This window comes from Achromobacter sp. ACM04 (genome assembly GCF_014851465.1).
Classification (GTDB): Bacteria; Pseudomonadota; Gammaproteobacteria; order Burkholderiales; family Burkholderiaceae_B; genus Achromobacter; species Achromobacter aegrifaciens.
Genome location: NZ_JACUZS010000005.1, coordinates 110,759 through 562,150, shown reverse-complemented (window position 1 = coordinate 562,150; position 451,392 = coordinate 110,759). Strand labels below are relative to the sequence as shown.

423 protein-coding genes, 4 tRNA genes and 1 riboswitch (2 of these 428 only partly in view) are annotated in these 451,392 nt (G+C 65.7%); of the genes, 215 read left to right on the top strand and 212 right to left on the bottom strand.

The features are described 5' to 3' along the window. Together IB259_RS27980 and IB259_RS27975 are read right to left on the bottom strand one after the other, a co-directional pair. Positions 1-998 carry the 5' portion of an ABC transporter ATP-binding protein gene (locus IB259_RS27980; RefSeq protein ID WP_175181616.1) on the bottom strand. It extends 532 nt beyond the left edge of the window, so 998 of the gene's 1,530 nt are visible here — the first part of the coding sequence; the start codon lies at positions 996-998; the stop codon falls past the left edge of the window. After that, positions 995-2,026 carry a BMP family protein gene (locus tag IB259_RS27975; RefSeq protein ID WP_082401099.1) on the bottom strand — a complete coding sequence of 344 codons (1,032 nt, stop codon included), beginning with the start codon at positions 2,024-2,026 and terminating at the stop codon, positions 995-997. Before IB259_RS27975 ends, IB259_RS27980 begins: the two co-directional genes overlap by 4 nt. Before the next feature lie 728 nt (positions 2,027-2,754). On the opposite strand from IB259_RS27975, the gene IB259_RS27970 reads away from it, so the two are divergent. The 7 genes from IB259_RS27970 (at position 2,755) to IB259_RS27940 (ending at position 8,001) form a co-directional block, all read left to right on the top strand. After that, entirely contained in the window at positions 2,755-3,396 is a 642-nt protein-coding gene (locus IB259_RS27970; RefSeq protein WP_119449791.1) for a hypothetical protein, read from the top strand. Positions 3,397-3,530: 134 nt separating this feature from the next. After that, the gene (locus tag IB259_RS27965; RefSeq protein WP_054455735.1) at positions 3,531-4,460 is read left to right on the top strand and encodes a DedA family protein/thiosulfate sulfurtransferase GlpE; all 930 of its coding nucleotides are present in this window, start codon (positions 3,531-3,533) and stop codon (positions 4,458-4,460) included. Positions 4,461-4,511: 51 nt separating this feature from the next. After that, a complete protein-coding gene (gene panE / locus IB259_RS27960) occupies positions 4,512-5,438 on the top strand; it encodes a 2-dehydropantoate 2-reductase (RefSeq protein WP_054455733.1) in 927 nt (308 codons plus the stop codon). Between the two features lie 262 nt (positions 5,439-5,700). After that, entirely contained in the window at positions 5,701-6,312 is a 612-nt protein-coding gene (locus tag IB259_RS27955; RefSeq protein WP_054455731.1) for an NAD(P)-dependent oxidoreductase, read from the top strand. Between the two features lie 135 nt (positions 6,313-6,447). Then, positions 6,448-6,906 carry a nuclear transport factor 2 family protein gene (locus tag IB259_RS27950; RefSeq protein WP_082401097.1) on the top strand — a complete coding sequence of 153 codons (459 nt, stop codon included), beginning with the start codon at positions 6,448-6,450 and terminating at the stop codon, positions 6,904-6,906. A gap of 10 nt (positions 6,907-6,916) precedes the next feature. Then, a complete protein-coding gene (locus IB259_RS27945; RefSeq protein ID WP_192330701.1) occupies positions 6,917-7,486 on the top strand; it encodes a flavin reductase family protein in 570 nt (189 codons plus the stop codon). A 5-nt stretch (positions 7,487-7,491) separates the two neighbouring features. Further along, positions 7,492-8,001 (top strand): nucleoside 2-deoxyribosyltransferase, encoded by a 510-nt coding sequence (locus IB259_RS27940; protein ID WP_054455939.1) that lies wholly within the window; start codon positions 7,492-7,494, stop codon positions 7,999-8,001. 21 nt (positions 8,002-8,022) lie between these two features. Here IB259_RS27940 and IB259_RS27935 read toward each other — a convergent pair whose 3' ends face one another. Continuing rightward, positions 8,023-8,700, bottom strand: coding sequence for a TetR/AcrR family transcriptional regulator (locus IB259_RS27935; RefSeq protein WP_125473684.1), 678 nt, complete (start codon positions 8,698-8,700; stop codon positions 8,023-8,025). A gap of 149 nt (positions 8,701-8,849) precedes the next feature. On the opposite strand from IB259_RS27935, the gene IB259_RS27930 reads away from it, so the two are divergent. Next, positions 8,850-10,049, top strand: a complete 1,200-nt coding sequence (locus IB259_RS27930) for an arabinose transporter (protein ID WP_192330699.1) — start codon at positions 8,850-8,852, stop codon at positions 10,047-10,049. 38 nt (positions 10,050-10,087) lie between these two features. Here IB259_RS27930 and ribB read toward each other — a convergent pair whose 3' ends face one another. Next, a complete protein-coding gene (gene ribB / locus IB259_RS27925) occupies positions 10,088-10,807 on the bottom strand; it encodes a 3,4-dihydroxy-2-butanone-4-phosphate synthase (RefSeq protein WP_013390820.1) in 720 nt (239 codons plus the stop codon). A 111-nt stretch (positions 10,808-10,918) separates the two neighbouring features. Then, a riboswitch (FMN riboswitch) is annotated at positions 10,919-11,073 on the bottom strand. A gap of 110 nt (positions 11,074-11,183) precedes the next feature. After that, positions 11,184-11,705, bottom strand: coding sequence for an SET domain-containing protein (locus tag IB259_RS27920; protein ID WP_054455721.1), 522 nt, complete (start codon positions 11,703-11,705; stop codon positions 11,184-11,186). Between the two features lie 104 nt (positions 11,706-11,809). Here IB259_RS27920 and IB259_RS27915 point away from each other — a divergent pair, with 104 nt between their 5' ends. Continuing rightward, positions 11,810-12,730: a bestrophin family protein gene (locus IB259_RS27915; protein WP_054455719.1), complete on the top strand. Its 921-nt coding sequence runs from the start codon at positions 11,810-11,812 to the stop codon at positions 12,728-12,730. An 8-nt stretch (positions 12,731-12,738) separates the two neighbouring features. On the opposite strand, the gene IB259_RS27910 is transcribed toward IB259_RS27915, so the two are convergent. Further along, on the bottom strand, positions 12,739-13,209 hold the full coding sequence (locus IB259_RS27910; RefSeq protein ID WP_013390823.1) for an Lrp/AsnC family transcriptional regulator: 471 nt from the start codon (positions 13,207-13,209) through the stop codon (positions 12,739-12,741). 93 nt (positions 13,210-13,302) lie between these two features. On the opposite strand from IB259_RS27910, the gene ilvB reads away from it, so the two are divergent. Continuing rightward, positions 13,303-15,123, top strand: coding sequence for a biosynthetic-type acetolactate synthase large subunit (ilvB, locus tag IB259_RS27905; protein ID WP_119449794.1), 1,821 nt, complete (start codon positions 13,303-13,305; stop codon positions 15,121-15,123). Between the two features lie 37 nt (positions 15,124-15,160). On the opposite strand, the gene IB259_RS27900 is transcribed toward ilvB, so the two are convergent. The 5 genes from IB259_RS27900 to IB259_RS27880 all read right to left on the bottom strand — a co-directional run bounded on the left by IB259_RS27900 (position 15,161) and on the right by IB259_RS27880 (position 21,515). Then, a complete protein-coding gene (locus tag IB259_RS27900) occupies positions 15,161-15,940 on the bottom strand; it encodes an SDR family oxidoreductase (protein WP_192330697.1) in 780 nt (259 codons plus the stop codon). 111 nt (positions 15,941-16,051) lie between these two features. Continuing rightward, entirely contained in the window at positions 16,052-16,906 is an 855-nt protein-coding gene (locus IB259_RS27895) for an ABC transporter permease (protein ID WP_175160137.1), read from the bottom strand. Positions 16,907-16,919: 13 nt separating this feature from the next. Beyond that, complete coding sequence (locus IB259_RS27890; RefSeq protein ID WP_054455711.1) at positions 16,920-17,690, bottom strand: ABC transporter ATP-binding protein; 771 nt, start codon at positions 17,688-17,690, stop codon at positions 16,920-16,922. Next, on the bottom strand, positions 17,690-18,748 hold the full coding sequence (locus IB259_RS27885; RefSeq protein WP_119449796.1) for an ABC transporter substrate-binding protein: 1,059 nt from the start codon (positions 18,746-18,748) through the stop codon (positions 17,690-17,692). The genes IB259_RS27890 and IB259_RS27885 overlap by 1 nt, the downstream gene beginning before the upstream one ends. 142 nt (positions 18,749-18,890) lie before the next feature. Further along, positions 18,891-21,515, bottom strand: a complete 2,625-nt coding sequence (locus IB259_RS27880; protein WP_119449797.1) for a DNA topoisomerase III — start codon at positions 21,513-21,515, stop codon at positions 18,891-18,893. A gap of 62 nt (positions 21,516-21,577) precedes the next feature. On the opposite strand from IB259_RS27880, the gene IB259_RS27875 reads away from it, so the two are divergent. After that, a complete protein-coding gene (locus tag IB259_RS27875) occupies positions 21,578-24,208 on the top strand; it encodes a GDYXXLXY domain-containing protein (RefSeq protein WP_119449798.1) in 2,631 nt (876 codons plus the stop codon). Here the strand turns inward: IB259_RS27875 and gluQRS are convergent. The 4 genes from gluQRS to IB259_RS27855 form a co-directional block, all read right to left on the bottom strand. Next, positions 24,195-25,091 carry a tRNA glutamyl-Q(34) synthetase GluQRS gene (gene gluQRS / locus IB259_RS27870; RefSeq protein ID WP_192330695.1) on the bottom strand — a complete coding sequence of 299 codons (897 nt, stop codon included), beginning with the start codon at positions 25,089-25,091 and terminating at the stop codon, positions 24,195-24,197. The two genes, IB259_RS27875 and gluQRS, sit on opposite strands and share 14 nt — an antisense overlap. Before the next feature lie 66 nt (positions 25,092-25,157). Further along, entirely contained in the window at positions 25,158-25,616 is a 459-nt protein-coding gene (locus IB259_RS27865) for a DUF494 family protein (protein ID WP_042795808.1), read from the bottom strand. A gap of 239 nt (positions 25,617-25,855) precedes the next feature. Next, positions 25,856-27,880 carry a TRAP transporter permease gene (locus IB259_RS27860; protein WP_054455701.1) on the bottom strand — a complete coding sequence of 675 codons (2,025 nt, stop codon included), beginning with the start codon at positions 27,878-27,880 and terminating at the stop codon, positions 25,856-25,858. Positions 27,881-28,102: 222 nt separating this feature from the next. Continuing rightward, positions 28,103-29,065, bottom strand: coding sequence for a TAXI family TRAP transporter solute-binding subunit (locus IB259_RS27855; RefSeq protein WP_054455699.1), 963 nt, complete (start codon positions 29,063-29,065; stop codon positions 28,103-28,105). A gap of 252 nt (positions 29,066-29,317) precedes the next feature. On the opposite strand from IB259_RS27855, the gene IB259_RS27850 reads away from it, so the two are divergent. Together IB259_RS27850 and IB259_RS27845 are read left to right on the top strand one after the other, a co-directional pair. After that, positions 29,318-30,457: a DSD1 family PLP-dependent enzyme gene (locus tag IB259_RS27850; RefSeq protein ID WP_192330693.1), complete on the top strand. Its 1,140-nt coding sequence runs from the start codon at positions 29,318-29,320 to the stop codon at positions 30,455-30,457. Between the two features lie 6 nt (positions 30,458-30,463). After that, entirely contained in the window at positions 30,464-31,843 is a 1,380-nt protein-coding gene (locus IB259_RS27845; protein WP_225596954.1) for a hypothetical protein, read from the top strand. Positions 31,844-31,919: 76 nt separating this feature from the next. Here the strand turns inward: IB259_RS27845 and IB259_RS27840 are convergent, their stop codons facing one another. The 3 genes from IB259_RS27840 to IB259_RS27830 form a co-directional block, all read right to left on the bottom strand. Next, positions 31,920-32,048, bottom strand: a complete 129-nt coding sequence (locus tag IB259_RS27840; RefSeq protein ID WP_013390837.1) for an entericidin A/B family lipoprotein — start codon at positions 32,046-32,048, stop codon at positions 31,920-31,922. 56 nt (positions 32,049-32,104) lie between these two features. Further along, positions 32,105-32,290 carry a CsbD family protein gene (locus IB259_RS27835; protein ID WP_013390838.1) on the bottom strand — a complete coding sequence of 62 codons (186 nt, stop codon included), beginning with the start codon at positions 32,288-32,290 and terminating at the stop codon, positions 32,105-32,107. Between the two features lie 140 nt (positions 32,291-32,430). Then, positions 32,431-33,972, bottom strand: coding sequence for a helix-turn-helix transcriptional regulator (locus IB259_RS27830; protein WP_192330689.1), 1,542 nt, complete (start codon positions 33,970-33,972; stop codon positions 32,431-32,433). A 154-nt stretch (positions 33,973-34,126) separates the two neighbouring features. Between IB259_RS27830 and IB259_RS27825 the strand changes: the two genes are divergently transcribed. Then, a complete protein-coding gene (locus IB259_RS27825) occupies positions 34,127-34,378 on the top strand; it encodes a hypothetical protein (RefSeq protein ID WP_192330687.1) in 252 nt (83 codons plus the stop codon). Positions 34,379-34,465: 87 nt separating this feature from the next. Here IB259_RS27825 and IB259_RS27820 read toward each other — a convergent pair whose 3' ends face one another. Next, complete coding sequence (locus IB259_RS27820) at positions 34,466-35,431, bottom strand: tripartite tricarboxylate transporter substrate binding protein (protein WP_119449803.1); 966 nt, start codon at positions 35,429-35,431, stop codon at positions 34,466-34,468. A gap of 211 nt (positions 35,432-35,642) precedes the next feature. On the opposite strand from IB259_RS27820, the gene IB259_RS27815 reads away from it, so the two are divergent. Together IB259_RS27815 and IB259_RS27810 are read left to right on the top strand one after the other, a co-directional pair. Beyond that, the gene (locus IB259_RS27815; protein WP_192330685.1) at positions 35,643-36,836 is read left to right on the top strand and encodes an acetylornithine transaminase; all 1,194 of its coding nucleotides are present in this window, start codon (positions 35,643-35,645) and stop codon (positions 36,834-36,836) included. Between the two features lie 160 nt (positions 36,837-36,996). Then, a complete protein-coding gene (locus IB259_RS27810) occupies positions 36,997-37,326 on the top strand; it encodes a YegP family protein (RefSeq protein ID WP_088143618.1) in 330 nt (109 codons plus the stop codon). An 88-nt stretch (positions 37,327-37,414) separates the two neighbouring features. On the opposite strand, the gene IB259_RS27805 is transcribed toward IB259_RS27810, so the two are convergent. The 4 genes from IB259_RS27805 to IB259_RS27790 form a co-directional block, all read right to left on the bottom strand. Beyond that, the gene (locus IB259_RS27805) at positions 37,415-38,650 is read right to left on the bottom strand and encodes a Fic family protein (protein ID WP_225596953.1); all 1,236 of its coding nucleotides are present in this window, start codon (positions 38,648-38,650) and stop codon (positions 37,415-37,417) included. 298 nt (positions 38,651-38,948) lie between these two features. Next, complete coding sequence (locus tag IB259_RS27800; protein ID WP_192330683.1) at positions 38,949-39,323, bottom strand: ASCH domain-containing protein; 375 nt, start codon at positions 39,321-39,323, stop codon at positions 38,949-38,951. Further along, positions 39,301-40,356 carry an N-acetyltransferase family protein gene (locus IB259_RS27795; protein WP_370528719.1) on the bottom strand — a complete coding sequence of 352 codons (1,056 nt, stop codon included), beginning with the start codon at positions 40,354-40,356 and terminating at the stop codon, positions 39,301-39,303. The genes IB259_RS27800 and IB259_RS27795 overlap by 23 nt, the downstream gene beginning before the upstream one ends. 272 nt (positions 40,357-40,628) lie before the next feature. Next, positions 40,629-41,531 carry a bacteriophage abortive infection AbiH family protein gene (locus IB259_RS27790; protein WP_192330679.1) on the bottom strand — a complete coding sequence of 301 codons (903 nt, stop codon included), beginning with the start codon at positions 41,529-41,531 and terminating at the stop codon, positions 40,629-40,631. Positions 41,532-42,159: 628 nt separating this feature from the next. Here IB259_RS27790 and IB259_RS27785 point away from each other — a divergent pair. Further along, positions 42,160-42,495 (top strand): hypothetical protein, encoded by a 336-nt coding sequence (locus tag IB259_RS27785; RefSeq protein WP_192330677.1) that lies wholly within the window; start codon positions 42,160-42,162, stop codon positions 42,493-42,495. 155 nt (positions 42,496-42,650) lie between these two features. On the opposite strand, the gene IB259_RS27780 is transcribed toward IB259_RS27785, so the two are convergent. The 6 genes from IB259_RS27780 to IB259_RS27755 all read right to left on the bottom strand — a co-directional run bounded on the left by IB259_RS27780 (position 42,651) and on the right by IB259_RS27755 (position 48,182). After that, entirely contained in the window at positions 42,651-43,073 is a 423-nt protein-coding gene (locus IB259_RS27780) for a hypothetical protein (protein ID WP_192330750.1), read from the bottom strand. Between the two features lie 15 nt (positions 43,074-43,088). Further along, entirely contained in the window at positions 43,089-43,463 is a 375-nt protein-coding gene (locus IB259_RS27775; RefSeq protein WP_013390852.1) for a glutaredoxin, read from the bottom strand. A 136-nt stretch (positions 43,464-43,599) separates the two neighbouring features. Then, positions 43,600-44,136, bottom strand: coding sequence for a DUF4189 domain-containing protein (locus tag IB259_RS27770; RefSeq protein ID WP_119449818.1), 537 nt, complete (start codon positions 44,134-44,136; stop codon positions 43,600-43,602). A 157-nt stretch (positions 44,137-44,293) separates the two neighbouring features. Next, a complete protein-coding gene (locus tag IB259_RS27765) occupies positions 44,294-46,657 on the bottom strand; it encodes a TonB-dependent receptor (RefSeq protein WP_192330675.1) in 2,364 nt (787 codons plus the stop codon). An 83-nt stretch (positions 46,658-46,740) separates the two neighbouring features. After that, the gene (locus IB259_RS27760) at positions 46,741-47,685 is read right to left on the bottom strand and encodes a DUF4880 domain-containing protein (RefSeq protein WP_125471038.1); all 945 of its coding nucleotides are present in this window, start codon (positions 47,683-47,685) and stop codon (positions 46,741-46,743) included. Then, positions 47,682-48,182: a sigma-70 family RNA polymerase sigma factor gene (locus tag IB259_RS27755; RefSeq protein WP_054455669.1), complete on the bottom strand. Its 501-nt coding sequence runs from the start codon at positions 48,180-48,182 to the stop codon at positions 47,682-47,684. Before IB259_RS27755 ends, IB259_RS27760 begins: the two co-directional genes overlap by 4 nt. A 222-nt stretch (positions 48,183-48,404) precedes the next feature. On the opposite strand from IB259_RS27755, the gene IB259_RS27750 reads away from it, so the two are divergent. From IB259_RS27750 to IB259_RS27740, 3 genes are all read left to right on the top strand, one after another. Further along, positions 48,405-49,067, top strand: a complete 663-nt coding sequence (locus IB259_RS27750) for a hypothetical protein (protein ID WP_175163057.1) — start codon at positions 48,405-48,407, stop codon at positions 49,065-49,067. Between the two features lie 6 nt (positions 49,068-49,073). Continuing rightward, a complete protein-coding gene (locus tag IB259_RS27745; RefSeq protein ID WP_125471036.1) occupies positions 49,074-49,571 on the top strand; it encodes a hypothetical protein in 498 nt (165 codons plus the stop codon). 80 nt (positions 49,572-49,651) lie between these two features. Beyond that, positions 49,652-50,047, top strand: coding sequence for a YkvA family protein (locus tag IB259_RS27740; RefSeq protein ID WP_192330673.1), 396 nt, complete (start codon positions 49,652-49,654; stop codon positions 50,045-50,047). A 29-nt stretch (positions 50,048-50,076) separates the two neighbouring features. Here IB259_RS27740 and IB259_RS27735 read toward each other — a convergent pair whose 3' ends face one another. Next, complete coding sequence (locus tag IB259_RS27735) at positions 50,077-50,787, bottom strand: hypothetical protein (RefSeq protein ID WP_192330671.1); 711 nt, start codon at positions 50,785-50,787, stop codon at positions 50,077-50,079. Positions 50,788-50,913: 126 nt separating this feature from the next. Here IB259_RS27735 and IB259_RS27730 point away from each other — a divergent pair, with 126 nt between their 5' ends. Beyond that, positions 50,914-51,459, top strand: coding sequence for a DUF2846 domain-containing protein (locus IB259_RS27730; protein WP_225596952.1), 546 nt, complete (start codon positions 50,914-50,916; stop codon positions 51,457-51,459). A 388-nt stretch (positions 51,460-51,847) separates the two neighbouring features. On the opposite strand, the gene IB259_RS27725 is transcribed toward IB259_RS27730, so the two are convergent. The 3 genes from IB259_RS27725 to IB259_RS27715 form a co-directional block, all read right to left on the bottom strand. Further along, positions 51,848-52,333 (bottom strand): hypothetical protein, encoded by a 486-nt coding sequence (locus IB259_RS27725; RefSeq protein ID WP_225596951.1) that lies wholly within the window; start codon positions 52,331-52,333, stop codon positions 51,848-51,850. Between the two features lie 60 nt (positions 52,334-52,393). Continuing rightward, positions 52,394-52,969 (bottom strand): isochorismatase family cysteine hydrolase, encoded by a 576-nt coding sequence (locus IB259_RS27720; protein WP_192330669.1) that lies wholly within the window; start codon positions 52,967-52,969, stop codon positions 52,394-52,396. Positions 52,970-53,171: 202 nt separating this feature from the next. Beyond that, complete coding sequence (locus IB259_RS27715) at positions 53,172-54,296, bottom strand: agmatine deiminase family protein (protein ID WP_192330667.1); 1,125 nt, start codon at positions 54,294-54,296, stop codon at positions 53,172-53,174. A 148-nt stretch (positions 54,297-54,444) separates the two neighbouring features. On the opposite strand from IB259_RS27715, the gene IB259_RS27710 reads away from it, so the two are divergent. Both IB259_RS27710 and IB259_RS27705 read left to right on the top strand, forming a co-directional pair. After that, a complete protein-coding gene (locus IB259_RS27710) occupies positions 54,445-55,323 on the top strand; it encodes a LysR substrate-binding domain-containing protein (RefSeq protein ID WP_192330665.1) in 879 nt (292 codons plus the stop codon). A gap of 90 nt (positions 55,324-55,413) precedes the next feature. Continuing rightward, positions 55,414-56,169, top strand: coding sequence for an SDR family NAD(P)-dependent oxidoreductase (locus IB259_RS27705; protein WP_192330663.1), 756 nt, complete (start codon positions 55,414-55,416; stop codon positions 56,167-56,169). 72 nt (positions 56,170-56,241) lie between these two features. On the opposite strand, the gene IB259_RS27700 is transcribed toward IB259_RS27705, so the two are convergent. The 11 genes from IB259_RS27700 to IB259_RS27650 all read right to left on the bottom strand — a co-directional run bounded on the left by IB259_RS27700 (position 56,242) and on the right by IB259_RS27650 (position 71,827). Then, positions 56,242-57,135, bottom strand: a complete 894-nt coding sequence (locus tag IB259_RS27700; protein ID WP_175163076.1) for a hypothetical protein — start codon at positions 57,133-57,135, stop codon at positions 56,242-56,244. Positions 57,136-57,430: 295 nt separating this feature from the next. Next, positions 57,431-59,857: a TonB-dependent siderophore receptor gene (locus tag IB259_RS27695; RefSeq protein ID WP_119449830.1), complete on the bottom strand. Its 2,427-nt coding sequence runs from the start codon at positions 59,855-59,857 to the stop codon at positions 57,431-57,433. A gap of 100 nt (positions 59,858-59,957) precedes the next feature. Further along, positions 59,958-60,974, bottom strand: coding sequence for a FecR domain-containing protein (locus IB259_RS27690; RefSeq protein WP_192330661.1), 1,017 nt, complete (start codon positions 60,972-60,974; stop codon positions 59,958-59,960). Continuing rightward, the gene (locus tag IB259_RS27685) at positions 60,971-61,516 is read right to left on the bottom strand and encodes an RNA polymerase sigma factor (protein ID WP_088159493.1); all 546 of its coding nucleotides are present in this window, start codon (positions 61,514-61,516) and stop codon (positions 60,971-60,973) included. Before IB259_RS27685 ends, IB259_RS27690 begins: the two co-directional genes overlap by 4 nt. 302 nt (positions 61,517-61,818) lie before the next feature. Then, entirely contained in the window at positions 61,819-63,039 is a 1,221-nt protein-coding gene (locus IB259_RS27680; protein ID WP_175181651.1) for an MFS transporter, read from the bottom strand. A 107-nt stretch (positions 63,040-63,146) separates the two neighbouring features. After that, the gene (locus IB259_RS27675) at positions 63,147-63,566 is read right to left on the bottom strand and encodes a VOC family protein (protein ID WP_225589257.1); all 420 of its coding nucleotides are present in this window, start codon (positions 63,564-63,566) and stop codon (positions 63,147-63,149) included. An 84-nt stretch (positions 63,567-63,650) separates the two neighbouring features. Further along, a complete protein-coding gene (locus IB259_RS27670) occupies positions 63,651-65,675 on the bottom strand; it encodes an acetyl/propionyl/methylcrotonyl-CoA carboxylase subunit alpha (protein WP_192330659.1) in 2,025 nt (674 codons plus the stop codon). Between the two features lie 55 nt (positions 65,676-65,730). Beyond that, positions 65,731-67,338, bottom strand: coding sequence for a carboxyl transferase domain-containing protein (locus tag IB259_RS27665; RefSeq protein WP_054455628.1), 1,608 nt, complete (start codon positions 67,336-67,338; stop codon positions 65,731-65,733). 225 nt (positions 67,339-67,563) lie between these two features. Further along, the gene (locus IB259_RS27660) at positions 67,564-68,745 is read right to left on the bottom strand and encodes an acetyl-CoA C-acetyltransferase (RefSeq protein WP_054455626.1); all 1,182 of its coding nucleotides are present in this window, start codon (positions 68,743-68,745) and stop codon (positions 67,564-67,566) included. A 35-nt stretch (positions 68,746-68,780) separates the two neighbouring features. Further along, complete coding sequence (gene aceK, locus IB259_RS27655) at positions 68,781-70,637, bottom strand: bifunctional isocitrate dehydrogenase kinase/phosphatase (RefSeq protein WP_119449834.1); 1,857 nt, start codon at positions 70,635-70,637, stop codon at positions 68,781-68,783. A gap of 11 nt (positions 70,638-70,648) precedes the next feature. Further along, positions 70,649-71,827 (bottom strand): isovaleryl-CoA dehydrogenase, encoded by a 1,179-nt coding sequence (locus IB259_RS27650; protein ID WP_125471016.1) that lies wholly within the window; start codon positions 71,825-71,827, stop codon positions 70,649-70,651. Between the two features lie 246 nt (positions 71,828-72,073). On the opposite strand from IB259_RS27650, the gene IB259_RS27645 reads away from it, so the two are divergent. Further along, positions 72,074-73,249 (top strand): M20 aminoacylase family protein, encoded by a 1,176-nt coding sequence (locus IB259_RS27645; protein WP_082401115.1) that lies wholly within the window; start codon positions 72,074-72,076, stop codon positions 73,247-73,249. A 58-nt stretch (positions 73,250-73,307) separates the two neighbouring features. Then, positions 73,308-74,279 (top strand): tripartite tricarboxylate transporter substrate binding protein, encoded by a 972-nt coding sequence (locus IB259_RS27640; protein WP_192330657.1) that lies wholly within the window; start codon positions 73,308-73,310, stop codon positions 74,277-74,279. Positions 74,280-74,378: 99 nt separating this feature from the next. Here the strand turns inward: IB259_RS27640 and IB259_RS27635 are convergent, their stop codons facing one another. Then, complete coding sequence (locus IB259_RS27635; RefSeq protein WP_054455615.1) at positions 74,379-74,711, bottom strand: YnfA family protein; 333 nt, start codon at positions 74,709-74,711, stop codon at positions 74,379-74,381. Positions 74,712-74,721: 10 nt separating this feature from the next. Beyond that, entirely contained in the window at positions 74,722-75,102 is a 381-nt protein-coding gene (locus IB259_RS27630) for a MerR family DNA-binding transcriptional regulator (protein WP_054455614.1), read from the bottom strand. Between the two features lie 72 nt (positions 75,103-75,174). On the opposite strand from IB259_RS27630, the gene IB259_RS27625 reads away from it, so the two are divergent. The 8 genes from IB259_RS27625 (at position 75,175) to IB259_RS27590 (ending at position 84,654) form a co-directional block, all read left to right on the top strand. Continuing rightward, positions 75,175-76,242 (top strand): MBL fold metallo-hydrolase, encoded by a 1,068-nt coding sequence (locus tag IB259_RS27625; RefSeq protein WP_192330655.1) that lies wholly within the window; start codon positions 75,175-75,177, stop codon positions 76,240-76,242. Positions 76,243-76,489: 247 nt separating this feature from the next. Beyond that, the gene (locus IB259_RS27620) at positions 76,490-77,647 is read left to right on the top strand and encodes an acyl-CoA dehydrogenase family protein (RefSeq protein WP_192330653.1); all 1,158 of its coding nucleotides are present in this window, start codon (positions 76,490-76,492) and stop codon (positions 77,645-77,647) included. A 53-nt stretch (positions 77,648-77,700) separates the two neighbouring features. Continuing rightward, positions 77,701-79,797: an acetate--CoA ligase family protein gene (locus IB259_RS27615; RefSeq protein WP_370528721.1), complete on the top strand. Its 2,097-nt coding sequence runs from the start codon at positions 77,701-77,703 to the stop codon at positions 79,795-79,797. Next, a complete protein-coding gene (locus IB259_RS27610; protein ID WP_175212880.1) occupies positions 79,794-80,681 on the top strand; it encodes an alpha/beta fold hydrolase in 888 nt (295 codons plus the stop codon). The genes IB259_RS27615 and IB259_RS27610 overlap by 4 nt, the downstream gene beginning before the upstream one ends. Positions 80,682-80,726: 45 nt before the next feature. Then, positions 80,727-81,119 (top strand): Zn-ribbon domain-containing OB-fold protein, encoded by a 393-nt coding sequence (locus IB259_RS27605; RefSeq protein ID WP_192330649.1) that lies wholly within the window; start codon positions 80,727-80,729, stop codon positions 81,117-81,119. Further along, positions 81,119-82,267, top strand: coding sequence for an acetyl-CoA acetyltransferase (locus IB259_RS27600; protein ID WP_175213165.1), 1,149 nt, complete (start codon positions 81,119-81,121; stop codon positions 82,265-82,267). The genes IB259_RS27605 and IB259_RS27600 overlap by 1 nt, the downstream gene beginning before the upstream one ends. A gap of 63 nt (positions 82,268-82,330) precedes the next feature. Then, entirely contained in the window at positions 82,331-83,494 is a 1,164-nt protein-coding gene (locus IB259_RS27595; protein ID WP_192330647.1) for an acyl-CoA dehydrogenase family protein, read from the top strand. After that, positions 83,491-84,654, top strand: coding sequence for an acyl-CoA dehydrogenase family protein (locus tag IB259_RS27590; RefSeq protein WP_192330645.1), 1,164 nt, complete (start codon positions 83,491-83,493; stop codon positions 84,652-84,654). Before IB259_RS27595 ends, IB259_RS27590 begins: the two co-directional genes overlap by 4 nt. Positions 84,655-84,684: 30 nt before the next feature. Here the strand turns inward: IB259_RS27590 and gcvA (IB259_RS27585) are convergent, their stop codons facing one another. Continuing rightward, positions 84,685-85,581, bottom strand: a complete 897-nt coding sequence (gcvA, locus tag IB259_RS27585) for a transcriptional regulator GcvA (protein ID WP_192330643.1) — start codon at positions 85,579-85,581, stop codon at positions 84,685-84,687. A gap of 240 nt (positions 85,582-85,821) precedes the next feature. On the opposite strand from gcvA (IB259_RS27585), the gene IB259_RS27580 reads away from it, so the two are divergent. The 8 genes from IB259_RS27580 to IB259_RS27545 all read left to right on the top strand — a co-directional run bounded on the left by IB259_RS27580 (position 85,822) and on the right by IB259_RS27545 (position 93,092). Further along, a complete protein-coding gene (locus IB259_RS27580) occupies positions 85,822-86,748 on the top strand; it encodes an SDR family NAD(P)-dependent oxidoreductase (protein WP_192330743.1) in 927 nt (308 codons plus the stop codon). Positions 86,749-86,760: 12 nt separating this feature from the next. Further along, positions 86,761-87,618, top strand: coding sequence for a MaoC/PaaZ C-terminal domain-containing protein (locus IB259_RS27575; protein WP_175212875.1), 858 nt, complete (start codon positions 86,761-86,763; stop codon positions 87,616-87,618). A 68-nt stretch (positions 87,619-87,686) separates the two neighbouring features. After that, positions 87,687-88,628, top strand: a complete 942-nt coding sequence (locus IB259_RS27570) for an SDR family oxidoreductase (RefSeq protein WP_175213163.1) — start codon at positions 87,687-87,689, stop codon at positions 88,626-88,628. A gap of 3 nt (positions 88,629-88,631) precedes the next feature. Further along, positions 88,632-89,495 carry a MaoC/PaaZ C-terminal domain-containing protein gene (locus tag IB259_RS27565; protein WP_192330640.1) on the top strand — a complete coding sequence of 288 codons (864 nt, stop codon included), beginning with the start codon at positions 88,632-88,634 and terminating at the stop codon, positions 89,493-89,495. After that, positions 89,492-89,932 carry a Zn-ribbon domain-containing OB-fold protein gene (locus IB259_RS27560; protein ID WP_192330638.1) on the top strand — a complete coding sequence of 147 codons (441 nt, stop codon included), beginning with the start codon at positions 89,492-89,494 and terminating at the stop codon, positions 89,930-89,932. The genes IB259_RS27565 and IB259_RS27560 overlap by 4 nt, the downstream gene beginning before the upstream one ends. Beyond that, positions 89,929-91,074: a thiolase gene (locus IB259_RS27555; protein WP_192330636.1), complete on the top strand. Its 1,146-nt coding sequence runs from the start codon at positions 89,929-89,931 to the stop codon at positions 91,072-91,074. Before IB259_RS27560 ends, IB259_RS27555 begins: the two co-directional genes overlap by 4 nt. Positions 91,075-91,214: 140 nt before the next feature. Further along, on the top strand, positions 91,215-92,774 hold the full coding sequence (locus tag IB259_RS27550) for an acyl-CoA synthetase (RefSeq protein WP_192330634.1): 1,560 nt from the start codon (positions 91,215-91,217) through the stop codon (positions 92,772-92,774). Positions 92,775-92,822: 48 nt separating this feature from the next. Continuing rightward, positions 92,823-93,092 carry a CoA transferase gene (locus tag IB259_RS27545; protein ID WP_370528717.1) on the top strand — a complete coding sequence of 90 codons (270 nt, stop codon included), beginning with the start codon at positions 92,823-92,825 and terminating at the stop codon, positions 93,090-93,092. A gap of 48 nt (positions 93,093-93,140) precedes the next feature. Here the strand turns inward: IB259_RS27545 and IB259_RS27540 are convergent, their stop codons facing one another. The 4 genes from IB259_RS27540 to IB259_RS27525 all read right to left on the bottom strand — a co-directional run bounded on the left by IB259_RS27540 (position 93,141) and on the right by IB259_RS27525 (position 98,291). Beyond that, entirely contained in the window at positions 93,141-94,169 is a 1,029-nt protein-coding gene (locus IB259_RS27540; RefSeq protein WP_225589253.1) for a tripartite tricarboxylate transporter substrate binding protein, read from the bottom strand. Between the two features lie 82 nt (positions 94,170-94,251). Beyond that, positions 94,252-95,028 carry an enoyl-CoA hydratase/isomerase family protein gene (locus IB259_RS27535; protein ID WP_175212869.1) on the bottom strand — a complete coding sequence of 259 codons (777 nt, stop codon included), beginning with the start codon at positions 95,026-95,028 and terminating at the stop codon, positions 94,252-94,254. A 6-nt stretch (positions 95,029-95,034) separates the two neighbouring features. Then, on the bottom strand, positions 95,035-97,206 hold the full coding sequence (locus IB259_RS27530; protein WP_192330632.1) for an acetate--CoA ligase family protein: 2,172 nt from the start codon (positions 97,204-97,206) through the stop codon (positions 95,035-95,037). An 89-nt stretch (positions 97,207-97,295) separates the two neighbouring features. Next, complete coding sequence (locus tag IB259_RS27525) at positions 97,296-98,291, bottom strand: Bug family tripartite tricarboxylate transporter substrate binding protein (protein WP_370528716.1); 996 nt, start codon at positions 98,289-98,291, stop codon at positions 97,296-97,298. Positions 98,292-98,675: 384 nt separating this feature from the next. Here IB259_RS27525 and IB259_RS27520 point away from each other — a divergent pair, with 384 nt between their 5' ends. Genes IB259_RS27520 through IB259_RS27500 form a run of 5 tightly spaced genes read left to right on the top strand, consistent with a single transcriptional unit; the run spans position 98,676 to position 104,522 of the window. Then, complete coding sequence (locus tag IB259_RS27520; RefSeq protein ID WP_192330630.1) at positions 98,676-99,785, top strand: NAD(P)-dependent alcohol dehydrogenase; 1,110 nt, start codon at positions 98,676-98,678, stop codon at positions 99,783-99,785. A 41-nt stretch (positions 99,786-99,826) separates the two neighbouring features. Further along, on the top strand, positions 99,827-101,116 hold the full coding sequence (locus IB259_RS27515) for a cytochrome P450 (RefSeq protein WP_175212865.1): 1,290 nt from the start codon (positions 99,827-99,829) through the stop codon (positions 101,114-101,116). Next, on the top strand, positions 101,113-102,105 hold the full coding sequence (locus IB259_RS27510; RefSeq protein ID WP_370528715.1) for a 2Fe-2S iron-sulfur cluster-binding protein: 993 nt from the start codon (positions 101,113-101,115) through the stop codon (positions 102,103-102,105). The genes IB259_RS27515 and IB259_RS27510 overlap by 4 nt, the downstream gene beginning before the upstream one ends. After that, positions 102,060-103,538, top strand: coding sequence for an aldehyde dehydrogenase family protein (locus tag IB259_RS27505; protein ID WP_225596950.1), 1,479 nt, complete (start codon positions 102,060-102,062; stop codon positions 103,536-103,538). Before IB259_RS27510 ends, IB259_RS27505 begins: the two co-directional genes overlap by 46 nt. Positions 103,539-103,550: 12 nt before the next feature. Beyond that, positions 103,551-104,522: a tripartite tricarboxylate transporter substrate binding protein gene (locus tag IB259_RS27500; RefSeq protein WP_192330628.1), complete on the top strand. Its 972-nt coding sequence runs from the start codon at positions 103,551-103,553 to the stop codon at positions 104,520-104,522. 104 nt (positions 104,523-104,626) lie between these two features. On the opposite strand, the gene IB259_RS27495 is transcribed toward IB259_RS27500, so the two are convergent. Then, on the bottom strand, positions 104,627-105,655 hold the full coding sequence (locus IB259_RS27495; protein WP_192330626.1) for a tripartite tricarboxylate transporter substrate binding protein: 1,029 nt from the start codon (positions 105,653-105,655) through the stop codon (positions 104,627-104,629). A gap of 182 nt (positions 105,656-105,837) precedes the next feature. Continuing rightward, complete coding sequence (locus IB259_RS27490) at positions 105,838-106,464, bottom strand: LysE family translocator (protein ID WP_054455611.1); 627 nt, start codon at positions 106,462-106,464, stop codon at positions 105,838-105,840. A gap of 134 nt (positions 106,465-106,598) precedes the next feature. Between IB259_RS27490 and IB259_RS27485 the strand changes: the two genes are divergently transcribed. Both IB259_RS27485 and metC read left to right on the top strand, forming a co-directional pair. Continuing rightward, positions 106,599-107,324, top strand: coding sequence for a nitroreductase (locus tag IB259_RS27485; protein WP_054455609.1), 726 nt, complete (start codon positions 106,599-106,601; stop codon positions 107,322-107,324). 82 nt (positions 107,325-107,406) lie between these two features. Next, a complete protein-coding gene (gene metC, locus IB259_RS27480) occupies positions 107,407-108,600 on the top strand; it encodes a cystathionine beta-lyase (RefSeq protein WP_054455607.1) in 1,194 nt (397 codons plus the stop codon). A gap of 21 nt (positions 108,601-108,621) precedes the next feature. On the opposite strand, the gene IB259_RS27475 is transcribed toward metC, so the two are convergent. From IB259_RS27475 to argS, 5 genes are all read right to left on the bottom strand, one after another. Beyond that, complete coding sequence (locus IB259_RS27475; RefSeq protein WP_054455605.1) at positions 108,622-109,599, bottom strand: alpha/beta fold hydrolase; 978 nt, start codon at positions 109,597-109,599, stop codon at positions 108,622-108,624. Beyond that, entirely contained in the window at positions 109,578-110,789 is a 1,212-nt protein-coding gene (locus IB259_RS27470) for an ABC transporter substrate-binding protein (RefSeq protein ID WP_119449842.1), read from the bottom strand. Before IB259_RS27470 ends, IB259_RS27475 begins: the two co-directional genes overlap by 22 nt. Before the next feature lie 136 nt (positions 110,790-110,925). Then, positions 110,926-111,555, bottom strand: coding sequence for a thiol:disulfide interchange protein DsbA/DsbL (locus IB259_RS27465; RefSeq protein ID WP_054455603.1), 630 nt, complete (start codon positions 111,553-111,555; stop codon positions 110,926-110,928). Positions 111,556-111,636: 81 nt separating this feature from the next. Then, the gene (locus tag IB259_RS27460; RefSeq protein ID WP_054455601.1) at positions 111,637-112,389 is read right to left on the bottom strand and encodes an SPOR domain-containing protein; all 753 of its coding nucleotides are present in this window, start codon (positions 112,387-112,389) and stop codon (positions 111,637-111,639) included. 9 nt (positions 112,390-112,398) lie between these two features. Continuing rightward, positions 112,399-114,081, bottom strand: coding sequence for an arginine--tRNA ligase (gene argS / locus IB259_RS27455; protein ID WP_192330624.1), 1,683 nt, complete (start codon positions 114,079-114,081; stop codon positions 112,399-112,401). Positions 114,082-114,402: 321 nt separating this feature from the next. On the opposite strand from argS, the gene IB259_RS27450 reads away from it, so the two are divergent. Both IB259_RS27450 and IB259_RS27445 read left to right on the top strand, forming a co-directional pair. Then, positions 114,403-114,750 (top strand): DUF1840 domain-containing protein, encoded by a 348-nt coding sequence (locus IB259_RS27450; RefSeq protein WP_054455597.1) that lies wholly within the window; start codon positions 114,403-114,405, stop codon positions 114,748-114,750. A gap of 89 nt (positions 114,751-114,839) precedes the next feature. Beyond that, entirely contained in the window at positions 114,840-115,157 is a 318-nt protein-coding gene (locus tag IB259_RS27445) for a hypothetical protein (protein WP_054455595.1), read from the top strand. A 75-nt stretch (positions 115,158-115,232) separates the two neighbouring features. On the opposite strand, the gene IB259_RS27440 is transcribed toward IB259_RS27445, so the two are convergent. The 6 genes from IB259_RS27440 to IB259_RS27415 all read right to left on the bottom strand — a co-directional run bounded on the left by IB259_RS27440 (position 115,233) and on the right by IB259_RS27415 (position 121,264). After that, positions 115,233-116,033, bottom strand: a complete 801-nt coding sequence (locus IB259_RS27440; protein WP_042795754.1) for a carbohydrate ABC transporter permease — start codon at positions 116,031-116,033, stop codon at positions 115,233-115,235. Next, a complete protein-coding gene (locus tag IB259_RS27435) occupies positions 116,030-116,905 on the bottom strand; it encodes a carbohydrate ABC transporter permease (RefSeq protein WP_054455593.1) in 876 nt (291 codons plus the stop codon). Before IB259_RS27435 ends, IB259_RS27440 begins: the two co-directional genes overlap by 4 nt. Before the next feature lie 14 nt (positions 116,906-116,919). After that, the gene (locus IB259_RS27430; RefSeq protein WP_054455591.1) at positions 116,920-118,215 is read right to left on the bottom strand and encodes an ABC transporter substrate-binding protein; all 1,296 of its coding nucleotides are present in this window, start codon (positions 118,213-118,215) and stop codon (positions 116,920-116,922) included. Between the two features lie 27 nt (positions 118,216-118,242). Beyond that, positions 118,243-119,298 carry an ABC transporter ATP-binding protein gene (locus IB259_RS27425; RefSeq protein WP_175181658.1) on the bottom strand — a complete coding sequence of 352 codons (1,056 nt, stop codon included), beginning with the start codon at positions 119,296-119,298 and terminating at the stop codon, positions 118,243-118,245. 116 nt (positions 119,299-119,414) lie between these two features. Further along, complete coding sequence (locus IB259_RS27420) at positions 119,415-120,212, bottom strand: phosphodiesterase (protein ID WP_175181659.1); 798 nt, start codon at positions 120,210-120,212, stop codon at positions 119,415-119,417. A gap of 38 nt (positions 120,213-120,250) precedes the next feature. Next, positions 120,251-121,264, bottom strand: coding sequence for a LacI family DNA-binding transcriptional regulator (locus IB259_RS27415; RefSeq protein ID WP_088143668.1), 1,014 nt, complete (start codon positions 121,262-121,264; stop codon positions 120,251-120,253). A gap of 315 nt (positions 121,265-121,579) precedes the next feature. On the opposite strand from IB259_RS27415, the gene IB259_RS27410 reads away from it, so the two are divergent. Further along, positions 121,580-122,908, top strand: a complete 1,329-nt coding sequence (locus IB259_RS27410; RefSeq protein ID WP_054455583.1) for an amidase — start codon at positions 121,580-121,582, stop codon at positions 122,906-122,908. A gap of 66 nt (positions 122,909-122,974) precedes the next feature. On the opposite strand, the gene leuA is transcribed toward IB259_RS27410, so the two are convergent. Together leuA and IB259_RS27400 are read right to left on the bottom strand one after the other, a co-directional pair. Further along, positions 122,975-124,687, bottom strand: coding sequence for a 2-isopropylmalate synthase (gene leuA / locus IB259_RS27405; protein WP_054455581.1), 1,713 nt, complete (start codon positions 124,685-124,687; stop codon positions 122,975-122,977). A 527-nt stretch (positions 124,688-125,214) separates the two neighbouring features. Further along, the gene (locus IB259_RS27400) at positions 125,215-125,832 is read right to left on the bottom strand and encodes a hypothetical protein (protein ID WP_054455579.1); all 618 of its coding nucleotides are present in this window, start codon (positions 125,830-125,832) and stop codon (positions 125,215-125,217) included. Here IB259_RS27400 and rpoN point away from each other — a divergent pair. Together rpoN and IB259_RS27390 are read left to right on the top strand one after the other, a co-directional pair. After that, the gene (gene rpoN, locus IB259_RS27395; protein ID WP_175164342.1) at positions 125,831-127,276 is read left to right on the top strand and encodes an RNA polymerase factor sigma-54; all 1,446 of its coding nucleotides are present in this window, start codon (positions 125,831-125,833) and stop codon (positions 127,274-127,276) included. The genes IB259_RS27400 and rpoN overlap by 2 nt on opposite strands. 133 nt (positions 127,277-127,409) lie before the next feature. Beyond that, on the top strand, positions 127,410-127,691 hold the full coding sequence (locus tag IB259_RS27390; RefSeq protein WP_054455575.1) for a bacterioferritin-associated ferredoxin: 282 nt from the start codon (positions 127,410-127,412) through the stop codon (positions 127,689-127,691). A gap of 30 nt (positions 127,692-127,721) precedes the next feature. Here IB259_RS27390 and IB259_RS27385 read toward each other — a convergent pair whose 3' ends face one another. Continuing rightward, positions 127,722-128,579: a LysR substrate-binding domain-containing protein gene (locus IB259_RS27385; protein ID WP_054455574.1), complete on the bottom strand. Its 858-nt coding sequence runs from the start codon at positions 128,577-128,579 to the stop codon at positions 127,722-127,724. A 128-nt stretch (positions 128,580-128,707) separates the two neighbouring features. Here IB259_RS27385 and IB259_RS27380 point away from each other — a divergent pair, with 128 nt between their 5' ends. Together IB259_RS27380 and bfr are read left to right on the top strand one after the other, a co-directional pair. After that, on the top strand, positions 128,708-129,622 hold the full coding sequence (locus IB259_RS27380) for a DMT family transporter (RefSeq protein ID WP_054455572.1): 915 nt from the start codon (positions 128,708-128,710) through the stop codon (positions 129,620-129,622). Between the two features lie 366 nt (positions 129,623-129,988). Beyond that, positions 129,989-130,465 carry a bacterioferritin gene (bfr, locus tag IB259_RS27375; RefSeq protein ID WP_013390908.1) on the top strand — a complete coding sequence of 159 codons (477 nt, stop codon included), beginning with the start codon at positions 129,989-129,991 and terminating at the stop codon, positions 130,463-130,465. Between the two features lie 80 nt (positions 130,466-130,545). Here bfr and IB259_RS27370 read toward each other — a convergent pair whose 3' ends face one another. The 4 genes from IB259_RS27370 to IB259_RS27355 form a co-directional block, all read right to left on the bottom strand. Beyond that, the gene (locus IB259_RS27370; protein WP_175164340.1) at positions 130,546-131,232 is read right to left on the bottom strand and encodes a hypothetical protein; all 687 of its coding nucleotides are present in this window, start codon (positions 131,230-131,232) and stop codon (positions 130,546-130,548) included. A gap of 24 nt (positions 131,233-131,256) precedes the next feature. Continuing rightward, entirely contained in the window at positions 131,257-132,864 is a 1,608-nt protein-coding gene (locus IB259_RS27365; protein ID WP_054455568.1) for a peptide chain release factor 3, read from the bottom strand. A gap of 111 nt (positions 132,865-132,975) precedes the next feature. Beyond that, on the bottom strand, positions 132,976-133,605 hold the full coding sequence (locus IB259_RS27360; protein ID WP_054455566.1) for a LysE family translocator: 630 nt from the start codon (positions 133,603-133,605) through the stop codon (positions 132,976-132,978). Positions 133,606-133,638: 33 nt separating this feature from the next. Continuing rightward, a complete protein-coding gene (locus IB259_RS27355; protein WP_175212858.1) occupies positions 133,639-135,165 on the bottom strand; it encodes a DEAD/DEAH box helicase in 1,527 nt (508 codons plus the stop codon). Between the two features lie 304 nt (positions 135,166-135,469). Here IB259_RS27355 and IB259_RS27350 point away from each other — a divergent pair, with 304 nt between their 5' ends. Next, on the top strand, positions 135,470-136,942 hold the full coding sequence (locus IB259_RS27350; RefSeq protein ID WP_125471003.1) for a YdgA family protein: 1,473 nt from the start codon (positions 135,470-135,472) through the stop codon (positions 136,940-136,942). A 90-nt stretch (positions 136,943-137,032) separates the two neighbouring features. Here IB259_RS27350 and IB259_RS27345 read toward each other — a convergent pair whose 3' ends face one another. The 8 genes from IB259_RS27345 to IB259_RS27310 form a co-directional block, all read right to left on the bottom strand. Beyond that, the gene (locus IB259_RS27345; protein ID WP_175163672.1) at positions 137,033-138,241 is read right to left on the bottom strand and encodes an amidohydrolase family protein; all 1,209 of its coding nucleotides are present in this window, start codon (positions 138,239-138,241) and stop codon (positions 137,033-137,035) included. A gap of 25 nt (positions 138,242-138,266) precedes the next feature. Continuing rightward, positions 138,267-139,994 (bottom strand): ABC transporter ATP-binding protein, encoded by a 1,728-nt coding sequence (locus IB259_RS27340; protein WP_054455558.1) that lies wholly within the window; start codon positions 139,992-139,994, stop codon positions 138,267-138,269. Positions 139,995-140,001: 7 nt separating this feature from the next. Beyond that, the gene (locus tag IB259_RS27335) at positions 140,002-140,928 is read right to left on the bottom strand and encodes an ABC transporter permease (protein WP_054455556.1); all 927 of its coding nucleotides are present in this window, start codon (positions 140,926-140,928) and stop codon (positions 140,002-140,004) included. A 10-nt stretch (positions 140,929-140,938) separates the two neighbouring features. Beyond that, a complete protein-coding gene (locus IB259_RS27330; protein ID WP_054455554.1) occupies positions 140,939-141,910 on the bottom strand; it encodes an ABC transporter permease in 972 nt (323 codons plus the stop codon). A 117-nt stretch (positions 141,911-142,027) separates the two neighbouring features. Continuing rightward, the gene (locus tag IB259_RS27325; protein WP_054455552.1) at positions 142,028-143,635 is read right to left on the bottom strand and encodes an ABC transporter substrate-binding protein; all 1,608 of its coding nucleotides are present in this window, start codon (positions 143,633-143,635) and stop codon (positions 142,028-142,030) included. A gap of 356 nt (positions 143,636-143,991) precedes the next feature. Beyond that, on the bottom strand, positions 143,992-145,380 hold the full coding sequence (locus tag IB259_RS27320; RefSeq protein ID WP_175163678.1) for a GTPase/DUF3482 domain-containing protein: 1,389 nt from the start codon (positions 145,378-145,380) through the stop codon (positions 143,992-143,994). After that, complete coding sequence (locus tag IB259_RS27315) at positions 145,373-146,815, bottom strand: DUF2868 domain-containing protein (protein ID WP_225591310.1); 1,443 nt, start codon at positions 146,813-146,815, stop codon at positions 145,373-145,375. Before IB259_RS27315 ends, IB259_RS27320 begins: the two co-directional genes overlap by 8 nt. 88 nt (positions 146,816-146,903) lie before the next feature. Then, complete coding sequence (locus IB259_RS27310) at positions 146,904-147,794, bottom strand: helix-turn-helix domain-containing protein (RefSeq protein WP_119449851.1); 891 nt, start codon at positions 147,792-147,794, stop codon at positions 146,904-146,906. Between the two features lie 155 nt (positions 147,795-147,949). Here IB259_RS27310 and IB259_RS27305 point away from each other — a divergent pair, with 155 nt between their 5' ends. Then, positions 147,950-148,843, top strand: coding sequence for a DMT family transporter (locus tag IB259_RS27305; RefSeq protein WP_119449852.1), 894 nt, complete (start codon positions 147,950-147,952; stop codon positions 148,841-148,843). Positions 148,844-148,867: 24 nt separating this feature from the next. On the opposite strand, the gene IB259_RS27300 is transcribed toward IB259_RS27305, so the two are convergent. The 12 genes from IB259_RS27300 to petA all read right to left on the bottom strand — a co-directional run bounded on the left by IB259_RS27300 (position 148,868) and on the right by petA (position 157,474). Then, the gene (locus IB259_RS27300) at positions 148,868-150,064 is read right to left on the bottom strand and encodes an aminotransferase class V-fold PLP-dependent enzyme (RefSeq protein ID WP_125470999.1); all 1,197 of its coding nucleotides are present in this window, start codon (positions 150,062-150,064) and stop codon (positions 148,868-148,870) included. Positions 150,065-150,081: 17 nt separating this feature from the next. Continuing rightward, positions 150,082-150,555, bottom strand: a complete 474-nt coding sequence (locus IB259_RS27295; RefSeq protein WP_054455544.1) for a RidA family protein — start codon at positions 150,553-150,555, stop codon at positions 150,082-150,084. Positions 150,556-150,652: 97 nt separating this feature from the next. Then, positions 150,653-151,567 (bottom strand): transcriptional regulator GcvA, encoded by a 915-nt coding sequence (gene gcvA / locus IB259_RS27290; RefSeq protein WP_225596949.1) that lies wholly within the window; start codon positions 151,565-151,567, stop codon positions 150,653-150,655. A gap of 134 nt (positions 151,568-151,701) precedes the next feature. After that, positions 151,702-151,777: transfer RNA gene (locus tag IB259_RS27285), tRNA-Asn, on the bottom strand. Between the two features lie 167 nt (positions 151,778-151,944). Next, positions 151,945-152,151, bottom strand: a complete 207-nt coding sequence (locus IB259_RS27280; RefSeq protein ID WP_082401081.1) for a sulfatase — start codon at positions 152,149-152,151, stop codon at positions 151,945-151,947. Position 152,152: 1 nt separating this feature from the next. After that, a complete protein-coding gene (locus tag IB259_RS27275; protein WP_192330620.1) occupies positions 152,153-152,908 on the bottom strand; it encodes a GAF domain-containing protein in 756 nt (251 codons plus the stop codon). A gap of 221 nt (positions 152,909-153,129) precedes the next feature. After that, positions 153,130-153,205: transfer RNA gene (locus tag IB259_RS27270), tRNA-Thr, on the bottom strand. Positions 153,206-153,272: 67 nt separating this feature from the next. Beyond that, entirely contained in the window at positions 153,273-153,722 is a 450-nt protein-coding gene (locus tag IB259_RS27265) for a ClpXP protease specificity-enhancing factor (RefSeq protein ID WP_054455540.1), read from the bottom strand. Positions 153,723-153,734: 12 nt separating this feature from the next. Continuing rightward, positions 153,735-154,346, bottom strand: coding sequence for a glutathione S-transferase N-terminal domain-containing protein (locus IB259_RS27260; RefSeq protein WP_006388039.1), 612 nt, complete (start codon positions 154,344-154,346; stop codon positions 153,735-153,737). Between the two features lie 154 nt (positions 154,347-154,500). Beyond that, complete coding sequence (locus IB259_RS27255; protein ID WP_192330618.1) at positions 154,501-155,352, bottom strand: cytochrome c1; 852 nt, start codon at positions 155,350-155,352, stop codon at positions 154,501-154,503. A gap of 23 nt (positions 155,353-155,375) precedes the next feature. After that, positions 155,376-156,764 carry a cytochrome bc complex cytochrome b subunit gene (locus IB259_RS27250; protein WP_054455536.1) on the bottom strand — a complete coding sequence of 463 codons (1,389 nt, stop codon included), beginning with the start codon at positions 156,762-156,764 and terminating at the stop codon, positions 155,376-155,378. A gap of 74 nt (positions 156,765-156,838) precedes the next feature. After that, positions 156,839-157,474, bottom strand: coding sequence for a ubiquinol-cytochrome c reductase iron-sulfur subunit (gene petA, locus IB259_RS27245; protein ID WP_054455534.1), 636 nt, complete (start codon positions 157,472-157,474; stop codon positions 156,839-156,841). A gap of 140 nt (positions 157,475-157,614) precedes the next feature. On the opposite strand from petA, the gene mscL reads away from it, so the two are divergent. Further along, positions 157,615-158,061: a large conductance mechanosensitive channel protein MscL gene (gene mscL, locus IB259_RS27240; protein ID WP_042795720.1), complete on the top strand. Its 447-nt coding sequence runs from the start codon at positions 157,615-157,617 to the stop codon at positions 158,059-158,061. A 117-nt stretch (positions 158,062-158,178) separates the two neighbouring features. On the opposite strand, the gene IB259_RS27235 is transcribed toward mscL, so the two are convergent. Beyond that, positions 158,179-158,946, bottom strand: coding sequence for an aldolase (locus IB259_RS27235; RefSeq protein ID WP_175163688.1), 768 nt, complete (start codon positions 158,944-158,946; stop codon positions 158,179-158,181). 144 nt (positions 158,947-159,090) lie between these two features. Here IB259_RS27235 and IB259_RS27230 point away from each other — a divergent pair, with 144 nt between their 5' ends. Continuing rightward, positions 159,091-160,119 (top strand): AraC family transcriptional regulator, encoded by a 1,029-nt coding sequence (locus IB259_RS27230; protein ID WP_054455530.1) that lies wholly within the window; start codon positions 159,091-159,093, stop codon positions 160,117-160,119. Between the two features lie 33 nt (positions 160,120-160,152). Here the strand turns inward: IB259_RS27230 and IB259_RS27225 are convergent, their stop codons facing one another. The 3 genes from IB259_RS27225 to IB259_RS27215 form a co-directional block, all read right to left on the bottom strand. Beyond that, positions 160,153-161,484 (bottom strand): MFS transporter, encoded by a 1,332-nt coding sequence (locus tag IB259_RS27225; RefSeq protein ID WP_192330616.1) that lies wholly within the window; start codon positions 161,482-161,484, stop codon positions 160,153-160,155. Positions 161,485-161,534: 50 nt separating this feature from the next. Then, complete coding sequence (locus IB259_RS27220) at positions 161,535-162,161, bottom strand: glutathione S-transferase family protein (protein ID WP_175180347.1); 627 nt, start codon at positions 162,159-162,161, stop codon at positions 161,535-161,537. Between the two features lie 268 nt (positions 162,162-162,429). Beyond that, positions 162,430-163,206, bottom strand: coding sequence for a Nif3-like dinuclear metal center hexameric protein (locus IB259_RS27215; RefSeq protein WP_192330614.1), 777 nt, complete (start codon positions 163,204-163,206; stop codon positions 162,430-162,432). A gap of 19 nt (positions 163,207-163,225) precedes the next feature. Between IB259_RS27215 and IB259_RS27210 the strand changes: the two genes are divergently transcribed. Next, on the top strand, positions 163,226-164,386 hold the full coding sequence (locus tag IB259_RS27210) for a trypsin-like peptidase domain-containing protein (RefSeq protein WP_054455522.1): 1,161 nt from the start codon (positions 163,226-163,228) through the stop codon (positions 164,384-164,386). A gap of 26 nt (positions 164,387-164,412) precedes the next feature. Here the strand turns inward: IB259_RS27210 and IB259_RS27205 are convergent, their stop codons facing one another. The 26 genes from IB259_RS27205 to IB259_RS27080 all read right to left on the bottom strand — a co-directional run bounded on the left by IB259_RS27205 (position 164,413) and on the right by IB259_RS27080 (position 184,500). Beyond that, positions 164,413-164,781: a helix-turn-helix domain-containing protein gene (locus IB259_RS27205; RefSeq protein WP_054455520.1), complete on the bottom strand. Its 369-nt coding sequence runs from the start codon at positions 164,779-164,781 to the stop codon at positions 164,413-164,415. 77 nt (positions 164,782-164,858) lie between these two features. Further along, a complete protein-coding gene (tatC, locus tag IB259_RS27200; RefSeq protein WP_054455518.1) occupies positions 164,859-165,650 on the bottom strand; it encodes a twin-arginine translocase subunit TatC in 792 nt (263 codons plus the stop codon). Further along, positions 165,647-166,171 carry a Sec-independent protein translocase protein TatB gene (tatB, locus tag IB259_RS27195; RefSeq protein ID WP_125471990.1) on the bottom strand — a complete coding sequence of 175 codons (525 nt, stop codon included), beginning with the start codon at positions 166,169-166,171 and terminating at the stop codon, positions 165,647-165,649. Before tatB ends, tatC begins: the two co-directional genes overlap by 4 nt. A 71-nt stretch (positions 166,172-166,242) precedes the next feature. Beyond that, the gene (gene tatA, locus IB259_RS27190; protein ID WP_054455514.1) at positions 166,243-166,473 is read right to left on the bottom strand and encodes a Sec-independent protein translocase subunit TatA; all 231 of its coding nucleotides are present in this window, start codon (positions 166,471-166,473) and stop codon (positions 166,243-166,245) included. A gap of 14 nt (positions 166,474-166,487) precedes the next feature. After that, entirely contained in the window at positions 166,488-166,856 is a 369-nt protein-coding gene (locus tag IB259_RS27185; protein WP_054455512.1) for a histidine triad nucleotide-binding protein, read from the bottom strand. Positions 166,857-166,873: 17 nt separating this feature from the next. Beyond that, positions 166,874-167,224, bottom strand: coding sequence for a phosphoribosyl-ATP diphosphatase (locus IB259_RS27180; protein ID WP_054455510.1), 351 nt, complete (start codon positions 167,222-167,224; stop codon positions 166,874-166,876). Beyond that, positions 167,221-167,625, bottom strand: coding sequence for a phosphoribosyl-AMP cyclohydrolase (gene hisI / locus IB259_RS27175; protein WP_054455509.1), 405 nt, complete (start codon positions 167,623-167,625; stop codon positions 167,221-167,223). The genes IB259_RS27180 and hisI overlap by 4 nt, the downstream gene beginning before the upstream one ends. Positions 167,626-167,908: 283 nt before the next feature. Then, entirely contained in the window at positions 167,909-168,727 is an 819-nt protein-coding gene (gene hisF, locus IB259_RS27170) for an imidazole glycerol phosphate synthase subunit HisF (RefSeq protein ID WP_119449858.1), read from the bottom strand. Beyond that, a complete protein-coding gene (hisA, locus tag IB259_RS27165) occupies positions 168,724-169,464 on the bottom strand; it encodes a 1-(5-phosphoribosyl)-5-[(5-phosphoribosylamino)methylideneamino]imidazole-4-carboxamide isomerase (protein ID WP_054455505.1) in 741 nt (246 codons plus the stop codon). The genes hisF and hisA overlap by 4 nt, the downstream gene beginning before the upstream one ends. A gap of 56 nt (positions 169,465-169,520) precedes the next feature. Next, complete coding sequence (gene hisH, locus IB259_RS27160) at positions 169,521-170,216, bottom strand: imidazole glycerol phosphate synthase subunit HisH (RefSeq protein WP_054455503.1); 696 nt, start codon at positions 170,214-170,216, stop codon at positions 169,521-169,523. Between the two features lie 35 nt (positions 170,217-170,251). Continuing rightward, entirely contained in the window at positions 170,252-170,839 is a 588-nt protein-coding gene (gene hisB, locus IB259_RS27155) for an imidazoleglycerol-phosphate dehydratase HisB (protein WP_013390948.1), read from the bottom strand. Position 170,840: 1 nt separating this feature from the next. Next, a complete protein-coding gene (gene hisC, locus IB259_RS27150) occupies positions 170,841-171,929 on the bottom strand; it encodes a histidinol-phosphate transaminase (protein WP_192330604.1) in 1,089 nt (362 codons plus the stop codon). Further along, on the bottom strand, positions 171,926-173,230 hold the full coding sequence (hisD, locus tag IB259_RS27145; RefSeq protein ID WP_175163697.1) for a histidinol dehydrogenase: 1,305 nt from the start codon (positions 173,228-173,230) through the stop codon (positions 171,926-171,928). Before hisD ends, hisC begins: the two co-directional genes overlap by 4 nt. A 53-nt stretch (positions 173,231-173,283) precedes the next feature. Next, positions 173,284-173,961: an ATP phosphoribosyltransferase gene (gene hisG, locus IB259_RS27140; RefSeq protein WP_054455497.1), complete on the bottom strand. Its 678-nt coding sequence runs from the start codon at positions 173,959-173,961 to the stop codon at positions 173,284-173,286. Continuing rightward, positions 173,958-175,223, bottom strand: coding sequence for a UDP-N-acetylglucosamine 1-carboxyvinyltransferase (gene murA, locus IB259_RS27135; protein WP_054455494.1), 1,266 nt, complete (start codon positions 175,221-175,223; stop codon positions 173,958-173,960). The genes hisG and murA overlap by 4 nt, the downstream gene beginning before the upstream one ends. Next, positions 175,223-175,468 (bottom strand): BolA family protein, encoded by a 246-nt coding sequence (locus IB259_RS27130; RefSeq protein WP_013390953.1) that lies wholly within the window; start codon positions 175,466-175,468, stop codon positions 175,223-175,225. The genes murA and IB259_RS27130 overlap by 1 nt, the downstream gene beginning before the upstream one ends. A gap of 5 nt (positions 175,469-175,473) precedes the next feature. Then, on the bottom strand, positions 175,474-176,286 hold the full coding sequence (locus tag IB259_RS27125) for an ABC transporter permease (protein WP_054455492.1): 813 nt from the start codon (positions 176,284-176,286) through the stop codon (positions 175,474-175,476). Beyond that, positions 176,283-177,095 (bottom strand): ABC transporter ATP-binding protein, encoded by an 813-nt coding sequence (locus tag IB259_RS27120; RefSeq protein ID WP_054455490.1) that lies wholly within the window; start codon positions 177,093-177,095, stop codon positions 176,283-176,285. Before IB259_RS27120 ends, IB259_RS27125 begins: the two co-directional genes overlap by 4 nt. A 169-nt stretch (positions 177,096-177,264) precedes the next feature. Continuing rightward, entirely contained in the window at positions 177,265-177,894 is a 630-nt protein-coding gene (locus tag IB259_RS27115; RefSeq protein ID WP_175180349.1) for a phospholipid-binding protein MlaC, read from the bottom strand. Positions 177,895-177,931: 37 nt separating this feature from the next. Beyond that, on the bottom strand, positions 177,932-178,738 hold the full coding sequence (locus tag IB259_RS27110; RefSeq protein WP_054455487.1) for a VacJ family lipoprotein: 807 nt from the start codon (positions 178,736-178,738) through the stop codon (positions 177,932-177,934). 81 nt (positions 178,739-178,819) lie between these two features. Then, complete coding sequence (gene mlaD / locus IB259_RS27105) at positions 178,820-179,317, bottom strand: outer membrane lipid asymmetry maintenance protein MlaD (RefSeq protein WP_054455485.1); 498 nt, start codon at positions 179,315-179,317, stop codon at positions 178,820-178,822. Positions 179,318-179,329: 12 nt separating this feature from the next. Further along, positions 179,330-180,118: a lipid asymmetry maintenance ABC transporter permease subunit MlaE gene (gene mlaE / locus IB259_RS27100; RefSeq protein WP_054455483.1), complete on the bottom strand. Its 789-nt coding sequence runs from the start codon at positions 180,116-180,118 to the stop codon at positions 179,330-179,332. Then, the gene (locus IB259_RS27095; protein WP_054455481.1) at positions 180,115-180,951 is read right to left on the bottom strand and encodes an ABC transporter ATP-binding protein; all 837 of its coding nucleotides are present in this window, start codon (positions 180,949-180,951) and stop codon (positions 180,115-180,117) included. The genes mlaE and IB259_RS27095 overlap by 4 nt, the downstream gene beginning before the upstream one ends. Positions 180,952-181,193: 242 nt before the next feature. Continuing rightward, positions 181,194-182,255 carry a nitronate monooxygenase family protein gene (locus IB259_RS27090; RefSeq protein ID WP_054455479.1) on the bottom strand — a complete coding sequence of 354 codons (1,062 nt, stop codon included), beginning with the start codon at positions 182,253-182,255 and terminating at the stop codon, positions 181,194-181,196. 18 nt (positions 182,256-182,273) lie between these two features. After that, the gene (locus IB259_RS27085; RefSeq protein WP_054455477.1) at positions 182,274-183,251 is read right to left on the bottom strand and encodes a tripartite tricarboxylate transporter substrate binding protein; all 978 of its coding nucleotides are present in this window, start codon (positions 183,249-183,251) and stop codon (positions 182,274-182,276) included. A gap of 25 nt (positions 183,252-183,276) precedes the next feature. After that, positions 183,277-184,500 (bottom strand): YbfB/YjiJ family MFS transporter, encoded by a 1,224-nt coding sequence (locus IB259_RS27080; protein WP_192330602.1) that lies wholly within the window; start codon positions 184,498-184,500, stop codon positions 183,277-183,279. Between the two features lie 65 nt (positions 184,501-184,565). Between IB259_RS27080 and IB259_RS27075 the strand changes: the two genes are divergently transcribed. Further along, positions 184,566-185,438, top strand: coding sequence for a LysR family transcriptional regulator (locus IB259_RS27075; RefSeq protein WP_192330600.1), 873 nt, complete (start codon positions 184,566-184,568; stop codon positions 185,436-185,438). A gap of 34 nt (positions 185,439-185,472) precedes the next feature. Here IB259_RS27075 and IB259_RS27070 read toward each other — a convergent pair whose 3' ends face one another. The 4 genes from IB259_RS27070 to IB259_RS27055 all read right to left on the bottom strand — a co-directional run bounded on the left by IB259_RS27070 (position 185,473) and on the right by IB259_RS27055 (position 193,648). Further along, complete coding sequence (locus tag IB259_RS27070) at positions 185,473-186,111, bottom strand: OmpW family protein (protein WP_054455471.1); 639 nt, start codon at positions 186,109-186,111, stop codon at positions 185,473-185,475. A gap of 194 nt (positions 186,112-186,305) precedes the next feature. Continuing rightward, positions 186,306-187,772 (bottom strand): glutamate synthase subunit beta, encoded by a 1,467-nt coding sequence (locus tag IB259_RS27065; protein ID WP_175161963.1) that lies wholly within the window; start codon positions 187,770-187,772, stop codon positions 186,306-186,308. Between the two features lie 8 nt (positions 187,773-187,780). Continuing rightward, positions 187,781-192,520 (bottom strand): glutamate synthase-related protein, encoded by a 4,740-nt coding sequence (locus tag IB259_RS27060; RefSeq protein WP_054455466.1) that lies wholly within the window; start codon positions 192,518-192,520, stop codon positions 187,781-187,783. Between the two features lie 366 nt (positions 192,521-192,886). Beyond that, positions 192,887-193,648 (bottom strand): hypothetical protein, encoded by a 762-nt coding sequence (locus IB259_RS27055; protein ID WP_119449865.1) that lies wholly within the window; start codon positions 193,646-193,648, stop codon positions 192,887-192,889. Between the two features lie 235 nt (positions 193,649-193,883). Here IB259_RS27055 and fghA point away from each other — a divergent pair, with 235 nt between their 5' ends. The 3 genes from fghA to rpoH all read left to right on the top strand — a co-directional run bounded on the left by fghA (position 193,884) and on the right by rpoH (position 196,631). Further along, a complete protein-coding gene (gene fghA, locus IB259_RS27050; RefSeq protein ID WP_125472879.1) occupies positions 193,884-194,750 on the top strand; it encodes an S-formylglutathione hydrolase in 867 nt (288 codons plus the stop codon). Between the two features lie 93 nt (positions 194,751-194,843). Next, the gene (locus IB259_RS27045; protein WP_054455459.1) at positions 194,844-195,533 is read left to right on the top strand and encodes a hypothetical protein; all 690 of its coding nucleotides are present in this window, start codon (positions 194,844-194,846) and stop codon (positions 195,531-195,533) included. A 213-nt stretch (positions 195,534-195,746) separates the two neighbouring features. Continuing rightward, a complete protein-coding gene (gene rpoH, locus IB259_RS27040) occupies positions 195,747-196,631 on the top strand; it encodes an RNA polymerase sigma factor RpoH (protein ID WP_054455457.1) in 885 nt (294 codons plus the stop codon). A 343-nt stretch (positions 196,632-196,974) separates the two neighbouring features. Here rpoH and cpdA read toward each other — a convergent pair whose 3' ends face one another. After that, positions 196,975-197,814: a 3',5'-cyclic-AMP phosphodiesterase gene (cpdA, locus tag IB259_RS27035; protein ID WP_054455455.1), complete on the bottom strand. Its 840-nt coding sequence runs from the start codon at positions 197,812-197,814 to the stop codon at positions 196,975-196,977. A 184-nt stretch (positions 197,815-197,998) separates the two neighbouring features. On the opposite strand from cpdA, the gene IB259_RS27030 reads away from it, so the two are divergent. Next, positions 197,999-200,713 carry a cation:proton antiporter gene (locus IB259_RS27030; protein ID WP_054455453.1) on the top strand — a complete coding sequence of 905 codons (2,715 nt, stop codon included), beginning with the start codon at positions 197,999-198,001 and terminating at the stop codon, positions 200,711-200,713. 28 nt (positions 200,714-200,741) lie between these two features. Here IB259_RS27030 and IB259_RS27025 read toward each other — a convergent pair whose 3' ends face one another. Then, the gene (locus IB259_RS27025; protein ID WP_054455451.1) at positions 200,742-201,554 is read right to left on the bottom strand and encodes an NUDIX hydrolase family protein; all 813 of its coding nucleotides are present in this window, start codon (positions 201,552-201,554) and stop codon (positions 200,742-200,744) included. 288 nt (positions 201,555-201,842) lie between these two features. Between IB259_RS27025 and coxB the strand changes: the two genes are divergently transcribed. The 5 genes from coxB to IB259_RS27005 all read left to right on the top strand — a co-directional run bounded on the left by coxB (position 201,843) and on the right by IB259_RS27005 (position 206,017). Continuing rightward, complete coding sequence (coxB, locus tag IB259_RS27020) at positions 201,843-203,000, top strand: cytochrome c oxidase subunit II (protein ID WP_054455449.1); 1,158 nt, start codon at positions 201,843-201,845, stop codon at positions 202,998-203,000. A gap of 104 nt (positions 203,001-203,104) precedes the next feature. After that, positions 203,105-204,712: a cytochrome c oxidase subunit I gene (gene ctaD, locus IB259_RS27015; RefSeq protein ID WP_054455447.1), complete on the top strand. Its 1,608-nt coding sequence runs from the start codon at positions 203,105-203,107 to the stop codon at positions 204,710-204,712. A 31-nt stretch (positions 204,713-204,743) separates the two neighbouring features. Beyond that, positions 204,744-204,869 carry a cytochrome oxidase small assembly protein gene (locus tag IB259_RS31050; protein ID WP_013390977.1) on the top strand — a complete coding sequence of 42 codons (126 nt, stop codon included), beginning with the start codon at positions 204,744-204,746 and terminating at the stop codon, positions 204,867-204,869. 9 nt (positions 204,870-204,878) lie between these two features. After that, positions 204,879-205,103 carry a DUF2970 domain-containing protein gene (locus tag IB259_RS27010; protein ID WP_013390978.1) on the top strand — a complete coding sequence of 75 codons (225 nt, stop codon included), beginning with the start codon at positions 204,879-204,881 and terminating at the stop codon, positions 205,101-205,103. A 38-nt stretch (positions 205,104-205,141) separates the two neighbouring features. Beyond that, positions 205,142-206,017: a cytochrome c oxidase subunit 3 gene (locus IB259_RS27005; protein WP_042795688.1), complete on the top strand. Its 876-nt coding sequence runs from the start codon at positions 205,142-205,144 to the stop codon at positions 206,015-206,017. Between the two features lie 101 nt (positions 206,018-206,118). On the opposite strand, the gene IB259_RS27000 is transcribed toward IB259_RS27005, so the two are convergent. Beyond that, positions 206,119-206,319, bottom strand: a complete 201-nt coding sequence (locus IB259_RS27000; RefSeq protein WP_006224570.1) for a twin transmembrane helix small protein — start codon at positions 206,317-206,319, stop codon at positions 206,119-206,121. Positions 206,320-206,358: 39 nt separating this feature from the next. Here IB259_RS27000 and IB259_RS26995 point away from each other — a divergent pair, with 39 nt between their 5' ends. The 5 genes from IB259_RS26995 (at position 206,359) to IB259_RS26975 (ending at position 210,473) form a co-directional block, all read left to right on the top strand. Then, positions 206,359-207,165 (top strand): SURF1 family protein, encoded by an 807-nt coding sequence (locus tag IB259_RS26995; protein ID WP_054455446.1) that lies wholly within the window; start codon positions 206,359-206,361, stop codon positions 207,163-207,165. Positions 207,166-207,255: 90 nt separating this feature from the next. After that, on the top strand, positions 207,256-207,837 hold the full coding sequence (locus IB259_RS26990; protein ID WP_054455444.1) for a hypothetical protein: 582 nt from the start codon (positions 207,256-207,258) through the stop codon (positions 207,835-207,837). Positions 207,838-207,908: 71 nt separating this feature from the next. After that, the gene (locus IB259_RS26985) at positions 207,909-208,943 is read left to right on the top strand and encodes a heme A synthase (RefSeq protein WP_054455925.1); all 1,035 of its coding nucleotides are present in this window, start codon (positions 207,909-207,911) and stop codon (positions 208,941-208,943) included. Positions 208,944-208,956: 13 nt separating this feature from the next. Next, positions 208,957-209,850, top strand: coding sequence for a heme o synthase (gene cyoE, locus IB259_RS26980; protein WP_054455442.1), 894 nt, complete (start codon positions 208,957-208,959; stop codon positions 209,848-209,850). 17 nt (positions 209,851-209,867) lie between these two features. Next, complete coding sequence (locus tag IB259_RS26975) at positions 209,868-210,473, top strand: SCO family protein (RefSeq protein WP_119449869.1); 606 nt, start codon at positions 209,868-209,870, stop codon at positions 210,471-210,473. A gap of 18 nt (positions 210,474-210,491) precedes the next feature. Here the strand turns inward: IB259_RS26975 and IB259_RS26970 are convergent, their stop codons facing one another. After that, positions 210,492-210,710: a DUF3717 domain-containing protein gene (locus IB259_RS26970; protein ID WP_054455439.1), complete on the bottom strand. Its 219-nt coding sequence runs from the start codon at positions 210,708-210,710 to the stop codon at positions 210,492-210,494. 131 nt (positions 210,711-210,841) lie between these two features. Between IB259_RS26970 and IB259_RS26965 the strand changes: the two genes are divergently transcribed. The 6 genes from IB259_RS26965 (at position 210,842) to IB259_RS26940 (ending at position 217,658) form a co-directional block, all read left to right on the top strand. Next, a complete protein-coding gene (locus IB259_RS26965) occupies positions 210,842-211,519 on the top strand; it encodes a glycine zipper 2TM domain-containing protein (protein WP_119449870.1) in 678 nt (225 codons plus the stop codon). Positions 211,520-211,559: 40 nt separating this feature from the next. After that, on the top strand, positions 211,560-212,321 hold the full coding sequence (locus IB259_RS26960) for a PhaM family polyhydroxyalkanoate granule multifunctional regulatory protein (protein ID WP_192330599.1): 762 nt from the start codon (positions 211,560-211,562) through the stop codon (positions 212,319-212,321). A 75-nt stretch (positions 212,322-212,396) separates the two neighbouring features. After that, on the top strand, positions 212,397-213,770 hold the full coding sequence (glmU, locus tag IB259_RS26955; RefSeq protein ID WP_175161978.1) for a bifunctional UDP-N-acetylglucosamine diphosphorylase/glucosamine-1-phosphate N-acetyltransferase GlmU: 1,374 nt from the start codon (positions 212,397-212,399) through the stop codon (positions 213,768-213,770). Continuing rightward, positions 213,743-215,155, top strand: coding sequence for an MFS transporter (locus IB259_RS26950; RefSeq protein WP_119449872.1), 1,413 nt, complete (start codon positions 213,743-213,745; stop codon positions 215,153-215,155). Before glmU ends, IB259_RS26950 begins: the two co-directional genes overlap by 28 nt. Before the next feature lie 125 nt (positions 215,156-215,280). Then, entirely contained in the window at positions 215,281-216,603 is a 1,323-nt protein-coding gene (locus IB259_RS26945; protein ID WP_054455429.1) for a UDP-glucose/GDP-mannose dehydrogenase family protein, read from the top strand. Then, positions 216,600-217,658 (top strand): glycosyltransferase family 4 protein, encoded by a 1,059-nt coding sequence (locus IB259_RS26940; RefSeq protein WP_125472866.1) that lies wholly within the window; start codon positions 216,600-216,602, stop codon positions 217,656-217,658. Before IB259_RS26945 ends, IB259_RS26940 begins: the two co-directional genes overlap by 4 nt. A gap of 11 nt (positions 217,659-217,669) precedes the next feature. Here the strand turns inward: IB259_RS26940 and IB259_RS26935 are convergent, their stop codons facing one another. After that, entirely contained in the window at positions 217,670-218,158 is a 489-nt protein-coding gene (locus IB259_RS26935) for an Lrp/AsnC family transcriptional regulator (protein ID WP_119449873.1), read from the bottom strand. A 152-nt stretch (positions 218,159-218,310) separates the two neighbouring features. On the opposite strand from IB259_RS26935, the gene glmS reads away from it, so the two are divergent. The 12 genes from glmS to IB259_RS26875 all read left to right on the top strand — a co-directional run bounded on the left by glmS (position 218,311) and on the right by IB259_RS26875 (position 235,919). Next, entirely contained in the window at positions 218,311-220,143 is a 1,833-nt protein-coding gene (gene glmS / locus IB259_RS26930; protein WP_054455423.1) for a glutamine--fructose-6-phosphate transaminase (isomerizing), read from the top strand. A 589-nt stretch (positions 220,144-220,732) separates the two neighbouring features. Continuing rightward, positions 220,733-221,992 (top strand): nucleotide sugar dehydrogenase, encoded by a 1,260-nt coding sequence (locus tag IB259_RS26925; protein WP_119449874.1) that lies wholly within the window; start codon positions 220,733-220,735, stop codon positions 221,990-221,992. 39 nt (positions 221,993-222,031) lie between these two features. Then, a complete protein-coding gene (locus IB259_RS26920) occupies positions 222,032-224,512 on the top strand; it encodes a hypothetical protein (protein ID WP_175161982.1) in 2,481 nt (826 codons plus the stop codon). Beyond that, positions 224,509-226,563, top strand: a complete 2,055-nt coding sequence (locus IB259_RS26915; protein ID WP_192330597.1) for a glycosyltransferase — start codon at positions 224,509-224,511, stop codon at positions 226,561-226,563. Before IB259_RS26920 ends, IB259_RS26915 begins: the two co-directional genes overlap by 4 nt. 41 nt (positions 226,564-226,604) lie before the next feature. Beyond that, the gene (locus tag IB259_RS26910; protein ID WP_054455416.1) at positions 226,605-227,759 is read left to right on the top strand and encodes a polysaccharide biosynthesis/export family protein; all 1,155 of its coding nucleotides are present in this window, start codon (positions 226,605-226,607) and stop codon (positions 227,757-227,759) included. Between the two features lie 7 nt (positions 227,760-227,766). Then, on the top strand, positions 227,767-229,107 hold the full coding sequence (locus tag IB259_RS26905; protein WP_119449877.1) for an ABC transporter permease: 1,341 nt from the start codon (positions 227,767-227,769) through the stop codon (positions 229,105-229,107). A gap of 9 nt (positions 229,108-229,116) precedes the next feature. Beyond that, a complete protein-coding gene (locus IB259_RS26900) occupies positions 229,117-229,833 on the top strand; it encodes an ATPase (protein ID WP_054455412.1) in 717 nt (238 codons plus the stop codon). Then, on the top strand, positions 229,811-230,986 hold the full coding sequence (locus IB259_RS26895) for a sugar ABC transporter (RefSeq protein ID WP_119449878.1): 1,176 nt from the start codon (positions 229,811-229,813) through the stop codon (positions 230,984-230,986). Before IB259_RS26900 ends, IB259_RS26895 begins: the two co-directional genes overlap by 23 nt. Next, complete coding sequence (locus IB259_RS26890) at positions 230,979-232,883, top strand: Vi polysaccharide transport protein VexE (RefSeq protein WP_192330595.1); 1,905 nt, start codon at positions 230,979-230,981, stop codon at positions 232,881-232,883. Before IB259_RS26895 ends, IB259_RS26890 begins: the two co-directional genes overlap by 8 nt. A 12-nt stretch (positions 232,884-232,895) precedes the next feature. Further along, a complete protein-coding gene (locus IB259_RS26885; RefSeq protein ID WP_054455409.1) occupies positions 232,896-234,116 on the top strand; it encodes a polysaccharide lyase family 1 protein in 1,221 nt (406 codons plus the stop codon). Between the two features lie 185 nt (positions 234,117-234,301). Further along, entirely contained in the window at positions 234,302-234,562 is a 261-nt protein-coding gene (locus tag IB259_RS26880) for a helix-turn-helix domain-containing protein (protein ID WP_054455917.1), read from the top strand. 43 nt (positions 234,563-234,605) lie between these two features. Next, positions 234,606-235,919: a type II toxin-antitoxin system HipA family toxin gene (locus tag IB259_RS26875; protein ID WP_255509603.1), complete on the top strand. Its 1,314-nt coding sequence runs from the start codon at positions 234,606-234,608 to the stop codon at positions 235,917-235,919. A 30-nt stretch (positions 235,920-235,949) separates the two neighbouring features. Here IB259_RS26875 and IB259_RS26870 read toward each other — a convergent pair whose 3' ends face one another. Continuing rightward, positions 235,950-236,717 carry a helix-turn-helix transcriptional regulator gene (locus IB259_RS26870; protein WP_192330593.1) on the bottom strand — a complete coding sequence of 256 codons (768 nt, stop codon included), beginning with the start codon at positions 236,715-236,717 and terminating at the stop codon, positions 235,950-235,952. A 92-nt stretch (positions 236,718-236,809) separates the two neighbouring features. Between IB259_RS26870 and IB259_RS26865 the strand changes: the two genes are divergently transcribed. Next, positions 236,810-237,940, top strand: a complete 1,131-nt coding sequence (locus tag IB259_RS26865) for an MFS transporter (RefSeq protein ID WP_192330591.1) — start codon at positions 236,810-236,812, stop codon at positions 237,938-237,940. Between the two features lie 17 nt (positions 237,941-237,957). Here the strand turns inward: IB259_RS26865 and IB259_RS26860 are convergent, their stop codons facing one another. Both IB259_RS26860 and IB259_RS26855 read right to left on the bottom strand, forming a co-directional pair. Further along, the gene (locus tag IB259_RS26860) at positions 237,958-239,328 is read right to left on the bottom strand and encodes an ATP-binding protein (RefSeq protein WP_125470615.1); all 1,371 of its coding nucleotides are present in this window, start codon (positions 239,326-239,328) and stop codon (positions 237,958-237,960) included. Continuing rightward, the gene (locus IB259_RS26855) at positions 239,325-239,996 is read right to left on the bottom strand and encodes a response regulator (protein ID WP_125470614.1); all 672 of its coding nucleotides are present in this window, start codon (positions 239,994-239,996) and stop codon (positions 239,325-239,327) included. The genes IB259_RS26860 and IB259_RS26855 overlap by 4 nt, the downstream gene beginning before the upstream one ends. A gap of 108 nt (positions 239,997-240,104) precedes the next feature. Between IB259_RS26855 and IB259_RS26850 the strand changes: the two genes are divergently transcribed. The 5 genes from IB259_RS26850 to IB259_RS26830 are packed head-to-tail and all read left to right on the top strand — an operon-like array spanning position 240,105 to position 244,379. Then, a complete protein-coding gene (locus IB259_RS26850; protein ID WP_225596948.1) occupies positions 240,105-240,752 on the top strand; it encodes a thermostable hemolysin in 648 nt (215 codons plus the stop codon). Next, positions 240,749-242,230, top strand: coding sequence for an AMP-binding protein (locus IB259_RS26845; protein ID WP_175161996.1), 1,482 nt, complete (start codon positions 240,749-240,751; stop codon positions 242,228-242,230). The genes IB259_RS26850 and IB259_RS26845 overlap by 4 nt, the downstream gene beginning before the upstream one ends. A gap of 6 nt (positions 242,231-242,236) precedes the next feature. Next, a complete protein-coding gene (locus IB259_RS26840) occupies positions 242,237-242,908 on the top strand; it encodes a TenA family transcriptional regulator (protein ID WP_125470612.1) in 672 nt (223 codons plus the stop codon). Then, complete coding sequence (locus IB259_RS26835; RefSeq protein WP_175161999.1) at positions 242,905-243,720, top strand: SDR family oxidoreductase; 816 nt, start codon at positions 242,905-242,907, stop codon at positions 243,718-243,720. Before IB259_RS26840 ends, IB259_RS26835 begins: the two co-directional genes overlap by 4 nt. Next, entirely contained in the window at positions 243,717-244,379 is a 663-nt protein-coding gene (locus IB259_RS26830) for a hypothetical protein (protein WP_192330589.1), read from the top strand. The genes IB259_RS26835 and IB259_RS26830 overlap by 4 nt, the downstream gene beginning before the upstream one ends. A gap of 54 nt (positions 244,380-244,433) precedes the next feature. Here IB259_RS26830 and IB259_RS26825 read toward each other — a convergent pair whose 3' ends face one another. Continuing rightward, the gene (locus tag IB259_RS26825) at positions 244,434-244,928 is read right to left on the bottom strand and encodes an Ohr family peroxiredoxin (protein ID WP_054455400.1); all 495 of its coding nucleotides are present in this window, start codon (positions 244,926-244,928) and stop codon (positions 244,434-244,436) included. A gap of 129 nt (positions 244,929-245,057) precedes the next feature. Further along, the gene (locus IB259_RS26820; RefSeq protein ID WP_225588860.1) at positions 245,058-245,807 is read right to left on the bottom strand and encodes a Crp/Fnr family transcriptional regulator; all 750 of its coding nucleotides are present in this window, start codon (positions 245,805-245,807) and stop codon (positions 245,058-245,060) included. 140 nt (positions 245,808-245,947) lie between these two features. Between IB259_RS26820 and IB259_RS26815 the strand changes: the two genes are divergently transcribed. From IB259_RS26815 to IB259_RS26795, 5 genes are all read left to right on the top strand, one after another. Further along, positions 245,948-247,171: an ABC transporter substrate-binding protein gene (locus IB259_RS26815; RefSeq protein ID WP_370126395.1), complete on the top strand. Its 1,224-nt coding sequence runs from the start codon at positions 245,948-245,950 to the stop codon at positions 247,169-247,171. Between the two features lie 5 nt (positions 247,172-247,176). Then, positions 247,177-248,091, top strand: a complete 915-nt coding sequence (locus IB259_RS26810) for a 3-keto-5-aminohexanoate cleavage protein (RefSeq protein ID WP_192330587.1) — start codon at positions 247,177-247,179, stop codon at positions 248,089-248,091. A 12-nt stretch (positions 248,092-248,103) separates the two neighbouring features. Next, positions 248,104-248,880: an SDR family oxidoreductase gene (locus IB259_RS26805; RefSeq protein WP_175162003.1), complete on the top strand. Its 777-nt coding sequence runs from the start codon at positions 248,104-248,106 to the stop codon at positions 248,878-248,880. A 169-nt stretch (positions 248,881-249,049) separates the two neighbouring features. Further along, positions 249,050-250,033 carry a TerC family protein gene (locus IB259_RS26800; protein ID WP_054455394.1) on the top strand — a complete coding sequence of 328 codons (984 nt, stop codon included), beginning with the start codon at positions 249,050-249,052 and terminating at the stop codon, positions 250,031-250,033. Between the two features lie 23 nt (positions 250,034-250,056). Next, positions 250,057-250,476, top strand: coding sequence for a universal stress protein (locus tag IB259_RS26795; protein WP_054455392.1), 420 nt, complete (start codon positions 250,057-250,059; stop codon positions 250,474-250,476). An 18-nt stretch (positions 250,477-250,494) separates the two neighbouring features. Here IB259_RS26795 and IB259_RS26790 read toward each other — a convergent pair whose 3' ends face one another. Next, positions 250,495-251,550, bottom strand: coding sequence for a DnaJ domain-containing protein (locus IB259_RS26790; RefSeq protein WP_192330585.1), 1,056 nt, complete (start codon positions 251,548-251,550; stop codon positions 250,495-250,497). A gap of 159 nt (positions 251,551-251,709) precedes the next feature. On the opposite strand from IB259_RS26790, the gene IB259_RS26785 reads away from it, so the two are divergent. Beyond that, the gene (locus IB259_RS26785) at positions 251,710-252,489 is read left to right on the top strand and encodes a fused MFS/spermidine synthase (protein ID WP_192330581.1); all 780 of its coding nucleotides are present in this window, start codon (positions 251,710-251,712) and stop codon (positions 252,487-252,489) included. A gap of 15 nt (positions 252,490-252,504) precedes the next feature. Here the strand turns inward: IB259_RS26785 and IB259_RS26780 are convergent, their stop codons facing one another. From IB259_RS26780 to dkgB, 5 genes are all read right to left on the bottom strand, one after another. Continuing rightward, positions 252,505-253,842 carry a hypothetical protein gene (locus tag IB259_RS26780; protein WP_175180374.1) on the bottom strand — a complete coding sequence of 446 codons (1,338 nt, stop codon included), beginning with the start codon at positions 253,840-253,842 and terminating at the stop codon, positions 252,505-252,507. 24 nt (positions 253,843-253,866) lie between these two features. Continuing rightward, a complete protein-coding gene (locus IB259_RS26775; protein ID WP_192330579.1) occupies positions 253,867-255,495 on the bottom strand; it encodes a CHAT domain-containing protein in 1,629 nt (542 codons plus the stop codon). 11 nt (positions 255,496-255,506) lie between these two features. Further along, complete coding sequence (locus IB259_RS26770) at positions 255,507-258,326, bottom strand: PAS domain-containing protein (protein WP_192330577.1); 2,820 nt, start codon at positions 258,324-258,326, stop codon at positions 255,507-255,509. A gap of 51 nt (positions 258,327-258,377) precedes the next feature. Then, positions 258,378-260,402, bottom strand: coding sequence for a hypothetical protein (locus IB259_RS26765; RefSeq protein WP_192330575.1), 2,025 nt, complete (start codon positions 260,400-260,402; stop codon positions 258,378-258,380). A 178-nt stretch (positions 260,403-260,580) separates the two neighbouring features. After that, positions 260,581-261,384, bottom strand: coding sequence for a 2,5-didehydrogluconate reductase DkgB (dkgB, locus tag IB259_RS26760; protein ID WP_054455383.1), 804 nt, complete (start codon positions 261,382-261,384; stop codon positions 260,581-260,583). 122 nt (positions 261,385-261,506) lie between these two features. Between dkgB and IB259_RS26755 the strand changes: the two genes are divergently transcribed. Continuing rightward, complete coding sequence (locus IB259_RS26755) at positions 261,507-262,406, top strand: LysR substrate-binding domain-containing protein (protein ID WP_125470605.1); 900 nt, start codon at positions 261,507-261,509, stop codon at positions 262,404-262,406. Positions 262,407-262,425: 19 nt separating this feature from the next. Here IB259_RS26755 and IB259_RS26750 read toward each other — a convergent pair whose 3' ends face one another. The 3 genes from IB259_RS26750 to IB259_RS26740 form a co-directional block, all read right to left on the bottom strand. After that, on the bottom strand, positions 262,426-263,370 hold the full coding sequence (locus IB259_RS26750) for an ornithine cyclodeaminase family protein (RefSeq protein ID WP_192330573.1): 945 nt from the start codon (positions 263,368-263,370) through the stop codon (positions 262,426-262,428). Between the two features lie 90 nt (positions 263,371-263,460). Next, complete coding sequence (locus tag IB259_RS26745) at positions 263,461-264,393, bottom strand: N-carbamoyl-D-amino-acid hydrolase (RefSeq protein WP_192330735.1); 933 nt, start codon at positions 264,391-264,393, stop codon at positions 263,461-263,463. A gap of 254 nt (positions 264,394-264,647) precedes the next feature. Next, positions 264,648-265,073 carry an Lrp/AsnC family transcriptional regulator gene (locus IB259_RS26740; RefSeq protein WP_119449891.1) on the bottom strand — a complete coding sequence of 142 codons (426 nt, stop codon included), beginning with the start codon at positions 265,071-265,073 and terminating at the stop codon, positions 264,648-264,650. A 124-nt stretch (positions 265,074-265,197) separates the two neighbouring features. Here IB259_RS26740 and IB259_RS26735 point away from each other — a divergent pair, with 124 nt between their 5' ends. After that, positions 265,198-266,238 carry an ornithine cyclodeaminase gene (locus tag IB259_RS26735; protein ID WP_192330570.1) on the top strand — a complete coding sequence of 347 codons (1,041 nt, stop codon included), beginning with the start codon at positions 265,198-265,200 and terminating at the stop codon, positions 266,236-266,238. Between the two features lie 106 nt (positions 266,239-266,344). Here IB259_RS26735 and IB259_RS26730 read toward each other — a convergent pair whose 3' ends face one another. The 3 genes from IB259_RS26730 to panB all read right to left on the bottom strand — a co-directional run bounded on the left by IB259_RS26730 (position 266,345) and on the right by panB (position 268,764). Beyond that, complete coding sequence (locus IB259_RS26730) at positions 266,345-266,557, bottom strand: DUF1059 domain-containing protein (RefSeq protein ID WP_054455373.1); 213 nt, start codon at positions 266,555-266,557, stop codon at positions 266,345-266,347. Between the two features lie 195 nt (positions 266,558-266,752). After that, entirely contained in the window at positions 266,753-267,862 is a 1,110-nt protein-coding gene (locus tag IB259_RS26725) for a YcjF family protein (protein ID WP_192330568.1), read from the bottom strand. Positions 267,863-267,918: 56 nt separating this feature from the next. Continuing rightward, the gene (panB, locus tag IB259_RS26720) at positions 267,919-268,764 is read right to left on the bottom strand and encodes a 3-methyl-2-oxobutanoate hydroxymethyltransferase (RefSeq protein ID WP_125470602.1); all 846 of its coding nucleotides are present in this window, start codon (positions 268,762-268,764) and stop codon (positions 267,919-267,921) included. Positions 268,765-269,085: 321 nt separating this feature from the next. Between panB and IB259_RS26715 the strand changes: the two genes are divergently transcribed. Beyond that, positions 269,086-270,078: a hypothetical protein gene (locus tag IB259_RS26715; RefSeq protein WP_054455366.1), complete on the top strand. Its 993-nt coding sequence runs from the start codon at positions 269,086-269,088 to the stop codon at positions 270,076-270,078. After that, positions 270,075-271,199: a glycosyltransferase family 4 protein gene (locus IB259_RS26710; protein WP_175162010.1), complete on the top strand. Its 1,125-nt coding sequence runs from the start codon at positions 270,075-270,077 to the stop codon at positions 271,197-271,199. The genes IB259_RS26715 and IB259_RS26710 overlap by 4 nt, the downstream gene beginning before the upstream one ends. A gap of 21 nt (positions 271,200-271,220) precedes the next feature. Here IB259_RS26710 and IB259_RS26705 read toward each other — a convergent pair whose 3' ends face one another. From IB259_RS26705 to IB259_RS26695, 3 genes are all read right to left on the bottom strand, one after another. Continuing rightward, on the bottom strand, positions 271,221-273,140 hold the full coding sequence (locus tag IB259_RS26705) for a bifunctional UDP-sugar hydrolase/5'-nucleotidase (protein WP_192330563.1): 1,920 nt from the start codon (positions 273,138-273,140) through the stop codon (positions 271,221-271,223). A gap of 169 nt (positions 273,141-273,309) precedes the next feature. Then, on the bottom strand, positions 273,310-274,419 hold the full coding sequence (locus tag IB259_RS26700; protein WP_054455360.1) for an S-(hydroxymethyl)glutathione dehydrogenase/class III alcohol dehydrogenase: 1,110 nt from the start codon (positions 274,417-274,419) through the stop codon (positions 273,310-273,312). Between the two features lie 29 nt (positions 274,420-274,448). Further along, entirely contained in the window at positions 274,449-274,739 is a 291-nt protein-coding gene (locus IB259_RS26695) for a metal-sensing transcriptional repressor (protein ID WP_054455908.1), read from the bottom strand. Between the two features lie 209 nt (positions 274,740-274,948). Here IB259_RS26695 and hutC point away from each other — a divergent pair, with 209 nt between their 5' ends. The 7 genes from hutC (at position 274,949) to IB259_RS26660 (ending at position 283,353) form a co-directional block, all read left to right on the top strand. Further along, entirely contained in the window at positions 274,949-275,692 is a 744-nt protein-coding gene (hutC, locus tag IB259_RS26690) for a histidine utilization repressor (RefSeq protein WP_192330562.1), read from the top strand. Further along, positions 275,689-276,291: a HutD family protein gene (locus IB259_RS26685; protein WP_119449897.1), complete on the top strand. Its 603-nt coding sequence runs from the start codon at positions 275,689-275,691 to the stop codon at positions 276,289-276,291. Before hutC ends, IB259_RS26685 begins: the two co-directional genes overlap by 4 nt. Before the next feature lie 197 nt (positions 276,292-276,488). After that, positions 276,489-278,168, top strand: a complete 1,680-nt coding sequence (gene hutU / locus IB259_RS26680; RefSeq protein WP_175162015.1) for a urocanate hydratase — start codon at positions 276,489-276,491, stop codon at positions 278,166-278,168. Between the two features lie 66 nt (positions 278,169-278,234). Further along, on the top strand, positions 278,235-279,653 hold the full coding sequence (locus IB259_RS26675) for a cytosine permease (protein ID WP_192330560.1): 1,419 nt from the start codon (positions 278,235-278,237) through the stop codon (positions 279,651-279,653). A 27-nt stretch (positions 279,654-279,680) separates the two neighbouring features. Then, a complete protein-coding gene (hutH, locus tag IB259_RS26670; RefSeq protein WP_054455350.1) occupies positions 279,681-281,210 on the top strand; it encodes a histidine ammonia-lyase in 1,530 nt (509 codons plus the stop codon). 26 nt (positions 281,211-281,236) lie between these two features. Beyond that, complete coding sequence (gene hutI, locus IB259_RS26665; RefSeq protein WP_192330558.1) at positions 281,237-282,454, top strand: imidazolonepropionase; 1,218 nt, start codon at positions 281,237-281,239, stop codon at positions 282,452-282,454. 146 nt (positions 282,455-282,600) lie between these two features. Then, complete coding sequence (locus tag IB259_RS26660) at positions 282,601-283,353, top strand: carbon-nitrogen hydrolase family protein (protein ID WP_225591284.1); 753 nt, start codon at positions 282,601-282,603, stop codon at positions 283,351-283,353. 7 nt (positions 283,354-283,360) lie between these two features. Here the strand turns inward: IB259_RS26660 and IB259_RS26655 are convergent, their stop codons facing one another. Next, positions 283,361-284,770 (bottom strand): MFS transporter, encoded by a 1,410-nt coding sequence (locus tag IB259_RS26655; protein WP_175162023.1) that lies wholly within the window; start codon positions 284,768-284,770, stop codon positions 283,361-283,363. Positions 284,771-284,952: 182 nt separating this feature from the next. Here IB259_RS26655 and IB259_RS26650 point away from each other — a divergent pair, with 182 nt between their 5' ends. Continuing rightward, positions 284,953-285,930, top strand: coding sequence for a tripartite tricarboxylate transporter substrate-binding protein (locus IB259_RS26650; protein WP_175212813.1), 978 nt, complete (start codon positions 284,953-284,955; stop codon positions 285,928-285,930). Between the two features lie 18 nt (positions 285,931-285,948). Here IB259_RS26650 and IB259_RS26645 read toward each other — a convergent pair whose 3' ends face one another. Further along, the gene (locus tag IB259_RS26645) at positions 285,949-286,899 is read right to left on the bottom strand and encodes a LysR family transcriptional regulator (protein WP_175180383.1); all 951 of its coding nucleotides are present in this window, start codon (positions 286,897-286,899) and stop codon (positions 285,949-285,951) included. Between the two features lie 129 nt (positions 286,900-287,028). On the opposite strand from IB259_RS26645, the gene IB259_RS26640 reads away from it, so the two are divergent. The 3 genes from IB259_RS26640 to IB259_RS26630 are packed head-to-tail and all read left to right on the top strand — an operon-like array spanning position 287,029 to position 289,986. Beyond that, on the top strand, positions 287,029-288,009 hold the full coding sequence (locus IB259_RS26640) for a tripartite tricarboxylate transporter substrate binding protein (RefSeq protein ID WP_192330556.1): 981 nt from the start codon (positions 287,029-287,031) through the stop codon (positions 288,007-288,009). Between the two features lie 27 nt (positions 288,010-288,036). Beyond that, positions 288,037-289,221, top strand: a complete 1,185-nt coding sequence (locus IB259_RS26635; RefSeq protein ID WP_119449905.1) for a M20 aminoacylase family protein — start codon at positions 288,037-288,039, stop codon at positions 289,219-289,221. 27 nt (positions 289,222-289,248) lie between these two features. Continuing rightward, the gene (locus IB259_RS26630) at positions 289,249-289,986 is read left to right on the top strand and encodes a phosphoribosyltransferase (protein ID WP_119449906.1); all 738 of its coding nucleotides are present in this window, start codon (positions 289,249-289,251) and stop codon (positions 289,984-289,986) included. 27 nt (positions 289,987-290,013) lie between these two features. Here the strand turns inward: IB259_RS26630 and IB259_RS26625 are convergent, their stop codons facing one another. The 3 genes from IB259_RS26625 to IB259_RS26615 all read right to left on the bottom strand — a co-directional run bounded on the left by IB259_RS26625 (position 290,014) and on the right by IB259_RS26615 (position 293,442). Further along, positions 290,014-291,705 (bottom strand): MFS transporter, encoded by a 1,692-nt coding sequence (locus IB259_RS26625; protein WP_192330555.1) that lies wholly within the window; start codon positions 291,703-291,705, stop codon positions 290,014-290,016. Positions 291,706-291,851: 146 nt separating this feature from the next. After that, positions 291,852-292,196, bottom strand: coding sequence for a hypothetical protein (locus IB259_RS26620; protein ID WP_054455334.1), 345 nt, complete (start codon positions 292,194-292,196; stop codon positions 291,852-291,854). Between the two features lie 10 nt (positions 292,197-292,206). After that, positions 292,207-293,442 carry a molybdopterin-dependent oxidoreductase gene (locus IB259_RS26615; protein ID WP_192330554.1) on the bottom strand — a complete coding sequence of 412 codons (1,236 nt, stop codon included), beginning with the start codon at positions 293,440-293,442 and terminating at the stop codon, positions 292,207-292,209. 124 nt (positions 293,443-293,566) lie between these two features. Between IB259_RS26615 and IB259_RS26610 the strand changes: the two genes are divergently transcribed. Next, the gene (locus tag IB259_RS26610; protein ID WP_192330553.1) at positions 293,567-293,962 is read left to right on the top strand and encodes a DUF2809 domain-containing protein; all 396 of its coding nucleotides are present in this window, start codon (positions 293,567-293,569) and stop codon (positions 293,960-293,962) included. Between the two features lie 51 nt (positions 293,963-294,013). Here IB259_RS26610 and IB259_RS26605 read toward each other — a convergent pair whose 3' ends face one another. Then, complete coding sequence (locus IB259_RS26605) at positions 294,014-294,229, bottom strand: hypothetical protein (protein ID WP_054455330.1); 216 nt, start codon at positions 294,227-294,229, stop codon at positions 294,014-294,016. A 237-nt stretch (positions 294,230-294,466) separates the two neighbouring features. Between IB259_RS26605 and IB259_RS26600 the strand changes: the two genes are divergently transcribed. The 4 genes from IB259_RS26600 to IB259_RS26585 all read left to right on the top strand — a co-directional run bounded on the left by IB259_RS26600 (position 294,467) and on the right by IB259_RS26585 (position 296,252). Continuing rightward, complete coding sequence (locus IB259_RS26600; RefSeq protein WP_054455904.1) at positions 294,467-295,198, top strand: TenA family transcriptional regulator; 732 nt, start codon at positions 294,467-294,469, stop codon at positions 295,196-295,198. A gap of 72 nt (positions 295,199-295,270) precedes the next feature. After that, the gene (locus tag IB259_RS26595; protein WP_054455328.1) at positions 295,271-295,570 is read left to right on the top strand and encodes a 2Fe-2S iron-sulfur cluster-binding protein; all 300 of its coding nucleotides are present in this window, start codon (positions 295,271-295,273) and stop codon (positions 295,568-295,570) included. A 5-nt stretch (positions 295,571-295,575) separates the two neighbouring features. Beyond that, positions 295,576-295,905 (top strand): ferredoxin, encoded by a 330-nt coding sequence (locus IB259_RS26590; RefSeq protein ID WP_192330551.1) that lies wholly within the window; start codon positions 295,576-295,578, stop codon positions 295,903-295,905. After that, positions 295,902-296,252, top strand: a complete 351-nt coding sequence (locus IB259_RS26585) for a 2Fe-2S iron-sulfur cluster-binding protein (RefSeq protein ID WP_054455325.1) — start codon at positions 295,902-295,904, stop codon at positions 296,250-296,252. Before IB259_RS26590 ends, IB259_RS26585 begins: the two co-directional genes overlap by 4 nt. Positions 296,253-296,337: 85 nt before the next feature. Here the strand turns inward: IB259_RS26585 and IB259_RS26580 are convergent, their stop codons facing one another. Both IB259_RS26580 and IB259_RS26575 read right to left on the bottom strand, forming a co-directional pair. Further along, positions 296,338-297,057 (bottom strand): GntR family transcriptional regulator, encoded by a 720-nt coding sequence (locus IB259_RS26580; RefSeq protein WP_054455322.1) that lies wholly within the window; start codon positions 297,055-297,057, stop codon positions 296,338-296,340. Between the two features lie 79 nt (positions 297,058-297,136). Further along, complete coding sequence (locus IB259_RS26575) at positions 297,137-297,880, bottom strand: sulfite exporter TauE/SafE family protein (protein ID WP_054455320.1); 744 nt, start codon at positions 297,878-297,880, stop codon at positions 297,137-297,139. Between the two features lie 229 nt (positions 297,881-298,109). On the opposite strand from IB259_RS26575, the gene IB259_RS26570 reads away from it, so the two are divergent. The 4 genes from IB259_RS26570 to IB259_RS26555 all read left to right on the top strand — a co-directional run bounded on the left by IB259_RS26570 (position 298,110) and on the right by IB259_RS26555 (position 302,818). Beyond that, positions 298,110-299,642: a hypothetical protein gene (locus IB259_RS26570; RefSeq protein WP_175162036.1), complete on the top strand. Its 1,533-nt coding sequence runs from the start codon at positions 298,110-298,112 to the stop codon at positions 299,640-299,642. Between the two features lie 176 nt (positions 299,643-299,818). Beyond that, the gene (locus IB259_RS26565) at positions 299,819-301,279 is read left to right on the top strand and encodes an aldehyde dehydrogenase family protein (protein WP_054455318.1); all 1,461 of its coding nucleotides are present in this window, start codon (positions 299,819-299,821) and stop codon (positions 301,277-301,279) included. A 39-nt stretch (positions 301,280-301,318) separates the two neighbouring features. Further along, positions 301,319-301,798, top strand: a complete 480-nt coding sequence (locus IB259_RS26560) for a heme-binding protein (RefSeq protein WP_013391063.1) — start codon at positions 301,319-301,321, stop codon at positions 301,796-301,798. A 12-nt stretch (positions 301,799-301,810) separates the two neighbouring features. Continuing rightward, positions 301,811-302,818, top strand: a complete 1,008-nt coding sequence (locus IB259_RS26555) for a 2Fe-2S iron-sulfur cluster-binding protein (RefSeq protein ID WP_192330549.1) — start codon at positions 301,811-301,813, stop codon at positions 302,816-302,818. A 16-nt stretch (positions 302,819-302,834) separates the two neighbouring features. On the opposite strand, the gene IB259_RS26550 is transcribed toward IB259_RS26555, so the two are convergent. Next, entirely contained in the window at positions 302,835-303,272 is a 438-nt protein-coding gene (locus IB259_RS26550) for a universal stress protein (RefSeq protein WP_054455315.1), read from the bottom strand. A 241-nt stretch (positions 303,273-303,513) separates the two neighbouring features. Between IB259_RS26550 and ssuE the strand changes: the two genes are divergently transcribed. From ssuE to IB259_RS26505, 9 genes are all read left to right on the top strand, one after another. Further along, positions 303,514-304,134 carry an NADPH-dependent FMN reductase gene (gene ssuE, locus IB259_RS26545; RefSeq protein WP_054455313.1) on the top strand — a complete coding sequence of 207 codons (621 nt, stop codon included), beginning with the start codon at positions 303,514-303,516 and terminating at the stop codon, positions 304,132-304,134. Between the two features lie 3 nt (positions 304,135-304,137). Continuing rightward, complete coding sequence (locus IB259_RS26540) at positions 304,138-304,629, top strand: ABC transporter permease subunit (RefSeq protein WP_119449914.1); 492 nt, start codon at positions 304,138-304,140, stop codon at positions 304,627-304,629. After that, positions 304,626-305,522, top strand: a complete 897-nt coding sequence (locus tag IB259_RS26535; protein ID WP_192330547.1) for an ATP-binding cassette domain-containing protein — start codon at positions 304,626-304,628, stop codon at positions 305,520-305,522. The genes IB259_RS26540 and IB259_RS26535 overlap by 4 nt, the downstream gene beginning before the upstream one ends. Positions 305,523-305,585: 63 nt before the next feature. Beyond that, positions 305,586-305,801 (top strand): molybdopterin-binding protein, encoded by a 216-nt coding sequence (locus IB259_RS26530; RefSeq protein ID WP_054455309.1) that lies wholly within the window; start codon positions 305,586-305,588, stop codon positions 305,799-305,801. Positions 305,802-305,923: 122 nt separating this feature from the next. Beyond that, positions 305,924-307,336: a DUF3300 domain-containing protein gene (locus IB259_RS26525; protein ID WP_192330546.1), complete on the top strand. Its 1,413-nt coding sequence runs from the start codon at positions 305,924-305,926 to the stop codon at positions 307,334-307,336. 5 nt (positions 307,337-307,341) lie between these two features. Next, a complete protein-coding gene (locus IB259_RS26520) occupies positions 307,342-308,208 on the top strand; it encodes a DUF2950 family protein (RefSeq protein ID WP_054455305.1) in 867 nt (288 codons plus the stop codon). Positions 308,209-308,381: 173 nt separating this feature from the next. Continuing rightward, positions 308,382-309,362 carry a YncE family protein gene (locus IB259_RS26515; RefSeq protein WP_175212804.1) on the top strand — a complete coding sequence of 327 codons (981 nt, stop codon included), beginning with the start codon at positions 308,382-308,384 and terminating at the stop codon, positions 309,360-309,362. Continuing rightward, positions 309,346-310,140 (top strand): polysaccharide deacetylase family protein, encoded by a 795-nt coding sequence (locus IB259_RS26510; RefSeq protein ID WP_166738279.1) that lies wholly within the window; start codon positions 309,346-309,348, stop codon positions 310,138-310,140. The genes IB259_RS26515 and IB259_RS26510 overlap by 17 nt, the downstream gene beginning before the upstream one ends. Positions 310,141-310,142: 2 nt before the next feature. Then, positions 310,143-311,150 carry a sterol desaturase family protein gene (locus IB259_RS26505; RefSeq protein WP_054455301.1) on the top strand — a complete coding sequence of 336 codons (1,008 nt, stop codon included), beginning with the start codon at positions 310,143-310,145 and terminating at the stop codon, positions 311,148-311,150. 82 nt (positions 311,151-311,232) lie between these two features. Here the strand turns inward: IB259_RS26505 and IB259_RS26500 are convergent, their stop codons facing one another. Both IB259_RS26500 and IB259_RS26495 read right to left on the bottom strand, forming a co-directional pair. After that, positions 311,233-311,736 (bottom strand): acyl-CoA thioesterase, encoded by a 504-nt coding sequence (locus IB259_RS26500; protein WP_119451221.1) that lies wholly within the window; start codon positions 311,734-311,736, stop codon positions 311,233-311,235. Between the two features lie 50 nt (positions 311,737-311,786). Beyond that, positions 311,787-313,250, bottom strand: coding sequence for a DUF1254 domain-containing protein (locus tag IB259_RS26495; protein WP_192330544.1), 1,464 nt, complete (start codon positions 313,248-313,250; stop codon positions 311,787-311,789). A 304-nt stretch (positions 313,251-313,554) separates the two neighbouring features. Between IB259_RS26495 and fdnG the strand changes: the two genes are divergently transcribed. The 7 genes from fdnG (at position 313,555) to IB259_RS26460 (ending at position 322,723) form a co-directional block, all read left to right on the top strand. Beyond that, on the top strand, positions 313,555-316,623 hold the full coding sequence (gene fdnG / locus IB259_RS26490) for a formate dehydrogenase-N subunit alpha (RefSeq protein WP_147400263.1): 3,069 nt from the start codon (positions 313,555-313,557) through the stop codon (positions 316,621-316,623). Positions 316,624-316,633: 10 nt separating this feature from the next. After that, positions 316,634-317,533: a formate dehydrogenase subunit beta gene (gene fdxH / locus IB259_RS26485; protein ID WP_054455293.1), complete on the top strand. Its 900-nt coding sequence runs from the start codon at positions 316,634-316,636 to the stop codon at positions 317,531-317,533. After that, positions 317,526-318,158: a formate dehydrogenase subunit gamma gene (locus IB259_RS26480; RefSeq protein ID WP_119451218.1), complete on the top strand. Its 633-nt coding sequence runs from the start codon at positions 317,526-317,528 to the stop codon at positions 318,156-318,158. Before fdxH ends, IB259_RS26480 begins: the two co-directional genes overlap by 8 nt. Before the next feature lie 139 nt (positions 318,159-318,297). Beyond that, positions 318,298-319,242 carry a formate dehydrogenase accessory protein FdhE gene (fdhE, locus tag IB259_RS26475; RefSeq protein WP_054455896.1) on the top strand — a complete coding sequence of 315 codons (945 nt, stop codon included), beginning with the start codon at positions 318,298-318,300 and terminating at the stop codon, positions 319,240-319,242. Next, positions 319,242-320,672, top strand: a complete 1,431-nt coding sequence (gene selA / locus IB259_RS26470) for an L-seryl-tRNA(Sec) selenium transferase (RefSeq protein WP_192330542.1) — start codon at positions 319,242-319,244, stop codon at positions 320,670-320,672. The genes fdhE and selA overlap by 1 nt, the downstream gene beginning before the upstream one ends. Then, entirely contained in the window at positions 320,669-322,603 is a 1,935-nt protein-coding gene (selB, locus tag IB259_RS26465) for a selenocysteine-specific translation elongation factor (protein ID WP_192330540.1), read from the top strand. The genes selA and selB overlap by 4 nt, the downstream gene beginning before the upstream one ends. A 24-nt stretch (positions 322,604-322,627) precedes the next feature. Continuing rightward, positions 322,628-322,723: transfer RNA gene (locus IB259_RS26460), tRNA-Sec, on the top strand. Positions 322,724-322,739: 16 nt separating this feature from the next. Here IB259_RS26460 and IB259_RS26455 read toward each other — a convergent pair. Together IB259_RS26455 and IB259_RS26450 are read right to left on the bottom strand one after the other, a co-directional pair. Further along, complete coding sequence (locus tag IB259_RS26455; protein WP_054455285.1) at positions 322,740-323,279, bottom strand: TlpA disulfide reductase family protein; 540 nt, start codon at positions 323,277-323,279, stop codon at positions 322,740-322,742. A 31-nt stretch (positions 323,280-323,310) separates the two neighbouring features. Continuing rightward, positions 323,311-324,411: a transglutaminase-like domain-containing protein gene (locus tag IB259_RS26450; RefSeq protein ID WP_054455283.1), complete on the bottom strand. Its 1,101-nt coding sequence runs from the start codon at positions 324,409-324,411 to the stop codon at positions 323,311-323,313. Positions 324,412-324,550: 139 nt separating this feature from the next. Here IB259_RS26450 and selD point away from each other — a divergent pair, with 139 nt between their 5' ends. Further along, positions 324,551-325,615: a selenide, water dikinase SelD gene (gene selD, locus IB259_RS26445; RefSeq protein ID WP_192330538.1), complete on the top strand. Its 1,065-nt coding sequence runs from the start codon at positions 324,551-324,553 to the stop codon at positions 325,613-325,615. 22 nt (positions 325,616-325,637) lie between these two features. On the opposite strand, the gene IB259_RS26440 is transcribed toward selD, so the two are convergent. Beyond that, positions 325,638-327,704, bottom strand: a complete 2,067-nt coding sequence (locus tag IB259_RS26440) for an LTA synthase family protein (protein ID WP_192330536.1) — start codon at positions 327,702-327,704, stop codon at positions 325,638-325,640. Positions 327,705-327,797: 93 nt separating this feature from the next. Further along, complete coding sequence (locus tag IB259_RS26435; RefSeq protein WP_054455278.1) at positions 327,798-328,715, bottom strand: LysR substrate-binding domain-containing protein; 918 nt, start codon at positions 328,713-328,715, stop codon at positions 327,798-327,800. Positions 328,716-328,886: 171 nt separating this feature from the next. Between IB259_RS26435 and IB259_RS26430 the strand changes: the two genes are divergently transcribed. The 3 genes from IB259_RS26430 to IB259_RS26420 are packed head-to-tail and all read left to right on the top strand — an operon-like array spanning position 328,887 to position 329,982. Continuing rightward, the gene (locus IB259_RS26430) at positions 328,887-329,096 is read left to right on the top strand and encodes a DUF2917 domain-containing protein (RefSeq protein WP_082401069.1); all 210 of its coding nucleotides are present in this window, start codon (positions 328,887-328,889) and stop codon (positions 329,094-329,096) included. A 23-nt stretch (positions 329,097-329,119) separates the two neighbouring features. After that, positions 329,120-329,773: a 2-hydroxychromene-2-carboxylate isomerase gene (locus IB259_RS26425; RefSeq protein WP_054455273.1), complete on the top strand. Its 654-nt coding sequence runs from the start codon at positions 329,120-329,122 to the stop codon at positions 329,771-329,773. 41 nt (positions 329,774-329,814) lie between these two features. After that, positions 329,815-329,982: a hypothetical protein gene (locus IB259_RS26420; RefSeq protein ID WP_166738452.1), complete on the top strand. Its 168-nt coding sequence runs from the start codon at positions 329,815-329,817 to the stop codon at positions 329,980-329,982. A gap of 30 nt (positions 329,983-330,012) precedes the next feature. Here IB259_RS26420 and IB259_RS26415 read toward each other — a convergent pair whose 3' ends face one another. Then, positions 330,013-330,390, bottom strand: coding sequence for a DUF779 domain-containing protein (locus tag IB259_RS26415; protein WP_054455269.1), 378 nt, complete (start codon positions 330,388-330,390; stop codon positions 330,013-330,015). A gap of 57 nt (positions 330,391-330,447) precedes the next feature. Continuing rightward, positions 330,448-331,977 carry an aldehyde dehydrogenase gene (gene adh / locus IB259_RS26410; protein ID WP_054455268.1) on the bottom strand — a complete coding sequence of 510 codons (1,530 nt, stop codon included), beginning with the start codon at positions 331,975-331,977 and terminating at the stop codon, positions 330,448-330,450. 305 nt (positions 331,978-332,282) lie between these two features. On the opposite strand from adh, the gene IB259_RS26405 reads away from it, so the two are divergent. From IB259_RS26405 to IB259_RS26370, 8 genes are all read left to right on the top strand, one after another. Continuing rightward, on the top strand, positions 332,283-334,145 hold the full coding sequence (locus IB259_RS26405) for a sigma-54-dependent Fis family transcriptional regulator (RefSeq protein ID WP_192330534.1): 1,863 nt from the start codon (positions 332,283-332,285) through the stop codon (positions 334,143-334,145). Between the two features lie 156 nt (positions 334,146-334,301). Beyond that, positions 334,302-334,736 (top strand): MaoC family dehydratase, encoded by a 435-nt coding sequence (locus tag IB259_RS26400; RefSeq protein WP_125473347.1) that lies wholly within the window; start codon positions 334,302-334,304, stop codon positions 334,734-334,736. 10 nt (positions 334,737-334,746) lie between these two features. Continuing rightward, positions 334,747-335,139: a MaoC family dehydratase gene (locus tag IB259_RS26395; protein ID WP_119451209.1), complete on the top strand. Its 393-nt coding sequence runs from the start codon at positions 334,747-334,749 to the stop codon at positions 335,137-335,139. Between the two features lie 38 nt (positions 335,140-335,177). After that, entirely contained in the window at positions 335,178-336,155 is a 978-nt protein-coding gene (locus tag IB259_RS26390; RefSeq protein WP_054455259.1) for a tripartite tricarboxylate transporter substrate binding protein, read from the top strand. A gap of 37 nt (positions 336,156-336,192) precedes the next feature. Then, a complete protein-coding gene (locus IB259_RS26385) occupies positions 336,193-338,271 on the top strand; it encodes a 3-hydroxyacyl-CoA dehydrogenase NAD-binding domain-containing protein (protein WP_192330532.1) in 2,079 nt (692 codons plus the stop codon). A 35-nt stretch (positions 338,272-338,306) separates the two neighbouring features. After that, positions 338,307-339,551, top strand: coding sequence for a CaiB/BaiF CoA-transferase family protein (locus IB259_RS26380; RefSeq protein WP_054455256.1), 1,245 nt, complete (start codon positions 338,307-338,309; stop codon positions 339,549-339,551). After that, entirely contained in the window at positions 339,548-339,934 is a 387-nt protein-coding gene (locus tag IB259_RS26375; protein WP_192330530.1) for a Zn-ribbon domain-containing OB-fold protein, read from the top strand. Before IB259_RS26380 ends, IB259_RS26375 begins: the two co-directional genes overlap by 4 nt. Next, complete coding sequence (locus IB259_RS26370; protein ID WP_054455252.1) at positions 339,931-341,103, top strand: thiolase; 1,173 nt, start codon at positions 339,931-339,933, stop codon at positions 341,101-341,103. The genes IB259_RS26375 and IB259_RS26370 overlap by 4 nt, the downstream gene beginning before the upstream one ends. Before the next feature lie 9 nt (positions 341,104-341,112). Here the strand turns inward: IB259_RS26370 and IB259_RS26365 are convergent, their stop codons facing one another. From IB259_RS26365 to rpe, 7 genes are all read right to left on the bottom strand, one after another. Next, the gene (locus IB259_RS26365) at positions 341,113-341,976 is read right to left on the bottom strand and encodes a LysR family transcriptional regulator (protein ID WP_054455250.1); all 864 of its coding nucleotides are present in this window, start codon (positions 341,974-341,976) and stop codon (positions 341,113-341,115) included. Between the two features lie 19 nt (positions 341,977-341,995). Beyond that, positions 341,996-342,784 (bottom strand): indole-3-glycerol phosphate synthase TrpC, encoded by a 789-nt coding sequence (gene trpC / locus IB259_RS26360; RefSeq protein WP_054455247.1) that lies wholly within the window; start codon positions 342,782-342,784, stop codon positions 341,996-341,998. Next, entirely contained in the window at positions 342,781-343,812 is a 1,032-nt protein-coding gene (gene trpD, locus IB259_RS26355) for an anthranilate phosphoribosyltransferase (protein WP_054455246.1), read from the bottom strand. The genes trpC and trpD overlap by 4 nt, the downstream gene beginning before the upstream one ends. Before the next feature lie 12 nt (positions 343,813-343,824). Beyond that, positions 343,825-344,391, bottom strand: a complete 567-nt coding sequence (locus IB259_RS26350; protein ID WP_054455244.1) for an aminodeoxychorismate/anthranilate synthase component II — start codon at positions 344,389-344,391, stop codon at positions 343,825-343,827. A 56-nt stretch (positions 344,392-344,447) separates the two neighbouring features. Further along, entirely contained in the window at positions 344,448-345,968 is a 1,521-nt protein-coding gene (gene trpE, locus IB259_RS26345; protein ID WP_054455241.1) for an anthranilate synthase component I, read from the bottom strand. 258 nt (positions 345,969-346,226) lie between these two features. Beyond that, positions 346,227-346,934, bottom strand: coding sequence for a phosphoglycolate phosphatase (locus IB259_RS26340; RefSeq protein WP_192330528.1), 708 nt, complete (start codon positions 346,932-346,934; stop codon positions 346,227-346,229). Positions 346,935-346,949: 15 nt separating this feature from the next. Next, positions 346,950-347,678 carry a ribulose-phosphate 3-epimerase gene (rpe, locus tag IB259_RS26335; RefSeq protein ID WP_054455236.1) on the bottom strand — a complete coding sequence of 243 codons (729 nt, stop codon included), beginning with the start codon at positions 347,676-347,678 and terminating at the stop codon, positions 346,950-346,952. A 129-nt stretch (positions 347,679-347,807) separates the two neighbouring features. Here rpe and apaG point away from each other — a divergent pair, with 129 nt between their 5' ends. From apaG to IB259_RS26310, 5 genes are all read left to right on the top strand, one after another. Continuing rightward, positions 347,808-348,182 carry a Co2+/Mg2+ efflux protein ApaG gene (apaG, locus tag IB259_RS26330; RefSeq protein WP_039882644.1) on the top strand — a complete coding sequence of 125 codons (375 nt, stop codon included), beginning with the start codon at positions 347,808-347,810 and terminating at the stop codon, positions 348,180-348,182. Positions 348,183-348,220: 38 nt separating this feature from the next. Further along, the gene (locus tag IB259_RS26325) at positions 348,221-349,522 is read left to right on the top strand and encodes a murein transglycosylase A (protein ID WP_192330526.1); all 1,302 of its coding nucleotides are present in this window, start codon (positions 348,221-348,223) and stop codon (positions 349,520-349,522) included. Next, a complete protein-coding gene (locus IB259_RS26320) occupies positions 349,519-350,688 on the top strand; it encodes a UbiH/UbiF family hydroxylase (protein WP_054455232.1) in 1,170 nt (389 codons plus the stop codon). The genes IB259_RS26325 and IB259_RS26320 overlap by 4 nt, the downstream gene beginning before the upstream one ends. Before the next feature lie 142 nt (positions 350,689-350,830). After that, the gene (locus IB259_RS26315) at positions 350,831-351,628 is read left to right on the top strand and encodes a DsbC family protein (protein WP_054455230.1); all 798 of its coding nucleotides are present in this window, start codon (positions 350,831-350,833) and stop codon (positions 351,626-351,628) included. Positions 351,629-351,689: 61 nt separating this feature from the next. Then, on the top strand, positions 351,690-352,646 hold the full coding sequence (locus tag IB259_RS26310) for a D-2-hydroxyacid dehydrogenase family protein (protein WP_125473354.1): 957 nt from the start codon (positions 351,690-351,692) through the stop codon (positions 352,644-352,646). 63 nt (positions 352,647-352,709) lie between these two features. Here the strand turns inward: IB259_RS26310 and ttcA are convergent, their stop codons facing one another. Further along, the gene (gene ttcA, locus IB259_RS26305; protein WP_192330524.1) at positions 352,710-353,678 is read right to left on the bottom strand and encodes a tRNA 2-thiocytidine(32) synthetase TtcA; all 969 of its coding nucleotides are present in this window, start codon (positions 353,676-353,678) and stop codon (positions 352,710-352,712) included. 2 nt (positions 353,679-353,680) lie between these two features. Then, a complete protein-coding gene (gene folB, locus IB259_RS26300; RefSeq protein WP_008164827.1) occupies positions 353,681-354,040 on the bottom strand; it encodes a dihydroneopterin aldolase in 360 nt (119 codons plus the stop codon). Between the two features lie 124 nt (positions 354,041-354,164). On the opposite strand from folB, the gene IB259_RS26295 reads away from it, so the two are divergent. Beyond that, a complete protein-coding gene (locus IB259_RS26295; RefSeq protein WP_054455224.1) occupies positions 354,165-355,067 on the top strand; it encodes an NAD(P)/FAD-dependent oxidoreductase in 903 nt (300 codons plus the stop codon). Positions 355,068-355,071: 4 nt separating this feature from the next. On the opposite strand, the gene pcaD is transcribed toward IB259_RS26295, so the two are convergent. Beyond that, the gene (gene pcaD / locus IB259_RS26290) at positions 355,072-355,869 is read right to left on the bottom strand and encodes a 3-oxoadipate enol-lactonase (protein ID WP_192330521.1); all 798 of its coding nucleotides are present in this window, start codon (positions 355,867-355,869) and stop codon (positions 355,072-355,074) included. A gap of 100 nt (positions 355,870-355,969) precedes the next feature. Between pcaD and IB259_RS26285 the strand changes: the two genes are divergently transcribed. From IB259_RS26285 to IB259_RS26235, 11 genes are all read left to right on the top strand, one after another. Next, the gene (locus IB259_RS26285; RefSeq protein ID WP_192330519.1) at positions 355,970-356,893 is read left to right on the top strand and encodes a LysR family transcriptional regulator; all 924 of its coding nucleotides are present in this window, start codon (positions 355,970-355,972) and stop codon (positions 356,891-356,893) included. Positions 356,894-357,248: 355 nt separating this feature from the next. After that, the gene (gene urtA / locus IB259_RS26280; RefSeq protein ID WP_059377226.1) at positions 357,249-358,442 is read left to right on the top strand and encodes an urea ABC transporter substrate-binding protein; all 1,194 of its coding nucleotides are present in this window, start codon (positions 357,249-357,251) and stop codon (positions 358,440-358,442) included. Between the two features lie 69 nt (positions 358,443-358,511). Next, positions 358,512-359,414: an urea ABC transporter permease subunit UrtB gene (gene urtB / locus IB259_RS26275; protein WP_054455216.1), complete on the top strand. Its 903-nt coding sequence runs from the start codon at positions 358,512-358,514 to the stop codon at positions 359,412-359,414. A 4-nt stretch (positions 359,415-359,418) separates the two neighbouring features. Continuing rightward, complete coding sequence (gene urtC / locus IB259_RS26270; protein WP_175180407.1) at positions 359,419-360,465, top strand: urea ABC transporter permease subunit UrtC; 1,047 nt, start codon at positions 359,419-359,421, stop codon at positions 360,463-360,465. Between the two features lie 32 nt (positions 360,466-360,497). Further along, positions 360,498-361,259, top strand: coding sequence for an urea ABC transporter ATP-binding protein UrtD (gene urtD, locus IB259_RS26265; RefSeq protein WP_082401110.1), 762 nt, complete (start codon positions 360,498-360,500; stop codon positions 361,257-361,259). Between the two features lie 14 nt (positions 361,260-361,273). Further along, positions 361,274-361,963: an urea ABC transporter ATP-binding subunit UrtE gene (gene urtE / locus IB259_RS26260; RefSeq protein ID WP_125473289.1), complete on the top strand. Its 690-nt coding sequence runs from the start codon at positions 361,274-361,276 to the stop codon at positions 361,961-361,963. Positions 361,964-361,988: 25 nt separating this feature from the next. After that, positions 361,989-363,026, top strand: a complete 1,038-nt coding sequence (locus IB259_RS26255; RefSeq protein WP_013391115.1) for an aliphatic amidase — start codon at positions 361,989-361,991, stop codon at positions 363,024-363,026. A gap of 69 nt (positions 363,027-363,095) precedes the next feature. After that, entirely contained in the window at positions 363,096-363,902 is an 807-nt protein-coding gene (locus tag IB259_RS26250; RefSeq protein WP_192330517.1) for a CbbQ/NirQ/NorQ/GpvN family protein, read from the top strand. 2 nt (positions 363,903-363,904) lie between these two features. Beyond that, a complete protein-coding gene (locus tag IB259_RS26245) occupies positions 363,905-365,884 on the top strand; it encodes a nitric oxide reductase activation protein NorD (RefSeq protein ID WP_225596947.1) in 1,980 nt (659 codons plus the stop codon). 97 nt (positions 365,885-365,981) lie between these two features. Further along, the gene (locus IB259_RS26240) at positions 365,982-367,136 is read left to right on the top strand and encodes a transporter substrate-binding domain-containing protein (RefSeq protein WP_054455892.1); all 1,155 of its coding nucleotides are present in this window, start codon (positions 365,982-365,984) and stop codon (positions 367,134-367,136) included. Then, the gene (locus IB259_RS26235; RefSeq protein ID WP_192330513.1) at positions 367,136-367,765 is read left to right on the top strand and encodes an ANTAR domain-containing response regulator; all 630 of its coding nucleotides are present in this window, start codon (positions 367,136-367,138) and stop codon (positions 367,763-367,765) included. The genes IB259_RS26240 and IB259_RS26235 overlap by 1 nt, the downstream gene beginning before the upstream one ends. Before the next feature lie 16 nt (positions 367,766-367,781). Here IB259_RS26235 and IB259_RS26230 read toward each other — a convergent pair whose 3' ends face one another. Beyond that, positions 367,782-368,543 (bottom strand): aspartate/glutamate racemase family protein, encoded by a 762-nt coding sequence (locus IB259_RS26230; protein ID WP_054455202.1) that lies wholly within the window; start codon positions 368,541-368,543, stop codon positions 367,782-367,784. A gap of 238 nt (positions 368,544-368,781) precedes the next feature. Here IB259_RS26230 and IB259_RS26225 point away from each other — a divergent pair, with 238 nt between their 5' ends. Further along, positions 368,782-369,663, top strand: coding sequence for a LysR substrate-binding domain-containing protein (locus IB259_RS26225; RefSeq protein ID WP_175161210.1), 882 nt, complete (start codon positions 368,782-368,784; stop codon positions 369,661-369,663). A 475-nt stretch (positions 369,664-370,138) separates the two neighbouring features. Here IB259_RS26225 and IB259_RS26220 read toward each other — a convergent pair whose 3' ends face one another. Next, positions 370,139-371,917 (bottom strand): M61 family metallopeptidase, encoded by a 1,779-nt coding sequence (locus tag IB259_RS26220; RefSeq protein ID WP_370128021.1) that lies wholly within the window; start codon positions 371,915-371,917, stop codon positions 370,139-370,141. A 31-nt stretch (positions 371,918-371,948) separates the two neighbouring features. On the opposite strand from IB259_RS26220, the gene IB259_RS26215 reads away from it, so the two are divergent. After that, positions 371,949-372,725 (top strand): enoyl-CoA hydratase, encoded by a 777-nt coding sequence (locus IB259_RS26215; protein WP_054455195.1) that lies wholly within the window; start codon positions 371,949-371,951, stop codon positions 372,723-372,725. Here IB259_RS26215 and IB259_RS26210 read toward each other — a convergent pair. Next, the gene (locus tag IB259_RS26210; RefSeq protein WP_119452131.1) at positions 372,722-372,982 is read right to left on the bottom strand and encodes a hypothetical protein; all 261 of its coding nucleotides are present in this window, start codon (positions 372,980-372,982) and stop codon (positions 372,722-372,724) included. The two genes, IB259_RS26215 and IB259_RS26210, sit on opposite strands and share 4 nt — an antisense overlap. Here IB259_RS26210 and IB259_RS26205 point away from each other — a divergent pair. The 15 genes from IB259_RS26205 (at position 372,981) to IB259_RS26135 (ending at position 390,262) form a co-directional block, all read left to right on the top strand. Continuing rightward, the gene (locus IB259_RS26205) at positions 372,981-374,531 is read left to right on the top strand and encodes a DUF1254 domain-containing protein (protein ID WP_192330511.1); all 1,551 of its coding nucleotides are present in this window, start codon (positions 372,981-372,983) and stop codon (positions 374,529-374,531) included. The genes IB259_RS26210 and IB259_RS26205 overlap by 2 nt on opposite strands. A gap of 434 nt (positions 374,532-374,965) precedes the next feature. Continuing rightward, positions 374,966-375,382 (top strand): ATP synthase subunit I, encoded by a 417-nt coding sequence (locus IB259_RS26200; RefSeq protein ID WP_367648175.1) that lies wholly within the window; start codon positions 374,966-374,968, stop codon positions 375,380-375,382. An 82-nt stretch (positions 375,383-375,464) separates the two neighbouring features. After that, a complete protein-coding gene (gene atpB, locus IB259_RS26195; RefSeq protein ID WP_054455191.1) occupies positions 375,465-376,346 on the top strand; it encodes a F0F1 ATP synthase subunit A in 882 nt (293 codons plus the stop codon). 118 nt (positions 376,347-376,464) lie between these two features. After that, positions 376,465-376,707, top strand: a complete 243-nt coding sequence (gene atpE, locus IB259_RS26190; protein ID WP_003815363.1) for a F0F1 ATP synthase subunit C — start codon at positions 376,465-376,467, stop codon at positions 376,705-376,707. Positions 376,708-376,851: 144 nt separating this feature from the next. Continuing rightward, positions 376,852-377,322 (top strand): F0F1 ATP synthase subunit B, encoded by a 471-nt coding sequence (locus IB259_RS26185; RefSeq protein ID WP_013391129.1) that lies wholly within the window; start codon positions 376,852-376,854, stop codon positions 377,320-377,322. 12 nt (positions 377,323-377,334) lie between these two features. Then, entirely contained in the window at positions 377,335-377,874 is a 540-nt protein-coding gene (locus IB259_RS26180; RefSeq protein WP_054455189.1) for a F0F1 ATP synthase subunit delta, read from the top strand. A 28-nt stretch (positions 377,875-377,902) separates the two neighbouring features. After that, positions 377,903-379,444, top strand: coding sequence for a F0F1 ATP synthase subunit alpha (atpA, locus tag IB259_RS26175; RefSeq protein ID WP_054455187.1), 1,542 nt, complete (start codon positions 377,903-377,905; stop codon positions 379,442-379,444). A gap of 98 nt (positions 379,445-379,542) precedes the next feature. Continuing rightward, on the top strand, positions 379,543-380,448 hold the full coding sequence (gene atpG / locus IB259_RS26170) for a F0F1 ATP synthase subunit gamma (protein ID WP_054455186.1): 906 nt from the start codon (positions 379,543-379,545) through the stop codon (positions 380,446-380,448). A gap of 43 nt (positions 380,449-380,491) precedes the next feature. Continuing rightward, positions 380,492-381,892 carry a F0F1 ATP synthase subunit beta gene (atpD, locus tag IB259_RS26165; RefSeq protein ID WP_054455184.1) on the top strand — a complete coding sequence of 467 codons (1,401 nt, stop codon included), beginning with the start codon at positions 380,492-380,494 and terminating at the stop codon, positions 381,890-381,892. Positions 381,893-381,901: 9 nt separating this feature from the next. After that, on the top strand, positions 381,902-382,327 hold the full coding sequence (locus tag IB259_RS26160; RefSeq protein WP_013391134.1) for a F0F1 ATP synthase subunit epsilon: 426 nt from the start codon (positions 381,902-381,904) through the stop codon (positions 382,325-382,327). A 251-nt stretch (positions 382,328-382,578) separates the two neighbouring features. Then, positions 382,579-383,391 carry a helix-turn-helix domain-containing protein gene (locus IB259_RS26155; RefSeq protein ID WP_054455884.1) on the top strand — a complete coding sequence of 271 codons (813 nt, stop codon included), beginning with the start codon at positions 382,579-382,581 and terminating at the stop codon, positions 383,389-383,391. A 174-nt stretch (positions 383,392-383,565) separates the two neighbouring features. After that, positions 383,566-384,639: a uroporphyrinogen decarboxylase gene (hemE, locus tag IB259_RS26150; RefSeq protein WP_192330509.1), complete on the top strand. Its 1,074-nt coding sequence runs from the start codon at positions 383,566-383,568 to the stop codon at positions 384,637-384,639. A 304-nt stretch (positions 384,640-384,943) separates the two neighbouring features. Beyond that, a complete protein-coding gene (locus IB259_RS26145) occupies positions 384,944-387,031 on the top strand; it encodes a primosomal protein N' (RefSeq protein ID WP_192330507.1) in 2,088 nt (695 codons plus the stop codon). A gap of 208 nt (positions 387,032-387,239) precedes the next feature. Further along, the gene (locus tag IB259_RS26140) at positions 387,240-389,303 is read left to right on the top strand and encodes a UvrD-helicase domain-containing protein (protein WP_192330505.1); all 2,064 of its coding nucleotides are present in this window, start codon (positions 387,240-387,242) and stop codon (positions 389,301-389,303) included. Positions 389,304-389,407: 104 nt separating this feature from the next. Beyond that, positions 389,408-390,262, top strand: a complete 855-nt coding sequence (locus IB259_RS26135) for a class II glutamine amidotransferase (RefSeq protein WP_192330503.1) — start codon at positions 389,408-389,410, stop codon at positions 390,260-390,262. A gap of 13 nt (positions 390,263-390,275) precedes the next feature. On the opposite strand, the gene dapD is transcribed toward IB259_RS26135, so the two are convergent. The 10 genes from dapD to IB259_RS26085 all read right to left on the bottom strand — a co-directional run bounded on the left by dapD (position 390,276) and on the right by IB259_RS26085 (position 401,014). After that, positions 390,276-391,259, bottom strand: coding sequence for a 2,3,4,5-tetrahydropyridine-2,6-dicarboxylate N-succinyltransferase (gene dapD / locus IB259_RS26130; RefSeq protein WP_054455175.1), 984 nt, complete (start codon positions 391,257-391,259; stop codon positions 390,276-390,278). 59 nt (positions 391,260-391,318) lie between these two features. Next, the gene (locus tag IB259_RS26125) at positions 391,319-392,317 is read right to left on the bottom strand and encodes an autotransporter outer membrane beta-barrel domain-containing protein (protein WP_225596946.1); all 999 of its coding nucleotides are present in this window, start codon (positions 392,315-392,317) and stop codon (positions 391,319-391,321) included. Between the two features lie 7 nt (positions 392,318-392,324). After that, a complete protein-coding gene (locus tag IB259_RS26120; protein WP_054455173.1) occupies positions 392,325-393,455 on the bottom strand; it encodes a M20 family metallopeptidase in 1,131 nt (376 codons plus the stop codon). Positions 393,456-393,494: 39 nt separating this feature from the next. Beyond that, a complete protein-coding gene (locus IB259_RS26115; protein WP_054455171.1) occupies positions 393,495-394,400 on the bottom strand; it encodes a hydrolase in 906 nt (301 codons plus the stop codon). Next, positions 394,400-395,410, bottom strand: coding sequence for an ABC transporter ATP-binding protein (locus IB259_RS26110; RefSeq protein ID WP_013391145.1), 1,011 nt, complete (start codon positions 395,408-395,410; stop codon positions 394,400-394,402). The genes IB259_RS26115 and IB259_RS26110 overlap by 1 nt, the downstream gene beginning before the upstream one ends. Further along, entirely contained in the window at positions 395,407-396,390 is a 984-nt protein-coding gene (locus tag IB259_RS26105) for an ABC transporter ATP-binding protein (RefSeq protein ID WP_054455169.1), read from the bottom strand. The genes IB259_RS26110 and IB259_RS26105 overlap by 4 nt, the downstream gene beginning before the upstream one ends. After that, complete coding sequence (locus tag IB259_RS26100) at positions 396,387-397,307, bottom strand: ABC transporter permease (protein ID WP_054455166.1); 921 nt, start codon at positions 397,305-397,307, stop codon at positions 396,387-396,389. Before IB259_RS26100 ends, IB259_RS26105 begins: the two co-directional genes overlap by 4 nt. 6 nt (positions 397,308-397,313) lie before the next feature. After that, a complete protein-coding gene (locus IB259_RS26095) occupies positions 397,314-398,291 on the bottom strand; it encodes an ABC transporter permease (RefSeq protein WP_054455165.1) in 978 nt (325 codons plus the stop codon). A 49-nt stretch (positions 398,292-398,340) separates the two neighbouring features. Continuing rightward, a complete protein-coding gene (locus tag IB259_RS26090) occupies positions 398,341-399,972 on the bottom strand; it encodes an ABC transporter substrate-binding protein (RefSeq protein WP_192330501.1) in 1,632 nt (543 codons plus the stop codon). A 70-nt stretch (positions 399,973-400,042) separates the two neighbouring features. Next, a complete protein-coding gene (locus tag IB259_RS26085; protein WP_054455161.1) occupies positions 400,043-401,014 on the bottom strand; it encodes a succinylglutamate desuccinylase/aspartoacylase family protein in 972 nt (323 codons plus the stop codon). Positions 401,015-401,295: 281 nt separating this feature from the next. Between IB259_RS26085 and IB259_RS26080 the strand changes: the two genes are divergently transcribed. Next, positions 401,296-402,210, top strand: coding sequence for a LysR family transcriptional regulator (locus tag IB259_RS26080; RefSeq protein WP_054455159.1), 915 nt, complete (start codon positions 401,296-401,298; stop codon positions 402,208-402,210). Between the two features lie 82 nt (positions 402,211-402,292). Here IB259_RS26080 and IB259_RS26075 read toward each other — a convergent pair whose 3' ends face one another. The 3 genes from IB259_RS26075 to IB259_RS26065 form a co-directional block, all read right to left on the bottom strand. Next, positions 402,293-403,906, bottom strand: a complete 1,614-nt coding sequence (locus tag IB259_RS26075) for an ABC transporter substrate-binding protein (RefSeq protein WP_054455157.1) — start codon at positions 403,904-403,906, stop codon at positions 402,293-402,295. 386 nt (positions 403,907-404,292) lie between these two features. Next, positions 404,293-404,526, bottom strand: a complete 234-nt coding sequence (locus IB259_RS26070) for a hypothetical protein (protein WP_054455155.1) — start codon at positions 404,524-404,526, stop codon at positions 404,293-404,295. A 120-nt stretch (positions 404,527-404,646) separates the two neighbouring features. Further along, positions 404,647-405,507 (bottom strand): NAD(P)H-hydrate dehydratase, encoded by an 861-nt coding sequence (locus IB259_RS26065; protein ID WP_192330499.1) that lies wholly within the window; start codon positions 405,505-405,507, stop codon positions 404,647-404,649. Between the two features lie 113 nt (positions 405,508-405,620). Here IB259_RS26065 and IB259_RS26060 point away from each other — a divergent pair, with 113 nt between their 5' ends. Next, complete coding sequence (locus IB259_RS26060) at positions 405,621-406,454, top strand: enoyl-CoA hydratase/isomerase family protein (protein WP_054455150.1); 834 nt, start codon at positions 405,621-405,623, stop codon at positions 406,452-406,454. A gap of 46 nt (positions 406,455-406,500) precedes the next feature. Here the strand turns inward: IB259_RS26060 and IB259_RS26055 are convergent, their stop codons facing one another. Further along, positions 406,501-407,241, bottom strand: coding sequence for an enoyl-CoA hydratase-related protein (locus IB259_RS26055; protein WP_054455148.1), 741 nt, complete (start codon positions 407,239-407,241; stop codon positions 406,501-406,503). Further along, a complete protein-coding gene (locus tag IB259_RS26050) occupies positions 407,238-408,209 on the bottom strand; it encodes a nitronate monooxygenase family protein (protein ID WP_192330497.1) in 972 nt (323 codons plus the stop codon). The genes IB259_RS26055 and IB259_RS26050 overlap by 4 nt, the downstream gene beginning before the upstream one ends. 194 nt (positions 408,210-408,403) lie before the next feature. Between IB259_RS26050 and IB259_RS26045 the strand changes: the two genes are divergently transcribed. The 4 genes from IB259_RS26045 (at position 408,404) to IB259_RS26030 (ending at position 413,192) form a co-directional block, all read left to right on the top strand. Beyond that, positions 408,404-409,027: a TetR/AcrR family transcriptional regulator gene (locus IB259_RS26045; protein ID WP_054455146.1), complete on the top strand. Its 624-nt coding sequence runs from the start codon at positions 408,404-408,406 to the stop codon at positions 409,025-409,027. 47 nt (positions 409,028-409,074) lie between these two features. Continuing rightward, a complete protein-coding gene (locus IB259_RS26040; RefSeq protein WP_054455144.1) occupies positions 409,075-410,223 on the top strand; it encodes an acyl-CoA dehydrogenase family protein in 1,149 nt (382 codons plus the stop codon). A gap of 182 nt (positions 410,224-410,405) precedes the next feature. Beyond that, the gene (locus IB259_RS26035; protein ID WP_054455142.1) at positions 410,406-411,635 is read left to right on the top strand and encodes a CaiB/BaiF CoA-transferase family protein; all 1,230 of its coding nucleotides are present in this window, start codon (positions 410,406-410,408) and stop codon (positions 411,633-411,635) included. Between the two features lie 30 nt (positions 411,636-411,665). Next, positions 411,666-413,192: a 3-hydroxyacyl-CoA dehydrogenase gene (locus tag IB259_RS26030; protein ID WP_054455140.1), complete on the top strand. Its 1,527-nt coding sequence runs from the start codon at positions 411,666-411,668 to the stop codon at positions 413,190-413,192. Between the two features lie 90 nt (positions 413,193-413,282). Here the strand turns inward: IB259_RS26030 and IB259_RS26025 are convergent, their stop codons facing one another. From IB259_RS26025 to IB259_RS26015, 3 genes are read right to left on the bottom strand one after another with little or no spacing between them, the layout of a single operon-like run. Further along, complete coding sequence (locus tag IB259_RS26025) at positions 413,283-414,248, bottom strand: tripartite tricarboxylate transporter substrate binding protein (RefSeq protein WP_119452137.1); 966 nt, start codon at positions 414,246-414,248, stop codon at positions 413,283-413,285. A 41-nt stretch (positions 414,249-414,289) separates the two neighbouring features. Next, complete coding sequence (locus IB259_RS26020) at positions 414,290-415,693, bottom strand: dihydroorotase family protein (protein ID WP_255423739.1); 1,404 nt, start codon at positions 415,691-415,693, stop codon at positions 414,290-414,292. Positions 415,694-415,703: 10 nt separating this feature from the next. After that, on the bottom strand, positions 415,704-416,768 hold the full coding sequence (locus IB259_RS26015; protein WP_192330495.1) for a GTP-binding protein: 1,065 nt from the start codon (positions 416,766-416,768) through the stop codon (positions 415,704-415,706). A 160-nt stretch (positions 416,769-416,928) separates the two neighbouring features. On the opposite strand from IB259_RS26015, the gene IB259_RS26010 reads away from it, so the two are divergent. After that, positions 416,929-417,753 (top strand): IclR family transcriptional regulator, encoded by an 825-nt coding sequence (locus IB259_RS26010; protein WP_054455132.1) that lies wholly within the window; start codon positions 416,929-416,931, stop codon positions 417,751-417,753. 108 nt (positions 417,754-417,861) lie between these two features. Here IB259_RS26010 and IB259_RS26005 read toward each other — a convergent pair whose 3' ends face one another. After that, the gene (locus IB259_RS26005; protein WP_192330493.1) at positions 417,862-418,770 is read right to left on the bottom strand and encodes a cytochrome c5 family protein; all 909 of its coding nucleotides are present in this window, start codon (positions 418,768-418,770) and stop codon (positions 417,862-417,864) included. A gap of 232 nt (positions 418,771-419,002) precedes the next feature. On the opposite strand from IB259_RS26005, the gene IB259_RS26000 reads away from it, so the two are divergent. Together IB259_RS26000 and IB259_RS25995 are read left to right on the top strand one after the other, a co-directional pair. Further along, positions 419,003-419,077 (top strand) — tRNA-Arg (locus IB259_RS26000). Positions 419,078-419,368: 291 nt separating this feature from the next. After that, positions 419,369-419,665: a HigA family addiction module antitoxin gene (locus IB259_RS25995; RefSeq protein ID WP_225596945.1), complete on the top strand. Its 297-nt coding sequence runs from the start codon at positions 419,369-419,371 to the stop codon at positions 419,663-419,665. 65 nt (positions 419,666-419,730) lie between these two features. Here the strand turns inward: IB259_RS25995 and IB259_RS25990 are convergent, their stop codons facing one another. The 3 genes from IB259_RS25990 to IB259_RS25980 are packed head-to-tail and all read right to left on the bottom strand — an operon-like array spanning position 419,731 to position 423,739. Then, positions 419,731-420,486 carry a GntR family transcriptional regulator gene (locus IB259_RS25990; RefSeq protein ID WP_119452142.1) on the bottom strand — a complete coding sequence of 252 codons (756 nt, stop codon included), beginning with the start codon at positions 420,484-420,486 and terminating at the stop codon, positions 419,731-419,733. Next, positions 420,483-422,252, bottom strand: coding sequence for a glycerol-3-phosphate dehydrogenase/oxidase (locus tag IB259_RS25985; RefSeq protein ID WP_054455124.1), 1,770 nt, complete (start codon positions 422,250-422,252; stop codon positions 420,483-420,485). The genes IB259_RS25990 and IB259_RS25985 overlap by 4 nt, the downstream gene beginning before the upstream one ends. Further along, positions 422,249-423,739 (bottom strand): FGGY family carbohydrate kinase, encoded by a 1,491-nt coding sequence (locus IB259_RS25980; RefSeq protein ID WP_192330491.1) that lies wholly within the window; start codon positions 423,737-423,739, stop codon positions 422,249-422,251. The genes IB259_RS25985 and IB259_RS25980 overlap by 4 nt, the downstream gene beginning before the upstream one ends. Before the next feature lie 179 nt (positions 423,740-423,918). Between IB259_RS25980 and IB259_RS25975 the strand changes: the two genes are divergently transcribed. Genes IB259_RS25975 through IB259_RS25955 form a run of 5 tightly spaced genes read left to right on the top strand, consistent with a single transcriptional unit; the run spans position 423,919 to position 429,370 of the window. Then, positions 423,919-424,953: a substrate-binding domain-containing protein gene (locus IB259_RS25975; RefSeq protein WP_054455120.1), complete on the top strand. Its 1,035-nt coding sequence runs from the start codon at positions 423,919-423,921 to the stop codon at positions 424,951-424,953. Further along, positions 424,950-426,473, top strand: coding sequence for a sugar ABC transporter ATP-binding protein (locus tag IB259_RS25970; protein ID WP_192330489.1), 1,524 nt, complete (start codon positions 424,950-424,952; stop codon positions 426,471-426,473). The genes IB259_RS25975 and IB259_RS25970 overlap by 4 nt, the downstream gene beginning before the upstream one ends. A gap of 41 nt (positions 426,474-426,514) precedes the next feature. Next, on the top strand, positions 426,515-427,501 hold the full coding sequence (locus IB259_RS25965; RefSeq protein WP_192330731.1) for an ABC transporter permease: 987 nt from the start codon (positions 426,515-426,517) through the stop codon (positions 427,499-427,501). After that, positions 427,498-428,478: an aldo/keto reductase gene (locus IB259_RS25960; protein WP_192330487.1), complete on the top strand. Its 981-nt coding sequence runs from the start codon at positions 427,498-427,500 to the stop codon at positions 428,476-428,478. Before IB259_RS25965 ends, IB259_RS25960 begins: the two co-directional genes overlap by 4 nt. 13 nt (positions 428,479-428,491) lie before the next feature. Beyond that, entirely contained in the window at positions 428,492-429,370 is an 879-nt protein-coding gene (locus IB259_RS25955) for a class I fructose-bisphosphate aldolase (protein ID WP_054455113.1), read from the top strand. A 15-nt stretch (positions 429,371-429,385) separates the two neighbouring features. On the opposite strand, the gene fdx is transcribed toward IB259_RS25955, so the two are convergent. The 3 genes from fdx to IB259_RS25940 all read right to left on the bottom strand — a co-directional run bounded on the left by fdx (position 429,386) and on the right by IB259_RS25940 (position 431,331). Further along, entirely contained in the window at positions 429,386-429,724 is a 339-nt protein-coding gene (fdx, locus tag IB259_RS25950) for an ISC system 2Fe-2S type ferredoxin (RefSeq protein WP_054455112.1), read from the bottom strand. Between the two features lie 16 nt (positions 429,725-429,740). Further along, positions 429,741-430,220: a Cu(I)-responsive transcriptional regulator gene (gene cueR / locus IB259_RS25945; RefSeq protein WP_054455110.1), complete on the bottom strand. Its 480-nt coding sequence runs from the start codon at positions 430,218-430,220 to the stop codon at positions 429,741-429,743. Positions 430,221-430,329: 109 nt separating this feature from the next. Then, complete coding sequence (locus tag IB259_RS25940; RefSeq protein WP_192330485.1) at positions 430,330-431,331, bottom strand: 2Fe-2S iron-sulfur cluster-binding protein; 1,002 nt, start codon at positions 431,329-431,331, stop codon at positions 430,330-430,332. 348 nt (positions 431,332-431,679) lie between these two features. On the opposite strand from IB259_RS25940, the gene IB259_RS25935 reads away from it, so the two are divergent. From IB259_RS25935 to IB259_RS25925, 3 genes are read left to right on the top strand one after another with little or no spacing between them, the layout of a single operon-like run. Further along, the gene (locus IB259_RS25935; RefSeq protein WP_304503465.1) at positions 431,680-432,744 is read left to right on the top strand and encodes an efflux RND transporter periplasmic adaptor subunit; all 1,065 of its coding nucleotides are present in this window, start codon (positions 431,680-431,682) and stop codon (positions 432,742-432,744) included. After that, complete coding sequence (locus tag IB259_RS25930) at positions 432,741-435,917, top strand: efflux RND transporter permease subunit (protein WP_125471752.1); 3,177 nt, start codon at positions 432,741-432,743, stop codon at positions 435,915-435,917. Before IB259_RS25935 ends, IB259_RS25930 begins: the two co-directional genes overlap by 4 nt. Before the next feature lie 20 nt (positions 435,918-435,937). Next, positions 435,938-437,410 (top strand): efflux transporter outer membrane subunit, encoded by a 1,473-nt coding sequence (locus tag IB259_RS25925; RefSeq protein ID WP_192330482.1) that lies wholly within the window; start codon positions 435,938-435,940, stop codon positions 437,408-437,410. 111 nt (positions 437,411-437,521) lie between these two features. Here the strand turns inward: IB259_RS25925 and IB259_RS25920 are convergent, their stop codons facing one another. Further along, positions 437,522-438,025, bottom strand: coding sequence for a ClbS/DfsB family four-helix bundle protein (locus IB259_RS25920; protein ID WP_175161176.1), 504 nt, complete (start codon positions 438,023-438,025; stop codon positions 437,522-437,524). Between the two features lie 277 nt (positions 438,026-438,302). Between IB259_RS25920 and IB259_RS25915 the strand changes: the two genes are divergently transcribed. Beyond that, complete coding sequence (locus tag IB259_RS25915; RefSeq protein ID WP_054455100.1) at positions 438,303-440,132, top strand: hybrid sensor histidine kinase/response regulator; 1,830 nt, start codon at positions 438,303-438,305, stop codon at positions 440,130-440,132. Continuing rightward, on the top strand, positions 440,129-440,755 hold the full coding sequence (locus IB259_RS25910) for a response regulator transcription factor (RefSeq protein WP_054455098.1): 627 nt from the start codon (positions 440,129-440,131) through the stop codon (positions 440,753-440,755). Before IB259_RS25915 ends, IB259_RS25910 begins: the two co-directional genes overlap by 4 nt. 147 nt (positions 440,756-440,902) lie before the next feature. Here IB259_RS25910 and IB259_RS25905 read toward each other — a convergent pair whose 3' ends face one another. After that, positions 440,903-441,661, bottom strand: coding sequence for a S9 family peptidase (locus IB259_RS25905; RefSeq protein ID WP_054455097.1), 759 nt, complete (start codon positions 441,659-441,661; stop codon positions 440,903-440,905). After that, entirely contained in the window at positions 441,648-442,781 is a 1,134-nt protein-coding gene (locus IB259_RS25900; protein ID WP_192330480.1) for a DUF3182 family protein, read from the bottom strand. The genes IB259_RS25905 and IB259_RS25900 overlap by 14 nt, the downstream gene beginning before the upstream one ends. Before the next feature lie 195 nt (positions 442,782-442,976). Here IB259_RS25900 and IB259_RS25895 point away from each other — a divergent pair, with 195 nt between their 5' ends. The 5 genes from IB259_RS25895 to IB259_RS25875 all read left to right on the top strand — a co-directional run bounded on the left by IB259_RS25895 (position 442,977) and on the right by IB259_RS25875 (position 448,323). Continuing rightward, positions 442,977-443,900 carry a Ku protein gene (locus IB259_RS25895; protein WP_192330478.1) on the top strand — a complete coding sequence of 308 codons (924 nt, stop codon included), beginning with the start codon at positions 442,977-442,979 and terminating at the stop codon, positions 443,898-443,900. A gap of 2 nt (positions 443,901-443,902) precedes the next feature. Then, positions 443,903-446,428 (top strand): DNA ligase D, encoded by a 2,526-nt coding sequence (ligD, locus tag IB259_RS25890; protein WP_192330476.1) that lies wholly within the window; start codon positions 443,903-443,905, stop codon positions 446,426-446,428. A 135-nt stretch (positions 446,429-446,563) separates the two neighbouring features. Continuing rightward, complete coding sequence (locus IB259_RS25885) at positions 446,564-447,043, top strand: carboxymuconolactone decarboxylase family protein (protein WP_054455873.1); 480 nt, start codon at positions 446,564-446,566, stop codon at positions 447,041-447,043. A gap of 9 nt (positions 447,044-447,052) precedes the next feature. Further along, positions 447,053-447,808 (top strand): SDR family oxidoreductase, encoded by a 756-nt coding sequence (locus IB259_RS25880; RefSeq protein WP_192330473.1) that lies wholly within the window; start codon positions 447,053-447,055, stop codon positions 447,806-447,808. A 20-nt stretch (positions 447,809-447,828) separates the two neighbouring features. Beyond that, positions 447,829-448,323, top strand: a complete 495-nt coding sequence (locus IB259_RS25875; RefSeq protein ID WP_054455086.1) for an Ohr family peroxiredoxin — start codon at positions 447,829-447,831, stop codon at positions 448,321-448,323. Positions 448,324-448,326: 3 nt separating this feature from the next. Here the strand turns inward: IB259_RS25875 and IB259_RS25870 are convergent, their stop codons facing one another. The 4 genes from IB259_RS25870 to IB259_RS25855 form a co-directional block, all read right to left on the bottom strand. After that, positions 448,327-449,331 carry a LysR family transcriptional regulator gene (locus IB259_RS25870; RefSeq protein WP_054455083.1) on the bottom strand — a complete coding sequence of 335 codons (1,005 nt, stop codon included), beginning with the start codon at positions 449,329-449,331 and terminating at the stop codon, positions 448,327-448,329. 140 nt (positions 449,332-449,471) lie between these two features. Next, positions 449,472-449,906 carry a cupin domain-containing protein gene (locus tag IB259_RS25865; RefSeq protein ID WP_054455081.1) on the bottom strand — a complete coding sequence of 145 codons (435 nt, stop codon included), beginning with the start codon at positions 449,904-449,906 and terminating at the stop codon, positions 449,472-449,474. A gap of 118 nt (positions 449,907-450,024) precedes the next feature. Continuing rightward, positions 450,025-450,903 carry an RNA polymerase sigma-70 factor gene (locus tag IB259_RS25860; protein ID WP_054455078.1) on the bottom strand — a complete coding sequence of 293 codons (879 nt, stop codon included), beginning with the start codon at positions 450,901-450,903 and terminating at the stop codon, positions 450,025-450,027. Between the two features lie 136 nt (positions 450,904-451,039). Further along, a protein-coding gene (locus IB259_RS25855) for a bestrophin family protein (RefSeq protein WP_175161160.1) crosses the window boundary here: on the bottom strand, positions 451,040-451,392 show its 3' portion. The gene runs 649 nt beyond the window's last position; 353 of the gene's 1,002 nt are visible here — the last part of the coding sequence; the start codon falls outside the window, past its right edge; it ends in the stop codon at positions 451,040-451,042.

Sequence of the window (451,392 nt, the reverse complement as noted above, 5' to 3'; positions counted from 1 at the left end):
GGCGTGGTGGGCGCCGCCGCATGTTCGGGACCCAGGCGGATGGTGCCGTCGGTGGGTTGGCGCAGGCCGGTCAGCACCGACACCAGTGCTTGCTGGCCGTTGCCGGCCACGCCCGCGATCGCCACGATCTCGTGCTTGTGGACAACCAGGTCGAGGCTGTCCAGGCGCGTCGCGCCGTCGCGACCGTCGCGCACCGTCACCTGCGACAAGGTCACTACGGGCGCGGCCTGCTCGGCCGCGGCCACGGCTTCGGCGTGCGGCATGACGACCTTGCGGCCCACCATCAGCTCGGCCAATTCGGCCGGGCTGGTGCTGGCGGTTTCCCGCTCGGCCACCAGCTTGCCCTGGCGCAGCACCGCCACGCGGCCCGACACCGCCATGACTTCGTCGAGCTTGTGCGAGATGAAGATCACGGCCAGGCCTTCATCGACGAAGCCGCGCAGGGTGGCGAAGAGGTCCTGCACTTCCTGCGGCGTGAGCACCGCGGTGGGCTCGTCCAGGATCAGGACGCGCGCGCCGCGATACAGCGCCTTCAGGATCTCGACCCGCTGCTTCTCGCCGACTGACAGCGTGCCGACGCGCGCGTCCGGATCCACGCCCAGGCCGAAGCGTTGGCCGAGTTCAACCAGGCGCTGGCGCGCCTTGCCGCGGCCGGACGCCAGCTTCCACAGCGATTCCGTGCCGACCATGATGTTGTCCAGCACGGTCAGGTTGTCGGCCAGCGTGAAGTGCTGATGCACCATGCCGACCCCGGCCGCCAGCGCGGCGTCGGGCCGGCCGGCCGGCAAGGCCTGGCCAAAGACTTCGATGTTGCCGGCGTCGGCCACGTAATGGCCGAACAGGATCGACACCAGGGTCGATTTGCCGGCGCCGTTCTCGCCCAGCAAGGCCAACACTTCGCCCTGGCGCAGCGTGAGCGATATGTCGTCGTTGGCCGTGAGGCTGCCAAAGCGTTTGGTGATCCCCGTCAGTTGCAGGGCGAGAGGCGCGTGGTTCATCGTGCCGAGGACTTGGGTTCTTTGTCGTTGACCTTGACGCTGAAGCTGCCGTCCAGGATGGCCTTCTGCTTGGCCTGGACCTTGGCCATCAGGTCGGCGGGAATCTTGCTTTCGAAGGTGCCCAGCGGCGCCAGCGACGAGCCCTTGTGCTTCATCAGCGAGTACTGGCCGTAGTCGTCGGCCTTGAACGTGCCGGCGCGCACCTGCTTGAGCGCTTCCTCGATGGTGGGTTCCATGCTCCACAGCGCCGAGGCGACCACGGTCTCCGGATACTGCTGTTGCGTGTCGATGACGTTGCCGATGGCCAGCTTGCCGCGTTCCTTGGCGGCGTCCGACACGCCGAAGCGCTCGGCGTAGAGCACGTCCGCGCCCTTGTCGATCATGGCGAAGGCGGCTTCCTTGGCCTTCGGGGGATCGAACCAGGAACCGATGAAGGTCACGGTGAATTCGGCCTGCGGGTTCACTTCCTTGGCGCCTTCGATGAAGGCGTGCATCAGGCGGTTCACTTCAGGAATGGGGTAGCCGCCCACCAGGCCGATCTTGCCCGTCTTGCTCATGCCGCCGGCGATCATGCCGGTCAGGTAGGCGGGTTCCTGGATGTAGTTGTCGAACACCGAGAAGTTGGGCTGCTGCGGCTTGCCCGAGGAGCCCATCAGGAAAGCGGTCTGCGGATAGTCCTTGGCCACCTTGCGGGCGGCGGCTTCCACGGCGAAGGCCTCGCCCACCACCAGCTTGTTGCCTTGTTCCGCGTACTGGCGCATCACGCGCTCGTAGTCGGCGTTGGTGACGTTTTCCGAGAACGTGTATTCGATCTCGCCGCGATCGCGGGCCGCGACCAGCGCCTTGTGGATGCGCGACACCCATTGCTGTTCGACCGGCACCGTGTAGATGGCGGCGACCTTGGTCTTGGCGGGCGCCTGGGCCAGGGCGGCGCCCGAGAACATCAGCGCGCCGGCGGCGGCCGCGGCCAGCTTGAGCAGGCCGCGGCGGGCGATGCCGGCGACGGACGGGGTGGAAGAGGCTTTCATGCGGGTGACTCCTGCGAAGGGAGGGAAAGGGATGGGAATTGGAGGCGATGCGCGTTCGACGCCGTCCTGCGCGCCGCTGCTGCGCGCGCGGCAGCGCCCGGTTCCCTATGGGAGCCGCTGGCAGGCGTGCCGGGGCTAGCGTACGGGAACGAGGGCGTGGGATCGGTCATCGGATGGGAGCGCCAGGAGGCGCACCCATCCGAATGGTCGGGTTCGCAGCCAGCCCTGGCGAAGCAATTTGTATGCCATGGGGCATTCCCGCGACAAGTCGGGGAAACCTGATGGCCGGGCAGGATTATAGGCACCCTGGCGGGGATTGGTGGCACCAGAGCGGTGCGTGTCTGCCAAGGGGTGGACAGAGTGCGTAACCAGGTCAAAGTTCAGGGAGTCTGAAATTTCATCTGGGCAGGGGGCAAGAATCCTGGCGACGCTTCATTATTGGGCCTTGAACTCTGTTTGCACACTGGCGAAGGAAACAGAGCGGGCAGGTACACGCCAGTCTGAGAGAGTGGCGGCGGTGCGGGCCGACTTGACGTATCGGTCGCACAAATAGGGAGGCCCCACCGAAGTGGGGCCATCGTTCGGACCTAGTTGCATCACCAGCATTCACATCTGGGAGTGGCTTTTCTAGGGCAGCGCGTTGACTGTACCGTTTTTGAGCATGACTTTCAACCAAGCTTTCGGCGATGGTGCAGGAGCGCCCTGCTTGGAAGGGGAGAATAGGACTAATGGAATGGAAACTGCGGGAAACGGTGTTCTCCGCCCCGCGAATGGGGCGCTATCTGAACAGCTATGGCGGAGACGCGTTGCGGGCGGCCGTTGCCTACGATCACAATGTCCGGTTGGCGCAGGCGCTGATGCCCGCCTTGCAGACAATGGAGATCGTTCTTCGCAACGCCGTCCATCGAAGCCTGAGCAGGTCGATGGGAAGCGCCGACTGGTGGAATGGTCTGCCCTCCCCTGAGTTCGAGTGGCTGCACGTGGCGGTGGGAGACGCGGGGATCAAGATCCAGCGACGCCGGGAACGCGTCACTACTGACAAGATCGTTGCCGAATTGACTTTTGGATCGTGGACGCGGCTGTTCAATGCCCAGCATGGGCGCACGTTATGGGGGCGCCTCCTCCTGGCCTTTCCCACCTGTCCGAAAGCCAAGCGCCGACGTGGCCCGATCAGTTCGTCCCTGAACCGCATTCGGGATTTGCGCAACCGGGTCATGCACCATGAACCGCTGCTGTGGGTAGAGCCTTCGGTGAAGGATATCCATGGCGATATCCAGGAGGTCCTGGATTGGATCGATCCGGGCATCAACCGCTGGCTCGTCCATCACGACTCCTTGCCAGCGAGATGGGCTGAATGCGCGGCGATTTGAACCGTCCAGCCCAGACTGAACGAAATTCGATGCATGGAACGGGCCGTTGCGGCTGCCCACACCCCGATCCAGGGCCCGCGCGCCTAAAATCCCAGGCATGAGCCGCGCGCGTGGCGCGGCAAGCTGGAAGACCCATGCAAGATATACAACTGCTGCTGGAACAGTACGGCGGGTGGCTGGTGTTCGCCAACGTGCTGGTCGAGCAGGCCGGCCTGCCGGTGCCCGCCTATCCCATGCTGATTGCCGCCGGCGCGCTGGCCGGCGCGGGTGGGTGGCTCGTGCCCTGGATGGCGGCTACGGTTGCCTGCCTGCTGGCCGACAGCCTCTGGTACGTGGCCGGCCAGCGCTACGGCTCGCGCCTGTTGGGCGTGATCTGCAAGATGTCGCTGTCGCAGGACTCCTGCATCCGGCAGACGCAGCGCCTGTACCTGCGCATCGGCGTGCGCGCGCTGCTGGTGTGCAAGTTCCTGCCTGGCGCGGGGGCGTTGTCCACCGTGATGGCGGGCCTGACGGGTACGCCCTACCGCCGTTTCCTGGGCTACGACATCGTGGGCTCCTTGATCTGGTCGGGTTCGGCCCTGCTGCTGGGCGGCCTGTTCCACAACGTGGTCAACGATGTGCTGGAAATCCTAGGCACCTACGGTGCGATGGGGCTGGGCGTGCTGGCGGCGGTGCTGGCGCTGTACATCCTGGCGCGCTTCCTGCGGCGCCGGATCCTGCTGCGCAGCCTGCGCGTGATTCCGCGCCTGTCGGTGGACGAGCTGATGCAGTGGCGCCAGGACGGCCGCAATGCGCTGGTGTTCGACGTGCGCCCCGAGGCGGTGCGCGAAGAGCAGCGCATCCCCGGCGCCATCGCCGTGGACCTGAAAGCGCCCTTGCCCCGGCTGGATGCCCAGGCGCTGGAATCCGACATCGTCGTGTACTGCGCCTGCCCCAACGAGGTGTCGGCCGCGCTGCTGGCGTCGCGGCTGCGCGCCGCGGGCTACCCCAAGACCTGGGCCTTGCGCGGCGGTTACCAAGCCTGGCAGGAGCACGAACACCCGCTCCCCCCGCAAGGCGCATAATTCCGCCATGAGCCCGCGCAGACGGCGGGCGGCCTACAAGGAGAGACAGGCATGCGGATTTTGTTCTTGGGCGCCGGCGGCACCGGCGGCTACTTTGGCGGACGGGCGGCCCAGGCGGGCGCGGACGTGACCTTCCTGGTGCGCGAGCCGCGCGCCGCGCGGATCCGCGAACAGGGCCTGCGCATCAAGAGCCCGCTGGGCGATGCCACGCTGCAGCCGCAGCTGGTCACGCAACAGACCCTGCAAGGCAGCTACGACGTGGTGGTGCTGAGCTGCAAGGCCTATGACCTGGCCAGCGCCATCGAGGCCATCCGTCCCGCGGTCGGGCCCGATACCGCCGTGCTGCCCATCATGAACGGCGTGCTGCAGTACGACGTGCTGGACCGCGAATTCGAGCCGCATCGTGTGCTGGGCGGACTGTGCCAGATCAACGCCACCCTGGGCCCCGAGGGCGAAGTGGTGCATCTGGGCAAGTACGCCAACATCGTCTTCGGCGAGCGCGCCGGCCCCGCCCGCAGCGAACGCTGCGTCGCGCTGGAACAGGCCCTGGCCGGCGGCGAATACGTCAGCCGCCTGAGCACCGACATCTACCAGGACATCTGGGAAAAATACGTGTTCCTGACCACGCTGGCCGCAGCCACCTGCCTGATGCGCGGCTCGGTCGGGCAGATTGCCTCTACCGACGACGGCATCGACATCATGAGCGGGCTGCTGCAGGAATCGCAGGCCGTTGCCGCGGCGTCGGGCCACGCCGTGCGGCCGGAGGCTGACGCCTCGGCGCGCAAGCTGATTACCGACCGTACCCAGCCCGTCACCGCGTCGATGTTCCGCGACCTGAGCCAGGGACTGCCGGTGGAGGCCGACCACATCGTCGGCGACATGGTGCGGCGCGCCCGCACCCTGGGCGTGGACGCGACCTACCTGCGCACGGCTTACGCGCATCTGCAGGTCTACCAGGCGCAGCGCGCCGCGGCCTGAACGCCGCCCTGTCTGGCGGCCCCCTGTTCAAGCGGGGCCGCCGGGAGCACACTGGCCTGACGGCGGCGAAGACGCCGGCAGGGCTGCCTCTTCGGTTCGTTCCGGGCGGGTTTGCCAGGTATTGGTGCATAAATTGCAAAAAACTCATCCGGTTTTACGGGTTTTTTGATCGGATTTGTACGAATAGTATGGCTTTGCCTGAGCCGGAGCGTTGCGCCGCAAGTTGCGGCGGCCCTGGCTCCCCTACCCAAGGAGCAAGACCATGAAAGTTGCATTGATCGGAATCACCGGCCGCGTGGGTTCGCGCGTGGCGGACGAATTGCTCAAGCGCGGCCACCAGGTCACGGGCATCGCCCGCAACCTGTCCGACGTGAATCCGCAGCTCGGCCTGACCATCAAGCAGGGCGACGCCACCGATCCCGAAGCGCTGACCTCGTTGCTGAAGGGCCACGACGCCGTGATCAGCGCGTCGCGCTTCGTATCGTCGGACGCCAAGCCGCTCCTGAGCGCCGTGAAGGACGCGGGCGTGCCGCGCCTGCTGGTGGTCGGCGGCGCGGGCAGCCTGCTGGTCGCCCCAGGCAAGATGCTGATCGACACCCCCGAATTCCCCGATGCCTACAAGCCCGAGGCGCGCGCCGGCGTGGTGTTCCTGGACACGCTGCGCCATGAAAAAGTGCTGAACTGGACCTTCCTGTCGCCTTCGGCGCTGTTCGAGCCGGGCGAGCGCACCGGCCAGTTCCGTTTGGGCGATGACACCCTGCTGGCCGATGACGAAGGCAAGAGCTGGATCTCGATGGAAGACTATGCCATTGCGCTGGTCGATGAACTCGAGACGCCCAAGCATTCGCGCCGCCGCTATACCGTCGGCTATTGATCCTGGCCGTCCGCGGATCACGAAGGGCCTCGGCAAGAGGCCCTTTTCCATTGGGGGCCTAGGCCCGGAATCCATGTTTTTGTTTGTAAACTGGCGCACCGCCAGCCGGCGTTCCGACACCTGAGTTTGCCCCGTATGCGTATGAAGTTGAAATCGTTGGCCCTATGTCTGCTGGTTGCCGCCACCTGTCTGGCAGCCGCGCCGGCTAGCGCGGCCGCACCCCAGTCCAACAAGGACCTCGTGGTGGCGTTCTTTCGCATGATGTTCCAGGACCGCGACGTCGACGAGGCGGTGCGCCTGTACGTCAGCCCGAACTACGTCCAGCACAACCCCTATATGCAGGATGGCGTTGGTCCGCTGGTGGATTTCTTTCCCGCCTATTTCGAACAGCATCCGCAGTCCATCGTTGAAATCAAGCGCGTGATCGCCGAGGGCGACCTGGTGCTGATCCACAACCTGTGGCGCGATTCACCGGAAGACCGGGGCCAGGCCGTCATGGACATCTTCCGCGTGGAAGACGGCAAGATCGTGGAACACTGGGACGTGAGCCAGGAAATCCCCGAGAACCCCGCCAACAAGAACGGCATGTTCTAGGAAGCGCCGCATGTCCAGCATCGAACCCGTAGACCTGTCCCGCGCCTATCTACTGCTGAACCACGGCCCCACGGTGCTGGTGACCAGCGCCCATGGCGCTGCGCGCAACGTCATGGCGGCCGCCTGGGCCATGCCCCTGGACTTCAGTCCGCCCAAGATGCTGGTGGTGGTGGACAAGAACACCTACACGCGCGGTCTGATCGAGGCGTCGGGCGAATTCGCGCTGTGCATCCCGTCGCGCGCGCAGGCCCGCGCCACGCTGCGGGTGGGCACCGATTCCGGGCGCGACGAAGACAAATTCCAGGCCAGCGGCCTGACGACCTTCCCCGCCAGCAAGATCGGCGCGCCGCTCATCAGCGGTTGCCTGGGCTGGCTGGAATGCCGCGTCGTGCCCGAACCGCACAACCAGCAGGCCTACGACCTCTTCATCGGCGAAGTCGTGGCCGCGTGGGCCGCGCCTGAAGTGTTTTCCGGCAATCGCTGGCATTTCCCCGACGACGAGCGCCGTTCGGTCCATTACGTGGCGGGCGGCTCCTTCTTCGCCACCGGCGAAGCCTTCAACGTTTCCGATCCGGAGTAACCATGATGCGCAGCGTATATCTGGCGGGTTTCGACGTGTTCCTGCCTGATGCGGCGGCGCACGGCAAACGCTTGAAGGCGCTGTGCGCCACCTACGGTTTCGACGGCCTGTTTCCGCTGGACAATGAAGCGCCGCAGGGCTTGTCCGGCCAGGCGCTGGCCCAATGGATCTATCGCGAGAACGTCGCGCTCATCCGGCGCGCGGACATGGTGATGGCGAACCTCAATCCGTTTCGCGGCGCCGAACCCGATTCGGGCACGGCATTTGAAGTCGGCTACGCCATCGCCTGCGGCAAGCCGGTATGGGCTTACACCGGCCAGGCAGGCTCGTTGATCGATCAGGTGGCGGTGGGGGCTGCGGCAGACGACGGCGCATCGCGCATGGTCGATGCCGAGGGCTACACCGTGGAAGACTTCGGCCTGAACCTGAATCTGATGCTGGCGTGCAGCGCCCGCATCGTCACGGGCAGCGCCGCCGACTGCCTGGCGCAGATGGCCCGCGAACCGGGACGCTGACCGTCCCGAACCATGGCGCGGCTAGCTGCGCGCCGTTTTCGCTGCCTTTGCTGCCTTCGCTGCCTTCGGCGGCGCGCGGCGCGCGGCGGGTTCGCCCAGGTATCCCATCACCGCGTTGACCACGGCCTGTTCCAACTGCTGCGTCGAGAATCCCGCGGGCGGTTCCAGCGCCGCGGCATGCACCAGTGACTCCATGATGCGCAACACCACATAGGTCGCCAGATCCCGGTCCTGCTGCGCGATTTCGGCGCGATGCAGTTCCAGAAGGTGGCGCATGCGCCTGTGGATATCCTGGTCCGCGCGGCTGTGTTCGTGCGGCTGGTCGAACAGCGGAAACTCCCTTTCCAGCACGCGGTGCAGTGCGGGTTCCAGCAGGTGGGCGTGCAGCATCGCCTCGACGATGGCCGCGACGCGCTCGCGCAGCGTGGCCGCGGGATTGCTGTCCAGGACCGAGTCGATGACGTCCAGCATCTGGTTGTCGTGGCGGTTGTGCAGCGCCGCGATCAGGGCGTTCTTGTTGGGGAAGTACTGATACAGCGAGCCGACGCTGACGCCGGCAGTTTCCGCGATCAGATTGGTATTGGTGCCCGCATAGCCGTGGGTGGCCAGAACGCGAGCCGTGGCTTGCAAAATCGTCTCTACGGTGTGCTGGGATCTGAGCTGGCGCGGCGATTTCCGGGGCTGTGGAATGGCGGTCATGGGTACTGTGAAAGGCGAGTATCGAATATGAGCAATGGCTCATAAAATTTCCAGCAGGCAATCCGGTTCATCGCCCGCACACGGGGATTATGCCATCGGCGGTTTTCAAACTGGTTCCGGTTTGCGCATCTCTCACTTAAGGAAATTCAATGTCGCATTCATCGACGGCCGGGGCCATGCCCGCGGCCCAGGGGCCCGTGCGCTCTGTCTTCGCGCAAGTGCTGCCGCTCGCGCTGGCGGTATTCGTCGGGTTCTTCATGATTGGCCTGCCCATGCCGGTGCTGCCTCTGTATGTGGACGGCACGCTGGCGCTGGGCGCGCTGGTGGTCGGGGTGGTGGCCGGCCTGCAGTTCGCCGCCGCCCTGTTGTCGCGCGCCTATGCGGGCTCGCTTGCCGACCGCCGCGGCGCCAAGCGCGCGGTGGTGGGCGGTTTTGTGCTGGGCTCCATCGCGGGCCTGTTCTATCTGCTGGCCGATGACCTGTCGGCGCGGCCGCAGGCGGCGCTGGCCGCGCTCTTGGCCGGACGCGCGCTGATGGGCTGCGCCGAAAGCCTGATCGTCACCGGCGCCCTGAGTTGGGGCGTGGGCCGCGTGGGGCCGCAGAACGCGGGCCGCGTGATGGCCTGGGTCGGCGTGGCGATCTACGCCGCCTATGCGCTGGGCGCGCCCGCCGGCATGCGGCTCTACGGCGTCACGGGCTTTGCGGGTATCGCCTGGGCCACGGCGCTGATTCCCCTGGCGGCCCTGGCGCTGGTGCTGCCTTTGCGCGGGGTGCGTGCGGCAGGCGGCGTGCGTACGCCTTTCTACAAAGTGCTGGGTCTGGTGCTGCTGCCCGGCGCAGGCCTGGCGCTGGCCAGCGTCGGCTTTGGCGTGATCACTGCGTTCGTCAGCCTGCTGTTTTCGCAGCGTGGTTGGGATGGCGCAGCGTGGATGTTCACTGCGTTCGGCGTGGGCTTCATCCTGGCGCGGGTGTTCTTTGCCGGCCTGCCGGACAAGCTGGGCGGCGCGCGCGTGGCGCTGGTGTGCGTGCTGATTGAAGCGGCGGGGCAGTGGCTGATCTGGACCGGAACCACGCCGGCATGGGCCTATGCCGGCGCGCTGCTGACGGGCGCGGGCTATTCGCTGGCATTCCCCGCTTTTGGCGTGGAAGCCGTGCGCCGCGTGCCGGCGGCCAGCCGGGGCGCTGCCATGGGGGCGTATGTGGCCTTCCTGGACGTGGCTTTGGGACTGAGCAGTCCGGCGGCGGGCTGGCTGGCCGGCGAGCAAGGCTATGGCGCGGTGTATGCGATGGGCGGCGCGTGCGCGCTGGCGGCGATGGTCGTCGCCATGGCGCTCAGGACGCGTAGGTAAAAAAGGCGGCCGCCGGTTCCGGCGCCGCCTGCTCAAGATCAGACCGTCGCGGCCATCTCCAGCACTTCGTCGTCGATCGCCTCGGCCTGGCCGTCCTTCAGCTGTTGCAGATGGTCGGCCAGTTCCGCGATGGTCAGCGCCACCAGTCCGTGCTGCGCGGCATAGCGCTCAAGCGCGGCGCCGCGCATCATCGTGCCGTCGGCATTCATCAGTTCGCACAGTACGCCGGCCGGGCGCAGGCCGGCCAGCACGGCCAGGTCCACCGAGCCTTCGGTGTGGCCGCGGCGGGTCAGCACGCCGCCCGGCTGGGCGCGCAGCGGGAACACATGGCCCGGGCTGACGATGTCATCGCTTTGCGCCGACGGCGAAATGGCGGCGCGGATGGTGGTGACGCGGTCCACGGCCGACACGCCGGTGCTGACTCCTTCGCGCGCTTCGATGGAAACGGTGAAGGCGGTGGCAAAGCGGCTCTGGTTGCGCTGGACCATGGGGGGCAATTCAAGCCGGTCCAGGGTTTCGCCGGGGAGGCACAGGCAGACGATGCCGCTGCCGTCGCGAATCAGCTGCGCCATCACGGGTACGGTCAGCTTGTCGGCGGCCACGATCAGGTCGGCTTCGTTCTCGCGGTCGAAATCGTCCATGAGAATGACGGGACGGCCCAGGCGCAGATGATGCAGGGCGCGCTGCAAGCGGGCGGCAAAAGGCTGCGAAGCCAGGCTGGGGATGGGGGACTGCGGGGTAAGGGTAACGTTGGACATTTGAAACGCTCTCGCAAGTTGAAAGGGGCGAAAAACGTTTCAGGGCTACTCGACAGCCGAACGCAATACGGCAGTCCGGGCGCGGGTGCGCCCGGTGCTACCGTTGTGCCGGCACATCTTCTCTCATCCGGACTATGACCGTCGGCCCTGGCATCTCACCAGATCTGCTGACCCCGGTGTCCGTGAAGGACGCCGGGCGCTCGCGGGCTCGCCATATTGCATGGCATACCGCCGGTGGGGAATTACACCCCGCCCTGAAGACGTACTGCATGTCGTGTTAACGACCTTGCGGATTGTACGCCTGTCCGGGGCTGGGGCCGGAATACGCTTGCTGCGCCTGGGGTCTTCGGGGGGCGGGGTCGGACCCCGCCGATGCTCAGGCGCCGGCTTCGACGGCCTCGGGCTCGTCGGCTTTCTTTTTCTTCTTGGCCGGCAGCGCCAGCATGGTGCCGCGGCACGGCGGCGTGCCGCAGAGGCAGCGGTAGCCTTCCTTCAGTTTCTTGGTGATGCGGCCGTCCAGCACCAGGCCGTAGTCATACGACAGCTCGGTGCCGCGCGGAATGTCCTGCAGCGCGACGATGTAGACGCGCTTGCCGTGCTTGCCTTCCTGGGCTTCGCAGTTGGGCTGGCAGGAATGGTTGATCCAGCGCGCGTCATTGCCCTGGTCGCCGCCGTCGATCACGCGGCCGGAGCTCAGTGCGAAGAAGAAAGTGTGGAAGGGATCGTCCGGATTGGTCGGATGACGGCGGTCGGCTTCCTTGGCGCTGATGCGTTCGCCGCCGTACTCGATGATGCGCGTGCCCGCGGGAATCTTGCGCGCGGCGAAGACGCCGTTGCCGTGCAGCTTGGAGCGGCGGACGGCATACCAGGGCTTGATCGGGGTGTCTTCGTTGGTCATTGCTCGATGGAAGTGGCGGTGAGACGAAACAGAATTATATCGGCGCGTTTTTGACAGCTTGATGGGCGTATAGTGTGCGCCGCCTTGTTCCTCCGGTTAGCACCATGATTGTCCGTCCGCGTCCTTCCGCGCTGGCTTTGTTCTTTGTCTTGCGCGGGTCCATCATCCCGCGGATCCTCAGCCGCATCCTCGTCATCACGGCGCTGTCCTGCTTCGTGGTGTGGATGTACCACCAGGCATGGTTCTCGCCCGCCCATCTGTCGGCGGTGCCGTTCTCGCTGTTCGGCCTGGCCCTGTCCGTGTTCATGGGCTTTCGCAACAACGTCTGCTACGACCGCTGGTGGGAAGCGCGCAAGCAATGGGGCGAACTGATCGTGCAGGCGCGCAGCCTGGCGCGCGAAAGCGCGGTGCTGCTGGCGGCCAGCACCGCCAATCCGGTGCAGGAACGCATCGTGCGCCGTTGCATCGGCTTCGGCTACGCGCTGGCGGCGCGGCTGCGTCAGGAAGACATGGCTTCGGCCGCGCGCCCCTGGGTGCAGCAGGACGAGGCCGAGACCCTCAACGGCTGCCGCAACGTGCCTGACGCCCTGCTCATGGCCATCAACCGCGACCTGGCGGCCTGTCTGCGGCGAGGGGAGCTGAGCGACATCCTGTACCAGGCCCTGACCCAGCGCGTGGCCGCCTGCGCCGCCATCCAGGCGGCTTGCGAGCGCATCAAGTTCACGCCCTCGCCCTTCGCCTATTCGCTGCTGCTGCATCGCACGGCCTGGCTGTTCTGCCTGTTGCTGCCCTTCGGCCTGGTGGGCACGCTGGAATACATGATGCCGGCGGCCGTCACCATCGTGGCCTACACCTTCTTCGGCCTGGACGCGGTGGGTGATGAACTGGAAGACCCCTTCGGCTCCGACGAGAACGACCTGCCGCTGTCGGCGCTGGCCCGGGTGATCGAGATCGACCTCCTGGAAGGCCTGGGCGTGCGGCCTCTGCCCGAGCCCGCCGTGCCGGTGGATTTCGTGCTGCGCTAGGGCGGAGCCTATTCCGCCAATCCCGTCAAAGGCAGCTTGGTTTCCTTCAACCGGCGCAGCACGAAGCAGGATTTGCTGTGCCGGATGCCCGGGATGCGGTAGAGCTGTTCGCGCAGCAGCCGTTCGTAGTCGCGGGTGTCGCGCACGGCGATGCGGATGTAATAGTCGTAGTCGCCCGAGACCAGGAAGGCTTCGAGGACCTCGGGTATCTGCGCCAGCGCCCGGCCGAACTCATACAGCGTTTCCTCGCTGTGGCTCTCCAGGGTGACGTGGACGATCACTGTGTCCATGAAGCCCAGGCTGGCCGGATCGATGTCCACCGTATAGCCGCGGATGACGCCTGCGCTTTCCATGCGCTTGATGCGGTTCCAGCACGGTGTGGACGACAGGCCCACCGCCGCGCCGATGTCGTTCAGGCTGGCGCGCGCGTTGTCCTGCAGCACCTTGAGTATGGCGAGATCAAATTTGTCCAGGTTCATTTTCTTTGATTCCTTAAAATCAAAGATAAATTTACTCCGTCCGGCGGTTATCCGTGGAAAAGAAGATAAATATTCTTCCGATCTACGAATAAGATAGATAGCATGAACGATCGCCTGCACCCCACCGCCGCCGCCGCGCTTGCCGCCACTGAACGCCCCGCTGACAACGGGGCAAAAATTCTGCTCGATACGCTGATCGCGTGTGGCGTGGATACCATTTTCGGGTACCCCGGCGGCGCGGTGCTGCCGCTGTACGACGCCCTGTACGCCGAGCCGCGCCTGCGCCACGTGCTGGTACGGCACGAACAGGCCGCCGTGCATGCTGCCGAAGGCTATGCTCGCAGCACCGGCCGCACCGGCGTGGTCTTCGTCACTTCCGGTCCGGGCATGGCCAACACCACGTCCGGCCTGCTGGATGCCATGTGCGATTCGATCCCGGTGCTCTGTATCAGCGGCCAGGTTGCCACGGCCGCCATCGGCACGGACGCCTTCCAGGAGTGCGACGCCATCGGCATCTCTCGCTCCGTGACCAAATGGAATACGCAGGTCCGTTCGGTGGACGACGTGGCAGCGGTGACGGCCCGCGCTTTTGAGCTGACCCGCCAGGGCCGCCCCGGCCCGGTGCTGCTGGACTTCCCCAAGGACGTGCAGCTGGCCGTGCCTCGCGACGCGGACGATGATGCCGTGCCCTCGCAACAGAAGCTGGCCGCGCTGCGCGCACGCCGCCAGGCGGGCAAGCTGGCGCCCAAGCTGCCGCAGTCGGCCGTGCGTCGCGCCGCCGCCTTGATCGCGCAGGCCAAGCGCCCCATCTTCTACGGCGGCGGCGGGCTGGTGAACGCCGGCCCCGAGGCCTGCGAGGCCTTTACCGACCTGGTGCGCCACACCGGCGCGCCCTGCACCCTGACCCTCATGGGCCTGGGCGCATTCCCCGCGTCCGACGCGCAGTTCGTCGGCATGCTGGGCATGCACGGCACGGTCGAGGCCAACCTGGCCATGCACAACGCCGACCTGGTGGTCTGCATCGGCGCCCGCTTCGACGACCGCATCACAGGCAAGCTGTCGGAGTTCTGCCCGCATGCGCGCAAGATCCACATCGACATCGACCCGGCTTCCATCAACAAGGTGGTGCGCGTGGATGTGGCGCTGGTGGGCGACTGCCTGCCGCTGGTGCGCGCGCTGCGCGCCGAACTCGGCGAGGAACCCATGGACGCGGCGCGGCTGGCGCCCTGGTACAAGCGTATCGACGCCTGGCGCGCCCAGGACTGCCTGGGCTATACCCCGGCGGCCGACGCGATCCTGCCGCAGCATCTGATGGCGCGCCTGAACGACGCGCTGTCCGACCGCGATGCCATCGTTTCCACCGACGTGGGCCAGCACCAGATGTGGGCCGCGCAGTACCTGCGCTTCGACAAGCCCAACCGCTGGCTGACCTCCGGCGGCGCCGGCACCATGGGCTATGGCGTGCCCGCCGCCATCGGCGCGCAGGTCGCCCATCCGGACAAGACCGTGGTCTGCGTCAGCGGCGACGCGTCGGTGCTGATGAACATCCAGGAACTGTCCACCGCCATGCAGCACCAGACGCCCGTCAAGGTCGTGTTGTGCAACAACGGCTACATGGGCATGGTGCGGCAATGGCAGGAGCTGATCCACGGCGGGCGCTACAGCCACAGCTACAACGCCTCGCTGCCCGACTTCGTGGCGTTGGCCCGCGCCTTCGGCTGGGGCGCGGCCCGCGTGGACGATCCGGCAAAGCTGGATGCCGCGCTCGCCGAATGCCTGGCGCATGACGGCCCCTACTTCCTGGACGTGGCGGTCGCGGCGCAGGAGAACTGCTTCCCGATGATGCCTGCCGGGCACGGGCATCAGAAGATGATGCTGGCCGAAGGCGTCTGGTATCAGGACGAGACGACCTGATCGCCGCTGGGCTGCATGCGCAGCCCAGCGCCCTGCTTCAGAACTGGATCGACAAGCCGCCGTCCACCACCAGCACGTGCCCGTTGACATATGACGCCGCGGGCGACGCCAGGAATACGGCGGCGCCCGCGATTTCTTCCGGTTCGCCCCAGCGTCCCATGGGATTGCGCGTGGCGATGCGCGGGCCCACATCGGGGTCCGCCACCATGGCGGCATTGGTCTCGGTGGCGAAGGTGCCGGGCGCGATGGCGTTGCTGGTGATGCCGTGGCCGCCGAACTCTGCCGCCAGCGCGCGCACCATGCCCGTCAACCCCTGCTTGGCCGCGGGATAGACCGCATCGCCCGAGCGCGCCAGCTCGCCCACCACCGAGGTGATGGCGATCAGGCGGCCGCTGCCCTGGCGCACCATGCGCTCGGCGGCAAACTTGGCCAGCAGCATGCCGGCGACCATGTCGGTGTCGATGAGTTCGCGGATCTCGGCGGGACTGGTGTCGCGCAGCGTCTTGCGGTTACGCGCGCCGACGTTGTTCACCAGGATGTCCAGGCGGCGGTGGTCGCGGTCTATGTCCAGGAAAGCGCGTTCCATGGCGGCGTCGTCGCTGATGTCGAACGGCAGCCCATGCGCGTCCAGGCCGGCGGCGCTCAGTTCGCCCGCCGCGGCCGCGACGGCCTCGGCGTTGCGGCCATTGATCAGTACGCGCGCGCCGCAGCCGGCCAATGCGCGTGCGATACAGAAGCCCAGCCCGCGGGCCGAGCCGGTCACCAGGGCGACTTGTCCCGTCAGGTCGAAGTTGCGCAGATACGGCAGCGTGTTCATGTCAGTCGTCCAAAGTGCTCTATCTCAATCAGGGCCGCGCGGATCCGGCTCCGCCGGTCCGCAGCGGCGCCCCCTGGGGGGAAGCGCGCAGCGCTGCGGGGGGGGATTTATCTATTCTCGGAATTCCGGCGCCCAATGCAGCAGCCGGCGTTCCAGCCAGGTCACACAATAAACCAGCGCGATGCCGACGATGGACAGCAGCGTCACCGCCGCGAACATGTCGGTGGCGTTCAGCGTCGCCAGCGCGGTGATCATCAGATAGCCCATGCCCGTAGTGGAGCCGACGAACTCCGCCAGCACCACGCCGATCAGCGCAAAGCTGATGGCATTCGGCAAGGCCGCGAAGGTCCACGCGGCCGCGGTCGGGATGCGCACGCGCCACAGGATCTGGCGCGGCGAGCCGCCCAGCGTGCGGCAGAAATCCACCAGTTCGCGTTCTACTGCGCGTCCGCCCTTGTAGGTGTTGAAGAACACCAGGAAGAACACCACGAACCATGACGTCACCACCTTGGAGGCAAGGCCCAGGCCGAAGAACATGGTGATGAGCGGCACGAAGGCGATGCGCGGCATCGAGTTGAAGGCCACGATGAAGGGATTGAACACGTCGGCCAGGAAGCGGCTGCGGCTGAGCGTCATGCCCACCACGAAGCCGCTGCCCACGCCCACCAGCAGTCCCACCATGGTGGCCTGCAAGGTCAGCCACAGGTGCGGCCAGACCGAACGCGGGCCGGGCTGCAGCCATTCCCACAGGCGCACGGCCACGCGCGAGGGCTGGCTGATGAAGAAGGGATCGAACAGTGTGTTCTGGGCGAACCAGGGGATGCGCGTGAGTATCTCCCAGGAGCCCAGGATGACGGCAAGTATCAGCACCTGCCACAGGGTGATGCGCAGCCGGCGCGCGATGCTGGCGCGGCGGTCCAGCCGTAGCTGGTCCTGCAGGGAATCGGCGGAGTAAGAGGTGGTCATGACGCGTAGGGATTCAGGCGGCGGCGCGGAACTGCTGTCCCAGCACACTCCAGAGGCTTTGCACATGGGTCACGAACTGCGGTGTTTCGCGCAGCGTGAAGACATCGCGCGGATGCGGGATCTCGATGCGCTCGTCCAGCAGCACGCGGCTGGGCGGGCCGGACAGCACCACCACGCGATCGGACAGCAGGATGGCTTCGTCCAGGTCGTGCGTGACCATGACGATGGTCTGGCCCAGCTTGCGCCAGATCTCGATCAGTTCGCGATGCAGGTGGGTCTTGGTGTGCGTGTCCAGCGCGCCGAAGGGCTCGTCCAGCAGCAGGATGCGCGGTTCGACCGCCAGGCTCATCAAGAGCGCCACGCGCCGCCGCATGCCGCCCGACAACTGGTGCGGAAAGGCGTCGGCGAACTGGCTCAGGTGGCCCATTTCCAGTAGTTCCGCCACGCGGCGCTCGATCTTGTCGGCGGCCACGCCCTGGAACTTCAGTCCCAGCGCCACGTTCTTCCTCACGCTGAACCAGGGCAGCAGCGTGTCTTTCTGGAAGATGTAGCCCAGGGCCGGCGGCACCTGCCCGTCCACGATCCGCCCGTCCACGTGGATCGTGCCGGTGGTCGGGCGCAGGAAACCCGCGATCATGTTCAGCAAGGTGCTCTTGCCGCAGCCGGACGGCCCGACGATGGAGACGAACTCGCCTTCCGGGATCGTCAGGCTGACCTCGCCCACTGCATGCGTGGTGGCCTGGCGCGTCTGGTAGGCCTTGCCCACCTTGTCCAGCGTGATCATCAGAGGCCCCGGGCGCGGCGCACGAAGCTCATGTTCACGCAACGGTCGTAGGGCACGGTCTTGATCTCGTCATTGGAGAACTGGCGGCCGTCGCCCATGATGGCCGTCATGCGGTCATAGGCGTCCTGGGTGATGATGTTGTCCTTCAGGAACACCGTTTCCTTGTAGACGCCCAGCGTCTTTTCGATGGCGGCGCGCGGGAAGGCGTTCAGGTAATCGTCGTAGATCGCGTCAGTGACGGCGGCGGCGCTGTTGGCGCTGATGAAGTCCTGCGCGCGGACCAGGGCGGTCACGAAGGCCTGCACCACTTCCGGGCGCTTCTGGATGGTGTCCTGCAGGGTCAGGGCCGCGATGCCAGGCACGTCGCCGCCCATGAATTCGTTCCACGAACTCTCGGTGGTGGCGTCGAAGATGGGCACGCCCCAGCCTTCCTGTTGCGCCTGTTCCATCATGGACATGGTGGCCATGCTGGCGGACACGGAGCCGGTCTTGAGCGCGCCCAGCATGGTGGCCAGGTCGCCCAGCGGGCGGATGTCAACCTTGTCGGCCACGCCGGCCTTCTGCATCAGGTACAGCGCCATCAGCCAGGTGCTGGACTGCGGCTGGGTCGCGCCCACGCGCTTGCCGGCCAGGTCCTTCAGCGATTTGATCTTGCCGCTTTCAAAGTCCTCGCGGCGCACGATGACGTTGGCGTAGGTGAGCTTGCGGTCAAAGCCGAACACCAGCGTGGCGGGCTTGCCGGCCAAGGTGAGCGCGGGGGCGGCCGTGGCGGCGGTGGCGCCGAACGCGATCTGGCCCGCGGCCAGCAGCTGGTTGGTGCGCGGGCCGCTTTGCGAATTCAGGTATTCGACTTCCAGCCCGCCTTCGCCGAAGTAGCCCTTTTTCAGCGCCACATAACCCGCGGCAAAGAACGGGTCGATGCTGCCCTGGCCGTAGACGACGCGGCCCAGCTTGGGCTGGGCGAACGCGACGCGGCCATTGACCAGGCTGATGCTGGCCAACGCGCCTGCGGCGGCCAGCACGCGGCGGCGGGTGGTGAAGTCGGGGCTGTTGCTCATGTCGTCCTCGGAATAGGTCTGGTTGCAGCGGTTTGGCGTAGACAATACCCCAGCAACTGGCGTCCAACAATGGAAAACGCCCGGTTGCCCGGGCGTCGTGCGCGATGGTCGGGAGGCGGCGGCGCCAGGCGCCGCGCCCGTTTTACGCGGCGGTCTTTTTCGGCGCAGCCTTCTTCACCGCTTTCTTGGCGGCCGTTTTCGTGGCCGTCTTGGTGGCGGTCTTCTTCACCGCGGCCTTCTTGGCCGGCGCTTTCTTTGCGGCGGTCTTGGTCGCGGTCTTGGCGGCCGTCTTGGCCGGTGCGCGGCCGGGCTTTTCAGGACGCGGCTCGAACTCGAAGCCGATCTTGCCGTCCGGCTGGCGGACGAGGAAGGCCTTGAACTTGCGGTTGGTGCGGCTGGAGACGAAGCCGTCGAGCAGGTCGGTGCGGCCGTTGGTCAGCAACTTTTCCATTTGTTCGCGCGAGATCTCCTGCTGCAGGATGACCTTGCCCGAACGGAAATCGCAGCTCTTTTCGGGGCCGACGGATTTCTCGCAGACGTAGCTCATGCCGTGCTCGAACACGCGCGACTGGCACTTGGGGCAGGAGCCCACCGGTGTGTGGCCGGAGAAGTCCACGGCCTCGGAGTCGTCCTCGTCGTTCTGGCCGAAGTCGAATTCCAGCTTGTACTCGTCGCTGATGCGCAGGATGGCGGCGAACGGTCGGCCCATCTTGCTGATGAAGCCTTGCAGCGGACCGATTTCGCGCTTGGCCAGCAGCTCTTCCACTTCGGGCAGTTCGAAGGTGCGGCCGCCCGGATGCTTGCCGATGGAAAAGTCGCAGGCGGTGCAGGCAAAGCGGCGATAGTTTTCCTTCACCACGGCGCCGCACTTGGGGCACGGCGTCTGCAGCGTGGCGTAGTCGCCCGGCACCGTGTCGCGCTCGTATTCCTTGGCGCGCTTGACGATGACCTGCGTCATCTGCGCGATCTCGCGCATGAAGGCCTCGCGGCCCAGTCCGCCCTGCTCGATCTGTTTGAGCTTGTGCTCCCATTCGCCGGTGAGTTCTGGTGAGGTCAGTTCGGTCACGTCCAGGCCGGACAAGAGCGTCATCAGCTGGCGCGCCTTGGCGGTGGGCACCAGGTCGCGGCCTTCGCGGCGCAGGTAGCTTTCGTTGAGCAGGCCTTCGATGATGGCGGCGCGCGTGGCCGGCGTGCCCAGGCCGCGCTCGGACATTGCTTCGCGCAGTTCCTCGTCGTCCACCAGCTTGCCCGCGCCTTCCATGGCCGACAGCAGCGTGCCTTCGTTAAAGCGCGCCGGCGGTTTGGTGGTCAGGCCGACGGCTTCCACGTCCTCGGTGCGCACGGTCTCGCCGTCCGCCACGGGCACCAGGTTGGCGTCTTCGCCTTGGGCTTCCTTGCCGTAGACGGCCAGCCATCCCGGGCTGACCAGCACCTTGCCGTCGGTGCGGAAGCGATGCCCCTGCACTTCGGTCATGCGGGTGGTGACGCGGTATTCCGCGGCGGGGAAGAACACCGCCAGGAAGCGCTTGAGCACCAGGTCGTACAGCTTGGCCTCGGCCTCGCTCAGGTCGTGCGGGATCTGCAGCGTGGGGATGATGGCAAAGTGATCCGACACCTTCTTGTTGTCGAAGATGCGGCGGTTGGGCTTGACCCAGTTCTCGCTGACCACCGTGCCGGCGTGGCGGGCCAGGCCGCCCACCGCGTTGGAGCCGCCCTGCGCCAATGCGCGCATCGTCTCCTTGACGGTGTTGATGTAGTCCTCGGGCAGGTAGCGCGAGTCGGTACGCGGGTAGGTCAGCGCCTTGTGGCGTTCGTACAGGGTCTGCGCCAGCGCCAGCGTGGTCTTGGCCGAAAAGCCGAAACGGCCGTTGGCCTCGCGCTGCAGCGAAGTCAGGTCATACAGGGCCGGCGACATCTGGGTCGACGGCTTGGACTCTTCCGTGACGCTGCCGGGCTGTTCGCGGCAGGCGGCCACCACGCTCTGGGCGGCGGCCTGCGACCACAGGCGCGATTCGCGCTTTTCGGGGTCGCGGTCGTCTTTCTTGAATTCCGGGTCGATCCAGCGGCCTTCGTACAGGCCGGCGGCCGCCACGAAGGTGGCGCGCACTTCCCAGTAGTCGCGCGGCACGAAGCGGCGGATACGCTCCTCGCGTTCGGCCACGATGGCCAGCGTGGGCGTCTGCACCCGGCCGACCGGGGTCTTGAAGAAGCCGCCGTCCTTGCTGTTGAAGGCGGTCATGGCGCGGGTGCCGTTGATGCCCACCAGCCAGTCGGCTTCGGCGCGCGAGCGGGCGGCCGCTTCCAGCGGCTTGAGCTGGACGTCGTCGCGCAGGTTGGCGAAGGCTTCGCGGATGGCGGCCTGGGTCATCGACTGCAGCCAGAGGCGCTGGATCGGCTTCTTCACGCCCGCGTACTGAATGATGTAGCGGAAGATCAGTTCGCCTTCGCGCCCGGCGTCACAGGCGTTGATGATGGCATCGACGTCCTTGCGCTTGGCCAGGCGGACCAGCAGCTTGAGCCGTTCGGCCGATTTCTTGTCGGTGGGGCCCAGTTCGAATTCGGGCGGAATCACGGGTAGGTGCGTAAAGCTCCACTTTCCCTTGACCGGATCGTTGGGCGCGACCAAGCTGAGCAAGTGGCCGATGCTCGACGCGAGTACGTAACGTTCGCTTTCAAAATAGTCGCCCTCGCGCGCAAAGCCTCCCAAGGCGCGTGATATATCGAGGGCTACCGAGGGCTTCTCGGCAATAATCAGCGTTTTATTCATGTGTATCCAGTGGCGGCAGTCCCGCCGTAGTAGCGCGGATAATAAGATCGGAGATTCGCCAGATGCAAGTCGGCACTGAAAGACAAGCGGGATCCGAACTACACGCCTGGCGTCAATTTCTGGCGCGCAGCACCCTCTGGCTAGGTGTTTTGCTGCTGGGCAGCGCCGCGGTTTGCTGGGTCGCCGCCAATTGGCAGGACATGACAAAAGTGCAGCGCTTCGCCGGCGTTCAGGGCCTTCTGGCGGTTTGCGCGCTGGCCGCTGCCTGGACCGGATTGCGCCTGCGGGCCAGTCCAGGGGTGCGGCGCACCATACCGGGCGCCCTGCTCGCCCTGGCTGGCATCCTCCTGGGAGCGCTGCTCGCATTACTAGGCCAAACTTACCAGACTGGCGCCGATACCTGGGAACTGTTCGCCTGGTGGGCGCTGCTGCTGCTGCCCTGGGCGCTGGCCGCCGGCAGCCAGGCCGTCTGGTTGCTGTGGGCGTTGGTGCTGAACGTGGCCGTGGCCTTGTGGCTGGGCGAGCGGGTGTTTTCCTGGATGCTGATATTGGGCGGCCCGGGCGTGCCCGGCCTGATGATGGCCGGCCTGAACCTGCTGCTGCTGCTGGGCTGGGAGCTGGCTGCCCGCCGCTGGCGCGCCAGCACCCTGGTCGGTCCGCGGGTCCTGGCTGCCCTGGCGATCAGCGTGCTGGTGCTGACCCAGATGCTTGGCGACTTCCTGGGCCGCGGCCTGGGCCTCTATAACGGCATCGCCTGGGTCGCGGTGACCCTGGGCCTGGGCTTCTATTATCAGAAGGGCCGGCGCGACCTGATCATCCTGGCCATGTTGGCTGCCGGTGTCATTTGCGTGTCGCTGCGGGTGGCGGGCGAATGGCTGCTGCGCCTGGAGCCCGGCGTCTGGGCCGCGCTGCCGCTGGCGGCGCTGCTCATGGCCGAGGCCGTCTGGGCCGCGCGCTGGCTGCGGCGCCTGGCGGGCGATCCGCAGGCGGCCGTCGCGGCGAGCGCGGACGCGGAGCCGGCCGCCGCCTCGGCCGGCAACTCGGTGGACCCGGCGGACAGCGGGGCGCCCGTGGCGCAGCTGGCGGCCGCTCCGGCGCCTCAGTCGGATCCGCCCTGGTACGTGCAGTGCCTGCTGGGCCTGAGCGCCTGGTTGGCGACCTTGCTGCTACTGGTGTTCATTGCCTTCTCGGGCTTTATCACCACGGAAGGCGGCGCACTGGTGGCCGGGCTGGTGCTGTGCGCGGCCGGCGTGGCGGTGCTGCGCAGCGACGCCGGTCCGTTCTGGCGCCAGTGCGGCACGGCCATGGCTTTCGCCGGGCAGATCCTGATCATCTTCGGGCTGTCCAGTTCGACCTCGTTCGCCAGCGCCTGCGTCTTCGTGCTGCTGATGGCGGCCACGGTCTACGCGGTGGGGCCCGACGTCATCCTGCGTTTTCTCAGCGGCCTGCTGATCGCGGCGGCGGGCGCGGGCCTGATCTGGCGCGTGTTGTCGCCCGACCTGGGGCAAGAGGACCTGCTGGACGCCTGGATGGCGTTCGACGCCCTGCGCGCCACTTTCCTGTGGCTGCCCATTGCCGTGACCGGGGCCTGGGCCACGGCCGTCATCTTTACCGTCAGCCACCGCCTGGGCGGCAAGCGCGCCCATGCCCTGCAGCCGCTGGGCTGGGCCTTCCTGCTGTCGGTGCAAGGCATGGTGTGGCTGGCCAGCGGCATCTCCATCAAGCAGTTGCCCGCCATGTGGCAGCTGAATCCGCATACGGCCGTGCTGGTCGCGGCCGGCGCGCTGCTGCCCGTGGCGGCGGCCTTCGCGGTGCTCTGGCCGCGCCGCCACATGCTGACGGCGGGCGTCACCTGGGGCGTGCCCATCGGCCTGCTGATCCTGGCGCTGTTCTGGCTGCCCAGCCCCGGCGTGGGCTTCGCGCTGGCCTGGCTGCTGCTGGGCTTCGGCTTGAACCAGTCGCGCGTGGTGGTGTTCGGCGTGATCAGCCTGTTGGCGTATCTGGGAGTCTATTACTACCAATTGGACGTGCCGCTGCTGCAAAAAGCCTTGTGGCTGGGCGGCGCCGCGCTGCTGCTGTTCGTGCTGCGCGCCCTGGTCTGGCTGGTACCGCGCCTGATGCGCACCATTGCGCCCAAGCAGCGCGGGGCTCTGCCGCCGGTATCGGCGCCCTTGCGCTGGCGCACGCTGGCCATCCTGGGCGGCCTGGTGCTGGTGCTGGCGGTCACCAACGGCGGCATCTGGCAGCGTGAAAAACTGCTGGCGTCGGGCAAGGTGGTCATCCTGGAACTGGCGCCGGTGGATCCCCGTTCGCTCATGCAGGGCGACTACATGGCGCTGAACTTCGCGGCCAGCCGGGAAGTCACGCGCCTGCGGCTGGGCGGCGAGCGTCCCGAAGCCGAGGACTCCGTCATGGGTTACGAGCCGGACGGCTATGTAATGCTGCAGACCGACGCGCGCGGCGTCGGGCAGCCGCTACGCATCCAGCCCGACACGCACCCGCATACCGATGCCGAAGTGCCGCTGCGCTACCGCATCCGCGACAACAGCGTGCGCATCGTGACCAACGCCTATTTCTTCCCGGAAGGCCAGGCCGAGCGCTATCAGGTCGCCAAGTACGGCGAGTTGCGCGTGGCGGAAAACGGCGAGGCCCTGCTCGTCCGGATGCTGGACCAGGACCTCAAGCCGCTGTAGCGGCGGGCAGCGGGAAACGCCGCGCCCATTGCGCGGTGGCTTCCCGCAGGAAATGGCCGCGGTCCGCGGCATCGATGGGGTCGAAGCCCAAGGCTCGCCAGGCGGCCATCAGCGCCGCCAGGGGCGCGCCGGTGTCGATGGGCGGGGCGCCGTTCTGCTTGGACAGTTTCAGGCCGCTGGAAGCGTCCAGGATCAGCGGCACGTGCAGGTAGCGCACGGGCGGCAGCCCAAGCAGCCGGCCCAGCACGCGCTGGCGCGCGGTGGAACTGAGCAGGTCCGCGCCACGCACCACATCGGTCACGCCTTGCGCGGCGTCGTCCACCACCACCGCCAATTGGTAGGCCCACAGGCCGTCGGCCCGCCGCAGGGCGATGTCGCCCACGGCTTGCGCCACGTTTTGTTCCTGCGGCCCCAGCCAACGGTCAACGAAATGTTCCACGCCTTCCGGCATGACCACGCGCCAGGCGCGGGCCTCGCGGCCTGGTGGCAAGCCGTGGCGGCAGGTGCCGGGATACGGCCGCTCGCCGTCGGCGCCGGGCACGGTCTGGCCGCGCAGCGCCGAATCGGCGATTTCGCGTCGCGTGCAGCCGCAGCCGTAGATCAGGCCGCGCGCGGCCAGCGAGTCGAAGGCGGCTTGATAGGCGTCGCCGCGGCGCGACTGCCACATGATGTCGCCGTCCCAATCCAGGCCCAGCGCGCTCAATTGGCCCATGATGACCTCGGCAGCGCCGGGCACCGTGCGCGGCGTGTCCACGTCTTCGATGCGCAGCAGCCAGCGCCCGCCATGGGCACGCGCGTCCAGCCAGCTGGCCAGCGCGGCAACCAGCGAGCCCGCATGCAGCGGGCCGCTGGGACTGGGGGCGAAGCGGCCGACGTAATTCACGATGGGACGCCCGCGCGGCCATGCGCGCGGGTAAGGAGTAACGGCATCAAGCGACGCGGATGCCGTTCAATGCAGCAAGCGCGTGCCGTCTTCGTCCAGCAGCTCTTCCAGGACCAGGTTGTCGATCTCGGCCTCCTGGCTCCAGAGAACCATGAGGGCGATGATCTTGATCTTGGACAGCGGCACGGGCGTTTCCGGCGACGCCAGGCCCCGGTCGATGACGATTTCGCGCAGCGGCGCGGGCAGCACGCCAGCCGATTCCAGGAAGGCGATGAAGCCGATGGATTCGGTACCGAGCTGCTGGTATTCGTTGTCGGTGTAGATCCGGGTGCCGGTGGCGGGGGCCTGGGCGAGATCGACGCAGCGTTCGGTGGTTTCGGCCAGGCCGTACAGCCAGCCCAGGGCGTCGTCGATGTCTTCGTGCTCGAAACCGGCGGCGGCAAGCCGCTTTGCGAGCACGTCCGCCGCAGGACAGGCTTGCGGCGTGTAGTAATTCTCGTACAGATAAACCAGGATATCGAACATATGGCGCAGTTTTGTGCCTGTTTGCACAGTCGGCCCGCATATCGGCAGACCAGCAAACATGAATTTTACTTTACGCTGATTTATAGGGGTGGGCAACCGGCCGGAGGGTGGAATGTTGTATGAAGTCACCTTGCCTCAAAACGCACACATTTTTACCCTAAATGCTGCCAATATTCATGATTCGAGGCAAAAAGGGGCAGACCTTATCGGTCCGCCCCTTTTTGTTTTCGGGTGGCTGATCAGGCCGCTTTGGGCGCGTTTTCCAGCTTGAGCTGAGCGATCTGGCGCATGAACACCGGGATGCAGATTGCCAGCCCGATCAGGCCGCTGGTCAGGCCCGGCAGGATGGTCAGCAAGGCGCCGATGGTGCACAGCCAGCGCTCCCAGCTCTTCATGCCCACCAGCATGTAACGCGAGAACGCCGCCGACAGCAGTACCAGGCCGACCATGCAGCCGAACAGCGTCACGAAGAAGTCATACCAGGTGAAGCCCTGCACCGAGATCAGCAGCGACGGCGAGAACACGAACACGAAGGGCACGATGAGCTTGGTGATGCCCAGCCTGAAGGCGGTGTTGCCGGTCTTGAATGGATCGCTGCCCGCCATGCCCGCCGCCGCATAGGCCGCCAGCGCCACGGGCGGTGTAATGTCCGCCAGGATGCCGAAATAGAACACGAAGAAGTGCGCCGCGATGGGCTGCACGCCCAGCTGCACCAGCGTGGGGGCGGCCACCGCCACCATGATCAGGTAGTTCGCCGTGGTGGGGATGCCGCAGCCCATCAGGATGCAAACCAGGCCGGTCATGATGAGCGCCGCGATCAGCGTGAGCGTCTGGGTATTGGCGATGGCATCGGGGATGACCGTTGCCGCGCCGCCGGCGATCGCCTGGGCCGCCGAGATGACGATGTACGAGATCTTGAAGCCCACGCCTGTCAGCGTGACCACGCCGATCACGATACCCACGGTACCCGCCGCGGCGCCCACTGCCAGCGCGTACTTGGCGCCGGTCTCGAAGGCTTCGTACAGGTCGCGCAGGCGCAGCCGCTGGAACGGATTAAGCAGGCCCACAATGATGCAGCCGGTAATGCCCGCGAACGCCGCCAGGTAAGGCGTGCGGCCGCTGGCCAGCACGCCGATCAGCAGGATCAGCGGGATCAGGGTGGGCCAGCGCATCTTGAACGACTGCTTGAGCTTGGGCATTTCCGCTTCGGTCAGCCCGCGCAGCCCTTCGCGCTTGGCCTCGAAGTGCACCTGCATGAACATGCCGAAGAAATACAGGAAGGCCGGGAAAATGCCCGCGATCGCGATCTGCTGGTACGGAATGCCCAGGAATTCGATCATCAGGAAGGCCGCCGCGCCCATGATGGGCGGCGTGATCTGCCCGCCCGTGCTGCTGGCGGCTTCCACTCCGGCCGCGAAGTGCCGCGGGTAGCCGATGCGGATCATGGCCGGGATGGTCAGCGAACCCACCGTCACCGCATTGGCGACCGAGGAGCCCGACAGCATGCCGAACATGGCCGAGCCGAACACCGACACCTTGGCCGGCCCGCCGGCATAGCGGCCGGCGATGGTGGAAGCGACGTCCAGGAACAGCTGGCCCAGGCCGATACGGGTGGCCAGCACGCCGAACAGCACGAAGTGGAACACGTAGGTCGCCACCACGCCCACCGCCACGCCGTACACGCCCTGGCTGGTCAGGTACATGTGGTTGACGATCTGGGGCCAGGTGTTGCCCGCGTGTTGCAGCAGTCCGGGGAAATACGGACCGAACATGGCGTAGGCCATGAACACCAGCGCGATGATGGGCAGCGGCCAGCCCATGGCGCGCCGCGTGGCTTCCAACAGGCCGATCAGCAGGATCGAGCCCATGAACACGTCTATGGGCAGCGGATTGCCCACGCGGAAGGCCAGGTCCTCGAAGATATAGGGGATGTACAGCACCGACAGGGCCAGTGCGATCGCGATGATCCAGTCGTACAGCGGAATGCCGCCGGGCGCGTACCAGGTGGACTTGGGCTCGCGCGTGTAGTGCGACTTGGAAAAACCGAACACCAGGAAGATCAGGCTGAGCACGAAAGCCAGATGCACCCCGCGGTGCGTGGCTTCACGCAGCAGGCCGAAGCCGGCCGTGTAGTAGTGGAAGATGGAGAGCGTTACCAGCAGGCCGGAGACGATCCAGGTCGCCGTCTTGTCCAGCGGCCGGAAGCGGATTTCCGAATCGTACTTCTCCGCCAGCTGCTGGGTTTTTTCGTGATCAATTTCCATCGCAGTAATTCTCTGGGTGATTCAGCAAGCAGGGCCGCTCGTGGCGGCCCTACTCAAGCGCGGCGCATCGCGCCGCGGACATGCACTGCCATCCCTGCGCCCCATGGCCGCGCGGCACGCTAGTCGCATGACCTCGTCGCCACTGATCGGGGCCGCGTGGATCCGGCTCCGCCGGTCCACTGCGGCGCCCCTGGGAGAAGCGCCGAAGGCGCTCGGGGGGGCCTACTTCAGCAGCCCGATTTCCTTGTAGAACTTTTCAGCGCCCGGGTGGAACGGAATGCCGGCGCCCTTGACCGCGTTGTCGCGGGTGATGAGCTTGCCCTTGGCGTGGCCGTTGTCCAGGGTCTTGCGGGTGGCGTCGCTGTACAGCGCCTTGGTGACGTCGTACACCACCTGCTCCGGCAGCTTGGCCGAGGTGACCATCTGGGCGTTGACCGAAATGGTCTTTACTTCACCCACGTTCTGGTAGGTGTTGGCGGCGATGGTGTCGGGCGTGAAGAATTCCTGCTTGGCGCGCAACGCGTCGATCTCCGGGCCAACCAAGGGCACGATCTCGATGCCGGCGCCGCTGGACGCCAGTTCCGCGATGGCGCCTGCGGGGGCGCCGCCCACGAAGAAGAAGGCGTCCAGCCCGCCATCCTTGAGCTTGTCGCCGGCTTGGTTGGGCTTCAGGTATTCGGCCTTGATGTCCTTATCGGTCATGCCGTAGGCGCCCAGGATCAGACGCACGTCCACCAGGGTGCCGGAACCCGGCTCATCCATCGACACGCGCTTGCCCTTCAGGTCGGCCACGCTCTTGATGCCTGCGCCCTTGCGGGCCACCAGGTGGATGCTTTCCGGGTACAGCGTGGCGATCAGGCGCAGGTCTTGCGCCTTGGGCTTGCCTTCGAAGGTGCCGGTGCCGCTATAGGCCCAGAAAGCGACGTCGGACTGCGTGAAGCCCGCTTCGAAGGAACCGCCCAGAATGCCGTTGATGTTGGCCACCGACCCGTTGGAGGCGACCGCCGTGGCGACCAGCTTGCCGGGTTGGGACACCGCGTTGGCGATGATGCCGCCGATGGGGTAGTAGGTGCCGGCCGTGCCACCCGTGCCGATGCGGAAGAATTGTTGCGCTTGCGCGGTGCCGGCGGCGCCGACGGCGGCGGCCGCGATGGTCAGGGCGGTGATCCAGGTCTTGAGTTTCATGCGAGCTTCTCCGAATTCTTGCTGACGGGTATCAGTAATGTGATTTCTGCCGATGGGCGAATTCCCCCGGCAAAATCTGCCTCCCCTCGGGGGCTTTCTTTATGATGAAATTCTGTCATGCCCGTCCCCTGTAGCCAATGATTACAGGGCTATGGTTTTCCAGGGGGTCGCATCGCCCAAGGTTATGGGCGGTCCCGCTTTGGTTATGGTGTGCGCTTACATCCCAGCAGTGCTGATAACGGAGTTTCCAAGATGTCCCAGGAAGTCATACGCGGCATTGCGCTGCCCCCCGCCGCCCAGCCGGACGATCCCCTCGCCCGCGTCGATACCCCCAGCCTGGCGCTGGACCTGACCGCCTTCGAAGCCAACCTGCGCGCCATGCAGGCCTGGGCCGACCGCCACGAAGTCGCCCTGCGGCCGCACGCCAAGGCCCACAAGTGCCCGCAGATCGCGCTGCGGCAGGTGGCATTGGGCGCGCGCGGCATCTGCTGCCAGAAGGTCAGCGAAGCCCTGCCCTTCGTGGCCGCCGGCATCCGCGACGTCCACATCAGCAACGAAGTCGTCGGCCCGGCCAAGATGGCGTTGCTGGGCCAGCTGGCGCGCGCGGCCAAGATCAGCGTCTGCGTGGACAACGCCCAGAACCTGGCGCAGCTGTCCGCCGCCATGGTGCAGGCCGGCGCCCAGATCGACGTGCTGGTGGAAGTGGACGTGGGCCAGGGCCGCTGCGGCGTGTCCGACGACGCCACCGTCCTGGCGCTGGCGCAGCAGGCGCGCGCGCTGCCAGGCCTGAATTTCGCGGGCCTGCAGGCCTATCACGGGTCGGTGCAGCACTACCGCACCCGCGAAGAACGCGCCACCGTCTCCCGCCAGGCCGCGCGCATCGCCGCGTCCTACGCGCAGCTGCTGCGCGAAAGCGGCATCGCCTGCGACACCATCACCGGCGGCGGCACCGGCAGCGCGGAGTTCGACGCCGCCAGCGGCGTCTACACCGAATTGCAGGCCGGCTCCTATGCCTTCATGGATGGCGACTACGGCGCGAACGAATGGGGTGGCCCGCTCAATTTCCAGAACAGCCTGTTCCTGCTGTCCACCGTGATGAGCACGCCCACGCCCGACCGCGTGGTGCTGGACGCCGGCCTCAAATCGGCCTCCGCCGAATGCGGCCCGCCCGCCGTCTATGGCGAATCCGGCCTGACCTGCACCGCCATCAACGACGAGCACAGCGTGGTGCGCGTCGAACCCGGCGCCACGGCGCCCGCGCTGGGCAGCGTGCTGCGCCTGGTGCCCGCGCATGTGGACCCCACCTTCAACCTGCACGACGGCCTGGTGGTGTTCAAGGATGGCGTGGTGCAGGACATCTGGGAAATCTCCGCGCGCGGTTTCTCGCGCTGAATCGTGATGCAGCAGCCGGTCTCCTTCGATTGGAAGATTCCCCTGTCCGACGTGCTGGACACGCTCAGGCAAATCTATTCGACCCGCCACCCGGCGCTTGCATCCGCGCGCCTGGACCTGCTTCGGTCCGTCATGAGCGACGACCGGGCCGACGACTTCCTGCCGGCACTGGGCCAGGAACTGGAGGCGTTGGGGCTGGCGCTCATCGAGCAGCGCGAAGAGGATGACGCGATTCGTCTGCTGATCGTGCCGCAGGCCGAGGCAGACAATCTCAAGACGCACATACAGGCGCGGGGTTGGGAGGCCGTTGCACATCGCCAGGAAGGGGCCGCGGCTGGCGCCCAGGCGGCCCTGCCCAAGCCGGCTTCGGGTCCGCTGTGCGGCCCCGAGGACTATCTGGACATTCCCTATGCCGTAGCGGTGGCTCCGGGATGGGCCTGCGCCGCAATGGAGGACTGGGAAGCCCCGGCGCTCACCGACCTGCGTGCATGGCCGGCATTGCGCGCGATTGACGGCAAGTTTCCGGCGCGGCGCGGGCTGCTCGCCTCCTGCGTAAGCCTCAGCGGGGTACATGCCTGGATCGAACAGGGTCCGGACGGACTGTCCAGCACGCCTTATGCGCGTCTGCTGCATTCCGGCCAGGTCGAGCTGCCTTCTTCAAACCGGCCCGGCATGCCCCTGCCGCCGCGCGCCGCGCAAGTGCAACGCCGGACGCCGGAATTCAGCCTGGGGTTTGCGGGCGATGATCTGCTGCTGGTGGACCGTGGCATGGTTTTTCTTTATCCCGCCTACGGACGCCAGGAAGGGGACTGCGCCGCGGAGCCGACGCTGCTGCACACGGCGCCCGCGCAACGCCGTCCCGTCAGTGACAGGTCCGCCGTCATTCTTACGCCCGACGGCCGTACCTGCGTGCTGTGCCGCGGCCAACTGCTGGAGTTTCGCGAAGGGCGGCTGCATCCCTTGCCGCTCTCTTATGCCGTGCCATTGTCGGGCGACATCTCGCATCCCGTGGCCTTGGGCGACAGTGCCATTGCGTGGCTGGAGGACGACATGCTTTGCCATGCAGGCCTGGATGCCGGCGCCGTTCATCAACACGAAGTGGGGCATCTGCCTGCCGGCGGCATGACGCTGCAAGCGCTGCAGGGCGGCTGGCTGTTGCTGGGCCACTGGCATGCGCCGCATCGAAGCATGGACCTGGGCCAGCTCTGGCATCCGGCGTCGGGCCAGTTGCTTCGAATCCGCCATGGTGCGCTGGACCTGGATGGCGGGATACAACAGTGGGTCGGCCTGCCAGGCGGCGAGGTCGTGGCGGGCGGTCAGACGCGCTACGCGCGGCTAGGCCGTTTCGACGCCCTGCTGGGCCGCCTGGACGCAAAAGCGCCATAGGACGCAACGCGTAAGCGCAAAAAGGCCGGCGCGCCTTCAGCGCGCCAGCCGTCCAGGCAGGCTACCGGTTCAGGACTTACTGGGCTTTCTGCTGGATCTTCTCCCCGCCACGTTCGATGTCCTTGCCGGCGCCTTCCATCGTGTTGCAACCGGCCGTGATGGCGGTGATTGCCAGCAGCAGCGCAAGCCAGATTCGATGCGTCATTTTTTTCTCCTTTCGGCGTTCATGGGCGTAGCGGGTCATGCCGACAGGCAGCCGCGCTATTTCTTGTTCAGCAAGTCTCGTGCCTGATCCTTGGCTTCGCCCACGTTGCGCTGCACCTTGCCCACGGTTTTCTCCGCTTTCCCTTCGGCTTCGGTCTCGCGGTTGCCGGTCAGCTTGCCTGCCGTTTCCTTGATCGAGCCTTTGACTTCCTTGGCTGCGCCCTTGATGCGGTCGTTATCCATGTTGTCGCTCCTAATTCCAGGTTGCGTGAAACCGCGCTGGAGAGGCCTGCGAAGCCTGGCTCCGGCTGCGGACGAACCCACTATAGGAAGCGCATGGCACGCGCGTAAGAAGCGCGCGCATCAGATCGACTGGTACTTTTCTACCGAATCTTGTGGACCCGTTTTTGAGCCTGCTTGTCAGGCGCTTTCTGCGCCTGCTTGCGCGCCGGCTTTTCATATCCCACGATGCCGCGTTGCCGCGCCCAGATGATGGCGGCGCTGCGCCGGTGCACGTCCAGCTTGCTGTATAGCGCCGCCACATGATTGCGCACCGTGTTGCGCGACAAGTGCAGGCTGGCCGCGATCTCCGGATCCGTGTGGCCCTGGCACATCAGGCCCAGGATCTCGCGTTCGCGCGGCGTCAGGTCGGCCAGTTCGCCTTGCCCCTGCGGCGCGCCCTGGGGCGTGCGGATCTGCGCCAGTTTCTCGATGACGGTGCGGCTGAACCACGAGGTGTCCTGCATCACCGTCTCGATCGCCTCCATCAGTTCCACCTCGTTGCGCTTGCGTTCGGTGATGTCCTGGATCGCGGCCAGCACGCAGGGCTGGTCCTGGATCGACATCGGCGCGGCCGACACCAGGCAGTCCAGCAGTGCGCCGTCGCGCGTGCGCAACGCCATTTCCTGGCTGCGCACGCTGGCGCCCTGCTCAAGCGAGGCCATGGCGCGGTCATAGGCTTGCGGGTCCGTCCATAGCTGCGCCAGCGCATCTTCGTCGCGCGCCAAAGTCTTGGCGTCGTAGCCGGTGGTCGCGACGAAGGCATCGTTGACCTCCAGCAGCTTGCCTTCCGTGGTGCTCAGCGTCATGGGCACGGGCGCAAGACGGAACGCCGTGGCGAAGCGCTGTTCGCTATCGCGCAGCGCCGTCTCGGCCTTGCGGCGCGGCTCCAGGTCGTTGAAGGTGAACAGCATGCAGGGCTGCTCCGCGACTTCGATGGGCTGGCCCGCCACGATCACGAGCTTGTTGCCGCCGCCTTGCACCGTGATGATGGTTTCCGTCTGCGGAATAGTCGTCCCTTCCGCCAGCCGGTGCAGCGCATCCTCGCGTTGCGGCGTATCGCCCAGCACGTCCAGCTGGCGCAGCGTCTTGCCCAGCACCTGTTCGCGCGTGTAGCCCGTCATCGCCAGAAAGCCGTCATTGACCTTGATGTGCCGCAGATCCGCCAGCGAGCAGATCACGGCCGGCGCGGGGTTGGCGTTGAAGGTGCGTTCGAAACGCTCTTCCGCGCTATAGCGTTCGGTCACGTCCAGCAGCACCAGCACCATGCCTTCGGCAGCGCCCTGCGCATCGCGCAGCTCCAGATTTCGTACCTGATGCATGCGGCTGAAGTCCGGATCGCGGCGGCTGGTCACTTCCACCACCACGTCCTTGTAGGTCTCGCCCGCCAGCGCGCGGTCCAGCGGATACTGCGCCGCGCGCAGCGCGCGGTGATTGCGGTAGCGCAGCACAAACGCCTTGCGGTAGCCGGCGGCGGTGCCGCCCAGCGCGGCCAGATCCGTCACGCCATGCATGGCCAACGCAGTGTCGTTGGCCCAGACGATGCGCCGGTCCTGGTCCAGCAGGATGATGCCCTCGATCAGGCCGTCGATGATTTCCAGCAGATGGCGGCGCTCCGTGGTGAACGCCGTGGCAGTCTTCTTCATTCCGGCTCCTGGTTGAGCAAGAGATAAGAAGAAAGTACTAGATAAAGTCGTCCTGCGTGATCTGGGCGAGCGCGAACCTGGCTTCTATCGTGGACTTGCACGATACGCGTGCCGCTGCGCGTGAGCGCTACACGTGAATCTTCAGGAGACATCCATGAACACGAACCAGAAGCCCGGTGATCCCGCCAACCAGACCGGCATCGATCCGTCCCAGCGTCCCGGACAGGAGCCGGGCGGTGCGCCCGAAAAGCAGGCTCCCGGCCAGGTGCCGGGCCAGCCCGGCCCCGATGATACTGATCCGGGCCGCATGCCGCCGGAAGTGCCCGGCAACCCCGGACAGCCCGCAGAAAAGCCCAGGCAGCCAGGCGAGCCCGGACGGCCGGGCCAGCCGGGTGATCCGGCCTAAGCCGCCATAGCTTTACCTCAGCCTCTCATGCAAACCGCCCCGGCGATGCGGGGCGGTTTGCTGGGGTCATGACGTCTTGCGCGTCCGTCAGTCGACCTGAGCGCCCGACTGCTTCACCGCCTCGCCCCACTTCTTCACTTCGCCGGCAATGAAAGTGCCGGTCGCGTCAGGCGTCAGCGGCATCGGCTCTGCACCGCGGTCGCGGAAGAACTTCTGCATGTCCGGGGAGTTCAGTACCTGGCCGATCTGCTTGCTCAGATAGCCCGTCACCTCGGCCGGCGTATCGCGCGGCGCCAGCACCGCCGCCCAGCCGATGGCCTCGAAACCCGGATAACCCGATTCCGCCACGGTCGGCACGTCCGGCAGTTGCGGCAGGCGTTTGGCCGTCGTCACCGCCAGCGCCACCGCCTTCTTGCTCTGGACATGCGGCAGGCCGGCAGTCACCGAGTCCACCATCAACGGCACCTGATGCCCCAGGAAATCCGCCTGCGCCGGGCCGCTGCCCTTGTACGGAATGTGGCGGATGTCGATGTTCGCTGCCGCCTTGAACATCTCGGCCGACAAATGTTGCGTACCGCCGATACCCGCGCTGGCATAGGCCAGCTCGCCCGGATTGGCGCGCGCCTGCGTCACCAGCTGCTTGAGCGAGGTAATGCCCGAAGCCGGCGTCGCCAGGAACATCAGCGGCACCGAGAACACCCCCGACACCGGCGCGAAGTCCTTGGTCAGGCTGTAATTGATGGTCTTGTACAGAGTCTGGTTAACTGCCGCGGCAGAGCCCGCGATCACCAGCGTGTAGCCGTCCGGCGTCGCGCGCGCCGCCTGTTCCATCCCGATATTGCTGCCCGCGCCCGCGCGGTTTTCCACCACGATGGGCTGCTTCACGGCCGCGCCCAGTTTTTCGGCCAGCGCGCGCGCAAAGATATCGGTCGCCTGCCCGGGCGGGAACGGCACGATCAGGCGGATGGGGCGCTCGGGATAATCGGCATGCGCGGTCGCCGCGGCCGTCGCCAGCGCCAGACCGGCGGCAAGACTGGAAAGAATACGTTTCATGATTGGTCAGTAAAAAGCGACAAAGGGCTGCGCGCGGGGTCGCGCCTGTTGCATAAAATAGAGCGCCCGCGTTGTCTGCCCTTTTGAGGCGGCCCGGGGCGGATCGGCTGGGGGTACGTCACAATAGCATCCCCCGTCGGTGCTAAATTCGCCTATTGGCATCGTCCAATTACTTTCTCACCCCCTGTTCTCTCATTCCGCAGGAACCGCCATGGAATTCAGCCAGTTCAAGACCAACGCCCTCATGGAGATCACCTCCCGCCCGGACCTCGTGTTCGTGCGCGGCCAGGGATCCTGGCTGGAGGATCACGCGGGCAAGCGATACCTGGACTTCGTCCAGGGCTGGGCCGTCAACACCCTGGGCCACAGCGCCCCGGAAATGCAGAAGGCCCTGCTGGACCAGTCCAAGCTGCTGATGAACCCTTCGCCGGCGTTCTACAACCTGCCCTCCATCGAACTGGCTGAGCGCCTGACCGGCGCCTCGGTCTTCGACCGCGTCTTCTTCGCCAACAGCGGCGGCGAAGCCAACGAAGGCGCCATCAAGCTGGCGCGCAAATGGGGCCAGGTGAACAAGAACGGCGCCTACAAGATCATCACCATGAACCACGGCTTCCACGGCCGCACGCTGGCCACCATGTCCGCGTCCGGCAAGCCGGGCTGGGACAAGATGTTCGCCCCGCAGGTCGAAGGCTTCCCCAAGGCCGAAATCAACGACCTGGAATCCGTGCGCAAGCTGATCGACGACCAGACCGTCGCCATCATGCTCGAACCCGTGCAAGGCGAAGCTGGCGTCATCCCCGCTACCAAGGAATTCATGCAAGGCCTGCGCAAGCTGGCCGACGAGCACAAGCTCTTGTTCATCGTTGATGAAGTGCAGACGGGCATGGGGCGTACGGGCACCATGTTCGCTTACCAGCAATCGGATGTCGTGCCGGACATCATGACGCTGGCCAAGGGTATTGGCGGCGGTGTGCCGCTGGCTGCGCTGCTGGCTCGTCAGGAAGTTTGCGTGTTCTCGCATGGTGATCAGGGTGGTACCTACAACGGCAACCCACTGATGGCTGCTGTTGGCGTTGCTGTGTTTGATGCGCTGGCTGCGCCGGGGTTCATGGAATCGGTCAATGCTCGCGCCAAGCAGCTGTCCGAAGGCCTGCTGGCTCTGTCGGCCAAGTGGGGCATGAAGGGTGAGCGTGGGATGGGTCTGCTGCGTGCGCTGGTGATGGATCGTGATGATGGTCCTGCCATCGTTGAAGCTGCACGTAATCTGGCGCCTAATGGCCTGTTGCTGAATGCGCCGCGTGGGAATCTGCTGCGCTTCATGCCGGCGTTGAATGTGACGGCTGAGGAAATCGATACGATGCTGACGCAGTTGGATGGGCTGATTGCCCAGGTGCGCAAGGCGTAATCGAATCGATTCGTTAAGCAGTGACGATAAGGGCCGCGATTAGCGGCCCTTTTCTTTGGCATGTCCTGAACGCAAGGCATGGACTATCATCAACCGGCATTCATGTGTGTGCATCGCAGTATCGACCCATTGTTGAACTAGCCAGATATTGGAGGTTTCCATGAGCGGTTACTACGAGTTGAAGCGCAGCGGCGATCAGTACATGTTCAATCTGAAAGCCGGAAATCATGAAGTCATTCTGACGAGCGAGCGCTACACCACCAAGGCTAGCGCTCAGGATGGCATTGCATCCGTTCGGCAGAATTCGCCGATCGATGAACGCTATCAGCGCAAGACGGCCACCAACGGTTCGCCCTATTTCTCATTGAGCGCGGCGAATGGGCAGTCCATTGGACGCAGTGAAATGTATTCGAGCGCCGCGGCTCGGGATGCCGGGATTGCGTCTGTGAAGACAAATGGGCCAAGCACTGTGGTGAAAGACAATACCTGAGTGGTTGGGGTGTAAGCCCTGATTCACATCTATCGGTGTCGGGACTAGAGAGCCGCAATGTTTGCGGCTCTTGTTCCGCTGGTTTGCTTCAGTGTGGCCGCCCGGCCTCGACCCATTGTTGGACCAGGTCCATCGACAAGCGATAGCGCGCGCAGTTGTACACGTCCAGTATGCGCAGTTCTTGCGCCAGTATCGGGCGGAATAACTGAACATCGTCTTCGGATAGGCCCAGCGCCGCCGTTGCGGTGTCGGCGGTTTGCTGTTCACGTAGTACCCGGCCAATCGCTTCGTTCAGTTTTTCCCGGAATCGGAATCGCACCGGATCTGGCACGCCCGCAGCGTTCAGTTGCACGGCGTACTTGCGGATCGAGCGCCGATAGGCCCAGGCAAACAGCTCTGCCGCCAGCGTCACGTCGCCGTATTCATAGACCCCCAACATTGCGTAGACGTAGTCCTGTACCTCTACGTCCAGGAAGGACAGCGGCGCGCAGTTGTAAAGCATCAGCGGAATGTTGGCCGACAGGCGGCTGGTCCGCTTGTTACCGTCTTCGAACGGCTGCAAATAGGCCAGGTTCACCCACAGAAAGAATGCCGCCTCGACTGGGTTCTTGATAAGCCGCGCTTTCTCCACAATCTGGTCGGACATTTCCTGCAGCAACAAGGGCGCCTGGAGCGGCACGTAAGTCGTGTCTCCGATGTTGACCACGATCTGGCGGATGCGGCCCAGGCCGTCGGTATTGGCCAATAGTTCCTCCAGCAGAATCGCGTGAAGGTTGCCGATCACGGCGGACGTCAGGCCATGTGCGGGCACCGCATCGACCAGGAACTCGATGGCCCTCTTATGGTTGAGCAGCATCACTGCATCCAGATCTTCCCCGGCCATGCCGTGCTTGAAGAGCTCCTGCGTGGCCAACAGGGAATACCGGTTGCCTTCCAGTCGAGAGGATGACCAGGACAGGTCAAGCAGTAGCGGCTCCAGTACGCGGCGCGCGTAAGTCCCGGCTGGCGACTGACCTGGCATGCGGCCCTCGTCGGCCAAGTCTTGCGCCAGCGAAGGCGGCAACGGGGAGCTCTGGTTCGGCACATAGCTTTCCACGAAGGCGCGTTCGTATCCCACAGGCGCACGCGCCGACAGCGGCTGCCGAAGCCGGGCCAGCAGGGCTTGACCACGTTCAGACCAGATCATCCCGGTGGCCCCAGACGCCAGCCGCATGGCAATGGCCGTTGGGAGTGTCGATGCGGTTGTTTCGTCCGCAATCCGATAGCGAGTTGCCCGGCCCTGCCCCTCGCGCAGTACCGTGCCGGCTTTGCGCAGGTTTTCCAATTGGCGCTTAACCGTGGACCAACTGACGCCGGTTCGGTAGGCCAGTTCGCTCGAACTTACCCAGGGCAAGTTCTCGCGCCGCTGGGCGCGCAGAAACTGAAGAATGTCTTAATAAAAGGTGTCAGACTACGATTTCGCCGCAGCGATCCTGTTCTCCGGTCGATACGAAATTAGCCGCCCTGCGCCATACGGGTTTCAAAATATGGTGACAGACTGAAATTTCACTGGGTAAATTGTAGTCTGACACCATCATAGCCAAAAAAAAGTAGCGCGAAACCGCTGGGTGCCACCTCGAAAGTCAATACAAATAACAAAACGACTGGGGAGGCGTGCTGTGCGGCAAGATCGAAATCAAGTCCAATGGTGTTCTGTACTTGCGTACTTCTTTCACTTCGATTGCATAGGCGGTACTACGACCAAAAAAATACTGATCGAAGAACTTTCGAGTTATGCCGGCAAAATCCTTAGTCCTGTGCCATAAATCGTCCGGACATTCGCTGAGCACTGACTTGATATCGAATTCGCCGATAATTTTTCCAACAGGCATGGTCGCGTAAATAACAACGGTTCGAACCTTTGGGTCTTTGAACACGGATTTGCGGAACTCGAACTTTTTTTCTCCGTTGAGAATTTTCTCGGCGTACTCGGGCTTAATTGACAACAAGACTTTCATCGATTTCACCTAAACGGGCGATGTGTTGCAGTTGCTCAGACGTAATTGGGAGCAACGACCAGCGCGCATTTCGACTTAAGCCGATATCATCGGCAAGACGCTGCCTCGTAGGGCGCCGATTGAGAGCGATATTGTAGGAGAACCTCAAAACATGCGGATATCTCTGTGTTGCCCAGAACTGCTGCAACTCCTGCTCAGTAAACACGCTATAGGGGTTGCAGTACGCAAGAAACGATTCAAGCGATGGAAATGATGAAATGTGCCGATACTCTTCCATTACGCATATTGATGTAGCTACGGAGCGATACTCGGCATGACCCAGACCATCGGAAGTTCGATAGATCAAAAGTGGATCGCCGCGTCTAAGTCCCGACATGCCTGGCATCGCACCAAGATAAACCTTGTGGATACTATTTGTGTGCGAAATATCTTGCACCACGCGTGCGTCTTCGTTCTGCAATATTGAGTCAGGCAGCAAACGCGTATGCCAATTCGGATGAAGCGCAAGTAGGTGCGGTCTACTATTTCGTAGATTGACCAGCGGATAGCTCGCAATCGGATCCAGATATGGTACACGAAGTCGGCGGAGATATACTCCCTCAACTCCGTTGGAGGAGGTCTTCGACGCGATCCTCTCGAACCCATAGGAAGCGAAAAGTCTTATCAGCGCCTCGTGTGCGTCGAAGATCGTGACATAAATTTCTTCCACGCGCTGGTCGATAGCGTGGTCGAAAACCTTTTTCAAGAATCGCTCACCGAGTTTCGTTCCATGCGCGTTGATCTTGAATGTGCCTACCTTCACTCGTGAAAGGGCGGGAAGTGGTGGTGTCACGTCTACGATGGCGTCACTCTCGATCTTTAGATAAAGAAAACCATCCAGAATACTGTCATCGGAGTAGAAGACATATGCCATCTCGCCAGACGCCACTTTCCGCTGAAACCAGTCCGAAAATTCGGCGTAATCCGCTTTCAATGAATCAAAAAATGAATCTGACAAATTTATGTCAGAAAATCTGCGATGCTCCAGAGCCACTTTACTATCCTCTCTCAGCACAAGTTTTTCACATTCTGTCACATGCATAGAAAAAAATATAGCTAATCACCCGATGTAATGACGAATTCAGCGCTTGTCGTCAGCTAAAGACGTCATCTTTTGGGGCGAAATCAGCCATTCGCTAAAGCGCTGTTGTCGGCTGGAGCAGCGTTGCGAGTGCATTTCCGCACGTGACTGCTTCACGCTGGTTCCAGCGATTCAGGAAGGGCGGCCTTCCGATAGAGCTCTGAACAGGCCTGGATCCTTCTTGCTTAGATATCGGCCCAGAGAACTGTGGAGGCCTGCTGAACATCGATTCCTTGCGCGACCAGTAGGTCAAATTTCGTTGGCCGCTCATGTTCAGAACGGCAGGCGACATACCAATGTGCGGCAGCAATGCTGGGAACTCTTAGCAATGCTTGAATATATTGGCTATCAACATAGGACAATGAATGACCCAGAACAAATACGGTCTTGATTGCGCCGAGTTGGTCGAAGAACGCCTGATTCTCGCGGATCAATTGTTCGGAAGGTTTGAACGTCCGCGAGAAATAGTCGTCCAGGATGTCGTGTGCCTCTATCAACCGTGTATCGATATCTTCGATGTCGAGCCGATCGTTGAGGGATTGGCGTTGCGTCGGATTCCACGCGTGTCCCAAGATCAATTCGCGGTCCTGCTCCCTGGCGTCACCATGGATATGCAGCACACGCGTGTTGGGCACCGCATAGAGGTCTCCAAGCGTCGATGTATAGTTGAAGGTCAAGAAGATGGCATTCACGTCGATGCCCCTTAGGAACTTGGTAGCCGTGCTAGCCGTTGGAATTACCAGAGTCCGAATCCACTCACCGAAGCATGCCTTAAGTTCTGCGGAGAGACGTTGCACTAGCTTCTCGACCTCGTACTGGAAATCGTGATGTCCCGAATCACTCCAGTCCTCGGCACCGTATGAAGGCATGAAGTGGCCGAGGTCGTCAATAATGCTATCTACGTCTATGTTAGCCAACGCAGACTCAAGATCACTCCAGTCTTCGTCGGCGTGAAGATAGTTCTCGATGGCATCAAACAAGTCTCGATCGTGTAGTCTTACATACTCCTTGAATTGTATGTAGCTCGACGGAATTCCATGCCATAGGTCAAATCCATTTCCGACAATATAGAGTTTGTTGGAATGCATTGGTGGTTCACTTCTTCTAGGTGAGTCGTTGAAATTTGGCGATGGCTTGCTTCGAAAAATGCAAGCATCGGATCGCAACTTCGCGGCGTATGGTTGCAGAGTGCTACGACACCCATTCTGTTATTTTGGCTCGGGCTCCGTGAATGTGGCTTCGGAGGCCGAACGGGAAAGTATAAATGGTGCCAGTCCGCGGCCTACATGCTGTCAAATTGTGGTTGCGCGAAATAAACGTGTCAGACCATAATTTCGCCAGCCGCATGCTGCCAAATTGTAGTCTGGTGCCTTTATTTAACGCCTTCTGAGCTGTCCATGCGTACGGATTATGGACGATAATCGTGGGAAATACATCGAGTTCACCGCAGCGATTCTGGTCACCGGTCGATACAACATTAGTCTTCCTGCGCCATACGGATTGCGGCTACGTGTTGAGCCCAGTTTTCAGGTCGCGATCTTTAGCTACGATTGCTAATCAGCGGCGGAGCGTCTCGCGTTAAACGGCGACTTAGCGTGGCGAAATTGTCATCACCGGCGGAGACTCCCTAGCCGTGTCCCGTATACTCACTTCGCTACCGTCCAACGGTGGCCCGGTTTGGAAGCCGGATAGTGTCTTTGGCGTTTGGAGGCTTTCATGCAATCCCACCCCCTAACCCAAAATCCCTGGTCCGTGGACACCGACCCCGAGTTCGGTTCCATTCCCCTCGCCCATCTCTACTACATTGACCGCGCCCGCCACGCCATCGAAGCGATCGCCCGTATGGTCGGCAACAGCGCATCAGAACCCGACGCTACCGGCTCGCAGCCTCTGGAAGCTTGGACGGTGGCCGCGTTGATGGGCGGTGTGGAAAGCCTATGCGATCACGTAAGCCGCCTGACCGACGCCATGCTGGAACAAACGCGGACCGGCGCAGTTGATGCAGACCAGGAAGGCGGTGCGATGCACAACGCGTCGATGTCGATTCAGTAGCCGCGAATCAGGGGACCGTCCCATATTGGCGGTCCCCAACATAGAAAGACCCGCACTAGTCCGCGCCGCCCCATAAACCCCCATGCCGAGCATCATCCCGCCCGGTGCTTCCAGCGCGACGCCCTAGCCAGCGCCGACGAATGCGAAGCCTGCACTCAATGCGGCTTCCAATTCACCCCGTCCTTAGAACGATATTCCGGCGTCCCCGTACAACACCCTCCCGCCCCAAACGCCTGCCGTCCGATAAACGCGGTCACCACGCCCTTGCTCTCGGTCAGCGATTGGCGGATGCAGATGGTCGGCAGCGGATACAGGTCGCCTTCCAACACCAGCGTCCACTTCACGTTCTCGCCTTCGGCCGGCTCGACCTTGTACACCTTGCATTTATGCACCAGCAGATGCACGGGCTGCCCCGCCAACATGCCCTTGAACTGATGCTCCGGAGGGGTGTCCCGCGTGGCGATGGCTTCAGCGTTGAGTTTCGACCCGGGCGGCGCGGGCTCCAGCGCGGCATCGCAGCCGGCCAGCGTGCTCGCGGCGCCCAGGGCGATGAGGAACAGGCGAGCCCGGCGCATCATGCCCATGAACCCTTGTCAGGCTACGTTGGCGAAGCGTTGTTCAAGGTAGGCGATGATGTCGCTGGACTCGTACATCCAGCGCGTGCCCGCGGCGTCGTCGATGCGCAGGCAGGGCACCTTCACCTTGCCGCCGCCTGCCTGCAGTTGCGCGCGCGCTTCGGGATCGCCCTTGGCGTCGCGCAGCGCGATGGGCGCGTTGAGCTTGTGGATGGCGCGCCGCGTCTTCACGCAGAACGGGCAGGCGTGGAATTGGTAGAGCGACAGCTTGGCCGCTTCGGTGTTGACCGTGGCCTGGCCTTGCGCGGAGCGCTGTTGCGGGCGGGGCCGCGTGAGCGCGTCGCCCAGCACGATGATTTGACCCAGGCCGACACGTAGGGCTTTGACTAGCATGGAGTAGGACTCGATACAGATGGACAGGCGGCCAGTCTACTCTGTGCAGCGTGTTTCAGTATCGCGAGTGCCGTCAGCTGCGCAGGCCCGTGGTCATCCCGTGTCACGTCATGGGTCGGTAGTTGAAGCCCGCGCGTTATTGAAACCGCACCGGGTAGCTGCAGCCCGTATAGAAGGTCTTGCAGGAGGTCTGCGTGGCTTTATTGCAGGTTTCCATGCCCAATGCTTCTGCCTGTTCCTTGGTCTCGGCGCTGGCGGAATTCATCAAGACGCCCTCGCCTTTGGGGGAAGGGCCGTACACCACCGCCACGCATTGGTTGTAGTAGGTGATGTTGGTCTTGCAACCCTTGCCGCCCTTGGACGCGCAATGCTCCAGCGCGGCCTGTTCGGCCTTGACCTTGCTGGTCTTGTCGGCGGCGATGCCGACGGAGCCCGAGGGCGGGTCGTATGCGATTGCGCCCCAGCGGGTGGTCCAGCGCGGTTGGTCAGGCGCGGTTTGCGCGCCGGTGCCGCCTTGTGGCCGCGACAGGCCTGGGATCGGCACGCACTGCTGGCCCGGCGTGCCGGCGGCGTTGGGCATAAAGCCGTCCGGGCAACCTTGTTCGGCCTGCGCCGAGACAGCGACGCCGAGGTACAGTATCGCCAGCAGGAAAGCCGCTTTTAAAGCACGCATGTGTCGTCTCGCAGTTGTCGTGTTCTTCAAGCCGGATGCCGTGGGTCAAGGCCGGGCAGGCAGAGAGTCCGAGGCAAGGTGTCAGGCTGTGAAATTGCCCCGGAAAGTGTAGTCCGAAATTCTTTCTACGAACGATTCTCCCAGCCACGCCCCAACCTTAAAACGTGTACTTCGCCGTCAACAAAAACGACCGCGGCGCGCCGAAGTGGTTGTTGTCCTGGTTGCTGCCAATCGCTTGGTAGTAGTACTTGTCGAACAGGTTGTAGACGTTCAGCCGCAGATCCAGATTCGGGCTGGCCCGATAAGCCACCACGGCATCCCATATGCTGTAGCCGGGTTGGCGCACGTTGTAGGCAGGCAAGCTGATCGCGCTTTGCACGCGCATCGCCCCGCCCACACGCCAGGCATTCAAGGAGCCAGGCAGGGTGTACATGGTGGATAGCTTGAACAGATGGCGCGGGGTTTGCGTGTCATACGCTGCGCCAGCCCGGAGGTTGCCCGAATCCTCCAGATACTTGGATTGGTTGTAGGTATAGCCGGCCGACACCTGCCAGCCCGGCGTGATTGCGCCTGCCACTTCGAATTCGACGCCTCGGCTTTCCACCTTGCCGGAGGGCGCATAGCATTCGATCACTCCTGGGCCGCACGAGGAGGTGGTCAGGGCGACTGGACGGTTGCGCTGGCGGATCTGGAAGACCGCCGCGCTGGCGTTGAGGCGGCCGTCGAAATACTCGCCCTTGATGCCCGCTTCCAGATTGGTGCCGATGACCGGATCCAGCGGTGCGCCGCTGGCTGATTGGTAGTTTTGCGGCTGGAACACGCTGGTCCAGCTGGTGTAGACGGAATGGTGGCGGTCCAGGTCGTAGATCAGGCCCGCGTAGGGTGTCAGTTCGTGGTTGACCTTGTAGGCCGCGGGCGGGCTGACGTAGTCGCCGGACTTCAGCGTCATGTCGTATTCATACCAGTCCAGCCTGGCGCCCAGCATCAGCGTCAGCGGGTCGGCGAGGCTCAGGCGCGTGGTGGCGTAGCCGCTCATCTGGCGCTGGAATCCCTTGCGCGACCAGGGGTAGACGAACGTGGGCTTTTCGACGGCGCTGGAGTCCCAGTGTTCGGGATCGACCGTCATGTCATAGCCCAACGGCCATCCGCCAGGACCGTCGTCGTCCTTGTTCTTCATGAAGCTGCCGCCCAGCACCAGTTCATGCGTACGCCCCAGCAGCGTGAACGGGCCGCTCAGGTAGCCGTCGACGCTGTACTGGGTCTTGTCGTAGTTGTACTGGCCCAAGCCTTGTCCGAAGAACGTCGAGTTCTCCAGGGGATAGAGGTAGCTGCCCAGCATGTTCATCTTGGCGCGCAGCGTGCGGGCGGTAAGCTTGCCGGACCAGCCGTTGTCGAAGCGATGATCGAGTTCGGCGAAGAAGCTGGTGTTTTCCTTGTTCCAATAGGCCCAATCCGGCGACAGGCGGGTCGACCGCTTGAAGTCGTAGAAGCTGCCATCGCGGCGGGTCGGCAGGCCATTCCAATCCGCGCCGGGGTTGTCTTCGCGGTTGTAGTAGCCGCCGATACTGAGCGTGGTGTTTGCCGTGAGGTCGGCTTCGATGGTGCCGTAATAGAGCTGGCGCTGATGTTCGTAGGCTTTCTTGAAGGTATCCGAGTCCTGATAGGCCACGACGCCGCGTGCGCGCAAGGTGCCGCTTTCGTTCAGCGCGCCCGACCCGTCGACTTCGCCGCGATAGTTGTCCCAGCTGCCGGCGCTGGCGGTCACCGAAAACTGCGGCACCGCTGTCGCGCGCTTGCGCACCAGGTTGATGGTGCCCGAGGGATTGCCTGCACCGGTCATCATGCCGGCCGCGCCGCGCAGCACTTCGATGTGATCGTACATGGCCAGCGTCGCCACGCCCTGGGTGTCGTAGTCGTAGGCCAGCGGCACGCCGTCGGCCAGGAACGAACTGATTTCGAATCCGCGTGAGAAGAACTGCGTGCGCTCGCCGCCGCCAATCTGGCGCGTGGTCAGGCCGGTGGTGTCGCGGGCCACATCGTCCAGGGACTGGAAGCCTCGGTCCTCGATCTGCTGGCGGGTCACCACGCTGACCGATTGCGGCGTCTCGCGCGGCGAAAGCTCGAATTTGGTGGCCGTGGCCATCACCGGCGTGGTGTATGAATGCGTGCCCTCGGTCACGCCCAGCGTGGCCGCCTCGACCGTCACCGGCGAGAGCGTCGTGGTGCCTGATGGCGCCACGGTCAGGCTGCCGTCCGGTGTGCGCCGTAGCTCCAGCCCACTTCCGGTCAGCGCGCGCGCGGTGGCTTCGTCGACGGTCAACCGGCCGGAGATGGCCGGCGCGGATTTTCCCGCCACCAGTTCGGCGCGAAACGAGATGACCGCGCCCGCGATGCGCGCGATCTGTGTCAGCGCGACATCCAGCTGGCCCGCGGGCAAATCATACTGGCGCAGCGCCTGGGCATGGGCGGTGCTGGCGGCGGCTGCGATGACGCAGGCAGCCGGAAACCTGAGGGAAAGCATGGAACACTCCGTGGATGCGTGAGCACGCGTTCCATGTATGTGCATCGGCGCCGGCAAAAAAACACCTGGCGCAGAAAAAATTTTCAGGCGAGATCGATCATGACGTACCAACTGCCCAGCCGTTGCAGCCGGATGGGCAGGGTATGCGTGAGCGCCGCCAGGGCGCGGTCGCTGTCGTCCAGCGGGAACAGGCCGGTGACGCGCAGGCGGGACGCCTGGGGTGAGGCTCGCAGCCAACCTGGCCGATATCGGGCCAGGGCATCGATCACGGTCTGCAGGGGTTCGTCATGGACTTCAAGCTCGCCGTTGCTCCAGGCGGCGGCGTACTCCTGGTTGTCCTGCACCGCATCGATCTGCTGCGCGTCGAACCAGACGCTTTGGCCAGGCGCCAAGTGCCGGCGGATACCGGCAAGTGTGGAGACCTCGGCGGCTCCGCTCAGGGCCAGACAGAAGCTGCGTTCGGACGCGCAGCGCACCATGGCGCGGCCTTGGGCGAGGCGGACTTCGCCATGGGGCAGACGTACTTGCAGCCCCTGGCCTGCCGCCACCTCAAAGATGGCGGCACCAGAAGACACGTGTATGCCGTGTTGCCCGTCCAGCGTTGCGGCGCTGCGCGCGTCCAACTCCATCATGTTGCCGTCAGGCAAGGCCACGCGCCGGCGTTCACCGGTGCGGGTCACATAGCCCGCCGTCAGATGCCGCAGCGGCACATAGCGGTCCGCGACACCGGCGCCGAGCAGCACGGTCCCGCCCGCCAGGACGAGCTTGCCCAGCCTGCGGCGCTGCGCGAGTTGCGGCCCGACCAGCGAACGCCGCAGCGGGTTGCCGTCGGCAAGCAGTCCGGGCCGCAGGCGATGCAGCGTGCCGTCCAATGCCGAGTTCAGCCGCTGCCAGGCCGCGCCGTGGCTCGGGCTTTCCGCCAACCACCGATCGAAAGCCTTGCGGTCGGCATCGCTGGCCTGGCCGCTGGACAGACAGACCTGCCATTCGATGGCCGCCTCGCGGCTGCGCATGTCCAAGGGCGTCATACGCCAAACACCTCGCAGCAACGGCGCAGGGCCTGGACGATGTATTTGCGGACCATGGTGGGAGAAACCTTCAGCCGCGCGGCGATTTCCACATGCGTCATGCCGTCGAGCTGGCTGTAGAGAAAAGCCATCCTGGCCTTGGAAGAAAGACCGTCCAGCGCCGTGTCGAGCGCCTGCAAGGACTGCAAGGTCTGTACCCGCTCTTCGGCCGAGGGCTCCAGGGGTTCCGGCTGCAGGCGCAGCATCTCCAGCCACGCTTGCTCGAGTTCACGCCGGCGCCACAGCCGCCATGTGATGCGCCGCGCGATGGTGATGAGCATCGCGCGGGGTTCATTCAATTGCTCCAGCGCAGGAAGGCAGAGCAACTGGGTGAAGGTTTCGCCTGCGACATCCTCGGCATCCTCGCGATTGCGCAGGCCGTTCTGGAGGCGGCGCTCCAGCCAGGGATGGTCGCTCTTGTAGATGGTGGAAAAGCAGGTGTCACGCGTTGAGTCCACGGCTTGTGCTGTGAATAAATGGGAATCGTTATCAATTATGGCATGATGGGTTCGGGAAAGCCAAAGGGGATGGAGACTTCATCGTCACCCGCTCCACCGGCAGAGCCCATTTTGGATCTCTCCTGATGGATTAATCCTCGTTCAGACCGCGCGGGATCGTTATTAAATGTGCGGCAAGCTTCACTATCCCGTTCAGGTGGTTGAATAAAGCGAGGTGTACCCATGCCACACTCTCGATTCATCCAGCATGCTCTGGCTGCCATTGGAGCTTCGTTCATCGCGCTGGGCGCCACAGCCCAAGCGCAAGGCACCGGCCAGAACGTTCCAACCACCGCGCCGCTTGCGCCGGCGAAATACTGCGAATGCCGCTTCTCATCCGGGCAATACGAGGCCTATAGCGTCAACGGGACCTGCACCGTCCAGCGCTATGCCGGCGGACGCAAGTGCGAATACGGCTTCTCGGGTATCGGGGCCAATCCGGCGGTTCTTACTTCCATCCTTGGACAGGACGCGTACCAAGCGCAGTTGCAATCCGCGGCGCAGATCTTCCCCCGCTATCTGGCGTTTGCGCAGTCGGGAGACACGTCGGCCTTGAGCGAGAGCGGTTTTATCGAGAGCGCCCTGCCGGTCCTGGCGCGAGGCAGCTTGTTTCGACAGGCCGTCGTCATCGCGGAGTTGCCCGTCAAACAGATCGACAACGAGATCGTTGTTTTCTCCAGGAAATACAGCAACGTCATAGCGGAAGTATTCCAAGGAAAAAGGCCGCCGCTTTCGGTGACGTGGACGGAAGGCTTTCAGTTTGAGATCGGGCGAGGCTATGTGCTGATGGACTACAAGCAAGCGTCGCAATTGCTGGTGCTTTTCTTCTCTGATGCGAAGAGGTGATCGGCCATGGATCTCACCTGCATGCGAGAACTTCCCGGATTGGATTGGGCCGTGCTGCTTGTTGCCGTCGTGGTGGCCCTGATCTTGTTCGTGCTGGGGATCTACTTGTTGCTTCGACCCAGACCCTCCCCTACGCCAAACACCAAGCATGAGGTGGAAACGACCATCGACAAATATGGTTTGAAAGGGCCTGCCGGCGTGTTCTTGATACTTCTCTCCATCGCCTTGGTTGGAGGGCTTTACTGGCAGTTGAACAACAGGTTCCCCGCCAACGCGGAAGAATTCTCAGGGGCGCCTCGCACACTCGGTTCCATCGCCGAAGGGTTACGCCGGAACTCCAGCGCCGATATCCTGTTGAAGGGAGGAGCCGAGACCGTGGTGATCTCTCAACCGGTCAGCGGCGCCTGCTGGTCCGCGCTGGTGGACAAGCTGTGCACGGCGTATCGGGATACGTTGACGTGCAGCCGGGATGGCAATCGGATTGTCATCGACCGCAAGCCCTGAAGCAGCGCGCCGTATGAGCGGAAAAGGTGTGTCAGACTACGTCCATTCACGGCTATTGGGTGCGAGCACCCGCTTTCCGCATGACCCTCAGCGACCGCCTGAAAGCCTGGGCCAAGCGCATCAAGCGCGATGGCCTGACGCTATGGTTTGCCGGCAAGCACGCCCGCACGCCCTGGTACGCCAAGGCGCTCGGTGTATTCGTTGTGGCATACGCGCTCAGCCCCATCGACCTGATCCCCGACTTCATCCCCGTGCTGGGTTACATCGACGACGTGCTGTTGTTGCCCGGCCTGATCTGGCTGGCCATCAAGCTGTTGCCGGCCGACGTGCTGCAGGAATGCAGGGTTCAGGCGGACGCCTGGATGCAGTCGCAGGGCAAGAAGCCGCGGAGTGTGGCGGGCGCGGTGATGATCGTGGCGCTATGGCTGGGGATAAGTCTTGCGGCGTGGTTCTGGCTTGCGCCGTATTTTCGCTAGCGCCCTGACCGGCGGGCTTGCGCGCAGAACTACGCCGAACCTTCTTCCACGAACCCCAAGGTCCTGAGTTCCGCGATCGCGCCCTTTTCCTCGTCCCGTCGCGCCTTGGGCGCGGCCAGCGAGGCGGTCAGCAGCATGGACTGGGCGGGCGAGCTATCAAAGCCATGCAGCGTGCTGGCGATGCCCGGGAACGCTTGGACGAAATCCGCTCCCAGCGCCTCGTGCCCCGGATAATTCCCCTGCTTGTCCACGATGACCTGCGTCTGCGGATCGCGCCGGATCAGGTGCAGCGGCACGCCTTCGCAGCGCAGGCCCAGCAGCTTGGCTTCGCTGATATCCAAGGCCCAATCCGTCTCGGCGTAGAAGGCGGCGCGCGCGGTTGCGAACTGATCGAGGAGGCGCTCGTCCTTGCAGAACGCGGTGGGCGTCAGGTTTAGATTGAGCTTGCCGATCTTGCCCGCCAGTTTGACCCGGCGAAAGAACGAGGCCCACACCAGCAGGATGGGGTTGGTGGACAAGTCCTCGATCAGCACGTCTTCAAACATGCAGGGCTGGATCATCGAGTTGACCGCGCGGCATTTGGAAACGCGCACGTTCTGCACGCGCGACATGCGCTGTGGGGTCTTGACCATGGAAAGGGCGCCGTTGTCGAAGGTGCAGTCGTGGAAGTGCAGATCGCTGAAGTGCGAGTTGCCCTTGTCATGCGCCATTAGGAAGGTAGCGCCTTCGGTTTTGTTCATGGACGAGGAGATGTCTGGCTGCGATGTCGCCGGGGAGTCGTAGTCTGCCATTTCTAATCCCGGAACAGCATTATTTCCTACTGTCAGATAGCTTATTTGGTATTCATGTGACATTATTAGAATCTTTTGGATACATTTACCCGTTCCCCTGCGGAGGGCAGGAAGCGGCAGATAACTAAGCTGAAGAAGATGAATCACATGAATAAAAAGATGTTGAAGTTGGCGGCCGCTGCCGCTTGCGTAATGACGATCGCGGGTTGCGCCAATGTGCCGATGGCGCCAGCGGAACAAAATAAGCAGGCCAAATCGTTCCCGGTGCCGGACGAAGGAAAGTCCGGCCTGTATGTCTACCGGGATAGCTTTGTGGGCAAGGCGTTGAAGAAGGACGTGTACGTCAACGGCAAGTGCCTGGGTGAAACCGCCGACCGCGTGTTCTTCTACACGCAGGTCGCCGGCAACGAGCAGCACAAAGTCTCCACCGAGTCGGAGTTTTCGCCGAACGACCTGATGGTGATGATGGAGGCGGGCAAGAATTACTTCGTGCGCCAATTCATCAAAATGGGCGTATTTGTGGGTGGCGCCGGCGTGGAGCAGGTAACGGAAGAGGAAGGTCAGCGGGTGATCTCCAAGTCCGAAGTGAACCTGGCGGCCGAAGGCCGTTGCACGGGCTGATCGCGGTCCGCTCCCGCCGCTGTTCTTGCCTACTTGCAATGGAAATGACGATGCGTCTTGGTCTGTTGTTGGCGGCCTTGCTGTTTGCCGCGACGGCCCATTCGGCGAACTATCCTTGCTCCGGAAAGAAGGGCGGCGTGGAACGTTGCGTCGGAGAACAGTTCTTGTGTCGCGACGGTTCGATCAGCGCATCGAAACGCGTGTGCTCAAGTCCGGATTCCAGCGCACAGCCACTTGTTTCCAAGCCCTCGGCTTCCGGCTCGAATGGCGCATGCAGCTGCCGTGATGGCCAATACTGCACCGGGCCGCGGGGCGGAACGTTCTGCTACACCGATAGCGGAAAGAAGTCCTATCTCAGGAAGTAAGCGCCGCGCTGCTTGAGGCAGTCTCAATAGCTGCCCGCAGGCAGCACGTCCGCCAAATACGCGCTGATATCCGGCGTCTCTCGCAGCGCATGCCGCATCCACGCGCCGCGCTCATGCGCGGTCACTTCCAGCTCCCACACGCAGGCAATGAACGGTCCCTGCACGGGTTGAAACTGTTCGGGCCGATCCAGCGGCGCGGAGTACATCTGTTGGCACAGGATGCCGCCGGATATCCACCAGTCAGCCAGCAGCCAGACCGCTTCTTCGCCCACGTGCACGATGCAGAAGCCCAAGCCCGTGGCGCGCGGATCGCTGGCGGCGTCTCGCAACGCGGCCATTGCGGTCTTGCGCGCGGCTGCGGCCACTTCAGCGGACAGCAGCGCAACGGCTGGATCGGGATTGCGTTGTATCGCGTAGGCCTTGATGGCCAGGCCGTCTTCGCGCCATTGTTCGATGAACGCCATGCGGCGCGGTGCGTAAGGTTCTGCAGGAATCGTTTGGAAAGACATGATGGGCAGCGAGGGTGAACCCGTCGGGGTCATGGAGGCAGGTATTCTTCCAGCAGTCCGCTAGCCCAGCAAGGACAAGGCATCGTCCAGCGACAGCACGGTGGTGCGCGATTCAAACGCCGTCGCAAACAAATGCTCATGCACGATCGGGTCCGGGTCGTAGCAGCAGTCCTTGACCGTCAGCAGGCGGTAGTCCGCGTCGCTGGCATGCGCAATCGATGACAGCATCACGCCGGTGGACGCGACGCCGGCCATGATCAGCGTGTCTATGCTCTGCGCGGAAAGCCGCACTTGCAGGTCGGTGCCGAAGAACACGCTGGCGCGGTGGGCGATGATGATGGGCTCGTCTTCGCGGCGGTCGAGTTCCGGCGAGATGCGGTCGTGGACGAAGCGGCCCAGTTGCTTGATGCCCTGCCCGTTCTTGTTCAAGGGGCTGACTTCAGGATAGCCAGGGCTGAAATGGATCTTGGCGAAATAGACGCTGACGCCGGCGCGCCGCGCGGCGTCGCAGAGTTGCCGCGTGTTGCTGAGCAAGGCGGGGGCGACCGACGGAAACAGTTCCATGATGTCGGTCTGGTAGTGCATGACCAGCAAGGCGGTACGCGCCGGAATGATGGCCGGGGTCTGGGTGTTCATGCTCCGCTCCGCAAAGGGTTTGCCATGCGCGCCTTGCGGGTCGGCCTGCTGCCTGGGCGGCCCGCAATGGTGTGACGCTTGGCGAGGTGATGGGGTGCGACAGGAAGGACGAACGACTCTACCACGGCGGCCATGGCACAACTGCGCATGGAAAGCGGGTGGAGGTTCTGGCGCCGCGCGATCCCTCGCGCGAGCCCGGGCATTACGCCACCGGCAACTGATTCGTCACGCAATGAATCCCGCCGCCGCCTGACGCAATGGCGTCGATATCCAGTTGCACCACCTTGCGCCCCGGATACAAACGCGCCAGCAGGTCGCGCGCCTTCGCGTCCGCTTCCGCATCGCCGAATTCCGGCGCGATGACGGCGCCGTTGATGACGAAGTAGTTGATGTAGCCGGCCGCGAAGTCGGAGTTGTCGCGCAGGAACTTGCTGCGCCGGGGCTTGAGCGGCGGGCTCATGGTGTGGATTTCCAGCGGCTTGCCGTCGGCATCCGTTGCGCGCCGGAGGATCTCCAGATGCTTGCGGGTCAGCGCGTAGTCGTAGGACTCGGGGTCCATGTCGAGGTTGGCGACGACGACGCCGGGCCGGGCGAAGCGGGCGTAGAAATCGACATGGGCGTCGGTGATGTCCTTACCCTTGATGCCGGGCAGCCAGATGATCTTGCGCAGGCCCAGGCAGCGCTTCAGTTCCTCTTCGACTTCCGCCTTGCTCCAGCCGGGGTTGCGGTTGGAATTGATCCAGCTGCTTTCGGTCATGATGCCGGTGCCGCGGCCGTCGACTTCGATGCCGCCGCCTTCGCCGACCAGTTCGCTTTGCAGGTATTCGGTGTCGGTGACCTCGGTGGTTTCAGCGGCGATCTTGGCGTCGGCGGTGTGGCGCTGCTTGTTGCCCCAGCCGTTGAAGTTGAAGTCCACGCCGGTGGCCGCGCCCCGCCCGTCGAGCACGAAGTTGGCGCCGATGTCGCGCATCCAGATGTCATCCAGGCGGGTTTCGACGAAGCTGACGTTGTCGGCGCCGCAATGGCGTTCGGCCAGGCTGCGTTCGCGGGCGCGGCAGAACACGGTGAGGGGCTGGTGGGCGGCGATGGCGCGGGCGATGCGGCCGAGCGCGGCCTGGACGTCGGCGGTGAAGTCTTCCCAGATGGCGTCCTGGGCGCCGAAGGCGATGAAGGCGCGGGCCTGGGGCGCGCCTTCGTCGGGCATGTGCCACCGGGGCGCTGGCGCCGCCCGTGCGCCGGGGGCGAGCAGACCCAGGCCCAGCAAGGCGGCGGCCTGGACGCCGATGAGCGTGGCGGTGTGTTGGATGAGTTGGCGGCGGGTGGGCACGTCGGGCTCCTGGGATTCTGGAAGATCGATAAAAAATGGTTATGTTTGAGTCAAAGGTGCGCACCTCTTGAATTGCAGTGTATTTCCCGCCTGGCCGCGCGGACTAGCGATATATTTAGTGGAATTCTGATTAGCAGGGCTTATTGATATGCTCAAGCAATGGCCTCCCCTGAACGTGCTGCGCGGCTTCGAGGCGGCCGCCCGCCTGGGCAGCTTCCATAAAGCGGCTGACGAGCTGCATCTGACGCAGTCGGCGATCAGCCAGCAGGTGCGCAGCCTGGAGGACTATCTGGGCCAGCCGCTGTTTTTCCGCCAGGGGCGCGCGGTGTCGTTGACCGATGCGGGCTGGGATCTGCTGGGCACGACGCAGGCCATGCTGCAGCAGTTGGCAGCCGGCATCCGCAGGCTGGACCAGTACCGCAAGCCGAACCAGCTGATCGTGAACACCAGTCCGGCGTTTTCGCGGCACTGGCTGCTGCCCAGGCTGGAAGCCTTCCGCACCCTGCATCCCGAGGCGGACCTGTGGCTGTACACCAGCGATGCCGCGCCGGACATGGCCAAACAGACCATAGACATCGCGCTGCGCGACGACCTGGGCCCACAGGCCGATTGCGCGTTCCGCGTGCTGGTCGAGGACCGCATGTATCCAGCCTGCCACCCTCGCCTGTTGGCGGCCGAGACGCGCGCCACGCTGCATGGCGAACGCGAGATGGATTGGAGCCATTGGGAAACGCAAGGCGGCGCCGACGTGGGCCAGCGCGGCCAGGGCATGAATTTTTCCGACCCTGGCCTGTTGCTGGATGCGGCGCGCGAGGGCCTGGGCATGGCGCTGGTCAGCAGCTTGCTGGCCGACCGCTCGCGCCGCGATGGCTCGCTGGCGGCGTTGACGGAGCAGACCGTGCGCGGTCCGAAATGGGCGTTGCTGGTGCATCGGGACAGCGAGGACGATCCGCTGACGCGCGCGTTCTGCGAGTGGGTGTCCGAAGAACTGGACGCGTCGCGCGAGGACGGCGGCGCGGCAGCCTAGGCCTTGTCTCTCAGGTTGCGATTTTCATCACGGTGTTAAGTTGTAGACCCATCGCCACATGCGGCGCATTCCAGAGCAAGAGATTCCTCGATGTCCCATTTGCAATCTACGCGTCCCGTCGCGCTGGTCACGGGCTCTACCTCCGGCATAGGCGAGGCCATTGCCCGCCGCCTGTCGCGGGACGGTTATGCGGTGGTCGTGCATTCACGCCGTTCGGCTGAAGCCGGCCATGCCTTGGCGCGCGAGCTGGGCGATGCTGTCTACGTGCAGGCGGATCTTGCGAACGATGCCGACCGGGTCCGGCTGGTCCGGGAAGCCGTCGCGGCATGGGGGCGGCTGGACGTGCTGGTCAACAACGCTGGAATCAGCCAAGTCATTCCCCATGCGGACCTGGCCGCGGCCACGCCGGACATCTGGCATGCATTGCATGAGGTCAACGTGGTGGCGCCGTTTCGCCTGGTGGCCGAAGCGCAGGCCGCGTTGCAAGCGGCGGCGGCGGCGCATGGCCGGCCGGCTTGCGTGATCAACGTGAGTTCGCACGCGGGTATCCGGCCCAAAGGCGCTTCCATTCCCTATGCGGCGACCAAGGCGGCGCTCAACCATGTGACGCGCTTGCTCGCGCTTTCGCTGGCGCCGCATATCCGCGTGAATGCGGTTGCGCCGGGCCTGGTGGACACGCCGATGACGTCCGATTGGACGCAGGCCCAGGCGCTGTGGCGCGACAAGGCGCCGATGCGCCGGGCGGCCAGTCCGGAGGATATCGCGCAGGCGGTCGCCATGCTGGCCGCGTCGGACTATCTGACCGGCGAGATCCTGCTGTCCGATGGTGGCTTGAATCTCACGTAGCAGCACAAGCCGCGCGGGCAGCGCAGCCGTTGGGAAGCCGGCTTGCGCGCCCGGCTGGCAGCAACGCCGGCCTTACTTCTCCGCGTACTTCTTGCTGGCTGTGTCGTAGGCGTAGACGACGGCATCGCCCGCGCCCAGTTGGCGGGTCTTGTCCGGGCCGGCGATTTCCGTGCCGCTGCGCTTGACGGTCACGCGCGGCATGTCGCTGCCGCCATGCGCGGAGAAGACCAGTTCGCCCGAGCTGGCCACGCAAGGCATGACGTCGCCTTCGGCGCAGGCCGCGCTATTGTCTTCGCCGGTATTGATGCTGCCCACATAGGTCCAGCCCGCGCCTTCGTCCGGACCCGCCGGATTGAAGACCAGCAGCGCGTAGCCGCTGAAGCTGATGCCGTTGTCGAAGCCTTCGGTGGGCACGGCCAGCAGCAGCTTGCCAGCGGGCGTGCGGTACTCCACCGGCTTGCGGCGGGTGTCGACGTCTTCCGGTTTTTCGTAGGCGCCGAACTCGCCGACCGAGTGCTTCATGCCGCGGAACTTCCAGGGACGTTCGGGCGTGGCGCCGGTCAGCGTGTACGTGGCTTCGGCCAGGTTGACCTGAGTGCCGGGCCCGACCTCGTCTTCGCCCGGCTTGCCGTAGCGTTCGCGCGTGTCCCAGGTGAAGCCGGTGTAGTAGCGCGTGCCGCCCAGTTCGAAGGCATGGCCGAACCAGAAGGTGGCGATGCTGCCGTTGGCGACTTCGTAGGAATCGGCGCCCTTGCCGTCGATCTGGTAGATGGAATACATCACCGTGGGCACATCGGGCGGTGCAATGGCGGCGGCCTGGGCGGTGGGCGGCAGCGCCGCGGCGCCGGCGGATTCAGCGGCGGTTGCGGCGGGGCTGAACAGCGCGGCCAGGGTGGACGCCAGCAGGCCGGCCATGGCGGTGCGGAGCAAACGGCCAGGGGGGCGGGTTTTCTGAATGGTTTTCATGTGTCGGACATCTTCTTGTCGGCCTCAGGCGGGAAAGCCTTGTGATCGCCTGTCTCTGTCTGTGCGGCGCCATCCTAATCGCCCGTTGCAATCCGCGTCGGACAACAATTTGCCAATTGTGTCGGACTGCAATGCATGGAGCGCCCCTGGCTAGTCTGCCACGGAATCGGCGTTTTGCTCGGGGATCGTAGGATGGGTGTGGCGCAAGAAAGACGTGGCGGACAGAACTGTCCTGCAATGCGTGAAACCCATCGCCCGTTACGGGACGGGGATGGGTTTCGCGCGGCGTTTTCCCTCAGTACGTCGCCCGCAGGTTCAGCATCACGCTGCGCGGCTCGCCGTAGTAGTTCGAACCGTAGGCGGCCCACACGCGCTGGTAATAGACCTTGTCGAACAGGTTGTTCACCGTCAGCGTGCCTTCCAGGTGCTTGTTGAAGCGGTAGCCGGCTTGCGCGGACACGGTGGTGTACGGACGCTGCTCGAACTTCACCGGGCCGTTCAGGCGGTACATGCTGCTGACGCTGCGCACGCCCGCGCCCAGCGACAGGCCTTCCAGCGTGCCGGTGGCGAAGGTGTACTTGGTCCACAGGTTGAAGGTGTGGCGCGGCGTGATGAAGGCGTACTGTTGCGACTTCTGTTCTTCCGTTCCCTTGAGGGTCTTGGTGGTGGTGTAGGCGTAGCCGGCGGTGATGTCCCAGCCTGGCGCGGGGCTGCCGCTGATTTCGGCCTCGAAGCCCTGGCTGCGCATCTTGCCTGCGGCCATGGAGAACAGCGGATTGTTCGGGTCCGTCATCGAGCGGTTCTCGTCTTCCATGCGGAACAGCGCGGCGTGGCCGTTCAGGCGCTTGTCCAGGAATTCGCCCTTCAGGCCGATCTCGAACTGCTTGCCGGTGCGCGGGTCCAGCAGCTGGCCGTTGACGTCGGTGACGGTCTGCGGCGTGAAGATGCTGGTGTAGCTGGCGTAGGCCGACAACTGCTCGTTCAGGTCCACCACCAGGCCCAGATAGGGCGTGAACTTGCCGTTGATCTTGTCGCTGGTGTTGGTGAACTGGTTGAAGTACGCGTTGCGGTTTTGCGTGCGGTTTTCCCACCAGGTGAAGCGGCCGCCAGCGATGATGGTGGCCGCGTCGGTCACGCGCAGATTGGTGCGCGCATACAGGCCGTACTGGTCGGTCTTGCTGTCGTTGCCGTTGGTGAACTGGTAGTCCGGCTTGGGGATGTTGTTGTTGGGGTGGTAGAGGTTGGTGTCGGCGTTGTCGCCGCCGCCGTAGCGGAAGTTCTTGTGGACGTTGCGGTAGTCGGCGCCCACGGTGAGCTCGTGCTGGCGGCCGAAGGCTTCGAAGGGCGTGGCAACGAAGGCGTCCAGGCCATAGGTCTTCCAGTTGCTGCGGTACTTCCAGCTGACGAGGCAGGTGTCGCCGGTGATCGGGTCCACTGCGCAGTCAGACCAGCCGAACTCGCGGCTGGGCTCGTCCTGTTCGCGGTAGATGCCGCTGACCTTGATGCGTCCGCCATTGGCCAGGCGGTGGTCCACGTCGGCGAAGTACTCGGTGACCTCCTCGGTGATGTGATTCCAGCTGGGGTCCAGGTTGGTGGAACGGCGCACGTCCAGCAAGCGGCCGTCGGTGTAGCCGGGCAGGCCGAAGAAGGGGCGGCCCTTGTATTGCTGGTAGGTGGCGCCGGCGGTCAGGACGGTGTCGGGCGTCAGGTCGAAGCTCAGGGTGCCGTAGAACAGCGGCTTCTCGGTGTACACGCCGTCGACGAAGGATTTGCGGTCGTCATAGGACGCCACCAGGCGGCCGCGCAGGCGCCCATCGCTGTCCAAGGGACCGGTGATGTCGGCCTCGGTGTAATAGCGGTCCCAGGAGCCCGTCATGACCTGGCCGCTGAAGGCGAATTCCTTCTGCGCGCGCTTGCGCACCAGGTTCACGGTACCGCCGGGATCACCCGCGCCCTGGTACAGGCCCGAAGGTCCGCGCAGCACTTCGATGTGGTCGTAGATGGCCAGTCCGAAGCCCGAGGACAGGTCGTTGCCGGTGCTGGCCGGCGTGTTCACGCCGTCGACCTGGATCGTGTCCAGCGCATAGCCGCGTGAGTAGAAGTTGCCATGGTTGCCGCCGATGCTGCCCGCTTCCACCGTGATGCCGGTGACGGTGCGCATGGCGTCGTCCAGCGTGGTCAGGTTCTGGTCGTCCAGCAGCTGGCGCGTCACCACCGAGACCGATTGCGGGATCTCGCGCAGGCTTTGCGCGTTCTTGCCGATGGTGACGGCGGGGGCGGTGTAGGACCCCGTGCCTTCGGTGACGGTGAGGTCGCGGCCGGTGACCGTCACGGGCGCCAGGGTGGTGGCATCGCCGGTGGATGCGTCGGCCGGCCGCCGCACCACGAAGCCCGAGCCGCTCTGCACGGCCACCAGGCCGCTGCGCGCCAGCAGGCGGTTCAACGCGACCTGCGGCGTCATGGAGCCGGATACGGCGGGGGCGCTCAGGCCGGCCACGACGTCGGGGCTGAACAGCACCTGCAGCTGCGCCTGCCGGCCCAACGCCACCAGCGCGTCGGCCAGGCTGCCGGCGGGCAGGTCGAAGCTTTGCGCGACGGCGCTTTGCGCATGGGCCGCGGATGGCGCCAGCGCCTGGACCGCCAGCGCGGCGCTCATGGACAGCGCGCACAGCAGCGCGTAACGGCCGGCGCTCAGCCGACGATGAAAATGGCGTTGCGCCATGGACTTTCCCCAGTCTGGAAGTGGATCTTCAACTGGGGAAGACGCGCCAGCCGCCAAAACCCGAACCTGTCTAATTAAAAATAATTCTTAATTCTTGTCTTCAGCGGCTGCCGATCACGGCGGCGCCATCCGGCCGCCGGCTTACCGTCACCGGCAACAGGCCGGGCAGCATGTCCAGGACCGCGTCCGGCTGGCGCAGATCCAGCGTGCCGGACAGGCGCAAGCCCCGGGCGCGCTCGTCGGCGAAGCGCAGCGGCGTGTCGCGGTACAGGGCCAGGTAGCCGGCCAGCTGCTGCAAGGTGGCGTCGTGCATCACCGCCACGCCGCCCTGCCAGGCGCCGATCTCGCTGGCGGGCACCTGCTGGCGGCGCAACAGGCGCGCGTCGGCTCGCGACAGCAGCACCGTGTCGCCGGCCTGAAGCGTCTGCGCGGCGGGGGCGTTGGCGCCTTGGGCGTTCAGTCTGACTTCGCCGCTGCGCACACCGACCTGCAGCACGTCGGGCAGCAGCAGCACGTTGAACTCGGTGCCGATGTCGCGCAGTTCCGCGTCGCCCGCGGCCACGATCAGCGGCCGGCGGTCGGGGGCGGCATCGATGTAGACCTCGCCGCCCTCGACGCGGATATGGCGTTCGGCCATCGTGTAGCGCACGCTCACGCGGGTGCCGACGTTGGCGTGCAGCCGGGTGCCGTCGGAGAGGTCCAGGCTGCGGGTCTGGGTGGACGCGTTGGCTATGGTCTCGTAGCTGATGGGCACGTATTGGTAGGCGGCGGCCGTGACAAGCAGCATCGCGGCCAGCGCACCGCCCCAGCGCAGGAAGGCGGGGCGCCGCGTCGGCGCTGACCACGCGCGGGGCGGGGACTGCGGCCGGCTGCGCGACGGGTTCTGCGTGTGGCTGGCCGGCTGCGAGTGCACCCGCGCGGAGTCCGGGCGCGGCAGCGCCGCCATGTCCTCCCACACCAGCTCGAGCCGCTCGTACTCTCGCCGATGCTCGGCCGAAGCTTGCAGCCAGGACTGGAAGGCTTGTTCGGCGCCGGCGTCGGACGCGCGCTCCCGGCGGCGCATGAACCATGCGCTCGCGGCCTCTTCGACAGCGGACAAAGGTAGGGATCGGGTCATGGCGTTTCGCCGTGGACACGGCGCTTGCAGTGCGCCAGCGCCAGTTGCAGGTGCTTCTCGACCGCTCGCACACTGATGCCCATGTGGTCGGCGATGTCCTCGCAACGGAGCTCATCATACCGATAAAGCAGAAAGGCCTCGCGCTGGCGCGGCGGCATCTCGTCGATGGCGGCCTGCAGCAATCGCAGGCGCTGGCTGGCGTCGGCGCGCGCCTCGGGCTGCAGGCCGGCGGGGGCGGCCAGGCCGACTGCCGTGGGCTCGAAACCCTGATCGTCCAGGCTGGCCACCACGTGCTCGTCGCGCACATTCTCGCGGCGCCAGTGGTCGCGCAGCAGGTTGCGGGCGATTTCGTACAGATAGGCGCGCGGCTTTTCCGGCGGCGCGGCGCCGTCATGGGCCGCCAGCCATTTGGCGAAGGTCTCCTGCGCCAGGTCCTGGGCGGCCTCGGGCGAACGCTTGAGCTGGCGGTTCAGGAAACCGACCAGCTCCGCGTTCCACGCCTTGTACGCCTCGGCGATCACGCCGAAGAACCGCTCCCCCATGATGCCCCTGTCGATGTCCGGCGCCGGGTTCTGTGACCTGGGCGCGTAGGCATGGCTTGATCAAATGATAATGATTCTTATTGTATCAAGATTATCAAACGCTGCTGCCGGGGAGCGACGCGGCGAGGAATAGGCGGGGCAATTCTGAAAAGGTTGAAAGCACGACCGTGCAGGGCGCCGCCGGCAGAATGACCGCCTTGCCATGGGAAACGTACTCGATGGAGGCGGATGATATGAAGCAGCGAGATCTCTACGCGGAGCTTGCCGAGGGTTTCGACGCGCTGTTCACGGCGCGCACCGCATCAGGGCGCGTGCAAGCTCCTGAGCTTCCTCAGCTCCGGAAACCACCGCATCCACAACCCCGCCACGGCGATGGTGCCGACCCCGCCGATCACCACCGCCGGCACCGCGCCGAAGGCCGCGGCCATGACGCCGGATTCGAATTCGCCCAGCTGGTTCGAGGCGCCGATGAATAGCGTGTTCACCGCGCTCACGCGGCCCAGCATATGGTCGGGCGTATTCAGCTGCACCAGGGACGAACGCACCACCACGCTGACCGCGTCCGCCGCGCCCAGCACCACCAGCGCGCCGATGGACAACGGGATCGAGGTCGACAGGCCGAACACCGTGGTAGCCAGTCCGAACAGGATCAACGCGCCGAACAGCAGCCGGCCCACGTGCTCGCCCAGGCTCAGGCGCGCCAGCGTCAATGACATCAGTGCGGCGCCGCAGGCGGGGGCGGCGCGCAGCGCGCCCAGCGCCCAGGGACCGGCGTTGAGGATGTCCTTGGCGAAGATGGGTAGCAAGGCCGTGGCCCCGCCCAGCAGCACGGCGAACAGGTCCAGCGACAAGGTGCCCAGCAGCAGGCGGCGCTGGAAGATGAAGGTGATGCCGGCGAACAGCGTGCGCCAGGTGGTCGGTTCCTTGCGCGGCGGCGCGCGTTCGATGACCAGCGTGGCGATGGACGCGAAGGCCGACAGATACAGGGCCGCCGCCACGCAATAGATCCACCCTGCCCCCAGCCCGTAGCCGACGCCGCCCAGCGCAGGACCCGCGATCTGTGCGATCTGTCCGCCGGACGAGGCCAGCGCGGTCGCGCGCGGCAGCCATTCGCGCGGCACCACCGCCGGGATCAGCGTGGCCAGGGTCGGTGCCTCAAAGGCGCGGGCCGAACTCATGATGATGATGGTGGCGTAGATCAGCGTCTTGCCGCCCACGCCATGCAGGGCCGCGATCGCCAGCACCAGCGTGGCCAGCGCTTCCAGCGCCATGCACACCGCCACGATCTTGCGGCGGTCATAGCGGTCGGCCACATGGCCCACCACCAGGGTCAGGACCGCCATGGGCAGGAACTGCGCCAGGCCGATCAGCCCCAGGTCCAGCGCGCTGCCGCTCAGCGCATAGATCTGCCACCCCACCGCGACCGAAACGATCTGAAAGGCCAGCGACGCGCCGATGCGCGCGAACAGGTAATGCAGGAAGGCGGGGCGTTGAAGCGGACTGGGAGAGTCGGGGGCAGGCATGGAGGATGGCGCGATGGGCGCGCGACGGGCGCCGGACCCCGCATTCTAGGGACAAGTCGCTGACGGGAAACTAAGAGCGGCTCATGTGTCCCCGGCCGGGCCCGCCGTCACGCCTTGGGCCAATACGTCCCAAAGCTCCACAAATTGCCTTCCGGATCGCGGCAGGCGAACTCGCGGCTGCCGTAGGCCGTGTCGTACGGTGGGGTTTCGATGGTGGCGCCCGAGGCCTGGACCTGCGTATGCAAGGCGTCCGGATCGTCCACGGCCAGATACAGCGCGTCGGTGCGGCGTCCTTGCAGGTCGCCCACCAGCTTGCCGTGGGCGTCGTCGCGGTCCGGGCCCAGCATCAGCATGGAACTGCCATAGGCCAATTCCGCATGTTGCACGGCGCCGTCGTCGCGGTAGACGGCGTGCTCGGTGAACCCCAGCACGCCGGTCAGCCAGCGGATCATCGCATCTGCGTCGCGGCAGCGCAGGGTCGGAAACAGGCGGGGCGCCGCCGATTCGGGTGACTTGGCACTCATCATGGGTACTCCCGTGGATAAGCAGGAGCGCCCATGATGCACCCGCGGGCGGCGCGGAGGATGACGATTTTGTTACTGCGCGCCTGGCTACTCGCCGATGGCGACCAGCTCGGCTCCTTCCGCCACCTGATCGCCCACGCCGTAGAACACTTCCGAGACCTTGCCGTCGGCGGGCGCGGAAATGGTGTGCTCCATCTTCATGGCTTCCATCACCAGCAGCGGCTGGCCCTTTTCCACGGTGTCGCCGGCCTTGACCGAGATCGAGATGATCTTGCCGGGCATGGGAGCCGTGAGGCCGCCGCCGTGTTCGCCCTGGGTGTCCTGCGAATGCGCCAGGGGATCGTACAGGTCCAGCACGTGCACGCCGCCTTCGCCGAAGACGTGGGCTTTTTCGGCGTGCAGCACGACGGTGCCGGCGCTTTCATGGCCGTCCAGCGTGATGCGCAGGCCATAGGCCAGATTGGGGTTGGCGCTGGCGTGGGCGCGCCACAGGAAGGCTTGCGGGCCCGAGCCGCTGTCCAGGGTCCAGGCGCCACCCTGGCGGGCGACGGTGACGTGGCGGGTCTCGCCGTTGTCCACCCATTGCAGCTGGCGCTGGTAGCGGCCGCCCAGGCGCCAGCCGTCGCGCGCGTCCCAGGGATCAGCAGGCTGCTTGCCGCCGGCGGCGCCCGGCTGCGCCAGGCCCTGGCGCACCAGCACGGCGGCGCAGGCCAGCGCCAGCGTGGCGGGACTGGCGGCTTGGGGTTCGGGCAGCAGCGTGGCGCGCTGGCGTTCGATCAGGCCGGTGTCCAGGTCCGCGGCGGCGAAGGCGCTGTCCTGCATCAAGCGCGACAGGAAGGCCACGTTGGTCTGCACGCCCACGGCCTGCGTCTGGGCCAGGGCCTGCAGCATGCGGGCGCGGGCCTGGTCGCGGTCGGCGCCGTGCACGATCAGCTTGGCGATCATGGGGTCGTAGAACGGCGTGATGGTGTCGCCCATGCGCACGCCGCCATCGACCCGGATGTCGCCGTTGGCGAACGCCGTGTGCGCCGGCAGGCCCAGGTAGGCCAGGGTGCCGATGGACGGCAGGAAGCCCTTCTCGGGGTTCTCGGCGTAGATGCGGGCCTCGATGGCGTGGCCCTGGATGCGCAGGTCTTCCTGGCGCGCGGGAAGCGGCTGGCCGGCGGCCACGCGCAGCTGCCATTCGACCAGGTCGTGGCCCGTGATCATTTCGGTGACCGGGTGCTCGACCTGCAGGCGCGTGTTCATTTCCATGAAGTAGAACCGGCCGTCGGGTTCGGCGATGAACTCCACCGTGCCCGCGCCCACGTAGCCCACGGCGCGCGCGGCGGCCACGGCGGCTTCGCCCATGGCGCGGCGACGCTCTTCGGTCATGCCGGGCGCGGGGGCTTCCTCGATCACCTTCTGGTGGCGGCGCTGAACCGAGCAATCGCGCTCGAACAGGTAGACGCAGTTGCCATGCGTGTCGGCGAACACCTGGATTTCGATGTGGCGCGGCTTCTGCAGATAGCGTTCGATCAGCACGCGGTCGTCGCCGAAGCTGGAGGCGGCCTCGCGCTGGCAGGAGGCCAGGGCGTCGAGGAACGCGCCCGACGATTCGACCACGCGCATGCCCTTGCCGCCGCCGCCGGCGCTGGCCTTGATCAGCACGGGGTAGCCGATGGCGTCGGCCTGGGTCTTGAGGAATTGCGGGTCTTGGTTGTCGCCGTGGTAGCCAGGCACCAGCGGCACGCCGGCCTTTTCCATCAACGACTTGGCGGCGGATTTGCTGCCCATGGCGGCGATGGCGGAGGCCGGCGGGCCGACAAAGGCGATGCCGGCTTTTTCGGCGGCTTCGGCAAAGGCTTCGTTCTCGGAGAGGAAGCCGTAGCCGGGGTGGATGGCGCCCGCGCCGGTATCGCGCGCGGCTTGCAGGATGGCGTCGGCGCGCAGGTAGCTGGCGCGCGGCTCCGAGCCGCCGATGTACACGGCCTGGTCGCAGGCGGCGACGTGGCGGGCGTTGGCGTCGGCGTCGGAATACACCGCGACGGTGCGGATGCCCATGCGGCGGGCGGTGGCGGCCACGCGGCAGGCGATTTCACCGCGGTTGGCAATCAGCAAAGTGTCGAACATGGATGTCATCCAGGCTGAAATTATTCTTGGGCTGCAATGGGGGGGCCATGCCGTCCTACATGCGGAACACGCCGAACTTGGTGTCCTCGATGGGCGCGTTCAAGGCCGCCGACAAGGCCAGGCCCAGCACGCGGCGCGTGTCGGCCGGGGCGATGATGCCGTCGTCCCACAGCCGCGCGGTGGCGTAGTAGGGATGGCCTTCGCGTTCGTACTGTTCGCGGATCGGCGCCTTGAAGGCGGTTTCCTCATCGGCCGACCACTGACCGCCGCGGGCCTCGATGCCGTCGCGCTTGACCGTGGCCAAGACGCTCGCGGCCTGTTCGCCGCCCATGACCGAGATGCGGGCGTTGGGCCACATGAACAGCATGCGCGGCGAATAGGCGCGGCCGCACATGCCGTAGTTGCCAGCGCCGAACGAACCGCCGATCAGCACGGTGAACTTGGGCACGTTGGCGGTGGCCACCGCCGTCACCATCTTGGCGCCGTGGCGGGCGATGCCTTCGTTTTCGTACTTGCGGCCGACCATGAAGCCGGTGATGTTCTGCAGGAACACCAGCGGGATCTTGCGCTGCGCGCACAGTTCGATGAAGTGCGCGCCCTTCTGCGCGGACTCCGAGAACAGGATGCCGTTGTTGGCCACGATGCCGACAGGCATGCCGTGGATGTGCGCAAAGCCGGTGACCAGCGTGGGGCCGAAGCGCGCCTTGAATTCGTCGAATTCGGAGCCGTCCACGATGCGCGCGATGACCTCGCGCACGTCATAGGGCTTGCGCGTGTCGGCGGGAATGATGCCGTTGAGTTCGCTGGGGTCGTAACGCGGCTCGCGCACGGGGATGGTCGCCAGCGGCTGCGGCTTCTTGCGGTTCAGGCGCGCGACGGCGTTGCGCGCCAGTTGCAACGCATGCATGTCGTTGGCGGCCAGGTGGTCGACCACGCCGGACAGGCGCGTGTGCACGTCGCCGCCGCCCAGGTCCTCGGCGCTGACTTCTTCGCCGGTGGCGGCCTTCACCAGCGGCGGGCCGCCCAGGAAGATGGTGCCCTGGTTCTTGACGATGATGGACTCGTCGCTCATGGCGGGCACGTAGGCGCCGCCGGCGGTGCAGGAGCCCATCACCACGGCGATCTGCGAAATGCCCTGCGCGGACATCTGCGCCTGGTTGTAGAAGATGCGGCCGAAGTGTTCGCGGTCGGGGAAGACCTCGTCCTGCTGCGGCAGGTTGGCGCCGCCCGAATCCACCAGGTAGACGCAGGGCAGATGGTTCTGCGCGGCGATTTCCTGCGCGCGCAGATGCTTCTTGACCGTCATCGGGTAGTAGGTTCCGCCCTTGACCGTGGCGTCGTTGCAAACGATCACGCATTCCGTGCCGGCCACGCGGCCGATGCCGGTGATGACGCCGGCGCCGGGGGCTTCACCACCGTACATGCCGTGAGCCGCCATCGGCGACAGTTCCAGGAACGGCGTGCCCGGATCGATCAGATGCTCGACGCGGTCGCGCGGCAGCAGCTTGCCGCGCGCCACGTGCTTGGCGCGAGCGGCTTCGCTGCCGCCCAGCGCGGTATGGGCCAGTTGCTGATTCAGATCGTCCAGCTGCGCCTGCATGGCCTGCGCATTGTCGGTGTAGTCCTGCGACCGCGGATTGATGCGGGATTCGATGATGGGCATGGGGTTCCACCCGTCCTGCTTGTTGGAAATTTGAAGGCGCTCGTGGAGCGGTTTGTCTCGCTGCCCGGTGGGCCGGGCATTCTTGTCGGTTAGGGGCACCGAAGAGGGATTTCGTTGCGCCTTTCCTGCACGGCGCGCGACCGACCCGTCGCGCTAAGACGCCATGCAAGAAAGGCGCAGCGGAATCCATCGAAAGCCGGGAGGCCGAAGCCTCCCGGCGTTGCGTCAGACCATCTCGATCGCCATGGCGACGGCTTCGCCGCCGCCGATGCACAGCGTGGCCACGCCGCGCTTGCCGCCGGTCTTGCGCAGCGCGCCGACCAGGGTGGCCATCAGGCGGGCGCCGGACGCGCCGATCGGGTGGCCCAGGGCGGTGGCGCCGCCGTGGACGTTGACCTTGTCATGCGGCAGCTTGAAGTCGGCCATGGCAGCCATGGTGACCACCGCGAAGGCTTCGTTGATTTCGTAGAGGTCCACGTCCTCGGCCTTCCAGCCGGTCTTGGCGAACAGGTTCTTCAGCGCGCCCACGGGGGCGGTGGTGAACCAGTTCGGCTCTTGCGAGTGCTGGCTGTGGGCGACGATGCGGGCCAGGGGCTTGACGCCCAGCTTTTCCGCGGTGGAGGCACGCATCAGCACCATGGCGGCGGCGCCGTCGGAGATCGACGAGGAGTTGGCGGCGGTGACGGTGCCGTCCTTCTTGAAGGCGGGCTTGAGCGTGGGGATCTTTTCCGGCATGGCCTTGGTGGGGGCTTCGTCGGTGTCGATCACGGTGTCGCCCTTGCGGCCGGCCACGGTCACGGGGGCGATTTCCCACTTGAAGCTGCCGTCTTCCGACGCGGCGCGGGCGCGGCGCAGCGATTCCAGCGAGAACGCGTCCTGCTGTTCGCGGGTGAAGGAATACTTGGCGGCGCAGTCCTCGGCGAACACGCCCATGGCCTTGCCCTTGTCGTAGGCGTCTTCCAGGCCGTCCAGCGCCATGTGGTCATACACGGTGTTGTGGCCGTAGCGGTAGCCCTGGCGGCCCTTGAGCAGCAGGTAGGGCGCGTTGCTCATGCTTTCCTGGCCGCCGGCGACGACGATGTTGGCGCTGCCCGCGGCCAGCAGATCATGGCCGAACATGGCGGCCTTCAGGCCCGAACCGCAGACCTTGTGGATGGTGGTGCAAGCCACGCCCAGCGGCAGGCCGGCACCCAGCGCTGCCTGGCGCGCCGGGGCCTGGCCCTGGCCGGCCTGCAGCACGTTGCCCATGATGACTTCTTCGACTTGCTCGGGCTTGATGCCGGCGCGTTCGACGGCGGCCTTGATGGCGATCGAGCCCAGCTCGTGCGCGGCCAGGCCGGACAAGGCGCCCAGCATGCCGCCCATGGGCGTGCGGGCGACGGAAACGATGACGATGGGATCTGACATGGCTAGCTCCTGTGAGGGTCGGGACAGCTCTGGGGTTACGAGGCCGCGGGTTCGCCCGTAGGGCGTTCCGGACGCAGGCGTCTGTCCGTATCGTAAGGGAAAAATTCTTCAATCCGGCCCTGCGCCACATGGGCGCGGCAGGCCTGCCACCACTCCGGTTCCAGCAGGTCGGAATGGTGACGCATGAAGGCGCCGCGCACGCGCGGGTCGCCTAGCAGAAAGCGTCCGAATTCTTCGGGAAAGACATCATTCGGACCGATGGCATACCAGGGTTCGGACGCCAGCTCCGCCTCTTCGTTGGGAGCGGGCGGAATGCGCCGGAAATTCATTTCTGTCATGCGCTGGATTTCGTCGTAATCGTAGAAAACGACTCGGCCCAGGCGCGTGACGCCGAAGTTCTTGTAAAGCATGTCCCCGGGGAAAATATTGGCCGCCGCCAGTTGGCGGATGGCGTCCCCGTATTCGCGCACGGCCGGGTCCAGCAGCGCATCCGACGCCTGGCGCAGGTAGATGTTCAGCGGGGTCATGCGCCGTTCGATGTAGACATGGCGGATGACCACCGTGTCGCCGGTTTCCTCTATCAGGCTGGGCACCAGCCGGCGCAATTCTTCCAGCAGCGCGGGTGCAAAGCGTGCGCGCGGCAGCGCCACCTGTGAGTATTCCCAGGTGTCGGCCATGCGGCCGACGCGATCGTGCAGCTTCACCATCTGGTACTTGCGGCGCACGGTGGCATGGTCCATGCCGTCCTTGTCGATGCGGTCCTTGATGAGCTTGAACACGTAGGGATAGGACGGCAGCGTGAACACGCACATCACCATGCCCTTGATGCCGGGGGCGATGTCGAAGGCGTCGCGCGAATGGGCCAGGTGGTGCAGGAAGTCGCGGTAGAACAGCGTCTTGCCCTGCTTCTGCAGGCCGATCATGGTGTATAGCTCGGCCTTGGGCTTGCGCGGCAGCAGGCTGGACAGGAAATTCACCACCGCGGCCGGCGTTTCCATGTCCACCAGGAAATAGGCGCGAGTGAAGCTGAACAGCGTGCTCAGGTCGTCGGCGCCCAGCAGCAGCGCGTCCAGCACGACCTGGCCCGCCGGGTTGCGCATCAGCGCCACCGCAAAGGGATACACCGTGCCCTGGTTGATCAAGCGGCCGACGATGTAGGCGCCCTTGTTGCGGAAGAACAGCGAGCCCAGCGCGTGGATCTGGCAGTCGCTGGCGATGCGGCGGCCGACGTGGCGCGGCAGTATCGCGCGCAACTGCTTGACCGCGGCGCGCGCCAGCAGCCGGGTGTCGCGGGGCAGGTCTTCGAAGGGCAGCGCCAGCCCGAAGTCCGCCACCATGCGGATCAGGCTTTTTTCCAGCCCGTCGGTGGTGGGGTAATACACCCGGTACGAGGGGATGCTGCTGTCCAGGTAGTCGGTGGCGATGGCCGGGCGGACGAACAGGAAGGCGTTGTGGAAATAATCGCGGTGCAGGATGCGGCAGGACACCGAGTTGAAAAACGTCTCGGCGCATTCGGGCTGGCGGTGGTCGCCCAGCAGGCCCACGAATTCCTGTTTGATCTGCTGCCAGAACGCGGTCTGCTCGTCGCTCAGGTTGGGTGCAGCGCTACCGTTGGCGCCCACCGCGCCTTCGGGGCGGCCGCGCAGCACGCCTTCCAGTTGGGTGGCGCATTCGCGCACCCGCATGTCGTAGTACTCGATGCGCTCGCGCGACAGGCGCTGGATGCCGTGCCAGTCGCCGGATTCGAACAGCGCCTTGGCGCGCTGGGCGCTGTAGCGGAACAGCGCGTAGTGGCGGTCGAAGCCCGCCAGGATCAGCCGTGCGACGTCCAGCGGCGAGGGGCCCGGAGCGGGCGCCTGCTCGATGTGCTGGACGTCGGACATGCGGATCATGGCGGCGTCGCTCAGGCGGTTTCGTTGAACAGTTCGCGGCCGATCAGCATGCGGCGGATTTCGCTGGTGCCGGCGCCGATTTCGTACAGCTTGGCGTCGCGCCACAGGCGGCCCACCGGGTATTCGTTGATGTAGCCGTTGCCGCCCAGGATCTGCACGCCCTCGCCCGCCATCCAGGTGGCTTTCTCGGCGGTGTACAGGATCAGCGCGGCGCAGTCCTTGCGCACCTGGCGCACGTGCTCGGCGCCCAGGCGGTCCAGGTTTTTGCCGACCTGGTAGCAGAAGGCGCGGCTGGCCTGCAGCGTGGTGTACAGGTCCGCGACCTTGCCCTGGATCAGCTGGAATTCGCCGATGGCCTGGCCGAACTGCTTGCGGTCATGGATATAGGGGACGACCACGTCCATCACGGCCTGCATGATGCCCACCGGGCCGCCAGACAGCACCGCGCGTTCATAGTCCAGGCCGCTCATCAGCACCTTGACGCCGCCGTTGACCTGGCCCAGCACGTTCTCTTCCGGGATTTCGCAGTCCTGGAACACCAGTTCGCCGGTATGGCTGCCGCGCATGCCCAGCTTGTCCAGCTTTTGCGCCACGGAAAAGCCCTTGAAGCCCTTTTCCACCAGGAAGGCGGTAATGCCGCGCTGGTGCGCTTCGGGATCGGTCTTGGCGTAGACCACCAGGGTGTCGGCGTCCGGGCCGTTGGTGATCCACATCTTGGTGCCGTTCAGCACGTAGCGGTCGCCCTTCTTGTCGGCGCGCAGCTTCATGCTGACCACGTCGGAACCGGCGCCCGGCTCGCTCATGGCCAGGGCGCCCACGTGTTCGCCAGAAATCAGCTTGGGCAGGTACCTGGCTTTCTGGGCGGCGGTGCCGTTGCGGTTGATTTGGTTGACGCACAGATTGGAGTGCGCGCCGTAGGACAGGCCGATGGAGGCGCTGGCGCGGGAGATTTCCTCCATCACGACCATATGGGCCAGATAGCCCATGTTGGCGCCGCCATATTCCTCGTCGGCCGTCATGCCCAGCACGCCGAGTTCGCCGAATTTGCGCCAGAGGTCCATGGGGAACTGGTCGCTGCGGTCGACTTCTGCGGCGCGCGGCGCGATCTCGGCCAGTGCGAAATTACGCACCGCGTCGCGCAGCATGTCCAGATCTTCGCCCAGGTCGAAGTTCAGGCCGGGAAGGTTCATCGCTGTCTCCGTGATAGTAGGTACTTACTATTTTGTGGGCGCCCGTGTCCGGCGCCAGCTTGCCGCGCGTGGCTCATGATGCGCCGATCGGCCATCGCCGCGCAATGATGCACTGCAAATATTACGTTTACGTAAACGTAAATTGGAGTCGGGTTATCCCTAGGTAATTCAGCCCTGCCCAGGGAGTTGCGCTGAGTAAGATGCCAGCCGATCCTTGAATCCTGAATCATTGCGATGGAGTCTGCCGTGCTCGAACTATCCAACCTGGACGAAATTGTGGCGCTGCGGCGCGACATCCACATGCATCCGGAGCTTTGCTACGAAGAGCATCGCACGGCCAAAGTGGTGGCGGACACGCTGCGCGGCTGGGGCATCGAGACCCACACCGGCATCGCCAAGACCGGGGTGGTCGGCGTGATCAAGCGCGGCACGTCGGATCGCGCCATCATGCTGCGCGCCGACATGGACGCCCTGCCCATGCAGGAAGAGAACCAGTTCGAACACCGCTCGCGCCACGACGGCAAGATGCACGGCTGCGGCCACGACGGCCACACCGCCATGCTGCTGGCCGCCGCGCGCCATCTGCAGGCCGAAGGCGGCTTCGACGGCACCGTGTACCTGTGCTTCCAGCCGGCCGAGGAAGGCGGCGCGGGCGGCCGGGCCATGATCCAGGACGGCCTGTTCGAGCGCTTCCCCTGCGAAGCCGTGTTCGGCCTGCACAACTGGCCGGGGCTGCCCGCCGGATCCATCGGCGTCTGTTCCGGCCCGATGATGGCGGCCGCCAACGGTTTCAAGATCACCGTGCGCGGCAAGGGCGGCCATGCGGCCGCGCCGCAGGACTGCAGCGATCCGGTGCCGGCGCTGTTCGCCATCGGCCAGTCGTTGCAGACCATCCTCACGCGCAGCAAGCGTCCGCTGGACGCCGCCGTGCTGTCGATCACCCAGGTGCAGGCCGGCGGCAGCGTGATTAACGTCATCCCCAACAGCGCCTGGCTGGGTGGCTCGGTACGCGCTTACAGCACGGCGGTGGTCGACCTGATTGAACGCCGCATGAACGAGATCGCCGGCAACATCGCCGCCGCGCACGGCTGCGAGGCCGACGTGTTCTTCGAGCGCCGCTATCCGGCGCTGGTGAACACCGTGGCTGAAACCGAGTTCTGCATGGAAGTCATGCGCGAGGTCGTGGGCGAGGACAAGGCAATGGTGATCGAGCCGGCCATGGCCTCGGAAGATTTCGCCTTCCTGCTGCAGGAAAAGCCCGGCTGCTACGTGTTCCTGGGCAACGGCGACGGCGAGCACCGCATGGCCGGCCACGGCCTGGGTCCCTGCATGCTGCACAACGCCAGCTACGACTTCAATGACTCCCTGATTCCGGCTGGCGCGTCGTACTGGGTACGCCTGGCGCAACGCTATCTGGCCTGATGTGCTTCACGCCTTTCGTTTTATCTGACGCAGTGCCACGCAACATTACCAGGACGATATGAAGAAGAAGACATTGCTGATCAAGGCCGCGGGGGCGGCCTTGGCAATCATGGCCAGCGGCGCCATGGCGCAAAACTGGCCGGCCAAGCCCGTGACGCTGGTCGTGCCCTACACCGCCGGCGGCAGCGCCGATGCGATCGGACGCCGCCTGGGCGACGTCCTGCGCAAGGAAAGCAACGTAACCGTCATCGTCGAGAACAAGCCGGGCGCGGGCGCCTCCGTCGGCACCGACTTCGTGGCGCGCGCACAGCCGGACGGCACCACGCTGCTGCTGGCTTCCACCAGCCCGCTGACGATCTTCCCGCATCTGGCCAAGACCAACTATGACCCGATGAAGGACCTGACGCCCGTGGCCAGCGTGGCGGTAGCGCCCGTTGCCATCGTCGCCACCAAGGCGCTGCCGGTGAAGGACTTCGCCGGCTTGATCGACTACGCCAAGTCGCATCCCGACGGCGTGCGCTACGGCACGCCGGGCCAGGGCACCGTGGCCCACATCGGCATGTCGGCCGTCACGGCGCAGACCGGCACCAAGATGCTGCACGTGCCTTACCGCGGCAACAGCCAGGCGCTGACCGACGGCCTGGGCGGCGTGGTCGAGTTGCTGGTGGTCAATAGCGACGTGGTGCTGCCGCACGTCGCCAGCGGTGCGCTCAAGCCGCTGGCCGTGATGGCGCCCGAGCGCCTGGCCGCCTGGCCGGACGTGCCCACCATGGCGGAACTGAAGATGCCGCAGGCGCAGTACTACTCGAACTTCGGCGTGTTCGCGCCGGCCAATCTGCCGCCGGCCGTCGCGCAGCCGCTGCAGGCCGCCTTGGCCAAGGCGGTGGCCAGCGCCGAATTCCAGGACCTGTTGGCCAAGTCCTTCCTGCAACCGGGCACCGCCACGGGCGAGGCCTTCGCCAAGCAGGTGCAGGCGGAATTCGCGAACAACGCGCGAGTCATCAAGGAAGGCAACATCAAGGCCGAATAAGCTCTGCCTGGCAAAAAAGCGCGCGACCCCTGGGGGTTAGGCGCGCTTTTTTTTTGAGCCGGCCCAAGACCGCGGACGCTTCGAGAGGCTTGCCGCAGCCTACGCGCTGCGCGGCCCGAACATGATCACCATCATTCCGGCCAGGCACAGCCCCACGCCCAGCCAGTCGCTCATGCTGGGCCGCACGCCGTCCACGGCCCACAGCCACAGCAGCGCCATGCCGATATAGACGCCGCCATATGCCGCGTAGACGCGGCCCGAAGCCGTGGGGTGCAGCGTCAGCAGCCAGGCGAACAGCGCCAGGCTGGCGGCCGCCGGCGCGAGCAGCCAGATGGAATGGCCTTTGCGCAGCCAAAGATAAGGCAGATAGCAGCCGACGATCTCGGCCAGCGCCGTCAGGATGAACAGCGCGAGGGTTTGCAGGGCGCCCATGCGCGTCCCCCTAGGGCTTTTGCGCGAGCAGCTCGCGGCATTGCTGTTCCTGCTGCGCGATCTCGCGCAGGGTATCCTCGATGTCGCGGCGCTGTTGTTCCAGCGTGGAGCGGTGCTGTTCCAGCACGCTCAGGTACTGGCGCAGCTGAACCGCGGTGTCGCCCGGCCCGTCGTACATGTCGATCAAGGTCAGGATCTCGGACAATTGCAGGCCCAGGCGCTTGCCGCGCAGGGCCAGCTTCAGGCGTGTGCGGTCGCGCGGCCCGAAGATGCGGTTGCGTCCTTCGCGCGCCGGGCTGACGATCCCCTGGTCTTCATAGAAGCGGATCGTGCGGGGCGTGACGTCGAACTCGCGCGAGAGTTCAGAGATGGTCCAGGTTGACGGGGACATGCGGCGTGTGGCAGTTTACGTAAACGTAAATTATGATGACTTGACCCAATCGTCAAGCGTGGAGGAGAGGCAATGAATCCGAACGAACAGAAACTGCAGTACCCCTGGGCCGATTTCCAGCCCGAAGCCGGCCGTTCGCACGTGGTGGCGGATGGGGTCAAGTGGATCAGGATGCCTCTGCCGTTCGCGCTGGATCATATCAACCTCTGGCTGCTGCGCGACAACATCGACGGCCGCGACGGCTGGACCATCGTCGACTGCGGCATCACCCGCGATGAAGTGAAGACGCTGTGGGAACGCGTGTTCGAGACCGAACTCGAAGGCCTGCCGGTGCTGCGCGTGATCGTCACCCACATGCATCCCGACCACATCGGCCTGGCGCACTGGTTGTGCGAACGCTGGAATGCGCCCCTGTGGATGACGATGACGGACTTCATGGTGGCCTCGCTGTGGTCGTCGCGCCGCGGCGAAGCCGGCGGCGGCCCGGGCGGCCAATCGGCGGTGGACCACTTCGCGCGCCATGGCCTGACTGACCTCGACGCGCAGGAGCAGATCCGCCAGCGCGCCAATTACTACCCCAACCTGGTGCCCGCCGTGCCCGCGCGCTACACCCGCATCCTGCATGGCGACGCGGTGCGCATCGGCGGGCGCGACTGGCGCGTCATCGTGGGCTATGGCCACGCGCCTGAACATGCGTCGCTGTATTCCGCCGACCTGCGCGTGCTGATCTCCGGCGACATGGTGCTGCCGCGCATTTCCACCAACGTCAGCGTGTTCGACTACGAGCCCGACGCCAATCCCCTGCCGCTGTACCTGCGCTCGCTGGACGGCTACGCCGACCTGCCCGAGGACACGCTGGTGCTGCCTTCGCATGGCCGCCCTTTCAAGGGCCTGCACGAGCGCATCGCGCAACAGCACGAACACCATCGCGACCGCTTGGCGGAAGTGCTGGAAGCCTGTGCGGTCCAGCCGCAATCGACCACCGACATCGTGCCGGTGCTGTTCAAGCGCAAGCTCGACCTGCACCAGCTGACCTTCGCCATGGGCGAAGCGCTGGCGCACCTGCATGCGCTGTATTTCGAAGGCAAGCTCAAGCGCGCGCTGGGCGCGGACGGCATCATGCGGTTTTCGGTCGCCTGAGCGCTGCATCGGGCCGATAAGCAGTAGCCCTGCAGCTATTGCGGGCAAGTCCGGCAGCCGCGCGTCGCCGAGGGGCGACGCGGCTGCCGCGTATGGCTTCATCCCAAGCGAATGTCGGACCCGCCGTCCGCTCCCGACAACATTCGTTCATGAGATTTTGTAATGCCTGCGCTTCATAGCGCGAAGTTCCGACAGATGCTGAATCCGACCATCATGTGCGGCATGCAGAACCTCTCGGGAAAATCCCATGAACTTCGATCTGACTGAGGAGCATCAGTCCTTCGCGGATGCCGTCCGCCGTTTTGCGCAAGACAAGCTCGCCGCGGGGGCGTTGGCGCGGGCGCACTCCTCTGCGTATCCATGGGATGCCGCGCGTCTGCTTGCCGAGCAGGGCTTGCTCGGTATCACCTTTTCTGAAGCCGACGGCGGCCAGGGCGGTTCGCTGATGCACGCCGTGTTGGCCATCCAGGAAGTGGCGCTGGTTTGCCCCAAAAGCGCGGATATCGTGCAGGCGGGAAATTTTGGTCCCATCCGCACCTTTGTCGAATACGCCACCCGAGAGCAAAAGGCGCGGTTCCTGCCCGACCTGCTGGCAGGCAGGAAGCTGATCGCCCTGGGCATGAGCGAACCCGACGCGGGCTCCGCCGTGACCGAACTCAAGACAAGCGCGCGCCTGGACGGCGACGAGATCGTGATCAACGGCAGCAAAGTGTTCTCCACCCACAGTCCGGAAGCAGATCTGTTTCTGATCTACGTGCGTTTCGGCGCCGGCATCGGCGGCATCGGTTCCGTGCTGGTGGAACGCGGCGCGCCGGGATTCTCGGTTGGCGAACCCTCCAGTTTCATGAGCGGCGAACAATGGTGCCAGCTCTACTTTGAAGACTGCCGCATCCCCGCGGGCAACCTGCTGCTTGGCGCGGGCGGCTTCAAAAAGCAGATTGCGGGTTTTAACGTCGAGCGGCTGGGCAATTCCTCGCGTTCGCTTGCGCTTGGGCGGCACGCCTTTAACCTGGCGCGCGAACATGCCGGGTTGCGTAAGCAATTTGGCCGCGAACTATGCGAATTCCAAGGGATTCAGTGGAAATTCGCCGATATGGCGTTGAAGCTCGAATCCGCGCAATTGATGCTGTATCGCGCCGCGCTCGAGGGCGAACATGGCTTGCCCTCGGCGCACAACACAGCATTGGCGAAACTGGCCTGCAACACGGCTGGCTGGGACGTCGCAAACGAGGCCCTGCAGGTAATGGGCGGTATGGGGTACAGCCAGGAATCGCTGGTCGAATACTGCGTGCGCCGCATACGCGGATGGATGATCGCGGGCGGATCGATAGAAATGCTCAAGAACCGGATCGCCGAGGGCGTGTTCGAACGCCAGTTCTCGCAACGCGCGCCCCTGGCCAAATGAGATAAGGCGCCTATCGAGTGCGATTCTCAACGATGAACACCAAGTCCCTCTCGATGAATACAGAGTCAGTCTCGGGGGCGGCGCTGGCCGCCGCCTTGCTCAATCCGGCCAGTATTGCCCTGATCGGCATCTCCGACGATGCCAGCAAGACCAGCGGCAGACCCCTGCAGTTCCTGCGACGTGCCGGCTATGGCGGCAGGATCTATCCCGTGAATCCCAGGCGCGGCACCGTGCAGGGTGAACGAGCCTGGCCGGATCTGGCATCCCTGCCGGAAGTGCCCGAGCATGTCTTCATACTCACGCCGACGGACGGCGTCCAGGCGGCGCTGGAGCAATGCGCCGCGGTCGGCGCCAAGGTCGCAACGATACTTGCCAGTGGCTACTCCGAGGCGGGCGCGGAAGGTGCGGAACGGGAGCAGGCCTTGCGCGCGCTCGCAAAGCGCTCCGGGGTGCGGTTGCTGGGTCCTAGCAGTCTCGGCGTGGTCAATGCGGAGACGGGCCTGCGCCTGACCGCCAACGCGGCGTTTGCCGAGCCGGACCTGCCTTCCGGCCGAACATTCGTGGCGTCGCACAGCGGCAGCATGATCGGCGCCCTGGTCTCGCGCGGAAAAGCGCGCGGCGTGGGCTTTGCCGGGCTGGTGTCGGTAGGCAGTGAAGCCGATCTCAGCATTGGTGAAATCTGCGCCGCCACGCTTGACGATCCCGCCATCGATGGCTATCTGTTGTTCCTCGAAAGCCTGCGTCATGGCGCTGAGCTACGCGCCTTTGCCATGGAGGCTGCCAAGCGCGGCAAGCCCGTGATCGCGTACAAGCTGGGCCGCTCCGACGCCGCGGCGGAAATGGCAGCTACCCATACGGGCGCATTGGCCGGCGAGGACGATATCGCCGACGCTTTCCTCAAAGATTGCGGGATCGCCAGGATAGGCATCTTCGATGCCTTGCTGGAAGGTTTGCCGCTGGCCCGGCGCTTCGCCCTGATGCATGACGCCGCCAAGCCCCGGCGTGTGGGCGTGGTGACTACAACGGGCGGTGGCGCGGCCATGGTGGTGGACCAGCTGGGCATACGCGATGTCGTGGTCGAACCGCTATCTGCCCAGACGCTGGAGCGTTTGCGGGAGCAAGGCGTTCCCGCTTCGGCCGGACGCGTGCTGGACTTGACGCTGGCCGGCACGCGCTATGAGGTGATGAAGAAAAGCCTCGACGTCATGCTGGATGCTCCCGAGTTCGATCTCGTGGTGGCCGTGGTGGGCTCCTCGGCGCGCCACCAGCCCCAGCTCGCAGTCAGGCCGATCATCGACAGCATGGGCTGCGGCAAACCCTTGGCCGCCATGCTCGTGCCGGATGCTCCCGAGGCCCTGGCGGCGCTGAGCGCGGCGGACGTGCCCTGCTTCCGCTCTCCGGAAAACTGTGCCGATGTCATTGCATCGGTCTTTGCGCGGCGCCGTCCCGCCATGACGGCAACGGTCCAGGCCCCGCCCGCGTCGGCAGGCGCTGCGCCGCGCGCGCTCAGCGAGGCGCAAGCCTATGCCGTGCTGGACAAACTGAAAGTGCCGCATGGGCCGTTCGTTACGGTGCCGCTGGCCGGGCCCGCACCTGTGCTGCCCTTTGATTTTCCCGTTGTGGCCAAGGTCTGCTCCGAGCTGATTCCTCACAAGACCGAGGTGGGCGGCGTGGTCCTGTCGATCGACAGCCCGGCATCGCTAACGCAAGCTTTGGCCAAGCTGCGCTCGAATCTTGCCCGGCATGCGCCAGACGTGGCCTGCGATCTCGCCCTCGTGCAGCCGATGTGCGCGGGGCTTGCCGAGGTTCTGTTGGGCTATCGCGTGGATCCTGATGCGGGCCCGATCGTGCTGCTGGCGGCAGGAGGCGTCTGGGCCGAAGTCATCCGCGACCGCAGTGTCCGGCTCGCGCCCGTCGGCCTGGAGGGCGCGCGCGAGATGATCGGCGAACTCAAGGTGTTGAAGACCGTGTCGGGCCTGCGCGGCAAGGCGTGCGGGGACCTCGAAGCGCTGGCGCAAGCCATCGTGCAGTTGTCACAGCTTGCCTTGCATCCTGAATTGGGAATCAGCGAGGCCGAGGTCAATCCGCTGCTTGTGATGCCAGACGGTCGTGGGGTCATTGCGGTGGACGCGCTGGTATTGCGCTCATGAACGACGCGGTGTTCGTACCAGACCTGGCGCAGGCCGCGCAAGCCGAGATCGCACGCCTGGACGCTGCGGCGCGATTGCATCATGTGGACGGACGCCACGGCAAGATTGCGTGGCGTGAGTTTGGCAGCGGTGCACCGCTAGTGCTCTTGCATGGCGGCCACGGCAGTTGGCTGCATTGGGTCCGCAACATAGAGGCCTTGTCGCAGGACCATACTCTGTTGATTCCCGATATGCCCGGATACGGCGATTCCGGCGATCCGCCGAGTCGCGCGGGCGAGCAGGAGCGGCTGATGCAGATTGTCGATGCGTTGATTGCTTCGCTGGACCAGCTACTCGGCGCTGGAGCGTCGCTGGATCTGGCGGGCTTCTCGTTTGGTGGACTAGTGGCCGCCTTGCTGGCACGCCAGCGCGGGGGAGTGCGCAGGATGTCGCTGCTGGGCAGCGCGGGGCATGGCACCGCAAGACGCCCCGGTGCGGGACTGGCGCCATGGCAAGGTTTGCCGCAGGCGGACATGCTTGCGGCATTGCGGCACAACCTGGGCGCCCACATGCTGCATGCGGACGCCTCGATCGACGCGCTGGCGCTGGCGGTGCATGAGCATTCCTGTCTGCGCACTCGATTCAAGAGCCGGCTGCTGTCGCGGACCCGTCAATTGCCAGAAGCTCTGGCCGCCTTCAGCCAGCCCGTCTTGTTGATCTGGGGCGAACACGATGTCACCGCAACCCCCATGACTCTGGCGCACCAGCTTGCCGAACTCTGCGCTGCTGGCGATTGGTGTGTCGTGCCCGGCGCGGGTCACTGGGTCCAATACGAGTGCGCGCAGACAATCAATCCCATGCTGGCGAGCTGGTTCGGCCCCGGACAACGCCGCTATCCGGTCTAACGCCGACTTGTCTGCGTCGCGCCTGTCACCCCATCGAGAATCTGCATGAAGAACAAGCTGCAGCAAGCGCCTCTGGCGATCTACAAGCATCACCTCAAGCAGGGGAAGCTTGCCTATCAATACAGTCCGCAGGCCGCACGCGCGGTCTTTTTCCCTCGGCTGATTTGTCCCTATTCCGGCTCGACGGATCTTGAGTGGCGCATCAGCGCTGGCCGAGGAACCGTGTACGCGACCACCGCGGTGTCGAACAAGGATGGATCGTCCCACAATGTCGCCCTGATCGACCTGGACGAGGGGTTTCGCATGATGTCGCGGGTCGACGGCATGGAGCCCACGGAGGTTCAGATCGGGTTGCGGGTCGAAGTCAGGTTTGTCGAAGAAGGCGATGCGGAAGAACCGCTGCCGGTGTTTGTCGCGCTACGCAAGGAGGATGCGTGATGATGGGTCGAGCCAGTGCGGCAATCGTGGGTGTGGCGGAATCGGATCTCGGTCACGTGGCGCAGGACATGACGCCCCTGGACTTGATGGCGCAAGGTATCGCGCGGGCGCTGGATGATTGCGGCCTGCAGCTCCACGACGTAGACGGCTTGTTCGGCGCGGCCACCCAGAGCCGGATGGTGACCTTGGCGCTGAAGGAGTACCTGGGCATCCAGCCGCGCTATGGGGATTCGACCTATCTTGGCGGCTCCTCTTTCATGACGCACGTGGCGCACGCGGCTGCGGCGATCGAGGCGGGGTTGTGCGAGGTGGCCGTCATCACCTATGGAAGCACGCAGCGCTCGGCCGGGCGCAGCAATGTGGGCGGACGGGAATCCAATCCCTACGAAACGCCGTATCGCCCCTTCATGCCGGCCAGCGCCTATGCCATGGCGGCGTCGCGTCACATGCATGATTACGGCACCACGCGCGAACAGCTCGCGGAAATCGCGGTCGCGGCCCGGAAATGGGCGCAGCTGAATCCAATGGCGTGGGAACAGGGCGATCTGTCGGTCAATGACGTGCTGAATGCGCGCATGGTCAGCTATCCGCTGACTATTCGCGACAGTTGCCTGGTGACTGATGGCGGGGGCGCGTTGGTGATGACGTCCGCTGCGCGCGCCCGGGATCTGCGCAAGCCGCCCGCATATGTCCTTGGTTGCGGGGAAGCCTATAGCCATCAGTCGATCTCCAATATGGCCAACCTGACCGAGACAGCGGCCAAGCTATCCGGGGCCAAGGCTTATCAGATGGCCGGGCTGGGTCCCAGCGACGTGGATGTCATCGAACTCTACGATGCCTTCACCATCACCACCCTGTTGTTCCTCGAGGATCTCGGCTTTTGCGCGAAGGGTGAAGGCGGTCCCTTCGTGGCCGATGGCAAGCTGCGTCCAGGCGGCGTTCTGCCTACCAATACCAACGGCGGCGGCCTGTCGTACTGCCACCCGGGGATGTATGGCTTGTTTTTGTTGATCGAGGCGGCTCGCCAGATCCGCGGAGAATGCGGCGCGCGTCAAGTCAGCGGCTGCGACATCGCGCTTGCACATGGCAATGGCGGCGTGCTGTCGAGCCAGAGCACGGTGATCCTGGGTTCGGCTGCCGCGCTTTGACATGACCGTATCGGCTTGCGTCCGCATTGCATGAACGACCTATGAAGCGGTGGAGGAGTGCAGATGTTGATAGAAAGCGACGAAACCGAGTCCATTCTCAAGGCCTCCGTCGAGACCTTCATGCGGCAGGAGTCCGCCATGGAGCGGTTGCGGCAGGTGAAGCCGGGACGTCCCGCGCATGATCGGCAGGTATGGGGCAAGCTGGCGCGGCAGGGCTGGCTGGCCATGCGCCTGCCCGAGCAACTGGGCGGCAGTGGCCTGCAGGCAAGGCATGCGGGAGCCATTGCCGCAGTCTTTGGCCGGTTCCTGTTGCCCGAACCGTTTGTTGCCTGCGCGCTTTTGCCTGCCATGCTGGCCGCCAGTGCGAATCGGGCCGCAGCCTGGCACGACATCCTGGCTGCGTTGACGGATGGCGAGAAGGTCATCGCCGTGGCCTGGCAGGAGGATCCCCAGTCCCTGGATGTCTGTCCTGTACGCACCAATGCGGCGAACGGGCCAGCCGGTCTGCTCATCAGCGGCGTCAAAGCCGGTGTAGTCGGAGCGGCAATGGCCGACGACTTCCTGGTGACTGCTCGCCTGGAAGGTCAACCGGTCCTGGTGGCGGTAGCGCGATCCGCGCCCGGCGTTCGTGTGGAGACGGTGACTACCAGCGATGGGGCGTCGCTGGGGACCGTGTCCCTGGAGAATGCGCCGGCGCAGGGCGCGGTGCTGTTTGAAGGCGAGGCCTTGCTCCAGGCATTGGCGAGGGCGCTGGATGAGGCATTGCTCGCCGTGGCCGCCCAGCTCGACGGAATGGCGCAGGCCGCCTTTGAAATAGCGCTCGACTACATGCGGACCAGAGAGCAGTTCGGGCAGAAAATCGGCAGTTTTCAAAGCCTGCAACATGTGGCCGTGGATCTGAAAGTGCAGCACCGGCTCGCGGCAGCCTCTTACCTGTCAGCGTTGCAGAAGCTGGAGGCTGCAGGCGATGTAGCTCGGCATCCCGCGGCGGTCTGCGCCGCCATCTCCGCAGCCAAGGCCCGGGCGTCCGATTCGGCGCTAGCCACGGCCCGGTTCGGCGTGCAGGTACACGGTGCAATCGGCTTTGCCATGGAGGCGGATATCGGCCTGTACATGAAGAGCGCGCTCAGGGCCTCGGCATGGCTGGGTAATGGCGCCCAGCACCGGCGGCGCGTCAGCCTGTTGTTGCAGGAGCAGGCCAGCGCCGCTCGAGGAGCAGACGCATGAGCAGAAACGATTTCAACACGCTTTCCGACGAGGCCTTTCGAGCAAGATTCCGCAGCTGGATTGCGCAGAACTATCCCTCAGATCTGCGCAATCCACTGAAGCGCCTGACCGGCAAGGCCGCCAGGACCTGGCTGCAAAGCCAGTTGCGGGATGGATGGCGCGCTCCGGGCCTGCCCGCCGAATATGGCGGAATGGGATTGTCGATGCGCAAACAGCTGATCTACCAGGAGGAGCTCGAGCGGTTCGGCGTGGCCCGTCCCATCGACCATGGTCTGCGACTTCTTGCGCCGGTGCTCATCCGCTATGGCACCGAGAAGCAGAAGGCTTATTACCTGCCGCGCATCCTGTCTTGCGCGGACATGTGGTGCCAGGGCTACTCGGAGCCGAACGCGGGTTCGGACCTTGCCAATCTGAAGACAGCAGCCGTTCTTGAGGGCGATCGCTATGTGGTCAACGGCCAGAAGATCTGGACTACCCTGGCCACCGACGCCAACATGATTTTCATGCTGGTGCGGACCAGCGTGCAGCCCAGGAAGCAGCAAGGCATCACTTTTCTGCTCGCCGACCTCAACACGCCGGGTATCGAGATCCGGCCGATCCGCACGCTGGCCGGAGACGAGCATTTCTGCGAAGTGTTTTTCAAGGACGTGGCGGTACCGGCGGAAAACGTCGTCGGACGCGTGGATGAAGGCTGGTCGGTCGCCAAGGCGCTGCTCGGCTTCGAACGCTTCAGCCACGGCTCGCCGGAGCTGGTCCGCTACGCATTGACCGTGCTGCGCGACACGGCGGCTGCCGTCGGCGCGTCGTCATCGACAAGCTATCTTGAGCTTCATGGGCGTCACGCGAGTGACGTGGCGGATGCATGCGCGTTGTATGAATTGAGTTGCGAGGCCGCTATTCGGGGCAATGAGCCTGATGATTCCGATCATGATTTCATGATGTTGAAATTGTTCAACGCCGAGCTTCTGCAACGCCTCACGGAGTCCATACAGGAACTTGCAGGCCACTATGGCGGAGTCATCGGAGCCGCGCCCGGAATCGGCCTCAAGGAAGACCTGGAATGGCTCTACATGATCGCGCGGCCCGTCACGATTTTCGGCGGAACTGCGCAAGTGCAACGCAATATTCTCGCGCGGCGTGCGCTCGGTCTGCCTGCTTAGATTGATGAAATCATCGCGCGAAAAAACGCGTCATTCGCGCGCGGCAGTCTCCATCAGCCAGTTGCGGAATGCCGCTACGTGGTGGCCGTCCTCGGCATGGTTGGGGCGTAGCAGGTAGTAGCCCAGCCCCCGCGAGAAAGGCTGTGCGAACGGGCGCACGAGCTGCTTGGTAAGCAGCTCCTGTGAAAGCATCGCGGTTTGGCCTACTGCGATTCCCAGGCCATCGACAGCAGCCTGGTAGGTCAGCACCGAACTGCTGAAAGTCATGCGTTCCGCGCCTTCCGCGGCCGTTGTCAGTCCCGTGCTTTCAAGCCACTCGTTCCAGTCCGTGCGCCGATAGTGGCTGACCAGCAGGCGCTGCGTCAACAGCTTGGAGGGGGACTCCCCGGCCGCCAGGTGCTGCTGCAGGAATTTTGGCGAGCACACAGGCTCGACGTTGTCCAGGAACAGCAGATCGGTCTGCATGTTGGGCCATTTGCCGTTTCCGAATTGGATGGCCACATCCACGTCGTCCCGATCGAAATTCACTTCGGGAACGGCGATGCTCAAGGAAAGTTCGATGTCGGGGCGCAGGGCCTGGAACGCCGGAAGACGCGGAATCAGCCAGCGTACCGCGAACGTCATGTAGGTGCGCACGCGCACGGTTTGACCCTCGCGCTTCCTGACCAACTCCTCCGTGGCCGTTGCGATCGTGGCGAAGGCCTGTACCACCTTGTCCGCGTAAATCTTGCCTTCGCGGGTGAGGTGCACGCCGTGCCGGCTGCGGTTGAAAAGGGGTACGCCGAGGTAGTCCTCGATCAGCGCGATCTGTCTGCTGACGGCGGACTGCGTGACATGCAGCTCTTTGGAAGCCTTCGTGAGGTTCTCATGTCGCGCTACTGCCTCGAAGGTGCGTAGCGGATTCAGAGGGGGAATTCGACGGCCCATTTTTTGAGTTCCCTGTAGGGCGTTGATATTCCCGCAAATCATAGCTCAGCGAGCGATTGGAAGTACGCATGATCTGCAAAGAGGACGCAGAATATCGCTCAGTTTCTTGATCCGCGTGCAGCCATAAAAGCGCGAGATATGAATTAAAGGTGCGCAAGGAAATCGCCGCAATCTCTCAGCGGTTCCTGTGTGGATTTCCCGCGCGTCCATGACCAACCGAACAAATTGTTGGAGCATTCAATGAAGGCTAGTGGCTTGATGGAAGGCAAGGTGGTGGTCGTGACCGGCGCGGGGGGCGGCATCGGCAAGGAAGTGGCGTTGGCAATGGCGCGCGAAGGTGCCAAGGTCGTGGTCAACGACCTCGACGTTTCCCTTTCTGGCGAAGCGGGCGGCGGTACGCCGGCCGGCGCCGTGGTGGAGGAAATTCGCGCTCAAGGCGGACAAGCCGTGGCAGACGGACACAGCGTCGCTGAATGGAACTCGGCGGCCGCCATCATCGAGAAGGCAGTTGCCACCTTTGGCCGCATCGATGCCGTGGTGAACAGCGCCGGCATTCTGAGGGACTCCATCTTTCACAAGATGAGCGCCGAAGACTTCGAGCTGGTCCTGCGTGTGCATCTGTTCGGCTCGTTCAACATGAGCCGGGCGGCAGCGGCTCATTTCCGCGAACAAGGCAGCGGCGCGCTGGTTCACATGACATCAACGGCGGGTCTGATCGGATCCATCGGGCAGGCAAACTATGCGGCCGCAAAAATGGGAATCGTCGGGCTGTCGCGCTCGATCTCGCTGGACATGGCGAGGTATGGCGTGCGTTCGAACTGCATCGCGCCCCACGCATTCAGCCGCATGATCGAAAGCGTGCCGGGACTGTCGCCCGAAGAGCAGGAACGCAATCTCGCCAAGCGCCGCGCCATGACGCGGGCGGACCAGATCGCTCCGCTTGCGGTCTACCTCTGCTCAGAGGCTGCCAAGGAGGTATCAGGCCAGATATTCGGCGCACGTGGCAACGAGATCTATCTGTATGGTCAGCCGCGGCCGGTACGAACCCTGCATCGGGCGGACGGTTGGACGCCGGAGCGCCTGGCGCAGACCCTGGCGCCGGCCTTCCGCTCGAGCTTCACGCCGCCGGAACGCACACGCGACGTTTTCGGGTGGGAAGCAATCTGACAGGAGCTTCCCATGCCGTTGAACTTCGAGACCGTCCGTGATTGGCGCTTCGAGCCACCGAATCAGCGCTACGACCAGCGCGAAACCATGCTGTACGCGCTTAGCCTGGGATTCGGAACGGATCCGCTGGACGAACAGGAACTGCCTTTCGTTTATGAACGGGACCTGCTGGCGGTGCCTACCATGGCGTCCGTGCTGTGCCACCTGGGCCCATGGGCAAGCGACCCGCGAACCGGCATGACGCGCGAGAAGATTGTGCATGGCGCGCAACGCATCGAGTTCCACGCGCCCTTGCCCAGCCATGGGGCATTAAGCGCGCAAGCGCGCGTTGTCGGCATCGAGGACAAGGGCGTCGACAAGGGCGCTCTCGTTCATGTCCAACGCACGCTGGTGGACCAAGCCACAGGCCAGGAGCTGGCGACCATTCTCCATAGCTCCTACTGCCGCGCGGACGGTGGCTTCGGCGCGTCGTATGGCAGCCCGGTTGCTCCGCACGCCGTTCCGCAGCGCACTCCCGACATGGTGGTGGACTTGGCCACTGCACCCAACGCCGCGCTGCTCTACCGCCTCAATGTCGATCGCAATCCGCTGCATGTCGATCCCGCTGTTGCGCGCAGGGCGGGATTCGATCGCCCCATCCTGCACGGCCTGTGCACCTACGGCATGGCAATGCGGGCGTTGCTGAAAGGGCCGCTGCGCTACGAAGTAGAGCGAGTGAAATCCTTCGAGGCCAGGTTTTCTTCTGTGGTCTTTCCTGGAGAAACGCTCGGCTTCGAGTTCTGGCGACACGACAACGTCGTGAGCTTTCAGGCTTTTTCCCGCGATCGGGGCAAGCGCGTACTGGAGCATGGGCGCGCCGTGCTCAATTGAACAATGGCTGGCACTCCAGGTCTTGGAGCTGTCGCATGCCGATGATTCCCAAAAACAAGGAGATGACGATGCAAAAGCAATGCGAGGGTCGGATTGTGGTTATCACTGGCGCCGGGCGCGGTCTTGGCCGCCAGTACGCGCTCGAGTTCGCGCGTCAGGGCGCCAAGGTCGTGGTGAACGATCTCGGTTCTGCCCGCGACGGTAATGGCGGCGCCACGGGACCGGCCGAGGAGGTAGTGGCCGAGATTCGCGCGTTTGGTGGTGTCGCGGTGGCGAATACGGACGATGTTGCGGACTGGGAGGGCGCGCGTCGCCTGATCGACACGGCGATACGCGAGTTTGGCGGGCTGGACGTTCTGGTCAACAACGCAGGCATCCTACGCGACAAGACCCTCGCCAACATGGAAGAACAAGACTGGGACGCCGTGATCCGCGTTCACCTACGCGGCACCTTTGCTCCGGCGCGTCATGCGGCCGCCTACTGGCGCGACGAATCCAAGGCGGGACGCCCGCGCGTCGCACGCATGATCAATACCAGCTCGTCCTCGGGCCTGTATTGCAATCCTGGCCAAAGCAACTACGGCGCGGCCAAGGCGGGCATCACGTCGATGTCGGTGATTGCGTCTCGCGAGCTCGAGCGCTACGGCGTGACGGTCAACGTCATCTATCCGACTGCGATGAGCCGGCTGACCGAAGACATCTTTGCAAAAAAGCTGGGCGCGGGCGCGGTGAAGGCGGCCGGCGAGTTCGATCCGCTCGACGCCGCCAACGTGGCGCCGTTGATTGCGTGGCTGGGCAGCACGGAATCCAGCGGCATTACGGGACGGGTGTTCGGCGTGCGCGGCGGGCGCATCACGGTGGCTGAAGGTTGGCGCGCCGGCCCGCGCATCGAAAAGGAAGGTCGCTGGCATACGGAGGAACTGGGAGCGCTGATTCCTGACCTGGTCCGTCGCGCCGCGCCCAATGCCCTCACCACTGGCGAGATTCCCGCCCCGCCTGAAGGAGTCTAAGTCATGGCGCTAGACCTCAATGCAGTGGGGCGTTCTGGCGGTACGGCGGAAGTGAGTTGGACCCACCGCGACGCCCTGCTCTATGCAATTGGCGTGGGCGCGGGCCAAGACGACGCGCTACAAGAGCTTGCATTCACCACGGAGAACTCGGCAGGCGTGTCCCAGCGCGTGCTGCCCACCTATGCCGTGGTGATAGTGCAAAACGCTGGTCTTCGGCCGGATCTGGGAACCATAGACCGTACCAAGGTGGTTCATGCCGAACAGGCCTTCGAGGTGCACAGTCCCTTGCCCGTGGAGGGACGCGTGCGCGTCACCAATCGGGTGACGGCCATCGAAGATAAAGGTTCTGGCGCGCTGGTTCGGACCGAAGCCCAGGCCGTCGATGCGCTCTCGGGTGAATTGCTCATCACCTGCGCGTCGGCCGCATTCCTACGGGGCGAAGGCGGCTTCGGCGGCGATCGTAAGCCCGGCCAGTCCGCCTCGATGCCGGAACGGGCTGCGGATGCGGTGCTCACGGCTGGCACCCGGCCCGACCAGGCGCTGCTGTATCGGCTCAGCGGAGACCGCAATCCTTTGCACAGCGATCCTACGTTCGCCGCCAAGGGAGGATTCCCGCGCCCGATCCTGCATGGCCTGTGCACCTACGGGATAACCGGCAGGTTGCTGCTCCATGCGTTCTGCGGCAGCGACCCGGACCGGATGCGTTCGATGTCGGCACGCTTCACGCGCCCCGTCATGCCCGGAGAGACGTTGTCGGTGCACGCCTGGCAGGAGGCTGGGGACGTCCGTTTCCGTACGTTTGACGGGGCCGGGGAGATCGTGATCGACCATGGCCTGATGAAGGTCCGCCAGGAGGCGCAGCAATGAACACAAAGAATTCATCGCGGCCCAAGGCAGCGCCCGTTCCCACGCCGACCACCCTGCCCTTTTGGGAAGGAACGAGGGCAGGAGAGCTGCGGCTGCAGCGTTGCGGCAGCTGCCATGCCCACCATCTTTATCCACGCACGCGCTGCCCCGCTTGCGGCGCTGACGCACTGACCTGGGTCCGCGCAAGCGGACGGGGCAGCCTGCACTCCTACGTCATCAGCCACCTGGCTGCGCCGGGTTGGGAAAACGAGGTCCCCTACGTGATCGCCGTCGTGAAGCTGGAAGAGGGGCCCGGGATGCTGTCGAATCTCGTGGGCGTGCCCGCCGACCCTCAGGCGCTGCCTCTGGATATGCCGCTCGAAGTTGTGTTCGAGACCCGCGGGGAAGAGGTCCTTCCCTTGTTCCGACCGACCAATACCAAAGGAGGCGCGTCATGACGGGCCCCGTAATCGCCATTGCCGGCGCCGCCGAGACTGAACTCGGCGCCTTGCCGCAACTTTCCGAACTGGACCTGCGGGCGGATGCTGCCCATCGAGCGCTGGCGGATGCCGGCCTGACGCTGGCCGACGTCGACGGGATCACCAGCGCGGGCGACTCGCCGATTGAAGTCGCGCATTACCTGGGCGTGACGCCCAAGTGGTACGACGGCACGTCTGTGGGGGGATGTTCCTTCCTGATCCACCTGCGGCATGCGGCGGCTGCCATTCGCGCCGGTTATTGCTCGACCGTGCTGGTATTGCACGGAGAATCGGGACGTTCGCGCGTAGGGAAAGCACTGAACCGGCGTCCTCCGTATTCGATGAACGGGCAGTTCGAACTGCCTTACGGTGTATCGGCGCCGCCCAATATGTTCACCTTGCCTGCGTTGCGTTTCATGCATGAAACCGGCACTACGCACGAGCAATTGGCGGAAGTTGTGGTGGCGCAAAGTCACTGGGCCAACGGTAACCCGCGCGCAAGCCGGAACAAGCTGTTGACGGTCGAAGACGTGATGGCCTCGCCAATGATCGCCTATCCTTTCCACAAGCTCGAATGCTGCGTGGTGACCGACGGCGGCGGCGCGTTGGTGGTGACCACGGCTGAGCGCGCGCGCAATTTGCGTCGCGCTGATTCCCCGGTCTATCTGCTCGGTTCGGGCGAGGCTTGCGACAGTCCCTTGGTGTCGATGATGGATGACATGACTTCGTCGAAGGGATTTCGGATTTCCAGCCGCGCGGCCTTTGCCGAGGCCGGCATCAGCCATGCTGACGTCGATCACCTGATGATTTATGACGCGTTCGCGCACTTGCCCCTGTATGGCCTGGAAGACATGGGATTCGTCGGCCGTGGTGAAGCAGGCGCCTTCATTGCGGAAGGCAATACTCGGCCTGGCGGGCGTCTGCCGCTGAACACGAACGGCGGCGGCATCCTGTACACGCACACTGGCATGTACGGCATGTTCGCGATCCAGGAGGCGGTCAGGCAATTGCGAGGCGAGGCGTTCCGTCAGTTGGACAAGGTGCGGACCAGCGTGGTCCAGGGCGTGGGTGGCATGTTCACCGCGGCGGCTACGTTGGTGCTGTCCAACCAGTCGCCTTGAGGACCAAGATATTTGAAATCTTTATGAGTCCCGCAGGCCGTGATGCATAGCTGGCGGGACATGGTCCTGGGCCGCTTCGAGAATCGCGGCGCCCGACATCACCAGTTTAGGCAAGGCAGTTGCCAAGGAGACAGATCAGTATGGAGAATCCGCGCTATCTCGGCGATCACGCCGCTTTGACGCCGGACAAGCCGGCCGTCATCAACGGGACCACCGGCGAGGTGCTGAGTTTTCGGGAGCTCGATGAACGTTCAAATCGCTTCGCGCAGTACCTGTACGCCTTGGGCCTGCGGCGCGGAGATCACATCGCGATGCTGCTCGAGAACAACGCCCGTTGTTTCGAGATCTGCTGGGCGGCGTTGCGTTCGGGCCTGCTGATCACGCCGATCAATCGATTCCTGAGCGTTGACGAGGCTGTCTATCTGATTGCCGATTGCGAAGCGCAGGTCGTCGTCAGCTCGCTCGCCATGAGCGAATTGGCTGGGGCGCTGACCGAGCGTATGCCGGGCTGCCGTGCGCGCCTGATGATCGATGGCGTTATCGAAGGCTGGGACGGTTACGAGGCAGCTGTGGCGCCCTTCCCGGCGCAGCGGCTCGAGGAAGAGTGGCTGGGCGCCACCATGCTCTACAGCTCAGGGACGACGGGGCGGCCCAAGGGCATCCTGCGTAATTTGCTCGAACGCAAAGTCAACGATGAACCTACGCCGCAGCGTAGCAGTCAGACCAAGCGCTACGGCTACTCCTGCGAAACCGTCTACTTGTCGCCCGCGCCGCTCTACCATGCCGCTCCACTGGGGTTTGCGCTCAACGTTCAGTTCGAGGGCGGCACCGTGGTATTCATGGAAAAGTTCGACGAGAAAGAGGCGCTCGCTCTGATAGCGCGGCACCGGGTCACACACAGTCAGTGGGTGCCGACCATGTTCATCCGCATGTTGAAGCTGCCCGAAGCGGAGCGCCAGGCGTTCGATCTGTCGAGCCACCGCGTGGCAATCCATGCCGCCGCACCGTGTCCCGTCGAGGTAAAGCGTCAGATGATCGCGTGGTGGGGGCCCATTCTGAACGAGTACTACGGGGCGACAGAAGGCAACGGCACCACGTCGATTGATAGCGAGGAATGGCTGACCCATCCTGGTTCGGTGGGCCGGGCAGCAACAGGAGTCCTTCATATCTGTGACGACACTGGCAATGAGCTGCCGGTCGGAGAAACCGGCCTGGTCTACTTCGAGCGGGACGAGCTGCCTTTCCGTTACCACAACGATCCTGAAAAGACGCGCGCCGCGCAGCATCCGCGCCATCCGACCTGGACGGCTATCGGCGACATCGGGCATGTGGATGCCGACGGCTACCTGTATCTCACGGACCGCAAGGCCTTCATGATCATCTCCGGAGGCGTCAACATCTATCCACAGGCCATAGAAGACGCGTTGCAGATGCACCCCAGCGTTGGCGATGTCGCAGTGATCGGTGTGCCGAATCCGGAGATGGGCGAAGAGGTCAAGGCCATTATTGAACCGGCCGCCGGCGTAGCGCCGTCGGAAATGCTGGTCGATGAGCTGCTTGCACTATGCCGCCAAAAAGTGGCGCGCTACATGGTGCCGAGGTCGGTCGAATTCGTTGAGAAATTGCCGCGCCTGCCTACCGGGAAGCTATACAAGCAAGCCCTGCGTGAGAAGTATTGGCCAAAGCCCTCCGCCAATTAGCGGTGTCCCAGGGAAGCCGCAGTACGTGAGCGTCTGGCAGACTGGTACGTGAAGATCAGGGTCCGAAATACTCGCCCGCTTTCGCACCAGGCCGGCGCAGTCCTGGGGGCTGAGGTAATCGCCGTCGAAGGCGCCGAGGCGGCTGGGGAAAGCGGCTCTGCCGCTGTGGCCAAGCTGCTCAATCGGGGCAAACGGTCCATTGTGGCTGACCTGAAGACGTCAGAGGGGCCCGAGACGACCCGTGGCGAGCATGGCGAGGTGATTCTTGCCGTGTTGGAGGGCGCCGCAGCCCTCAACGTCTGGCGCACGCTGTCGTGACCCCCGACGGCCAACGGCCCGCTTATGCCCGCCGTTGGCCGCCAAGATTCATTCCACCGTTACTCCAGTCTCGGCCGTCAGCTTGAGGACGATAGGGAGATAGGCGTTGTACTCGGCCTGGGCCTCATGGGGCAGGTTTCCGATGGGTTCCAGGTCCATCCCAAGCAGTCGTTGCCTGACCTCTGGAGTCTTCACCGCAGCGCTGACTTCACGGCCCAGGCGCTCGATGATCTCCGGAGGCGTTTTGGCTGGAGCAAGCACCGTGGTTGGCGTGGAGACGTGGAAAGCCGTGCTGTCATAACCCTCCTCTGCCACGGTGGGGACATCCGAGAACGCGCCGATTCTTTTGCTGCCCAGGATGGCAAGGGCCCGAATCTGGCCGGAAGCGATGTGCTGCTTGAGCGAGGAAACCGAAGCGACGGCAATGTTGATCTGACCGGCAAGCAAATCCGTCACGATAGGCAATTCGCCCTTGTACGGCACGTTCAGGATGTCGATGCCATATGTCTTGTTCATATAGTGCTGAATGATCTGTGGCGAGGACCCCGGCCCCCACGACCCTATTCGCAGCGTACCAGGGTGCTTTTTTGCGTAGGCTATCAGCTCGTCGATGGTATTTACCGGCAGCGACTTGTGGACAACGATCACGGCCGAGCTCTTGGAGACATCGGAGATCTGCTGCAACTCGGTGCGAGGGTCGTAGGGCAGCTTTTTGTAAAGAACCAAGTTCGCACTGAGCGGGGTTGCGATGGTCAGCAGCAAGGTGTATCCGTCCGGAGCGGACTTGGCGGCGGTATTGGTGCCGATGATTCCGCCTGCGCCAGGCTTGTTCTCGACGAGTACAGGCTGCCCAAGGCGCTTGCCCAGACCTTCGGCAACCGCGCGCGCGACATTATCGATCTGTCCGCCAGCCTGATAGGGCACGATCATCCGCAGCGGCCTGGACGGATAATCGGTCTGGGCGTACAGGGAAAAGGGCAGAATTGCCAAGGCGGCGGCAGTCCATCCGATCCGTTTGGCCTTCATGGCCAGCATAGGCATGGCGGCCTTCCGGCGCCAGGAAGTGCGATAAAGCATGGTTTGTCTCCTCGCGCCGGTCAGAGCCGGCGCAGTATTGGTTTTTCCTGCAATACGTTGCCAAGACTGCAATGCGCAGTCTCTAGCGTCCGATGAAACGAGGCGGCCTCTTTTCGTTGAAAGCGGCGATGCCTTCCTTGAAGTCCTGCGTTTGGTGAATCTGCGGCTGGATCATGGCTTCGAGATCGAGGAATTGGTCCAGGCTGGGCGATAGCGAAAAGTGGAACATCTTCTTCGCCATCGCCAATGCGTAGGTAGGCTGAGTCGCCAGCGTTTGCGCCAGTTGGTCCGCGGCGGATTCAAGTTCGCCGTCCGGCACTACGCGCGTGATCAGATCCATCTCGGCAGCCTCTTGGGCTGAGAAGGAGCTTGCGGTGAATACGAGCTCGCGCGCGCGCGCCAGCCCGATCAGGCGTGACAGGAAGAACACCGCGCCGGAATCGGGCGCCAGGCCGCGGCGCGCGAAAATGCAGGAGAAGCTGGCCGTCTCGGACGCGATCACCAGGTCGCAGGCCAGCATCATGCTCAAACCGATGCCCACGGCTGAACCGCGCACGGCAGCGATCACGGGTTTTTCTATGGTGTAGAGATTGCGGATGAGCGCGTGCGCATTGTGTTGAAGGTTGTTGCGCGACCCCTTGACGTCGCGCACTGCCAGTTTCGCGACGTCGGCGCCAGCGCAAAAGCTGTCGCCCGCGCCGGTGAGAACGACGACCCGCACTTCGTCGTCGCGGTTGGCATTGGTGAAAGCGTCGGCCAGGTCCTGACGCATGTTGTTGGCGAGCGCATTCTTGCGCTCCGGCCGATTGAGGGTGATGCGTGCGACCGCCCCTGCTTTTTGATATTCGATCTCGGCCATGATTGCTTATCTCCCAATTTCCGATTCAGCGGCGGATGGCGCAGTTTCTTCGGTCAATACCAACAGGGCATCGACCGCGACGGCACCCTGGCCTTGCGGGTAAAGCAGGACCGGATTCAGGTCGATCTCGTCGATGCGCCCCGGATGCGCGGCAAGCAGGTCCGAGACCGCCACCAGAACTTGCGCGAGCGCGTCCAGATCCGAGGCAGCCTCGCCTCGCACGCCTTCCAGGATCGCACTGCCCTGCAGACGCGAAATCATGTCGCGCGCAATGGTGAGATCCAACGGCGCGGCAGCGAATACGACGTCGCGCAGAACCTCGACGTAGATGCCGCCAAAGCCCAACATCACCAGGGGGCCGAAATCGGGATCGTTGACGGTACCCACCACCATTTCTCGTCCTGGGGGCATCATCTTCTGGATCTGTACGCCTTCGATACGGGCCTTGGGCGCATAGCGCCTGGCGTTGGCGATGATGCCCGCATAGGCCGCCTCTACCTCCGCGGCGCCAGTCAGGTTCAGCGCTACGCCGCCCGCCTCGGTCTTGTGCGGAATGTCGGCGGAGACGACCTTGAGCACAACCGGCCAACCGATGCGCTCCGCTTCCGCCACGGCTTGAGATGCGCTGGTGGCGAGCGCTTCGGGCGCCATGGGAACGCCATAGGCTGAAAGCAACGCCCGTGCTTGAGCGGCGTCCAGTGAGCCGCCCGCGCCGGGTAGCGTTACGCGCGGGGTCGCCACGCTGGGAATGGCCGACTCGGCGGCGCGGCGGGAGAGCCATTGGTCGCGAAACAGCCGATAGTCGTCCAGCTTCGTCATCGCATAGGCGAAGCCCTCCAGGTCCAGGTGCAAGCCGCCAAGGCGGGCCAGGGTCTCCAGGCCAGAAGGCGCCGGAACGCCCGGAGAATGGAACACGAGCGGCCGGGTGGATTTGGCCAGGAGCGGAGCCAACTGGGCCTGCATATCCGGAATGCGGCGTGAACTGACCAGCGACACAATGATCAATCCCACATCGAGGTCAGGCGCGCGTTCCAGCAGTTCGAGTATGCGCATCAGCGTCGCGCCGCCGTCCTCGACGACATGAGCTGTGACGTCGACGGGGTTCTCGCTGGAGCCGTAGTCCGGCACGATGGCTGCCAGTTCTTGCTTCAGGGCCGGGGTCAGCTCGGGAACGTCGAGCCCCGCACGTTCGCAGATGTCGGCGGCCCAACCGCCAGCGCCGCCCGAGGTGGTTATGATGCCGACGCGCTTGCCTTGGGGCTGGGCGCCAACGCTGACGGCTGCTGCGATGGCGAGCATCTGCTCGGGGTTGTCGACGCGGATGACCCCATAACGCCGGAAAGCGGCCTCATAGGCGGTGTCTGCGCCGGTGAGATGAGCGGTGTGCGAGACTGCTGCACGTTGGCCCGCCATGGACTGTCCCACTTTGGCCACCACCAGGACCACGCCGGCGTCGGCCGCGCGCGCGGCGACCGATGCAAAGCGCTCCGGATCGCGGAAACCTTCCAGGAACAGCAGAATCGCTTTGGACGTCCCCTGTGCGATCAAGTGATCAACGACCTCCAGCATTTCGACGTCGGCTTCATTCCCGGTGGAGACAAGGCGTCCGATCGGAATATGTTCGTGGCAGGCGCGACTGTAGAGTGCGAACGCCATGGCGCCCGACTGCGAAACAATGCTTACGGGGCTGCGCAAGGGCAGCGAACCATGAGGCGGCGCCGGCATGGCCTCCAGCGTCGGGCTGAACGTGGCGGTCATGCCGGATTCGATATCGATGAAGCCTTCCGCGTTGGGGCCAAGAATACGCATGCCGGTGCGCCGTGCGAAAGCGGCGACCCGATCTTGCAGCCGCTCGCCGTGGCTGGCGTTGCTGGCCCCTGCGGAGAAAATGGCGGCAGCCTTGATGCCGCGTCCGGCGCATTGTTCGAGCACCTCCATGACCTGAGGGGCCGCGACGGCGATCAAGGCGAGGTCCACGGCTTCGGGCAGGGCCAGCACGTTCGGGTAGGCCTGCAGCCCCTGAATGGTGGAGCTGCTCGGATTCACGGGATAGATCGCCCCGGCGAAGCCGCCCGTGCGCAGCAGTTTCAGCAGGCGGCCACGGATCTTGTTGGTATCTTCCGAGGCGCCGACGACGGCCACGTGCTTCGGGGAGAAGAGAGGGGAGAGGCTGTTCAAGGTGCGAATCATCCTGTTCTTGGTTGGCGTATGGGAAATGGGGCTGTCGTTGAGAGTCGCCCGTGCTGCGGGTATCCGTCGCGGGCGTGTCAGTTGCGATTCATGATCTTGGCGAGCAGCGGCGTGATGGTCCGGTGTTCCTGCTCCAGGCGTTGGCGCATCGCTTCAGGCGTGCCGCCCAGGACCTGGTAGCCCGATGCCAGCAGCTGGGCGCGATTCGCTTCCAGGGCAAAGGCCGCCGCCCGGTTCAGGCGCTGGATGACGGCGGGTGGCGTGCCGGCAGGCGCAACGATGCCCGTCCAGGTGTCGGAGACATAGTCTGGCTGCCCCAGCTCTTCGCCCATCGTGGGTACCCCGGGCAGAAGCGGCATGCGTTCGCGACTGCCGACGGCCAGTATGCGCAACTTGCCGTCGCGCATGGACGGATAGGCCGAGCCGACGTAGGAAAGCATCATGTCGATTCGTCCGCCGAGAAAGTCCGTGGTGGCCGGCCCCGCGCCCTTGTACGGCACGTGCAGGATGTCGATCCCCGCCGCGTGCTTGAGCGCTTCGCCCGCCTGATGCGGGGACGTACCGCTGCCGGGAGAGGCATAGGTCAGCTTGCCGGGGTGATTCTTCGCATAGGCGGCCAGTTCCCGCAGCGTCTTGAAGCGCGATTCCGTCCGTACCGTGATCGTCATTGGCGCCAGGATGACGAGACTGACCGGCGCCCAGCTGGTTACGGGGTCATAAGGAAGCTTTGCGTAGATTGCGGGGTTGACGACATGCACGCCGGCGGTACTGGCGAGGATGGTGTAGCCATCCGGCGCGGCCTTGGCTACCGCTTCGGCGCCGATGATGCCGCCTGCGCCGGCGCGATTCTCGATCACGATGCTCTGGCCGAGCTCCTCGGACATGCTTTTTGCCAGTATGCGAGCGACCGTATCGGTGGCGCCTCCTGGCGGAAATGGCACGACCATCCGGATGGCGTGATCGGGGTAATTGGCGCCGTTTGCAGTACCTGTGGCGAACCATGCCACGACCGCAAGAGATGCCGTGGCCAAGGTGGAAATTACGCGCCGCAAGTGGCGGCTATCGATGTTCATGCCTATGTTCCCCTGGTTGATTGGGAAATGTTGGACTGTCGATTCAGGCCTGAAAACTTCGCATTGCGCATGGAAAAGTTGAGGAAAACGCATGGCTGTGAACGCTGCGGCGCGTTTGCGGCGATTTCTGCCGCACGGTCCGGAGCATCAAGCTCGTACTTCGGCAGAGTCGGGCGATCCTGCGGGATGCCTGCGATCCGGAAGCTATGTATTTATGGAATGTCTTCCGGAGCAACGTGAAGTGTTGCGCGAGGACATCCAGGTTCATCATGAGCTTCGTAAAAAATTCGATGGTCCGCGCGGGTCAATCCAGATTGCCCGATGCGCCGTCACGGGCGGCACGGCAGATCGCGCAGGACGAGTTCCAAGGAGCAGGAGACATAGATGCAGATCGTGGCAGCGGTCACGCGGGCGCCCAACGCCCCGTTCACGCTTGAGCAGATCGAACTGGATGCCCCGCGTGCGGATGAGATTTTGATCCGCATAGTCGGCGCCGGGATTTGTCATACCGACCTGGTTGCGCAAGCGGGTTCGTTCCCCATGGCGATGCCCGCCGTCTTCGGACATGAAGGCGCCGGTATCGTTGAAGCGGTTGGGACCGAGGTGCGCAAGGTCCAGCCCGGAGACCGCGTCGCGATCACATTCCTGTCCTGTGGGCGGTGTCCAACTTGCGAGCGGCATGAGCCAGCCTATTGCCACGCCAGGCGTACCCTGAACTATCGGGGCGCGCGCGCTGACGGCTCCGCAACCCTGTGCGATGGCAATGGGGCGATCTCGGGGAGCTTCTTCGGCCAGTCGTCATTTGCGACTCACGCCATTGCCCTGGAGCGCAATGTCGTCAAAGTCCCGCAAGAGATGCCTTTGCATATCGCCGGTGTGCTGGGGTGCGGAGTACAAACCGGCGCCGGCGCCGTCATGCGTTCGATGGCATGCCGGCCCGGCTCGACGCTGCTTGTTCTCGGCGGCGGGGCGGTCGGGCTCAGCGCAGTCATGGGCGCGGTAGTCCAGAGCTGTCAGACCATTATCGTCGTCGAACCCAATGCGCTACGGCGGGACCTCGCGCTTACGCTGGGTGCGACCCACACGATTGATCCCGCAGGGGCGCCCGATCTGGGGATGGCGGTCAGATCGATCTCCCCGCACGGGGCCGACTACGTGCTCGATACCAGCGGCGTTCCGGTCGTCGTCGGCGCGGTGCCGGCGTGTCTGGCGCCGCGCGGCACATTCGGCTTCGTCGGCGTACCGCCCGCGGCGGCGCGAGAGCTGGGGCTGCCCGGAACTCTCTTGACGGCGATGGGGAACGGATACACGTACCGGGGCATCATCGAAGGCGACAGCGACCCGGATCAGTTCATTCCAGAATTGATGGAGCTCCATCTTCAAGGTCGATTCCCCTTCGACAAGCTGATCAAGACCTACCCGTTGGCCGAGATCAACCGTGCGATTGCCGAGCAGCAACAAGGCCTTTGCACCAAGCCCGTACTGCTGCCCTGAATGCGGGCGCCGCACTTCTCTATTCCCAGGAACCGGAAACCATGAGTCTTCCCGACGCAATCTTGCCGCAGCATATAGCGGATGCAATCATCGATCCCAAGGTCCATGCCGACCTGGAGCGGCTGCATGCCGCCTACGCCTGGGCGCGTGCGAACAACCCGTTGGGCCGGGCGCAGGTAGAAGGCTATGATCCCTTTTGGGTCGTGACCAAGCATGCCGACGTCTCGCTGATCGGGCGCGATAGCCAGACCTTCCACAATGCGGATCTTCCCGTCGTCTGCTTGCCGCGGGCGACCATCGAGCACATGATCGCCACGACGGGCAATCGCGATCTCACCAAATCACTGATCCGGCTCGATGATCCCGAGCACAAAAAGCTGCGTGCGCTGACTCAGGCATGGTTCATGCCCAACAGCATCCTGAAGCTCGACGAGCGGATGCGGGCGCTCGCCAAAGCTACGGTCGACAAAATGGCTGTGCAGAGCGGCGAGGTCGTTGATTTCGCGCGTGACGTGGCGGTGCATTATCCCCTGCATATCATCATGGACATCCTGGGCGTGCCGTCCGAGGACGAGGCGCGCATGCTGACGTTGACGCAAGAGCTGTTTGGCGGAGATGACCCCGAACTCAGTCGCAATAAGGGCTCCTCCATGGATTTGAAGGCCAAGGCCGAGGCGAAAAAGGCGGTAATCGCCGACTTCCGGCAGTACTTTGACACCCTCACTGCCGACCGCCGGGCCAATCCGCGCAATGACGTGGCCAGCCTGCTGGCCAACGCTGAAATCGATGGGTTGCCACTGAGCGACATGCATCGCTTGGGCTACTACGTCATCATCGCCACGGCCGGCCATGATACGACTTCGTCGTCGACGGCCACCGCCATGTGGGCGCTGACCCAATCTCCCGAATTGTTGGCGCGGTTGAAGGCCGATAACACTCTCATACCGGCCTTTATCGAGGAGGCCGTGCGCTTTGCCTCTCCGGTCCGTCATTTCATGCGCTGTGCGACCGCGGACGTCGAGATCCGCGGCCGGACCATCAGAAAGGGGGACTGGGTGATGCTGTGCTACGGCTCGGCAAACCGCGACGAAGAGATATTCGAAGACCCATTCTCCTTCCGCATCGATCGCAAGCCCAACCGCCATCTAGCCTTTGGCATCGGCGCCCACGTATGCCTCGGGCAACACCTGGCCAGGATGGAAATGCGAGTGTTGTTCGAGACGATGATTCCGCGGCTCCAATCGGTTGAGCCAGCCGGCCCGCTTGAACTGGTCGCCTCGAATTTTGTCAGCGGGCCGAAGCGGCTGCCGATCCGCTACAAGCTGCATTGAATCCAGACAAGGGCGGCATCGGCATGAGTACGACAAAGACACTTCAGGTGCGCGTCACGCGGCGCACGCAGGAAACCGAGGACATCGTCAGCCTGGAATTGCGAGATCCCGCAGGAGGCTTGCTACCCGTATTTTCGGCGGGCGCTCACATCGATGTGCACGCGGGAACGGGCCTGGTTCGTCAGTATTCCCTCTGCGGCGCGCCGCAGGAGCGCGACCGCTACATCATCGGGATACTGCTTGAGGCCTCGTCGCGCGGCGGTTCCGAATGGATCCACGATCGCTGCCTCGAGGGTGCGATGATCCAAATTGGCGAGCCCCGCAATCATTTTCCGTTGCAAGAGGCAAGGCGCAGCATCCTGATCGGCGGCGGCATCGGCATTACTCCGCTGTTGAGCATGGCGGAAGCGCTGCACGCTGCCGGAGGAAATTTCGAACTCCACTACTGCGCCCGCAGCGTTGGCAAGACTGCCTTTCGTGGACGAATCGAGCAAGCCGCGTTCTCACGGCAGGTGCAATGCCACTACGACGACGGTAGCGTGGATCAGAAACTCGATCTTGCCAGGTTGCTTTCGCAACCCGATGCGGGCACGCATGTTTACGTTTGCGGCCCTGCTGGATTCATCGATTGGGTGTGTCGAGAGGCGGCCGAGGCAGGTCTCGCTCGAGAGCAAATCCACTTCGAGTACTTCGGCGGCAAAGAAATCGACTCGGCCAACGACCAAGCCTTCGACATCAAGATCGCCAGCACCGGCCAGCTATTGCGCATCCCTGCTGACCGCAGCGCCGCAGCGGTGCTCCAGGAGGCCGGCATCGATATCTACACGTCCTGCGGCGAGGGCTCGTGCGGCACCTGCGTGACACGGATCGTGGAAGGCGTTCCGGATCACCGCGATGTATTCCTCACGGATGATGAACACGCGGCGGGCGACCAGTTCACGCCATGCTGCTCGCGCGCGAAATCGCCTTTGCTGATATTGGATATCTGAGGAACGCCATGAATATCGAAGATCCATTCAGCATGACTGTCAGTGGCGCCGCGATTCCTTCGTTCGCCACCCTGGATGTCGTAGACCCGGCAACGGAAGAGATTGTTGCCGTCGCGCCGGACGCTACGCGTGCGCAGCTCGACCAGGCCGTGGAAAGCGCGCGCAAGGCGTTTTCGAAATGGTCTGGCACGCCTATTGCCCAGCGTCAGGATTTTCTGGTCAGGATCGGGCAGACTCTGGTCGCCAACCAGGAGATTTTGGCGCAGTTGCTGACGCGGGAGCAAGGCAAGCCGCTTGAGAATGCGCGCAAGGAAGTCGCACGCTCAGCATACTGGTGCGCCGAATTCGCCAAGCTTGATCTGCCGGTGCAAACGCTAGAGGACACCCCGGACATGCTGGTGCAGGTGCGGCGCGTCCCGATCGGAGTCGTTGGCGGAATCGTGCCGTGGAATGTTCCGCTGTTGCTCGCGCTCTGGAAAATTGCGCCAGCATTGTTGGCGGGCAACACGATGGTGCTGAAGCCATCGCCCTTTACGCCGTTGGCCACGTTGAAGCTCGGTGAGTTGCTGCGTGACGTGCTGCCGCCGGGAGTGCTCAATGTAATCAGTGGCGGCGATGCGCTCGGACCGTGGATGTCTTCTCATCCTGGCATCGACAAGATCAGCTTCACGGGCTCCACGCGTACCGGCCGTAGGGTCATGGAAAGCGCGGCCATCAACCTCAAGCGGCTGACCCTTGAACTCGGCGGCAATGACGCGGCCATCGTGTTGCCGGGCTGCGATGTCGAGGAGATTGCGTCGACGCTGTTTTGGGGAGCGTTTATCAATAGCGGGCAGGTCTGCGTTGCGATCAAACGGCTCTACATCCACGAGGACATTTACGAACGCCTGGCCGGGGCGCTGGCACGCATTGCCAGCCAGACGCCGATGGGCCGTGGCATGGACGCCGCGGTGAAGCTCGGTCCCGTGCAGAACAGGCAGCAGTTCGAGCATTTGAAGGGATTGCTTGCCGAGACCCGCGCCCAAGGTTGCCGAATTCTCGCGGGCGGCGAGATCCCGGCGGGCAAAGGGTATTTTTTTCCGGTGACGCTGGTCGACAACCCTCCGGACACCGCCCGCGTGGTCCAAGAGGAGCCGTTCGGTCCGATCTTGCCGTTGCTCAAATTCAAGGACGTGGATGAGGCCGTGGCGCGCGCCAATGATTGCGAATTTGGGTTAGGCGGCTCCGTGTGGGGACCTGACGAGGAGCAGGCTCTGGCTATCGCCTGCCGGCTCAACGCCGGCACGGTATCGGTTAACGGCACGCTGGCGCTCTCTCCTTCCAGGCCAATGGCAGGGCATAAGCAGTCGGGCCTGGGTGTGGAGAACGGCATCGAGGGGTTGTTGGAGTACACGTTGGCGCAGACGATATCCATGAAACGTCGGCGCGCCTGAAACGGGAATGCAATGATGCGCATGCGGATGCTCTTCATGCCGGTTCTGGCGCTGTTGGCAACCTGGAGCGCAAGCTCTGCCCTCGCCCAGCCGTATCCTGTCCGTCCCGTTCGGATCGTCGTACCGTTCGCCGCCGGAGGCGCGGCGGATATCGTCGGCCGGTTGCTGGCCGAGGAAATGCGGAAGGACCTGGGGGTGGCGGTGATGGTGGAAAACCGCGGTGGTGCAAATGGCCTGATTGGAACCGAAGCCGTGGCGACGGCCGCGCCAGACGGCTACACGCTGCTGTTTGGAACGAACACCACGAATGCCGCCGCGCCGGCACTGTTCAAGCAGCTTCCATTCGATCCCGCCAAGGCCTTCCGCGCCGTCGCGCTGGTCGCCAGAACGCCCTTCGTGCTGGTCGTGCGCGGCGACGGCAGCATGAATACGCTTGGCGAACTGGTCGCCTTTATGAAACAGAACCCAGCGGCCGCAAACTACGCCTATAGCAATAGCACGGCTCAGGTGGCTGGGGCGTTCTTTGCCAAGCAGGCGAACGTGCCTATGACTGCGGTCCCGTACAAGGGCGAGGCCGCTGCGATTACAGACGTCGTCGTCGGCGAAGTGGCCTTTGCCTTTGCTAGTGTCGCGGCCGCGCGCCCGTTTCTGGATTCCAAGCGTGTGCGGGCGCTTGCGGTCACATCACGCGCCCGGTCGGCGTTGCTGCCCGATATCCCGTCCATCGTCGAGGCGGGATTTCCGGACTCGGAGACTGTTGCCTGGGCGGCGTTCTTCGCGCCCGCCGGTACTCCCGACGAGATTGTTCAGCGGCAAAGCGCCTCGCTTGAGAGGGCGTTGGCCCAGCCCGCCATGAAAAGGCAGCTTGCACGTCATGGCAGCGAAGTCGATTACCTGCCTCTCCAGAAGACTGAGGAATTCGTCAGGGATCAGTTCGAGGTCTGGGGGGCAAAGATTCGGGCGGCCGGTATCGAACCGCAGTAGGCCGCCGGCAACAAGCGTCGGCGCGCATAGAACGGGAATGCGACGATGCACATACGGAATCTCTTCATGCGGCATCGTCGGTTTTCGGCTGCCTGAGCGCCGTCTCAGTCCAGCGTTACGCCCGTGTCGGCGTTCAGCTTGAGGATGATCGGAAGATAGGTCTGGTACTCGGCCAGGGCTTCGTCGGGCAGGTTCCCGATCGGTTCCAGGTCCATCGCGAGCAGCCTGTCGCGGACCTCGGGGCTCTGCACCGTAGCGCTGACCTCGCGACCCAGCCGCTCGACGACGTGTGCGGGCGTTTGGGCCGGGGCCAGCAGCGTCGTCGGTGCAATGGCCCGGTAAGCGTCATCGTTGTAGCCCGACTCGGCCATGCTTGGGACGTCCGGCAGGCTGCTGATCCGCTTGCTGCCGAGCACGGCGAGGGCCCGTATCTTGCCGGTGGCAAGGGGCTGCTTGAGCGTGAACACGGAGGCCAGGGCAACGTCGATCTGGCCGCCAAGCAACGCCGTCATGATCGGCAGTTCGCCCTTGTAGGGTACGTTCAGGATGTCGATGCCGTAGGTCTTGTTCATGTAGTGCTGAATGAGGTGCGGCGTGGAGCCTGGTCCCCACGATCCCATTCGGAGCGCGCCTGGTTCCCTTCTTGCATACGCGATCAGCTCATCGATGTTCCTGACGGGTAACGCACTGTTGATCACGATCACTCCCGTACCCTTGGCGACATCGGAGACCGGCCGCAACTCGGTGCGCGGATCGTAGGGCAGCTTCTTGAAGAGCACCAGGTTGGCGGTGATCGGGGAGGCCAGCGTCAACAGCAGGGTGTAGCCGTCCGGGGCTGATTTGGCGACGTAATTGGTCGCGATGATGCCGCTTGCGCCAGGCTTGTTCTCCACGAGCACGGGCTGGCCGAGCCGCTTGCCCAGGCCTTCGGCAACCGAGCGTGCGATGGTATCGACCTGCCCGCCGACCTGGTAAGGCACGATCAGATGCAAGGGCCTGGTTGGATAGTCGGTCTGGGCGCGCGCGGACAAGGGCAGGATAGCCAGCGCGGCGGCAAGCAATCCGACCCGTGTGGCAACCGCCGCCAGCGCTTGGGCAGCGGGTTTCCAGTACAAATGTTTGTTTTGCTTCATGGCCACTCTCCTTGCGCCGCAAGAGGTGGCTATCGGCGTCCATGCCTAGGCCTGTGTTGGGGCGGTGCGGCAATCTTGGACTGTGGGCGCCGGTCCGCAAACTGCAAATTCCGCATGTACATATGGGAAATACACAGGGCGCGCGCAGCGCAGGTGGGTCGGGAAGGGTTTTCGCCGCCTCTTCAACGCGAGGCGGTCGCCAGCCGCACGGCCAACCCGACAAACACCAGCGCGGCGATCCGGTTCAACCAGCGCTTGGCCGTCACCGAACGCTGCAGCAGTTCCCCGAACGCGCCCGAGAAGAACGCGATGGCGCCGAACACCAGCAGCGTGGACACCATGAACACCGCGCCCAGCTGCATGGTCTGCAAGCCCACGCGGCCCAGCGCCGGTGAGGTGAACTGCGGCAGGAAGGCGAAGAAGAACAGCAGGACCTTGGGATTGGTCAGGTTCATCACGATGCCGCGGCGATACAGCGCACCGGGCTTCATGGGTTCGGGGCGCTTGCCGTCCTCGGGTTCGACCGGCGCGCGCAGGATCTGCCATGCCAGATAGGCCAGGTAGGCGGCGCCCGCAAGCTTCAGCACGGTGAAGGCCATGGGCGAGGCCGCGAACACGGCCGCCAGCCCAACGGCCACGGCGGCCGTATGCCCCAGCAGCCCCGTGCACAGCCCCAGCACCACGAACATGCCGGCCTTGCGTCCCCAGATGGCGGATTGCATCAGCACGAACAGGTTGTCCGGCCCTGGAGTCAGGGCCAGCAGGACGGCAATGCCGAAGAATGCGATCAGGGTGTCGATGGGCAGCATGGGGGTCGCCTGGAACGGTTCGACCGGCTTCGGAAGGCCGGAAGTGGCATCATAAAGGGAAAGACGTGCCCATCATGCATGCCGCATGCGTCCCTGGCGGGGCGTGTGCGACCCGATCAGGAGAGACAACCGCCATGCCACCATCCGCCATGCCGCATTCCCCGCAGCCCTTGCAGGCCGCCGACGCACGCCCCGATGCCGCGCTCGAGGCGTGGCTGCATGCGCGCCACAGCTGCCGCGCCTTCCTGCCCGAACCGGTCGGGCGCGGCACCATCGAGCGCATCCTGGATCTGGCGCAGCGCGCCGCGTCCTGGTGCAACTGCCAGCCCTGGCAGGTGACGATCACCGAAGGCGCGGGTACGGAACGCCTGCGCGACGCGCTGCAACGCCGCGCGGAGCAGTCTGGCTTTACGCCGGATTTTCCGTTTCCGCGCGAGTATCAGGGCGAGTACCTGGCTCGTCGGCGCGAATCAGGCTTCCAGCTGTATGGCGCGGTCGGCGTGGCGCGCGGCGACCGCGAGGCATACCGCCGCCAGGAAATGCGCAATTTCCAGCTGTTCGACGCGCCGCACGTGGCCATCATCACCACCGACGAGGCGCTGGGCGAATACGGCGCGATGGATTGCGGCGGCTATGTGGCCAATTTCCTGCTGGCGGCCCAGGCCAATGGCGTGGCGACCGTCGCCCAGGCATCCCTGGCCATGTACCCGGAAGTGCTGCGCGAGGAACTCGGCATCGCCGCGGACCGCCGCGTGGTCTGCGGCATTTCCTTCGGTTATGCCGACACGGCGCACCCCGCCAACAGCTATCGCACCAGCCGCGCCCCGCAATCCGAAACCGTTACCTGGATCGGCGAATAGGGACAGGCTGCGCCTGGCCTGATATGGTTCATCCTGATCGCTTTTATTCCGCCCCTGTCCATACGCAAGCAGTCCACTGAAGATGCCCACCAAACACATCGATACGCTTCTGCAGCACGCAGGCACCGCCCCGTTCAACCCTGAAACCGGCACGGCGCCGGTGCCCCTGCCGCCGATGCGGGCCAGCACGGTGCGCTTCGAGAACCTCGCCGCGCTTGAAAAGGCCCAGCGCGACAAGGCGGCAGGCGGCCGCGCCTCCACCTACGGGCGCATGGGCATGGACACGCATGCGGCGCTGGAAGAAGTCTTCACCCAGCTCGAAGGCGGTACGCATTGCTACCTGGCGTCCTCGGGCCTGTCGGCGATGACCATGGTCATGATGGCCCTGTGCTCGGCCGGCGACCACGCGCTGATCTCGGACTGCGTCTATGGTCCGATGCGCGAACTCGACGACGCGGTGCTCAAGCGCATGAACATCGAGATCACCTACTTCGCGGCTGGCGAGGATCTCGAAGCGCTGGTGCGTCCCAACACCAAGCTGCTGTACGTGGAGTCGCCGGGATCGCTGTTGTTCGAGATGCTGGACATGGGCGCCATGGCCGCTTTCGCGCAGAGCCACGGGCTGGTGCTGGCCACCGACAACACCTGGGGTTCGGGCTACATCTACCGTCCGCTGACGCTGGGCGCGCAGGTGTCTGTCATCGCCGGCACCAAGTACGTGGGCGGGCATTCGGACCTGATGCTGGGCGCCGTCGTCACCAATGACGAACAGATAGCCCGCAAGCTCAACCGCACGCAGTACGCCATGGGCTATTCGATCAGCGCTGACGACGCCTGGCTGGCCTTGCGCGGGGTGCGCACCATGCCCATCCGCATGGCCCAGCATGCGCGCCATGCCTTGCAGGTGTGCGAGTTCTTCAAGAGCCGTCCCGAGACCGTGCGCCTGTTCCACCCGGCCTGGCCGCAGGATCCCGGCCACGCCCTGTGGCAGCGCGATTGCACCGGCTCCAATGGCATGCTGTCCGTCGAGCTTCGCCTGTCGCCGGCGGCGGCGCGCGTGTTCGTGGATTCACTGACGCTTTTCGGCATCGGTTTTTCCTGGGGCGGCTACGAAAGCCTGGTGCAGCTGGTGTCGGGCAAGGACCTGGCCAAGCACCGCTACTGGGGCGAAGGCGACAACGCCCTGGTGCGGCTGCATATCGGCCTGGAATCGCCGGACGACATCATTGCCGACCTGACCCAGGCGCTGGAAAAAGCCGCGGCCGTCCAGGGCTGAACGACGCAAGGCGCGGCGGCCTCAGGCGGCCGCGCTACGTATCCACGCGCCGATGCGCGCGGCGATGTCGTCGCTGTTGTCGTCCATCATGGGCATGTGCGAATTGCCGGCAATGCCCATGTCGGCCAGGCGCCAGGTTTGTACGCGGGCGCCTTGGCGCGCCAGCTCATCGGCATAGGCCTGGCCGGTGGCGCACAGCTTTTCCCAAAGCGGCGTCGCGTCCAGGTAGTCGCCATAGACGAACAGAAAGGGCTTGTCCGCCACGGCTTGGGCCGTTACCTCGGACGAGTAGCCCGAGGGTTCGATGCCGATGACGCCGCGCACCAGGTCCGGCCGCGCATGCAGCGCGCGGTAGGCGACTTCGCCGCCGTGGCTGTGCGCCATCACCAGGCAAGGTCCGACGCGGTCGAGCACCGCGCAGAATCCCCGTAGGGCCGCATCGTTATTGCCCAGCCAGCGCGGTACCGCGTGGCGGATGAATTCGTCGAACGCGGCGACCGGAAAGCGCTGCCCTTCGAACGCGCTTCGCGCCGCGTAGTCTTCGGCGCGGCCGAAGCGGAACAGCGTCCAGCTTTCCTCGGCATTGCGGATGATGGGCGGCTCGGGCCAAACCTGTGTGAACGGGGCCCAGCCTGCGCGGCCACGCTCGACGTTGTCCACGACGTACACCGCATGTCCCTGCCGAAGAAAGTGCTGCATCCAGCCGGGCCTGCCGTCGGGCGTCTGCTCCCACATCGCGCCCGTCATGCCGCCGCCATGCAGCAGCACGATGGGCAGCGGATGCGCCAGGCGCGCCGGGATGAAGTACTGCACGTAGGCCTGCTCGAAGTGATACAGGCCGTTGGGGTCATACGCCAGCGATGCGCTCTGCGTGAAGGCGATCTCGCGCTGCGGCAGACCGTCGATACGCACCTGCCGCCCGCCCGCGTAGAAGCTGCCGAAGTCGGCCAGGGCCACTGCCTCGGGCGGCGCTTGCGTCATGGCTTGACCAGAGGACATTGGCTTTCCGACAAGGGCCAGGCCAGCGCCGCGCCAGGAATGTTGCGCACGATGTTGTAGTAGTCCCAGGGCGCCTTGGACTGCGCCGGCGTCTTGACCTGTGCCAGCATCATGTCGCGCACCACCAGGCCGTCTTCGCGGATGCGTGCGTTCAGGCTGAACGGGTCGTCGATGGGCAGCGATTTCATCTTTGCCATGACGGCATCGGCGTCCACCGTGCCTGCCGCCTTCACGGCTTGCAGGTAATGGCGCACCGAGCCGTAGACGCCGGCCTGCAGGAAGGTGGGCGGACGCCCCACGCGGGCCTCGAACTTCTTGGCGAAGGCGCGCGTGCCGTCGTTCATGTCCCAGTATGACGGCACGGTCAGATAGGTTTTCTGCGCGGCTTGCAGGCCCAGGCTGTGCACGTCGGTGATCAGCAGCAGCATGGCCGCCAGCTGCTGCGCGCCGCCGATGCCGAATTCCGCGGCCTGCTTGATGGCCGAGATGGTGTCGCCGCCCGCGTTGGCGATGGCGATGATCTGCGCCTTGGAGGCCTGCGCCTGCAACAGGAAGGATGCGAAGTCCGACGCGTTCAGCGGGTGGTAGACAGTGCCGACGACCTCGCCGCCGTTGGCCTTGACCACGGCCTCGGTGTCGGCCGCCAGCTGCTTGCCAAAGGCGTAGTCGGACGCCAGGATGAACCAGCGCTTGTTGCCCTCGTTGACCACGGCGGTCGCGGTGCCGCGCGACAACGCGTAGGTGGTGTAGGTCCATTGCACGCCGTAGGGCGAGCACTGCGCCTGGGTCAGCGCGGTGGTGCCAGGGCTGGAGAACAGCACCAGCTTCTTCTTGTCGCGCGCGATGCCCTGCACCGCCAGCGCGACCGACGAGTTGGGCACGTCCACGATCACGTCCACGCCGTCGGTGTCGTACCACTTGCGCGCCATGCCGCTGCCGATGTCGGGCCGGTGCTGGTGGTCGCCCGAGACCAGCGAAATCGGCTTGCCCAGCAGGGTGCCGCCCATTTCCTCGATGGCCAGGCGGGCGGCTTCGACCGAGCCGCGGCCGGTTGCGTCGGCGGTGACGCCCGCCATGTCCGTGAGTACGCCGATCTTCACGCCGTCGGTTTCGTTGGCTTGCGCCAGGCCGGCGGCCAGCGCCAGGCACAGGCCCAGCATCGCGCGTTTGCGCGGGAATCGCTGCTTCATTTGTCTTCCACCCATTGTGTGCCGCTGTTGCGGCGATTTGTTGTGCGGAAAGTGTAGCGCGGGCTCGGGCGGGAACCGCAAAGAAAAACGCCCCGGCCGGCAGGCTCGGGGCGTTCGGGATTCCGGCTGGAAAGTATCAGTTGCGCGCCAGCGGGATCAAGCGGGTCACTTCCTTCAGCGCGCCTTCGTAGCTGTTGCCCGCCATGACCGGCGAGGTCATGAACTTGCCGCCGACGGCGAACGAGGGGGTGCCGTCGATGCGGTAGGCGTCGGCCAGCTGGGTGGCGCGCTGCACCTGCGTCTGCACGCTGAACGAATCGAAGACCGAGTCGAACTTCTCGCGGTCCACGCCCTGCGTGGCGATCCATTCGCCCATCGCCTTCTTGTCGAACAGGCGCTTGTGCTCGCCGTGGATGGCGGCAAAGACCTTGGGGTGCAGATCCGGGCGGTCCAGGGCGAGCAGCGTGTAATAGAGCTGCTGCAACGGCTTCATGCCGGCGTTGAACGCGATCGGAACCTGCTTGAGCACCACGTCCGGCGGTGCGGTCTTGGCCCAGTCTTCAACCATGGGCTCCATGGCGGCGCAGTGCGGGCAGGTGTAGGCGAAGAATTCCAGGACCTCGATCTTGCCCGGGGTGTCCGACGGCAGCGGCGGATTGATGGCGATGGACTGCTGCGTACCTTGCGCGTGGCTTGCCGGGCTGAAGAATGCCGTGGCGGTCAGCGCGGCCGCGGCCAGGATGCGGATTATCTTGGGGGACAGCATGGATGAGAGGTTCCTGAGTAAAAAGTTACAGACAGGCCCGGGGCCGGATAAGTTCAATGCTTGCGTGCGCGGCGGCCCACATTACTGGCGCACCACCGCGGTTTCGATCTTGTTCTCGCCCAGACGGCCGCGCGCCCGGTTCATGTCGTCCAGGCGGGCAAAGGGCCCCACCCTGACCCGATTGATGGGCTTGCCGTTCACTTCGGCCTTTTGCACCGCCACCGGCAGGCCCAGCAGGATGATGCGGGCCTTGAGGGACTCCGCGTCGTTCTCGCCCCGGAAGGCGCCGGCCTGCAGGTAATACGTGCCGTTGGCCGCGGAGGCGGTGGCGGCCGGCTTGGGAGCCGGCGCGGGCGCAGCGGCGGGGGCGGCCTTGGAGATAGGCGTGGGCGCCTGGCTGGGGGCGGCGGACGGCGCGGCCGAAGCCGCGGCGGGCGCCTTGGACGTAGGCAGGGTGGCGATCAGCGCGCCCAGGTCGTCCAGCTTGGCGGGGGTGTCATCGCCCTTGGAGGCGGCGGGTCCGCTGGCCTGGCCTGTGCCGGCCCCAGGCAGCGGCGCGGGCGCCGTGGCGGTCGGGCCGGTGGAAGGGGTGCCGGCGCCGCCGTCGCGGCCGTACAGGCCGGCGTTGGGGTCCGGCGCCTGGCGCGGGTCCGGCAGCTTGCCGTTGTCGCCCTGGCGGCTGGCCCGGTCGACGAAGGGCACTGGCGCCTTGGTGACGTAGAAGGCGACGACGGCGGCCACGATCAGGCCGATGAGCAAGCCGGCCAGCGCGCCGTACAGGGTGCTGCCGCTTTCGCCGGAGGAGCGGCGGGTGGTTTTGCGCTTGGTTGCCATGAACCGATGTTACATCCGCTCGGGCGCCGATACGCCCATCAGCTCCAGCCCGTTGGCCAGCACCTGGCGCGTGGTCGAGGCCAGGCGCAGGCGGGCCAGCTTCAGGGCCGTGTCGTCGACCAGCACGCGCTCGGCGTTGTACCAGGCGTGGAAATCCGAGGCGCAGTCGCGCAGCCAGAAGGCGATGTGGTGCGGCGACAGTTCCTGCGCCGCCAGCGCCACCACGTTGGGGAATTCGGCCAGGCGCTGCATCAGCGCGAATTCGGTCGGCGCGGTCAGCAGCGCCGCGTCGGCCTGGGCCACGTCGGCGGCCGGCATGGCGGCGTTGTTGATGACCGAGCAGATGCGGGCGTGCGCGTACTGGATGTAATAAACGGGGTTCTCGTCGCTCTTGGACAGCGCCAGGTCCACGTCGAACACGAATTCCGTGTCGGCGCGGCGCTGGATCAGGAAGTAGCGCACCGCGTCGCGGCCCACCCAGTCGATCAGGTCGCGCATGGTCACGTAGCTGCCGGCGCGCTTGGAGATCTTGACCTCTTCGCCGCCGCGCATGACCTTGACCATCTTGTGCAGCACGTAGGCCGGGTACTCCTTGGGAATGCCCTCTTCCAGCGCCTGCAGGCCGGCGCGCACGCGCGCCACGGTGCCGTGGTGGTCGCTGCCCTGGATGTTTACGGCGCGATGGAAGCCCCGCTCCCATTTGGCCTTGTGGTAGGCCACGTCCGGCACGAAATAGGTGTAGCCGCCTTCGCTTTTGCGCATGACGCGGTCTTTGTCGTCACCCGTGCCCAGTTCGGTGGTGCGCAGCCACAGCGCGCCACCTTCCTCGTAGGTGTGGCCGCCGGCGATCAGCGCCTTGACGGTCGCTTCGACGCGGCCGGAGGTGTAGAGCGAGCTTTCCAGGTAGTAATTGTCGAATGCCAGGCCGAAGGCCTGCAGGTCCAGGTCCTGTTCGCGGCGCAGATAGGCCACGGCGAAGACGCGGATGTCGTCCAGGTTGTCGACGTTGCCCGTGGCGGTGACGTCCACGCCATCGGAGTGGACGGTCGCGCCGGCCTGGAAGTCGCGCGCGATGTCGGCGATGTAGTCGCCCTTGTAGCCGTCGGCGGGCCACTCGGGGGAATCGGTCGTCAGGCCGCGGGCGCGGGCCTGCACGCTGATGGCCAGGTTCTGGATCTGGTTGCCGGCGTCGTTGTAATAGAACTCGCGGGTGACGTCCCAGCCGATGGCGTCATACAGGCGGCAGATGGCGTCGCCCAGCGCGGCCTGGCGGGCATGGCCCACGTGCAGCGGGCCGGTGGGGTTGGCCGACACGAATTCGACCAGGATCTTCTCGCCGTTGCGCGGCGCGCGGCCGAAGGCGGCGCCCTGCTCGGCCACGGCGGCGATGACGGCCTGGCGTGCGGCGGCGGTGATGCGCAGGTTGATGAAGCCGGGGCCGGCGATTTCAGCGGACTCGATCAGGCCGGCGGCGCCGGGTTGCGCCATCAGGGCGTCGACGATGGCCTGGGCCAGTTCGCGCGGGTTGCGGCGGGTCGGCTTGGCCAGCTGCATGGCCACGTTGGTGGCGACGTCGCCGTGGGCGGCGACCTTGGGGCGCTCCAGCAGCACATTTGCCACGGCGTCGGGCAGGCTTTGCGCGACGGCGGCCTGGATCAGGGAGATAAGCTGTTTTTGTTGCTCGAGGAGCATGGGCGTCTGGAGAAGTTCTGAGTTAGTGACGGACGCGCCCGCACAGGCCGGACCTGTCGGGCGGAGCGGACAGGGGCGGCGTAGCCGGGCGGACCGCGCGCGCCGGATTCATGGCCGCGTCAGGTCCCGCTGTCACGGGAATCTCCTGAATCATAGCTTGATTTGGCCATCGGACCGGCCTGCGCCAGGGGCGCGGACGCGGCGGCGGCAGGTCCGGGGGGACGGATGGGGCCGGTCCATCGGGCCTGCTGCCCCGGGCCAGTTGGCAGCCCCCTGGTGTTGCGGTAGTGTATGTAAGTAATCAATGTGGGAGACTGGAATATGCTGATCACCTTTCATTCCAAGGTCGTGGCCGAGGTTCTGATGCTGACCGACCATGCCGGCGCGCTGCTGCTGGCGGCCGGCAAGTCCTTCAAGGACAAGATCCCGGAGCGCGGCGTTTTCACCGTCGAGCAGCTGGGGCCGGCCATCAGCGGCATCGAGCGCGCGATCGACGAATACCAGAGCGCCCATGACGGCTCCGAGGAAGAAGACGAGGACAAGGCCCCGGCCTCGCCCATGGCCCGCATGGTGGGCCTGAAGGAACGCGCCTTTCCCCTGCTGGACATGATGCGCCAGTCCTTGGCGGCAAACGCCGAAGTCACCTGGGAGGTGTCGCGCGGCTGGTAAGCCGGCGAGCCCAATGTCGCCGGGCGGACAATCTGCCCGGCGTTTTTTGCCTACCCTACTCGCCTGACGCCACCCCAAGGAACCCTGACATGCGCAGCGACATCACCATCGTTTTCGACTCCCGCCGTTCGCTTGACCTCTCGGCCAGCGTCGAGCCCTCGCCGCAGCGCCAGAGCGATGCGCGCGACTGGTTCGACAGCGCCTGGGAAACGCTGGGTTGCGAACCGCTGCGTCCCAGCGGCAAGGTCCTGCTGCTGGACAAGGTGCTGGGCGTGGCCGACGCGCTGGGCTACGACACCCTGTCCACCGACGAAAAAGAGGCTCGCGAGTTCGCGGAGCACCTGGCGCTGGCGCTGGAACGCCCGCGCATCACGGTGGATTTGCCGGGGCTGACGGTAGGTTACTGAGCGACCCGGCCTCATCTCCAAGCAAAACTGCCCCCGTAGGGGCAGTTTTCATTTGAGCCGGTCCCGCAGGCGGGACTAGCGGATGCCAGCCCGCATGAAAGATTGCACGAACTGCCGTTGGAACAGCAGGAAGGCGATCAGGAGCGGCGCCGCCGACATCAGCGTTGCGGCCGTGATGACCGACCAGTCGATGCCCTGGTCGGTGGACGAGAACACCTGCAGGCCCACCGTCAGCGGCCGCGATTCGACCGAGTTGGTGATGATCAGCGGCCACAGGAAGTTGTTCCAGTGGTGGCTGACCGATACCAACCCGTAGGCCACGTAGATCGGCTTGGCCAGCGGCACATAAACCTTCCAAAGCACCTGAAGCGCGTTGGCGCCTTCCATGCGCGCGGCTTCTTCCAGTTCCCGAGGCACCGTCTTGAAGGTCTGGCGCAGCAGGAAGATGCCGAAGGCGGATGCAAAGTAAGGCAGGCCGATGGCGAACACCGTGTCGCGGATGCCCAGCTGGCTCATGGAGCGGTAGTTTTCCACCAGCAGCACGTCCGGCATGATCATCAGCTGCAGCAGCACCAGCATGAAGACGAAATCACGGCCGCGGAACTCGAAGCGCGCGAAGGCGTAGCCGGCCAGCGTCGACAGCACCAGTTGCGCCGCCAGCACCATGGTGACCAGCAGGAAGGTATTGAGGAAATAACGCGGGAACGGCGCCGCGTGCCAGGCGCGCACGAAGTTGTCCAGCGTCAGCGGGGCGAACAGGTCGAAGCGGGTTGCGTAGGCGGGCGGATGGAACGCCGCCCACATGGCATAGGCCAGGGGCAGGATCCACAGCAGGCCGAGCGCCCAGGCGCCCAGGGTATCGAGCTTGTCTTTCATTGATAGTGCGTCCTGCGGTCCAGCCAGCGGAACTTGACCAGCGCGGTCAGCGCCAGCACCACCAGCAACACGACGGTCAGCGTGGCGGCGTAAGCCGTGTCCCAGAAACTGAAACCCACCTGGTAGATGTAGTACAGCAGCAGCGTGCTGGCGTTATCCGGTCCGCCGCGCGTCATGACCACCACGTGGTCCACCAACCGGAACGCGTTGATCAGGGCATTGATCAGCACGAAGAGGGTGGTGGGCATCAGCAGCGGCCACAGGATGCGGCGGAAGTACTGCCAGCGCGACGCGCCTTCCAGCATCGCGGCCTCGCGCAGCGACGGCGATACTGTCTGCAGGGCGGCCAGGTAGAAGATCATGAAGAAGCCGGACTCCTTCCAGACCGTCACCAGCATCAGCGCGGGCAGCGCGGTCTCGCGGTTGCCCAGCCAGTTGGGGCCTGGCGAGCCGAACAGCTGCATCACCTGGGCGATCAACCCGTATTGCGGCGTGTAGAAGAACAGCCAGATGTTGGCCACCGCGACCATGGGCAGCACCGTGGGCGTGAAGTAGGCCATGCGCAGGAAACCGCGACCGCTCAGGTTGCGGTTGACCCACAGCGCCATAATCAGCGCGATGCCGATGGACGTGGGGATGGTGCCCAGCGCGAACCACAGGTTGTTCCACAGCGACTGCCAGAACACCGGGTCGTCGAGCATGACGGCGTAATTGTCCAGCCCCACGAAGCGCGCGGGGCGCGCGCCCTTGGGGGTGGAGAAAAAGCTGTGCCATAGCGTCGCCACCGCCGGGTAGTGCGTGAAGGCGGCGAGCAGCACGATGGCTGGCAGCAACAGCAGCCAGCCATAAAGCGCGTTTAAAGAGCGGCTCATCGTGCTTGTCGGCTTTACTTGTAGGGACGCAGTATGCGGTCGGCCTCGCGTTGCGCGTCGGTCAGGGCCTGTTGCGGCGTCTTGGAACCGGTCAGGGCCGCCTGCAGGGCGTCGTTCAGGGTCTTGGTGACGCGCTGGTTTTCATGTGTGGAGAACTCCGCCACGCTGACTTCCAGCTGGTCGCGCGCGACCGCGGCGGCCGGCACTTCCTGCGCGTACTTCTTCATCTTTTCGGTCTGCCAGGCGGCCGGGGTCACGGCCACGTAGCCCGTGGCGATGCTCCAGTCGGCGGCGCGCTCGGGCGTGGTGACCCATTGCGCGAACTTCAGCGCGGCCTGCTGCTGCGCCGGCGTGCCGCTCTTGAAGATATAGAAGTTGCCGCCGCCGGTCGGGCTGCCGCCGCGCTTTTGCTGCGGCATCATGGCGACGCCGAACGGGAAGTCCGCGTTCTTGCGGATGTTGGTCAGGTTGCCTGTCGTGGTCCAGACCATGGCGGCCTTCTTTTCCAGGAAGTCCTTGGGCGTGGTGCCCCAGTCGATGGTGCCGGTCGGCATGATCTTGTGCTTGGCCGAGAGGTCGCGCCAGAACTGCGCGGCTTCCACCACCGCGGGCTTGTCCAGGTAGACCTCGTTGCCGGCCTCGTTCATCAGGATCGCGCCGTTGGGCGTGGTCAGCGCCTGGAACAGCCAGTAGGCGAAGGCGCCGCCCGAAGGGATCTCGATGCCCCACTGCGTGGTATTGCCGGAGGCGTCCTGCTTGGTCAGCTTCTTGCCGTATTCGACCAGTTCGGCCCAGGTCGCCGGCGCGCGCTCGGGATCCAGCCCCGCGGCCTTGAACAGGTCCTTGTTGTAGTACATGACGATGGTCGAACGCTGGAACGGCACGCCCCAGGTATGGCCGCCGGTGCGGCTGTTCTGCATGAAGGCGTCATAGAAGCCGCCCAGCCACTTCTTGTCGGCGTCGCTCTTGGCCAGGCTGTCGATCGGGACGATGGCGTCCTCGTCGATCAGCGTGAACATGTCGGTGGACAGCAGCACCGCCAGCTGCGGCGGCGTGCCGCCCTTGAGCGCGGTCAGCGCCTTGGCGATGGAGTCCTGGTAGGAGCCGGCGTAGATCGGCTTGATCTTGATGTCGGGATTCTCCTTCTGGAAATCCGCCACCATGTCGTCGACGATCTTGGTGATCGGGCCGCCGACCGCGACGGGGTAATAGAACTCCACCTCGACGGGCTTGTTCTGCGCCTGCGCAGGCAGCGACAGGCAGGCGGCGGCCAGGCTGGCGGCCAGGGTTTTCAGTACGATGCGACGCATGTTGGTTTCCTTTCCTGTGTACGGGCCCTAGCGGCCAGCGGAGTTGATGACCGCCGAATCGGCGGCAAAGAAGTGCTGCTGGCCGTCCTGCCAGGACAGGCCCAGTGTTTCGCCCGTGCCGGCGCGCAAGTGACCGCCCACGCGCACGGCCACGCCGCTGGTGTCGCCCACGCGGCAGACCACGATGGAGTCCGCGCCGAAGTACTCCACGCTTTCCACGGTGGCGGGAACGCCGTTGGCGTCGATGCGGATGTGTTCGGGACGCACGCCCAGCTTCACGGCGCCCGCGGGGGCGCCGGCGATGGCGCGGCTCTGCGTGCCGGCGATGATGGTGGCGCCCTGCGCGGAGCTCAGGCCGATCAGGTTCATGGGCGGCGTGCCGATGAAGCGCGCGGCGAATTCGGTGGCGGGCCGCGCATACAGGCCGTCGGGCGTGTCGTGCTGTTCAATCTTGCCGCCGCGCAGCAGCACTACCTGATCGGCCATGCTCATGGCTTCGGTCTGGTCGTGCGTCACGTAGACCATGGTGATGCCCAGGTCTTGCTGCAAGGCGCGGATCTCGCGGCGCATTTCATGGCGCAGCTGCGCGTCCAGGTTGGACAGCGGTTCGTCCATCAGGCACACCGGCGCTTCGGAGATCACGGCGCGGCCCAGCGCCACGCGCTGCTGCTGGCCGCCCGACAATTGCGAGGGCTTGCGGTCCAGCAGATGGTTCAGGCCCAAGAGGCCAGCCACGCGTTGCAGGCGGCGGTCGTAGTCGCGCGCGGGCTCCTTGCGCACCTTGAGACCGAACAGGATGTTCTCGCGCACCGACAGGTGCGGAAACAGGGCGTACGACTGGAACACCATCGAGATGCGGCGCTTGGCAGGCGGCAGCTGGGTGACGTCGCGGTCGCCGATGTGGATGGTGCCAGAGGTCGGCGTGTCCAGCCCGGCAATCATGCGCAAGGTGGTGGATTTGCCGCAGCCGGACGGGCCAAGCAGGACCGTGAAGCTGCCGGCGGGAACCGTGAAGCTCACCCCATGGATCGCGGCGGCGTTGCCATATTGTTTGGTGAGATTATCCAGAACGATGGATGACATGCTGTCTCGAAGATCTAATAGTTAGATCCGCATTGTTGCCTGTTATGAAAACCTTTTCATTGTGCAGCGCAAACATGACGGATGTATGGCAGGACAAACTTTCGTAGTCTAGGGCCTCAGGCAAAGGGGTACGGGCCGGGGTATTCCCCAATGACCGCGTGGTGCGTGACCAGGTTCTTGCCTTGCCACCAATGCAACTGATAACCCGGCGGTTCCATGATGTATTGCAGCGTCGGCCGCGGCCCCAGTTCCAGCGCAAGCTGATGCGCGGTGCCTGGACAGGTGGACGCGATGGTGCCGCCGAAGCGCTGGAAGATCGTGCGGTGCAGGTGGCCGCAAAGCACGCGCTCCACGTTGGGAAAGCGCGCCACGATGCGTTCGAGTTCGGGCGCGCCAGCCAGCAGGCCAATGGCGTCCATATGTTCGATGCCCGTCAGGAAAGGCGGATGGTGCATCAGAACCAACGTGGGCCGGTCGGGCTGTTCGGCCAGGCGCGCGGCCAGCCAGTCCAGGCGGTCCTGGCAGAGTTCGCCATGGCTCTTCATGGGCACCACCGTGTCCAGCGCCAGCATGCGCAACGGATAGGTCTCGATGGCGTATTGGATGAACGGGCTTTCGCCTTGCAGATAGCCGTGGTCGGGGAAGGCCGCGCGCAGCTGGGCGCGGTCGTCGTGGTTGCCGGGCAGCAGGAAATACGGAATCTCCAGCGCCTGCAAGTGGTCGCGCAGAACTTGGTATTCGTGCGGGCGGCCCAGGTCAGTCAGATCGCCCGTGATAAGGACGCAGTCGGGGCGCGGGGTCAGGGCATTGAGCGCGCGCACCGCGGGCGCCAGGAACGCCGCCGGATCGATGATGCCGTAGGCCTTGTCGCCCGGGGTGCGCATGTGCAGGTCGGTGATTTGTGCGATGAGCATGACGCATGTACCGAAGAATAGTGTTGTAGGAAAAGACCTCAGCGGCGCACCGGCGCGGCGGTGCCGCCTACGACGATGCAGTGCGGCAGGCGGTCCGAATGCGGCGGTTGGCCCTGGATCTGCGCCAGCAGGTTCGAGCAGGCCGTCTCGCCAATGCCGTCGCTGGGCTGGGCTACGGTGGTCAGGGGCGGCGTCAGCAAGGCGCCAAAGCGCATGCCGTCGAAGCCGCACACCGAGATATCGGCGGGCACGGACAGCCCCAGGCCCACCAGGTCCGCGATGACGGCCGTGGCCAGCAGGTCGTTGGAACAGAACAAGGCGGTGGGCGCCTGCTTGCCGCGCAGCGCAGCCTTCAGGGCATCCAGGTCGCTGCCTGTGTGCGAACTCATGGAGATGTGCTGGATGTCGTCCAGGCCCAGGCGCTTGGCGCAGGCGCGCGCGCCCGTCAGCCGGCGGCGGGCGCGGTCCGATGCAGTCAGCGGACCCGTGACCAGCGCGATGCGGCGATGGCCCAGCGCTGCCAGGTGGGCCACCATGTCGCTGGCGGCGGCGCGATTGTCGACCGACGCGAAGGGATGGGCACCGGACTCGTTGTAGACCAGCACGTAGGGTATGCCGGCATGGTCCAGATCATCCAGCGTGGCGCTTTTGGCGGCGTCGGCGACCGTCAGGATCAGGCCGTCGACCTGATGGTCCATCAGGCCCTGGACCGCGGCGGATTCCACCGCAGGATCGTAGCCTGTGGCGGTCAGCATGACGCTGTAGCCCGATTCCCGCGCGCGCCGTTCCGCGCCTTCGAAGCACTCGGCGAACACGGGATTGGATAGCGTGGGCAGTATCAGGCCGATGGTGCGCGTGCTGCCTGAACGCAGGCTGCGGCCCACGCGATTGGGCCGGAAGCCCGCGCGCTTGGCGACGTTGCGGATATGTGCGAGCGTGTCGGGATGAACGATCTCGGGCTGGTTGAACGCGCGCGAAACCGTTGCCGGGGACACCCCGGCCTTGCGGGCCACTTCAATGATGGAAAAGCGGGGCGACGAGCGCGAGGCCATGGCGGGAGTGCTGCCGGGATTCGTGAAAACGATTTCATATTACTCGACAAATATGACCTTTGTATTGCACGGGTTTGCGCTATGCTGATGCCGACGCAACAATAAATTGCCATGGCGCGGCATGCGATTTTCCCGGGAAAAAGCGGCTTTTTCGGTGTTTGTCCCAATTGACGCAGCGCGCACAATGGCTGGAGTCGGTCCATCCGAACTGCGCGGCAATATGCCGCGCATAAAGGCGGATCCTCGGTCAAAGGGGACCGGGTGCGTATTTAGCTGCCGTGCGACACGCGCGGTACCGGTAAAGAGGAAAGGACCATGTCTACTGCCTTGAACAGACTTGGCGCGCTGGAAGCCGCGCGCAAGCTGCAACGGCGCGAATTGACCGCAGAGCAATTGGTGCGCGCATGCTTTGCGCGCATCGAGCAACGCGAAAGCACCATCCACGCCTGGACCGCGCTGCAAAAGCAGGCCGCGCTGGATCGCGCGCAGGAATTGGACCGCGGCGCGCTGCGCGGGGTGCTGCATGGCCTGCCCATGGGCGTGAAGGACCTGTTCGACACTGTCGACCTGCCCACGCGCTATGGCTCGCCCATCTATGAACGCCACCATCCGGGCCTGGACGCGGCCTCGGTGGCGCTGTGCCGGGGCGCGGGCGCGATCGTCGTCGGCAAGACCGTGACGACTGAATTCGCCACCTATTTGGCAGGCCCCACGCGCAATCCTCGCAACGAAGCCTACTCGCCCGGCGGTTCGTCCAGCGGTTCGGCCGCGGCGGTGGCCGACGACATGGTGCCCTTCGCATTGGGTACGCAGACCGCGGCTTCCATCATCCGCCCTGCTTCCTATTGCGGCATCGTGGGCTTCAAACCCACCTTTGGCAGCATTTCCCGCGCGGGCGTCAAAAGCCTGGCGGAGTCCCTGGACACCATCGGCGGTTTCGCGCGTTCGGTGCCGGACGTGGCATTGTTTGCTTCCGTCCTGATGCGCGATCCGCGCATGCTTGATCTGGCCTATGACGGCAAGCCGCGTATCGGCATGTACCGCAGCCTGCAATGGCGGCATGCGCTGCCCGAAACCAAGGAAGCCTACGCGCAGGCCGCGGCCATCCTGTCGCGCGCCGGCGCCGTGGTCGAAGAATTGCCGCTGCCGCCCGAGCATTGCGTTCTGGTGCAGCTGCATGCGGACATCATGGCGTTTGAAGCTTCGCAGGCGCTGGCCTACGAGCGCCTGGAGCATGCGGCGCAGCTCAGTCCCAAGATCCAGGCCATCCTGGAAGCGGGCTCGCGCATCACCGCTGAAGAACACCAGAAGAACCTGATGCGCGTCGCCGAGTCGCGCGCGCGCGTGGACACGTGGTTCGACAAATACGACGTGCTGCTTGCGCCCAGCGCCAGCGGCGAGGCGCCGTTCGCGGACCTGGGCACGGGCGATCCGCAGTTCTCGCGCGCGTGGACGGTATTCGGCCATCCTTCCCTCAGCCTGCCCTTCGCCACCGGCCCGCAGGGCTTGCCCGTCGGGTTGCAGCTGGTCGGCGCGCGCTATAGCGACCACCGCACGCTGGCAATCGCCGCTTGGGTCCATCAGCGGCTCCTGGCGGCCACCGCGCCAGATATCGGCGCGGCCGACATCTGGCCACGCGGATAAGCGCGGCGCGCGTCCAAAGAAAAAGCCAGCCCGATAAGGCTGGCTTTTTTTACGCCGGATTGCGGATCACGCGGTTTCGGCGGTTTCTTGCTCGGTTGCGGTCACGGCGCCGGCATTGATGTGGCGGTTGACGGCGCTCAGCACGGCCTGGAAGGAAGCCGTCACGATGTCGCGGTCGATGCCCACGCCAAAGCCCGTGCTGGATTCGCCGACGCGCAGTTCGACATAGGACGCGGCGCGCGTGTCGGTGCCGGTGCCAATGGCGTGCTCGTGGTAGTCCATGATGCGCACGGGCACGTCCAGCGCGGCCACGAAGGCCGAGATGGCGCCGTCGCCCTTGCCCGTCACGATGCGGCGTTCGCCGTTGTATTCCAATTCAGCTTCGATGCTGAAGTGCTGGCCTTCGCCGGCCGACGGATTGCCGTCGATGCGGTGGCGCACCAGCTTCCACGGCGACTTCTGCTCGAGGTATTCGCGGTTGAAGATGGTGTGCACGTCGTCGGCCGTGACTTCGCGGCCGGTTTCGTCTGTGACGCGCTGGATGGCGCGGCTGAATTCGATCTGCAGGCGGCGCGGCAACACCAGGCCGTGTTCCTGTTCCAGCAGGTACGACACGCCGCCCTTGCCCGACTGGCTGTTCACGCGGATGACGGCGTCGTAGCTGCGGCCGAGGTCGGCCGGGTCGATCGGCAAGTAAGGCACTTCCCAGACGGCGTCGGCCTGTTGCTGGGCAAAGCCCTTCTTGATGGCATCCTGGTGCGAGCCCGAGAACGCGGTGAAGACCAGGTCGCCCGCGTACGGGTGGCGCGGGTGAACGGGCAGCTGGTTGCAGTACTCGGCGCAGCGGCGCACTTCGTCGATGTCCGAGAAGTCCAGGCCCGGATGCACGCCCTGCGTGTAGAGGTTCAAGGCCAGGGTGACGAGGTCGACGTTGCCGGTGCGCTCGCCGCTGCCGAAAAGGCAGCCTTCGATGCGGTCGGCGCCGGCCATCACGGCGAATTCGGCGGCGGCCACGGCGGTGCCGCGGTCATTGTGCGGGTGCACGCTGAGCACGATGCTGTCGCGGCGCGCCAGGTTCTTGTGCATCCATTCGATCTGGTCGGCGTACAGATTGGGGCTGGTGGCCTCGATGGTGGCGGGCAGGTTCAGCACCATCTTGCACTCGGGAGTGGGCTGCCATACGTCGGCCACGGCGTTGGAGACTTCCAGCGCGAACTCGGGTTCGGTGGTGCTGAAGACTTCGGGCGAGTACTGGTAGCGCCATTGCGTTTCCGGGTGCTGCGCCATGTACTGCTTCACCAGGCGCGTGCCGGTGGTGGCGATGTTCTTGATTTCGTCCTTGCTCATGTTGAACACGACCTTGCGGAACGCCGGGGCGCAGGCGTTGTACAGGTGGACGATGGCTTGCTTGGCGCCGGCGGCGGATTCCACCGTGCGGCTGATCAGGTCTTCGCGCGACTGGGTCAGCACGATGATGGTGACGTCGTCAGGAATGCGCTTTTCGTCGATGAGCTTGCGCACGAAATCGAAGTCGGTCTGCGAAGCGGACGGGAAGCCCACTTCGATTTCCTTGAAGCCGATCTTCACCAGCTGTTCGAAGAAGCGGAGCTTGCGCTCGACGCTCATCGGCTCGATCAGGGCCTGGTTGCCGTCACGCAGGTCCGTGCTCATCCAGATCGGCGCCTTGGTGATGCGGCGGCTGGGCCAGGTGCGTTCGGAAAAGTCGCGGGTAAAGGGCGCGAAGGGGACGTATTTGGTGGCGGGGTTGGCAAGCATCATTACTACACCTCGATCGGTTTCTTTTGAATCCCGGGAATGCTTCCCTAGGCGGCTGCGCGACCGGATTGCGGTCTTGCGCCAGGATTTGCCGTGATTGACCGGCAGGATTCAGAGATAAAAGGGGGAAATCGCGTGTGGCAAGCGTGGTTGCCGAGCTACCACGGGGACACTAGGCCCGGCAACCGATCGGTAGGTATAGCGATAGCGCGTAGGAGGAGAAACGAGCGCGCAGGCCGGCAACCGGAGCGTCGTAGCGTCCGGTGGCAATCGCGAAGGGGGTGCGGTGAGCGGCCATAGGTTGCTAGTCAAACACATTTTTGCCGAATGCGCAACTGAACACTCTTTTGTGTTGGGGTGAAATATATGCTGGTGGCAACGCATTTTGCTGAAGAATATTCGGCAAAACGAGGTTGGACGGGGGGCGGGAGGCACGCTATGGGGTTGCCAGGCCAGGCGTACGGTTGAAGCAAAAAAAACAGGCCGCCTGTCGGCGGCCTGCTATGGCAATGGAGGGAGGACGGACGGGCTTACCGGGCCGGGCCGATGCGCGGTTCCACGTAGCGTTCGCTGCGTGCTTCGCGGCGGACCTCGTCGCGCGGATCGCGCGGCTGGCGGTCGGACGACTCCAGGATGCGGGCCTGTTCCGCGACCATGGCGATCTTGCCGGCGCGGTTGTGGCGGATTTCAGACAGGGAGCGGCGCAGATCGCCCACCGTGAAGGGCTCCTGGCGATCGCCCCAGGTCCAGCGCAGCACGCCCAGCGTTTCTTCGGTCAGGTTGGGCGCCAGGTCGGCCAGCACGCTGGTTTCGACCGGGGTGGCGCTGCCGGAAGCCAGGCTGGCGGACAGCCAGGCGCGCAGCGTGAAGAACACGATCAGGGTCCAGATGCCGGCCACCACCCACCAGATGTAGGGGTTGACCTTCTGCACCATGTCCACGGTCGGCTGCCCCAGGGAATGCAGGAACTCGTAGTTCACGGTGCGGCCGAAATTCAGTATCCAGTTGGCGGCGAGATACCAGATGACCACAGCGACGGCGATGACGATCGCACGCATTACGAGTCGGGGAAGCGCCAGTTTGAGCAGGGTCTGGCCAATGAGGCGGCAGTCCTGGCGGACGCTTGCGGGCGAAGTCAGATTCATCATGCAAAATATTGTACCTATGACCCGTCCAATTTTAGAACTGCGACCAGGTCAGCATTTGACGCTGACGCCACAACTGCAGCAATCGATCCGATTGTTGCAGCTGTCCACGCTCGACCTCGAAGCCGAGATTTCGCAAGTGCTGGCGGAGAACCCGCTCTTGGAGCGGCAGGACGAAGCGCCGTCGGCCGAGGCGCCGGCCGAGTCCGACCGCGAGTCCTCGGTGCAGGATGACGAGCCCGCCGCCGAACGCGAATCGCCGGTGGATGAAATGCCGGGTTCGGGCGGGGTCTACCCCGACGAAGACTCCAGCCGGCCCGAGGCCGCTCGGCCGGATACGCTGCGCGAGCACCTGCTGGGCCAACTGATGTTGACGCGCGCCGCGCCGCGCGACGCCGCGCTCGCCGGTCTTCTGATCGACGAGCTGGACGAAAACGGCTACCTGGGATCACCGCTGGAGGAAATCCTGGACTGGTTGCCGCCCGAACTGGAACCGGACATCGACGAGCTGAAGGCGGCCTTGTCGCTTTTGCAGTCTTTCGATCCGCCCGGCATAGGCGCGCGCGACATGGCGGAATGCCTGCTGTTGCAGCTACGCAACCCGGATCTGGATCGACTGCCTGAAGCCGCGAATGCCGCGGTCCTGGCTTGCGCGCGCCAGATTTGCGCGCAGCACCTGGCCTTGCTGGCGACGGGCAACGCCGCGCGCCTGTGCGCGGCCGTGGGCTGCGACGAAGCCACGTTCCGCTCCGCCCATGCCCTGATCCTGCGCCTGGAGCCCCGCCCGGGGCGTGCCTGGACCGTGCCCGCGGCCGATTACGCGGTGCCGGACGTCATCGTACGCAAGACGCGCGGCGGCTGGCAGGTCACCCTCAACAGCGCCGCCGTGCCCAAGCTGCAGATCAACGGGCTGTACGCCCAGATGCTGGGCAACCAGAAGGAATCCGCGCATGCGGGCCTGCAATCGCAGCTGCAGCAGGCCCGTTGGATGATCCGCAACGTGGAACAGCGCTTCGACACCATCCTGCGGGTGGCCCAGGCCATCGTGCAGCACCAGACGGCCTTCTTCAGCCAGGGGCCGGCCGCCATGCGGCCGCTCATCCTGAAGGACATCGCCGGCGAGCTCGGTTTGCATGAATCCACCATTTCACGGGCCACAACACAGAAGTACATGCTCACTCCGTTTGGCACGCTGGAACTCAAGCGCTTCTTCGGCACGGGGGTTTCGACGGACGGCGGGGATGCAACCTCGGCCACGGCAGTGCAGACTTTCATCCGCCAGATGGTGGCCGAAGAGAACCGGGCCAAGCCTTTGTCCGACAGCCAGATCATGCAAAAGCTGGCCGATCAGGGGATAGTCATCGCCCGAAGGACGGTGGCAAAGTACCGCGAAGCGCTGCGGATAGCCCCAGCGGCCTTGCGCAAGGCGCAGGCGGCAGCCCGCTGAGCCGGGTCATGAAATGAGGGACGGGGTTATGAAAATTCGTCCCTAATTTCAAAGACTTGCGTGACACTTTGGTTGCAAATTTATTTGCATGCGGGGCTTGTCAGTAGCGGAATAATTTTCGATAATTATTCTCATGTACATTTGCGTATGTAATGCCATCACCGAACGCCAAGTCCGCGCCAGCGTGGACGCGGGCGCGACGACGCTTTCCGACCTGCAATTCGAGCTGGGCGTGGCCACGTGCTGCGGCTGCTGCGCGGCTACCGCGACCGAATACCTGCCGGGCGGACGCTGTTCCAGCGTATGCGACGTGCGTTCCATAGCCGTTCCGGTCAATCCTCCGGCCGCTCTGGTCGAGTCGGGCGCGCCTGCTGCCAACAGCAGCTTCCCGATTCCCCTGGTCGCCATCGCCTGAGGACGGTCGTCTCTTACCGGCTCGCTGCCGTCACGCAGCGGGCCGCGTTGCTTCTTTCTCGCAAAATTCCCGGATAGTCATCGCCAGTTGGCGCGCAGGTTCGCGCAGCGTATCGGCCAGGCATAACGCCAATTCGGTCGACGGCACGGACGGCAGCCCTGCGTCGATGATCCGATGGTCCGGCAAGAGGCAACGCCGCTCCAGCAGCGCCACGCCCAACCCTCCTGTCAACGCCGCTTGCAGGCCCATCAGATTCGGGCTTTCGTAGGCGATGCGCCAGTGCCGGCCCGAAGCTTCCAGGGCATGGATGGCGCGATTGCGGTAGATGCAGCCTTGCGGAAACGCGACCAGCGGCACCGGCTCGGCGGACGCGAGTTCCATTCCGGGTGCACCGATCCAATGCAAGTGTTCGGGCCAGGCGGCCAACGCGGCACCCGCGCCGGGCTCGCGTTTGAGCAGCGCCACGTCCAGGTCGCCCCGCTCCAGTGCGCGCGTGAGCGCGGAAGTCAGGTCGCAGCGGACCGATAGCCGCACGCCTGGGCGGGTCCGCGCAAATTCCGACACCAGAATGGTCAGCGCGTCAGCCGCGAAGTCGTCCGGGATGCCCAGACGGATCACGTCCACGCGCTTGCGCCCGCTGACGGCTTCACGGACCTCGGTCGACAAGGCCAGCATCCGCCGGGCATAGCCCAGGAGACGCTCGCCGTCCTCGGTCAGCAAGACTTGGCGGCCTTCGCGGATGAAGAGCGCGCATTCCAGGGATTCCTCCAGCTTGCGGATCTGCTGGCTGACCGTGGATTGGCTGCGGTGTACGCGTTCGCCCGCCGCCGTGAAGCCGCCGGCATCCACGACGGACACGAAGCTGTGCAAAAGATCAAGGTCAGGCATCGCCGGCTCCATGCATTCATTTTTTAAATACTTTCGATCCGAATAAAGAGTTTGTCAATGGATGGCCGGCCGCGCAGAATTCGTCCATCCGCCGCCATTGCGGCTTAGCGCCACCTTCCGGACTCATCATGAAGGCCACCTCGACCCTTTCCGCCGCCGCCATTCCAGCTCAAGCCTCGCCGGGCATCAGCTGGGCGCCCATCGCAGCTTTTTGCTTTCTGTGGAGCTCGGCGTTCGCTGCGGCCAAGATCGCCGTGCGGGACTGTCCGCCGCTGACCTTGCTGACCATCCGTTTCGTGATCGCGGGAGCCTTGATGCTGGGCCTGGCGGCGGCGAGCGGCCGCTGGAAGATGCCAAGCGCGCGCGATCTGGCCGCGCTGATCCTGTTGGGGGTGCTGAACAACGCGCTATACCTCGGCCTGAGCTGGTCGGGCATGACGACGGTGTCGTCGGCGTTTACCGCGGTGCTGATCAGCACCAACCCGCTGCTCATCGGCGTGCTGGCCGGCCCGGTGCTGGGCGAACGGCTGGGATGGCGCAAACTGCTGGGCCTGTGCCTGGGATTGGCGGGCGTGGCCCTGGTGCTGCGTTCACGCTTGTCGGGCATGCAGGAGGACCTGCATGGCACGCTGTTGGTGACGGGCGGCCTGGTGGCGCTGGTGGCCGGCACGCTGCTCTACAAGCGTTTGAAGCCGTCCTCCGGCCTGTGGACGTCCACGGGCATACAGTCCCTGGCCGGCGCCGTAGCCTTGCTGCCCTTCGCGTTGATGCACGAGAACATCGGCGATGCGCGCATGACGGCCAGCCTGTTCTGGAGCATGGCCTACATGATTGTCGCGGTGTCGATGGGCGGCTACTACCTGTGGTTCATGATTCTCGGCCGCGCCAGCGCTACTGCGGCAAGCGCGCTGCACTTCCTGATGCCGCCGCTGGGCCTGCTGTTCGGGTGGCTGGTGCTGGGCGAGCACGTATCGTGGCTGGATCTGCTGGGCATCGTCCCGATTGCGTTGGGCATCTGGCTGGCCACGCGGCGCGCCGAGTAACGCGCAGCCCCAGCCGAGGTTGCCGATCCGCAACGAAATGCCGCCGGCCACGAGCCGGCGCGTTTCACGCGGTCGAGGGACGCATCGTTGCCAGCGATCGCGTGGATCGCGCGGCGGATTCGGCGGCATCGCGCGCCGTCAGGCCGCATCATTGCTGATGCCGGCATGCAAGGCATCACGCACGCATACTCATTCTCATTGGCGTGTCGCTTTCTTGTAGCGCTCCTAAAGCGGTTTACCAAATGCAGCGCAAGGCTAGGCGCGGCCCCGCGCCAGGTGGTAGTCTGCCGGGGTTGCGTACGCGCGGCATCGTGCGCTCCTTTGTCGCGATGCATCTGCGTCGCGCCTGACTGCAAGGAGTCCATCATGAAAGGCGACAAAACCGTCATCCAGTTTCTGAACAAGCAACTGACCAACGAACTGACGGCCATCAACCAATATTTCCTGCATGCCCGCATGCTGAACCATTGGGGCTTCGACAAGCTGGGCAAGCATGAGTACGAAGAGTCCATCGGCGAAATGAAGCATGCGGATCGCCTGATCGCGCGCATCTTCATGCTGGACGGCCTGCCCAACCTGCAGGACCTGCATAAGCTGCTGATCGGCGAAGATGTGCCGGAATTGCTGGCCTGTGACCTGAAGCTGGAGCAAGGCGCGCAGGCGACCGTGAAGGAAGCGATCGCGCATTGCGAATCGGTGCGCGACTATGTCTCGCGCGATCTGTTCCAGGACATCCTGGACGACACCGAAGAGCACATCGACTACCTGGAAACGCAGATCGACCTGATCGACAAGGTCGGCATCCAGAATTATCTGCAAAGCCAGATGTCCGTGCCGGAGTAATGTTCCGGTCATAAAAATGGCGCCCTGCGGGGCGCCATTTTTTTGTCGGTGTCATGCGGCGCATGCCGCGCGCCGATATTTCAGTTCGGGCGAGCCGGGCACTCGGCCATGGTGCCCCAGGCGCGGTTGGGTCCGCAGTACTTGTTGCGCGCGGCCCAGGAACACGAGGGGCGTTCGAAGAAGCCTTGCGTGGCGCAATGCGCGAGTTCGCGCTTGAGCGCGTCCTGCCAGCCCAGGGCGCCGGGCGCCTGCGCGGTGTTCGGGGGCGGCGGGGGCGCCTGCACCATTTGCGGAGTGCCGTAGCCGCCTGCCTGGACCTGGCCGCCGTTGATGGCGGTGGACGTGCCGGGAGCCTGCAGATCCAGGGTGCTGACGTCCGAAGTGCCCGAAGGCAGCGGCACTTGTGAAGCTGCCGCGATTTCGCGGGCCTGGTCCGGGCTGATGCGTTCGCGCGAGATCTTCACCGCAGGGTCGCTGACGCTGTCGAACAGCGAAACGGTGTTGACCTGCCATTCGCGGTCGGCGGGCTTGTCGGGCACGCCCAAGGTACCGTCGATGCGCGGCTGCGGAGGCTGGGCCACGTAAGGACGGCCGTTGGCATCCAGTACGGGCTGCTGGGATGCCGCGGCATCCTGGCCAGGAGCGGGCGCGGCCACCGGCGCATGCGCCACCAGCCAATCACCCAGTTGAATACCGCCCCAGGCCGACGCGCCAAGCGCGATCAGGAGCGTTGCGAATAAGAAACGCCAAGACATTGCTACCCTCATCTGCCGTGCGGAACCCGAACGGGTCTACGCTTTGTCTCCGAAAACCTTGCCGCCGTGCTCGCGCATGGCATGGAATTTCACATCGGGATACAGTTCCTCGGCCACGCGCAATTGCGCGGGAGAACCGATCAAAAACGCCGCCGCATCCACAACATCATAGGCGATATGGGCGGCATTGGCATCCATGAACTTGCGCAGCGCCTTGGGGTTTTCAGACGTAATCCAACGTGCCATTGTGTAGCGGGAAGGCAGCATCCGCGCGTCCACGCCGTACTCGGTCTTCAGGCGATGGGCGACCACTTCGAACTGCAGTTGTCCGACCGCGCCCAGCAGCAGCGAGCCGCCGGCAGCCTCGGGACGGAACACCTGGATGGCCCCTTCCTCGCCCAATTGGGTGAGACCGGTACGCAACTGCTTGGTGCGCAGCGGATCCTTCACTTCCACGGCCTGGAACAGCTCGGGGGCGAAGAACGGCAGCCCGGTGAACTGCAGCGTCTCTCCTTCGGTAAGCACGTCGCCCAACTGCAGCACGCCGTGGTTGGGAATGCCGATCACGTCGCCGGCATAGGCCTCGTCCAGCAGCTCGCGGCGCTGTGACAGGAAGGACACCACGTTGTTGGGGCGCATTTCCTTGTTGGTGCGCGCGACCTTCAGGCGCATGCCGCGTTCGAAGCGGCCGGAGCTTACGCGCACGAACGCGACGCGGTCGCGGTGGGCCGGATCCATGTTGGCCTGCACCTTGAACACCACGCCGGTGAACTTGGGTTCCACGGGCTGCACCAGGCGCTGCATGGACTCGCGCGGGCCCGGGGGCGGCGCCTGTTCGACCAGCGCGTCCAGCACTTCCTGCACGCCGAAGTTGTTGATGGCGGAGCCGAAGAACACAGGCGTCTGCTTGCCGGCCAGGAATTGTTCGCGGTCGAAGGCGGGCGCGGCTTCGTTGATGAGTTCGATCTCGCCGCTGGCCTGCTCGAACGCCGAGCCGAAGCGCCGGGCGATTTCGGGATTGCTCAGGCCTTCGATGAAGTCGTCCTTGTCCGAGCGGCGCTCCTGGCCGGGGCGGAACACGCGCATGCGGTCCTGGCGGATGTCGAATACGCCGCCGAAGGCCTTGCCCATGCCGACCGGCCAGGAGAACGGCACCGCGTCCATGCCCAGGTGGCCTTCGATTTCGGACAGCAGTTCCAAAGGTTCGCGCACTTCGCGGTCCATCTTGTTGATGAACGTAATGATGGGCGTGTTGCGCGCGCGGCAGACCTGCAAGAGGCGGATGGTTTGCGGCTCCACGCCGTTGGCGGCGTCGATCACCATGAGTGCGGCGTCCACGGCCGTCAGCACCCGGTACGTGTCTTCGGAGAAGTCCGCGTGGCCCGGGGTGTCGAGCAGGTTGATGACGCAATCGCGGTATTCCATCTGCATCACCGAGGACGCCACGGAAATGCCGCGCTGCTTTTCGATTTCCATCCAGTCGGACGATGCATGGCGCGAAGCCTTGCGCGCCTTGACGCTGCCGGCGATCTGGATCGCGCCTGCGAACAGCAACAGCTTTTCGGTCAGTGTCGTCTTGCCCGCGTCGGGGTGGGAAATGATGGCGAACGTACGGCGCCGCGCTACTTCGTGAGGGATGTTCATGATCGGAAGGATTTTACTTGGCGCCGCTTTTGGGCCCGGCGCGGTCCGGTATCGGGCATGAAAAACGCGCGGGGCATGCGCCGTCGCCAGCGCATGCCCCGCGCATGGGGTTCAGGAATGGCGGCGGAACGAAGCCAGGAACACGCCGGCCAGGATGAAGAGCGAACCGAAGGTCCGGTTCATCCAGCGGATATGCTTGGCGCTGCGCAGCAGGCGCAGCACGCGCGCCGCCAGCAGCGTGTACACGCCCATGGCCACCAGGTCGGTGAACGCCAGCGTGGCGGCGATCGCCGCATACTGCTGCGTCAGCGGCAGCGCGGTATCCACGAACTGCGGCACCACGGCCAGCAGGAACACCGTGCCCTTGGGGTTCATGGTGTTGATCAGGAAGCCGCGCAGCACCAGTTCCCGGATCGTGGCGCGCTTGGGATCGCCGGAATCCACCGTGACGGGCGCCGCATCCGTGCGGATCTGGCGCACGCCCAGGTAGATCAGGTAGGCCACGCCCAGATACTTGACCACGTTGAAGGCCACCTCGGAGGTGGCCAGCACCGCGCCCAGCCCCACGGCCACCACCACGAACTGGAACAGGATGCCCATGATCAGGCCTGCCGTGTTCCAGTAGCCGCGCGCAAAGCCGTACTTCAGGCCGGAGGACATCGCCGAGATCGCGCCCGCGCCAGGCGAGAACGAAATGGCCCAGGAGGCCAGGAAGAACGTCAACCAGGTAGATAAGGGCATGGCGCGGGTCCGTGGGTAGCGGTTGCGGTGATATTACTTGCTCAGCAACGCGGCGCGCGGCGCGCCCGAGGGGCGTCCGGAACCGCCATTGCCTGCCGGGCGGCCGGAGCCCTCCGGACGGCGATGGTTCTGCTGCGGACGGCCTTCGTTGCGGCCGGCGTGGGCCGGACGGTCGGCGGGCTTGCCGTCGCGCGGGCCATGGCTGGCGCGGCCTTCGCCGCCGGCACGGGCCGGCGCGGGGGCGCGGTTGCCGGTCGCGGCGCGGGGCTGGCCCTGGCCTTGTCCCTGGCGCGAACGGCCGCCATTGCCATTGCCATTGCCGCTGCGGCCGCCATTACGGCCGCCGCCGCCGCGCGGGCTGCGGTTGTCTTCGTCGCGCTCCTGGCGGTCGTAGGCCGCCGCGGTCGTGGCCGGCGGCGTCCAGCCTTCCACGGGCTTGCGCTCGATGGTCTTCTTGATCAGGCGCTCGATGTCCTTCAACAGCTTGATTTCGCTGTTGTCGACCAGCGAGACCGCGGCGCCGGTGGCGCCGGCGCGGCCGGTACGGCCGATGCGGTGCACGTAGTCTTCAGGCACATTGGGCAGTTCGAAGTTCACCACCTGGGGCAGTTGGTCGATGTCCAGGCCGCGGGCGGCGATGTCGGTCGCCACCAGCACCGTCACGGTGCTGTCCTTGAAGCCGGCCAGCGCGCGGGTGCGGGCCGACTGGCTCTTGTTGCCGTGGATGGCGGCGGCGGTCAGGCCGTCCTTGACCAGCTTTTCGGCCAGGCGGTTGGCGCCGTGCTTGGTGCGGGTGAACACCAGCACCTGGTGCCAGCCGCTTTCGCGGATGATGTGGCTGATGAGGTCGCGCTTGTGGTGCTGTTCCACCATGTGCACCGTCTGGGTGACCAGTTCGGTGGCGGTGTTGCGCGGGGTGACCGAGACTTCGCCCGGGTTGTTCAGCACGCCGCGCGCCAGGGTGCGGATCTCGTCGGAGAAGGTGGCCGAGAACAGCAGGTTCTGGCGCTGCTTGGGCAGCAGCGCGAGGACCTTGCGGATATCGCGGATGAAGCCCATGTCCAGCATGCGGTCGGCTTCGTCCAGCACCAGGATCTCGACGCCGGACAGGTCCACGGTCTTCTGGCCGCAGTGGTCCAGCAGGCGGCCGGGGGTGGCGACCAGGATGTCCAGCGGCTTTCTCAGCGCGGAGATCTGGGGGTTGATGTTGACGCCGCCGAACATCACCATGGAGGACAGCGGCGTGTACTTGCCATAGGTCTGCACCGATTCCTCGACCTGCGCGGTCAACTCACGCGTCGGGGTCAGGATCAGGCAGCGCGGGCGGCCGGGCTTGCGCTGCTCGGGCTTTTTCTGCATCAGCAGGTGCAGGATGGGCAGCGTGAAGCCGGCGGTCTTGCCGGTGCCGGTCTGTGCGGCGGCGAGCAGGTCGCCACCCTTGAGGACCTGGGGAATTGCCTGGGCCTGAATGGGAGTGGGCGCGGTGTAGCCGGTTTCGGCAATGGCGCGCAACAGGGAATCAGCCAGCCCGAGGTCGGCAAAAGGGGAAGAGGTAGTCAAAACAACTCCAGCGGCAGCCCGTCGCTCAAGTTGAGAGACTCCAATCCAGGCGGACGAATAAAGGAGAAAAGGGAAGCGCCCTGACGGGCGAAGCTTGGCAGCGAAGGGCCTAGCGGACGTGCGCAGATTGGCAAAACGCACCGAAGGATTGTAGCTGATGTGGCGCTGCAGCACCGCCCGGGAAGGCTGGTTCTGTATCAATAAGCAACACATTGCAGCGCCTTTGCACGAAATAAGTGTTTTCCCTAGGCTGCAATCCCTATAATCCGTCCGCTTTCATCCATTTGAAGAATAAAGGATCGCAATGAAAAAATCGGCAATTGTGGGCGTAGTCGTCGCGCTGGGCGCAGTATGGACCGGCACGGCTTGGTATACGGGCCAGAAGGCCGAGGCTTTCGTCAAGCAATCGATCGAGCAGGCCAACCTTGAACTGAAGAAGGTCGGCGAAAAATGGGGTGTGACCCCTGTGGTTGAGCTGGTCTCCTTCGACCGCGGCGTGTTTTCGTCCACCGAGCGCTACCGCGTCAAGTTCACCGAGCCGGCCGCCGACGGCAAGCCGGCCGTCGACCACGAACTCGTGTTCCTCGAGCACCTGGACCACGGCCCCTTCCCGCTGTCCAACCTGAAGTCGGGCTCGTTTGCGCCCGCCATGGTGGCCAGCCGCTTCCAGCTGGAAGAGACGCCCCTGGTCAAGGAATGGTTCGCCGCCGCCAAGGGCGCGGTGCCCCTGTCCGGCGCCTATAGCGTCAGCTACGCCAAGAACATCAGCGGCAACTTCGACATGGCTCCCGTCGAGTTCGCCAAGGACGCCAACAGCCTGAAGTTCTCGGGCATGAAGGGCGACGTGACCTACGCCACCGGCAGCAAGCACGGCACGGTCGCGCTGAAGGCCGACAGCCTGACGCTGGCGGGCGAGTCCGAAGAAAGCGACATCGTCAGCATGGCCATGACCGGCCTGACCCTGACCAGCGACATGACGCCGGCTTCGAACGACATGTACGTGGGCAGCCAGAAGGTCGCGCTCAAGAACTGGACCATCACGTCCAAGGAAAAGCCGCCGGTCCAGCTCAAGGACACCGCGATTACCGTCGACATGACCGAAGCCAACTCGCTCATGGGCGTGAAGATGGCCATGGATTTCGGCATGATCAACGTGCAGGAAAAGGACATGGCCGGCCTGAAGCTGGTGCTGGACGCGCAGAAGCTGGATTCGAAGGCGTTCAAGGCGCTGAACGACGTCTATGAAGCCGCTTCGCGCCGCATGATGCAGAGCAAGGGCGAAGAGCAGTCGCCCCAGTTCACGGATGAAGAAAAGCAGGTCCTCAAGACCAACGTCGAGCTGCTGCTGGCTGGCAACCCGACGCTGGCAGTGTCGCCGCTGGAAGTGCGTACCGCCAACGGCACGTCGACCTTCAACCTGGACCTGGACATGGCCAAGCCGGCATCGCTGGACGGCGAGTTCGCCGATACGCTGAAGCAGACGATCCGCAAGCTCAATGCCAAGCTGGTGCTGTCCAAGGGCAACCTGAGCGACCTGATGGCCATCGAGCCCCAGGTGCGCGGCGTGCCGGCCGAGCAGGCTCAGCAGACCGCCAAGGGCCAGGCTGAAATGGTTGGCACCATGGCTACCGCCATGGGCATGGCCAAGGTCGAAAACAACAACATCGTGACGTACCTGAACTACGCCGACGGCCAGGTCGATTTCAACGGCAAGAAGATGCCGGTCGAGCAGTTCCTGATGATGGTCATGAGCGGCGCGATGGGCGGCGCCCGCTAAGCCGGCGCACCACTCGACTCGAGCTGTACAAAGGCCGCCGCGCCCAGGGCGCGGCGGCCTTTTTCATTGCGGGCTGGGAACCGTCGCGTTTCAGAGGGGCAAGGCGCCGGCGGCCACTTCGCCGTTGCGCAGCACCGCAACGTGGAAGCGCTTGTCGGCCGCCTTCATGATGTCTTCGGTGGGATCGCCCTGCACCAGCAGCAGATCGGCCACGTTGCCCTCGGCGATGGCGCCGTGCTGGTCCATGCCCATCAGGTCGTGTCCGCGCGAGGTGCCGGCGATGAGCGCGTCCACGGGCGTCATGCCGAACTCGACCATGTAGGCCAATTCCATGGCGTTCTCGCCGTGCAGGTTGAACGGGGTGCCGGCGTCGGTGCCCAGCGCAATGAGCCCGCCCGCCTTGTAATACATCTGGAACGATTCGCGGTGGCGTTGCTCCACCGCGCGCGCCTTCTCGACCGCGTAGGCGGGGATGCCGTTGTCGGCGTTGGCGATGATGTTGCGCACCGCGGCGATGGTGGGCACCAGATAGGTCTGGGCGTCCAGCATCTCGCGCAGGCATTCGTCGTCCATGAAGATGCCGTGCTCGATGGAATCGATGCCGGCGCGCACTGCGTTCAGGATGCCCAGCGTGCCTTGCGCATGACTGGCGGTGCTTTTACGAAAGCGCTTGGCCTCGTGCACGCCGGCCTTCATTTCGTCGAAGCTGTAGTGCGCGTCCATGGGGCTGACGCCGGGCGTCATGACGCCGCCCGTGGCCATGATCTTCACCAGGTCGCAGCCGGCGTGGACCTGTTCGCGCACGGCCTTGATCACGTCCTCGCAGCCGTCGGCCACGCGGCCGATGCGGTTGCCGTGGCCGCCCGTCATGCAGATGATGCGGCCCGAGGCCCTGATCGTGGGGCCGGGGAACACGCCGCGCGCGATGGCGTCGCGCACGCCGAATTCCAGGTAGTCCTTGCCGCCGCAATCGCGCAGCGCGGTGACGCCGCCGCGCAGGCTGGCCTGCGCGTTCTCCAGCGCCGTCAACGTGATCTGCGCAGGGCCTTGCTTGCTCAGTTGCGCGTTGGGATCGGCGCCGCCGGTGTAGACCAGATGGACGTGACAGTCGGCCAGGCTGGGCATCAGCGTCATGCCGTCCGTGCGCACGGTCGCGCCGGCGTAGCCGGAAAACTCCCCGGCCGGCGCCACGCGCACCACGTGCCGGCCTTCGACCAGCACGCCGTGGCTGGGCAGCAGTTTGCCCTTGCCGTCGAAAACCTGGCCGCCTGTAAACAGGGTCTGTCGTGTCGCCGTCATGTCTCGCTCCGGGTTGCGCCTGGCGTTACTCCGCCACTTCCAGGCCCTCGCGGGACATGGATTGCAGGCGGGGCATGAGGCCAAGCAGGTGTTGGCTGTAGGGATGCTGCGGACGTTCGAAGAGGTCTTCGGTGTTGGCCACTTCCAGCAGTTCGCCATAGCGCATCACGCCCACACGGTCGCACATCTGGCGGATCACCGGCAGGTCGTGGCTGATGAACAGCATGGTCAGCCCGAGTTCCTCCTGCAGGTCTTTCAGCAGGTTCAGGATCTGCGCCTGGATGGACACGTCCAGCGCCGAGGTCGGTTCGTCGCAGATAAGGAAGCGGGGGCGCGTGGCCAGCGCCCGCGCGATGCAGATGCGCTGGCGTTGGCCGCCCGAGAACTCGTGCGGAAAGCGTTCGGCGGCGCGATCGCCCAGGCCCACCACGTCCAGCAGGTCGGCCACGATGCGGCGCGTCTCTGCTTCGCTGGCCGCCAGCTTGTGGAAGCGGATCGGCTCGGCCACGATGTCCAGCACCCGCATGCGCGGATTGAGCGAGGAGAACGGATCCTGGAAGATCATCTGGATCTGCCGCCGGAACGGGTTCAGCTGCTTCTCGCCCTTGAGCGCGGTCAGGTCCGTGCCGCCGAAATTGACCGAGCCTTCGCTCGGCGTGTAGAGGCCGGAGATCAGCCGCGCCACGGTGGACTTGCCGGAACCGGACTCGCCCACCAGGCCGAAGACCTCGCCTTCGCCGATGGAGAAATTGACGCGTTTGACGGCGTCCAGCGTGCGCTGGTTGCGCTTGAGCAGCGCGCTCTTCAACACGAAGCGCATGCTCAGGTCGTTGACTTGCACCAGCGGACCGCCGGTGCGCGCGCCGAAGTCGCGGCGCTGGCCCAGCCAGTGGGTGGCCAGGTCCAGCGGCTGCGCCGGCTTTTTCACGTCCTCGATGTAGGTCACCAGCGGGAAGCGCCGCAGCTTGATGTCGGGACGCGGCACGGCCGAGATCAGGCTGCGCGTGTAGGGGTGGTCGGGGTCGCCCAGAATCTTGGAGGTGGGGCCTTGTTCGACCAGCTTGCCGTGGTAAAGAACCGCCACGCGATCCGTCACGTCCGCGATCACGCCCATGTCGTGCGTGATGATGATCATGCCCACCTGCTCTTCGCGGCACAGCTTCTTGAGCAGTTCCAGGATCTGCGCCTGGATCGACACGTCGAGCGCGGTGGTGGGTTCGTCGGCGATGATGACTTCGGGCTCGCAGCACAGCGCCAGCGCGATCACCACGCGTTGCCGCATGCCGCCCGAGAACTGGTGCGGGTATTGTTTGACGCGGAGTTCCGGCTTGTCGATGCCGACCTGCGTCAGTAGCTGCACGGCGCGTTTCTGGGCCTCGGCCTGGGACAGGTTCAGGTGCACCTGCATGGTTTCGACCAGCTGGCTTTCCACCGTCTGCAGCGGATCCAGCGAGGTCAGCGGATCCTGGAAGATCATGCCGATGCGGCGGCCGCGCACTTTGCGCTGCTGCGCCGGAGTCAGCGTGTCGATGCGTTCGCCGTTCAGCAGCACGGCGCCGCCCGCCAGGCGGCCAGGCGCCTCCAGCAGGCCGATCACGGCATTGCCGATGGTGGACTTGCCGGCGCCGGATTCGCCCACCACGCCCAGGATCTCGCCTTTTTCCAGGGACAGCGAGACGCCGTCCACGGCCACCAGCGTGCCGCGGCGGCTGGGAAATTCGATGCGGATATCTTCGATGTTCAACAGGGCCATGGCGTCCTCAGCGCAGCTTGGGGTTGAGCGCGTCGCGCAGCCAGTCGCCCAGCAGGTTGACCGACAGCACCAGCGCCACCAGCGCGATGCCGGGGAAGATGGAGATCCACCACATGCCCGAGAACAGGTAGCTGTTGCCGATACGTATCAACGTGCCCAGCGACGGCGCCGTGGGCGGTACGCCCACGCCCAGGAACGAGAGCGTGGCTTCGGTGATGATGGCGATGGCCAGGTGGATGGTGGCGATGACCAGTACCGGTCCCATCACGTTGGGCAGGATGTGCCGGCGCAGGATGGTGATGGGTCCGATGCCGATGAGGCGGGCCGCCTGCACGTATTCCTTGTTGCGTTCCACCAGTGTGGAGCCGCGCACGGTGCGGGCGTACTGCACCCAGCCGGAGATGCCGATGGCGAAGATCAGCACATACAGCGCGAGCTGGTCGTGCATGTCGCGCGGCAGCAGGCCGCGCGCCACGCCGTCGATCAGCAGCGCCACCAGAATGGCTGGAAACGACAGCTGCACGTCGGCGATGCGCATGATGAAGCTGTCCACGCGTCCGCCTGCATAGCCGCTGATGAGGCCCAGGCTCACGCCCAGCACCATCGAGAACAGCACGGACGCGAAACCCACCAGCAGCGACACGCGCGAGCCATACAGAACCGCCGACAGGATGTCGCGGCCCTGGTCGTCGGTGCCCAGCAGGAAGTCTGGGCTGCCGCCCTCTTCCCAGGCCGGCGGCGTGTTGGCGTCCATGATGCTCAAGGATGCCAGGTCAAAGGGGTTGTGCGGCGCGACGACGGGCGCGAATAGCGCGCCCAGCAGGATGGCCAGCGTGACGATAGCGGCGATGATGGCGCCGGGCGAACGCTTGAAGCTGTGCCAGAGGTCGCTGTCGGCCGCACGGGCGAAGAAGGGAGCGATGCGAGCAATCATGATGAGTCCTTTACTTGCTCTGCACACGCAGACGCGGGTCCACGGCGAAGTACAGCAGGTCCACGACCAGGTTGATGAGCACGAACATGAAGGCGATCAGCACCAGATAGGCCGCCATGACGGGGATGTCCACCATGCTGATGGCCTGGATGAACAGCAGGCCCATGCCGGGCCACTGGAACACGGTTTCCGTGATGATGGCGAAGGCGATGATGGAACCCAGTTGCAGCCCGGTGATCGTGATGACGGGCACCATGGTGTTCTTCAACGCATGGCGGAAATTGATCAGCCGTTCCGGCAGGCCGCGGGCGCGCGCGAATTTGATGAAGTCGGCGCGCAGCACTTCCAGCATTTCGGCGCGCACCAGCCGCATGATCAGCGTCATCTGGAACAGCGCCAGCGTGATGGCCGGCATGATCAGCGCCAGCCAGCCTGATTTGGTCAGAAAGCCCGTGGTCCACCATCCCAGGCTGACCACGTCGCCGCGCCCGAAGCTGGGCAGCCATCGCAGCTGCACGCCGAAGAACAGGATGAGCAGAATGCCGATGAGGAAGGTGGGCAGCGAGATGCCGGCCAGCGAGATCGCCATGAAGGCCTTGGACAGCACGCCGTGGCGCTTGAGCGCGGTATAGATGCCCATGGGTATGCCCAGGGCCAGCGCCATCACGGCAGACACGAAGGACAGTTCCAGCGTGGCCGGCATGCGCTCTTCGAGCAGTTCGCTGACGGGTCGGCGGTGCCGGTACGATATGCCGAAGTCGCCGCGCACGGCGTTGGCCACGAAGTGCGCGTACTGCACCACGAAGGGGTCGTCCAGGCCCAGCTGTTTGCGCAGTTCCGCGCGTTGTTCAGGGGTGGTGTCCTGGCCCACCATGCTGGCTATCGGATCGCCCACATAGCGGAACATGGAGAACGCGATCAGCGCCACCGTCAACATCACCAGCACCGACTGGATAAGCCGTTGCGCAACAAAGGAAAGCATTATCGGAAGCCCTCGGATTCAGATGACGCCGGGCCGCGTTTCCCTCGGGTAGCGGGAACCGGGGCTGGGCCGGGCGCGCCCGGGCGGCAGGTGCCGCCCGGGGCTCGCGTCGCCGGATTACGGCAGGACGACGTCGCGCAGGTCGAGCACGTCGTCGGCGCGCTGGATGACCTGGATGTTGTCCTTCACGCCCCAGGACATGGGCTGCTGGTGCAGCGGCAGGTAGCCATAGTCGTTGCGCACGATCTCGAAGGCTTCCTTGATCATGGCGTTGCGCTTGGCCTGGTCGGTTTCGACGCCGATCTTGTCGGTGAGCTCGTCGACCTTCTTGTTGCAGTACCCGCCCAGGTTGAACTGGCCCGCCGCCGTCTTGGCATTGCGGCACGAGGCCAGGTTCAGCAGCGTGTTGTGCGCGTCGGTGGAGCTGGGCGTCCAGCCCAGCATGTACATGCTGGTCTGGTTGCCGGCCTGCAGCAGGATCTTGCCGAAGTACTTCGACTTGGTCTGCGCCAGCAGGTTGATCTTGATGCCCACGCGCGCCAGCATGCCGGCCACGGCCTGGCAGACCTTTTCGTCGTTGACGTAGCGGTCGTTCGGGCAGTCCATGGTGACCGTGAAGCCCTTGGGATAGCCGGCTTCGGCCAGCAGCTTCTTGGCGCGCTCGGGATCCGGCTTGTACGGCGCGCCGAAGGAATCGTCATAGCCATTGATGGCGGTGGCGATGAGCGAGCCCAGCGGCTTGGCAGCGCCGCGCATGATCTTCTCGTTGATGGCCTTGGTGTCCACGGCCAGCACCACGGCTTCGCGCACCTTGGGATCCTTGAAGGGATTCTTGCCCTTCACGTCCGAGAACAGCAGTTCGTCGCGGTCCTGGTCCATGCCGATGAAGATGGCGCGCGCTTCCGGCGCGGTCAGCGGCTTGACGCCCTTGGCGTCTTCGAGGCGCTTCCAGTCCTGCACCGGTACAGGCTGCACCAGGTCCATTTCGCCGGAGATCAGCGCGGCCACGCGCGTCGCTTCCTGCGTGATGGGCTGGAAGATGACTTCGTCGACGTTGGTCTTGATGTTCTTGTTCCAGTAGCCGTCGTATCGCTTGAGCACGGTCTTCACGTCGGGCTGGCGCGAGGCCAGCATGAAGGGGCCGGTGCCGTTGGCATTCAGGTTGGCATAGTTGCCCTGGTTGTCGCCCTTGACGTTGGTGGCTTCGGTGGTCTTGTTCTTTTCCGACCACGACTTGCTCATGATGTACAGGAACACCCATTCGCGCGGCAGGATGGGGTTGGGCGTGGGCGTGGTGACTTCGATGGTGTAGTCGTCAATCTTCTTGATGTCGGAGGCCTTGGCGCCGTAGCCCTTCATGTCGGAGCCCGGGGTCAGGCTGCGCTTCCAGGAGAAGATGACGTCGTCCGCCGTGAACGGCGAACCATCGTGGAATTTCACGCCCTTGCGCAGCTTGAACACCCACTTCGTGGGTTCGGGGTTCTCCCAGCTTTCCGCCAGCAGCGGAGTCAGTTTCAGGTTGCCGTCGTAGCCGGCAAGCGTTTCGTAGATGTTGCCCTGGAAGCCCAGCGTGAACGTTTCGTTCAGGGCCATCGGATCCATGGACGTCGCATCGCCTTGATAGGACCAGTGAAAGGTCTTGGCGGCCGCGCCGGCGCTGAAAGCCAGCGATGCGGCGATGGCAGCGGCGAGCGCAGCTTGCTTCAGGTGGGGAAAAGTACGCATAGCCCTCATGCTCCGTGTGGTGCGCGGATAGCGCGACAGAAGTGACAGGGCCCCGGCCCCATGGGGATCCGGGGCATGGCGTTGCTGCTTACGACGAAAGACGGATTGGGGTCTGGCGGGACGCAGCGCGAGCTGCGCGTGCGCCGGTGATGGCGCTGCCGGGAATCACTGCGTAGGACTTCGACTTCACGATAGACCCAACCCCTTGTGATTATCATGACGGGGACGGACCCGCATCGATGTAGGACGAATCTTATCGACGCATTCGTTTAAGCGTCAATCGGTTTGGATTGGGGTTAGTACTTGCTTGCCGGCGGCGTGGAATGGTGCGTGCGGCAAGGCTGGCGGCTCTGCGCTCAGGCGCCGGGCGGGGGCGCGTCGGCAAGGGTTTTCGCCAATTCGCGCACCACGCGCTTGCGGCGGTCGCTGTCTTCGTAGTGCTCGCCCAGGGCCGACCATTCGGGCCGGCTGCGGGCCTCTTTCAACGCTTCGGGCAGGGGCCCTTTGCGCCAGGCATCGTCGTCCGGATGGTCTAGTCTCAATGGCTCGCGCGCGGCATGGCCGCGGCGCTCCAGCGCTTCGATCAGTTGGCGCTGGCGCAGGGCCAAAAGACGCAGCACCGCGTCGTCGACGCTGATTTCGCGCCAGCCGCGCAGCTTGCCCGCCACGCGCTTGCCCAGCTTTTCCACGCCTTGCCACAGGCCGCCGGCGGCCGCGCCGATCAGCATGCCGGTGCCCAGGCTCAAACCGGCGCTGAACAGGTCCACCGCCGCGCCGGCCATGGCGCCCGCGGCGGCGCCCATGCCCACCTGCACGCCCATGTCCTTCAGGGCCTGGGGATGGAACAGGTCCATGCCCCAGCGCTCGCCCTGCAGGGGCAGCGCATCATCGGTGAAGTCCGTCGCGCGGAAGTTGTAGAGCGCCAGCAATGCGTTGACGCAGGTCTGCTCGCGCTGGCGCACCTGGTCGCGCAGCGTGCCCGAGGCGGCCGCGAGCGCCGCGTCGTCGCTGGCGCTGGAGACGTGCAAGGCCGCCACGTCGACCAGCAGGTCGGCCAGCAGTTCGTAGGCGGCGCCACGGCGCGCGCGGCGCTGCTCGGCAAGATTGGCGGACAGCCGGGCCAGCGCGGCGGCGTGGCGGTCCAGCAGCACGCCGAGCTTGGCATAGAGCTGTTGTTCGCCATCCAGCGGCGGCGCGACGGTGTCGAACTCGACGACCGCGTGCAGGCCCAACCGGGCCATGGCGGCGCGCCATTCGTCGGCGCGATGCGCGGGCGCGTTGACGAAGTTCAGCACAGGCAGCAGAGGCCGGCCGCAGGCGGCCAGGATGGCGAGTTCGTCGCGGTGCTTGCCCAGCACCGGATCGCGCGCGTCGATGACGTACAGCGCCGCGTCGCAGTCCAGCATCTTGGCCAGCACGCGGGCCTCCTGCTCGTAGCGGCCATGCGCCTCGGGCGTGTCGAGGAAGCGGCGGATGCGCGCCGGCCCGTCCAGGCGTTCTTGCGGGCTGTCGAGTTTTTCCAGGTACTCCAGCAGCGAGATGCTGTCTTCCATGCCCGGTGTGTCGAACCATTCCAGCACGGCCCGCCCTTCCAGCCGCAGGCGCGCGCCTTCGACGTGGCGCGTGGTGCCAGGGCTGTCGGCGACTTCACCGAAGGTGGTGTCGCGCGTCAGCGTGCGCAGCAACGAGGTCTTGCCGGTGTTGGTATGGCCGACCAGCGCAATCTTGATGAGGTCTTCAGCCATGGCCGGACTCCAGCCAGGCGAGCGGGGCCAGCGGCGCTTGCAGCACGGCATCGGCGGGCAGGCCCAGCGCCAGCAGGCGTTCGCGCCATAGCGGGGCGCGGGTGGCGGGAGCCTCGGCGTCCGCGCGCGGCGTGACCAGCCATACACGCGTCTGTTCCGCGTGCGCGGCCAGTTCGGCGATCAGCGACAGCGTTCCGCGGTCCGGCGTCTGGCGCGCATCGCAGGCGATCAGCATGCGCGTGGCGGCCTGGCCGGCGAGCGCATCCAGCACGCGGTTGCGCTCTTCGCGGGTATCCAGATTGCCGGCCTGCTGGACGCCCGCGGGCATATCGGCGGGTGGCCAGGCCAGGTCCGGCGGCAGTTCGAGCCCCAGCAGCACCGGCTGGCCGCCCAGGCCCGCGAGCGGCGGCGCGCCGACGCGCGGTTCGTGCAGGGGATCGACCGGGCGGTCTATGCCCGTGGACTGGGCGGGCGGCTCCAGGCGATCGCGCAAGGCGGAGAATCCGGGCAGCGAGGGATCGATGCGCAGGCGGCGCAAGGCGCGCAGCGATCCCGCCACGCACAGGGCGCCGGCCAACAGACGGGGCAGGATGCCGTAGACCACCAGCACGCCGATCAGCCACAGCGACCACTGCGCCTGCGCCTCGGCGGGCAGGGCCTGGGCGCCGTCGCTGGCGCGGATCATGGATGCGTCCGGCAGCGGAAAGCCCAGCAGGGACGGCAGCCAGCCCAAAGCCTGTGTCAGCCCGACGAATGTGTCGGGCGCCAGCAAGGTGGTGGCCCAGATGAAGCGGTAGCTGGCGGTGGAAAGCACGGCCAGCAGCACCGCCAGCGCTGCGCACAGGGCCGTCAGCCACAGCAGGTGGCTGACACTGCCGAAGAGCCAGCGCAAGGCGCCCGCGCGGGCCAGCAGGTTGAGAAAAGCCTGCGGTACCAGCGCGCTGTCGGGGCCGCGGGCCAGCTTGCGCGTGGCCCAGAGCCAGAGACGCCCCAGTCCCGTGACGGAGGACGCCCGCAGCAGGAAGCTGCCCAGCCACAGCAGGAAGGTGAGCGCATGCAGGCCCAGCAAGGCGCCCAGCGCCCACAGCACGTTGACTGGCCGCGAGCCGTCACCCAGCGCGCCCAGCGCGGCGCCTGCGCCGGAAATGGCGGCCAGCAGGAACAACGCGGCCAACATGGCGAGCGCGCTGCGGCGCCATGTGTCGATCAGGGGGATGAGATTCTCGCGCTGCGCCAGCAACGCGGCGCGAGCCAGGATGCGCGCGGGCAGATCGGCGTCCTGCTGGCGTACGCGGCGCACTGCGGCTGCGTCTTCCAGCGGCCCCCAATGCGCTTCGCGCAGACGTATCAGCTCCGCCAGCCAGTGCGCGCGCACGGGGCCGGCGCCGAGGGGTTCAGCCGGGGGGATGGAATCGCGAGAGGTCGTAGACGGCATCGCGTCGGGCGGCGGTACGGTCAGGCCCTGGGGGCGGTGGACCATTGTAGACCGGGCGGGACGGGAAACGGGGCCACAGCCCCACGCGTCAGTGCCTGGCGCGGGCGCTGCGGTACTGTCCGGGCGTGACGCCGACGGCGTCGCGGAAGACCCGCGCCAAGTGGCTGGCGTTGCCGAAGCCGCTGGCCTGGGCGATGCCGGCCAGGTCGCCCTTGCCGGCTGCGAGCAGCTTGCGCGCATGCGCCAGCCTCCGCGCCCGTACCCAGGCATGCGGCGGCTCGCCGAAAGAGGTGTGGAACATGCGGGCGAAGTGGTAGGTGGATAGCGCCGCCACGCCTGCGAGTTCGTCCAGCGTCAGCGGCTCGGCCAGGTGCGCGTCAACATAGTCCATGATGCGCCGGCGCACGGCGGGCGCGAGGCCGCCGCGCAGCGTTGCCGCGGGCTTGCGCGCCACGCCCTGGTTCAGCAGATGGTGCAGGACTGTTTCGGCCGCGCTGCTGGCCGCCAGCCGGTCGGCGGGCTGGTTCCAGTCGGTGTCCAGCAACTGCCGGCAGACGTCGATCAGCGAGTCGTCGTGGATGTAGGTGCGGTCGCGCAGTTCCAGCGTGCGGGGCTCGCAGTCCAACCGCATGACGGCTTCGCGGGCCAGGCGTTCCGGAGCGATGTACAGATGCAGGAATTGCACGCTGTCGTTCATGCTCCAGCGCGAGTAGTGCTCCGAGGGCAGCACGCAGAACTTGCCGGCGCCGCCATGTCGCCTGTCCTGGCCCAGGCGGAACGACTTGTCGCCGCCGCGCAGATAGAGTGACAGGGTGTGATGGCCCGGACTGTCGTAGCCCATGGTTTCGTGGGCGCTGCGTGACCATTGCGAGATGGCGATGCCCTCGCCCAGCGCGGCGGCGCGTCCCAACGTCGCGGTGGAGCCCGCCAGGGTGCGGAAGACGGAGAAATCGGCCGGGGCCGAGGCGACGGTAGCCATATGAGTGGAATGCTACTGCGATCTCGCGCGCGGCGCGTGCGCGCGGGGAAGAAAACCGCAAGAACCGGCAATTCTTGCGGGCCAGGGAGGCGCAAACTGGATTCCCCGGCGGTCTTGCGGACCGCCTTACCGCGTCCCTGTTTCAGCATCGCATCGTGAACCTCTTCCTGTATTTCCTCACAGTCGTCATCTGGGGCACAACCTGGATCGCCATCAAGCTGCAATTAGGCGTGGTGGCGATTCCCGTCTCGATCTTCTACCGCTTCGCGCTGGCGGGCCTGGTTCTGTTGGCGGTCCTGGCGCTGACCCGCAAGCTGCAGAAAATGGACCGGCGCGGCCACTGGCTGTGCGTGGGCCAGGGGCTGTGCCTGTTCTGCCTGAACTTCCTGTGCTTCTACACGGCAACCCAGTGGATTCCCAGCGGCCTGGTGTCGGTGGTGTTTTCGGCGGCGACGCTATGGAATGCGCTGAATGCCCGCCTGTGGTTCGGCACCCGCGTCGCGCCGCGCGTGATGGTGGCCGGCGCGCTGGGCTTTTCCGGCCTGGTGCTGCTGTTCTGGCCCGAACTGGCGGGGCAGGAGGCCAGCCATGAAACCCTGCTGGGCCTGGGCTTTGCACTGCTGGGTACGTTCTGCTTTTCGACGGGCAACATGCTGTCGTCGCTGCAACAGCGCGCCGGCATCCGGCCCTTGACCGGCAACGCCTACAGCATGCTTTATGGCGCAGCCATCCTGCTGGCGGGTTGTCTGGCGGCGGGCCTGCCGTTCGAATTCGATACCTCGGCTTCCTACGTCGGCGCCCTGCTCTATCTGGCCATCCCGGGCTCCGTGATCGGTTTTACCGCCTATCTGACGTTGGTGGGCCGCATGGGTCCGGCGCGGGCCGCCTACTGCACGGTGCTGTTTCCGGTGGTGGCCTTGAGCGTGTCTACTTTCGCCGAAGGCTATCAGTGGACGGCGCCGGCCCTGCTGGGCCTGGCGCTGGTAATGCTGGGCAACCTGCTGGTCTTCACCAAGTGGACGCCCTTCGCGCGGCGCGCGGCGGCTTGAACTTGGCCCAGGGCCGGGCAAGCCCTAGCGGGCCAGGGCGCGCAGCCCTTCCAGCAGGCGGTCGATTTCCGCGTCGCTGGTCAGATAGCTGACCGAGGCCCGCGCGATCTGCGCCAGGCCACGCGCCTGCATGTCCAGCGGGGTATAGGGCACGCCGTTGCTGCCGATGGTGATGCCCTGTGCCGCCATGGCGCGTTGCACGGATACGGCGTCCTGATCGGCGAAGTTGAAGGACACCAGGCCCGAGCGTTCGCGGCCCTGGTCCAGCACCGTGATGCCGGGGATGGCCGCCAGTTCGGTCCGCAGGGCCTGGGCCGTGGCGGCGATGCGGGCGCGGATGGCTGGCAGGCCGATGTCCAGGGCTTCCTGCAAGGCGTTGGCCAGGCCGCAGCGCAGCGCCAGCGAGGCTTCCGCCGATTCCAGGCGCGCGGCGTCCTGGCGCAGCACCGGCTCGCCGTCGGCGCCCAGGGGGGCGGAATGGGTGTCGACGAAGGCGGGCGTGAGCTGGTCCAGGAAGTCGCGCCGCACGTACAGCAGGCCTGTGCCGCGCGGGCCGCGCAACGCCTTGCGTCCGGCCCCGCTCAACACATCGCAGCCGATCTGCGCGACGTCCACGGGCAACTGGCCGACCGCCTGTGCCGCATCCACGAAATACGGGATGCCGTGGCGGCGCGCGACGCTGCCGATGGCGGCGGCGGGATTGATCAGGCCGCCGTTGGCGGGCAGCCAGGTCAGTGCGATCAGGCGCACCCGCTCATCCAGCATGGCCTCCAGTGCCTGCGGATCGACGCAGCCGCTGTCGTCCGAGGGAATGGTCTCCAGCGTGGCGCCAGCACGCTGCGCCTTGAGCCGCATGGCGGCCAGGTTGCCGCCCCATTCGTGGCGACCCACCAGGATGCGGTCGCCGGCGCGCCACGGCGCCATCGCCGCGAAAGCCGCGCCCCAGCCGGGCGAGTTGCCGCCGGTGAGTGCGATCTCGGTCGGGTCCGCGTTGAGCAGCCGGGCCGCCAGTGTGCGAGCCTGCTCGATCAGCTCCCGCGACCGCACGCCCGCCTCCATGGGCCCTTGCGTCGCTTCGCGTTGCAGGTGCGCGTGGATGGCATGCAGCGTGGCGGCCGAGGGCAGCGACGCGCCGGCGTGATTGAAATGGACGGTGGTGTGCGCGCCAGGGGTCTGGGCGCGCAACGCTTCCACGGCGCTGGGAGTCAAGGGGGCGGACATGGCGGCTCCGGCAGGGATCAGGCTTGCGTGAGCGCGATAACGGCTTCGATCTCGACCGCCACGCCCTGCGGCAGGGATGCCACGCCGACGGCGCTGCGAGCATGGCGGCCGGCGTCGCCGAACACCTCGACCATCAGGTCGGAGGCGCCGTTGGCAATGGCGCTCTGGCGGTTGAAGTCCGGCGTGCTGGCCACGAACACGCCCAGGCGCACGACGCGCGCCACGCGATCCAGCTTGTCGCCGGTGGCGGCGGCGATCTGCGATAGCAGGCCCAGCGCCGACAGGCGCGCCGCTGCTACGCCATCGGCGTCAGAAACCTGGTCTCCCAGGCGGCCCAGATAGGCGGCCTTGCCGTCCTTGCGGGAGATCTGGCCCGAGATATACAGCAGGTTGCCTTCCTGCACGAAGGGCACGTAGTTGGCGGCGGGAGCGGCGGCGGCTTCGAGGGTCAGGCCAAGTTCGGCCACGCGGCCGGAGATCGAGCGGGTCATGAGGGACTCCTGAACAGGGAAAGTATGGGCAAGCCTCATGCTATCGGCCGCTGCCGGCCCTGACCAATCAATTTTCGCGCAGTACACATGAGTAAAACTAATGTGTGTCGCCCCGCTCCGTGGCCGCCTGCGCCAGCCATGCGTGGAAGCGCTGTGCCGCTTCGCCAAGCGCGCCGCGCGGCGTCACGAACCACCAGCCGATGCGAGGAGCTTCGAGCGCGGCGTTCGGCAGGGCCTCCACCAGCGCGCCGCTGGCGAGCTGGGCGGCGATAAGGCGGTGACGGCCCATCGCCAGGCCTTGCCCCGCCAGCGCCGCTTCCACGACGATGTTGTAGTCATGCAGGCGTACGGGCCGCACGCCGCCCAGGTCCACGCCGTGATGTCGCGCCCAGGCGTCCCATTCGAAGGGATGGCGGGCATGCGAGGCCAGCAGCGGGAATCGCAGCAGATCCTGCGGCGTGCGCGGCCGTTTCCTGCCCGCGATCAGGGCGGGCGAGCAGACTACCGACAGCCGCTCCGCCATGATCAGCCGAGCCCGCACGCCTGGCCACACGCCGCGCCCGTAGCGGATGGCGACGTCGACCTCGCCGCCCGCAACGTCCGCCAGGCCGATGTCGGGCTGCAATTGGAGATCGATGTCGGGATGGGCGGCGGCAAACGCCGCGAGGCGCGGCGCCAGCCAGCGCGTGGCGAACGAGGCCAGCAGCCCGACGCGCAGCGTCTGCCGCACAGTCTCGGGCGCACGGACCTCGTCGGTACCCAGGCGCAGCAGTTCGAAGGCCGCGTGTACGCGCTCGTAATAGGCCTGACCCGCCGCGGTCAGCGCCACGGCGCGGGTGAGCCGCTCGAACAGGGCCACGCCCAGTTCGGCTTCCAGTCGCTGGATATGGTGGCTGATGGCGCTTTGCGTTACGAAGAGCTCCTGCGCAGCCAGGGAAAAACTCATGCGCCGCGCGGCAGCTTCAAAGGCGCGCAGGGAAACCAGGGCAGGCAGGGATCGCGCGGAACGCATGGAGGCAGGCGATGTGGTGATGAGGGAATGCGCATCATCGTACGCCGCGCGCGGCCCGGCAAACAGGGCGCGCGCACCGCGTCCCAATGCAAAAGGCCCGCAACAAGTTGCGGGCCCTTCAGTACTGCATTCTTTGGCTCCCCGAGCTGGGCTCGAACCAGCGACCTGCGGATTAACAGTCCGTCGCTCTACCGACTGAGCTATCGGGGAACAGGTAGAGGGGGCGAATTATGCACAAAAAAACGGAAGAATGCAAAACGGGGCAGGCGTAACGGGTCGACGCGCTGAATATTTGCCTTTCTCACCAGGACACGAGTGCGTGCGGCGACCATCTGCGGTATCGAAAAGCAGCCAAACCGGGCGCAGTACAAATGGGGTCAGGCAGGAGCCATTCCTCTCAGCGGCGACGGTGGGCCAGCTTCTTCAATGGCCCCTTGCCGGATACCCGTGCTTGCACTGGTAATGGCACGCAACCCGTATTCGGTGAGCATCAGTTCCCGAACCTGGATTACCGCGCCCGGCCTGGAAATTAGCCGGGATCCCTTGAAGAATGCGTCAGGTTTCTTGTTGGTGGCAGCGTTCATATCAATACCTTTTGCTGACGAAGTCGCTGATCGCTTTGGCGCCGGCGCCTACGATTTCCGCAACGTCGTTGCGTTCGAAAAGCGCATGGTCGCTCGAGTCCAGGTAGATCACGCCTATGGGATGCTGGCCTGAACGGTCCAGGACGGGCACCGCCATAGCCGAATAGCGGCCGGGTCCAAGACGGCGGGCCTGGGCCGCGGTATACCCCCATTCAAGCACTAGTGCCGAGCGGAGTTGATCTTCCGTTCTGTGTTGGCTGGACATCACCAGCGGTGTCTTGCTGCGGACAGCTCTGCCCGCGATGCCGGTGTGCACGGGAAAGGTTCGTCCTGCACCCTCGCCGCCAGCGCCCGCGTAGTTGATGATCTGCTCGATTTCCTGCGGTTCATGAACGGGAGGCACGACCCGGTAGGTGGTGCGCAGGTCGGTTCCACGATTGCGCTTGTCGCACCATTCGGCAAGCATGGTGTGCATGGTGGAGACCGCTGCATCGAGACCTTCGTGGACGGCGGCCGGTCCATCCATCTCGTCGTCGGCGCGTGCAGCAGCCACGCGAACCAGGGCTGCCAGAATCAGCCAGACGCTCGTGGCGGCCGTCAGACCGAACATCCAGGGTTCAAACAGCGGTTCGCGCCAGCTCTTCACCGCGGCGCTACCGGCGACGAGGAGTGGCGGGCCATTGAACAGGACTTCTCTAGGCCACCTCTTTTGCCAGAGGCGTTTTTGCCGCACGCCGGGCAGATGATTTGTCTGCATGGGGAACCGCGCCTCCTGAGGCCAGAACTTGGCGCGATTGTAGGCAGCGATTTCGCGGAAAGGCCGGTTTTCGGGGCTCGGGACAGCGTAAATAGGACAAAGCGCAATGGGCTGGCTTGGCCTCACGCTTTCCGTTCATGACGCAGGCAATAAAAAACCCGCGCCGTCATAGCCGGAGCGGGTTTTTGAGATCGTCTCAGGACGGATCTGCATCTGGAATCTGGTGCCGGTGAAAGGAATCGAACCCTCGACCTTCTCATTACAAGTGAGCTGCTCTACCAACTGAGCTACACCGGCGCTGCGTGCCTGGGGCACGCGAAGGGCTGCATTGTAATGAAAAAAATGCAGACCTTGCGGGGATGCCTTATTTGACGATGGTCAGGCGCGGACGCTTGGGTTCGTCGTCGTCTCCGCCGTCGTCGCCGGGGGCGGCGTCGGCGTCGGAGCCCTCGGGCGCGGCGGTGGCCGTCGCGCCCTGGGCGCCAGCTTCCGGCGGTTCGTAGGGCTGCACTTCGAAGCCCATGCCGGCGCCGGTTTCGCGCGCATAGATGGCGCTGACGGCGCCCACGGGGACGTAGACGTTTTCGGTCACGCCGCTGAAGCGGGCCTGGAATTCGATGAATTCGTTGCCCAGCACCAGGCGGTTGGTGGCCAGCGTGCCCACGTTCAGCGTGATCTGGCCGTCGCGCACATGGGCGACGGGCACCATGGTGTGCTCGTCGACCTGCACGGTGATGTAGGGCGTATAGCCGTTATCGGTGCACCATTCGTGCAGCGCGCGGATCAGGTACGGTTTGGTCGAAGTTTCACCCATCACGCAACAGCCTTAGCGACGCATCACTTTTTCCGAAGGCGTCAGCGCTTCGATGTAGGCCGGACGCGAGAAGATGCGTTCGGCGTACTTTTGCAGCGGAGCCGCGTTCTTGGGCAGTTCGATGCCGTAGTGGTCCAGGCGCCACAGCAGCGGAGCCACGGCCACGTCGAGCATGGAGAATTCCTCGCCCAGCATGTACTTGTTCTTCAGCAGCATGGGGGCCAGCTGGGCCAGGCGGTCGCGGATGTTCTGGCGGGCGTTGGCCAGCTTCTTTTCGTCGGGCTTGGCGCTGCGGTCTTCCAGCGTCGAGACGTGGACGAACAGTTCCTTCTCGAAGTTGTAGAGGAACAGGCGGGTGCGGGCGCGCATGACCGGGTCGGCGGGCATCAGCTGGGGATGCGGGAAGCGCTCGTCGATGTACTCGTTGATGATGTTCGACTCGTACAGGACCAGGTCGCGTTCGACCAGAATGGGCACTTGACCGTACGGGTTCATCACCGAGATGTCTTCGGGCTTGTTGTACAGGTCGATGTCGCGGATCTCGAAATCCATGCCTTTTTCGAACAACACGAAGCGGCAGCGTTGCGAAAACGGACACGTGGTTCCGGAATAGAGCACCATCATGGCGGTAAGTCCTTTATTGAAAAACGAAAGGCCAGCGCCTTAATCTAGCAGGCGCTGGCCCCAATTGCCAGGCGGGATAGGCGTACAGCCCTATCCGCCGATGCCGTCCCTATTTGCAATCAGGGACGGATAAAAACCTGGCGGGGCGTTGCGGTTAGCGCACGTGTTTCCAGTACGAGGCGTTGAGGCGCCAGGTAACCAGGAAGAACAGCAGCAGGAACAACATGACACCGACGCCGAGACGGACGCGGAATGTCTGGACGGGTTCGGCCATCCAGGACATGAACGCAGTCAGGTCGGCGACGTCGTTGTCGTATGTTGCGACTTGGGCCGGGTTAGCGGCCTTGAATTTGGCATCGAAGGTGGCATGGCCGTGGTAGTTGGCTACCGGTTCGGCCTTGACCGTGGAAAAACCCTGTGCATCGTACACCGTGGTGACGCGTTCCCAGGTTTTGGGGGCGCCCGCCTTGCCTTCGACCTCGTGCATGGCGACGGTCGTAAGTTCGCGCGGACCCTGCACTTCCCAGAGCGCGTGGGGCATGCCCACCGACGGGAAGACCAGGTTGTTCCAGCCCGTGGGACGCGCCGTGTCGCGGTAGAAAGTGCGCAGGTAGGTGTAGATGTAGTCGGCGCCCGAGGGGCCGGCGTTCACGGATTTGGCGCGCGCGATCACGGACAAGTCCGGGGGCGTCGTGCCGAACCACTGCTTGGCGTCCTTCGGGGGCATGGCGACGTTCATCATGTCGCCGACCTTTTCGCCGGTGAACAGCAGGCTTTCCTTGATCTGCTGGTCGGTCAGCCCGATGTCCTTGAGCTTGTTGTAGCGCATCGAGGACGCGCTATGGCAGTTCAGGCAGTAGTTGACGAACAGCTTGGCTCCGTTCTGCAGCGACGACATGTCGTTGACGCGGTACGGGGCCTTGTCCAGGGGGTAGCCGCCTCCGGCGGCAAGGGTGGCGGTACACGTGAGCATCAAGGCCACGGCACCAATCAGCTTCTTGATCATGGTTAATCCGTTATCTGGTGGGCTCAGTGGGCGTGGAACGTGACGCGGTCGGGCACCTTCTTGAAAGTGCCCAGGCGGCTCCATACCGGCATCAGGAAGAAGAATGCCAGGTACAGCAGCGTGCCGATTTGCGACGTGATGTTCAACGGCGGACTGGGCGGCTGCGTACCGATGTAGCCGAGCACCAGGAAGTTGACCATGAAGATGCCGTAGATCCACTTGTGCCAGGTCGGGCGGTAGCGGATCGACTTGACCGGGGAATGGTCCAGCCACGGCAGGAAGAACAGGATGACGACCGTGCCGCCCATGGCGACCACGCCCCAGAACTTGGCGTCGATCACGCGCAGCAGCACGGCCACGACGATCAGGATGCCGGGGACGGCGATACGCATGAAGCCCTTCAGGTTGCTCTTGACGAGCAGCGCGATGGCGCCCAGCACGGAAGCGCCCGCCAGCACCCAGGTGAACTCGTCGGTGGTGGCGCGCAGCATCGAGTAGAACGGTGTGAAGTACCAGACCGGCGCGATGTGCGGAGGCGTCTTCAGCGAGTCAGCAGGGATGAAGTTGTTGAACTCGAGGAAGTAGCCGCCCATTTCCGGCGCGAAGAACACGATGAACGCGAACACGAGCAGGAAGCCGGCCACGCCCATCAGGTCGTGGACCGAGTAGAACGGGTGGAACGGGATGCCGTCCTTCGGGCGGCCGTACTTGTCCTTCGGGCCTTGCTTGATCTCGATGCCGTCCGGGTTGTTCGAGCCGACTTCGTGCAGCGCCACCAGGTGGGCCGCGACCAGGCCCACCAGCACCAGCGGGATGGCGATGACGTGGAAGGCGAAGAAGCGGTTCAGCGTGGCATCCGACACGACGTAGTCGCCGCGGATCCAGATGGACAGCTCAGGGCCGATGAAGGGAATGGCTGCGAACAGGTTCACGATCACCTGCGCGCCCCAGTAGGACATCTGGCCCCAGGGCAGCAGATAGCCGAAGAAGGCTTCCGCCATCAGACAGAGGAAGATCGCGACGCCGAAGATCCACACGAGTTCGCGCGGCTTGCGGTAGGAACCGTAAAGCAGCCCGCGCAGCATGTGCAGGTACACGACGACGAAGAACATCGACGCGCCGGTGGAGTGCATGTAGCGCACCAGCCAGCCCCACGGGACTTCGCGCATGATGTATTCGACGGACTGGAACGCGCGTTCGGCGTCCGGCTTGTAGTGCATGACCAGGAAGATGCCGGTCACGATCTGCAGCACCAGCACCAGCAGGGCCAGTGAGCCAAAGAAGTACCAGAAGTTGAAGTTCTTCGGTGCGTAGTACTCGGACAGATGGGCTTTCCAGGTGGAGGTCACCGGGAAGCGCCGGTCCAGCCAGCCCAACAGGCCTGTCGTCTCGACGGTTTTCTCGCCAGCCATGTAACGGCTCCTTCTCTAATACGTGGCGTATTTGTTTTACTTACGTAATTCGGGAAAAAAGCGCGACGCGCGCGTCAGGCCTTGTTGTCTTCATCGACGCCCACGATGATGCGGGTGTCGGTGAGATATTGGTACGGCGGGACTTCGAGGTTGTCGGGAGCGGGCTTGTTCTTGTAGACACGGCCGGCCAGATCGAACGTGGAGCCGTGGCAAGGACAGAGGAATCCGCCCTGCCAGTCGGCGCCCAGGCTGCCGCCTTTCTCGAAGTGGGACGTGGGCGAGCAGCCGAGGTGGGTACAGATGCCGACGCAGACGAAGAGCTCGGGCTTGCGCGAGCGGCCTTCGTTTTCGGCGTATTTGGGCGTGAAGCCGGGGCGCTTGGAATCAGGATCGGCCAGCAAGGCGTCCTGGGTCTTGAGACCAGCGAGTTGTTCAGGCGACCGGTGGATGATCCAGACCGGTTTTCCGCGCCATTCAACCGTCTTCATGGTGCCGACGGGAATGTCGCCGACGTCCACTTCAACGGGAGCCCCGGCAGCGCGGGCCTTTTCGGAGGGAGAAAACGTGCTCACAAGCGGCACTGCCGTTGCGACACCTGCTACGCCACCCACAGCACAGGCGGTGGTAACCCAGAAACGTCGCGAAGGATCAGGTGGCAGGTTGGGATCAACCGCACCGTCATCATCGTGCACCAGCGTATCCTGACTCATCTTCCTATCCTTGTTGATGCGCCCGCTCTACGAGTAGCATCACTTCTGCGGCATCGGGTTCGCGGGAATTTGTAACAACATAGCAACCGCGTATTATAGCGCCAGCCCACTCACGGGCGTATCACGAAGGGAGTGCTTTTATGAGCAAAGCGACTGGTTTCGTCAAAGAATTCCGAGATTTCGCTGTCAAAGGCAACGCAGTGGACCTGGCGGTCGGTGTCATCATCGGCGCGGCGTTCGGCAAGATCGTCGATTCGCTGGTCAAGGACATCGTCATGCCGTTGGTCAACTTCATCCTCGGAGGCTCGGTCGATTTTTCGAACAAGTTCCTGGTTCTGTCGATGCCGGCCGGCTACAACGGCCCCATGACCTACGCCGACCTGACCAAGGCTGGCGCCAACGTTTTTGCGTGGGGTAATTTCGTCACGATCATCATCAACTTCGTGTTGCTGGCGTTCGTGATCTTCTGGATGGTCAAGGCCATCTACAAGGCCCGCACCAAGGCCGAGGAAGCGCCGGCGCCCGCTGCGACGCCCGAAGACGTGGCGCTGCTGCGCGAAATCCGCGATCTGCTCAAAAAGCCCTGATCCGATGCTGCCGCAGGCCCGGAATCCACGCAGACGCGGATCCGGGCGGCGGCTGGCGGACGTTCCCGCCGGCGCACGCCGGCCCCCGCTGAACGATCCGCTGCCTGTTTTCTTCCCCTAGTCCCGTTCCGCAGCCATTTGCCGTTCGACGCGCCGAGCGAACATGGCGAAGCTTGCGCGCACGATGCTGGGCTTGAGCAGGAAGTCGTGCGATTCGGCGGCCAGCGCATCGTTCACCGGTTTCACCTCGCCATAGGCGGCCGCCGCCTGCAGCTGATTGCGGGCGGCGCGTTCGATCAGCACCGACAGGTACAGCGCTTCCTCGATGCATGAGCCGGCCGCCAGAAAGCCATGGTTGGCCAGCAGGATGCTGCGCTTGGCGCCCAGCGCCGCCGAGATGATCTCGCCTTCCTGGTCGGCGATGGGCAGGCCGGGCCATTCCTTCAGATGAGCACAGTCGTTGTGGAACGGCGTCGCGTCCATGTGCGCGACGACCAGTGGCTGGCCCGTCATGGACAGCGTCGATACATGGGGCGGGTGCGTGTGGATGATGCATTGCACGTCGGGACGCTGGCGATAGACCCAGAAGTGAAAGCGCACGGCAGGGTTCGGCGTGCCGGGGCCGTCGAGCACTTCCATGTTGTCGTTGATGCGGATGACCGAGGCCGGGACGATCTCGTCGAAGGCCTGGGCCAAGGGCGTCGTCAGGAACGTGCCGTCTTCCTTGCGTACGGTGATCTGGCCCGCCAGCGTTTCCGAATGGCCTTCGCTGGCGAGAATGCGACAGCTCAGGGCCACCTTCTCTTCTTCGCTCCAGTTCCCGAAGTCGAGCTTGTTCGCGGAGCGCGCAAAGAAGGCGTCGGCATGGGCTTGTTTTTCCAGCATGGGGTCTCCTTGGGATAATGGCTCCATTACACGCCCGCCTCCGCCGCCAGCGATTGACCGATCACGAACGAGGGTTGACTCAATGCGACAGGAAGGCCGGCGCCTTTCGGCCAGTGTTGGCCGACCCGACTGAGTGTTCCGAGCATGCCACGCGCCCGCCAGACAGTGAATCCATCCGCCCGGCCCGCCTGTTCCGAGGCGGATCTGAACTTTGCGCCCCAGTTCCGCCCTTTCTATGCGCAGGAGATCGCAGGCTACGAGCGCGAGCTGGACAAGCTGGTGCTGCCGGGCGAATTCAGGGCCCTGACCGAACCGCCCAGGCTGCTATTGCAGGCCTGCAGGCTGCGCGCGGGCGGGCTGGTGGTGAGTCTGGAGTCCACGCCGATCAGCGTGCAGCACCGCGCGGAACATGCGGCCGATCTGGAGCATGCGGAGTTCCTGGCGAGCTTTGTGATTGCCGGACACGGCGTCATCGTGCAGAACGATGCGACGCTGCCGCTGGAACCCGGCGACATCATCTTCCGCACGACCGCGCTGCCATCGGAAATCCGGATGTACACCGATTCGCGCATTGTGGTGGTCAAGGGGCCGCTGTCGCGCCTGTTGGGCGCGCACAGCCTGGCGATGTCGCAGTTCACCGCGCAGCGCGGCGTGGCCGTCCTGCCCATGGTGCAGACCGCCCATCGCTGCCTGCATCATGTGTTCTTCGACAAGGCGGAATCGAACCCGACGTCGTCGCTGTTTGCCGAACAGGCGCTGTTGGCGCTGCTGGCTTCGATCTACACCAGCCAGGCGCTGGAGAAGATACCGGGCGATGCGCGCGGGCCCGCCGATAACTGGCAGGTGCTGGCCAGCTACATCGATGCCCACATCACCGATCCGGAACTGTCGGTGCAGGCGGTGGCGGATGTGCTGCGCGTGACCACGCGCTGGGTGCACCGCTTGTTCAAGATGCGCTCGCTGCAATACACCAGCTACGTGCGTGAACGCCGTCTGCAGCTGGCCAGGGAAGCGCTGGAGGATCCGCGGCGTGCGCATGTCGAGGTCAAGGAGATCGCGGCCTCTTGCGGCTTTCAGCACGCGAGCCATTTCATCCGCCGCTTCCATGAACGCTTCGGCATGTCGCCGGCCTTGTACCGCAAGACTGCCAGAAGCGGCAACGGCGGCGCGTAGCGTCGCGCCGCCTGCTCTTGCCGTGCCTGCGCGTCAGGCGCGGTGCAGGTCCTGCGGCGTGGGCTTCATGAGAAACGCCGAGGTGCCGGCCACGATGCCGAGGAAGGCCAGATAGACGCCGACGGGAAGAATGCTGTCGAATTTCTGCACCAGCGTGGCCGAGATCAGCGGCGCCAGCCCGCCGCCGATGGCGGCCGAGAACTGGACCCCGATGGACAATCCGGAATAGCGCAGCTCTGCGGGAAACTGCGCGCTGTAGAGGCTGGATTGCGGCGCGATCATGATCGCGTAGTTGAAGGCCATGGCGACGAAGACGGCGAGACTGTATGCCATCAACGAACCGCTGCCCACCGCGAGAAAGATCGGAATGGCCATGAGTCCCAGCAGCATGCCGCCCCAGCCACAGACGCGGCGCGCGCCGATGCGGTCGGCCAGCACGCCGAACAGCGGAATGGTGAACATCAGCACCCCGGCGCCGTAGAGCAAGGCATGCAGCGCGTCGGCGCGGCTGAAGCCGAGCTTGGACACCGCGTAGGAAACCGAGAACACCAGGAATGTGTAGATCAGCGTGACCTCGGCGATCTTGCAGCCTATGCACAGCAGCAGCGATTTGCCGTGCGCGCGCAGCAGTTCACCCAGGGGCATCTTGTCTTGCACGGACTGTCTGTTGCGCGCCTTCTCGCGCTTGACCTCTTCGAATTCAGGCGATTCGTCGATGCCGTGGCGGATGAACAGGCCGACGACGATGAGCACGGCGCTGGCCAGGAACGGCAGGCGCCAGCCCCAGGACAGGAAGTCCTCTTCCGGCAGCCGCGTCACCAGCGCGAAGGAACCGACCGACAGCAGGATGCCCAGAGGCGCGCCCACCAGCGGGAGGCTGCCGAAGAATGCCTTCCATTTGGGCGGCGCGTGTTCGACCGCCATCAGCATGGCGCCGCCCATTTCGCCACCGAACGACAGCCCCTGGCCGATGCGCAGCGCCACCAGCAGCACCGCCGCCGAGATGCCGATCTGTTCATAGGTCGGCAGCAGTCCGATGAGCACCGTGCATATGCCCATCAGCAGCAGGCTGAGAGTCAGCATGGACTTGCGGCCGATGCGGTCGCCGAAATGGCCGAAGAGGATGCCGCCGATGGGCCGCGCCAGCATGCCGCTGGCGAAGGCTCCGAAGGCCGCCAGCGTGCCGGTCGCGGGATCGAACTGCGGGAAGAAAATCTTGTTGAACACCAGCGCCGCGGCGGTACCGTAGGCGAGGAAGTCGAAGGCTTCCACGGCGGTGCCGATGACCGTGGCAACGGCGACCCGGAACAGATTCGGTTTCTTGTGTGATTGGGCTATAGGCTGCGCGGCCTGGATGGCGTCCATGTCGTTCCCTCTTGTCTTGTAATAGTGGTTTTTGTCGTTGTGCGCGGGCCTCAGGGACCCGGTGGCACATACCCCGGCAACTGCTGTATGCGCTTGCGCCACGCCGCGATGGCGGGATAGGCGTCGATGTCGACGGCGGCTTCCTCGGCCAGCGCCAGGTAGCCGTAGCAGGCAATGTCGGCCACGGTCGGCGCATCGCCGCCCGCCAGCCAGGCGTGGCCCGCAAGACGCTGGTTCAGGCGTTGCAGCACGCGGTCGGTGCGGGCCTGCATGCCAGGCACGTCGAGCAAGGCCTCGCTTACGCCCAGGTGGTGCGCGGCTTCGGCGTTGCTGACGACGTGTGTCAGGCGCAGCGGCTGGAGGCTGTTGGCGATCTCGTTGGCGGATACCGACATCCAGGCATGCATGGCGCCGATGCGCGGCAGCGGCGCCAGCCATTCGGGGGCGTAGTGATGCGCCAGATGCAGCAGGATGGCGTGGCTGTCCCAGATGGCGGTGTCGCCATCGGTCAGCGCGGGGATCTGCTGGAAGGCGCTGACGCGCTCGAATTCCGCGGTCTGGTTCTTGCGGGCCAGCACGTCGACGAACCGGCTTTGGTAGTCCCGGCCGATGAGCGCAAGAAAGAGGCGCACCTTGTAGCAGTTGCCGGAGCGCGGGTGGTCGTAGAGGGTCAGCATTCAATGGCTCCGTGTGTAGGAGGCCCGGCCGGAAAGGGCCGGCAGCGGGCGGCTGCATGGAATGCTAGGGCTGTGGACTGGGTGCGGAATTGACAGGGAGAGAACCGCGATTGACCAGATGCGACGCACAGGCGCCGCCTTGATCGCGCCCTCTGGTTTTCCCCTAGCCGAGTCCTGCCGATTCGGGCGCGAGCGGCGCGCACGGCCATAGCGCGCCGTGCAATGAAAACGCCCCCTTGCGGGGGCGTGTCTTTGGGGGCGCTGCCGGTTATGCCGGGTTGTCGATGTCGACGAATTCGACCTTGATACCGAAATGTTCCGCGACCGCCTGGCCCAGCGCCTGCGCGCCGTAGCGTTCGGTGGCATGGTGGCCTGCGGCGATGAAACCCACGCCGGTTTCGCGCGCCAGGTGCACCGTGGATTCGGAGACCTCACCCGTGATGTAGGCGCTGGCGCCTGCGTCCGCCGCATCAGCCAGCATGCCTTGCGCGCCGCCCGTGCACCAGGCCACGCGCGCCAGCGGCATGTCCGGGTCGCCCACCACCAGTGGCTGGCGGCCCAGGCGCTCGGCCACGCGCTCGCCCAACTGGCCCAGCGTCGCCACGCCTTGCGCGGCGCCCAGCCAGACCAGGTTGTCGGGGCCACAGGTTTGCGGCGCACCATCGTCGCGCAGCGCGGGCGTCAGGCCCAGCACGCGCGCCAGCTGAGCGTTGTTGCCCAGCGTAGGATGCGCGTCCAGCGGCAGATGGTAGGCGTACAGGTTCAGGTCGTTTTTCAGGGCCAGGGCCATGCGCGCGCGGCGCGTACCGATGACGCGGCGGTCCTCGTTGCGCCAGAGCCAGCCGTGGTGCACCAGCACCGCATCCGCGCCGCGCTCGACCGCCACGCGCAGCAGGGCTTCGCTGGCCGTGACTCCGGCGATAATGTGTGCGATTTCGGATCGGCCTTCCACCTGCAGCCCGTTGGGGCAATAGTCCTTGAAGCGCGCCGCTTGCAGGGTGTCGTCCAGCCAGTTGGCCAGGACGTGGGAGTCCACTTTACTCATAGCTAGTCCTATCAGAATCATGCGCCGATATTGGCTGATCTTTGCTCAGGCCGTCACGGTCTGCCTGGGTATTCTATTCGTCGTGACGACCTTGCGGCCCGACCTGCTGCGGCTGGCCGGACCCGCGGCGGGGCCGCAGTCCGCAGCGGCCGCCGCAAGACCGCCCGCTGCGCGCACCCAGGCCACGGCGTCCTATGCCGAGGGCGTGGCCCGCGCGGCTCCTTCCGTGGTCAACGTATACACCACCAAGCACGTTAACGTGCCGCTGATTCCGCTGCCCGACGATCCGGTGCTGCGCCAGTTCTTTGGCCAGGTGCCCGGCGTGACCCGGCGGCAGGCCTCGACCAGCCTGGGGTCCGGCGTGATCGTGAACCAGGACGGCTACGTGCTGACCAACTACCACGTGGTGCAGGCCGCGGAAGCGATCGAGGTTGCGCTGTCCGACGGCCGCCGCGATACCGCGAAAGTGGTGGGCGCGGATCCGGACACCGATCTGGCCGTGCTGAAGCTGGCCACCTTGCGCGCCCTGCCCGCTGCCACGCTGGCGCCGGACCGGGGCTTGCGCGTGGGCGACGTGGTGCTGGCCATCGGCAATCCGTTCGGCGTGGGGCAGACCACCACGCTGGGCATCGTGTCGGCGCTGGGCCGCAACGGACTGGGCCTGAACACCTACGAGAACTTCATTCAGACCGATGCGGCGATCAACCCCGGCAATTCCGGCGGCGCGCTGGTCGACGCCGCCGGCAATCTGGTGGGCATCAACACCGCCATTTATTCCGAATCAGGCGGGTCGATGGGCATAGGCTTCGCCACCCCCATCGAGATCGCGCGCAAGGTCATGGACGAGATCGTCAAGACCGGCGCGGTCAAGCGCGGCTGGCTGGGCGTGGAGCCGCAGGACGTGACCCCGGAGCTGGCACGCGCCTTTGGGCTGGACCGCGACACCACCGGCGTGATCATCGCTGGCGTGATGCGCGACGGGCCGGCGGCGCGCGGCGGCCTGCGGGTGGGCGACATCGTGCAGTCGGTCAACGGCAAGCGGATGATGGATACCGCCAGCCTGCTGTCGGAGATCGCGCAGCTGCCGCCGGGCCAGAGCGCCAAGCTGGGAATATTGCGCAGCGGCAAGCCGGCCGAGCTGGCCGTGGTGGTGGGTACGCGCCCGGGCAAGCCGCGCTAGGACGGGGCCGGGTCCGCGAACGGAGCTCAGGTCGCGGCGGGGTCTTTGGCCATCAGGCGCACCGCCGACAGGATGGCTTTCTTGGTGCTTTCGGATTGGGTGCGCAGCAGCGCCCATATTTCCGTGCAATAGCCGTCCGGGGCATGGTCCGGCGGGAATGCGCTGTCTTGCGGTGTATCCCCACCCGGCCCCACGCCGTCGGTCAGCCACGGCACGCTGGTGTCCAGCGCCCGCGCCAGCCGCAGCAAGGTGGCGCGAGACGGCGAGTAGCAGTCTTCGCGCATGAGGATCCGATGGATGCACGATTGCGGCACGCCGGAAATGCGCGCCAGCTGGTTCTGGCTTTTGATGCCGCGCCAGCGCATCAGGGTATGCAGTCTTTGGGCGAGTGACATAAGGGCAATGTAGAGTTGCCGCAGGCCGCCCACAAGGTGAAACGGTCCTGCTTTGTGGGCAGGACCGTCCGAAGGGATCAGTGGCGTTCTGTCAGCGAGTCCGAACCGGCCTCGCTCTCTGCTTCTGGTTTGGGCGTGACCAGCCGGGCGCAGATCAGCCCGACCTCATACAGCAGGCACAAAGGCACTGCCAGCATGAACTGGCTGACCACGTCGGGCGGCGTGACCACGGCGGCGATGATGAAGGCCCCCACCACCACGTAGCCGCGCGCTGCCTTCAGCTTGGACAGTTCGACCACGCCCATCTTCACCAGCAGCACCACGGCCACGGGCACTTCGAAGGTGATGCCGAAGGCCATGAACATCGTCATGACGAAGCTCAGGTAGGCCTCGATGTCCGGCGCCGGCGTAATGGACTGCGGCGCGAACGTGGCGATGAAGTGGAACACCGTGCGGAACACCACGAAATAGCAGAACGCCATGCCCGCGATGAACAGAAAAGTGCTGGAAACGATAAGCGGCAGCGCCAGGCGCTTTTCATGCCGGTACAGGCCGGGCGCCACGAAGGCCCAGGCCTGGTACAGCACCACAGGCAGCGCCAGGATGAACGCAGCCATCATCGTGACCTTGACGGGCACCATGAACGGCGTGATGACGCCGGTGGCGATCATGCGCGTGCCTTCGGGCAGCGAAGCCAGCATCGGCTGGGCCAGCACGTCGTAGATGGCCGACGCGCCGGGGTAGATGAACAGCACGATGAATATGCCGATCACGGCGGCGGCGGCGCGCAGCAGGCGGGTGCGCAGCTCGACCAGGTGGGAGATGAAGGTCTCCTGCTGGCCTTCTTCTTGGGAGGCGTCCTGGGTCACGTCGGGGTTCCGGAGGGCGCGACGGGCTTGGCGGCGGGCGCAGCGTCGTCGGCCTTGGGCGCGCTGGGCGCGGGTTGTTGGGTTGCGGCAGGCGCAGGCGCAGCCACCGGTGGCAGATCCAGGTCCAGGCTGTGGTTCTGGCCGGGCGGCGGCGCGATGCTGCGCTCGGGTTCGGCAGGCGTTTCGCTGGCCACGGCCGGTTCGGCCTTGATGTTGGCTTCGCGCGCGACTTCGTCGAGTTCCGCGCGGAACTGCTGGACGGGTTCCTGCAGCGAGGCCTGGGTTTCGTTCAGCGACTTCTGCACGCCCTGGGCGGCATCTTCCATTTCGCTCTTGAACTTGCGCAGTTCGTCGAGCTCGATTTCGCGCTGGATATCGGATTTCACGTCATTGACGTAACGCTGCGCGCGCCCGAGCAGGTGGCCGACGGTGCGGGCAACCTTGGGCAGGCGTTCGGGGCCGATGACGATCAGGGCGATGACGCCGATCACCATCAGTTCAGTGAAGCTGACATCAAACATTCGACGGCCGCTCGGGAGTGGATGCAATAAGGGCCGGCCTGTTCAGGACGGCCCGGGAGCCGAGCAGGCGCTCAGGAGTTGGATTTTTCCTTGGCCTGCACGTCGATGGTGTCGCCGGAGACGCGTTGTTGCGCGATCGGTTCGGCCGGCTTGTCGCCGCCGTTGGCGTCCTTCATGCCTTCCTTGAAGCCCTTGACCGCGCCGCCGAGGTCCGAGCCGATGTTGCGCAGCTTCTTGGTGCCGAAAATCAGCGCCACGATGACCAGGACAACCAACCAATGCCAGATGCTGAAACTACCCATGATGTTTCTCCGAATTACGCGTTGGGGGCCACGCGCCCTTTCCAGGGTCGCGAGCCGCCGATGATGTGGAAATGCAGATGCGGGACTTCCTGGCCGCCTTCGACGCCAGAATTGATCATGATGCGAAATCCGCCATCAGGGCCCGGATTGCAACCGTTTTCAGCGGCTAACCGCGGCGCTAACGACATCATTCTACCCAACCATTCTGCGTCCTCCCCCTTAATATCCTGCATGGATGTGACATGACGTCGAGGGATCAGCAATAAATGTACCGGCGCGGCCGGATTAATGTCGTGGAACGCAACAAAGTCCTCGTCCTCGTAGATTTTCTTGGACGGGATGTCGCCAGCGGCGATCTTGCAGAAAATACAGTTGTCGCTCATTTTTCCGGGTTCCGTGTTCAATCTTGCGGGCGGCTTGCCTTTTCCACCAGGCCGGACAGGCCCTCGCGGCGAGCCAGTTCGGCCAGTACGTCTTCGGGCCGAAGCTTGAAATGGGTCAAGGCCACCAGGCAATGGAACCACAGGTCGGCGGTTTCGCTGACGATGCGGTCGGGCACGCCGTCCTTGGCGGCCATGACCAGTTCGGTGGCTTCTTCGCCGATCTTCTTGAGGAAGGCGTCCGGGCCTTTGGCCAGCAGCTTGGCGGAATAGGAGGCTTGGGGATCGCCGCCGTTTTCGGGACGGCGGGTTTCCAGGGTATCGGCGATGCGCGCGAGGATTTCGGCGGCGCTTGCGGCTTGAGCGGTCATTTGTAGATCAGTTCGGGGTCTTTCAGCACGGGGTCCACCGTGATCCAGGATGCCTGGTCGGTCTGGCCTTCCAGGCGGCGGTAGAAGCAGCTGGCGCGCCCGGTATGGCAGGCGATGCCGCCTTGCTGGTGGATCTTGAGCAGGATCACGTCGCCGTCGCAGTCCAGGCGCAGTTCATGGACTTCCTGGGCATGGCCGGACTCTTCGCCCTTGCGCCAGAGGCGCTGGCGGGAACGCGACCAGTAAACGGCGCGCCCGGTGGCGGCCGTTTCGGCGAGCGATTCGCGGTTCATCCAGGCCACCATCAGGATCTGGCCGTTTTCGGCGTCCTGCGCGATGGCGGGTATCAGGCCGTTTTCGTCGAAGACGACATCGGCCATCCAGGCGGGTTCGTTGCTCATCTCATTCATCCGTTGTCCTCGCGCGGCGCCTTGCAGGCCGCCACTGGCGCGTGGGGACTCATAATCTTACGGCAATACCTTGTTGCACGCCTGAGAGGGGCCTCCCAAACTGATCCAGACTATCCCCAATCCAGGCCAGCCGAGCTGGGTTTTTCAATGCGTGCCAAGCAATCCGGCCTATGCAATTCGAGGCGCCACACAAGCGGGGCCGCGCGGAGCCGGGCTCTGCCGGTCCGCTGCGGCGCCCCCCTGGGGGGGAAGCGCCGCAGGCGCTTCGGGGGGGCTACATCCGGACCGGGATGCCCTGCTCAGCCATGAAGTGCTTGCACTCGCCCACAGTGTGCTGGCCGAAGTGGAAGATGCTGGCGGCCAGCACCGCGCTGGCGCGGCCGGTGGTGACGCCGTCGGCCAGATGCTGCAGGTTGCCCACGCCGCCGGAGGCGATGACGGGCACGGGCACGGCGTCCGAGACGGCGCGGGTGAGTTCCAGGTCGAAACCGGACTTGGTGCCGTCACGGTCCATGCTGGTCAGCAGGATTTCGCCGGCGCCGTAGGCGGCCATGCGGCGCGCCCAGGCCACGGCGTCCAGCCCGGTGGCCTTGCGGCCGCCGTGGGTGAAGACTTCCCAGCGGGCGGGTTCGCCCGCGGCCGAGACGCGGCGCGCGTCGATCGCCACCACCACGCATTGCGAGCCGTGGTAGTCCGAGGCGGCCCGGACCAGTTCCGGATTGGCCACGGCGGCGCTGTTGATGCTGATCTTGTCGGCGCCGGCATTCAGCAGGCGCTGGATGTCGGACACCTGGCGCACGCCGCCGCCCACCGTCAGCGGAATGAAGACCTGCGAGGCCACCTGCTCGATGATGGGCAGGATCAGGTCGCGGCCGTCGCTGGTGGCGGTGATGTCGAGGAAGGTGAGTTCGTCGGCGCCCTGTTCGTTGTAGCGGCGGGCGATCTCGACGGGGTCGCCCGCGTCGAGCAGGTTGACGAAGTTCACGCCCTTGACGACGCGGCCCGCGGTGACGTCAAGGCAGGGAATGATGCGGCGGGTCAGCGCGCTTTGCACGGGCGCGCCGGCCGCGGGGGTGCTGCTGGAGGTGGTCATTTTGCCAGTTCGTCGGCGCGTGCCTGCGCCGCTTGGAAGTCGAGCGTGCCTTCGTAGATGCTGCGGCCCAGGATGGCGCCTTCGACGCCGTCTTCCTCGACGGCGCAGAGAGCTTCGATGTCCTGGATGCCGGCGATGCCGCCCGATGCGTAGACCGGGATGCGCACGTGCTGGGCCAGGCGGACCGTGGCTTCGACGTTGACGCCGGACAGCATGCCGTCGCGGCCGATGTCCGTGTAGATGATGGCTTCGCAGCCGTAGTCCTCGAACTTCTTGGCCAGGTCGAGCACGTCGTGGCGGGTCAGCTTGCTCCAGCCGTCGGTGGCGATCTTGCCGTCGCGGGCGTCCAGGCCGACGATGATCTGGCCCGGGAAGGCGCCGCAGGCATCCTGCAGGAAGCCGGGATTCTTGACCGCGGCCGTGCCGATGATCACGTAGGAGATGCCGGCGTCGAGGTAGCGTTCGATGGTGTCGAGGTCGCGGATGCCGCCGCCGATCTGCACGGGGATGTCGTCGCCGACAGCGTCCAGGATCGCCTTGATGGGGGCTTCGTTCTTGGGTTTGCCGGCGACGGCGCCGTTCAGGTCGACCAGATGCAGGCGGCGAGCGCCTTGGTCGAGCCAGCGTGTGGCCATGGCGGCGGGGTCTTCAGAGAACACCGTTGCATCGTCCAGGTCGCCCTGGCGCAGGCGCACGCAGCGCCCGTCTTTGAGATCGATGGCGGGGATCAGCAGCATGGTGGGCAGCGAAAAAATATATGGGTTGAAAGGGCTGGCGGGCGTGGGCTCGGAGCCTACGGCTGCCAGTCTACAAAATTGCGATACAGGCGCAAACCGTGCTCGGCGCTCTTTTCGGGATGAAACTGCACCGCGAAAATGTTAGCTGCCGCCACCGCGCAGGTAAAGGCAAGGCCATACTCGGTTTCACCAACAGTCAGGTCCGGATCTTCCGGGTCGGCGTAGTAGCTATGGACGAAATAGAAGTGCGTTTCGTCCGGAATGCCGGCCCAGATAGGATGAGAGCGCGTCTGGCGCACTTTGTTCCATCCCATGTGCGGGACCTTGAGGCGCTCGGGGCGGGTGTCGGCCAGTCCGGCGCCGCCGGCGTCGGTCAGGCAGGCCGCGTCATCGCTGACGGGATCGGCAAAGCCGGGGCCCGAGAAGCGGCGCACCACGCCGGGGAACAGCCCCAGGCAGGAGGTGCCGCCTTCCTCGCTGGAATCGAACAGCATCTGTTCGCCCACGCAGACGCCCAGCAGAGGCTTCTCGCGCGCGGCGCGCACCACGGCCTCGCGCAGGCCGGATTCGTTCAGGGTGCGCATGCAGTCCGCCATGGCGCCCTGGCCGGGAAACACGACGCGGTCGGCCGCGGCGATTTCCTGGGGCTGGCTGCAGATGCGGATGTCGGCATCGGGGGCGGCGTATTTCAGGGCGCGGGCGACGGAATGGAAATTGCCCATTCCGTAGTCGACGATGGCGATAGTGGTCACTTCTTTCTGCCTGCTGCGGGTGGATGGCGGAGGTGTTACAGCACGCCCTTGGTGGAGGGCACGACGTCGCCCATGCGGGGATCGACTTCCATGGCCATGCGCAGGGCGCGGCCACAGGCCTTGAAGACCGTTTCCGCCTGGTGGTGGGCGTTGACGCCGCGCAGGTTGTCGATGTGCAGCGTGATCAGGGCGTGGTTGACCAGGCCCTGGAAGAATTCGCGCGTCAGGTCCACGTCGAAGTCGCCGATGCGGGCGCGGGTGAAGGGAATGTGGTATTCCAGGCCCGGGCGGCCGGAGAAGTCCACCACCACGCGCGACAGCGCTTCGTCCAGCGGCACGTAGGCGTGACCGTAGCGGCGCAGGCCGGCCTTGGTGCCGACCGCCTTGGCGATGGCCATGCCCAGCGTGATGCCCACGTCTTCCACCGTATGGTGCGCGTCGATGTGCAGATCGCCTTCCGCCTTGATGTCGAGGTCGATCAGGCCGTGGCGGGCGATCTGGTCCAGCATGTGGTCCAGGAACGGCACGCCGGTGTCGATCGTCTGCTTGCCGGTGCCGTCGATATTGACGGCCACGCGGATGCGGGTTTCGTTGGTGTTGCGGGTGATCTCAGCGGTACGCATGTTAAGCACTCAAAATCTCTTGCAGGGCGGATAGCAAGGCGGCGTTTTCGGCCGGGGCGCCCACCGAGATGCGCAGGCAGTTGGCCAGCAGCGGATGGGCGTTGGAGAAGTTGCGAATCAATATTTTGCGCGTTTTCAGGGCAAGATGCACGGCGTTGCCGTCCAGCTTGCCGGAAAAGCGGGCAAGAACGAAGTTGCCGGCGGAAGGGAATACCCGCACCCCGGGCAGTTGGGCCAGGGCGGCGGCCAGCGGTTCGCGGTCTGCACGCAGGCGGGCGGCCTGTTCGTCCAGCACCGGTTTGTGGCGCAGCACGGCCGACAGCGTGGCCTGGGTCAGCACGTCCAGGTTGTAGGGCGGGCGGACCTTGTTCAGTTCCGCGATCCAGGCTGGGTGGCCGGCCAGGTAGCCGAAGCGCAGGCCGGCCAGGCCGATCTTGGACACCGTGCGCATGACGACCACGTTCGGCGCGTCCAGCACCTGCGGCATCCAGGTGTGGTCGGCGAAGGGCTGGTAGGCCTCGTCCAGCACCACCAGGCCGGGGGCGGCGGCGATGATGGCCGCTACATCCTCATCGGACCAGAGGCCGCCGGTGGGGTTATTGGGCACGGCCAGGAACACCACCTTGGGCCGGTGTTCCTGGATGGCGGCCAGCATGGCCGGCAAGTCCAGGGTCAGGTCGGCCGTCAGCGGCACGCCGACGAAGCGGGCGTGGTCGAAGCGCGCGGCCATGTCGAAGTAGACGAACGACGGCCAGGGCGACAGCACCGTGTCACCCGGATTGCAGCAGGCCTGCACCACGATGTGGATGAGCTCGTCCGAGCCGTTGCCGAACAGCACGTCTGCTCCATCCGGCACGCCGAAGGCCGTTTTCACGGCCGCTTGCAGCGCCGACAGGTCAGCCGCGGGGTAACGGTTCAGCGGCGTGTCGCGCACGGCGCGGGCGATGTCGTCGCGAACCGCCTCGGGCAGTTCGTAGGGGCATTCCATGGCGTCGAGCTTGATGCAGCCCTCGGCATGGGCCACGGGATAGGCGGCCAGCTCGCGGATGTCCGCCCGGACGGTGCCGGCGATGCGGCCCGGCACGCTCATGGCTGGTCGATCCGGTATTGGGCGCTGGCGGCATGCGCCTGCAGGCCCTCGCCCAGCGCCAGTTCGGCGGCGATGCGGCCCAGCTTCTGGGCGCCCTGGTGCGAAACCTGGATCAGGCTGGAGCGCTTCTGGAAGTCATAGACGCCCAGCGGCGAGGAAAAGCGCGCAGTGCGCGAGGTCGGCAGCACGTGGTTGGGACCGGCGCAGTAGTCGCCCAGCGATTCGGAGCTGAAGCGGCCCATGAAGATGGCGCCTGCGTGGCGGATCTGCGCGGTCCATTTTTCGGGGTTCTCGGTGGAGATCTCGAGGTGCTCGGGCGCGATGTCGTTGGCGATCCGGCAGGCTTCTTCGAGATCCTGGACCAGGATCAGCGCGCCGCGGTTGGCCAGGCTGACCCGCAGGATGTCGGCGCGCGGCATGGTGGGCAACAGGCGTTCGATCGAGGCCTGCACTTCTTCGATGAAGGCGGCGTCCGGGCACAGCAGGATGGATTGCGCCAGTTCATCGTGCTCGGCCTGGGAGAACAGGTCCATGGCGATCCAGTCGGCCGGTGTCTTGCCGTCGCAGATGACCAGGATTTCGCTGGGGCCGGCGATCATGTCGATGCCGACCACGCCGAACACGCGGCGCTTGGCGGCGGCGACGTAGGCGTTGCCCGGGCCGACGATCTTGTCCACGGCCGGCACGGTGGCGGTGCCGTAGGCCAGCGCGCCCACGGCCTGCGCGCCGCCGATGGCGAAGACGCGGTCCACGCCGGCGATGGCCGCGGCGGCCAGCACGATGGGATTGCGCACGCCGTCCGGCGTGGGCGTGACCATGACCAGTTCCTGCACGCCCGCGACCTTGGCCGGAATGGCGTTCATCAGCACCGAGGACGGATAGGCGGCCTTGCCGCCGGGCACATACAGGCCCACGCGGTCCAGCGGAGTCACCTGCTGGCCCAGCATGGTGCCGTCGGCATCCGTATAGGTCCAGGTCTCGGCGCGCTGGCGTTCGTGGTAGCTGCGCACGCGGTCGGCGGCGGCTTCCAGCGCGTTGCGCTGAGCGGCGGGCAGCGCGGCCAGGGCCGCCTGCCAGTCCGCCTTGGGGATCTCCAGCGTCTGGGCCGATGCGTCGGGCATGCGGTCAAAGCGCTGCGTGTATTCCACCAGCGCGGCGTCGCCGCGGGCGCGCACGTCGGCCAGGATGCCGGCCGCGGCGCGGTCGATGGATTCGTCCTCGGTGGCTTCGAAGGCCAGCAGCGTGGACAGGGCGGATTTGAATCCGGGATCGCGGGAGTCGAGACGATTGATCAGGGCCATGGCGTCATGGAGCAAGCAGGTAACGGCCGCCGCGGCGTCGCGGCGGGCGAGGGTCAGGCGTTGCGGGCAGCGGCTCTTTCGAAGGCGTCCAGCAGCGGTTGCAGGCGGGCGCCGCGGGTCTTCAGCGCGGCCTGGTTGACGATCAGGCGCGAGGAGATCGGCATGATGTCTTCCACCGCGACCAGGTCGTTGGCGCGCAGGGTGCCGCCGGTGGACACCAGGTCCACGATGCAGTCGGCCAGTCCCACCAGCGGCGCCAGTTCCATCGAACCATACAGCTTGATGATGTCCACGTACACACCCTTGGCCGCGAAGTGTTCACGGGCTGACTGCACGTATTTGGTGGCCACGCGCAAACGCGCGCCCTGGTGGACGGCGCCTTCATAGTCGAAGCCCTTGCGCACGGCCACAGCCAGGCGGCACTTGGCGATGTTCAGGTCGATCGGCTGATACAGGCCGCCGGGCTGCTCCTTGGCGTGCTCGATGAGCACGTCCTTGCCCGCGATGCCGAGGTCGGCCGCGCCGTACTGCACATAGGTGGGCACGTCCGAGGCGCGCACGATGATCAGGCGCAGGCCGGGGTCGCTGGTGGGCAGGATCAGCTTGCGCGAGCTTTCGGGATTCTCGGGGACTTCGATGCCGGCCTCGGCCAAGAGCGGCATGGTTTCTTCGAAGATGCGCCCTTTGGACAGGGCCAGGGTCAAGGGGGGGATGACGGTGGCATCGTTCATGCCTGTTCCTTGGTGACGCGTTGGATGTTCGCGCCCAGGGCGCGCAGTTTGACTTCCATCTGGTCGTAGCCGCGATCCAGGTGGTAGATGCGGTCGACCAGGGTTTCGCCTTCGGCCGCGAGGCCGGCGATGACCAAGCTGGCCGAGGCGCGCAGGTCGGTGGCCATGACGGTGGCGCCCGACAGCTTCGGCACGCCGCGCACGATGGCGGTGTGGCCGTCGATGTCGATGTCCGCGCCCATGCGGCGCAGTTCCTGCACGTGCATGTAGCGGTTTTCGAAGATGGTCTCGACGACGACCGAGGTGCCTTCGGCCACGGCGTTCAGCGCCATGACCTGGGCCTGCATGTCGGTGGCGAAGCCGGGGTACTCCAGCGTGCGAAAGCCCACGGCGCGAGGGCGCGAGGACATGGCGCAGCGGATCCAGTCGGGGCCGGTCTCGATGGTGAGGCCGGCCTCGGTCAGCTTGCCCAGCGTGGCGCCGAGGATGTCCGCGTCGGTATTGCGCAGGACGATGTCGCCGCCCGCCGCGCCGACGGCGCACAGGAAGGTGCCGGCTTCGATGCGGTCGGAGATGACGCGGTGTTCGGCGCCGTGCAGGCGCTCGACGCCGTCGATCACGATGCGGCTGGTGCCGTGGCCCTGGATGCGAGCGCCCATCTTGATGAGCAGTTCGGCCAGGTCCACCACTTCCGGTTCGCAGGCGGCGTTTTCCAGCACGGTCCGGCCTTCGGCCAGCACGGCGGCCATCAGCAGGTTCTCGGTGCCGGTGACGGTGACCATGTCGGTGCGCACGGAGGCGCCCTTCAGGCGCTTGGCGCGCGCCACCACGAAGCCGTGTTCGATGCTGATTTCCGCGCCCAGCGCGGCCAGGCCCTTGATGTGCTGGTCCACGGGGCGCTGGCCAATGCTGCAGCCGCCGGGCAGGCTGACGCGGGCTTCGCCGAAGCGCGCCAGCAGCGGGCCCAGCACCAGGATGGACGCCCGCATGGTCTTGACCAGATCGTAGGGAGCTTCCAGCTTGTCGACCTGGTTGGCCTGCAGCGTGACCGTGCCGTCCGCGTCACGCTCGGCTCGCATGCCCATGCGGCCCAGCAGGCGCAGCATGGTGGCCGTGTCGTTCAGGTGCGGCACGTTGCTGAGGGTCAGCGCGTCGGCGGTCAGCAGGCCCGCGCACAGGATGGGCAGGGCCGAGTTCTTGGCGCCGGAGATGGAGATTTCGCCTTGCAGGCGCGAACCTCCGGTGATGCGTAGCTTGTCCATTACTTGCCTGCTTGCTGGTATTCGGCGGGAGTCAGGGTGCGCATGGACAGCGCATGGATCTCGGCCTTCATGCGGTCGCCGAGCGCGGCATAGACCAGCTGGTGGCGCTGGATCAGGCGCTTGCCTTCGAAGGCAGTGCTGACGATGACCGCGTCGAAATGCGAGCCGTCGCCTTGCACGTCGAGATGTTCACAGGGCAGGCCGTCCGCGATGTATTGGCGGACTTGCGCGGGAGTGGGAAGCATGGACGTCAGTTCCTGAGTTTGTAGCCGCTGGCCAGTAGCCGCAGCGCATAGAGCGATAGCGCGAGGAACACCCCCGTCACCACCGCCAGGCTGCGCCAGGGGGAGACGTCCGACACCGAGAAGAATCCGTAGCGGAAGCCGTCGATGGTGTAGAAGATGGGGTTCCAATGGGACACGCCCTGCCAGAAGGCGGGGAGCGTGTGGATGGAATAGAACACGCCGGACAGGAAGGTGGCCGGCATGATGAGGAAGTTCTGGAAGGCCGCGAGCTGGTCGAATTTTTCGGACCAGAGGCCCGCGATCAGGCCCAGCACGCCCATGATGCCGCAGGCCAGCACGGCGAAGACGGCCAGCCACAGCGGGTGGGTGGGAATCAGCGACACGAAGAACAGCGCCACCACCCACACGCACAGCCCGACCGCGAGGCCGCGCACGATCGCCGCCAGCACATAGGCGGCGAAGATGTCGCGGTGCGACAGCGGCGGCAGCAGCATGAAGACCAGGTTGCCCGTGATGCGGCTCTGGATCAGCGACGACGAGGGATTGGCGAAGGCGTTCTGCAGCATGCTCATCATCATGAGCCCGGGAATCAGGAACGCCGTGTAGGGCACGCTGCCATACACCATGACGCGCCCTTCCAGCACGTGGGCGAAGACCAGCAGGTACAGCAGCGCGGTGATGACGGGCGCGGCGATGGTCTGGAAGCTGACTTTCCAGAAGCGCAGCAATTCCTTGCGCAGCAAGGTCGGGAAGCCGGAGCCCGCATCCAGGCGGGGCTGCACCAGCGGCTGGCTGGCGGTCGCGGCGGGCTGGGTCATGACGAGATCTCTTCGGGTTGCAGGGCGGGCGCGGGTTGCTCGTCGCCTTCGTGCATGATGCGCACGAAGGCGTCTTCCAGGTCGACGCCGCCGACGCGGGCCATCAAGGCCTGGGTGGTGTCCAGCGCCACGATGCGGCCGCGCTTGAGCATGGCGATGCGGCCGCACAGGGCTTCCGCTTCTTCCAGGTAGTGGGTGGTCAGCATGATGGTGTGGCCGGCCTTGTTCAGGCGCGAAATGAATTCCCACAGCGTGCGCCGGAGGTCCACGTCGACGCCGGCGGTGGGTTCGTCCAGCACGATCACGGGCGGGCGGTGCACCAGCGCCTGGGCCACCAGCACGCGGCGCTTCATGCCGCCGGACAGCGCCCGCATATTGGAGTTGGCCTTGTCGGCCAGCCCCAGGTTGAACAGGATTTCGTCGATCCAGTCGTCGTTCTTGCGCAGGCCGAAATAGCCGGACTGGATGCGCAGGGTCTCGCGCACCGTGAAGAACGGGTCGTAGACCAGCTCTTGCGGCACCACGCCCAAAGCCCGCCGCGCCGACTTGTAGTCGGCCACGACGTCGTATCCACAGACCGTGGCGCGGCCCGAACTGGCGTGCGCCAAGCCGGCCAGGATCGAGATCAGCGTGGTCTTGCCGGCGCCATTGGGGCCGAGCAGGCCGAAGAACTCGCCGTGCTCGATATTCAGGCTGACATTGTCCAGCGCCTGGAAGCCGGCGGCGGGCGCGCGCCCGAGCAGCTTCTGCCAGCCGCGCTGGCGCGGGGAGTAGACCTTGGAGACGTTTTCTAGACTGACGGCGGACATGACGGCGGGAGATGGCCCGAAAAGAGCGAATTGATCATTATATAAGCGCGTCGCTGCCGTTCCGGCCGGTAGCCCTGGCATTCCCCCGGGTATCCGGCTGGTCTGTCCCTAAAAGAATCGGCCCGGCGGGCCACTGGGGCGCGCCGGGCCGCGACAGCCGCAAGGCCGATCATTGGTTGCGTTGGTTCAACGCCTTGATCAGGCCGTCGATGCCGTCGCGGTTGATCTGCTGCGCGAACTGGTTGCGGTAGTTCTCGATGAGCCAGATGCCTTCGACGTTCATGTCATAGATCTTCCAGCCTTGGCCCGTCTTTTCCAGGCGGTAGTCGACGCCCACCGGCTGGTCGTTGCCCTGGGAGATCAGGGTGCGCACGACCACGTCGTCGGCTTTGGGGTCGCCGCGGAACGGCAGTGCGCGCACCGTGGTGCTGGACGTGACGCGGGTCAGCGCGCCGCTGTAGGTGCGCACCAGCGTGCCGCGGAAGGCTTCGGCCAGTTCCTTTTTCTGCACATCGTTGGCCTGGCGCCAGTAGCGGCCGGCGGCCAGGCGCGTGGTCTTCTGGAAGTTGACGTAGGGCAGGATGTGCTCGTTGACGACCTGGTTGATGCGGGCGGTGTTGCCCGCCTTGACGGCGCCGTCGGCCTTCAGCACGTCCAGGGCCTCGTTGGCCGCGGCGAGCACGAACTGGTCGGGAGAACCGTTGGGGTCGGGTTTGGCCTGCGCGCCGGCGCTCAGGCCCAGGGCCACGAGGCCCGTGAAAACCAGACGCTGCAGCAGGGAAACAAAGGAAACTCGCATCAAAACTCCTTACTTGTACTGGGGCGCACCCCGCGGCTTACTTGGCCGCAGGTTGCGCCGCGGGTTGAGCCGCCGGCTGCGCGGCGGGGGCGGCGTCGTCCTCGTCGTCTTCGTAGTTGGGCAGCGAGGACTCGTCGTCCACCTTCTGGCCCAGCACCATGGCGGCGCGGCGCTGCAGATAGGCGTCGCGCACGAAGCTGTAGGGATCGAGCGCGACGCGGTCGATGGTGTCGGTGGCGCTCAGCAGGCTGGCGCGCGTGTCCACCACGCGCAGGCCCCACAGCGAGTTGCGCAGGCGCACGTTGTCGATGGAATCGACGCCCATGTAGCCGTAGGTGGTACCCGCGTAGTCGCCGATCAGGCCAGCGCCGTCGCGTACCGACGACGAGCCGAAGAACGGCAGCACCAGGTACGGACCCTGGCTGAAGCCCCACACGCCCAGCGTGGTGCCGAAGTCGTTCGGGATGCGGCGCGCGCCGTTGGCCGAGGCGACGTCGAAGCAGCCGCCCACGCCCATGGTGGTGTTGAACAGGAAGCGGCCCAGCGTGTTGACGAAGTCGTGGCCGCGGCCCTGCAGGAAGCTGTTGGCGCCGGACCAGAGGTCACCGACGTTGCTGAAGATGTTGTGCACGCAGCTGCGCACCGGCTGCGGCGTGACGAAGGTGTAGGCCTGCGCCACCGGCTTGAAGACGGCACGGTCGACGGTGTCGTTGAATTTGTAGACGCCCCGGTTGAAGCCTTCCCAGGGATCGCGGGGATCCGGGTTCTGCGGCGCGGCGCAGCCTGCCATCAGCGCGCCCGCGGCGGCAACGGTGGCAATCCTGCAAATGGTTTTCTTATTCATGATCAGGGCATCCCTATCAACGATTCTTATGATATTGCGTACCTTGGACGCGCTGCTGTTACCGCGTCTGTCGCATTGTCTTTAATTTGGCGTTTTCGCGGCGGGTTCCGGCGCGCTCGAGCCTTGCTTCTCGGCCGACCCGTACAGGAACTGGCTGATCAGTTGTTCAAGCACCACGGCGCTTTGCGTGTAGCGGATCTTGCCGCCGTCGACAAAGTTTTCCTCTTCGCTGCCCGCGGTCAGGCCCAGGTATTGTTCACCCAGCAGGCCCGACGTCAGGATGGACGCCGAAGTGTCCTTGGGGAACTGATAGGCCGTTTCCAGGTTGACCGAGACGATCGCCTGGAAGGTCTTGTCATCGAACGAGATGCCGGCGACCCGGCCCACGACGACCCCCGCGCTCTTGACGGGCGCGCGCACCTTGAGGCCGCCTACGTTATCGAAGTTGGCCGTCAGCGTATAGGTCGGGGCGAAAGAAAAGGTGCTCAAGTTGCCGGCGCGCAACGCCAGGAACGCCAGCGCGACCGCGCCCAGCAATACAAACAGGCCTACCCAGAAGTCGGTTTTTTCGCGAGACATGATCGATCCGTATCAATTTCCAAACATCAAGGCGGTGAGCAGGAAGTCCAGCCCAAGTACCGCCAGGGAGCCCACCACCACGGTGCGCGTGGTCGCGCGGGCAACGCCTTCGGGGGTGGGCTTGGCTTGCCAGCCCTCATAGAGCGCGACCAGCGTCACGGTGACGCCGAAGACCAGGCTCTTGATGACGCCATTGGCCACGTCTTTCCAGACGTCGACGCCGTTTTGCATCTGCGACCAGAACGCGCCGGCGTCCACGCCGATCAGCAGCACGCCCACGACCCAGCCGCCCAGGATGCCCACCATGGAGAACACCGCCGCCAGGATGGGCATGGCGATGATGCCGCCCCACAGACGCGGCACCAGCACGCGGCGGATGGGGTCGACGGCCATGACTTCCATGGCTGCGAGTTGCTCGCCGGCCTTCATCAGGCCGATTTCGGCCGTGAGAGAGGTGCCCGCACGGCCCGCGAACAGCAGCGCCGTGACCACGGGCCCGAGTTCCCGCACCAGCGACAGGGCCACCAGCAAGCCCAGCGCTTCTTCAGAGCCGTAGCGGTTCAGCGTGTAATAGCCTTGCAGCCCCAGCACGAAGCCCACGAACATGCCGGAAACGGCAATGATGAGCAGCGAGTAGTTGCCGATGAAATGGACCTGCTGCGACACCAGCCGCGGACGCGACAGCGCAATGCCGCTGCGAGCGAGCATGGCGCCGAAGAACCGGGTGAAGTAGCCGATGCCGGAAACGCGGTTGCGCACCCAGCCGCCCAGCGCGCCGATGGCGTTGTTGGATCCGCTCATGCGCGGCGGCCCTCCTGTTGCGAAAGCCACTTCTTGAAAGCGGGCGTCTCGGGATATTGGAACGCGACGGGGCCGTCGGGCTCCCCTTTGAGGAACTGTTGCACGTAGGGGTCTTGCGAGGCCGACAGCATTTCGGGGGTGCCGGCCGCGGCAAGCTTGCCCTGGCCGACCAGGTACACCTGGTCCGCGATGGCAAACGATTCATGCACGTCGTGCGTGATCAGCACCGAGGCGCAGCCGAGGCGGTCGGCCAGGTTGCGGATCAGGCGGGCGGTAATGCCCAGCGAGATCGGGTCCAGCCCCGCAAACGGCTCGTCATACAGAATGAGTTCGGGTTCCAGCACGACGGCGCGGGCCAGCGCCACGCGCCGGGCCATGCCGCCGGAGATTTCCGCCACTTTCAGGTGCGCGGCTGCGCGCAGGCCGACGGCGTCGAGCTTGTCCAGCACGCGCTCGGTGACTTCGGGCTCCGCCAGTTTGGTGTGTTCGCGCAGCGGGAAGGCCACGTTCTCGAAAACGTTCAGGTCAGTGAAAAGCGCGCCCTGCTGAAATAGGACGCCCATGCGCGTGCGCAGCGATTGCAGTTCGGTGCGGCTGACGTGGGCCATGTCCTGGCCGAAGGCCAGCACCCGGCCCCGCTGCGCGGTGAGCTGGCCGGTGGCCGCGCGCAACAGCGTGGTCTTGCCCGAACCCGAGCCGCCCATGATGGCGACCACCTGGCCGGCGCGCACGTCCATGGAAATGTCGCGCAAGACGGTGAAATCACCATAGCCTAGCGCCACACCTTCCAGGCGCAGGGCGAATTCCGGGGTCTTGCTGGTTTGAGCGGGCATGGGCAACGAAAGGGTGTTTCGGCGGCGGAGCTTGCCCTGCTGTCCGGTCGATGCGACCGGCAAAATTCATGGCCGGCGCGGCGAAGACAGGCGGCGTCGGGAAGCGCCCTGTTACTCATATGCCGGGGGCGAGGTCGGGCCTGGGCTCCCGGCGGCGAGGCGCCATTGTAGCCCGACGCTTTGTAATCACAACGCGAGAGCCCGCGCGTGGAACAGTGTTTTCGGTTCAGGGAACAATATGCTCAGCGGCGCGCCTGCGCCGCCGCGGTCTCCCGGGCCAGCCGCGCGACCAGGTCGGCGGTGGTCTCGCGCCGCGCGAGCGGCGCGCCCTGGCCGGCCCACAGGGACAGCATGTCGGTGTTGCCGGCCTTGCCGCCCGCCGTGCGCATGGGGCGCGTCAACGCGTTCTGCAGGGGGTAAGGCAGGATGTCGGCCGCAATCGCGTCGGCCTCGCGCATGAAGGCGTTTTCGATGCCGCGGGCGGGCCGGCCCGAAAACGCACGGGTCACCCGCGACTGTTCCGCCCGGGAGGCGGGCAGCAGCGCCTTGTAGGCTTCATTGATGCCGGATTCCTCGGTCGTCAAGAAGGCCGTCCCCATTTGTGCCAGATCGGCGCCCAGGGCCAAGGCGGCGGCGATACCGCGGCCGTCCATGATGCCGCCAGATGCAATAACAGGGACAGAGACTGCGTCGACCACCTGGGGCACCAGCGCCATGGTGCCGATCAGCGATTCCTCGAAACCGTCCAGGAAGGTGCCGCGGTGGCCGCCGGCCTCGGCGCCTTGCGCCACGATGGCGTCCACGCCGTCCGCTTCAAGGGCCACCGCTTCGCGCACGGTGGTCGCGGTGCCCACGGTCAGAATGCCCAGTTCGCGGCAGCGCGCGATGGCCGCGGCCGGCATGCGGCCGAACGTGAAGCTGAAGACGGCCGGACGCACCCGCAGGATGGCTTCGATCTGCTGCGGCAGCGGATCGGCTTGCGGGCCGGGCGCGGCGGGCGCCGGCAGGCCCAGCTGCTGGTGGTAGCGCGCCATCAGCGCCAGCATGCGACTGGCGTCGCCGCGCATGGGTTCTTCAGGCACCGATGCGAACAGATTGATGGCGAACGGCAGCGGCGTGCGCGCACGGATGTCGCGCGCCGCCGCCTCGATCTGCTCGGGACTCATATAGGCCGCCCCGAGCGAACCCAGGACTCCCGCCTTCGATGCTTCGGAAACCAGTTCCACCGTCGTGGCGCCGCCGGCCATGGGGGCCTGGACGATGGGATGGTGCAGCTTGAGCAGATCAATCAGACGGGTAGCCATGGAATTACTCCTGGAAGGTTACTGAAGCTGGATGTTCCCAGCCTTGATGACGTGGGCCCACTTCTCGGTTTCGCTCTTGATGAAGGCGCCGAATTCCTCGGGCGTGCCGCCGCCCGCCTGGCTGCCGGTGTCGGCGATGGCCTTCTGCACGTCCGGTTCCTTCAGGATGCGGTTGAACTCGGCGTTGAGCTTGGCGATGATGGGCGCGGGCGTGCCGGCGGGGGCGACGATGCCCTGCCAGTTGTAGGACTCGAAGCCCGGCAGGCCGGATTCGGCCATGGTTGGCACGTCGGGCAGCACGGCCAGGCGTTTGGCGGACGTGACCGCGATGGGGTGGATCTTGGCGCCCTGGATCGCGGGCAACGCGGAATAGCCCATTTCGAACATCATCGAGATATGGCCGCCCATGAGGTCCGTCGCGGCCAGGCTGCCGCCCTTGTAGGGGACGTGAACGATGTCGATCTTGGCCTGTTCGCGGAACATTTCGCCGGACAGGTGGTGTGCGCCGCCTACGCCGGACGAGCCGAAGGACAGCTTGCCGGGCTGCTTCTTGGCCAGCGCGATCAGGTCCGCCAGCGTCTTCACCGGCAGTTCGTTGTTCACGCTCAGCACCAGCGGGCTGTTTTCGATCAGGATGATCGGGGCCAGATCCTTTTGCGGATCGTAGGGCATGTCCTTCATCAGCGTCGGGTTGACCGCCATGGGCGCCAGATTGCCGGTGCCGATGGTGTAGCCGTCCGGCGCCGCGCGCGCGATCAGGTTGGTGCCGACCACGCCGCCGGCGCCTGCCTTGTTCTCGACCACGATGGGCTGGCCCAGCGTGTCGCCCAGCTTGCGCGCCAAAAGGCGTACGCGGGTGTCGGCGAAGCCGCCCGGCGCGTAGGGCACGATCATGGTGATGGGCTTGGCCGGCCAGTCGGCGGTCTGGGCCTGGGCGGCGCCGCTGAAGGCGGCGGTGGCTGCCAGGGCGGCAATAAGGGGACGCAATGCTTTCATACAGATGACTCCTGGTTTTGTTTTTTTAATGTGAACGGGCCCGCGGGCCGATCGCATTATGCCCAGCGGCCACGTCATCTGTCGTGATCTTTCCCAAACGCCATGCGGACAACGCCAACAGTGCCGCGCTGGCCGCCAGCACTTGCGGCAGCCCGGCGCCCCAATGCGCCGCCCAGGACGCCAATAGCGGTCCCAGGATCTGGCCGGCGGCGAAAGCCGCGGTCATGAGGGCCGCCGCGCGCGGCGCGGCGGCGCCGGCCGAACGCCTGGCGGCCAGCATTCCCGCCTGCGTAATCACCATGAAGGTGCCGCCCACCAGCACCGCGGCCACGATCACGGCGGCGATGTGGTGCCATAGCGCCACGGCCAGCATGCCCAGCGCCATGAGCGCCTGGGCGGCGCGCCAGACTTGCACGCTGTCGCGGCCCCGTGCCAGGCGGGGCACCAGCAGGCAGGACACCGCTGCGGCCATGCCGAACAGGGGCCAGGCCCAGCCGAAGATGGCCGGGTCGGGAATGATTTCCTTCGCCATCGCTGGCAGGAAAGTGGCCGGAATGATGTAGCCCACGCCGAACGCGCCATAGTGCAGCGCCAGCGCGGGGATGTCGCGTGGCAGCCGGGCGGCGGGTGCGGCGGCGCTGGCCGATTGCGCTGGCATTGGCGCCGCCTGGCGGCGCAACCCCGGCCAGGCGATCGCGGACAGGGCCAGCGCCAGCCCCCCCAGCGCGAACCAGACCGTGTCGGCGCGCGCGTCCCAGGCTGCCAGCGCCAGGCAGGCCAGCCCCGTCAGCGCAATGCCCGCGCCCACGCCGGCGTAGGTCACTGCGGACGCGCCCGCCTCGCGCGGATCGCCCGCGGGTACCGCCCGCCACGCCGCCACGCAGATGAAGGCGCTGGCGCTGGCGTAGCCGGCGGCCAGTCGCAGCGCGCACCAGACCGCCATGCCATGCCAGACAGGCATGGCCAGCGTCAGCAGGGCCACTGCCAGCAGGCTGGCCGCCAGCGTGCCCCGCAGCCGGCGGATGGGCCAGGCGACCGCAGCCAGCGCGCCCAGCAGATACCCCGCGTAGTTGGCCGAAGCCAGCCAGCTGCCCTGGGATAGCGACAGGCCGGTTTCCTGGGCCATCAGGGGCCAGACCGGCGTGAAGGCGAACCGGCCTATCCCCATGGCGGCGGCCAGGGCCAGCGCGGCCGGCCATGCCAGGGCGGCAGCGCTGCGTGACGAGGAAGGGTAATTGGGCGTTGACATGGCCCTTACTCTACGGCTGTACTAATATCATTAATAGTGAATTATTAAGATAGTGAGTTCTCAAAATGAGAAACTTGGACCTGGATGCGCTGCAGATCTTCAAGGCGGTTGCCGACCAGGGCGGCGTGGCGCGCGCTGCTGCCCATCTGAACCGCGTGCAGTCCAACGTGTCGACGCGCCTGAAGCAGCTGGAGGCCTCGCTGGAGGCGCCGCTGTTCCGCCGCCAGAATCGCCGGCTGGTGCTGTCTGACCAGGGGCGGGTGCTGCTGTCCTACGCCGACCGGCTGCTGCGCCTGGCGGACGAAGCCCAGGCCGCGGTACGCGACGGCTCGCCGCAGGGCGTGCTGCGCATCGGCACCATGGAAAGCACGGCGGCCGCGCGCCTGCCGCCGATCCTGGCGGCCTATCACGCGGCCTGGCCGCAGGTGCGGATCGAACTGGTGACCGGCACGTCGGCCGCGCTGGCGGCCAAGGTGCGCAACTACGAAATCGAGGCAGCGTTCGTGGCGCAGCCGTTTCCGGCCGAAGGGCTGGCGGCCATGGATGCCTTCAAGGAAGAACTGGCGCTGATCTCGCCGCTGGCCTGGGATCCGATCGACAGTCCCAAGGACCTGGGCGACCGCAGCGTGATTGCCTTCGCGTCGGGATGCTCATACCGGCGCATCCTGGAATCCTGGCTCAACCAGGAAGGTATCGCGCCCGGCAAGGTGATGGAGTTCGCCTCGTACCACGCCATCGTCGCCTGCGTGGCGGCGGGCTCGGGCGTGGCGATTGTGCCGCGTTCGGTGCTGGCGGTGCTGGGGGCGGAGCACACGGTGCGCATCGGCGCCCTGTCCGGCTCGCATGGCCGGGCCCTGACCCAGCTGGTCTGGCGCGCCGACGACGACACGCCGGCGTTGCAGGCCCTGCGGCACAAGCTGGAGGCGCCGCAAGGCTGAGGAAGGCCGCGCCTGGTGCGCGGCCCTTTTGCCTTTAGAAGCGGTAGCCGACGCCGATCGTCGCGACCCACGGATCGATGCGCGCGGTGCCGATGTGCTGGCCGTCCAGCTTCACCTTGGAACGGATGTCGATGTAGCGGATGTCTGCGTTCATGAACCAGCGCTCGTTGATCTTGAAGTCAGCGCCCAGTTGAGCGGCCACGCCCCAGGAATCGCCCAGCTTCAGGTCCGAACCCTTCAGCGCGCCTTCCGCCTTGGTGTCGAAGAAGTGGGTGTAGTTGATGCCCACGCCGATGTACGGCTGGATCATGCTGTCGGGCAGGATGTGCCATTGCAGGCTGAGCGTCGGCGGCAATTGCTTGGTCGAGCCGATCTTGCCCAGGCCGCTGCCGCTGACGTCATGCTGGAAGGGCCAGGCGCCCAGCAGTTCGATACCGATGTTGCGCGTGGCCATGTAGGTCAGCGTGAAGCTCGGGCGTACGTTGTTGTTGACGTCGAGTCCGACGCTGCCGTTGAGCACGGTGCCGTTGTTGGACGAGGGGCGGACCTGCGTCACGCCGACCTTGAACAGCACGTCGCCCGCTTCGTGGGCGTGCGCGGGGGCGGCGAGCGTGCCAGCGGCGATCAGGCCGGCGATGGCGGTGGCGCGGATACGGCCGTTCAGCGAAAACATTCTCTTCTCCGATCTTTCCATTGGGTGAGACGACAGGTTCTCAAACCTGGCGGCCGGCCCGCTTGATGTGTGTCAAATCGTGAAAAGACCGCAATCGAAAAGTGGTTATGTTGCAACAGGCGGGGGCGCGGGAAAAAAAATCGCCGCCGGCGCAATGCGCTCGGCGGCGATCCGGCCCGGCCTGATCGTGGCGATCAGCGCGGCAGTTCGCTGCTGCCCATGAGGTAGGCGTCCACCGAGCGCGCGCACTGGCGGCCTTCGCGGATGGCCCAGACCACCAGGGACTGGCCGCGGCGCATGTCGCCGGCCGTGAAGACCTTCTCGACGTTGGTGCGGTAGTCGTCGGTATTGGCGCGTACGTTGCCGCGGGCATCGCGGTCCACGCCGAAGGCGTCCAGCACCGTCTGCACGGGCGACACGAAGCCCATGGCCAGCAGCACCAGGTCGGCCTTGATCTCGAATTCAGAGCCTTCGACTTCGCGCATCTTCATCTGGCCGGTGGCGTCGTCCTTGAACCATTCGACGCGTGCGCCGATCAGCTTTTCGACCTTGCCATTGCTGCCCTGGAGCAGCTTGGTGGTCACGGACCAGTCGCGTTCGCAGCCTTCTTCGTGCGAGGACGAGGTGCGCATCTTCAGCGGCCAGTACGGCCACGTCATGGTCTTGTTCTCGCTTTCCGGCGGCTGGGGCATCAGCTCGAACTGCGTGACCGAGGCCGCGCCATGGCGGTTGCTGGTGCCGACGCAGTCGGAACCCGTGTCGCCGCCGCCGATCACCACCACGTGCTTGCCCTTGGCCAGCGTCTGGTTGGTGAGCCGGTCGCCCGCCACCGCCTTGTTCTGCTGGCGCAGGAAGTCCATGGCGAAGTACACGCCCGACAGCTCGCGGCCGGGCACCGGCAGGTCGCGCGGGGTTTCCGAACCGCCGCTCATCACCACCGCGTCGAACTCGGCCAGCAGCGATTCCGGCGTGCGCACCGTCAGGCCGTCGGCCACGGGGTCGCTGGGATTGCCGATGTAAGTCGACGGCGCGAATTCCACGCCCTCGGCTTCCATCTGCGAGATGCGGCGGTCGATCTGGTGCTTTTCCAGCTTGAAGTCGGGGATGCCGTAGCGCAGCAGGCCGCCGATGCGGTCGCTCTTTTCGAACAGCGTCACCGAGTGGCCGGCGCGGGCCAGCTGCTGCGCGCATGCCATGCCCGCGGGGCCGGAGCCCACCACGGCAACCTTCTTGCCGGTCTTGCGCGCCGGCACCTGCGGCGACACCCAGCCTTCGGCCCAGCCCTTGTCGATGATGGCGTGTTCGATGGACTTGATGCCGACAGCGTCGCTGTTGATGTTCAAGGTACAGGCAGCTTCGCACGGCGCCGGGCAGATGCGGCCGGTGAACTCGGGGAAGTTGTTGGTGGAGTGCAGGACGTCCAGCGCGCGCTTCCAGTCCTGCCGGTACACCAGGTCATTCCAGTCCGGGATGATGTTGTTGACCGGGCAGCCGTTGTTGCAGAACGGGATGCCGCAGTCCATGCAGCGCGCCGCCTGCTGCTTGGCCTGATCGTCGCTCAGGTGCAGCACGAATTCGCGCCAGTTCTTCAGCCGCTTCTGCGGGGCCTCGGAGGCCTCCTGCAGACGCTGAAATTCCATAAAGCCGGTAATCTTTCCCATGGTATCCCTCACGCAGCCAGTTGTTGCGGGTTGGCTGCACGCCACATTTCACCCAATGCGCGGCGGTAGTCCGTCGGCATGATTTTCACGAATTTGCCGCGCGAGGCTTCCCAGTCGCCCAGGATCTCGCGGGCGCGGAAGCTGCCGGTGTAGCGGAAGTGATCTTCCACCAGGCGGCGCAGGATGGTTTCGTCCGTTTCGCGTTCACCGCCGCGCTGCGCGCTGTGCCAGACGTCGATGTTGTTCTGGGCGAGCTGTTCCGCGTGCGGCACGATGCTTTCCAGTTCGACCATGGACAGGTTGGCGCGCTGCTTGAGCGTGCGTTCCGGATCCCACACGTAGGCCACGCCGCCCGACATGCCTGCCGCGAAGTTGCGGCCGGTCGTGCCCAGCACCACGACGGTGCCGCCGGTCATGTATTCGCAGCCGTGGTCGCCGGTGCCTTCCACGACGGTGGCCGCGCCCGAGTTGCGCACCGCGAAGCGTTCGCCGGCCACGCCGTTGAAGAACGCCTCGCCCGCCAGCGCGCCGTACAGCACGGTGTTGCCGGCGATGATGTGGTCCGGGCCGAAGCCGCGGAAGTCGTTGGGCGAGCGCACGATTATGCGGCCGCCCGACAGGCCCTTGCCGACATAGTCGTTGCCTTCGCCCACCAGGTCCATCGTGATGCCGTGGGCCAGGAACGCGCCGAAGCTTTGGCCGGCCGTGCCGTTGCACTGGATGTGGATGGTGTCGTCCGGCAGGCCCTCATGGCCGTAGCGCGCGGCCACCGCGCCCGACAGCATGGCGCCGATGGTGCGGTTGCGGTTGCGCACGGGGACGATGAAGGACACTTTCTCGCCGCGTTCCAGCGCGGGCTTGCTGCGCTCGATCAGCTGGTGGTCCAGCGCGCCGGCCAGGCCGTGGTCCTGCTCTTCGGTCTGGCGCACGTCGGCGTCGGATTGCGTTTGGTGGAACACGCGGGCGAAGTCCAGGCCCTGGGCCTTCCAGTGCTCCACGCCCGAACGCATGTCCAGCAGGTCGGCGCGGCCGATCAGGTCGTCGAACTTGCGGATGCCCAGTTGGGCCATGATTTCGCGGACTTCCTCGGCGATGAAGAAGAAGAAGTTCACGACGTGTTCGGGCTTGCCCTGGAATTTCTTGCGCAGGACCGGGTCTTGCGTGGCCACGCCCACCGGGCAGGTGTTCAGGTGGCACTTGCGCATCATGATGCAGCCTTCCACGACCAGCGGCGCGGTCGCGAAGCCGAATTCGTCGGCGCCCAGCAGCGCGCCGATGACGACGTCGCGGCCGGTCTTCATCTGGCCGTCGGCCTGCACGCGGATGCGGCTGCGCAGGCGGTTGAGCACCAGCGTCTGCTGCGTTTCGGCCAGGCCCAGTTCCCAGGGCGTGCCCACGTGCTTGATGGACGACACCGGGGATGCGCCCGTGCCGCCGTCATGGCCGGCGATCACGACGTGATCGGCCTTGGCCTTGGCGACGCCCGCGGCCACCGTGCCCACGCCGACTTCGGACACCAGCTTGACCGACACCGAAGCCTTGGAATTCACGTTCTTCAGGTCGTGGATCAGCTGGGCCAGGTCTTCGATCGAGTAGATGTCGTGGTGCGGCGGGGGCGAGATCAGGCCCACGCCCGGCACCGAGTAGCGCAGCTTGGCGATGTATTCCGACACCTTGTGGCCGGGCAGCTGGCCGCCTTCGCCGGGCTTGGCGCCCTGGGCCATCTTGATCTGGATCTGGTCGGCCGACGACAGGTATTCGGCGGTCACGCCGAAACGGCCCGAGGCCACCTGCTTGATCTTGGAGCGCAGCGAGTCGCCCTTCTTCAGTTCGACGTCCGCTTCGATGCGGTCCGAGCCCAGCACCGAGGCCAGCGTGTCGCCGTCCTTGATGGTGCTCTTGCCTTCGCGCATTTCGGCGCGGTAGCGCAGTTCGTCCTCGCCACCTTCGCCGGTGTTGGACTTGCCGCCGATGCGGTTCATGGCCACGGCCAGCACCGAGTGCGCCTCGGTGGAGATCGAGCCCAGCGACATGGCGCCGGTGGCGAAGCGCTTGACGATTTCCTTGGCGGATTCGACGTCGTCCAGCGGAATCGCGCGCGACGGATCGAAGCGGAACTCGAACAGCCCGCGCAGCGTCATGTGGCGGCGGCTCTGGTCGTTGATGATCTGCGCGTACTCCTTGTACGTGCGGTAGTTGTTGGCGCGCGAAGCGTGCTGCAGCTTGGCGATGGAATCCGGCGTCCACATGTGCTCTTCGCCGCGCACGCGATAGGCGTATTCGCCGCCCGCGTCCAGGTCGTTGGCCAGCACCGGATCGGTGCTGAAGGCGGCGCGGTGCTGGCGCAGCGCTTCCTCGGCCACCTGGAAGATGCCGATGCCTTCGATGTTGGAGGCGGTGCCGGTGAAGTACTTGTTCACCAGCGCGGTCTGCAGGCCCACGGCTTCGAAGATCTGCGCGCCGGTGTAGGACATGTACGTGGAAATGCCCATCTTGGACATGACCTTGTTCAGGCCCTTGCCGATCGCCTTGATGAAGTTCTTGACCGCCTTTTCGGGGTCGTTCATCTTGCCCAGCGATTCCAGCGCCAGGTAGGGGTGGATGGCTTCGGCGCCGTAGCCGCCCAGCAGCGCGAAGTGGTGCACTTCGCGCGCCGAGCCGGTTTCCACGACCAGGCCGGTGTTGGTGCGCAGGCCGGCGCGGATCAGGTGCTGGTGGACCGCGGAGGTCGCCAGCAGCGCGGGGATGGCCACGCGCTCGCTGTCGACCAGGCGGTCGGACACGATCAGGATGTTGTAGCCGCTGCGCACCGCGTCCACGGCGCGCGCACACAGCGCGGCCACGCGGGCTTCGATGCCCTCGGGACCCCAGGCGGCGGGATAGGTGATGTCCAGCTCAAAGCTGCGGAACTTCTTGCCCGTGACCTGCTCGATGTCGCGGATCTGCGCCATGGCGGCGAAATCCAGCACCGGCTGCGACACTTCCAGGCGCAGCGGCGGGTTGACGTTGTTGATGTCCAGCAGGTTCGGCTTGGGGCCGATGAAGGACACCAGCGACATCACCAGCTGTTCGCGGATGGGGTCGATCGGCGGGTTCGTGACCTGCGCGAACAATTGGCGGAAGTAGTTGTAGAACGGCTTGGCGCGGTCGGACAGCACGGCCAGCGGGGCGTCGTTGCCCATCGAGCCGATGACTTCTTCGCCGGTCGTGGCCATGGGTTCCAGGATGAACTTGTAGTCTTCCTGGGTCCAGCCGAAAGCCTGCTGGCGATCCAGCAGCGACACGGACGACTGCGTGGCGACGGCGGCCTGGCGCGGCGCCGGCAGCGATTCCAGCTTGATCTGCAGGCGTTCAATCCACTGGCGGTACGGCCGGCTGTTGGCCAGCTGCAGCTTGATCTCGGCGTCGTCGATGATGCGGCCCTGTTCCAGGTCGATCAGGAACATCTTGCCCGGTTGCAGGCGCCACTTCTTGACGATGCGGTTTTCGGGGATGGACAGCGTGCCGGCTTCCGAAGCCAGGATGACCATGTCGTCATCGGTGACCAGGTAGCGGGCCGGGCGCAGGCCGTTGCGGTCCAGCGTGGCGCCGATCTGGCGGCCATCGGTGAACGCGACCGCGGCGGGGCCGTCCCACGGTTCCATCATGGCCGCGTGGTACTCGTAGAAAGCGCGGCGGCTTTCGTCCATCTGCGTGTGCTGTTCCCAGGCCTCCGGGATCATCATCATCATGGCGTGGGCCAGCGAGTAGCCCGAGTTCACCAGCAGTTCCAGGCAGTTGTCGAACGTGGCGGTGTCCGACTGGCCTTCGTAGACGATGGGGTACAGCTTCTTCAGGTCCTCGCCCAGCACGGCCGACTGCATCATGCCTTCGCGGGCGCGCAGCCAGTTGAAGTTGCCCTTGACCGTGTTGATTTCGCCGTTGTGGGCAATCATGCGGTACGGGTGGGCCAGCGGCCAGGCGGGGAACGTGTTGGTCGAGAAGCGTTGGTGCACCAGCGCCAGGGCCGACACCGTGCGCGGATCGGCCAGGTCGCGGTAGTAGCGGCCGACCTGGTCGGCCAGCAGCAGGCCCTTGTAGACCACGGTGCGCACCGAGGCCGAGGGCACGAAGTATTCCTTGCCGTGCGCCAGATGCATGTTCTGGATGGCGTGGCTGGCGGTCTTGCGGATCACGTACAGCTTGCGCTCCAGCGCGTCCGGCACCATCACGTCGGCGCCGCGGCCGATGAACAGCTGGCGGATCACGGGTTCGCAGGCGCGCACGGCAGGCGACATGGGCATGTCGACGTCCACCGGCACGTCGCGCCAGCCCAGGACGACCTGGCCTTCGGCGCGCACGGAACGTTCCAGTTCCTGTTCGCAGGCCAGACGCGAGGCCGTTTCCTTCGGCAGGAACACCATGGCTACGCCGTACTCGCCGGGAGGCGGCAGCGTGATGCCTTGATGGCCGAGCTCGTCGCGGTAGAGCGTGTCGGGGATCTGGATCAGGATGCCGGCGCCGTCGCCCATCAGCTTGTCCGCGCCGACCGCGCCGCGGTGGTCCAGGTTTTCCAGGATCTTCAGACCCTGCTGGATGATGGCGTGGCTTTTCTTGCCCTTGATGTGGGCGACGAAACCGACGCCGCAGGCGTCATGCTCGTTCTTCGGGTTGTACAGGCCCTGGGCAGACGGCAGTCCGATGCGGCTGGCATCGATGGGGGTCGCCTTGGGCGGGGGACAGGAGTCGATCGGGGTAATTTGGGGCATGGCGCGCTCCGCAGTGGGCCTGCGTCGTAATGTTGCAGTGCAGGAGACGGACAATACCCCCGACATGAGTAGGGTGCAATAGGAATAAATAGGGTGTGTCCCTTATTTTTGATGTTACCCGTCATCGGTCTTTAATTCGGTGACGCATTAAGAGCCGCACGAAATGGGCCTCCCCAGGGGGGTATGCACCAGCAGGGTGCGTGCGTGCCCGATAAAACGCGGTTTTTCTTATTATATGTCCCTAATTATTTGGCGATTTTCAGCACCCTGAGCCTGAGTCGACGTTGCGGAAACGCAAATGCGCAGGCCGGCCCGAACGGCGTGGCCCGCAAAAGTGAAGAACCCGCCGTTCAGGCGGGTTCGTAATCAGGAAGAGGTCGACGTGGGCGTCGTGGTGGGCGGCGCAGAACTCGGTTCGGCATCGGACGACGCTGCGGCTGGCTTCTTGCGCGGACGTCCGCGCTGGCCGGGAGCAACCCGGCGGCTGGCGGTATGGGCCAGACTGGCAATGAAAGCGGGACCGCCCAGCGCCCATTGTCCGGAGACCGCCTGGTCGATGCGCTGGGTTTCCTCGCGCGACAGGCCGTCCTGCAAGCGCTTGCGGTAATTGGCCTGGCGGTCGAACGGGGTATTGCCACAGGCCCAGTAGTCCGCGTGGTCCGACTGCCACTGCGCTGGCGCGGCGGTGGTGTTGCCGGTATGGCTGGAAGCGGAGGACCACGGCCAGGAATCGGGATCCTGCGAGGCGCCGCTGCGCACCGGATAGGTTTCGAGCCAGACCAGCGACGGCAGCACCCAGGCGCCCGGTTCCAGCAAGGCGGATCGGTAGCGGCCGGCGAAGACCCGGCCGCCGCGCAAGCGCGCCGCCAGGTTGCGGCCCAGCGTCTGCATCAGGCGCGGCAGGCCTTCCTCGTCGGCGGGCGTGGCCAGCAGCAGGATGCGGTCGTTGGCAAGCAGCCAGCCGTGAACCGAGACTCGGTGGCGTTGGGCGGATTCGCCCAGCCACGTGGCCAGTTGATTCAGTATGTCGGCCGGCGCGGGTTGCGACGGCGCCGCCAGCGGCTGGATGAAGTTGGCCTGCACCAGTTGGGGCAGCCCAGGGGCGTACAGACGGGGCAGACGGGCCATAGTGTCAGGACTTGCGTATTTGGAAGAACGGGTTGTCTTCGCTCACGGTATATAAATAGTGCCACGGTGGGCGCTGGTCAAGTCCCGTGATCATGGTCAGGGCAGGAAATCGCTTTTTTTCTGTCGTTCGTACCCTGTAAAGCCCAGGTTAACATTCGGCGACGGAACGTCGTACCGTGGATATCCCCTAATCCGCGAGACGTTTTTTTCGCATCATTCCGATCGGAGGAAAGCAATGGCAGTCGCCCTGGAACTCATTTCGCAGCATCGCTGCTTCGGCGGCTGGCAGCGCTATTACCGCCACGAGTCCGCGGAGATCGGCCTGCCCATGCGCTTCTCCGTCTACATTCCGCCGCAGGCCGAAGACGGTCCGGTCCCGGTGCTGTTTTATCTGGCCGGCCTGACCTGCACGGAAGAGACCTTCATGATCAAGGCGGGCGCCCAGCGGCTGGCTGCGGAACTCGGTGTCATGCTGGTCGCCCCGGATACCAGTCCGCGCGGCGCCAACGTGGCTGGCGAGGACGAAAGCTGGGACCTGGGCACGGGCGCGGGCTTCTACCTGGACGCCACCACCCCGGCCTGGCGGGACCACTATCGCATGTACAGCTACGTGACGCAGGAACTGCACGGCATCGTCACGGGCGAGGCCCTGCCCGGCGACGCGTCGCGCACCGGCATCTTCGGCCATTCCATGGGCGGCCATGGCGCGCTGGTGCTCGCGCTGCGCAACCCCGGCAAGTTCCGCTCGGTGTCGGCATTTGCGCCCATCGCCGCGCCCAGCCAATGCCCCTGGGGCAAGAAGGCGTTCGGCGCCTATCTGGGCGACAAGACAGAGGACTGGGCCGCTTACGACGCGTCCGCGCTGATGCGCGGCGCCACCAACCCGTTTCCCGCCGGCATCCTGATCGACCAGGGCGAGTCGGACCAATTCCTGGCCGCACAGTTGTATCCCGAGGTATTCGAGGCCGCCTGCGCCGCTGCGGGCCAGCCGCTGGACCTGCGGCGCCACCCGGGCTATGACCACGGCTACTACTTCATCTCGACGTTCATCGAGGATCACATCCGGTTTCACGTCGAGCGGCTTGGAAAACCGGCGCCCTGAGGGCGCGCTTCTATACTGGCGGGCCTGCCGCGGCAGGCTGCTTGCGCGCCCCGGCGCGCCGCCTGCGGTCTGTGCTCAATAGGAACGCCTGATTTGATCAACGGAATCGCTCCCTTCGTCTGGATACTGCTGGGCGCCGTCGTCGTCCTGCTGCCGGGCATCGTCATGCTGCTGGGCCGCGGCGGCCCGCGCGACGAGCGCGGCCGCAGGGTGTTCCAGTTCCGGCCGGTGCGCCGCCTATTCGGCCTGATGCTGGTGCTGCTGGGATGCGTGTCGGGCCTGCTGGCCCTTTCGCTGGTGCAATTCTTCCGCCTGACGACCGACGAGCCGGTGGCGCATGTTGAAGTGCGCCAGGTGGCCGACGGCCAGTTCCAGGTCAGCGCCAGCGCGCCTGGCACGGGCACCAGGCAGTATGTCCTCTATGGGGACCAGTGGCAGATCGATGCCCGGGTCGTGCGCTGGCGGCTGCCGGCGCTGATGGCCGGCGTGCCGCCGCTATACCGGCTGGAGCGCCTGTCGGGCCGTTATAGCGATGCCGCGCGCGAGGCCTCCGCCACGCGCTCGGTCCACGCGCTGGATGACTGGCCGGCGCCGGACCTGGCATCGTTGAAGAAAAATTTTCCGAACTGGTTCCCGTTCGTCGATGTCCAATTTGGCAGCGCTGCGTACATGCCGCTGTTCGACGGCGCCCGTTACCAGGTGCTGATGGATCCGCGCGGGGCGCTGTTCGTGCGGCCCGACGGCGAGGCTACGGCCGAAGGCTTGAAGCGCCTGGGTTGGTAGGACAAGCCGCGGCCGCGCCCGGATTCAGGGGCTGGCCATCTGCCGCCAGCGCTCGGTTGCCCACGGCGGCGCCCCACTCTAAAAAAATAAACGGGGACATAATGCGACGAATGAAACTTTGACGCGCCGCAATAGTCGAATTAGCACTCCCAATACTAGAGTGCTAACATCGAATCCATGTCGTTATCCCTTCGCCATCCGGAGACCCCCGCTATGAAGCAACCCAGTACCTCGTTGGCCGCTTCCGGCAACGCCCTGGCGTTGGCCATTGCCAATCCGGGCGCACTTGGCACGATCGACGCTTATATCTCCTCGGTCAACCGCCTGCCGGTCCTGTCCGCGGAACGTGAAACCGAGCTTGGCCGCCGCCTGCGCGACCAGGAAGACCTGGGCGCCGCGCGCGAACTGATTCTGTCGCACCTGCGCCTGGTGGTGTCGGTGGCGCGCCAGTACCTGGGCTATGGATTGCCGCATGCCGACCTCATCCAGGAAGGCAACGTCGGTTTGATGAAGGCCGTCAAGCGTTTCGACCCCGAGCGCGGCGTGCGCCTGGTGTCATTCGCCGTGCACTGGATCAAGGCTGAAATCCACGAATACATCATCCGCAACTGGCGCCTGGTGAAGGTCGCGACCACCAAGGCCCAGCGCAAGCTGTTCTTCAACCTGCGCAGCATGCGCCCCGACGGCCAGACGCTGGATCCGGAACAGGTCGACCACATCGCGCGCGAACTGAACGTGCGCCGCGAAGACGTGAGCGAAATGGAAGTGCGCCTGTCCGGCCGCGACATGTCGCTTGAAAACCAGGACGATGACGACGACAGCTACGCGCCCATCGCCTACCTGTCCGACGAGGGCCGCCAGGAACCCACCCGGGTGCTGGAACGCGCCGCCCGCGACCAGTTGCAAAGCGCTGGCCTGACCGACGCGCTGCAAGCGCTGGATCCGCGTTCGCGCCGCATCGTCGAAGCCCGCTGGCTGCAGGACGACGGCGGCGCCACGCTGCACGAACTGGCCCAGGAGTTCGGCGTGTCGGCCGAACGCATCCGCCAGATCGAAGCGGCCGCCCTGAAGAAGATGCGCGGCAATCTTGCCTCTTGAGGCGGTTGCCGAACCATGCGAAGGGCCGCGATCAGCGGCCCTTTTGCTTTTCTGGTGGGCCGCGGCCGCACATGAATAAATTGATACAAATTTGGGCTGAAATTTTGCGCGGCGCGAGAAACTTAATGAGGATCGCACCGCCTAACTTCATGTAGACCGCGAACTTCGGTTAGCAGTCTTGTCATCCGTCTCGGCTTCTCCTCTTTCCCCTCCCCTATGAGACGGATGCTTGCGGGGCACCATGCATATCTGGTGCCCCGTTTTTTATGCGCGTCCGGTTCGCGCTTGCAGCCGACTCAAGCGGCAAACGCCGTGCGCTGACGGAGCAAGAGGCGCGGCCTGACTAGGCCGCCTGGGCGTTGTCCGCGGCCGTCCTGGCGCCATGCCACAGCGCGTCCTGCACGCGCCGCACGCCCGTTGCCATCGAACCGTCCTGGTACAGCTTGATCCAGCGGTAGCCGGGCGCCATGTTGTCCACCACATGCTTGCCGTCGCGGATGCTGAACTGGAAGCAGGTCGAGGGCGTGGCCAGCATGCGCAGATTGTGGCGGCGGCGGTCGAACTCGTGGTGCACATGGCCCCACAGCAGCACGCGGACCTGCGGCCAGCGCGTCAACAGCTTGAACAGGGCCTGGGGGTTGTCGATCATCATCGAATCGTGCCAGTGGCTGTCGATCTGCATGGGGTTGTGATGCATGGCGATCAGCGTGTGGCGGCCCGGAGCTTCGGCCAGCGCGGCCTCCAGCAGATCGAGCTGGCTCGCGGGCAGATGGCCGGCGTTGGAACCGGGCACGGTGGTGTCCAGCGCGACCACGCGCCAGGCGCCCACGTCCGTCACCGGAACCGACCATTGCGGCAGTTCCTGGCGCATCACGGCCGGCAGGTCATGGTTGCCTGGCAGGCAGCGGATGCTGGCCTGCGCCAGGGCGGGCGCCTCGGACAGGACGCGCGCCAGCCGGCGATAGGCCGCGGCCTCGCCGTCCTGGGACATGTCGCCGGTCGCCAGCAGCAGATCGGGGTGCTTGCCGTCCGCCTCGATCTGGCGCAGCACCGCGCGCAGGCTGGCGTCCGTGTTGACGCCCAGCATCGAGGTTTCAGGTTCGCCAAACAGATGGCTGTCGGTCAGCTGGACCAGCATGGCGGGCGCATCGTCGCGCCGGGTCAGGGAATGGATCCGGGCCAAGTGCCGCTCCTGCAAAGTTTGTGCGATTCCACATTACCCAAAAAACATGGCGCGACGCGTATCGCTTGTCCGCATTGGGGTAACGAAACGTGCATTCTCCTCGATTCCTGGCAGTTCCTGCGCCGGTCCCGGAGGAAAAAGCCGCTATTCTTGTGGAACTTCACATAAGCTCCGCCCACAGAACATGGATGTAGGTTTTCTCGTTTTCGGCCTGGCAGGTCTGCTGACGCTGGTCTGCTTCATGCCGCCCCTGGCCGGCCGCCTCAAGCTGCCCTATTCGGTGCTGCTGGCCATTGTCGGCTGTCTGCTCGGCATCATCGTGCACGTTCACGGCTGGGCGCCCAGCTGGATCGGTGACTTCCTGGATTCGCTGGAACGCTTCGAGATTTCGTCCGAAACCTTCCTGATGGTGTTCCTGCCGGTGCTCCTGTTCGAGACCGCGTTGTCCATGAACGTGCGGCGCCTCATGGACGACATCGGCCCCATCCTCATGATGGCGATCGTGGCCGTGGTCGTCTGCACCGTGGTGGTCGGGGTCACGCTGGATGCCATTTCGCCCTACGGGTTGGTGGTCTGCCTGCTGCTGGGCGCCATCGTCGCCACCACCGACCCCGTGGCTGTGGTGGGCATCTTCCGCGAAGTGGGCGCGCCCAAGCGCCTGACCACGCTGGTCGAAGGCGAAAGCCTCTTCAACGACGCGGCCTCCATTGCCTTGTACTCCGTGCTGTTGGCCGTGCTGGGCGGCCATGGCGAACTCACCGCCAGCGGCATCTTCAACGACTTCATCGTGCACTTCATCGGCGGCGGCGTGGCGGGTTTCGCCATGGGCCGGCTGGCTTGCTTCCTGTTCGCCTGGCTGCGCGGCTTTCCCACCGCGGAAATCACGCTGACCCTGACGCTGGCCTATCTGTCCTTCTTCATTTCCGAGCACTACCTGAACGTGTCGGGCGTGGTCGCCACCGTGATCGCCGGCCTGGTGGTGGGCTCCACCGGCCGCACGCGCATGTCGCCCACCACGTTCGAATACTTGTCCAGCGCCTGGGAGCAGTTCGGCTTCTGGGCCAACTCGCTGATCTTCCTGTTCGCGGCCATGCTGATTCCCAAGCTGATGGCGGCCGCCGACTGGCAGGAACTGGCGCTGGTGGCGGTGGTGTTCGTTGCCACGCTGGTGGCGCGCGCAATTGTGGTCTTCGGCCTGCTGCCCTTGCTGGGGCTGACCCGGCTGGGGACCAAGGTCAGCAATCCTTATAAGGTCGTCATGCTGTGGGGCGGCCTGCGCGGCGCCGTCTCGCTGGCGCTGGCGCTGGCCGTGACGGAGCAGACCGGGGTGGCCGAAGAGGCGCGCCAGTTCATCGCGGTGGCCACCACCAGCTACGTGCTGCTGACCTTGTTCATCAACGGCATCAGCCTGCGGCCGCTGATCCGCATGCTGGGCCTGAACCAGTTGTCCCCGGTGGAGCGCACCATCCGCAACCAGGCCCTGGCCGTGGCGCTGGAAGACCTGCAGGGCAAGACCGAAGAGGTCGCCAAGACCGAGCATATCGGCACCGAGGTCCGCGACCGCATCCGCGCCGTGTTCGACGCCAGCCTGACCAGCGTGCACGACGGTCAGGTCAGCCAGATGACGGACGACCAGCGCGTGGCGGTGGGACTGGCCATCGTGGCGCAGCGCGAAGAGGAAATGTTCTTCGACATCCTGAAGGCGCAGATCGTGGACTGGCGCATGGCCGAAACCCTGCTGGCCCGGGCCGAACGGCTGGAGGATGCGATCCGGCTGGGGGGCATTCCGGGCTTTGAGCGCGCCATCGTCGCCGACGTGCGCTATTCCACCGGTTTCCGGCTGGCCTTGCGCCTGCATTACCTGTTCGGCTTCCAGGGCTGGCTGGCGCGCGAACTGGGCCAGCGCTTCGCCAACCTGATGAGCAAGCGGTCGGTCGCGCAGCGCCTGATTGCCTTCGCGCGCGAACAGATCACCCCCCTGCTGGGCGAGGAAGCCACGCAGCGCATCGTGTCCCTGCACCAGCGCCGCCTGGACCTGATCGAAAACGCCATGCAGGCCCTGAACCTGCAATATCCGTCCTACGCCCAGTGGCTGCAGGAAAGCTACCTGGGCCGCGTGGCCCGCGAAATGGAGCGCATCCGTTACCGCGACATGCTTGAGCAGTTCCTGATCAGCGGCGAGGTCTACGCCGACCTGATGGCGCAGTTGAAGAGCCGCTGGGCCCACATCGACAAGCACCCGCCGCTGGACATCGAAATGAGCGCGGCCGACCTGATCAAACGCGTGCCGTTGTTCGAAGGCCTGTCCGCCGATTCCTTGCGGGCCATCAGCAAGCTGCTCAAGCCGCGACTGGCGTTGCCGGACCAGCGCGTGCTGACCAAGGGCCGCCATGGCGAAGAGATGTGTTTCGTGGCCTCGGGCGCCGTGGCAGTGCATCTGCCGGACAACACCATGATCGAACTGGGCAGCGGCGAATTCTTCGGCGAACTTGGCCTGCTGGGTGAAGAACAGCTGATGCCCGAGGTGACGTCGCTGGGCTACAGCAAGCTGCTGATGCTGTCCTCGCGCGATTTCCACGCCCTGCTGGCGCGCGACGAGCATCTGCGCGAACGCATCCAGGTCGTGGCCAAGCAACGCCTGCGCGCGATCGAAGTGTGGAAGCAGTTTTCGCAGGCCAATGCCGCGCCCGCTCCGGTCCCCGCGCCGGCGTCGGCGCCCAGCCCGGCGCAGGCCGCCGAAGCCGCGGAAGCGGCGGGCGCGGCGTCCGGCACTGATACCCAAGCGGCGCGCGAGGCCGCGGGGGCGGATGCGCCGCCTGCAAGCGACCTCCCCGGGAATCTCGCCGGCAACGTCACGGACAACCCGGCGTTGGGCGAGCCGGGCATCGTTCCACGTTGATTCAGGGGGGCGGGGCTGCCCTCGAGGCTCAGGCCGGGATCTCGCCGGCCGCGCGGCGCTGCATGATGTCTTCGACGATCACCAGCGCTGCCTCAAGCGTGAATTCGCCTTCCGCCACCTGGCGCACGGCCGTGGCCGCGTCGATGGTGGCGATCTCCATCACCTCGCCGTCCCGGTTGGCGGGGCGCACGTCAGCCGCAAGCACGCAGGTGCTGGTCAGGACATCCTCGACCTGATAGCCCTCGGGCAGGCGGCGGTGGATACGCAGAATGGTGCGCAGGGGCGAACGTTGCGTCAGGTCGGGCGCGTCCAGCCCCGCCTCTTCGCCGCATTCGCGCACCAGCGCCAGTTCCAGATCCTCGCGGCTGCCGGCCAGGCCGCCGACCAAGGTGTCCCACATACCGGGATCGGTGGATTTGCTGAGCGCGCGGCGCGCGACCCACAGGCGGCCGTCCGGCGTCCATGCGTTCAGGTGCACGGCCTTGGTGAGCAGGCCCAGCGGCCGCACCGCCGCGCGTTCGATCACGCCCAGCGGCTCGTCGCCGTCCAGAACATCCAGCAATTCGTCGCGCCAGCCGCGTAGGCAGTTGGCTTGGCGCAACAGTTGCGCGGCCTGTTCAAGCACGCCGTTCAGGTTTGCGCCGGGCTGCAGGTCCGCGCCGATGCGCAGGCTCGCGCCGTCCGTTGCGATGCCGGGCGCATCGCGCAATGCATCGCACGCCGCATGCGTGGCCCAGCCGCAGCGACGCCCCGCTATATATAAAGCGCGCGCGCCTTCCGGGGCGGGCTCTTGCGCGCGGGCGCGCAGGTCGGCGTACAAGTCGGACAACTGCTTGGGCATCGTGAAACCGTGGTGATGATGTTGCCGACGATTTTATGCCACCCTGTTTACGGCGCGTGGTCAAGGGGCGCGGCCAGATGGGGGCGGGCCGGATGAATTCAAGGGCACTAACTTACATCTGTTTGCGCGTCCGCTATAATCCGCCAGTTTCTTTGTGATTTCGAGTGGGAACGACAGGGGCCGCTCTATCTCCCCGTCACGCCCTACCATCTAATAATTGCGCGTTGCCCGGTTCCGGCGACTTCCGCCACTAGCGAACGGACCTTCGCGCCGTGTTTCGAGGTAAGCATGAAGAAGTGGAGAGGGATACTGGGGGCTTGTGCGATGCTGATTGGCAGCGTGGCAGGTGCTCAGGTGCAAGACATGCCCGGCGGCCCGAAGGTCAATCAGCTCAACCTGCATGAAGGTGTCACGGCAATTTCGCGCGACATCATGTGGTTGCATTGGATGCTGCTCACGATCTGTATCGTGATCTTCATCGGCGTCTTCGGAGTGATGTTCTACTCCATCTGGGCGCACCGCAAATCGCGTGGCCACAAGGCCGCGACCTTCCATGAACATCTGGGCGTGGAAGTCGCCTGGACCGTCATCCCGTTCATCATCGTCATCGCCATGGCGCTGCCGGCCACCAAGACGGTGGTTGCGATGAAAGACACTTCCAGCGCCGACCTCACCGTGAAGGTCACCGGCTACCAATGGAAGTGGGGCTACGAGTACCTCGACGGCTCGGCCACCGGCATCAAGTTCCTCTCCACGCTCTCGACCCCGCGCGCTCAGATCGAGAACCGCGAACCCAAGGGCGAGTTCTACCTGATGGAAGTGGACAACCATCTGGTCGTCCCGGCGAACAAGAAGGTCCGCATCGTGCTGACCGCAGCCGACGTCATCCACTCGTGGATGATTCCGGACTTCGGCGTGAAGCAGGACGCCATCCCCGGCTTCCTGCGCGACACCTGGTTCAACGCCGACAAGCCCGGTATCTACCGCGGCCAGTGCGCGGAACTGTGCGGCAAGGATCACGCGTTCATGCCCATCGTCGTGGAAGTCATGGCGCAGGCCGACTACGACAAGTGGGTTGAAGACCAAAAGAAGAAGATGGCGGCAAACGCCGACGATCCCAATAAAGAGTGGACGGAAGCCGAACTGGTTGCCCGCGGCGAAAAGGTTTTCGCGGCGAATTGCGTTGCCTGTCACCAGGCCAACGGCAAGGGCATCCCGGGCAGTTTCCCCCCGCTCGACGGAGACAAGGTTGTTCTGGGCCCGAAGGCCGAACAGATCAACACCGTGCTGAAGGGCAAGCCCGGCACCGCGATGGCGGCATTCGGCGGGCAGCTCAACGATGTCGAAATCGCAGCGGTCATCAGCTATACGCGCCATGCCTGGAGCAATGCAGGCAAGGGGCAGGACCCGACGGTTCTACCGAAGGACGTGCAGGCTGCGCGCTGATTGCGCGCGCCTCGGCACACCCTCGCAGAACCGGTTCCGTTTAGTTAGAGATACCCTGCCGGCCCCGTCGATCGGGCCCGGCACTCAGCAGGAAGGAGTCCATCATGAGCAGCGTCACTGTAGACCACGTGTCGCCGGGCCACGGCCACGGTCACGATGACCACCACCACGCCATCCCCACCGGCTGGCGCCGCTGGCTTTTCGCCACGAACCACAAAGACATCGGGACGATGTATCTCATCTTCTCGTTTGTCATGCTGCTGGAAGGCGGCACGCTGGCACTGCTGCTGCGCACCGAGCTCTTCGAGCCGGGCCTGCAGTTCTTCCGCCCCGAACTCTTCAACCAGTTCACCACCATGCACGGCCTCGTCATGGTGTTCGGCGCGGTCATGCCGGCCTTCGTGGGCTTCGCCAACTGGATGATCCCGATGCAGATCGGCGCCTCCGACATGGCGTTCGCCCGCATGAACAACTTCAGCTTCTGGCTGCTGCCGGTGGCCGCGATCATGCTGACCGCCTCGTTCTTCGTGCCCGGCGGCGCCACCGCGGCCGGCTGGACGCTGTACGCGCCGCTGTCGCTGCAGATGGGCCCCGGCATGGACCTGGCGATCTTCGCGCTGCACATCATGGGCGCCTCGTCCATCATGGGCGCGATCAACATCATCGTCACCATCCTGAACATGCGCGCGCCCGGCCTGACGCTGATGAAGATGCCGCTGTTCTGCTGGACCTGGCTGATCACCGCCTTCCTGCTGCTGGCCGTGATGCCGGTGCTGGCCGCTGCCATCACCATGGTGCTGACCGACCGTCATTTCGGCACGGGCTTCTTCAACGCGGCCGCTGGCGGCGACCCGGTGCTGTACCAGCACGTGTTCTGGTTCTTCGGGCACCCCGAGGTCTACATCATGATCTTGCCGGCGTTCGGTATCGTGTCGGCCATCGTGCCCGCGTTCGCCCGCAAGAAGCTGTTCGGCTACGCCTCGATGGTTTACGCGACGGCTTCCATCGCCGTGCTGTCCTTCATCGTGTGGGCGCACCACATGTTCACCACCGGCATGCCGGTCACGGGTCAGCTCTACTTCATGTACGCCACCATGCTCATCTCCATCCCGACCGGGGTGAAGGTGTTCAACTGGGTCGCCACCATGTGGCGCGGCTCCATGACGTTCGAGACCCCCATGCTGTTCTCGATCGGCTTCATCTTCGTGTTCACCATGGGCGGTTTCACCGGCCTGATCCTGTCGGTGGCCCCGATCGACATCCAGGTCCACGACACCTACTACGTGGTCGCGCACTTCCACTACGTGCTGGTGGCGGGCTCGTTGTTTGCTCTCTTCGCCGGCGCCTACTACTGGGTGCCCAAGTGGACGGGCCGCATGTACAGCGAAAAGCTGGGCAAGCTGCACTTCTGGTCGACGCTGATCTCGTTCAACGTCACTTTCTTCCCGATGCACTTCCTGGGCCTGGCAGGCATGCCGCGCCGCTACGCCGACTACGCCGGTCAGTTCACGACGTTCCACCAGATGGCCACCATCGGCGCATTCTGGTTCGGCCTGTCGCAGCTGATCTTCCTGTGGGCGATGGTGCGTTGCTACATGGGCAAGGGCGAACCCGCCGCGGCCAAGCCGTGGGAAGGCGCCGAAGGCCTGGAATGGACCGTGCCGTCGCCGGCGCCGTTCCATACGTTCGAAACTCCGCCCGAAGTGAAGTAAGGCAGCCTTTCATGTTTCAGGTAGCACAGCAATGACACCCGAGCAGCGCCGCCGCAACAAGATCGCAGGTCTGGTCCTGCTGGCATTCGTCATTGCCGTGTTTGCCTGGACCGTGCTGCGCGGCTCGGCCCTGCTGTCGGGCGTCGCTGTCAGTTAGGCGCGGGCCATGAGCGACGACCTGCGCGAAACCTCCCAGCGCAAGCTGAGTTTCCTTCAGACGATGAAGGCGGTGGCGTGGGGGTTCTTCGGCGTGCGCAAGGGGGCGGGCCATCGGGAAGACGTCGCCAAGCTCAATCCGGTCCATGTGATCGTGGCGGGGCTGCTGGCAGCGGCTATCTTCGTTACTGTGCTGGTATTAATTGTGCGTTGGGCCGTTTCCAGCCTGACTTGAATCACTTAATTCTATAAATCTGTACCAGGGAGAAAGCCATGAGTGCAAGCCACTCGGTTCAAGGTAAAGAGGCACCGTATTACTTCGTGCCCGCCGACTCGGGTCATCCCGTGCGTACGGCTGTGGCGCTGCTGTTCATGGGCCTGAGCGCCGCGGCCTGGATCAACGGCGTCAGCTGGGCCAAGTGGACCCTGCTGGCGGGCTTCATCGGTTTGATCGTGGTGTTGTACTACTGGTTTGGCGACGCCATCCACGAATCCGAGATCGGCCTGAACAGCAAGCGCATCGACGGTTCCTACCGTTGGGGCATGAGCTGGTTCATCTTCTCGGAAGTCATGTTCTTCGCGGCGTTCTTCGGCGCCCTCTGGTACACGCGCACCATCACCACGCCGTGGCTGGGCGACATGGACCACCGCCTGATGCTGTGGCCCGACTTCCAGGCCGTGTGGCCGAACTTCGGTCCTGCGGGCGTGGTCGAGCACTTCCAGACCGTCGGTCCGTTCTGGCTGCCCACCATCAACACGGCGCTGCTGCTGAGCTCCGGCGTCACGCTGACCATTGCCCACCATGCGCTGCGCGAAAACCATCGCGGCAAGACCATCTTCTGGCTGCTGGCCACCGTGGTCCTGGGCTTCGTCTTCGTGGCCTGTCAGGCTTACGAATACCACCACGCCTATACCGAGCTGAACCTGAAGTTCAATTCGGGCGCCTACGGGTCGCTGTTCTACATGCTGACGGGCTTCCACGGCTTCCACGTGCTGCTGGGCGCCACCATGCTGACGGTCATTCTGATCCGCCTGATCCGCGGGCATTTCACGGCCGACCATCACTTCGGTTTCGAAGGCGCCGCCTGGTACTGGCACTTCGTGGACGTGGTGTGGCTGGGCCTGTACCTGTTCGTGTACTGGTTCTGATCGTTACGCGGAACCAATGAAGCGCGCCAGTTCTTGTGCGAGAACTGGCGCGTTTTACTCATCTGCGATCGTGCACTTGCGGGAACCCGCGGCCCGTATGCCTATCTAAGGCCTGTGCTTTCGATCCAGCCCATGTGATGGGCGAACAGCACGAACAGGAACAGGGCCACCGATAATCCGATGCGCACCGTCAGCGCGTTGACCGTTCGGCTGGTGGTTCCCTTGTCCCGCATCAGGTAGACCAGGGCCGATGCCAGGCTGGCCAGAATCCCGATAAAGGCCAGGACGACGAAAACGCGCATGGTGGTCTCCGGACGAATCAGAGTAGTTATTGTAGAAATATGGCCCGACCGCATTCAACCCGATACACGGTAGCCGCCTTGCTGTTGCTGGGTGCCGCCGTGGTCATCCTGGCATCGCTGGGGCAATGGCAATTGCGCCGCGGCGATGAGCGACGCGCCATTCTGGCTGCTATCGAAGCGGGCCGCAAGCAAGCGCCGCTGCCCTTGAGCCCGGCTACCGACCCCGCCGATATGACTGCCTGGCGTTCGGCCCAGGCTACCGGGGTCTGGCTGCCGCAATTCAGTGTACTGCTGGACAACCGCAACCATGACGGCAAGCCCGGCTATTGGCTGGCCACGCCGCTGCTGCTGGACGCCGATGCGCGCCGCGCCGTACTGGTGCTGCGCGGCTGGATTCCGCGCGTCATGGGGGTTCAGGGCCAGGGCCCCTCGCAGCCGCCGCTGCCCGTCACGCCCGAAGGGCCGCAGACGGTGACGGGCGAGCTGTCGCCTCGCGTGCCGCGTCTGTTCGAGATCTGGTCGCTGGGAGGGTCGGAGCAGTCCGCCTTGCCGGCCTCGCTGCCCGTGGCGGGCGGCGTCTTGCCGCAGGTGCAGAACCTGCCGCTGGACGCATACGCCAAATCCACCGGTCTGGCCCTGCTGCCCACGGTGCTGTCGCAGGCCGCGGGCAACGCGGACGATGGCCTGGTGCGCGACTGGCCGCAGCCGTCCGTGGACTTTCAGCAGAACACGTCCTATGCCGTACAGTGGTTTGCTTTTGCCTCGATTGCCGCCGTCGCATGGCTGGTGGTGCTGGGGGGCGCCATCCGGCGCATGCGGCGCGCGCAGAACGCGCCCGGCGCCTGACCGGGACGCCGACTCTTAACCCGCAAGACGACAGGATACAAAGTGGCTCGCGACCTTTCCTCTACCAAGCCCGCACGCAAGCGCTCCCTGATGCCGATGCTGCTGGTGTTCCTGTGCTCGCTCGCACCCATCGTCGCGGCGGTCGTGGTCTACATGAATCCGCAATGGTGGCCCGATGAGTCCAGCAATTACGGCGCGCTCCTGAATCCGCAGCGGCCCATGCCCGCGGCCGCGGAGTTGCGCCTGACCACGCTGGACGGCCAGCCCTTCGACCTGCAGAGCCTGAAGGGCAAATGGTTGCTGGTGGCCGCCGACGGGGGCGCCTGCCCGGAAAGCTGCGCCCGCAAGCTCTTCATCGCGCGCAACAGCCATGCCAGCCAGGGCAAGAACGTCGACCGGCTGGCGCGCGTCTGGTTCATCACCGACGATGCGCCCGTGCCGGACAAGGTGCTGGAAGCCTACAAAGGCACGGTCATGGTGCGCGCCAATCCAGACCAATTGGCGCGGTTCCTGCTGGCGCGCGATACTGCGGCGGGCCAGCCCGGGCTGGAGGCGCCGATCTGGGTGATCGACCCGCTGGGCAACCTGATGATGCAGTACCCTGCCGAGGCCGATGGCGTGAAGGTGCGCAAGGACATCAGCAAGCTGGTCTACAGCTCGAGAATAGGCTGAGCCTCGGGCTGGCATGGTTTCAATGCGTCGCGCGCATCGCGCGCGGCGTTGCAGATTGGATGTTTATGGAAATCGAACGCATCAAAGCGCGTTATCGCAAGCTTGTTTTCTTTACCTGGTTCCTGACGCTGGACCTCATCATGTTCGGCGCTTTCGTGCGGTTGACGGATTCCGGCCTGGGTTGCCCCGATTGGCCCGGCTGCTACGGCAGCGTGACGCCGCTGGGCGCGATGGGCGACATCCACGAGGCATCGCAGGCCATGCCTTTCGGCCCGGTCACCTTGTCCAAGGCCTGGATCGAAATGATCCACCGCTATGTCGGCACCATCCTGGGCATGCTGATCATCGGCATCGTCTACATGGCGTGGCGTTACCGCGGCCAGCTGGGCCGTTCGCCCAAGTTGGCCGTCGTGACGCTGATTGCGGTTTGCGTGCAGGGCGCGTTCGGCGCCTGGACCGTGACCCACAAGCTGATGCCCGTCGTCGTGACCGCGCACCTGGTGTTCGGCCTGTCGGTGCTGGCGCTGATGACCTGGCTGTCGGCGCGCGAGCGTCCGCACCTGGCCGTGGCGGCTGCGGCCGCACGCTGGAAACCCTGGGTGGCCGGGGGGTTTGCGCTGCTGCTGGTGCAGGTGACCCTGGGCGGTTGGGTCAGCACCAATTACGCCGCGCTGGCCTGCATGGATTTCCCCATGTGCCACGGAGCCTGGGTGCCGGAAATGGATTTCCATGGCGGCTATTCGATCATCCGGGCCTTGGGCGAATTGCCATCGGGCGAGATGATTTCCCAGCCGGCGCTGACCGCGATCCACTGGGTCCACCGCAATTTTGCCTTCGTGGTGTTCCTGTACCTGGGCATACTGGCCTGGCGCCTGCGCGCCGAGCCCGGCCTGCGCGGACCGGCCACGCTGATGCTGGCGCTGCTGGGCGCGCAGCTGCTGACCGGCTTGACGACGATCTTTTTCCAGTGGCCGCTGTTGATCGCGGTGCTGCACAATGGAGGCGCCGCCGGCCTGACCCTGGCCGCGGTGGTGTTGATGGTGCGTTTGTCCACAGCTGGACGTGCGCCCGCCGGGGGCTACGGCCCCAATTCGGTGCGCGTTTAAAATAGGGCCCACTATGACCAGTATTGCCGCTCCCCAGCCCGGATTGTTCCGCCAGTATTTCGTCCTCACCAAGCCGCGTGTGACGCAGTTGGCGGTGTTTTGCGCCGTGATCGGCATGTTCCTGGCGGCGCCCGGCATTCCGGACATGCGCCGCGTGCTGTTCGGCACCCTGGGCATCTGGCTGCTGGCCGCGGCCGCTTTCGCCATCAATTGCCTGATCGAACAGGAAATCGACGCCCGCATGCTGCGTACCGCGCGTCGCGGCACGGCGCGCGGCACGATTTCGGCTTTCCAGGTGCTGAGCATGTCCGGCCTGCTGGGCGGCGCCGGCATGTTCGTGCTGTATCACCTGGTCAACCCGCTGACCATGTGGCTGACCTTCGCCACCTTCGTGGGTTACGCCGTCATCTATACCGTCATCCTGAAGCCGCGTACGCCGCAGAACATCGTCATTGGCGGCCTGTCGGGCGCCATGCCGCCCGCGCTCGGTTGGGCGACCGTGGCGGATTCGGTGCCGGCCGAGGCCTGGATCCTGGTGCTGATCATCTTCATCTGGACGCCGCCGCACTTCTGGGCGCTGGCGCTTTACCGCAACCACGATTACGCCAAGGCCGGGCTGCCGATGCTGCCGGTCACGCACGGCAACCAGTTCACGCGCCTGCACATCCTCTTGTACAGCGTTGCGCTGGTCGCCACCACGCTGTTGCCCTATGCCATCCGCATGAGCGGCGAACTCTACCTGGTTTCCGCGCTGGTGCTGGGCGGCATGTTCGTCTCCTATGCATGGCGGCTCTATCGCGCCTACAGCGACGAGCTGGCGCGCAGCATGTTCCGTTTTTCCATTCTCTACCTGGCGCTGCTGTTCGGCGCCCTGCTGGTGGACCACTGGGTCGGCCTGCTGCGCTGATCCCCTGGAGGTTGTCGATGTCCGTGTTTTCCACCAGCCGCCGGCTGGTCCTGCGCCTGGGCGCAGCCGCTGCTTTCACCGCCGCCCTGGCCGCCTGCGGCGACAGCGCGCCCGTATTCAAGGGCAGCGACATCAGCGGCACCCAATTGGGTCGCGGCATGGAGCTGGTCGATTACAACGGCAAGACGCGCCAGCTGTCCGATTTCGCCGGCAAGGTGGTGGTCGTGTTCTTTGGCTTCACGCAGTGTCCGGACGTGTGCCCGACCTCGCTGGCCGAGCTGACCGAAGTCATGAAGAAGCTGGGGCCGGACGCCGACCGCGTCCAGGTGCTGCTGATTTCGGTGGATCCCGAGCGCGATACGCCCGAGGTCCTCAAACAGTACGTCACCGCCTTCGATCCGCGCTTCCTGGGGCTGACCGGCACGCCGGACCAGGTAAAGAAGGCCGCCGCATCCTTCAAGGCCTATTACGCCAAGGCGCCGACCAAGGACGGCAGCTACACCATGGACCACACGGCCGCGTTCTACCTGCTGGACGGCAAGGGCGAATCGCGCGTGCTGGCCAACAACAACATCGGGGTGGAAGCCCTGACGCAGGATATCAAGGCCCTGCTCAAGGGCTGATCAGGCGGCCGTGCTGGCTTACTTGCCGGCGGCGGCCCAGCCGGCAAGCGCGGCGCGGGCCGGCTCGCTCAGTTCTGCGGCAGGGATCTCGCGCCGGTGCGCCATGATCATGAGCGCGTAAGGGGTGGCCAGCGCGGCAGCCTCGGGACACAGGCGGGATTCGTCGCCCACCGACGGCGAAATATTGCGCCAGTAGTTGATGGCCTGTTCGAGCTGGGGCAGGGTAATGGGATCCATCCGCCTATTGTCCACGAATGGGAATGGCTGTCCACCGGCCCGCGTCCTGCAAAGAAGCGTCACCATCGCAACACGCCGAAACCGTGCCTGGGTGCTATACCACTGCCGGTTAGTAACGATGGAGCATCGTCATGAATACATCCGCCAAAATTGAATCTGCGCGCCGCGCCATCCATCCCCTGGTCGCTGCCGCGGCGATCGCCGTCATCGTCATGTGTACGGTGGGCGTGGCCGCCGTGATGGGCTGGCTGCCCTCGCCTTCGGCCAACCCGCATGCCGACGAACCCGTGGCCGAGGCCGGTCCCGAAGACGCCAACCTGGCGCCCGCGCCGCAGGCCGCCGTGCCGCCCGCGCCCGCGCAAGGGGCGCAGGCGTCCGCTGCGCCGCGTCCCCAGGCTCAGGCCCAGGCGCCGGCTCCCGCCCAACGCCCCGCGCCCCAATCGCCAGCGCCGCAAGCCTGCGCCACCTGCGGCGTGGTGGAATCGGTCCGACAAGTGCAGGTACCCGTCAAGGACAATAGCGACCACCTCATCGGCACCATCGGCGGCGGCGTGGTCGGCGGCGTCGTGGGCAACCAGTTCGGCGGCGGCAGCGGCAAGACGGCCCTGACCGTGCTGGGCGCCGTGGGCGGCGCTTTGGCAGGCCGTGAAGTTGAGCGTAATATCAGACAGCAACAAACGGTGACGCACTATGAACTCACGGTGCGCATGAATGACGGCAGCACGCGCCAATTCCGCAGCGCGCAGCCGTTCGCTTTTGCGTCGGGCGATCATGTGCGCGTGGAGAACAATCAGCTGCTGCGCGGATGATCCCGCCTGCCGGCGACATCTGTCTTAGGGGAGACCAGGAATGAGCGACCAACACACGAACCCGTTCGTTCTGCCCGGCATGGGCCAGCATTCCGACCTGTCGGGCAACCCGCTCCTGGCCAGCATGGAAATGATGCGCCAGGCCTGGGCGGGCCTGACCGGACCTGGAGGCCTGGCCAGCAGCCTGCCCATGGCTCCCCCGATGAACCTGGAAGACCTGGACCGCCGCATCGCGGAACTCCGCTCCGTGGAAAACTGGCTGCGCATGAACCTGTCCATGCTGTCCAGCACGATCCAGGGCATGGAAGTCCAACGCTCCACCATCAGCACGCTGCGCGCCTTCGTGGACAGCGCCGCCAATCTGGACATGGGCGCCTTCCAGGACAGCGGCGCGGCTTCGCCGCTGGAAGTCGTGCTGGGCTTGAAGCCCGGCCCCAAGTCCGCGGCCAAGGCGACGGCCTCCAGCCCTGCCGCCGAAAGCGGCAAGGCCAAGGGCGAAGAGCCCGCAGGGCAGCAGCAATCCGCCGCGCCGGGCATGAGCGAACAAATGGGCGCCGCGGCGCAATCCGCTTCCAAGGCCTGGTGGGACCTGCTGCAGCAGCAGTTCAACCAGATCGCCGCTGCCACTGCGGCTTCCATGCCGGCCGCGCCTGCCGCTGCCGGCGCCGATGCCGCGGCCAAGCCCAAGCCGGGCGAATCCAAGGCCGCGGCCGCGCCCGCAGCCAAGGCGTCCAAACCGGCGGCCCGCAAGTCCGCCGCGCCCCGCAAGGCCGCCAAGAAAACCGGACCGGACGCCAACTAGCGTCGGTCCTCTCTTTAAATCGTCGGGCGAGACGGCCGCAAGGCCTCTCGACCGCCACTCAACATACTGGAACCTATGCTTAACGTAGTAATTCTTGCCGCCGGACTGGGTAAACGCATGCAGTCCGATCTCCCCAAAGTTCTGCACACGCTGGCTGGCAAGCCGATGCTGGGCCACGTGCTGGACAGCGCGCGCCAACTGAAGCCGGCGCGCATCATCGTTGTGGTCGGCCACGGTGCGGACCGCGTCAAACAGGCCTACGAAGGCCAGGCGGACCTGCACTTCGTGTTGCAGCAGCCGCAGCAAGGCACCGGCCACGCCGTGCAGCAGGCCGTGCCGCTGCTGCTTGAAGGCGATGGCAAGGACGATGTGACCCTGGTGCTGTACGGCGACGTGCCGCTGGTGCAGCCCGAGACCCTGCAGCGCCTGTTGGACGCGCGCGGCACTGGCGCCGCCGTGCTGACCGAGGTGCTGGCGGATTCCACCGGCTACGGCCGCATCGTGCGCGACGCCAGCGGCAACGTGTGCCGCATCGTTGAACACAAGGACGCCTCGGACTCCGAGCGCGAGATCAAGGAAGTGAACACCGGCATCCTCAGCGCGCCGACCGCGAAGCTGAAGGACTGGCTGTCCCGCATCGACAACAACAACGCCCAGGGCGAGTACTACCTGACCGACGTGGTCGGCCTGGCGGTGGTCGACGGCGTGCCGGTGGGCGCGGCCCAGCCCGGTGCGTCCTGGGAAACGCTGGGCGTGAACAGCCGCGTGCAGCAGGCCGAACTGGAACGCCGCTGGCAGGCCGAGCAGGCTCGCCGCCAGCTGGAAGCCGGCGTCACGCTGGCCGACCCGGCGCGCTTTGACGTGCGCGGCTCGCTCACCTGCGGACGCGACGTGTTCATCGACGTGGGCTGCGTGTTCGAAGGCCAGGTGTCGCTGGCCGACGGCGTGCGCGTGGGCCCGCACTGCGTGCTGCGCGACGTCAGCGTTGGCCCGGGCACGCACATCGAGGCCTATAGCCATCTGCAGCAGGCGCAGGTCGGCCGCGATGCGCGCGTCGGCCCCTACGCCCGTCTGCGTCCGGGCGCCGAACTCGGCGACCGCAGCCACGTCGGCAACTTCGTTGAGATCAAGAAGAGCGTGCTGGGCGAGGACAGCAAGGCCAACCACCTGGCCTACATCGGCGACGCCGACATCGGCGCGCGCGTGAACGTGGGCGCGGGCACCATCACCTGCAACTATGACGGCGTGAACAAGCACCGCACCGTCATCGAGGACGACGCCTTCATCGGCTCGGACACGCAACTGGTGGCGCCGGTGCGCGTCGGCCGCGGCGCCACGCTGGGCGCAGGCACCACCCTGACCCGCGACGCGCCGGCCGAGAAACTGACGGTGTCGCGCGCCAAGCAGGTCACCGTCGACGGATGGCAGCGCCCGGTCAAGAAATCGTGACGGGGCAGAGCGGAGAGGCGCCGGCCAACGGCGCCAAGCCCGCGCCGCCCGACGGCCTGCCGACGCCGCGCCGTTACTGGGCGGCGGCCACCGTGATGACAGGCATCAGCCTGTCGGTCCTGGACACCACCATCGCCAACGTGGCGCTGCCCACGATCGCCGTCGACCTCAACGCGTCGCCGGCCCAGGCGGTCTGGATCGTGAACGCCTACAACCTGGCGGTGGTGATGATGCTGCTGCCCTTGTCGGCGCTGGCCGAGCGCATCGGCTTTCGCCGCATGTTCACCTTCGGCCTGATGCTGTTCACCCTGGCCTCGCTGGGCTGCGCCCTGGCCGGCACGCTGTGGCAGCTGACCGCGGCGCGGGTGTTCCAGGGCATAGGCGCGGCGTCGCTCATGTGCATGTTCGGCGGACTGGTGCGCAACATCTACCCGTTGAAGCTGCTGGGGCGCGGGATAAGCATCAACGCCACCACCGTGGCCATCATGTCGGTGCTGGGACCGACCATCGGTTCGGCCATCCTGTCGGTGGCGCCCTGGCCCTGGATCTTCGCCGTCAACCTGCCGATCTGCGCGCTGACGATGCTGGGCCTGCGGCATCTGCCGGAAGTACCGCGCAACAACGTGAAGCTGGACTGGATCAGCGCGCTGCTGTGCATGCTGACCCTGGGCGTCTTCATTTCGGGCGTGGACATGATGGGCATGGACCTGCTGCGCGGCATCGGCCTGGTGGCGATCGCCACGGTCATCGGCCTGGTTCTGGTGCGGCGCGTGGGCAAGCAGCCAGCGCCGCTGGTGCCGGTGGATCTGCTGCGCATCCGTCCGCTGGCCTTTGCGGTAGGCGCCTCGGCCTGCACCTTCGCCGCGCAGATGGCGTCCTACGTGTCCCTGCCGTTCTATTTCCAGCAGGTGCTGGGGCGGCCGTATCTGGAAGTGGGCATGCTGATGGGCGCCTGGCCCGTGGGCACCGCCATCATCGCCCCGCTCGCGGGGCGGCTGTCCGACCGCTATTCGGCCGCCACGCTCAGCGGCATGGGCGCGGCGGCGATGGTGGTCGGCATGCTGTGGCTGGCGGCGCTGCCGGCCACGGTGTCGAACTGGCCCATCATCGCGGGCATGTTCGTGGCGGGGATGGGCTTCGGCTTCTTCCAGACGCCCAACAACCGCGCCATGCTGTCGGCCGCGCCCCGTTCGCGCAGCGGCGCGGCGGGCGGCCTGCAGGCCACCACCCGGGTCTTCGGCCAGAGCTTCGGCACGGCGCTGGTCGCGATCGCGTTCAGCATCAGCCTGGCCCATGGCCCTGGCCTGGCGCTGGTGCTGGGGACCATCTGCGCCGGGCTGGCGGTGGTGGTCAATACGGTTCGCTTCAGCAAGTTGCGGCCCTAGGACGGTCCCGCGAGGCCGCCATTGTGGCGCCGGCGGGCTTGGGCCCCCGGCCGCTTCTATAATGACGGCCGGCGCCGGATTGAGTCATCTGGCGCAACGATTACCTATTTTGAAGGCGTTCAGGCATGAAGATCACGGTCGTGGGTACCGGTTACGTGGGGTTGGTGTCGGGGGCGTGCCTGGCCGACATGGGCAACGACGTCATGTGTCTGGACGTGGACGCGGCGAAGATAGCCCTCTTGCGCCAGGGCGGCATTCCCATCTATGAGCCGGGCCTCGAAGACCTGGTGCGCCGCAACGTGCAGGCGGGCCGCCTGCATTTCACCGACGACGTCGCGCAGAGCGTGGCTTTCGGCGACGTGCAGTTCATCGCCGTCGGCACCCCGCCCGGCGAGGACGGTTCGGCCGACCTGAAATACGTGCTGGCCGCCGCCCAGAACATCGCTCGCCACATGACGTCGCGCAAGCTCATCGTGGACAAGTCCACCGTGCCGGTGGGCACGGCCGACAAGGTGCGCGATGTCGTGGCGCGTGAATTGGCCGCACGCGGCGTGGACATCCCCTTCAGCGTGGCGTCCAACCCCGAGTTCCTGAAGGAAGGCGCCGCCATCAACGACTTCATGAGCCCGGACCGGGTCGTGGTCGGCGCGGACGACGACTACACCATCGGCGTCATGCGTCGCATCTACGAGCCCTTCCAACGCACCCACGACCGCCTGATGGTGATGGACGTGCGTTCGGCCGAGCTGACCAAGTACGCCGCCAACGCCATGCTGGCCACGCGCATTTCCTTCATGAACGAAATGGCGAACCTGGCTGAAGCCCTGGGCGCGGATATCGAACAAGTGCGCCGCGGCATCGGCGCCGACCCGCGCATCGGCTATCACTTCCTGTATCCCGGGGCGGGCTACGGCGGCTCCTGCTTCCCCAAGGACGTGCAGGCGCTGGTCAACACAGCCGCCGAGAACGCCTTGCCCATGCGCGTCATCGAGGCCGCCGAGGCTGCCAACCACGCGCAGAAATTCCGCCTGTCCGAAAAACTGGTGGCGCGTTTCGGCGAAGACCTCAAGGGCCGCAAGATCGCGCTGTGGGGCCTGTCCTTCAAGCCCAACACCGATGACATGCGCGAAGCGCCCAGCTTGACCGTCATCGCCGAACTGACGCGCCGCGGCGCCGAGGTGCGCGCCTATGACCCCGTCGCCATGCACGAGGCCGCGCGCGCGCTGGCCGGCAAGCCCGGCATCAGCTTCGCCACCGACATGTACGACGCGCTGGACGGCGCCGATGCGCTCCTGATCGCGACCGAATGGAAGGTCTTCCGCGCGCCCGACTTCGATCGCGTCAAAGCCCTGCTCAAGACTCCGCTTATCATCGACGGCCGCAATCTCTACACGCCCGCGGACGTGCGCGGCCTGGGATTCGAGTACTCGGGCATCGGCCGCGCATGAAGATTCTGCAACTGAACTTCGAGAAGGGCTGGCGCGGCGGCGAACGGCAGACGCTGTACTGCATGCGCGCATTCCGCAAGGCTGGCCACGACGTCGAAGTGATGTGCCGCGAAGGCGCGCCCTTGGCCGAGCGCGCGCGCCAGGAGGGCTTCGTGGCCCATACCTGCCGCAACGTGCCGGGGCAGCTGGCCTTCCTGGCCGGCGCCGGCCGCTACGACATAGTGCATGCCCAGACCGCCAACACCATCACCTGGGCGGTCCTCACCAAATGGCTGCACCGCCGGCCGGTGGCGTTTTCCCGCCGCACGTCCTTCGTGGTCAAACCCGGCGACGAATGGAAGACCGGCTTCAAGTGGCGCCACGCCGACCTGTTCGTGGCGATCAGCGAGATGGCCGCCGGCGAGCCGCGCCGCCTGGGGATCGAGCCCGTCATCATCCGCAGCGCCGTCGAGCCGCACCAGATCGACACCGAGAATGTCGCCCAGCTGGTGCGGGAATTCGATCTGGCCGGCAAGAAGGTCATGGCCACGTCGGCCGCGCTGATCCGCGACAAGGACCCGGTCACGCTGGTGCGCGCCGTGGCCGAATTGGCCAAGACGCGCCGCGACTTCGTGTTCCTGCACTTCGGCGCCGGCGGCGACCGCGAGCAGCAGGCCAAGGATGAGGCGCGCAAGCTCGGCATCGAGGACGTCTATCGCTTCGCCGGCTTTCGCAAGGGCGTGGAAGATTTCTACAGCATCCTCGACGTGTTCGTCATGAGCTCCGAGGAAGAGGCCCTGGGCAGCAGCGTGCTGGATGCTTTCCTGCAACGCGTGCCGGTGGTGTCCACCGATGCTGGCGGCCTGAAGGAAAGCCTGGCCGACGGACGCGGCGTGCTGTGCGCCGTGGGTGATTTCCAGGCCATGGCGCAGGGCATGGCGCGCTGCCTGGACGACGCGGCCTTCCGCCAGGAAGTCACCGAGCGCGCCTATGCCTACGTGCGAGACGAGCACGACGTGCAGAAGATGGGCAACCGCTACCTGGCGCAGTTCGAGCGCCTGATCGCCCGCCGCTGATCCGACCTGCCTCAGGTCCGCAGGTCTATCCGGGTCTCGAACTTGGCGCGATGCACCGAGAAGAACGTGCGCACATTGCGCACGTTGGCCTGCGCGGTGAAAGCGCGGTGCACCAGCGCGTGATAGGCCGGCATGTCCTTCACCTGCGCGATCACCACGAAATCCGGCCCGGGCGATACCCGGTAGCACTGCAGCACCGCGGACTCGGCCAGCATGCTTTGCTCGAACGCGTCCAGGCTCTCAGCCGCCTGCACGTCCAGCGTGATCTCGACGATGGCGGTCAGCGTGCTGCCCAGCTTTTCCGCCGCCAGGATGGCCACCTGCCTGTCTATCACCCCTTCATCCACCAGCCGCCGCACCCGCCGCAGGCAGGTCGGAGGCGAGGCATGCACGCGTTGCGCCAGCTCTTGGTTGGTCAGCGAGCTGTCTTCTTGTAACTGTTCAAGAATGCGCCGGTCCAGATCATCCAGCTCTGGCAGGGAAATCTGTGCGTTTTGCATGATTAATTTCAAAAAAATGATCTAGAAGAAATATTATTTAATCACAATCATGTAAGGGAATTAACTTCCATTTTTTACTGCATAAAGAAATCAAATTTCTTGCGGGGACGAGCACAATGCGTCGGTACACGAACTTACCGGAGCACTCTCCTATGTGCGGCATTGTTGGCGCCGTCGCCCAGCGCGACATCACCCCGATCCTCGTTGAAGGCCTCAAGCGCCTTGAGTACCGCGGCTACGACTCCTGCGGCGTCGCCGTCTACGCCGACGGCCATCTGCGCCGCACGCGCAGCACGCAACGCGTGGCCGAATTGGCCGAGCAGGTTGCGCAGGACAAGGTCAGCGGCTTCACCGGCATCGCCCACACCCGCTGGGCTACCCACGGCGTGCCGGCCACGCACAATGCCCACCCGCACTTCTCGCGCCTGGGCAACGACGAGCCGCGCATCGCGCTGGTCCACAACGGCATCATCGAGAACCACGACGAACTGCGCGCCGAGCTGCAGGCCGTGGGCTATGTCTTCGAAAGCCAGACCGATACCGAAGTGATCGCGCACCTGGTCAACCACCTGTATGCCGGCGACCTGTTCGAAGCCGTGCAGAACGCCGTGCGCCGCCTGCATGGCGCCTACGCCATCGCCGTGTTCTGCCGCGACGAGCCGCACCGCGTGGTCGGCGCGCGCCAAGGCTCGCCGCTGGTCGTGGGCGTGGGCCAGAACGAGAACTTCCTGGCTTCCGACGCGCTGGCCCTGGCCGGCACCACCGACCAGATCATCTACCTGGAAGACGGCGACGTCGTCGACCTGCAGCTCTCGCGCGTCTGGATCGTGGACGCCAACGGCAAGAACGTGGACCGCGAAGTCCACACCGTGCACGTGCATACCGGCGCGGCCGAACTCGGCCCTTACCGCCACTACATGCAGAAGGAAATCTTCGAGCAGCCGCGCGCTGTCGGCGACACGCTGCAGGACATCGAAGCCATCACGCCCGAACTCTTCGGCGACCAGGCCTACAAGATCTTCAAGGACGTCGATTCCCTGCTGATCCTGGCCTGCGGTACCAGCTACTACGCGGGCCTGACCGCCAAGTACTGGATCGAGTCCATCGCCAAGATCCCCGTGGCCGTGGAAATCGCCAGCGAATACCGCTATCGCGACAGCGTGCCCAACCCGCGCTCGTTGGTGGTCACGATCTCGCAGTCCGGCGAAACCGCCGACACCCTGGCCGCGCTCAAGCATGCGCGCTCGCTGGGCATGGAAAACACGCTGACCATCTGCAACGTGTCCACCAGCGCCATGGTGCGCGAGTGCAAGCTCTCGTACATCACGCGTGCCGGCGTCGAGATCGGCGTGGCTTCCACCAAGGCCTTCACCACCCAGCTCACCGCGCTGTTCCTGCTGACCCTGGCATTGGCCCAGGTACGCGGCCACCTGACCGAAGAGCAGGAAGCCGAACACCTGAAGGCGCTGCGCCACCTGCCCGTGGCAATCGGCTCGGTGCTGGCCCTGGAGCCGCAGATCATGGCCTGGGCTGACCGCTTCGCCTCCAAGGAAAACGCCCTGTTCCTGGGCCGCGGCATGCACTACCCGATCGCCCTGGAAGGCGCGCTCAAGCTCAAGGAAATCAGCTACATCCACGCCGAAGCCTACCCGGCCGGCGAACTCAAGCACGGCCCGCTGGCCCTGGTGACCGAGCACATGCCCGTGGTCACCATCGCGCCCAAGGACGAACTGCTGGAAAAGCTGAAGTCCAACATGCAGGAAGTGCGCGCGCGCGGCGGCGAGCTGTATGTCTTCGCCGATGCCGACAGCAAGATCCAGAGCGCCGAAGGCATGCACGTGATCCGCATGCCCGAGCACTATGGCAAGCTTTCGCCCATCCTGCACACCATCCCGCTGCAGCTGCTGTCGTACCACACGGCGTGCGCGCGAGGCACGGACGTGGACAAGCCGCGTAATCTGGCCAAGAGCGTGACGGTGGAGTAAGGCCGGACCGTCGCTGCCATATCGAGCAAAAAGCCCACCCGCCCGGTGGGCTTTTTGCTTTTTGGGGCGGCGCGTGTGCGAATACTTACTTGTCCGGGGAGCGGGAGTCAGGCTTTGTTATTTCTGAATAATGACTGTAGCCAGGCTGTTTTTGAATATGACATTGCGCCGAGCTATTAATAAATAACCCCGCGCCGCCATTATGTTTTTTCATTTTGGTTAAACCGGACCAACAAAAACCCTTTTATATAGTTGCTAACAATCTCGTTGGCCGGCCATGTTGCGGTTTATGTAATGAATGTAATTGTTTGAGGGATTTCCCGGGGTTTATTGCGACGAATCCGACTTACTTGCACAGCAATAAAAATATTTAGAAAGAATTTTGCTGTTTGCCACCTATACGATTCGTTGGCTCGCCGCTTGGTACGCCTAATCAAGTATCGAGCTGTAAATATTCTTAAGCAATACGCCCGCCCGAACCGGGGCAAACATATTCGATTCTGCATCGATTTCGTGCCCCCGGGTGTCAATTTCTAGTGTCTTCGACACGACGAAAACAGTGAGGTCCCCCGTGGTAAAGAGAATCGCAGTGTGTGGCCTTGGATATGTCGGCCTGCCCGTAGCCGTCGCATTTTCCAAGCGCTTTGATGTCATCGGCTTTGACGTGGACAAGCGGAGAATCGCACGGCTGAAAGAGGGTGATGACTGGACCGGCGAGATCGAACGCGACGTGTTGCTTGCCTCCCCGATGCAGTTCACCGACCAGATCTCGGAACTGGAAGGCTGCGATTTCTTCGTCGTGGCCGTACCGACCCCCGTCGACGAAAAGAACAACCCCGATTTTTCGCTGCTGGTGCGCGCCTGCCGCTCGATCGGCCCCGTGCTGCGCCCCGGCTGCATCGTGGTTTTTGAATCCACCGTCCATCCCGGCGCCACCGAGGAAATCTGCGGACCGGAGCTGGAGAAGGTGTCCGGCCTGCGTTGCGGCGTCGATTTCAAGCTGGGCTACAGCCCCGAGCGGATCAATCCGGGCGACCGCGAGCATCCGCTGGAGAAGATCGTCAAGATCGTGTCCGGCCAGGACGAGGAATCGCTGGAAGTCATTGCCGGCGTGTACGAGAAAATCATCGACGCCGGCGTGCACCGCGCCTCCTCCATCAAGGTCGCCGAGGCGGCGAAGGTGCTGGAGAACACGCAGCGCGACATCAACATCGCGCTGATGAACGAAATGTCGAAGATCTGCGATCTGGTCGGCATCCGCACCTCGGAAGTGCTGGCAGCCGCCGGCACCAAGTGGAACTTCCTGAAGTTTTCGCCTGGTCTCGTGGGCGGTCACTGCATCGGCGTCGATCCGTACTACCTGACGTCCAAGGCGCAGGAGCTTGGCTATCACCCCGAGGTCATCCTGTCGGGCCGTCGCATCAATGACGGCATGGCCAGCCACGTCGCTTCGCGAGTGGTCCAGACCCTGGCCCGCAACGGCCGCCTCAATGCCACGACCCGCGTCGGCATCCTGGGCATGACGTTCAAGGAAAACGTGCCCGACATCCGCAACTCCAAGGTGGTCGATCTTTACAACGCCCTGGGCGCCTACGGCATCACCCCGGTCGCGTGCGACCCGATGGCCGATCGGGAACAGATGGAGCACGAGTACGGCATCAAGCTCGTCGAGCGCGACCAGTTCCGCGACATGGATGTGCTGATCCTGGCGGTGCCGCACCGTGAAACCATGAACACCTTTTGGGACGACCTGCCGACGCTGGTCAAGAGCGACGGCATGGTGTGCGACCTGAAGTCCGTGCTCGACAGCAAACGGCTTCAGTCCGACCTCCTGTACTGGACTCTTTAAGTTCAGGCTCACTATCGATCACTAGAGGAGAGCCTCCGAATGGCTGCTTTTACCACCGCTCCGATTGGAACCTGCCGCATCCATACGCCGCTGCGCGATGCCGTGGGCCGCTACCCGATCAAGCTGCAACTCGGGCGCAACTACGGTTTCGTGCACACCAGCGCCGAGGCGCTGCAGCAGGCGCGATTCATGTTCGGCCAGGGCGACATCCCTGCCGACGTCCAGCGCGTGATCTTCCGGCCTTCGAATGGCGAGCAGGCGCGCAAAGGCGCCCACAAGCCGGCTGACCTCTATGTGGTCGAACTGTCTTCGCGCAAGCTGCTGACCATAGACGGCTACCCGATACAGTCCAACTACCTGGTGCGCTACTTCAGCGAATTCTTCGCCGACCGCACGCGCACCCGGATGTTCTGGTCCATGGCCCACGCCGACCGCCTGGCCGAGCGCCGCGCGCTGCTGGACCAGGACCCGGTCTTCAAGGCGCTTACGCCGGACGACCGCAACCTGCTCGCCCGCATCGTCAAGCGTGACCAGACAGATGAGGAGATCGAGCAGGAAATGAACCAGCTGGTCGACCTGCTGGGCCGCGACAAAGTGGTGTTCGTCACGCACGTCAATGCCATGACGCCGGACAACGCGCCCATCGAGCAACGCCAGCAACTGATCGCCGCGGTGCTCGCCAGCGCGCAGCGCATCGGCGTGCCTTGCTACGACCCGACGCCGCTGATGAACAAGATCGGCCAGGCCGAGGCCATGGAAAATGGCGGACTGGACCTGACCCACTACACGCCGGCTTTCGCCGAACGCCTGTGCGCAGAGTGGTTCAAGACCTTCATGCGTCCGCGCCTGGATGCGTCGACGACGCAGCCCTCCGCGCCCAAGCTCTCCGCCGATGAAAGCGCCGACCGCATCGAGAAGCTCTGGGATTCGGGCGAACTGCGCGAAGCCTCGCGCCGCGTGCGCGAGGTGCTGCGCCGCCATCCCGGCTTGCCCGACCACACGCTGTTGTTTGCGCGCATCCAGGAAGAGCTGGGCGACTACGAAGGTTCGCTGGCGCTCCTGGGCAGCGCCGACGGCGCGGTGGCGTCCGGCAGCAAGGCTGAGCAGATCCTGATGCGCAACCAGTTCAAGCTGGGACGCCATGACGTGGCGTATTCGCTGGCTGCAGGCTTGCTGGGCGATGAGATCGAAACCCCCGAAATCGTGCGCATCGCGGCGATTTCCGCGGGCCAATTGGGATATGTGGACGAGACCCTGGGCAACTGGAAGCAGTTGTTCCGCATCTCTTCTCCGGAAGACGCGATCGCGGTGGAAGCCGCCGACACCGTGCTCGCGCTGCTGCAGGCCAGCGGCGACATGGAATCCGCCATACGCTGGGTCCACGAGGTCCGTGCGGCCATGCCCGCGTATGGCCGCGGTTTCGCCATGCTGTGGCGCGACCGGCTGCTGGCCGGCGATCGCGCCGGACTGCGCAACCTGGCGTCCGAGTCGCCCGTGCTCAATGATGTCGACGCGTTGGAGCTGGTCAAGGAAGCCTCGTGGCGCGGCAGCATCATGGCCGCGGCCACGCTGGCGGTCTCGTGCAAGCTGGCGAGCAGCGAGCATGAGGATATCGTTGCCTGGCTGAATTCGCAGTCGCAGGCCTGGGCCGAGGAAGGTAACCGCGCGCTGGAAGAAGGACGCCTGCGCGATGCCGCGGAGCGCATCTGCGCGCATCGCCTGCTGACTCCCGATGCGTTGGCCGGCGTGCGCGCCCAGCGCGCCTTCGAGCGTGCGATGCGCCTGGGCGTGCGGGCCGCGCTGGTGGCGGGCAATCACAAGGAAGTCATCGACCTTACCGACATCGCGCTGGACAGCCAGATCGATTTCCCGGAACTGCATGCCATGCGCGGCCGCGCGGCCGACGCGCTAGGCGACAAGAAGACCGCCATGCGGCACCTCGAGCAAGCTGCCGCCGGCGATTCCGCCTCGTTCAGCACCCAGCTGCATTTTGCGCGGGTAGCCTTCCACGGCGGCTGGTATGGCGAGGCCATCGACGCCTACAAGACCGTGCTCGACCATGCCGGCGCGGACCAGGGCGCCAAGGACGAAGCGCAGCGCCAGCTAGGCAGGCTGGGACCCCGCGCCATCCGAGGCGCGCGCGAGATCCTTTCCTCCGGCGATCACCAGGCAGCCTGGAACCTGCTGGAGCGTGTTGCGCAGTCCTGGCCCGGCATGTCGGAAGTCGACCATGAAAAGCGGCGCATCATCGCCGTGCTGTACGCCGAAGCGCGTGCGCTGGATTCGGCCAGCACGACCGAACGCCTGGCGTTGGGCGAGCGCATCCTGAAGCTGGTTCCGGAAGACCCCATCGGCCTGCGCCTGGCCGCCGTGGGCGCCATGCGACTGCATCGCTTCGAACAGGCCCTGCCGTACTGGCGCAAGTTGCAGGAACGTTCCGAAAATCCGGCGCAGTTCGATCACTACATCGAACGCTGCCTCGTGTGGATCGAGAAGATCAACCGGAGGAAGGCAGCATGAATCCCCCATTGACTACCGAGCGAGCGGAGGCTGCATCCGATCTGCAAGCGGTGCAAGCCCGGTTGGAAGAGATCGTCACGGCGTCGGTGCGGGTTCAAGTCGCCCAGGAAAACCTGTCCCGCGCCCAGGAACTGGCGCGCGAGCACATGGCAGACTCCAAGGTCCGCTTCCTGCTGCTCAGGCTGAAGGAAGCGGCGGGCCTGAACGAAGGCATGGCCGAGCAGTGGGCCACGCTGTTGCAGGAGTGCCCGGACGATTTCCTGATCGTCCGCTACTGCGCGACGCGCTTGGTGAAGGAACGCAAGATCGATGAGGCCCTGGCCCTGGTCGACCATCATCTGCCGCCCTCGACGCAGAATCCCAACCGCCTGTTCGCGCGGGCCAAGCTGCTTAGCGACATCCGCGCGCACGAGCAGTCCGACGAACTCTTTCGCCGGCTGATTTCCGAGAACACCGACCGCAACATGCGCGTCGAGTTCGCCAAGCGCCTGCGCAAGCGCGGGCTGCTGGCCGACGCGTTCGACGCGATCGCGCCCGTCATGAAGCACCTGACGCCTGGCAGCAAGGCGGCGGAGCTGGCCAACGACCTGGCCAGCGACTACGCCTTCTACCAACGCTTCGAGTCGGAAGAGGGGCTGGTGGGCAAGGATGTCAGGATCGTGTCCATGAAGCATGCGATCCTGCACTTCCGCGACCGCAAGATCGTCGAGCAGTCGGCGGAGAAGCCGGTGTCGGTGGCGCTGGTCACGGGCAGTCTTGGCCCCGGCGGCGCCGAGCGCCAGCTGACGCGGCTTGCGGGCGAACTGACCCGCCTGGCGGAGTCGCCCGAGCGCCGGCCGGCAGACGTGATCATGATGCCGAAGAAAGTCGAAGTCATGGTCAAGCAGCACACCGAGCCCGCGGGCTCCACCAAGAAGCAGGGACTGGATTTCTTCCTGCCGGTGCTGGTGAAGGCGCAGATTCCGGTCACGGAGATCAACAAGCTGCCGGCCGTGTCGGTGTCCCATCAATCCATGCCCGAGGGCAGCCTGAGCCGTCTGCTGGAACAGTTGCCGCCTCCGGTGCACTACGGCGTGACCCGGCTTACGCCTGTGCTGCGCGAGAACCCGTTCGACGTGGTGAGCCTGTGGCAGGACGGAACCTGCCTGTTCGGCGCGCTGGCGGCGCTTTTGGCTGGCGCCCCGACCATACACCTGGTCTTCCGCGGACTGCCGCCGAACATCCGCAAGGACCGCTTCCGCGAAGAATATCCCGAGCTGTACCAGGCCCTGGCCCAGGTGCCGGGGGTGGTTTTCGTCAGCAACAGCTGCAAGGCCGCGGAAGCCTACTCGGAATGGCTGGGCATCCCGATCACGCGCTTTCACATCCTTTACAACGGCGTGCCCGATTTGTCGACGGACGCTTCGGCCGTGGATGAGGAAAAGTGGAAGGCCTTTCAGGAAAGCACGAACGACGCCACCGAGACGATAGGCGGCGTGTTCCGCCTGGAGCCGGACAAGCGGCCGCAGCTGTGGATCAAGCTGGCGGCGATGTACCTGAAGGACAGGCCGCAGGCGCGCTTCGTCATCGTTGGAGACGGACGGCTGCGCGAGAACATCGAGGCCCTGGCCGAAGAGCTGAGCGTGACGGACAGGCTCTTGCTGGTCGGTCTTTCCAACCACGTGGGCTATTGGTATTCGCAAATGGATGCCAGCGTCCTGCTGTCGCGTTACGAAGGCTTGCCCAACGTGCTGATCGAAGCCCAGTTGGTGGGAGTGCCGGTGATCTCGACTCCGGCTGGCGGCGCTGGCGAGTGCTTTGTGGAGAACGAAACCGGCCATCTGCTCAGTTGCGTGGATCACCCGGATCTGCACGAGGCCTGCGAGAAAGTCGCATCCATGGTCGACCAGGTGCGCAGCAACGAGCAGCTCAGGCAGCACAGCCGTCACCGCGCGCAGAAGCTGTTCTCGCTTGACGCCATGCTGACCAAGTTCATGGGCCTGTGCATGCCCGTGGTGTCCGAGAACGACGAACGCATGGATATCGAACCCATGCGCCTGATGCAAGCCTGATTGGCGTCCAACCGATCAAGCTGCGGAAACGAAAGGATCTTATGCATATGTACGTCCCGGGTTCAGGGCTGCGACGCAAGGCAGCCCTGACCATGGTGGTTCTTGCCACGTTGACTCTCGCGGGGTGCCAGCTGCCCCGTTCCGGCCCGATGCTGAGCGAAATGACGGGCGCGCACGATGACAAGGACGTCATCGTGATGCCCGTCTCGCGCGAACTGGTGCAGGCCAGCCGGGTGCCCGATGTGGCCGATTTTCCCGTGCGCTACCGCGATCTCACGCAGGCCGGATTCGACCGCCTGGTTCCCGGCGACGGCATCAATGTGAAGGTTTGGGAGCGCGGCGGGCTGGGCGTGTTCGCGGCGGACCCCTCCGGTGTGAGCGACCTGGGCAACCAGGAGATCGACCCGGCAGGGAACGTGACGTTTCCCATCCTTGGCAAGTTCCACGCCGCCAACATGACCCTGGCGCAGCTGCATGATGCCGTCGTCGCTCGTCTGGCCAGGCTGGTTGTCGGCGCCGACGTGAGCGTGACGCGCGCCGCGGACGCGCGCGGCCAGATGGTGACGGTGCAGGGCAACCTGACCAAGCCCGGCATGTATCCCATCACCCAGACCTCGCAGCGCCTGAGCAGCGCGCTGGCCCAGGCCGCGCCGGTGCAGACGAACCCCGAACAGCTCGTCATCAGCCTGCGCCGCGACAACCAGGTGGCGTCGGTGCGGCTGTCGGATATCTACCGCAACCAGAACAACGACATCCTGCTGCGCGCGGGCGATGTCATCACCGCCTATGACTCGAAGGAGTACCTGACCGTGCTGGGCGCGGCCGGCACCCAGGGGCGCGTGGCCATCAGCAAGCGCAACTACAGCGTGCTGGATGCGCTGGCGGATTCCCGCGGCCTGGACGACAAGCTGGCGGACCCGCGTTCCGTGTTCCTGTTCACGCCTGCGAAGGCCGGCGCCGAGGGCAAGCCGGATCTGCTGCCGGTGGTCTATCAGTTCGATCTGACGCGTCCGGAGCAAGTGGCGCTGGCGCGCGAATTCACCGTGCAGGAAGGCCAGGCCATCTATATCTCGGATGCGCCGTTCACGCAGGTGCAGAAGGTGTTGTCCGCGTTCCGCGTCACGATGAGCGCCGGCTTCAGCGCCACGCGCGCCATTGACAGCGACTCGGGCGGCTCGTCCGGCATAAGCCAATAGCGTGTCGATGAGTAACGAGGACAGGATCAAGGGCTGGCGTTCGCGCCGTAAGGACAGTAGCTACGCAGTAGGAGCCGGCGTCGCGGCATGGCGCCTGGATCCGGCGGCATTGTTTGAAGCAAAGGCCACGCCGGCCGTCCTGCTCAAGCCCCTGGTCGCGCGCCTGCAGGGCGAGCCGCACGACTCCGTGGCTGCCCGGCGGGCGGTGTACGAGGCGGTGCAGGCGGAGCTGGACGCGGAGATCGCGCGCAGCAACGTCGATGAGACGCTGGCGGATTTTTCGCGCCGGCGCCTGCGCGTCATCGTGCGCCTGCTGGAAATGGATATCCGCGACGGCGTCGAAGTGTTCGCGCCCGGCTACATGCCAGCCAAGCTGGTGGCGGAAGACGAGCGGCTGGCCGCGGCGCATGCGCGCCGCGTGGATCGCCGCAAGCAGGACGAGGCGCGCGAAGCGCGCCGCCACGCCTCGCGCAACGACATTGCGCTGGAAGTCGAAGTGCCGCAGGACGAGGCCGGCGATCTCGCGATACTGCGGGCCCGCTTGCAGGACCTGCATGAAGGACATGATCCGAGCCATTCCGTGAAGGTCCGGCCGGTCGGCCGCACGCTGCTGGCGATGTTCATCTACCAGCTGCGCGTGATGCATGGCGAGAGCCGGATCGCCCTGGTATGGGCGCTGGTGGGTCCGGTCGTGCTGTTGACGCTGATTTCGTCGCTGTACATCCTGATGGGCACGCACTACATCATGGGCATGGACGTGCAGACGTTCTCGCTGCTGGGCGCGACGACCTGGATCATGTTCCGGCAGATCGCCTTCCGGAGCAGCACGGCCTACGTATCTGCCCGCGGTTTGCTGAACTTCCAGGGCGTTACTCCCTTGATGTGCGCGCTGGTGCAGGCGTTCATCTATGTGTCGGTATATCTGGTGGTGTTCCTGGTACTGATCAGCGCGGGCCATGCGCTGGAACTCGTGACGCTGCCGAAAAGCTGGTCCGGTTTTCTGCTTTTCGTCGTATTGATGGGATGCTTCGGGGCTGCGCTGGGCGTGTTGTTCGGATCGATCGCGACCTACTGGCATTTCTTTCTCAGGCTCGCGCCGATCATCGAACGGTTTCTGCAGATCTTCGCGGCCGTGTTCTTTGTTTCGGAACAGTTGCCAGAGAACCTGCGGCCCTGGATGCTGTGGCTGCCTTTGGCGCACGGCATGCAGCTGCTGCGCTCCGCGTATTTCGAGGCTTACGCCTCGCACGATGCGAGCTTGGGATACTTCCTGACCTCGTTGGTTTTCTTGATGGTGCTTGCGTTGGCGGCCGAGCGGCTGGCCCGTCCCAACGTCCAGCCGATGTGAGGGAAGTGGATGATCCATTTCAATGGCGTCACTGACGAGCCCTATGCATTCGGAAGCAGGCAAGCGCTGCTTTCCAATGTTGATCTCGATATTCCGGTCGGGCGCTATGCGCTGCTGTCGCCCGCGCCGGAATTGCATCGCCAGATCGTCGATGTGCTGTGCGGCCTGCGGCCGCCGCGCCAGGGCTTCGTCAAGCACGATGGCAACGTGTCCTGGGCGATAGGGCGCCAGGGATTCATCCGCGGCAAGGCCAACGGCCTGAGCATGATCGACTTCGTCAGCGAAATGTACGAGATCGACGCGGATGCCACGCATGAACTGGTCGCGGACCTGGTCAGCGATCCCAGGACCCTGGCCAAGCCCATGGAGCATTGGCCGCTCTACGCGCGGCAGGAGTTTTCCTTCGCGCTGGCGCTGGCGCCGGCGTTCGATGTCTACGTGATCGAAGGGGCCATCCCTTTCGAGCCTTGCCGTTTCACCCGCCTGTGGCTGGCTCTGTTCGAAGAGCGCCTGGTCGGCCGGACACTCATTCTTTCCAGTTACCGCCAGAATCAGTTGGCGGACTATTGCTTCAAGGGTTTGATTTATGAACGAAGCGCACTCAGCATCGAAGACGACCTCGACCAGTGCATCCGCAGGTTCCCCCCGCGACGATCAAGGAGCGAATCCGGCACAGGCGACGACGTCCTCGGAGGCGGCTTCGATGAGGGCGGAATCGGCCTCTGAGGGCAGGTCCGAAATCGAACGCCGCCGCCGCGAGCGGCAATCGGCGCTGCGAGAGCGGCGCCGTCACCGCTGGATCAACACGCTCATCGTGCTGGCGCCGGTCGCGTGCGCCCTGGCGTATCTGCTGCTCTTCGCCACGCCCCGCTACGAGGCGGAATCGCGCTTTTTCGTGCAGTCGGCCTCCGGGCAGCAAGGCGGCGGGGGGGCTGCGGCCAGCCTGCTGACCACGGGCAACGCGGGCGGCATGCTCGGCGGCTTCGTGGATGGCTGGGCGGTCGCCGATTTCCTCAAGTCGCGCGATGCCATGCAGCAGCTCGACAAGAAGGTCGGCCTGCGCCAGTACCTGATCCGCGCGGGCATGGACCCTGTGAATCATCTTGCAGAGGACTCAAGCGAGGACGATCTCTATCGCGCCTACCAGGCCTCGGTAAAGGTCTCCTTCAACGCGCTGGAACAGATCGACGTGCTGCGCGTGAGCGCGTTTTCCTCGGAGGATGCCGCGCTGCTGTCCCGGGCATTGATCGAGCTGGCCGAGAGCTTCGTCAGCTCGATGAACGAGAAAGGCGTCGCCGACAAGCTGAAAGTGAGCGAGGAGGCGGTCAAGCTCGCGGAGCAGAAGGCGCTGGCCGCCCGGGAAACGCTGACAGCATGGCGGACCACGCACGGCAACATCGATCCCACGGCCACGGTGACGATGCTGCTGAACCTGTCCAGCCAGCTCGAAGGGGAGCTCAACACCGCGCAGATCAATCTCGACAAGATCCGCGCGTTGGGCAACAAGGACCATTTCATGCTGCGGCCCGCCGAGATGCAGGTGGCTTCCCTGAAGAAGCGGATCGCGGCCGTGCGCCAGCGCCTGAGCGGCGCGGGCAACACGGAAGCGAAGCAGCTCAAGTCCTATGAAGCGCTGCGCAACGCCCAGGCGTTCGCGGATTCGAACCTGACCCTGGCGCAGCAGACCTACCAGCAGGCCATGACGGACACGCTGCGGCTGCAACGCTACCTGTCCATCATCGCGCAGCCAGTACCCACGGACCGCCCGAGCAGTCCGCGTACCGGAATCCTGCTGCTGCAGGCGCTGGCGCTGGGCTTTGTGCTGATGTTCATCGCTCGGGTGGCGTTGGCGTTGTTGAGGGGATTGCGTCATGGTTGATACGGCAATTGCGGATCGTCCCGCCGGCACTGATGCCACGGCACGCTTGCGTGACGTGATCAAGCAGATTCATTCCGCGGCCGAGCCGCTGAACGATATGCCCATGCTGGAGCCGGCGCTGCGCGAGGCCGCGGACGGTTGGCGCGACGCCCGCCGCTTGCTGGTTTCGCCCCTGGTGCGGGAAGGCAAGCTAGGCGCCGCGATCGCCGCGCTGGAGATCATGGTCGCGGTCTATCCCGCGCGCGCCGACGAGCGCCGCCTGCTCGCCAGCCTGTTCGGACGCACCGAGCAATGGGACCGCGCCATCGCCGAGGCGGACGCCGCCGGCGGCATCGAACCCGGCGCGGCGGCGCTGCATGCGGCGCGCATCCAGTTGCGGGTGCAGGCCGGCCGTGTGGCCGAGGCTGCCGAGGTCGCACGCGCGACCCGGAACCTGGCGGAAAACGAACCCGGCGAAGCCTACCCTTGGCTGATGGCTTTCGTGCGCAACGGCGATACGGTCGAGGCGGCCGGCATGGCTGCCGCCTTGGACCCGCGAGAACTGCCCAACGAGCGCGTGGCGACGATGGCGGTGCGCGCCTTGCTGGATGACGGCAGGGTGGAGGCGGCGATCCGCTTTGGCGGCGCAGCCCTGGACGCGGGCCACGACTGCGCGGTCCTGCGCTCGTCCCTGGGCCTGGCGCATCTGCGGCGCGGCAACGAGAATGACCGCAAGGTGCATGCGCTGGCGCACTTCGAGGCCGGCCTGAGCGCGGCGCCCGCGGATGTCAGGCTGCTGACGTTGCATGGCGAGACCCTGCTGCGCGCCGGACGCTACAAGGAAGCCCTGACGCCGTTGAAGCAGGCCATCGACCTGGCGCCAGACCTGGAACAGACGCGGGCTTTCTACGCACGCGCGCTGCGCTACACGCTGCAGTACGACGCGGCGGCCGACCAGATGATGCATCTGCTGGAGAAGTCGCCCGAAAAGCAGCTCTGGCAGCGCGCGGCCATCAGCGCGCTGTCGCAGGCGGGGCGCAAGCAGGAGGCCGAGGCGCTCTTTGGACAGTACGTGGCGCAACGCGGCCAGCGGCTGCCGGCGACCTTCGACGAGGCCATGGCGCAGCTGGAGGAACGGCTGCACACCGCCCCGATCCCGCAGGCGCGCCTGGACTGGGCCTGGTCGATGCGCGGCGACACCAGTATCGACCGCGCGCAATGGGAGCGCCGTGCGCGCTGGGGCCACCTGGTGGACCACCTGCTGTTCGACTGGCTCGAATGCCGCGAGGAGAGCGTCGAAGAAGCCATGCAGGTGTTGGGAGAGCTGGATGCCGGCGAACGCTTCTTTGCGCCGCTGCTGGCGGGGGGCAAGGGCGTGGTGGTGGCCACCGCGCACGTCGGTCCCATGTACGCCGGGTTGATGGCGCTGGAACTGGTGGGCATTCCGTCGCGTTGGCTGGCGACCGCGCCCAGCATCGCGCAGAGCAGCTACTCCGCAGCCCTGATCTCCACTGCCGACCAAACCGAGGCGCAGGTCGCCAAGGCCTGCATGCGCGCGTTGACTTCGGGCTATGTGCTATGCCTGGCGATAGACGGGGCGGCCAATCCGGCGGCGCCACGGACCACCTTCGAAGGACAGGACGTGACGTACTCCGGCTTCGCGGCCCACCTCGCGCATCGCATGGGCGTGCCTTCGGTGTTCTACGCACCGCGCTGGGAGAACGGTCGCGTCGCCTATACGCTGGAGATGTTGCCCGCGCCCAAGCCTGGCGAGGACGCCGAGGCGTATTCCCTGCGTTGGCAGCAGGCCTATTTCGAACGGCTCAGGGAGCATCTTGCCGGTCCTCCGGAAAACCTGCGCCTGAGCGGCGGCATCTGGCGCCACGTCACGGCCGCGGACAAGTCCGCGCAGCAATAGGAGCGAATGCCGATGAAGGCTGCAATCAAGACCGCGCGCTGGCTGCTTGTCCTGGCCATGTCGTACGGCGGGGCTGCGGCCGCCGCCGACGCATGCAAAAGTCCGGACGAGCATTGTCCGTCCGTCGCCGCGCTGCTGCAGCAGCGCGAGGGCTACGGCGCCCAGGCCACGGGCGGCCTGGGCGGAAAGTTCATCGACGTTACGTCCGATCAGGACTCGGGTCCCGGAACGCTGCGCGCCGCGCTCGCGCAGGCAAAGAAGGGACCCACATGGATACGCTTCGCCTCCGACATGACCATCGTCCTGGATAAGCAGCTGCGCGTGCCGTCCAACACGACCATCGACGGGCGCGGCAAGCGCGTGACCCTGATCGACGACGGATTGGGCGTATATGGCAGCAAGAACGTCATCCTCACGCACCTGACCATAGACGGACGCTTGTCGCGGCTGACGCAAGCGGTGAACGTGGCCAACAACAGCCGCGACGTATGGGTGGACCACATGGATCTGTCGCGGATGTCGGACCGGCTGCTGAACGTGAAGAACGGTTCGACCGATGTGACGATCTCATGGACCAAGTTCCACAATTCCAACAAGGTCATGTTGCTCAACAACATCACCTCGAAGAACCTTTACGCAAACTACGACCGCGATTCGATCGCGCGCGTGACGCTGCACCATAACTACTTCCTCAACACCGTGCAGCGCAATCCGCGCGGGCAATTCGGCACCTTCCATCTCTTCAACAATCTGTTGGAAGACTGGGATTTCTACGGCATGAGTTTCAGCCTGGAGGCCAAGGCGCTGGTCGAAGGCAACATCTTCAAGAACTCCACGCAACGCAAATGCGTGGAGCCCGAGTTCTTCCCGACGGTGGAAGGCATCAACGTGAACTACTGCCACTACATTCCCATCGCCGCCAAGCGCAGCGCGCTGGAAAACGGCGAATCGGACCGCGGAGCCTATGAAACGCGGAAGGACGAACACGGCTATACGCGGGACTACAAGGCCTTCCTGCGCCTGAAGGACAATCTGTACCTGGGCGATGCGAAGCCGGTGTTGCAGGACTACAGGCCCGAGGCTGCGCCGACGCCGCCCTATTGCTACGGCTACGAAAAGCCTACGACGGAGCTGGCGGAGAAGATCCGCAAGTACGCGGGGAATACGGGCGGCGATACGCCGTTGCCGGTGTCCAGGATCGGGACGGGTTGCGGGGGATCAGCAGGCCGGTAGTCGCACGGTTCGCAGAAGCGGAGCCGGACCATGCGAGTTGAAGCCTGGCGTTATCGGTGAAATACAGCCTATGATTTGTTTTTAAGAAATACAAATCATAGGCTGTAAAAGAACCACAAATCACATTGTGTATTTCAGGTTTACAGCCTAGAATTTGTATATCTGAAATACAGCTTGGGATTTGTATTATGGATTTTACCGTACGCACCGCGACACAATTGCCGGCCCTGCTCCAGGGGTTCCGCAAAGAGGCCGGCTTGACCCAGGCGGCCACGGCCTTGCGCCTTGGGGTCACACAACAGACCTTGTCCGCCCTGGAGCGCAATGCCGACAAGGTAAGCGCAGACCGGCTGCTGCAGCTGTTGAGCATCCTGGGGGTCGAAATGGTATTGCGCCAGCAAGGGGCGCAGCCGGGACCCGAAACAACATCCGAACCCAGCTGGTAAAGCCATGGGGCGACGCTCACACACGCAGGTCCTGGGCCTATGGATGAATGGCACATATGTCGGAGAGTGGAGCAATCGACCCCACGCCGGCGAGGTCCTGCAGTACGACAAGGACTGGGTCGCCTCCGCGCCGGGCAGGCCCTTGTCGCTGTCCCTGCCCTTCACGCCGGGCAATGGCCCGCATCGGGGCGACGTCGTCCGCGCATACTTCGAAAACCTGCTGCCCGACAGCAAGGAAATCCGCGAACGGGTTGCACGCCGGTTTCGGGCAGGCTCGACCGACGCGTTCGCCTTGCTTGCCGAGATCGGCCGCGATTGCGCGGGCGCCTTGCAGATCCTGCCTGCGGGAACAGCGCCTGCCGACGTGACGTCGGTGCAAGCCTCGCCCTTGAACGATGCCCAGGTTGCGCAGCTGTTGCGCAGCGTTCTGGCGCCGGCGCCTCTCGGCGGCCTGGCCATCGCTGAGGATGATTTCCGCATTTCCATCGCAGGTGCGCAAGAGAAGACCGCCTTGCTGCGGATGGACGGGCAATGGTGCTTGCCCCAAGGCGCCACGCCGACGACTCACATCCTCAAGTTGCCGTTGGGGCTGGTCGGCAATATGAAGTTCGACCTGAGCGAATCGGTGGAAAACGAATGGCTGTGCTCGGAGATCCTGGCTGCCTACGGCATGCCCGTGGCGCGCACGGAAGTACTCAGCTTCGAAGACGTGAAGGTGCTCGCCGTCGAACGTTTCGACCGCCGCTGGCAGGACGCCGAAAACGGAAAGCGTAGTCTCATCCGCCTGCCGCAGGAAGACATGTGCCAGGCCACCGGCACCCCGCCGCACCTGAAGTACGAGGCGGACGGCGGACCCGGCATCGACCGCATCATGAGTCTGCTCGAAACCTCGCGCCACGCAGAGCAAGACCGGCGGACGTTTTTCCAGGCCCAGGTCCTGTTCTGGATGCTGTGCGCAACGGACGGCCACGCGAAGAACTTCAGCCTGTTCCTGCGGCCCGGCGGGGCATATGAACTCACCCCGCTATACGACGTGCTGTCCGCTTATCCGATCCTGGGCGAAGGGCCAGGCAAACTGTCGCCCGTCCGCGCGAAGATGGCGATGGCGGTGCGTTCGAAGAACCCGCATTGGCGCATGCGCGACATCCAGCGGCGCCACTGGCTGACGGTGGGCGCGCGACATGGCGTCGTGACGCCGGACGGCCAGGGAGTCCAGTTCGTCGTGGACGATCTGATCGCGCGCACGCCCGAGGCGGTGCGCATGGTCCGCGCCAGATTGCCGCCCGGATTTCCGCAGGCGGTGGCAGACGGCATACTCGGCGGCTTGCAGGCGGCGGCGGACAGGCTCGCCGCGTAGCTTTGCCGCGTGCGTAGCGGCTACTGCAATTCATCGCTCGTTGAGTACATACCGCCCCGGCGTTTCCCCCGTCATCTGGCGGAAGTACGCAATGAACGCGCTGTCGCTGGAAAAGCCCAGATCGAACGCCACTGCGGTCACGCTCTGGCCCGCAACCAGCAGATCCACCGCGCGCAGCAGGCGCCAGAGCTGCCGCCAGGCCTGATAGCTCATGCCGGTCTCGCGCTGGAAGATGCGTGTAATGGTGCGCGCGCTTGCACCGACGCGTTGCGACAGGGCTTCCAGTTCGGGCGGCAGTTCCTCCAGGTCCAGACCGGCCAGGCGGCGGTCCGTGGGTACGGGCAGCAGCATGGGTTCCCGTCTTGCCGCGCGCAATTCGTCCATGCAGACGGCCAGCAGGTTGCGCGGCGCGCCCTGGGACCAGTCGGTGTCGAAGGGTTCCAGGCTGATGCGCTCGAAGACCTCGCGCAATAGCGGCGTCATCGAGAGTATGGCGGCGGCGGCCGCCGGCGCCGCGACACGCTCCAGGTCCAGATAGATCGAGCGGTACTCGACTTCGCCGCGGATCAGGACGCGGTGCTCGGTTCCTGGCGGTATCCATGCCACGCGGATGGGAGGCAACACCGCGATCAACCCCGGCATTGCGAGGCGTATGGAGCCGGCGTGGGCGAAGAGCAGCTGGCCTCGGCCGTGGCTATGCGGGCCGGAGTCGTGCTGTATCAGGCGCGACGCGATGCCCGTCACCGGCTGGGCCATGGTGTCGGGGTTGAACGCGTCGGTGGGTGCAAGCCTGGCCATTTGTCCGAGTTCCGATGTTTATTGTCTTCCTGGCTACAACGGCGACGGCAGCGCCCGGCTAAAAAACGGGCTCTACGTTTACCGATACCGCCATGTTCCGCCGTCCGCCTCTTGTGCTCGTTATCCTGCTGCTGAGTTTTCCGCAGATCGTCGAGACGATGTACAGCCCCGCCTTGCCGTTGATCGCAACTGCCTATCGAGCCACACCAGAGGAAGCTGCGCAGACGCTGTCGCTCTGGTTTGTGGCCTTTGCCTTCGGCGTGGTGGTTTGGGGCCGTCTATGTGATTCCAGGGGCCGCCGGCCGGCGCTGCTGGCAGGGCTGGCGCTATATGCGCTGGGCGCGGGCTGGGCCATGGCGGCGGGCGATTTCACGCAGCTGCTCGCAGCCAGGCTGATCTGCGCCTTCGGTGCCGCCGTGGGCTCAATCGTAACGCAGACGGCGTTGCGGGATAGCTACCGGGGCGCGGCGTTGGCCCAGGTCTTTTCGATTCTGGGGATGGCGCTGGCCGTGAGTCCTGCGGTCGGCATGTATGCCGGACAGAAGATCGCGGAGGCCGGCGGGGTCGTGGGTGTCTTTTTCGCGCTTGTCCTGATTGCCGTCGCACTGCTTGCGGCCAGCGCGTTGCGGTGGCCGGAAACTCGGCCTCGGCCGCACGCGGCGGTGCCCTTCTGGCCGACGTTGCGCGCCATGCTGCAAGATCGGGCGATCTGGCGCAGCGCGGCGCTGATCGCCATTTTCAACCTGGCGATTTTCGGCTATTACCAACTGGGTCCATTCCTGTATTCCCGGTGGGAGGACGTCTGGATCGGTTTCGGGGCAAGCGGCCTGGTGCTGGCGGCGGCTTCGTTATGCGGCGCGTTCCTTAACACGGCGCTGTTGCGGCGAGGATGCGCGTCCGAGCGCCTCGTCCTGCTGGGTATCGTCCTGATGTTGGTGGGCGCGGTGCTGGTTGTCGCGCTAATCCGGAGCCCCGCGTTTCTCATCGGCATGGCCGTGATTGCAGCCGCCTACGCGATCGCGATACCAAACATCCTGGCCCACGCCCTGCGCGCCTATTCCTGCGCCGCGGGGACGGCTGGCGCGATCCTGAGCCTGATCTACTACAACTTGCTGGGGGCCTCGTTGGTTCTTGCGGGATTGGGGCAGAGGCTGGATCTATTGTTGGGCTGTTGTGCCCTGTTCGCGGCCGTCGTGCACGTGAAATGGCGGAATCGCGCTTGAGGCGGGGCTCCTGCGCCTCACGTCGATAGGGTGCTCTCACGGCGCAGGATCGAAACACGCAGGCCGGCGGGAAAGTCGGCAGCCGCGCCGCGCATGTCATAGCGCACCATCAGCCCGTGATTGTGTGCGATGCGCCGCGCGATCGATACGCCCAGGCCGCTGCCGGATTCTTCATTGCCCGCGGCGCGCACGAACCGGTCGCCCAGCCGTGGCAGGACTTCGGGCGCGATGCCCGCGCCAGCATCATCGATGTGGATGCCGCGGGCGCCAAGTGTCAGACGCACGCGTGTATGCCGCGGGCCATAGCGCACGGCGTTATCCAGCAGATTCTTCAGCATGATGGCCAGCGCATTGTTGCTGCCTGCCGTCGGAAGCGCGTTTTCTTTGCCATCCGGCCATTCGATATCGATCTCGATGTCGCGCCGGTTTGCTATCCACAGGCAGTCGCCGACGGCCTGCTCAGCTACCAGCCCCCAGTCGACTGCATCGTCAAAGCCCGAAGGCCCGTTGCTGTCGAGCCGTGCCAGCGTCAGCAACTGCGCCACCAGCCGGTCCAGGCGGTCCAGCCCGGTGCTCACGCTGCGCTGGGCCTCGGCACGCAGCGTCGCGTCTTGCGCGCGCTGCACCACGTCCCACTGCGCGCGCAGCGCGGCAAGCGGCGTGCGCAGCTCATGTGCGGCGTCTGCGGTCAGGCGGCGTTCCTGTTCGATCAGGGTGGCGACTCGTGCCAGCAAGTCATTCATGGCGCGCACCAGGATTCTGAGTTCCGCCGGCGCTGCAGCCTCGGACAAGGGCGTGCCGTCATCGGGGCGGCGATTTTCCAAGGCTAGCGACAGCGTGCGCACAGGCCGCAGCGCGCGGCGCACCGACAGAATCAGCATCGCGATAAGCACGGGCAGTCCGATCAGCCAGGGAGCAATCTGGCTTGCGATGTAGGCAACCACGAGATCTTCGCGTTCGCCCGTGCGCTGGCCCACTGCGACACGCGTGGCCTTGTCATCGCTGGCGAGGTAGTAGAGCCGCCATGGCGCGCCGTTGACCGTGCTTTCGACAAAACCTTCCAGGGACTGATCGCGCGGGAACTGGAGTGCTTCGGCGTCCAGCACAAGCGGCGCGCCTGCGCCGCGCCAGATCGCCACGGACAGGTCGCCGCCGCTGGCTTCGCCGGAATTCGGCGGATGGCGTGCCTCAAGCGGGTCGGGAAGGCTGGCGCCGGGGGGGATCAGCGCCGCAACCGCAAGCGTCTGTTCAGCCAGACGCAGCATGTCGGTATCGTAGAGCTCGTTGATTTCGTGTGCGGCGCGCCAGTAGGTGCCTGCAATGGTCAACAGCCAGGCCAGGGGAGCGGCCAGCAGCACGGCAATGATCAGCCTGCGCTGCAGCGTCATGCCTCGGCCTCCACCTGACCCAGCGCGTAGCCGGCGCCTCTCAGCGTGCGGATCAGCTTGGGATGGATTTTTTTGCGCAGATGATGCACATGGACTTCGAGGGCGTTGCTTTCCAGGCCGGAGTCCCAGTCGTAGAGCTTGTCGCGGATGAAGTCGCGCGTCAGCACCCGGCTGGGATGCGTCAGGAATAGCTCCAGCAGCTGCGCCTCGCGTACCGTCAGATCCACCGCCAGTCCCTTCCAGCGCGCTTCATGCGAGGCCGGTTGGTATTCCAGGTCTCCATGGCGCCATATGGGTTCGGGCTTGCCGGCCAGCCGGCGCGTGACGGCGCGCAGGCGCGCCGCCAGCTCATCCAGCGTGATGGGTTTGATCAGGTAGTCGTCCGCGCCGGCGTCGAGCCCGGCTATCCGGCTTTCGATGGCATCGCGAGCGGTCAGTATGACCACAGGAAGGTCGATTCCGGCATGGCGCCAACGTGTCAGCAACGTTACCCCATCTTCAGATGGCAGGCCGAGATCCAGCACCACCGCATCGTAGCGCACTGCGCGCAGCGCCTGGTCGCCCTCTTTGCCGTTGACGAACCAATCCACGGCATATCCCAGCAGCCGCAGGCCGTTCTTTAGGCCATCGCCTATGAGCGGATCATCTTCGACGATAAGAATTCGCATTCAAGAACTCCTGGTGCTGGCCCGGATCAGATTACCACCGAGGTACGGTTAATTTGGAGTTAAGGTTCGGCCCGTACGCTGCGGCCATCGTTAAAGCAAGCGCTTCAAATGGACCGACCAGAAATCATGACGCCGCAGCGCAAGGCCTCGCCAAGGCCGGCCGATTGGCCTTACACGGCCCCGCTCGAGCGGCCCCGCCCGACATTGCTCGTGCATCCCTACGACGACCCGCAGCGCGGCTGCGTCGAATCCTATATCTACCTGCGCTACCGGCAGCGTTTTGGCGCGCGCGTGAAGCACTGGATGCCAACCCTGGTCAGTCTGCAGGCCGACGGCCAGATCCTCGCGGCGGCAGGATTCCGCGGCGCGGCCGAGACCTTGTACCTGGAGCGCTACCTGTCGGCGCCGGTGGAGCAGTACCTGCGCCAGCGCGATATGTCCGTGGCCCGCCGCCACATTGTCGAGACCGGTCAGTTCGCCGCCGTCCGGCCGGGTGCGGGGCGGCTGCTGGTACCCCATCTGGCACTGCATCTGCATCAACAGGGCTTCGAATGGGCGGTCAGCACCCTGACCTCAGAACTGCATCACCTGTTCTCGCGCATGGGCCTGGCTCATCAGCCCCTGGCCGCCGCCACGCCCGCGCAGCTGGATTCTGGCGAACGGCGCGACTGGGGCAACTATTACGAACATGATCCTCAGGTATTCGCCGGACGCCTGAGCCTTATTTTGAACCGATTCGGCGAGCCTCAATCATGACCAGTCAGGAATTCCTGGCGTCGTTGACGCGCGGCGACCGTCGCCTGCATCCCGCCTTGCGTTCTCCGGCAGGGGCCTTGACCTACTCAGAACTGTCGGAGCGGGTACAAGGTTGCGCGGACGCGCTTTCCGCCTATGGTTCGCGGGTAGTCGCGACTCTGCTGGACAACAGCGCGGATTGGATCGTTGTCGATCTCGCTTGTCTGGCGATGGGCGCCGTGCACTTGCCATTGCCGCTGTTCTTCACGCCGGAGCAGCGGCAGACCGCCATGATCGCGGCGGGCGCCAGTCTGCTGCTGATGCCTGCTGGCTCGTCCGGGCAAGCCAGTTCCAGCATGGATCCGTCCGCGGCCGGCCTGCTCGGCCGCTTGGCCGTCAGGCTGTTGGCCTTGCCGGCGATGCCGTTGCCTGCCGGCACATCCAAGATCACGTTCACGTCAGGCTCCACCGGACAGCCCAAGGGCGTATGCCTGGGCAGCGCCCAGATGCTGGACGTTGCGCGCGGCCTGGCCGAGGCGACGCGCGGGATTGGCATCGGCAGTCATCTCACGGCCCTGCCCTTGCCCGTGCTGCTGGAGAACATTGCGGGCGTCTATGCGCCCATGCTGGAAGGTGCATGCATTCACGTACCGCCGCTGGCGGAGGTCGGCCTGCAGGGATCTTCCCAATTCGATCCCCGACAGTTCCACGCGGCACTGGGTGCCTCGGAGGCCAATAGCGTGATCGTGCTTCCGCAGATGCTGCGTGCCTACGCCGGCTGGCTTGCAGCGACCCGGACGCAGGCGCCGCCGCGGCTGCGCCTGATGGCCGTGGGCGGGGCCGCGGTGGGAGCGCCGTTGCTGGAGCAGGCGCGCCGGCTTGGCCTCCCCGCCTACGAAGGGTATGGCCTGTCCGAAGCCGCTTCGGTGCAGACACTGAACCTGCCGGGCGCGGATATGCCGGGCTCGGCTGGCCGGCCAATGCCGCATGCGCGGGTCCGCATCGCCGACGACGGCGAGATCGAGATCGCCGGGACGCCGTTTCTCGGCTATCTGGGCGCGCCGTCGCCTGCGGGCGGTTGGTGGCCGACGGGTGATCTTGGCCGCCTGGATGACGCGGGATACCTGCATGTCGAGGGCCGCAAGAAGAACGTCCTCATCACCGGCTTTGGCCGCAATGTTTCGCCGGAGTGGGTCGAGGTCGAACTGGGCAATCAACCCGAGATCCGCCACGCGGTCGTGTACGGCGATGGCGAGGCCGAGCTGGGCGCCGTGATCTGGCCTCAGGGAACGGCTTCGGCGGCGGCCATCGACGCGGCTATAGCACGGACCAACCAGCGGTTGCCCGACTATGCCCGCATTGGCCGCTGGCTTTACGCGCGCGCCGAGTTTTCGGTGGACGGGGGCATGGCTACCGCCAATGGACGGCCCCGCCGAAGCGCGATTCTTCAACAGCATCCGGACCTGTTCCCAAGCGTCCGGCCTCATTCTCCGGTGTAAACGAACATGCCATTTTTTGATTCTCTCGTGGGTGCAACCCGGGGCAGCCGGGAAGCGCTGGTCCAGGCGCCCATCATCCAGGATTGCCTGCGCGGCGAGGTCGCGCTGCCTTCATATATCCGCTTCCTGGCCGAGGCCTATCACCATGTGCGGCACACGGTGCCCTTGATGCGCGCGTGCCGGACGCGCATGCCAGGTCGACTGGCCTGGATGGATGCGGCGCTGGAGGAGTACATCGAGGAGGAAACCGGCCATGACGAATGGATACTGAACGACCTGCGCGCGGCGGGCGCGGACGCTGAGGCGATCAGGCGCGCAGGCCCTGGTCCCGATACGGAAATCATGGTGGCCTATGCCTACGACACCATCATGCGGAACAACCCGGTGGGCTTCTTCGGCATGGTGCATGTCCTGGAGGGAACGAGTGTCGCCCTAGCCTTGAACGCTGCGGACAGGATCCAGCAGGCGTTGGGACTCCCCGGCACCGCCTTCAGCTACCTGCGTTCGCATGGCACGCTCGATCAGGAGCACACCGCGCATTTCGCGGAATTGATGGATCGGCTGGAGCATCCCGACGACCAGGCCGCCGTCATTCATGCGGCGCACATGTTCTACCGTCTGTACGGCGCGATCTTCCGTGGACTGCCGCGAGCTGCCGCCGGGAGCGTGCCGGCATGAAGATCAATCAGACCTCGGTCGTGCTTACGGGAGCTGCCGGCGGGTTGGGCAGCGCCATCGCACGCATGTTGCGCGCCGAAGGAGCGCGCGTTTTGCTGGTCGGAAGGCGCGCCGGTCCTACGCTGGAACTGGCCAAGTCATTGAGCTTGGACGCGCACGACCGCAGCGCCGTGGACGCCCTGGTCGTTGATATCACTACGCAGGAAGGTCGGGCGGCGATCGCGGATGCCGCCGCGGCGCGTCGCGCCAACGTGCTCATCAACAACGCGGCGGTAGCGGGGTTTGGCGCCGCGGGTGCGATGGACGCTGAACAGACCAAACAGATCTTCGACACAAACGCCGTCGCGCCCATGCTGTTGACCGCCAGCCTGCTGCCTGTGCTGCTTGGACAGCCGCGCGCTCAGGTCTTGAACATAGGCTCCGTGCTCGGCAGCCTGGGCGTTCCCGGCTTTGCCGCGTATGGCGCGTCCAAGGCAGCCCTGCGCGTCTATACGGAATCCCTGAGGCGCGAACTCGCGGACTCTACCGTGCGTGTGCAGTACTACGCGCCGCGCGCCATCGATACGCCGTTCAATGCGGCTGATGTCATCGCCTTCAACCAGGCGACCGGATCGCCGACGGACAGCCCGGAGGCGGTCGCCAGAGCCGTACTGCGCATGCTGGAGGCGGAGACCGCCCAGCGCTATGCCGGTCCGTTCGAAGCCCTGGCCGTGCGGCTCAACTCGCTATTCCCGCGCCTGCTCGATGGCGCATTTACCAAGCATCGGCGTGCCTTGAGGTCGTCGCCGCCGCAATCAGGAGTGTCATCATGATCCGCAGAGCTTTCCTGCGTTACGTCTCATCGGCCATGCTGGCCCTGACGGCATATTCCTTCGTTTCCACAGCCCACGCGGAACCGGCCGATATGGACAACGCCATCGGCAAGCTTCAGAGGGAGTGGGCGGAAATCCAATACCAGACGCCCGAAGCGAAGCGGGAGACCAGCTTCGAAGCCCTGGCGCAGAAGGCACATGCCGTGACCGTGAGGTACAACGATCGCGCCGAGCCGCACATATGGGAAGGGATCATCCTCAGTTCATGGGCTGGCGCCAAGGGCGGCCTGGGCGCGCTTGGCATCGCGAAACAGGCCAAGGCCGAATACGAGACCGCTATCCAGATCGACAGCCAGGCGCTGGCCGGGTCCGCCCTCAATAGTCTCGGCGTGCTGTACTACAAGGTTCCTGGCTGGCCCGTCGGCTTCGGCGACAACAAGAAGGCCGAGTCCTTGTTGCAGCAGGCGCTCGCGATCAATCCGGATGGCATCGACCCCAACTACTTCTATGCGGATTATCTGGTCTACCGGAACCGCAAGGCGGAGGCGGTCCCGTATCTGGAAAAGGCCCTGCATGCGCCAGCGCGTCCTGGCCGCGAGGTCGCCGATCGGGGACGCAGGCAAGAGGCGGAGGCCTTGCTCAGGAAGGTCCGTGGCTGAGGAGGACCGCTTCGAAGGATGCCAATCAGTGCGCGGGGCGGGCGCTGTTCATGATCAACTCAGATGCACCGACGACGCGATCCCCTGGTCCGCCATCTTCGAGTACGGGCAGATCGATTCCGTCTCGTGGACCAGCGCCAGGGCGACGTCCTTGGGCAGCCCGGGCAAGGAAATCTCCAGCCTGGCCTTGATGCAGAACAGGCCGTCGAAGGCTTCGCGCGCGAAAGTCGTGGTGCAGTGGATGGCGAAATCCGCTGGCAGCGGGACGCGGTTCTTCGTGGCGACCAGCTTCATGGCGCCATGAAAGCATGCGGCAAAGCCGGCTGCGAATAATTGCTCGGGATTGGTGCCGCCGCCATTGCCGCCCAACTCCTTGGGGAGCCTGAGTTCGAGTTCCAGTTCGCCGTCGTTGGAGACCGCTCTGCCGGACGATCTGCCGTGTCCGGAGGCGCCGCCGGTTACGGAGACGGTGGTCGTGTACAGGGGCAGGTCCTCTGCGCCGGCATAGGGCTCCAGGAGCGAAACAGAGGGCGCGGACGGGGCTTTCATGGGAACTCCTCAAGTGCGGATAAGCGGTTGGTTTTTTTCCGCGGCAACTATAGAGTTGTCCCCAACAGGCGCAAAGACAGAATTTCTGTTCTGACTGGCATCTTTTCTTGTACCGTCGACGCCAGCTTCCTAGGCGCTCTTCTTGACATTGGCAAGCCGGTGCAACTCGTCCACATCAAGGATGGCCAGCCCGCCATAGTAGGTTTCCAGCACGCCCGCGCGGGCGAGTCGCGCAAGCGCTGCATTGCAGCGTTGCCGCGAAATGCCGCACAGGCCGGCGATTTCTTCCTGGGAGACCTTCAGCCGTCCATTGGTGCCGGAATGCCTTTCCGCGTTGAACTGCGCGGCGACCGCGCGCGCCACCGTCGTGTCGACGTCGAGCAGCACGTTGGACGTGAAGCTGCTCATCAGCCAGTCCACGCGCTGCGCGAGATGCATCATCAGCGCCTTGGTGAATTCGATGTTGTTGTTCCAGAGCCGTTCACAGGTCTCGCGCGGCAATATCACGATCTGGCTGGGCCGCAGCGCAACCACCTCGTACTCGAACCGCTCGCGACGGATCATGGTGGCTTCGCCGAACCAGCTGCCGGTGCTGAAGCCGGCCAGGGACAGGGACTTGCCGTCCGCGCCGGGCGAGGACCATTTCACCAGGCCTTGCACCACGCCGTACCATCCTGGCGAACGGCTGCCCGCGCGGAACAGGAACTCGCCCGCGGCCAGGGTCACCACGCGCAATTCGGCGCGGATCAGGTCGCGTTCGAGTTCCGGCAGGCCCTTGTACCAAGGGACGACGTCGAGCATCTTGTCCACCGCGCCTTGCGCGCGCCGCCGCCGTGCGCTCAAGGGTTCGTCGCCGGCGTCGGCAAGCCGTTCGCCCATGTGTGCCTCCTTCGTAGCCGTTGTGGCGCCGCTCAGGTAAACCCTAGGGCGCTTTGTCACCATGATGACTGTCCGCGGTCTGGGGCCGGCACCAGAATAGCCGAGGTGCCAGACGCCAAAACCCACAAGAGGAGACAAGCATGTTGCCCATGCAAGGCATGATGTCCCGCAGCGCCCTGGCCTGCGGCCTGGCCGTGACGCTGCTGCACGCCCCTGCGGTCCAGGCGCAGATTTCAGACGATGTTATTCGAATTGGCTTCATCACCGACATGTCGGGCGTGTACTCGGGGCCGGATGGCCCCGGCGGCGCCGAGGCCATCAAGATGGCGATCCAGGAGATGGGCGGCGAGATCAACGGCAAGAAGATCGAGCTGCTGACGGCCGACCATCAGAACAAGGCGGACATCGCCTCGGCCAAGGCGCGCGAATGGTTTGACCAGGCAGGTCTGGACATGCTGATCGGCGGCACCAATTCCAGTACGGCGCTGGCCATGTCGAAGGTCGCCGCCGACAAGAAGCGGCCCATCATCGTGGTGGGCGCGGGCGCGCCGGCGCTGACCAATGAACAATGCACGCCCTACACGCTGAACTACGCCTACGACACCGTGGCGCAGGCGCGCGGTACGGGCGCGGCCGTGGTCAAGGCAGGCGGCAAGAGCTGGTACTTCCTGACTGCCGATTACGCCTTTGGCCACGCATTGCAGGCGGACACGACCAAGGTGGTCCAGGCCGGCGGCGGCACGGTGGTGGGATCGGTCAAGCATCCGCTATCGGCCAGCGACTTTTCTTCGTTCCTGCTGCAGGCGCAAAGCAGCAAGGCGGAGATCCTGGCCCTGGCGAACGCCGGTGCGGACGCGACCAACTCGATCAAGGCCGCCAACGAATTTGGCATCACCAAGACCATGCGCCTGGCCGGCCTGATCATGTTCATCAACGATATCCACGCCATGGGGCTGCCCGCCTCGCAAGGCATGTACCTGACGGACAGCTGGTACTGGAATGCGTCGGACGAGACCCGCGCCTGGGCGCGCGCCTTCTTTGAAAAGCGCAAGGCCATGCCCTCCTCGTTGCAGGCGGCCGACTACTCGGCGGCGCTGCAATACCTGCGCGCGGTCAAGGCCACGGGCACGGATGATGCCGACCGCGTGCTGGCCTATCTGCGCGAAAACAAGCTGAACGACGTCTACATCAAGAACGGCGTGGTGCGGCCGGACGGGCGCGTCGTGCACGACATGTACTTGCTGCAGGTCAAGACGCCGGAACAGTCCAAGGAGCCCTGGGACTACTTCAATGTCGTGCAGACCATCGACGGCAACCAGGCCTTCACCACCAAGGAAGAGAGCCGCTGCGCGCTCTGGAAGTGACCCTCATGAGCAAACGTAAAGTCATCGTGACCATCGCCCCGACCGGGGGCATGGCATTCAAAAGCCAGAATCCGCACCTGCCCACGCAGCCGCTGGAAATCGCGGAGGACGTGTACCGCTGCTATAACGCGGGCGCCAGCGTGGTGGCGCTGCATGCGCGCCGTCCCGACGACCAGGCGACCTGCGACGCTTCGGTGTACCGGCAGATGAACCGGCTCATCCGCGACCGTTGCGACATCGTGCTGAACAACTCCACCGGCGGCGGCGTGCATGGCGACATGGTCAAGGAAACCTCTCCCGGCACGTGGGAGATCCTGTGGGAAGAGCGGCTCAAGGGCATGGACGCCGGCGCCGAGATGTGCACCTTGGACGCCACGACCTTGAACCTCGCGTTCGGCGACCGCGAATACCTGATGAACACGCCGCTCACCAAGGCCCGCGAACTGGCCGCCGGCATGCAGGCGCGCGGCATCAAGCCAGAATGGGAAGTCTTCAGCCCCACGCATATCCTGCAGGACGCCACGACGCTGATCGAAGAGGGACTGGACGAAGGGCCGCATTTCATCAACCTGGTCATGAACGTGCACCGCAACTTCCAGAACGCCATGCCGTTCTCGGTGCGGCATTTGCAGATGATGGTGGACCTGCTGCCCAGGAACAGCATCTTCTGCGTCAGCGGCATCGGCCCCGCGCAACTGGAGGCCAACATGGCCGCCCTGCTGCTGGGCGGCCATGCGCGGGTCGGCCTGGAAGACAACCTGTACTACCGCCACGGCGAACTGGCCACCAACGTCCAATTGACCGAGCGCATCGTGCGCATCATCCGTGAAATGGACATGGAACCCGCCACGCCAGCCGAAGCGCGCGAGATCCTGGGACTGCCGCTCAAGAGCGGAATCCGGCCCGAGTTCGCGCTCTGACCAGGAAAAGCCATGAGCAATTCACTGCAAGGAAAGCGCGTCCTCATCACCGCGGGCGCGCAAGGCATAGGCTTGGCGATCGCACGCAAGTTTCTGGAGGCGGGCGCCGAGGTGCACGTCTGCGACGTGGACGAAGCGGCTTGCAAGGCCGCTGCCGCAGCGCATCCAAGCCTGGGCGTCAGCGTGACGGACGTATCCAGCGAAGCGCAGGTCCAAGCCATGTTCGGCGAACTGGCCCGGAAATGGGGCAAGCTCGATGCCTTGGTCAATAATGCTGGCGTGGCCGGCCCGACCAACCGGCTGGAGGAAACCGCGCTGGACGCGTGGCAGCGCACGCTGGATGTCAACCTGACCGGAACCTTCCTGTGCGCGCGCAGCGCCGTGCCGCTGCTGCGGGCGGCAGGCGGCGGATCCATCGTCAACATCTCGTCCGTCGCGGGCCGCCTGGGCTTTTCGCTGCGCACGCCTTATAGCGCCAGCAAGTTCGGCCTGGCCGGCCTGACGCAGACCTGGGCCATGGAGCTGGGGCCGTCGAACATCCGCGTCAATTCCGTGCTGCCGGGCGTGGTGTCGGGCGACCGGGTTGAGCGGGTCATCGCGGCCCGCGCCGCGGCCGGCGGGGTGACCAACGACGCCATGCGCGAGCAGCTTGTGGACAAGGTGTCGTTGCGCCGCATGACCAGCCCGCAGGACGTGGCCAATCAGGTGGCGTATCTGTGTTCAGACGAAGGCGCCATCATCAGCGGCCAGAGCATTTCCGTCTGCGGCAACGTGGAATACCTGGGCTGAGTTGCCGATGTCGGCGCCCCGCGTGCCGCGAAGGTTCCGAAAAACCTGAGCGTCAGTTCGATCCCGGCGAATTGTTCGACGCCTCCCGAAGTTCTAGACTGGATTCGTACACGCATTGTGTACCGCTGGCTGTCGCATAGCGGTTTTGCAGCGACGGCGGGAGGTCCTGATGAATCGGGTCGAGACCTTTGCCACCCTGCCGATGTGGGCGGGGTTCGTAGGCTTTGTGCTGGTCGTGCTGGCGCTGGATCTCTACGTGCTCGGAGGCCGCCATGCGCACCGCGTGCGGCCCCGCGAAGCGTTGTTCTGGGTGGGCGTATGGATGGCGCTGGCCGCGTTGTTCGGCGCCCTGATGTGGTGGTATCTGGATGCCACCCTGGGGCGCGACATTGCGCACCGGAAAACGCTGGAGTTCTATACCGGCTACCTGATCGAACTGTCCCTGTCCGTGGACAACATGTTCGTGTTCTCGCTGATCTTCGGCTATTTCGTGGTGCCGCTGGAATTGCAGCGCCGGGTACTGCTGTACGGCGTGCTGGGCGCCATCGTGATGCGGGTCGGCATGATCCTGGCGGGCGTCTGGCTGCTGTCGAAATTCGACTGGCTGTTCTATGTGTTCGGCGTGCTGCTGGTGGCGACGGGAGCGAAGATGCTGGCCCGGGCGGACCATCAGCCTGACATTGCCCGCAATCCGCTGGTGCGCCTGTTGCGCTCGTCGATGCGCATCACCAAGGATTATCACGGCGAGTCGTTCTTTGTGCGCATCGGCGGCCTGCGGCATGCCACGCCCATGTTCGTCGTGCTGCTGATGATAGAGGCGAGCGACGTGGTGTTCGCGGTCGACAGCATTCCCGCCATCTTCGCCGTCACCACCGACCCGTTCCTGGTCTTTACTTCCAACATCTTCGCCATCATGGGCCTGCGGGCGCTGTACTTCCTGCTGGCCGACATGCGCGAACGTTTCCGCTACCTCAAGCACGGACTTGCCGCGGTGCTCATCATCATCGGCGGCAAGATGCTGGCCGCGCCATGGTTCCATGTGCCGGTGCAGTGGTCGCTAGGGGCGGTAGGCCTTATCCTGCTGGCATCCGTGGGCGCCAGCCTGATCCTGCCCAGACGGGCCGCGGCCAGGGCTGCGCGCCATAAGGGATGAGTCCCACGAACCGGAGATCTGTCATGAACACGATCATTCTTGCCACCGATGGGTCCAGCCACAGCGATGCCGCGGCGCGCTATCTGGTTGACGGCCCTTTGCTGAACCGGGATTTCACGGTGCATGTACTGCATTGCGAGCCCGACGTGACGGGCGACGTCAAAGCCTTCATCGGCCAGGCCGACATCGACGCCTGGCACCACGAAGAGAGCGACAAGGCAATGAAGTCCGTGGTCGAGATCCTGCGCGCGGGCCAGGTCGGCTTCGAGTGCCACGAGCTTACGGGCCACACGCCGGACAAGATCGTGGCGCATGCGGTCAAGGTGGGGGCCACGGCCATCGTGATGGGGTCGCACCATCGGGCGCCGTTCCTGGACGCATTGTTGGGGTCGGTGTGTTCGCGGGTCATTGCCCACGCGCCTTGTCCGGTGCTGCTGATCTGAACGTCCGCGGCTGATGCGCTAGCAGGTGAGCTTGAGCTGATAGCTGCCATCGGCGTCGCGGGCCAGGCGAACCCGGTCGAAGCGATAGTTGCGCCCCTTGAACGCATAGGTCGCGTCGGTCTCGTCGTCGTCGCGGCCTTGCCAGACTATTTTCCGATCCAGCGATTCGGCGTAGTAGTAGAAGATGGCGTTGGTGGATTCGATCAATCCCAGGTCGCCGCGCAGGCCGGTGGAACTGTTGGCTTCCACGTTCCACCAGCCTTCGGTGCGCCATTCGCCTCCGTCGGGCAGATAGTGCACCGCGAATCTCAAGTCCCGGCCGCAGGCGTTCTCGATCTGGAGGGACGCAGGCTTGGCCGGCGCAGGCTTCTTGCTGTCCGGCTTGGCGGCCTGGAGCTGGTCTTGCCGTTCATTCCAGCCCATGCCGTAATAGGCTAGCAGGCCGCCGATTGCCAATACGGCCGAGACGCCGATGACTACCTGCCGCACGGTCTTTTGCCGCATGTGTTCCGTGTACCGCTGCTCCAGAATCCGGGTCTCGTGCTGTTGCAGCAGTTGATCGCGGTGTTTTTTCCTGGCCGAGGTCGTCACCGCGGATGCCCCGGCCAGCAGCAGCAGCAGGGTGAGGTAGCGGTATTTCATCAGCAGGCTGGCCAGCGATGGAACGAGGTTGGCGGCCAGGCCCAACGCCATGGCGCAACCGATGAAGGCCAGCGGCCATATCCAGAAATTGCGTCCCTTGGCGATTTCGGTGGCGTAATAGTCGCGCAGCGTATCGGTGGATCCGGAATCCGGCGGCGCTTTCCCGTTCGTCCCGCCACCGTTGCCGCCGGGCGCGCCGGCGGCGCGTTGCTCGGCGATCCACGCGTCATGCTCTTGGCGGCGTTTCGGATCGGAAAGCACCGCGTAGGCCTCGTTCAGGCGCGCCATGACGCGCTTGGCTTCCTCGGGATTGTCAGGATTCTTGTCCGGATGCCATTTCTGCGAGAGATAGCGGTATGCGCCGCGGATGACTTCATCGCTGGCATTTTCCGAAACTTGGAGCGTGTCGTAATGGGTATGTATGCCAGCCATTGCCATGGGTCCGCGTTCCGAAGCCGGGCGCTCAGCTTCCTGCACGGCGAGCTTACGCTGCAATCATGGACGTCGGTATCAGCCAAAGAGACTACATCGCTGGGTGGGTGCGCGGCGCAGTGGTATCTTTTCCCATTTTCCTGCACGCCACTCCGTTTCATGCCCGACGACGCCCAAACCTCCTCAGATTTCCCGCCTGCAGAGCCGCAAGCGGCCGCCCCCCGGCCCTTTATCCAGAACTCGGGCACCCGCCGCACCTTGCATTTCACGCAGCAGGAAATCCAGAGCAGCATGTCCACCCTCAACCCCGATGCGCTCGAACTGGAGTACACGCGGATGATGATGGGCTTCGTGCTTTTCAATCCGGCTCCCGCCCGCATCCTGATGGTGGGGCTGGGCGGCGGCTCGCTGCCCAAGTTCTGCCATCGCTATCTGGCGGACAGCGCTATCGACGTGGTGGAAATCGATCCGGCAGTCATTGCCCTGCGCGAAGCCTTCATGGTGCCGCGCGACGACGACCGCTTCCGCGTGCTGCAGGCCGACGCGGCCGACCATATGCGCGGCCTGTCGGACCATGCCGACGTGATCCTGCTGGACGGGTTCGGCATCGGCGGGATTCCGGGCCCGCTGTGCTCGGCGGAGTTCTACGCCGATTGTTTCCGCGCTTTGCGCGAGGGCGGCATCCTGGTGATCAATTTCCACGTCAATCACCCGGACCATCATGACTACATGGACCGGGTGCGGGCCTCGTTCGGTTCGTCCATGTTCGAGGTGGTGGATGACGACATGACCAACAGCATCGTGTTCGCCTGCAAGGGCGACCTGCTGGACGATCCCGCCGCGGCCGAGCTGCGCCGACCGGCGTCCATGCCCAAGGACGCCTGGCGCCAGTTGATGCCGACGATGAAGGTTATCGGCGCGACGCTGGTGCTGAGATAGCGGCCTGGCTTGCCGCTAAGGTTTTTCTTCCAGGATCGCCGACAGCATTTCCCGGGACGCCCCGGACAGGGCGTCGGGCGCCGTGCCGGCCTTGCCGTCCACGTCGAGCTCTAGCGTAGCGAGCAGGGTGGAGAACGACTGTGCCAGCGATGCGTCGGCTTGCTCGACTGCGGCTTGCGTCGAATCAGAGTCGTGGATCGTGGATGTCGCCAGCAGGACCATGGCTGCTTCCAGCGGTTGCGCGCTGGCGCTGCTTCTGTCGGCTGCGGCCTTTTGCTTGTCCGCAACGGCGGAAGCGATGTTGCTGTCCTCGCTGGCGGATTTCAGGATACTGCTGGCCTTCCACTTTTCTCTTTCACTCGCATAGGCCGCCAGCAGCGCGAAGCGGTCCCGCTCGATCAGCAGCGGCGAACCCGCGATATCGACCGCCAGCGATTTAAATGCGGTGCGGGCGGCTGCGGCGTTTTTGCCCGCCAGCGCCGTAGTGATCTCGGTCCATTTGCGATGGAACGGCAAGGCCGCGGCGGCGCTGAATATGTCCTCTCCCAGCGTGGCGCGTTGCTCGAAGGCCAGCACCAGGTAGTCCACGTCGTTCACGGGTTCCAGGCCGCCGTTCCCATTCTGCCGGTGCAGCACGCCGTCGACCAGTTGCAAGCCCTGCAGCTTGTCTTGCGAGTCTGCGCCCGCCAGTACGCGATAGCCGCTGCGGCGCAGCGCCATGCCGTCAAAGATGCCGAAGCGGATGCTGGCGCCTTCGGTGCCGAAGAGCTTGCTCAGCGGTTTGAGCAGGCCTTCTCCCGCTTTGACGACGGCGCCGCCCACCACGCCGCCAAACATGCTGACCGTGGTGGAGACAAAATCGAGTACGCCGCGGGTGAGGCTGGTGTCGCTGAAGCGGCACAGTGCGGCGAACATTTCCAGGCCGTCGCTGTTGTACGGAATGTTGCGGGCGATGTAGACGTTTCGGAAGACTACCCTGCCTGCGCCCGATTGCGGCGCTGCCTCTCCCATCGCCTGCTGGATCGCCTCGTAGCCGACGACAAAGGGAATTTCGCGTTGCGCGCCCGCTTCGGTGTAGCGCAGGAAGAAGGCGCACAGCGGCAGGAAAGCCGCGATGTAGTTGCTGGCGTCGGTCAGGCGCATCTCGACCATGCGGACGCTGAAATAGCATTGTCCCGGGACGAAGGCTTCACCATTCAATCCACGCTCGCGCAAGGAAGCGCCGCCAGGTGGCGGATCGATCTCCGCGTAGTAGTTGCGGCCTGCGGGCACGGTTGGCATCAAGGCGCCTAAGCCGTCCGACGATGTACCCAGGTCACCGATCTTGCGCAGCATGCCGAATAGGGAAGTCATGGTGTGTACTCCTGATATCAGATTTCAGTCGCGCACTATCGCCAGCGCGGAGGCCCAGGTGGGGGTGCCTCTGGACTCATCGTGAGAGCCGGCGCAGGCTCTCCGGTAGGCTTCCGCGAATCCTTGGGTATTGGAGAGGTCGAAATAAGCGCGGTAGAAGCGCCTGATGAAACGGGCGCAGGTCTGCTCCTCGACCTGCCAACGGAAAGCCAGTACGCCCATGGCGCCCGCCCGCATGACCTCCAGCGCGGTGCGCACTGACGCGCCGCTGCATGAGGACAGCACCAGTAGTTTGCAGTTACCAGCCTTCATCCAGTTGCCGACCAGGCGTATGGACAACTGTAGGCCCCGGCCGGTCTGGTTACCGGGCAATACCAGCATGGTGCTGTCGCCCACCGAGTGGGAGTGGCCCGAGTAGTGCAGGATGTCGTAACCGCCTCCGGTCACCTTTTCTTCCAGGTAGTCCTGCAGCTGATAACCCGTGTACGGGGGCACGTCCTCGACCACGAGGCGGCCGTCCAGTTGCTTGGCCAGGGCTTGCAGGCTTTCGAGTTCCTCGGCGACAGCGGCCAGCGGTCTCAGGGTGACGCTTGGGGTATCCTCTCCGCCATCCTCCGGCTGGAACGAGATGACGCCGCTGAAGTTCGCGCCAATGAAAAGCAGGCGCAGGGGGCCGGCCGGCCGGGGCTCCGTCTGTTCGCGGTCACAGGCGGAGTCCATGCCTTCCATGTACAGGCGTCGGGCCATGGGTACGCGCTGGCACAGGTAGCGGCGCTCGCTGGCCTTAATATTGGGATTGCAGCTAAGTTCGAACGGCAGGCTGAAGAAGGCCGCGCTTTGACGGTCCGACACATTGAAATCGAATCGCAGGTCTGTCCAAGCCAGCTTTTCTCCGGGCAAGGCGCCCTCATGGTCACGGGCGCGCTGGATCAGCGTGGCGATGGGCGGACCTACCGTGTCAGCCACCATCACGTCAAAGGCCTGCCTTCCCATGTCGCTTAGTGATTCCAGCCAGTTGGCGACTCTTCGATTGCCGAGATAGGGAGAGAACTGCTCGATGCGCATTAGCAGCGAATCGATGTCGGATTGCCGCTTATAGGGAATCTCCGGCGACCGGAACTCGTGCGGGCCGGACTGGATCCGGTAGCGGACCGCTTTCTCGGCCACTTCTATGATTAGGCGGCGGGGGTGCGTGGTAGCTGCCAGGCTGTCCAGCGCCATGGCGAGCGCAGCGCTGCCGTCCCGCGTTTTTCCGAGCTCGTTGCTCCACATAAGTCTTTCGGGTCGTTCCAGCACGCAGCGCTGCAAGGCCTCGGAAGGATCCTCCGTTACGACCAGCACGGGCACGGGCGCCAGCTCGGCCAGCCAGTCCAACAGCGCGACGGCCATCGCGCTGCTCTTCTTTCCAGTTTGGGAAGCTCGTTTGGCTTCGATGATGAGCAGACCCGGCAGCGATCCGTGACGTTCGATCTCCTGCCGCGCATTCTCCAGCTTGCAGACGTGCTGGAGCGGTGCGCCGATGAAGGGCTTGATTCGCGGGTGCTTCTGCTCGTGCCGGTGCAATTGCTGGATACGGGAAGCCCAGCATTCCTCGTCGCTATCGCCGCCGCCGGCAAGCAGGATCCAGCTGTCGTTCTGTGCAGATTGATCCATCGTTGTCTCCTTTAGCCCGACCGGGAAGGAAAACGCAGGGTGAACGAGCGCCACGGCGGCAGGACAGATTCATATGCCTGCGAAGGCGGCGCCGCGGATTCGGCCATGGGCGGATCCGTCGTCAGCGTGCCGCCGTGGTCGTGCATGGTGCGTACGATCTGGGCGATGGCCAGGCCGGCGGCATCATGCGCCGCGCGCTCTGCGTTCAGGAGCGCATCGTCGGGCACAGCAGGCGCGCGCAGGTCCGTGTCCCAGGTCTGCTCGGCGCTCAGTCCCAGGTACACCGAGCATCCGTCGGGGTCGTCGCTGATGTTGGTTTCCACGCGGGCGTCGTCGGAGCGGCAGCGCAGCAAATAGGCAAGTATGGACCGGAAGGCTGTGGATAACGCCTTGGCATCGGCACGCACCATGGGGCCCCAGGCCGCGCTCATCTGGGTCAATGGCGCGACGCGGCGTTGGTCCCGCTGCGGAAAGGCCGCGATGACCTGCGTTAGCAGTTCGTGCACCGGCACGCGGGCATGCTCGGGCGGAGCCCGTCGGCGCTTTTCGTTGGCGCTGGCCAACCGCTCGAAGGTGATGTCCACCTTAGAAATTTCAGCCAGGATGCTTTGGCTAAGGGCATGTGTATCGGCGAGGGTGGCCGCGGACTGCTTTTCGGGCGCGCCGTTCTCGTGCAATAGGGCGATTTGCGTGGCGTGGTTGCGGGCCAGCTCCAACGAGGACTGGGTTTGCTCGGCGATTTCGGCCACGGTTTCGCGCAGAAAGCGCATGTCGCGTGCCCATTTCATGTTGGCGATATCGGTGAAGAACCAGATCGACATGTCTAGGCTGGGATCCAGGTGCCTACGCGTGGCCAGCACCGACCAGGGCTGGCCGCCCACGCCGCATAGCTCGATGCGTTCGCGTTCTATTGGGGCATCCGAGTTCAGCAGTTCCAGCGCAGCCGCGTCATCCGGCAACGCGAATGCCGTGATCGAAAGCGGGTTCTCGCCGTCGAGGCAGCGGCCAGGCTCTATGCCCAGCATGTCGGCCGCGACTCGATTTGTTTCGATGATGGAGCCTTCTCGGCCCACGAAAATGACGGCCTGTTCGGTTTCCGCCATCAGGCTCTGCTTGGTCTGCCTGAGCAGATGCTGATCCAGTCCCTCCTCCAGCGACGCGATGATCTCAAGCAGATCGTCGATGTCCGGCCCCTTGAACGCGTGCGAGACAGAGGACTCCACGTCCAGCAGCCAGCGGATCCTGCCGTTGAGGCGGATCGGCACCGTCATGGCCGAGCGCAGTGGACGCGGCGGGCCGGTATAGTCGTTCCTGGGATCTTCGGGGGCGCCCACGTCGTCCAGGGACAGCAACTTGCGCTGCCGCAACGTCTGACCCAGCATGCCTCGATCGATGGGCTGCAGGTAGTCGGCAGGCAGTGCGTACTCGGGTGACAGGCTGTGCTGGGTCACGATCTCGTACCGGCTCTCCTTGCGATTCACGCGGAACAGCGCCACGTAGTCCCATGAAAAGAACTCCGCCAGCCGCGGGACGATGTCCTCTGCGGCCTCGCGCAAAGAGGCGGCTGCCATGATCTTCTGCCGCAACGATTCGGCGAAGGCGGCACGCTCCTCGTCACGCTCCTTTTCGAAGCGCATCAGCACCGGTTCAAGGTCCAGGGCGCGCAGAATATCCAGGTGGCGTTGCCCATATTGCGCCCGCTGACGTGAGCACAGGCTCAACGCGGAACTGTAGCCCCCTTGGCGCATGACGGGCAGCGTGACGCTGGCCTGCATCCCCATGTCGCGGTAGCAACGTACCACTTCGTCGCCAGGCTGGAATTTCCGTTTGTGCACGAAGCTATCCATTTCCTCGATCCAGGTCTCGTTGGAACTTAGAAAGGACTTGATCGAGGACGGCAGTTCCATCCAGCGCGCTGGCCACAATTTCAGGCCTTCTGGGCGTACCGCGATTGCGCGGAACAGCGACACTTTTTTGTCGTAAATCCCGAACACCGCATGCTCGAAAGGTACCAGCGGACGGATCTGTTCCAGGATGGCGTCGAGCTTGAGACGCCATCCGTTGATGGAGGGATCCAGCGCGATGCGCCGGATCTCATCGCTAGCGGATTCCAGCGCGCGCGACTGGATGATGGCGATCACGCCCAACAGCTCGCCATTGGGCGCGGGATCAGGCGTCATCACTAGTTGGAACGGCTTTTCCTCGCCGCCGGGGCCGTTCATTGCGACGATCACGGCCACCATGGAATCGCCCTCCTGGTTGCGGGCGCAGCGTCGGATGGCCTCGACGATGTGAGGCGCGTCACTCTTGCGGAAATGGCGGGACAGCGGCTCGCCGCAAACCTCGTCGAGCTTCTCGCCCAGCGTGCGCGCCGCTTCGCGGTTGGCAAAGCGCACTATGCCATCCAGATCCAAACGGAATACAGCATATGGCGTGCGCTCGAAGCGGCGTGATTCCGCTTTTCTGAAGGGCGTGCCGTCGTTGACCAGCACGACGAGCTCGCCGTTTCCCAACTGGGACAGCGGAACTAGCTGCGCGGGCACCGGAGCGCCGTCGCTGGCCTGATAGATGCCGCAGACAGCGCCGCCCATTGCCAGCGGTTGATCCAGGCCATAGGCCTCTGCGGCGCTGCGGCCGCAGAACTCCTGGGCGTAGGGAGCCAGAGCGTCGCTGACGCCCAGGATTACGCCGCCGCGGTCCAGCAGGATGCAAGGCACGCCTGCGCGCGACATCACTTGCAGCATGTCGCGGGGGGCGTCCGGAATCGAGTCCGGCGCGTGCACTTGCTTATCCTGGTCCAGGTTGATTTGTGGCTGAGAAGTTTCAAACATATTCAAATCCTCCCTGCCAGACCGTCGCCGCTATTTGGCGCGCCGGCCGGCTCAACGCTTGATGAACGCAATGATCTGCTGCTGAGTGCCCTTGTCATTGTCAAAGCCCCCGTGCGTGCTGGCCGCCACGGGCGGATTGGCCGAGCCGGGCGCGGGGCTGCCCGCGGGTGATATATGCACGGCGTCGCAAGGAATGCCGGCATTGCTGAAATAACGCTCCATGCCCAGCAGCGGCGTGGTGGTGCCGCCTTCGAAGGATTCGCTCACCAGATAGAGCAGCGAACGGCGGTACGGGCCGCAGGTGGGATCGTCTTCCTCGGCACGGTCGGAAAGATGGAACTGCTGATAGCGCTTTACCCGCGTCTTCAGGTGCGGCACGACCAGTTTCTGGAAGGTGTCCAGCGTGACTGCCGGGGCCATCAGGTTGAGCGACTCCAGTTTGCCGCCGTCCGCCGTCAAGCGGTGCACGAAGTGGCTGGCGACGATGGCGCCGGCCGAATGGCCGACGATGTGCAGGCGCACACGGCCCTCGCTGACATGCGATTTGAAGTGCTTGTACAGCATGATCATCGCGGCTTCTTCCTGCGTCATGCCCTTGGGCGCCGGTTCGCTCATGGCCTGGGCATTCTGCTTCATCTCGCCCCAGATCACGGTGCCAGGCCTGGCCAGCCAGCGTTCCAGGCGCTGGTTCCACCAGCGCTCCAGCCGCTCGCCCAGGCCGCCCGTGGTGCGCGGCACGCTGTGGGCGGCGTCCTGGATGATGTTCTTCACGGTGGTGATGAAGTCCGTTTCCCACATCAGGAAGACTGGAAAAATCTGCTTCTCGTAAAGCAGCGGTATCCATTCGGCGGCGGCTTCCGCCGCATCTTCTTCACCCACCAGGCCGCCATGCGCATAGACGCAGACGTCCATGGGCCTGTCCTTCAAGCCCCACTTCTCGCGCGCGGCGTTCATATGGACGTCGACAATGGCGCGCAGATCGTCGGGTGTGGTGCGGAACGTGCCGCTGTTGCTGAGCTTGCCGTTGTTGCCCACGTTGACGATGAAGGGCGAGATCTCGCGGTTGCGCAACACGGTTCCCGCCGCCAGCGTGACCTTCTTGCCGTCGGTGCGCAGCGTGATGCTGTTCGATATCTTGGTGTGCTCGTGCGTGACCACGCCCAGTTGCACCACCCAGCAATCCATGGCGTTGCGCATCCAGTCGTCGTAGGTCAGCACCGCCATGCCATGGGTTCCCCATTCCTCGCCCCAGGAGTTCTGGATCAGGAAGCCGTCCTGGGTATAGCCAACAATGACGAAGGCATGGCCGTCGGTGGCGGCGTCCTGCTTGTCGGGCGGGATGATCCAGAACGGCTGGGTTCCCGGCGTGGACGGCGCCTTCTGCGGGGTGACGCCATGGCCATCGTCCCAGCCGGCGTGGCAGCCCGCGCTGGCGTACAGGATGCCGACCTCGTTGAGCGCCGCGTGCATTTCGACGATGTTGCGGGTGTCAATGCGGTAGTAGGCGCCCAGCGGGCGCTTGACGGCGTCCAGCCACCAGTCGTCGGCGGTCTCGTTGGCCGCCGCTGGCATGGCCAGGGCCGGAAACAATTCCTGGGAACACGCGCCGTGCTTGAACCAGCCCTTGAGTGCGCCGCGCAGGCTCGATCCCGTATCGTCGACCGAACCCGGGAACTCGTCATAGCGCCTGGCCATGGAGTACAGCATGAATGGCGAAATGGCCGGGCGCGGTTCGCGCTCCGACTTGCGCAGCAGGTATTCGACCACGGTGGACAAGGCGAAGCCGGTGCAGGCCGAGGTGTCTTCCTGGTGCTTCACCGTCAACCCCATTGCGGGAATCATCTCGGTCTTGGGCGTGACCGAGATGTTGGGGCGGAACGGCAGGTCGCGGACGTCGAAGGCGTCGGGCTTGGCGGTGCGGCGAAACGGCAGCGCTGGCGGCGGCTTGCGGCTTTTGCGCTTCGGTGCGGGCCGGGGCGTCTTGGCCGCCGCCGTGCTGACTGTGGCGGCCTGCCGTTTTTTGTCCGCCGTCTTGCGTGCCGGGGCGGCGCGCCCCGCTTGCTTCTTTGCAGCCATGGGGTACTCCAGTGGAGACAGGCTTTCAGCGCGAGGGCGGCGTTTTGAGGCAAGACGACATGACGACAGTGAAGATTGCGCCCGTAGGTGCGATATATAGGCGCGCCTAAGCCGGTTCGCTAGTATCTGAAAGTATTAGTCCCTGGATTTGCAATGGTGCATTTTCACTAGTTGCGGCTTAATCCCACTGCGCCGCCAGGCCCTCGGGACTGACTTCGCGCCCATTGCGCTCCAGCGCCGCGATCTGCGCCATGTCCTCGTCCGTCAGCCGCAGGTCCTGGGCGAGCAGGTTGCTGGCCAGGTTCTCGCGCTTGGTCGACGAAGGAATGACGGCATAGCCCAATTGCAGCGCCCAGGCCAGCGCGACCTGCGCGGTCGTCGCGTCGTGGCGCTGGGCGATCTGGCCGATGACCGGATCCTTCAGCACCTTGCCATAGGCCAGCGTCATGTAAGACGTGACCGGGATGCCTTGTTCCTGCAGGAAGGCGGCGAGCTTGCGGTTTTGCAGGTAGGGGCTGAGTTCGATCTGGTTGGTGGCAATCTGCTCGCGGCCCACGGCGGCGATGGCGGCGCGGGTTTCGGCGATGGGGAAGTTGGAGATGCCGATCTGGCGGGTCAGCCCTTGCGTCTTGGCCTCGGCCAGCGCGCTCATGAATTCCTCGATGGACACGCCGTTGCCAGGCGCGGGCCAATGGATCAGGGTCAGGTCCGCGTAGTCGCTGCGCAGCTTGGCCAGGCTGTCCTTCAGGCTGGGGATGAGCTTGTCGCGGGCGTAGTTGGGCACCCAGATCTTGGTCGTGACGAATAGTGCCTCGCGCGGCACGCCGGATTCGGCGATGGCCTGGCCGACCTCGGCTTCGTTTTCGTAGATTTGCGCGGTGTCGATGGCGCGGTAGCCAAGATCCAGCGCGTTGCGCACGGAATCGATGACGGCTTGACCTTGCAAGCGGAAGGTGCCGACGCCGAAGGCGGGAATGTTCATGGGTAACTCCTGATGGGTTCGCGGATCCGGGCGCAGATACCCGGGAATGCCTGCAGTGTGCCCGTCGGATACTTGCGGAAAAAGTCCGGTATGCACGAAAGACTTTTGATATAAATGCAAGAATGAAGACGACCCTCGATGAAATGCAGGTCTTTATCGCCATCGTGGACAGCGGCTCCATCACCGCTGCCGCAGACGTGCTGGGACAGACCGTTTCCGCCGCCAGCCGGACCATGAGCCGGCTGGAAGAGAAGTTGCAGACCACGCTGATGCGCCGGACCACGCGGCGGCTGGAATTGACCGAGGAAGGCCGCGCCTATCTGGAGCAGGCGCGCAAGATCGTGGCCGCGGTGGAAGAAAGCGAGGAACTGATGAGCCTGCGCCGCAACCAGCCGGCCGGGCGCTTGCGGGTGGACGCAGCCTCGCCTTTCATGCTGCATGTGATCGCGCCGCTGGTTCCGGGCTATCGCAAGCGCTATCCGCAGGTGGAGCTGGAACTGAACAGCAACGAAGGCAACATCGACCTGCTGGAGCGCCGCACCGACCTGGCCATCCGCATCGGACGCCTGAAGGATTCATCGCTGCATGCGGTGCCGCTGGGCCACAGCCGCGTGCGCGTGCTGGCCAGTCCCGGTTATCTGGACGCGCATGGCACGCCGCGGCGCGTGGCCGATCTGGCTGCGCACATTTTGCTGGGCTTCAGCCAGCTGGAAGCGCTGAACGAATGGCCCCTGCTGGAGGCCGACGGCCAGGCCCTGCACATCAAGCCGCACGTGCGCGCGTTCAGCGGCGAAACCCTGCGGCAACTGGCCTTGAACGACGGCGGCGTCGTCTGCCTGTCGGATTTCATGACGCGCGGAGACCGCGCCAGCGGCGCCTTGCAGCAGCTGCTGGTGAAGCAGACGCAGGACGTGCGCCAGCCGATCAACGCGGTGTACTACCGCAACACCGCGATCTCTTCGCGCATCAAATCCTTCATCGACTACATGGTCCAGGCGCTGGGCCCGCGCGGCTTCGAATAGGGGCGCGGGCGCTGCGCGTTCAGGCGCGTTCGCCGCTGACCGATTCGTACACCAGTGTCGCCAGCGTCAGGTCTTCCAGCGCGCTGCCCACGGCCTTGAACACGGTGATTTCCTGATCGTCGCGGCGGCCTGGCAGCTCACCGGCAGCCAGTTGGTGCAGGTCGCCGCGGATGTCCTCGCGCTTGAGCGCGCCGGCCTCGAAGGCGGCCAGCAGGTCGCCGGACTTGGTGGGCGCTTCGCCGGTGTCCACGTAGACCGAGGTGCCGTCGAAGCAGGCCGCGTCCGTTTCGCGCATTTCGGGCTTGAAGCTGCCGATCAGGTCCAGGTGCACGCCGGGACGCAGCCAGGCGCCGTGGATCAGCGGTACGGTGGACAGCGTGGCGCAGCTGATGATGTCGGCCTGGCGTGCGGCGCTTTCCAGGTCGGCGGCGGCCGCGGCATCGAAGCCCTGCGCGCGCAGCTCGCCCGCCAGCTTCTCGGCGCCGGCCGCACGCACGTTCCACACCAGCACGCGGTGGATCGGGCGCACGGTGCGCATGGCCTGCGCCACCAGGCCGGCGATGCGGCCGGAGCCCACGATGAGCAGCGTGCTGGCGTCGGCGCGCGCCAGGTAATCCGCGCCCAACGCGGCCGCGCCCGCCGTGCGGTACACGGTGACGATGTCGCCGTCGACCTGGGCTATTGGCACGCCGGTGGTGGCGCTGTACAGGTTGTAGGTGGCGTGCAGGCCGGGCAGGCCCTGGTGGGTGTTCTCGGGGAAGATGTTGATGATCTTCACGCCGAAATAGCCGCGGTCGCTCCAGGCGGGCATGATCAGCGAGGTGCCGTGCGCATTGCCCGACTGGATGGCGTGGACATGCCGCGGCGGCACGGTGGCGCTGCCGCGGAAGGCCTCCCGCAAGGCGGGAATGACGGCGTCGAAGGACAGGGCGTTGCGGGTTTGTTCGGTGTCGATGAAGCGCATGGTTGTTGCCTGCTGCGGGTCGGTCTGTGGGCCAGCAGGCAGTCTAGCAGCGCGGAGGGCGCCCGCCCGCGCCGCGGGCAGGCGTCGCCTTCAGTCGATGGCTGCCGGGGGCAGCGGATCGCCCGCGCCGGTGCGCTCGACAATCAGCTTGTAATGCTGCGGATTGCGGTGCTTGGCGAAGTTGAACACATGGTCGCGGAAGGCCTGGCCCATGGCCAGGTCGATGCGGGCGGTGATCACCTCGTCTTCTTCGCCGCTGGAACGCGCCACGATCTCGCCGGAAGGCGCAACGATCATGGAGCTGCCTATCATGTGGTGGCCGTCTTCATGGCCGCATTTGGCGGCCGCGCCGACCCACACCGCGTTCTGGTAGGCGCTGGCCTGCAGCACGATCTCATGCGTGGTGGTGCGCAGGTGCGCGGGCTCGTTCCAGTGGATGTTGAGGGACGGCGTGTTGTAGCCCAGCACGATCAGCTCGGCGCTTTGCAGCGACATGACGCGATAAGTCTCGGGCCAGCGGCGGTCGTTGCACAGGCACATGCCGATCTTCACGTCGCTGGTTTCCCAGACGCCGAAGCCCAGGTCGCCGACTTCGAAGAATTTCTTCTCCAGGTGCTGGAACGGCGCGCCGATCTTGTGGTCGGAGTGGCCCGGCAGGTGGATCTTGCGGTACTTGCCGATGATTCTGGCGCTGCGGTCCACCAGGATGGCGGTGTTGAACTGGCGGCCTTCGGGCGTCAGTTCGGCGTAGCCCAGGTAGAAGCCTATGCCCAGCTCGCGCGCGGTGTCGAACAGCGGCTGCACGTCGGCGTTGGGCATGCTTTTTTCAAAGTAGCGCTCGACGGCCTCGGCGTCTTCCATCCAGTAGCGCGGAAAGAACGTGGTCAGCGCCAGCTCGGGAAAAACGACAAACTCCGCGCGGCGGGCGGCGGCCTCGCGCATCATTTCGACCAGGCGGCGGACCACGGCCGCGCGGGAATCGGCAAGGTTCACAGCGCCCATCTGGGCGACCGCCAGGCCCATCTTGCGGGCGGGGTATGCATTACTCACGATGTGGATCTCCAGGCTGAAGGCGCAAGCATGCATGCACGGGCGGAAATCCGGAACCGCTGTGGCGACTGGCGGCGAGCCAGGGAAATTGCGCGGGGCGCTACGCTAAGACGATGATCTGGCGGGGAATTCGGTCGGGCGGACACAAGCCGCCGCGACCTTATGCATAACGCGGCGTCATGGGGCCCATGCAAACTTTTATATCGGGTTTCCCCGTATGCCGGCGCTCAAAGCGCCTTGAAGGTCTTGAGGTGGATGCTGGTTTCGGTGGCGGCGATGCCCTTGAGCGTGCGCAGGCGGTCCAGCACTTCGGACAGCTGGTCGATGGTGGGCACGCGCAGCTCGGCCAGCAGATCCCAGCGGCCGTTGGTGTCGTGCAGGCCCGCCACGGCGGGTTCGCCCATCAGCAGGCTCACGATCTTGCGGGTTTCGTGGCCTTCGACGGCAATGCTCATCCAGGCGACGATGTCTTCGGTTTCTACCTCTGGCCGCAGGCGCACGGTGTAGCCGCGGATGATGCCGCGCTCTTCCAGTTTGCGGATGCGGTTGTCGATGGTGCCGCGCGAGACGTCCAGCTTCTTCGCCAGCGTGGCGACCGACATGCGGGCATCGGCGCGCAACAGGCCGAGCAGGTTCTGATCTAGCGTGTCCATTGTGAAAAGTGCTAATTATTGCTATCAGAGTGGCAGAATCTTAGCGTTTTGTGTTGATTGTTGTCACTATTAATTGGTTTGTCCATCCCCCAGAATTTCTGTTCCATAACTCGGGGAGAACAAATTGACGACGCTGCTTTCAACTTCCGACGTGGCCAAAATCGTGGCCCTGCAAGGCCCGCAACAGGTCTTTTCCGGTCTGCTGGACTATCTGCTGTCGGACTTTCTTCGATGGCAGGAATTCGACAAGAGCGCGCGGGTGGCCAGCCATTCGGCAACCGGCGTGATCGAACTGATGCCCACCGCCGACAGCGAGTACTACACCTTCAAATACGTGAACGGCCACCCGGGCAATCCGCAGGCCGGCCTGTCCACCGTGATGGCATTCGGCGCGCTGGCGCAGGTCAGCACGGGCGAGCCGCTGCTGATCAGCGAGCTGACCTTGACCACCGCGCTGCGCACGGCCGTGACCTCCGCCTTGGCGGCGCGCGCGCTGGCCCGGCCGGACTCGCGCAGGATGGCGCTGATCGGCAACGGCGCGCAGAGCGAGTTCCAGGCATTGGCCTTCCACTACATCCTCGGCGTCGACACGCTGCACGTCTATGACGTGGACGCAGGCGCCACACGCAAGCTTGAAAGCAATCTGGCTTCAGTGCCCGGCTTGCGCGTGGTGCGCTTCGATAGTGGGGCAGAGGCGGTCAAGGGCACGGACATCGTCACCACGGTGACGGCGGACAAGGCCTACGCCACCATCCTGACCGCGGACATGGTCGAGCCTGGCATGCACATCAACGCTGTCGGCGGCGACTGCCCGGGCAAGACGGAACTGCATGCGGACGTGCTGCGCGCGGGCCCGGTGTTCGTGGAATACGAGCCGCAGACACGCATCGAGGGCGACCTGCAGCAGATGCCTGCCGACTTCGCGGTGACGGAATTGTGGCGGGTGCTGACGGGCCAATCCGCCGGACGCAAGAACGCAGCCGACGTGACCATCTTCGATTCGGTGGGCTTTGCGCTGGAAGACTTCTCGGCCTTGCGCTGGCTGCGCGACGCCGCCGTGCGCCATGGCGTGGGCGCCCGCATCGAGGTTGCGCCGCAACTGCCCGATCCGAAGAATCTGTTCGAAGCGGTGCGGGCCGCTCAACCTGTTGTGGCCCGGGCCTGATGCCGGCGCGCGCGGAGCCGTCCGCGCAAACCGGGACGCTTCCGTGACGCTTTGATGGGCGCAAGCGCCGGCGTGGCGAACCACGCCGGCGCCAATGGCGGCCGCCTCATGTGCGGCTGGGTATTTCAACCGGCGGTGTGCCGTCGTGGAACAGCGACTTCAGCTGCGTACGCAACTCGGGGGTGTCGGCATGCTTGTGCACCGTGGTTGCATGCTGCACGGCGGCTTCCAGCAATTCGCCTTCGGAATCCGCCGCCAGCGCCACCGTGCAGTTCATTGCGCTGGGGTATTCGCGGCAATCGATGTATTTGCGAGTCATGAACGTCTCCCTGCGCGCAGGCTGCCTGGGCCTGCGCAAGAGCATCCGGCGCGCGGCGCGGGACGTCCGGGCCGCTGGCGCGTCGCAGCGGCGGGGGCGGTCTGAAAAGTATAGATCTGGCGCTACAGCTGCGGCGCAATTCGCCAGGTGCCGCTTGACACTAGTGCACGGATACCAGTGCGGCCGCAGCGGGCTTCAGAAGCTGACGCGCTGCTTCAAGGCCTGGGCGATCATCGCGATGTCGATCTCCTTGCCCGGATGCTTCAGGCAGAAGTCGTACAGCACGGCCACGTAGGCATTGCCCAGCAGCTTGGTGATGGCGCCGGCGGTGGTGGCGGCAATGGTGCCGCCCACTGCGCTGCCCGCGCCGGGGATGAATTTCAGCAGCCCGGAGACCACCGAGCGCCCGATCAGGGTGGCCGCGGACGCGCCCAGCGTGGAGGTGACCAGCGTGGTGATGGCGGCGGTATTCAGTTCCATGCCGAAAGTGATGCCGATCTTGGCGATCATGCCGACCTGGATGGGCACCAGCGCAACGGCGTCCGAGAACGGGATGGGCGCGGCGGCGGCCGACGCGGCCAGCCCCGCGGCCACGTTGACCTCTATCTCAGCCCGCTTTTTTTTTACTTCCAGGGCCTTCTTGTTGCGGGTGGACAGCGCGTTGGCATAGGCCCGCTGCTGCGCCTCGGGGATGTGCAGGGCGGTGGCCTCGATCAGGTTGTCCAGGCCCATGGGCGGCAGTTCCGCGTCCAGCTCCTCGATCCATTCCGGCAGCGCGCGCACCGCCACCACCTGCTTGGCGCGCGGCAGCAGCTTGCGCGCTTCGTCGACGAAGGGGCTGTTCTTGCGCGCCTTGGTCAGCACCGCCACGACGGGGATGCCGGCATCGGACAGCATGTTGCACAGTTCGATTTCCGCGTCTTCGACGCGGTGGCTGCTGTCCTGGATGCAGAGCCAGGCCACGTGCAGGTGCCGGTCCTGGTCGTCGGCGGCGGAGCGTTCCTGGATCAGGTCCGCCAGCTGCTGGCGCGAGCGCTCGTAGTCGCCGACCTCCAGGCCGCGCGTGTCGATGATGGTGAGCGGATGGCCGGCCCGGGTGAATTCCTGGGTCGACTGGGTGACGGGCTTGCCCGCGCCGGTCTTGGCCAGGTCGCCGCGGAATACGGCATTGATCAGCGTGCTCTTGCCCACGCCGGTCTTGCCCGCGACCAGGATGTTCACGCGCCCGGCGCCGCGCGTGGCGGTGCTGATGGCGTCCGCGATGGCGTCCTGCAATTGGGGCGTGTCCATGCGGGGCGTGCTCATGAGGTGTGTGCGTAGAAAGGCATGGGGAAGATTCTAGCGAGAAACGCGCGCAGCCATCAGGCGCCGCCCGCCACGCCGTAGAGATGGGCCGATTCGGGGAAGGTCCGCGCGCGGACTTCGGTGGCATAGGTCTGCGCCGCCTGCTGAATGCGGCCGGCCAGGTCGTCGTAGCGCTTCACGAAGCGCGCGGTGCGCTCGAACATGCCCAGCATGTCGTCCACCACCAGCACCTGGCCGTCGCAGCGCGCGGATGCGCCTATGCCTATGGTCGGGCAGGCGACGGCCTCGGTGATCGACGCCGCCAGCGGCTCGACCACGCCTTCGATCACCAGCGAGAAGGCGCCGGCGTCCGCGACGGCGGCGGCGTCGGCGGCGATGCGGGCGTATTCGGCTTCGCCGCGGCCGCGCGCGCCGTAGCCGCCCAGGATATTCACGGCTTGCGGCGTCAGGCCGACATGGCCCATGACCGGGATGCCGCGCGCGGACAGATAGGCGACGGTCGGCGCCATGCTCTGGCCGCCTTCGAGCTTGACCGCGCCCGCGCCGGTTTCCTTCATGATGCGCGCGGCGGAGCGGAAGGCCTGCTCGGGGCTTTCCTCATAACTGCCGAAAGGCATGTCGACGACGATCAGCGCCCGGCGCGAGCCGCGCACCACGGCGGCGCCGTGCGCAATCATCATGTCCAGCGTGACGGGCACGGTGGAAGGCAGTCCGTAGATCGTCTGGGCCAGGCTGTCGCCCACCAGCAGGGCGTCGCAATGCGGGTCCAGCAGTTCGGCCATGCGCGCCGTGTAGGCCGTCAGCATCACCAGCGGCTCCTGGCGCTTGCGCGCGCGGAACGCGGGCACGCTCAGGCGGGGTGCGTGGGCGGCAGCCGTGTTCAGGGTGGCGGTCGTAGACATCGAAATTCTTCCTATCCAGGGTTGATTGCTTGAATCGGGACATTGCGATACCCGCATCGTAGCGGAAGGCCGCAGGCGCGGCCCCGCAGCTAGCGCATGGCTGTGCCCAGCAGGCTAATCTTTGCGGCAAAACGTAATCGAAAGTTTTGGGGCGCCGCGATGCCGTGCTCTGTGGAAAGCGTCGGCAACAAATTTAGGGACGTTTTGGAGTTTCCATAAAAGCGTTACATCTTCAAGGGTTCACTCGCTTTTTCGACAGGTCTGCCTGCGTAGAATTCGCCGCTTACAAGGTTATTTCGCGGCTTCCGCGCAACATTGCTCATGCCTAGTCCCGGGCTCATTCCACGTTTGCTGTGTTCGCGTCCGCTGACCAAGGGCCTGCGTTACTTCTATCGCCACACCCGGCCCGCCGCATACCGGCACAACGAAACCTTGTGGCCCTTTGTGACGGTTCAGCGCGGTGGGCAGGAGCGGCTGACAGGATGTGAACTGCGCGGCGTGCAAGGCCCTGCCACCACCCCGCTGGATCAACTGCCGCGCGACATCGCAGCCGACGCCCATCTGATATTGAGCGGCCCCTCGGTGGCTCAGATCGACTACGCGCGTTGCCGGCTGGATGTGACGATGGGCGTCAACGGCTCGATCGCGCTGCGGCGTCAGCACCCTACCCTGCGCTTTGACTACTACGCCATGCTCGATGCCGGTTTCGTCAACCGCAGGCGCGATCTGGTGGCGCAAGTGCTGGCGCAGGATCTGATGTTGTTCGTCACGCCCGAGGTCTACCGTTGGATAGGCTTCCTGTTCGACCGCAAGGACGTGCGCTGCCGCATCGCGCTGTTCGAAGAAGTGCACCAGCGCGCGCTGCAGCCGCGCGCGCGCCCCGAGCAGCTGGAAGCGCGCTTGGCCGACGACCCCGGACTGGTGCTGTTCGACGCGCGCAACCCGGTGCATGCGCACGGCTTCAGCCTGGACCCACCGCGCGGCCTGTTCGGCGGCGGCACCGTGGCCTATACGGGCTTGCAGCTGCTGGCGTGGTTGGGCGCGAAAACCATATACCTGCACGGCCTGGACCTGACGGCTGCGGCGGGACCCCGATTCTATGAAAGCGCGGCAACGCAGCTGTCCACCGCGCTGGACCGGCAATTCTCCGGACACATCGAACCCGCCTTCCGGCAAGCCAGCCGGCTGCTCGGCGAACGCGGCATCAAGGTCTACAACCTGTCGCCCGCCAGCCGGCTGGGGGATGACGTGTTCGAGAAGCGCGACTGGAGCTGCCTGCTGCCCGAGCAGCCGTTTTCGAGTATGACCCCATGAAGATTCTGTACACCAATTTCCACCAAGGCGATGGCGGCGGCCACACCACCTACGTGATGTCGCTGGCGCGCATCCTGTGCGAGAAGTCGCAGGTGACCGTGGCCGCGCCCGCCAGCAGCCGCCTGCTGGCCGAGGCCGCGGCCCTGCCCGGCGTTCGCACGCTGGCCCTGGAATTCAAGGGCCGTCCGCTGCAGCAGCTGCGCGCGCTGCGCCGTCTGCGCGCCCTGCTGCGCGACGAACAGTTCGACGTGGTCCACGTCAACGGCTCGGCCGACCACCGCCTGTGCATGCTGGCGACCGTGGGCATGGGGGCGCGGCGTCCCTTCATGGTCTACACGCAGCACACCGACCGCAGCGCCAACAGCCTGGGTGCGCGGGTGCGCGCCAAATGGGGCACCAACCGCGTCATCTGCGTGTGCACCCATACGTTTCGCCGCATGAAGCAGTCGGTCTTCCGCAACGAGGACCTGCGGGTGGTGCACAACGGGGTGGATACGGAAAAGTGCAGTCCGGCCTCGCGCCGGGAGGCGGCGCAGGCGCGCGGCAGCCTGTTGCCCGACGACATGCAGGGTCGGCTGGTCATAGGCAGCAATGCCGGCACCGCGGTCTACAAGAACTGGCTGGACATGGTGACCGCCGTGTCCATGCTGCCCGACAATAAGCGGCGGCAGGTGGTGGTGCTGATTGCGGGCAAGCTGCCCGACGCGGAGCAGATGCGCCGCGTGGCCGAACTGGGCATGTCGGAGCAGGTGGTGTTTACGGGCTTGATGGAGGACGTCAGCCCCTTCCTGTCGGCGCTGGACGTGGGCTTTGTGCTGTCGTCCAAGCTGGAGACGATTTCCTTTGCCTGCCGCGAGATGATGGCCGCAGGCAAGCCCGTGATCGTCAGCGCCGTGGGCGGGCTGCCCGAGAACGTCACCGATGGCCGCGATGGCTGGGTGGTGCCGCCGGCCTCGGTGGACAGCATCGTCGAAGCGCTGTCGAAGATCCTGGAAAACCGCGAGGTCCTGGGCGTGATGGGCGCCGAGGCCCGCAGCACCGCGCTGCGGGAGTTCTCGTTGACGACGTTCGTCGGCAATACCGAGCGCGTCTACCGCGAAAGCCGGGCGCAGCCGGCCTGATGGCCGCGCCCGGGTCTGCCGCTACTCGCTGTACGTCTTGGTGCTGTACAGGCTCACGGGCAGCAGATTCAGCACCGGCAGGCCGCTGACCGGGTCCTTGGCCTGCTTGTCGATGTAGGCCTGCAGCACGTCGGCATCCAGCACGCCGATGTCCTGCCGGCGCGAGGCCGGCACGTTGGCCAGGGTCTTGTAGCCGTCGCCGCCGGTGGCGTTGAAGCTCAGCACGAACAGCTTGTAGCTGCGGCCCGCGTCCAGCGGCAGCCAGTTGCCGCTGGCCTGATCCCGGACTTCGATGTTGGACACGCGGCTGCCCTGGGCATGGGCCGCATTCACGTCCCAGCGCAGGCCGCCGGCATAAGGATAGGGGCCGGTGGAGCCGCCCGCGCCGTAGACTGCCTGCATGCCGTCTTCCAGCATGCTCTTGACCTCGGCGCCGGTCACATCCAGGCGCCAGAGCATATTGCCGAAAGGCACCACTTCGATCACGTTGGCCGCCGTTACGTTGCCCAGTAGCGGCACGCGCACGCCGCCGCCGCTTTGCAGCGAGATGTCGGCGCCGCCATAACTGGCGTTGGCCACGTCCAGGTAGGCTTGGGCCACCAGCTGCTGGATGTCGCCGCCGCGCAGGCTGACGCTGCCCAGCGTGTTGCAGGCGGCGCTGGAGCGGCTGTAGTCGCGCGAACCGGGGCCGCCCGGCACGCGCCGCGAGCATAGTTCCTGCGGCACCGAAGCGACGAGGCTGCGGCTGAACTGGTCGACCTTGGCCTTGAACGGCTGCAGCACGCCCGCGGCCTGCGCGTCCGGCGTCTGCATGCGCAGGAAGCCACTGGCCTGGATGTCGGCCTGGATCGCCGCCTCGTCGGCTGCCGAGGGTGCGGCGCCGGCGACCTTCAGCGGACCGTCCATCAGCACATGCGGCGTGCCGGCGCAGGCGGTGACGTCGCCGTTGGCGTCGAAGCTCACCTTCAGCTCGCCGACCACCTGCGAGTATTCCCACGCTTGCACCAGGCAGACGCGCTTGCCGTCCTTGTCCTGGAGCACCGTGGGATAGGCGCCCGCGGGCGAGCCCACGCCATAGTCCGCCATGGAGGCGGGACCCAGCAACGTGTGCGAGTCGCCGCCCACCACCACGTCCACGCCGCTCAGCTGCGCGATCACCTGCTTGTCATAGCCGTAGCCGATGTGGCTCATCACCACGATCTTATTGACGCCCTGCGCGCGCAGCGCGTCGATCTGCTGCTGCGCGGCGATGGTCTCGTCCGAGAACACGGTGCCGGCGTCCGGGCTGGAGGACTGCTGGGTCTTGGCGGCGATGGTCAGGCCCACCAGGCCGATATCCTGGCCGTCGCGCTTGAGGACCACGGCGGGCTTGACCATGCCGGGGGCGCGCGAGGGATTCAGCGCCGAGCCGGCGGCGAACGTGACGTTGGCGCTCAGCACGGGCGTCTGGCAGGCGCCCGCGTGCAGCAGTTCGATGAAGCGCTTCAGGCCGCTGTCGCCCTTGTCGAACTCATGGTTGCCCAGGGTCATGGCGTCGAAGCAGACGGTGTTCATCATGGCCGCGTCGGCCTCGCCCGGTTCGCCCGCGCGGTTGAAGTACAGCGTGCCGGTGGTGGCGTCGCCCGCGTGCAGCTTGAGCACGTTGGCGGATTGCGCAGCCAGCGCGTTGATCGCGCCCGTCACTCGCGGAAAGCCGCCCGTATCGGCGTTCACGGCGACGCGCGCGCCGGCAGCGTTCTTGAGCTTGAGGTCCTTCTTCTTGCTATCCAGGTTGGAATGATGATCGTTGATGTGCAGGATCGTCAGTTCCATCGGCCGGCCGGGAGCCGGCTGCTCGGGTTGTTCGACGGGCTTGTCGTCATCGTCATCGCCGCCGCAGCCGGCCAGCAGCGCCAGTGCGCTCAGCATGGCCGCGCCTGCGTTCCTCTTCCACGTGTTCATTCGCGTGTACCCCTCTGTCATCGGAGGGCGAATGGTCGCGGGTCAAGATGACGCCGAAATGAATGACAGTGCTGTCATGTTGCGCGACGACATGTCGCAAGCCTGTCATGCAAAAGCAACGGGCCCGGCGCATGTTGCGCCAGGCCCGTCGTTGCCGCAAGACGCGGGTTTAGTAGTGGATCACCGTGCGGATCGACTTGCCTTCATGCATCAGGTCGAAGGCTTCGTTGATGCGTTCCAGCGGCAGCGTGTGGGTCACGAACGGGTCCAGGTCGATCTTGCCGCTCATGGCGTCTTCCACCATGCCCGGCAGCTGTGTGCGGCCCTTGACGCCGCCGAAGGCCGAACCGCGCCAGACGCGGCCCGTGACCAGCTGGAACGGGCGCGTGCTGATTTCCTGGCCGGCGCCAGCCACGCCGATGATGATGCTCTCGCCCCAGCCCTTGTGGCAGCATTCCAGCGCGGCGCGCATGACGTGCACGTTGCCGATGCACTCGAACGAGAAGTCCACGCCGCCGTCGGTCATTTCGACGATCACGTCCTGGATAGGCTTGTCGTGGTCCTTGGGGTTGACGCAGTCGGTGGCGCCCATGGCGCTGGCCAGCACGAATTTGTTGGGGTTGGTGTCCACGGCGATGATGCGGCCGGCCTTGGCCTGCACCGCGCCCTGGATCACGGCCAGGCCGATGCCGCCCAGGCCGAACACGGCGACGGTGTCGCCTTCCTTGACCTTGGCGGTGTTGTGCACGGCGCCCAGGCCGGTGGTGACGCCGCAACCCAGCAGGCAGACCTTTTCATGCGGAGCGGCGGGATTGATCTTGGCCAGCGAGATCTCGTTGACCACGGTGTATTCGCTGAAGGTCGAGCAGCCCATGTAGTGGTAGAGCGGCTTGCCTTCATAGCTGAAGCGCGAGGTGCCGTCGGGCATGACGCCCTTGCCCTGCGTGGCGCGCACTTTCTGGCACAGGTTGGTCTTGCCGGACAGGCAGAACTTGCATTCGCGGCATTCGGCCGTGTAGAGCGGGATGACGTGGTCGCCGGGCTTCAGCGAAGTCACGCCTTCGCCGACTTCGACCACCACGCCCGCGCCTTCGTGGCCCAGCACGGCGGGGAACAGGCCTTCCGGATCGTCGCCGCTGAGGGTGAAGGCGTCGGTGTGGCAGACGCCGGTGTGGGTGATCTTCACCAGCACTTCGCCGTGCTGCGGCGGGGCGACGTCGATTTCAACGATTTCCAGCGGCTTGCCGGGTCCGAATGCGACTGCTGCGCGTGATTTCATAGTTAGGGCTCCACGTATGTCAGATGGCGTTATTTCAGATAGGAACGGACCAGGCGCATCAAGAGATCGATCTCGGCTTCGGGTTCGATCGTGGCGTCCTGGCGGCCGCCTTGGGCGGTTTGGAGGAAGGTTTCGCGCAGATGGCTTTCCAGCACCTCGGCCATCAGGCCGGTGGCGGCGCCGCGCAAGGCGGCCAGCTGCTGCAGCAGCGCGCCGCATTCCGTGCCTTCGTTCACGGCCCGCTCCAGCGCCAGCGCCTGGCCCTGGATGCGGCGCAAGCGGGTGACGACGCGTTTTTTCTCTTCCGGGGAGTGCGGCACGGCAGGCTCCGATGAATACAGGGGGGGAGTATAGAAAATCTGGCTGCCCACGTCCACTACGGTACTCCCGCGCCGGGGACCATGCCTAGGCGCGGCGCGGGCGACAAGCCGGGGCCGCGCGGGGTCTGCGGATCCGCGAGCCGTCTGTACCTGTCTATACTAGGCGCTGACCGCCATCCGTCGCCTGGCGCCGCATTACAGGATCTCCCATGGCTTCCAATCCCCCCAAATTGCCCATCCAGGCCAATGCGCCGCCTGCGCCACTCTATGCGCAGGTCAAGCAAATGATCGCGCAGCAGATCCGCAGCGGCGCTTGGCCGGAACACTACCGGGTGCCGTCGGAAAGCGAACTGGTCGATGAGCTCGGGTTCAGCCGCATGACCATCAATCGCGCCTTGCGCGAGTTGACGGCCGAGGGACTGCTGGTGCGCATGCAGGGCGTGGGCACCTTCGTGGCCCAGCCCAAGGCGCGCTCGGCGCTGTTCGCCGTCAATAACATCGCCGACGAGATCGCGGCGCGCAATCATCGCCACCACAGCCGCGTGGTGCGCCTGGCCGAAGAGCCCGCAGGCGCCGAACAGGCGCTGGCGCTGGATATCCGCGCCGGGCAGCCGGTGTACCACTCGATCATCGTGCACTACGAAGACGACCTGCCGATCCAGCTGGAGGACCGCTACGTCAATGTGGGCCTGGCGCCGGACTACCTGAAGCAGGACTTTACGCATAGCACGCCGTACGAATACCTGACGCGCGTCGCGCCGCTGAGCGAAGGCGAGCACGTGGTCGAGGCCATCCTCGCCAAGCCGCGCGAATGCCAGCTGTTGCAGATCGAGCGCGACGAGCCCTGTCTGTTGATCAGCCGCCGCACCTGGTCGGGCGACCGCACCGTCACCCTGGCCCGTTTGATTCACCCTGGTTCCCGGCACCGCCTGGAAGGCAAGTTCACCTCATGAAGCAACCCGAAGTCCATCTGTATCGCGCCGCCGACTATCCGCGCATGCCCTGGCGCAACGGCGGCGGCACCACGCAGGAAGTCGTCTGCAATCCCGGCGGCAGCGCGGCCGGGTTCGACTGGCGCCTGTCCATCGCCGATGTGGCGCAGGACGGCGGCTTTTCCGCGTTCACGGGCTATCAGCGCATCATCACGGTACTGGAGGGCTCGGGCATCCAGCTGACGGTGGACGGCAGCCTGCAGACGCCGCTCACGCCGCGCCAGGCCTATGCTTTCGCAGGCGAGGCCCAAGTGCAGTGCCGTCTGCTGGATGGGCCGATACGCGACTTCAACCTGATCTACGCGCCGGCGCGCTGGCATGCCCGGCTGCAGTGGGTGGCGGGCGCGGGGCCATGGACATTCCACAGCGCCGCGCGCGATGTGCTGGTGCTGACGGCGGGCGGCGCGCTTACGGTGCGCATCGACGGCAAGCCGCAAGTGCTGCCGTCGCGTTACGACTGCCTGCATGCCGAGTCCATGGACTGCCTGGCCGAGTACCGGCTGGAGGCCGAAGCGCCGCTGGACGCCTGCGTGATCGAACTGTTGCCGCGTAGCGTCTGATTGCGCGGCCGCCTGGAGCGGCCGTATTCCGTTGTTGCCGATGAAAGCCGGGGTGCTGTCGCCTCGGCTTTTTTATTCGGGTAATCCCTGAGAAAAATCGACTCATATTGACTTGTATATACAAGCATAGGCATCCTATGATCCAGACAAGCGCAGCGCCACGCAGGCGCGCAACCGAACCGATCAAGGAGAGCCTCTTGGACAACTCGAACCGATACCGCGACGTGGTCATCCGCGCACCGCGCGGCAACCAACTGAACGCCAAGAGCTGGCTGACCGAAGCCCCCTTGCGCATGCTGATGAACAACCTGGACCCCGACGTGGCCGAGAACCCCAAGGAACTGGTGGTTTACGGCGGCATCGGCCGCGCCGCCCGGGACTGGGATTGCTATGACAAGATCGTCGAATCGCTCAAGAACCTGAACGAAGACGAAACCCTGCTGGTGCAATCCGGCAAGCCGGTAGGCGTTTTCAAGACCCATGCCAACGCGCCGCGCGTGCTGATCGCCAACTCCAACCTGGTGCCGCACTGGGCCACCTGGGAACACTTCAACGAACTGGATGCCAAGGGCCTGGCCATGTACGGCCAGATGACGGCGGGCAGCTGGATCTACATCGGCAGCCAGGGCATCGTGCAGGGTACGTACGAGACCTTCGTCGAGGCGGGCCGCCAGCACTATGGCGGCAACCTCAAAGGGCGCTGGGTGCTGACCGCCGGCCTGGGCGGCATGGGCGGCGCGCAACCGCTGGCGGCCACGCTGGCTGGCGCCTGCTCGCTGAACATCGAATGCCAGCAGACCAGCATCGATTTCCGCCTGCGCACCCGCTATGTGGACGAACAGGCGCGCGACCTGGACGACGCGTTGGCGCGCATCGCCAAGTACACGCAGGAAGGCCGCGCCGTTTCCATCGCCCTGTGCGGCAACGCCGCCGAGATCCTGCCGGAACTGGTGCGCCGCGGCGTGCGCCCGGACATGGTGACGGACCAGACCAGCGCGCACGATCCGCTGAACGGCTATCTGCCGGCCGGCTGGACCTGGCAGGACTATCGCGCGCGCGCCAAGCGCGAACCGGCCGCGGTCATCAAGGCGGCCAAGCAGTCCATGGCGGTGCATGTGCAGGCCATGCTGGCCTTCCAGCGCCAGGGCGTTCCGACCTTCGACTACGGCAACAACATCCGCCAGATGGCCAAGGAAGAAGGCGTGGCGGACGCGTTCGATTTTCCGGGTTTCGTGCCCGCCTACATCCGGCCATTGTTCTGCCGCGGCGTGGGCCCGTTCCGCTGGGCCGCGCTGTCGGGCGATCCGCAAGACATCTACAAGACCGACGCCAAGGTCAAGGAACTGATCCCGGACGACGCACACCTGCACCGCTGGCTGGACATGGCGCGCGAACGCATCAGCTTCCAGGGCCTGCCGGCGCGCATCTGCTGGGTGGGCCTGGGCCAGCGCGCCAAGCTGGGCCTGGCGTTCAATGAAATGGTCCGCACCGGCGAGCTGTCGGCGCCCATCGTCATCGGCCGCGACCATCTGGATTCCGGCTCTGTCGCCAGCCCCAACCGTGAAACGGAATCGATGCGCGACGGTTCGGATGCGGTATCCGACTGGCCGCTGCTGAACGCACTGCTGAACACGGCCAGCGGCGCGACCTGGGTGTCGCTGCACCATGGCGGCGGCGTGGGCATGGGCTTTTCGCAGCATGCCGGCATGGTCATCGTCTGCGACGGCACGGACGAGGCGGCCGAGCGCATCGCCCGCGTGCTGACCAACGATCCGGGCACGGGCGTCATGCGGCATGCCGACGCGGGCTACGCAGCCGCCATTGAATGCGCGCAGGAGCAGGGCCTGAATCTGCCCATGCTTGCGGGCAAGCGCTGATACCGCGCCGCCCATACCTGCGGGCCGCGACCGCGCCCGTCCATACGCCATGACCGAGACTACGCAATGACTCAGGACAGCCAGGCAGCAAGGGGGCCGCTCATCGAGCGGCGCTCGATCGATTTCATTCCCGAAACGGAGCGCCACGGCAAGCTCTACAGCCAGTTCACGCTGTGGATGGGCGCCAATCTGCAGATCACCGCCATCATCACCGGAGCCTTGGCGGTGGTGCTGGGCGGAGACGTTTACTGGTCGCTGATCGGGCTGTTCGTCGGCCAGGTTTTTGGCGGCGCGGTGATGGCGCTGCATGCGGCCCAGGGACCCAAGCTGGGATTGCCCCAAATGATCTCCAGCCGGGTGCAGTTCGGCGTATATGGCGCGGCGATCCCCATCGTGCTGGTGTGCCTGATGTACCTGGGATTCACGGCCACGGGCACGGTGCTGTCGGGGCAGGCCCTGGGCCAGTTGTTCGGCGTGAGCGATACGGCCGGCATCCTGATATTCGCCGCTGTGATCGCCGGGGTGACGTTGTTCGGCTACCGCATGATCCACATCATCGGGCGGATCGCGACGGTGCTGGGCATCATTGCCTTCTTCTACCTGTTCAGCCGCGTGATCGCGCTGGGCGACGTGGGCCAGTTGCTGCAGATCCGCCACTTCACGTGGAGTTCCTTCCTGCTGTCGGTGTCGCTGGCGGCATCGTGGCAGATCGCCTATGGGCCTTACGTCGCGGACTACTCGCGCTATCTGCCGAGCCGGACCTCGTCGTTCAAGACCTTCCTGGCGGTAGGGCTGGGTTCGGTGCTAGGCGCGCAGATTGCAATGGTGCTGGGCGTGCTGGCCGCGGCCATGGCGGCCGGCCAGTTTGCCGGGCGCGAGGTCGCCTACATCGTCGGGCTGGGCGGCACGGGAGCCATGGCCGCGCTGCTGTACTTCACCATCGCGTTCGGCAAGGTCACGATTTCGACGCTGAACTCCTACGGCAGCTTCATGTGCATCGCGACCATCGCCAGCGGCTTTCGCGGACATGTGGAGATTTCCCGCCGGCAGCGCGCGCTGCTGGTGCTGGTGATCGTCGCGGCGGCCACGGCGGTGGCGCTGATCGGGCAGCATTCCTTCCTGAACGCGTTCAAGTCCTTCATCCTGTTCCTGCTGGCGTTTTTCGTGCCGTGGAGCGCGGTTAATCTGGTCGACTACTACTTCGTGAGCCGCGAGCAATACGACGTGGAAGCGCTGTCGGATCCGAATGGGCGCTATGGCCGTTGGAACTGGCCAGGGATCCTGATATATCTGTTCGGGGTGCTGGTGCAGATGCCCTTCATTTCGACCAAGCTCTACACGGGTCCGATGGTCGAGCGCCTGGGCGGGGTGGATATCTCGTGGATCATCGGCCTGGTCGTGCCCAGCATCCTGTATTACCTGTTCGCGCGCCGGGATGCCGTACCGCAACCTCGCGGCGCCGCCCGCGCGACCCATACGCTTTGACGCCGGCACACGCCTAGGAGAACAACAATGGAATTGCATCTGACACCCGGCCACATGACCTTGGCGGACTTGCGGCGCGTCTATCAGCAGCCGGCGCGCGTGACGCTGGACCCGGCTGCCGCCGGGCCGATCGAGGCCAGCGTGGCCTGCGTCGAACGCATCATCGATGAAGGCCGCACGGCCTACGGCATCAACACCGGATTCGGGTTGCTCGCCACGACGCGGATCGCGCGCGAGGACCTGGAAGCCCTGCAGAGTTCGCTGGTGCTGTCGCACGCGGCCGGAGTGGGCGAGGCGCTGGACGACGCGATGGTGCGGCTGATCATGGTGCTGAAGATCAACAGCCTGGCGCGGGGTTATTCGGGCATCCGCCGCAAGGTCATCGACGCGTTGATCGCGCTGGTGAACGCCGAGGTCTATCCGCATATTCCGCTGAAGGGATCGGTGGGCGCGTCGGGCGACCTTGCGCCGCTGGCGCACATGTCCCTGCTGCTGCTGGGCGAGAGCAAGGCGCGCCATCGCGGCGCCTGGCTGCCCGCGCGCGAAGCGCTGGCCCAGGCGGGGCTGGAACCCCTGACGCTGGCGGCCAAGGAAGGCCTGGCGCTCTTGAACGGTACGCAGGTTTCGACGGCCTATGCGCTGCGCGGCCTGTTCGAGGCCGAGGATCTGCTGGCTGCCGCGCTGGTCTGCGGCAGCCTCAGCGTGGAAGCCATGCTGGCATCGCGCGCACCGTTCGATCCCCGCATCCACGCCGCGCGTGGTCAGCCTGGCCAGATCGACGTGGCGGCCGTGTACCGCGATCTGCTGACCGAGGATAGCGAGGTCGGGCATTCACACGCAAACTGCGACAAGGTGCAAGACCCCTATTCGCTGCGCTGCCAGCCGCAGGTCATGGGCGCCTGCCTGACGCAGATACGCCATGCGGCCCAGGTGCTGGAGATCGAGTCCAACGCGGTCTCGGACAATCCGCTGGTGTTTGCCGAGCAGGGCGACGTGGTGTCGGGCGGCAACTTCCATGCCGAGCCCGTGGCCATGGCGGCGGACAACCTGGCGTTGGCGCTGGCAGAGATCGGCGCGCTGTCCGAGCGCCGTATTTCGCTGATGATGGACAAGCACATGTCGCAGCTGCCGCCGTTCCTGGTGAGCAACGGCGGCGTGAACTCCGGCTTCATGATTGCCCAGGTGACCGCGGCGGCGCTGGCCAGCGACAACAAGGCGCTGGCGCACCCGGCCAGCGTGGACAGCCTGCCGACTTCGGCCAACCAGGAGGACCACGTGTCCATGGCGCCGAATGCGGGCAAGCGGCTCTGGCCCATGGCCGAGAACGTGCGCGACATCCTCGCGATCGAATGGCTGGGCGCCTGCCAGGGCCTGGATTTCCGCCAGGGCCTGAAGACCGCGCCCAAGCTGGAGCGTGCGCGCGGCCTGTTGCGCGAGAAAGTGGCGCATTATGAGCGGGACCGCTTCTTCGCACCCGACATCGAGGCGGCGAGTCTGCTCATCGCGGGCCAGGGTCTGACGGCGCTGGTGCCGGCGGGCCTGTTGCCCAGTCTTTAACGCCGGCGCGCAACAGGAGCCTACGCATGAGACAGGTCTGGCGCAATTGCCACGCAGCCACGATGGCGCAAGGCAAATACTCCGTGATCGAACGGGCCGCCATCGTCACGCGCGAGAACCGTATCGAATGGATCGGTCCCGAGGCAACGCTGCCGCCAGCGGACGTTGCGGGCGAGCATGACCTGGGCGGCGCATGGGTCACGCCCGGATTGATCGATTGCCACACCCATCTGGTGTTTGGCGGCGATCGCAGCCTGGAGTTCGAGCAGCGCCTGCAAGGCGTGGACTACGCCACCATTGCCGCGCAAGGCGGCGGCATCGCCAGCACCGTGCGCGCCACCCGCGCCGCCAGCGAGGACGAACTCTACGCCAGCGCGCGCAGGCGCGCCCTGCATCTGATGCGCGACGGCGTGACCACGCTGGAAGTGAAATCGGGCTATGGGCTGGACCTGCCCAACGAGCGCAAGATGCTCAGGGTGGCGCGGCGCCTGGGCCAGACTTTGCCGCTGACCGTCAGCGCGACCTGCCTGGCCGCGCACGCGCTGCCGCCCGAGTATGCCGGGCGGGCCGACGACTACGTCGATGAAGTTGCGCGCCGCATGTTGCCGGTACTGGCGGCCGAGGGCCTGATCGACGCGGTGGATGCCTTCTGCGAGCATCTGGCATTCACGCCGGCGCAGGTCGAACGGGTGTTCCAGGCCGCTGGTGAACTGGGGCTGCCCGTGAAGCTGCATGCGGAGCAACTGTCTTCGTTGCACGGCGCGACGCTGGCCGCACGTTATGGCGCCTGGTCGGCGGACCATCTGGAATACCTGACCGAAAGCGATGTGCTGGCAATGGCGCAGGCCGGCACGGTGGCGGTGCTGCTGCCTGGGGCGTTCTACGCCCTGCGCGAGACCAAGCTGCCTCCCATCGACCTGTTGCGCCGCCATGGCGTACCCATCGCCATCTCCAGCGACCTGAATCCCGGCACCTCGCCCGCTCTGTCGCTGCGGCTGATGTTGAGCATGGCCTGCACGCTGTTCCGCCTGACGCCCGAAGAATCGTTGGCGGGGGCGACGGCGCATGCGGCCAAAGCGCTGGGCCTGCAGGCCACGCATGGCACGCTGGAAGCCGGCAAGTATGCGGACTTCGTCGCCTGGGAGGTGCATCATCCCGCCGAACTGGCCTACTGGATAGGCGGCGATCTGCCCAAGCGGGTGGTCCGGCATGGCGCGCTGGTCGACGCTGCAACGCTTGCCTGAAACGGGCAGATCCGGACAGGATCGCGCCCGCAACGGACGGCTTGGACCCGCGCGCGTCCGCAGTCGCCGCAGGCGGTCTACCATCCGTGGATGACGCGTTCATCCCGGAGCGCGCGATCGGATTGGATGTGGGTATGCGGATATGCATGATGGAAGGGCCGGCCGATCTGGAGCCCAAGGGCGCGACCTGGGAAGGCATCGCCGAACGCATCGGCGAGCTGGCCCCGGATCTGTTGGTGACCAGTGAAATGCCGTTTGGCCCCTGGGTAGCCGCGGACCCGCAATACGACGCGGATCGCGCGGCAGCGTCGGTGCGCGTCCACGAGGCGGGCCTGGATGCGCTGGCGGCGCTGGGAGTGCCGGCCGTCGTGTCGTCGCGGCCGGTGCATGCGGGTGGACGGCTGGCCAACGAGGCGTTCGCCTTGCAGGACGGCCGCTACACACGGCTGCACCACAAGCAGTACTTCCCGGAGGAACCGGGCTATTTCGAAGCGACCTGGTTCCATGCCGCCATGGACGGCTTCGAGGTATTCGAGGTGGGCGGCATACGCCTGGGCGTGCAGCTATGCACCGAACTGATGTTCAACGAGCGCTCGCGCGCCTACGGACGCGCGGGGGCCGAGCTGATCGTGGCGCCGCGAGCCAGCAGCGCGTCGACGCGCCGCTGGCTGACGGCGGGCGCCATGGCGGCGCTGGTGTCGGGCTGTTATGTGGTCAGCTCGAACCGAGCGGGGCGCACGGCGGCGGGGCAGGTATTCGGGGGGACGGCATTCGCATTCCAGCCGGATGGCGAACCCCTGGCGCAAACCAGCGATACCGAATCCATCGTGGTGATCGAGGTGGATCCGGCGCGTGCGCGCGCGCAGCAGTCGCAGTACCCGTGCTACGTGCGGGAATAGCGCGGCGCTAGCGCGTCGAGCCGGCCTGCGCCGGCTCGCTCGCGTCAAAGCGCAGCCGCGAAAAGCTGGCGACGCAGGCCAGCGCGGCGCACACGCAACCCAGCCACAGCGCGGCAATGGCGCCGTGCGTGCTGGAAATGTTGAAGCAGGCGGCCACCAGGGCCGCGCCCGAGGCCTGGCCCAGCAGCCGCACCGTGCCTATCATGCCGCTGGCGCCGCCGGCGCGCGAGGCCGGCGCCGACATCATGATGGCGCGCAGGTTGGGCGACTGGAAGAAGCCGAAGCCGGCGCCGCACAGCGCCATGCGCCAGCAGAGGTCCCAGACTGATGGCGAGGCCGGCATCAGCGCCATTGAGGCCAGGCCCAGCGCCAGCAGGGCTAAACCCACGCCGCCCAGGGCGCCGGCCGCATAGCGGTCCGACAGCCGTCCCGCTATCGGCGCCATGATCGCCACCACTACCGGCCAGGGCGTGATGAGAAAGCCGGTCTGCACCTGGCTGTAGCCGAGCGTGGCTTGCAGCAGGAACGGCAGCGACACGAAGGCCAGCGCCTGCGCCGCGAACGCGCACACGGCAGTGGCTGCGGACAGCGCGAACAAGGGCCGGCGCAACAGGTCCACCGCCAGGATGGGCGCGGGGTGGCCGGCCTGCCGGCGCATCAGCAGCCACAGGCTGGCTGCGGCGATGCCCCATTCCAGCGCCACGCGCGGCAAGGGGGCGGCGTGCGCCAATTCGTTGGACCCCAGCACGAACAGGCCCAGCGTCAGGGCGCACAGCACTGCGGCCAGGCCGTCGAAGCGATGCGGCGCGCGCGCGGTCCCGGGCAGCTTGCGCAGGCCCAGCGCGAACGCCAGCAGGCCGATGGGCACGTTGATCAGAAACAGCCAGTGCCAGGATCCCAGCAGCAGGATGGCCGAAGCCACGGTCGGCCCCGCCGCGAAGGAGATGCCCACCACCATGGCGTTCAGGCCCAGGCCGCGGCCCAACAGGTGCGAGGGGTAGATGAAGCGCAGCAGCGCGCCATTGACGCTCATGACGCCGGCCGCGCCCAGGCCTTGCAGCACGCGCGCGATCACCAGCGTGGGCAAGGACGGCGCCAGGCCGCTGGCCAGCGAAGACAGGATGAAGATCGCCAGCCCCACGATATAGACTCGCCGGTGGCCCAGGATTTCGCCCAGCGCCGCGGCCGGCAGCAGGCCCGCCACCATGGCCAGCTGATAGCCGCTGACGATCCAGATGGACCCGGCATCGCTGGCCTGCAGGTCGCGCGCAATGGTGGGTAGCGCCGTGTTGGCGATGGCGGTGTCCAGGCTGGCCATGCACAGGGCCAGCATGACGGCCAGGAGCGCGCCCGGGCGTTCGGCTGCCGGCAGGCCGACGCCGGCCGGATAGACGGTATTGCGGGAGAACGAGAGCATGTACGGGACCACGGGGGGCAACGCGTCCGGACAGAGGGCCGGAAGCTGCGATCACTGATTCTAGAACGTGTTAAGGGATCCGGCCCGCGGACCGGGTGGGGAGCTGGCTTTCCTTGCAGGGCGTTTCTCCTTATCCTGCCGCCTGCGCGGCACCGGGCCGCGTTTCCAAGGAGTGGTCGACCATGCAATTTGGCGTATCCCAGCGCCGTCGCCGGCTCTTGCCGGCGCTCGCGCTGGGCGTTCTGGGCGCTGCGGCGGCAGGGCGTCTTGGGGCCGTGCCTCTGACTCGCATCCTGGTCGGCTTTCCGCCGGGGGGCGGGGTGGATGTGATCGCCCGTTTGTTGGCGCGGCAGTTGGAGGCCGGCCTGGGCGAGGTGGTGCTGGTCGAAAATCGGCCCGGCGCGGGGGGCTTGCTGGCGGCGCAGGAGCTGCTGGCCGCGCGCCCGGATGGGCATACCCTGCTGTTCACCAACGAGCACACCTTGGCCATCTTGCCGCATATCGTGGCGCAGGCCGGCTTTGCGTCGCCGGATGATTTCGCGGCGGTGGCACAGACGACCGACCAGAGCGCCATTGCGCTGGCGGTCAGGGCGGATTCGCGTTGGTTGAAGCTGCAGGATCTGCGCGGACACGAGGGGCCGCTGCCGGTGGGCGTGCCTGCGCCCGGCAGCGTGCCGGAGCTGGCCGTGGAGCTGCTGGCCGAGCGTTTCGGCGTGGCGGCCACGGCAGTGTGCTATCGCGGCGGCGCGCCATTGGTGACCGACCTGCAGGCCGGCTATCTGGCGCTGGGCCTGACATCCCTGGCCGAATTGCGGGAGCCGGCAAGCGCCGGGCGGCTGCGCCTGCTGGCGATTTCGGGTCCAGGCCGCCATGCCGATCTGGGCGATGTTCCCACCTTTGCCGAGCAGGGCTTCGCGGGACTGGAGCGCGGCGGTGTGGCCGGCTTGTTCGCGCCGCGCGGCGTGGCGCCGGCCCGCGTCGAGCAACTGCAGCAGCAGGTGGCGCGGGCGCTCGAATCGGAGGAAGTCCGCATGCAGCTGCACTTGCAGGGGTCGCGTGTGAATTTCGGCGATGCCGCCACGCTGGCGCGCAACATGAACGCGATCCATCAGGCCTGGGCCGAACGCGCCGTGGCCTGGCGTGCGCGGACGGGCGGCTGAGCGCCCGCGTCCGGCTTTCTAGGGTGTCCGGATGGCTGCGCGTTCGCGCAGCAATTGGGCCAGTTCGGCGTGGCAAAGCCGCACCGCGGCGCGGGCCTGCTGTTCGGGCGCGCGCATCATCAGGCAAATGCGCCGCGTGAGCCGCGGACGCTGCAATGGCACGATGGCCAGGCCGTCCTGCCGCTGCCCCTGCGTGTACAGGCGCGAGATCAGGCCCACGCGCAATCCCGCGCGCACCAGGCTGTAAAGCGTGTCGGTGTAATTCAGGGTGTCGGTCGCGGCCAGGTCCGAGCCCAGCTGGCGCAGCGTGGCCACGATCATTTCGTAGGTGCTGCCGCGCGACAGCACGGCCAATGGCTCCGCCTTCAAATCCTGCCAGGTCACCGCCTGGCGCCGCGCCAGCCGGTGCGTATCGGCCAGCACCGCGACCAGGTCGTCCTCGGCCACGAAAGCCGCGGCCACGCCGGGCGTGAGGCCGAAGTCCAGGCCCAGGCCAATATCCAGTTCGCCATTGCCCAGCGCGGCCATGAGTTCGTCGTTGAGGTGGTCGCTGAGGATCAGCACGATTTCGGGATGGCGCAGGCGCCATTGCGCCACCACCGGCGCCAGCAGGTGCATGGTGGACGGAATGCAGCCGATGCGCACCGTGGCGGCCTGCGTGTCCAGCAGGCGCTGCAGGTCTTCGGCGCCCTGCGTATAGCTGTTAAGCAGCCATTCGATCTGCGCGCGCGCCGCTTGTCCGGCGGGCGTCAGGCGCACATGGTGGGTGCTGCGCTCGAACAGGGCCACGCCCATCAGCGTTTCCAGCTCGCGGATGGCGGCGGACAGGGCCGGCTGGCTCAGCGCCAGGGCCTCGGCGGCGCGGCTGAAACTGGCGTGGCGGGCCACTTCCTTGAAGCCGCGCAACTGGCGTAGCGTGGGCTGGCGGGCGGGGGCAGCGTGGCCATCGGAAGCAGGGCGCTTGGTCATAGATTTGTCTGATGAATCTATAAAAATATAGCATTTCAGTTATCACCAGGATCTGGTTAGGATGGCGCCGTCGCCCTCCTCCGCGCTGCCGGTTCCACGCGCGTTCCTCGCTCCGACCCCGCTCCTTCCATGTTCAAACGCCTGTTCCTGTCCGTGTCCGCGCTGGCCGCCGCGCTGTGCCTTGCCCCCGCGGCCGGCGCCGACACCTGGCCCGACGCCCGGCCCCTGACCCTGATCGTGCCGTTCAGTCCGGGCGGCAACGTCGACACCACGGCGCGCCTGGTGGCGCAAAAGCTGTCGGACCGCCTCAAGCAGTCCGTCATCGTCGACAACGTGGCGGGCGCGGGCGGCGTGCTGGGCGTGGCCAAGGCCGTGCATGCCAAGCCGGACGGCTACACGCTGGTGATGGGCTTTGACGGCCCGATCAGCGTGGCCCGGCTGATCAACTCGGCCGTGAAGTACGACGCCGAAACCGATCTCGCGCCGGTGGCGCTGGTGACCACCGCGCCCGTGGTGCTGTTGGCGCGTCCGGGCCTGCCGGTGCAGAACATGGACGAGCTGATCGCGCTGGCGCGCGAGAAACCCGACACGCTGACCTACGCTTCGTCGGGCGTGGGCACCGTGCTGCATCTGGCGATGGAGGTGATGCAGGACCAGGCAAAGGTCAAACTGGTGCATGTGCCCTACCGCGGCGGCGCGCAGATCACCAACGACGTCATGGGCGGCCAGGTGGACCTGGGCCTGCTGGTGACCACGAGCGCCACGCCGCTGGTGCAGCAGAAGAAGCTGCACGCGCTGGGCGTGACGTCCGCCGCGCGCGTGGACACGTTGCCGCAGGTGCAGGCGTTTGGCGAGACGCCGGCGCTCAAGGGCTTTGAACTCAACACCTGGACCGGCGTGTTCGTGCCGGTTGGCACCGACCCCGCCGTGGTCGAGCGGCTGAACCTGGAGCTGAATGCGGTGCTGCGCATGGACGAGGTGCAAAAGCGCCTGGCCGAAGGCGGCGCCATGCCCGGACAGGGCACGCCGCAGGATTTCGCCGCTTTCCTGAAGAAGGAAAAAGCCTTGTACGCGCACATCGTGAAGAGCGCCAACATCCAGCAGGAATAGGCCTGCCCCTTTGCAGGAAGCCATGCCATGAATACACCCCCCGTGCTGCCCGAGATCCAGGCCATCCAGGAAGAGATGGTGGCGCTGCGCCATCGCATCCACGCCAATCCCGAACTGGCCTATCAGGAGGTCGCCACGGCCGAACTGGTGGCCGAAAGGCTGGCGGCCTGGGGCTACGAAGTGCATCGCGGCCTGGGCGTGACCGGCGTGGTGGGCACCTTGCGCCGGGGCAGCGGCGCGCGCCGGCTGGGCCTGCGCGCCGATATGGACGCCCTGCCCATCCATGAGACCACCGGCCTGCCCTACGCCAGCCAGAATCCCGGCAAGATGCACGCCTGCGGCCACGACGGCCACACGGCCACGTTGCTGGCCGCGGCCCGCGCGCTGGCCGAACGCAGCCGTTTCGACGGCACCGTGCACCTGATCTTCCAGCCCGCCGAGGAAGGCCATGGCGGCGCGCAGAAGATGATTGCCGACGGCCTGTTCGAACGCTTTCCTTGCGACGCCGTCTACAGCTTCCACAACGAGCCGGGCTATCCGGCCGGCCATTTCGGCTTCCGCTCCGGCGTGATGTACAGCTCGTCCGACACGGTGATCCTGACCGTCAGCGGCGTGGGCGGCCATGGGGCCATGCCGCACGTGGCGGTGGACCCCATCGTGGCGGCGGCCAGCATCGTGCTGGCCTTGCAGACCATCGTCTCGCGCGAGATCGATCCCAACGACATGGCGGTGGTGACCATAGGCGCCATCCACGGCGGTGACGCGCCCAACGTGATTCCCAAGTCGGTGGAGCTGCGCCTGACGGTGCGCGCACGCCGCCCTGAAACGCGCGCGCTGCTGCGCGAGCGCATCACGGCGATCGCTACGGCGCAGGCCGCGGTGCACCGCGCCAGCGTCGACGTGGACTACCGCTGGCGCTATCCGCCGGTGGTCAATGACCGCGCCGCCACGCAGTTCGCGGCCGAGGTCGCGCGCGGCTGGCTGGGCGAACACCTGCTGATCCCCGACCTGGAGCCGTTGCAGGCCAGCGATGATTTCGCCTTCATGCTGGAGCAGGTGCCCGGCAGCTATTTCATCGTCGGCAATGGCGAGGGCGAAGGCGGCTGCATGGTGCACAACCCCGATTACGATTTCAACGACGACATCCTGCCGGTCACGGCCAGCTACTGGGTGACGCTGGCGGAAGCCTATCTGGCCGCCGGCGCGCGCTGACCGGCAGCCGCTACTTTTCCGCGACGCATGACTGCCTCACACGACCCGATTGCCGCCGGCGCGCCGGCCTTCGACGCCACCACCGACTACTGGCAGGAGATCGTCAGCGCCGATGCGCTGGCGCTGCCGGTGGGTCCGCCCTATTCCCGCGGCTATCCAGCACGGCTGCCTGACGGCCGCTATCTGGTGCTGCCGCTGCGCGGCGTGCCCGGCGACCCTGATCGCTGCGTGGCCTCGCTGATCGCCAACCATGCCAGCCTGGAGGTGGTCGATGCCCTGGCCGGCTTCATGGCCGAGCGCGCGCGCGCCTTCAAGGCCGAGGTCGTCGTGGGCCTGCCGACGCTGGGCCTCGCTTTCGCGCCCATGGTGGCGCGCGGCCTGGGGTTCACGCGCTACGTGCCCTTCGGTTATTCGCGCAAGTATTGGTACGACGAACGCCTGGCCGTGCCGGTACAGTCGCTGACCACGCCGGATGCCGGCAAGCTGCTGTACGTGGATCCGAATCTGGCGGGCAGCCTGGCGGGGCGCCGCGTGCTGGTGGTGGACGACGCCGTCAGCACGGGGCAGACGATGCTGTCCGCGCTGGAACTGCTGGCGCGCTGCGGCGCGGAAGTGGCGGGCATCGTCGTGGCCATGTGCCAGGGCGAGCGCTGGCGCGAGCGGCTGGTGGACGCGGATGGCGCGCCGATTCCGGTGGCCTGTGCGTTCGAGTCGCCGCGCATGCGCCGCACGGCCGCGGGCTGGGCGCCCGAAACGGCCGCCTGAAGCCCGGCAGGCCCGTCGGCGCGGCGCTTACAGGGATTCCGGATCGCGGCGCAGCGAGAAGCCCTGCGCCTCGTTCATGGCCAGATAGCTGACGTTGCGCGACACCACCGGCGGCTTGTCGCCGGCGTGCAGCGCGCGCACCTTGTCCAGCACCATCTTGTCCTCCAGCGTCATGCGGTCGATCATGCGCAGGTACTGCATCCAGCTTTCCACCAGGAAGACTTCGCGCCAGACGCCCTCGCGCTCCAGGTCGCGGAACAGCTGCCATTGCTGCGCGCCGTTGCGCAGTCGCATGAGGCGCAGCGGATGCGCCGCGCCGATCAGCGCGGACAGCTTTTCCTTTTCGATCAGGTACTCCACGGCGACCAGCACCGCGCCGTGCTGCGTGTTGAAGCCGACCGCGGCCATCGCCGGCTCGGTGGCGTCCGCGCGCGCCAGCGACGTGGTGTCCAGATGTTCGGGCAGCCGCGAGCGGTACATCAGCGCGACGGTGATGCCCAGCATGATGCCGGCGGTGGCCAGGGCGCCGGAAACGCCCATGGTGCCGGCGAAATGGCCCCACATGAAGGAGCCAGCCGCCAGGCCGCCGAAGATGGCCGTCTGGTACAGCGCCAGCGCGCGCGCCTTGACCCAGTCCGGCACCAGCATCTGGACGGTGGTGTTGTAGGTGGCCAGCACGCCGATCCAGCAGCTGCCGGACAGCAGCAGCGCGGGAAAAGCCACCCACAGGGTGCCGGCCAGGCCCAGCGCCAGCAGGCACGCGGCCAGGAGGGCCGCCGCCACGCTGATCAGGCCGCTCGCGCCCAAGGTCGCCTGGACCCGCCGCACCACGGCGCTGCCGAGGATCGCGCCCAGGCCCAGTGCGCCCAGCATGTAGCCGTACAGCAGGGCGCTGCCGCCTTCGTGTTCGTGCGCCAGCAGCGGCAGCAGCGCCCACAGCGCGCTGGCGGACAGGCCGAAGGCGAACGAGCGCAGCATCACGACGCGGGTGACGGTTGAATGCTGGGTATAGCGCAGCGCGGCGACCACGCCTTCCAGGATGCCTTCGGGCGGCAGGCGGCGCAGGGGCAGGTCGCGTTTCCAGCGCCAGATCGCCCAGATCAGGCCGCCGTAGCAAAAGCAGTTCAGCAGGAACACCCAGGGCGCGCCCATGGCGCCCAGCAGCAGGCCGCCGATGGCCGGGCCTACCGCGCGCGCCACGTTGAAGTTGACGCTGTTCAGCAGTACCGCGCTGCCGACATGCGCGCGCGGCACCTGTTCGCCCACGGCGGCCTGCCAGGCCGGCGTGACGATGGCGCTGCCGATGGCGATGCAGAACACCGACGCGATCAGCGTGATGGGATGCAGCAGGCCGGCAAAGGCCAGGATGGTGATGAAGACGCCGCCCGTCAGCTCCAGCAGCATGCCGGTCAGCATGACCTTGCGGCGGTCGTAGTTGTCCGCCAGCACGCCGGTCAGGATGGACAGCGCCACCAGCGGGAAGGCGGCGGCCACCTGGATCATGGCGACCATCAGCGGGCTGCTTTGCTCGGTGGTGATGATCCATGCGGCAGCGACGGATTGCGCCCAGGTGCCCAGGTTGGCGAACAGGTTGGCGATCCAGATGATGCGGAACGCCGGAAACGCGAAGGGGGATAGCGTGCTGACCTGCAGCACGGGGGCGGGGGCGGCTGGCGCGTCCGCGGGCAGATCGGTGTTGGCCGAAACGGGTTGCAGCATGGGGTTCTTCCGGGGCGCCGGGCGGGCGCTCCTTTCGGACGTGGTCTGGGTCGGGTAATGGTACGCCTAAGCCAGCGATCGAAGGGAGCGCGCGCGGCGCTGCGGGGCGGTCGCGCGCCGCCCCGGGGCTGCTGCCGGGAGGCCGCCTATTGCTTGGCGGCCGGGGCCGGCGCAGGGGCCGGCGGATAGGCCTGGTTCAGGTATTCCACGATCAACGGTACCTGGTCGGCGGGGATGGGGGCGCCGTAGGTGCCCACCATCTTCTTGACCTCGGCGTCCCAGAAGCCCAGGGGCATGGGCGGCTGCGACGATACGTAGTCCACCGAATGGCACATCAGGCACAGGGCCGCATGCTGGGCCCCCGCGCCGGTGCCGGAATGCAGCGTGGCGGTTTCCTGGGGCAGCTTGATTTCCAGGGCCTGGGCGGCCGGGGAGAGACAGGCGCAGGCCAGCGCGAGCGCCGGCAGGCAGCGACGGATAAGGCGGTTCATGGCGCTCTCCTCAGGCGGCGGTGACGCGGACGGTTTCGACCACGTTGCGCATGTAGCCGGCCGGGTTCCACAGCGGGTCCAGCGGCTGGGTTTCGCCGGCCGTGTTGGTGGCGCGGACCTTCAGCGTGTAGTCGCCGGCGGTCTTGGGCGTGAAATCGGCGTGCCATTCGCGGAAGGAATAGCGGCCCAGGTCGCGGCCGAGCTTGGCGGCCTGCCAGGTCTTGCCGTCGTCCGACGAGAACTGGACCTCGCGTATGCCCTTGCCGCCATCGAAGGCGATGCCGCGCACCTGTACCGGCTTGCCGCGGGCGACGCGGGCGCCTTCGGCAAGGCTGGTGATGAAGCTGCGCACGTTGTAGCGGCCGATGGGGCGCGTCTTCTCCGGCGCCTTGCCCGGCGGCGTGCAGGCGCAATCATTGTCGGGAATGCGGTAGGCCTTCTGCATCCAGAAGCCGTCGAACTCCTTGTCCAGCACCTTGATGTCGGCCAGGTGCTTGACCCAGTAGGTGCCGTAGTACCCCGGCACCACCAGGCGCACGGGATAGCCGTTGAGCATGGGCAGGTCGGCGCCGTTCATGGCGTAGGCCAGCATGACTTCGCCGTCCAGCGCATGGGCGGCGTCCAGCGCCTTGACGAACTCCGGCGTGCCGGGCAGCACCGGGCGGTCCATGCCCTCGAATGTCACCTGGCGCGCGCCGGCGCGGATGCCGGCTTTTTCCAGCACGCGCTTGAGCGGGATGCCCAGCCAGCGGGCATTGCCCATGGCGCCGTTGCCCAGTTGCCCCCCGCCCACGCGTGGCGCGAAGAAGCCGCGGCTGTTGCCCGAGCACTGGGTGACAGCCACCAGTTCCACGGGCTTGCCGAACTGCTGCTTCAGGTCCGCCAGCGACAGCTCCAGGGGTTTGTCCACCAGCCCGCTGACCTTGATGCGGTAGGTGTTCAGGTCGATGGCGGTGGGGATGTTGCCCAGGTGGTAGCGCACGAAGAACGCGTCGTTGGGCGTGATGATGTTCTCATTGAAGACCGCGAACGGCGTTTCCAGCTGCGGCGGGCGCGAGGTCTGGCGGATCAGGGGCCGCTTTTGCGGATAGGCGATCAGGTCGCGCTCGCCGTTGGCGAACGGCAGCGTGACGGTGGCCGGCGCCGCCAGGCTGGTCAGCGCATGGCCGGCCAGCGTGCCGGTGGCGCCCAGCGTACAGGCCTGGCGCAGGAAGCGCCGGCGCCCATTCGGGTCGGATGTGCTCATCTTGGTGTCTCCTCGTTCTTGTCAGCGCCCTGCCCCGGCGCGTTCAGACGAGCCTACGCGCGGCGGCCTGACAAATGCGTTAACGTCCGCGCTGCCCGTTTCAATTTCCGCGTTTTTCGCACCGATGACCCTGACCTTCAACAAGCGCGCCTTTGCCGCGCTGCTGGCCGTAACCGCGCTGGAAGCGCTGATCGCCACCCTGGGCGCGCCTTATCCCCTGTTGCGGGGCTTCGTGGGCGACGTGGTGGCGGTGGGCTGGGCCTATCTGGTGTATCGCAGCTTCATCCGCGCGGGCGTGCTGCCGCTGGCGCTGGCCGCGTTGTTCACCGGCTACGCGGTGGAACTGGGGCAGTACCTGGCCCGGTATTTCGGCTGGCGGCTGGAGCAGCCGGTATTGCGCGTGATCCTGGGCAGCGTGCCCGACTGGTGGGACATGCTGGCCTATACGCTGGGATTCTTCCTGGTGCTGGCGCTGGCCGCCTGGAACCGGCGGCGGGGCGCCGCGTTGCGCGGCGCCTAGGCGCTTTTCGTCTTTCTGCCCGGCCAAATCAGCCGGGCTTCCATCAGGGAATCAGCCTGCCTGGCAGACCGGCGCGTCGTCGTGCGCGTGCGCGGCGGGCTTGGCTGCGCGCAGCGGCTGCAGGCGGGCGTTGCGGAACGGCGCGAAGAGCTCGGCCCAGGACGAAGGAAACAGCGGGGTGGCGTGGCGCACGGCGTCACGGCGGGCGTAATGCGTCAGCAATTGTTGGCCGATCGGGGCGTCTCCCAGGGGATGGCGGGTATTCATGGTATTTCCGTATTGCATTGAAAGTGTATTCATTGTACCAGTGCGCGCGCATTCCGGCCAGCCCCCGCGTGCGCACGCCAAGTCATTGATCCATAAAGACTGTCCCTGTTTATTGGGCAGCGTTTGACCAATCTCCGGGATTGCCCTAGCAGTTCAAAATAGTAGACGGTATACAATGTTCAACATGCCCGGGCTTAGACCAGCCTGGAATCCTCACCAATGGACCTGGAGCGAGTCATGGCTGAACTGATGAACCGAGATGAATTCCGTACCGCGTTGGAAAACGCGATCAAGGGCAAGAGCGCCAACGCTTCGCCCTTTTCCATCGCCTGGGCAGAAGGCAAGCTCAGCCGCCAGCATCTGCAGCGCTGGGCCGAGAACCACTACCACTACGTGGGCCCGTTCGCCGACTACCTGGGCTATCTGTACGCCCGCACGCCCGATTCCTACACCGAGGCCAAGGACTTCCTGCTGGCCAATATGTATGAAGAGGAAATCGGGGGCGACCGCCACACGGACCTGCTGATCCGCTTTGCCGAAGCCTGCGGCACCACCCGCGAACGCGTCACCAACCCCGACAACATGTCGCCCACCACGCGCGCCCTGCAAAGCTGGTGCTACGCCGTGGCCATGCGCGAGGACCCCATCGTGGCGGTGGCCGGGCTGGTGGTGGGCCTGGAATCGCAAGTGCCGTCCATCTACCGCAAGCAGACCCCGACCCTGCGCGAGAAGTACGGCTTCACCGACGAGGAAGTGGAGTTCTTCGACCTGCACATCGTGTCCGACGAAATCCACGGCGAACGCGGCTACCAGATCGTGCTGGAGCACGCCAACACGGTGGACCTGCAGCAGCGCTGCCTGAAGATCTGCGAGATCGGCGCGCAGATGCGGCTGCTGTACACGACCGCGCTCTACACCGACTACGTGCAGCAGGAAATCACGCTGCCCGAACTGGGCCTTGCCGCCTGAGCACACCGCAAGGCCGTCTGGCGCTTTCGCGCCGGACGGCCGCGGCCCCGCAGACCCCAGAGCAGAGTATCCATGCCTACCATCGTGTTTCATAAGGGCGGCCAGACCTACACCGACGTGGTGAAGGACAACACCAACCTGGTGGTGCGGGCCGGCATCAAGCAGTTTCCGTATCCGCATCTGCGCTACGAATGCGGCATGGGCAAGTGCGCCAAGTGCGCCTGCCGCGTGCTGGCCGGGGCCGAGCATCTGCCGCCGGTGAACTGGAAGGAAAAAAAGCAGCTGGGCGAACGCATCGACCAGGGTTACCGGCTGGCGTGCCAGCTCTGGCTTACCAGTGACATCGAGCTGGTCCAGGACGTGGAGGCGTAGCGGCAATGGACCCGGTATACGTCATATTGACCACCAAGCCCGGCGTATTCCGCACGGAAGCGGACGATGGCGCGGTGGATATCCTTGAAACCTACGATTACGCGTTCTACGGCCGCGCGCTGGCCGTCTACCGCATCGCCCGCCTGCATGGCGAAACCAAGCTCATCGTCACCGAGGAAACGCCGCCCTACGTGGTGAACCGCGTGCCCTCCAAATTCCTGGAGAAGTTCGCGTCGGTGGAAGCCGCCCGCAAGGAACTGGCCCACCTGACGCGCTTTGGCAGCATGGAATCGACCTTGACGCTGCGCTCCGGCGCGGTCGCCGCGGAGCACTGAACAACATGGTCCAGATCACATTCATCTCCAATGGCGGCAAGGTCGCCACGGCGCCCGAGAACAGCAATCTGCTGCGCGTGTCGCTCAAGGAAAAGGGCGGCATTCCCTTCAAGTGCGGCGGCGGCCTGTGCGGCACCTGCAAGTGCCGCATCGAGGAAGGGCTGGAAAACACCGACGCCATCAAGCCGAAGGAGCGCAAGCATCTGCGTCCCGAAGACTTCGAGGCCGGCTACCGCATGGCCTGCCAGACCTTCGTCAATGGCGATGTGAAGGTGTCGTGGGTGATCCAGAACGGCAAGGGCGTGGTGGTCGGCGCGGCGTCCGATCCCGTGGAAGCGGCGACCTGAGGGCTGCAAGGCCCTGGCCGACCGGCGCTGGCTCCTGGCCGCGCGGCCGGCTCGGTGTGATGAGTTTCAGGCGCGGCAGGCCCGTTCAGGCCACCGACGCGTGCGGCTGCTGCTGGGCTTCCGTATAGGCCTTGGCGGCGTTATGCACGTGCTGGCTGGCCAGCAGCGCGGCCAGGTCGCCGTTGCCGGCGATGACGGCGTTGAGGATCTGCGAATGCTCATCCCAGTTCTGCTTGGCGCGCAGCATATTGCTGGGCGCGAACAGCAGCGCCGTACGGTCGCGCAACGAACGCATCAGGTCGGTCAGCACCACGTTGCCGCCGATGGTGGCCAGCATTTCGTGGAACTGGGAATTCAGCGCCAGGAACTTGTCCAGCTGTTCGCCGCGCGCCGCTTCCGTGCCTTCGCGCAGGAAGGCCTGCAGGCGTTCCACGGTTTTCTCATCGCGGCGCTGCGCCGCGAGCTTGGCGTTCAGGCCTTCCAGCGTGGCGCGCACCTCCACCATGTCGTAGGCGACGGCGTCGGACAGCACCGACACGGACGCGCCGCGGCGCGGCTCGATGGTCACCAGGCCTTCGGCGGCCAATGCGCGCAGCGCTTCGCGCACGGGGATGCGCGAGACGCCCATTTCTTCGGACAGGCGGCCCTCGACCAGGCGGTCGCCGGGCGTGAACTCGCCGCTGAGGATGCGCTCGCGCAGCTTGTCGCGGATGACGGCAAACAACTGCGGATGCTGCTCGCCGATCTTCAGCGAGGCGGAATGCTGCGTTGCTGCGGCTTGCGGGCTGACGGGTGAGGTTGTCATGGCGAGCAGGTTTGGCTTAATGGATACAGTCTCCATTGTATTACCGGGTGTAGCTGCATGGCTTGGGGGGCGCACCGCATCAGTGTCCCCAAAAAGCCTTGGCCAGTACGCCCAGCGCGCCCAAGGCGCATACCGCCAGCAGCACGCCGCGCACCGCGCGCGGCGGCAGACGGTGGCGCAGCCGGTTGGAGACCGCAAAACCGGCCAGCAGGAAAGGCGCCAGGCTGAGCGCCAGTCCGGCGTGATAGCCCGTATACCGCTTGGCCCATGCCAGCATGGCCAGCGAGAAGATCGATCCCAGGAACAGCACCATGCCGAGCGTGGCGCGCAGGCGCGGCGGCGCCGCGTGCTGCATCACGATGGCGATGGGCGGCGCGCCCACCGAAGTCATGGTGCCCATGATGCCCGAGGCCACGCCCGCGCCGGACACGCGTCCGGGCGTGGCGGAAAAGTGCAGGCCGGCCGCGCTCAGCGCCACGGCCACCAGGATCAGGGCGGCGAACAGCACCCCCAGCGCCTGCGGCGCGAAGCGCGTCATGGCGTAGATCGCGATCAGCGTACCGACGGCGCGTCCCGCCAGCGCGTAGGACACCGAAGGCCAGTCGATGGCGGCCCGCTCGCGCAATGCGGTCAGCAGCGAAATGAAGCCGCCCAGCGTCAAGAGCGGCCCCGGCGCCAACTGCGGAAAGAACATGGCCGCCACCGGCGCGGCGAACATCGCGAAGCCCACGCCGCCCACGCCCTGCGCGATCGCGGCGCCGAACACCACGGCGGCCATGGTGGCGTACTGCAGAAGATCGGGATACGGCAGGGAGGATGGCATGCCTGGAGTAGTCTTTACTATGTATACGATAGTCTATCCAGGATTTTTCCGAATTTCATGAAGTGCTTCAAAAACTAGGGTAATCCCCTGATTTTTCGGCGCTATTCATGGATTTTTCAGAATTATCGCTTTCCCTAGGCGCTGCATATTTTGATTGGTATGACTACAAACGAAATATAGTATACCGAACGTGGCGACATAACTGCCACGCATACAAGGGGAATAGCACATGCAAGCGGACGTAGTGCTCAACGCTGCTCACTGGATGTACCTGATCAGCGTGGCCGCCATCATCCTGACGATGATTCTGCGGGCCAACGTGGTGGTGCCGTCGGTCATCGGCACCTTTCTGGTGGTGCTGGCCATCACGGGCAATCCGATCAGCGCCCTGATAGGCATCTTCTCGGCCAGCTTCGTGGCGGCCAAGGAGCTGTTCAACATCTTCCTGGTGATCACCTTCATGACGGCGCTGCTCAATGCGCTGAAAACCCTGCAGGCGGACGTGCGCATGGTGCAGCCGTTTCGCCGCGTCATGCGGGGCGGGCATTCGTCCTTCCTGATCATCGCTCTCTGTACTTATGTGATCTCGCTGTTCTTCTGGCCGACGCCGGCGGTGCCGCTGGTGTCCGCCATCCTGCTGCCCGCGGCCATCGCGGCGGGCCTGCCGCCCTTGGCGGGCGCCATGGCCATCGCCATCGCCGGCCAGGGCATGGCGCTGTCCTCGGACTACGTGATCGGCGTGGCGCCCAGCATCAGCGCCAAGGCTGCCGGGGCGGCGGTTAGCGCCGCCGTGGTCGCGGACCGCGCGCTGGTGCTATCGCTCATCACCGGCGGGGTCGCGCTGGTGGCGGCCTACCTGCTGATCCGCAAGCACATCGTGCCGGCCGATGCTGGGCTCCTGTCCGCCTGGCAGGCCCGCGCGCAGGACGGCAGCCTGGCGCGCATCGAACAGTCCGGCTCCTTCGACAAGGCCGAGCTGGCACGGGGCACCATGGGCGCGGACCCTGCCTTGCCCAGCGGCCCGGCCCTGAGCGACGAAGAGCGCCGCCGCGTGCGCTGGTCCAAGACCTTTGCCGTGGTGACGCCGTTGGCCTTTCTCGCGGTGATCGCGGTCATGGTGCTGCCGCGCCTGTTCCCGTCCCTGCCCGCGCTGCGCGGCGGCGATGCGGCGGCGCTGGTGGGCGGCGTGGCCTTTGTCGTGATGATGCTGGTGACCCTGGCCGCGGAAGGCCCGCGCAAGATGCTGGACGTCTGTCCGGAACACGTCACCGACGGCTTCGTGTTCGCCTTCAAGGCCATGGGCTCGGTGCTGCCGATCGCGGGTTTCTTCTTCGTGGGCGCCAATGAAACCGCCGCGCAGATCCTGGGCGTGCCGCAAGCGCAGGCGCCGGGCCTGCTGTTCGAGGTGATCTCCGCCGGCCAGCACCTGATCCCTGAAAACCATTTCCTCGTGGCGTTCGGCGTGCTGCTGGTCGGGATGATCACCGGCATCGACGGATCGGGCTTCGCCGGCCTGCCCCTGACCGGCACCCTGTCCGGCGCCCTGGGCCCTGTAGTGGGCGTGGACCCGGCGACGCTGGCGGCAGTGGGCCAGATGGGCGCGGTCTGGACGGGCGGCGGCACGCTGATCGCCTGGTCCTCGCTGATCGCGGTGGCGGGCTTTGCGCGGGTGAACGTGTTGTCGCTGGTGCGCGCCTTGCTGGTGCCGGTGCTGCTGGCGCTGTTCGTCTCCACGATCTGCGCCGTGCTGATCTGGAGCTGATACCTGTTTGTGGCGCTGCTTTGGGGTCCCTGCGGGGACCCTTTTTTCCAGGTGGCGACCTGTCCAGAGCAGGGGTTTACACGTATCGATCCATATTGATTAAAGTATACAATGTTCATAAGCCAACCCGCCCAGGCACTCGCGGCCAGACGGGCGCAGACTAAGGAAGAGCTTCCGTGGACGATCTCTCGCAGCAAACATTCCTGAACCACATCGGCGGCAGCTGGGTGCCCAGCGGCACCGGCAAGACGGCGCCCAACATCAACCCGGCCGACACCAGCGACATCGTGGGCCGTTTCCAGGTGTCGGACGCCGAAGACGCCCGCCAGGCGGTGGCATCCGCCGAGGCCGCCTTCGCCGGCTGGCGCGATACGCCGATCTCCAAGCGCGCCGCCATCCTGTTCCGCGCGGCCCAGTATCTGGAAGACCACGCCAACGACATCGCGCGCGAATTGACCCGCGAAGAGGGCAAGAGCCTGAACCTGGCCCGGGACGAGGTGCTGCGTTCGGCGCAGACGATCCGCTTCTACGCAGTGGAAGGGCAGTCATTCACGGGCGAAACCTATCCCAACGACGATCCGGACATGGTGGTCTACAGCCAGCGCGAACCGCTGGGCGTGGTGACGGTGATTTCCCCCTGGAACTTCCCCATTTCCATCCCCGCCCGCAAGATTGCCCCGGCGCTCATCACGGGCAATACCGTGGTGTTCAAGCCCTCGTCCGACGCGCCCATGTCGGGCTACCGGCTGACCGAAGCCTTCGTGCAGGCAGGCCTGCCGGCCGGGGTGCTGAACTTCCTGACCGGCCCGGCCGGCGCCGTGGGCGAGGCCATCACCGGTGCGCGCGCGGTACGGGCGATTTCCTTTACAGGCTCCACCGCCGCGGGCGAGCAGATACACCGGACCGCCGGCCTGACCACCCGCACGCAGATGGAACTGGGCGGCAAGAATCCCTTGATCGTGCTGGCGGACGCCGACCTGGACCGAGCCGTGGACCTGACTGTGAAGGGCGGCTTTTCGCTCAGCGGCCAGGCCTGCACCGGCACCAGCCGGGTGCTGGTGGACAAGCGCGTGCGCCAGGCCTACACCGACAAGCTGCTGGCCCGCATCAAGACGCTGACCATAGGCAACGGCCTGGACGGCAACTTCGACCTGGGGCCGCTGGCCACCGCCAAGCAGCTGGACAACGTGCTGGGCTACGTGGCGGTCGGCAAGCAGGAGGCCACGCACCTGTACGGCGGCGACCGCCTGACGGGTGCCGGGTTCGAGCGCGGCTATTACGTGTCGCCCGCGCTGTTCACCGACGTCACGCAGCAGATGCGCATCGCCCGTGAAGAGATTTTCGGCCCGGTGATCGCACTGATTGAAGTGGACGGCTACGAAGACGCCATTGCCCGCGCCAACGACACCGAATACGGCCTGTCGGCCGCCATCGCCACCACCGATGCGCGCTATGCCCACCGTTTCGCCCGCGACATCCAGGCCGGCACCGTGAAGATCAATCGGACCACCACCGGCAACCTGATCAACGCGCCGTTCGGCGGACTCAAGCACTCCAGCACTTCCACGTTCCGCGAATCGGGGCGCGTGGGACTGGAGTTCTACACGCAGATCAAGACTGTCTACCGCGCCGGCTGAGGCTGCGGTCCCTACACGCAAGCAAAGGAGGTCATCCCCATGAAGCAGGTCTATCGTCTGGAACTTGAAGAAGCGCGCGTGATGGTGCGCGCGGCCATCGCCAAATCGGAAGAGATCGGCGTGCTGGAGACGATTTGCATCGTCGACGACGGCGGCTATCCCATCGCGCTGGAACGCATGGACGGCGCCCGCATCACCGGCCCGCAGATTGCCTGGAACAAGGCATTCACAGCGGCCGGGCACAAGCGTTCCACGCATCTGTTCAACACGCCGCCCAACGGTCCCGCGCTGCCCGGCAACGAAGCGTTCGGCATCCAGTGGAGCTTTGACGGCAAGTTCGCCGTGTTTGTCGGCGGCTTTCCCATTGTGGTCAACAACGAAGTGATCGGCGGCGTGGGCCTGAGCGGCGGCAACGGCGAACAGGACACCAAGGCTGGTCTGGCCGCGCTTGCGGCACTGGCGACGCTGCTGGAGCCGCGCGGCATGAAAGTGCTGGTCGAGGCTGACATCAAGAAATAAGCGAGGCCGGCCATGGCATACCGCGTGCATATCCTGCAAACCGACGAGTCGTTCCAGGTCGAAGAAGGCGAATCCGTGCTGCAGGCCGCCGAACGCTCGGCGGTGAAGCTGCCGCACGAGTGCACCTTCGGCGGCTGCGGCACCTGCCGCATCAAGCTGGAATCCGGCGCCGTGGAGTACGAAGAGTTCCCCATGGCCCTGACACCCGAAGAAGCGGCCGAAGGCTACGCGCTGGCCTGCCAGGCCCGGCCCCTGGGCGATCTTTGCATCAGCGTGGCCAGCAGCCGGCAGTCGTTTCCCGAACCGCGCCGCCTGCCCGCCACCATCCACCGCATCGAGCGCTTATGCGATGACGTCATCCACCTGACGCTGGCGCTGCCAGAGGCGGGCCTGGAGTACGTGCCGGGCCAGTACATGAACGTGGTGCTGCCCGACGGCGAGACGCGCAGCTTTTCCATGGCTTCCGCACCCGCCGGCAACCTGGTGGATTTCCATGTGCGTCGCATTCCCGGCGGCCGTTACACCGATCAGTGGCTGGGCCAGGCGCAAGCCGGCGCCGGCGTGGAGATCGAAGCGCCGCTGGGCGTATTCAGCTACCACGAGGAAGACTGGCGGCCGCTCATCATGATGGCCACGGGGACCGGCATCGCGCCGATCAAGGCCATTCTGGAATCGCTGCTGGACAACGAGGACTGCCCGCCCGTCACGCTCTACTGGGGCATGCGCACCGAAGCAGACCTGTATCTGCGCGACGAGATCGAAAGCTGGGCGGGGCGGCTGTACGAATTCAACTTCGTGCCGGTGCTGTCGCGCGCGGGCGCCGATTGGCAGGGCCGCCGCGGCCATGTGCAGCAAGCGGTCCTGGAGGACCACCAGGATCTGTCCGAGCACGCCTTCTACCTGTGCGGCGCGCCGGACATGATCCACCAAGCCAAGAGCCTGCTGGCCGCGCGCGGCGCCAGCCTGGATCACATGTACTCCGACAGCTTCACCTTCCAGCACGCGCTGGCCGCGGCCTGAGCGGCCGCGCCGGCGCCTAGCGGTACACCAGCACCGGCAGCTTGGTGCGCGCCAGCACGCGCTGGGTTTCGCTGCCCAGCAGGAAGCCCGTCATGCCGTGGCGGCCGTGCGAACCCATGACGATCAGGTCGCAGCCCTGGTTCTGCGCGGCCTCGACGATGGCTTCGTGCGGATGGTCGTTGACCGTGACCACGGCATTGCACGGCACCAGCGCGTGGCGCGCTTCCATTTCCAGGTTGTCCAGGTAGGTTTGCGCATTCTTGCGCGCCTGGTCGGTGTGGTGCGCCTGCGTGGTGCCCAGCATTTCGGCCTGGTAGACCAGCAGATGGTCCTCCGGAATGGCGCGGATGAGCGTGACGGTGGCTCCCATTTCCTTGGCGAAAACAAGAGCGCGCTTGAAAGCCGATTCAGACAGCAGGGAGCCGTCCACGGCGACGAGCAGGTGCTTATACATGTTGCCTCTCCTTTAGGAAAAGGAATCGGGAGCAACTAGCCAATCCAGTATAGGCTCGCCGCCAGGTGCAAGCCAGTCCTGCATACGGACGAGGCGCCCGGGCGGCAGTCTTCGCATATTTCCCAAAGCGGCCGAACCCGCGCTTCAACATAACCTCATATCGACTAAGTATTTTTCGGCGCCGCGCGGCGATGACAGAATCGGTTCGACTTCTTGAACCCACCGCCGGAAACGACCCTTCATGTCATCGCCACGTCACCAGGCTCACGCCCGCGTCCTTGCCATCGCCGGCAGTCCATCGCAGCGCTCCCGTTCCTCGGTGCTGCTGCGGCACGCCGCCGGGATCCTGCAGCGGCGGGGCTTGAGCGTGGGAGAACTGGGCTTGCGCGATATCCCCGCCGAAGACCTGATAGAAGGCAACTACGCCGGCCCCGCGGCCAACGCGCTGCGCGCACGCGTGGCGGCGGCAGACGCGGTGGTGATTTCCTCGCCGGTCTACCAGGCTTCCTTTTCCGGCGGGTTGAAGGCGGTGTTGGACCTGCTGGATCCCAAGGCGTTGGCCGGCAAGGTGGTGTTGCCCATCGCCACGGGGGGCAGCCCGGCGCATCTGTTGGCGCTGGAGTATGGCTTGAAGCCCGTGCTGTCAGCGCTGGGCGCGCGCCACATCCTGGCGGGCGTCTACGCCACCGATACGCAGGTTCGCCTGGACGAATTCGGCGCGCGCGAGATAGACGGGGAGGTCAGCCGGCGGCTGGATGACTCGGTGGAGCGTCTGTCCGAGCTGGTCTTGCCGCGCGTCGCCGTTTCCAGCCCATCCTACGATCTGGGCCGGCTCGCGTTGGCGGGCGCCTTCAGCGTCTGACCGATGCGCCGCGCCCACGCCCGCAACGCTCCCGACGCCCCGGCTCTGCGCTGGCTGGGAGGCGCGCTGCTCGCCGCACTTTGGCTGGGCGGCAGCGAGACGGCCAGGCCGGCGCTGCCGGCGTTGAGCCTGCTTGCGCCGCTCCTGTACCAGACGGTGCGCGGCATACGCGCGGCGGATCCGGCGCTGGTCGAAACCGGTCGGTCTCATGGCTTGAACGGCTGGGCGCTCTATTGGCATGTGCTGCTGCCAGGCGCATTGCCGTTCATCCTGACGGGCCTGAGGCAGGGGCTGGGACTTCTATGGCTGACCCTGATCGCATTGGAACTGTTCGCGACGCCGACGCGATTGGGAATTCCGCAATGGCTGGGCAGCGGTCCGCCGGGTGCGACGACGCTGTTGCTGGCGATTGCGCTCTACGCGGCTCTCAGCGTGGGCTCGGGGGCGTTGGTAAGCGCGCTGGAGCGCTGGCTGCTGCGCTGGAGGCCGCGATGATGTTCATCAATCCCAACGAATTCGAGCTATTGCAGCACCTGGACGTGCGCCAGCCGACGGAGCCGGACGAAGCGCCCGAGGCCGAGCCGCAGGCTGCGCTGCGCGTGACCTTGCGCAAGCTCGCCAAGCGCCACGGCGACCGCATTGCCTTGCAGCCGCTGGACCTGGAGATCGCGGCCGGCGAGTTCGTGGCCGTGGTCGGGCGCGCCGGCAGCGGCAAGAGCACCTTGCTGCATCTGCTGGCCGGCAAGCTTGCGCCCAGCGGCGAGCAAGGTGGCGAGCCGGGCCGTCCGCCGCTGCTGTTCGACAACTTTCCCGTCTGGGAGCCCGACGCCCGCGTGCGTCTCTTGCTGTCGGACTCACGCCTTTTGCCCTGGAAGACCGTGTTGCACAACGTCGCCCTGGGGTTGCCCGGCACGGCGCCGGCGGCCGAAGCGTTGCGGCAGGTCGGACTGGACGGCCGCGGCGGCGAGTGGCCCGCGCAGCTATCCGAACCGCAGCGCCAGCGCGTGGCGCTGGCCCGGGCCCTGGCGCGCCGTCCCGGCTTGTTGTTGCTGGACGAGCCTTTCCAGGAGCTGGATTCGCTGAGCCGCATCGAGGCGCAGCGGCTGCTGGAGGATCTCTGGCGCCAGCAGGGCTTTACCGCCGTGCTGGCGACCGACGACGCGGCCGAGGCCGTGGCGGTGGCGGACCGCATCCTGGTGCTGGACGAAGGCGGCGTGGCGCTGGACGAGCGCGTCGGCCTGGCGCGTCCCCGCGTGCGCGGTTCGGCCGCTGTCGCCGCCCTGGAGGCCCGCGTGCTGCGCGCCGCCTTGCGTCAACAAGACACGCCGGACGCTGGCCGTCCCTTGGCGCCCGTCATCCAGATCCGGCACCTGAGGCTGGCGGTCTGAGACCGCGCCCGGCGATTCCCCCATGGGCGGCATGACGCCGCCCTTTACCCCAGGAGCAAGACCATGAGCATTCAATCCATCAACGCCCGCAACCAGTTCCGCGGCAAGATCAAGGAGATCATCCTGGGTCCGGTGGTGTCCGAGGTGGACGTGGATACGCCGGCCGGCATCGTGACCTCGGTGATCACCACCCGGTCGGTCAAGGAGTTGGGCCTGGAGGTCGGCACCGAGGTGCTGGCTTTCGTCAAGGCGACCGAGGTTTCCGTCGCCAAACTGTGAACCGAGGCAGACCCACGCCGGCGCTTCCCCTGCGCCGGGGTTAGGCATATATTGTCAGCGCGATATCCGGCAGTTCCTCCTGGCTTGTGGCTTTACGCTTGGCGATACACGGAGAACGGAAAATGCGTCGACTGCAACAATGGTTCATCGGCTGGTTATGCCTGGGGTTGGCGGTCTGCCTTCCCGCCACGGCGCAGACCAAGCTGGACAACGCGCAACTGGATCAGTTGATGGCGCCCGTGGCGCTGTATCCGGATTCGCTGCTCTCGCAAATCCTCATGGGTGCGACCTACCCCGACGATGTCGCGGCGGCCGCCAAATGGTCGGCCGCCCACACCTCGGAATCCGGAGACCAGGCCGTCAAGGCGGTCGAGGGCGAGTCCTGGGATCCCAGCGTCAAATCCCTGGTGGCCTTCCCCTCGGTCATGGACATGATGGGCCGCCAGCCTGACTGGGTGAAATCCGTGGGCGACGCCTTCCTGGCGCAGCCCGACGCCGTCATGGATTCGGTCCAGCGGCTGCGCGTCCAGGCGCAGAAGGCCGGCAACCTGAAGAGCACGCCGCAGCAGAAGGTCACCTCCAGCACCACCAACGACAAGACCGTCGTGGTGATCGAGCCGGCCGATCCGCAGGTGGTGTACGTGCCCAGCTACAACCCGACGGTGGTGTACGGCACCTGGGCCTATCCCTCCTATCCGCCTTACTACTATCCGCCGCCTCCGGGCTCGGTGTTCGCCACCTCGCTGGTGGCCGGCATCGGCTTCGGCCTGGGCGTGGCTGCGGTCAACTCCATGTGGGGCGGGTTCGACTGGGGGCATAACGACGTCGACATCGACGTCAACCGCTACAACAACATCAACGTCAACCAGCGCATCGACCGCAACAACATCAACAACAATAGAACGACCTGGCAGCACAACCCGGCCAACCGCGGCAATACGCCGTATGCCGACCAGGCCAGCCGCCAGCGCTTCGACAGCCAGCGTCAGGCCGGCGTGCAGAACCGGGCGCAGGGGGGCCGCGCGCCGGGCGCAGCGGCAGCGCCGAACTCCCGCGATGCCGCGCGCCAGCGCGCGGCGCAGTCGTTCGAAGGCCGTACCGGGCAGTCCATACCCGGCCATTCCGAACCGGGCGCGGGGCGCGGCCAGGGGGCGGGCAGGGGAGACGCCGCGGCCAATCGCGGGCAGGGACAAGGGCAGCGGGCCGGACAAGGCGGGCAGGGCGGACAAGGCGCCCGCGACCGGGCGCAGGGCGGCGGGCAGGCGCAGCACAGCCGGCCTGCCTCCAGCGTGTCCACGCAGGACCGCCAGGCCGCGGCCCAGCGCCAGCGCGCCGACGAAGCGGCCGCACGCGACCGCGGCCGCGCTTCCAATAGCGCCAACGCGCTGAGCGGCGCCGGCAACGGCGACCAGATGCGGCAGCAGCGCACGCGCAGCGAGATGAGCCGCGGCGGCGGTGGCGGCCCGCGCGGCGGCGGACATGGGGGCGGCGGACGCGGCGGTGGCGGCGGCGGACATTTCGGTGGCCGGAGATAAGCATCATGGACAAGGGAACTCTCATGACCATTGCTCGTTTGCGCGCGCTGGGCGCCGCGTCGCTGCTGGCGCTGGGCCTTGCGGCCCCCGCCGCGGCGCAAAGCCTTTATCCGAGTCCGCAGGCCGCCGCCGACGCCTTCGTCGACGCCATGGCCACCAGTGACCTCGACAAACTGGCCAAGGTGTTGGGGCCGAATCATCGCAAGATCGTGCCGGGCGGCGTGGCGCAGGACGACATCTACCGTTTCCTGGCGGCCTGGTCGCGCAAGCACGAGATCGTGGCCGATGGCGGCCGTTCCTGGCTGGCGGTCGGGGATTCGGGCTGGACCCTGCCCGTACCCATCGTGCGCGCCGGGCAGGGCTGGCGTTTCGACCCGGCGGCGGGCACGGCGGAAATCCGCCGCCGCGCCATCGGCCGCAACGAACTGACCGCCATCGAAACGCTGCGCGAGCTGCAGGCCGCGCAGGGGCGATACAAGGACAGCGTGGGCCAGGGACGCTACGCGAGCCGCCTGGTCAGCCGTCCGGGACAACGCGACGGGCTGTACTGGCCCGAGGTGCCGGGCGCACCGCAGCAGGCCTACGGGTTGGACGCGCTCAGCATGGGGCCGGAGGTGCCGCTGGACGACGCTTACTACGGCTACCGGTACAAGGTGATACCGGGCGCGGACGGAGGCTCGTACCGAATCGTGGCCTGGCCGGCGCGCTACGGGCAGACGGGCATCGACTCCTTCGTCGTCGGTCCCGACGGGCGCGTGTTGGAAGCCGACCTGGGACCCGCGTCCGCGGCACGCGCCGCGGCCTTGCGGGAACGCGATATCAGTGCCGGAACCTGGACCGACGCCGACGCGCAACCCGTTGGCAGCAAATGATTTTTCCAGCTTCCGAAGAGTAATCGGGACACGCCTGTTGCTGGGTCGCAACAGGCGTGTCCGTTTGTCCGCATCGGGTAGCGCGACGCCCTTTTGTCAGCCCGCTGTGCCTAAAATGGCGAGCACCGGGACCCTGCCCGATACCCCTTTGCCGGACCTAGAAATTGAACCCCATGCATTTTGTCCGCTACGCCCTCTTCGGCGTAGGGATGGCGCTTAGCGCCGCGGCGGCCTCGGCCCCGATTTTCGTCCTGAACTCCCTGGACGCCAACGTCAGCATCGTCGATCCGGCCACCTACAAGGAATTGCGGCGCGTGCCCACGGGCAAGGAGCCGCATCACCTGTACCTGACTCCCGACGAAAAGTCGCTCATGGTGGCCAACGCCACCAGCGATTCGATCACGCTGATGGATCCCAAGACCGGTGAAGTGCAGCGCACGCTGACCGGCATCGTCGATCCCTACCAGCTGCAGTTCTCGCCGGACATGAAGTGGTTCGTGACCGCGGCCAACCGCCTGGACCACATCGACATCTATTCCTGGCATCCGCTGGAAAAAGGCTTCGACCTCAAACTGGTCAAGCGCATCCAGGCTGGCAAGACGCCCAGCCACATCATGATCGACAAGGCCAGCACCACGGCCTACGTGACGCTGCAGGACAGCGATCAGCTCATCGCCATCGACCTGGCCACGCAGACGCCGAAATGGACGGTGTCGGTGGGCAAGACGCCTGCGGACGTATTCCTGACGCCCGACCAGAAAACCCTGCTGGTGGCGCTGACCGGCGACTCCTACGTCGAGGCCTACGACGTCAGCAGCGGCCCGGCCAAGCTGGTGACGCGCATCAAGACCGCCGCGGGCGCCCACGCCTTCCGCGCGCAGGGCGACCACCGCCACCTGTTCGTCAGCAACCGCACCGCCAACTCCATCAGCCGCATCGACCTGCAGACGCTGGCCGTCACCGACACCTTCCCGGTGCCCGGCGGTCCCGACTGCATGGACGTGCTGGCCGATGGCAAGACCCTGCTGGTCACCTCGCGCTGGGCCCGCAAGCTCACCGTGGTGGACCTGGAACAGAAGAAGGTGGTCAATCAGGTGCCGGTGGGCAAGTCGCCTCACGGCGTCTGGACGCTGAACCATGCTCCTACGAGATAAGCGCGTCCACGCCGCGGTGATGCTTGCGCTGGCCTTTCCCAGCATGGGAATGGCAGCGCCAGCGACCTGCGACAAGCCTGTCTACCTGACGTTCGATACCGGCCACATGGGCGTGGCCCCGCTGATCGCGGACGTATTGGCCCGCCACAACGTCAAGGTCACTTTTTTCCTGGCCAACGAGCGCACGCTGACCGACGGCTCCAGCCTGGATGACGTGTGGGCGCCCTGGTGGAAGGCGCGCGCGGCGGAAGGCCATGTCTTCGGCTCGCACACCTATGACCACGTCTATTGGCAGGCGGATCTTCCTGGCGGCAAGTTCCGCGTCAAGCCCAGCGCCGGCCCGGACGCGGGCAAGCGCGCCGAATGGACGCCCGAGCAGTATTGCGCCGAGATCAAGCGGTCCGTCACCCGTTTCCATCAGATGACGGGCAAGAACATGCTGCCGATCTACCGCGCGCCGGGCGGCAAGACCTCGCCTGCGCTGCTGAAGGCGGCCAAGGCCTGCGGCTTCGAGCACGTGGGCTGGGCGCCCGCCGGCTTCCTGGGCGATGAACTGCCCAGTGACAAATACCCCAACGCCCGCCTGCTGGACCAGGCGCTGCGCACCATCAAGCCCGGCGACATCCTGCTGGCCCACCTGGGCATCTGGTCGCGCCAGGATCCGTGGGCGCCAGCCGTGCTGGAGCCGCTGATTGAAGGTTTGCAGCGCAAGGGCTATTGTTTTGCTACCTTGGACACGCACCCGTCCTATCGCGATTGGATCGCTAATCATCACTGATCATGGATACGCTTAGTCAATTGTTCGGAGAGTGCCAGCAATGGCTCTTCGAAACGGCGATTCAGCCCGCGCTGTTCCACCTGGGCATGAGCAACTTCATCGAGGACGGCTACGACGCCACCATGTGGCTGCTGGTCGGCCTGCTGCAGATTGTCGTGCTGGTTTTGGTGTTCGGTCCCCTGCAGCGCCTGCGCCCCGTGGAGGCGGTTACCGACCGTCGCCAGATCGGCATCGACGTGCTGTACACGCTGATCCACCGGCTGGGCGCTTTCCGCCTGCTGCTGTTCTTCACCATCGACCCGTTGTGGGACAGCGTGTTTGGTCAGCTGCACGTCTGGGGTTTCGCGCCTTTCCAGCTGGACCAGTACTGGCCCGGCGTGACGGACAAGGCCTGGGTCAGCCTGATCATCTACCTGTTGCTGTTCGACGCGGTGGATTACATCTACCACCGTGCCCAGCACCGTTTCGGCTGGCTCTGGGCTTTGCACGCCGTGCATCACAGCCAGCGCCAGATGACCATCTGGAGCGACGACCGCAACCACCTGCTGGACGATATGCTGCGCGACGTGCTGGTGGTGTTCGTGTCGCAACTGGTGGGCGTGCCGCCGGCGCAGTTCGTCATGGTGGTGGCCATCACTCAGCTGGCGCAGAGTTTCTCGCACGCCAATCTGCGCATGCATTTCGGCGCCATCGGCGAGCGCCTGCTGGTCAGCCCGCGCTTTCACCGCCACCACCATTCCATCGCCTACGACGCCTCCACGCCGGGTCCGGTGGGCGGCTACAACTTTGCGGCGCTGTTTCCCATCTGGGACGTACTGTTCCGCACCGCCCGCTTCGGCGTGGGCTACGGCCCCACGGGCATTCATGACCAGCAGGCGGAACTGGGCGGGCGCGATTACGGCCGCGGCTTCTGGTCGCAGCAGTGGCTGGGCTTGAAACGCATGGTGGGCCGCGACCGCGAACCCGCCGCCGCGCCGCCGTCGCCGCCGGCCTCGGTTGAACGCGCCTGAAAGCGGCCTGGCCTCAAAGGCCGCGCATGAAAAAACGAGCCCGCTGGGCTCGTTTTGTTTTGGGCGGGTAGGGAATTCCGTTTCAGGGTTGCGCGTCGTGCGTGGTTTCGCGCTTGATCTCGCCGTGCCGGCGTTCCATTTCCTGGCGCAGTTCGCGGCGCAGCCGGGCGGCTTCCATGCGTTGCTTCTCTTCCAGGTTGCGCGGTTCCAGCGGCGGCACCGCGGTCGGCGCGCCCTGATCATCCACCGCAACCATCGTGAAATAGCAGCTGTTGGTGTGGCGCACGAGCTTCTTGCGGATGTCCTCGGTGACGACCTTGATGCCGATTTCCATGGACGTGCGGCCGGTGTAGTTCACCGCCGCCAGAAAGGTCACCAGTTCGCCCACGTGGATCGGTTCGCGGAACACGACCTGGTCCACGGACAGGGTCACCACATATTGGCCGGCGTACCGGCTGGCACAGGCGTAGGCCACCTGGTCCAGGTACTTGAGGATGGTTCCGCCGTGCACATTCCCTGAGAAATTCGCCATGTCCGGCGTCATCAGGATGGTCATCGACAATTGGTGGCTAAAGGCTTCGTCCATGGCGGGCGTTCAATCTTGGATAAAACGCCTATGGTAGCGGCAGGCGCCTGTCATGGCTGCGTCTTTTCAGCGGCTTGCGGGGTTTCTTGCGTCGCTTCTTCGGGCGGGGCGTCGCGCAGCAGGGCGGGGGGCGTCCACAATCCGTCCAGCAGGGCAGATTCCGGCGCATACACGCGCAGCAGCACGCTGACCGCGCCGGCGGCAGGCAGCGGCAGCCAGTTGGACTGTTCCTCGGGCGCGGGCGGCGCATGGCTGATGCGCAGGTCCAGCGAACCGTCGGCGTTGTAGCGCAGCGGGTCGCGGTCGCCCAGCGCGTAGCGGTTCAGTGGATTGGCCGACGGCATGCCTTGCGCGTCATAGGCCGCCAGCGACCACAGCGCCGCGGCGGGCGGCAATTGGCCGCTTTCGAAATGCAGCGTGTAGCCATGCGCGCCATCCAGCGGTGCGCCCTGGCTGTCGGCCGCCAGCAGCACGCTCAGGTCTTCGGGCAGGCCCGCGCCCGGCTGCGCCTGCGCCGCCAGGGCGCGCCGCAGATAGGAATTGCCGTAGACGCCGATGCTGGCGGTTTCCTGGTGCCAGCCGTTGACGCTGCGCACCGTGGCGCCGGCTGCCGCCGTCATGCGCTCGCGCGCCGCCCGCAGGCCGCGGCGCAAGCCCTGTTTGGCAGGATGGTCGAGCTGGGCGAAGTCGAATGGCCGGCCGGCGACCAGCCCGGCGCCGCGCAGCCTGGCCAGCACCGGCTGGTCGGTGGCATGCGGCGGGTTCTTGCGCAGCAGCTCCGCCGCATATTCGAAGTAGGCGTCGGTCGGCATGGATTCGACCTGCTCGCGCACGGGGATGCGCAGATTCAGGGAAGGATCGGCCTTCAACCGCTGCGCCTGCGCGGGCAGGTTCCATTGCGCCAGCGGCGTCACCAGGAAGCCGTCCTGCAAGGCGTGGAGCGCGGGGTAATCGGCAGGCCCATCGGCCTGGATCAGATTCTTGGCCCAAACATAGGCGGTGGGCGCGTCGATGCGCGCCATGCCCGAGGGCAGCACGCCGTTCCAGCCCGGCGGAACGATCACGGTATTGCCCTTGGCCGTGCCGGTGCTGCGCTTGCCCAGCGTGGCGAACACGTCGGTCCACATGTCCAGCAGCGTCAGCGTATAGAGCCGGCCTTGGGTATCCGGCACCGACAGCACCACCGGCCCGGACGTCAGGTCCAGCCAGCCGACGCTGCGCAGCATGTCGGGGTTGGCCCAGGGCGTGCCGGCGCCCGGCTGCGGCAGCGCACGCGCGTGCAGAAAGGTGTTGGCCGGCGCGCCGTCGGCGCCGCGGGACGGATGGGTGAACTGGCGGCGGGTCAGGTCCATCGTGACCAGCGGATAGAAGTACAGATAGCCTTCCATGCCCGCCTGGTGGGCGGCCTCGGTGGCCGCCGCCGCGGGAGTCAGCGCGGCCGGGGCCGCGCGGGTCAGCGTGGCGGGCGCGAGCGCGGCGGTGATGGACAGGGCCAGGGCAACAAGGCGGCGCATCGGCGCTCCTACGGTCATGCGGAAAACAGGAGGGAAGGCTGGAGGCGCGGCGTCCCCGAATGGGGAGCGTGGGGGCCAGTCCAGGCAGCCGGGAATGGTAGCAGCCGCAGGATCATCCAAAATCTGCGAAAAAACCCTATTTCGCCGCCAAATTTCAGACATAAGGAAGGTCTCTTTGGGGCCGGATGCCATGGCGCGTCCGTCCCGCAAAGCCTATACTTGGAAAAATATCCTTGGAAACCGTAGGGCTTTTTGCTTCGGCCAGCCAACGGCTTCCTCCATTTCACCAGGAGAGGAGTGTTTCATGGTCAACATGAATCGCCGCCAGTTCTTCAAGGTGACCGGTGCGACGCTGGCAGGCTCCAGCCTGGCTTTGCTGGGGGCAGCCCCCGGCACGGCCATGGCCGAAGTCCGCCAGTACAAGCTTGCGCGCATGACTGAAACGCGCAACACCTGTCCCTACTGTTCGGTCGCCTGTGGACTGCTGATGTACGGCTTGGGCGACGGCTCCAAGAACGCCCGTGCCAGCATCATGCACATCGAAGGCGACCCCGACCACCCCGTCAACCGCGGCACGCTCTGTCCGAAGGGCGCTGCCCTGATCGACTTCATCCACAGCCCCAACCGCCTGAAGTACCCGGAATACCGGGCTCCAGGTTCGGACAAATGGGTGCGGATGTCGTGGGACGACGCCCTGACCCGCATCACCAAGCTCATGAAGGCGGACCGCGACGCGAACTTCGTCGAGAAGACCGCGGACGGCAAGACCGTCAACCGGTGGCTGACCACCGGCATGCTGGCGGCCTCGGCAAGCAGCAACGAGGTCGGCTACATCACGCACAAGACTGTGCGCAGCATGGGGATACTGGCGTTCGATAACCAAGCCCGTGTCTGACATGGCCCGACGGTGGCAGGTCTTGCCCCGACGTTTGGCCGTGGAGCGATGACGAACCATTGGGTCGACATCAAGAACGCGGACGTAGTACTGATCATGGGCGGCAATGCCGCCGAGGCCCACCCTTGCGGGTTCAAATGGGTCACGGAAGCAAAGGCCCATAACAAGGCAAAGCTGATCGTCGTGGATCCGCGCTTTACGCGCTCGGCATCCGTGGCGGACTTCTACGCGCCCATACGCACCGGCACCGACATCATCTTCTTGGGCGGCGTCATCAAGTATCTGCTGGACAACGACAAGATCCAGCACGAGTACGTGCGCAACTACACGGACTTTTCCTTCATCGTGCGCGAGGACTTCGCGTTCGACGCAGGCCTGTATTCCGGCTACGACGCCGAAAAGCGCACCTACAACAAGGCCAGCTGGGACTACGAGCGCGGCGACGACGGCTACGTCAAGACGGATCCGACGCTGGCGCATCCGCGCACCGTCTACCAGTTGCTGAAGAAGCACTACTCGCGCTACACCGAAGACATGGTCGAGCGCGTCTGCGGCACGCCCAAGGACAAGTTCCTGAAGGTGTGCGAGATGCTGGCTTCCACCGCCACCACCAACCGCGCCGCGACCATCCTCTACGCGCTGGGGTGGACGCAGCACTCCATCGGTTCGCAGATCATCCGCACGGGCGCGATGGTGCAGCTGCTGCTGGGCAACATCGGCATCGCCGGCGGCGGCATGAACGCGCTGCGCGGGCACTCGAACATCCAGGGCCTGACCGATCTGGGCCTGATGTCGAACCTGCTGCCCGGCTACATGACCCTGCCCAACGAGCCCGAGCAGGACTACGGCAAGTACATCGAGTCGCGCACGCAGAAACCCCTGCGGCCCAATCAGCTTAGCTACTGGCAGAACTACAGCAAGTTCCACGTGAGCCTGATGAAGGCCTGGTGGGGCAAGTCCGCCACGGCCGAAAACAATTGGGCGTTCGACTACCTGCCCAAGCTGGACAAGCTCTACGACATGCTGCAGGTCTACGAGCTCATGAACCAGGGCAAGATGAATGGCTACATCGCCCAGGGCTTCAACCCCCTGGCGGCCGCGCCCAACAAGGCCAAGCTGAACGCCGGTTTCGCCAAGCTGAAATTCCTGGTCATCATGGATCCGCTGGTCACCGAGACCTCCGAGTTTTGGCGCAACGCGGGCGAGGCCAACGATGTGGATCCGTCCAAGATCCAGACCGAGGTCTTCCGTCTGCCGACCACCTGTTTCGCCGAGGAAGACGGCACGCTGGTGAACTCCGGCCGCTGGCTGCAATGGCACTGGAAGGGCGCGGAGCCTCCGGGCGAAGCCAAGAGCGACATCGAGATCATGGCGCTGCTGTTCACGCGCCTGCGCAAGATGTACCAGGACGAGGGCGGCAAGTATCCCGATCCCATCGTCAACCTGTCGTGGCCGTACTCCAATCCGCAGAATCCCACCGCCGAAGAGCTGGCCAAGGAATACACCGGCAAGGCACTGGTGGAACTGACCGACCCCAAGGATCCTTCCAAGGTCACCCGCAAGGCCGGCGAGCAATTGGCCGGCTTCGCGGAACTGCGCGACGATGGCTCCACCATCAGCGGCTGTTGGATCTTCGCGGGCGCCTGGGGGCCTGGCGGCAACCTGATGGCGCGGCGCGACAACAGCGACCCGACCGGCATCGGCCAGACCCTGAACTGGGCCTGGGCGTGGCCGGCCAATCGCCGCATCCTGTACAACCGCGCCTCCTGTGACGTGGCGGGCAAGCCCTTCGATCCGCGCCGCAGCCTGATCTCCTGGAACGGCAAGTTCTGGACCGGCGCGGACATCCCCGACTTCAAGGGCGATGAAAATCCCGACGGCGGCATGGGTCCGTTCATCATGAACCCCGAGGGTGTGGCGCGCTTCTTCGCGCGGGCGGGCATGGCCGAAGGGCCGTTCCCCGAGCACTACGAACCCTTCGAGACGCCGCTGGGCTACAACCCGCTGTATCCGAAGGCCAAGGGCGTCACCAGCAATCCGGCCGCGCGGGTCTTCAAGGACGACCTGGCCGCGATGGGCACCGTGGACAAGTTCCCCTACGTGGCCACGACCTACCGCCTGACCGAGCACTTCCACTACTGGACCAAGCACGTCCGCATCAACTCGATCCTCCAGCCGGAGCAGTTCGTGGAGATCGGCGAGGCGCTGGCCAAGGAATTGGGCATTGCCAACGGGTCGCGCGTGAAGGTGTCGTCCAACCGCGGCTACATCAAGGCGGTGGCGCTGGTCACCAAGCGCTTGCGCGCGCTGACCATCGAGGGCAAGACCGTGCACCACGTGGGCATCCCCATCCACTGGGGCTTCGTGGGCCTGGCCAAACCCGGCTTCCTCACCAACACCCTGACGCCGTTCGTGGGCGACGGGAATTCCCAGACGCCGGAATTCAAGTCGTTCCTGGTGCAGGTCGAGAAGGCCTAAGGAGACCGACATGTCCATGCAATCCCTAGACATCAAGCGGCGCTCCGCCACCACCACGCCGCCGCCGGGCATCCGCGAGCCCGTCACGGGCTCGGTGGCCAAGCTGATCGACGTCTCCAAGTGCATCGGCTGCAAGGCTTGCCAAAGCGCCTGTATGGAATGGAACGATCTGCGCGACGAGATCGGCACCAACGTGGGCGTCTACGACAACCCTGCCGACCTGACCGAGCATTCCTGGACCGTCATGCGCTTCTCCGAATACGAGAATCCGCAAGGCGACCTGGAATGGCTGATCCGCAAGGACGGCTGCATGCACTGCGAGGATCCGGGCTGCCTGAAGGCCTGTCCCTCGCCGGGCGCCATCATCCAGTACAACAACGGCATCGTGGATTTCCACGAAGAGAACTGCATCGGTTGCGGCTACTGCATCACTGGCTGTCCATTCAACGTGCCGCGCATCTCCAAGAAGGACCACAAGGCGTACAAGTGCACCCTGTGTTCCGACCGCGTGGCCGTCGGCCAGGAGCCGGCCTGCGTCAAGGCCTGTCCCACCGGCGCCATCGTCTTCGGTACCAAGGAAGACATGACGCAGCACGCCGAGGAACGGATCGTCGACCTCAAGTCGCGCGGCTTCGACAAGGCCGGCCTGTATGACCCGCAGGGCGTGGGCGGCACCCACGTCATGTACGTGCTGCATCACGCCGACCAGCCCGGGCTGTACCACGGGCTGCCCAAGGACCCGCAGATCAGCCCCATGGTTTCGCTGTGGAAGGGCCTGGCCAAACCGCTGGGCGTGGCCGCCATGGCCCTGACCGCGCTGGCGGGCTTCTTCCACTACGCCCGCGTTGGCCGCAACGAGGTGTCCGAGGAAGACGAACGCCGTGCCGAAGAGGAGGTGCGCCATGAGTGAAGACCGCCATCACCGCCGGATCAAGCGCTACACGCCAGGTGAGCGCACCAACCACTGGATCATCGCCTTCACGTTCATCCTGTTGGCACTGTCCGGGCTGGCGTTGTTCCACCCGTCCATGTACTGGCTGACCAACCTGTTCGGGGGCGGTCCCTGGACGCGCATCCTGCATCCCTTCATCGGGATCGTGATGTTCGTCTGCTTCGTCGTGTTCGCCGGCCACATGTGGCGGCACAACCTCATGACGAAGGCCGATCGCCAGTGGATGCGGCAACTGAACGACGTGGTCGAGAACCGCGAGGAAAAGCTCCCGGAAGTCGGCAAGTACAACGCCGGCCAGAAGCTGCTGTTCTACGTGTTGATCCTCTGCATGCTGGGCCTGTTCGTCAGCGGCATCGTGATCTGGCGCGAGTACTTCGCGTTCTACTTCCCGATCTGGGTCATCCGCGCCGCCTCGGTGGTGCATGCCGTCAGCGCGCTGGTGCTGATCTGCGCCATCATCGTGCACATCTACGCTGCCATTTGGGTCAAGGGTTCCCTGACCGCGATGCTGCGCGGGTATGTGACGGCGGGTTGGGCGTGGAAGCATCACCGCGCCTGGTTCCGCGAACAAATCAGAAAATAAAGCTGACGGGGCGCGCTGGCAGGCGCGTCCCGCTTGCTCTGCGGCAAATGGGCCTCTCCTGGCGCCCACGCACCCGCCCAACGGCTGCTATCCTTCTCCTTGAAGGCTGGCAGCCGTGTTTTTTTATCTGGAGACGCAAGTGCAGCGAATTCTTCCGCGCGGCGAGATCGAAGCGCTAGACCATAACCGCATTCCCCAAGTCAGCCTGCCGGACCGCGCGTCGGTTTTTGCCACGCGTGCAGCCCGCTTGCGGCAGCTGGCGGCGGATAGCCCGGTGGCCGACTACCTGCTGCTGATGGCGCATCTGGTCGACGCCCAGCACCGCGCCTTGCAGGATTGCGCCGCGCCCGCGGCCTCCGAGGAGCGCATTTCGCTGGCGCAGGCGCATGGCATGCCGCCCCTGCAGGCCGTGGGCTGGCCGCGCGACCCCTTGTGGCGCAACATCCTGGGCCAGCTGCTGGACCACGTCGCCAGCGCCAAGGACGTGCCGGCCGAGGCCATCGAAGTCTGCGCCGGCCTGCGCCGCGCGCTGACCGAGTCCCCGGAGTCGCTGGAGGATCTGGCCGAGGCCGTGCTGTCCGAGCAGGACCAGGGCGTGGACGGCGCCGCCGCTCCCTTCGTGATGGCGGCCCTGCAAGTCTATTGGACCGATCTGGCCAGCCGTTTCGACGAAAAGCAGTTGCCAGTGGCCAGTCCCTTCGGCGTCTGTCCCGTTTGCGCCAGCCTGCCGGTGGCCAGCGTGGTCCGCGTGGGCGGGCAGTTCGAAGGCTACCGCTACCTGTGCTGCAGCCTGTGCGCGACCCAGTGGCACATGGTGCGGGTGAAGTGCTCGCATTGCGAAGACGTGGAATCGGTGGCCTACCAGGCCATCGAGGGCCGCACGCCCGCCATCAAGGCCGAAACCTGCGACCACTGCCACACCTATCGCAAGATCTTCTACCAGGACAAGGACCTGCAGGTGGAGCCCGTGGCCGACGACCTGGCCAGCCTGATGCTGGACGTGCTGGTCGGCGAGGCCGGCTATTCGCGGGCCAGCGGCAATCCGTTGCTGTGGCACGGATCGGAGCCGGGAGCAGAGCAGTAATGGCCGCGCCAGCGCCCGCAGGCGGCGTGGCCGCGGTCTCGGAGATCCCGTCGCTGGACCGGTTGCTGAATGCGCCGGCCATGCGCGCCGCGCTGGACGGGCACGGCCGCACGCAGGTGGTGGCAGCCCTGCGCCGCGACCTGGACGCGATGCGCGAACGCGCGCTGGCCGGCGGGTTGCCGCGCCAGGAATTGGAGGCCGACGCCGTGGCGGCGCGCGTGGCCGCGGCCCTGGCCCGCGCCGCCGAGCCCAAGCTGCGGGCCGTGTACAACCTGACCGGTACGGTGTTGCACACCAATCTGGGCCGGGCGCTGCTGCCCGACGAGGCGGTGGCGTCGGTGCTGCGCGCCCTCACCACCCCCGCCAACCTGGAGTTCGACCTGGACACCGGCGGGCGCGGCGACCGCGACGACCTGATCGACGAACTGTTGTGCGACCTGACGGGGGCCGAGGCCGCCACCGTGGTCAACAACAATGCGGCCGCCGTATTGCTGATGCTCAATGCCCTGGCAGACCGGCGCGAAGTCGTGGTGTCCCGGGGCGAACTGGTCGAGATCGGCGGCGCGTTCCGCATTCCGGACATCATGAAGCGCGCCGGGGCCAAGCTGGTCGAAGTCGGCACCACCAACCGCACCCATGCCGCCGATTACGAAAACGCCATCGGCCCGCGTACCGCCATGCTGATGAAGGTGCATTGCAGCAACTACGCGGTCACCGGTTTCACCAAGAGCGTGAGCGTGGCCGAGGTGGCGGCGCTGGCGCACGCGCGCGGCCTGCCCGCTACCGTGGACCTGGGCAGCGGCACGCTGGTCGACCTGACCCAGTTCGGCCTGCCCAAGGAAGACACCGTGCGCGAAACCATCGCGGCCGGCGCGGACCTGGTCACCTTCAGCGGCGACAAACTGCTGGGCGGCCCGCAGGCCGGCCTGCTGGTGGGCCGCAAGGACCTGATCCGCAAGATCAAGAAGAATCCGCTCAAGCGCGCGCTGCGCGTCAGCAAGCTGACGCTGGCGGCCTTGGAGCCGGTGTTGGGCCTGTACCGCGCGCCCGAATTCCTGGCCGATCGCTTGACCACGCTGCGCTTGTTGACCCGCCCGCAACGCGACATCCAGCCGCAGGCCGAGCGCCTGCGCGGCGTCCTGGCGCATGCGGCGGGCGAGCACTACGCGGTAGAGGCCGTGCCCATGTTCAGCCAGATCGGCAGCGGCGCCTTGCCCGTGGACCAGCTGCCCAGCTACGGCCTGGCCGCGCGCTACACCGGCAGCGGCCGCGCCGGCCGGCACCTGGACAAACTGGAGACGCAATTGCGCCGCCTGCCCGTGCCCGTGATCGGCCGCATTGCGGACGACGCCCTATGGCTGGATCTGCGTTGCCTGGAAGCGCGCGACGAACCGGCCTTCGCCGCGCAACTCGCGGAGCGCCTGGCGTGATCATCGGCACCGCAGGCCATATCGATCACGGCAAGACCACGCTGGTGCGGGCGCTGACCGGCATCGATACCGACAGGCTCAAGGAAGAGAAGGCGCGCGGGATTTCCATCGAGCTGGGCTATGCCTACACCCCGTTGCCCAACGGCGACGTGCTGGGCTTCATCGACGTGCCCGGGCACGAGAAGCTTGTGCACACCATGGCGGCCGGCGCCAGCGGCATTGATTTCGGCCTGCTGGTGGTGGCGGCGGACGACGGCGTCATGCCGCAGACGCGCGAACACCTGGCGATCCTGACCCTGCTGGGCGTGGAACGCGGCGCGGTGGCGCTGACCAAGACCGACCGCGCCGATGCCGGGCGGCTGCAGGCAGTGCGCGCGGAAATTGCCGAACTGTCCGCGGGCACCTTCCTGCAGGATGCGCCGCTATACGCCGTATGCGCGTCGCAGGCCGGCGACCCGGGCGTGGCGGAACTGAAAGACTATCTGCACGGCGAGGCTCAAGCCCTGCGCCAGCGCGACAGCGCGGGCCTGTTCCGGCTGGCCGTCGATCGCGTGTTCACCCTGGCCGGCCACGGCACGGTGGTGACAGGCACGGCCCATGCCGGACTCGCGCGCGCGGACGACGACGCTGCCGACCTGCGGCTGATGCCTGCCGGCACACGCGTACGCGTGCGCAGCATCCATGCCCAGAACCAGCGCAGCGAAACCGGCGCGGCCGGCCAACGTTGCGCCTTGAATCTCGCCGGCATGGACAAGAACGCCATCGCGCGCGGCGACTGGATCGCGGATGCGCGCTGCTTTTTGCCGTCGCGCCATGTCGACGTGGCGCTGGCGCTGCTGGCAACCGCCGACGCGCCGGTGCGCGCATGGGCGCCGCTGCATGTGCACATCGGCGCCGCGCGTCACGTGGCGCACGTGGTGCCGCTGAGCGCGGAATCGCTTGCCCCGGGACAGTCCGGCTGGGTGCAGCTGGTGTTCGACGAACCCGTCTGCGTCATGCCGGGCGACCGCTACATTGTGCGCAACGCGCAGGCCACGCGCACGGTCGGCGGCGGCCGGGTGCTGGACCCGAACGCTCCTGACCGCAAGCGCCGGTCCGCCGCGCGCATGCAGTGGCTGCAGGCGCTGGCGGCCATGCTGGACGGCGCCGGCCTGCATCCCGTGCTGCAGCACGCTGCGCTGGGGCTGGACGAAGACGCCTTGCAGCGCCTGACGGGCAAGCCTGTAAATGAGATCGCTGCGCCGCCCGCTGCGGTATGGCTGGAGGCGCGCACGCCGCAGGCGCCGCGCACCCTGATCCTGACTGCCCATTGGGACGCGCTGCGCGCGCGCGTGGAACAGGCGCTGGCGGCCTTCCATCAAGGCGCGCCCGACGAGCCAGGCCCTGACGGCCCGCGCTTGCGCCGCATGGCCATGCCCATCGGCCCGGATGCGCTGTGGCAGGCGGCGCTGGACGATCTGCAGCGCGATGGCCGCATCGTGCGCAATGGTCCCTGGCTGCACCTGCCGGGTCATAGCGCAACCTTGGCGCCCGAGGAGTCGGCGCTGGCCGGGCGCGTGCTGCCCCTGCTGGCGGCCGGCGCCTTCGACCCACCCTGGGTGCGGGATCTCGCCCGCACGCTGGGCGAGCCCGAGGACCGCATGCGGCAGCTGCTGCGCAAGCTGCTGCGGCGCGGCGAAGTGGCCCAGGTGGTGAAGGACCTGTTCTATCACCGCGACCAGGTGGCGGCGTTGGCAGCGCTGGCGCAAGGCCTGGCGGCGCAGCCCGCGGGCTTGAACGCCGCGTCGTTCCGCGACGCTACGGGCCTGGGCAGAAAGCGCGCGATCCAGATCCTGGAGTTCTTCGACCGCGTGGGGTACACGCGGCGTTTGCGCGACACGCACGTGTTGCGCCAGGAAAGCGCCTACGGAAGCCCGCGGCAGGCGCAGTAACCCGGTATCATGGGCGGCCACCGTGGAAGGCATTCGTGCCCGGTGGCACGGCTGGGCTTCAAACCCAGTTGGGGGCGTCAGACGTTCCCAGGTAGGTTCGACTCCTGCTGCCTTCCGCCATCCCTTGCGCGGCGCGCTAAGCCCGCAGCATCCCTGTCACCACGCCGCCTACCCGGTCCGATTTCCAGTCCAGTTGTCCCAGATGCCAATATCGGACGGATCCGCCGCGGTCCACCAGATAGTTTGCGGGCAGGCCGACTGCATCCCATTGCTTTGACGCCGTGCTGTTCCTGTCGTGCAGCACGGTACCCGCGACCGGCCATTTCGCCAGAAAGGCGTTGATCCTGGCCGCCGAATCGCCGACGTTCACGGCCACCAGGCGCAGGCCTTCTTCGCGGTGACGTTTGGCCATGGCGGACATGATGGGGATTTCATCGCGGCAAGGGTCGCACGAGGTGGCCCAGAAGCTGACGATGATCACGTTGCCGCGCCAGGCGGCGAGCTTCTTTTCGCGGCCGGCCAGATCGGGCAGGGCCAGCGGCGGCGTGGATGCGGTCCAGGGCGCCCAGTCCGGGCCGGTGGCCTTCTTGAGCGCATCGTCGCTGGCGGCCCGGGCATACCAGGGCAGGGCCGCCAGCGACAGGCCGGACTGCAGGAGTAGACGGCGGCTGATCATGGCGGTCCCCGTGGGTGGGCAGCAGGCGGACTCAGAGGGAAAGCGGCCTGGCGCTGAGCTTGTAGCTGAAGCTGGCGGGATCCAGGCTGTCCAGCCGGCCGTCCGAGGTTTCGCCGTTGGGATACATCAGGAAAGGCACGGGACCGTGGGCAGCGCCCGGCAGGACCACGTCGTGGCCGTGGTTGTATGCCACCCAGTTCATCTCCCAGGCGCCGAACAGCATGACGCGCGCGGCGCGAACCTTGGCATCGGTCAGCGGCAGTTCGCCGGGCGGCTCTTCCAGCATGACCTTGCGCACATCGGCAGGGTCCACCGGCACCCAGCCGTAGCCCGCGGCATAGAACTCGGCGCGGCAATGCTGCGCCTTGGTGACGTCGCCCGCCTTGCCCAGGCTTTTGTAGCCGAACTCGGAGTCCGCCACCCGCAGGCCATAGGCATCGCGGGCCGGTATGCCGGCGGCGCGGGCCAGTGCGACAAACAGGGAGTTGATGTCGGCGCACTTGCCGTTCAGATCATTGGCCGTGAGCATGTAGCGCACGTCGCCCACGCCGCAGCCGCGGGTGGACGCGGTTCTGCAGGTGTTCTCGACCACCCATTCGTAGATGGCGCGGGCCTGCGCCAGATCGCCGCGGTGGCCGCGGGTGATGCGGTCGGCGGTGCTCTTGACGATGCCGTCGGTGGGCAGCAGCGCGGTAGGCTGGAGGAATTCGCGTAGCGCGGCCGCGCTTTCACGTGGGACGTCGGCCGCGGGCGGCTGGCTCAGGTCCACGCGCCGGTTGCGGGTCTGGAAGCGGCTGGTGACCGTGACCTGGCGCGGCGCCTGCGCGTCCGGCCATTGCACGGCCAGCATCTGCACGCCGTAGCCGGGCGCCTGGGTCAGTTGGGCCACGCCGCCGCCGCTGACCTGCCAGGCGCTCTGCGCGCCGCGCTGGTAGGTGGTGTCAGTGGCGTAGGGTACCGGGATCCAGATGCGCGCATGCGCGCCCGGATCCTGCACGGTGATGTCGGTGGTCAGTTCGAAGGCGCGCCATCCGGCGCTGACAGGGGCGAGTCCCGCGTGCGCCGCCCTGGGCAGGGCCGCGCTGGCGGCGCACAGGGCGCCCGAGAAACGGAGGAAATGTCGGCGATCCATATAGCCCTCACTCACGGTGAAGATTGGCTGTCGGTGCGCCCGGGGCCGGGCGGCCGTCCGTTGCTGCGTGCTGCCGGATCATCATAGGGCCAATCCCGGGGGCGGTGCTATCCTTTTCCACTGACCTATGGAGATTCAGATGACCACCCAGGATGTTGCCAGCGCGGCGGTGCCGCGATTGACTTCGCTTTCGCACGGCGGCGGCTGTGGCTGCAAGATCGCACCCGGCGTGCTGTCCGAGTTGCTCAAGCGCTTCGGCCCGGCGGTCAGCTACCCTGATCTGCTGGTGGGCACCGAGACGGCCGACGACGCGGCGGTCTACCGGCTGAACGACGAGCAGGCGCTCATCGCCACCACCGATTTCTTCATGCCCATCGTCGACGACCCCTACGACTTCGGCCGCATCGCCGCGACCAATGCGCTGTCGGACGTCTACGCGATGGGCGGCACGCCCATCATGGCGCTGGCCATCGTGGGCATGCCGATCAACGTGCTGCCGCATAGCGTCATTGCCGACATCCTGCGCGGCGGCGAATCGGTCTGCAAGGACGCCGGCATTCCGGTGGCCGGCGGCCACAGCATCGACTCCGTCGAACCCATTTACGGCCTGGCGGCGATGGGCCTGGTGCATCCCGGCCGCATCAAGCGCAATGCCGACGCGCGCGCTGGCGACGTGCTGATCCTGGGCAAGGCATTGGGCGTGGGCATCCTGTCGGCCGCGCTGAAGAAGAACCGGCTGGACGACGCCGGCTACCGCGCCATGATCACCGAGACCACGCGTCTGAACCGGCCGGGGCCTGCGCTGGCCGCCATGGAAGGCGTGCACGCCATCACTGACGTGACGGGCTTCGGCCTGTTGGGACATACGCTGGAAATGGCGCGCGGCGCGCAGCTGACGGCGCATGTGCGGCGCGATGCGCTGCCCTGGCTGCCCGGCGTGCAGGCCTTTGCCGCGGACGGCGTCATCACCGGCGCGTCCGGCCGCAATTGGGCTTCCTATGGCGCGTCCGTGCGCCTGGGCGAGGGCGTGAGCGACACGGAGCGGGCCTTGTTGACCGATCCGCAGACCGCCGGCGGACTGCTGGTGGCCTGCTCGCCGGACGCCGCGCAGGCCGTGCTGGACCTGTTCCGCCAGCACGGCTTCGAGCAGTCGGCCATCATCGGCGACATGCGGGCGGGCGAGCCGGAAGTGCGCGTCGACTGAAGGCCCCTGGCTGGCCTGGGCGCTAGCGCGCCTGGCCGGCGCGGCCCAATTCCTGCACCTGGTAGTTGATCTGCCAGTGCAGCAGCTCCGTGTAGGCGTTCAGGCGAACCTGCTCCGCCCATTGTTCCGCCGTCGCGTCCTGCTCTTCCTCCAGCGCCAGCCCTGATGGACCTGCCCAGGGCAGGATGCGGCCGGGTTTGCCCGGCCGGAATACGCCTTCATCGGTCAGCAGCACGTGCTTGCTGTTGAAGCCGAAGCACCAGGCCGGATCGGGCTGGGCGGCCAGCAGGTCGCAGCCACTGCGGAAGTAGGCTGTTTGCGGCAGGCTCAGGTGATACAGCGTGGGCAGAATGTCCTTGTGGCTGCCCACGCGCGCCGGGTCGTAGCGCGCCTGCGCCCGGTAGGCCGGCGGCACGTACAGGTAGAACGGCACCGCGCGCGCCAGCGCCGCGTCCTTCGGGTCCTGATAATCGATACCCAGGATGTTGTGGTCGCCGGTCACGGCGACGATGGTCCGGGACGCATAGTCCGATGACTTCAGGCGCGTCAGGAAGCGACCCAGCTGATCGTTGGCGTAACGCAGCGTGTCGAATGCGGCAGCCAGCGCATCCCAGGTCTTGAAGTAGGGCAGGCTGGCCACATCGTCCAGGGGCAGGCCGCCGCGCTGCCCGCCGTCGGGCACGATGAACGGCGGATGGTGAGTGGTGGACAAGGCGATGATGAAGAGCGGCTGGCTGTCCTGAGTGCCTTGCGCCAGCCGTTCTTCGATATAGCGGAACATGTACTCGTCCGGTACGCCCCAGGTTCCGGTCCGTGCTTGGGGATAGCGCACCTTGAGGGTCTGCTGGTCCACGAATTCATTTGCGCCCAGCTTGGTGGCGAAGACGTCGAGGTTGCGCCATGTGGCGGCGCCGGACGTAACGAAGACGACCCGGTAGCCGCGCTGCAAAAAGGGCGTGAAGGCATTGCTGGCGAATGGCGTGTCCACCGCCGACGATTGGCCGACGGCCGCAATGGGGCTACGCACCAGCAGGAGGCTCAATGATTCGATGGTGCCGTTGCCTTCGGCCACGAAGCGCTCGAACACCCAGTCCTCGCTCCAGTGCGGACGCAGCGCGCCGAGCACGTCGCGCCCCGGACGGTCATACGAGTTCAGGTGTGTCCCCATGCTCTCCATGACCTGCAGCACCACGTGCGGAGGCCGCGCCGCAGCCGCCGGATTGGGCCCGGTTGCGGCCATGAAGGGCCGCAGGCCAACATCCGGCCAGCCCAGGAAGCGCTCATAGAGCTGGCGCCCCTCTCGCAAGGTGACGGGTTCGAAGCGCTTGTCGTTGCCGCGGTCGGACAGGGCCCAGGAAAAGGCCGAGACGCCATTGGGCGCGATGTCGTTGAGCAGGCGCAGCGACGAGATGCTGGTGTCGTCCTTGTTGAGCGGAAACTTGCCCAGCGATCCTCTGCAGGCCAGCACGGTGACGCCTATGATCAGCGCAAACCGCAACAGGCTGGGGATGAACGCGCGGCGCTTGAACAGCATGCCTTGCACCCAGCCACGCCAACGGCGGCCGAGCCACCAGGTTCCCGCCAGCACCGCCGCCAGCAGCAGGCCAGCCTGCGCCAGCGGGTAGCCATGCCACAGGGTCATCAGGATGGCCTGGGTGTCGTCGTCCACCAGCCCGAACACGAAGATGTCGATCGAACGGGAAAATGTGGCGAAGTAGAAGACGCTGATGATCGTGATGGCCGCGAACAGCGTCGCCATGGCTGCGCCCAGCCCCGGCAGATGGCGCTGCCAGCGCCGTTGCAGGCCGGGTCTGGCCGCCGCTGCCATGGACAGCAGCAGCAGCGCCGAACAGGCGATGCTGGCGACCTTGATGTCGAACAGCAGCCCTGTCGCCAGGGTGCGCCGCACGTCCTGCGGCAACGCGTCATAGGTCCCCGGCGCGGCATAGCGCAGCAGCAGGTAGCCGCGCCCGGCGCTTTGCGCCAGGACGCTGATCAGCCAGGGGGCCAGCAGGACCAGAAAGGATCGTTGAAAATTGACGAACCAGTCTTGCCACCCGAACGCCGGACGGAAAAGCCTAATCAACATCTTGGGAGCAGGGTTACGGACCAGCGCCGCAATCTACCGGAGCAGCCATCCCAAGTTATGAAGATCTGTATGGATTTTGTAGCGGCGCGGCGCCTACACGGTCAGGTCGCGCGCGGTGGCTTCGGCCTGTTCGATCAGCCAACGCGTGACGACCTCGGCGTCCGGCGTGGCGCGGCGTGTATTGCGCACCAGCCAATAGGCGTGCTCGGTGGCGCTGGCGGCCTGGCCGCCGACGGCCTCCAGCCGTTTGTCCGCCAGCATCGGCGCGATCAGCGCCAGCCGGCCCAGCGCGATGCCGTGGCCCGCCAGCGCCGCGTGCACGATCTGGTCATACTGGTTGAAGCGCAGCATGCCCCGGGCGGGCACCCGGGCAAGGCCGCGCGCATTCAGCCATTCCGACCATTGCAGCCAGGGGCGCGTCGGGTCGTCGAATTCCAGCAGCACATGGCGTTGCAGTTCCTCGGCATCCAGCAGGCGGGCCTTGAGCGAGGGGTGGGCCACCGGCACCACCGCCTCGCCGAACAGCCAGGCCGCGCTGTCTGGCACGCCATCGCGCAGGCTGTAGCGAATGGCGATGTCCACGCTTTCGCGGTCGATGTCGATCAGCCGGTTGTCGGCCGCCACGCGCACGTCGATGTGCGGATGCGCCGCCTGGAAGTCCCCCAGACGAGGCAACAGCCACAGCGAGGCCACCCCGATGGTCGTGGTGACGGTAACGGGCGTGCGGCGCTCGGGTGCGCGCAGCTGCTCGGTCAGGTCGCCCAGCTGGCTCAGCCACACGTCGGCCATTCGGAACAGCTGCGCGCCCTCGGAGGTGAACGACACGCTGCGGAATCCGCGCACCAGCAGGGCCACGCCCAGGTGGGCCTCCAGCGCCCGGATCTGGCGGCTCACGGCCGACTGGGTCACATGCAGATCCTGCGCGGCCAGCGTGATGCTCATGCGGCGGCCCACGGCCACGAAGCCTCGGACCAGATCAAGCGGCGGGAGTTTGGCCAGCGGATATGGCATTCGTAAAACTCATGCGTATCGGACGGAAATGTCGCTTGAGCAATAGTACCTCCAGGGCGTTCAATAGGACTCAGACGACGGGTGTAAGGGCGCAAAGCCCGGCAATCCGCCGCGATCGCCGCCGCCGCGGCCCAGGGGTACGCCATGATCCAGGTATGTTGCACTGCGGGAATGTCATTCCGTTTGGCCGGCGGCTCGACTATGCTGCTCAAGCACGCCTCGGGCGTCCGCATCGTGTGTCACGCCGGCACCTTGTGGCTTTCCGAGTACCGGCGCTTCGATGACAGCGTGCTTCAAGCCGGGGATTCCATCACCGTCGGCAGCGATCGCGATGTCGTTCTCAGCGGCCTGCCGGATGCGCAGGTCGCGCTAATTTCGTAGCAGCTTGCCCCGGAGCTCCAGTCATGACCGCGTCCCTGCCCGATACGCCCCGCATCGAGATGTGGTTCGATTTCGCCAGCCCGTACAGCTATCTGGCCATCGAACGCATCGACGCCCTGGCACAAGAGGCCGGGGTGCGGGTCGATCTGCGCCCTTTCCTGCTGGGTCCTATCTTCCAGGCCCAAGGCTGGAACGACACGCCTTTCCGGCTGTTTCCGGGCAAGGGCGCCTACATGATGCGCGACATCGCCCGCCTGGCCGAAAAGTACGGGCTGGTCTACAACCGTCCCCGCCTGTTTCCGCGCATGAGCGTGCTGCCCGCCCGCATCGCGCTGCTGGGGCAGGACGAGCCCTGGGGCCGCGATTTCTGCGTGGCGGTGTTCCGCGCCAATTTCCAGCACGACCTGGACATCCAGTCCGAGGACGTGGTGCACGGGCTGCTGACGGACCTGGGGCTGGACGCCGCGGCGCTGATCGCCCGCGGCAAGTCCGAAGCCGCCAAGGAGGCGCTGCGCCGCCAGGTCGACCGTGCCCGCAACCTGGGGCTGTTCGGGGCACCCACGTTCTTTGTGGACGGAGAGATGTTCTGGGGCAACGACCGCCTGGAAGACGCGCTGGAATGGACCCGCCGCGAGGCGCCCGCCAGCGCCTGGAATGCATCGGCCACGCGCGCCTGAGCGCCGCCCAAACAAGTTTTTTCGTCAACCCAACTTCAGCAATGAAAAACGCCAGCAGTGCCTATCGCGGCGCGCCCATGCCGGGCGGCCGTTCGTTCACGCAATTCCGGGCCGCGCGCATCCGGCGCGTGTCGTTCCAGTGGAAACAGGCCGCAGCAGTCGGCATGCCGGACAAGGGCAGTCCGCAAGGCGGCTCGCGGGGCCGCTAGGGCCCCGCGCCAAACGCCGGCAGGGGCCAGTCAGCCCTTGCTGACGGGCGCCACCCGCGCCCACTCCTCGTCCGAGTACAGCCGCGAACGCAGCAGGAAGCGCTTGCCTTCCGCGCTGTCCAGCGAAAACGCGCCGCCCCGGCCGGGCACGGCGTCGATGATGAGCTGGGTGTGCTCCCAGTACGCGAACTGGTCCTCGCCCATGTAGAACGGGCAGCCTTCCAGTTCGCCGAGCAGCACGTCCGAACCGCCCACCATGAATTCGCCCTGGGCGTAGCACATGGGCGAACTGCCGTCGCAGCAGCCGCCGGACTGGTGGAACATCAGCGGGCCATGCTTGGCCCGCAGGGTCTCGATCAGGCTGCGCGCCTCGTCGGTGGCGACCACGCGCGGCGTTTGCTCTGCCATGTCAGGCTCCTTTGAGGCGCGCCGGGCCTCGCGGCCCGGCGCCAGGCCATGGCGGGGTCAGAAGAAACCCAGCTTCTTCGGCGAGTAGCTCACCAGCAGGTTCTTGGTCTGCTGATAGTGGTTGAGCATCATCTTGTGGTTCTCGCGTCCGATGCCCGATTGCTTGTAGCCGCCAAACGCCGCATGCGCCGGATAGGCGTGATAGCAGTTGGTCCACACGCGGCCGGCCTTGATCGCGCGGCCCATGCGATAGCAGGTGTTGGCGTCACGCGACCACACGCCCGCGCCCAGGCCGTAGAGCGTGTCGTTGGCCAGGGCCAGCGCATCGTCGGCATCCTTGAAGGTCGTCACGGCCACCACCGGCCCGAAGATTTCCTCCTGGAACACGCGCATCTTGTTGTGGCCCTTGAACACCGTGGGCTGCACGTAATAGCCGCCTTCCAGCGCGCCCTGCATCTGCGCGCGCGAGCCGCCGGCCAGCACGTCGGCGCCTTCCTGCTTGCCGATGTCCAGGTACGACAGGATCTTCTCCAGCTGCTCGGTGGATGCCTGCGCGCCCAGCATGGTGTCCGCGTCCAGCGGATTGCCTTGCTTGATCTCGGCCACGCGCTTGAGCGCACGTTCCATGAACTTGTCGTACAGGGATTCCTGGATCAGCGCGCGGCTGGGGCAGGTGCAGACCTCGCCCTGGTTCAGCGCGAACATGACGAAGCCCTCGACCGCCTTGTCGAGGAAGTCATCGTCCTGCGCGGCCACGTCGGCAAAGAAGATGTTGGGCGACTTGCCGCCCAGTTCCAGCGTGACCGGGATGATGTTCTGCGAGGCGTACTGCATGATGAGCCGGCCGGTGGTGGTTTCGCCGGTGAAGGCGATCTTGGCGATGCGCTTGTTGGACGCCAGCGGCTTGCCGGCTTCCAGGCCGAAGCCCGTGACCACGTTCACCACGCCGGGCGGCAGGATGTCGCCGATCAGTTCCATCAGCAGCAGAATGCCCAGCGGCGTCTGCTCGGCGGGCTTGAGCACCACGCAGTTGCCTGCGGCCAGGGCCGGCGCCAGCTTCCATGCCGCCATCAGGATGGGGAAGTTCCAAGGAATGATCTGGCCGACCACGCCCAGCGGTTCGTTGAAGTGATAGGCGACCGTGTCGTGGTCGATCTCGGACAGCGAGCCTTCCTGGCTGCGGATGCAGGAAGCGAAATAGCGGAAGTGGTCGATTGCCAGCGGAATGTCGGCGGCGCGCGCTTCGCGGATGGGCTTGCCGTTGTCCCAGGTTTCGGCCGTGGCCAGGCGTTCCAGGTTCGCCTCCATTACATCGGCGATCTGCATCAGCATGCGGGCGCGCTGCGCGGCCGGGGTCGCTCCCCATTTGGGCGCGGCGCGGTGCGCGGCGTCCAGCGCCAGTTCAATGTCGCGTTCCTTGGAGCGGGCATTGCGCGTCAGCACCTGGCCCGTGACCGGCGTGACGTTGTCGAAGTATTCGCCGTCGGCGGGCTTCTGCCATTTGCCGTCGATGAAATTGTCGTACTGGGTTTTCAGGTCCAGGCGGGTGCCGTAGGAGTCGGGGGTGATGCGGGTCGCGATGTCCATGCTTGTCTCCGGTATTGTGGGGGTGCGGCAGTCGGCTGCCTGTCCCGTATCAAGCAAGGAGCGTGCCAGTCGGTGCTTCCCCGCTGGACAGCCTGCGGCTTGCATGCGAAAGTAGGTTTCAGAACGGGCAATATGCAGTAGAGCCCCTCGAGGGCCGGCCCGCCGCCGGGCCGTCCCAAGGCGGGCCAGTCCCCTTGGGGGGCAGCAAGCCCGCGTAGCGGGTGCGGCGTGGGGGCCTTCCCTGTCGCTTTTTGCGACATCGTCGCGGAACAGGTGTCGCAGAACGCCTGTCCCAGGAGACATGCATGGCCACTCAATCCCGTCAGCATGCGCTGACGCAAGCGCGCCTGCTGTTCAACCAGCAAGGCGCGGTGCCCGGCGGCGTGGTCGCCGAGCCCATCCTGCGGTCTTGGCGGCGCTGCGCCGACCTGGGCTTCGACATGCGCGGCGTGCGCCGCGCCGAACTCATGACCCAGGGCGAGCTGCGCGAGGCCCAGCAGCGCAACGAGGCGCTGCGCCGGCTGTCCGAACCCGCCATGTCCATGCTGCGCCGCCAGGCTGGCGGCAGCGGCGGCCTGGTGATCCTGTCCGATGCCCAGGGCCTGGTGCTGGATTCCGACGGCGACACCGGTTTCGCCCAGCGCGCCTCGCGCGTGGCATTGATGCCCGGCGCGCCTTGGGACGAAGCGGCGGCAGGCACCAATGCCATCGGCACCGCCCTGGTGGAAGGCCGGCCCATCGCCGTGCACGGGGCGGAACACTATTTCGAACCCAACCGCATCCTGACCTGCGCTGCTGTCCCCATTACCGACAGCGAGGGCCGCACGCTGGGCGTGCTGGACCTGTCCAGCCCGGCGCGCGACCTGCGGCCCGACGTGCTGGAACTGGTGCGCGCCGCCGTCGACCTGATCGAGCACCGCTTGTTCGAACAAGCCTACGAGCAGCACGCCGTGCTGCGGCTGCATGTGGATCGCTCCGGACTGGGCGCGCCCGGCGAGGGCCTGCTGGCCTTCCAGGGCGACCTGCTGATCGGCGCCAACCGCCGCGCCTTGCAGGCGCTCGGCCTGGCGCCCACGGCTCTGGGCGTGTACCGCTACGGCGACGTGTTCGACGGCGACATGGAACGCTGCCCCGACGCGGCGGGCCGGGTGCAGGCGCGTTCGGGCGTCGTGTACCACGCGCGCTTGCGCTGGCCGCGCTCGCGCGCCCCGCAGGCGCCGTCACTGCCGTCACTGCCGCCAGCGGCCGGCTCGCGCCCCGCTGCGCCGAGTTTCGATGCCCCAACCCTGGGCGCGCTGGCGCGCGCCGTGCACTTGTCGGATGCGGGTGTGTCGATTCTGCTGCAAGGCGAAACCGGCGTCGGCAAGGAAGTGTTCGCGCGTCAGCTGCATGCGCGCAGCAAGCGCGCCTGCGGGCCGTTCGTGGCGGTGAACTGCGCAGCGTTGCCTGAGAGCCTGATCGAATCCGAACTTTTCGGCTACGAAGACGGCGCCTTCACCGGCGCGCGGCGCCAGGGCAGCAAAGGGCTGCTGCGCCAGGCGCACGGCGGCGTGCTGTTCCTGGACGAGATCGGCGACATGCCGCTGATGCTGCAATCGCGCCTGCTACGTGTGCTGCAGACGCGCGAAGTCTCGCCGTTGGGCGCGGCGAGGCCGGTGGCCGTGGACTTTGCGCTGGTATGCGCGACGCACCGGCCGCTGGCCCATGAAGGGCCCGATGCGCCGGTGCGCCCGGACCTGTATTTCCGCATCGCCGAATACACCGTCACGCTGGAACCGCTGCGCGCGCGCGCCGACCGCCTGGAACTGCTGCGCGGCCTGTGGGCGGCGCAAGGCGCGGGGCCGGTCCTGCCGCCCGACATCGAAGCAACCCTGGTTGCGTACGCCTGGCCCGGCAATTACCGGCAACTGGTGGCCGTGCTGCGCACGCTGCACGTGCTGGCGGGACCTGCCGGTGTCGTCGAGGCCGACATGCTGCCTGCCGATATCCGCGGCGCTGCACCGCCGCCGCCCGCTGCGGGCGTCGATGATCCGACCAATCTGCAAGCCATGACGGACGCCGCGATCCGCGACGCCCTGGCCGCCCACGGCGGCAATGTCAGCCGCGCAGCGCGCGCGCTGGGCGTACACCGCAGCACGCTTTATCGCCGCCTGCCGCGTCCGGTCTAGCGGAATTTTCCGTTCCTTGCGCGCGGCGCTGCGCCGGTGTTTGCCACGTGTACGCAAGGCGTGCACAAAAACTATCTTTTGAAGATAGGTTAACTATCCCAGCACACGGGAAGAACTGCTTACGATGCCCGCATCCCCTTCAACCCAGGTGATGACATGGCAAGCAACGAGCTGTTCTACGACGACTTCGAAATAGGCCGTCTCTTTCCTCCCAGCCGCTACAGCATCGGCGCCGCAGACAGCGACGCTTTCATCGGCACCTTCGAACACACTCCGGTCCTCGACGGCAGCGGCCGCGCCGTATTGGCGCAAGGCGGCGCGCCCGTGCGCAGCGTGCATCCGGTGCTGGTCGGCAGCTTTCAACCGCAGCACGCGGCCTTTGCCTGGCCGACTGGCGTGCTGCACGCCCGCGAGAAAGTCCGTCTGCTGGCGCCCGTGTATCCAGGAGAGGAGCTGGAGGCCAGCGTGCTGGTGAAGGACAAGTACCTGAAGAACGACAAGCGTTTCGTGGTGCTGGAGATCACCGTCCGCAAGCTGGAAAACGCGCGCGTCGCTCTGGTGACGGAGCGCAGCCTGGTTTGGCCCAACTGAGGAGGCCGGCATGGAATTCAAGGTAGGCGACAAGTTCCGTAGCGTCGCGCGCGGCGCGGAACAGGAAGACATCAACCGCTTCGGCGCGCTGCACGGTACCACCGGCAGGACGCACACCGATCCCGAATATGCGCGCAACAGCGTTTTCGGCGGAGTCATCGTGCAGGGGGCGCTGGTGATGGCGCCAGTTCTCGACATGGCCGCCGATCTGCTTGGCGATACGTGGCTCGACGGCAGTGAGATCGAGGCGAAGTTCGTGGCGTTCACGCGGCCGGGGGAGGCCGTGGACGTTGCATTCGAAGTGACCCGCAGCGAACCCGGATGGCTGGAGCTGGCCTACGCCTGCACCCTGGCTGACGGAAAGAAGGTCCAGGTGGGAACCATCACCCGCCGCCGCGGCTGAACCCGGCCGCAACACATAACAAGCATAAGGAGACAATCTTGAAACGCATCCTGCAGAGCCTTGCCCTCTCTTGCGCGGCCATGGCCGCGACGGCCGCCTGGGCCGCGCCGTATCCCGACAAGCCTATCCGCATGATCGTGCCGGCCGCGGCCGGCGGCGCCGCCGATACGCTGGCGCGCATGATAGGCCGTGGATTGACGGAGAAATTCGGCCAGCCCGTGGTCATCGAGAACAAGCCCGGCGCGGCCGCCATCGTGGGCATGTCCGCCATCGCCAAGGCGCCCGCCGACGGCTACACCCTGGGCATGACCTTCTCGGGCGCGATGTCCATCAATCCTTCGCTGTACCAGCAACTGCCCTATGACCCGGTCAAGGACTTCGCGCCCATCACCATCGTGGCGGTCTCGCCCCTGGTCATTGCCGTCAGTCCCAAGCTCGGACCGAAGTCCCTGGGTGAATTCCTGGCCCTGGCTAAGAAGGATCCTGGCAAGCTGACCTTCGGGTCGGCCGGCACCGGATCGACGCAGCATCTGTCAATGGAACTGCTCAAGTCGACTGCGGGCGTGGACATGCTGCACGTGCCTTACAAGGGCAGTTCGGCGGCGCTGGTCGACGTGCAGTCGGGCCTGATCTCCGCGGTCAGCGACAACGCGATCACGCTGGTGCCGCTGATCCAGTCGGGGCAATTGGTGCCTCTCGCGGTCGAAACCGCGCAGCGCATCCAGTCGCTGCCCGAGGTGCCAACCGTGGCCGAATCCGGCTATCCGGGATTCCAGGCGGCAGGCTGGTATGGACTGCTCGCGCCCGCCGGCACGCCGCAGCCGATCGTCGCGCAACTCAACGCGGCGCTGCGCGAGATGGTGGACAAGCCCGACTTCACGCAATGGCTGCGGCAACAGGGTATGGAGCCGCAGACCGATACGCCCGAGGGCTTCGGGCGTTACATCAGCCAGGAAAAGGACAAGTGGGCCCAGGTCATCAAGACGGCCAAGGTGCCGCTGCAGGCATCGCGCTGAACACCGGCGGCGAGGCCGCCATCACTCCAGGACAACCATGCAAGCCGTAACTTCCACGCTTAGCGGAAACATCCGCGTCATCGTCATCGACAACCCTCCGGTCAATGCCACGTCCCAGGCGGTGCGCGCCGGCCTGCTGCATGCCATGGAGCAGGCGGCAGGCGATGACGATACCCGGGCCATCGTCATTGCCTGCGCCGGCGCTACCTTCGTGGCCGGGGCCGATATCAAGGAGTTCGGCAAGCCGCCGCTGGACCCGCACCTGTCGCAGGTGATACACGCCATCGAATCCAGCGCCAAGCCGGTGGTCGCGGCGATCCACGGTTCCGCGCTGGGCGGGGGGCTGGAACTGGCCATGGGCTGCCACTACCGGGTGGTGGATGCGCGAGCCCGCCTGGGCCTGCCCGAGTCCACCCTGGGTATCATCCCCGGGGCGGGCGGTATTCCTCGGCTGCTGCGCCTGGCGGGCGTCGAGAAGGCGCTGGACATGGCTGCGGGCGGCAAACCAATAGACGCGGCCGAGGCGCTGGAAGCCGGTTTGGCGGACGCGTTAGCACAGGAGGATGTCCGGGCCGCCGCCATTGCGTACGCCCAGCGCTTGCTGGCGGAGGGCCAGGGCGCGCGGCGCACGCGGGAATTGCCGGTTCCGGCCTGCGAACCTCAGTTGTTCGAGGCCGCACGCGCCAGGTTCCAGGTCAGCCATCGAGGCCAGTTGGCGCCGCAGGCTTGCGTCGACGTGGCCATGCGCAGCGTCGCTTCGAGTTTCGAGGACAGCGTGGTCTATGGCCGCGAGCGCTTCCGGGAACTGGTGGCGTCGCCGCAGGCGCAAGCCTTGCGCCACGCGTTCTTCGCCGAGCGCATCGCGACCAAGCCCGCCGGCCTGCCCGCCGAGGACGCGGCGCCGGTGCGCAAGGCCGGCGTGGTCGGCGCCGGCACCATGGGCACGGGCATCGCCATGTGCTTTCTGAATGCGGGCATCCCCGTCGTGCTGGTCGAGCAGAACGAAAAGGTGCTGGCGTCCAGCGTCGAGACCATAGGCAAGACCTATAGCAACGATGTGGCGAAGGGCCGCATCACCGAAGCCACGCAGCGTGCGCGGAACGGCGCGCTGACGCCGACGCAGCAATACGAGCCGCTGTGCGACTGCGACCTTGTGGTGGAGGCCGTCTTCGAGGACATGGGCGTCAAGCGGCAGGTACTGGCCAGCATCGAAGAGAACCTGCGGCCGGATGCGCTGATCGCCACCAACACCTCGTTCCTGGACATCGATGCGTTGGCGGCGGACCTGCGCCGCCCGGAGAACGTCGTCGGCATGCATTTCTTCAGCCCTGCCCACATCATGAAGCTGCTGGAAAACGTGCGCGGCGCGCGCAGTTCGCCGCGCGCGCTGGCCACGATCCAGGCCTTGGGCAAGCGCCTGGGTAAGGTGGCGGTGATGGTGGGGGTGTCCGATGGTTTCGTCGGCAACCGCATGCTGGCGCGACGCACCCGCGAGTGTTACTTCATGCTGGAGGAAGGCGCGTTGCCCGAGCAGGTCGACCGCGTGCTGTGCGAGTTCGGCTTTCCGATGGGACAGTTCCAGCTGAACGACCTGGCGGGCCTGGACGTGGCCTGGCGCAACCGCCAAAGCCGGCTGGACCGTTTGAGCCCACGCGAGGTGGCCTGCAACATCCTGGACGAGATCGTCGCGGAGGGACGGCTGGGGCAGAAGACCGGCGCAGGGTTCTATACCTATGATGCGCAGCGCAAACGGTCGGTGGATCCGGCCATTTCCGAACTGATCGTGCGCAACGCGGAACGGCGCGGCATCAGGCGGCGCGAGATTTCCGACGGAGAGATCCTGGAGCGCTGCCTCTACGCCATGATCAACGAGGGGGCGCTGATCCTGGAGGAGGGCGTCGCCAGCCGGCCGGAGGACATCGACACCATCTGGCTCAACGGCTACGGCTTTCCGCGGTTCCGCGGCGGCCCGATGTTCCATGCGGACCAGATCGGCGCGGCGCGCCTCTGCGAGCGCATCCGCCATTACGCCAGCCTGGCAGGCGAGCAGTACTGGACGCCCGCGCCGCTGCTGCTCGCCCAGGCGCGCGACGGCGGCGGCTTTTACCCTCGCTGAGGCTTTCCCTTCCGTTATCCACGTACACACATCCTATGTCTAACAGAGAACCTCCGCTTAGCGGCATCACCGTGCTGGACATGACCCGCATCATGGCGGGTCCCTGGTGCACGCAGAACCTGGCCGACCTGGGCGCCGAAGTACTGAAGATCGAACGCCCGCTATCGGGCGACGACACCCGCGGCTGGGGGCCGCCCAATCTGATGGACGCCGAAGGCCGGCGCACGCAGGAGTCGGCGTATTACCTGGCCGCCAACCGCAACAAGAAGTCGTTGGCCCTGGACATCGCAACCCAGGCCGGCGCGGAAGCGGTGCGCCGGCTGGCAGCCGGATGCGACATCTTCGTCGAGAATTTCAAGGTAGGCGGCCTGCGCAAGTACGGCCTGGACTACGCCAGCCTGCGGGAGCTGAACCCGAGGCTCATCTATTGCTCCATCACGGGTTTCGGCCAGGACGGTCCCTACGCGGAAAAGCCCGGTTATGACTTCGTGATCCAGGCGCTGGGCGGTCTGATGAGCATCACTGGGGAAAAGGACGCGCTGCCTGGCGGCGGTCCGCAGAAGGCCGGCAACGCCGCCGCCGACCTGATGGCGGGCATGTACGCCACCAGCGCCATCCTCGCGGCGCTGCATGAGCGCGGCCGCAGCGGCCTGGGCCAACAGATCGATATCTCCATGCTGGATTGCCAGGTGGCGGCGTTGGGCGTGCAGAACTTCAACTACTTTCTGTCGGGCGAGGTGCCCCGCCGTGAAGGCAACGCGCATGTCAACCTGGCCCCTTATCAGGTGTTCGAGGCGGCGGATGGGCATGTGGTGCTGGGCGTTGGCAACGACGGTCAGTTCCAGAAATTCTGCGCCGCGGCGGGCCGGCCCGATCTGGCTGAAGATGAGCGCTACCTGACCAATACCGGGCGCGTGCTCGCCAAGGGCGTGCTCATTCCCGAACTCGAGCGGCTTTTTCTCACGCGAGGCCGCGACGAATGGGTCGGCCTGCTGGATGCCGCAGGCGTGCCGGTAGGCGTGATCAACGACATCGCCCAGGTTCATGAGGATCCGCAGGTGCGCGCCCGCGGCCTGAAATTCTCGTTGCCGCACCCAGTCTGCGGAAGCGTGCCGCAGGTCCGCAGTCCGATGCGTTTCTCGGAAAGCCCGGTCGCCTACCGCAACGCGGCTCCCTTGCTGGGAGCCGATACGCAGAGCGTCCTGAGCGCCAGGCTCGGATGCAGCGACACTGAAATCGCGGCGCTGCAGCAGCCCGCAAGCCAGGGAGAATCGCGATGAACAGCACAGCCGCCAATGCAGGCACCCAGAAGCAGTACTTCGACCACCTGGCGCAGGGCCGCTTCCTGATCCAGCGCTGCGCCGATTGCGCGCGGCACGTGTTCCAGCCGCGCGAAATCTGCCCACATTGCGGCAGCGAGGCGCTGACCTGGGTCGCACCGACGGGTCGGGCCATTGTCTACAGTTGCACCACTGTCGCGCGCAAGCCCGAGGCCGGCGGCGACTACAACGTTTCGCTGCTCGATCTGGAGGAGGGCGTGCGGATGATGTCCAACGTCGTGGGCATGCCGCCTGACCAGGTGCGCATCGGCATGGCCGTAAGGGCCGTAATCGGCGAACGCGACGGCGCCGCCGCCGTGTTGTTCGAGGAGGCGCAGCAATGAACTACCGGCAATTGCGGGGTAAGACGGTCATCGCCGGCGTTGGCCACTTCGGCCTCGGCCAGGCGCCGGGCTACACGGACATGGAGCTGCTGGTGCGGGCCGCCCATGCGGCGGTGCGGGATGCGGGCTTGCAGATGCGCGACATCGACGGCATCGCGACCTCCAGCGTGGCGGCCAGCATGTGGCCTATGTCCGTCATCGAGACCCTGGGCATCCGCCCCACCTACATCGATGGAACCTGCCTGGGCGGCTCCAGCTTCATGTCCTACATCCTGGCCGCGGCCCATGCGCTGGATTCGGGGCAGTGCAATGCCGTGCTGGTCTGCTACGGCAGCGCGCAGAAGACCGCTGCCGTCGGACGCTCGGCGATTGCGGCCACGCGCAAGGCGCTGGACCCTCAGCCTTACGAAATGCCGTATGAACCTTTGAATCCGCCCAGCGCCTACGCGCTGGCCGCCAGGCGCCACATGCACGAGTTTGGCACCCGGCGCGAGGATTTGGCCGAAGTTGCGGTGGCGGCGCGCCGCTGGGCGCAACTCAATCCCGAAGCATATTCGCGCGATCCACTATCAATTGATGAGGTGCTGAGCGCGCGCCGGGTATCGGATCCGCTGACTGTCCGCGATTGCTGCCTGGTGACGGATGGCGCGGGCGCCTTCGTGATGACGCGGGCCGACCGCGCCCGGGATCTGCCACAGCCTCCCGCCTACATCCTGGGCAGCGCGACCGCCGTATGGAACCGCCAGATATCCGCGATGGAGAGCCTGACCACCACCGCGGCGCGCCAGTCGGGCGCGCTGGCGTTCGAAATGGCCGGCTATCGTCCAGCCGACATCGACGTGGCGCAGCTATACGACGCCTTCACCATCAACACCATCCTGTTCCTCGAAGACCTGGGATTCTGCGCCAAGGGCGAGGGCGGGGCCTTCGTGCGCGGCGGCGGCATTGCGCCGGGTGGCAGGCTGCCGGTGAACACAAACGGGGGCGGGTTGTCCTGCGTCCATCCGGGCATGTACGGGGTGTTCCTGGTGATCGAAGCGGTGCGCCAGTTGCGCGGCCAGGCGGGCGAGCGCCAGGTCCGGGATGCGCGCCTGGCCCTGGCGCACGGCAACGGCGGCACGCTGTCCAGCCAGTCCACGGTCATCCTGGGCGCCGAGGGAACCTGCTGAGGCCCCGTCTCAGGCGGCCCGCGCGATCTCGTAGATTTCCTCGATCAGGGCGGCGCGGACCGATTGCCGGTTCCATAGCAGGCCGACGCTGCGGAAGTGCTCGTCGTCCGGCAGGGGGATCTTGCGCAGCCCGGAGTCCGGGCGCAGTTCGCCTGCGCCGTCCGGCACCAGGGACACGCCCAGTCCCTGGCCTACCAGCAGCGCGATGACCTCGATGGAAGCGGTTTCGATGCGTATCTTGGGCCGTATGCTGTGCTGGCGGAAGTAGTTGGCGGCGAGCTGCCCGCCCCACAGCTTGCGGTCATAGCAGATCAGCGGATTGGCGCGCAGCAGCTGGTGCGGGTCGGTCTCGGCGAGCGAGGCCGGCGCCAGCACCACCAGCGGCTCGTCACGCACCCGGCGCCATTCCAGGTTCTTGGGCATCTGGAACTGCGGCTGCAGTATCAGTGCCGCGTCCATCTCTCCGTCGCAGATCTTGCTGTAGAGATTGACGGAATAGCCCTTGACCAGGCTGATTTCGAGATTGGGATGCCGGTCGATGAGACGCGCCAGCAGCGTGGGCATCAGCGTGGTCATGGCCGAATCGAACGCGCCCAGGGTCAGGTGGCCGAACACCACCGGCCCCTGGGACGCGGCCTTCAGGTTGCGCACCTCTTCCATGACGTGCTTGGCCTGCGCCAGGATCTGCGCGCCTTCGACCGTGGGTTTGACGGTGCGGCCGGAACGCACCACCAGCTTGAAACCCAGTTCGTCCTCGACCTTCTTGATGCGCTGATTGACCGCCGCCGGTGTCAGGCCGTTCTTGCGCGCAACCTCGGCGATCGAACCCTGCTCGATGACCTGGATGAAATTGAGCAGGAAGGTGGTGTCCATGGGCTCCCGGGCCGGCCGGTCAGCCCATCAGGCGCGCAAGTTCCGCGCCCGGATCCTTGGCGCGCATGAAGGCTTCGCCCACCAGGAAGGCGTCGACCTTGTGCTGGCGCATCAGCTGCACGTCTTCCGGCTTGAGGATGCCGCTTTCGGTTACGACGCGCTTGCCCGCGGGAATCCGGGGCAGCAGGTCCAGGGTGTTCGACAGGCTGGTCTCGAAGGTGCGCAGGTTGCGGTTGTTGATGCCGAGCAGCGGCGTCTTCATGGTCAGCGCGACGTCCAGTTCCTTGGCGTCGTGCACTTCCACGAGCACGTCCATGCCCAGTTCCATCGCCAGCGTTTCATAGTCGCGCAGTTGCGCCGGGCTGAGCGCGGCCACGATCAGCAGCACGCAGTCCGCGCCCATGGCGCGCGCGGCGATGATCTGGTAGGGATCGATCACGAAGTCCTTGCGCAGCACCGGCAGCGAGCAGGCCGCGCGCGCCTGGCGCAGATGGTCGTGGGAGCCCTGGAAGAACTGCACGTCGGTCAGCACCGACAGGCAGGCCGCGCCGTGCACCGCATAGGTGGCGGCGATTTCCGGGGGATTGAAAGGGTCGCGCAGCACGCCCTTGGACGGCGAGGCCTTCTTGATTTCGGCGATGACGCCGGGCTTGCCTTGCGAGATCTTGTCTTCGATGGCTTGGGCAAAGCCACGCACGTCCTGCCGCGCCTGCGCTTCGCGCAGGACTTCGGCTTCGCTGCGCATCTGGCGAGCGGCGGCGACTTCCTCGGCCTTGACGGCGAGGATCTTCGCGAGAATATCGTTCATTTCAGGAATTTCCGGGTATATGCGCAGAATTCTTCCAGCTTGGCTCGCGCCGCGCCGGTGGAGATAAGTTCAAATGCTAGAGCCAATGCCTCGGGAATGGAATCGGCCTTATTGCCAGCATAAATGGCGAGTCCCGCATTGAGCGCGACGATGTCGCGGGCGGTGCCCTCGACATTTTCGAGCGCCTCGATGACAAGCTCGCGCGATTGTTCGCGATTGGACACCTTGATGCTGCGGTTGGACATCATGGATAGCCCGTAGTCCTCGGGATGGATCTCATATTCGAGGACCTTTCCGTCCTTGAGTTCCCCGACCAGGGTGGCGCCGCCCAGCGAGGCCTCGTCCATGCCGTCCTTGCCGTGCACCACCAGCACGTGGCGCGAACCCAGGCGTTCCAGCACGCGCACCTGGATGCCGACCAGGTCGGGGTGGAACACGCCCATCAACTGGTTGGCGGCGCCGGCCGGATTGGTCAGCGGGCCCAGGATGTTGAAAATGGTGCGCACGGCCAGTTCCTTGCGCACGGCGGCCACGTTCTTCATGGCGCCATGGTGGGCGGGCGCGAACATGAAGCCGATGCCGGTGGCCTGGATGCACTCGGCCACCTGTTCGGGCGTCAGCACCAGGTTGGCGCCCAGGGCTTCCAGCACGTCGGCGCTGCCGCTGGACGACGAGGCGCTGCGGTTGCCGTGCTTGGCGATCGGCACGCCGGCCGCCGCCGCCACGAACATGGCGGTGGTGGAAATGTTGAAGGTATGGCTGCCGTCGCCGCCGGTGCCGCACATGTCCAGCAGGTCGGCGGGGTTGGGCGTGACCACGGGCGTGGCGAATTCGCGCATGACCTGCGCGGCGGCGGTGATTTCGCCTATGGTCTCTTTCTTCACGCGCAGGCCCATCAGCAAGGCGCTTGCGATCTGCGGCGACATTTCGCCGCGCATCAGCATGCGCATGAGATGCAGCATTTCGTCGTGGAAGATTTCGCGGTGTTCAATGCAGCGCGTCAGCGCTTCGGCGGGGGAAATAGTCACGATGCGTCCTTCTTAGGCGAGGTTCAGGAAATTGCGGAGCAGGGCATGGCCGTGCTCGCTGAGCACCGACTCGGGATGGAACTGTACTCCGTATAGCGGCAGGGTCTTGTGGCGCACGCCCATGATGTCGCCGTCCGGCGCGGTCGCGGTCACGGCCAGGCAGTCGGGCAGGGTGGCGGGGTCTATGGTCAGCGAGTTGTAACGAATCACGGTGTACGGGGTGGGCAGACCGGTGAAGATGTCCGTGCCCGTGTGCGAGATCTGCACGGTCTTGCCGTGCATGATCTGCTGCGCGCGCACGATGTCGCCGCCGTAGGCTGCGCCGATGGCCTGATGGCCCAGGCACACGCCCAGGATGGGTTTCTTGCCCGCGAAGGCCTGGATCACGGGCACCGAGATGCCTGCCTCGGCCGGCGAGCAGGGGCCGGGCGACACGCAGATGCGGTCCGGGTTCATGGCGGCGATCTCTTCCAGCGTGATCTGGTCGTTGCGCGCCACGCGCACGTCTTCGCCCAGTTCACCGAAGTATTGCACCAGGTTGTAGGTGAAAGAGTCGTAGTTGTCGATCATCAACAGCATTTAATTCTCCTGTGGGGCCGCCCGGCGGCCCGGATATGTCCGGTGGGGGCGGGGCCTCAGATGGGCTCGTCCAGGCCGTGCTGCACCTGCTCCGCCGCGCGCAGCACCGCGCGGGCCTTGGCTTCGGTTTCGGCCCATTCGGCTTCAGGGTTGGAATCGGCCACGATGCCGGCGGCGGCCTGCACGTACAGCGTGCCGTCCTTGATGACGCCGGTGCGGATGGCGATGGCCACGTCCATTTCGCCGCCGTAGCTCAGGTAGCCGGCCGCGCCGCCGTAGATGCCGCGGCGCACGGGTTCCAGTTCGTCGATGATCTTCATGGCCTCGACCTTGGGCGCGCCGGTCAGGGTGCCTGCGGGGAAGGAGGCGCGCAGCACGTCCATGCTGCTCATGCCCGGGTTCAGCGTGCCGGTGACGTTGGACACCAGGTGCATCACGTGCGAATAGCGTTCGATCACCATGGTGTCGCTGACCTTGACCGAGCCCACCTGGGCCACGCGGCCCACGTCGTTGCGCGCCAGGTCGATCAGCATCACGTGTTCGGCCACTTCCTTGGGATCGGCCTTCAGTTCGGCGGCCAGGGCGGCGTCTTCCTCGGGCGTGCCGCCGCGCTTGCGGGTGCCGGCCAGGGGACGGATCGTGATCTGCGACTTGGGTTCGCCGTTTTCCACCACGCGTTCCTGGCGCACCAGGATTTCCGGCGACGCGCCGACCACCTGGAAGTCGCCGAAGTTCCAGAAGTACATGTAGGGGGAGGGATTGAGCGACCGCAGGGCGCGGTAGAGGGAGAGGGGGGAATCGCGGAAGGGCTTGGCGATGACCTGGCCAATCTGCACTTGCATCAGGTCGCCGGCGGCGATGTGTTCCTTGGCGCGGTGCACGGCCGCCAGATAGTCTTCCTTCTTGAAGTCGCGCCGCTCTTCGGTCTGCATGCTGGCGTGGCTGTAGGGAATTTCCACCGGGCGTCGCAGTCGGGCGCGCAGGTCGTGCAGGCGCTGCTGGGCGCGGCTGTAGGCCTCGGGCTGGCCCGGGTCCGCGTAGACCATCAGGTAGATGCGGCCGGCCAGGTTGTCGACGATGACCAGCTCGTCCACGTGCATCAGCATCAGGTCGGGCGTGCCGCCTTCCATGCCGGCGGGGAACGGCTTGACCGCCGGGCCCAGGCAGGGCTCGATGTGGCGCACGGTGTCGTAGCCGAAGTAGCCCGCCAGGCCGCCGCAGAAGCGCGGCATGCCGGGACGCAGGGCGACCTTGAAGCGGCTCTGGTATTGCTCGATGAAGGCCAGCGGATCGCCGTCATGGGTTTCGGCGACCTTGCCGTCGTGCAGCACCTCGGTGCGGGTGCCGCTGGCGCGGATCACCGTGCGGGCCGGCAGGCCGATGAAGGAATAACGGCCGAAGCGTTCGCCGCCCACCACCGACTCCATCAGGCAGGTCATGCGTCCGCCCTGGGGGCCGGCGTGCGCCAGCTTCAGGTAGATGCCCAGCGGGGTGTCCAGGTCGGCATAGGTTTCGGCGACCAGCGGGATGCGGTTGTAGCCTTGTGCGGCGAGGGCCTTGAATTCGATTTCGGTCATGTCGGGTCTCGTGAGCGATTTATCTGCTATCGGACCAGGCGCGCAACAAAAAAGCCCGGTCCAGGTTACTGGTTCCGGGCTTGGCTCTGTGTTTACACAGCTACGGCACTAGGCGGCATACGCGTCCAGGGCCGGGAGGGATCATCGCCACCCGGAAGACAAACGCCACCAGCGCCACGAGGCGCCGAGCATTTGGTTCTGGATGGAAACGTTCATTGAGCTTTGTTCAGTATTGAATTCGCGGTGAGCCGCCGTTGTTCAGGAGCCTGTTTTTGCCGCGTTCTGGTTTTGATTCCAGAGCGCGACCCACTGGGCAGCGGCGACTAGCGTGTCAACTATACCATCGACATCCAGCTCGCGCACGTCCCGGCCTTCGTTGTAACCGTAAGGCACGACCAGGACCTGGGTGCCGGCGCTGCGGCCCGCCTGCGCGTCATTGACGGAATCGCCGATGGTCACGGCTTCGTGCGGAGCGACGCCGAGCAGGTCGCAGGCATGCACCACCTGATCCGGATCGGGCTTGCGGCGCTCGCAGGTGTCGCCGCAGACCACGGCATCGAAAAAGCCCGCCAGGCCCGTGCGTTGCAGCAGCGGCAGGGTGAATTCGGTGGGCTTGTTGGTGACGACGGCCAGCTTCAGCCCTTGCTCGCGCATGAGCTTCAGGCCGTCGATGACGCCAGGGTAGATCTGCACTTTTTCGCCATTGGACAGGTGGTAATGGCGATAGAAGGCGGCGCGGGCGACATCGAACTCGGCGGCGGTGGGGGCGGCCGCGTCCAGGCTGCCGGCCAGGCTGCGGCGCACCAGGTTGTCCACGCCCTTGCCCACGAAGGTGGCCACCACGTCTTCGCGCAGCGGCGACATGCCCAGCTCCACGCGCATGGCGTTGGCGGCGAAGGCCAGGTCGGGAATCGAATCCAGCAGGGTGCCGTCCAGGTCCAGCAGCGCGGCGCGAAAAGCGGTCATGTCGGTTCCCGGAGCTTAGATGGCGGTGGTTTCGCCGATGGCGATCTGTTCGCGCATGGACTTGATGATGCCGGCATAGTCCGGCTTGCCGAAGATGGCGGAGCCGGCCACGAAGGTATCGGCGCCGGCGCGGCGGATTTCAGCGATGTTGTCGATCTTCACGCCGCCGTCGACCTGCAGCACGATTTCCTGGCCGCCGGCCTGCGTCCAGGCGTCGATGCGCGCGCGCGCCTCGCGCAGTTTGGTCAGCGCGCCGGGGATGAAGCTCTGGCCGCCGAAGCCCGGATTCACCGACATGATCAGGATCAGGTCGATCTTGTCCATCACGTAGTCCAGGTAGGACAGCGGGGTGGCGGGGTTGAACACCAGGCCGGCCTTACAGCCGTTTTCGCGGATCAGCGACAGCGTGCGGTCCACGTGGCGGCTGGCGTCCGGGTGGAAGCTGATGTAGTCGGCGCCGGCCTTGGCGAACATCGGCACCAGGTCGTCCACCGGTTCCACCATCAGGTGCACGTCGATCGGCACCTGGACGTGGGGGCGGATGGCCGCGCACACCATCGGGCCGATGGTCAGATTGGGGACATAGTGGTTGTCCATCACGTCCACGTGGATCCAGTCGGCGCCGGCGGCGACGACGTTGCGGACTTCCTCGCCCAGGCGGGCGAAGTCGGCCGACAGGATGCTGGGGGTGATGCGGGTGGAAGCCTGTTGGGTAGACATGATGTTCGGGATCGGGGAGGGCATAATGTGCCATTATTGCAGTTTGAGGCGCGGTACCGGGAATGGCCCGGCCCGGCGGGTCCGGGAACCGCGTCTTTTCCAGCGTCCGGCGCCGTACCACGGCCGCCCGCCAGCACCACACAGGGAAGGACTGTGAAACCTTACGACCTGAGCGTCTCTGTCTCTCCGCGCTTCGTGCCTGAACAGTCCGATCCTGGCGAACAGCAGTTCGTGTTCGCCTATACCGTCCGCATCACCAATACCGGCGAGCATCCCGCCCAGGTGATCAGCCGCCACTGGATCATCACCGATGGCAACCAGCGCGTGCAGGAAGTGCGCGGGCTGGGCATCGTGGGCCAGCAGCCCTTGCTCGCGCCCGGCGAAACCTTCGAGTACACCAGCGGCTGTCCCCTGCCCACGCCGGTGGGCACGATGCGCGGCACCTACCACTGCGTCGGCGAGAACGGCATACCGTTCGAAGTGCCGATCTCCGAATTCGTCCTGGCCATGCCGCGTACCCTGCATTGAATGGCCCGGCCATCCGTCGCACGTTTTTTCATTTGCTCATGAAGCGCATTCTCAGTCTGTCCGTGCTGTCCGTATTGCTGGCGGCATGTTCCACCCCCTCTGACATTCCTCCCGACTCCGGTTCGGCCGGCATCCCCGGCCCGTCCGCGCCCGCGGCCGACGGCCCGCTGGTGGTGCCGTCGCTGGCGTCCTTGCCCGATACTCCGCCGCGCGCGCTGGCGGGCAAGTACAAGGCGGCCAACTGGGCCGAGATGCCCGGCTGGACCAACGATGACCTGTCGCGCTTCTGGCCTCTGTTCCTGCGCAATTGCCGCGGCCTGATGCGGCCGACCAGCGGCAACCTGGCCGCGCCCGCGCGCGCCACGCCGCGGGCCTGGCAGCCGGTCTGCGCGGCCGCCGCGGATCCGTCCCGCGCGCCTGCCGCGGGCGATGGCGAGGGCGTGCGCCGCTTCCTGCAGACCTATCTGCAGCCCTGGCGTCTGAACGCCGCCGACGGCAAGCCGGCCACCAACACCGTGACAGGCTATTACGAGCCCCTGGTGCGCGGCTCGCGCCGCCAGGGCGGCAGCCATCAATGGCCGCTGTACACCGTGCCCGCGGACCTGCTGACCATCGACCTGGGCTCGATCTATCCGGAACTGGCGGGCAAGCGCGTGCGCGGCAAGCTGGACGGCAAGCGGGTGGTGCCTTATGACTCGCGCGCCGCCATCGAGTCCTCCGGCCGCCGTCCGCCTGTGCTGGTGTGGGTGGATGACCCCGTCGACAACTTCTTCCTGCAGGTGCAGGGCTCGGGCCGCGTGCAGCTGACCGACGGTCCCGATTCCGGCAAGACCATCCGCGTGGCCTATGCCGACCACAACGGCCAGCCTTACGCCTCCATCGGCCGCTGGCTGATCGACCGCGGCGAGTTGTCGGCCGACCAGGCTTCCATGCAGAACATCCGCGCCTGGGCCCAGCGCAATCCCAAGCGCGTGCCGGAAATGCTCAACGCCAACCCGGCGGTGGTGTTCTTCCGCGAAGAGGCGGTGGTCGATCCGGAACAAGGTCCCAAGGGCGCCTACGCGGTGCCGCTGGCCCCCATGCGTTCGATCGCGGTCGACGCGGGTTTCGTGCCGCTGGGCACGCCGGTGTTCCTGGCCACGACCTATCCGGCGTCCGACCGGCCGCTGCAGCGCCTGGTGCTGGCCCAGGACACGGGCACGGCCATCCGCGGCGCCGCGCGCGCCGACTTCTATTGGGGCTACGGCGACGACGCCGGCCAGCAGGCCGGCCGCATGAAGCAACGCGGCCAGATGTGGGTGCTGTGGCCGAAACAGGCTGGGGAGCCGAGCGCAAGATGAGCCATCAGATCGTCGTTTGCGGGGCCGGCATCGTCGGCCTGTCCACTGCCCTGGCGCTGGCCCGCCGCGGCCAGCGCGTGGCCGTGCTGGCGCCGCGCGCCAGCGTGCCGCCGGCCGATCCCGACCGCTACCACCCGCGCGTCTATGCCATTTCGCCCGCCAGCCAGCGTTTCCTGGCCGAGCTCGGCGTGTGGGACGCCATGCCCGCGTCCCGGCTGACGCCGGTCAACGCCATGGAAATCCACGGCGACGCCGACGGCCAGGTGAACCTGAGCGCCTGGCAGGCGGCGCTGCCGCAGCTGGCCTGGATCGTCGAGTCCGGCGAAATCGAGCGCGTGCTGATCCAGGCGGTCCGCATGTTCGGCATCCCCTGGCTGGAGGACCGCTGCACGGGTTACCGCGACGGCGCCATCGACACCGAAAGCGGCGCGCGCATCGAGGCCGAGCTGTTCGTGGGCGCCGATGGCGCGGCGTCGCCGCTGCGCGAGGCCGCCGGCCTGAAGCATGAATCCGTGTCCTACGACGACACGGGCCTGGTGGTGCACCTGGACGCTGAGCGTCCGCACCAGGGCACCGCTTTCCAGTGGTTCCGAGACGACGGCGTGCTGGCCCTGCTGCCGCTGCCCGATACCTCTGCCGGTCCGCAGGTTTCCATGGTCTGGTCCATGCGCACCGAGCTGGCCCAGGCACTGCTGGCCCTGCCGCCCGAGGAGCAGGCCGCTCGCCTCGAAACCCTGCTGGCCGACGCCGCCGAAGGCCGCCTGGGCGCGCTGAAGGTCCGCAGCAAGCTGCATGGCTTTCCCTTGACGCTGGAGCGCGCCCAGATGGTTGCGCCGGGTATCGCGCTGGCGGGCGACGCGGCCCACCGCCTGCACCCGCTGGCGGGCCAGGGGCTGAACCTGGGCCTGGGCGACGTCGAGGCGCTGGCCCGCGTGGTCGCGGGCCGCGAAGCCTATCGCTCGGCGGGCGACCTGCGCGTGCTGCACCGCTACCAGCGCGCGCGCGCCGAGCCGGTGCTGGCCATGCGCCTGGCCACTGACGGCTTGCACAAGCTGTTCGCGTCGCGGGCGACGCCGCTGGTCTGGCTGCGCAATGCCGGCATGCACTGGGTAGAGCGGGCGCCTTTGATCAAGCGCCGCCTGATAACCGGGGCCTCGGCCAACTAGGGCCGGATCGGTCCCGCGGAACCTCGCCCGCGGGCGGATTGTCTGATCCTTAGGGGGCGCCTGCCCGCAGACCGGATTCGCCCAGGCGCGGATCGGTTACCCTTTCCGCACAAGAACACGATAGATGAGTACAGGAGTACCGATGAATTTCCGCATATCCGCCACCTTGGCGGCTTGTTTCCTGGCCGCGGGCCTGGGCATGTCCGCCGGCGTGGCGGCCCAGGGCGACAAGTCTGTCTCCACCCAGTCCGTAGGGCAGCCCGCCAAGGGCGACAAGAGCTACTCCACCACCCAGGTGGCGCCGGCCGATCCCGTGGCGGACGCGGTCAAGGAGCGTTTCCGCCAGCGTTTCGACGGCATGGACGTCACGGCCGTGCGCCGCACGCCCTACGGCCTGTTCGAAGTGCAGCTGGGCATGGACCTCATCTACACGGATGAAAAAGTGACGTGGGTCATGGAAGGTCCGCTGATCGACGCCATGACGCGTCGCGACGTCACCCGCGAAACGCAGGAACGCCTGAGCGCCGTGTCGTTCGACCAGTTGCCGCTGGATCTCGCCATCAAGCAGGTCAAGGGCGACGGTTCGCGCAAGGTCGCTATCTTCGAAGACCCCAACTGCGGCTACTGCAAGCAATTGCGCAAGACGCTGGAAAACGTCGACAACATCACCGTCTACACCTTCCTCTATCCCATCCTGTCGCCCGATTCCAAGGACAAGGTGCGCGATGTGTGGTGCTCGAAGGACCCGGGCGCCACCTGGGATGACTGGATGCTGCGCGGCAAGAAGCCCGCCACCGCCAATTGCGACGTGCCCGAGGACAAGCTGTTGGCCTTGGGCCAGAAGCTGATGGTGCGCGGCACGCCGACCACGTTCTTTGCAGACGGCTCGCGCGTCAGCGGCGCCTTGCCGCTGGAGCAATTCAAAGCCCGCTTGAACTGACCGGCGCGCGGCGCCGGCCGGGAGGCTGGCGCCACAGGCGCCAAGCCCCCGGAGACAGCTTTTGAAAATCGCAATACTCGACGATTACCACGACGTAGCCAAGCGCTATGCGGATTGGACCTCGCTGGGCGGTGACGCCGAGGTGCAGATCTTCAACAACTTCATTCCCGAAGAACAGGTCGAGCCCACGCTTGAACCCTACGACGTGATTGTCGCCATGCGCGAGCGCACGCCGTTCCCCGCGGAGCGGATCCGCGCCCTGCCGAACCTGCGTCTGCTGGTCACCACCGGCATGCGCAACAACGCTATCGACATGCAGGCCTGCGCCGGGCAGGGCATCATCGTCTGCGGCGCGCCCGGCAGCGCCGACGCCAACACCGCCACGGCCGAACTGGCCTGGGCGCACATCCTGGGCCTGTTCAAGCACCTGCCGGCCGAAGACGCGGCCATGCGCCGCGGCATGTGGCAGACGGCCATGCCTGAACCATTGGCAGGCAAGCGCCTGGGCGTGCTGGGCCTGGGCAAGCTGGGCGCGGCGGTCGCCAAGGTAGGCCTGGCCTTCGGCATGGACGTGGTGGCCTGGAGCCCCAACCTGACCGACGAGCGCGCCGAGGCGGCGGGCGTGAAGCGGGTGGACAAGCACGAACTCTTCGCCACGTCCGACGTGGTCAGCCTGCATCTGATCCTGTCCGAGCGCAGCCGCCATGTGGTCGACGCGGCCGCGCTGGCCGCGATGAAACCGACCGCGTACCTGGTCAACACTTCGCGCGCCGGCCTGGTGGACCAGGAAGCCTTGATGGACGCGCTGGTGAAGTTCCGCATCGCCGGCGCCGGCCTGGACGTCTATCCCGAAGAGCCGCTGTCGCCCACGGATTCCGTGCGGGACCTGGACAACGTGATCCTGACGCCGCACCTGGGCTACGTCAGCCGCGAGAACTTCGAAGCCTTCTATCAGAATGCGCTGGAAGCGGTGAAGGCGTGGAAAGCCGGCAAGCCCATCCGCGTACTGAACGCGTAGGCGTAGCGCCTGCAAATGAAAAAGGCTGCGCAGGGCAGCCTTTTTCATTTCTGCGCGCAGTTTTCAGCTGCGCGTGAACGTCACCTTCTTTTCGACAATGGCGCCGGGCTCCAGCGCTTGCGGCGTATCGCCACAGGCTTCGCCAGCATCTTCCTGCGGATCCTCGGCGTCGAACGCCGTGTCGCCATTGACGTCCGGCTGGCCAGTAGGCTTCAGGCCCACGAAGTCGAACAGGTCGCGGTCCATCAAGTGCGAAGGCACCACGCGCGACAGCGCGTTGAACACGTTCCACGAGCGGCCCGGATGCTGCTTGTCCCATTCCTTGATCATGCGGCCCACTTCCTTGCGCTTCAGGTTCTCTTGCGAACCGCAGAGATTGCAGGGAATGATGGGGAACTGCTTGAGCTCCGCGTAGGCGATCAGGTCGGTTTCCGGCACATAGGCCAGGGGGCGGATCACCGTGTGGCGGCCGTCATCGGACACCAGCTTGGGCGGCATGCCCTTGGCCTTGCCGCCGTAGAACAGGTTCAGGAAGAACGTGCCCAGGATGTCGTCGCGGTGATGGCCCAGCGCGATCTTGGTCGCGCCCAGTTCAGAGGCGACGCGGTACAGGATGCCGCGGCGCAGGCGCGAACAGAGCGAGCACATGGTCTTGCCCTCTTCCAGCACGCGCGTGACGATGGAATACGTATCCTGCGTCTCGATGTGGAAGGGCACGCCCAGTTCCGTCAGGTACTGCGGCAGGATGTGGTCGGGAAAGCCCGGCTGCTTCTGGTCCAGGTTGACCGCGATCAGCTCGAACTTGAAGGGGGCGCGCTTCTGCAACTGCAGCAGGATGTCCAGGAGCGCATAGGAATCCTTGCCGCCCGACAGGCAGACCATGACGCGGTCGCCTGCTTCGATCATGTTGTAGTCGGACAGGGCGCGCGTGGTTTCGCGGGCCAGGCGCTTGGTCAGCTTGTTGCCTTCGTGGCGGGCCTTTTCTTCGGCCTCGGTGCGAAAGCGCACCTCAGGGGTAGCGATATCGTTCATGGTCAACGCGTGATCTGGATTTCCACGCCTACCGCCGCGCAGTCGGAAAAGGCCATGGGCTTGCTGATGCGCAGGCGCAGCGCGCGGATTTCCTGGAAGTCGGCCAGCAGGCGCGCCGCGACCTGCTCCGACAGGGTTTCGATCAGGTTCACGTGCGCCTGCGTGCATTCTTCCACGATGGCCTCGCGCAGCCGGCGGTAGTCCAGCACGCTGTGGATGTCGTGGTCGTCGACCGAGCGCTGGATGTCCACGTCGAAGTCGGCGTCGACATGCAGGGGCTGGGTGGCGCGGCGCTCGTGCTCGAGGATGCCGATGCGGGCGTCGAGCGCAAGCCCGGAAAGAATGATGCGGCGTGTAGGCATGATGAAAACCTGGGTGGGGTAGCCCGGAATTGTAAGGCGACAGCGGAACGGGGGCGGCGCGCTGGCTACAATCCGGCCATGTCCGGGCGTCCGTGAGGCGCCGGCGCAGTCAATAAGGGGTGAAATGCAACAGATGCACGATTCGGTCATTGTAGGCGGCGGCCCGGCCGGCGCTTCCTGCGCCCTGTGGTTGGCGCGCCTGGGCCTGTCCCCGCTATTGGTCGAGGCTGGCCCCCGGCTGGGCGGGTTGGGCAATGACAATCCCTTCGCCGACGACTGGATCGCCGTGCTGCCGGGCGTGACCGGACAGCAGGTGGCTGCCAACATCGACGCCAGCGTGCGCGCGGCCGGCGTGCCGCTGCGCCTGGAAACCCGCGTAACCGGGGTGCGTCCCTGCAAAGGCGGCATCGAGGCGACGCTGGCAGACGCAGACGGCGCCGAATCCCTAGTGCGCGGGCGCACCCTGGTGATCGCCTCGGGCGTGCGCGCCAAGGGGCTGCCGGACCACCCGCCGGGCGCATCCTGGCCCGGCGTGCTGATCGGCCCGGGCTCGCCCATCGTGGCGCAGGACTATTCGGGCCTGTCGGTGGCGGTGCTGGGCGGTGGCGACAACGCCTTCGAAAACTACGTTTACGTGCGCAACCGCGGCGCCCGCAGCGTGCATCTCTATGCCCGCAGCGTCCGCGCCCAACAGCAATGGGTGACGCGCGCCGGCCGCGAAGGCGTGCATATCGGCCCATACAAGGTGGACCCCGCCACCCGCAGCGTGGACGGCAAGCAGTACGACCTGATCCTGGTCTTCTACGGCTGGGAGCCTCAGGCCGGCTTTGCCGACAGCCTGCACCTGGCCCGCGACGAGCGCGGCTACATCCGTACGGACTTCGCCACCGCCGAGACCAGCGTGCCCGACATCTACGCCGTGGGCGAGGTGGCGCACCGCATGCATCCCTGCGTGGTGACCTCCATGGCCGACGGCGTGGTCGCGGCCAAGGCCATCCAGCGCCGTTGGGAGCGCGGCGCGGACTAGCTCTTCAGCCTTCGAGCAGGAACTCCAGCACCGCGGCCTCGAAGGCCTGGGGCAGTTCGATGTTCGCCAAATGGACGGCCGGCAGCGTCAGCAGCCTGGCGCCGGGGATGGTTGCGGCGATCTGCTCGCCGTGGCTGGCCGCGGTGACCGTGTCGTGCTGGCCGGCGATGACCAGCGTCGGATTGGGGATCAGCGCCATGGTGCGGCGCAGGTCGAAGTCCCGCACCGCGGCGAATGCGCCCGCCAGGCCATGCTTGTCGGTGTTCAGCAGCATGGCGCGGAACGGTTCGACGGCGGGATTGCTCTGCTGCAGCCAGGCCGCGGGAAACCAGTTCTTCAGGAAGGTCTCGGCCGTTTCCGACATGTTCTCTGCCTGTAGCGTGGCGGCGATGCGCTCGTCCCATTGCGGTGCCGGTCCCAGATAAGCCGAGGTATTGCTGAGGACCAGGCGGTCGATGCGCTGCGGCGCGTGCAGGCCCAGCCATAGTCCGACGATGCCGCCCAGCGACAAGCCCAGGAAATGCGCATGTTCGACGCCCAGGCCGTCCATCAGCTCCAGCACGTCGCGGCCCAGGCGGTCCAGAGAGTAGGGGCCTTGCGGCACGGTGGACGCGCCATGGCCGCGGTAGTCGTAGCGCAGCACGCGGAAGTGGCGTGTCAGCGCGGGAATCTGCGCGTCCCACATGTGCAGGGTGGTGCCGATGGAGTTCGCCAGCACCAGGGTGGGCAGGTCCGCGCGGCCATCGTAGCGGTAGGCGATGCGGGCGCCGTCGCCGGCGGTGTAGTGGGAGATGTCTTGCATGATGATTCGCCTCTGGGTGATGGGTGTAAGGCAAATCGTAGTTGCGCGTCGTTAAAGAAAAAATTACAAAGTTCGCACAATCATTGTCGGAAAAATAGACATGAGCGAATTCACGCTGCACGATCTCCAATGCTTCGACGCGGTGGCGCGCGACGGCGGCTTCCAGGCGGCCGCGGCAACGCTGCACCGCTCGCACCCGGCGGTGTTCGCCGCCGTGGCCAAGCTGGAGCGGCAGCTGGGTCTGGCCTTGCTGGACCGCAGCGGCTACCGCGTGAGCCTGACGGCCGCGGGGCAGTCGTTCCATGCGCGCGCGCAATCGCTGCTGCGCGAGCTGACCGCCTTGCGCGCGCACGCCGAGCAACTGGCCATGGGCGAGGAAACCGAACTGCGCATCGTGATCGGCGACTTCTGTCCGCGCCCTTATGTGCTGGGTCTCTTGAGCCGCTTTTTCGCCGACTGTCAGGCCACGCGCCTGGACCTGCACTTCGAGGCCGTGTCCGGGCCGCTGGAACGCCTTTACGACGGCGAGGCCGACCTCATCCTGCATCGCGTCGACAAGAACGATGCCCGCATTGAATGGGTCGACCTGGCCAAGGTGCCTTTCGTGCCCGTGGTGGCGCCCGGCTTTCTGCGTGAGCCCGTGCCGCGTGCTATCAAGCCCGCGCTGATGCGCGACTACACGCAATGCGTCATGCGCGACACCGCCAGGCATACGCCGCCGCAGGATTACTTCACCGTGGAGGGCGCGCGCCAGTGCACGGTGGCGGACCAGCTGATGAAGAAGGAAATCATCCTGCAAGGCATGGGCTGGGGCCACATGCCGCGCTTTCTCGTCGATGAGGAACTGCGCGACGGTCGCCTGATCTCGATTGCCAACCGCCATCTGCCGGGCAGCGTCGAAGAACTGGTCGCGGCGCGGCGCACGGACCGCGCGCAGGGCCCGGTCTCGAACCGCTTGTGGTGCTACCTGCAGAATGCCGCGCCAGCCTTGCGCCGCGCCTTGGCAGCGAGCCGCGGCCGCTAAGGGAAAATACGCATGGCATAGCGCCACACGCTTCTTCAGAATGCCTTCCAGACGCAAGTTCGTCTTCAAATTTTCGCCGACTGCCAGTGTTGCCAGTCAGGCGTAGGGCAAAAAGGCCCGAGCCGGAATTTCCGGCTCGGGCCTTTTCGTTTTCCGTTTGTCCATCGCTTTTCTTCGAATGGCGTTTCGCTGCGCCGTGGGCGCAGCTTTGCCTGAAGAAACGTGGCAGGCAGCGGGCGGACGGCAGTCGTCGTGATGTGGTGGGCAAAGGCGCCTGCCCAATCCCGGGCAGTTCAGGGCTTGCGTGCAAGCCCCAGCCGGAGGCTTGCCTTCAGAAACGCACAGGAGCGCAACGATGAGCGTATACAACCGCCGCCGCTTTCTGCAGCACAGCGGCTCCATGGTCCTACTGAGCGCCGCGTCGGGGATGGCAGCCTTGCCCCGCCAGGCCTATGCCCAAGACACAGTCAAACTGGGCCTGCTGCATTCGCTGTCCGGCACCATCGCCATCGCCGAGGCGTCGTTGGTGGACGCGGAGAAGCTGGCGATCGAAGAGATCAACGCCTCGGGCGGCGTGATGGGGCGCAAGATCGAGCCCGTGGTAGAAGACGGCGCGAGCGAGAATGCCGTGTTTGCCGAGAAGGCGCGCAAGCTGCTCGACCGCGACAAGGTGGCCGCCATCGTGGGCTGCTATACCTCGGCTTCGCGCAAGGCGCTGTTGCCGGTGCTCGCGCGCAGCAAAGGCTTGCTCTACTACCCCACCTATTACGAAGGCCAGGAACAGGACGCGCGGGTGTTCTATCCGTCGCAGGAAGCCACGCAGTCCGTGATCGCGGCGGTGGAGTGGATGGCGCGGGAGAAGGGCAAGACCTTTTTCCTGGTCGGCTCCGACTACATCTATCCGCGCACCTGCAACAAGATCGCCAAGCCGGCCATCGCTCGCATGAATGCCAAGGTGGTGGGCGAGGAGTACGCGCCGCTGGGCCACACCGAGTTCTCTTCCATCATCAACAAGATCAAGGCCGCCAAGCCCGAGTGCATCTACAGCACCGTGGTGGGCGGCTCGAACGTGGCGTTCTACAAGCAGCTGCGCGCGGCCGGCCTGGACGGCACGCGCGTCGTGCTGCTGTCCACCGTGGTGTCCGAAAACGAGATCGAAGGCATCGGCAAGGACAACGCGGCGGGCTACTACGCCTGCATGGGTTACTTCCAGAGCCTGCAGAATCCGGCCAACGAAAAATTCGTCAAGGCCTTCAAGGCCAAGTACGGCCAGGACCGCGTAATCGGCGACCCGATGGAGGTTGCCTACAACAGCGTGTACCTGTGGAAGCTCGGCGTGGAAAAGGCCGGTTCGTTCGATCCCGACAAGGTGATCGCGGCGTCCGCCGGGCTGACGCTCCAGGCGCCGGAGGGGACCGTGCGCGTGCACGAGACCAACCATCACGTCTGGAAGAAGGTGCGGGTGGGCCGGGCGAGGCCGGACGGGCAGTTCGACATCGTCTGGGAATCGGCCGACCTGATCGAGCCCAATCCCTTCCCGAAGCTGTAGCCCGCGCTTGCCAATGCGCGCAAGCCCTTGGCCGGCGGCCTTGCCGCCGGCGCAGCCAGGAACGTGACCATGAATATCGACATCGCGGCAATGCAGCTATTCAACGGGATCAGCCTGTTCAGCATCCTTCTGCTGATGGCGATCGGCCTGGCCGTCGTGTTCGGCCTGATGGGCGTCATCAACATGGCGCACGGCGAGCTGATGGCCATGGGCGCCTACACCACCTATCTGGTCTCGGTGGCATTCCAGCATTGGGCGCCCGGCTGGATGGACGTCTACCTGTTCGCGGCCATTCCGTTGGCGTTTCTGGTCACCTTCGCATTCGGCTATGGGCTGGAGCGCGGCTTCATCCGCTGGTTCTACAACCGTCCGCTGGACACGCTGCTGGCGACCTGGGGCCTGAGCCTGATCCTGCAGCAGGCCTATCGCTCGCTGTTCGGCGCGCAGGAGGTCAGCGTGCCGCTGGCCTCCTGGCTCAGCGGCGCGTGGGAGCCCACGCCCGACCTGCAGTTCCCGCTGAATCGCATCTTCATCCTGGGCCTGACGCTGCTGGTGGCGGTGGGCGTGTATCTGCTGCTTTACCGCAGCGCTTGGGGACTGCGCGTGCGCGCCGTCACCCAGAATCGCGCGATGGCGGGCGCCGTCGGCATCAACACGCGGCGCGTGGATGCGCTGACCTTCGCGCTGGGCTCCGGCCTGGCGGGCATCGCGGGCTGCGTCTTCACCATGATCGGATCGACCAACCCCGGCACGGGCCAGCTCTACATCGTGGATTCATTCATCGTCGTGGTGTTCGGCGGCGTGCAGAGCTTGCTGGGGACGGCGTTCTCCGGCCTTGCGATCGCACAGTCGCAGACCACGCTGGAGTACCTGATGAGCGGTTCGATGGCCAAGGTCACGATCCTCGTCCTGGTGATCCTGGTCCTCTATTTCCGCCCGAACGGGCTGTTCGCCAACAAGACTCGGGGGTGATGCGATGAAGACCCTGCACCGGAAAACCGAAGAGATCGCGATCCTGCTGGTCGCGGCGCTGATCCTGGCCGTCCTGCCCCTGTCGCTGGATCCGTTCCGGCTGAACCTGGTCGGCAAGTACATGGCGTTCGCCTTCGTGGCGATAGGCATCGTGCTGACCTGGGGCTATAGCGGCGTGCTGAGCCTGGGGCAAGGCATTTTCTTTGGGTTGGGCGGGTACATGATGGCCATGTTCCTGAAGCTGGAGGCGTCCGCGCCGGAGCTGCCCGACTTCATGGTGTGGAGCAGCGTGGAGAGCCTGCCTGTCTGGTGGCAACCGTTCCACTCGCTGACGTTGACGCTGCTGCTGATCGTGGTCCTGCCGGGACTGGCCGCGTACCTGTTTTCGTTGGCGATCTTCCGCAAGCGGGTCAGCGGCGTGTATTTCGCCATCGTGACCCTGGCCCTGGCGATGACGCTGACCGTGCTCATCATCGGCCAGCAGGGGGACACGGGCGGCGCCAACGGCATTACCGACTTCCGCACGCTGCTGGGCTGGGACATCGTCGGCGACGAAGGCAAGCAGGCGCTGTACTTCATCGAAGCCGGCGCACTGGTCGTGGCGATGCTGGCGGCGCTGGCCATCGTGCGCAGCCGGCTGGGCAAGATCCTGATCGCCATTCGAGACCGCGAGGACCGCGTGCGGTTTTCGGGTTACGACACCGCGCACGTAAAGGCCTGCATCTTTTGCGTGGCGGCGGTCCTGTCCTCCATCGGCGGCGCGTTCTTCACGTTGCAAGTGGGGCTGATCTCTCCAGGAGCGATCGGCGTGGTGGCGTCGATCGAGATGGTGATCTATGCGGCCGTCGGCGGCCGGCTGTCGATTCCCGGGGCCGTGGTCGGGGCCTTGCTGATCGGCTTTCTCAAGTCCTACTTGTCAGAGACGTTTCCGGAAGTCTGGCTGTATTTCCTGGGGGCCATCTTCATCGCGGTCGTCGTGGTCATGCCCAACGGCCTGGCCGGCGTGTTCGGCCAGATTCAGGCGCGCCGCGCCGCGGGGAGCGCGCGATGAGTGCCACCCTGGACCTGCAGGAGCCCGCCAGCATGGAAATGAGCAGCGACCGCCCGGCGCCCGGCGCCATCCTGAGCGTCGAGGACCTGACGGTCTCGTTCGATGGCTTTCGCGCAGTGGACGGCCTGAGCCTGCGCGTGGCGCAGGATGAACTGCGCGTCATCATCGGTCCGAATGGCGCGGGCAAGACCACGCTGCTGGACATCATCTGCGGCAAGACCCGGCCATCGGCGGGCCGCGTTATGTTCCAGGGCCGCGATCTGGTGCGCATGGCGGAATTCGATATCGTGCGGGCCGGCGTCGGGCGCAAGTTCCAGACGCCGTCGGTTTATGAAGACCTGACGGTGCTGGAGAACTTCGAGATCTCGCTGCCGAACGCGCACGGGGTGGTCCGCTCGCTGCGGTTCCGGCGCACGGCGGAAATCCGCGAGCGCATCCAGGACATGGCCGCGCAGGTGTTCCTGCAGGACCGCCTGGCGGAGAAGGCTGGCCGCCTGAGCCATGGACAGAAGCAATGGCTGGAGATCGGCATGCTGCTGATGCAGAACCCGCAGCTGCTGTTGCTGGATGAACCCGTGGCCGGCATGAGTCCGCGCGAACGTGAACAGACGGCCGAGCTGCTGGCGCGCATCTCGCGCGGCAAGTCGATGGTGGTCATCGAGCACGACATGGATTTCGTCAAGCGCATCGCGCACAAGGTCACGGTGTTGCACCAGGGACGTTTGCTGAGCGAAGGCACGGTGGGCGAAGTGCAGGCCGACCCGCGTGTGCTGGACGTGTACCTGGGCCATTGAGAGGAGGACGCGCCATGTTCCGGATCGACAGGTTGAACGTGAGTTACGGCGAATCGCACGTCGTCCACGATGTGTGCTTCGAAGTTGCGCCCCGGGAATCCGTGGCCATCATGGGCCGCAATGGCATGGGCAAGACTACCTTGCTCAAGGCGCTGATCGGCATGCTGCGGTCGGGCTCGGGCAGCATCCGGCTGGACGGCGTGGAGCTGGCCGGCATGGAGAGCTACCAGCGCGTGCGCAACGGGTTGGCCTTCGTGCCGCAAGGCAGGATGATCTTTCCCTTCCTGACCGTGGAGCAGAACATCCTGACCGGCGCGGAGCGCAGCGGCCTGAAGGCCGTGCCGGAATACCTGTACCGCTTTTTCCCGGTGCTGCACGAGATGCGCCGGCGCAAGGGCGGCAACCTGTCCGGCGGGCAGCAGCAGCAACTGGCGATCGCCCGCGCGCTGATTTCCGATCCGCGCGTGCTGATCCTGGACGAGCCCACCGAAGGCATCCAGCCTTCCATCATCAAGGACATCGCACGGGTCCTGAACGCGCTGCGCGAGGAGCGCGGCTTCGCCATCGTCGTGTCGGAACAGATGCTGAGCTTCGCGCTGGACCTGGCCGACCGCTTCCTGGTGATAGACCGGGGCCGAATCGTGCACGAGGCCTGCCGCGAGAGCCTGGACCAGGACAAAGTCAGATCTTTCCTGACGGTATGACCGTCAACCACCGAGGAGCATTGTCATGAGACACGGAGATATCTCCAGCAGCAACGATTGCGTGGGCGTGGCCGTCGTGAACTACAAGATGCCGCGGCTGCATACCCGCGCGGAGGTGATGGAGAACGCCCGCAAGATCGCCGACATGGTCGTGGGCATGAAGCGCGGCCTGCCCGGCATGGACCTGGTCATCTTCCCCGAGTACTCCACCCACGGCATCATGTACGACGCCAAGGAAATGTACGAAACCGCTTCGGCCATTCCGGGCGAAGAGACCGCTGTGTTCGCCGACGCCTGCCGCAAGGCCAACGTATGGGGCGTGTTTTCGCTGACGGGCGAGCGCCACGAAGAGCACCCGAACAAGGCGCCGTACAACACGCTCATCCTGATGAACAACAAGGGCGAGATCGTGCAGAAGTACCGCAAGATCATGCCCTGGGTGCCGATCGAAGGCTGGTATCCGGGCGATTGCACCTATGTGTCGGAAGGCCCCAAGGGACTGAAGATCAGCCTCATCATCTGCGACGACGGCAATTACCCCGAGATCTGGCGCGATTGCGCCATGCGCGGCGCCGAGCTGATCGTGCGTTGCCAGGGATATATGTACCCGGCCAAGGACCAGCAGGTCATGGTGTCCAAGGCCATGGCGTGGATGAACAACGTCTACGTGGCGGTGGCCAATGCCGCGGGCTTCGACGGCGTGTATTCCTACTTCGGCCATTCGGCCATCATCGGCTTCGACGGCCGCACGCTGGGCGAATGCGGTGAAGAAGACATGGGCGTGCAGTACGCCGAGCTCTCCACCAGCCTGATCCGCGACGCGCGCAAGAACATGCAGTCGCAGAACCACTTGTTCAAGCTGGTGCACCGCGGCTACACCGGCAAGATCAATTCCGGCGAAGAGGCCACCGGCGTCGCGGCGTGCCCGTACAACTTCTACGCCAACTGGATCAACGATCCGGAGGGCACGCGCAAGATGGTCGAATCCTTCACCCGGTCCACCGTGGGTACGCCGGAGTGCCCCATGGAGGGCATCCCCAACGAGGACGCCAAGCACCGCTAGGCGTGCCTGCCGACCATCCGGTCCGTCCGGCCCGCCGCGCCGGACGGACGATTCCCGAGGACATGAACCGTGCCGTCTCCGCTCGAAACCTACCGGATTGCGCAAGAACCCTTCTACCGTCCCTCCGGGCGGGAAACCGCGCTGTACGAACATGCGTACGCGCACCGGCTGCCCATGATCCTGAAGGGGCCCACCGGTTGCGGCAAGACGCGCTTCGTGGAGTACATGGCCTGGAAGCTGGGACGCCCGCTGGTCACGCTGGCGTGCAACGAGGACATGACCGCTTCCGACCTGGTGGGCCGCTACCTGCTGGACGCTGCCGGCACCGCATGGCACGACGGCCCGCTGACGCAGGCCGTGCGCCATGGCGGCATCTGCTACCTGGACGAGATCGTCGAAGCGCGCCAGGACACTACGGTTGTCATCCATCCGCTGACCGACGCGAGGCGCATCCTGCCCCTGGACAAGAAGGGCGAGGTGGTGCGGGCCCATCCCGACTTCCAACTGGTGGTGTCCTACAACCCCGGCTACCAGAGCAGCGCCAAGGATCTCAAGCCCTCTACCCGGCAGCGCTTCGTGGCGCTGGATTTCGACTATCCGGAGCCCGGGCGCGAAGCGGAGATCGTGGCGCATGAGGCCGGCATAGACACCGGCTTGGCGCAGCGGCTGGTGCGCATCGCGCACAGTTCGCGCGAACTCAAGCGCCATGGGTTGGACGAGGGCGTGTCCACCCGCATGCTGATCTACGCCGGCATCCTCATCCGCGACGGCGTCAGCCCCGCCGAGAGCTGTGACATGACGATGACGCGCGCGCTGACCGACGACCCCGACATGGCCGCGGCGCTGCGGGCGCTGGTCGACGCGAACCTGGAATGAACATGCGAGCCGTCCTGTCCGCGGGGGAAGGGGCTGGCGCCGGCGCAGGCCTGGCCGGGACGCTGGATGACAAACTGCGCCGGCTGGCTGCGCGCAGCGGCGAGGACCAGGCGGTCCAAGCGCGGCGCTGGATCGACGCGCTGCACGGCGAAGACCCCGATTGCGCCGCCGCGGTGGCAGAGCGGTTCGACCAGTTGATGGCGAAGTTGACGGCCGGCGGGCTGGGGCGCTGGATGCTGGCGGGCCTGCGGCGCTACGAGCGCCAGCCCGGTCCTCTGCGCGCATATTTCCAACTGCGCGACGCCTACGCCCGCGAGGCCTTGAACGGCGAAGCAGGCGCGCCGGAACTGGAAGCCGCGCAGGCCAGGCTGGCGTGGCTCTTGTGCGGCCTGTCGGGCAGGGGCATGGCGGTCGAAGCCTTGCGGCGTCCGGCGCTGGACGGCCCGCCGTCGCGCCCCATTCTCGCGCCCTCGCACCTGCTGGTGCCGGACAGCTACACCGTGCTGGACGGCGCCGACCGCTGGGCGCTGTACCGCGCGGCGGTGGCGCATGCGGCCGCCCATCTGCGTTACTCGCCAGCGGCGCAGCCGGTACTGAGCCTCAAGCCCATGGGCGTGGCGGTGGTATCCGCCATCGAGGATGCGCGGGTGGAGCGGCTGCTGGCGGCCGACTATCCCGGCGTGCGGCGCTGGTTCCTGCCCTTCGTGCCGCCGCCGCCCGATCCGGCGGACTTGGGATTCGCCGCCCTGATCCAGCGCATGAGCCGGCTGTTGATGGATCCGTCGCTGCACGACGACAACCATTGGGTGAACAAGGCGCGCACGTTGTTCGAGGCGCAGGCCGCCGACCTGCGTGACACGGCGGCCTTCCGTCGCCTGGCGTCGGTGCTGGCGAATGACCTGGGCCAGATGCGGGTGCGCTTCAATCCGCAGCAGTACGCCGTACCCGTGCCCTACCGCGACGACAACGCCTATCTGTGGGACTACGGCGACGCGGCAGAGCCGCCGCCTGAGCTGACCCTGGGGTCGCAGGGTGTGGCGCCCGAGCGGCGCGACGCCGCGCCGCAAGGCCAGGAGCAGCCCGCGCCAGCGGCCAGCGAAACGGAACTGGGACGCTACCGCTATCCCGAATGGGACTACAAGCTGGACCGAAGCCGGCCGGACTGGTGCACCGTGATCGAGAAGCTGCCGGGTTGGACCGGCATGCCGCTGCCCGCGCCCGCCGGACCCGCGCAGCGCCTGGCCCTGCCGCAGTCGCGCCGCCTGAGCCGCGCGCGCCGTCTGAGGCGCCAATGGGAGGGCGATGACATCGACCTGAACGCCGCGATCGAGGTCCTGATCGACCGGCGCCTGGACCTGGCGCCCGACGCCCGCTTCTTCATGCGCCCGGGCAGCCAGCCCTGCGCCAGCAGCACGCTGGTGCTGCTGGACCTGTCGGCCTCGGCCAACGACCTGGCGTCCGACGCAGGGGCGACAGTGCTGGAATTGGAGAAGCGGGCGGCGATGCTGCTGGCGCAGGCCACATCAGGCGAAGGCGACCTGATCGCCGTGCACGGCTTTTGTTCGGACACGCGGGCGGCGGTGTACTACTACCGCCTGCTTGAATCCGGCGCCCCGGTCGCGGCGGCGTTGGGCCGCATAGGCGGCGCCCAGGCCCGTTATTCAACGCGCCTGGGCGCGGCGCTGCGGCATGCCGGCGCGCTGGCGCTGCAGGCGCCGGGAGAGCGGCGCGCCATCATCGTCGTCACCGACGGCGAACCCTCCGATGTCGACGTGCACGACCCGCGCTATCTGGTGGACGATGCGCGCGAGGCGGTGCTGGAACTGCGCGGGCGAGGTGTCAGCGTGCATTGCGTCGCCTTGGACGCGCAGGCCGAACCGCAGTTGCGCGCGATGTTCGGCTTTCGCGGTTACCGGATCGTGACGAACCCGGCGGCGTTGCCGCAGGCGCTGGTTCGCGCCTATGCCAGGACCGCGCCATGACCACCCCAGGAATCCACGTGTTGACGGCGGCTGCGGCTGTGCTGAAACTGATGAACTCGACAAAGGATGGATGTCCGCGCCAGCGGGCCTCCCGATCATGGCAAACAAAGATCCTATCCGCGTAGGCGTGCTGTTTTCCGAAACAGGTGCCACATCGACCATAGGCCGGTCCCAGCTGCATGGCACCTTGCTGGCCATCGACGAGATCAACGAGGCGGGCGGGGTCGACGGCCGCGAGATCGTGCCGGTGCGCTACGACCCGAGATCGGACCCCGCCACCTACAGCGTGCTGGCTGAAAGACTCATCACGCAAGACCGCGTCAACGTCATATTCGGCTGCTACATGTCCAGCAGCCGCAAGGCCGTGCTGCCGGTGGTCGAGAAATGGAACCGCCTGCTGTTCTACCCGACGCTGTACGAAGGGTTCGAGTTTTCGAACAACATCATCTACACCGGCGCCGCGCCCAACCAGAACAGCGTGCAACTGGCCGAATTCATGACCGCCAACTTCGGCGCGCGGGTCTACCTGATCGGTTCGGACTACATCTATCCCTACGAGTCCAACCGCATCATGGGCGAACTCGTACTGCAGCGGCAGGACAGCGCCAAGCTGGGCGAACGCTATGTGCCTTTGACCGCGACGGAACGCGACTACCGGGAGATCCTGGACGACATCCGCAACAAGCGTCCGGACTTCATTTTCTCCACGGTGGTGGGCAATTCCACGGCCTGCCTGTACCGCGCCTACGCGGACGCGGGCTTCGATCCGAAGACCATGCCCATCGCCAGCCTGACGACGTCCGAAGCGGAGATCTCCCAGATGGAGCCCGAGGTCGCCGCCGGCCACTTCACTTCCGCGCCGTATTTCCAATCCATCGATTCCGACATCAACCGGCGCTGCCTGGAACGATTGCGGCGGCGCTTCGGGCATGACTGCGTGCCCAATCTCTGCTGGGAAGCGGCGTACTTCCAGATGCACATCTTCGCCAACGCTTTCCGCGACACCGGCACCGACGAGATCGCGCAGATCCTGCCGCGCGTGCTGCAAAGCGAATTCCAGGCGCCCCAGGGCCGCGTGCGCATCGACCCTACCAACCACCACACCTGCCTGTATCCGCGCGTCGGCCGGGTCAACGGCAAGGGCCAGTTCACCATCGTGCGCGAGGCCACGCGGCCCGTGCATCCCGATCCGTACCTGGTCACCCATTCGTTGGGCGACTGGACGGCCACCCTGAGTTCGCTGGATATCTGATGGGCGATACCGCCAGCCGCCAGCGCGCGGAGCGCGCGACGCCATCCCTGCTCAAGGACCTGCGTACGCTGCGGATCGCCGTCTATCATCCCGACGACGCCGACGGCCGCCAACTGACGCAGCAGCTGCAACGGATCGGCTGTCAGGTGCAGACCTTCTGGCCTCCGGCGCCCACGTTGCCCGAAGGGCTGGACGCGGTGTTCCTGGCCGTGCGGCCAGATGTGATCGACCTGGGCTTCGAATGGGCCAAGAGCGAAGACGCGCCCATGGTCATCGCCATCGTCACCTACGAGAATCCGACCATCGTCGAGGCCGTGCTGCGCATCGGCGCGAAAGCAGTGCTGCCTTCGCCCGTGCGCTCGTTCGGCCTGTTGTCTTCATTGGTGGTGGCGCGCCAGGTCTACGACGACATCAAGTCGCATGCCCGGCGCACGCGCAAGCTGGAGGGCAAGCTCCTGGGCGTGCGCCGCATCGCGGAAGCCAAGAGCATCCTCATGCGCACGCGCAACGTCACCGAGGACCAGGCCTACGACCTGATCCGCGAGCAGGCCATGAACAAGCGCGTCACTACTGAAGAAATCGCGGGCGCCATCGTCAACGCCAACGAAATCCTTTCGCTGGGCAAGTAGGGCGCGCCGCGCAGCTTCAGTACTTGCCCGTCAGCAGCTCGCCCGCGTTGGGCACGCGCGCTTCCAGGTCCAGCACCTTCAGCATGCGATAGACGGTGGCCGCGGCCGCCGTCACCACCGGCAGACCCAGGCGGTCCTGCACCGGCTGAATCGACGCCAGGGACGGCATCTGCACGCAGGCGGACAGCACCACCGCGTCCACGCCGCGCGTGTTCAGGCGTTCCACGTGGCTGGCCGGCGCCATCGGATCCTGCGCGCCAACCTTCAGGTTGTCGGGAATCTCCAGCGACAGGCTGTCCTGCACCTCGATGCCTTCGTTCTCGATGTAGTCCACCACCAGCTTGGTCAGCGGCTTCATGTAGGGCGTCAGGATAGCGACCTTGCGCGCGCCGATGGCGTGCAGGCCCTCCACCAGCGCGCCTGCGCTGGAGATCACCGGCGCCGGCGCGCCGTTGTCCACCGTGGCCTGGTGCAGGCGTTCCTGCGAGACGCGGTGATAGCCGAGCCCTTGGCTCATGATCGCCACCAGGCAGGCATAGCCCAGCACGTCCACGCGCGCATCGGACAGTTCCTGTGCGCAACGGTCCGACTCCCGGTCCATCGACGCCAGTTCCGCCGCCGTCACCTGCTTCATGCGCATGCGGCTGGAATGGAAAGTGAAACGCTCCGGCGCGATGGTCTCGCGCAGGCGCAGCATGGCCGGGATTTCCGTTTCCATGGTGGTGTTGGAACTGGGGACGATCTGGCCGATGCGCAGGGCGCGGGGGGATGCGGTCATGGCGATGCTCCTCGAAAGGCGTAAGAGGGCCGGCCCGCGGCGGCGCGCGGGAACCCGGCAATGCGGAATACGGATGTCAGCCGGTGGCAGTGCCTGCGGCGGTGAGCGCTGGTCTCATGGCAGGTCCCCGGATGTTTGTCGTGTGCTCTATCGGCAAGGCTTATTCTGGTCGCCGGGAACGATATTTTCCAATATAGTTTTTATCTGGTTTGATATCTTTCCCAAATAACTGGCCGCCATGGAAATCCGCCAACTCCGTTATTTCGCCGTGCTGGCCGAAGAGCTGAACTTCACCCGGGCCGCCGCGCGCCTGCACATCTCGCAACCGCCGCTCAGCCTGCAGATCGCGCAGCTGGAGCGCGAACTCGAGGTCAAGCTGTTCGACCGCAACAACCGCCGCGTCACCCTGACCGAAGCCGGCGAAGCCTTTCTCAACGACGTGCGCGCGCTCCTCGCCAGCCTGAAGGACGCCACCGTCCGAGCCCGCGCCGTGGACCAGGGCCTGGCCGGCCGCATCGAGGTCGGCCTGTCCGGCTCGCACTTCATGGGCCCGGTTCCCGCGCTGATCGCCCGCTACAAGGCCTCCCACCCCCAGGTCTCAGTCCTGCTCAACGAAATGAACCCCGCCGCGCAACTGGACGCGCTGCGCGGCCACCGCATCGACGTCAGCATCTCCCGCACCGCCGTCGACGACGAGGAACTACAGTCCATGCCCCTATGGCCCGATCCCGTCGTGGCCGTGCTCCCCAAGGGCCACCCTCTGTCCGCCCGCAAGCGGCTGGCGCTCGGCGACCTCGCCGGCGAGGCCTTCGTCATGCTGCGCCAGGACACCTCCGCCTTCGCCCGCGCGCTGGCCGAAACCTGCGCGCGCGCCGGCCTGCCCCTGTCCGCCGCCCAAACCGTCGCCGAAGTCCCGGCCCAGCTGGCTCTGGTCGCCGCTGGCCTGGGCGTGGCTTTGGTGCCGCGTTCCACATGCCGCCATGCAACCGACCGCATTGCCGTTTGCACGCTGCCCGCCGACATCGCGCGCGCCATGGTCTACGCCGTCACACGCCGGCAAGGCAGGAGACGCGCGCTGGATACGTTTCTGCAGACGGCGGCGCAGATGAAAGACGAATGATGACGACCATGCGGCCATCGCATGCGCTGCGAGACAGTCAAAGCAAGCCAGCCCCCAGCTGCGCGCAGCGCCATCACCAATCGCAAGACACCGCATAAGCCCCAGAAGGCCGCCCGCGCGGCCGCCCTGGGGCGAACCCCGCAAGATCCTCGCCCAACCCAGACCGAGGCGAGAACCCTAAGCAATCAACTCGCCCCAGTGCCCGCGAAGATTTAAACAGCACAGCCTGGCGCGGCGGCCCGGCCGGTGGCGCGGGGCGTCGATAAGCCCAAGGGAATCCGAAGGAACCGCCGTAGGCGGTGACGAGGATGACGCAGGGGAAGTCCGGAGCGAACGCTCCGGACCGCAATCGTTGCCCCGCGCCACCGGCCGGGCCGCCGCGCCAGGCGGTCTTAAGAACACAAAGACCGGCCCCAAAAACAAGAGGCCGTCCCACAAAAAGACGGCCCCAAAAAACCAAGCAAAGCAAAATAACTCAGCCCGTCAACACACAATCCAAAGCCTCCGGCGCACCCAACCGCACCCGGAACTCCCTCAACTCATCCCGCCGGAACACATGCACAGTCACCCGATCCCCCACCCGGTACTGCGCCAGCAACAGTTCCAGCCCCGCCGGCGCATCCACCCGCAAGCCGTCCACCGCCACCAGCACATCCCCGGCGGACAACCCGCCCTTATGCCCCGCGCCGCCCTCCAGCACTGTCGCCAGCACCAGCGATTCCCCCTGCTTGCGCGTACGCACATCCAGCGAAGGAATATTGGCCGCCGTCTTCCATTGCAGCTTGATGCCCTGCGGCTCCAGCAACTCCGCCAGCGGCACATCCGCCGTCCCATAGGCATGGCGCGCGATGAAGCGCCGCGTATCCACGCCAGTGGCCTCACGAATCAGCGCCGGCAGTCCATCTTCCGGCAACCCTTGCGGCTTGCCCTGATAGAAATCGCGTCCATAGCGGCTCCAAAGCAAGCGCATCACATCATCCAGCGAGTGCGCGCCACCCGTTTCCCGGCGGATCAGCAGATCCAGTCCCAGTGCCACCAACGCGCCCTTGGTGTAATAGCTGACCAGCGCGTTCGGCGAATTTTCATCCTGCTTGTAATAGCGCGTCCAGGCATCGAACGAGCTCTCCGCCACCGACTGCTTCAACCGGCCCGGCGTACGCGCCACGCTGGTGATGGTCTTGGCCAGCAGCCGCAGATAGTCAGGCTGCGTGATCGCGCCCGAGCGCAACAGCAGCAGATCGTCGTAATAGGACGTGAAGCCTTCGAATACCCACAGCAGACGCGTCAGATCGGGCTGCGAAAGATCGTAGGGCACGAAGGCTTCCGGCTTGATCCGCTTCACGTTCCAGGTATGGAAGTACTCATGGCTTACCAGGCCCAGAAAGCCGCGATAGCCTTCGCCCTGGCCTTGCTGGCCCATCACCGGCAGATCCTTGCGGGCCGTCATCAGCGCCGTGCTGGCGCGATGCTCCAGGCCGCCATAGCCGTCGCCCGTCACCATGGTCATGAACACATAGCGGTCCGAGCTGTCCAGGAACGGCGCGCGCTTGCTGCGGGGCTCGAAGAACGCAATCTGCGTTTCGCAGATCTTGCGCACGTCTTCCGTGATCCGTGCCAGGTCCAGATTGGGTGCAACGCCCGTGAACACCAGTTCGTGTTCGGCGCCATGCGCCACGAAGCTCGAAACCTGTGGCGTGCCCATCTCCACCGGATGGTCGATCAGCGCGTCATAGTCCGGCGCCAGGTACAGCCCGAAACCGTGGCGGCGCGCAGCGCCCTTGTGGCCGCGCGCTTCAGGCAGGCTGGTGTAGACCTTCCAGCCCTGGATCGAGCGCGGCGGCGCCAGGTCCACCAGGCAGGGCAGATGGTCCTGGCCATGCACGCGCAGGAACACGCTGGTGCCGTTGAAAAAGCCGTGGGTTTCGTCCAGATGCGCGCCGCGCACCGACAGGTCCCAGGCGTAGACCTCGTACTCCACCCGCAGCGGACCCTCGCAGGGCGCGGCCTGCCAGGTATGGTTGTCGATCTTCTCGACAGGCACGCGCCGCGTGCCCGAATAGGCCGCCAGCGATTCGATCTGGCGCGAGAAATCGCGGATCAGGTAGCTGCCCGGAATCCAGGCCGGCAGCGACAGGCGCTGGCCGTCGGGGGAGGGCGCGGCGATGCTTAGGGTTATCCGGTAGCGGTGTCCGGCCGGATCATGGGGCGCGAGGCGGTAAAGTAGCGGCAAAGCGTAGTCTTTTTCCATGGCCATATCTTACTTTCATACTTATTCGGAGACATCAATGAGCGAGTCGTTTGTGCTGGTCGAAACCCGGGGCCGCGTCGGCCTGCTGACGCTGAACCGTCCCAAGGCCCTGAACGCCTTGAACGATCAACTGATGGATGAGCTCGGCGCGGCCCTGCTGGCGTTCGAAGCGGACGCCGATATCGGCGCCGTGGTCATCACCGGCAGCGAAAAAGCCTTCGCCGCGGGCGCCGACATCGGCGCCATGAAAGACTGGTCCTACATGGACGTGTATGGCAGCGAATACATCACGCGCAACTGGGAAACCCTCAAGCGCATCCGTAAACCCGTGATCGCGGCCGTGGCCGGCTACGCCCTGGGCGGCGGCTGCGAACTGGCCATGATGTGCGACATCATCATCGCCGCCGACACCGCCAAGTTCGGCCAGCCCGAAATCAAGCTGGGCGTGATTCCGGGCGCGGGCGGCACCCAGCGCCTGCCGCGCGCGGTGGGCAAGGCCAAGGCCATGGACCTGGCGCTGACCGCCCGCATGATGGGCGCCGAGGAAGCGGAACGCGCTGGCCTGGTGTCGCGCGTGGTGCCGGCCGACAAGCTCATGGAAGAAGCCATGGACGCGGCCACCGTCATCGCCTCCATGTCCCTGCCGTCGGTCATGATGGCCAAGGAATGCGTCAACCGCGCCTTCGAAGGCTCGCTCAACGAAGGCCTGCTGTTCGAGCGCCGCGTGTTCCATTCGCTGTTTGCGACCGAAGACCAGAAGGAAGGCATGGCCGCTTTCACCGAGAAGCGCAAACCGGACTTCAAACACCGTTAATCCTTGTTACGCCCGGGCGGCCTGTCCGGGTGGACCAGGATCCGCCCCGCGCGCCCTCCCAGGGCGCGTTTTTTTGCGCGCTTCCAGGCCCATGAGCGGAGTTGCGCCTTGAAACGGTTCGGCAGCACCTTGTTGCAGAGTTCGGCCCTATCCTGAAAAAGCGTCACCGCGAGGTGCCGCGCCAGAGAGGCTTGCCCGAACTGGCAAGCCCGGCGCGGCGGCTCGCTTGCAGACAAAATCAATAAGGAGCCTTGCATGCGTACATCCATCGCTACCCGCCGCTGGTCCGCCGCGGTCCTTGCTGGCGCACTGAGCGCCTGCTTCGTCACCGCCGCCCAGGCGCAATCGCCGCGGCCTACTTTGCGCCTGGTGTCCGAGACGCCGTACCCGGCCGCCTCCGCGCCCGCGGCGCAGATGAGCGAGCAAGAGCTGCGCGACATCGCCATCGACGCCTATGTCTATGCTTATCCGATGGTGCTGATGGAGTTGGCCCGCCGCAAGGCCACCGCCGTGCAGACGCCGCTGGATGGCAAGGCGCCGGTGAACCAGTTCGGCCACAAGGCCGCCTTCCCCGATCCGCGCGCGGGCGACGTGCCCTGGCCCAGCGCCGACGCGCTCTATTCCAGCCTCTGGTTCGACGTGTCGCGCGCCCCGCTGATCGTGAACCTGCCCGCGACCGGCGACCGCTATATGGTGTTGTCGGCGTTGGACATGTGGAGCGACGTATTCGCCTCGCGCGGCACGCGCACCAACGGCAACGGCGCTCAGTCGTTCGCCATCGTCGGCCCAGGCTGGCAGGGTAGCGTGCCCCCCGGCATGGACGTGATCCACAGCCCTACGGCCACCGGCTGGTTGATCGGCTGGACCCAGGCGGGCGGTCCGCAGGACTACGCGGCCGTCAATCAGATCCAGGCCGGCATGACCGCCAGCCCGATGGCCGCGCCCGTGCTCGCAAGGCCCGCTGCCAACCGCGGTTCCCGCAGCGCCTATCCGCAAACGGGGCCCGGCGTGGGTTCGGCGCCGATCGGCAGCGACCTGCCGCCGCCTATGCCCGTGACGGTGCCCGACGGCACGCCGGCCGAACAGGCGGCCGGCATGGACGCCGCCTCGTTCTTCACGCTGTTCTTCGACGTGATGCGCAACAACCCGCCGCACGCCAACGACACGCCCATTCTGGACCGCATGCGCCGCATCGGCCTGGACAGCCGCCAGCCGTTCTCGTATGGCCGCCTGAGTCCGGCCGTGCAGCAGGCGCTGGCGCAGGCCCAGCCGTTGGCCGGCCGGCGCATCGCTGATGGCGTGTCGCGCCTGGGTACGCCCATGAACGGCTGGAGCACCGTGCTGTCCGGCATCGGTACTTATGGTACCGACTACACGCGCCGCGCCGCCATCGCCTATGCCGGCCTGGGCGCGCCGACGCCGGAAGACGTGCTGTACCCGGTCACGGTGTCCGACTCCAAGGGCCGCGCGCTGAATTCCGATGAAGACTATGTATTGCACTTCGACAAGGGGCAGTTGCCGCCGGTCAACGCATTCTGGTCGCTGCACGTCTATGACGACAAGCACGGCTTCGCCGACAATCCGGCCAACCGCTACGTACTGCGCAGCACCGATGGCCTGAAGTACAACGCCGACGGTTCGCTGGACATCTACATCCAGCGCCGCGATCCCGGCGAGCGCAAGCGCTCGAACTGGATCGCCACGCCGGCCGCCGATGCGCCGTTCCTGCTCAGCATGCGCCTGTACTCGCCGCAGGATACGGCGTTGGACGGACTGTGGGCGCCGCCGCCGGTCAAGGAGGATTGATCCTGGTTTGATGGTATAAAGCGCGGCCTCCATGACGGAGGCCGCGGTTCATTGAGCAGGGTTTGCGCAGCATGCTGCGAGGGGTGATTCGCGTCCCTAATTTCGGCCGATCCAAGCGTTGTTTGCGCCTTACAAACGGCCGAAAGTTCATTTGCTAGGGTAAAAAGAATCACGCTATACTCTGCGGGTTTGACGCTTGCGGGATAAGAACACGTAGCGGCTGACAAGTAGCGGGCACGGTGTTGATGAGCCTTTTGAAATCAACGACTTGGCGCCGGCTATGGGGGCAGCTACGGGCAGCGAGACGCGCCGGTTCTGATAGGGGCAAAGAAGCAAAGCGAGGAAGTTTGATGCAACAGAACTCCATGCAGCATGAAGTGCGGCAGGGTCCGGTTGACGGTCAGGGTCAGCAGCAAGCAATGTTTGACCACGACATGACGGATAAAGTTCTGGTTCTCAGTGACGCGGATCGCGCGGCGCTGAATGCTCAAGCTAGCCGCGGGCTCCTGTTGGCATTGGCAGCGCAAGGTGCCATGGGGCTCGCAGCAGCAGTAATTGCGGGGGTTGTCGGAGGGGCGGCGGCAGGTTGGTCGGCGCTGGCGGGGGCGGGAGCGTATTTCATTCCCAATGCGTTGTTCGCATTGCGCCTGGCTGTCAGCGTACGGGCCGGTAAGGCCAGTCCCTTTACCTTTCTCTCTGGTGAGTTGATCAAGTTGTTCGCAACGGCGCTGCTGTTGTGGCTGCTTTCGCGTGTGACGCAGGATAGCCTCGTATGGCCTGCCGCGTTGCTCGGTCTGATACTCACATTGAAGGGCTATCTCCTGCTCTTGATGTTCCGCAAGTTGTCATAGCGCCGAGCAGGTTTACGGCAAACGAAATCGTGGAATCGTCCGGTTCGCAAGGGCCGGGCACAGCAAATAGGGTAGGATTCAAATGGCTGCTGCCAGCGACGTGTCGCCTCAGTCCGCGTATATTCAGCACCACCTGGTGCATCTGAACAATACGGGTGAGAAACAGAGCGCTATCGCTCAGTTCGACATCATCAACTACGACTCGTTGTTCTGGTCGGGCCTGATGGGTCTGATCGTCATTTTCTTCCTGTGGCGCGCTGCGCGCCGCGCCACCAGTGGCGTGCCGGGCCGTTTCCAGGCCTTCGTGGAAATGATCGTCGACATGGTCGACGACCAGGCCAAGGGCATCGTCCACAACGCCAAGAGCCGTCTTTTCATTGCCCCGCTGGCGCTCACCGTGTTCCTCTGGATCATCCTGATGAACGCGTTGGACCTGCTGCCCGTCGACCTGCTGCCCTCCATCTGGCGCCTGACCGGCCTGGGCGCTGAGCACGGCGATCCGCTCTACTACCACCGCATTCTGCCGACCGCCGACCTGAACGTGCCGATGGGCATGTCGCTGGGCGTGCTGCTGCTGATGTTCTACTACGGCATCAAGATCAAGCACCCGGGCGGCTTCGTCAAGGAACTGTTCACCGCGCCGTTCCACGCGCACGGCATCGGCGCCATCGTGCTGGCCCCGTTCAACCTGCTGCTGAACCTGATCGAATACGCCGCCAAGTCCGTGTCGCTGGGCATGCGGTTGTTCGGCAACATGTTCGCCGGCGAACTGATTTTCATGCTGATCGCCCTGCTGGGCGGCGCCTGGACCGGCTTCAACGGCGCCAGCATCGGCCTGGGCATCGGCCACATCCTGGCCGGCTCCATCTGGGCGATCTTCCACATCCTGATCGTTCTGCTGCAGGCCTTCATCTTCATGATGCTGACGCTGGTGTACCTCGGCCAGGCTCACGAAGGCCACTGATCCCCCGAATTTCCCATGCTGGCCACCCGGCCAGCATGGGATAGCAAGATTATCTTGCATTGAGCAGTACCCCTTATTTTTCAATTTTTGACTTCAGATTTCTAACCAAGGAGTTGTCATGACCAACGTCGCTTTCGTTGCCCTCGCTTGCGGTCTTATCATCGGTCTGGGCGCTATCGGCGCTTGCATCGGCATCGCACTGATGGGCGGCAAGTATCTGGAAGCCTCGGCTCGTCAGCCTGAACTGATGAACGCTCTGCAAACGAAGATGTTCCTGCTGGCTGGCCTGATCGACGCGGCATTCCTGATCGGCGTGGGTATCGCCATGCTGTTCGCCTTCGCCAACCCGTTCGTCGGCTAAGGCACCGCCCGCCGGCGAAAAGGCGGGTCATGACGCTGGCGGCGATGTGGGTGCAAGCTCCGTCGCCGACTAGCAAAGTATCGAGTGCTCCGTGACGCCCCTTTCCGGGTGCGGTCGGAGCCGCAAGGTGTTAAAGGAACGACCGTGAATCTGAACGCGACGATCATTTTCCAGATGCTCGTGTTCTTCGTTCTTGGCTGGTTCACGATGAAATTCGTGTGGCCTCCCCTGACGAAGGCGATGGACGAGCGCCGCCAGAAAATCGCCGACGGCCTGGCCGCCGCCGAGAAGGGCAAAGCCGATTTGGCTCAAGCCCAGGCGCGCGTCAGTCTGATCGAGGCTTCTGCCAAGTCCGAAAACCACGCCCGCATCATCGAGGCCGAGAAGCAAGCCGCCTCCCTGATCGAGCAGGCCCGCCGTGAAGCGGAAGCCGAACGCGCCCGCATCGTGGCGCAGGCTGCCCAGGATGCCGCGCAGGAAGTCCAGCGCGCCCGCGACCTGCTGCGCGACGACGTCGCTGCGCTGGCCGTCAAGGGTGCTGAACAGATCCTCAAGCGCGAGGTTGACGCCCGCGCACACGCCGAGCTGCTCAACCAGCTTCGCGCGCAGCTTTAATCCGGGACCGTCATGGCTGAACTTTCCACTGTTGCCCGGCCCTACGCTGAAGCGCTCTTCAGCGCGGCGCGCGACGACCGCGCCGGCTTGCCGGCCTGGTCCGATCTGGTCAGCGAACTGGCTCAGGTCGCCTCCAACCCCGACGTGCGCGAGGCCATGGCCGACCCGCGTCTGGGCGACAAGCAGCGCGTCGAGCTGTTCTCCGGCCTGGTAAAGGCCGAACTGCCTCAAGCCGCCCGCAATTTCATCGAGCTGCTGGTCGAAAACGACCGGCTGCTGCTGCTGCCCGACATCGCCGCGCAATTCGCGGTGCTGCGGAATCGTCACGACGGCACGGCGCAGGCGGAAATTACCAGCGCGTTCGAAATGAGCGATGCCCAGGTCAAAGAACTGGTCAGCGCGCTCGAACAAAAATTCGGCCTCAAGCTCAAGCCCAGCGTCACCGTTGATCCGTCGCTGATCGGCGGCGTGCGCGTGGCCGTCGGTGACCAGGTGCTCGATACTTCCGTACAAGCCCAATTGGCCCGCATGCGCGATCAGCTCGCCGCTTAAGGCAACTAACAGGATTCCAGGAGTCAATATGCAACTCAATCCCTCCGAGATCAGCGAACTGCTCAAGAGCCGCATCGAGGGCCTGGGCGCTTCGGCTGATGTCCGTACTCAGGGCACCGTCGTGTCCGTGACCGACGGTATTACCCGCATCCACGGCTTGTCCGACGTGATGCAGGGCGAAATGCTCGAATTCCCCAACAACGTTTTCGGTCTGGCGCTCAACCTCGAGCGTGATTCCGTCGGCGCCGTTATTCTCGGCGACTACACCGGCGTTTCCGAAGGCGACCAGGTCAAGACGACCGGCCGCATTCTGGAAGTTCCGGTCGGTCCCGAACTGAAAGGCCGCGTGGTCAACACGCTGGGCGAGCCGATCGACGGCAAGGGCCCGGTCAACGCCAAGGCCACCGACATCATCGAAAAAGTGGCGCCTGGCGTTATCGCCCGCCGCTCGGTGTCGCAGCCGCTGCAAACCGGCATCAAGGCTATCGACTCGATGGTGCCGATCGGCCGCGGCCAGCGCGAACTGATCATTGGCGACCGCCAGACCGGCAAGACCGCCGTCGCTGTCGACACGATCATCAGCCAGAAGGGCAAGGGCGTCACCTGCGTGTACGTCGCTATCGGCCAGAAGGCTTCGACGATCAACAACGTGGTGCGCAAGCTGGAAGAGCACGGCGCGATGGAATACACCATCGTCGTGGCCGCTTCGGCCTCCGACTCGGCCGCCATGCAGTACCTGGCCGCCTACGCCGGCTGCACGATGGGCGAATACTTCCGCGACCGCGGCGAAGACGCCCTGATCGTTTATGACGACCTGACCAAGCAAGCCTGGGCCTATCGCCAAGTGTCGCTGCTGCTGCGCCGTCCGCCGGGCCGTGAAGCCTACCCGGGCGACGTGTTCTACCTGCACTCGCGCCTGCTGGAACGCGCTGCCCGCGTGAACGAAGAGTACGTCGAGAAGTTCACCAACGGCGCCGTCAAGGGCAAGACCGGCTCGCTGACCGCGCTGCCGATCATCGAAACCCAGGCAGGCGACGTGTCGGCCTTCGTTCCGACCAACGTGATCTCGATCACCGACGGCCAGATCTTCCTGGAAACCGACCTGTTCAACGCCGGTGTCCGCCCCGCAATCAACGCCGGTATCTCGGTGTCGCGTGTGGGTGGCGCTGCTCAGACCAAGGTCGTCAAGAAGCTGTCCGGCGGTATCCGTACCGACTTGGCGCAGTACCGTGAACTGGCCGCCTTCGCGCAGTTCGCTTCCGACCTGGACGACGCGACCCGTCGCCAGCTGGAACGCGGCAAGCGCGTGGTGGAACTGCTCAAGCAGCCGCAATACCAGCCGCTGCAAGTGTGGGAACTGGCCGTCACGCTGTACACGGTCAACAACGGCTACCTGGATGAAGTGGACGTGGCCCAAGTGCTGTCGTTCGAGAAGTCGCTGAAGGATCAACTGAAGGCCAAGCATGCGGCCCTGATCCAGCGCATCGAAGACACCAAGGAACTGTCCAAGGATGACGAAGCCGAATTGGCCGCCGCCATCCAGGAATTCAAGAAGCACGGTGCTTTTTAAGAAAGTGATGGGTTAGGCGTCCGCGACGCCTCACCCATCCTTCCCGGATGGATGAGGCGCCAGCGGAACCCATCGGCCAGTCTTCACAGGAAAGCGCAATGCCCGGAATTAAGGAAATCCGAACCAAGATCAAGAGCGTGCAAAACACGCGCAAGATCACCAAGGCGATGGAAATGGTCGCCGCATCCAAGATGCGCAAGGCGCAGGAGCGGATGCGTGCTGGCCGTCCGTATGCCACCAAGGTGCGCGAGATTGCTGCGCACCTGATGCAGGCCAACCCCGAGTACAGCCACCCGTACCTGGTCGAACGCGAAGTCAAGGCGGTCGGCGTGATCATGGTCACGACCGACAAGGGCCTGTGCGGCGGCTTGAACACCAACATCACCCGCGTGACGTTGGGCAAGCTGAAAGAGTTCGAGAAGAACGGCATCGCCGTGCAAGCGACCGCTTTCGGCAACAAGGGCGTGGGCGTGCTGACCCGCATCGGCGCCAAACTGGTTTCCCAGGAAGTGCAACTGGGCGACAAGCCGCAACTCGACCGCCTGCTGGGCGCGATCAAGGTGCAGCTGGACGCCTACCTGGAAGGCCGCATCGACGCGCTGTACGTGGCCTCGACCCGCTTCGTCAACACGATGAAGCAGGAGCCGTTGTTCTTGCGCCTGCTGCCTCTGGCCAGCGGTTTGGATGATCCGTACCAGACGGGCGCTGATAGCCTGGCCAAGACCTCGGAAGTGAAGTCGGACTACAGCTGGGATTACATCTACGAACCCGACGCCCGTAGCGTGATCGACGACCTGCTGCAGCGTTACGTTGAAGGCCTGCTGTACCAAGCCGTGGCCGAGAACATGGCTTCGGAGCAGTCGGCCCGGATGGTCGCCATGAAGGCGGCGTCGGACAACGCCAAGAAGGTCATCGGCGATCTGCAACTGGTCTACAACAAGACCCGTCAGGCCGCGATCACCAAAGAAATTTCGGAAATCGTAGGGGGCGCTGCCGCCGTTTGAGGCAGGCAGCATCCCGTCAAAAGCTATCAAGCAAGGAATCGACATGAGCAACGGAACCATCGTTCAGTGCATCGGCGCCGTGGTGGATATTCAGTTCCCCCGCGATCAAATGCCCAAGATCTACGAAGCGCTTACCCTGGCCGACGAGGGTTCCTCGTTCGCCGAAAAGGGTCTGACGCTGGAAGTGCAGCAACAGCTGGGCGACGGCGTGGTGCGTACCATTGCGCTGGGCTCCAGCGACGGCCTGCGCCGCGGCATGAAGGTCACCGGCACGGGCGCCCCGATCTCGGTGCCCGTCGGCACCGGCACGCTGGGCCGCATCATGGACGTGCTGGGTCGTCCCATCGACGAAGCCGGCCCGATCCAGCACGACGAAAAGCGTGGCATTCACCAAGCGGCTCCCCGTTTCGACGAGCTGTCGCCGTCGGTGGAACTGCTGGAAACCGGCATCAAGGTTATTGACCTGGTTTGCCCGTTCGCCAAGGGCGGCAAGGTCGGCCTGTTCGGCGGCGCCGGCGTGGGCAAGACCGTCAACATGATGGAACTGATCAACAACATCGCCAAGCAGCACAGCGGCTTGTCGGTGTTCGCCGGCGTGGGCGAGCGTACCCGCGAAGGCAACGACTTCTACCACGAAATGGAAGAGTCGAACGTTCTGGACAAGGTTGCGATGGTGTTCGGTCAGATGAACGAACCCCCGGGCAACCGTCTGCGCGTGGCGCTGACCGGCCTGACCATGGCCGAGAAGTTCCGCGACGAAGGCCGCGACATCCTGTTCTTCGTGGACAACATCTACCGCTACACCCTGGCCGGTACCGAAGTGTCGGCACTGCTGGGCCGTATGCCGTCGGCAGTGGGCTACCAGCCCACGCTGGCCGAAGAAATGGGCAAGCTGCAAGAGCGCATCACGTCGACCAAGACCGGCTCGATCACCTCGATCCAGGCCGTGTACGTCCCTGCGGACGACTTGACCGACCCGTCGCCTGCCACGACCTTCCAGCACTTGGACTCCACCGTCGTGCTGTCGCGTGACATCGCCGCCCTGGGTATCTACCCGGCCGTGGACCCGCTGGATTCGTCCAGCCGCCAGCTCGACCCGCAAGTCGTGGGCGAAGAGCACTACGCCGTGGCCCGTGGCGTGCAGCAAACGCTGCAGCGCTACAAGGAACTGCGCGACATCATCGCGATTCTGGGCATGGACGAACTGTCGCCGGAAGACAAGCAGGCCGTGGCCCGCGCCCGTAAGATCCAGCGCTTCCTGTCGCAGCCGTTCCACGTTGCAGAAGTGTTCACCGGTTCGCCCGGCAAGTACGTTCCGCTGGCCGAAACCATCCGTGGTTTCAAGATGATCGTGAACGGCGAGTGCGATGCGCTGCCGGAACAGGCCTTCTACATGGTCGGCTCGATCGACGAGGCCTTCGAGAAGGCCAAGAAACTGCAATAAGGAACCGATATGGCTACCCTGCATGTGGATGTCGTCAGCGCAGAGGAAGCGATCTTCTCCGGTGAGGCGAAGTTCGTGGTGCTGCCTGGCGAAGCGGGTGAACTGGGCATTCTGCCCGGCCACACCCCGCTGATTTCGCGCATACGCCCCGGGACGGTCAAGATCGTTCGTGCCGACCAAGGCGAGGAAAACATCTTCGTCGCCGGGGGCATTCTGGAAGTGCAGCCGGGCAGCGTGACGGTTCTGGCCGACACGGCTATCCGTGCCGCCGACCTGGACGAAGCCCGCGCCCTGGAAGCGCGCCAGAAGGCCGAACAGGCCCTGGCCAACGCCAAGGACAAGGCGGACATCGCCGTGGTCGAAGCGGAACTCGCCATGCTGGCTGCGCAAGCCATCGCGGCGCGCAAGCTGCGCCAAGGCGGCCGTTCGCACTAAGCGGCGAAGCTGTGCCCCGGGGTTCGCCCCGGAATCGAAAGAAGCGGCCTCAGGGCCGCTTTTTTCATACCTGTTTTTTTCATTGCCGAGTGAAGGTCCGCCGTCCTTTGTGCGGGCCGCAATGCGATCACTACGAATAGCTGCACGCCGGTTGCAACAGTAGCCTTCAATCTTCCTAGTCAAGCGTAGGGGGAAGCGTGCGAGAAGTCCTGGATTGCGGGGTATTGCTGGCGCCCGGCCATGATGGGCCGATGCGCGATCTGGTCGCGCTGCACCCGGCCAGGCAGACGCGCGTGCGGCTCCATCTGGTGTCGCTGAGTCCGGTGCGCTATGCGACCGCGGGCATGGCGGCGCGCGATGCCGTGTCAGGCGCGCAGACCGACGCCGACGCGCAGGCCGACAGCCAGGAAGCGGACGTGCAGGCGCTGGCCCGGCTGGCGGTGGCGCTCAGGCGCTACGACTGCTGCATCCTGCCGGTGGCGCCATCATCGCTCGCCTGGACGCGCATGGCGCTGCAACAGGCGGGCAGCGCATTGAGCACGCCGGTGCTGTTGCTGATCTCCGATGTGAAGGCGCCCGCGATCGAAGACCTGCTGAGCCTGGGCGCGTCGGATTTCATCATGCAGCCGGCCTGCCTGGAAAGCATGCGGGTGCGGCTTGGCCGCCTGGCCGGCGCGGCGCACGGGCGTGGCGCGGCGCGGGCGGATATCCGCGAGCCCACGACGGCTTATCGCGAGGCGCGGATGGAACTGGGCGCGGACGGGGCGCCGAGGCTCGCTGCGTTGCACGCCCGGGTGCCACAGGATCTGGTAGAGCAAACCTTGTCGGGCATGCGCAAACCGCATCCGCGGCCTGCGCATGAATCCTTCCGCATCGCGAAGGCGCGGGTGGTGGACGGCTTCGAGCGCGACTATATCCGGCTTGCGCTGTCGCGCCATGGCGGCAACGTGGCGCAGGCGGCGCGGGCTTGCTGCAAGCACCGGCGGGCGTTCTGGGCGCTGATGCGCAAGCACGGCATCGAGGCGGCGCCGTACCGGCAGGCCGCGCAGGAGCGGGGGGCCTGAAGCGACGGACCTGCCGGCGGTCGGTCGACGCACGGCCAGCGGGCGGGGCGCCGCGCGCGCCGCCTTGCCCCTGAAAGCGCCCCGCTTGCGCGCCGGCAAGTCCGGCGCAGAGCCTGGCTGCGACTTGTCAGCCAGGGGAAGTAAAATCACGGCTTCCGATCATCGAGGATAGTCGTGTCTGCTTCCGTACTGAAGAACGATGTGTTCTTGCGCTCGCTGCTGCGCGAGCCCGTGCCCTATACCCCGATCTGGCTGATGCGCCAGGCCGGCCGCTACCTGCCTGAATACCGCCAGACGCGGGCCCGCGCAGGTTCCTTCATGGGCCTCGCTCAGAACCCGGACTACGCCTCGGAAGTCACGCTGCAGCCGCTGGAGCGTTTCGACCTGGATGCGGCCATTCTGTTCTCGGACATCCTGACGGTGCCGCACGCCATGGGCCTGGGCCTGGACTTCGCCGAAGGCGAGGGTCCGCGCTTCGCCCGTCCGGTGCGTACCGAAGAAGACGTGGCGCGCCTGGAAGTGCCGGACATGGACAAGCTGCGCTATGTATTCGATGCCGTGCGTACGATCCGGCGCGACCTGGACGGCAAGGTGCCGCTGATCGGCTTTGCCGGCAGCCCCTGGACCATCGCTTGCTACATGGTGGAAGGCCAGGGCAGCGACGACTATCGCCTGATCAAGACGATGCTGTATGCGCGTCCCGACCTGCTGCACCGCATCCTCGAAATCAACGCCGAAGCCACGCTGCAGTACTTGAACGCGCAGATCGCCGCCGGCGCCCAAGCCGTGATGCTGTTCGACAGCTGGGGCGGCGTGCTGGCCGACGGGCTGTTCCAGCAGTTCTCGCTGGCCTACACCCGCAAGGTCGTGGCCGGGCTGATCCGCGAACACGAAGGCCGCCGCGTGCCGGTCATCGTCTTCACCAAGGGCGGCGGCCAGTGGCTGGAACAGATCGCCGCTTGCGGCGCCGATGCCGTGGGCCTGGACTGGACGGTGGATCTGGCCGCCGCGCGGCGCCGCACCGGGGACTCGGTCGCGTTCCAGGGCAACCTCGACCCCATGGCCTTGTTCGGTGGCGGACCCGCCATCCGTGCCGAGGCGCGGCGCGTGCTGGACGCGTTCGGACCGGTCGGCAAGGGCGGCCACGTGTTCAACCTGGGCCACGGCATATCCCGCTTTACTCCGCCAGAAGCCGTAGCCGAATTGGTTGATGAAGTCCACCAGCACAGCCGTTCGCTGCGAGGGTAAGTGAGTGGACGCTTCGGTCTACAGGGCCGGAGCAGGAGGGTCCCTGATGACACTTGTGCACAGCAAGATTGCCCTCGGGGAAAACCCTTTAGATGCTAGTTTACAATCTCGGAAGCTCTCATAAGTCATTGTTTTAAATGGTGAAATGAGAGTTTTCAACAAGATTTCGCAAGTTTGCGCAATCTTGTCAAATTCCAATTTCCGATGTTGCTCCTGCCTTTTCCCCAAAGTTATCCACAGGCGGAAAATGGAGCGCGCCGGCATCATCCGGGATCATCCTTCTACATGCTCCGTCCTAGCACCCATGTCTGAAACGCTGTCGAACACGACCCCCGCGGTCTGCTGGGTGCGGGTGGCGCTGGACGTGCCCCTGCCGGGTCCGTTCGACTACCGCAGCGACGCGCCGGTGACGGTGGGCCTGCGGGTCATCGTGCCGTTCGGCCGCCGCAAGCTGATCGGCGTGGTGGTGGACAACCCGGCGGAGCCGTCCTTCGACCCCAAGCAGATCCGGCCGATCGAAGAGGTGCTGGATGACCTGCCGCCCTTCGACGAGGACTGGCTGCGCCTGGCCCGCTTTGCCGCTGACTACTACCAGCGGCCGCTGGGCGAGGTGATGCTGCCCACGCTGCCGCCGCCGCTGCGCAAGCCCACGGCCTACCAGGGCAAGCGCTCGGCGGGCGGCCCCGTGGCGCGCCTGGACGGGCGCAAGCGCAAGACGGCGCGCGCGCCGGCCCAGGCCGACCAGCCGCCGGAGCTCAACGACGCCCAGCGCGAGGCGGTGGACGCCATAGGCGCGCTGGACGGGTTCAAGCCCGTGTTGCTGCACGGGGTGACGGGCAGCGGCAAGACCGAGGTGTACCTGCGCGCGGCCGAAAGGGTGCTGGCGGCGGGACGCCAGGTGTTGCTGATGGTGCCCGAAATCAACCTGACGCCGCAGCTCGAAGGCGCGCTGCGCGCGCGCCTGGAGGCACTCGTTGGACCGGACGGTCTGGCCGTCATGCATAGCGGCCTGTCCGATGGCGAACGCTTGCAGGCCTGGACCCGCGCCCAGCGCGGCGAGGCCCGCATGCTGCTGGGCACGCGCATGTCGGTGTTCGCGCCCTTGAGCCAGCTGGGCCTGATCGTGGTGGACGAGGAGCACGACGCGTCCTACAAGCAGCAGGACGGCTTGCGCTATTCGGCGCGCGACCTGGCGGTGTGGCGCGCCCATGACCTGAATATTCCAGTAGTGCTGGGGTCGGCCACGCCGTCCCTGGAGACCTGGCAGCATGCCGAGCGCGGGCGCTACCTGCGCCTGACCCTGCCGGGCCGGGCGCGCGCCAGCAGCCTGCCGTCCATGCGCCTGATCGACACGCGGCGCCTGCAACTGAAGCAGGGCATGTCGCCGCAACTGCTGGATGCCATCGGACAGCGCCTGGAACGCAAGGAACAGTCCCTCATCTTCCTGAACCGCCGCGGCTATTCGCCGGTGCTGCATTGCCAGTCCTGCGCGTGGGTCAGCAATTGCCCGCGCTGCACTGCATTTACCGTGCTGCACCGTACCGATGGCCGCGGCCATCGCCTGCAGTGCCATCACTGCGGCTACCAGGCCCCGGTGCCGCGCGCTTGTCCCGAATGCGGCGACCAGGACCTGGCGCCCATGGGGCGCGGCACGCAGCGGGTGGAAGAACATCTGGCGGAATTGTTTCCCGAGGCGCGCATCCTGCGCATCGACGCTGACAGCACGCGCAAGAAGGGCAGCGCCGAAGCGCTGTTCGCCTCGGTGCATGCCGGCGAGGTGGACATCCTGGTGGGCACGCAGATGGTGGCCAAGGGCCACGACTTCGCGCGCCTGGGATTGGTGGGCGTGCTGAATGCGGACTCCATGTTGTTCGCGCATGACTTCCGCGCGCCCGAGCGCCTGTTCGCGCAGCTGATGCAGGTGGCGGGCCGCGCCGGCCGCCATCAAGGCAACGGCGATGTGCTGATACAGACCAACTACCCCGAGCAGCCGGTCTATCAGGCGCTGCTGCGGCATGACTACGCGGGCTTTGCCCGCCATGCCCTGCACGAGCGGGAAAGCACCGGCCTGCCGCCTTTCGTTTACCAGGCCCTGCTGACCGCGGAGGCGCGCGAGCTGAAGGTGGCGCTGGAATTCCTGGAGCGGGCGCGGGCCTTGCCCGAGGGTGAATGGGCGGCCGATTTTCCAGGCCTGGACGCCATCATGCTGTACGACCCGGTGCCGCTGCGCGTGGTGCGCGTGGCCAATATCGAGCGCGCCCAGTTGCTGGCGGAAAGCAGCAGCCGGCCGGCTTTGCAGGCCTTCCTGGCGTCCTGGTCGCACCACCTGCCGTACCTGGCCAACGAGGCCCGCGTGCGCTGGCAACTGGAAGTCGATCCGCTGGAAATCTGATCGGCTGCGGCCGGGGCCAATGCGCCGTCGATCCGATTGTTCTATGATCTTTCTCCTCTATCGCGCCTCCGCGGCAGGCCCGCCGTGGCGGCTGCGCCCGTCCCCTTTTTCTCGCGTGTTACCGGCCCGCTGACGGGCGGCCGCAAGCTTCGTGCTTGCTGGCCGCAGCTTCAATGCGGCCGCCGCGATGCATGATCACCTGACTCGAATGTCCGCCAGCGAACCTATAGCCCAAGGCATGAACCCCGCTCAACGCGAAGCGGTGCTGTATCTGGACGGCCCCTGCCTGGTGCTGGCCGGCGCCGGCAGCGGCAAGACGCGCGTGATCACGCAGAAGATCGCCTACCTGCTGCGCGAGTGCGGCTATATGGGGCGCAACGTGGTGGCGCTGACCTTCACCAACAAGGCCGCGCGCGAGATGGACGAACGCGTGAAGACCCTGGTGGATCGCAAGCTGTCCAAGGGCCTGATCATCAGCACCTTCCATTCGCTGGGCGTGAAGATGCTGCGCGAGGAGGCGCGCAACGCGGGCCTGAAGCCGACGTTTTCGATCCTGGACGCCGACGATGCGATGGCCATCATCCAGGAACTCTTGAACACGACCGACAAGGCTCGCCTGCGCCACGTGCAGGGCATCATCTCGCTGTGGAAGAACGGCTTGATGGAGCCGGACGATGCCGCGCGTGAAGCCATCACGCCGGCCGACGTGGAGGCGGCCAACGTCTACCGCAGCTACGCCGCCACGCTGGCCGCCTACCAGGCGGTGGACTTCGACGACCTGATCCGCATCCCCGCGCTGCTGCTGGCCAACAACGAAGAAGTGCGCACCCGCTGGCAGAACCGCGTGCGTTATCTGCTGGTGGACGAATACCAGGACACCAACGTGTGCCAGTACCGCCTGGTGCAGCTCCTGACGGGTTCGCGCGCCATGTTCACGGCGGTGGGCGATGACGACCAGGCGATCTACGCCTGGCGTGGCGCAACCATCGAGAACCTGGCCAAGCTGACCACCGACTACCCCAACATCAAGCTCATCAAGCTGGAGCAGAACTACCGGTCGGTGCAGCGCATCCTGGCGGCCGCAAACCAGGTGATTGAAAAGAACCCCAAGCTGTTCGACAAGAAGCTGTGGTCCGATCTGGGCGTGGGCGAACCCATCCTGGTATCGGCCATGGACGGCGAGGAGCAGGAGGCCGAATCCATCGCCATGAAGGTGTCGGCTTCGCGCTTCGAGCGCCAGGCGCAGTGGAAGGATTTTGCCATCCTGTACCGCAGCAATCATCAATCGCGCATCCTGGAACAGGCGCTGCGCAACCTGAAGATCCCGTACACGATCTCGGGCGGGCAGAGTTTCTTCGACAAGACCGAAGTGCGCGACGTGCTGGCCTATCTGCGCATCCTGGCCAACGACGACGACGATCCGGCCTTCATCCGCGCGGCCACCACGCCCAAGCGCGGCATCGGCCAGGCCACCTTGCAGACGCTGGGGCAGTACGCCGCAAGCCGCGAGCTGTCGCTGCTGGCGGCCGTGGCCGAGACTGGCCTGGAAAGCCTGCTGGCGCCACGGCAGCTGGAGCCGCTGCGCACCTTCACCGAGTTCATCCGCCGCATGCAATGGCGCGCGGGCCGTGGCGCGGCCGATGCGAAGGACGCCGCGTCGTCCGAGCCCGCGGGCGTGCTGCTGGACGATCTGCTGGAAGCCATCCAGTACGAACGCCATCTGTACGAGCTGTTCGAAGAGCGGCCCGCGCAGACGCGCTGGCAGAACGTGCTGGAGCTGACCGGATGGCTCAAGCGCAAGGCCGAAGAAGACAACATGACGCTCTTCGACCTGGTGCAGCATGTGGCGCTGGTCACCATGCTGGAGCGCGGCGAGGAAGAAGAGCCCGATGCGGTGAAGATGTCCACCCTGCATGCTTCCAAGGGCCTGGAGTATCCGCACGTGTACCTCGCGGGCGTCGAGGAAGGCTTGCTGCCGCACCTGGGCAAGGATGACGAGGTCGGCGATCCGGCGCGCGCGGCCGAGAACCTGGCTTCGCGCATCCAGGAAGAGCGCCGGCTCATGTACGTGGGCATCACGCGCGCGCAGCGCAGCCTGAACCTGAGCTGGTGCAAGCGCCGCCGCCGCGCGCGCGAGGACCTGGTGCGCGAGCCTTCGCGCTTCATCGAGGAAATGGGCCTGGGCGATGTGCGCATGCAGGAAGACGCGGCCACCGCTGCAATGAATCCCAAGGAGCGCATGGCCATGCTCAAGGCGTTGCTGAAGAAATAGGGGCGGGGCGGCGGCTTGTGGAAAGCCGCGGCCTGCTCCTACACTGGACTGTGCCCGCCCCGCCGTCCGGGGCGCGGCAATCCCGTGGATCGAAGGAGCGCGCCATGTGTCGCTGGCTGGCTTATACCGGTAGTCCCATACAGATGGAGAGCGTGCTGTTCAAGGCCAAGCACTCCCTGATCGACCAGAGCCTGCACTCGCGGCTGGGCGCTACCACCACCAATGGCGACGGCTTCGGGCTGGGCTGGTATGGCCGTCAACACGAAGGCCGGCCGCCGGAGCCGCCGTTCCGCTACCGCAGCGTGCATCCGGCCTGGAACGACCGCAATCTGCGGGAAGCGGCGCGCGCGATCCACGCGCCGCTGTTCGTGGCGCACATCCGCGCCGCCACCGACACGCCCGCGCAGGAAACCAACTGCCATCCGTTTCGCCACGGCCAGTGGCTGTTCGTGCACAACGGCGTCATCCGCGACTATCCGTTGCTCAGGCGCGACCTGATGCTGATGATCGCGCCGCCCTATTTCGGCTCGCTGGAAGGGTCGACGGATTCCGAGGTGATGTTCCTGCTGGCTTTGAGCTTCGGCCTGGAGGAAGACCCGCTGGCGGCGCTGGCCCGCATGGTGGGTGCGGTGGAAGAGACGGGCAGGCGGCATGGCGTGGCGCAGCCCATCAACATGACGGTGTGCGCGCTGGACGGCCAGCGGCTGATCGCCGTGCGCTATTCCAGCGAGGCCGATTCACGCACGCTGTTCCACAACACCTGCGTGCGCCATCTGCGCCAGCTATATCCCGACAATCCGCAGATCGCGGCGCTGGATGACGACGCATTCCTGCTGCTGTCGGAGCCCTTGACCGAGATGCCCGGCGCCTGGGAGGAAGTGCCCGAAGCCACCGCCATCATCGCGGGCGGCGGCACGGTGGCGCACTATCCGTTCGTGCCGGTGCCGCCGGGCGCCTGAGCCGGGCCGGGCTTCAGTGGCCCGTATGCAGGGCCGGATTCAGCGTGCCCCAGGCGGCGGTGCGCACCAGGCACTCCACGGCGCCGGTCTGCGAATTGCGGCGGAACAGCAGGCCTTGCTGACCCGCCAGCGAGGTGGCCTTCACCACCGCGCCTTCCGGCGTCAGCACGCGCGTGCCGGCGGTGACGTAGCAGCCGGCTTCCACCACGCAGTCGTCGCCCAGCGAAATTCCTATGCCCGAGTTGGCGCCCAGCAGGCAGCGCTTGCCGATGGATACCACCTGCTTGCCGCCGCCGGACATGGTGCCCATGATGGATGCGCCGCCGCCGATGTCGCTGCCGTCGTCGACGATGACGCCGGCGCTGATGCGGCCTTCGACCATGGACGCGCCCAGCGTGCCGGCGTTGAAATTGCAGAAACCTTCATGCAGCACCGTGGTGCCGGGCGACAGATGCGCGCCCAGGCGCACGCGCGCGGTGTCGGCGATGCGCACGCCGCTGGGCATGACGTAGTCGGTCATGCGGGGAATCTTGTCCACGCCGCGGATTTCCAGGATCTGTCCGGAGGCGCGCAGATGCCAGCGCAGCGCATCCACCTGATCCACCGCGCAGGGCCCGGCCGACGTCCAGGCGACGTTGGCCAGCACGTTGAACAGGCCGTCCAGGTTGGCGTCGTGCGGACGGATCAGCCGGTGGCTGAGCAGGTGCAGGCGCAGATAGGCGTCGTGCGCATCGACCGGCGGTTCGTCCAGCGACGAGATCGCGGTACGCACGGCGACGATGTCGACCTTGCGGCGGGTGTCGCGGACCAGGGCGGTGGGCACATGTTCGCCCAGCGCGGCGCGGGCTTCCTCGGGCGACAGGTGGCGGGTGCCGGTGGCCGGCGAGTTGTCGGCCAGCGAGGGACGCGGATACCAGGTATCCAGGATGGCGCCGTCGGCGGCCAGCGTGGCGACGCCATAGGCGATGGCGCTGAGGGGCTTGGGGGAATCGGCCATGATGAAAGAGGAAGTGCGCAGTCTGGGTGCGTAATTCTAAGGCGAAAGGGCCGCGGTTTTCAGAGGCTGCCGAAGGCCCAGCGCAGGCTCAGCGACCCGGTGTGTTCGCGGTTGCCGCCGCCATACTGGCCGCCGTAGGCCAGGCCGATGACGGCCGAGCGCGACACGGCGATTTCCAGGCCGGCGCCCGCCAGCGCGGCGGACCGGGCGATGGGCGCGCCGGCGACCGTCAGCACGCTGCCGCCGTCCAGCACCAGGGTGGTTTCAGGTTGTACGTCGCCAAAGGCGCGGCGCCAGCCCAGTGTCGCGTGCAGTCTGCCGAAGGTGGGGCCGAGCGCGAAGCCGGTCTGGCCGCGCAGGCCCAGCGTGGTGGTGGTCTGCCGGATCCGTCCCGCGTCGGCCGAGAGCGCGGTGAATCCGCCCGATTCGCTGAAGCTGCGCGTGCGCACGTTGCGCACCGCCAGGCCCGCGAATGGTTCGATGGTCGCGCTTTCCGATAGCGCCAGCTCGTAGCCCAGTTCCGAAAAGGCCTGCGCGGTGTAGGCGCTGAAGTCGGCGGTCAAGGTCTGCCGGGCGATGCCGGGCATCTCGAAATGCCGCCGGGTGTCGATGTCGTGCCAGGTGTAGGAGGCGGCCGTCAGCAGGTTCAGCTTGCCGGGGCCGGCGTCGAACGACTTCTTGCCGTAGAGCCCCGCGGTATAGCTGTATACGTCCACCCGCGCATCGGCCGCGTCGATGCGGACGCGGCTGCGGGTGGCGCCCAGCGCGCCGCCCAGCCGCCAGCCGGCGCCCGCGTCGAATTCGCCGCCGCCATACAGGCCGGTGGTGCGTTGCTTGATGCGGGCCGTGTTGGCGCCGCCTTCCAGCGTCTGCCAATTGTCGACGACGACGAGCCAGCCCGGCTGGGCCGGCGCGGGACGGGCCGGACGGTCGGCCAGCAGGCTGCGGTCCGGTTCGGCCTGTCCGGCGTGCGCGTGCGCTGCGCCAGCCGCGAACAGGACCTGCATGGCGAACGCCCGCGCCAGCAGCCGCCGGCGCACGGCTATCGGTGGCGGCAAGGACTGTTTACGCCAGTTCTTTCAGCAGCAGTTCCCAGAATTTCATGCGCTGTTCCAGCGTCGAAACCAGGATGTACTCGTTCAAGGTGTGCGCGCCGTCGCCGTCGGCGCCCAGGCCGTCCAGCGTCGGGATGCCCATGGCGGACGTGAAGTTGGCGTCGCTGCCGCCGCCCGTCATGGGCGCGTCTTCCAGCAGGAAGCCGGCGCGTTCGGCATAGCCCTGCACCAGCGCCAGCAGATCGGCGGCGGCTTCGGTCTTCACCATGGGCGGGCGGTTCAGTTCCACGTCGATGTCCAGTTCCACGTCCGGACCCACGGCGCACAGCTCGCGCATGCGGCGCAGCACGTCTTCGGCGGCGCCCATGTCGGGCACGCGGAAGTCGACCACGCAGCGGCACAGCGCTGGCACGGTGTTGGTCACGGTGCCGCCGGCGATGGTGCCGACGCTGACGGTAATGCCGCGGTCATAGTCGGTCATGGCTTCCAGCGCCAGCACCTGGTGGGCCATTTCGCGGATGGCGCTGCGGCCTTTCTCGTGCTGCATGCCGGCGTGGGCCGGACGGCCCTTGACGTTCAGGTTCAGCATGCCGGTGCCCTTGCGCGCCGTGACGCACTTGCCGCCGTTGGGGCGGGCGGGTTCGCAGACCAGCGCGTACTTGGCGTTGGCGGCAAAGCGCTCGATGTGCGCGCGCGACGCGTGGCTGCCGGTTTCTTCGTCGGGCACCACCAGAAAGTCCACCGGCAGCTGGGTCGCGCCGGGGCGCGCCAGGCCGGACAGCGCCGTCAGCGCCAGGTAGATGCCGGCCTTCATGTCGTAGCCGCCCGGCCCATAGAGGCGGTCGCCTTCGATGCGCACCGGGTTCTCCAGCAGCGTGCCCACCGGATGCACCGTGTCCATGTGCGCCAGGATCAGGATGCCGGGGCGCGTGTCGCCGGGGGCGCGGTTGGTCGCGTACAGCAGCGGACCCGTGGTCGGGCCCAGGGACGATAGCTCCACCGTCAGGCCGGCGGCCGCGGCGTAGTCGGCGATGATGCGCGCCATGGCGGCGATGCCCTCGGGGAAGTTCGAGGGCGATTCGCATTGCAGCCAGCTCTTGATGCCGGCGACGATCTGTTCAGTGCTCTGGGTGTTGGACATGACGGTATCGGATATCTGCAACGAAGAAAGTGGGGGCGGTCAGGCGACCTGCTGGCCGGCCAGGCGGGCCAGTTCGGCGGCGTCGGGCATCTTGCCGTCGAACCAGAGGCTGGCGCAGACGGCGGACATGGCGCGGCCGTCGTGGCCGATGCCCGGTACGACCTGCAGCTTCCAGCCGAACGGCACGCCGCGGCGCTCGGCTTCCTTGCGGCCGAACTCGAAGTAGTTCTGCGCGCGTGCGAAACGGTGCGGACCCTGGCGCATGGCGGCGGGTTCGGACGGCAGGTTGGGGTCGTCGGTGGCGATGTCCTGGTCGCCCGCCAGGATGGTCATCGGGTAGGCCAGCAGCTTCACCAGGTGGTCTTCCGTCATGCCTACGCCGTCCATGCCTTCGGGGAAGGGATAGTCGAACGTGGGCAGCGTGTACCAGCCCGGGTTGCCGGCAGCCACGGCCTTGAACGGCGCGTGCGACTGGCTGCTCATCAGGCGGTGCACGAACTGGCCGCCGGCGGAGTGGCCGAACAGGTAGACGTTCTGGCCGTCGGTGATTTCGCCGGCGATCAGGTCCTTGATGACATTGCCCACCAACGCGTAGGTCCAGCCGTCGATGTGGCGCGGATTGCCGCCGGCCGAGAACACGCGGCCGTTGTTGTAGCTTTCCACGCCGGGCCAGATCTCGTTGGAGAAGGTCAGCGCCACGATCAGCAGCTTGTGCTTGTCGGCGGCTTCCACCCAGAAATCGCGGTACTCGTCGCCGTTGCGCAGCACGCCGTGCTGCACGATGACCACCGGCATGTCGGGCGTGTAGCCGTAGGGGCGGTAGGTCTGCAGCTTGAAGGGGCGGTCGGAGTTGCGGTCCTCGTCCACATACAGGATGGCGTTGCGGCCGGCATGGCCCAGTTCGATGGCGATGCGGTCGACGTTGGACATCTCGGAGGGTTTCATCAGGCGTTCGCCTCATTCAGGTGGCAGGCCGACCAATGGCCTGCCGAGATTTCTTTCAGGACCGGCGCCTGCTCGCGGCAGCGCGGCATGGCGTGGGGGCAGCGGGGATTGAAGGTACAGCCCGGCGGCGGATTCAGCGGCGACGGGATCTCGCCCTTGATCGGCGTGAACTTGCGGCCGCGGCGGCCCACGTCCGGCACCTCGGCCATCAGGGCCTGGGTGTAGGGATGGTTGGCGCGCGCGAAGATCTCGGCCGACGTGGAGATTTCCACGATCTTGCCCAGGTACATGATCGCCACGCGGTCGGAGATGTGCTTGACCACGCCCAGGTCATGGCTGATGAACAGGTAGGTGAAGCCGTGCTGTTCGCGCAGGTCCATGAACAGGTTGATCACCTGCGCCTGGATCGACACGTCCAGCGCGGCCACGGGCTCGTCGCAGACCAGGAACTTCGGCGCCACCATCAGCGCACGCGCGATGCCGATGCGCTGGCGCTGGCCGCCCGAGATCTGGTGCGGGAAGCGGTCGCGGTACTCGGGGTCCAGGCCCACTTCCTTCAGCGCCTGGTCGATGCGCGCGGGAATCTGGGCGGCGGGCGCCAGTTTGTGGACCTTGAGCGATTCGCCCAGGATCTGGCGCAGGCGCTGGCGCGGATTCAGCGAGGCCTGCGGATCCTGGAAGATCATCTGCACGCCCAGCGTGTAGGCCAGCTTGTCGGCGCCGCGCAGGCGGCGGGCTTCCTGGCCCTGGTACAGCAGCTGGCCTTCAGTCTGGCCATGCAGGCCGGCAACGACGCGGCCCAGCGTGGACTTGCCGCAGCCGGATTCGCCGACCAGGCCCACGACTTCGCCGCGCTTGATGGACAGGTCCACGCCGTTGACCGCATACACGGTGCGGCGGTCGATGGGACGGCCGGTCAGGGCCAGGATGCGCTGGGCCAGGTCGGGCCGCTGCTCGAAGCGCTTGTGGACGTTCTTGAGCTCGATGACGGGAGTATCGGCTTGGCTCATACCGGCTGGGCCTCGCGGGTAATCGGCACGTAGCAGCGGTAGTTGCGCGCGCCTTCGGTGGTGACAGTGGGGGCTTGTTCGGTGCAACGCGTGACCGCGCTGGTGCAGCGCGGGCGGAACGGACAGCCCGAGGGGCGGCCGGCGAGGCTGGGCGCCATGCCGTTGATCTGGTGCAGGCGCGCGCCGGGCTGGGTGGCGCCGGGCATCGAATCCAGCAGGCCCTTGGTGTAGGGGTGGCGCGGCGCGTCCAGCACTTCTTCGACCGGGCCGCTTTCGACGATGCGGCCTGCGTACATCACGGCCACGCGGTCGGCCAGTTCAGCCACCACGCCCAGGTCGTGGGTGATCCAGATCAGCGCGGTGTTGTGTTCGCGGCAGATCTCCTGCATGCGGTAGAGGATCTGGCCCTGGATGGTGACGTCCAGTGCCGTGGTCGGCTCGTCGCAGATGATCAGGTCGGGCTTGTTCAGCATGGCGATCGCGATCGCCACGCGCTGGCGCATGCCGCCCGAGAATTCGTGCGGATAGCTCTTCAGGCGCTTTTCGGGCGAAGGAATGCCGACCATGGCCAGCGCCTCGCGGCAGCGTTCCTCGGCTTCGGCGCGCGGCACGTCTTCGTGGGTCAGGATGGCTTCCATCATCTGCTCGCCGATGCGCAGCACCGGATTGAGCGTCATCAGGGGATCCTGGAAGATCATGGCGATGCGGTTGCCGCGCAACTGGCGCATCTGCTCTTCGCTCAGCTTGCGCAGGTCCGTGCCCTTGAACTTCACTTCGCCGTCCACCACTTCCCCGGGCGGGTCGATCAGGCCCAGGAGCGAAAAGCCGGTGACGGATTTGCCGGAACCCGATTCGCCGACCAGGCCGACGATCTCGCCGCGGCGCACGGTCAGGTCAACGCCGTCGACCGCCAGCCACGCGCCGGCTTCGGTATGGAATGCGGTGCGCAGGCCGCGCACGTCTAGAAGGATTTCGCTCATGCTCGTCGCGGGTCCAGGCTTTCGCGCAGGCGGTCGCCCACGATGTTGATGGAGAGGATCAGCACCAGCAGGGCGATGCCCGGGAACAGGCTGATCCAGTAGTCGCCCGACAGCAGGTACTGGAAACCGTTGGAAATCAGCAGGCCCAGCGACGGTTCGGTGATGGGCACGCCCACGCCCAGGAACGACAGCGTGGCTTCCAGCGCGATCGCGGTCGCGATCTGGATGGTGGCGAACACCATGACGGGGCCCAGGCAGTTGGGCAGCAGGTGGAACAGCATGATGCGCCAGGCGGGGAAGCCCAGGTTGGCGGCGGCTTCCACGTATTCCTTGCGGCGTTCCTGCAGGGCGCGGCTGCGCATGATGCGGGCGTAATGCCCCCACTGCACCAGCACCAACGCCAGGATCACCTTGTCGACCCCTCGCCCCAGCACCACCAGCAGCACCAGCGCCACCAGGATGGTCGGAAAGCCCAGGATGAAGTCGACGATGCGCATGAGCACGGTATCGACCACGCCGCCGACATAGGCGGCTACCAGGCCGATGGCGCCGCCCACGGCGGTGGCCAGGACCACGGCGGACAGGCCCACCATCAGGCTGATGCGCAGGCCATACAGGATGGCGCTGAGCATGTCGCGGCCCTGGTCGTCGGTGCCGAGCCAGGCGATGCTGCCGTCCATCAGCGCCTGGCGCGGCGCCAGGCGGCCGTCCATCAGCGAAAGGTTGGCGAGGTCGTAGGGATTCTGCGGCGCGAAGAAAGGCGCGAAGACCACCAGGACGATCAGGATGGTCAGCGCGATGACGGAGCCGCGCACCGTCGGGCGTGCGTGCAGTTTCTTCAGGATGGAGGCGCGCTGGGGCGTCTCAGCCAGGGGCTGGACGGTGCGGGTGCGGCCGGGATTCGGAGTTTGAGCCATGGCGGATTATTGAGCGGGAGTCACGAGCTGCACGCGCGGATCGAGCGTGGCGTACAGGATATCCACAACCAGGTTGATGATCACGAAGATCAGGGTGACCAGCATCACGTAGGCCACCACGACCGGGCGGTCCAGCTGGTAGACGCTGTCGATCAGCAGCTTGCCCATGCCTGGCCAGGCGAACACGGTTTCGGTGATGGTGGAGTAGGCGATGAGGGTGCCGAATTCCATGCCGATCACGGTGACCACGGGGATCAGGATGTTGCGCAGGATGTGGCGGCGCACGATGCGGCCGGGCTTGACGCCCTTGGCGCGCGCGAACTTCACGTAGTCCTGGCTGCGGGCCTCGACCACGCCGGACGCGGTCAGGCGCAGCACCAGGGCGATGTTGGCCAGCGCCAGGTTGATGGCCGGCATGATCAGGTGCGACCAGCCATCGGCAGTCAGGATGGACAGCGGCACGCCCAGCACGGTGACCGTGTCGCCGCGGCCGGTGGCGGGCAGCCAGCCCAGCCATACCGCGAACAGCAGGATCAGCATCATGCCTTGCCAGAAGTTCGGCAGCGAAAAGCCCAGCACCGAAGTGGCCATGATGCCGCGGCCCAGCGGCTGGTCGCGGTACAGGCCCGCGATCAGCCCCAGCGGAATGCCGAACACACAGGTCAGCATGATGGCGACCACCACCAGCTCGAACGTGGCGGGGATGCGCTGCACGATCAGCTCGATGGCGGGGATGCCGTGCACGAAGGATGTGCCCAGGTCGCCGTGCAGCGCGCGCCACAGGAATCCTGTGTATTGCTGCCATACCGGCAGGTCCAGGCCCAGGCGGGCGATCATCGCCTCGCGTGCGGCCTGGCTGGCTTCGGGGCTGACCAGCAGTTCGATCGGATCGCCCACGGCATAGACCGCGAAGAAGACCACGACCGAAACGGCCAGCAGCACGAACAGACTCTGTATCAGTCTGCGTAGGATGAACAAGGCCACGAGATTATTTCCTTGGTGGGCTCAGGGTTTGCGGGCGCCGCGTAGGGTCTTACTTGGCGGGCTTGGCCGACATGGCCAGGGTGTACTGGTCGGCGCGGCCTTCATAGGTCAGTCCCTTGCGGAACGCCCAGATGCTGCTTTCGAAATGCAGGGGAATGCTGGGCAGGTCGGCCAACGCCAGCGTCAGCGATTCCTGCAGCAGCTTTTCGCGCGCGGCCGGGTCCACGGTGACGAGGGCGCGCTTGAACACGCGGTCGAACTCGGGGTTGTCATAGCCGCCGTAGTTGCTGGTGCCAAGGCCGTGTTCCTTGTCGAACGCGCTGACCCAGTATTGCAGGAAGGACGAGGCCTCGCCGGTTTCCGACGACCAGCCGCCCATGGCGAAGCTGAACTCGCGCTTGGCGCGCTTGGGGAAGTAGACCGAGCGCGTCATGGTGTCGACGGTGGTCTTGATGCCCACGCGCGACAGGTATTGCGCCACTGCCTGCGTGACCTGCGCATCGTTGATGTAGCGGTCGTTGGTCGATGAGACGGTCAGCTCGAAGCCATTCGGGTAGCCGGCTTCGGCCAGCAGCTTCTTGGCGGCGGCCGGGTCGTAGTTCAGCGCGGGCGGGTTGGGCAGGGTGCCGAACATGCCGTCAGGCAGGAACTGGTTGGCCGGCGTGGCGGCGCCGTCCATGATGCGGTCGGCGATGGTCTTGCGGTCGATGGCCATGGAAATGGCGCGGCGCACGCGCACGTCCTGCAGCGGGTTCTTGCCGTCCGCGGCTTTCACGCCCGGGCTGGGATTGCGCGCCACGTCGGGCTGGAAATACACCACGCGCACCGACGGGGTGATGACGTGGCCGAAACCCGGCGTTTCCGAAATGCGCTTCACGTCGCGCGCGGCGGGATTTTCGATCAGGTCGAAGTCGCCCGCCAAGAGGCCGGTCAGGCGCGGGCCAGCGGCAGGCACCGGCACCAGCTTTACGTCCTTCCATGCCGGCTTCGCGCCCCAGTAGGCGTCGTTGCGCGTCAGTTCGATGGCGGTGCCCTTGACGTAGCTCTTGAGCGTGTAGGGCCCGGTGCCGATCACGGAGCGGCCGGTGTTGAAGTCGGCCACGGTAGGCCAGGCGCCGGTGACGCCGCACTTGTTCTTCAGGTCGAAGCTGATCGGGCCATGTTCGGCGATGCCGTTCCACAGCATGCCCATGCGGGTCAGGTCGTTGGGCAGCAGCGGATAGGGCTGGCGCGTCTTGATCACCAGCGTGTTCCCGTCGCGCACCTGCACGTCGGCGAACTTCTGCACGATGGAGGGGTACGAGCTGCTGATGGACTGCTCGTTGTTGACCACGCGACAGAAAGTGAACAGCACGTCCTGCGCCGTGAAGGGCTGGCCGTTGGAAAACTTGACGCCATCGCGCAGCGTGAATTCCCAGGTCGTGTCGTCCACCGGTTTCCAGGCCGTGGCCAGGCGCGGGATCAGGTTCATCTTGGCATCCTGCCCCACCAGCGTCTCGAACATGTGCGAGGTCATCGCATCGTTCGGCGTGGCCTGGTGGTAGTGCGGATCCATCGACGTCGGCTCGGACGACAGGCCGATCCGCAGAACGCCGGCGGCATCCTGGGCGATGGCCGCGGTGGTACAGGCGGCCATGGCGAAGGCCGTGAGCATGCTGCGGTAGAGCGTCTGGGCAGACATGGATTTTGTCCCTTTGTTGTATTGGTTATGGTGTTGCGGGGCGGCGTTCCTGGCGGGCCGCCGCAGGTCTTCAGGCGATGGGCTGCGCCAGCCGGACGACGGTCACGCCGGGCCGCAGATTGGCGGTGGAAGGCATGATCAGCACGCAATCGTCATAAGGCGTGACGACGGGCTCGCCCTCGGACCAGCCGATCAGGTCGCCGGCGCGGGCCAGCGTTTCCAGGCCCTTCCAGGGTTGGGCGAAGCGGAAATCGGCGCTCTTGGCGGCGATCGCATGCGTCACGCGCAGTGCGCGCTGCGTGGACGCGGCGGGGGCGAACCAATCCGCGGGCAGGTCGCCGCGGTCCACCGTGCCCGCTTCCACCAGGAAGCGCGCCATCTGGTCGACAGCCACGCCGCGCGCTTCGGGCGCGCCATGGAAGCCGCATTCGATCAGCAGGGAACGGGTGCCGTTGTCGCCGGCTTCGCCGAAGCGGCCGTAGTCGCGCATGCGCACGCCCGCGGCGTGGCCGGCGTCGGCGATGATGGTGGCGGGGTTGCCCAGGGCCAGCGCCAGGTCGATATTGCGTTGCTCCATGCCGGTCAGCTGCAGCGGCACGTCGGAATTGCTCATCGAATGGAAATCCAGCAGCCAGTCGGCCTGCTCGACCCAGGGCTGGATCTCGGCGGCGCGGCGGCGTTCCTGGCTGGTCGGCACGCTCAGCTTGTCGTCGCTCCAGACGCGGTTCATGTCTTCGTCGACGAAGCGCGCGGGCGCGTAATTGGCAGGGTCGAAGCGATCGAATGCCGCCAGGTTGCAGAACGCCAGCGTCAGCGAACCGCGGCGCGGGCGCAGGCCCGCCGCCAGCGCGTCCTTCAGCGCCCAGGCGCCGCAGAGTTCATTGCCGTGGATCAGCGCGCTCAGCATGACGCGTTTGCCCGGCACGCCCGAATCGAAATGCCAGACCCCCGGGGTATCCGTGTTGCCCACCCGCTCTGCCGACAAGTTCGGACAGGCAAGTAGAAATGGACGCGGTGTGGACGCGGGGGCGGACGTGGGCATGGGAACTCCGATGAAGCGACGGGATTGTATAGGCGATGGCGCTGGGGGGGCGGCTAGCGGCCGGCATGAGCGGGCGCCGCGGCGCGACGGGCGCTGAAACAGGCTGCTAGCACGGGTTTTCCCTTATATATAGGGCGCGTCAGGCGCGCGCCGCCTTTGAGTATTGGGCGAATTCTAGGAGCTTGGCTGCTTTCTCTACAATTAGAATATTTATCTCGAGCTTTGCAGAAAAGGCAAAGCTTGTTCCTCATTCCCATTCTCTGAGAACCGCGAGGGCTGACGTGCACGGCATCGCCTTGAAGTATTTTCTGGAGGTCGCCCAGGCGGGCAGCCTGAGCGGCGCGTCCGAGCGCCTGCATGTGGCGGTGTCGGCCATCAGCCGGCAGATCGCCAAGCTGGAGGAAGAGGCGGGCGCGCCGCTGTTCGAGCGCGCCGCGCGCGGCATGGTCTTGAGCGAAGCGGGCCAGCTGCTGCTGGCGCATGCCCGCCGCACCATGCTGGAAGCCGATTCCGTGCTGCAGGAAATCGCCGCCATCAAGGGCGCCGCGCGCAACGAGATCCGGGTGGCCTCGGTCGAGGGCGTGGCGCGGATCTTCCTGCCCTCGGTGATGGCGCGTTTTCGTCGCGACTGGCCCAACATCCGCTTCGACCTGCACGTGGGGTCGCCGGCCGAAGTCAGCCGCCGGGTGGCCGAAGGCAGCGTGGAACTGGGCATGGTCTTCATCGCCGAACGCATCGGCGGGGTCAGTCCGCGCTATTCGCGCCGCGCGCCGGTGCATGCGGTGATGGCGGCCGACCATCCGTTGGCGGGGCGCGCCAGCGTCAGCCTGCAGGATCTCAGCCAGTATCCGCTGGCGCTGACCGGGCCGGGCACCACTACGCGCCAGCTGTTCGAGATGGGCTGCGCGCTGGAGTCGGTGCAGCTGGAGCCAGCGCTGACCTGCAACGATTCCTCGCCCTTGCACGGCTTCGTCTTCGGGTCGGACGCCATCATGCTCAGCGGCTATATCTCGGTGGCCTGGAGCCTGCGGCGCGACGAGCTGATCGCCGTGCCGATTTCCAATGCCGAGCTGCAATCGCGCACCCTGCAGATCCAGGTCATGCCGGGCCGGGTGCTGCCGCCAGCGGCCGAGGCCTTTGTCGAATTGCTGGCGCGGGAGCTGGACGACGCGCTGCAAGGCAGGGCGGCCGCATAGTCCGCCAAGGATGCAGAAGTCCTCCGCCCAGGCAAAAAAACGGCTGCCCTGGGGCAGCCGTTCTTCGTTCAGGCGGACCTGATTACTTCTTTTCGGGCGTGACCGAAGTGGCCAGCGTGTACTGGTCGCGGCGGCCTTCGTAGGTGATGCCCTTGCGGAAGGCCCAGATGCTGCTTTCGAAGTGCAGCGGGATCAGCGGCACGTTGTCCAGCGCGATCTGGGTGGATTGCTGCAACAGCTTCTCGCGCTTGGGCGCGTCCACCGTCACGATGGCTTCCTTGTAGACCTTGTCGAAGTCGGCATTGCTGAAGCCGCCGTAGTTGCTGGTGCCCAGGCTGTTGGGGGAATCCAGGGATGCCACCCACAGCTGGAACAGGGCCGAGGCTTCACCCGTTTCCGCCGGCCAGCCGCCCATCGAGAAGCTGAACTCGCGCTTGGCGCGCTTGGGGAAATAGATGGAGGCCGTCATGGCGTCCACATTGGTCTTGATGCCGACGCGGGCCAGGTACTGGGCCACGGCTTGCGCCACCTGGCCGTCGTTGACGTAGCGGTCGTTGGTCGACGACAGGGTCAGTTCAAAGCCGTTCGGGTAGCCGGCTTCGGCCAGCAGCTTCTTGGCGCCTTCCGGGTCGAACTTGATTTCCGGCGCCTGGGGCAGCGCGCCGAACATGCCGTCGGGCATGTACTGGAAGGCGGGCGTGGCCATGCCGTCCATGATGCGGGCGGTGATGGTCTTGCGGTCGATGGCCATCGAAATCGCCTTGCGCACGCGCAGGTCCTGCAGCGGGTTCTTGCCGTCGGCGCTCTTGACGAAGGGGCTCGGGTTGCGGCCCACATCAGGCTGGAAGAACACCAGGCGGGTCGACGGGGTGGCGACGAAACCGAACTTGGGGTTGTCCTTCAGGCGCGGCAGGTCGCGGGCGGCGGGGTTTTCGATCATGTCGAAGTCGCCGGACAAGAGGCCGGTCAGGCGCGGGCCGGCCGACGGCACCGGCACGAACTTCACTTCCTTCCAGTACGGCTTGGGACCCCAGTAGTTTTCATTGCGGACCAGCTCGATGCCGGTGCCCTTGACGTAGGACTTCAGGGTGTACGGGCCGGTGCCGATGGCGTCCTTGCCGTTGTTGAAGTCGGCCACGGTGGGCCAGGGGCCGGTCACGCCGCAACCCTTCTTGGGGTCGAACGTGAGCTTGCCGTGTTCGACGATGCCGTTCCAGACGATGGGCAGCGAACGCGCCAGTTCGGCGGGCATCAGCGGGAAGGGTTCGCCGGTCTTGATGATGACGGTGTGCGCGTCCGGCGTCTGCACGTCGGTGATGCGCTTGGTCATGTCCATATAGGACTGCGACACGTTGGTTTCGTTGTTCAGCGTGCGGCAGATGGTGAACAGCACGTCTTCGGACGTGAACGGCTTGCCGTTGGAGAACTTGACGTCGTCGCGCAGCTTGAATTCCCAGGTCTGGTCGTCCAGCGTCTTCCAGGAGGTGGCCAGGGCCGGAACCAGCTTCATGTCGGCGCTGCGGCCCACCAGGGAACTGTAGACATGCGCAGAGAAGGCGTCGTTCTGCGTCATCTTGTGGTAGTGGGGGTCCGCCGAGGTGGGCTCGGCCGACAGGCCGATCTTCAGCGTCTGGGCTTGGGCGGCGGCCAGGGGAATGGCGGCGGCCGCAAGGGCCAGGGTGGTACGCAACTTCATGGTGACAACTCCGGATGGGGAACGAACCGGATCGCGCCTGCGTGTAAACCGGCCTGCGCCAGCCGCGCGGGCGGCGTCGCCTGGAAGGGGCTCAGGGGGTTTTGGCGCCGGGCACGACGGCAAGGGGCCGATTATCGGTAGGGGCTTCGCGCACTGTCAATGCGCAATGGCAAGCGTGGCGCTAGGGAAAACGCGGAGAGGGAGGGGGAAAGAGGGCGCCGCGCTGCCTCGTCTGGAGGCCTGCGCGGCGCGATGGCGCCCGGGTGAGGGGCTGGGCGCCGAAGAACCGCCGCAAGGGGCGCCGGGAAACCGGCGGGCGTTGCGGCGGGGTCGCGCCGGGCTGAATCGCGGGAGATCGATCGCGACTCAGGCCGGCGCGGCAGGGCTTACCACTGCGAACCGGAGAAGCGCGAGCTGGCGGCGCGGGCCTTGTTCATCGACTCGTTCACTTCGTCGATGAAGGAAAACACGGCGGCAACAGCTGCCACTACGGCTTGGCCGGCCTTCTTCAGGCTGGTCAGCGGATGGGAATTCGGTTGGTTCTCGAGGGCGCCGCGGAGCAGGTCACGCTCCAGCGCGTCGGTCAGGCGGGCAGTGTGGTTCAGGGTCAGTTCGCTCATGGTTTGCTCCAGTCCGTTTCGTCTTGGGGTAAACCATTATAGGGATAACCCTAGAACAAAAGCAATGCCATTTCTAGGGTAAACCCCTATATGTTGTAAAAATGTTTATGCCGCAGGGACTTAGCCGCCATTGCGCAGGGCGCGGGCGGCATCCGCCAGCTCTCCGGCGGTCAGTCCGATGGGGCCGACACCCTGGGCGACCAGCGCGTCGGCGGCCGCGCCGTGCAGCCAGACTGCCCCGGCGACCGCCTGCTCCAGCGGCAGCTTCTGGGCGATCAACGAGCCCAGCATGCCCGCTAATACGTCCCCGGTTCCGGCGGTGGCGAGCCCCGGATTGCCGCTGGTATTGACCCGCAGATCGCCATCCGGGGAGCAGACCACGGTGCCCGCGCCCTTCAGCACGATCCAGGCGCGGTAGCGCTGGGCCAGTTTCCTGGCGGCGGCCGGCCGGTCGGCCTGCACCTCGGCCGTGTCCATGCCGAGCAGCCGCCCGGCCTCGGCCGGGTGAGGCGTCAGCACCACGGCGCCCTCGCCCCAGTTGGGCTGCACGTCGCCGCGGGCCAGCAGATTCAGGCCGTCCGCGTCCAACACCAGGGGCGAGCCGCGGCGCAGCACGAACAGTTCGGACAAGGCGTTGGCCGCCAGGGCGCCCGTGCCGATGCCGCAGCCCGCCACCCAGGCGGTGACGCCCCAGTCTTGTTCCAGCAGCGAGCGGGCGTCGCGCAGCATCAGTTCGGGCTGCAGCGGATCGCAGGCCAGCGGCGCGGTGTCCTGGGCGAAGCCGACCAGCACCTTGCCGGCGCCGGTCTTCAGGGCGGCGCGCGCGGCCAGCAGCGCCGCGCCCGTCATGCCCGGGCCGCCGCCCACCACGCCCACTGTGCCGAAACTGCCCTTGTGGGTGTCCTGGCCGCGCGGCGCGAACAGGGCGGGCAGGGCGGCGCGGTCGATGGCGCCGCCGGCGGACGGGGCGGTAGTGTTCATGGGCTGAGGCTCCTGGGGATGGCGGCGTGGCGCGAAAGCGCGTATCTACTATAGTGCGCCCAAACCGGCCGGCATCCGGCCCGGCCTCAAGACAAGATTACGTGGAGACGAACATGAGCGACATCACGCTGGAACACTATTCCGCCTATGAGTCCCTGAAACTGCGCCGGCACCCCGGCGGGGTGCTGGAGGTGATCATGGGCGCCAAGGGCGGCATGCCGGGCAAGCTGTCCACCGCCGATGACCGCATGCACCGCGAATTGGCCGACATCTGGCGCGATATCGACACCGACCCGGACACCCGGGTGGTGGTGATCCGCGGCGAGGGCAAGGGCTTTTCGGGCGGGGGCGACCTGGACCTGGTGCAGCAGATGGCGGACGACTTCGACGTGCGCACCCGCGTCTGGCGCGAGGCTCGCGACCTGGTCTACAACATCATCAACTGCAACAAGCCCATCGTGTCCGCCATGCATGGCGCGGCCGTGGGCGCGGGCCTGGTGGCCGGCCTGCTGGCCGACATCTCAATCGCGGCGCGCGACGCGCGCATCATCGACGGCCATACCCGCCTGGGCGTGACGGCTGGCGACCACGCCGCAATCGTCTGGCCGCTGCTTTGCGGCATGGCGCGCGCCAAGTACTACCTGATGCTGTGCGAAACCGTGACCGGCGAGGAAGCCGAGCGCATCGGCCTGGTGTCGCTGTGCGTGGACGAGGCCGAACTCATCGGCCGCGCCTTCGAGGTCGCCAACAAGCTGGCCGCCGGTTCCCAGACCGCCATCCGCTGGACCAAGTACTCGCTGAACAACTGGCTGCGCATGGCCGGACCCAGCTTCGATACGTCGCTGGCGCTGGAATTCATGGGCTTTGGCGGTCCGGACGTGCGCGAAGGGATCCAGTCCCTGCGCGAACGCCGCGCCCCGAACTTCCGGCCGGATTCGCCGTTCTGAGGCGACGGATTACGCGCGCCAGGCTAGGGCGCGCAATCCGGCTTTCCTACTTCTTGAAGAACTTCGCGAACGCCGCCTGCGCTTCCTCGGATTGCAGGCGGATGCGGAATTGCTGGGCTTCATAGTCCAGCGTGTCCTGGATCGCCTGGCGGTCCGGGCGGCGCAGCATGGCCTTGGTCAGGCGCAGCGCGGCCGGCGGCTGGCGCGCCAGGTCGGCGGCGGTGGCTTGCGCCGCCGCCAGCGCCTGGCCCTTGGGCGTGACCGAAGTGGCCAGCCCGGCGTCGCAGGCGTCCTGCGCCGTGAAGGCCTTGCCCTGCAACAGCCATTCAGCGGCGCGGCGGGCGCCGGCCAGGCGCGGCATCAGCAGGCTGGAAGCGCCTTCCGGGCACAGCCCCAGCGCCACGAACGGCATGCGCAGAGTGGCGCCTTCGCCGATGTGGACGAAATCGCAGTGCTGCAACAGGGTCACGCCGATGCCGATGGCATAGCCTTCGACTGCGGCGATGACCGGCACGTCCGCCATGACCAGCGCCCGCAGGAAGGTCAAGGCGGCGCTGTCGCCTGCGCCGCGTTCCGCCTGGAAGTCGCGCAAATCATTGCCCGCCGTGAAATGCTCGCCCGCGCCGGTCAGGACCACTGCCGCCAACGCCGTGTCGGCGCATGCCAGAGTGATCTGCTCGGTCAGGGCGGCATAAGTGGCCGTATCCAGCGCGTTGCGGCGGTCCGGGCGATTGATGGTCAGCGTCAGCACCGCGCCGTCACGGCTGACCTGCAGGCCGGCGCTCATGCGCCGAAACCGTCGGCCAGGCGGGACTTGGCGTTCGCGTATTCGCTGCGCAGCGTGTCCACGATCTGGCGGGTCGGCAGCACGCTGGCGATGCCGCCTACGCCCTGGCCCGCGCCCCAGATGTCCTTCCAGGGCTTGACCCGGGTGGAGCCGAAATTGGACGCGCCGCTGTCTGGCTGCGGCAGGTTGGCCGGGTCCAGGCCGGCGGCGGCGATGCTGGCCTTCAGGTAGTTGCCGGGAATGCCGGTGAAGAACGGGGTATACAGGATGTCCGAGGCGCTGGCGTCCACGATGGCGGACTTGTAGCCTTCGCTGGCGTTGGCTTCCTCGCTGGCGATGAAGCGCGTACCCATATAGGCGAAGTCCGCGCCCATGGCCTGCGCGGCCAGGATGTGCGCACCCGAGGTGATCGCGCCCGACAGGATCAGCGGGCCGTCATAGAAGCGGCGCACTTCGGACACCAGCGCGAAGGGGCTGAGCGTGCCCGCATGGCCGCCAGCGCCGGCGCACACCAGGATCAGGCCGTCCACGCCAGCTTCCAGCGCCTTTTCGGCGTGGCGGATGGTGGTCACGTCATGGAACACCTTGCCGCCCCAGTCATGGATGCCTTTGACCAGGTCGCCGGGGGCGCGCAGGCTGGTGATGATGAGCGGCACGCGGTGGCTGGCGCACACGGCCAGGTCCTGCTCCAGCCGGTCGTTGGACTGATGGATGATCTGGTTGACCGCAAACGGCGCCACCGTCGCGCCGGGGTTGGCCTCGCGGTGCGACGCCAGGCCGGCCTGGACTTCGTCCAGCCAGTCGGTCAGCAGGCTCTGCGGACGCGCGTTCAGCGCGGGGAACGACCCCACGATGCCGCTGGTGCACTGCGCCACCACCAGCTTGGGATTGGACACGATGAACATCGGGGCGCAGATGACCGGCAGGGACATCTGGCCGTACAAATCAGTCACGAGAGAGTGGGGCATGGCTTCGTCGCGGAAAAAGGTCACGGGAGAACTTGAACATCGGGACTTGAACACCGTTGGCGGGTGTGCCTATAATTACCTACCGACCGTCCGGTAATTAATTAATCCTTATTAAACGGCATGCGCTGAAGCGCTGTCAATGGAGGTACGCGAGTCCCTCCGGCAGCTGCGGCGCGGCCCTTGCAAAGGCTGCCATGGCGACCTCCGCCCCTCCCGCCCAGAAACGCGCCCGCGCCGGCCGGCCGCCCACCGTGGCGGCCCCGCGCGAACGCATCCTGGAAGAAGCCGCCAAGCTCTTTGCCCAAAGCGGCTACGACGGCAGTTCGGTATCCGACCTGGCCGGCGCGCTCGGCGTGTCCAAGGCGGCCATCTACCACTACTACACCACCAAGCAGGACATCTACGACGCCATCATCCTGGCCGTGCTCAGCGGCCTGACGCAGGCCGTCGCCCAGGATGTGGCGCGGGCGGAGGGCGCCACGGCCCGGCTGCGCGCCTTCATGGTGGGCCACGCGCGCTACTTCGAGCAGCACCACGCCGAATTCGTCACCATGCTGATCGGCTATTCCGGCATGGCCCTGACCGAACGCGAAGACGCCGCCCGGCTGCGCGACGGCTACGAGAAGCGCCTGCGCGAACTGATCGCGCAAGGCGTCGCCGCCGGCGAGTTCCGCGCGCTGGACGTGGCCGCCGCGGGCCGCGCCGTGCTGTCCATGCTGAACTGGATGGTGCGCTGGTACAAGCCCGGCCAGGGCGACAGCGCCGAAGCCATCGCCGCCGGCTATTTCGATCTATTGGTCGGAGGCATGCGCGCCTGAGGCGCGGCTGTCCCCGGCTTGCCCCGTATCTTCTTGAGACTCCCACCATGGCCCTCGATACCGAAACCCTGAACCTGTTGCTGGACGCCGTGCGCCGCTTCGTGCACGAACGCCTGATCCCCGCCGAAGACGAACTCGCCGAAAGCGGCCAGGTGCCGCCCGACATCGTCAACGAGATGCGCGACCTGGGCCTGTTCGGCCTGTCCATCTCGCCCGACCATGGCGGCCTGGGCCTCACCATGGAAGAGGAAGTGCGAGTGGTCTTCGAACTGGGGCAGACCTCGCCCGCGTTCCGTTCGCTGGCCGGCACCAACATCGGCATCGGCTCGCAGGCCATCGTGCTGGCCGGTACCGACGAGCAGCGCGCCCGCTACCTGCCCAAGCTGGCCAGCGGCGAATTGATCGGCTCGTTCGCGCTGACCGAACCCGACGCAGGTTCCGACGCAATGGCGCTGCGCCTGTCCGCGGTGCGCGATGGTGACAGCTACGTGCTCAACGGCACCAAGCGCTACATCACCAACGCGCCCATCGCCGGCCTGTTCTCTGTCATGGCCCGCACCGCGCCGGAACGCCGCGCCAATTCCATTTCGTGCTTCCTGGTCGAAGCAGGCACGCCGGGCCTGACCATCGGCAAGCCCGACAAGAAGATGGGCCAGGCCGGCGCCCTGACCAGCGACGTGGTGTTCGACAACTGCCGCGTCCCGGCCAGCGCGCTGCTGGGCGGCGAAGAGGGCAACGGTTTCCGCACCTCGATGCGGGTGCTGGACAAGGGCCGCCTGCATATCTCGGCGCTGTGCGTGGGCATCGCCGACCGCCTGCTGAGCGATGCCGTGAAGTACGCCATTGAGCGTAAGCAATTCGGCCAACCCATCGCCGAATTCCAGCTGATCCAGGCCATGATCGCCGACAGCCAGGCCGAACTCTACGCCGCGCGCTGCATGGTGCTGGACGCCGCCCGCATGCGCGACCGCGGCGAGAACACCACCATGCAGGCCGCTTGCTGCAAGCTGTACGCCACCGAAATGGTGGGCCGCGTGGCTGACCGTGCGGTGCAGATCCACGGCGGCGCCGGCTACATGTCGGAGTACGCGGTCGAGCGCTTCTACCGCGACGTGCGTCTGTTCCGCATCTTCGAAGGCACTTCGCAGATCCAGCAGCTGGTGATCGCCCGCGAAACCATCAAGGCGCATTCCTGAGCGCGGACCCGGCGCAAGAGGCTAATATCCTGCATGACTGACGGTGATCCGGCGCACGGCCCATGGCCGCGCCGGCATATGACGCGCCAGCGGCCGCGCGCCGCCGGCATGACGGAATTCCAGTCTGGCTTGCGCGCCGCCGCAAGCCGGACGTTTTCATTTCTCTTCTAGCGAAAAGACTAATGTCGCAACGTCCCGCTCCCCTTACCGGCATACGCGTGCTGGATCTCACCCGCGTCCTGGCGGGTCCCTGGTGCACCCAGAACCTCGCCGACCTCGGCGCCGAGGTCATCAAGATCGAACGCCCCGGCGCGGGCGACGACACGCGGGCCTGGGGGCCTCCGTACCTGAAGGACGAGGCGGGCAACGACACCACCGAAGCTGCGTATTACCTGTCCGCCAACCGCAACAAGCTGTCGGTGGCGCTGGACATCGCCTCGCCGCGCGGCGCCGAGCTGGTGCGCGAACTGGCGCTGCAAAGCGACATCCTGGTTGAAAACTTCAAGGTGGGCGGCCTGTCCAAGTACGGCCTGGACTACGAAAGCCTGAAGGAGCTCAACCCGCGCCTGATCTACTGCTCCATCACCGGCTTCGGCCAGACCGGCCCTTACGCCAGCCGCCCCGGCTATGACTTCATGATCCAGGGCATGGGCGGGCTGATGAGCATCACCGGCGAACGCGATGACCTGCCCGGCGGCGGGCCGCAGAAAGCGGGCGTGGCGGTGACCGACCTGATGACCGGCATGTACTCCACGGTGGGCATCCTGGCCGCGCTGCACGAGCGCTCGCGCAGCGGCCTGGGCCAGCACATCGACATGGCGCTGCTGGACTGCCAGGTCAGCATGCTGGCCAACCAGAACCTCAATTACATGACCTCGGGCGTGGCGCCCAAGCGCGCCGGCAATGCGCACCAGAACCTGGTGCCTTACCAGGTCTTCGCGGCCAGCGACGGCCACCTGATCGTGGCGGTCGGCAACGACAGCCAGTTCCGCAACTACTGCGGCGCGATCGGCCTGCCCGAGCTGTCGGCCGATCCGCGCTTTGCCACCAATCCGCAGCGCGTGAAGAACCGCGCCGAACTGGTGCCGCTCCTGGCCGAACGCATGGCCACCGGCGCGCGCGACCACTGGCTGGCCGCGCTGGAAGGCGTGGGCGTTCCCGCCGGCCCCATCAACACGCTGGACCAGGTCTACGAAGACCCGCAGGTCCTGGCGCGCGGCATGAAGCGCGAAATGCCGCATCCGACCGCGGGCACAGTGCCCATTGCCTCCAGCCCGCTGAAGTTTTCCGACAGCCCGGTCGAGTACCGTCGTCCGCCGCCCATGCTGGGCGAGCACACCGAACAGGTGCTGTCCGAGAAGCTGGGCCTGTCGGCCGAAGAAATCCTGGCGCTGGCGCAAAGCCGGGCCTGAACCCCATCCAATAAAAGCAGGAGAGTGTTGATGAAGGAGATTCAAACCATCGGCGTCGTCGGCGCCGGGGCCATGGGGCGCGGCATCGCGCAGATCGCGGCGCAGGCCGGGCTGCGCGTGCGCCTGTACGACACCAGCGCCGATGCCGTGGCGGCTGCGCGCGAATCGTTGCGCCAGACATGGGACAAGCTGGCCCAGAAGGGCAAGCTGAGCGCGGCCGACGCGCAGGCCGCGCTGGAACGCGTGGAATCCGCCACCGCGCTGACCGACATGTCCAACTGCCAGCTGGTGGTGGAAGCCATCGTCGAACGCCTGGACGTCAAGCGTGACCTGTTTGCCGCGCTGGAAGGCGTGGTGGCCGAAGATTGCATCCTGGCGTCGAACACCTCGTCGCTGTCGATCACCGCCATCGCCGCCGCCTGCAAGCGGCCGCAGCGCGTGGCCGGCTACCACTTCTTCAACCCGGTCGCGCTGATGAAGGTGGTCGAAGTCATCGACGGCCTGCGCAGCGCGCCCGAAGTCGGCGACGCGCTGGCCGAGCTGGCGCGCCGCATGGGCCACACGCCCGTGCGCGCCAAGGACATGCCGGGCTTCATCGTCAACCACGCTGGCCGCGGCATGAATACCGAAGGCCTACGCGTGGCGCAGGAAGCCGTGGCGACCTTCGCCCAGGTCGACGCCGTGATGCGCGAGCAGGCCGGTTTCCGCATGGGTCCGTTCGAACTGCTGGACCTGACGGCGCTGGACGTGTCGCACCCCGTCATGGAATCCATCTACCGCCAGTTCTTCGACGAGCCGCGCTTCCGTCCTTCGCCCATCACCACCGTGCGCCTGGCGGGCGGGCTGATCGGCCGCAAGGCCGGCGAAGGTTTCTACGTCTACGCCGACGGCCAGAAGCAGGTGCCGGCCGAGCCGCCCGTGCCGGCGCTGCCCGAAAACCTGAAGGTCTGGGTCAGCCCCAAGCACGGTGAAGGCTACGCCCGCGCCGCCGCGTTGGTCGAAAAGCTGGGCGCCACGCTGGTGACCGGTTCGACGCCCGACGCCGACGCGCTCATCCTGGTCACGCCCTACGGCGAAGACGTCTCCACCACCGTTTCCGCGCAAGGCCTGAACGCGGCCCGCACGGTCGGCCTGGACACGCTCTACGCCTTCGACAGCGCCAAGCGCCGCACCATCATGGTGTCGCCCGCCACCGAAGCCAAGTGGCGCGACGCCGCGCACGCGCTGCTGGCTGCGGACGGCGTGCCCGTCACGGTGATCGAGGATTCGCCTGGCTTCATCGCCCAGCGCATCGTCGCCACCATCGTCAACATCGCCAGCGACATCGCGCAGCAGCAGATCGCCACGCCCAAGGACATCGACCTGGCGGTGACGCTGGGCCTGGGTTATCCGGTGGGCCCGCTGGCCCTGGGCGACAAGCTCGGCGCCGACCGCATCCTGGAAATCCTCAAGAGCATGCAGCGCGTGACCGGCGATCCACGCTATCGCCCCAGCCTGTGGCTGCAGCGCCGCGTGCAGCTGGGCATGTCGCTGACCAAGGCGGCTGGCGAAGAGTGACGCGATGAGCATGGCAGGCGCCGCCCTGGCATGCGAAAAAGCCCGCAAGACAGCGTGTCTTGCGGGCTTTTTTTCGCGACGCCGGCCGCCTCAGTTCGCCGGCTTGACCCCGATCAGGGACACCAGCGGCGTCCATAGCGCGATGTCGTCGCGGATGCGCCGGGCGAACTTCTCCTTTACTTCGCCTGCCCGCGGCTGGCTGCCGGACGCGTCGAATTTACTGAGCACCTCCGGGTCGCGCAGCATGACCTGCACGGCGTCGGCCAGCCTGTCCACCACTTCGGCGGGCGTGCCAGGGGGCGCGAACAGGCCGTTCCAGGTTTCGATCTCGTGTCCGGAGATGGTGTCGGCGATGGCCGGCACGCCGGGCAACTGAGGCACGGGCTGGCGGCTGGACACGCCCAGGAAACGAATGCGGCCGCTGTCCTTGTACGGCAGGATTTCGGAGATGTTGGCCGAGTAAAGATCGGTCGTGCCGCCCATGGTGTCGAGCAGGGCGGGGGCGCCGCCCCGGTAGCCGATCAGTGTCGCCTCGACACCCGCGCGCTTGAGAAACACCAGCACCGACATGTGCGACATCGACCCTTCGCCGCCGTGCGCGACGGTCAGCGCGCCCGGCTTGGCCCGGCCATACTCGATCAGTTGCGCCAGGCTCTGGAAACGCGAACTGGACGGCACCGTGAGCACCAGCGGATTGCTGGCGATGTTGGCGACCGGCACCAGATCGTTCAACGGGTCGTAACGCACATTGAACAAAAACCGCACCAGCGAAACCTGGCCGATGGAGCCCACCATCAGCGTGTTGCCGTCGTTGCGCGAGCGTATCAGCGCATCGGTGGCAATAGTGCCGCCTGCGCCGGCCTGGTTCTTCACGACGACCGATGAACCCAGGGTGCGGCGTAGCGAATCGGAGGTAATGCGCGCCACGTAGTCGGTATTGCCGCCAGGCGGATACGGCACGATCAACGTGATGGCGGTCCCATCCTGGGCGCGGACCAACGTGGGCAGCAGCAATGGCGCAGAAGCCAGCAGCCGCGAGAACTGACGACGATTCATGATGTTTTCCCCTTGTGTCGTAGTGATGCGCGGCCTGGGCTTCAGCGTACCGCGGCAGCCATCTGGCCGCCGCCCTTGGCGCCGACCACTTTACCGTCCGCGTACACCGTGGCGCCGCGCACCAGCGTGTGCACCGGCTTGCCCTTGAGGCGGCGGCCGGCATAGGGGCTCCAGCCCACCAGGCTGAGCACGTCCTCGTCACGCACCTCGTATTCCGTCTCCAGATCGACCAGCACCAGATCGGCGTCCAGGCCCGCGCGGATTTCACCCTTGCTGCGCAGTCGGAACAATTCCGCGGGCTTGGCCGAACATGCCTCGGCTACGCGCTCCAGGCTGATCTTGCCTTCCTGGGCCGCCGTCAGGAACATGCTCAGGTAGAACTGCGTCGATGGCGTGCCGGTATGGGCTTTCCAGCCATCGGTCCAGCCCACTTCCTTTTCTTCGCGCGTGTGCGGCGCATGGTCGGTGGCGATGATGTCGATCGTTCCGTCGTTCAGGCCTTCCCACAAGCCGGGCACGTTCTTCTCCGGCACCCAGTACGACAGCGCATACGAGCCCAGGCGCTGGATGGCCGACCATTCGCAACCCAGGAACAGGGCCCAGGGATTGATTTCGCAGGTGACCTTCTGGCCTGCCGCCTTGGCCTCGCGGATGAGCTGCACGCTGCCGGCGGTCTGGGTGTGCAGGATGTGCAGGTGGCAGCCGGCCGCCTTCTGCAGCCGCAGCAGCGTGGCAATGGCGGTTTCCCAGATCACGCCATCGTGGGCGGCGTAGGCGCGCGCATAGGCGAGAGCGTCACGTTCGCCCCGGTCCCAGTAGGTCTGTTCGATCACGTCCATCAGGGCCTGGTCGTGGGGATGCACCATCAAGGGCACGTCCAGTTCGGCGCAGCGCTGCATGATGCGCAGCAGCTTGCCGTGATCATGCACGCCGATGCCGGGCATGTGCGGGTAGTCTCGGCCCGTGTCCACCACCATGAAGATCTTGAACGCGGCGATACCCGTGGCGGTCATGGCTTCCATTTCCGACTCTATCGTCGGCGCCGGGTTGAAGTTCCAGTCGACCACGGCATCGCTGCGGTAGATGGCGAACTGCTTTTCCAGCAGGTCCAGCGAGTTGGGCGGCGGATTGACGTTGGGCATGCCCACGCTGGTGGTAACGCCGCCAGCGGCGCATTGCTGCGTGGCGGTGAGGATGGTGTCCTTGTACTCGAACCCCTTCTGCGAGCCCTGGCGGTGGTGCGAGTGCATGTCGATCGCGCCCGGCAATACGGCCAGGCCGCTGGCGTCGATGACGTTGCGCGCCTCGGGTTCGCTGCCTGCCTCGTACAAGCCGGCGATCTTGCCGTCGCGGATGCCGATAGAGGCGCGCACCTGTCCCTGGGGAGTGACCACCAGGCCGTTCTTGATCAAAGTGTCCATGCTGTTTTCCTTGTGATGGGGAATGCCGAAACGATCAGGCCGCGCGGGCGGCAGGCGGGAGGGCGCGCTCGCGCACCGTGTCCCAGACCTGCATGACGTAGTCCTTGCTCAGGCCTTTGGTAATGAAAACCATGCGGGATTGCCGGTCCGCGTCCGGCCATTGCGGCAACTCGACAGGCGGATGGAACAGGCGCTGCACCGCTTGCAGCACGATGGGCCGTTCGTGGCCGGCTATGTGCAGGATGCCCTTGACGCGCAGCAGCTCGTCGGGATGCGCCATGACCAGCGCATCCAGCCAGGCGCTGACCTGGGACCAGTGCAAGGGGTCGGCGAAGTCCAGGCAGAAGCTGTCGATGCGCGCATGGTCATGCGCATGCGTGTGTTCATGGTGGTGCCCATGCCCATGCCCGTCCGCGTAGGGCGCGGCATTGAGCCATTGCCGCGCCTGCTCCGGGCGCACATCCACGTCATAGACGTCGGCTCCGTCCAGCACGGTGGCGTCCGGCCGGGCGGCGGGGTCGCAGACCAGGCGCGTGGCGCCGGGGTTGACTTGCGCAAGCGTGTCCACAAGCGCCGTGGCGCGCGCGTCCGGCAGGTCGGTCTTGGTGACGATCAAGGCATCGGCCACAGCCACCTGCTTGATGGCTTCCGGGTGTGCCGCCAGGGTGCCTGGCCCGTTGACGGCATCCACCACGGTCAGCACGCGGTTCAGGCGAAACGAGCGCGCCACCGGAAACGTCATCAAGGCCTGGATGACCGGCACCACGTCGGCCATGCCCGTGGTCTCGATCAGGACGCGGTCGAAGGCCGGAATCTGGCCAGCGCTGCGCTTGGCGCGCAAATCGCGCAGCGTCTCGACCAGATCGCCCTGCACGGTGCAGCACAGGCATCCCGTGCTCAGTTCGATGGTGTTGTCGTTACTGCTGGCGATCAGCGCGTGATCGATGCCGATCTCGCCAAACTCGTTGACGATGACCGCCGCATCGGCCAGCGCCGGATCGCGCAGCCAGTGATTCAGCAGAGTGGTCTTGCCGCTGCCCAGGAATCCCGTCAGCAAGGTGACCGGAATGCGTGTTTCGGAGGTTCCATCGATTGCCATGATGCGCCTTTGCAAAAAACATTAAATTCGCAACCATTGCGATTAAATGAATTTTTGCATCGAGTTGACGCTTTGGCAAGCCCCCCGCGATTTCGCGCCACGGCCCCGGGGCAGAGGGAGGGATGACGCTGCTAGAATCGCGGAGAAATTAAATTTCGCAATGGATGCGAAATTGCGGGCCGTAAAGGCGCAACAACAAAGAGAGGGCGACGTGGCGGGTGAAATCAGGACGCGCAACCGGATACTGCACATCCTGCAGCTCTATGACAGGAGCGCCGCATGGTCGGTGGAGGAAATCGCCGTTGAAATGGATGTGTCCGTCAGCTCGGCCTATCGCGACGTGCAGGAACTGGTGCGCGCGGATTTCCTGACCCCGGTGATGGGCGCGCGCTACGTGCTGGGGCCCACGTTTGCCCATTTCGACCTGCTGATGCGCCATGGCGACCCCTTGCTCAAGGTGGCGGAGCCGCTGATGCGGCGGCTGGTGGAGGCCACCACGCCCTCGTCGGCCTCGGTGCTCACGCGCAGCTACCAGGACAAGGTCATGTGCATCCACCAGGAAATCGGCGACCCGGCCGCGCGCGTGGGCCGCTACGAACGCGGCGCCACCATGCCGATGTTCCGCGGCGCGACCTCCAAAGTCATCCTGGCGCACCAGAGCCGCCGCGCCCTGGAGCGCATGTACCTGGCCCACGAAGAGGAAGTGCGCGCCATTTCGCACTGGAAGAGCCTGAAGGACCTGTGCCTGGAACTCGATGCCATCCGCGAGGCGGGCGTCGCCGTCAGCGATTCCGAGATCACGCCGGGGACCATAGGCATTGCTGCGCCGATTTTTCTGGAGCAACGCGTGGTGGCCGGGCTGAGCCTGATCGTGCGCGCCGAGCATTGCCGTCTCGAGCCGTTCCGCGCGGCGGTCATCGAGGCCGCCGGCCAGATCAGCAGCCAGTTGGCCGAGGTGGAAGGCGCCTGGGTGGCGCGCGCCTGAGCGCCAGCACAAGACTTCGCAATCGAGTCGCGCCCGCGGTCTGGCGCAAAGAAAAAGCCCCTTGATCAGATCAAGGGGCTTTATTCATCATGGGCCGCGAGCCTTACTTCACTTGGCCGCATCCACCATGTACTGCACCGCTGCGCGGATGTCATCTTCCGAGGCGTTGGCCGCGCCGCCCTTCGGGGGCATCGGCGGCTTGCCTTGCATGGCGACCTTCACCATGGCGTCCATGCCGGTCTTGATGTAGGGCTCCCAGGCGGCCTTGTCGCCGAACTTGGGGGCGTTGGCCACGCCGGTGGCATGGCAGGCGAAACAGACGCTCTTGTACAGCTTTTCGCCAGCCGGATTGACTGCCGCTGCTTGCGGCGCGGTGGCTTGGGCTGCCGGAGCGGGAGCAGGCGCGGCGGCCGGTGCCGGGGTTGCCGCAGCGGGGGCGGCAGCGGCGGGCGCTGCAGGCGCTGCGGCGGGAGCGGCAGCGGCTTCCTTCTTGTCGCCTTCCGCGGCCGGAGCGGCGGGTTCGGGCAGCGAAGCGCCCGACTTGTTGGCCATGTACACCACGGCGCGCGCGACTTCGTAGTCGGACAGCGTGGGGTTGCCACCCTTGGCGGGCATGCCGCCCTTGCCGTGCAGGGCCACGTTCATCATGGCGTCGTAGCCCGCGGTGATGAAGGGCGCCCAGGCGGCGTTATCGCCCACCTTGGGTGCGCCAGCCACGCCGGCGGTATGACAGGCCGTACAGACGGCGGCGAAGACCTGTTCGCCGGTCTTGAAGACCTTGGGGGCATTTGCATCGACCAGCTGGAAACCCGCGACCGGGGCAATGCGCTTGGCGACAGCTTCTTGGGACAGCGTGTCCGAACCCGCTCCTGTTTTGTTGCCCGACACCACCATGTTCACCAATAGGATGATGATGGCGATCGGGATCACGAAAGACAGGACGATCGTGACGATCAGTTGCTTCGGGGTCTTGATGGGGGAGGAGTGCTCTTCTATGTGTTCCTGCTCGTTGCTCATGACCAAATCCTGCTAACGGGTACCGGGGGCGCCTGGCGGCGGCAACAGAAAATCAGTACTGCACAAGTCGGCGGCATGAAGAGCCCGCCTTGCAAGCAAACGCTGGATTATATAACGGTGTCATAGACACGAGTCCAATGCAACCGACGGGGTTTTCGCTGAGTTTGCCGGAAGATTTGATCCCGTTCATGCAGTTCAGCGAAAACTGGGTACAATACCGCCTCCTTGCGCTGCGCCCGTAGTTCAATGGATAGAATGAGAGTTTCCGAAGCTCTTGATACAGGTTCGATTCCTGTCGGGCGCGCCACCAAATCCAAGACTAAGGAATGGCTTGGGTCCGCACTGGGCCTGAATGTGGCTGTTCCGATTCCGGTTCAGAAGGCCTGATTGGCCTCGCCCGAAGATGCCGCGCAGCAAGCCGCCGCATCGTGTCTCTCCCCTGGCTGATTTGCGATCTTGTCGATCCACTTCGAGTAGCGCTCGAAGAGCATCTTGACGTCTTGCGCCCATCTGCGTGGACGGATGCTTCAGGATATGCCACTTCAAGAACTGCGGTAGACACGAGGCTTGTCGCAGAAGGTTTTGGCTGACATATTGCATGTCCAGCAGCCGTTCAAGGCCAATCATGATGCAGAACCCTCCGCATCCGGGTGAAATTCTCCGGGACGATGTAATTGTTCCCTTGGGGCTATCGGTGACCGAGGCTGCCGACAGGCTGGCCATGTCGCGCGTGGCGCTTTCACGAGTTCTCAACGGCAAGGCGGGCATCAGCCCGGATCTTGCCGTCCGTCTGGAGCATGCCGGGGCCAGTACTGCCCAGGCTTGGGTCGCAATGCAGGCTAACTATGATCTGTGGCAGGCGCTACAGCATGAGCGCCGCCCGTTAGGCCGTTGACTTCGACAGCAGCCGCGCAGTGATCCTGTCAATTTGATCGCCAAACAGGCCAGCCTCCTGCCGTCTCAGGTAGTAGTCTGCACATGCAGCCGGCTGGACTTGCAGCGGTGCAAGGCGCGGTAGTGCTCCAGCGCCCGCCCGTTGGCGCCATAGGCGATGGACTCGATGCGCAGCAAGGGTTCGGGATCTTTCATGCCCAGCAATTCGCAGGTCTGGGCGTCCGGTTGCACCGCGTCTATCCAACGTTCCGCGCGCACGATGCGCAGGCCGTACTGTCTGCGCAGCACGTCGTAGAGCGAACGGTTTTCCAGGCGGGTGCGGTGCAGGCCCGGCACCAGATCCGCGGGCACGGCCGTTTCCACCAGCAATTGCAGTTCGCCGTCGACGCTGCGCAACCGCTTGAGCGCCACGACCTGGCTGTCTTCGGTCAGCCCTAGCGAACTGGCTTCGTGCGCCGTGGGCGCGCGCAGTTCCTGCAGCAGCACCTGGGTGCGTACCGTGCGGCCCTTGCGCTCCATTTCGTCCGAAAAGCCCAGCACGGTGGACACGAAGTCTTCGTCGCGCTCGCGCGCCGACACGAAGGCGCCCTGGCCGCGTATCTTGTAGATCAGGCCGTTGCGGACCAGGTCCGCCAGCGCTTCGCGCACGACGATGCGCGAAATGCCATATTGCTCGCCGAACTCGGCCTCGGTGGGCAGCTTGTCGCCCACGGCCAGTTCGCCTTGCAGGATCTTGCCGCGCACCACGTCGCGGAACTGTGTCCAGAGCGGGGCGCCGGCGCTGCGGTCCAATATGGCTTCGGTGGAGATGGGGCTGCTCATGTCGTCAAAGAGTTTGAAATCGAACCTGTAGCCAAGGCGGAATCGGCGGGCTCTGCCCAGGGCGCCTCGTCTGGAGGAAGTTGAACACAGTGCCGGTCCCGCAGCGTCGCGGTGCAGGCTCGTAACTCGTCTTGCCGGCGCGCCGGGCTCCAGCCCAGCTCGGCTGCGGCGATATCCGCCAGTTCCGCAAGCAGTGCCGGCGTGACATGGCCGCGAATGGCCAGCAAGGTGCGCCGGATCGCCAGGTCGGCCAGGTGCTGCACAGACGTTTCGCGGCACAGATAGCGGATCTCGGCCGTTGAATGATCTGGCGCGTGGCGCAAGGGCTTATCGCCCGCCGCGGCGAAATCCGCCGCCACGGCGCCCGCCCGCGCACCATAGCGCATGAACAGTTCGGCGACGCGCCCGCGGTCCAGCGCGGTGGCGGCCTGAATGCTGTCCAGAAAGCGTTGCCGTCCCGCCGCATCGGCGGGCATGCCCGCGCCTCCACCGATCGCCACCTGCTCGGTCGACTGCCGCCGCGCGCGACCCAGTTGCTGCAGCACCGCGTCGGCCGCCAGTTGCGCTAGCGAACGGAACGTCGTCCATTTTCCGCCGACCAGGCACACCATCGGCACCTCGCGGCGCGAGTTGGGCGGGTCGATCACCACCGCGTGGTCGCGCGATATCTGCCCGGGTTTGTCGGCATCCGACTGGGCCAGCGGCCTGACGCCCACGTAAGTGTAGACCACGTCCTTGCGGCTGAAGTCCAGGCGGGGAAACACCTCATGCAATACATCGAGCAGGTAGTCGATCTCCGCCGGTTCGGTCGCGGCGAGGTCGGGATCATCCACCGGAATGTCGGTGGATCCCACCAGCACCCGGTCCAGGAACGGGTAGACGATGCACACCCGGCCGTCGGACGCCTCGAAGTACGCCATGCGTCCCTGGAGCGCGGTGCGCAGTGCGGGGTGATCCAGGATCAGGTGTGATCCTTTGGTGCCCATGACGCGCGAGCCGTCGCCTTCCAGGGCGCCAGCCGCGCGGTCCAGCCAGGCGCCCGTTGCGTTGACCACCGTGTCGGCAGTCACTTGCACGGATTCGCCGGTCAGCGCATCGCGCAGGGTAATGGCGCGGCCCTGGCAAGCCGTCACGCTGCAATAGTTCGACGCGACCGAGGCCGGGTGGCCGCGATGCGCATCGTCGATCAGCTCCAGCACCAGCCATTCCGGATGCCGTATCCAGGCGTCGTAATACGTGGCCGTCCAGCGCACCGCCGCGCCGAACAGCGCGCTGTCCGCCGCCGGCAGGCGCTCGATGCGATGTTCCGGCATGACGCGCTGGTTGCGGCCCAGCTTGTCATAGAGGCGCAAGCCCAGTCCCACCACGCACAGTCCCCGCGCGCCAGGCGAGGCGTTCAGGCCGGCAAAGCGCAGCATGCTGCCCCACAGTCCGCCGAAGCGGCTGGATAGCGGCACCACGGTTTCCAGCGGCTGCACCAGATGCGCCGCATTGCGCAGCAGCAGATTGCGTTCGCGCGTGGCCTCCGCCACCAGGGAAAATGATCCGCTTTCCAGGTAGCGCAAGCCGCCGTGGATCATGCGCGATGGCGCGCTGCTGGCGCCGGCGGCCACATCGTCCTTGTCCACGATCAGGCAATCCACGCCCTGCAGCGACAGGTCGCGGAACACGCCAGCCCCGTTGATGCCCGCGCCTACGATCACCGTCGAAAAATGGCGTCCCGCCAACGAAGCCGGGCGCATGAAAGCGGATGTGCGAGGAGTCATCGCGCGGATCCCGCAAGATGGCCGAAAGCCGGGGCCATGCTGTCCACCAGGCCATGGAAGCTGGCGTAGAAATCGGCGTGCGCCTGCGCTTCGGTGGCCAAGGGTTCGACCCGTTCGCATGGGGCGGGCAGCAAGTCGCCGTCGCCAGGGTTCTGCGACAGCGCGGCATACAGCGCAGCGCCGCGCGCGCCGGTTTCGTCGTCGCCGCAGCGTTCCACGGCGTGGCCCAGAAAGCCCGCCAGCAGGCGCGCCAAACGCAAGTCCCGGGCGCCGCCGCCCAGCGCGGCTACCTTGTCTGGCACGCCCAGTCCAAGCGCCGCCAGGCGCTTCAGGTGCCGCGCGTGCAGCGCTACCACGGCGTCCACCACGGCACGCGCCATGTGCGCGCGGGTGTGATGGCCTTGCAGGCCGACGTAACCCGCGCAGGCTCCCGCCGGCCAGCTGCCGCCATTGATGAAGGGCAGAAAACGCAGACCGTCGGCGCCCAGGGGCACGCCCATCGCGCAATCCACCGCCGCGGCCGCATCCTGGAACTGCAAGGTGCGCGCCAGCCAGGCTACGTTCGCCATCGATGAGGGGCTGTTTTCCAGGTAGAGCCTGCGGTCCGGATCGCCGAAGCTGACGATGGCGCCCACCTCCGGCTTCGGTTCGCGGGCCGGCGCCACCACGGCATTCACGCACCAGGTGCCGAGCACGGCCACGGCGTGCCCCTGGCGCTCCGCGTTCACCGCCTTCAGCGAGGCGAGCAGATCGATTGCGCCGAGCGCCACGGGCAGGCCGGCGGGCAAACCGAAAGCGGCCGCCTGGGCCGGCCGCAGCCGGCCGATCACGGCGCCGCTGGGCGCGATGGGCGCCAGCGCCGTGGCGGCCAGGCCGGACAGGCCGGCGGCCTCGAAAGCCATCGTGGACCAAGTCCCCGTGTTGAGCGACAGCAGGCCGGCCGTGCTGGCGTCGCTGGCGTCCGTGGCGATTTCGCCGGTCAACAGGAATCCCAGATAGTCCTTGGCGAACAGCAGGTGGCGGATGCGGCGGAGTTGAGCGGCGTCCGCGCCGTAGAGTTCTGCAGCGATAAGCGACGACTGTCCTGACCACGGCCGGCAGCCGACTTCGTGATACAGCGCGTCCCCCATGTCGCGGCCCAGCGCCCGGGCGCGCGCGGCGGCGCGCTGGTCGGTCGATGCCACCGCGCGGCCTTCCAGCAATTGGCCGCTTGCATCCAGCGCATACAGGCCGGCGCCATGGCCGGTGCAGCACAGCGCGCGCAGGTGGGCCACGCGCGGACCCAACTGGGTTGCCACGCCTTGCAAGGCCCGCGCCAGCGCCGTCTGGATGGCGTCCGCGGGCAGTTCGCAACCGCCTTGCGCCAGTTGCCGATAGGGCAGCGCGCCGCCCGATGCGGCCAGTGTGGTCCCGCTCCCGGCCTCGAAGGCAACCGCCTTCAAGCCCGTGGAGCCCATGTCTATGCCCAGGTAGATGTCTGTTTTCATGTCATAACATTGTCTACAGATATTTCCCGCAGAATAGCAGTGTTTCCCCTAGTAATCTAAAAAATCCGGCTGCAATATAGTTCGTCGATGTCATAACAACGATTCGACCAAAACAAGGTTGAACAACAGGCACCGAGGGCTGCAGGGTTCTTGGAACGATGCGAAAAAAGGAGCGGAACATGAGACGAGATTTCTTGAAGACCGTAGCGGCGGCGGGCGCCGGCCTGGCGAGCGTCAACGCCTTTGCGCAGAACACTCCGCAAGCCCCCGGGCTGCGCGGCAACGCCAACGACGTCTACGTGATGAACGTGATGGTGTCCGGGGTGGAGTACTGGTTCCCTGTCTACGAAATGATGAAGCAGCTGGGCCATTCGCTCGGCGTGCGCACCCGCTATTCGGGCACGCCCGAGTACGACGTCAATAAGCAACTGGCCTCGTTCGAGCAGGAACTGGCGCGCAAGCCGGCCGGCATCCTGCTGCATCCCATGAACCCCGACCCCTTCATCGAACCCATCAACCGCGCCGCGGCCATGGGCATCCCGGTGGTGACCTTTGCGGCCGACTCGCCCAATTCCAAGCGCGTGTCCTTTGTCACGTCCGACAACGACCGCGAAGGCGCGCAGGCCGCCGACGCCATCGCGGCCTCGCTCAATGGCAAGGGCGAATACGCGGTGCTGGAAAACCCCGGCCAGGACAACCATGACCGCCGCGTCGCCGCCTTCATCAACCGCATGAAGACCCAGCATCCCGGCATGAAGCTGGTGGGCCGCGCGGCCAGCAACCAGGATCCGAACAAGGCCTACCAGGCCACGCTGAGCCTGGCGCAGGCCAACCCCGGCCTGGGCGCCCTGTTCATGCCCGAAGCCAACTCGGCGCTGGGCGCGGCGCAGGCCTCCATCGAGACCAAGAAGAACATCAAGGTCCTGTGCTGCGACGTGAACGCCAAGATCCTGGACATGATCAAGTCGGGCGAGGTCTTCGGTTCCGTCAACCCGAACCAGGGCGTGCAGGGCTATATGGGCATGATGCTGCTGTTCCTGGCGCGCAACCAGCAACTGATCGACCCGATGAATGACGCCAAGCGCAACGGCACCAACCCCATGGCCGTGCCGTTCCTGGACAACGGCCTGTCCATCGTCAGCAAGGCGAACGCCGACGACTTCTATTGGGACAAGTACCTGGCGCGTCGCGGCACCAAGGGCATCAACGAATGAAGGCGCCCGCAGCGCTGCTGGAACTGCAGGGCATCAGCAAGCAGTTCGGCGCGTCCAAAGCCCTGGCCGACGTGCGCTTCACGCTGCGCCGGGGCGAAATCCATGCCTTGTGCGGCGAGAACGGCGCTGGCAAGTCGACGCTGATGAAGATCATCGACGGCATCCACCAGCCCGACAGCGGCGACATCTACCTGGAAGGCGAGCGCGTGGTCATCAACGGGCCGGCCCATGCGATGCGCCTGGGCATCGGCCTGGTGCACCAGGAAATCTCGCTATGCGGCGATGCGACCGTGGCCGAGAACATCTTCATGCCCATGATCAGCGCGGGTGCACAGGCCTGGATGGACTATGCCGGCCTGCAAGAGCGCGCTGCGGCCGTGCTGCGGCGGCTGGGCCAGGACACCGACCCGGGCCTGCGGGTGGATGCACTGGGCATATCGAGCCAGCAGCTGGTCGAGATTGCCCGCGCCTTGACGCTGGACTGCAAGGTGCTGATCCTGGACGAACCCACCGCAGCGTTGACGGAAGTGGAGTCCGTGGCGCTGTTCCGCGTCCTGCATGACCTCAAGGCCCAGGGCATCGGCATCGTCTACATCAGCCACCGCATGGCAGAGATCTTCGAGCACTGCGACCGCGTTACGGTACTGCGCGACGGCCGCGATGTGCACAGCGGCGATATTGCGGCGCTTTCTCCGGATGCGCTGGTGCGCTGCATGGTGGGGCGCGATCTGGGCAATTACTACCCACCCCGGCAGGCGGCTGGCGATGCGCCGGCCGAGACCCTGCTGGAAGTGGAGGACCTTGCCGACGGCGCCGCAGTCCACGGCATCTCGTTCACGCTGCGCCGGGGCGAAATCCTGGGCATCTCCGGCCTGATGGGCGCGGGCCGCAGCGAGCTGGCCGAAACCGTGTGCGGCCTGCGGCGCGCGCGGCGAGGCGCCGTGCGGCTGCGCGGCCAGCCCCTGCGGCTGCGCCGCTATGCCGACGCCCTGCGCCATGGCATTGCCTACCTGAGCGAAGACCGCAAGGCCGCCGGCCTGTTCCTGGACATGCCTATCGAACAGAACGTGTCTTCGATGGCGCTGCGCCGCATCAGCTCGCGCTTCGGCCTGCTCAAACGCACGGCGGAACGCAGCCTGGCCGTCGAGCTGGGCGCCCGGCTCAGGCTCAAGTCGGACGGCGTGGCGATCGACGCCAGCTGCCTGTCGGGCGGCAACCAGCAGAAGGTGGCCATCGCCAAACTGCTGGCGACCCGCCCCTCGGTGCTGCTGATGGACGAACCGACGCGCGGCGTGGACGTCGGCGCCAAATCCGAGATCCATCACCTGCTGCGCGACCTGGCCAACCAGGGCGTGGGCGTGGTGGTGATCTCGTCCGAGCTGCCGGAAATCATCGGCCTGTGCGACCGGGCCTTGGTGATACGCAATGGCAGGCTCGCCGGAGAGCTTGCGGCCAGCGAAATGACGGAAGAAAAATTGCTGCGGCTGGCCTCCGGCCTGTCCGCCGAGGAGGCGACATGACGAGCGACCTGAAAACCCAACCGGCGGCGCAAGCGGTCCTGATGCCTCCGGCCGCCGGCCTGCCGACGGGGGCCCGCCCGGGACGCCGGCTGGGCAGCTTCCGCGAAGCGGGGCTGCTGCTGATCATTGCTGCGCTGTGCGTCGTCATGAGCTTCGCGTCGCCGCATTTCCTGACCTGGGAAAACGTGCGCGCCATGCTGCTGTCGTTTTCCATCGAAGGCATCGTGGTGGTTGGCATGACCATACTGGTCATCGTCGGCGGCATCGACTTGTCGGTGGGCTCGGTGGTCTGCCTGGCCATGGTCATCACCGGCAAGCTCTTCCTGATGGGACTGGACCCATGGACCGCCAGCCTGGCCGCGATCGCCGTCTGCACGATGGTGGGCGCGCTCATCGGCGGCTGCGTCACCCGCATCGGCCTCAGCCATTTCATCGCGTCGCTGGCGTTCATGGTGATCGTGCGCGGCCTGTGCCTGGCCATCACCCAGGGCACGCCGCAATCGCTGTTCTCGCTGCCGCCGCAGTTCAAGTTCATCGGGCAGGGATCCATCGCGGGCATTCCCGCCGTCATCCTGATCTTCGCCGCCATCGTCGTCATCAGCGATTTCGCGTTGCGCCGCGCCGCCCTGTTGCGCAAGGTGTTCTACACCGGCAGCAATGAAAAGGCGGCGCTCTATGCCGGCATCCGCACCGGCCGCGTGAAGTTCTGGGTCACTGTGCTGTGCTCGACCTTGGCCGGCGTCGCAGGGGTGGTCTACACGGCCCGCTTCGGCGCTGCCACGCCCAACTTCGGCGTGGGCATGGAGCTCAACGTCATCGCGGCGGTGGTGATCGGGGGCGCCAGTCTCAAGGGCGGCTCGGGCACCGTGCTGGGCGCGGTGCTGGGCTTAGCCTTGCTGTCGGTCGTCACCAGCTCGCTCATCCTGCTGGACGTGTCGCCCTACTGGCAAGACGTCGTCAAGGGGCTGATCCTGCTGGCCGCGGTCACCGTCGACCATCTCATGAACGTCAAAAAGGTTTCACGATGAAGACAACAACACTGGGCGCGTCCGGCATTGCCTGCGAATCCGTCGGCCTGGGCACCTGGGCCATGGGCGGCTGGATGTGGGGCGGCGGGGACGATGCGGCTGCCGTTGCCGCCATCCAGGCGTCCCTGGACGCGGGCGTACGGCTCATCGATACCGCGCCTGCCTATGGCCTGGGGCACGCCGAAAGCCTGGTCGGCCAGGCGCTCAAGGGGCGCCGCCAGCAGGCCGTCATCGCCACCAAATGCGGGCTGGTCTGGCATACACGCCAAGGCGAGCATTTCTTCGACGAGGAAGGCCAGGCCGTGCACCGTCACCTGGGCCGCGCTTCCATCTTCCACGAAGTAGAGCAAAGCCTGGCGCGGCTGCAGACGGACTACATCGACCTCTACATCACGCATTGGCAGGACTCCGGCACGCCCGTCGCCGAGACCATGGACGCCCTGCTGGATCTGAAGCGGCAAGGCAAGATCCGCGCCATCGGCGTCAGCAACGTGGATCCCGGCACTTTGGCCGAATACCTGCGCCATGGCCCGGTGGACGCCATTCAGGAACGCTACAGCCTGATCGACCGCGAGATCGAAGCCACGCTGATGCCGCTATGCCGCCGCCACAACGTCGGCATCCTCGGGTATTCCTCGTTGGCGCTCGGCCTGCTGGCCGGACCCATCGATCCGGGGCGCCGCTTTACCGGCGACGACCAGCGCGCCGGCAACCCCCGTTTCAGCGTCGCCAATCGCAGCCGGCTGCAAGGCTTCTTCGCGGAACTGGAACCGCTGCGCCAGCGGCTGGACTGCTCGGCTTCGCAACTGATGATCGCCTGGACCACGCGCCCAGGCGGGGTCACCGTGGCGCTATGCGGCGCCCGCACGCTGCAGCAGGCCAGGCAGAACGCCGGCGCTGCCGCGCTGGAACTTACGCCTGAAGACATTGCCGCCATCGACCTGGCAGCCGGGCGTCATCTGCAAACACTGGATTGAACAAGGAATCCCCATGCTGCACAGAAAAGAAGCGCGCCTGAACCGCCTGCTGAACGGCGGCCGCTGCCTGGACATCGCCGTCGACCACGGCGTCTGCAATGAACCCAGCTTCCTGTCCGGACTGGAGGACATGCCGGCCGTGATGGAACAACTGGCCGCCGCGCGCCCCGACGCCATCCAGCTGAACTATGGCCAGGCCGACCTGCTCCAGCAACGGCCAGGCCGGGACAAACCCGCGCTGGTCATGCGGCTGGACATGGGCAATCCCTACAACGCCACGACCCACCGCGTCATGTGGGCCGTGCTGCAGAACGAGCAGGACCCGGTGCTGCCTGCGGTCCAGATGGACGCGGCCTGCGTGGTGGTCAACCTGTTCATGCTGCCGGACGAGCCCGACCTGTTCCGCCAGTGCGTCGCCAACATCGCGCGGGTACGCGCGGACTGCGACCGCTATGGCATGCCGCTGATGATAGAACCCTTGGTCATGGCGCCGCATTCCGCGCGCGGCGGCTATATGGTCGATGGCGACGCGGAGAAGATCGTCACGCTGGTCAGGCTGGCGCGCGAAATGGGCGCCGACATCGTCAAGGCCGACCCCACGACCGCCACGCGCGATTTCCACCGCGTGGTGCAGGCGGCGCGCTGCCCGGTGCTGGTGCGCGGCGGCGGCCGGGAGGACCTGCGGCAGGTCTTCGAGCGGTCGCGCGAGTTGCTCGATGAAGGGGCGGTGGGGCTGGTGTATGGCCGCAATGTCTACCAACACGCCGATCCGTCATCGGTGGTGCGGGCGCTGATGGCCATGATCCATGACGACGCCAGCGCCGGACAGGCGTGGGACATCTACGAGGCAGGCGGCCGACAGGATGCAAGGCTCATCGGCCGAAGTTCCTGACACCTCAGCCAGATCCTAATGCTCTTCCTTCGCATGGTTGATCGTGTACTTGGGAATGGCGACGGTAAGGTCCTCTTCCGCGACGATCGCCTGGCAGCTCAGGCGGGATTGGGCTTCCAGCCCCCAGGCGCGGTCGAGCAGGTCGTCCTCGGACTCGTTCGCTTCGTTCAAGGATTCGAAACCCTTGCGCACGATGCAGTGGCAGGTGGTGCAGGCGGCGCTCATGTCGCATGCATGTTCTATTTCAATGCCGTTGGCCAGCAGGGCCTCGCAAATTGTGGTGCCAGCCCGCACCTCCAGCTCGGCGCCTTCGGGCGCCAGCTCGGCATGCGGGAGTACGGTGATTTTTGGCATATCGGATTCCAGGCGCTCAGCAAGCTGATGCGGGTTTAGCCGGCGATTCCTTGCGAGCGCTCCGCAGCACGGCGCCGCCGCGCGCGGCGGGCTCCTGTTCTTTTTCGTCCGGCTGCTCAAGGGTGTGCAGGATGGGGCAATTCGGCCGATCGTCGCCCGCGCAACAGCGGATCAGCGCCTCGAGCGTGTCGGCCATCTGCCGCATGCTTTCGATGCGCCGGTCCAGTTCAGCCAGGTGTTCCTGGGCTACGTGCTTGACGTCCGCGCTCTGGCGCGACTGGTCGTGCCAGAGGCTCAGCAGATCCTTGGTCTCGGCGACTGAAAAGCCCAGGTTGCGGGCACGGCGGATGAAGTGCAGCCGGTGAACATCGATCCGGCTGTAGGCGCGGTAGCCGGACGAGTTCCGCTGCGCCACGGGTATCAGGCCGATCTGCTCGTAATAGCGGATCATTTTTGCCGATACCTTGGAGGTCTTGGACGCTTCGCCGATGTTCATGGGAGTCTCCTCGCTCAAAGGAATGGGTAGAGGCATGAGAGAAGACTAGAGCTTTCCAACATGGGAAGGTCAAGCATGCCGCCGGCCGGGGAGGGGCCGGTCCGGCTGGTTACTGTGGCGTAAAAAAAACATCGGCGTGCATGTCCTGGACGTTCAGTCCGCGCTCGAACGCCAGAGCCATCGCCGCTTCCACCATCGCCGGCGGGCCGGCGACATAGGCTTTCCAGCTTTTCAAGTCCGCGAGGTCTGCGCCGGCGGCTTGCGTGACGAAGCCGGTCCGGTATGGCGTGGCATGCGCCTCGGACAACACGGGCACAAAGCTCAGGTTGGCGTGGCGGCGTGCCAACGCCTCGAAATGCTGGACGAAGTAAAGATCCCGTTCCGTGCGCGCGCCGAAGTAGACATGAATCGGCTGGCTCATGCCGTGCGCGAGCGCGGTTTCGACAATTGAGTTGATGGGGGCCAATCCCGAACCTCCCGCGATGCAGAGCATCGGCCCGGAATGTCCATCGCGCAGATGCGAGGAGCCGAGCGGCGCGCGCAGCGCCACGCGTTCACCAGGTTGCAGCGTGGCGTGGACATAGCCCGACGCGACCCCGCCCGGAACACGGCGGATGTGGAATTCCAGTTCGCGATCGCCTGGCCTGTTGGCCATCGAGTAGCTGCGCGCCGGCGACGGCCCGAACCTGATGTCGGCATACTGCCCGGCGGCGAACGGCAAGGTATTCGTTGCTTCAGGTCGGATCCTTACGCGCATGATGTCGTGCGTCAGTTCGTCCATGGCAACTACGGTCCCTCCCACATTCTGGATTGGCGCCGCGGCTGCTTCGTCGTTGCCCAGCCATGCCACCGCCACATCGCTCTTCGGAACCGCGCGGCACGCCAGGATGAAGCCGCAGCGCGTTTCTTCTTCCGTCAACGCGTAGCGCGAGTGCGGCAGCATTTCCACTGCGCCTTCGATCAGGCGCGATTTGCAGCTGCCGCAGCGGCCCGATCGGCAGCCGTGCGGATAGGCAACGCCATTCTGCAGTGCTGCTTCGAGTATGGTCTGGCCGTCCGGAACCGGCAGCCTGGCTCGCGCCTGCCGGATGTCCACCGTTCTACTGCTCATTGGGTTGCTCCAGATACTTCGGGTTGGTATGGAACGGCATCGAGATGCCCTTTGCCGTTCAGACGGCGGTCCCAATCTATTGCTTCCAACAGTTGCAAGGTCAATAGCCCGCCGCATCCGCCAGCGCATGCTTGACCTTCCTGTCGTTGGAATCCCTAGCCTTGCCGAATTTCTGCAGAGTGCTTCGGAAGGGCCGAAGCCCTGCCGTACAGAAGGGGCATGTCGATGCGTCGAAAATTCAGAATCGTTGTCGTGGCTGGAGCCATCGCGGCGGCCGGAACCATTGCGTGGGCGGCCGGTGATGCGTCCGGAGATGAAAGCAAGCCGCCGCCTTCCGCGGGCGCGCCGATGGCGCCTCAGGTTCCGGTTGCCGAAGTGATCCAGCGTGTCATCGCGCCATCGACCGACTTCACCGGATATCTGGCGGCTCTAGAATCCGTCGAATTACGCTCGCGGGTCAGCGGCGCGGTAGATGCCGTCAGCGTTCCCGAGGGCAGCCTGGTGCGCAAAGGACAGCAGCTGTTCCAGATCGATCCGCGGCCATTCCAGGTGGCGCTCGACACGGCCGCGGCGCAGTTGCGCCAGGCCGAGGCGCTGGCCAGCCAGGCCCAGGCTGACTTCGATCGTGCCCAGCGGCTGGTGGCGACCGGCGCGGTGTCGCGCAAGACCTATGACGACGCCGTGTCCGCGCGCAACGCCCGCCAGGCGGAGATCCTGGTGGCCAAGGCAGCCGTGGCGGCGGCGCGGCTTGATCTGTCCTACGCGCGCATCACGGCCCCGATATCAGGTCGCGTCGACCGGATCATGGTGACCGAAGGCAATCTGGTCAACGGCGGGGCGGCGGGCGCGGCCAACCTGCTGACCACGATCGTTTCGATCGACCCGGTGCACGTGTACTTCGACATAGACGAAGCGACCTACCTCAACGCCGTGAGGCTGGCCCGGCCAGACTCCCAGGGCGGAAAGGCGTCGCTGCCGGTCGCCGTGGCGCTCGCGACGGACCAGGGCTTTCCCCACAAGGGCACGCTGGATTTCGTGGGCAACCAGATCGACCGCGGCACAGGCACCATCCGCGCCCGCGCCGTTGTGCCGAATCCCGATGGCCTGTTGGCCCCGGGGCTGTTCGCGCGTGCCAGGCTGACGACCGGCGCCGAGCGCGCAGCCATTCTGGTCGATGATCTGGCGGTGGGCACGGACCAGGGGAAAAACTACGTCCTGGTCGTGGGTGCCGACAATCAGGCCCAGTACCGCGCGGTGCAGCTGGGCCAGATGGTGGATGGGCTGCGCATGATCAGTTCCGGCTTGCAGGCTGGTGAGAGGATCATCATCAAGGGGCTGGTACGCCCCGGCATGAGCGTCACGCCGCGTATGGTGCCCATGCAGCAGGTAGCCGCTGCGGAGGCCCGCCCATGAAGTTCCCTCATTTCTTCATTGCGCGGCCAATCTTCGCCATCGTCTTGTCGTTGCTGATGCTGTTGGCGGGCGGCATCGCGTTCTGGCAGTTGCCGCTGAGCGAGTATCCCGCCGTCACCCCGCCCACGGTACAGGTGACGGCAAGCTATCCCGGCGCCAATCCGGAAGTGATCGCCGATACCGTGGCGGCCCCGCTGGAACAGGTGATCAACGGCGTGGAAGGCATGCTGTACATGAGTTCCCAGATGGCCGTCGACGGCCAGATGGTGCTCACCATTGCCTTCAAGCAGGGAACGGACCCGGACATGGCGCAGATCCAGGTGCAGAACCGGGTCTCGCGCGCCTTGCCGCGCTTGCCGCAGGAAGTGCAGCGCATCGGGGTGGTCACGCAAAAGACCTCACCCGACGTGTTGATGGTGGTGCACCTGGTTTCGCCGGAAAAACGCTACGACTCGCTCTATCTATCGAACTTCGCCATCCGGCAGGTGCGCGACGAACTTGCGCGCCTGCCCGGCGTGGGCGACGTGCTGGTCTGGGGCGCTGGCGAGTACTCGATGCGCGTCTGGCTAGACCCCACCAGCGTCGCCGCGCGCGGCCTGACCGCCAGCGACGTGGTTGCGGCCCTGCGGGAGCAGAACGTGCAGGTCGCCGCGGGGTCGGTGGGCCAGCAGCCGGATACCACGGCGGCCTACCAGGTGACGGTCAACACGCTGGGGCGTCTGACCAGCGCGGAGCAGTTCGGCGACATCGTGGTGAAGACGGGCGCGGATGGCCAGGTTACCCGGCTGCGCGACGTTGCCCGCGTTTCGCTGGGGGCGGATGCCTACACCTTGCGCAGCCTGATCGATGGCGAATCGGCGCCCGCTCTGCAGATCATCCAGAGTCCCGGCGCCAACGCCATCGACGTCTCCAATGCGGTGCGCGGCAAGATGCAGGAGCTGCAGCAGAGCTTCCCGCAGGATGTGGAATACCGGATCGCCTACGACCCCACCGTGTTCGTGCGCGCCTCGCTGCAATCGGTGGCGGTCACGCTGCTGGAGGCCATCCTTCTCGTCGTCATCGTGGTGGTGCTGTTCCTGCAGACCTGGCGCGCGTCCATCATTCCCCTGGTGGCCGTGCCCGTGTCGCTGGTGGGGACCTTTGCGCTGATGCACATGTTCGGCTTTTCGCTCAACACGCTGTCGCTGTTCGGCCTGGTCCTGTCGATCGGCATCGTGGTGGACGACGCCATCGTGGTGGTTGAAAACGTGGAGCGGCACATGGCCCTGGGCGAATCCCCAAGGCAGGCCGCGATCAAGGCCATGGACGAGGTGACGGGGCCGATTATTGCGATCACCTCGGTGCTGGCGGCAGTCTTCATTCCGTCGGCCTTCCTGTCCGGGCTGCAGGGCGAGTTCTATCGCCAGTTCGCGCTGACCATCGCGATTTCGACCATACTCTCCGCCATCAACTCGCTCACCCTGTCGCCCGCGCTTGCGGCCATCCTGCTCAAGCCGCATCACGACGCGGCCAAGGCCGACTGGCTTACGCGCATCATGGGCCGGGCGCTGGGCGGCTTCTTCCGGCGCTTCAATGTCTTCTTCGACAGCGCCTCGAATGCCTACGTCGGAACGGTGCGCCGGGCGGTGCGCGGCAGTGCCATCGTGCTGCTGCTGTACGCCGGCTTCGTCGGCCTGACCTGGCTGGGCTTTCACCAGGTGCCGAACGGATTCGTGCCGGCCCAGGACAAGTACTTCCTGGTGGGCATCGCACAGTTGCCCAGCGGCGCTTCGCTCGACAGGACGGAGGCGGCGGTGAAGCAGATGTCCGAGATCGCGCTGGCCGAACCGGGCGTGGAGAGCGTGGTTGCCTTCCCCGGGCTTTCGGTCAACGGTCCGGTGAACGTGCCGAACTCGGCGCTGATGTTCGCCATGCTCAAACCCTTCGATGAACGCCAGGATCCTTCGCTGTCCGCCAACGCCATCGCCGGAAAGCTGATGGGCAAGTTCAGTCAGATTCCGGACGGGTTCCTCGGTATCTTCCCGCCGCCTCCCGTGCCGGGCCTGGGGGCCATGGGCGGCTTCAAGCTGCAGATAGAGGACCGCGCCGGATTGGGGTTCGAGGCGCTGGCGCAGGCGCAGGGTCAGATCATGGCGAAGGCCATGCAGGCTCCCGAGCTGGCGAACATGCTGGCCAGCTTTCAGACCAACGCGCCGCAGTTGCAGGTGGACATCGACCGCGTCAAGGCCAAGTCCCTGGGGGTATCGCTGACGGACGTGTTCGAGACTCTGCAAATCAATCTGGGATCGCTCTACGTCAATGACTTCAACCGCTTCGGGCGCACCTACCGGGTCATGGCGCAGGCCGACGCGCCGTTCCGCATGCAGGCCGACGACATCGGGATGCTCAAGGTGCGCAACGACAGTGGCGAAATGATTCCCCTGAGCGCCTTTGTGACGCTGACGCGCGGGTCCGGGCCTGACAGGGTCATCCGCTACAACGGCTTTCCGTCGGCGGATATCAGCGGCGGTCCCGCGCCGGGATATTCCTCGGGGCAGGCCACGGACGCGATAGAACGCATCGTCCGCGAGACCTTGCCCGAAGGCATGGTCTACGAGTGGACGGACCTCGTCTACCAGGAGAAGCAGGCTGGGAATTCGGCGTTGTACATCTTCCCATTGGCGGTGCTGTTGGCCTTCCTCATTCTTGCTGCCCAGTACAACAGCTGGTCGCTGCCGTTCGCCGTGCTGCTCATCGCGCCCATGGCATTGCTTTCGGCGATAGGCGGGGTCTGGCTGTCCAACGGCGATAACAACATCTTCACGCAGATCGGCTTTGTGGTGCTGGTGGGCTTGGCCGCCAAGAATGCCATCCTGATCGTGGAATTCGCCCGCACCAAGGAGGACGAAGGCGCCGATCCGCTGGCGGCAGTGCTGGAGGCTGCCCGGTTGCGCCTGCGCCCCATCCTGATGACCTCGTTCGCTTTCATCGCCGGCGTGGTGCCGTTGGTGCTGGCCACAGGCGCCGGGGCGGAGATGCGCCATGCCATGGGTATCGCAGTGTTTGCGGGAATGGTTGGCGTGACCCTGTTCGGCCTGTTGCTCACGCCCGTGTTTTACGTCGTGGTGCGCAAATTGGCGCTGCGACGGGAAGCCCGCCGGGCCGCGACCCGCTCGGCCAAGCAACACGCATGATGGCCAGGAGGAATAACGACATGAAGCATCTTTACACCCGCTCCCGGCGCTGCCTGAAGCTCGCGCCGCTGACGCTTGCGGCCGCGTTGGCCGGCTGCTCCCTGGCGCCGAAGTACGAACGCCCCGCTGCGCCAGTCGACGCGACCTATTCTTCGGATGCCGAGGATGCGCGGCACAAGCCCGATGCGATGGCCGCGGCCGACATAGGATGGCGCGAATTTTTCCGGGATCCGCTCTTGCAGCAATTGATAGAAATCTCGCTGCACAACAATCGGGACATGCGCCGCGCCGCGCTCAACGTCGAAGCGGCGCAGGCGCTGTACCGAATCCAGCGCGCCGCGATGCTGCCGAACCTGAGCGTCTCGGCCAGTGGCGCATCCGAGCGCATTCCGGGCGACCTTGGCGCCACGCAGGACGGCCAGGTCTCGAAGCGCTATGACGTGGCCGGCGTGACGACCGCCTGGGAACTGGACCTTTGGGGCCGTATCCGCAGCCTCAGCGATCAGGCCCTGGCCACATATCTGGCACTGGAGGAGAACCGGATCGCCACGCAGCTGAGCCTGGTTGCCGAAGTGGCCAATGCCTACCTCACGCTGCGCGCCGACCAGGAACTGTTGCGGCTGACGGAAGACACGCTGGCTACGCAAAAGCGTTCGTATGATCTGACGGCCGATCTGGCTGCGGCCGGCAACTCGACGCAGCTCGACCTGCGTCTGGCCGAGATTGCGTTGCGTAATGCGGAGGCCAACCGGTCCGCCTACACGCGACAAGTAGCCAGGGACCGCAACGCGCTGGTGCTGCTCCTGGGACAGCCGCTGACGCCCGAGTTGTCCAGCCAGCTGGACGCGGCAACGACGCTGCCAGACGGTATCGTTCCATCGGATTTACCGACCGGACTACCCTCCGAGTTGTTGGTCCGACGGCCCGACATACGCGCGGCGGAGCAGATGCTGCGCGGCGCCAATGCCAATATCGGCGCGGCGCGCGCCGCTTTCCTGCCGGCGATCAGCTTGACGGGCTCGGCGGGAACCGCCAGCGCCTCTCTGGACGGCTTGTTCGACTCCGGGTCGCGGGCCTGGGCATTCCTGCCGCACATCACGCTGCCCATTTTTCGGGGAGGCGCCTTGTTGGCCAACCTGGACGTGGCGCATGTAAAGAAGCGGGTGGAAATCGCCAACTACGAGCAGGCCATTCAGGTGGCATTCCGCGAGGTGGCCGATGGCTTGGCGGGCAAGCGCACGCTTGACGACCAGATCCGTTCGGAGCAGTTGGCGGTGACGGCAAGCCGCAGCGCTTATGAGCTGGCGGAACTGCGGTTTCAGGAGGGCGTGGACGACTATCTCACCTTGCTTGAGGCCTATCGCTCGCTATACGGCGCGCAACAGATCCTGGTGCGCACGCGCCTGACGCGCTTGAACAACCTGATCGACCTCTACAAGGCGTTGGGTGGAGGTTGGTCCGAGCATTCGGCGCGCATGCCCGCCGGGGCATAGGGTCCGCCAAATGTCGCCAGGCCCTGGAGGACATAGCCAGTCCCCGGGCTTGGGCCGCCGCGTCAAAGCGGCGGCCCAAGCCTTGTCCGCGGCGACCGGGCAGCGATGCTGCTACACGGCCTGCTTCCAGGCGCGCAATTTCGACAGCCCATTGGCATAAGCCATGCAAGTCAGAATCTGGAGTTGGCCGCCCAAGGTTCCAGTTCCTGCGCCCGAGGGCGCGAAGAGGGCGGCGTCCGTATGCCGCGCTACGCTGCTGACCACGCGTTCCTGCCCCAGACGGGTCAGTTCATGCAGCCTGTGCAGGCTGCTGCCGTTGAAGTCGCGTCGGAAGCCGTGGGTCAGGCGGCAGAATCTGTCCAGCATCGCTTCCCTGCTGTAGAAGGGGGAGCCGGCATCTCCTGCCCCTGCGGCGGCGAACTGCAGGATCATCGTGTTCCAAAGAATGAGGTCGACCAACACGGTGGCGGCATCGATAGGCATGCGATAAGCATGTCCCACCTCGGCCGTCCTTCGGTAGAGGCTTGCGCGTATGGTGGCCGCCTCGACGCGGAATTGCCTGTGCCGGTCGCGGAGGTTACACAGCAGCTCTTGCCTGGATGCGGGTAGTTTCATCGGATCTTTCCACCAAGTCGTCGCGGATCGGGCCGTCGGATTGAGTCTGACGGGTTGCGCGCCTCGGGCGTGGTGCCGGCCGCAGGAAAGCGGGCAGGGAGCGCATACGCCCGGGGCCAAGGCGGAAATCCTGGGGTTTTCCACCGTTGGAATGTCAATGCCGAACGAAAATCGCGCAGCGCCTGCGGAAATCCGCACGATGGGTCTAAAATCCGCACACGTTTCGATCCGCCCCTGCGCAAGCGGCAGGTCCCTCGCACGTAACATCCCCACGCCATTGCAGCCAACCATCGGTCAGACTTCCGCTTCCACGCCGCCAAGTTCGTCCTATGCCGCCCGCATCCATCAGGTGCAGGTCGACGCATTGCGCCGAAGCTTTCCGTTCGCCCTGGCCGGGTCGCTGATCAGCGCCTGTTTTTCCGCATTCGCCTTGGTCGGCGTGCTGCCCCACCACGAGATCCTGCTGTGGCTGGGCGCCACGTTGGCCGTGGGCGTGCTGCGCTGGGCCGCCGTGGTGGCGTACGACCGCCATCGCGCCGACCCGTCAGCGGCGCAGCGCTGGGTGCGCCGCATGCTGGCCGGGAATCTGTGCTCCGGCATTCTGTGGGGGCTACCCCTGGCCTACTGGACGTTTTTCGTCCCGCTGGAGTACCAGCTGTTCTTCATCGTCATCCTGTTCGGACTGGGTACGGGCGCCATCTATTCGAACTACATGATGCTGCCGGTGATGTACGCGTTCGAAGTGCCGGCTTTCGCGCCGATGTTCATCGCGCTGGCGGCGCAGCCTTCAGCCATCCATCTGGCGCTGGTGACGGGCGGCCTGGCATATCTGGTCGCGACCCTGGCGTTCATCCATCGCATGAACCGCACCCACCTGGACGCGTTGCGGCTGGGTTATGAAAACCTGGCGCTGCTGGAACAGGTGCGCCAGGAGAAGATAGCGGCCGAACGCAGCGATCTGGAGAAGTCCCGCTTTCTTGCTGCGGCCAGCCACGACCTGCGCCAGCCCGTGCATGCGGTGAACTTGTTCCTGGGCCTGCTGGCGAACGAACCCCTGTCCCGGCACGGGCGCTATCTGGTCGACAACATCACCAGCGCGCTGTCGGCGATGGGCCATCTGTTCGACGCGCTGTTGAATCTGTCGCGGCTGGATGCCGGCGTCATCGAACCTCGTTTCGAGACGTTCAGGATGCAGCCGCTGCTGGACCAGCTCAAGGCCGAATACGCGCCGCAGGCCAGCGAGAAGGGGATACGGCTGCGGGTGCGCGCGTGCGCGGCCAGCGTGCGTTCGGATCCCGTGCTGCTGGAGCGCATGCTGCGCAATCTGATCAGCAATGCCATCGTGCACTCCGACGGCGGCCGCGTCCTGGTGGGCTGCCGCAGGCGCGGAAGCCGATTGCGCATCGAGGTCTGGGACAACGGCCCAGGGATTCCCAAGGCCGAGCAGGAGCGCGTCTTCTGGGAGTTCCATCAACTGGCCAATCCCGAGCGCGACCGCAGCAAGGGCCTGGGCTTGGGCCTGGCCATCGTGCGCCGCACCGCCAGGCTGCTGGCCCACGAACTGGCGCTGCGCTCGGAAGAAGGCCGCAGCACGGTGTTCGCGGTCACGGCGCCGCTGTCGGATCCGGCCGCGGCAGGCCTTTCGATCACGGATGCCAATGTGGGACTGCCCCGGGCGCCTGCAAGTGAAGACAGCCTGCGCGGCAAGCTGGCGCTGCTGGTGGACGACGACGCGCAGAACCTGGCGGGCCTGTCGATGCTGTTCGAAAGCTGGGGCTGCCGCGTCATCGCCGCGACCAGCGGCAATGCACTGTTCGAGCGCGTGCTGCCGCTGGCTGAAACGCCGGCCCTGATCGTCACGGATTACCGGCTGCGCGAACACGAGACCGGCATTCACGTAATCGAAAGGCTGCGCGAGGAATACAACGATCCCGATCTGCCTGCCTTGCTGGTCAGCGGCGATACCGATCCGGCGCGCCTGACCGAGGCCGCCGCGCGCGGCGTGCCGCTCTTGCACAAGCCTGTGCAAGTCCAGGCTTTGCGCGAGCACGTGACGGGCCTGCTGCATGCCAGGGAAGCAGCACCCCTTCCCGGAGATGCCGAATGACGGCAGTGTTATTGGTCGACGACCACGCCATGTTCCGCGAAGCGCTGGTGATGGCGCTGGGCCAGGGCGTGGCCGGCCTGGAGATCCATCCCGCGGCCAGCGGCCAGGAAGCGCTAGAGATACTGGATCGGCATACGGCGATCCAGCACGTCATCATGGATTTCTACCTGCCCGACATGGCTGGCGCCGACTTGCTCAAACGCTTGCGTCAGCGCCGGTCGAAGTTGCGCATCCTGGTGCTGTCGGCCTCGCAAGATCCCGAGGACATGCGCCGGGCGCTGGAGGCCGGCGCGCAGGGCTTCCTGAACAAGTCCGCCAGCTGCCAGGAGCTGGCCGCCGCGCTGGAAGCGGTCAACGAGGCGGCGCCGCCGCAGCGCCGCGCGCTGTCCGCAGGCGACCAGGACGAAGCAGCCTTGCTGCGCGCGCTGACGCCTCGCCAGGTCGAGGTGCTATGCCTGATGTGCGACGGACTGCGCAACAAGGAAATCTCGGAACGGCTGAACATGACCGAAAAGACCGTCAAGACGCATGTGTCGGCCATTCTGGGCACCCTAGGCGTGCTCAATCGTACGCAGGCGACGCTAGTGGCGCGGCGCGGCGGCGTGTTCGGGAAGCCGGCATAGGCGGCAGCCCGCTGTCGCTGGCCACCTTGCCGGCTACCAGCGAGATCTCGCGCCCGGCCGTCGCAATCGTGTCGGGGCGATGCGCCACGATCACCCGCGCGGTGCGTACGCATCGGTCTTTGGCCGGCAGGGAGATTGCGCTTGCGCTCAGAAGCTCGCCCGGCCCTCGCCCATGCGCGCGCCCGTCACCATCTCTGTCACCCAGTTGACCAGGATCGAGGTATACGCGCGTTGCGCCGGCTTTTCCGTCAGCGCGTGATCGGCGCCGTCGATGATGCGGTGGGTCAATGAGTGCGAACGGCGGAAGGCCGATCGGTAGCTCATGATGGTGGAGTGCGGGATATAGATGTCGTGCTCCGCTTCCACCAGCAGCACGTCGCCGGAGAATTCCGTGCAAGCCTTCAGCGCGCGGTTTTCTTCCGGCGGCACGTAGGCGCTGCGGTAGGCGCGCAGCGTGTCGCGGTTGAGCTGGTTCTTGGGCACCAGCCATTCGTCGTCGCGATACAAGGCGGGGACATGCAACGCAAGCCAGCGCACCCGGCGCAGCGTGCAGAGCAGGGCGGCCAGATAGCCGCCGTAGCTGCTGCCCACTACGGCGATGGAACCGGAGTCCAGCGCGGGGTGGAGCGACAGCCTGTCGTAGGCCGCCACCACGTCGCGCAGATTGTCCTCGCGGGTCACCTGTAGTTGCTGGGCCCGGGTGCCCGCATGACCGCGCAGGTCGAAGGTCAGGCAGACACAGCCCAGCGCGGCGATCCCCTTGGCCCGGGACAGGTCAAATTCCTGGCTGCCGCCCCAGCCGTGGATAAACAGCACGCCAGGGACCTTGTCCTGCGGAGTGAGAAAGGTCGCCTCGAGCGACACGTCGTCGACTTCCAGAGCGGTAGGGGTGCTATGCGCCGCCATCTTGCGCCTCCAGGATGCCTCCCGATTTGCTGATCTGGCCGATGGCGCTGTCGACCCCGTGGAACACCAGCCGTTGCGCGATTGGCACGGGTTCGCCGGCGCCGTAGCGTTCGCGGGTCTCGGCGCGCACTTCCATCAGCGCCGGTGACAGCGCGAAGGCCTGCATGGCGGCCAGTTCGGCCAGACTGGCGCCGCCAGCGCGCCAGGATTGCTCCAGCACGCCGGCGCGCGCGCCGCCGTCCGCCGCGCGCCCGATCGCCACGTCGTAGTTGCGCCGCGATGCGATCAATTGCGGATAGGCGGCCCAGGCCGCCGTGTCATAACGGCACGCCAGCTCGATGGCGCGTCGCTCATCCGCGCGAAGATCCAGCGCGCGCAGGGCGTCAAAACCGCCGCGCGCCACGCGCAGCTCGGACCCGCCGTACACCTGGCAGCCCTGATTGTCGTCGGTCAGCGATTGGGTGCCCACGTAGGCGATCTCCATCTGGCCCACTTTCGACCAGCCCACGCTATACGTTTCGATTTCTTCCAGGTCTTCTTCCAGCACCAGACCCAGGCGCTGCATCAAGCGCGGGGATTGCTCGGCCAGGGCAGCCTGCAGCGCATCCAGGCTCCTGACCACGACCTGTCCGCGACCCGCCGTGGCGTCCGCGGGCTTCACGCGTACCGTGCCGCGTGCGAGCAAGCGTCGTCCTGCGGCTAGGGCGTCTTCGGGGCAAAAGGCGGTATAGCCTTCCAGCACGGCGTCGCCCAGCATGTCCGCCAGTGCCATGGACCAGCTGGCAGGGCGGGAGGCCTGCGGCCCCACTAGTCCGTGGCTGATGGATTTGGTGGCCACGAACGCATGCGGCGCCACGCCGCCGTAAAGGTCTGTCTCGCTGACGATGCCCAGCACGGCGGCGCGCCTGGCGCCTATGATGGTGCGATCGGGCACATAATAGGGAACCACCCCGCCGCCGTGGCGGCTGGGTCGGTAATCGGGCACGTAGCGTCTGCCCAGCAACGCGGCCAGTCGGGCGGCTTGGGCATCGAGTGATGCCACCTCGTGTTCGGAGGCCCGCGCGCGCCGGGGAAAAGCCGCCACGATGCCTTCCGAGCGGGAATCGGGTAGGGATGTCATGGCAGGCAACTCAGCAAGCGGCGTGCCTGTGCAGGAATCGCGGTCCGGGGAGCCGGCGGCGGCGCAGTCAGGCGCGGGCCGGGCGTCGGGCATGGAAGTTGCTGCTCTGCGTTTTCCGCCGTGGCGATGGCTGCCGTTGTTGTCGCATCCGAAGCCGCGGCGAGAGCGCGTGCACATCACCTAGGAGAAATTCTCATGGCCACGCGAACCATCTGGAAGGGCGCGATCACCTTCGGCCTGGTCCACATCCCCGTGGGCTTGCATACCGCCACGACGGAATCGGGCGTGGATTTCGATTGGCTGGACCGCCGGTCGATGGACCCCGTCGGCTACAAGCGCATCAACAAGCGCACGGGCAAGGAGATCGAATCCAAGGACATCGTCAAAGGGGTCGAATACGAGGATGGCCAGTACGTCATCATCTCCCCCGAGGAGATCGCGGAGGCCTATCCGCGCACGACGCAAACCATCGAAATCCAGCAATTTGTCGAATCGGCCGAAGTCTCGTTCGTCTACCTGGAGCGGCCGTATTACATCGCCCCGATCAACAAGGGGCAGAAGGTGTACGCGCTGCTGCGCGACACGCTGGTGAAAAGCGGCAAGATAGGCATCGCCAAGGTCGTGATCCAGACCAAGCAGCATCTGGCGGCATTGATTCCCATGGGAGACGCGCTGGTCCTGAATCTGATGCGTTGGGGCGACGAGGTGAAGTCCGTGGAGGGACTGGATCTGCCCAAGGCAGGCGCCAAGAGCATGTCGCCCAGCGCGTCCGAATTGAAGATGGCCAAGATGCTGGTGGACGAAATGTCGGCAGAGTGGGATCCGGCCGAATACCAGGACGAATTCAAGGCGGCCATCATGGGGCTGGTGGAACAGAAGGCCCAGGCGGGCAAGACCGAAACCGTGATCGCGCCGCAGGAGGAAGCGCCTGCGTATGCGGATAACGTGATCGATCTGACGGACCTGTTGCAGCGCAGCTTGCGCGGCGGCGCGTCCAAGGGGCGCGCCAAGGCCGAGGCCAAGCCCGCCAAGAAAGCCGCGTCGCGTAGTTCCGCTGTGAAAAAGGCGCCCGCGAAGAAGGCCGCCAAGAGCGCCAGGCAGGCGAAAAAGGCGGCCTGAAAATGGCGGCCAGCCTGAAGAAATACCGCGAGAAGCGCAATTTCGCCGTCACGCCGGAACCGGCGGAAGGCGGTGAATCAGGCGGCGCAGACCTGGTGTTCGTCATACAAAAGCACTGGGCCAGCCGCCTGCACTATGACTTCCGCCTGGAGCTGGATGGCGCGATGAAAAGCTGGGCGGTGCCGAAAGGGCCGTCGTTCGATCCCTCCGTCAAGCGCATGGCGGTGCAGGTCGAAGACCATCCCATCGCGTACAACCAGTTCGAAGGCACCATCCCCGAGGGGCAGTACGGGGCCGGCAAGGTGATCATCTGGGACGAGGGGCGCTGGACGCCTATAGGCGATCCGCGCAAGGGATACAAGACAGGCCATCTGAAGTTCACGCTCGACGGCGTGAAGCTGCGCGGGCGCTGGGCGCTGATCCGCATGAAGGGCAAAGAGAGCGATCGCCAGCCGCCCTGGCTGTTGATCAAGGAAAACGACGAGTACGCGCGGCCAGACCAGGATTTCAGCGTCGTGGATGAGATGCCGGACAGCGTGGTGCCGCTGCGCACGAAGAAGAAGGCGGCTGCGCGCAGCAAACCGCAAGCCCGCGCCGTGAATGCAACAGAATCCGCCGCGGCCTTGCCGGGCAAGGCCGCTCCCCTGCCCGTGTCGCTCAAGCCTCAGCTGGCCACCCTGGTCGACGGCGTGCCGCGGGGCGCGGACGACTGGTCCTATGAAATGAAGTTCGACGGCTACCGGATCCTGGCCAGGCTGGATGGCGGCAGCGCGAAGCTGTACACGCGCAACGGCCACGATTGGACAGCCAGGATTTCGCGGCTGGCCCAGGAGCTGGCGGCACTGGAGATCGCCAATGCCTGGATCGACGGCGAGATCGTGGTGCTGACGCGCGAAGGCGTGCCCAGCTTCCAGGCCTTGCAGAACGCCTTCGATGCCGCGAGCACGGCGGATATCGTCTTCTACGCCTTCGACCTGCCCTACGTCGCGGGACGCGACCTGCGCGACGAGCCTCTCAGGCTGCGGCGGGACCTGCTGCGGCAGGTCATCGCCAGGTGCAAGGGCCAGCACGTGAAGTTCAGCGAGGCCTTCGATAAGCCGCCGGCAGACCTGGTCGCTTCGGCCTGCAAGCTGGGCCTGGAGGGGATCATCGGCAAGCGTCTGTCCGCGCCCTATGTGTCGCGCCGCACGGACGACTGGATCAAGCTCAAGTGCACCAAGCGCCAGGAATTCGTCATCGTGGGCTACACCGAGCCCAAGGGCAGCCGCCAGGGCTTTGGCGCGCTGCTGCTGGCGGTGCACGAGCCGGATGGCGGGCTGCGCTACGCCGGCAATGTGGGCACGGGTTTCGACGACAGGACGCTGCTGGACCTGCATCGCAAGCTGGCCGGCATTGAACAAGAAACCAGCGCGTTGACCCAGGGCAAGCCGCGCGCCCTCAAGCAGGTCCATTGGGTCCAGCCCACGCTGGTGGGAGAGGTTTCGTTCGGCGAATGGACTGGCGACGGCCATGTGCGCCATTCGACCTTCCGCGGGCTGCGGACCGACAAACCCCCCAAGAAGATCACGCGCGAGGTTGCCATGCCGGCTGAAAAGATATCCACCCGCGAACGCCCCGCCAAGGCCTTGAAAGAGGGCGCGGCAACGCCGCCGAAGGGAATGAAACTGTCCAATCCCGACCGCGTCATAGATCCCTCTTCGGGAGCGACCAAGCTCGATCTGGCGCGCTATTACGGGTTGGTGGCGCCACTGATGATGCCGCACCTGCGCGGCCGCCCGGTTTCCTTCGTCAGGGCGCCCGCGGGGATCCAGGGTCAGCACTTCTTCCAGCGGCACTCGGAATCACCCATCGCGGGGGTGCTGGCGCTGCCTGAACGCCTGTACCCAGAGCATCCGCCGCTCATGGAAATCTCGAACGAAGCGGCGATACTCGCTGCCGCCCAACTGAACGTGGTGGAGTTCCATACCTGGAATGCGATCAAGACCTCGATCGCCAAGCCGGACCGGATGCTGTTCGACCTGGACCCTGGAGAAGGGGTGGATTGGCCTGCCGTGCAGCAGGGCGCGGAGCTGGTGCGCGTGCTGCTTCAGGAGCTAGGCCTGCGCGGCTGGCTGAAGACCAGCGGCGGCAAGGGCCTGCATGTGGTCGTGCCGATCCGCAAGCAATACGGCTGGGACGCCGTGAAGGACTTTTCCGAAGCCATGGTGCGCCATCTGGCGCAAACGCTGCCGAAGCTGTTCGTCGCCAAAAGCGGGCCCAAGAACCGCGTGGGCAAGATATTCGCCGATTACCTGCGCAACGGCTTCGGCGCCACGACCGTGGCGGCCTGGTCGGCCCGGGCCCGGCCCGGCCTGGGCGTGTCCGTACCGGTCCGCTGGGACGAACTGGACGGGCTGAAAGGCTCGGCGCAATGGACCATCGCCAACATCCACACCCGCCTGGATGCGGGCAACGAGCCTTGGGACGATTACGCGCCCCAGGCCATCGGCCGGGCCATGAAACAACTCGGGATCGAACCGAAATCCTGAACCTGAACATGGCCGTCAGCGCGCGCTGACGATTGTTGCCGCCGCGGCAACATCATGGTCCCCTCCGCGGGCCTACTGCCGTTTTGCCGGCAGACCTACGATTTGGGCGTCGTTCAACCCATCGAGGAAGTCACCATGAGTCAACGTCTGAATGCCTTTGCGCAATCGCCCGAACTGTTCAAGAAATTCGTCGAGTTCGGCATGCTCCTGAAGTCCGGCGCGATCGAGCAATCGATCCTGCGCCTGGTCGAAATCCGCGCTTCGCAGATCAACGGCTGCGGCTTCTGCCTGGACATGCATGTGAAGGATGCCAAGATCCACGGCGAAGGCGAACTGCGCCTGCATCACGTGGCGATCTGGCGCGAATCGACCGAGTTTTCGCCGCGTGAACGCGCCTGCCTGGCCTGGACCGAAGCGCTGACCACGCTGGCCGCGCAGGGCGTGCCCGACGAGATCTATGAACGCGTCCGCACGCAACTGTCCGAAAAGGAAATCTCGGACCTCAGCTTCGCCGTCATGGCGATCAATGGCTGGAACCGCCTGAACGTGGGCTTCCGCACCGTGCCGGGTTCTGCCGACAAGGCATATGGCCTGGATAAGGCCAAGTTCAACTAAGGGACTACCATGAAAATCCTGGTTATCGGCGGCACGGGCCTGATCGGCTCCAAACTCGTCAAACTGCTGACTGAGCGCGGCCATGAGGCGATTGCCGCATCGCCCGCCACGGGCGTCAACACCATGACTGGCGAGGGCCTGGACGCCGCGCTCGCCGGCGTCGACACGGTGGTCGACGTCGCCAACTCGCCGTCGTTCGAAGACCGCGCCGTGCTGGATTTCTTCCAGACCTCGGGGCGCAACCTGTTGGCGGCGGAGGCCCGCGCCGGCGTGCGCCACCACGTCGCGCTGTCGGTGGTCGGCACGCAGCGCCTGGCCGAAAGCGGCTACTTCCGCGGCAAGATCGCGCAGGAAGCGCTGATCGTGGCTGCTGGAATCCCGTACACCATCGTGCATAGCACCCAGTTCTTCGAATTCCTGGGCGGTATCGTGCAGTCGGGGACCGAAGGGGCGGAAGTGCGGCTGTCGCCCGCCTACGTCCAGCCCATTGCGTCGGACGACGTCGCCCTGGCCATGGCCGACGCCACGCTGGCGCCGCCGGTGAACGGCATCGTCGAAATCGCTGGCCCCGAGCGGGTACGCCTGGCCGAGCTGGTGCAGCGCTACATGGCCAAGATCGGTGACGCGCGCCCCGTGCGGGCGGACACCGGCGCGCGCTATTTCGGCGCGCTGCTCGATGACGACACGCTGGTTCCGGGAGCCGGCCCGCGCCTGGGCCAGATCGGCTTCGAAACCTGGTTCAGCCGTTCGGGCGCAAGAAAGTAGCGGCAGGCGCAAGGACCCTCATGAGCAAACTGCGGCCTCCTCCCCAGAGTCTCCTGGACAAGTACCGGGGGAAGGATTTCCATCCCCTGTACACCACCAGCGTGACGGTGCGCGGCGGGGAGGCCGCGCATGGACGCGCCTCCGGCATGGCCATTTCGGACGATGGCGAGCTGATCGTGGAACTGCGCCTGCCGGTGGAGCTGGGCGGCACGGGCGGGGGCACCAACCCCGAACAGCTATTCGCCGCCGGCTATGCGGCGTGCTTCCACGGCGCGCTCAGCATGCTGGCCGAACGCGCCGGCCTGGCCATCCCGGACGCTTCCGTGACGGCCACCATCTCGTTCGGCCGGGACCCCGTCGACGGCTTTTTCGCGCTGACGGCGGACGTCAATATCCACCTTCCGGGCGTGCCCACGCCCATCGCGGAAGAGCTGGTGCGCAATACGGAACGCCTGTGTCCTTACGCCAAGATGGCCCAGGGCGGGATCCAGAGCGTCGTGGCCCTGACCCAATAGCGCTCAGGCCTGTTTTGGCAGCAGGCTGTCGATGATCAGCAGGTCCTGCGCGCGGATGCTCTCGGTCATGAAATCGATGAAGACCCGCATGCGGGCGGGCAGGTGCTGGCGGCTGAGAAAGCACAGGTAGTGCCCGCGGTCGTCGGGCGAGTACTGCGGCATGCAGGCGACCAGCGTGCCTGCGCGCAGATGCTCGCAGACCTGGTACGCCGCCATCTGCGCGATGCCATGGCCGTCCAGCACGGCCTGCAGGACCAGGTCGGCATCGTTGAAGGTCAGCATGGCGGGCGGCGCGAACTTGCGCAGATGGCCGCCGACCTTGAATTCCCATTCGAATACGCGGCCGGACGCCAGCAGGAAGTTCACGCAGCTATGGCCGGACAGCTCGTCGACGCTTAGCGGCAGCCCGTGCCTGGCGGCATAGTCGGGCGAGGCGCACAGGATCATCTGCATGGGAATGACTTTCTTGGCGATCACCTGGCTGTCTTCCATGCGGCCATTGCGAAACGACACGTCGACGCGGTCCGTGGTGAAGTCGGTCGGGCCGTCATCCAGCAACAGCTCCACCGAGATGTTCGGATGCGCTTCGCGGAACGCCTTCAGCAGGGGCGCCACGACCTTGCGGCCGAAACCCACGGTGGAGCAGACGCGCACCAGGCCGGAAGGCGGGCCCTCGCGCAGGTCGCGCATGTTGTCCAGTGCCTGGATGATCCGTTCCACGCCGGGATGGCATTGCTCGTAGAAGCGCTGCCCCTCCGCGGTCAGCGAGGTGCTGCGCGTGGTGCGCACGAAGAGCCGCACGCCCAGCTGGTCTTCGAGTTTCTGCACGCTGCGGCTGACTGCCGAACGGCCTATGCCCAGCCGGTCGCCGGCCTTGGCGAAGTTGCCCTCGGCGGCGACCGCCAGGAAGGCCATGACGCCGGCATAGCTGGTGGCAAAGCTGTCGGCCAGGGAGTCCGGGCCGTTCGCGGGAGGGGTGACCGGGGAGGCTGGGATAGGGGTAGGCATGGTGGCAGCGCCGCAAGTTGGTTGATCCTACCTGCTAAGACGTTGCGCTGGACGGTTTTGTGACGCCTCCTTGAAAAAAATGGCCATCCCCGGGCGGGGAGACACCCGGGGATGGCCAGGAAGGGATAAATATCCGTCCCTTATTGAACGGGGATCAGGGCGGGAGCGCCCTTTTTCTTGATCAGCACGACCACGAACTTGGCCGGCTTGGTCTGGCTGGCGTTGCGGCCCACGGTGTGGATGTCGTCCGGCCCTTCGTAGAAGGTCTGGCCCGGGGTCAGCGTCACTTCCTTGCCGCCTTTGACCTGCATGACGATGCTGCCCTCCAGCACATAGACGAAGGCCGAGGCGTCATGGCGGTGCAAGGGGTCGGCGGCCCCGGGCGGGTAGTCGACGACGAGCATGACGGCATCCCGGCCGGGAATGTCGGGCAGGTCCTTGCTCATCACTTCGGTGACGATGGGATCGGCCGGCTTGCCGGCGGGCGCGCCGTGGTGCGATGCAGCATGGGCGGGCTGGCCCAGCAGCGCGCCGGCGGCGATGAAAGACAACGCGAGTTTGGTGAGTTTCGGCATGGCCTGTCCTGAGTGGAGTGGTGACAGGTCCATCGTAGAAGCGAGGGCGGCGCGGCGGTAGGTCCGCGCAAGGGACCACCATGTTGCCCGCGATGCACCAACGCCGCTGCGGGCGGTCTCAGCGTTGCGCCAGGGCGGCCGCGATGCGGGCCAGCTTGTCCGGATTGCGCTGCACCAGCACCCGGGTCAGGCGCTTGCCGTCCGTTTCGTAGGACTGCACCGATTCGAGATCGCCATCGATGAAGCGCAGCAAGGTCCACTGGCCGTTCACCTGGACCACCTCGGTGCGCAACGCGTCGCGGTAGCGGCGCTTGCCGGCGTAGAACAGCTGCGCCAGCCGCTTGCCGCCCACCAGGCTGGCAAAGGCGGTGACCTTGTCGCCGCCGTCGCCGATAAGTTCGGCATCGTCGCTCAGCAGCGCATGCAGGCCGTGGAAGTCGCTGCGGTCCATCGCATCGGCAAAGGTCAGCAGCAGCCGATGCAGCGTCGCGCGCGGCACGGCCTCGCGCGGGGTGCCTTGGCGCAATTGCTGCTTGGCGCGCCGCACCAGCTGGCGGACCGCGGCCTGGGTCTTGTCCAGGGTCTGCGCGATGTCCTCGTAGTCGGCGTCGAACACTTCGCGCATCAGGAAGGCCGCGCGGGCGTCCGGCGACAGGCGCTCCAGCATGAACAGAAATGCCACTGACACATCGTCGGCCAGTTCATGGATCTGTTCGGGCGTGGAAGGCGCGGCCATCAGCATCGGTTCCGGCAGCCAGACGCCCACGTAGTTTTCCCGTTCCGTGCGGGCAGCGCGCAGGCGGTCGATCGCCAGACGGGTGGTGACGGTGACGAGCCAGGCCTCGGGGTTCTCCAGCGTGGAGCGGTCCGCGCCATGCCAGCGCAGCCACGCATCCTGCACCACGTCTTCCGCCTCGGCCACCGAGCCCAGCATGCGATAGGCGATCGCGTAGAGGCGCGGGCGATGGCGGTCGAACAGGGTCACGGAGCCGGTCATGGAATGGGCCAATGCCTAGCGGAAATGGGGGGGGCGGGAGGGCAGGGTATTTTGCCGCAGCGGCCCGGGCAGGACAAGCTGCGCAAGCCTCTGCCAGCCAGTCCCGGGCGGAGGGGCGCGCCGCGTGCCGCGCGCGCTACAGCGCGATCACCGAGGCAGGCAGCGCGGGCAGGTTGGCGCTGCCTGCCATCTGCTTCAGATCCCTTTCGATCATGACGCTCAGGCGGCTGATGGGTACGTCGTTGGCGCTGCCCTCGAAGGGATTCTCCGTGCTTTCGCCCACCTGCTCGAGCGAGGTGTAGATCCACGAGATGATTACGCTGAACGGCACCGCCAGCCACGCCATCTGGCCTTGCATGTAGCCGCCGATATCCTGGCCCAGCTGGGCGAATTGGCCCGTCAGTCCGAACGGCAGCGCCACGCAGAAAGAGCGCACGAACAAGGTGTTGATGATGGCGTACTGGCGTGGATACGGAAAATTCTTGATGC

Coding starts and splice junctions, on each gene's coding strand:
- IB259_RS26455 (WP_054455285.1), bottom strand. CDS start 323,279: ATGATCAGCCGCCGTCTACTCCTGCAGTCCGGCCTGTCGCTGGCGGCC.
- IB259_RS27690 (WP_192330661.1), bottom strand. CDS start 60,974: ATGACCCGATCCCTACCTTTGTCCGCTGTCGAAGAGGCCGCGAGCGCA.
- IB259_RS27650 (WP_125471016.1), bottom strand. CDS start 71,827: ATGAACCTTCCCGGCCTGAACTTCGACCTGGGCGAAGATCTGGACATG.
- IB259_RS27590 (WP_192330645.1), top strand. CDS start 83,491: ATGAGCAGAAACGATTTCAACACGCTTTCCGACGAGGCCTTTCGAGCA.
- rpoN (WP_175164342.1), top strand. CDS start 125,831: ATGCAAAATATTGTACCTATGACCCGTCCAATTTTAGAACTGCGACCA.
- IB259_RS26540 (WP_119449914.1), top strand. CDS start 304,138: ATGCGCCGCGCCCACGCCCGCAACGCTCCCGACGCCCCGGCTCTGCGC.
- IB259_RS27895 (WP_175160137.1), bottom strand. CDS start 16,906: ATGACCACCTCTTACTCCGCCGATTCCCTGCAGGACCAGCTACGGCTG.
- IB259_RS26405 (WP_192330534.1), top strand. CDS start 332,283: ATGGCCACTCAATCCCGTCAGCATGCGCTGACGCAAGCGCGCCTGCTG.
- mlaE (WP_054455483.1), bottom strand. CDS start 180,118: ATGAGCGGATCCAACAACGCCATCGGCGCGCTGGGCGGCTGGGTGCGC.
- IB259_RS27920 (WP_054455721.1), bottom strand. CDS start 11,705: ATGACCAACGAAGACACCCCGATCAAGCCCTGGTATGCCGTCCGCCGC.
- dkgB (WP_054455383.1), bottom strand. CDS start 261,384: ATGAACATTCCCGCCTTCGGCGTCGGCACCTTCCGCTTGCAAGGTCAA.
- IB259_RS25975 (WP_054455120.1), top strand. CDS start 423,919: ATGAGACGAGATTTCTTGAAGACCGTAGCGGCGGCGGGCGCCGGCCTG.
- IB259_RS26440 (WP_192330536.1), bottom strand. CDS start 327,704: ATGTTGATTAGGCTTTTCCGTCCGGCGTTCGGGTGGCAAGACTGGTTC.
- IB259_RS26530 (WP_054455309.1), top strand. CDS start 305,586: ATGAGCATTCAATCCATCAACGCCCGCAACCAGTTCCGCGGCAAGATC.
- IB259_RS27930 (WP_192330699.1), top strand. CDS start 8,850: ATGTCGCATTCATCGACGGCCGGGGCCATGCCCGCGGCCCAGGGGCCC.
- IB259_RS27010 (WP_013390978.1), top strand. CDS start 204,879: ATGAGCGACGACCTGCGCGAAACCTCCCAGCGCAAGCTGAGTTTCCTT.
- IB259_RS27575 (WP_175212875.1), top strand. CDS start 86,761: ATGCCGTTGAACTTCGAGACCGTCCGTGATTGGCGCTTCGAGCCACCG.
- IB259_RS26905 (WP_119449877.1), top strand. CDS start 227,767: ATGAGTAACGAGGACAGGATCAAGGGCTGGCGTTCGCGCCGTAAGGAC.
- mscL (WP_042795720.1), top strand. CDS start 157,615: ATGAGCAAAGCGACTGGTTTCGTCAAAGAATTCCGAGATTTCGCTGTC.
- cyoE (WP_054455442.1), top strand. CDS start 208,957: ATGACCAGTATTGCCGCTCCCCAGCCCGGATTGTTCCGCCAGTATTTC.
- IB259_RS26990 (WP_054455444.1), top strand. CDS start 207,256: ATGCCGATGCTGCTGGTGTTCCTGTGCTCGCTCGCACCCATCGTCGCG.
- IB259_RS27295 (WP_054455544.1), bottom strand. CDS start 150,555: ATGACCCGCTCGATCTCCGGCCGCGTGGCCGAACTTGGCCTGACCCTC.
- IB259_RS26040 (WP_054455144.1), top strand. CDS start 409,075: ATGGCCCTCGATACCGAAACCCTGAACCTGTTGCTGGACGCCGTGCGC.
- IB259_RS27550 (WP_192330634.1), top strand. CDS start 91,215: ATGGAGAATCCGCGCTATCTCGGCGATCACGCCGCTTTGACGCCGGAC.
- IB259_RS27605 (WP_192330649.1), top strand. CDS start 80,727: ATGAAGAACAAGCTGCAGCAAGCGCCTCTGGCGATCTACAAGCATCAC.
- IB259_RS26865 (WP_192330591.1), top strand. CDS start 236,810: ATGTTCCGCCGTCCGCCTCTTGTGCTCGTTATCCTGCTGCTGAGTTTT.
- IB259_RS27695 (WP_119449830.1), bottom strand. CDS start 59,857: ATGGCGCAACGCCATTTTCATCGTCGGCTGAGCGCCGGCCGTTACGCG.
- IB259_RS26570 (WP_175162036.1), top strand. CDS start 298,110: ATGCAAGCGGACGTAGTGCTCAACGCTGCTCACTGGATGTACCTGATC.
- IB259_RS25905 (WP_054455097.1), bottom strand. CDS start 441,661: ATGGCGGCGCATAGCACCCCTACCGCTCTGGAAGTCGACGACGTGTCG.
- IB259_RS25935 (WP_304503465.1), top strand. CDS start 431,680: ATGGCGCCTCAGGTTCCGGTTGCCGAAGTGATCCAGCGTGTCATCGCG.
- IB259_RS26910 (WP_054455416.1), top strand. CDS start 226,605: ATGCATATGTACGTCCCGGGTTCAGGGCTGCGACGCAAGGCAGCCCTG.
- IB259_RS27410 (WP_054455583.1), top strand. CDS start 121,580: ATGTCTACTGCCTTGAACAGACTTGGCGCGCTGGAAGCCGCGCGCAAG.
- IB259_RS27335 (WP_054455556.1), bottom strand. CDS start 140,928: ATGATTGCTCGCATCGCTCCCTTCTTCGCCCGTGCGGCCGACAGCGAC.
- IB259_RS27850 (WP_192330693.1), top strand. CDS start 29,318: ATGTCCCAGGAAGTCATACGCGGCATTGCGCTGCCCCCCGCCGCCCAG.
- IB259_RS27220 (WP_175180347.1), bottom strand. CDS start 162,161: ATGCTGACCCTCTACGACCACCCGCGCTCCGGCAACTGCTACAAGGTG.
- IB259_RS27440 (WP_042795754.1), bottom strand. CDS start 116,033: ATGAAAGACAAGCTCGATACCCTGGGCGCCTGGGCGCTCGGCCTGCTG.
- IB259_RS27475 (WP_054455605.1), bottom strand. CDS start 109,599: ATGTCCTCTGGTCAAGCCATGACGCAAGCGCCGCCCGAGGCAGTGGCC.
- IB259_RS27785 (WP_192330677.1), top strand. CDS start 42,160: ATGCAATCCCACCCCCTAACCCAAAATCCCTGGTCCGTGGACACCGAC.
- IB259_RS26505 (WP_054455301.1), top strand. CDS start 310,143: ATGGATACGCTTAGTCAATTGTTCGGAGAGTGCCAGCAATGGCTCTTC.
- IB259_RS25985 (WP_054455124.1), bottom strand. CDS start 422,252: ATGACTCCTCGCACATCCGCTTTCATGCGCCCGGCTTCGTTGGCGGGA.
- hisB (WP_013390948.1), bottom strand. CDS start 170,839: ATGCGTACCGCTGAGATCACCCGCAACACCAACGAAACCCGCATCCGC.
- IB259_RS26775 (WP_192330579.1), bottom strand. CDS start 255,495: ATGGATCAATCTGCACAGAACGACAGCTGGATCCTGCTTGCCGGCGGC.
- IB259_RS26900 (WP_054455412.1), top strand. CDS start 229,117: ATGATCCATTTCAATGGCGTCACTGACGAGCCCTATGCATTCGGAAGC.
- pcaD (WP_192330521.1), bottom strand. CDS start 355,869: ATGCAAGACATCTCCCACTACACCGCCGGCGACGGCGCCCGCATCGCC.
- IB259_RS26975 (WP_119449869.1), top strand. CDS start 209,868: ATGTCCGTGTTTTCCACCAGCCGCCGGCTGGTCCTGCGCCTGGGCGCA.
- IB259_RS26590 (WP_192330551.1), top strand. CDS start 295,576: ATGGACCCGGTATACGTCATATTGACCACCAAGCCCGGCGTATTCCGC.
- IB259_RS27560 (WP_192330638.1), top strand. CDS start 89,492: ATGAACACAAAGAATTCATCGCGGCCCAAGGCAGCGCCCGTTCCCACG.
- IB259_RS26750 (WP_192330573.1), bottom strand. CDS start 263,370: ATGCGCTTCATCGACACCGAACAAACCCGCAACGCCCTGTCCTTCGAC.
- glmU (WP_175161978.1), top strand. CDS start 212,397: ATGCTTAACGTAGTAATTCTTGCCGCCGGACTGGGTAAACGCATGCAG.
- IB259_RS26860 (WP_125470615.1), bottom strand. CDS start 239,328: ATGACGCTGCAGCGCAGGCTGATCATTGCCGTGCTGCTGGCCGCTCCC.
- IB259_RS27790 (WP_192330679.1), bottom strand. CDS start 41,531: ATGCATTCCAACAAACTCTATATTGTCGGAAATGGATTTGACCTATGG.
- IB259_RS26685 (WP_119449897.1), top strand. CDS start 275,689: ATGAAGCAACCCGAAGTCCATCTGTATCGCGCCGCCGACTATCCGCGC.
- IB259_RS26035 (WP_054455142.1), top strand. CDS start 410,406: ATGTCGCAACGTCCCGCTCCCCTTACCGGCATACGCGTGCTGGATCTC.
- IB259_RS26010 (WP_054455132.1), top strand. CDS start 416,929: ATGGATGCGAAATTGCGGGCCGTAAAGGCGCAACAACAAAGAGAGGGC.
- hisF (WP_119449858.1), bottom strand. CDS start 168,727: ATGACCACCTCCAGCAGCACCCCCGCGGCCGGCGCGCCCGTGCAAAGC.
- IB259_RS27435 (WP_054455593.1), bottom strand. CDS start 116,905: ATGAGCCGCTCTTTAAACGCGCTTTATGGCTGGCTGCTGTTGCTGCCA.
- glmS (WP_054455423.1), top strand. CDS start 218,311: ATGTGCGGCATTGTTGGCGCCGTCGCCCAGCGCGACATCACCCCGATC.
- IB259_RS26420 (WP_166738452.1), top strand. CDS start 329,815: ATGAAAAACGCCAGCAGTGCCTATCGCGGCGCGCCCATGCCGGGCGGC.
- IB259_RS26825 (WP_054455400.1), bottom strand. CDS start 244,928: ATGAAAGCCCCGTCCGCGCCCTCTGTTTCGCTCCTGGAGCCCTATGCC.
- IB259_RS25940 (WP_192330485.1), bottom strand. CDS start 431,331: ATGAGCAGTAGAACGGTGGACATCCGGCAGGCGCGAGCCAGGCTGCCG.
- IB259_RS27055 (WP_119449865.1), bottom strand. CDS start 193,648: ATGGCCCGTCTGCCCCGTCTGTACGCCCCTGGGCTGCCCCAACTGGTG.
- panB (WP_125470602.1), bottom strand. CDS start 268,764: ATGTCTACGACCGCCACCCTGAACACGGCTGCCGCCCACGCACCCCGC.
- IB259_RS26995 (WP_054455446.1), top strand. CDS start 206,359: ATGGCCCGACCGCATTCAACCCGATACACGGTAGCCGCCTTGCTGTTG.
- urtC (WP_175180407.1), top strand. CDS start 359,419: ATGAAGACCCTGCACCGGAAAACCGAAGAGATCGCGATCCTGCTGGTC.
- IB259_RS27380 (WP_054455572.1), top strand. CDS start 128,708: ATGAAGGCCACCTCGACCCTTTCCGCCGCCGCCATTCCAGCTCAAGCC.
- IB259_RS27320 (WP_175163678.1), bottom strand. CDS start 145,380: ATGGCTGAAGACCTCATCAAGATTGCGCTGGTCGGCCATACCAACACC.
- IB259_RS26605 (WP_054455330.1), bottom strand. CDS start 294,229: ATGAATACCCGCCATCCCCTGGGAGACGCCCCGATCGGCCAACAATTG.
- IB259_RS27235 (WP_175163688.1), bottom strand. CDS start 158,946: ATGCTGGAAAAACAAGCCCATGCCGACGCCTTCTTTGCGCGCTCCGCG.
- IB259_RS26885 (WP_054455409.1), top strand. CDS start 232,896: ATGAAGGCTGCAATCAAGACCGCGCGCTGGCTGCTTGTCCTGGCCATG.
- IB259_RS26950 (WP_119449872.1), top strand. CDS start 213,743: ATGGCAGCGCCCGGTCAAGAAATCGTGACGGGGCAGAGCGGAGAGGCG.
- IB259_RS26810 (WP_192330587.1), top strand. CDS start 247,177: ATGAGCAAACGTAAAGTCATCGTGACCATCGCCCCGACCGGGGGCATG.
- IB259_RS26180 (WP_054455189.1), top strand. CDS start 377,335: ATGGCTGAACTTTCCACTGTTGCCCGGCCCTACGCTGAAGCGCTCTTC.
- gcvA (WP_225596949.1), bottom strand. CDS start 151,567: ATGCGTTCCGCGCGATCCCTGCCTGCCCTGGTTTCCCTGCGCGCCTTT.
- IB259_RS26110 (WP_013391145.1), bottom strand. CDS start 395,410: ATGAGCCAAGCCGATACTCCCGTCATCGAGCTCAAGAACGTCCACAAG.
- IB259_RS27745 (WP_125471036.1), top strand. CDS start 49,074: ATGGATCTCACCTGCATGCGAGAACTTCCCGGATTGGATTGGGCCGTG.
- argS (WP_192330624.1), bottom strand. CDS start 114,081: ATGCTCCTCGAGCAACAAAAACAGCTTATCTCCCTGATCCAGGCCGCC.
- IB259_RS27350 (WP_125471003.1), top strand. CDS start 135,470: ATGAAAAAATCGGCAATTGTGGGCGTAGTCGTCGCGCTGGGCGCAGTA.
- IB259_RS26675 (WP_192330560.1), top strand. CDS start 278,235: ATGACTCAGGACAGCCAGGCAGCAAGGGGGCCGCTCATCGAGCGGCGC.
- IB259_RS27005 (WP_042795688.1), top strand. CDS start 205,142: ATGAGTGCAAGCCACTCGGTTCAAGGTAAAGAGGCACCGTATTACTTC.
- IB259_RS27180 (WP_054455510.1), bottom strand. CDS start 167,224: ATGACCGCTCAAGCCGCAAGCGCCGCCGAAATCCTCGCGCGCATCGCC.
- IB259_RS27830 (WP_192330689.1), bottom strand. CDS start 33,972: ATGAAGAAGACTGCCACGGCGTTCACCACGGAGCGCCGCCATCTGCTG.
- IB259_RS26870 (WP_192330593.1), bottom strand. CDS start 236,717: ATGGCCAGGCTTGCACCCACCGACGCGTTCAACCCCGACACCATGGCC.
- IB259_RS25970 (WP_192330489.1), top strand. CDS start 424,950: ATGAAGGCGCCCGCAGCGCTGCTGGAACTGCAGGGCATCAGCAAGCAG.
- IB259_RS26635 (WP_119449905.1), top strand. CDS start 288,037: ATGAATACACCCCCCGTGCTGCCCGAGATCCAGGCCATCCAGGAAGAG.
- petA (WP_054455534.1), bottom strand. CDS start 157,474: ATGAGTCAGGATACGCTGGTGCACGATGATGACGGTGCGGTTGATCCC.
- IB259_RS27910 (WP_013390823.1), bottom strand. CDS start 13,209: ATGAACCTGGACAAATTTGATCTCGCCATACTCAAGGTGCTGCAGGAC.
- IB259_RS27505 (WP_225596950.1), top strand. CDS start 102,060: ATGCTGCTCGCGCGCGAAATCGCCTTTGCTGATATTGGATATCTGAGG.
- IB259_RS27820 (WP_119449803.1), bottom strand. CDS start 35,431: ATGAAACGTATTCTTTCCAGTCTTGCCGCCGGTCTGGCGCTGGCGACG.
- IB259_RS27660 (WP_054455626.1), bottom strand. CDS start 68,745: ATGTCAGATCCCATCGTCATCGTTTCCGTCGCCCGCACGCCCATGGGC.
- IB259_RS27825 (WP_192330687.1), top strand. CDS start 34,127: ATGAACACGAACCAGAAGCCCGGTGATCCCGCCAACCAGACCGGCATC.
- IB259_RS26780 (WP_175180374.1), bottom strand. CDS start 253,842: ATGACTTCCCTATTCGGCATGCTGCGCAAGATCGGTGACCTGGGTACA.
- IB259_RS27390 (WP_054455575.1), top strand. CDS start 127,410: ATGTACATTTGCGTATGTAATGCCATCACCGAACGCCAAGTCCGCGCC.
- IB259_RS26205 (WP_192330511.1), top strand. CDS start 372,981: ATGCGTACATCCATCGCTACCCGCCGCTGGTCCGCCGCGGTCCTTGCT.
- IB259_RS26805 (WP_175162003.1), top strand. CDS start 248,104: ATGAGCAATTCACTGCAAGGAAAGCGCGTCCTCATCACCGCGGGCGCG.
- IB259_RS27710 (WP_192330665.1), top strand. CDS start 54,445: ATGCTCAAGCAATGGCCTCCCCTGAACGTGCTGCGCGGCTTCGAGGCG.
- IB259_RS27515 (WP_175212865.1), top strand. CDS start 99,827: ATGAGTCTTCCCGACGCAATCTTGCCGCAGCATATAGCGGATGCAATC.
- IB259_RS26660 (WP_225591284.1), top strand. CDS start 282,601: ATGATGGAAGGGCCGGCCGATCTGGAGCCCAAGGGCGCGACCTGGGAA.
- IB259_RS27080 (WP_192330602.1), bottom strand. CDS start 184,500: ATGTCAACGCCCAATTACCCTTCCTCGTCACGCAGCGCTGCCGCCCTG.
- ssuE (WP_054455313.1), top strand. CDS start 303,514: ATGTCATCGCCACGTCACCAGGCTCACGCCCGCGTCCTTGCCATCGCC.
- IB259_RS27535 (WP_175212869.1), bottom strand. CDS start 95,028: ATGGCCGAGATCGAATATCAAAAAGCAGGGGCGGTCGCACGCATCACC.
- IB259_RS26550 (WP_054455315.1), bottom strand. CDS start 303,272: ATGTATAAGCACCTGCTCGTCGCCGTGGACGGCTCCCTGCTGTCTGAA.
- IB259_RS26895 (WP_119449878.1), top strand. CDS start 229,811: ATGAGGGCGGAATCGGCCTCTGAGGGCAGGTCCGAAATCGAACGCCGC.
- IB259_RS27750 (WP_175163057.1), top strand. CDS start 48,405: ATGCCACACTCTCGATTCATCCAGCATGCTCTGGCTGCCATTGGAGCT.
- IB259_RS27740 (WP_192330673.1), top strand. CDS start 49,652: ATGACCCTCAGCGACCGCCTGAAAGCCTGGGCCAAGCGCATCAAGCGC.
- IB259_RS26100 (WP_054455166.1), bottom strand. CDS start 397,307: ATGGCTCAAACTCCGAATCCCGGCCGCACCCGCACCGTCCAGCCCCTG.
- IB259_RS27370 (WP_175164340.1), bottom strand. CDS start 131,232: ATGAGGGTAGCAATGTCTTGGCGTTTCTTATTCGCAACGCTCCTGATC.
- IB259_RS26645 (WP_175180383.1), bottom strand. CDS start 286,899: ATGACCAAGCGCCCTGCTTCCGATGGCCACGCTGCCCCCGCCCGCCAG.
- IB259_RS26075 (WP_054455157.1), bottom strand. CDS start 403,906: ATGAAGTTGCGTACCACCCTGGCCCTTGCGGCCGCCGCCATTCCCCTG.
- IB259_RS27630 (WP_054455614.1), bottom strand. CDS start 75,102: ATGTCCCCGTCAACCTGGACCATCTCTGAACTCTCGCGCGAGTTCGAC.
- IB259_RS26145 (WP_192330507.1), top strand. CDS start 384,944: ATGTCTGAAACGCTGTCGAACACGACCCCCGCGGTCTGCTGGGTGCGG.
- IB259_RS27065 (WP_175161963.1), bottom strand. CDS start 187,772: ATGGGAAAGATTACCGGCTTTATGGAATTTCAGCGTCTGCAGGAGGCC.
- IB259_RS26245 (WP_225596947.1), top strand. CDS start 363,905: ATGCGAGCCGTCCTGTCCGCGGGGGAAGGGGCTGGCGCCGGCGCAGGC.
- IB259_RS26240 (WP_054455892.1), top strand. CDS start 365,982: ATGGCAAACAAAGATCCTATCCGCGTAGGCGTGCTGTTTTCCGAAACA.
- IB259_RS26850 (WP_225596948.1), top strand. CDS start 240,105: ATGGACCGACCAGAAATCATGACGCCGCAGCGCAAGGCCTCGCCAAGG.
- IB259_RS27725 (WP_225596951.1), bottom strand. CDS start 52,333: ATGTCTTTCCAAACGATTCCTGCAGAACCTTACGCACCGCGCCGCATG.
- IB259_RS27640 (WP_192330657.1), top strand. CDS start 73,308: ATGAAGAAGAAGACATTGCTGATCAAGGCCGCGGGGGCGGCCTTGGCA.
- IB259_RS26765 (WP_192330575.1), bottom strand. CDS start 260,402: ATGGCTGCAAAGAAGCAAGCGGGGCGCGCCGCCCCGGCACGCAAGACG.
- urtA (WP_059377226.1), top strand. CDS start 357,249: ATGAGCGTATACAACCGCCGCCGCTTTCTGCAGCACAGCGGCTCCATG.
- IB259_RS27670 (WP_192330659.1), bottom strand. CDS start 65,675: ATGTTCGACACTTTGCTGATTGCCAACCGCGGTGAAATCGCCTGCCGC.
- IB259_RS26915 (WP_192330597.1), top strand. CDS start 224,509: ATGAATCCCCCATTGACTACCGAGCGAGCGGAGGCTGCATCCGATCTG.
- IB259_RS27860 (WP_054455701.1), bottom strand. CDS start 27,880: ATGGAAATTGATCACGAAAAAACCCAGCAGCTGGCGGAGAAGTACGAT.
- IB259_RS26510 (WP_166738279.1), top strand. CDS start 309,346: ATGCTCCTACGAGATAAGCGCGTCCACGCCGCGGTGATGCTTGCGCTG.
- IB259_RS27500 (WP_192330628.1), top strand. CDS start 103,551: ATGATGCGCATGCGGATGCTCTTCATGCCGGTTCTGGCGCTGTTGGCA.
- IB259_RS26610 (WP_192330553.1), top strand. CDS start 293,567: ATGACCCTGACCTTCAACAAGCGCGCCTTTGCCGCGCTGCTGGCCGTA.
- IB259_RS26135 (WP_192330503.1), top strand. CDS start 389,408: ATGTGTCGCTGGCTGGCTTATACCGGTAGTCCCATACAGATGGAGAGC.
- IB259_RS25960 (WP_192330487.1), top strand. CDS start 427,498: ATGAAGACAACAACACTGGGCGCGTCCGGCATTGCCTGCGAATCCGTC.
- IB259_RS27340 (WP_054455558.1), bottom strand. CDS start 139,994: ATGGCCCTGTTGAACATCGAAGATATCCGCATCGAATTTCCCAGCCGC.
- IB259_RS26400 (WP_125473347.1), top strand. CDS start 334,302: ATGGCAAGCAACGAGCTGTTCTACGACGACTTCGAAATAGGCCGTCTC.
- IB259_RS26935 (WP_119449873.1), bottom strand. CDS start 218,158: ATGCAAAACGCACAGATTTCCCTGCCAGAGCTGGATGATCTGGACCGG.
- IB259_RS26215 (WP_054455195.1), top strand. CDS start 371,949: ATGAGCGAGTCGTTTGTGCTGGTCGAAACCCGGGGCCGCGTCGGCCTG.
- IB259_RS27780 (WP_192330750.1), bottom strand. CDS start 43,073: ATGATGCGCCGGGCTCGCCTGTTCCTCATCGCCCTGGGCGCCGCGAGC.
- tatA (WP_054455514.1), bottom strand. CDS start 166,473: ATGGGTAGTTTCAGCATCTGGCATTGGTTGGTTGTCCTGGTCATCGTG.
- IB259_RS26225 (WP_175161210.1), top strand. CDS start 368,782: ATGGAAATCCGCCAACTCCGTTATTTCGCCGTGCTGGCCGAAGAGCTG.
- IB259_RS27900 (WP_192330697.1), bottom strand. CDS start 15,940: ATGAACACGCTGCCGTATCTGCGCAACTTCGACCTGACGGGACAAGTC.
- IB259_RS26580 (WP_054455322.1), bottom strand. CDS start 297,057: ATGACAACCTCACCCGTCAGCCCGCAAGCCGCAGCAACGCAGCATTCC.
- urtD (WP_082401110.1), top strand. CDS start 360,498: ATGGAAATGAGCAGCGACCGCCCGGCGCCCGGCGCCATCCTGAGCGTC.
- IB259_RS25955 (WP_054455113.1), top strand. CDS start 428,492: ATGCTGCACAGAAAAGAAGCGCGCCTGAACCGCCTGCTGAACGGCGGC.
- IB259_RS27485 (WP_054455609.1), top strand. CDS start 106,599: ATGCCACCATCCGCCATGCCGCATTCCCCGCAGCCCTTGCAGGCCGCC.
- IB259_RS26065 (WP_192330499.1), bottom strand. CDS start 405,507: ATGAACACTACCGCCCCGTCCGCCGGCGGCGCCATCGACCGCGCCGCC.
- IB259_RS26740 (WP_119449891.1), bottom strand. CDS start 265,073: ATGGACACGCTAGATCAGAACCTGCTCGGCCTGTTGCGCGCCGATGCC.
- IB259_RS26965 (WP_119449870.1), top strand. CDS start 210,842: ATGAATACATCCGCCAAAATTGAATCTGCGCGCCGCGCCATCCATCCC.
- IB259_RS27950 (WP_082401097.1), top strand. CDS start 6,448: ATGCGTATGAAGTTGAAATCGTTGGCCCTATGTCTGCTGGTTGCCGCC.
- IB259_RS27420 (WP_175181659.1), bottom strand. CDS start 120,212: ATGCTCATCGCACAAATCACCGACCTGCACATGCGCACCCCGGGCGAC.
- folB (WP_008164827.1), bottom strand. CDS start 354,040: ATGCCTACACGCCGCATCATTCTTTCCGGGCTTGCGCTCGACGCCCGC.
- IB259_RS27445 (WP_054455595.1), top strand. CDS start 114,840: ATGCGCAGCGACATCACCATCGTTTTCGACTCCCGCCGTTCGCTTGAC.
- IB259_RS27225 (WP_192330616.1), bottom strand. CDS start 161,484: ATGGACGCCATCCAGGCCGCGCAGCCTATAGCCCAATCACACAAGAAA.
- IB259_RS27280 (WP_082401081.1), bottom strand. CDS start 152,151: ATGAACGCTGCCACCAACAAGAAACCTGACGCATTCTTCAAGGGATCC.
- IB259_RS27525 (WP_370528716.1), bottom strand. CDS start 98,291: ATGAACATCGATAGCCGCCACTTGCGGCGCGTAATTTCCACCTTGGCC.
- IB259_RS27230 (WP_054455530.1), top strand. CDS start 159,091: ATGCCACGCGCCCGCCAGACAGTGAATCCATCCGCCCGGCCCGCCTGT.
- IB259_RS27625 (WP_192330655.1), top strand. CDS start 75,175: ATGAATCCGAACGAACAGAAACTGCAGTACCCCTGGGCCGATTTCCAG.
- IB259_RS26700 (WP_054455360.1), bottom strand. CDS start 274,419: ATGAAATCACGCGCAGCAGTCGCATTCGGACCCGGCAAGCCGCTGGAA.
- IB259_RS25990 (WP_119452142.1), bottom strand. CDS start 420,486: ATGAGCAGCCCCATCTCCACCGAAGCCATATTGGACCGCAGCGCCGGC.
- IB259_RS26495 (WP_192330544.1), bottom strand. CDS start 313,250: ATGCGCCGCCTTGTTGCCCTGGCCCTGTCCATCACCGCCGCGCTCGCG.
- IB259_RS27275 (WP_192330620.1), bottom strand. CDS start 152,908: ATGCAGACAAATCATCTGCCCGGCGTGCGGCAAAAACGCCTCTGGCAA.
- IB259_RS26425 (WP_054455273.1), top strand. CDS start 329,120: ATGACCGCGTCCCTGCCCGATACGCCCCGCATCGAGATGTGGTTCGAT.
- IB259_RS26535 (WP_192330547.1), top strand. CDS start 304,626: ATGATGTTCATCAATCCCAACGAATTCGAGCTATTGCAGCACCTGGAC.
- IB259_RS27210 (WP_054455522.1), top strand. CDS start 163,226: ATGCGCCGATATTGGCTGATCTTTGCTCAGGCCGTCACGGTCTGCCTG.
- IB259_RS26015 (WP_192330495.1), bottom strand. CDS start 416,768: ATGGCAATCGATGGAACCTCCGAAACACGCATTCCGGTCACCTTGCTG.
- ribB (WP_013390820.1), bottom strand. CDS start 10,807: ATGTCCAACGTTACCCTTACCCCGCAGTCCCCCATCCCCAGCCTGGCT.
- IB259_RS25910 (WP_054455098.1), top strand. CDS start 440,129: ATGACGGCAGTGTTATTGGTCGACGACCACGCCATGTTCCGCGAAGCG.
- IB259_RS26380 (WP_054455256.1), top strand. CDS start 338,307: ATGTCTAACAGAGAACCTCCGCTTAGCGGCATCACCGTGCTGGACATG.
- hutH (WP_054455350.1), top strand. CDS start 279,681: ATGGAATTGCATCTGACACCCGGCCACATGACCTTGGCGGACTTGCGG.
- IB259_RS26890 (WP_192330595.1), top strand. CDS start 230,979: ATGGTTGATACGGCAATTGCGGATCGTCCCGCCGGCACTGATGCCACG.
- coxB (WP_054455449.1), top strand. CDS start 201,843: ATGAAGAAGTGGAGAGGGATACTGGGGGCTTGTGCGATGCTGATTGGC.
- IB259_RS26625 (WP_192330555.1), bottom strand. CDS start 291,705: ATGCTGCAACCCGTTTCGGCCAACACCGATCTGCCCGCGGACGCGCCA.
- atpG (WP_054455186.1), top strand. CDS start 379,543: ATGCCCGGAATTAAGGAAATCCGAACCAAGATCAAGAGCGTGCAAAAC.
- IB259_RS26285 (WP_192330519.1), top strand. CDS start 355,970: ATGAGCGAATTCACGCTGCACGATCTCCAATGCTTCGACGCGGTGGCG.
- IB259_RS26555 (WP_192330549.1), top strand. CDS start 301,811: ATGGCATACCGCGTGCATATCCTGCAAACCGACGAGTCGTTCCAGGTC.
- IB259_RS27835 (WP_013390838.1), bottom strand. CDS start 32,290: ATGGATAACGACCGCATCAAGGGCGCAGCCAAGGAAGTCAAAGGCTCG.
- IB259_RS26415 (WP_054455269.1), bottom strand. CDS start 330,390: ATGGCAGAGCAAACGCCGCGCGTGGTCGCCACCGACGAGGCGCGCAGC.
- IB259_RS25870 (WP_054455083.1), bottom strand. CDS start 449,331: ATGCCTACCCCTATCCCAGCCTCCCCGGTCACCCCTCCCGCGAACGGC.
- IB259_RS27310 (WP_119449851.1), bottom strand. CDS start 147,794: ATGGCTACCGTCGCCTCGGCCCCGGCCGATTTCTCCGTCTTCCGCACC.
- IB259_RS27885 (WP_119449796.1), bottom strand. CDS start 18,748: ATGAGCAACAGCCCCGACTTCACCACCCGCCGCCGCGTGCTGGCCGCC.
- IB259_RS27130 (WP_013390953.1), bottom strand. CDS start 175,468: ATGCTTCCCACTCCCGCGCAAGTCCGCCAATACATCGCGGACGGCCTG.
- IB259_RS27615 (WP_370528721.1), top strand. CDS start 77,701: ATGAATACAGAGTCAGTCTCGGGGGCGGCGCTGGCCGCCGCCTTGCTC.
- IB259_RS26070 (WP_054455155.1), bottom strand. CDS start 404,526: ATGAGCGAACTGACCCTGAACCACACTGCCCGCCTGACCGACGCGCTG.
- IB259_RS26600 (WP_054455904.1), top strand. CDS start 294,467: ATGGCTGAACTGATGAACCGAGATGAATTCCGTACCGCGTTGGAAAAC.
- IB259_RS25865 (WP_054455081.1), bottom strand. CDS start 449,906: ATGCCGAAACTCACCAAACTCGCGTTGTCTTTCATCGCCGCCGGCGCG.
- hisG (WP_054455497.1), bottom strand. CDS start 173,961: ATGAACGATGCCACCGTCATCCCCCCCTTGACCCTGGCCCTGTCCAAA.
- IB259_RS26350 (WP_054455244.1), bottom strand. CDS start 344,391: ATGCTGTTGATGATCGACAACTACGACTCTTTCACCTACAACCTGGTG.
- IB259_RS27030 (WP_054455453.1), top strand. CDS start 197,999: ATGGATGTAGGTTTTCTCGTTTTCGGCCTGGCAGGTCTGCTGACGCTG.
- IB259_RS26815 (WP_370126395.1), top strand. CDS start 245,948: ATGTTGCCCATGCAAGGCATGATGTCCCGCAGCGCCCTGGCCTGCGGC.
- IB259_RS26845 (WP_175161996.1), top strand. CDS start 240,749: ATGACCAGTCAGGAATTCCTGGCGTCGTTGACGCGCGGCGACCGTCGC.
- IB259_RS26945 (WP_054455429.1), top strand. CDS start 215,281: ATGAAGATCACGGTCGTGGGTACCGGTTACGTGGGGTTGGTGTCGGGG.
- IB259_RS27700 (WP_175163076.1), bottom strand. CDS start 57,135: ATGAAAACCATTCAGAAAACCCGCCCCCCTGGCCGTTTGCTCCGCACC.
- IB259_RS26315 (WP_054455230.1), top strand. CDS start 350,831: ATGAATTTCCGCATATCCGCCACCTTGGCGGCTTGTTTCCTGGCCGCG.
- IB259_RS26655 (WP_175162023.1), bottom strand. CDS start 284,770: ATGCTCTCGTTCTCCCGCAATACCGTCTATCCGGCCGGCGTCGGCCTG.
- IB259_RS26575 (WP_054455320.1), bottom strand. CDS start 297,880: ATGCCATCCTCCCTGCCGTATCCCGATCTTCTGCAGTACGCCACCATG.
- IB259_RS26385 (WP_192330532.1), top strand. CDS start 336,193: ATGCAAGCCGTAACTTCCACGCTTAGCGGAAACATCCGCGTCATCGTC.
- IB259_RS26840 (WP_125470612.1), top strand. CDS start 242,237: ATGCCATTTTTTGATTCTCTCGTGGGTGCAACCCGGGGCAGCCGGGAA.
- IB259_RS27680 (WP_175181651.1), bottom strand. CDS start 63,039: ATGCCTGCCCCCGACTCTCCCAGTCCGCTTCAACGCCCCGCCTTCCTG.
- gcvA (WP_192330643.1), bottom strand. CDS start 85,581: ATGGGCCGTCGAATTCCCCCTCTGAATCCGCTACGCACCTTCGAGGCA.
- IB259_RS26830 (WP_192330589.1), top strand. CDS start 243,717: ATGATCCGCAGAGCTTTCCTGCGTTACGTCTCATCGGCCATGCTGGCC.
- IB259_RS26630 (WP_119449906.1), top strand. CDS start 289,249: ATGACTGCCTCACACGACCCGATTGCCGCCGGCGCGCCGGCCTTCGAC.
- urtE (WP_125473289.1), top strand. CDS start 361,274: ATGTTCCGGATCGACAGGTTGAACGTGAGTTACGGCGAATCGCACGTC.
- IB259_RS26480 (WP_119451218.1), top strand. CDS start 317,526: ATGAGTGAAGACCGCCATCACCGCCGGATCAAGCGCTACACGCCAGGT.
- IB259_RS26155 (WP_054455884.1), top strand. CDS start 382,579: ATGCGCGATCTGGTCGCGCTGCACCCGGCCAGGCAGACGCGCGTGCGG.
- IB259_RS27520 (WP_192330630.1), top strand. CDS start 98,676: ATGCAGATCGTGGCAGCGGTCACGCGGGCGCCCAACGCCCCGTTCACG.
- IB259_RS26785 (WP_192330581.1), top strand. CDS start 251,710: ATGCCCGACGACGCCCAAACCTCCTCAGATTTCCCGCCTGCAGAGCCG.
- IB259_RS26140 (WP_192330505.1), top strand. CDS start 387,240: ATGTCCGCCAGCGAACCTATAGCCCAAGGCATGAACCCCGCTCAACGC.
- IB259_RS27855 (WP_054455699.1), bottom strand. CDS start 29,065: ATGAAACTCAAGACCTGGATCACCGCCCTGACCATCGCGGCCGCCGCC.
- IB259_RS27060 (WP_054455466.1), bottom strand. CDS start 192,520: ATGCCCCAAATTACCCCGATCGACTCCTGTCCCCCGCCCAAGGCGACC.
- IB259_RS27635 (WP_054455615.1), bottom strand. CDS start 74,711: ATGGGCGCCCTGCAAACCCTCGCGCTGTTCATCCTGACGGCGCTGGCC.
- fghA (WP_125472879.1), top strand. CDS start 193,884: ATGGCAGTCGCCCTGGAACTCATTTCGCAGCATCGCTGCTTCGGCGGC.
- IB259_RS31050 (WP_013390977.1), top strand. CDS start 204,744: ATGACACCCGAGCAGCGCCGCCGCAACAAGATCGCAGGTCTGGTCCTG.
- IB259_RS25880 (WP_192330473.1), top strand. CDS start 447,053: ATGAAAATCCTGGTTATCGGCGGCACGGGCCTGATCGGCTCCAAACTC.
- bfr (WP_013390908.1), top strand. CDS start 129,989: ATGAAAGGCGACAAAACCGTCATCCAGTTTCTGAACAAGCAACTGACC.
- IB259_RS27330 (WP_054455554.1), bottom strand. CDS start 141,910: ATGCTTTCCTTTGTTGCGCAACGGCTTATCCAGTCGGTGCTGGTGATG.
- cueR (WP_054455110.1), bottom strand. CDS start 430,220: ATGAACATCGGCGAAGCGTCCAAGACCTCCAAGGTATCGGCAAAAATG.
- IB259_RS26450 (WP_054455283.1), bottom strand. CDS start 324,411: ATGGATCGCCGACATTTCCTCCGTTTCTCGGGCGCCCTGTGCGCCGCC.
- IB259_RS26090 (WP_192330501.1), bottom strand. CDS start 399,972: ATGTCTGCCCAGACGCTCTACCGCAGCATGCTCACGGCCTTCGCCATG.
- fdx (WP_054455112.1), bottom strand. CDS start 429,724: ATGCCAAAAATCACCGTACTCCCGCATGCCGAGCTGGCGCCCGAAGGC.
- IB259_RS26595 (WP_054455328.1), top strand. CDS start 295,271: ATGCCTACCATCGTGTTTCATAAGGGCGGCCAGACCTACACCGACGTG.
- trpC (WP_054455247.1), bottom strand. CDS start 342,784: ATGAACGATATTCTCGCGAAGATCCTCGCCGTCAAGGCCGAGGAAGTC.
- IB259_RS27075 (WP_192330600.1), top strand. CDS start 184,566: ATGAGAAACTTGGACCTGGATGCGCTGCAGATCTTCAAGGCGGTTGCC.
- IB259_RS27070 (WP_054455471.1), bottom strand. CDS start 186,111: ATGTTTTCGCTGAACGGCCGTATCCGCGCCACCGCCATCGCCGGCCTG.
- IB259_RS25900 (WP_192330480.1), bottom strand. CDS start 442,781: ATGACATCCCTACCCGATTCCCGCTCGGAAGGCATCGTGGCGGCTTTT.
- IB259_RS26340 (WP_192330528.1), bottom strand. CDS start 346,934: ATGACCGCTTTTCGCGCCGCGCTGCTGGACCTGGACGGCACCCTGCTG.
- IB259_RS27110 (WP_054455487.1), bottom strand. CDS start 178,738: ATGAATAAGAAAACCATTTGCAGGATTGCCACCGTTGCCGCCGCGGGC.
- IB259_RS27090 (WP_054455479.1), bottom strand. CDS start 182,255: ATGGCTACCCGTCTGATTGATCTGCTCAAGCTGCACCATCCCATCGTC.
- IB259_RS26820 (WP_225588860.1), bottom strand. CDS start 245,807: ATGGGCGAACGGCTTGCCGACGCCGGCGACGAACCCTTGAGCGCACGG.
- IB259_RS26365 (WP_054455250.1), bottom strand. CDS start 341,976: ATGGACACCACCTTCCTGCTCAATTTCATCCAGGTCATCGAGCAGGGT.
- IB259_RS27115 (WP_175180349.1), bottom strand. CDS start 177,894: ATGCGAGTTTCCTTTGTTTCCCTGCTGCAGCGTCTGGTTTTCACGGGC.
- IB259_RS26705 (WP_192330563.1), bottom strand. CDS start 273,140: ATGAACACGTGGAAGAGGAACGCAGGCGCGGCCATGCTGAGCGCACTG.
- IB259_RS27765 (WP_192330675.1), bottom strand. CDS start 46,657: ATGCTTTCCCTCAGGTTTCCGGCTGCCTGCGTCATCGCAGCCGCCGCC.
- IB259_RS26025 (WP_119452137.1), bottom strand. CDS start 414,248: ATGAATCGTCGTCAGTTCTCGCGGCTGCTGGCTTCTGCGCCATTGCTG.
- IB259_RS27705 (WP_192330663.1), top strand. CDS start 55,414: ATGTCCCATTTGCAATCTACGCGTCCCGTCGCGCTGGTCACGGGCTCT.
- IB259_RS26085 (WP_054455161.1), bottom strand. CDS start 401,014: ATGCCCACGTCCGCCCCCGCGTCCACACCGCGTCCATTTCTACTTGCC.
- IB259_RS27385 (WP_054455574.1), bottom strand. CDS start 128,579: ATGCCTGACCTTGATCTTTTGCACAGCTTCGTGTCCGTCGTGGATGCC.
- IB259_RS27120 (WP_054455490.1), bottom strand. CDS start 177,095: ATGTCCGCCGTCAGTCTAGAAAACGTCTCCAAGGTCTACTCCCCGCGC.
- IB259_RS25965 (WP_192330731.1), top strand. CDS start 426,515: ATGCCTCCGGCCGCCGGCCTGCCGACGGGGGCCCGCCCGGGACGCCGG.
- IB259_RS27000 (WP_006224570.1), bottom strand. CDS start 206,319: ATGCGCGTTTTCGTCGTCCTGGCCTTTATCGGGATTCTGGCCAGCCTG.
- IB259_RS26375 (WP_192330530.1), top strand. CDS start 339,548: ATGAACAGCACAGCCGCCAATGCAGGCACCCAGAAGCAGTACTTCGAC.
- tatB (WP_125471990.1), bottom strand. CDS start 166,171: ATGTTTGATGTCAGCTTCACTGAACTGATGGTGATCGGCGTCATCGCC.
- IB259_RS26920 (WP_175161982.1), top strand. CDS start 222,032: ATGGCTGCTTTTACCACCGCTCCGATTGGAACCTGCCGCATCCATACG.
- IB259_RS27840 (WP_013390837.1), bottom strand. CDS start 32,048: ATGACGCATCGAATCTGGCTTGCGCTGCTGCTGGCAATCACCGCCATC.
- IB259_RS26500 (WP_119451221.1), bottom strand. CDS start 311,736: ATGGACGAAGCCTTTAGCCACCAATTGTCGATGACCATCCTGATGACG.
- IB259_RS26430 (WP_082401069.1), top strand. CDS start 328,887: ATGTCATTCCGTTTGGCCGGCGGCTCGACTATGCTGCTCAAGCACGCC.
- dapD (WP_054455175.1), bottom strand. CDS start 391,259: ATGGCCGATTCCCCCAAGCCCCTCAGCGCCATCGCCTATGGCGTCGCC.
- IB259_RS26520 (WP_054455305.1), top strand. CDS start 307,342: ATGGACAAGGGAACTCTCATGACCATTGCTCGTTTGCGCGCGCTGGGC.
- IB259_RS25920 (WP_175161176.1), bottom strand. CDS start 438,025: ATGAAACTACCCGCATCCAGGCAAGAGCTGCTGTGTAACCTCCGCGAC.
- IB259_RS27265 (WP_054455540.1), bottom strand. CDS start 153,722: ATGGGTGAAACTTCGACCAAACCGTACCTGATCCGCGCGCTGCACGAA.
- hisD (WP_175163697.1), bottom strand. CDS start 173,230: ATGGCCCTGATCAATCGTCTCGACTCCCGCGATCCCGGATTCAAATCC.
- IB259_RS26235 (WP_192330513.1), top strand. CDS start 367,136: ATGGGCGATACCGCCAGCCGCCAGCGCGCGGAGCGCGCGACGCCATCC.
- IB259_RS26230 (WP_054455202.1), bottom strand. CDS start 368,543: ATGACCGCATCCCCCCGCGCCCTGCGCATCGGCCAGATCGTCCCCAGT.
- IB259_RS27565 (WP_192330640.1), top strand. CDS start 88,632: ATGGCGCTAGACCTCAATGCAGTGGGGCGTTCTGGCGGTACGGCGGAA.
- IB259_RS27965 (WP_054455735.1), top strand. CDS start 3,531: ATGCAAGATATACAACTGCTGCTGGAACAGTACGGCGGGTGGCTGGTG.
- IB259_RS26730 (WP_054455373.1), bottom strand. CDS start 266,557: ATGACTCGCAAATACATCGATTGCCGCGAATACCCCAGCGCAATGAAC.
- IB259_RS25980 (WP_192330491.1), bottom strand. CDS start 423,739: ATGAAAACAGACATCTACCTGGGCATAGACATGGGCTCCACGGGCTTG.
- IB259_RS26715 (WP_054455366.1), top strand. CDS start 269,086: ATGCCTAGTCCCGGGCTCATTCCACGTTTGCTGTGTTCGCGTCCGCTG.
- IB259_RS26745 (WP_192330735.1), bottom strand. CDS start 264,393: ATGGGCCTGGCGGTCGCCCAGATGGGCGCTGTGAACCTTGCCGATTCC.
- IB259_RS27875 (WP_119449798.1), top strand. CDS start 21,578: ATGCAAGTCGGCACTGAAAGACAAGCGGGATCCGAACTACACGCCTGG.
- rpoH (WP_054455457.1), top strand. CDS start 195,747: ATGAAGCAACCCAGTACCTCGTTGGCCGCTTCCGGCAACGCCCTGGCG.
- IB259_RS27205 (WP_054455520.1), bottom strand. CDS start 164,781: ATGTCACTCGCCCAAAGACTGCATACCCTGATGCGCTGGCGCGGCATC.
- IB259_RS27255 (WP_192330618.1), bottom strand. CDS start 155,352: ATGATCAAGAAGCTGATTGGTGCCGTGGCCTTGATGCTCACGTGTACC.
- panE (WP_054455733.1), top strand. CDS start 4,512: ATGCGGATTTTGTTCTTGGGCGCCGGCGGCACCGGCGGCTACTTTGGC.
- IB259_RS27490 (WP_054455611.1), bottom strand. CDS start 106,464: ATGCTGCCCATCGACACCCTGATCGCATTCTTCGGCATTGCCGTCCTG.
- adh (WP_054455268.1), bottom strand. CDS start 331,977: ATGGACATCGCGACCCGCATCACCCCCGACTCCTACGGCACCCGCCTG.
- IB259_RS27580 (WP_192330743.1), top strand. CDS start 85,822: ATGAAGGCTAGTGGCTTGATGGAAGGCAAGGTGGTGGTCGTGACCGGC.
- IB259_RS27215 (WP_192330614.1), bottom strand. CDS start 163,206: ATGAGTAAAGTGGACTCCCACGTCCTGGCCAACTGGCTGGACGACACC.
- IB259_RS27555 (WP_192330636.1), top strand. CDS start 89,929: ATGACGGGCCCCGTAATCGCCATTGCCGGCGCCGCCGAGACTGAACTC.
- IB259_RS26210 (WP_119452131.1), bottom strand. CDS start 372,982: ATGCAAGGCTCCTTATTGATTTTGTCTGCAAGCGAGCCGCCGCGCCGG.
- IB259_RS27760 (WP_125471038.1), bottom strand. CDS start 47,685: ATGACGCCCTTGGACATGCGCAGCCGCGAGGCGGCCATCGAATGGCAG.
- IB259_RS26800 (WP_054455394.1), top strand. CDS start 249,050: ATGAATCGGGTCGAGACCTTTGCCACCCTGCCGATGTGGGCGGGGTTC.
- selA (WP_192330542.1), top strand. CDS start 319,242: ATGGCCGCGCCAGCGCCCGCAGGCGGCGTGGCCGCGGTCTCGGAGATC.
- IB259_RS26835 (WP_175161999.1), top strand. CDS start 242,905: ATGAAGATCAATCAGACCTCGGTCGTGCTTACGGGAGCTGCCGGCGGG.
- IB259_RS26515 (WP_175212804.1), top strand. CDS start 308,382: ATGCATTTTGTCCGCTACGCCCTCTTCGGCGTAGGGATGGCGCTTAGC.
- IB259_RS27125 (WP_054455492.1), bottom strand. CDS start 176,286: ATGACCCAGCCCGCCGCGACCGCCAGCCAGCCGCTGGTGCAGCCCCGC.
- IB259_RS27880 (WP_119449797.1), bottom strand. CDS start 21,515: ATGAATAAAACGCTGATTATTGCCGAGAAGCCCTCGGTAGCCCTCGAT.
- IB259_RS26960 (WP_192330599.1), top strand. CDS start 211,560: ATGAGCGACCAACACACGAACCCGTTCGTTCTGCCCGGCATGGGCCAG.
- IB259_RS27085 (WP_054455477.1), bottom strand. CDS start 183,251: ATGAAAGCATTGCGTCCCCTTATTGCCGCCCTGGCAGCCACCGCCGCC.
- IB259_RS26105 (WP_054455169.1), bottom strand. CDS start 396,390: ATGAGCGAAATCCTTCTAGACGTGCGCGGCCTGCGCACCGCATTCCAT.
- IB259_RS27940 (WP_054455939.1), top strand. CDS start 7,492: ATGCGCAGCGTATATCTGGCGGGTTTCGACGTGTTCCTGCCTGATGCG.
- IB259_RS26855 (WP_125470614.1), bottom strand. CDS start 239,996: ATGCGAATTCTTATCGTCGAAGATGATCCGCTCATAGGCGATGGCCTA.
- IB259_RS26255 (WP_013391115.1), top strand. CDS start 361,989: ATGAGACACGGAGATATCTCCAGCAGCAACGATTGCGTGGGCGTGGCC.
- fdxH (WP_054455293.1), top strand. CDS start 316,634: ATGTCCATGCAATCCCTAGACATCAAGCGGCGCTCCGCCACCACCACG.
- IB259_RS27845 (WP_225596954.1), top strand. CDS start 30,464: ATGCAGCAGCCGGTCTCCTTCGATTGGAAGATTCCCCTGTCCGACGTG.
- IB259_RS26560 (WP_013391063.1), top strand. CDS start 301,319: ATGAAGCAGGTCTATCGTCTGGAACTTGAAGAAGCGCGCGTGATGGTG.
- IB259_RS26050 (WP_192330497.1), bottom strand. CDS start 408,209: ATGCCCCACTCTCTCGTGACTGATTTGTACGGCCAGATGTCCCTGCCG.
- IB259_RS26160 (WP_013391134.1), top strand. CDS start 381,902: ATGGCTACCCTGCATGTGGATGTCGTCAGCGCAGAGGAAGCGATCTTC.
- IB259_RS26220 (WP_370128021.1), bottom strand. CDS start 371,917: ATGGCCATGGAAAAAGACTACGCTTTGCCGCTACTTTACCGCCTCGCG.
- IB259_RS25885 (WP_054455873.1), top strand. CDS start 446,564: ATGAGTCAACGTCTGAATGCCTTTGCGCAATCGCCCGAACTGTTCAAG.
- IB259_RS25875 (WP_054455086.1), top strand. CDS start 447,829: ATGAGCAAACTGCGGCCTCCTCCCCAGAGTCTCCTGGACAAGTACCGG.
- IB259_RS27325 (WP_054455552.1), bottom strand. CDS start 143,635: ATGCGTACTTTTCCCCACCTGAAGCAAGCTGCGCTCGCCGCTGCCATC.
- IB259_RS25860 (WP_054455078.1), bottom strand. CDS start 450,903: ATGACCGGCTCCGTGACCCTGTTCGACCGCCATCGCCCGCGCCTCTAC.
- IB259_RS26120 (WP_054455173.1), bottom strand. CDS start 393,455: ATGTCCAACACCCAGAGCACTGAACAGATCGTCGCCGGCATCAAGAGC.
- IB259_RS27460 (WP_054455601.1), bottom strand. CDS start 112,389: ATGGCAACCAAGCGCAAAACCACCCGCCGCTCCTCCGGCGAAAGCGGC.
- IB259_RS27365 (WP_054455568.1), bottom strand. CDS start 132,864: ATGAACATCCCTCACGAAGTAGCGCGGCGCCGTACGTTCGCCATCATT.
- IB259_RS26650 (WP_175212813.1), top strand. CDS start 284,953: ATGCAATTTGGCGTATCCCAGCGCCGTCGCCGGCTCTTGCCGGCGCTC.
- IB259_RS27955 (WP_054455731.1), top strand. CDS start 5,701: ATGAAAGTTGCATTGATCGGAATCACCGGCCGCGTGGGTTCGCGCGTG.
- IB259_RS26710 (WP_175162010.1), top strand. CDS start 270,075: ATGAAGATTCTGTACACCAATTTCCACCAAGGCGATGGCGGCGGCCAC.
- IB259_RS27865 (WP_042795808.1), bottom strand. CDS start 25,616: ATGTTCGATATCCTGGTTTATCTGTACGAGAATTACTACACGCCGCAA.
- hutC (WP_192330562.1), top strand. CDS start 274,949: ATGGCTTCCAATCCCCCCAAATTGCCCATCCAGGCCAATGCGCCGCCT.
- atpE (WP_003815363.1), top strand. CDS start 376,465: ATGACCAACGTCGCTTTCGTTGCCCTCGCTTGCGGTCTTATCATCGGT.
- IB259_RS26770 (WP_192330577.1), bottom strand. CDS start 258,326: ATGTTTGAAACTTCTCAGCCACAAATCAACCTGGACCAGGATAAGCAA.
- IB259_RS27945 (WP_192330701.1), top strand. CDS start 6,917: ATGTCCAGCATCGAACCCGTAGACCTGTCCCGCGCCTATCTACTGCTG.
- IB259_RS27665 (WP_054455628.1), bottom strand. CDS start 67,338: ATGCCCATCATCGAATCCCGCATCAATCCGCGGTCGCAGGACTACACC.
- metC (WP_054455607.1), top strand. CDS start 107,407: ATGCCCACCAAACACATCGATACGCTTCTGCAGCACGCAGGCACCGCC.
- IB259_RS26320 (WP_054455232.1), top strand. CDS start 349,519: ATGAGCCATCAGATCGTCGTTTGCGGGGCCGGCATCGTCGGCCTGTCC.
- atpA (WP_054455187.1), top strand. CDS start 377,903: ATGCAACTCAATCCCTCCGAGATCAGCGAACTGCTCAAGAGCCGCATC.
- IB259_RS25930 (WP_125471752.1), top strand. CDS start 432,741: ATGAAGTTCCCTCATTTCTTCATTGCGCGGCCAATCTTCGCCATCGTC.
- IB259_RS27300 (WP_125470999.1), bottom strand. CDS start 150,064: ATGTCCGCCCCCTTGACTCCCAGCGCCGTGGAAGCGTTGCGCGCCCAG.
- ligD (WP_192330476.1), top strand. CDS start 443,903: ATGGCGGCCAGCCTGAAGAAATACCGCGAGAAGCGCAATTTCGCCGTC.
- IB259_RS26200 (WP_367648175.1), top strand. CDS start 374,966: ATGACGGATAAAGTTCTGGTTCTCAGTGACGCGGATCGCGCGGCGCTG.
- IB259_RS27770 (WP_119449818.1), bottom strand. CDS start 44,136: ATGCGTGCTTTAAAAGCGGCTTTCCTGCTGGCGATACTGTACCTCGGC.
- selD (WP_192330538.1), top strand. CDS start 324,551: ATGACCACCCAGGATGTTGCCAGCGCGGCGGTGCCGCGATTGACTTCG.
- hutI (WP_192330558.1), top strand. CDS start 281,237: ATGAGACAGGTCTGGCGCAATTGCCACGCAGCCACGATGGCGCAAGGC.
- IB259_RS26755 (WP_125470605.1), top strand. CDS start 261,507: ATGAAGACGACCCTCGATGAAATGCAGGTCTTTATCGCCATCGTGGAC.
- IB259_RS27465 (WP_054455603.1), bottom strand. CDS start 111,555: ATGCTGTCCCCCAAGATAATCCGCATCCTGGCCGCGGCCGCGCTGACC.
- IB259_RS26940 (WP_125472866.1), top strand. CDS start 216,600: ATGAAGATTCTGCAACTGAACTTCGAGAAGGGCTGGCGCGGCGGCGAA.
- IB259_RS26435 (WP_054455278.1), bottom strand. CDS start 328,715: ATGCCATATCCGCTGGCCAAACTCCCGCCGCTTGATCTGGTCCGAGGC.
- IB259_RS27970 (WP_119449791.1), top strand. CDS start 2,755: ATGGAATGGAAACTGCGGGAAACGGTGTTCTCCGCCCCGCGAATGGGG.
- IB259_RS27800 (WP_192330683.1), bottom strand. CDS start 39,323: ATGAAAGTCTTGTTGTCAATTAAGCCCGAGTACGCCGAGAAAATTCTC.
- IB259_RS27595 (WP_192330647.1), top strand. CDS start 82,331: ATGTTGATAGAAAGCGACGAAACCGAGTCCATTCTCAAGGCCTCCGTC.
- IB259_RS26970 (WP_054455439.1), bottom strand. CDS start 210,710: ATGGATCCCATTACCCTGCCCCAGCTCGAACAGGCCATCAACTACTGG.
- IB259_RS27915 (WP_054455719.1), top strand. CDS start 11,810: ATGATTGTCCGTCCGCGTCCTTCCGCGCTGGCTTTGTTCTTTGTCTTG.
- IB259_RS27315 (WP_225591310.1), bottom strand. CDS start 146,815: ATGCCGTCTACGACCTCTCGCGATTCCATCCCCCCGGCTGAACCCCTC.
- IB259_RS27735 (WP_192330671.1), bottom strand. CDS start 50,787: ATGAACAAAACCGAAGGCGCTACCTTCCTAATGGCGCATGACAAGGGC.
- mlaD (WP_054455485.1), bottom strand. CDS start 179,317: ATGTCTCGCGAAAAAACCGACTTCTGGGTAGGCCTGTTTGTATTGCTG.
- IB259_RS27415 (WP_088143668.1), bottom strand. CDS start 121,264: ATGGCCTCGCGCTCGTCGCCCCGCTTTTCCATCATTGAAGTGGCCCGC.
- IB259_RS27935 (WP_125473684.1), bottom strand. CDS start 8,700: ATGACCGCCATTCCACAGCCCCGGAAATCGCCGCGCCAGCTCAGATCC.
- rpe (WP_054455236.1), bottom strand. CDS start 347,678: ATGCCCTCCCCGATCCCGAACATCATGTCTACCCAACAGGCTTCCACC.
- IB259_RS26875 (WP_255509603.1), top strand. CDS start 234,606: ATGAATGGCACATATGTCGGAGAGTGGAGCAATCGACCCCACGCCGGC.
- IB259_RS26060 (WP_054455150.1), top strand. CDS start 405,621: ATGAGCGACATCACGCTGGAACACTATTCCGCCTATGAGTCCCTGAAA.
- IB259_RS26045 (WP_054455146.1), top strand. CDS start 408,404: ATGGCGACCTCCGCCCCTCCCGCCCAGAAACGCGCCCGCGCCGGCCGG.
- IB259_RS26005 (WP_192330493.1), bottom strand. CDS start 418,770: ATGAGCAACGAGCAGGAACACATAGAAGAGCACTCCTCCCCCATCAAG.
- IB259_RS26640 (WP_192330556.1), top strand. CDS start 287,029: ATGTTCAAACGCCTGTTCCTGTCCGTGTCCGCGCTGGCCGCCGCGCTG.
- IB259_RS27425 (WP_175181658.1), bottom strand. CDS start 119,298: ATGTCATCCATCGTTCTGGATAATCTCACCAAACAATATGGCAACGCC.
- IB259_RS27025 (WP_054455451.1), bottom strand. CDS start 201,554: ATGCCCAAGCAGTTGTCCGACTTGTACGCCGACCTGCGCGCCCGCGCG.
- IB259_RS27260 (WP_006388039.1), bottom strand. CDS start 154,346: ATGATGGTGCTCTATTCCGGAACCACGTGTCCGTTTTCGCAACGCTGC.
- IB259_RS25925 (WP_192330482.1), top strand. CDS start 435,938: ATGAAGCATCTTTACACCCGCTCCCGGCGCTGCCTGAAGCTCGCGCCG.
- IB259_RS26325 (WP_192330526.1), top strand. CDS start 348,221: ATGAAGCGCATTCTCAGTCTGTCCGTGCTGTCCGTATTGCTGGCGGCA.
- IB259_RS27675 (WP_225589257.1), bottom strand. CDS start 63,566: ATGATGAGTGCCAAGTCACCCGAATCGGCGGCGCCCCGCCTGTTTCCG.
- IB259_RS26525 (WP_192330546.1), top strand. CDS start 305,924: ATGCGTCGACTGCAACAATGGTTCATCGGCTGGTTATGCCTGGGGTTG.
- IB259_RS27095 (WP_054455481.1), bottom strand. CDS start 180,951: ATGCCCGCTCAAACCAGCAAGACCCCGGAATTCGCCCTGCGCCTGGAA.
- IB259_RS27540 (WP_225589253.1), bottom strand. CDS start 94,169: ATGCTTTATCGCACTTCCTGGCGCCGGAAGGCCGCCATGCCTATGCTG.
- ttcA (WP_192330524.1), bottom strand. CDS start 353,678: ATGAACGATATCGCTACCCCTGAGGTGCGCTTTCGCACCGAGGCCGAA.
- IB259_RS26295 (WP_054455224.1), top strand. CDS start 354,165: ATGCAACAGATGCACGATTCGGTCATTGTAGGCGGCGGCCCGGCCGGC.
- IB259_RS25995 (WP_225596945.1), top strand. CDS start 419,369: ATGTCCAGCAGCCGTTCAAGGCCAATCATGATGCAGAACCCTCCGCAT.
- IB259_RS27685 (WP_088159493.1), bottom strand. CDS start 61,516: ATGGGGGAGCGGTTCTTCGGCGTGATCGCCGAGGCGTACAAGGCGTGG.
- atpD (WP_054455184.1), top strand. CDS start 380,492: ATGAGCAACGGAACCATCGTTCAGTGCATCGGCGCCGTGGTGGATATT.
- IB259_RS27620 (WP_192330653.1), top strand. CDS start 76,490: ATGAACTTCGATCTGACTGAGGAGCATCAGTCCTTCGCGGATGCCGTC.
- leuA (WP_054455581.1), bottom strand. CDS start 124,687: ATGATGCTTGCCAACCCCGCCACCAAATACGTCCCCTTCGCGCCCTTT.
- IB259_RS27360 (WP_054455566.1), bottom strand. CDS start 133,605: ATGCCCTTATCTACCTGGTTGACGTTCTTCCTGGCCTCCTGGGCCATT.
- IB259_RS27570 (WP_175213163.1), top strand. CDS start 87,687: ATGCAAAAGCAATGCGAGGGTCGGATTGTGGTTATCACTGGCGCCGGG.
- IB259_RS26795 (WP_054455392.1), top strand. CDS start 250,057: ATGAACACGATCATTCTTGCCACCGATGGGTCCAGCCACAGCGATGCC.
- IB259_RS27815 (WP_192330685.1), top strand. CDS start 35,643: ATGGAATTCAGCCAGTTCAAGACCAACGCCCTCATGGAGATCACCTCC.
- IB259_RS27470 (WP_119449842.1), bottom strand. CDS start 110,789: ATGAAGCAGCGATTCCCGCGCAAACGCGCGATGCTGGGCCTGTGCCTG.
- IB259_RS26615 (WP_192330554.1), bottom strand. CDS start 293,442: ATGAGCACATCCGACCCGAATGGGCGCCGGCGCTTCCTGCGCCAGGCC.
- IB259_RS27775 (WP_013390852.1), bottom strand. CDS start 43,463: ATGCTAGTCAAAGCCCTACGTGTCGGCCTGGGTCAAATCATCGTGCTG.
- IB259_RS27890 (WP_054455711.1), bottom strand. CDS start 17,690: ATGATCACGCTGGACAAGGTGGGCAAGGCCTACCAGACGCGCCAGGCC.
- IB259_RS26370 (WP_054455252.1), top strand. CDS start 339,931: ATGAACTACCGGCAATTGCGGGGTAAGACGGTCATCGCCGGCGTTGGC.
- atpB (WP_054455191.1), top strand. CDS start 375,465: ATGGCTGCTGCCAGCGACGTGTCGCCTCAGTCCGCGTATATTCAGCAC.
- hisC (WP_192330604.1), bottom strand. CDS start 171,929: ATGAGCGTGCCGGGCCGCATCGCCGGCACCGTCCGGGCGGACATCCGC.
- hisA (WP_054455505.1), bottom strand. CDS start 169,464: ATGCTGCTGATCCCCGCCATCGATCTCAAAGACGGGCGCTGCGTGCGC.
- IB259_RS27450 (WP_054455597.1), top strand. CDS start 114,403: ATGCTGATCACCTTTCATTCCAAGGTCGTGGCCGAGGTTCTGATGCTG.
- IB259_RS27600 (WP_175213165.1), top strand. CDS start 81,119: ATGATGGGTCGAGCCAGTGCGGCAATCGTGGGTGTGGCGGAATCGGAT.
- IB259_RS26725 (WP_192330568.1), bottom strand. CDS start 267,862: ATGAGCACGCCCCGCATGGACACGCCCCAATTGCAGGACGCCATCGCG.
- IB259_RS26115 (WP_054455171.1), bottom strand. CDS start 394,400: ATGAAACCCTCCGAGATGTCCAACGTCGACCGCATCGCCATCGAACTG.
- aceK (WP_119449834.1), bottom strand. CDS start 70,637: ATGATCCGCATGTCCGACGTCCAGCACATCGAGCAGGCGCCCGCTCCG.
- IB259_RS27975 (WP_082401099.1), bottom strand. CDS start 2,026: ATGAAAGCCTCTTCCACCCCGTCCGTCGCCGGCATCGCCCGCCGCGGC.
- IB259_RS27250 (WP_054455536.1), bottom strand. CDS start 156,764: ATGGCTGGCGAGAAAACCGTCGAGACGACAGGCCTGTTGGGCTGGCTG.
- IB259_RS26790 (WP_192330585.1), bottom strand. CDS start 251,550: ATGGCTGGCATACATACCCATTACGACACGCTCCAAGTTTCGGAAAAT.
- hisI (WP_054455509.1), bottom strand. CDS start 167,625: ATGAGCAACGAACCCGCCTGGATGGCCGATGTCGTCTTCGACGAAAAC.
- IB259_RS27430 (WP_054455591.1), bottom strand. CDS start 118,215: ATGCGTCGCATCGTACTGAAAACCCTGGCCGCCAGCCTGGCCGCCGCC.
- urtB (WP_054455216.1), top strand. CDS start 358,512: ATGAATATCGACATCGCGGCAATGCAGCTATTCAACGGGATCAGCCTG.
- ctaD (WP_054455447.1), top strand. CDS start 203,105: ATGAGCAGCGTCACTGTAGACCACGTGTCGCCGGGCCACGGCCACGGT.
- IB259_RS26395 (WP_119451209.1), top strand. CDS start 334,747: ATGGAATTCAAGGTAGGCGACAAGTTCCGTAGCGTCGCGCGCGGCGCG.
- IB259_RS26030 (WP_054455140.1), top strand. CDS start 411,666: ATGAAGGAGATTCAAACCATCGGCGTCGTCGGCGCCGGGGCCATGGGG.
- IB259_RS27345 (WP_175163672.1), bottom strand. CDS start 138,241: ATGACGGCGACACGACAGACCCTGTTTACAGGCGGCCAGGTTTTCGAC.
- IB259_RS27185 (WP_054455512.1), bottom strand. CDS start 166,856: ATGAGCGACAACTGTATTTTCTGCAAGATCGCCGCTGGCGACATCCCG.
- murA (WP_054455494.1), bottom strand. CDS start 175,223: ATGGACAAGCTACGCATCACCGGAGGTTCGCGCCTGCAAGGCGAAATC.
- IB259_RS25895 (WP_192330478.1), top strand. CDS start 442,977: ATGGCCACGCGAACCATCTGGAAGGGCGCGATCACCTTCGGCCTGGTC.
- trpE (WP_054455241.1), bottom strand. CDS start 345,968: ATGACCGAAATCGAATTCAAGGCCCTCGCCGCACAAGGCTACAACCGC.
- IB259_RS27610 (WP_175212880.1), top strand. CDS start 79,794: ATGAACGACGCGGTGTTCGTACCAGACCTGGCGCAGGCCGCGCAAGCC.
- IB259_RS27720 (WP_192330669.1), bottom strand. CDS start 52,969: ATGAACACCCAGACCCCGGCCATCATTCCGGCGCGTACCGCCTTGCTG.
- IB259_RS27495 (WP_192330626.1), bottom strand. CDS start 105,655: ATGAAGCAAAACAAACATTTGTACTGGAAACCCGCTGCCCAAGCGCTG.
- IB259_RS27400 (WP_054455579.1), bottom strand. CDS start 125,832: ATGATGAATCTGACTTCGCCCGCAAGCGTCCGCCAGGACTGCCGCCTC.
- IB259_RS26055 (WP_054455148.1), bottom strand. CDS start 407,241: ATGAGCGCCGGCCTGCAGGTCAGCCGTGACGGCGCGGTGCTGACGCTG.
- IB259_RS27810 (WP_088143618.1), top strand. CDS start 36,997: ATGAGCGGTTACTACGAGTTGAAGCGCAGCGGCGATCAGTACATGTTC.
- IB259_RS26620 (WP_054455334.1), bottom strand. CDS start 292,196: ATGAACCGCCTTATCCGTCGCTGCCTGCCGGCGCTCGCGCTGGCCTGC.